This is a genomic window from Proteus sp. STS61-E, assembly GCF_040932335.1.
GTDB classification, from domain to species: domain Bacteria; phylum Pseudomonadota; class Gammaproteobacteria; order Enterobacterales; family Enterobacteriaceae; genus Proteus; species Proteus mirabilis_B.
In genome coordinates, this window is sequence record NZ_JBFQGE010000004.1 from 1 (window position 1) to 454,030 (window position 454,030).

The window sequence follows — 454,030 nt, forward strand, 5'->3', positions numbered from 1 at the left end:
GTGAAAGGTTCTCTTAAAGGTATTTCTGACGCGTACGATACCATATACCCTATAGCTTTCAAGTTGCAGCTAACAGCTCGGGATGAAACCGTATTAAGCCTGCATTCAGAGCTTATGCCGGAATGTCCTGCTCTTTATACATAACGCAATTCAAGATGCAGGAAGGCGGCAAGGGAAGATAGACAGGGAACATACATCAGTTTGTGACCTGGCTGAGTGCGGCCAACGAACCTGCCCACATGTAAAATTCAAATGGCTGTTTTGAGCGAGTAGCGGACGCTCGTATCTGTCCCAACACACTGAGGGCTTCACGAACACCTAGGTGTATTCGTCTACTAGGAAAAAGTCAGATTAGCTACGTAAGTTTCAGCGTAAAAATTGGGCGCTATAAAAGTGCCCAAACTGTAGAATAATATATGATGCTATGTATCTGAGCCAAACATAGAGCCCCGCCTTGTTATTTTATAATAAGTGGGATTTTCTTCATCCACCTCAAAAGCAGAGAAGAAGTGGTTATCTCTTAATGCTGTTAATAAACTTTGATTAGTTGAATCAACTTCAATTTTAGGTTTGCCTCGCCCCAAAATTTTACTGAACTCCGATAAACCAAGCAGATCAAGATACTCTTTGCAAGTCGTCTTACTCAAATCCTTACCCGGCAACAAAGCGATTAGCAGTGCTATTTTATTCTGTATATTCAGTCCCTCTGCGACAAACAGGTTTTTTAGTAACGGCTCAGAAACATCATTAGGGCTTGCTATCAATGCTGATATATCCTGTATTGCTCGACTCAAGATGAGCGACTGAGTAGAGGTTCCCCAAGTTTTATAAGATGACGTTAAGATTAGAAGTTCATCTGGTTTAAAATTATTTTCTAAAATATAGTCATTAACGACCTGATGGTAATTCTTACCATGAATAGCCAACGGTGTTTTAACAAACTCAAGTAGCTTAAATTTCAAATCATCATCAACTTCCCAAGAAAGTATTGATATAGCCTCATCCAAAATAAAGTTATCAATCGTCATTAATTCAACGTATGCCCTGATATTCTTATCAATATAATAGGAAAGGTGCTCCGAATAGTTATCTCGTATGAAATTAAGTGGAGAAATACTCATACGAATAATATTTTTATCCACTAATATTTTGAACTTATCACCTGCAATATTACTAGCGCTAAAAGAGGTCTTATAAATAAGGTTTAGTGAACAAATTAATTTTTCATATTTATCATTTGATAAATCATTACAGATAACAATCGACTTAAATAATTTATCTTTAAGCTCATTATCAATGTTAATATTTTGAAAATTCAGCTCTGCATCAGTTCTATTGATAAATTCGATAAGTGAGTCATCCAGTCCATCAACATGTTCAAAATAAGAGACAATATTTTCCTCGGAGCAAACGGCTCTATCTTTATCCAACAAAGATGACCATAAGGATTCGCTCTCAACCTCACTCAGAGAAGTCACTAAAATTTGCAAAGAGTTTATATACTGGCCTTTTTGTTCATCAGATATTTTCTCATTATTAAGAACTGATAAAACAATGGCTTCATCATCCAAGATTGAACCATCACAACTAGATAAAACCATATCCAGATAGTCACTAATATGGTTATTAACATAACTAGCCAAGGAAGAATCAGGCTGTGACATCACTAGTGTATAGTTCTTATGGCGAATATCATCTTCACTGTTAAGCGTGTAAACCTTACTCAGCATTAAGCTCAGGTTGGCAAAATTAATATCATAAAGTGAATGCTGATAAACCGCATCAAAGAGTACTTTATTTGCGTTTTCAAATTTAATACTGACAAAAGAGACGTTAAGCAACTTAAAACCACTAATTAACTTGTCAACCTTCGGCTCTGATATTGCTAAATAATCCGCCGAATTCGAGAGGTAATCAGTCAAACAATTATCAATGTTAATCGCCTCAATGTCGTTACTGGCAGAATAATAAAATGTGCCTATAGAGTAGCGTCTAACCCAATCAGCAGAAAATTCACTCTCTGTCAGCGCATAAGAAAAGAACTCAGGCCACTGTGTATTTAATCGATTAATGAAGCCTGGCTGAGCCCTCTCAGTTTCAAAGTAGCCACGAATAAACTCAACTCTTCTATCTTTTCTTAGTTGTTTGAATAAACGTTTTATTAAGTTTACTTGGGCTGGCGTTTGAAGCAGATAAGCTAATAGATCAAAATTAAGCGCCTCTTCCTGTTCAAAATCAACTTCTCGAAGGCGGGCAACCACCAGCTTAGGGTTCTTGAGTTGATAAGTGAACTCTTTGCCTTTTTGATCGGTAATGCTGCGTAAAAACATTTTATCAATTCGACTCAGGCTATTTTCATAAAAATAGGTCATATAGTCGGCATAGGTTTCATCAATATAGCCATCACGTATAAGGTATTTAAGCAAGTCAAAATACTCACTACTTTTTATTTCATTAAAATCTCTTTTTTCTCCAATTTCATTGATATAGGTGAGCTTAAATATTTCATCAATGTTTTCTCTTGTTATTATTTCTTTAAGTTTTTTATTCCTAGAATAAACCAAACGTTCTCTTGACCTTGATATAATCTCATTGATTTCTTCTATTTTCCCATTGATTTTATTTTCAACACTTTCTTTTCTCGCCGCCCTTCTCTTTTCTATATCAGCTTTCTCAGCCTGATGATAGTAAGAGTTATTATATTTAGACAGTTCCTTTTCATATATAGTATCAACCTCCTGACTAGAATTGAGTATTTCATCATTGATTACCTCAATCTCTTTTTTTCTATCACTAATATCTTTTTCTATTTCTTTTATTTCTCTTATAATAAGATTGTCCTTTTCACTAAATAAGGCAAAAACCATACCTTGATTAAGTTGCAACTCACTAAAATCTCGTGGAAAGATATTTTTATAGGCAATAATGGCCAACATTTTATTACAGTCAAGTTCTGTCGTATTTAATTTATTATAATAAATTTGAAATTCATTATAAATATTCTTCAATATTCTCATGTCATCAATATATAGCGACATCCCTTGTAGAAATCGTTCATTGAACAACTTGAGAATACCCCCATCATCAAAATGTGAGATAAACTGATCATAAGAGTTAGAACTATCAACAACAGGAATAACTGGAATGATATAATCAAAGAATTTCGTTCTATCCTTCGAAATGAAGATATCATCACGAAGCAAGTAAATAAAACGTAACGTCGATTTCTTGTGCCCTGCTAGGGTCCGTTGAATATTAACTAGCCTATTCACCTCATGAAGACGTTCAAAGATATGATTACTATTAAAACGGTCCATATCTTCAAAAATAATAGCATCAGCATCAACGTTCTCAAAAAGGTATAATACTTCATTTAAATACCGATCAAAATAAGACTCTTCACTCTCTTCAAAAATCTCTATTTCATTACCCTGTACATTTATCTTTTTAAAGACATTACGATTCTTTTGGGTTTTTATTAGTTTATAAACAAAGATAAAAGACAGGATAGTAGCTATAAAACCGCTAATTAAAAGCGTATCGTGTCTTGTCGATAATGTTAGTAGTGTCTTTAAAAAACCATCAGATAAAAGTGAAACAAACTCACCCCACTTATTAAATAGAGTGATATGCAGTACCGTTGCGATAAATAACACCGTGAAGATAGTATTTATCACAATGTTGCTCATTTTTATTTTTTTCTTTACTTTAAAATGCGTCTGGGGAATATCATCAGCATTAATTTGGTGAATTAACTGGTTAAGAATTTTACCTTCTAACGCTGTTTCGCTTATGGCTTTACTAGGTTCATTAGTTTCAGCTTCCTCCGTCGCTCTGAAATGGGCAAGTGAAATATGAACAAACTTTATATTCGAATGACTTTTCTTATATGATTCGACAAGGCTACTTTTTCCTGCGCTATATTGCCCTGATATTGCAATATTTTTTAGATCGTCATTGGCAAAAACAAAATCTATCGCATTTTTATATATACCCAGCTCAACATCACTGAACGGCGTTAGCTTTTGAAATTTATAGCTGTCATCACTCATTGATATCCCTTCCCCATATTCACCGAGAGCTACTTCTCAGAGTTAATTAAACAAAATCATACAGATAAATGTTCGCCCTATTATAGCAGAAACAATGCTAAAGATTAGTCAAAGCCTCGTTGTTTTTCTTCCCCTATCCATCTGATTTTACGTTAAATATTGCCTCTGCAACGTGTCCAATACTTTTGCCTTGGGCTTGTATTCCTTGATATTTACCAATAAAGCCATATGGATCAAGACATTTACGAAGTAGCAACATCCGCTTCTGGCACAAAACCGACCACCAACGAATATATCCTTTTTTAGCGATCTCTCGTACTCAATAACTAAACTAATCATCTAAACTCTTTCTATCACCCACCATACTCCCTCACATCAATATAAAAATACTGCTTACCTAATGAGGTTGTTGACATCTGTCCTGAAACTATCATGGAATGAGGAATAATACGGTTACCTCGTCCACAAAGAGTTACTCTAATCGTTTTTCCTCCCATCGAATCCATCATCCCAATCTGCCCTATTGTTGTGATTAATACCGCACAAGGGAATCCGACATCCACACCATTCCAATTATTTCCTGTGAGTACAAAGTTATTTCCCTCTAATAAATTAAGCGGTCTTTGGCTTGAAGCGTGTGTAATAACACCTTTATGATAGATTTGAATTCCCCACTTTTGAGGATGAAGTGAAATATGATAAGAAGACTTCACAAATACATAGAGCTCATATTCTGCTGAATTACCTTGAATAGTATCGATTAAATTCACACACCACGCATTGTTCTCATAAATCACTTCAGATAATCCACTTAATGATGGATTAGAGGCATTAAGAACTCGAATAAAAATAAGTGGCACTGCGTTATTATTACCTTCGATAACTTTAATTAGTCCTGGATTAGTTTTTATCTTTTTTAAAAATACGGCTGATTCATAAGGTGTTAATTCTTCGGTAATACCCTGATTAAAAAATAATGCACCATATTTACTCATTTAATTAGTACCATAATAATTCCATTAATCGATTGGCTACCGCGTAGAGAATTCCACGAGATTTTATTATTCTCGACTCTAACAGTGAAATAAGATCCTCGATTTCTAGCGACAATATAGGCGGCCAATGACCGCCCTTTAGGAATATTATTATAAGTTTTACTGCCATTTTGAGTAACCGCTATTTGGTCAAAAATAAACGAACGCCCTGTGATTTTTATTGGCTTTCCTTTTTCATATATCTCTATTCCCCACGACATGAGAAATCCTCTACGGCATCAGGAGATACCCATCCTCCCAAGAATTTAAATCCTAATTGAGGTACAGCATGATAAAGAGGCCCTTTAATGGTTTCTCGTTTTTTATCAAACTTCACCAATACAGGTTGTTGATAGTGAAAAGTTTTTATTTGGTAAACACCTTGGCAATCGACTTTTTTATATCCAGAGGTACACCCTGACAATAATAATGCTGTAATTAAAACAATAAACTTCATACGCTACCCTAAATAACCTATTTTTGCCGCTAACTGATTGTTTTCATCGTAAACATAAATAGTATTATTCGTGATCACTAACCGCCCTTTTGTTCCTCCTGAGTTTATATCTAACCGTCCACGAAATACCGCATCATTTAATTCCACATTCCCTGTTGTGGCATCAATATTAAATCCTTTCTTGCCAGCTGAATAATTAGTGGATGTGATTTTTTTACCTACCGATAATTTATCAATAGTTGCCTTGCTAAATAACGCATCATTGAAAAAAGCTTGTCCATTTTGGATCACAAAAGGCGTCACCACTTTACCGTTTAATGACGATATCACTGCAAAGTTTTGGGCATTAACCAGAAATTGACTATTTCCTTGTGCATTAAACCCTAAGCCAATGCCAGTAATGACTTTATTCCCTTTGCTATCTTGCTGAACTTTCATTGTCCATGATGCCGAAATGTTGCCATTTATGTCTGTGACCACTTTCGAAGTTTGTTCGATTTTGGCTGAACTTGTACCCACTTGGCTTTCTAAGCGAGTGACCTGCTGGGCGGTCGAGGTCACTTTACCTGAAACCTCAGTCACCTTAGTTTCAAGTTGGTTTACCGCATTCGCCGTTGCATTGGCTTTCTGTTCGCTGGATTTAGGTACTTCATTCGCCACAAATCCTTTCGGTGCCACCGATTGTTTGTTATTGGTGTAAGTGCTGGTGATGATTTGATGATTAACACTTTTATGCTTAGTGAGTTGGTATTTAGCGCCTCCTCGCAAATAGATATATTCCACAGAGCCATTCGTTAATTGAGCTGGTCCCATCACAGGGGATTGATTTGTCCATTTCCAATCAAAATTATCAATGATACGGTTTTCAGACTGTGTTCCCCATCCAGAACCACTGACTAGCCATTCCACAATCATGGCAAAGCCTTTGGTGCTGTGAGTTGCATAGCTGGGTTTATTGTCTGAATATTGCCCTAAGGTTCTAAAGACCTTAAAGGCATAACGTCGAGAGGTTACTAATGGCAAAATCACCGGATAATAGGTGTTTTCATTGAGTTTAGATAAATCTAAATCCACCACCACAGACTCCGTTAAATCGGCTTTCACTTTATCTAATTTGCTGGATAACGTTTGTACCTGAGAGGTTGCGGATGTCACTTTGCCATCAATATTAGATACTCGCGTATTTAATGCATTTACTGCACTACTATCAGCTTTCCCCTTAAGATTTGAATTGAGCGTTGAAATCTCTTGCGTTTGTGCTTGCTGTTTCGAGGTGAGGGTTTCTAGTGATTTATTAATCGCGGAAACATTCCCATTCATCCGTGTTTCCAGTGATTGTCTGGCTTTGGCTTCCGCTTGGTCACCTGTAACTCGCGCTTGCTTCTCGGCGGAGATAAGTCCTGCGGTGACTTTCGATAAATCATTGCCGGTATAATCACCACGAAGTTGAGTGGCTAAGGATTGCCGTTGTTGTGCTTCGGTTTGATCACCCTCAATACGTGCTTGTTGCTCTTGTTTGATTGCAGCGGCCTGTGCTTCTGTTGCCGTTGAAACTTTATTCATCCGCTCAGCCAGTAATTTTTCTGATTCCTCCCGTTTTTTTTCACTTTCTTCAATCGTCGCGCCTTGCCTCATTGACTCTTCTAAAAGCTTGTCGTGATTTATCCTCATTAACTCATGTAATTCAGTAATATCGATTTGGTTAGCTTTACTGTTAATTTCACCCAATAGGTCTTGCGCGAGTTGATCTCGACTAATTTGCCCCGCTAATTCCTCAAGAATTAAATCCGTTTGAGAAGAGCAAGTCCCCGAAGCTTCCACAAAAGGTGATTTACCATAGCTGTTGATTGTTCGAACATAAAAATAATACGTATGCCCTGCTTGTAAATTCTCTTGCGTCCAGAAATTCCCTTGGCCAACTTTGTTTGTTTTGGTGATCACTTCATTTTCAGAAAGATCAGCAAGTTTTTCCTCACTAAACCAAAACTCAAAGGTATAACCAAAGACAGCGCTATCGCCTTGTTTCGGTGCAACGGTCAGATTAAATAAGCCAGAGGTAACATCAATATGCTCTGGAGGCGGTGGTGCTTGAATAGCAAAATCACTGATAGCAGGTGCCGACATCGCGCCAGCCACATTTGTCGCCCTAACTTCAACACGATAAGTGCCTCGCGCTAATCCGTTAATATCAACACGCTCAGCCGGCACCTGAATAGATTGAATAACATTGCCTTCTTGGAGAATAGTAACGGTGTTATAGCGCACATCAGACGCCACATTCTGCCAAGAAAGCGTACCTTGCACGATGTCACTGACAGCAAGTGGAACAAAGGTAAGATTAATGGGTGAAGCAACACCACCAGTGGGTAAACTCACAAACGGCGGACGCTCAAACGGTTTGCCAATCACATCTTCATATAAATAGGCACCATCCTCTTCCAACGTTAAAGCCACACCCTCTAAAGCATGAAAAGACCATTCGGCAATACGGAATTCCAGCCCACTAATCCCCAAAGCCGGTAATTCTAAAAGCACAACTTCACCAGGACGATAAGCATAGCCGTCTAAGTTCATGGTCAATTGAACCCGTCTTCCGGCTTTCTTTTTACGAAGATATTGGCGGGCTAATCGTTGGGCTTGATAAGGGCTAGTAACAAAACGATAATCGATGTTCTCCCGAATTTCTAAGCCATCCTCTTTCACCCACTCGTCCACAATCACAGGCGTGAAATCCGTTTTTGTGTATAACTGTTCGGCATCAATAAACGTGCCATACACCGCATTGGTCGCGTCTTTTAAACCTGTTTCAGGGGTACACGTGACAGTGCCAATCAATTGTGATTCAGTGATGGTTTTTATTGCAGGCCCATAATAAGCACCAATTTGGATACCGTGTTTTCCTGCGGTGAATGTCGGTTCCGCGTTGATGCATTTGTGCATCGCCTCCAAAACACTGGATGGACTCTCATTTAAGTCATAGGCGCCATTAAGGGTATATCGCGACTCAAATCCGCCTTCTGGTAGACTCACTTTTTCATCACATAAATCGGCCGCCTGTTTAAAGCTGTCAAAATCAATATCCGTATCAGGCACTTTTAAATAATGGCGGTAATAATCCAAAATGACTAAAGCCCCATTATTACTCCATGCAGTTTGCCCAGTGCGAGGATCAAACAGATGTTTTCCCCAGACTTCACATTTCACATTGGGTAATCCATAAGGGAATTTTTCTTGGTCAAACGTGAGTGTCACACGTAACCACGCTAGACCTCGACCAATCATATCCTCTTTCCATGACGAGCAATTTTTAAGCATAAAGGGATCGGCGTCTTTCCTATCGTTATGTAATTCCCATGAGGCTTTATCACCAAACGTCTCAATGAGATCATCCCCCAACCAAATCTTCCCTATTTTCTCTATGGGGTGTCCTGCTAACGCTAATGCCAGTGTGATTTTTTCGTTTTCATCTTGTTCGCCTGCTTCTTCTTCGGCGAAGAAAAGCAAACCCGATATCACTGTTTTTCCGACGATCACGGTTTCAGGCGCAGACGATGAACGTAACATTTGTTTGCGTTCACTGGTATCTCGATAATTCATGGAAGGCAGTTTTGGCTTAAAGATAAGCGAACCCGCAACTTGAACCGCAACGCCTGCTGCCATCAGCGCCATGCCCATCGCCGAGGTCACGCCTCCGGTAAATAGCCCCGCAATCATTAAGCCTGCGCCCACGACTTTTGAAATTAATCCACCACTCCCACCCATTATTCCACTCTCCACGCTTTGATTGGGTTAATCTGCACTGGCTTCACGCCTTGTGGGGTTACGCCCCAATAATGCCCCGCCCAAACCACGGCTAAACTGTCACCGTCCTCACCTTTAAACAGTACAAGGTCGCCACGCTGAACGTGCTCAATCTCAATGGATTTGAAATAGCGTGATACGGCTTTCTCTAAGGAGCCAAATTTGGATTTGAGCAGATTGAAGGCTTCAGCTTTGGTTTTATAGTGATTGAGATAAGGCTTTATTGGCGAGAAACCACATTGTGCGTAAATACATTCAGAGGCAAAAATACAACAATCAAATTTGCCCCATGAAAAAGGGCGACTCATCGCCGCCCTTATGGTTTCAGGTAATTTAAGTGTCCAGTTAGGTTGTTTCATGTACTGACCTTAAATAGCAAAAAACCCACAAACGTGGGTTTAACAAAGCAATAAGATTATTTATAAATAAATGCAGGTGCATCTTTCTTACTGCCCCAATAAATCGCCCGTTCAGCCATTTGAGCCACATAGCGAAAGATACGATCACCTTGTCGTCGAGATGACCATGACTCATCGGTAAATCTATCGGGTAACCCGATTGACCACCGCTCGAATCGATTAGAAACATTAACACATACGGCATTTTCTTCGCCAGACACCACATTAATCGATGTGATTTGTCCGACAAATAAGACTTCAGCAAGAAGCGGTTTTCCCTCTTCACCAATGGCGACCATCATCAACCGGACTTCGCGTCCTCGACTTTGCTCATTCATCACCATTCCCACCAGCGATTTATCAAAACCGGCTAATTTAAGCTGTAATTGTGGAGGACTGGTTGTCTTATTCTCTTTTAGCTGACTGATTTCGCCTAAACTGCCCACGCCCAAATAAGTTTCCCCCGCAATAATCAGTTGCCCAACACCGGTATGCGCACAGGTCACGCCTGATTTCAAATCGAGTCTGGCGGCTAAAACAATATAAGCCCCCTCATTAATTGCTTTTACCATACCGTCAGAAAATGGATGATATTGCATTAGTACAACACCTCCTCAAAAGATAACGTGATATTGGTATACCCCAAGCGACGATGCTGAAATTTACCCTGTTCATTATCAACGAGCCGAAATACGCCAAAAGGACGCTCAACCTCGAGCATTTCATTGACGGTAGGTGACGTTCTTAACATCGGTGAAATAGGAATATTTGCGCGCCCCTGATTATCACTGATCACATCTGCCACCACCATTTTGAGTTCATTACCCACAGTTAAACGATCCCCTTGCTGTAACACACGCATATTGCGCTTCCAATCCTTTGTTTCTAGCCGATTCCCCAATTGGCTTGGTATTGCAATACGAGGCGAGCCATACCCATAACGTCCTTTTCTTATCCAGCTTGATATTTTGACCCGTCCCGACATCCCATCCAATGAAGCCACCAGCGCTTCTAACTGGCGCGATTTCTCTTCATTTAAATTATTGAATGTCAGCTCACAACGCCAATGACTTCCCGGAAAGCGCACCGTCTGGCTACTTCCATTAAATGGCGAGGTAAAGGTTTTGCTGTTACTCAATAATTGCCAGTTTTCCTGTGTGGGGATCACCTCTTTTGGCCATTCAAGAATAGACATTTAGACTCCTAATGTTCTGCGTGCTGCGCCATTACTTTGAAAGTCTTGTAACATCATCGCGTGAGCTTTCTGTGCGCCTGCTTCTGTCCCTTGTTGTGCGGCTTCCTTCATTGCCTGCGCAAGTACAGCGTCACCATTTCCCGTCACCGTAATATGATTAACGACCGTCATTTGCACACCACCTGCACGGGCTAACGTCGGTTGCGGTGTAACGGGTATTCGCCCTGCGACCGCCCCCACAAAGCCCCCCGAAGCATAACCTTGCGCCGCATGCATTAAGCGATAGAGATTGCCGACACCTAATTTAGCCGTCGCTTCTTTGGTAAAAACAAACTCACCACCATGCACAATCCCTTTAGGCTCAAATTTCCCGCCATGCCCCGTATAGCCACCGTAAGCATGCCCTTTGCTCATCCATCCCATATCAAAGCCCATTGCCTGCCCGCCCGCTTCAATGGCTTTGAAAATCAGCATTTTCATCACCATCCGAGTGATATCGGAGATCACCGCATTGGCAAAATCTTTAAAGCTTCCTTTGCCCGTTAAAGCAAAATTGGCTAATGCATCAGACATATTATTAAGGGCATTGGTGGTGACGTTTCTGACGTTTTCCATCACATCCATAGCCGACTCACTGAAATCCGATAAGCCTTGTTTTAATCCCGCCATCGGATCGCCTTTCATGGCCTCTCGCTTCCTCAGTTCTTCCTCAATCTGCTGTTTAGTGAGTTCAACATTGCGTTGTAAGTTCGCCAGCTCTTTCTCACCTAAATCCACACTGGCTTGCTGATACAGCACATCAATCTGACGAAGGGCATTAAGCTTTTCTTGCTCTGCGCGTGACTTTCCTATCAAGGTGGTTTCAAATTGCATCTGCTCAATTTCTTTACCGCGATCATAAGCAAATTGCGCAACCGAGTTGGCTCGCGCTAGATCATCAATGGCTTTCGCTTTTTCTTTTATCGTCTCAATCGCTTTGGGATCGATTTTTAAGATGGCATCAAACTTGTCTTTATTCTGTTTGATATCGGCTAATGCGGATGTGTATTCATTAAAGGAAGAGGTAGTGCCATACAGCTGAATACTTTGTCCATCCGCAATCAGTGAGGCTTGTTTTTCCTCTAATTCCGTTAAGATTTTGGTGTATTGCTTGGCATAATCAATGGTTGATTTATGGCTGGGCTTATACGTCCGTTTGGCTTGCAGTGCCAGTTGTGCCTCAATTTCAGCTTGTAAGGCTTTATCGTAGCCTTGCATATCTGGCGTAATTTTGCGTGAAGCCAATACATCTTCTGCATTTAATTTCGCTAATGCCTGCCCTGTGGCTTGTGCTTTTGCCACTGAACGTTGCGATTTTTCAATCGATTCATCAATCTGTTTAGCAATCGCCGTGGCAGCATTCACTTGGCTATTTGTCGCCTGAAGCGTGATATCAATGAGTGATTCATATTCAATGCCTAAACTCTTTAAACTCGCCTTAAGTGAATTGATAACGGCATCAACATTTTGTAATTCGGTGGCATAGCGTCTATATTCAGGGGCTTGATCACCTACTTTTTCTTTGAGTGTCGCCAACATATTTTGCATATTGGCTCGCTGACGCTCTAAGTTATTAACTTGCTCTGCATATATCCCCATCGCAGCATCAAGCTCTTTTTGCTTTTCAGCCACTCGTTTAAGGTATAAATCCCCCACACCTTGTTCAGCAAACGCCTTTTCACTCTCAACGCTGTATTTTGATAGACCTTGTAAGGAAATGACCTGTTGTTTAAGCTCCTCGACTTTCTCCAATTGCGCGTTAATGCCCGATGAAACTTTGCTTAAATTCGCCACTAACGAGGCATTGCTCATTTTGTTTAACGCTTCTGTTGATGTATCAAGGGAATGAGCAAATTCAATCGATTCGAGTTTGGCTTGTTTGACATTTTCGCTGTATTCATACAATCCCATGCCCAATGCCGCAACACCAGTCAACACTAATCCAATAGGGCCACCCGCTAATCCCATAACACTGTTAAGTGCTCGCCCTGCCATCGTTGATTGACGCCGAGCGGTCGTTAATGCACGTTGAGCAACGTTTTCGGCGGTTAATACTTGTGTATAATTTAGAGAGGCTGTTCTTGCGAGTGATTTTGTGGCGATAAGATTATCGAGTGCGATTTTTTCCGCATTAGTACCTCTAGCAACTTGATATTCCATTTTGGCTCTATTGAGTGCCGATGTGGCAGCTTCTTTATCCGCCCATGCCTTACGTACTGCACTGGTTGCTGCCACACTGTTTGCCTCTGCACTCTGTAATGTGGCTTTGGCCTCATTCAATGTTGCCTGATTTTTCAGATAAGTGGCTTTCGTCCATTGAGAGAGTTTTGCTACCAATGCCGTGACGGCGATCCCTTCAACCACTTTAGCGACTAACGATAGATTATCGGCAAGAGTGACCATCCCTGTGGTAAAAAGCTGAGTCGCACCTGTACCTTGATTCGCTTCACCGATAAATTTTGTCATCGCCGATTGAAGATTAGTGAAACCTTGGCTAACCGTTGTCACGCTGGTAGCAAATTTTTTATCCACACTGTCGGCTGCACGTTCTAAGGCTTGAATGACTTTTTCAATCGTCATTTCACCATCTTGGGCTTTCTTCCTTAGTTCACCCACACTGACACCCATTCCGTCAGCGATGGCCTTCGCTAACGCAGGCGTTTGCTCCATCACTGAATTTAGCTCTTCGCCACGTAACTGCCCCGAGGCTAATGCTTGACCAAATTGGGTTAATGCCGCTTGGGCTGCGGTTGCACTCGCGCCTGAAATCGCCACGGCTTTTGAGACAGTTTCCGTGAGTTCAGCGACTTTTTGCTGACTTAATCCTAAGCGATCGGCATTATCCGCAAAACGTTGATAAACCTGTGCTGTGGCATCCAATGATTGATAGGTTTTTTGGGCAATATCATAGACGGCTTGTGTGGCTTTATTTAACTCGACAGAACTTTCTGTCACCAGTTTTAAGCGGTTCTGTAATTCCGTCCAACTATCGGCATAATTAATGACTTGATGAATGGATAATGCACTTGCGGTGACACTCGCAAAACGGGCAAAAAGCGCCGAGGATTTTGCGGTTTGCGATACCATTCGCTCTTGTTGCACGGTGATAGCTTGAAGGCTGACGCGAATACTTTGCCCAAATTGTTCTGTTTGGCGCTGGCTACGGTTGATCGCATTTGTGAAATTTGCCGTATTCAGCGTCAAATCAATATTTAATCTACCTAATGCACCAGCCATAAAAACTCCTTAAAACAATAAAAAAGCCCCAACAAAGGGGCTATCGATTAGCTAATACACTCTCAGTGACATTATCCCACAGCTCTTCTTCCGTGATTTTCTTCTTCCACATCGGCATAAAATCCATCAATTCAGGCAGAGACGTTTTCGGATCACGATTTATCATCGCAAGAAGATGCGCCACTTGTGCCATCCGATAATCCTCTCGCCATAAACCAAAGGGTTGTTTGCGATAAAAAGCTTCATATTCACACAAGTGGCTTTCAGGCATTTGCTCGATTTCCACGAGCGTTTTTCCCAATGCCAACGACAATATCAATTGAAATTGTCGTCGGTCTCCGAGTTTTTTTCGCTGTTCCCCGCTTCTGCTGTAAACACCGCATTAGAGAACCCTTGCCCTAGACGATTAAGACCTTTTAAATCTGCTTCATTTTCAGCATCAAAAAGCAGTTCTCCTTTTTCATCACACAACTTAAAGGCCAACATTCTGGCGACATCATATTCATCGTAGACACGATTTATCGCCTCATTAAATTGTTCAGGATCGTCTTCATCTAAATAAATGTCCTGCGCTTCGGCGAGCTTGATTTTAATTTGGCGAAGTTTACGCTGAATGTAATTCATGGTGCCAACATCCAGCTCTTTGACATAAAAGGTGTTGTCTAAATAAGTAAAAGGCGTCACTTTCAGTGCTTGGTTTAACACTAATTCACGCAATAACGCGTTAGACATAATCACTCCTAAGATTTTTTATCGAAAAGGGAGATGAGAAATAATGAAAGAGGTGAATTAAGGGTTATTTCTTCGCATTCAAATAATCACGGCCAGACAATTTAATCGAGATCCCCGAATCCATCATTTGCCCTACACTGCCATCAATGTTCATACCTGTCTCGACGGAGCCGTAATAAAACATGGAGCCTTCATCTCGCGTTAAGACCATTTTCACCGCAAATTTTTCTTTGCTGTTTTCATATTTACGTAAGAGTCGCTGCACATCACTGGAGCTATAACGTAAGAAAAAAGTCAATTTAATTGAGCCGTATTCCGTATCACCGGATTCATATTCCTTGCCATCACTGCAAATGGTGGTGACATCAATTTGTTCGGTTGTCGAGCCGTCTTTGCTAAAGCTTTTCACTGCACAAAAGTTATTAGACCATTGAATACGTTGTGCTTTGGCGTTTGAAAAATCCGTAGGTAGCGTTTTATCACTCCAATCCACTTCGTCGCACAGGGTCACTTTATTGCCATCAACCTGTGCAATGGGGAAACGCCCATCTAACTCCCCGAGTCCCGATAACATAATCATGTCATCCGCTTTCAGCTTATTATTGGCAATGGTAATGGTTGCGGGTGATAACGTCGCTTCCGTCACCGTCATCGCCTCCCCTAAGCCGGTTTGCACAAAGATCTTCGTGCCAAGGAAAGGCGTCGCTTTATGGTTCTTTGGCTTTGTCATATCCATTCCTTATTTATCTGATGAAATCATTAATTCAAGAACAAGCCGATGCAATTTGACATCCGCTTCATACCCAAAGACCGTATTCACCCGTTGTGCAAATGGGATCGCGTCAACAATCTGAGCCTCAATTTTTTTACGCAAGACCATAAGGGGCTGTGGCTGGAGCGCATACACATCAAGTTGCACGCGATAGTTATCTAAATCCGTATCCTCCAGCGCACTGTTAGGCGTAATGCTGGCAAACTGGATCACTATGGCGGGGTAATGCCCTTTGCCTTCGGGTAATACCTGAAAAAAAACCCTTCCATCGACCAGCGGTGAAAGGGCCTCTTTTAATTGCTGTATCATGGTCTCTACCTTGCTTTTTCAATATCCTCTTTGAGTGTTTGAACTATCACTTTAGCCGTCGCTTCCTTTTTCGCTTCAAAGCCGGGGCGCATAAACGGTTGTGCGGGCATCTTGGCCGTACCAAACTCGACAAACCACCAATAAAACGGATCATTTGGGTTCAATGCTGCACTTTTTCCCGTTGCTTGTTTAAAGGCAGACACTTTTTTACCCGATAATGATTTCACCCAAATACGTGTTTTGACTTGTCCATTGCGCTGCACTTTCGTTTTAGAACGAATATTGCGCTTGATGGTGCCTTTGCGTCGATGAGGCACCGTTTCCTTAAGGATAGGCACTCGATGTTTGATTTCTTCTTTTAATGCCGAAGCGCCTGCATTCATCGCCTTACGCGCACTTTGATTTCTGGTTTTACGGGCAATGTCTTGCATTCGTTGAGCGAGTTCAGACAATCCACTGATTTTAATCTCACCCATCATTCACGCCCTCTTTGCACATCAATTGAAGCTCACGATGACGCTCATAAGGGTCAATAATCGAAATAATATTAAATATTCGCTTACCCCATACAATACGCATCGAAGTATCAATGTCAGCGATATAGCGAATAAGAATTCGTGTTGTGGCCTCACTTTGTACTTGCTGTGCTTGAAAATATTCCCGCCCTTGATAAGGCATGATCGCTGCACGTACTTTTGTCGCATGATCCGTCCAAATCACATCACTGCCACTGATGGCATCAGGCGCTAATACTGATTTTTGAATATGAATAGTGTGGCGTAATCGTCCTGCACGCATAAAACCTCCTACAACCCATAAATCCGGTAAGGTTGAAGTAGTGCGGTGACCGCAAAAGGTTGTGTAGAAAAAGCTTGCCCTGAAATCACCCCCTCACGATTTTCATACCATTGCGCAATTAATAAGAGCATTGCCGCAATCACATCATCCGTTAAGAACAAGGCTTCAGGATCTTCTTGTGCTTTATCCATCTCCTGAGTTTTATGTAATGTTCGACGCGTGTAATTTTCAACATATTTCACAGCGGAACCGATATACAGCGTCAATAAATTATCGTCATCCGTAAAATCAGGATCGATATTGCAATGCTGTTTCACCAATTCGAGAGAAAGCATTATTTCTCCTTTTTCGCCTTAATATTTTTTTTCGGTTCAAGTTCAGGTTCAGGTTCAGGTTCAGGTTCAGGTTCAATAACAAGATGTGCTTCTTCCTGTTCTTTGGCATAGCCTTTTTGGATTAACTCCCGTCCATGTTGCTCTAAGGTATCAATCTGCTCGCCTTCAAGCACCACACGTCCCTCAAAATAAATGACTCGTAAGATGACTAATTTCATATCACCTCCAAAGAAAAAGCGGCCATAAAGACCGCCTTAGTTACATTAATCACTTGATGTTGCTACCGTAAAATTACCGTAAACAAAGGCTTCTGGACGCTTGATCGCCAAAGCAAGACGCTCTTCACAACGGATAGAGATCATGTTTTTCTCAAAATCATCGGCGTTTTCCGTTGAAATCACCACATTCGTTTCTTCACGGTCAAAGAGCTGTGCCCCCGCATTAAATGCCCCTGTTAAGAATTTCCCTTTAAACGCAGGGGTTTCTGTTGCCACAACCGGTAATCCCCATAAGGTCGGTCCTGTTAATGCGGAAGGATTAGCCAAAATATAACGCCCCAAAGAGTCTTTGGTTAGCTCAATTTTCGCCCAGTCAATAAAGTGTAAAACGTGACCAGAAGCAGGAAATCGCGCCAATTGAGCTTGAAGCATGGCAAGCCGTAAATCATCAATACCGTTTTGTTTTTCAACCGTAAAGGAGGCTTTATATTGAGTGGCTTGTGGGATAATGCCGTGCAAATGTGCCCCAGAGCCATCACCAAATAAAATTTCTTGCTCTTCAACAAACTTCAATCCATAACGCATTTCCGCATCAATCAACGACTGCAACTGCGCAAAATCATCTAAGATTTGTTTAGACGCTTTAAACATATGAGCAATCGTCGTGACTGGCGTGATTTTGGTCGCAAAGGCAATATCACTATACGGCTTAGTGGTATTTTCAGGCGCAACCGCCGCCTTGTTGGTAAACCCCGTTTGCTGAACCCAGAAAATGGCGGGAGATTGCGTTTTACCTGATGCAATTAAGTCACGAATAAAAAGTCGTTGTTTCGGTGCAACATCGATACCCGACAAACGTTGTGGTTCAACCACGCCTTCGGCAACGCCCGTAGATGTTAATGCTGCTTGAACAGGAATTGAAACACGTTTGCCCCCTTGAATGCTGGAATTGATCTCTTTTAATACTTCAGCCGAAATCACTTGTTGACCAACACTTTTTACAACCTGCACCGCATTATTGAGTGGCATTTGCGCAACATGTTGTTCTAAATCCCCTAATGCGGCTTTCAGTGTTTTTTCAGATTCGCGTAGCGCATTTAGCTCGGTTGCCATTTTGTCTACGGCATGTTTCGTTTCTTCATTTAATCCACCCACTTTCTGCGCTTCTTTTAACGCTTCTTCAGCTTTGGCATTAAAATGTTGATTGGCTTCTTCAATTTTTGCCGATAGTTTTTTTAATAATTCATTTGTCTCTGACATAGTCACTCCAATTACTTAACGCAGGCAAAGGCGGTCACCGCCTCCTCCAATTTTGACAGGATTTCAGGATTAATATCGCAGGTAGCGCTTGGCATACCATTAGATTGGGAAGTAGCGCTCGGCGTACTTCGGGTTAATGCACTAATTAGTTTTCGTCGTTCAGCACGAGGTGTGTTGGTTTTGGCAAGTAGTGCATCCAGTTTTCGGATCGCGGCTTGGGGACTTTCATCACCTTCGTCAATCACATCGGCAGAAAGTAGGCTGTCCGCAAATCCCTTTTCTATCGCTTCACTCGCACTGATATACGTTTCGTTATCCATCATCTGACTCACCACGTCACTCGATTGCCCACTGCGTGCAACATAGATATCGGTCATCGAGGCATCAAAAGGGGCGAGATCATGAGCAAGTTTTGCAAAGTCGTGACGATTTCCTACCCCCATTGCCCAACAGTTATGGATCATCAAAAAGGCACCGCGCCCCATTTTTATTTCATCCCCTGCCATCGCAATAATGGACGCAGCGGAAGCGGCAATGCCCAAAATATTGACCGTTACCTTGCCACTGTGAGCACGAAGCAAATTATAAATTGCCAACCCTTCAAACATATCGCCCCCTGGACTATTGAGGTTAACGACAATATCTTGCTCACCAATGGCACGAAGTGCGGCGGAAATCCGTTTAGCGGTGACACCTTCACCCCAATAATCTTCTCCAACTACGTCCAATATCGAAATCGAGTTATCCGCACTGGATGCCCGAATACGGCTATTCCATTTATCCAGTGCTTTGGGTTTCAGCTCATAGCGAATCGATGCGCAGGGGCGATCCTCCAGCGCGACTGGCAACTGATTTTTTTTCATGACGATTACTCCTCGGGACGAGGTGGATTGGATTGAGATGGGGTTACAGGTTCACCTTCAGGAAATAACCAGTTAGTGATCTGTGCTTTGAGCTTTTCAGCTTCATTGTTCGTGATATCTTTTCCGAGCTGAGCCAGTGGCGTTAAATTAAGCTGAACCGTATAAATATCGCCCCCTTCAATAGGCGGTAAATTCTCTAACCGTCGAACATCATTTCGGCTCATCCAGCCATTTTGTAACGCTGTTGTGTAATAAGCTGAACGTCCTGCACTGTCTGCACGTAATAAGCCCTCAACAGAAAATTCCGCATAATAATCATCATCACTGTCGAGTAAACAACGATTAATTTCTTGCTCAATATTGACCAATAAGGGACGTAGTGTATTAGTCAAAAACTGCATATTCATCCCTTCCACACTGGATGCCCAACTACTTTGCTTATCGGCATGCCCCACCATAAAAGGCGGAACGCGAAACCAACGGCAAATTTCCTCAATGCTAAATCCACGACTTTGTAATAATTGCGCAGTTTCAGGGTTCATGGTGACATTTTGATAAGACAAATCCGCTTCGAGGATCATCACCTTTCCAGCATTTTTTGAGCCGGTAAACGTCATTAAATGCTTTCTTAGGCGTTCTCGTTGATCGGCTTTCAAAGCATTCTTTGACGTTAATAATCCACTGGTTTGTAACCCATTTTCAAACACTTTTCCGGCTGCTTCATCCGTCGATAACGCGGTACCAATCACATCACGCCCAATCTGGATCGGTATCATTCCGCACACACCGTCCATACCAAACCCTCGAATATGCATCATATTTTTAACGGGAATAACCCGTTTATTCGATTTAGGCGTGGTATAGGTATATTCCAACTGCCCATTTTCCAATCGTTTTACCGTCATGTTTTGAGGTAATAACGGTTGAAGTGAAACCAACTTTTTCCCGATATAACATTTTTCAATAAACGCATTTCCTCTTAAACATAAGCTGGCAACAACCATCAACATAAAGCGAGAAGGCGTCATTTCTGCATTGGGTTTTCGACATAAGACGGTGTAAGCGGGATGATGTTTCGCCAGTTCGCGCGAGCCATCCACCTTCGTTTGATAGATTTTCAATGGCAATGTCGAAATAGATTCACTGAGTAACCGAACGCAAGACCATACCGCAGACAGCTGTAATGCATTATCTGCGGTGACCACCTTGCCACTGCTACTCTTTCCAATCCATTCTTCCCAAAAGGCGCCATCAGTTAAACTAATGGGTATCCCCATCCAATTGAGGATCGCCGATTTTATTCGGCTCTTTTTTTTCATGTTACGCATTTAGATCCCCACAATAATTGGGTTATCAAAGAAACCATCAATATCCCCTTCATCCTCGAATTCCCCTTCAGAAGCCCCAATCGCCATTGCTGATGCCACCACACCATCAATTCGACCGGTGCTTTTTTTCTTGGCAAAGACGCGGTTATCTTTTTGGTCAGCCTCAAGCACAGCGGATGCGGCATTCCATCTCAAACAAGGATTGGCGTGGATCTCAATCTTCTTGTCATCAATGAGCTGTTCAAACAGTTCGATAGAGTGTGGCATCCATAGCCCTGAATCTTTGGCTTTGTAATATCCTTGCCCATGCGGAGTTAAAGGAACCGTCACACCCGCTTCATCGAGTTTAGGTTCAAGGTATTTAATGCGATAAGGGTCAAAGGCAATGGCTCTCATGCTGACGTGCATCGCCATTTCAGCAATGCGTTCTGCCACAAATTCATACCTCACCGCATTCCCTGGCGTGGTATGCATAAAACCTTGCCTTACCCATAAGTCGTAAGGCACTCGGTCGGTTTTCGCTCTATCCAATAAAGTGTCTTTGGGTGTCCAAAATTCAACATAAAGACGTTTGAGGCGAGGAAAATACATGGCTAATGCGGTTAAATCTTTGGTTCCTGATAAGTCCAATCCGCCATAACACTCTTCACCTTGAAGATCATCGAAGGTGAACGTGTTTTCACACTGCATCCATGTTTCACTGTTAATCCACGGATTATCGGCATCCACCCACTGGCAAAAATTAAGCCGACGCACAATGCTTTCTTTTGCGGGCATACCTCGAGCTTGTGTCACTTGTTCACGTAAGTAGCGATCAGAAAAGGTGTAGCCCAATGACGGATTGGCTTTCCCCCAGCAAGACTCATCCTTAAAGGGATCATCGCCCTCATCCAGTGAGCAAATATAGGAAAAGAAGCTGTCGTCTTCGATAGTGCCTTCGGCGACTTTTCGACCGTATTCATGGTAGTCATAACACACACTGGTTTTATCATGGCCACTGTTGGTGATCATAAATATCAAGGCTTGCCGCCGACCTTTTGTGCCCGCTCGCATCATCTCGACGGCGGTATTATTTTTATGCTCATGAATTTCATCTATCAGCGCACAATGGGGACGAGGCCCTGATTGCCCATCATCTGAGCTAATCGGGCGAAAGAATGAACTCGTTTTCAAATAAGCCAAGTTCCACTCTTTACCTGTTCCGCCTGATTTAGTGATCCGCTGACTTAATGCAGGAGATTGATCAACCATCGCCACCGCATCACGAAACAAAATCATGGCTTGGTCTTTTTTCGTGGCGGCTGCATACACTTCGGCACGCGGTTCACTGTCGGCGACTAAACAATACAACCCAACGCCACCCGCCATCGGGGATTTTCCTGAGCCTTTGCCTGATTCAACGTACACCATGCGAAACCGGCGTGTGCCGTCTGTCATTTTCCAGCCAAAAATGGAGCCAATCACAAAGCATTGCCAAGGCAATAAAATAAACGGTTTGCCTTCATGCTCCCCGCCATTGAGCTTTAAGACTTTCGCGAAAAAGTCGATCACCCTTTTGACAGCCTCGACATCCCAGACTAATCCTCGTTGCTCGGCTTCGTTTAAGTCTTTGAGATGACGTGCACAGGCATGGCGAATATCAGGCCCCGCTAAAATTTTGCCTTGATGCACGTCTTGTGCGTATTGCGTTGCCGGATCAACCGAAATATTGGTTGAGCGGATCTTCCTCTTCTTCTCCACCATCCATCTTCACCTTCGAACGAGCAGCGGGGGTTAAACCAAACTCGACTAAATAACTTTTAAAACGGCGATCTGCATCAGCCAACATGGCTACGGCAGGATTCGCTTTAATTAAAAAATCCCCTGATTGCGTTTTTGTGGTGTATGTCCGACCTTCAATCGCAATGGTGTCTCGTAATTGAAGAATATCGGCGTAGATATCACACAGTCGTTCTAACGCCAGCGTGTCAGCCACGGTTAAAACGCCCATTCCATCGAGTAGTAAGGTTAATTTTGCCCACGCCATTTTCCCCCAATCCGTTAAATGTTCGGGTGGGCTTGGAATTTCACGTTTAGGCTGGGGTTCTTTATCGTTGAGTTTTCGTTTTCCCGGATTACCGGTGACCACCTTCAAGTGGGTCGGTTTCGGGCGTCTTCCTGCCATCGGAACCTCCCAGAAAAAAACTTTTCATTTCGCGGTTGTGCACACAAATGAGGGCGCTAGGTAATCAGGGCGAAAGTGTTTGAACTTTTACCCCGCCCCCACCCGTTGTTATTTCAATTTAGAATTATTTCAAATGGATATCGGGTGCATTCATGATCATGTCATTAGTGCATGTCAGTGTGACTGAGATATCAACTTGTTTACATAATCCATCAGTGGGTGGAAGAACAACTAACTTTTGATTACTTAACAACTCACCATCAACACTTAATGCATGACCAACGAAGCGACCACCACGAAATAGCTTGGATAACTTCACTTGTTTTTGATTACACATCGTTATTTATTCCAATGAGAGTTCGGATCGAGTGGAATGCCATCCGCATTACAGCCAATGACTTTGCCACTCTTTTCGATACGTTGTTTGGTTGAGTTATGATGCGGTTCGCATAGGCTTTGAAAGTTCTTTGTATCCCAAAATAAGGCTTGGGCTTTTGCGATACGTTCTTTATCACCTGACTCAAGTGCCTCTTTAAGACGATGCGGAATAATGTGGTCAACCACTGTGGCAGCAGTAATGCGTCCTTGCTCTTGGCACATGACACAGAGCGGATGTTCATTAAGAAACGCTAATCGCACTTTAGCCCAGCGCCCACCATAAACATTACGTTTTTTCATGTTTTTTTATTCCATCACAAATTTTCCCCAATAAAAAAGCCACAAGCGGTTAACTGATGGCTATCTGTATATACCACTCAATGAATGACGTTTGTAGATGATGTCTCTCCATCGTCACGCCCCTTCTTCTACCTACAGCTGACGTTGCTGATAATGACCAAAAAATAACAAAACGGTGGTATTCGTTGTTTTTGATTTCTCTTACACACTCAATGTGAGGAGAACATGTCATCGTTAATGTATGAGAACAGCGACAACGCAACGCATTAAAACATCATTACAAGAGGATTATTTTCTAAAAAATAGCGTTGATTATTAACAGATTGGTTTAGTCGATATTGGTAATCTATTGTTTTCACTCATACTAGTGAAAGCCCTGTGGGAGCCCAAACTCACAGGGTTATTTTTATCTTGCGTTTTTATTTAGGTAAGAAATAAGTTAATCAGAATTATCAATCTGGTATATATACTTACTTAAGCTATACTAACTAAAATCAACCTCGCTATACTCTTACTGATTGGTGTTTAGTTAGTTTGCCCATGCACCCATGCTGGGCTTTTTTTAGTTCACACACTCCACTCTAATGTAATCCTGCAACCCTTTAATCATCTGTTCTGACTCTGCAATTCGCTCTCTGAGTAACCAATAATTTCTGATAGCGGTGTCAGTAGGTCGGGCGGTGGTTGCATAAGCCAAGCGGGTGGCGGGAGTGGTTTTGTTTTTTGGGCACTCGGCTTTGATGTACACCCGCTCAGGATGATGCTCACTAATATCACGCAAGCGACTAATTTCATTCTTGGCATTCGCTAACTCCTGTATATATTGAATATCCAACTGATTTAATCGCATTATGCGTGCTTGATAATCAGTATTAATAGACTTCTGTTCTTCGAGAGCCACAGTTAGTTTTTTATTGGTATCTGTCAGTGAATTAATCCTGTTAGCTTGCCAGTTAATCACCCAATAGCCACCCACAATGATGCCGACCATCGCAATGACGGCATAGAGTTTTCCGTATTTCATGATTAGTACCGATGATGTGAGAGTGCAATCTGACAGCGTTTCTCTAAACTAACTTGATCTTTAGTACATGAGTTATCAATCAAGAGATAAATACCACCAGCGACGGTGATGAGTAATATGAGGATAAAGCTGATAATGATGATTAAAGGTTTCCATGACATAGTGCTGACTCCGCTTCTCGACGACTGACAAGCCCTCGCCAAACCTTTCCACCTGCATATACCCAACGTTTCATTTCTTCACAAGCACCCGCTCTATCACCAGCATTTAGTTTCTTGAGTAATGTTGAGCGAGCAAATGCTGTCATTCCTACATTAAAAGCAAAGGAATATAAAGCGGCTTTGGTGTAGTCATCGAGTGGTACTTTGATTAATGCATCGACTTTCTGTTGTGTCTTAATAAAATCGTTTTGTAATAACGCATCACATTCTTGTTGTGTATATGTCTTACCTTGAATAATGTCTTTGCCTGTATGCCCATAACAAACCGTCAAAACGCCTGCCACATCACGATAAGGTTCATAACGCACACCTTCAAAATGGGCTATCACTACTAATGCGATTGCTGTGGCTCCTGCTGTTGTTAGCGCCGCTATTTTCTGTTTGAGAGACATTAAATATCCTTTGGTGCTTTCACCATTAATTCAGCAAGTCTTTTTAACGTTTCGGTCGGGTTTTGTGGGTCAACATGACGAACAAGCTCTTCAAATAATTGAGTGCGTTTTCGTTGCTCTCGACGAGTCATAAAATAAGTAGCTAAACCAAGAAGCATGCTAAACGCCATCCCGATAACAAATCCCCATTCATATAATGAGAGGCTGGCAAAAAATGCCGTTAAGCCCGCTGTTCCATAAGTAACATTGGTTAATTTTTCCATACACATATACACCCCTACGGAGTGCCCATTAATGATTAATATAAAGAGAAATTATTAAGAGATTTTCGAGATGATTTATAAAAATATAGTAATTCTTATTTATTACTGTACATATTTATAAATTTATTCATAAAATAATAAATAATATTTATGAAACGGAGTAATCAAGTGCGATATATTATTTTATTTCTTATTTCTTTATTTTTTATAATTACTTTCATTATAATAACTAATAATGATAAAAATCAGTCAGTTAAACAAAAAACTCAAATCGAGAACGATATAAATAAAAAATCAGAAAAGTGCACATTTTATTCACCAATAAAAACAAAACGACTAGCCTGGATAACACTAACTCATAAATCCCCATGCTCTTAGGTGTAAATAATCATTACCAGTGTTATTATAATGGATAATATGAATAGGCATTTTCAAATCATAATTAAATTAAATACCATCAAATTAGATAGTATTTAAATTCAGCTATATACCTTTTGTTAAAATATTATGATCCTGTTACTATCAAATCCATATGATGTTGCAAAATTAATATATTCATTCAACAAATTTGATGGCATGGTCGGTGTACGTGATAATATCCATAAATAATCTTTATCTGGCCCTACAACCAAAGAATATTGATAATTCTTATCCAATTTGATGATATTATATCCACCATAGAATGGACCAAAAAATGATACTTTTAATGCACCTTTATTAGATGAATCAACAAAATAAGCCTTACCGATACTTTCTTTCCAGCGATGTTTATTTTGACTCCAACCTCGATTAATAACCTTAACACCACCATCATCTCGTAATGAATAATTTGCGGTAACTTTCGTTAAGCCTTTTTCAAAACGATTATCTATTCTAGCTACCTCATACCACTGCCCAAGATAACGTGATAGCTCAAAATTATTAACAGGCTTAATGTCACTCGGAGGAATAACATTGCATCCAGTAAGAATAAATGAACTTAAAAAAGTGACAAAAGAACGTATCATATTTTTCTCCTATCAATAAGTTTATTATAATCCATAACGTAATCTTAAGGATTGAGGATAAGGATGAAAATATCTCTGTTTGCTCAAATAATTATCAGGATACTCGGATAGATAATGATTAATTAATGTTAAAGGTGCTAATAAAGGCTGTATTCCTTGACGGTATTCTAAAATCAATTGACTTAATGCTTGTCGCTGATTTGGTGTTAAATAGCGCTTAAAATACCCCTGTATATGCATAAGAACATTGGTATGATTACGTCGTGTTGCTTGGTGCTGTAATAATGTCATAAATCTATTTCGATATTCATCAAAAAAAGCTTCCAATGAATGCCATTCTTTATTATTAGCAACAAAGCGACCTAACTCTCTATAAAGAGGTTGTGAATGAGCCAATAAGAGCAGTTTATATCTTGTATGAAAATCGATTAAAGACTGACGAGTAAATGCGTTCATTCTCAATTCATTCAACTCATCCTGTGCAAATACACGTATAACAAAATTTTCTCTTATATGAGGATCATTCAATCGCCCATCTTCCTCTATTGGTAACCAAGGCATCATTTTTTTCAGATTTTCTGTAAAAATACCCGTCCCTGCTTTCCGATTACCATTACCAATAGGATCATATACACGAACACGCTCTAATCCACAACTTGGTGATTTTGCACAAACAATATACCCACTAAACTGATTAAATTTCTCTAAATACTCAACAGAATACCGATTCATCTTTTCAGTTAAATCACCTTCACTCCCGTTACTAAATTTTAATGCAATTTCTCCTGAATTTGATTTAACTAATCTTAGTGCGGGTCTTGGTGTAGGTAAACCAATAGCCATCTCAGGACAAGCCGATTGATATTCAAAATAATCAGATAGTTCATCTACGGCAAGATGAAAGCGCTTATGACCACCATCAAACCTAACATTATTCCCTAATAAACAAGTGCTAATCCCTACAATAATTTTTTTACCAACAAAATTATTTTTGTGAATATCTGTAACAGAGTTAAACATTCTTACTACCTCATATGAAACATTCATATAATCTGATTATAGTAAATCATAACTGTATTCATATTAGTAAGATTATGCTTTTTTTACTACTTTTATAATTTTAATTAGGTTTCAATCTTTCAGCACTAGAAATATATAATGCAATAACAAGTAGCAGTATCGTTCCTGAGTAAACAATAAGTAACTGAGGATTTTTATGTTCAACAACAATTAACCTAATTACCGCAGTTATTGCAATATAAATAAAATATTGCAATGGAAAGTGATAATTCGACTGAAAATATTTAATAATCAATGCAATAAATTCAAAATAAAGAAAATAAATGATAAGTCCATCAACTAATAAATAAATTGAAACTGGATCACTAGCTGTAAACAATAAATTAGCAAGGATAATAGTTTCTTTAACTAAAAAAATTATTAAAATAATTGCAAGCAATATCAGGCCAACACTACTAATCCATTGTAAAACTCGACTAATTACTTTTGTTTGATTTAGTCCTGTCATAATAACTCCTAAGAGTTTATGCTCCTAATATCAAGTTTTCTATAGATTAAAATAAAAAATAGATGAGAAGCTTTATATTTAATTAGGCCGCCATCAAGGTATCGAACCTCGACTTTTAGTTTAAATAAAACTAAATACTCTCCCAGTTAAGCTAATGGCGGAATGAATTTACCTGAACCAACGAACTATCACAAATGCAACTAAGAGCAATAAAGCAATGATAATTACATTCCGTAAAAAAGCGGGGATTCGGTATAATAGCGCAGACCAATTCATAGGCATCTCCTTAGGAAATTATTCCTTTAGATACCGCATCTATTTTCGATAAAAACTTGCAAATGCAAGGTTTGCTGTTGATAGCAATGAGGTATGTTTACTTTCCTAAGTTTACCACACACTAATGAATATGTACGTTTTAAAATATAAAGGGATCATCTTTAAATTTAAGCAACAAAAAAACCCCGCCAAAGCGAGGTTCTATATATTCAACTATTTAACGCTTAACTCATTTGAGCAGCCATTACAGTCTTACAAAAAATACATTTTGCGCCGTGTGGATTGTTCACTGTAACATCAAATTGTGATGTTCTATATTGTGAACCGCTACAACAAGGGCATTTAAAATAGAGGCGAATAGTAATAGCGCCTTTAGAGAGCCACCACGTTGCCTGCTGCTGGGCCTTTCATACCATTTTCAATGGTAAATGAAACTTCTTGGCCTTCCATCAGAGATTTGAAGTCATCACTCTGAATTGCAGAGTAATGTACAAATACATCTTTACTTCCATCTTTAGGAGTGATGAAACCAAAACCTTTATCATCGTTAAACCATTTTACTGAACCAGTCATTGTATTAGACATAGAATTTCCTTTAATTTATTTAATTTGCCATAAGGCATATGAGGGTTTGTTTTTTATTTTTACTTATGGGAATTAATTAGAAGGAATTCGCAATGAAGTGGTATCGAGGATAACGCTAAACGGTGAACAACTTTAAACTGACTAACATAAATAGGCCTGTACTTCCAAACCAGTGACGTTATTAAGCCATAGAAAAATTCAGATAGCAAACTTTATTTTTGCAATAAAAGCACTTGTGTGTCCTATCAAGAATGAAACCCTATTAAAAAGTGCCGACTCACAGCTCTTGTGAAAGTCAGGTGCTGTGATTGATTCTGTTAGTCGGCATATACAGAAAAGACCACCGAAATAGCCTTTAGATCTAGAAAGTAATTTTATTGATTATGGTTTAACGCTATAACGACTAGCAATCGCCACTCTATTAAACGCACCTATAATTATTGAAATCCATTCAATTGAAGCTAATTGTGCCTCATCCCAATATTTAGCAGATTCTTGATAGATATCATCAGGCACATGCTCGTTATGAATAAGGTTCACTGACTCAGCTAAAGATAAAGCAGATTTCTCTTTTTCTGAAAAATACTCAGTTTCCTTCCATGTGGCAACCAATGCTATTTTATCAATACTTACACCACATTTTTGCGCATCCTGTGAATGAAGTCTTACACAGAAAGCACAACCATTTATTTGTGAAAGCCTTAACTTTAGCAGATGAACAAAGCCTTCCTCGAGTCCAGCTAATATTGCTTGTTCATCAATATTATTACTCATATCAATTAATTGACCATATGCCTTAGCATTTTTTTTCGATAGTGACACTCGGCTATTCATACATACTCCATAGATATATCTAATATCTGGATATACAACCAGTTTTTTACAAATATCTTTATCATATTTGTGTCATGTACATAAGTAATTCAAATGAACATTAAACTACTAGCATTGATTGTGATTTATTCGGAATAACCAAGCATGTGACCCCGTAAGCAATCTTTACAGGTTGCAGATAATAAAAAAGACCGCCTAAGCGATCTTTGAGAGATTTATAACAGATTAAGGCTGAACTTCCTTATCTACTCAGCATCTTTTTCTTTAGTTAAGCAATAACGCAAATTTTGTCTAATCGCTTCAATTGACCAGATCCAAAACGCTGTTCCGACAAACTCAGAAACTAATGCTTGATAGCCTGCTGTCCAAAGCCAGCCAGATAGTCCTAATAATGGTACAACTAAACCATGAGCAAAAACAGAAACACCAATACCAAAACAAATACCGTGTAATAATTTAACCTTTGGCAAGTATTCAGCAATAACACAATATATCACAGCGATAACTATTGAGAATAATATATGAACACCATTACCGCCCCAATTAATACTATATCCCATCCAATGATAAGTCATAGTATCTATATTTAATCCTAGCTTTTCTAATAAGACGACTGGAGGTGGTGTCGTTTCAAGTGTTCTTGGTGGAATTAGGTCTTCAAAACCAGATTTTACTAAAGCTGAAAAGATACCCGCTATAATACCAACGTATATTGCTATACCAATATGCCTAGAACTTTTTTTCGTTAATTTAAACAAATCAATCATTATATATACTCGCTCTATAAATTGAATATTATGAGTATAGTAGAGATAAGAACATCTGTTTATAATTTTAATTATTAGTTAAACACTATATATTTAGACTTATAGGATAACAATAAATGTCATTTTAAATATAAACGAATAGTCAATAAATTATTTAAAAAAGAAAAACCTCTCTAAAACGAGCTTCATAAGCTAGGTGACCATGTAGTTACTCTTATCACAATATCAATTATCTTACGATCGTAAAGTCTTAAAACGATTTTTTTCTACATATCGATCCATTTCCAATGGAATATCAAGCATCATCAACATTCCTTCAATGATACCTTCCCCTTTTTGTAATTTTTTTCCAATGTAAGTATCAGAGCAATGATGTTTTTCTGCTAACTGAATGAAGGTCATTCCAAATAAATAATAATCGAGCAATAGATCATGCATATCACTGTTTTTTTTATTTAATTGAGCCATACAACTGGAAATTATCATTGCATCATCTTCACAGCACTGAGGACGGGATTTAACTTTATTAGGTATTAATCCTTTAAAACCTGCTGCGATAGAATACCATTGAACTAATTCAGTATTATCAGCACACCACGCTCCCCAACGTGATAAAACTTCCTGTATATCTCTCATGCTAATACTCCCCATGCAGTATACACGTTAAACCAACGCCCCTATTCCTAATGAACGGTTTAAAAAATGAAGTAACAATTCTAGTTGATTACCATAAGTGGCTTCCCATTGTTTGGGGTCACGATGTAACTCGTCATGGTGAGTTCGGCATAATGGAATGGTGAATAAGTCATGAGCTTTCGTTCCCATACCTCCCATACCATGGCCGATAATGTGATGTGGATCGTCAGCTTGTTGTCCGCAAACACAACAAGGCTGTGTTTTCACCCATTGAAGCCATTGGGAATTCTCCCAACGTTGCATTTTAGGTTTCAAAAGGAATGACGCTGGTGGCTCAGGATCGATAGCAACTTTTATGACTGGTCTTATCATGTCTAATCGTTCATTCATTGTTGATAGTGCTGTTACATTGCTTGGAATAATATCTGCTTCAGGAAAACCACCATGTACCCTGCGCTCTTTAGGTTTTTCAGACCAATCCAAAATTTGACGTAATATCGCATCAGGTAATTCATCAACCAGTTTATGCATCACAGCAAATGAGAAAAAATCGGGTACTGTCAGCTGGTGGCCATTATCCAATCTTAAACGACTGCGAATAGTGTCTACCATCCAAGCAATACGATTTTTATGAGCCAATTCAGCAACCCACTCAGCTGATGAATGACGAATATGATTATCATGGTACCAACAAGTCCGTATCACACCGTCTTTATGCCATGTGGTTGTTAATTCATGGTGATGATAACTGTCATGCTTATCGTTAATCTGACAACAATGGATATTTCTGCCTATCCACATATTCATCGATGACAATCCCCCCATAACTTGGATAACTTTTTTATTATTCAAAAAATCAACAATGCCCTTGTTATCCAATAATGGCTGTTCATTTCCTGTTAATGCCCCAGATGGCCATTTATCTAAACTTTTTGGTACATCGCTAATAATCACGCGAGAATGTGGTTTAAATTGCTTAAGCAACTCCGCTCCAGGTTTCAATAAAACAACGCCAAGGTCAGACTGAATATAGGGCGTTAAGAGTAGTTTCATTAAATCTCATCCCCAACTTTATATTCAGCCCATAACCCTGCAATCCACTTCACACCTTTAGTAGTAAACCTTGATTGTGCAAAAGCGTGATTATTTTTTTGGTTCGTTCCCGTTTTTATCTCAAAGCGACCAAGATCGACATGAGTTTGATAAGGCGTAAACGTATTATTCAAGCGATACATAATTTTCTTATCAATTAAAAAACAGCGAAAATCGGTTTCTTTCGCCTGCAGTAATTTACACACTTGTCGAAACGTCATAGAACCATGGGATAAAACATAATTATCAACAAACTGAGCCTTAGGTGTCGCAATCGCCAGTTCACTTTCCAATTTTTGTTTTTCTTCCGCTAAGTCTGCTGCTAATCGCAATGCTTCTGGTAATGTTTGAGGAATAACTGGCTGCATTTTTGATTCTAATTCCTGCCAGCGATCAACTATTTTTGCTGTGAACTGAGGTGACAATCGAGCTACCAACACCAGAGAGTCTCTTTTATTAAAACGATATTCAGTATATTGATTGCCGTTATGTTCAAAAGGGAACTCAGCCAATGGCTGGGTTAAAATTTGAGCAACAAAAAGCCTATCGGCAGAACGCTTAACATCGGAGTGATTACTTCCCGTTAAACTGGCAATCTCTCGACTCGACATAGTTAATTCACGATTCATTATGGGTAATACTGAAACTTCCATTATTTTTTTCATCATGCTATTTCTCTCCACGTTTTACTCGTGACCGTACATCACGTGATTAAATGGGCAGATTGTTCTCTCCTTCACAATATCCATTAACATCAACTCAGGCATAAGTACCCCATAACCCAATCAGTAATGTCACTACAAACCAAAAACCAACGAACAAAATGTATTTAGTTAGCATTACTGAGCCTCCTGTAACATTTCTATCGCTTGCTTCCAAATGCTGTTCCATGCTTGGCGACCTGAAAACTCACTCATACGACGAATGCCTGTTTTACCTGCTAGCTCAAGTGCAATTTCTTCAATGCGGTTTTTAGGTTTAGAGCGAGAGCCAATCAAGCGGGAAAAGGCACTATCACGTTCAACGGTGTCAACTTGAACTTTTGGTTCATTCCTTGGCTCTTGGCTACGGACAGTGAGTTCATCAAAGTGTTTACGTAATTTTCGAGGGCTTAAAATATTTTTGTGCCAGAATGAATCTTTGTTAGCCCAATCGAACAAGGCACAAATTTGCTCATGGGTACGCCCATCGATTTGGCGCATCAGGCGGATATCGTTCGCCCAGTCATACCAAGTAGGCTCTAATGCGGAGGGATTCAGTTTTTTAACACGACCAAACATCCATTTCGCCGTTTTTAAATCATCTTCATCCCCCCATTTCTGCCCATTAGCGCTGTAAATTACTGCTTCAGGATAACGAGTTAAAAAATCATTTTTCGACTGGTCGCTGGATTCGTCAGAATTCTGCGACGAATGATCTGTTTCTGTTGTACTCTCTGAAGTAATCTCTGTTGTATTCTCTGTAAGAACAGGCCATTTTGACCCATTCAGAACAGCACATTTTGCACTGTTTGATGGTTTCAACTTGCGCTTATCGATAAGGTCATTTTGAACTGTTCGATCAGATGAATTATCACCATTCGATTGGGTCATATTGACCTCTTCGGTCAGCAAGTGATGAGCGTAGTTAATCGCATAATAATTAGTGTGGTCATGGTTCGATTTATTGATTTGCTCGATGCGTAAAACACCCTGCTTTTTCAAATTAGCAAAAGCGCGTTTAATCGTTGATTCAGAGAAAAAAGGAAATTGCTCCTTCCACTCTTCAACGGTGTTATAAATCCAACGTGAGCCGTCATATTCAACACCTGAAGTAGTTTCAGTTAGCCAATATTGAATTTGCTGTAACAGCATCGCCTCATTTAAACCAAGACGTACCGCTAATTCAGGAATAACGACTAAAGGGCGACTTTTTAGTAATAATAAACTCATCTTGCCACCTCATTACTTAATACGTGTGTACTTCTCTTTAAATCGCTGTACAGGTTCACATTGCGGATCATCACAGTCATGCAGCATAAAAATGACGCGCTGTTTTTCTCTGTCATAACGAACAACATGAACAACAATACCTCGGTGATTTTTGTAGTAGCGATCAAGTTGGTTTGGGTTCTCATTGCTCATTGCCCCACTCTCCACTTGAAAAATAAAAATCAGCCCATGCCTTTTTAAGGGACTGTCTATCTACCAGACCTATTTTTTGTTGGTAGTTGTTTAGTTGTTCGTCAGAGGCTATGATTTCCACATAGCGAAATGACTGACGACCTGAGACAGGTAAACAACGAAATTGCTTTTTAGGTACTAAATGCGCTAATCTACTCATGCTAATTTCTCTTCACACAATTGAAATTTGCAAACCGAAGCCGGAGGCCGTACACCTTTGGCTTCACCCTTTCTGGATATAGCCATCTTTAATTTCTCTTTTGATATAACGAAACAAACGCATTCATAAATGTGCGGATCTGCGAAATTAATCCATCCAACATCATTTTTATTTTCTGCTCTTCTTCGTTATCAATAACACCATCAGCCAAACTATTTTTCATCAGTAACGCTAAATGCCCTTGCATTTCATCAACATTGCTGCGTAATGTGAATAACTCGGTTGTGTCTAGTTCAGCTGGATTGACTCTATCCACTAACAAGCGATTGGATTCACGAGCAACAAACTCAGCAAACAAAACGGTTTTAGAAATATCTTGCATCGCTAACAACTCATTTAAATCAAATGAACGACAACCGTTTTTCTCATAAAGCTTGTTGTTGAATGATGTTAAAGACAGACCGAGCGCACCAGCCATTGCTTCACGTCCACCAGCTGTCGCCTCACACATCGCTTTCACTACCAGTTTTATTGATTGACAACTCATTTCCTACCACCATTGATAGATTCTTGTAGTTAACTGCTTTAAACGGTTTTGCTATTGTTTATTTCAATAAAGTAAGTATAAAAATCATTGTTGAGTTCCCCGTAAATAAGACCAATCAACATCAGGCCTTAGTTCTTCACATCGAACCACTCCTGAAGTTGCTTTTTCTATTTCAGGGCAACGTCGTGCTGGAATTTTTCGAGTTCCATTGATCCATTGATTTACTGTAGGCGGTGAAATACCCAAGCGTTTAGCCATTTCAGACTGCCCACCGACATAATTACATGCTTTTTTTATTGCTGTTGTGGCACTTATTTGATCCATTATTCAATTACCTCCGGCCTATATTGAAATATAATATTAGGCTAAGCCTAACATCAAATCAATAGGAATTGCCTACACAATATAAAGATAAGATAATTAGGCTATGCTTAATGGTAAAGATTTAGGCCGTGCGATAGAGCAGGCAATTAATAAAAAACTATCATCAGGATCAGTTAAATCAAAGACTGAGATTGCTCGACATTTCAATGTAAAGCTACCATCTATTTATGATTGGATAAAAAAAGGCTCCATTTCAAAAGATAAGCTACCTGAATTATGGAGTTATTTTTCTGATGTTGTTGGACCTGAACATTGGGGCTTAAAGGAGTTTCACCTCCCAGTAAATAAAGCTGAATCAAGATGTACACATGATGAACATCAACTTAATAGCCTTATTCATGCTTATATGTCAGCTTCGGCAGAAAGAAAAGAAATAATAAAATATCTTTTGCTGCAAAATAATACAAAAGAACCTTCTTGGGTTAATAGTGATACTAGGGCATACATTATAACTTTAGAACGACAAGCCTCTGAATGGTTAAATAACAATAAAAGCAATAAAAAATCCTCAAAGCGTCCAGCTTAAACTCATTTGGTCTGATGGAAACTTGTTAAGCTAGGCCTTTCCTAATTATCTACTCAATTGATTTTGATATAAAAAATAATCATCGTCTAATTTCATTCAATTTATTAGGCATAGCCTATTGACTAAAAACTAGGCTTCACCTAATATCATTTATAACAATAAGCTAAATTTTTATATGTGAAGGAAAAGTAAATGATAACTGAACCAGTAATCATACTTCCAGTAAGTTTCACTGATGAAGATATTGCAAACTAGATGCTGAAATAGACGAGTACAGAATCAAAAGTGCTATTCAAACACAAAATAAATAATTTTTTATGTGTGAAGAGAATCAATTGTGTGGAGGGAAATTAGCGTGAGTAATATTACTAATGAAAAACAAAACATCAAAATCTATGCCTTAGTCTTTCATAAGAACGCGCTAACTCTTTCAACCGACAATATTCATGAAGACTTTTGGTTAGAGCTACACGAAACCATCGGTTGGATTAAATTTGTAAAACATAGTGAAGAATCTGAGTTTGTTAAGAACGGAGCACTGTTTGTAGCCACTGAACTGCGTCCGGTATCTGATTCAGTCCCTTACCCAATAGTTGAAGCACAATGTGTTTTGTGGCGTCAGCGGGAAGCTCTTTTAAGTGCTGCAGATACCCTCTCCTTTCTTCTGGGTCAGAAACGAGGAACAATAACTGATTGAGTCTTTAACCATTAACGGGGGTGTGGTGATAATGTTCTGCTCAGTCAGCCATTTTATCAAATCTAACAATAAGCAAGGGTACTGGCATTATTTGTGAAATGTCTTATCAGGATTATATCAACTCGCTAGTACCCTTTCTTATTGTGTGAAGTGATAACGTGAGGTTATAGAAATGAGCCAAGAAGATCGTAAGACAAATGTCCCCGACTTTCTTTCTGAATTAGACGCCGGCGTTTTTGAAAATAAAGTCTCTGTTGCTTTAAATGATGTCGCTTTAGGCGTTTTGAATAATGGAGGAAAAGGCAAAGTAATTATTGAATTAGATATTGAGCGCCTTAGTAATTCTATGGAAGAAAAACGAGTTGAAATAACTCATAAGCTCAAATTTACCGCACCAACCCTACGCGGGAAACGGACTGAAGAAGATGCAACTAAAACACCTATGTACGTGGGTAAAGGTGGCAAGTTGACCATTATGCAAGAAGATCAAGGTCAATTATTTTCTTTACAAGGCCAGCCCGATGGTAAATTAAAAGCCATTAATTAGTTTTCTTATTTTTAATTAAACCTATCCATTTAATTTAATACTTTTAAATAAGTAGGAGTCTACTCATGTCTCAATTAGACGGTAATGCTATTTCACAAATTCAAAATATGGCGGTGGCTTCATTAAGTCTCGATGCAATAGAGAAGTCATTATGCCCAGCGATTGTTCTTCCGAATGACTTTAAAGTAAGTAGTTTAGAAAATTTACAAGAAGGTCGTTTCCGCTTTCGCGGGGAAATGAAAACAACCAGTATCAGCGACTTTGTTAAATACTCAATCAAGAATGCAATTGATGAAGGTGTTAGCTGCTTTATTGATGCCGATGAAATGAGTGCCGAAACTATTTTTAATATCGGCACAATTGGCGAACCCGGTCATGCAGATAACACAGCTGCTGTTAAGTTAAAACAAACTGCCCCATTCGCAGCGCTATTAAAAATTGATGGCGTTAAACATCGTCAAAAAGAATTAGCCGAGTGGTTAGAAGATTGGCGTGATTATTTAATGGCGTTCGATGCTGACGGTAATGTTTTAGATATAAAACAAGCTATTTCTGCTGTTCGCCGTATCACTATTGAGTCAACACGTTCTGCTGAACATGAAGACGCTGATTTTAGTGCAAAACGCTCGGTATTAGAAAATGTTGAAGCCAGAAGCAAAGATGCAATGCCTACTACATTCCAATTTACCAGCACTCCGTATGATGAATTAAAAGAACGTAGCATCAAATTACGTTATAGCGTGCTTACTGGCGATGATGTTCCTGTTTTAGTGCTCCGCATTGTTCAACTTGAAAAACTTGAAGAACAAATCGCTCAAGAGTTCCGTAATCTGCTTTGTGATGAATTCGATGAAAGTGAAATCGAAACATTTATCGGCAAATTTTCAGCGTAATGAATTGTACAAATGCCACTAACTTGGTGGCATTTGTACAATTGTGTGGAGAGAAAATATGTTCTTTGAATGCATACCGATTTCGGTATATTGCAAACTTTTTGACGAAACAACTGATGCAATAAATAAACGGTTACAAAGGCAATTCTGGCATGAAGGAGTTCAAGTTTTAAAAGTGGAAGGCTCCAAGGAGCGTTGGATTGATATAATTGAGGTAAATAAATGGGCAAGAAAAAGCAAACAAAATACCCATTACCAAGAGGTGTGACTATTCGCCAAAATAAAATTAAAGAAACACTTATTATTACATTCACTTATAAAGGGGTTCTTTGTAGAGAACCTCTCTCTAGGTTAGAGGTAAACAGCAAAAATATTAAATATACAGAAAGGCTACTTGCAGAAATTCAGAATAATATTGAAAAAAATACTTTTAACTATTCGAAGTATTTTCCTAACTCTAAAAAATTAAATATCTTTGGCTTTAATAACTATGAAAAAAAGGTCATTGATTATTTGGAAGAATACCTAGTTATTTGTGAAAATAGAAAGTTATCGCCTTCCACTATTCTCGGTTATAAAAAATGTAAAAATGCTTTATCTGATTTACATAAATTACATGTTTCAGCACTTACACCGGCAATCTTAAAAAATTGGATACAAAAGCAAACCACTGCATTAAAAACTATCCGTAATCAGCTCTCTTTTTTACGAAGCTCACTAGATGAAGCCATTACTGATGGGATTATATCAATTAACCCAGTCAGCCTTGTGTCCGCATCAAGATATCAATCAAATAATATAGATACTGAAAGCAATTATATTGTCGATCCTTTGACTCCCAAGGAAGTCAATGCCCTACTCACTGCTGCATGGTATGAGCAATGGAAAAATTTATTCCAATTTGCCATTAATACTGGATTAAGAAGCTCTGAACTATGTGCACTAAGATGGAGTGATATAAATTTTATAGAGAATACTGCACACGTACAGTCCGCCAGCGTGGCTGGCGTTATTAAGAAAACTAAAACTAAAGCCGGCACCAGAAAGGTTGAATTAAATAGTGAAGCTCTAAGCGCCCTGAATGACCAAAAGCAATTCACTTTTATGAAAGACGGTGTAATTTTTGAAGACCCGAAAACAAATAAAGCTTGGGCAGGAGCTGACGCTATCAGGAAAAAAGCGTGGATACCAACATTGAAAAAAGCTGGTATCCGATATCGCAACCCTTATCAAACAAGACATACCTTTGCAACTCGCCATATCAGCCAAGGTACTAATCTGTTTTGGCTAGCAGGGCAAATGGGACATAAGGGGCCTGAAATGTTGTTTAGGCACTATGGGGGATACCTTAAAGAGTATGATGGGTCGGTAGTAAATTCTTTATCTTATCGGTTGAACTCTACCGAACAGATAAAAACATAAATATATTTAATATATGATGAATAAAAATTAATTTTTGAATATCCTATTGTTTATTGCTTTTATATAACATTTTTATGATTTTAATACGATATCGTTATTTATAAACAAAAAGGAAATTTTTATGTATTTCTATGTAGATGAAACGGGACATACTGGACGAAACCTATTTGATAGTACCCAGCCAATCCTTTCTTATGGCGTACTCTCGTCACGTTTTAATATTGATGAGGTTGCTGAAAAAACTATAAAAACTCTCAGAAAAAAATTTGAGGTTGAAAGACTACATGCCACCGAACTAGGAATACATAAGCTTTCAGAAATTACCGATACTCTGCTTTCATTACAAAAGAACTTAAAATTAAGATTTGATATTTGGCAAGTTTATAAATATGACCATGCTGTTATTTCATTTTTCGACCAAGTATTTGATCAAGGAGTAAATCCAGCCATGACATGGACTGGATATTGGACACCTTTACGCTATGTACTTTTGTTAAAGCTAGCTTACTTATTCAATGAAGATCTTGCCAAAAAAGCTTGGAAAGCTAGACTTGAAGCTCACGATGAAAGATCCTCTATTGATTTTAATGAAGTGTGCCATGAATTATTGCTACGGGTACCTGCAATTCCTGATCACCGGTCACGAGAATTAATAAGAGATACCTTGACTTGGGCTATGAGAAATTTTGAGTCTCTAAGTTATAATTGTAAAACGAATAAAGAACGTCTACGAATCATGCCAAACATGATTGGATTCCAGTCTGTGATTCATGGTATATGTGCCCGACTAAAATCTCCTAATAAAAAACCAACTATAATTGTTGATCAGCAATCACAATTTAATACTACACAAAGAGAACTTAGCGAATTCTATTTTCAAATAAGAAAAACTCCGTGGAAACTGGGCTCTGGACTTCCTGTAATGGACATGAGGAATATGCCTACAACTCCTTTGATATTTCAATCAGGAACAAAAAGCACTGGATTAGAGCTAGTTGACATTTATCTTTGGATATTCAAGAGACATATGGAAGATAAAGAACTTACAAAACAGTTAAACCGAATAATTTACACCAACAGAGATACATCCCTCACATCAAAAATTTCTCTTGATGCTATATCTCAACAAACCACTGAACTTTTTAATAATTTACCAGAACCAACAGCAGAACAAATAGAGAAAGGAAGAGAGTATTTCGCCTTAGATGAAGCCCGCCGCCTAAAATATAAAACATCCCTAATAGATCAATCTATAACTACTTTATAAGATAAGTAGTGAATAGCCACCAATTCAGTAATTACTAATAATTTATTTACAAGTAATTCTTCTCTTAGAGACGTTACTTGTAAATATTGTACTATCACGGTCAATAATAGAGTTAGCATCTAGCCTGAGTTTAAAATAATAACTGGTGCAAACTAGTCTGTACTAGAGCTATACCTTGACCGTCATGTGCACCTCTAGTGCACATGATTGAAGCTTACTAAAAATACCCTTTTATAATCAACCAATTAAAAAATTACGGACTCGGGTTCAACTCCCGCCAGCTCCACCAAATTATCTTCTAAGGACGTCCAAAGAAGACTGAAAAGCCCGCTAACTCAATGAGTTACGGGCTTTTTTATGTCCTGCGCAGTCTGATGTCACCTAATTAAATCCAATCATTTTAGGCACCTTGTTAAGCTATGCGTACTGGAACTGGTATTTCTAAGCCGCCTACGTGGCAGTGAACTGTTTGTTGGCTATGAAGAGCAAATATACGATTTTCTAAGCTGCCTATGTGGCAGTGAACCAATAGCATTATTACAAAAAAATGAGCTAAAGCAAGGTGCTAGAAAGGTTTAACCACTTTTACCTTATAAAAGATACCAATAAATAATCCATTTTTTTTATTGGAATTTTTAAAAAGAGAAAAATAAAGGGTATAACCTTTGAATATACTTAGCTTAAAGCCAAAGTTCGACGTTCAAGCTATATTCACAATAACTACCTACCCAATTATCTTTTAGTTGTAAAATACAGGTACTGCAAAGGTGATGTCACAATATCCAACGCTAATGTTACTGGTAGTAATACTCGAGCGGTTTTTGGACCAAAAGGATTTGGTTTATGTTGGTAAAATTCAACTTTGAATGGATGATAGAATTGCATTAAATGAGTTCTATCTTGCTCTTTATCTTTTTGATGTATGGTACCCACTAAATCTTCTATCAATAATAAACATATCCCTGAAGTATAGTTACATGTAAAACCATAATTAAGAATTGCAGACCTATTCTCATTATTAGTCCAACGATAATGAAGTTGAATTTTTCCTGAAAACTCTTTTTTTTCTGGAACAATAATAAACTGTGTTGGCTTTTTAACTGTAATTTTATCTCTGAGTATAACCGGATCTTTCAATATATTTACGATATTATCGCCGCCCTTGCTCAGTAAGTAGTCAAACTTTTCCCCAACAAATACCCATCCAGTATCTCCATCACTGTCATTCGCTAATGAAAAAGCAGTAATGGTATCCGATCCCCAGTCAGATTTTCGGTAACCTGCTTCATGATCAGTAGCTGATATCAAATTAAATGAAAGACAACCTGATAATACTAAACAAGAAAATGAAATAAATATTAATCTAACCGTAACTAATTTAATATTGTATCTCTTAAACATAGATAACATCCTTTTATTTAAAGCGAAAAATATTACTTATTATTTTTATAAATGAGCAATCATCTACAATATACTAATTATTTAACCTAAGTACGTCATATAACCAAACCTTAAAAATAAACATGCTTAACACTTACTATAAACTACGTAATTTTAAGTTCTACTATCTACATAATAAAAAATATTTTAACGAAGAGATAAACCAGAAAATGAGTCATCATTTATATTTTATTTATCTTCATTCTATTGTCCATTTTCTTTAAAATGACAATGTGATGATAAAAAAATAAACTAACCAATCACTGCACGTAAACGGTTTAAGATAAGGAGAATATAAATGTTACATCAGCACTCAAAATCAAAATCAGAGTTAAACTTAGACTCAGCTGACCATAAAGAAATAGACTCTTTTATTACATCACCTTCTCTTTATACTGTAATTAGTGCTTATAATAACCAATTAGCCCATATTCCTATCGAAATAGAAAAACTTACTCAGCTTCAGATGCTTGATTTAAGACATAATAAAATCAACCATATTATTGATGAGATAGGAAAATTAAAAGAATTACAATCTCTTTATCTCAATGATAATAACCTTGAGAAATTACAATATGCATTATCAGAACTCAGCAATCTATTATATTTAAATGCAACTGATAATAACTTAAAATAAATCCTTAAAAGCTATATTGCTTTAAAATCGATAAAAGAATTACGGCTTTATAATAACAAAATTACTAATATATCAGGTGTTATATCAAATTTAAGCAATGCTCGTGAAATCTATTTAATGAATAATAGAAAACTAAGAGACAATAGATGCATTGTTTTTATATAAATATTTTAAAACATTAAAGCCCTAGCTTTTACACTAGAGCCTATTAAGAATAACTTGATATAAAATACCGCAAGTGATTTAAAGAGTAATAATCTTTAAGCCTATCGTTGTTGCTTTTCCACCCACTCTCACTCGGCTAATTGTATTTTCTGTTGAATCAATAATAACGTGAATAAGAGAGGAGCATTGCATTGCACGCCCTTGCTCTAATAGAAAATGTGTTTTATGAGGGAAAACATGCTTAACAAGATAACAGCCTAAAGCGCCACTAGAACTCCCTGTTGCAGACTCTTCATTGATACCATATAAAGGCGCAAAGTTGCGACAATGAGCGGTAATTTCCTTATCTTGGCTAAGCTCAAAAACATGAAAGCCGATAGTATTAAATTCACGACTTAGATTTGCTATTGCATCAAAATTAGGTTTTAGCGTATCTAATTGCCCAAATTGCACAGGGATCAGAATATCGGGTAGTCCTGTTGAAAATATCTCAATGGGTAAGCCTGTTTCTAAGATAACTTCGCGATTTATTCCCAGCGCAGCAGCCACAGCGTCGACACTTGGAGCTTGTCGTGAAACAGGTAGTGTTTGCTCCATAACAACATTTTCAGTATCAATCGCTACGCTTAAAATACCTGCTTTCGTTTTTTGTGTGTAATTGCCGGAAGCCAATAAGTTAAGTGAAGATAAAGTGAAAAAGACCGCTAATGTAGCATGACCACAAAAATCAACTTCTCCTTCAGGAGTAAAAAAATCAACCTTAAAATCAGTCTCTTCACCTTGATAAACAAATGCCGTTTCAGAAAAGCCAACTTCTTTAGCGATAGCAATTTTCTGTTCATCACTTAATTGAGGGGGATTAAGTACTACGCCAGCAGGATTGCCACCTTTATTGTTTCGAGTAAATGAGTTTATAAGGTGTACTTTGATCTCGTGCTCTACTGAGCGTATAACTTCATTTTGCATATCTTTCCCGCATTGCTTCAAATAGCATTAAATTTGTGTGTAAAAATAGAGTGTTCTAAATCTATCTTATATAACTCTATTTAAATATCTTGTTTTTTTAGTGTTAGATAAGATACCCATTAATTAGGGCAAACTTCCGATACGCTATCTAACCCTTGCGCTCTTTGTTCAAATATGACGCTTTTCTTATCGCCCTCTCGGATAATCTTTAAGATATAGATACTATCGAAATCACTACTTTTCCATTTAGGGATTAATTTAGGATCTCCACCCTCTTGTTTCATGATATCTCGTGCAACTTTGACTAAGTTGTCGTGCTCCCATGCAATAAAAATAACTGAATTTTCATATTGCTGACTGAGCAGATCTTCGCGTAATTCTTTTATCTCTTTAGCATGATATTGAAGATGGATAGGCAATGAGGTTTTAATGGCGAGAGGCGAAATCGTTTGAAGTGAACGTAATGAATTACCTAATTTACTTTGTTTAGGTGCGGCTGCAAATAATGCATCAGGTTTGCCAAATTGATTTATAAGCACATCAGGTAGGGCTAATGCTCTATTTAATCCTTTACAGGTCAACTGCCCACTATCATTATCAGGTTTTTCACCATGTCTTATAAATACAAGTGTTTGATCGGAATACGCCATATGACTAAATCCTAAAATAAATATGCTCAAAAATACAAATACACTGCGCATACAGCGTTACCTTTAAGTCGATTGAGTATAAGAAATATGGGGTGTTAAAAAACATCTAACATTAACCATAAACTCACCTGTTTTAAGTCACCCAGTCTATCATAACCAAAAGTATTTCAGAGGTGAGCGAGTCTTAGATAGCGTGCATTTAGTCACTCTTATAATCTCTTTACCTTTATTCTACCTTCTAAACATCTCAAGATTAATTAACAAATATTAAAATCAATCAAACAATTGTTAACGGAAAATAAAGGATCTCTTTAATTTTTCATTACTTTCCGTCTAGTTTTATAAAGTTGAATGAAACTTAAATACTAAGCACATTTAGATAAAAAAAGGGAGGAGATCTCTTTTTAACAATAAAAATAGTGTGTTAAAAATCAATGCAAGCCTTTTTATCTCCCTTTATTTAGTTTAATAACTAAAGTTCTGTCACTGCTTACCGATACTGTTTGTTCTTAAATAAGTTACCAATACTTATTAATTATTATTTATCCAGGGTTAAGCATGTTCTTTAAAAACTTTAAAATTCGTATAAAGTTAACTATCGCATTTACAACTTTTGTGATGTTAATTATGTTGGGTTCCAGTTTCGCATTAATGGGTTTAAACAGTGCGAATCAAGATATTCATGATGTTGTTGATGATATTTACCCCGCCACCGTCAGAGCCAATTTGCTGATCAATCATTTCAATGAGTTTATTATATTCCAGCAACTCACTATGCTTGATGAGCAAGGAAGCCTAGCGGCTGAGCAAGAGAGCAAAAAAGCAGAGATCACCGCTAAAGTTGCACAATTACTGAAAGAGTTAGACGAAACCACACATGACGCTGAGTCAAAAAAAATCTTAGCTGAAGTTTATGATATTCGTCAGCAATATATAACCTCTCAAAACTTTGTGGTGAAGGCATTTAATGAAAATAACAGACACGCCGCAGTCAATGAACTGATCACAAAAACTTCCGCTATTCAGTTAGAGTATCGCGATAAGATATTAGAATTTATCGAATTACAAAATCAAAAGATGGAAGAAGCAGGCGACGCGGTTGAACGTGATTTTATTGAAAAAAGGATATTTTTAGTATTATTAACGCTTGTCAGTATTGTTGTCGGCAGTATTTTGGGGTGGTTTATTACTAAAGGTATTACTCTCCCATTAGAGAAAGCAATCAACTTTGCAAAAGCCATTGCAAATGGGGATTTAACACAAGAAGTGAATACTGATTATCATGATGAAGCAGGGATATTATTACAAGCCCTTGCAGAAATGAAAATGCATCTATTAGATGTTGTGCAAAATGTACAAAATGGCGCTGAAAATATTTCGTCAGCGGCAGAGCAAATTACTGCTGGTAGCCAAAACTTAGCGGCAAGAACTGAAGAACAAGCAACATCAGTAGAAGAAACCGCAAGCTCAATGGAGCAAATGACCTCAACTGTTAAAAACACGGCAGATCATACACATGATGCGATTAATGTTGCTGAAAAAACTGAAATTGCCGTACACCATAATGGCGAAATGATGCTTCAGTTAACTGAAAAAATGCGAGCAATTAATAGCTCATCATCTCAAATGACAGATATCATTAACTTAATTGATGCCATTGCTTTCCAAACAAATATTCTTGCACTAAATGCTGCTGTTGAAGCCGCAAGAGCGGGTGAACACGGTAAAGGTTTTGCTGTTGTTGCTGGCGAAGTCAGACTCTTGGCACAAAAAAGTGCAGACTCCGCTAATGATATACGTACTCTTATCGATAATTCATCAACTCAAACACAAGAAGGAATGGAATTAGTTGAGCAAGCTGGCTCACAAATTCAAAAAATGATCACGGATGTTGAAGAGATCAGCGCATTATTACGAGAAATTGGGCAAGCAAGTAATGAGCAAAGCGATGGTATATCGCAAATCAATAATGCTATAAGTCAGCTTGATTCAACAACTCAGCAGAATGCGGGATTAGTAGAAGAATCCGTAGCCGCTGCAAGCTCACTTAATGAACAAGCGCTTAATCTGAATAAATTAGTGAATTACTTCCAGATCAGTCGCCCCTAATTCACTTTTGCATTAACTTATATATCAAGGCCACTCGATAAGATAAAAGAGTGGTCTTAAAAATAACGCCTACTGGCTAAAAAAAGGAACCTAGCTCACACTTTGGTTCTTTTTTTTATCTGTAACAACGCTGGTAATAAAATGTAAACAATTTTACCAATATCAGACAAACTGTTTGTATTTGCCAATTTATTTCAGAGGTAATGGACAGCGTGAAATGTTAAATCCTAAAACATCGCTAACATAATCGCTGATTTCCGTTATCAAAACAGGGCTATTTAATGACGAAAATAATCTTTTCACTATTTATGTTCCCATAATAATCTCAGGGTAATATCACTTATTGTGAGACAAGATTATAGAGCTTAAAACAGACAGCAATACACTCACTCGCTAAAGAAAACATTTCGCTAGAGATTATTACGTAGTTAAAACAAAAATAATTATCGACAAACTCACTTTTTAGTCACCTATTTTCCCTTCTATATTTGTATGACAATTATCAAGGTGAAATTAATACCTCATCGAAAAATGAGGCAATAACTTCAAAAATATTTCACTTCCTATCTTTGTTCTATAACAGTCAATTTAAACACTTTAAAAAAAACAAAAAATATCCTTAAATAAATATTTTTCTATTATTAAAAATAATTTATTTCATACTTTCTGAAATGTAAAAAAGAACAAAAATAAGATTTTCACTTTTACCGATACGATCAAGATCACTTTACCTATACTTTTAGTTACATAAAGTTAGAAAGAACTATTCTCATCTACTATTTATCTCACTCATTATATTTTCATTATCTAGCTGATTTGTATTACAATTAACATTAGTGAAAAACCTAGCAACTGCACGACTCTAGAGCTGAAAAGAAGTCAATCATTGATGGTGAAAACATATTTTAATTTATTTAAACATTTAATATAAAAATATTAAATTTGTATAATTAAAATTATTTAATTAATTTTTAAATAAAAAAATAAATATTAAAGAATTATATTCACATAGAAAACAAAAATATCTACTGACTAAAATAAAGAAAAATAATGATATTTTAAAGATTAAAAAAAACCAATGTAAAATGAAAAACAGAAAAAACAAAATAAACTAAAATGTAAAAAACCACAAAAAAAACAAATGATAGATATTAAAAACAAAATAAAACTAAAAATTAAAAATAAGAAATAAAAAACAAAAGAAATAAAACAATAAAAATTAAAATAAATTTAAAAAATAAATTTTAGAATACTTAAATATTAAAATAAAAAATTTTCAGTCTTTTTGTTAATAGAATGAGCACGAAAAAAAATCATTAGATTAATTTATGTATACTTTAGGTGTCGATAGCCATTTTTATCATCAAAAATGGCATTTTAGACTTAAGTTCATTTTTTTATTACATAGCTAAAACCATTAATATCGCTCTTTTTTTCATCAAAAACCAATCTGATAACAACATTAGCAATCCAATTACATTGATGAACATCAAAAAACACGACAATTAACAAGCAAATAATGAGAAAAAAGGAATTTTTTTATATTTGTCACACAATTGATTTTATTCTATTACATCTCAATAAATATTCCCTACAATAGCCAACTAATCTAACCTGACAATTTCCTAAGTGATGATATTTTTCATTGTTTAGGTTAGTAACTATCTTTTTTTATTTATGATTTATCGTTTCAGCAAAGTAGAGCATTAATAAAACCTAGTACCCTACACAATTATATAATGACCAACTTATAGGTTTGCCAACGCAGTTATAAACGATAAAAATTGCAAACTTAAGGATAAAAATAATCATGTCAGACTATCTATCATTCTTATTAGGCATTGTACCTTTAGCGGTTTTGATTTTTATGATATTAAAAATGAAATCAGCCGTTCACCATGCAGTGCTTGTGTCTTTAGTGATAACTGTTGCACTTGCTATTTTCCATTGGAACAACACCATTCAATTTGCTTCGGTCTCTGTCCTTTATGGTGCAGTTAAAGGATTGTGGCCGATAATCATTGTTATTCTCGCTGCTATTTATAGTTATAACCTAATGCTAAAAACAGGTGGCATGGATGTACTTAAAGATGTACTGGCTGGCATTAGTGATGATAAGCGAGTGCAAGTTCTGCTTATCTCATGGTGTTTTGGTGGTTTTCTTGAAGCGGTTGCGGGTTATGGTACTGCCGTTGCCATTCCTATCGGTATTTTAATTGCGCTTGGATTTGATCCTTTTAAAGCCGCCGTTGCCTCTTTAGTTGCCAATACTGTTCCTACTGCTTTTGGTGCTGTGGGTATTCCAGTTTCTATTTTGGCTCAAAACACAGGGCTTGATGTATTAGTACTGAGTAAAACCATTATTATTCAGTTGGGATTATTCAATATCCTGTTGCCTTTCGTTATTGTTGCCATTGCGGGTGGCGGAATTAAAGCGATTAAAGGTGTCGGATTTATTACCTTAATGTGTGGTATCAGTACACTAATCCCTCAATATATCGTTGCTGCTAATTTAGGTGCTGAATTACCAGCGTTTGCAGGTAGTTTAGTCAGCTTAATTGTGGTCATTTTCCTTGCTAAACGCATGAAAAACAGTGGTGACAAACAAAAAAATGTCAAAAAGCACACTGGGAAAGAGTTGTTAGTAGCGAGTTCTATTTATCTGTTTACCTTTATCTTTATCTTAGCGTGCTCACCTTTATTCCCTGCGATCCAAAGTATGGCGGGCGCGATTTCCACAAAGATCCCATTTGTATTAAGTGAAACACAAACGGAATATCAAACTATTGCTTGGTTAAGTACTCCGGGTGTATTGATTATTCTCGCAAGCTTTGTGGGTGGCACCATTCAAGGTGCAAGTGTTTCAACACTTATCTCTGTTTTGGTTAAAACCACTATCCAACTGAAAAATTCCATTATTGCTATCACGGCAATCGTAGCGATGGCAACTGTTATGGATTTCAGTGGCATGATTGGCAGTATTGCTGAAACCTTAGTCGATTTCACGGGTGCAGGATTTATCTTTATTGCTCCGGTGATCGGTGCATTAGGAACCTTTGTAACAGGTAGTGACACCAACTCTAACGTGCTGTTTGGTAAGTTACAAACCAGCGCAGCAGCTAAACTTAATATTGATCCATTCATTCTGGCAGCTGCCAATACCTCTGGTGCAACGGGCGGTAAGATGATCTCACCTCAAAGTATCGCCATTGCTGTTTCAGCGACAAAAATGGACGGTCAAAGCAGCGCCATTATGCGTGAAACTTTAAAATACTGTATCGCCTATATCGTTATTCTTGGGGCGAAGATCGGCATTATTTATCACCTAATGAACTAATTAATAAGGAAAAGGGAGCGTGCTTACTCCACTCCCCTCTCCTCTTATAACGAAGCAATAAAAGAATTTTATCTTTAGTAAAAATGACAACATCTGAGCGATGTTTTGGAGTTCGATTAATGAAAGTTAATTTTTATGCGACCTGTCTTGGTGATGTGCTGAAAGCAGATTCAGCTCGAGACACCGTCTTGTTACTTGAAAAATTAGGCTGTGAAGTCTTATTTCAAGAACGCCAAGGTTGCTGTGGTCAGCCAGCGCTTAATAGCGGTTATGTCAATAACGCAAAACCTGCCATGAAATCGTTAATTGAAACATTGGAAGTAAACGACTATCCCATTATTTCACCCGCAGGCTCTTGTACTTATGCCATTAAAGGTTACCCAACTTATCTTGCTGATGAACCGCAATGGGCATTACGGGCACAAAGTGTTGCCGATCGCCTTATTGATTTAACCAGTTTTATTGTTAACACCCTTGGCGTTGTTGATGTTGGCGCTCGCCTTCCGGGTAAAGCGGTTTATCACCCATCATGCAGTTTAACCAGAAAGCTAGGTGTCGTAAGTGAGCCTTTAACGCTGTTAAAACATGTTGAAGGTCTTGAAATGTTGCCTTTTGCAAATTCAGAAACCTGCTGCGGCTTTGGGGGTACCTTCTCCGTGAAGATGTCTGAAATTTCGGGCGAAATGGTGACTGAAAAAGTAAAACATATTATGGATGTGAGCCCTGATTATGTCATTGGTGCCGATACAAGCTGCTTGATCAACATTCAAGGTCGTTTAAGTCGTGAAAAGCGTCCTGTAAAAGTGTTGCATATTGCACAAGTTTTAATGAGCCAATAAGGGAGCCTGCTTATGTCTATCAAAACCAGTGATATAGATTTCAGACCTCGTCTAGAACATGAAATGAAAGACACGATCATGCGTAATGCGGTTGTTATGGCGCAAGAACGTATTGGGGCTAACCGTCAAATCATGGTGAAGGAGCTGGGTAATTGGGAAGAGTGGCGTGATCGCGCTGAACAAATCCGTAACCATGTGCTTGAAAATTTAGATGCTTATCTCTATCAATTGTCTGAAAAAGTGACTGAAAATGGAGGCCATGTCTATTTTGCTAAAACAGCAGAAGATGCCTCTCGTTATATCTGTGAAGTTGCCAAGAAGAAAAATGCGAAGAAGATTGTAAAATCTAAATCCATGGTCACCGAAGAAATTGGGATGAATAAAGCCTTACAAAATGAAGGCATTGAGATCATCGAAACCGACCTCGGCGAATATATTCTTCAATTAGATAACGATCCACCGTCTCATATTGTGGTTCCGGCGATCCACAAAGACCGTTATCAAATTCGCAAAGTGTTAAATGAAAAACTCAATTATGAAGGCAGTGAAACGCCTGAAGATATGACACTTTTCATTAGACAACGCATAAGACAAGATTTCCTTTCTGCTGATATTGGTGTCACAGGCTGTAACTTTGCCGTAGCTGAAACAGGCACTGTCTGTTTAGTCACTAATGAAGGTAATGCAAGGATGACCACAACATTACCTAAAACCCATATAGCCGTTATGGGTATGGAACGTGTGGCTCCTACTTTTGAAGAAGTCGATCCACTGATAACCATGTTATGTCGTAGTGCCGTTGGCTCACGTTTAACCAGTTATAACACTTGGGTGACAGGGCCTCGTGAAGCAGGCAATGTTGATGGTCCTGAAGAGTTCCATTTAGTGATTGTGGATAATGGGCGTTCTGAAATTTTAGGCTCACAATTTAAAGATATTTTGCGTTGTATTCGTTGTGGTGCTTGCCTAAATACATGTCCTGCTTATCGTAATATTGGTGGCCATGCTTATGGCTCAATTTATCCAGGTCCAATTGGAGCAGTAATTTCTCCACTATTAGGGGGTTATAAAGATTTCCACGATCTCCCTTATGCATGTTCATTATGTAACGCTTGTAATGTAGTTTGCCCAGTTAAAATTCCTTTAGCTCAACTGATTTTAAAACATCGCCGAGTGATGGCAGAAACAGGCCTTACACCAAAAGCAGAGCGTCGAGTCACGGGTATGTTTAACTACCTCAATTCACACCCTGCCCTTTGGAAAGTGGGTATGAATGTCGGTGCGAAAATGGCGGGATTAATGATCAAAAATGGCTCTACACCAATCAAAATCAGTGTTCTGAATGATTGGATGGAGTCGCGTGATCTCCCTAAACCGGATGGTTATAGCTTCCGTAGTTGGTTTAAACGCCATAAAGCAGAAGGAAAAAAATAATATGTTAAACGAACAAAACCGTAATGAATTTCTGCAAACTATTGCTGAAAAATTAGGGCGTCCTATCGCGCATAAGCCACAACCACAAACTACGCCGATTAATGATTTAGCGAAAACTCGCTTAACTCATTTAACTCAAGATGAACTATGCAAAGAGTTTACTGATTTTGCACAAACTCAAATGGTGAAATGTGTTGTTAGCAAACCGGATGAAGTTATTAATAGCCTAATTGAACTCTGTGAAAGTTATGATTGTAAAGGTTCGGTGGTAATCAGTGGTGATGAGCGTTTAGATGCACTAGGAGTCACAAAAGCAGTTAGCGAAAAATACGAAACCTATATTTGGGACCCAGCTCTTGGACGTGAAAACATTGTTCATGCTGAACGCTCGCAAATCGGGATTGTTTATGCTGAAGCAGGCTTAACGGAATCTGGTGGGATTGTTTTATTTTCGTCTCCAGAAAAAGGGCGTGCCGTTAGTTTATTACCGGAAACCTCAATTGTTATCCTGCGTAAAAGCGATATCTTGCCTCGAGTGGCTCAAATTGCTGAACGTTTACATAAAATGGCGCAAGAAGGCGTAAGAATGCCGTCTTGTATCAATTTAATCGGTGGTGCAAGTTCTACCGCTGATATTGAATTGATTAAAGTATGGGGGGTTCATGGCCCTGTTCATGCGGCTTATCTTATTATTGAAGATTGCTAATTCAAGATAAAATAACGTTAAAACGATAACAAAATAACTAACAGTCAGAGTCAATCATTGACTCCTAAATTAAACCCAAAAGATAAGTTAATTGCTTTTGGGTTTTTCTCTATTATTCGCCAATTAATTATTCAATAAAATTTTTGCTCTCCATTGATTTAATTTTATTTCGCATGCGAGTAAAACATCTCCAGCCCCTGATCCGCCCATTAATAATGCGGATTGTCGTTGACATTCAGCGCTTCTAAATTGAATAAAATGCTGTTGAGAACTGGCTAATGCATCAATGGCACTTTTGGCTGCAACAGAATCAGTATCTTCAAGATCACTCTTACTTTTGTCATAAATGACATTCATCTGCTGTTCTGTCAGTTTTAGTTCATCCAGTAAACAAGCTTGTACGGCTGTTCTCGGCTCGTTTGCTGTCACTTCATAACATTTTGCCAAAGGATCGTATTTGCCTTGTGCCGAAGAAAAAAAGCTAACTGTAAGTAAGCTACAAGAGATCAGAAATAAACTTATCTTCACGCGAACTCCTTATAGGAATTTATAATAAAATTTATATTCAACATAATGTATAAAATAACTAATATCACATCTATTAGTGCGAACAACATCATTTTAGGATATATCGTATCTTACTCGATAAATTTAAATTTCAATCGAGCAATAATAAGAAAATATTATTAATGTCTTTTTTATTTAAATCTATTTTGCTTATTTTTTTATTGCAAAAATGTTATTTAACACAACATCAATAGATTAAAACTCAGCCAATAGCTTTTAAAATAGAGGCTTATTACTTCAACTTTGTTTTTTGTTGATAAAATTGCAAAATTTCTTATAGAGAAAAAAAACTACCCTTTTAATTTTGGCTATTTTTTTCTTATCATCGCAATAGAAAATCAACTTTTTTTGCAGTAATCTCATACCATTCTTATTGGCAAATTTTTGCCTAAAAACGACCAGTGGTATCACCAATATGTTCTATAAATTTACGCCCATTATTCTTCTCATTATTTCCAACATTTTTATGACATTTGCTTGGTATGGCCACCTAAAATATGGCAATAAACCTCTTATTGTTGTCATTATTTTAAGCTGGTTGATTGCATTTGTTGAATATTGTTTTGCTGTACCCGCAAATCGCATTGGTCATAATTACTACAGTGCAGCAGAATTAAAAACCATACAAGAAGTAATCACATTAACTATTTTCGCTATTTTTTCGGTGACTTACTTAGGCGAAAACTTCACCTTAAATCACTTTATTGGTTTTCTTTTGATTGGTGCTGGTGCCTTATTTATTTTTAAAGGACCATTTTAGAAAAGCTTATTAGTAGATATCGCCAGCTCGTTTTTTCAGCATCTCATCTACACTTCTTTTATTATCGCCTTATCAAGTTTGATAAGGCTTTTATTTATCTAAATTTTGATCTTTTGATTATTTTTAATACTATTTATATTGTGGTTTTTACAGAGGGTTAAATAGCATCACTGCTTACCATTAAGTCATATAGTCTATCTAGATGGATTTTCCAAAATAATAGTCTGTTTTGTGATAAATATATTCTATATGCGGAAACATTTCTCTTGAAAAATATTTTTCATTCGGCGCATAATGACTGCTCTAAGAGAAGCATCGTTTCTCTGTCTTTTTTTGCCTCTCTTAAGCTACCGCACCCTTAAAAGGTGTGTTTTGTCACTTTAACGTCAGATAAAATGGTATCTGGTATGAGCAAACATTCTAACGATTTTATTTATATGCAGGATAATCCCTGTATGCATTGTGGTGCTTGTTGCGCCTATTTTAGAGTTTCGTTCTATTGGGCAGAAATGGTAAGTGGTGGAGGTGTGGTTCCTGATGAATTAACAGAACCGTTAACACCTTTTCTCTCTTGCATGAAAGGAACCAACTCTAAAAAACCACGTTGTGACAAACTGATTGGTGAAGTGGGAGAATGTGTAAGCTGTTCCATCTACGAACAACGCCCTTCTCCTTGTCGTGAGTTTCAACAATCTTGGGTAAATGGCATTCCTAATGAAGCTTGTGATCGTGCAAGAGCGGCTTATGGTTTGCCTCCATTAACTCACACCATATTGCCTCACACCGCGTAAGACATCAGAGGGGTTAAGCCCCTCCTGATCATTTAATACCATCCAATATATTTATTTTTATAAAAAATAAAATTAAAAAACAAAAAATCATTATTAAATAATACGTTAGTTTGACTTTATTTTTAAATGACCTAGTATATAAGGTAATGAATTAATAATGTGTATTTAGTGAGGTTTTTTATTTAAAAATAGTCATAAATTTGGAGGGCATTATGATCAGTAGCTCTTTTTTTATCCTTTTCCTTTCTTTTATCTGTTCTACTGCTGTCGTTAGTATGTTACTCGGTGGCTTAGAGGAATAATTATGAATATTTCTAATGAAAATATTCTTCCCCAGAAATAATGCCCATACTTTAGATAAAATCAGTATGGGCATTATTTTACTTATCGTATAAGTTTCAGATTTATTTTACTGTTGTTACTTCTATTTTATTTTCCATAAAAGACTAAACGCTTCAAATTTTCCTCATTCATCTATTTAGTAGGTAAAATGACCCGTTATTTTCCATGAAAATAAAACGTCTTCAGCAACTTGTCCAAATCCAATATTATGCATAACTAGATAGCGTTGGTTATCTCCGCTTTTCTTATTTACTACAATCCCAATATGAGGCCGTCCATTATCTAAGCGCCAGCTAACAATATCGCCTGGAACATAATCTTCTGCATTTTTTGTAATCGGTTTTACTTTTCCTTTTCGTGTGAAAAAGACTTCTAAATTAGGAACTCTACGGTGATCTATATTCGTATCAGGTTTATTTAATCCCCACATCCGTTTACTTGGATAAGCTGAAAAATTTGCTTTAATATCTTCATGCAATAATTTTTGTAAATCGATATCAATGCCACGATAGCTACGAATGATCACATCACTACATACCCCTTTATAGGCGGGTACATCTCCCATTGGGTAATCTATTTTACGATAATCAGAGTCGTAAAATACGGCTCTTGGTAAATCAGTAGCGTACTCCACCAGCTTTTTATTTTGTTCTGAAGTTATCGCTTGGGCACTTGAAAAAGGCATAGTGAGTAAGAGTAAAACGCTAATTTTCATTATATTCACTGTATGTTCTCCATGAAAAAGTTAAATCCATTATTTAAGAAAGGAATGACGTTATCTGTTTATACTGATAAAGCACAACATAAAAATATAAGGGAAGTCTTAATTCGTTTTTAGAATAGATATAAAAAAACCGAGCCACCTTTACGGTAAGCTCGGCTGATAAATAAGAGAAAGAGAATAAGAAAGAGAACAAGTAAGAGAAAACGGTTTAGTTCAACACAATATGGCTTTTACGACGTAAACTTGCAAAGAGCATGTAAATTGCCGTCACTAATAACACCACAAAGAAGAAATTCATAATGCCGTTATTGGCTTGCGCCATAAACATACCCGCCCCTAAAGGCCCGATAGCAGAACCAATGCTATAACTTAATAGCATTACTTGTGTAATAGCGACAATATAGCTCGCATTCACATGATCACACGCCAATGTAATAGCGATAGGATAAAGTGCAAAAGAAGACATTCCCAATAGCGCCAGTGCAATAATAAGCACCATATAATCGCTAGAAAGATATGTCAGTCCCATAGCAAACACGCCCACTAAACACATCATCGCTAATAACAGTGTTTTGCTTATCATCACAGACAATTTGCTAATAATAGGCTGAACCACCATACCGCCTAAAATAATCGCAGCCATCAACACACCTATTTGGTCTGTTGTAAATTGCCCTTGATTTAAAGCTAATGGCATCATGCCATAAATACTGCCCATCACAACGCCTGACACCATACAGCCCACTAGAGCTGCTTTATTTAATCGGCTCATCTGCTTAAGTGACAAACTTTTATGATCGTGCCCTTCTGGCTGCCCTTGCTTAAAAAGCAGAGGCGGTAATACGGCGATTAATAATAAAACTAATATCGCCATAAATGGGATAGCGCCTTGTGTACCAATTGCACCAATCGCCAATTGTCCTAATGTTGTGCCACCATAAAGCGAGGTCATATAAAAACCTAAGCGTTTAGCTCGCTCTTTAGGATTATCACCAATTAATAGCCATGACTCGACAACAACGAATATACCTGCAACCGCCATACCACCAATAAAACGGAAAACCATCCATGCTGATAAATAAGGCATTAAAGGCAATACGCCGACAGTCACTGCCAGCAATAATAAAAACACAACGAAAGAAAGACGATGCCCTATTCTTGCAATAATAGGCTCTATCATGACTGAACCTATTAATAATCCAATAAAATAAATACTTGCTAACCAGCTGGCATAGAGCGTATCCATTCCAAAACTGCTCATAGACAGTGGAATTAAACTCATTAAATAGCCTGACGCAATAGCAAATACCGTTAACCCAGCCACAGGTACTAATGTACTGTCGCCTTTGCGTACCAAAGTAGTGTTCTGTTTCACTACCCTCGTCTCCACAATCAAAACGGTTGATGATGCGCTGTTTTCTCGATGCCTGATAGAGGCGGTTCTTTTATCTAGGAAAGATAAAAGAAACAAAGGTGAAAACAGTGGATGGCGTCCCTAAATTCAGGAGACGCGAATATAGCGTTTAAATGATGATAAATAAAATTATAAAATCTAATGCCAGAAAACAATTTTATTTATATCAATCATGATTATCGTCTTTTTCTACCAAAAATAAATAGCTCTAATCTGATATTTATTTTTATTAAAAGATAAGTATTTTTTATTAAGAAAATTACGAATAAATACGTATAAAACAAAACCAAAATAATAAATATTCATTACTATCCTATCGTTAGCCAATAGGATAGCTAAAAATAAAGAGATACTTTTGTTTATTCTACACTTTTTTCTAAAGCAATATTAATCGCATCGGGAATTGAACCCCCATGACCTTTACCTTCAAACAGATAAAATTCACACTGTTTTCCTGCTTCCGATAGATATTGGCATAGCTGACGTTGCGTTAACCAACTACTACGCTCTTGATAATTTTTCTGTTGCTCTTCACTTAATCGACTTAAATCTGGGGTTTCTTCTTTTTCACCTAAGGCTATTGCAATATAAATATCATTAGGAATAGATTGCCATTGCTCTTTTTTCACCCATTCGCCTTTTCCCCACCATAATGATGGACTTGCTGCGATATAGCGTTGAAATGTTTCTGGATGATTGAATAGAACATAGAGGGTAAATACACCGCCAAAAGAGTGACCAAACAAGGATTGCTGAGTAATAGAAACGTGTTCTTTGGCAAGTTGCTCTAACGCATAAGGTCTTACTTGCGTTAAGAAAAATTGATAAAAATTCTCTGCATTTCCGCCTCGGCTAAATGCTTCACCTTTTACACTTGGTGTGTAGTCATGCGTTCTCTCTGTAATAAAGTAAGCTTTATCACCTACATATCCCACACTGATAATGGCAGGTAGCGGTTTATTTTTCTGCTTTATGGCTTCATTTATCATCAATGGAAACTGAGCATTTCCATCAACACTATAAATTAACGCTGTCTTAGTGGTATTTTTAGGAATAGCAAGAAAGAGGCGATATTGTTTTCCTTCATACGCCACTTCTTTATTTGTAATTTGATAATAAGAGTGAGCCTGAGACTCTATTTCAGGAACTTCTTGGTTAGGTCTAGCTTGAGCAACCGCAGATAACATAATCATTCCACATAACATTAGCATTCGCATAAATCAGATACTCTGTCGGTAATTTTAAAAAGTGAACCATTAAGATGAAAATAATAGAGAGCCATAAAATAATAAACCCCATATTTAATACGGGGTTTATTTAAATTTAGGTTCGATTAGAAGCTATATTTAATGTTCGCCCAATAACGACGACCTTCATCGACAACCCAGTTACCACCTTTATCATTTACAGCAGGACCTGTTTCATCTGTAATATTTAATACCGCAAAGTTAAACATGGTATTTTTATTAAAGTTGTAGGTCATTCCTAAATCAAAGGTTGTGTACCCACTACGATAACGTGCCCCTGTGTAACCATTACGTTGAGCTGCCCAGATTTGTTTCCCAGTATAAGCCGTATTGGCATAAAAACTGGTTGCTTCATCAAACTGCCAGTCAACTCGCGCATTAGCGCTATGTTTTGGTGTTAAATCTAATGGGTAACCTTTTAAGGATTCGCCTGAACCTAGTTTTTCATCATCACTTTTACGTTCTGAATCGGTATAGGTGTAGTTCGCATTGACATGCCAGCTTTCAGCAATCGGGAATCCTACCGCTGTTTCAATCCCTTTAATATTTGCTTTACCCACATTATCGTATTGATACAGTTTTAAACCTGTAATTGGATCTATTTCGCCAGTGTCATAGTTCGTTAATTTATCTTTAAAATCAGTATTAAAGAAAGTCACACTTGCGGTAACACCATCCCCATTATCATAACCAATACCAATTTCTTGGCTGACTGATGTTTCAGGTTTTAAATCACGATTACCGTACATAATTGCACGGCCTTTTTCAGTTGAAGTACCGTATTCAGGGCTAATTTCACGTAAGCTTGGTGCTTTAAAGGCTTTCGCCACACCGCCTTTTAAAGTAAATTCATCCGTTAAATGATAAACAGCATACGCTCTTGGACTCCAGTGATTACCATAATATTCGTGATCATCAAGACGCACCCCACCAGTTAACGCGAGGTTGTCTGTCACGCTATATTCATCTTCAAGGAATAACGCTTTTTGATCTGCTGTAATAGTGGATTGTTTAATACCAGAACCCGTAGATGATTCATCTTTTAAACGTGAATATTGATATTGTCCACCAAAAGTCATCACGTTATCAGGTAAGAAAGCGGTAAATTTCGCATCAAAAACAGTATTAGTGATTTCAGGGCGACGATCTTCATAATACTTCTCGCGCTCTTTTGTCACCTTATCAATCATTTCTGTTTTGGTAATACGTTTTGTCTGTTCTTGATAAACACTTAATTCTGAGTGCAGAATATCAAACTGATTTTTATAGGTTAATGCCCAATGATTACGGTCATTATTGGTTTCTAGCATTTTATTTTCATCCGCTTTTCCACCACGGATAGTAAATTCACTCATGGATTTACCCGGTGTCGTTGTACGCTGTAACGTATTACGACCCGCTTCTAATAAAATGGTTTGATTATCAGTCGGTGTGAATGCCAATTTCGCCGTAATATTTTTATTGTCATTACGACCTTGACCATAAGTGATTTTATCTTCTGCGCGTAAGTAGCTACTACCGTAAAGCTGTAAGCCTAATTTATCTTCAATTAATGGCCCTGAAAGATAAAAATCACCATTAATAGAATCGCCGGCATCACGGTTGTGTTGCAGTGTACCGCCAAGTGCAACAGAGCCGTGCCACTCTTTTGTTACTGGTTTCGTGATGATATTGATAACACCACCCATTGCGTCTGAACCATACAGAGATGACATTGGTCCACGAATAACTTCTATACGTTCAATCGCATCTGCTGGTGGAATAAAGCCGCCTTCATAACCACCACTCCCATTCGGACGTGATTCACGGCTATTTTGGCGACGGCCATCCACAAGAATAAGTGTGTATTCACCCGGTAGACCACGCATCGTGATTTCTTGTTTATTGGCATTACCATTAATGCTAACGCCTTCAACGCCTTTTACTGCGTCGGCTAAATCATGAACCGGTTTCTTCGCCAGTTGTTCTTTACTGATCACGGTGATACTTGCTGGTGCATCTGTAATTTGTTGAGCAAACCCTGATGCTGATACAACAAGTTTTTCTTCTTTGTTTTCTTGTGCATACAGCGGGTAAGAGGCAGATAAAATACAGGCTGTTAATACGCCCATTTTAAAGTTCATAAAGATCCCCTGAATTTATAACGTTTATAATAATGAGAATGATTGATATTATCTTAATCAAATAATCATGAGAATGATTTTCTTTTCATATTTAATGTTTTTTTTTAATCTGTATCAAAGCAAATTAGAGCCATTCCGATTAAGTGCAGAAATAGCAGATCTCAAACACAAAAAAAGCAGATGGCATAACCATCTGCTTTGTCTCGTTTTGTAGGGTATTTTTAGATTTAGAAAATTAACAAATTACAGTCTTGTTATTACCAGAATACGGCGTAAAGCACACACAAGACGACCATAATAGCGTAGGAAGCAATATTGAATCCGCTTTGTGTTTTAAAGGTTTTATCTGTTAATGCAATCGCCCCTATGCTGTCATCTGTTTTAGTCGAAGTTAAACTGACTAAACCGATTACAACCGTAGTAAACATAAAGGTGTACATCATTTGATCAAGGAATGGCATACCTAACGGCATTAGCTTTAGGAACAACGCAAACGGTATAGATAAAACCACACCAATGATTGCACCTTTTGCATTCGTTTTTTTCCAGAATAAACCTAATAGGAATACCGCTAAAATCCCTGGGCTCACTAATCCTGTATATTCCTGAATATATTGGAATGCCTGATCGATACCACCTAGTAATGGCGCAATAAAACAAGCAATAATTAAAGCAACAACCGCACTAATACGACCCACATTCACTAAACGTGTTTCAGAAGCTTTTGGTCCAATATATTCTTTATAGATATCCATCGTGAAAATAGTCGCGATAGAGTTAAGCATAGATGCCAAAGATGAAACGATTGCAGCGGCAAGTGCAGCAAAAACAACACCTTTTGCACCTACTGGTAAGAACTGAGTTAGCCAAGGATAGGCTTTATCTGCTTGTGATAACGTTGGAATATGCTCTTGTGCCATAGTCCCTAAACCTGCCATTAATTCAGGGTTAGTGGTAATAACAAATGCAGCAATACCCGGCACAACGACAAGAACAGGCACAATTAGTTTTAAGAATGCAGCAAACACGAGCCCTTTTTGTGCTTCATTGATAGATTTAGCGGCTAAAGCACGTTGGATAATGTATTGGTTAAAGCCCCAATAATAGAGATTAGCAACCCATAAACCACCAATCAGCACCGCGATACCCGGTAAGTTCATAAATTGCGGGTTATCTTTCTCTAAGATCATTTTAAAGTGATCTGGCGCGGCTTGTGTCATTTTGCTCAAACCTTCCATGATCCCACCATCTCCACCGATATAGCTGACGGCTAATACTGTGGTAAACAGACCACCAAGGATAAGGAAGAACACTTGTACCACGTCTGTCCACGCAACAGCAGATAGCCCGCCATAAAGTGAATAGATAACAGCAAATAATGCTAAACCAACAATAGCATACATCATTGGTACACCAAGGATGGTTTCTAATGCCAATGAACCTAAATAAAGTACCGATGTTAAGTTAACAAAGATAAATAACGCTAACCAGAACACCGCAAGAATGGTTTTTAAGTTACGACTTTTAAAACGATTCTCGACAAATTCAGGAATGGTATAAATACCTTTTTCGATAAAGACAGGTAAAAAGTATTTAGCAACAATAATTAATGTCAGTGCTGCCATCCATTCATAAGATGCGATAGCAAGACCAATGGAGAAACCAGAACCAGACATACCAATGAATTGTTCTGCTGAAATATTAGCTGCAATAAGCGAAGAACCAATTGCCCACCAAGGAAGGGTTTTACCTGCAAGAAAATAATCCTTTGTTCCTTTTTTCTCGCCATCCTTAGAACGAGAAACCCATAATCCTAGACTAATAATGATCACGACATAGAGGGCAAAAATTGCATAGTCTATTGTGCTTAACCCAACACCTTCTGTATGCATAATATTTTCCTTTCAGACCCATAGAGAGAATAGGATTTTAATGTAAACGTTTTCACAATCATTTTCCGTTACTCTGTTCACAAATTTATCGCTTATGTTACGTAAATGGATCATAAAATAGGAAAACAAACGATTACCATGACGAGTAAAGCAATATTTAAGCCTAAAACACGATGGCTATTTTATTTAATAAAATTCAGATATCTAAATAATCGTTAAAAAAGTCCAAAAAATGATAACGATTACACAAATCAAGTAAGAATAACCTCTTAATCTGATAGAGCTCATTAAGAGGATCAACTTGACTGGATAATAAATGAGGTAATTAAGATTAAGAGAGGTGGCTAAGATTAAAAACAGAATTACGTTGAACTAATGTTGGCGAAAAAATACGTTGTTTTTGTTCGAGCATTTCACCTTTAGAAAGCCTGATGGCCAGTGCTGCTGCCTGTTCTGCCATCATTTGTACAGGATAACGCACTGTGGTTAAACGAGGGTGAATATAGCGTGCAATTAATACGTCATCAAAGCCAATAACGGAAATTTTTTCAGGAACAGGGATTTCATTTTCATCAAGAACAGATAAAGCCCCCGCAGCCATAAAATCGTTGTAAGTCACTACAGCTGTAAAATCGATTGATTTCGTCAGTAAGTGCATCATTGCCTTTTCGCCCCCTTCACCTTCTGGCTCACCATACTCGATATAACTTTCAGGTAACTTGATATTATTGGCTTCCAATGCAGCTTTATAACCAGCAAGACGCTGAGTTGTATCTTCAATATGATGAGTAGATGAAATATAAGCGATTTTGGTATGACCTTGACGGATCAGATGCTCGGTTGCCATCCATGCCCCTTTATAATTATCTAAAGCGACACAACGTTCAGCAATTTCAGGAATAAAGCGGTTAATCAACACCATGCTTTTAACTTCATGAGCATAAGCTAGCAACTCTTCATCAGAGAGTGCTTTTGAGTGGATCACAAGACCATCACAGCGACTATTAATCAATAACTCGATAGATTGGCGTTCATCTTGAGCATCATGATAACCATTACAAACCAAGATGTGCTTTCCTGATTGTCTTGCAATGTTATCAACCGCTTTCACAAGAGTGCCAAAAAAGGGATCGGAAACATCATGCACTAAAACACCCAAGGTTTGCGTACTCTGACTAACCAAAGCCCTTGCTGCCGCATTAGGTCGATAGCCTAATTTTTGCATTGCTGCATTAACGGTTTCGATAGATGCTTGACTTGCTTTCGGCGAGTTATTAATGACTCTAGACACAGTAGCAACAGAAACTCCTGCTTCTTTTGCTACATCTTTGATAGTCGCCATATCCACCCCTTATGGATCACCTTTATTCATGGTTAAGAAATAACGAGCCGTTAATCTACAAACAAAGAAAAAAGGGAGTAATAGAATTTAAGTGGCTTGATTATCAGCGAAGAAGTAAAATTTAAAAAGTAAAAAGATCAAATAAATAGTGAAAAGGAAAGCGTTTACACTTTCCTTTTATTGTTACGAGTAAAACTTATAGATTGTTTGGCTATTCCACGCTGTATTTGCAGGTAAAATACCTTGATTTTCATGCCATTCTGGATGATTAGGGCCATCTGGGAAATATTGTGTTTCTAATGCTAAACCTGAGTAATTACCGTAATGACGACTCTTTCCTCTTGTTCCTACCAAAAAGTTGCCTGTATAGAACTGAACAGAAGGCATGGTTGTAAAGACATCCATTTTGAGCTCGCCTTCAGGTGCAATAACGGTTGCGACAGGGGTTTTATCTTCAATCGCTTTCTTATCTAAAATAAACGCATGATCGTAGCCATTTGCGGCTTTTTGGCACTCATCTACCATAAAATCCAGACCAATACGTTTTAATTTACGAAAATCAAACCCTGTTCCTATTACACTTGCAAACTCCCCCGTAGGAATGTTGCCTTCACCATTTTTTAAATAATGAGTCGCACAAATTCTTAAATCATGTTCAAGTGCAGTGCGTTCAGTATGTTCGCCAGCAAGATTAAAATAAGCATGGTTAGTTAAGCTTAATGGCGTTGTTTTATCGCTCATCGCGTGATAATCAATACATACTTCATTATTGTCTGTCAGTGTATAGGTCACACTTACCTTCACCGTACCGGGAAAACCTTGGTCTCCATCATTAGAGATCAGTGAAAAAGTGACAGATTGAGAGGATTGTGCAGTGATCCCCCAGCGAAGATGACTAAAGTTTTGCTTACCACCATGTAAGGTATTTTTACCTTCATTCGCACTAATTTTATATTCCTGCCCCTCGACTACAAACTTAGCCCCTGCAATACGATTAGCAAAACGCCCAACCGTTGCACCTAAATACGCAGTTTGTTGTTTATGGGCATTCATATCCGCAGAGCCTAATAACACATCTCGACGATATCCATTAACCGGTACTATACAAGTTAACCAAGTTGCACCAATATCCATTAAAGAGATAGACATACCAAAACGATTTTTAAGCACCACTATTTGTGCAGGTTTTCCATCTGATGCAGGTTGTGCTGTCATTTGCTCAGGTTCAAGAAAACGAAGCTCTTTAGTCGCCATTATTTTGCCTCCGAATAGCCCGCTCCTTGGCTTGCAGAGCAGACATAGATAGTTTCTTTTAATCCTGTTTTAGCTTCGTATTGTGCTTTAACAGAGTCAACGACTTTATCCACTAAATCTGGTGTTACTAATGCTACGACACAACCACCAAATCCACCACCAGTCATTCTCACACCACCACGATCACCAATCACTGATTTCACGATTTCAACTAATGAATCAACCTCTTTAACGGTGATTTCAAAATCATCACGCATTGAGTGATGTGATTGCATCATTAGCTGACTTAACGTGGTTAAATCTCCATGGCGTAAGGCTTCTGCTGCATCTAATGTACGGCTATTTTCAGTAATAACATGGCGTGCACGACGATAAACTACTTCACTCATTAATGCTTTTTTAGCGAGTAAATCCTCTAATGAGGCATCTCTTAATGCCGCCACATTTAAAATATGAGCAGCTTCTTCACACTGTTGACGGCGGGTATTGTACTCACTATCAACTAAACCGCGCTTTTTATTGGTATTGATAATCATCACAACCATATTTTCAGGCATTCTTACGGCTGACGTTTCTAATGAACGGCAATCGATTAATAGTGCATGATTTTCTTCACCACAAGCCGAAATAAGCTGATCCATAATGCCACAGTTACAACCAACAAATTGGTTTTCTGCTTTTTGGCCATTTAATGCGATCTCTTTTTGGCTAATAGGTAATTGATAAAGTGTTTTAAGCGTTTGACCAATGGCAACTTCTAACGCAGCAGAAGAACTTAACCCTGCACCTTGAGGGACATTTCCGGATATCGCGATATCCATACCATGAAAAGAGTAGTTATCTTTTTGTAGAAAATGAATAACACCTCGAACATAGTTAGCCCACATTTTATTAGGTACAAACTCAATACTGTTATCAAGGTTAAATTCATCAACTTCATTTTGGTAATCAACCGCAATGACACGAATAATGTTATCTTCTCGTTTTGCTGCGGCAACGACCATTTGATAATTAATGGCGCAAGGTAAAACAAACCCATCATTATAATCAGTGTGTTCACCAATAAGATTTACCCTACCAGGCGCTTGAATAAAATGTGTAGGTGCGTAACCAAAAATAGATGAAAATGAACGAGTCACATTATTAATAAGTGCCTGCATAATAAATCCTTAGCTTAAAATTAAGTAATAAAAATCCCACCACAACATTATGTAAATAATGAGATGTTTGATTTAATTTATTTCGTGCGCAAAAAGCAGATTAATTAAAATACTGTGCCATATTGCTGGTTATTAACATTGCTCTTTATAATGAATGTCACTTAATTGACGTAAATTATTCGCGGCTTGTTCTGGTGTTAGATCTCTTTGCGATTCCGCCAGCATTTCATATCCCACCATAAATTTGCGCACAGTAGCTGAACGTAATAATGGCGGATAGTAAAGCGCATGTAATTGCCAGTGATCGATATTTCTATTGTCTTTAAAAGAAGGCGCAAAATGCCATCCCATGGAATAAGGGAAAGAACAATGGAATAAATTATCATAACGACTTGTTAATTTTTTCATTGCTATGGCAAGATCATCTCGCTGAGCACTATTTAATTCACTCATTCTGCGAATATGCGTTTTAGGCAATAACATCGTTTCATAAGGCCAAGAAGCCCAATAAGGTACGACCGCCAGCCAATGCTCTGTTTCAACTACGGTACGACTTGTATCTTTACATTCAGCATCAACATAATCGATTAATAGATTACGCCCGTATTTTTCAAAATAAGCTTTTAATTGCGTATCTTTTCGCGCTAATTCATTAGGTAAGAAATCACTCGCCCAAATTTGTCCATGAGGATGAGGTTGAGAACACCCCATCGTTTCACCTTTATTCTCAAACACTTGAACCCAAAGATATTCTTTGCTGAGTTCTTCTATTTGATTATCCCAAGTATCAACGATTTTACGTAAACTACTGACGGGTAATTCAGGAATGGTTTTTCCATGATCAGGAGAGAAACAGATGACTCGACTAATTCCTCTTACGGCTTGAGTTTGAAATAAAGGATTCGATGAAGGTTCAACATGATATTCGTCTTGCAACAATGCAGAGTGGTCATTATTAAAGACATACGTTCCTGTGTAATCTGGATTTTTATCACCAGAGACACGAGTATTATTCGGACACAAATAGCAGTGAGGATCATAAGAGGGAAGTGTCGCAATCTGAGGCTTTTCATCTTTGCCGTTCCAAGGTCGTTTCGCTCTATGTGGGGAAACTAAAATCCACTGACCAGTTAACGGATTATAACGACGATGAGGATGTTCAACAGGATCAAAAATCAGTTTCGACATAACCTTCTCTCTTATTTATTCAAGATTATCTGAATATTTTAAATCTTATTTCAAATAACCATTTGGATTTTGTAACTGCCAACGCCAAGCATCCGCTGCCATATCATCAATTGAACGAATAGCTTTCCAATGTAAATCTTTCTCTGCTTTTGCAGGGCTTGACCAACATTCTGCAATATCACCCGGACGACGAGCTTGTAATTGATAAGGGATAGGTTTACCACTAGCTTTACGAAATGCTTCAATCATTTCAATTACACTAGTCCCGTTACCAGTTCCCAGATTATAAATATGTAAGCCCGCTTTTTTACCTAACGCATTTAATGCTGCTATATGACCATCAGCCAGATCCATAACATGGATATAATCACGAACACCTGTACCATCTTTTGTTGGGTAATCATCACCAAAAACAGCCACTTGTTCACGACGACCAATTGCCACCTGAGAAATATAAGGGGTTAAGTTATTTGGAATACCTTTAGGATCTTCCCCCATCGTTCCTGATGGATGCGCCCCTACTGGGTTAAAGTAACGTAGCAAACTAATAGACCAACTTTCATCCGCAACAAATAAGTCAGATAAAATGCGCTCAACCATATATTTACTGGTGCCGTAAGGGTTAGTTGTACCCCCTACTGGTGAATCTTCAGTAATAGGAACGGCTTGAGGATCACCATAAACTGTTGCAGATGAGCTAAAAATAATGCTTTTTACGCCCGCATCACGCATACAACGCACTAGCACCAATGTGCCATTAACATTGTTGTCATAATATTCAATTGGTTTCTGAACAGATTCACCAACCGCTTTCAATCCCGCAAAATGAATAACAGACTGAATAGAATGCTTAGCAAAGATTGATGCTAATAGCTGGTCATCACGAATATCACCGTTATAAAACAGAGGGCGTTTACCTGTTAGAGCTTCAACACGATTAAGGACTTCTTCATTCGCGTTGCTAAGGTTATCTAAAACAATCGGTGTCATGCCTGCTTCAATCATTTGTACGCAAGTATGACTACCGATATATCCCATACCACCTGTTACTAATATTTCCACATTCACCTCTTTTGATTCAATTCAAAGGAAAAGCGCAAGACGGTTTCTGTTCACTGAGACAGAGTTTAACAAGATCAACAGAATTATTTCGTGATCAAACCGACATTTAGTGTAAACGTTTACACTCTTTTCGCACATACTTAAATTTTATAAAAATCTTAGTTTAGAATTGTATTACAGTAAGTTAATAAAATACGTAATACATCCCACTTCTTTACTGCTAAAAATAGCACCCATTCAAAGTAAACGGTTACATCATAATTAATCAGTTAATTACATGATAAAACTGACATTCAATACGTTTTATCATACCTTATTAACATCCCCGCTAATATGTTTAAGCGGAGTAAGAACACTCTCAATAAATACCTTATTACATAGATACTCTAAATAAATGCTTTGTTGTATAAATACTCTAAATAGTTCAAGTTACAGCTAGGCGGCAAGTGAATGAGTCGCTAGGAGCATACAATAGTATGTGACTAGTGTGAATGAACATAGCCAACAACGCTGGGGCTTGAAGTATAACGAGTATTGATGGAGAACATATGAAACCAATTGTTTTGCTCTACCAAGATCTTCCTGAAAAACTGTACAAAAAACTATCTGATTTTGCTGATATCAAACAATTTAAAACGCTCTCTTTAGAATCTGATGATTTTCGTTCCGCGCTCGCCAATGCTTCTGGACTACTAGGTGCTGGTGGTAATATCGATGAAAACTTTATTAACCTAGCACCTCATTTAAAAGCCGTTTCGACGGTTTCTGTTGGCTATGATAATGTTGATGTTAATGCACTCACTAAACGTAATATCAGACTAATGCATACTCCAACCGTATTAACAGACACCGTTGCAGATACCATGATGGCATTAGTACTTGCCGTAGCAAGACGTATTCCTGAACTTGCTGATAATGTTAAACAAGGTTTATGGGTTAAAGGTATCACACCTGATTGGTACGGTACTGATGTTCATCATAAAACCATGGGTATTATTGGTATGGGTCGAATAGGAAAGGCTTTGGCACAACGTGCACACTTTGGTTTTAATATGAATATTCTTTATCACTCACGGACAGAATATACAGAAGTGAACGATAAATTTTCTGCAAAGCATTGCTCTTTAGAAGCCTTATTACAGCAATCTGATTTCGTATGTATCACGTTACCATTAACACCAGAAACACATCATCTAATGGGTCAAAAACAATTTTCGATGATGAAACCTGATGCTTATTTAATTAACGCAGGGCGTGGGGCTGTGGTGGACGAATTGGCGCTTATCAATGCATTAGAACAAAAAGAGATCGCAGGCGCTGGGCTGGATGTTTTTGAAAAAGAGCCTCTATCTTCATCTTCACCTTTATTAACGATGAAAAACGTCGTCGCAGTTCCACATATTGGCTCTGCAACAAAAGAGACTCGCTATGCGATGGCTGAATGCGCAGTAGATAATCTAATTGCAGCACTGAGTAATAATATAAAAGAAAACTGCGTCAATTTCTAAAGTGGTAAATGGCGCTTTTTGAGGTACAAAAAAAGGTAATGAAAATCCATCATTACCTTTTTTATTAAGTATTCAAATAAGTTTAAGCGGGATCAACATGCGCCATCACGCCCAAGATCTGTTTATTTTGCAAAACCTTATTACGTGCATTTACAACAATCTCGTGGCTTTCACTGACCGTGAGATCACCTTTGATTTCAAGGTGTACATCTACGAGTAAATAATCACCTGAACGACGTGTCTTTAAATCATGAACGCCTTGCACGCCCGGTGTTGAAACCAGCATCTGTTTAATCTCTTCTAGCGTTTCTTCATCTGCCCCTCTGTCCATTAAATCTTGCAGAGCTTGATAAGTAAAACGCCATCCCATACGACCGACAAATAGTCCGACAATTAATGCTGCTAATGGGTCAAAAAATTTAAATCCAGCCAAACTTCCGATAATACCAATTGCAACAACTAATGAAGAAGCTGCATCAGAACGCGCATGCCAAGCATTCGCGACTAACATATTTGAGTCTACTTTTTTTGCAACCGCAAGCATATAGCGAAATAATCCCTCTTTAGCCGCTAATGCAAGTAAAGCCACATATAAAGCAACACTATGAACTTCAGGAATAGTAGATGGATCTAAAATTTTATGAATGGCAGAAAATACCATTCCCAAACCAACAATTAATAAAATAGTCCCAAGAATAAGTGATGCCGCATTTTCATAGCGAAAATGCCCATAAGGGTGATCCGCATCAGGTTGTTTCTGACTACCTTTATTGGCAATTAAAACAACAAAGTCAGCAATAAGATCAGAAAGCGAGTGAATACCATCAGCAATTAAACCTTGAGAGTGTGAGAAAAAGCCCACTGTAATTTGCCAAATGGATAAAACGATATTGACAAAAACACTCACTAACGTACTTTTTTTAGCTGCCTTAAATTTTTCAGACTGATTATTATCAGCCCGATCCAACTCAATATCATCAATGTGATTATGTGTCATAATAATAATCTTATTTAGTTTTAAATAGCCTACTCTATTGCCATAGATAAATAGAGTTCCATAGGTTATTTCAGGTTCCATAACTCATTGGTGAGGATAAAGGACGACTCTGAATAACAATCCAGTTTAGGGACTAAGATTGCTGTCCAGACATCATATTGAGATGTCATTGCCTATTAATATGCCATATTTAAATCTTTCTGTCTCTTATTTTTATCAATAAAATCTTATAGATACAGAACAATAATATAATTGATAATCATTCTTTTATGCATTTTCTATTTTTAATGAGAAAAAGAGAAATTTATTTTTAATACAACATTATTAAGTGCTTTTCTGTCAACAAGTTAAGGTATATAACTTATTTTTCATTATATTGTTAATATTATTTCAGACTGTTTTTAATTTTTAATGCTTAATAATGTAAAGCAGTAAATAATCATTCTCACTCTTATTTAAAACACAGATCACAGCTATTTTTTACTATTAGGCGATAATGGTAAATATTTTAAACTAACGCTAAGTGAGGTTTGTAATGTATAAGAAAATCCTAGTTCCCATTGATATTTTAGAAGATGAACTTTCTCAGGAACTGATCGCTCACATTGAACAAATAGCAAAGGTGGGTAAACCTGAGATCCACTTCCTCACCGTTATTCCTAATGCTGAACTTTTCTTTGGTATCGAGTTCGCTGCTATTCCTGAAAAATTCAAAGATTCGTCAGAACGTACTCGTCTTGCTTTTGTTGCGCTACAAGAAATGATTAAAGATGCAAAAATTCCTGATGAGCAAATTATATGCAATGTTGGCGTTGGTAACGCAAAAGATGAAATTTTAGAATATGCCCGCCATATTGATGCTGATTTGATTGCGATTGCGTCACATAGACCTAATGTTTCCTCTTATTTATTAGGCTCAACAGCGTCATCAATTGTACGCCATGCCAAAATGTCAGTTTTAGTTATTCGCTAATATTTAGTTTTAATAACGACAAAGCCCTTTGTCTCAATAACAAAGGGCTTTTTAGTACACTATGACCTGTCCTAAATAAGGCTAGTCGTTATTTTTTAACTGAATCTTGAGTCATCTCAGCTGCAGACCAAATACGATATTTCACATCAACATCTTTTGGTGTGTAAACAACAATTGGTAATTTACTGTTATAACGAATGAAGGCATCTGATCCCATATTTGCCTGTACAAAGGCATCTTTTTTCGTATTGTCAGCACATCCCATCATTGTTGACATTGGGCCATTCAAATCGCCAACAACATAATAGCTATAACCCCAACCTTCTAAATTCTTTTCATCTAGATCCGCACCAAACCACTGATGGTTACAATCTACTTTAAGTTCTTTACCAATAATTAATTCAACTTGGTAATTGCTTTCATTATCTTTTTTCTCTAACTCGATAACATGACGAACTTGATTTTCTTGAGCCTTAGGATAAGGTGCAACTTTATCTAAACTGTCGGTAGCTTGTGCACACGCAGATAAAGACATTGCCGCTACTAAAGATAATATTACTTTGTTCATCACTCTCTCCATATTTACAGCGAACACTTCGCCGTTAACAAAATTAGTCAGATGTTTTTATTGCTCGTTATCTGAATACTAATATTTTTAGTGCTTGAATGCTAACATCTTAGTAAATAGTACTATGAGTGGATAATTCTGAATGTTTTAAAAAGAAAAATCACGTTTTTTCATGAAATGTAAATTTGTGATGCTCTACCATGCAGATAGCCAATCTATGATTATACTGAAATAGAGACCCAATTTCTTTTCATAGGAGGTTATATGTTCTCAGATCAACAAGCCCTTGTTTCTCAATTAAGAAATAGTGATCCTCGCTTTGAAGCTCTCTACGATAAACATCATCGACTCGATCAAGAAATTGCTAAACTAGAAGGCCCTAACGGAGCTGGTTATAACGACGAAGTTGCCAAACTAAAAAAAGAAAAGCTTCATCTTAAAGATGAAATGCAAAAAATACTTCAACGAAGTGAAAAATAAGGCTCTTTTTAAGCGATGATATAATGTCATCGCTTTTTATGATTAAAAACAAAGATACCCTCTCATAAAGATGCATAATTAATGTATCTTTTATTTTTTAGGGTACTCAATATGTCATCAATACATGGTCATGAAGTTTTGCAAATGATCCTTTCTTCAGAAACTGCATTTACTAAAACATCGCTAATTGATGCTATCCATAAACAATTCGGTAATGACTCACGTTTTCATACATGCTCAGCTGAAAATATGACAGCGACTGAATTAGTTGATTTCTTAGAAAGGAAAGGTAAATTTATTCCAGCTGAGGGTGGATTTACAACGAGTAAAAATAAGATTTGTCATCATTGATAGATATACAGTTTTAAAACCCGATTGCCAGCGATTTCCTTTTCTATGTCATTGGCTTTTTATATAAACAAGTAAAAAGCCAATTCATTCTGACAATCGTAATTACTATATTTACTAAATTTTTACTGAACTTTATTCATCGTCTGTTTGCAACCAACCATCATCTTCCCAAACACTTTGAATAAGTTCCATTATGTGTTCATGCTTAGTTTCATCTTTTATGCCTGTGACTTGAATCGAGTTCATGCTACTAAAGGCAATACGAAACTGCATATCTGGATATTCTGGAATGATCTTTTTTCTCAGTTCGTGTTCTAAGAGCGGAAATAATGAGTCGGTTATCTTAGATTGTTTATTAAATAAAATTTCCACACGCATTGGTTTCACCATTTAAAGGCAAATAAACTGTATATAAATACAGTATTATATTCTAAGAAAAAAGAAAAGTCTTTTTGACAAAATTTTTTATCATTACGCATTAAATAATATTTTAGCGTCTCTATCGGCTTAATGATAAGATGCATAATAAATGCAACATATTACTAAGAGAGAAAGGTATGTCAGGAAAAAGAATAAATCGTGAGAAAAAAACCATTCAAAAAATGGTTCACCTTTATGCTCATTCACATCCTGAAGCTGACTCAGATTATTATCAACAATTAATCAATTATTCCTATAACCGATTAGATAAATGTCGTTATGGTGAAGATAAACCGGCGTGTAAACAATGTCCAATTCACTGTTATCAACCCGCCAAACGAGAAACGATGAAACAGATCATGCGCTGGGCAGGTCCTCGAATGTTAATTTATCATCCGATCTTAGCAATACGTCATCTTATTGATGATAAAAAGCCTGTTCCTCCTCTTCCCGAGAAAAAGCGAGCTATTCGTTCGACGGAAAAATAAAATCAGATTTATTCAATCGATATAAAACATGTTCCGCTAAAGGATGTGCTTTATCTAATGCAGGATGAAAGAAATTATCAGACTGGCGCATGCCCAATTTTTGCATCACACCTTGAGATGGAAGATTTGAAACTGCGGTAAAAGCAACAACCTCTTCTAATCCCAGCGTTTCAAACGCACATTTAAATACAGCTAAAGCTGCTTCATAGGTATAGCCTTTTCGCCAAAATTTTTGTGCAATCCGCCAACCAATTTCTACGCAGGGATTAAATGGCAAAGACGCAGCTGGAATATTTAATCCAACAAAACCAATAAACTCTTGAGTCTCTTTTAATTCAACTGCCCACATTCCCCATCCGTTTTGTTTAATAAATTTTTCACGGATAGTCTCAACCATATTATCACTTTCTAATTGAGATAAAGTGCAAGGAAAATAGCGCATCACTTCAGGTGAAGTGTTGATTTCAGAAAAAAATGGCGCTTTATCACTCTCACGCCATTCTCTTAGGTGTAGTCTGGGAGTATCTAAATTCATCGTTATTCTCTATTTATATAAAATTAAGACAATAGCGATAAAATAGGATAAGCAACGAACAATGAAAAGAAAAATAGTACTTTATTTTTTATTTTCTTTTAGTTGATTTTCTACTGGAGCAACAACTTTATCTTTATTTGCATTAGAGCTTTCTTTTATTGAAACAACACGTTGTTGAGCAACTGATTTTGCTTGATGTTCAACTTGCTCTGATTGCCCAGTAAAAATACCACCACGCTTAATAGACATACTGCCACAACGGCTAGTACCACGTAACTCACCGTGTTCTAAAATATCTAAATTATTTGCAGCACAGATGCCTTTTACAAAACCATCGATAATAATATCTGGTGCTGTTAATTCACCTTCAACTTGTCCTGCATGCATAACACGAATAACGCCATCTTTGACATTAATATTGCCGGCTACTTTACCCCAAATTTGGATATCGCCTTCAACATTAATATCGCCTTGGAATACCGTTCCTTTTGCAATAATCGTGTATAGTTTTTGCTCTGGCATCGGTTTTTTCTCTTCTGTTATTACTGGTGCAACAGGCTCTGCTGCTTTTGGTGTTTCAGTTTTACGACTAAACATAGCGGCTTTTTTTAACCTCAACGTCATAGAATAAATAATAATGCTAAAAATTAGGATTAAAATAATTAAAAATTCGCCTGCCATTTGATAACGCCAAAAGGCAATTAAGGCGAGAGTCCAAATTATCCATATCCCGCTGAATATCATATTTCGCAGTGTTCGCTTATTCTCCATAATTAGCTATATCCTTACCTCCCTGACAATAAATACACTTATGCATTCATCATTCTAATAAATAGATGGCAAGCATAATGCCAGTAATAAGCCTATTATTACCTTTTAGTTTTTTGATTTGTTCCTTGAGCGAAATAAGATTTAATTAAATTAAGAGGTAGAATCACTATTTTAATAATTTACACTTAATGTGAATAAATAGTGATGATTATCAGTCTATTTAGATAAATATTTTTCATTGAAAATTAACATTTTATACCTAAATCCACATCTTTATAGAATTTCATTCAAAAAAATTCAGTATCTGAAATTTAATCCATCTAAATTTTAATAAAAAAATACGAGACCCTCATCACAGTAACAATAAAAATAAAAGGCAAAAAATAAAACAAACAGGTAGATAATATATCTTTCGTGTACTATTTTTTTGATTTTATGATTTATAACCTATTTCATGATATAGAGAAATAATGTTATGATAACTAAGGTTAATATAACTATAGTTATCATTTTCTTTTTTCAATTTTAATCTCCTTTATATTTGTATTTTACACTCATTTATTTTGATTTTTTTATAACAACAAATTATCATATTTATTACAACTTAGTATTTATAATAAATTTTGCATTTATTGTTTTTTTACACTGTAAAGAAAAAAGTAAAAGCAACCAATTGTAATATATGGGTTTTACTCACCTCATCATAAAGTGTAAATTATTAATTACATTAATACTCATACTATTACTGAACATATCACAGAAAAAACTTATTCGTATTCAATTTCTTTTTGCAATTTATAAGGAATGTCTTTAAATTAACAAAATGACTTATCTTAAATTTACAAAGAAAAGTGTAATGCCTAATATCTAAAAAAAAACCACATCAAATTAAAGAAAATAGTCTCTTTTTTATTTTTAATAACACTCAATAATAAAGAAGTGTTTTTATAAATATTCTGATATTTACTTTTATAAAAATACAGTGATACTTATATAATAATTTTGGGCGAAACATGAATACAATACAGTGTGACAAAACCGAGCGATCTAATTGTGCAATTCAAAAAAGATCTTATTTTTATCCACAATATCAAATACTAGAAAATGAACAAAAAGCGATCTTTCTTATCCGAAAGAATGCACTTACATTACAAAATTGTACTGACACAGTGATAACTAATGAAAACCAAGTTCTTTTTCTACAACAAGGTAGCTATACTATAAAAACACAAGGTGCAGAGCCTACCGATGTTATTTATATTCCCCTTTCTGATGACTTCTTAAGAGATTTCATGTCTAAGTACAATGATATCTTGTGTCAAATAGAGAGGGATGAAGAATTTTCCAGTGCCTTTATTTGTTTTCAAAACTCGCCTCTTATTCAATTTTGTAGTAATGGCTTTGAGTATCTTACTGTTCAATCTTGCCCTGAAACCTTTACACAATTACGTATTGAAGAGCTTTTAATTCTATTACTTTCAACTGAACAAGGTTCTGACTTAATGGCGTTATTACGCCAACTTAGCCATCGTCAAGTTGATCGCTTAAAGATTTTTATGGAAAAAAATCATTTAAAAAATTGGAAGCTCAAACAATTTGCTCGTGAATTTGGAATGGGATTAACTACGTTTAAAGAGCTTTTCAATCATGTTTATGGCACTTCACCAAGAACATGGATCTGTGAAAGACGAATTATTTACGCGCATCAACTGCTACTCACTACTGAAATGAGTATCGTTGACATTTCAATGGAGTCTGGCTTTTCAAGTCAATCTTACTTTACACAAAGCTACCACCGTCGTTTTAATATGACACCAAGTAAAGCGAGAAATATCAGATCAAAATTATAAAAAATCCGACCGAATATCATAATATCTAAAAGCCATTCATAGTTAGAATACTTGAAATTTGTTCTTATGAGTGAGTTGTATATCGTGATAAAAGAAAATATATATAGCACCAAAGCCCATTATTATGACTATTTAACCTTACTAAAAAAAATAATGGCACCCAACAATGAAAAAACTGTAGATGACTTGTTTGATCTACAGTTTTCTTTCCGTTCTAATGAAAGCATTACTACTGCATGTGATGTTAATGAACAACAAATAAAAATACTGTCTCGGGTTTTATGCCGTGAAAGCTTAGACAGTTTATTACAATCCACCTGGTTTTTACGAAAAAAATACTGCTTTGTTGTGATATCGAAAGAAGAAATACGTGATGTTATTGGTTTCGCACATTCGTTTCATACAGAACAGTCACATTCCACAATAACACCAGCAGATTGGGATAAATCATTAAAAGCAACGGTCAATATCAATGAGCATATGCGCTTAATTCAAGCTGTAATAAAGCCACTTTTTATTTGGTGGGCTCAACATATTACTCCTCAGCTTTTCACGCTTTATGACACAAAAAGAGAGCTTGAGCTTCAAATTAAGCAGTGTGAAAATATTAAGTCATTTGAAGGAAAACAACTATCAAATAAAAGTGATTCTTTTTTATCTTTAGATGATATCAATATTAAACTTAATGCGGATAAAGTCAGACTAATTGTTATTGATGATTTATTACAGAAAGATATCCAATTACTTCTCGATAATTGGAAAAATGAACCTATCTTTAATGTTGAAATTAGTAATACTTTAGATTACATCCAAAAAATAACACCAAATTCTGAATTAATAAAACCATTATGGAAGATTTTAAATAGCATTCCAGAACATCCTGAAAACTGTCAAAAATTAAAAGATTGGCTGCTAGAAAGAGGGCTTTGCTTGAAAAACGATGAATTTTTATGGCGATAATAAAATTTCAGCTCTTCTCTAAATAAAGAGAGAAGAGCTGATGTTAACTTTTAATTATTCTATTTAATATCTAAGATCTCAATTGTCACAATAGACATAGATTCTGGTGGTACTTGCCCTGGCACACCATTTTTCCCATAACCACCACCGGGTTTTATATAAATTTTGGCTTTACCATTGATACCTGCTTTTGCAATAAAGGTATTCAGTGGTAACGGCAATTGTCGGTAAGGCAAAATAAGTGGCTTAGCTTTATCATAATTAAGAGTTACAGTACCATCAGTCAACTCTTCATGCATTGTAAATACAACAGTTTTACCTGCAATTGAAGGCTCAGGCTTACCCTGCTTTAATATTTTAAAGTAGGTATTATCGTCATATTGTACGTAATTCTGTTTTTGGATCTCAGATAAAATAGATTTATTACGCTGGGCATTATCTTTTCCAATAATCGAATAAGCATAAGCAAGTTGCCCTGCAATCATTTGCCCTTCACCAGCCATTTTCTCCAGCTGCTCTTTTAGCGTTTTATTTTCTTTTAAGATATTACTAGTGTCTGTATTAACTTTCGCTAATTCAGCATCTTTTGCTTTAATTTGCTCATTTAATTTAGCAATAGATTCTGTTTGTTGTTGCTTTAACGTGCTAAGTTGCTGTGCATTTTCTGTATTTTGTTTTTCTAATTGTACTTTTGCTTCAGCTAATTGAGCACTCAATTTATCCGTTGTATTTTGCTTTTCAGTGAGTTGTTTTTCTAACAATGCTAACGTTTTCTCACTTTCTTTTTTGCTCGTGGTGACTTGAGCTAATGCGATATTATTCTCTTTAAATTGTGTATCTAATGTTTGATATTTATTCGATAGCTCACTTTGCGCTTTCTCTAACTTAGCTATCAGATTATTTTTATCCGCAATTAAATTATCAACGGCTTTTTCACCAGCAGATAAACTCTTCTTTAAGTCAGCTAGTTCCGTGACCTTGTTATCTAACTGTGCTTTTAATTCTGGGATCGCTTTTAGTTTTTCATCTACCTGCTCTTTTTGCTGCTGAACAGCTAAAAGCGATTTATTAAGTTGAGCTTGTTCCTGATTACTTTTTTCAACTTGTGTTTTCAGTTGTGCTATTTCTTTGCGCTGATCCTCAACAAGTTTGCTATTAGCATCTTGCTGTTTTTCTGCTTCCGCAACTTTTAATGCAAGCTCTTTAGATAAATCTTCACGTTCTGATGTAATCTTCAATAATGTGCTCTGTAATTTATCTATCTCTTTTTTCGCAGAGTCATCTTTTAGCAATAGTTGAGCCTGTGCAAATTGAGCCTGCACATCTTCTTTCTCTTTCTTTATTGTTGCTAATTGAGTTTGTACATCTGAAAGTTGTTTAGTTAATTTTTCCTGCTCAGTCGTTATTGTTGATAACGAATTTTCTAATGTTGCTATCTCTTTATTTTTAGCAGTTTCTAATTTAGCTAACTCTTGCTCTTTTTGCTTACTGTTACCACTTAGTAATTGCTGAGATTCGACATACTGAGTCTGTATAGCTTCTTTTTCTTGTTCAATTTTCGCAAGTAGTGTCTGTTTTTCATTTAATTGACTAATTAACTTCTCTTGCTCTACTTTCATGCTCTCAAGTGAACTTTGTAACTTATCAATCTCTTTTTTAGCACTATCATCTTTTAATAGAGCCTGAGCCTGTTGATACTGAGATTGTAATTGCTCTTTTTCTTGCTCAAGCTGAGTATATTTCGCCTCTAAGGTTTTAAGTATTCCCGCTTGTTTCTCAAAATCTTGTTGCTGTTTTGCTAACTCTGTATTTTTTACTGTTGTTGCCTGTAATACATTCTCTTTTTCGGCTAATTGCTTAACTAATAAGTCACGTTCTTTTTTTATTGTTTCTAAATCATTTTGTAGTTTAGCTACAGCCTGTTTTAACGTGTCATCAGTAAGTAAGTTATTCGCCGTAGCTAATTTTTCTTCTGTTTCAGCCAGCGTTAATTCGAGTTGTTTAATTTGGCTATTTGCATTTTGAAGTTTTTCTAAATGCTCTTTTGTGATTGCTGCCTGCTCTGTATATTTTTGATACAGCGTTTGGTATTTATTTCTTGTATCTGCTAAACGATTTAATAGCTCTTTATTAAAAAGAGGTTGTTTATGATCAAGTACAGAGCGATTGAACTGATATGCAAAGTGGAAAGGGATAGCCGTAACAGAATAAAAGGTTCCTGGGATAATATCTAACAAGAAATTGTCATTACGTTGAGGCTTTGCATAACTCTCTTTTGAATACAGAGCTAATGGATTATAAACCGTTGCATTATTTCTGTAGCTATAACGATTAAGATCCTCTGGTGTAAATTGCGGTTTAATCGGAATAAATGAAAGCAATGGAGTTAAATAGCGGGTGTAGTCGCTCTTTAATTTCGAATAATCAGCAGGTAACACAGGGCAATTTTCTGCCAGCGTGATATCAGGAGTCTTAACAGGTTCGACTGCCTGATTATCTGTTTTAGCTGGCGTAGAAGGTTTAACTCGTTGCTCTGGTTTTGTTTGTTGAGTCGCTGTGGTGCGGTTTACTCCACGAGTAGCCTGACCGGTTCTCGTTGACGATGAAATTGTAGCAGATGTTTTAGGCTCAATTTTAATTGGCTCTTGCGTTTCAAAATAACGGTCAAAATCTTCAATAACAGAATTAAACTCATTATTGGCAAACGTTAGTGTTGGAAACAGCATAAAAGCGAGACAAACACTCTGCTTTAATTTCATAGTAATTATTCACCTAATTTTTTTAATGTCGAATTAACTGACATAATCGACAAATAGCGAACTTTTGCACATAAAACTTCTGTTTTTGATTCAATACTCATTTTTAATAAATCTAAACTATCTTTACTTGCTGTACCTTGAACACTACGGTACATCGCATTGATTTCGCTAATTTCTTTAAATGAGCTCATCATGGATTGATAATCAGATGGAGAAAAAGTTTTCAAAGAATCAAGTTGTTTGATACAAGCACTTTGCGGTGCTAGTCCCAATTTTCTTGCATCTACACCACTATCAGCAGGCTCTGCAGCTGGTGTCATAGAAAGCGGTTGTGCAACAGCTACTGGTTGAGTAGTTGCTACAGGCTGTGTGGTTTGTGCTGGCGCTGGCGTTTCAATTGGACGAGTGTGATCAGTCCACGCACACCCAGATAGGGCGAGGACGCTGGTTGCCATAAATACAGCGAGGACATTCTTTTTATTTTGTAATAAGGACATCATTTTTCCTTAATTCCGATCAGACTTAAATAAGAGCATATGAGTTGTCGCATTTTAAGCCATTTTATTATAATTTTCTATTACCTACTGCATACTAAATAAAGAGGCTAACACCCTTGGTTGCAATGAGTGTTCCTATCATTTCATTTATTTTTTCTTAAAATACTACTTACATCACACTAAATACATCAAATCTTGAATATCGGATTTATTTAGTAAAAATGTTGTCATATAAACTGATCGTTTTTTATATTGATGAAATAATACCAGATAATAATAAAAATAATAATACTAATTTTATCATTTATTTACGTAATTTACGTGTAAAAAATACTCTTATATTTTGTTGCTGTTTTTTAATACCGAGATAAAATCAAAAAATGAATATCTAATATAGGCTTTGATATTCATTTTATCCTTCAAAATAGGAGAACTAAGATGAGTCATTTTAAAATTGGTATCGTTGTCGGTAGTTTAAGAAAAGATTCGTTTAATAAACAAACAGCACATGCCTTAATTAAGCTATTTCCTCAAGAATTTATCTGTCAGTTTATCGATATTAGTACTCTTCCTCTCTATAACCAAGACGATGACAGTCATACTCCCTCTTCTGTTGTCGACTTCAAACAACAAATAAAAGCGTGTCAAGGCATCATCTTTATCACCCCTGAATATAATCGTTCAATACCTGGGGCACTTAAAAATGCTATTGACCAAGCCTCTCGCCCTTATGGAACAAATGCTTGGGATAAAATTCCAGCAGGTATTATTGGGGTTTCAACGGGTAATATTAGTACAGCAATAGCTCAACAACATTTACGTAATTCGTTAGCCTTCTTGAATATGCCGACCTTAAATCAACCAGAATGTTATCTAAAATGGTATGACGGAATGGTTGAGAATGGACAGTTTTCAGAGAAAACAGCAACTTTTATGCAAAACTGGGTTGATGCCTACGTTGCTTTTGTAAAGCAAAATAACCAATAATCAAACAAACTAAAAAGAGCTTCATGTAAAAAACATAAGCTCTTTTTCTTTTTTATCATCAACGTTAATGTAATTTATTTGGTTATAATATCTCTACTAACAAATAAAAGTTTTGGTATTTCATAGGTAAAAAAAGTAACACTATTCTAGTTCACTTCCTATTAAACGACAAAAGACAAAAATAGATTATCTTTAAAAGATATGTTTTTTATTATCACCATTAAGAATTGTTTATTATATAATCAAAAATAAAGAAACTTAAATAGAACCAGACCCGAGATCAATTTTAATCATTTATCTTATTCGCCCTAAAGTCAGAGAATATCAATAAGGCTTCAACTTACTGCCACATATAAAATTTACAATTTGATAATTATTTTTAATAATTTATATTAGGTTAGAACATTAGCCATAATGTGCGATACATCTCTAAATAATATGCTTCTATAATTGTGATAAACAAAAAAATTACCTATATTACTCATCCATTAAATACTGGCAGGTAAATCATGGATAAAAATTTAAAAGAAATTGAATGCGAAATTGCTGCTCTAAAAATTGTTATCAAATCTTTACTTTCCACGCTAAATGATAAACAACGAAGGGATATGTTGGGCAATATATCTATAGTGCTTGAGGATACATCAAACAAATACCCTCAGCTCAATGAAGTTATTAACTTAACTGAGCAATATGTGAAGAAGCTTACTCAAGCCTAATGAAAACGATGTTTACTATTGCTATTAAGTTTATACCCTAATTTTATAGGGTGCTAATAGCATCCTATTGATTATTTTATATAGGATATACCGTGATTTTCCTTTCATTAATACAACACTAAGTTAAATTTACTGAGTGTCTATTTTCCACATCTAAAATATCCTCACATTTACTGTTTTAATGAAAAAATGCGATAAAATCGTATATTCTTTTATCAATTTAATTTTTTCTTGGATTTAAGTAAACAATTAATTAATATGAAAAATAATTTATCACACAGCAATAAATTGTCGTTCCTTTGAGGATCTTATGGAAAAAAAAGTTGTCAATATAGAGTATGAAATTGCAGCAGTAAAAGTAGTTTTGAAAGCCTTATTATTGACTTTGACAGATAAACAAAAAGAAATAGTGATCCAAGATATAAATAAGACCGTCAATGATGCTTATATCGATCATCCTCAATACCAAGATGTTATAAGCAAGACAGAACAATATATAAAAAAAATGCTCTAAACATTGAGGCACTATTCTTCATCACCCTCTCTTTATTATTTATATTAGAGAGGATTTATATCTACATCTTTAAAAAATCAAATCACTTCAAGCTTTAACATAATCACTGATTGATTGATTATGAAAATTAAAATAGAAAGTACTTTTTGATTGATTGAGTATAAACAAAATAACATTATTATTTATAGAGCATTTTAATTTGGATAATAATTTTCTGTTTCGCATGATAAAAATAATAAAACATAACGAATTAAATACTCAATCAATGATCAAATTAAGCTCGTTGATGCTGTTAAATAAAAGCAAGAATAATAAGAATGTAACCTTTATATTTATAATATTTTTGCGCCTAACGAGTAAAAACTTACCACATTAGACACATACTTTATAAATTTTTTCTATATCAACGATGAGCCAGATTGAATTTTTGTACCGATTGCTGTAATTCTTCGGTTTGTCTTTCTAATGAAATGGCTGCTGCTGAAACTTGTTCAACTAAAGAGGCATTCTGTTGTGTTACGCCATCCATTTGAGTAATAGCCACACTCACTTGACCAATACCTTTACTTTGCTCTTCAGATGCAATAGTGATTTCTTTCATTATTGACGTTACCTGTTTAACTCCCGTCAAAATGTCTTCCATTGTTTTTTCCATATCGCTGACTAAGCTAGCCCCTTTTCTTACTCGCGTAGTGGAGTCAGCAATAAGTACTTCAATCTCTTTAGCCGCTTTGGCACTATCTCCTGCTAAATTACGCACTTCATTGGCGACGACCATAAATCCTCGCCCATGAGATCCAGCTCTTGCCGCTTCTACTGATGCATTTAAAGCAAGTATATTCGTTTGAAATGCAATGTTATTAATAACATTGATGATATCTGCAATTTTACTTGAGCTATCAGAGATCCCATCCATTGTTGTTACAACAGATTCAGCTAATTCATTGCCTTTTTCAACGGTCACTGATGCAACTTCAGCCAATTCTCTCGCCTGATAAGCGTGCTCCATGTTCTGATTAACGGCAGCTGTTATCTCTTCCATACTTGCGGCTGTTTGCTCTAATGCCGTTGCTTGCTCTTCTGTACGAGAAGCCAAATCGTTATTTCCTTTGGCAATTTCAGATGCACCACGATAAATACTTTCACTTCCCATTCGGATTGTACTTACCGCTTCATGTAAACTATTTTGCATATCATTTAATAACGGTATTAATCGCCCAGCACAGTTATTACCAAAAGGCTCAAGGGACTGACTCAGATCACCTTCTGTAATTTTCACAAAATGTTGGCGAATACTTTCAAGTGGTTTTTGTAACATTGTCACTAAATAACGGTCAGTGAGGATCAGAATAACTCCCCCTAAAATGGCACTAATAATAATAACAATTTGTGTCACTTCAATAAGCTCATCCACTTCTTCAATAGTGCTATCAATTTTTATATTTGCAGCATTATTAAAGTTTTCACTCACATTACCTAATTCACGACTCAACGCAGGTGTCACATTTTTTGCATGATGTTCATATTGCTCAATGGTGCCGTTGAGCGCTAATTCCATTTGTTTTTTTACTCCTTGCTCAAAAAGCGCTTGCCATACATCCATTAGCTCTTTTGATACTTTTGCATCCATCGGCCCCGGAGAAACAGATTTCATATATGTAATCTGCTTTTCCATATTTTCCATCGCCAGTTGTGCTTGTGTAAAATCGACTTCTTTGCCTTTTGCTTTCTCCTCAACGAGACGATTTAATCGAGAAGTGAATCGAAAGTACTGATCATTTCCCTGACTGAGTGCAGCCATTTGTTTTATTATTTGATTATCAAATTGATTGCCTTCAGATATTTGTGATAGTGACCATGCGCTATAAAGACTGACACCGCCAAATAACACACATAATGTCCCCAGAATGATTATCATCATCAGACGAATAGTAATGTTACGAAGTTTCTGCATCGAATTTCTCAACTAACAAGATAAAGTAAGCCCAATAGGGCGTAATGTACTCTTATCGACACTTTTTCAATTTATTTTAATTTTTTACTAAAGTTTTTTATAAATTGGTTTTTAATTTTCTATACATAAAAAGAGTTAGGTGAAAGAAGCAAAAATGTTACTTATGTATCATTTTTTATAATCTTAAATAAAAAATAAAAAAGCATTTAAAATCATAATGTTGATATAATGATTGCGATAAAAATAAATAAGGATAGTTAAAGAAAGAATATTTGAAGAGAAAATAAATTTTAAGGTATTCTTAATCTTTTAAACCAAGTTATTTATACACATAAGAGGTGACTTAATGACACTCACCCCCTTTGATTTATTAAAAAACTCTTATTAAAAAATATGCGAGAAATGCGAAATAACAGCTAAATAGAACTATTTTGTGATTAATGAATCACATTTATAGGATGGGATGGGTATACATAAGGCGATACGAACTAACTCGCCTATTGATATAAACCAAATTAAATGGTTCTATTTTTATCTGCAAATAATCTGAAGCGCTGAAAACTAATATCGTCAAAACAAACTTCCCCATCAGGTTTAAATCCATAACGAGAAACTGTTTTTGTTACTTTCCTTGAGTGAGGAAGCAAAATTGTGATGCTTTCAATATTCATTTCATCAAATGCTCTACGAATAATCTCAGCATAAATTATTTTACCTACTCCCCAATAATTGGGATGAAGAACTAATGCTAGATCGGCATCATCTCCTTCTTTTTGAAGTCCACCCCATCCAGCAAACACACCATCAATAACAAATGCCCAAGGACCATACCCATTATCATCCCATTGAGAGTCCTTATCTTTTGCCCATAAAATACTTTTTTCGATATCAAAATTAGGACTGCCCAAAGGCATTTGTCGTAAAACCGCAGGGTGATTATTAAGTTCTACAATATGTGAGGGTTCTATCTGTGAGAGTCTTTTGAACTCTAAATGCATATAATTTCCTAAATTACATAATATGTTAAATGTGAATACCAATATACTAAGGTTATACTTATTAAAACTCACTAAATCATATCATCTTATTATATTTTCAATCCTACTTCTAAAAATAAATCTATGTAAATCAATTTATTGTATAGACTAAATGGTATAAAAAATGCTAAGTAGTGAATTATATAAATTTCCAAAGCAGTCACAAATTTTGAAGATGATGAGTTAATAAACTAGTTGATTTACAAGAAGTTGAGAGATTAGAGATGAGTTTGCGGTTTGTTTGGAGCGGGCGAAGGGAATCGAACCCTCGTATAGAGCTTGGGAAGCTCTCGTTCTACCATTGAACTACGCCCGCAAGTGATTTTTCTGATTATACGCTTCCCTAATTGAACGACAATCCCCTTCTTATTTAAATGATTATTTAATCATCGAAAAAAAGATAACCAATTGTTTTTAAAAGTAAAAAAGCCACCTTTCGGTGGCCTTATAACTATATTGTTCTTCGCTAATGCTATTGTTAAATTAAGGATTTATTTAAAATAACAATTATTTATTAGGGCGCATTGCTGGGAATAAAATAACATCACGAATGGTATGGCTGTCAGTAAATAACATCACCATACGGTCAATACCAATACCTAAACCCGCTGTTGGTGGTAAGCCGTGTTCTAATGCCGTGATGTAGTCATGGTCAAAGAACATCGCTTCTGCATCACCCGCTTCTTTTTGGCGAACTTGATCTTCGAAACGCTCTGCTTGGTCTTGTGCATCATTAAGTTCTGAGAAGCCATTACCAATTTCACGACCACCAATAAAGAATTCAAAGCGGTCAGTGATAAATGGATTATCATCGTTACGACGAGCCAGTGGAGAAACTTCTGCTGGGTATTCAATGATGAACGTTGGTTGAATTAAGTGGCTTTCTGCAACTTCTTCAAAAATTTCACATTGAACACGACCTAAGCCCCAGCTTTTCTCAATCTTAATACCGATAGACTGAGCAATAGCGACTGCTTTATCCATATCATCAAGATCAGCCATTACGGTTTCTGGACGATATTTGCAGATAGCTTCTTTCATGGTTAATTTGGCAAATGGTTTACCAAAATCAAACTCTTGATCACCATATTTTACTAATGAAGAACCCAGTACATTTTCAGTTAATGTGCGGAATAATTCTTCAGTTAATTCAATCAGGTCACGATAATCTGCATACGCCATATAGAGTTCCATCATAGTGAACTCTGGGTTATGACGTGGTGATACACCTTCGTTACGGAAGTTACGGTTAATTTCGAATACGCGATCGAAACCACCAACAACTAAACGTTTTAAATATAACTCAGGTGCAATACGCAGATACATATCGATATCTAACGCATTATGGTGAGTAATAAACGGACGCGCACTTGCTCCACCTGGGATAGTTTGCATCATCGGCGTTTCAACTTCCATAAAGCCTTTGTTCACCATAAATTGACGGATACCCGCCATAACTTGTGAACGAATTTGGAATGTTTTACGTGATTCTTCGTTAGAAATCAGATCTAAATAACGCTGACGATAACGCATTTCTTGGTCAGCTAAACCGTGGAATTTATCTGGTAACGGGCGCAGTGCTTTAGTTAATAAACGCACTTCTGTACAGTGAACACTTAATTCACCTGTTTTCGTTTTGAAAACACGGCCGCGAGCACCTAAGATATCGCCCAGATCCCATTTTTTAAATTGCTCGTTATAGATACCTTCTGGTAAATCATCACGAGAAACATAAAGCTGAATACGGCCGCCCATGTCTTGCAATGTAGCGAAAGATGCCTTGCCCATAATGCGGCGAGTCATCATACGACCTGCAATAGAAACTTCCACATTCGCTGCTTCTAACTCTTCTGCACTCATTGCATCATACTTTTGATGTAATTCGTCAGACAGAGCGTCTCTGCGGAAATCATTTGGGAATGCGTTACCATTATCGCGTAAAGCGGATAATTTTTCGCGGCGTGTTTGCAGTTCGTTATTTAAATCAGGTGCCTGCTCCGCACCTTGTTGCTGTTGCGACATGTTTTTCCTCACAGGCCCGCTTTTAAGCTAGCTTCAATAAATTTATCAAGATCACCGTCTAATACTGCTTGTGTATTGCGCGTTTCCACACCAGTACGTAAATCTTTAATACGTGAATCATCAAGAACATAAGAACGAATTTGACTACCCCAGCCAATATCGGACTTGTTATCTTCCATTACTTGCTTGTCTGCATTTTTCTTTTGCATTTCCAGCTCGTATAACTTCGCTTTCATCTGCTTCATTGCCTGATCTTTGTTCTTATGCTGAGAGCGATCATTTTGGCATTGAGTGACAAGACCTGTTGGAACGTGGGTAATACGAACCGCAGATTCTGTTTTGTTAACGTGCTGTCCACCCGCACCTGAAGCACGATAAACGTCAATACGTAAATCCGCAGGGTTGATTTCAATATCAATATTGTCATCAACTTCAGGATAAATAAAGGCAGAGCTAAATGAGGTATGGCGACGGCCACCTGAGTCAAATGGGCTTTTACGAACTAAGCGATGAACACCTGTTTCTGTACGTAACCAACCATAAGCGTACTCACCAATAATTTTGATAGTCGCTGATTTTAATCCTGCAACATCACCGTCAGATTCTTCAATAATTTCTGTTTTAAAGCCTCTTGATTCAGCCCAACGTAAATACATGCGCATCAGCATACTTGCCCAATCTTGCGCTTCTGTACCACCAGAGCCTGCTTGTAAATCAAGGTAGCAATCCGCACTGTCATATTCACCAGAGAACATGCGACGGAATTCTAATTGCTCAAGCTTTTTATTTAATACATCTAATTCAGCAATAGCTTCGTTAAATGTTTCTTCGTCATCAGCTTCAACTGCTAATTCAAGTAAACCAGAAACGTCTTCTAGCCCTTGATCTAACTGGTCGATTGTTTCTACGATAGCCTCAAGAGATGAACGCTCTTTACCTAATGCTTGTGCCCTTTCTGGCTCATTCCATACATCAGGCTGTTCTAATTCAGCGTTAACTTCTTCTAAACGCTCTTTCTTGGCATCATAGTCAAAGATACCCCCTGAGAACATTTGTTCTTTCAGAGACTTCTTCTATTTGGTGTTTTACGGGGTTGATTTCAAACATACTTTTTCGTCTTTATGTTGTTTTCAAAAACAATTGGAATAAATTTTGAACCGCATATTGTAACGGATATATCAGCGGGTTTATAGCATTTATATACAATTGTCTATCAGATAGTTATTGCCATAACAACGTTACCCTTTATATCACGATAAATGATTTAATTATTCGTGTTAACAAGGCCAAATGTGCTCAACAAGCAGTTGCGCATTACGCTGCCCTCTAAACTCATTTACATCCAATCGATAGGCTAACTCAACCGTTTTAATACTATTATCAGGCCACATATTAATATCAACATTGAATGCAATCGCATCAATCATTAGATGGCTATTTACAGGCTGAAGCATCATTTTTAAATGTTTACTGCCCACAATACGTTGTTGTAACAGCGTAAATTTACCGTCAAATAGAGGTTCAGGAAACGCCTGTCCCCAAGGCCCGGCTTCTCTGAGCATTTCGGCTATAGGTAGAGATAATTGATTTTCGCTCAACTCACCATCCGATAAAATTACGCCTTGCAACTGTTCATCAGAAACCAACTCCGCCATTAAAGACGAAAAATGACGCTGAAACAGCGGGAATTTATCTTCTTCAAGTGAAAGTCCAGCCGCCATTGCATGCCCACCAAATTTCACCATCAACCCCGGATTTAACGTATTTAATCGTTCTAATGCATCTCGAAGATGAACACCGCTAATTGAACGACCAGAGCCTTTTAACAGACCATCACCGCTAGGTGCAAAAGCAATAACAGGACGATGCAATTTTTCTTTAATACGAGAAGCTAAAATACCCACAACACCTTGATGCCATTCAGGATGATAAATCGCTAAACCATTCGGTAAATCATGTTGTGTTCCCATAAATTGACGGAAAATAGTTGAAGCTTCTTCTTGCATACCCGCTTCAATTTCACGTCGGGTTTGATTTAATCCATCAAGTTCATTAGCAATCTCACGCGCAGAGCCAATATTGTCGGTTAAAAGTAAAGCAACGCCCACAGACATATCATCAAGACGTCCGGCTGCGTTTAAGCGAGGGCCTAAAAAGAAACCTAAGTCACTACTGACCAATTGAGCGAGTTCTTTTCGAGAGACTTCTGTTAGTGCTTTTATTCCGACACAACAGCGACCCGCTCTAATTCGGCGTAATCCTTCATAAACAAAAATACGGTTATTTTCATCAAGAGGAACAACGTCTGCCACTGTGCCTAGTGCAACTAAATCAAGAAAATCAGCCATATTAGGACGAGCTAAGTTTTGTTGCTCGAACCAACCTTGTTTTTCTAATTCAGCTCTTAATGCCGTCATTAAATAAAAAGTAACGCCAACACCCGCTAATGATTTAGATAAAAAAGAGCAATCTGTCAGGTTAGGATTAATAATCGCATCAGCAGCGGGTAAGGTTTGTCCGGGTAAATGGTGATCAGTAACGAGGACACGAATACCATATTCATGAGCTGTATCCACACCTTCGAAAGAGGAAATTCCATTATCAACGGTGATAATGAGATCAACCCCTTTTTTAGCAACGTCATGAACAACTTGAGGGCTTAAACCATAACCATCATCAAAGCGATTAGGAATATGATAGCTAACTTGCTTAAATCCCATTTGGCGTAATGCTTTAATCGCAAGTGCGGTACTTGTTGCGCCATCAGCATCAAAATCACCAACAATAACAATGCGAGATTGTTGCTGTAACGCCTCAATCAGTAATGAAATTGCCGTTTCTATTCCTGTTAATGCTTGATAATGAAGTAAGCCTTTTAACGATCGTTCTAGTTGAACTTCAGATGTTATTCCACGATTAGCATAAATTTGTCGTAATAAGGGATCTAAGTTATCCGGTAATTGAGTTGCCTGTGCAATTCGACGACGCAGTGTCGGTTCAATAGTGACCATAAAACGTAATTACTTCTCTTTTTTATCTAATAATTCAACAAGGTTTTGAGCAGAAATATATCCACCGTAAATACTGGCATTAGGTAATACAATAGCAGGAGTGCCCTGAATACCCATCATGGTGCCTAATTTAAAGTGCTCATTGATATTGATTTTTGCACATTCATCAATGGGGATAATTTTGTCACCTTTAAATGCACTGTCTAATGATTTATTAGGAAAACCACTACACCACACAGCATTCATTTCTTTACTCACAATATTATTGCCAACACCGTTACGAGGAAATGCCAAATAACGCACTGTTACACCCTGTTTATTCAGTTCAGGCACTTCTTGGTGAAGTTTTTGGCAATAAGGGCAGCTGATATCGGTAAAAATGGTGATCATATGGCGCTCATTACGCGCTTTATAAACAATCATTTCATTTTTAAGTGAGTCTACTTTTTTCATAATAACTTGATTAGCGATACTAACTGGCTCACCACTACTAATGTTATAAATAGGCCCTGCAGTCAGATATTTACCATCATCTGTAATATAAAAAATGCCTTTATCTGATAACACTGCATTTAATCCAACAATCGGCGTTGGTTGAATACTCTCTGCTTTAATCTGCATTTTAGCCAATTGCGCTTCAATAGAAGCATTGTCAGCAAGCACTGGCATTGACACCATACTTAATAATATTGGCAACCAGAATAATTTCTTTTTCATTTGAATTCCTATTTAACGCCGGCTATTTAGCGGCTATCCCCTTGGGTGATGTTGCTGATGAAGCGCTTTCAAGCGCTCTGTTGCAACATGGGTATAAATCTGTGTTGTAGAGAGGTCACTGTGCCCCAATAACATCTGTACAACACGCAAGTCTGCTCCATGATTTAAGAGATGTGTTGCAAATGCATGACGCAACACATGGGGTGATAGTTTTTCAGTATCTATTCCTGCTATCACGGCATAATGTTTTATCCGATGCCAAAACGTTTGTCGTGTCATTTTTTGCCCTCTTAAGCTAGGAAAAACAACATCGTCCGTTTTGCCTTGCATTAAAGCGGGTCTTCCATATTGCAGATATTGCTCTAGCCAGTAAATAGCTTCTTCACCTAAAGGAACTAATCGTTCTTTATCGCCCTTACCAATAACGCGTAGCACGCCTTGTCGTAAACTAATATCAGAGAGAGATAATCCCACTAATTCAGAAACACGAAGCCCACACGCATAAAGGACTTCAAGCATCGCTTTATCACGTAATTCAAGTGGTTCATCAATACAAGGAGCATTGAGTAGATCATCAACTTGTCGTTCACTTAAATCTTTTGGTAAACGTTTGGGAAGCTTAGGGGTTGAAAGCAATGCACTAGGATCGTCTAAACGTAATTTTTCACGATATAAATATTGGAATAACCGACGCATTGTACTGAGTAACCGGGCTGCACTGCTGGCTTTATAACCTTCATCTAAACGCGTTGCGAGAAAAGATTGTAAATCCAAGGTAGTAACCGATAACCAATCTAATTGGTGATGTGCAAGCCATTGCCCTAATGCTTGTAAATCTAAACGATAAGAGCTGAGTGTATTAGCGGATAAGCCTTGCTCTAACCAAATATTGTCGAGAAATTGTTCAATGATAATATCAGTATCTTCATTGGTATGAGTTGTCTTTTTTGTCGATAATTTGGTTTGTGACACAGTCTTGCTCTCCCTCTCTTTAGCTTATCGCCTTTACATTATGCCTTATAAAAAAAATTTTCTGGTACAATAGTGACCTTTATTGGCAAAAATATCCTAAAAACCTTTATGAAAATTGGTCTATTTTACGGTTCTAGCACCTGTTACACCGAAATGGCAGCAGAAAAAATTCGTGATATTCTCGGTGAAGAGTTTGTTGATCTTCATAATGTTCAAGAGTGTGATATCACGCTCATGGAACAATATGACATCCTTATTTTAGGTATTCCAACTTGGGATTTTGGTGAGATCCAAGAAGATTGGCTCAATATTTGGGATACATTGCCAACATTAAATTTAAAAAATAAGCTTATTGCAATGTATGGAATGGGCGATCAAGTTGATTACAGCGAATGGTTTCTTGATGCACTTGGTATGCTTTATCATCATTTATTACCAAGTGGTGTTAAGTTTATTGGGTTCTGGCCTGTTGATGGATATGAATTTGTCAGCCCAAAACCTTTATCAGATGATGGTAAGCATTTTGTTGGTCTTGCATTAGATGACGTTAACCAGTTTGAAGAAACTGATGAACGTTTATCACAATGGTGTATGCAAATTCTACGTGAAGTAGAAGAAAACTTATAAATATAATATCCAGGTATTAAATATCTGGATATTGCATTAATAACTGAGAGAAGTTACGCCACTCATTTTCTGTCATACTATCAAAAGCAACCCATAACGTGATTTGTTTTTTATTTAAAATAGAAGTCAACGTTATTCGAGTACCAAAACGGCTGATCCAAGGGTGTTTTGTTATTTGCCATTCATGCAGTTTCCATTGAATTCGATTTCCATTCAGTAAAACAAAATCTCCCTTGATACGGCTAATATTCTTTTGTGTGAAATACCAACTGCCGATCAGGAACAGTAACAATGGCACCCAAACATAAATAAAATCAGGAGGCCACGGATACAACAGTAAACCTATCACAAAGGCAACATAAGCAACCGTTGAGAAGAGTTGAGTGAACCATGATACTGTGAGGTGCGATTTCCATAAAACCACGAGTTATATTAACTCCTGCTGTAATTCTATACGAATATAAATAAGTTAAAGATAATAAAGACCAACCTATTTATAATGTAACTTCTTTCTTAGCCTTGCAAATAGTTTATCTTACATTTTAGCTCAATTATTTATTGTTACTTTTTCTATTAAATATATGTTTAAAAAATATAGCTTAATAATAATTACGTAATTTCTATTCTTTTTTAATCGTTGTTTTAATAAAGCCAGCATACCTGATTTATTAAGTATAAAGAGAAAAACATCGAAAAAAGGCGATTTAAGCGATCATTTTTAGAGATAGTACGCAAATTTAACGCAACTACATTTTTTATTTCAGTAAATTTTAGAGTACTATTAATTTTTTATATAAAAATAAAAACGCCTTTATTTGATAAGAAAATAAAAGCGTCATTTTTAATCAATCTTAATTACTATTTAATCTATCGTTGATTTGATAATCTATTTTATTAATATTTATCAACGATCTCCGCCATTCTAGCTTTATTGCGCTCTTGGATTAACTTCACCATATAATAGAGCGCATCATCATCAGGGCGTCCATGATTCATTAACCAGTTAAATAAATCAGGATCTGCACACTCTAGTAAACGAACAAAAAGCGCTTTATCGTTATCAGATAGCGTATCGTACTCATTCTCGAAAAAAGGCATGATAGAAATATCCAGTTCACGCATTCCGCGACGACATGCCCAGTTAATTCGTGCTTTATTCTCTATATCGATAGTCATACTCTGCTCTTTACATTGTTCAAATCAAGAAATACCACTATTTCTTCCTAGCCCTGATGATAGTCTTATCGCAAAATTTTTAACATCAAAATGATCACAGTTTGCAGGTTTAGTCTCATAGACAACCTATTGAACACGCTTTCATTTGTTATTTATCAGGTTCATTTTCTGTGCGTTAAAAATAATAATGACTTGCATTGTCTTGTCACTCTTTTACCATAACTGGTGTATCTGATTAATTTAATAGCTGGTGACATCATGACTCAAAATTCTACTCAGGCTAAACGCCCTCATGCAGCAATCAATTTGCCATTAACACTGGTTTCTTTAGATGAATGGTCACTGATAACAGCAACAGGTGCTGACAGTGAAAAATATCTACAAGGTCAACTAACTACGGATATTGCAGCCCTTCCAACAACGACACATACATTGTCTGCACACTGTGAAGCAAAAGGTAAAATGTGGAGTACGCTCCGCTTATTCCACCAGCAAGAAGGTTTTGCTTATATTCTGCGTAAAAACGTCGCGCAAAAACAACTGACTGAATTAAAAAAATATTCCGTATTTTCAAAAGTAACCTTAGCTGAAAATACAGATAGCGTTTTATTAGGATTAGCCGGACAAGGTGCTGCTCTTGCATTAGCCGATTACTTCCCAGATATCCCTCGTAAAGCAAATGAAGTTGTTAATCACGATAATACTTATATTCTTCAGCTACCTTTACCTACCGAACGTTTTTTAATCGTTACAGATGAAGAAACAGCAAAAAATCTTACAACAACATTAAAAGCCGAAATCAGTAATAGCGAGCAATGGTTAGCCTTAGATATTGAGGCTGGATATCCTATTATTGATACTCCAAATATTGAGCAATTCTTACCTCAAGCAACAAATCTGCAAGCATTACCGCTGAGCATCTGCTTTAAAAAAGGCTGTTATACCGGACAAGAGATGGTATCTCGCGCAAAATTCAGAGGTGCCAACAAACGTGCAATGTACCTATTATCAGGTGGTGGTACTGAATTACCTGAAATTGGCGGTAGCGTTGAATGGCAATTAGGCGAAGATAAATGGCGTAAAACAGGGACGGTATTAAGTGCTGTACGTATGGCTGATAATACTATTTTGGCTGAAGTTGTTATGAATAACGATATGGAGCTCGATAGTGTATTTAGAGTTCAAGGCGATAACATCAGCCGTCTATCCATTAAACCACTGCCTTATTCTTTAGAAGAAGAGTAATTTTTATTTATCATACCAATACGGATTTTTATGACACAATTACCTAAAGGGGCATTTGGCCCCTTCTCTGATACGATTAACTTTATTATGGAGTTAGATAAACTAAAACGTGTTTATCGTAAAAATAATGTATTAGACAATAGTCGTTCTGAAAATACTGCAGAACATAGCTGGCACTTTGCTGTTGCAGCAATGAGTTTTCAGCCGTATGCAGGTGATATTGATATGGGACGTGCTATTCAGTTAGCACTTGTTCACGATATCGTTGAAATAGATGCTGGCGATGTGATGGTGTATGACGTTGCTGCTCGTGAAGCAATTAAAGAGCACGAGCAAAAAGCTGCAAAACGTATTTTTGCTTTATTACCTTCGCCACAAAGTGAATATTTTCTCAATTTATGGTTGGAATATGATGCAGCTGAAACACCAGAATCTCAGTTTGCCAATATTCTTGATCGCACCATGCCAATGCTGATGAATTTACATAACGAAGGTCAAAGCTGGGTTGAAAATAATATCCGCTTAGAGCAAGTATTAGCGCGTAATCTGTTTATTGAAAAACAGTGGCCAGAATTTTGGCAATATCTCTACCCTCAATTATTAGAGGCGCAGAAAAAAGGCTGGCTGAAGTAATATATTCAAGACTGAATTTGTTAATAAAAAAATACCGATGACTAACTTAACCATCGGTATTTCATTTAGGAATATTGTTAGATTAAAGCTTATTCATAATCACTGATTGGCGCACATGAACAATGTAAATGGCGGTCGCCATACACATCATCAAGACGTTTAACCGCTGGCCAATATTTACTTTGTTTCGTTGCTTCACTTGGGAACACCGCACATTCACGGCTATAACTATGTGACCACTCTTGCACTAATTCATATTGTGTATGAGGCGCATTAACTAATGGGTTATCGTCAATTGACCATACACCTTTATCTACCTGTGCAATTTCAGCACGAATAGAAAGCAGAGCCTCAATAAAGCGATCAATTTCAACTTTACTTTCGGATTCTGTTGGCTCAATCATTAATGTCCCCGCAACAGGGAATGACATAGTTGGAGCGTGGAATCCATAATCAATTAGACGCTTAGCCACATCCATTTCACTGATACCGTAATTCGCTTTTAATGGACGAATATCGATAATACATTCATGTGCAACATAACCATCAGCGCCAGCATAAAGAATGTCATAGTCATTTTTCAGGCGTTGCGCGATATAGTTCGCATTTAAGATAGCCACTTGGCTTGCTTGTTTAAGCCCTTGTGCGCCCATCATACGAATATACATCCAACTAATTGGTAGTATTGAAGCGCTACCAAATTGAGCCGCAGAAACCGCGCCTTGTGTAGTAACATTCTCCATTTCAACAACAGAGTGCCCTGGCACAAACGGTGCTAAGTGTGATTTCACACCAATAGGTCCCATACCTGGGCCACCACCGCCATGAGGGATACAGAAGGTTTTATGTAAGTTTAAGTGAGAAACATCAGAGCCAATAAAGCCCGGTGTGGTGATCCCCACTTGCGCATTCATATTTGCGCCATCAAGATAAACCTGTCCGCCATATTGATGAATGATCTCGCAAACTTCACGAATACCTTCTTCATAAACACCATGCGTTGATGGATATGTCACCATCACACAAGAGAGTTCAGCTTGATGTTTTTCTGCTTTAGCTTTTAAGTCCGCAATATCGATATTACCGTTATCATCACAACCGACGACAACCACTGTCATTCCTGCCATATGAGCAGAAGCAGGGTTAGTACCGTGTGCTGAACTTGGGATCAAGCAGATATGTCGCGCACCTTCTCCACGACTTTGGTGATAACGACGAATAGCTAATAAACCGGCATATTCACCTTGAGCACCTGAGTTTGGTTGCATGCACATCGCATCATAACCCGTTAATGCAGCAAGCCAACTAGAGAGTTGTCCAATCATCACTTGATAGCCTTTCGCTTGATAAGCTGGGCAGAATGGATGTAACTCTGTAAATTCAGGCCATGTGATTGGGATCATTTCAGCGGCAGCATTTAGTTTCATTGTGCATGAACCTAATGGGATCATCGCTTGGTTCAATGCTAAGTCTTTATTTTCTAAACGATGCATATAGCGCATCATTTCTGTTTCACTGTGATAATGATGAAAGTTTTCATGTGTCAGCACAGTGTCTTTACGTTGCATAGAAGCAGGGATTGATGCTGACGCAGAAGCCACTTGTCTATCAAGTGCATCAATATCACCAGCTAATGCTTTACCACTGATAATTTCAACAAGCTTTAATACATCTTCACGTGTTGTAATTTCGCTTAGTGTTACACCCACGGCACCCACAATATCGGTACGTAAGTTAATTTCAGCATCTTTAGCACGTTGTAATACAGCCGCTTTATCTGCAGTATCAATCGTTAAGGTATCAAACCAAGTTTTATGGCGTAATACCATACCGTTTTGTTGTAAACCCGCTGCTAAAATATCCGTTAAACGATGAATACGTTGAGCGATGGTTTTTAATCCTTCAGGTCCATGATAAACCGCATACATAGCCGCGATATTGGCAAGTAAGACTTGGGATGTACAAATATTGGAGTTCGCTTTTTCACGACGAATATGTTGCTCGCGCGTTTGCATCGCCATACGTAATGCACGATTACCCGCAGCATCACGAGAAACACCAATAATACGTCCCGGCATCGCACGTTTATATTCATCACGACAAGCAAAGAATGCCGCATGTGGACCACCGTAGCCCATTGGAACACCAAAACGTTGCGCTGAGCCTAATACGATATCAGCACCTTGATGCCCCGGTGCTGTGAGTACCACCAGCGCCATTAAATCAGCAGCTACACTGGTAATAATTTTGCGTTCTTTTAATGCTGCTAATAATTTGCTGTGATCATGGACTTCGCCTGTTGTGCCGACTTGTTGTAATAGCACGCCAAAGACACCTTCAAGCTCTAATACTTTTTCAGCCTTATCAACAACCACTTCAAAACCAAAGGTATCAGCGCGGGTTCTGACAACATCTAAGGTTTGAGGGTGAATATCATCAGCAACAAAGAAACGATCCGCATTTTTTAATTTGCTTACACGTTTTGCCATTGCCATTGCTTCAGCTGCTGCCGTTGCTTCATCTAGCAGTGATGCAGAAGCAAGATCCATTCCTGTGTAATCAATTGTAACTTGTTGGAAATTCAGTAGTGATTCTAGACGACCTTGAGAAACTTCTGGCTGATACGGTGTATAAGCGGTATACCAGCCCGGATTTTCTAATAAATTACGCAAAATCACAGGAGGTAATACAGAAGGCGCGTAACCCATTCCAATGTAAGAAGTGAAACGTTTATTTTGGCTGGCGATCGCTTTCAGTTCAGCCAAGGCTTCTTGCTCTGTTGCTCCGGCACCCACATTTGGTGGTGTCTCTAATTGAATATTATCTGGAACAATTTTTTGAGTTAATTCATTTAATGAGGAGACGCCAACAGCACTGAGCATCTCTTTAATCTGTTCTGGTGATGAACCAATATGGCGACGAATAAATTCATCGCGATACTCTAACTGATTTAAAGTCTGTGTCATTGCAAGTAATTTCCTGAATTCACTATGAATGGATAGGTAAATAGCACACGGCTTAAAGCGTGTTGAGATAGCATTACGATAACAAGCTAACAAATAAAAACGCCCCGGCATTAATTTGACGGGGCGCTTCGTTTTACTCTTCGCTATCTACCAACTCTTGATAACCTGCGGCATCAAGTAAGTCATCTAATTCGCTTTCATTATTTGCTTTAATGCGAAATAGCCAACCTTCTCCGTAAGGTGCGCTGTTTACCAGCTCTGGAGAACCATCTAACTCTTCATTTACTGCGATAATTTCACCTGATAATGGTGCATAGATATCTGATGCCGCTTTTACTGATTCCGCAACGGCACAATCATCACCAGCAGCCACTTCTCTACCCACTTCTGGTAGATCAACAAACACCATGTCACCTAATAATTCCTGTGCATGTTCAGTAATACCGATAGTGTATTCACCATTGCCTTCTGAACGTATCCACTCATGAGATTGTGCGTATTTTAATTCACTAGGTATTTGACTCATTGACCTTACTCTCCATTTAAAATTATTGTGCGTGTTATACCAATGCTTTACCTGAACGAACAAAACCAGGTTTTACCACTTCTACTGGCATCTCACGATTACGCATTAATATAATTGCGCTATCTTTTATACCTGCTGGAACTCTTGCTAATGCAATACTAAAGCCTAATGTAGGCGAAAAAGTACCACTTGTAATAATACCTTCTCTTAATTCACCTAAATCATCAGTAAAGTGTACGGCAGTACCTGCTCGCAACACACCTTTCTCTCGCATCACAAGACCAACAAGTTTATCTGTGCCTGTTGCGCGTAATTTTTCTAATGCTTCTCGACCAATAAATTGACGATCTTCCGGTGCCCATGCAATCGTCCATCCCATATTCGCTTCAAGTGGGTTAATAGTTTCATCCATCTCTTGGCTATAGAGGTTCATTCCCGCTTCTAAACGTAATGTATCTCTCGCACCTAATCCTGCGGGTTTAACACCCACAGCTAATAATTTTTTCCAAAAATCGACTGCTTGCTCTTTTGGCATTGCGATTTCATAACCAGCTTCACCGGTATAGCCTGTTGTTGCAACAAACAGGTCTCCAAGCTCTACACCATAGAAAGGCTTCATAGCAGAAACAACTTGGCGTTGCGCTTCGGTTAATAAGCTTTGTACTTTCTCTTGTGCATGAGGACCTTGAACAGCGATTAATGCCAAATCGTCACGTACAGTGATATCCACAACATAATCTGAAGCATGTTGTTCAATCCATGCCAGATCTTTTTCTCGGGTAGCAGAGTTCACAACGAGACGATAGAAAGAGTCATCAAAGTAATAAACGATAAGATCATCAATTACACCACCTGATGCATTTAACATACCGGTATAAAGCGCCTTACCTTTTTCGGTGAGTTTAGCGATATCATTCGCTAATAAATAACGCAGAAAATCTTTAACTTGTGAGCCATGTAAGTCAACAATGGTCATATGAGAAACATCAAACATACCTGCATCACGACGTACAATATGATGTTCATCTATTTGGGAGCCATAGTGCAAGGGCATCATCCAACCATGAAAATCGACCATACGAGCACCGCAGGCTACATGCTCATCATACAACGGAGTCTGTTTTGCCATTCTTCCCTCTTTCTACTTTTACTTTAGATTATTCAGAGAACGTATTTGTTAAATATAAAATTAAACTTGATTTGAAATCATAGTGTTAATCTTAAGCTTAAGTTTATTTTTAAACATAGATTTAACAAATACGAGCAATTAACGTACAACGCAAACGATACCATCCCCTTGAACTTAGCATTGTGAGAAAAAATAAACCATAAGTTAAAATAGGGTATAGTGTCTCTTAATCATAATGTAGACATATGGGTATGCAGAACTAATGATTGCAATTATGCGTATCAGCGCTCATTTTTAGCGAGGAATTACTGAAAAAAAGGAATTAGTGCAAAGAATAGACTGAAAAAATAGATTTTTTTAGTTCTATTTCTTCAGTCAGATATAAATAAAAGTAATGTGAAATAAGCGAGGAATTAGATTTTTTCAACTGAAGTGAAATTTTTATCACTTAACCATTCAGGTAAATCAGAAAGTCCCATTGCTTGCTCAAGTAACTTAGGTTTTACCCCCGGTAAACTATCTGCTAACGAAAGGCCGATATCCCGAACCAGTTTTTTAACTGGGTTGTTGCCAGCAAAAAGTTCACGGAATCCTTGCATACTTGCCAGCATTACGGCTGCGGCATGTTTGCGACGACGCTCGAATCGTCTCAAATAGAGATATTCACCAAAATCTTTACCTTCTGCTTTTAAGCGGCGGATCTCACCGATTAACTCTGCAACATCCATAAAACCGAGGTTAACGCCTTGTCCAGCTAAAGGGTGGATAGTATGTGCAGCATCACCTAATAGTGCTAAACGAGGAGCCGCAAATTGACGAGCATAACGACCTGTTAATGGTATGGTCATGCGATCACTTATCAACTCACATTGACCTAAACGCATATCAAAGGTCACACCTAATGTGCGTTCAAATAAGGTTTTTTCTGCGTTTTTATAACTTTCAGCAAGGTTGCTTGGTAAAGACCAAACAATAGAACAAGTATGAGGATCAGAAAGCGGTAGAAATGCCAAAATGCCTTCACCATGAAAGACTTGGCGTGCGACATTATCATGAGGCTGTTCAGTACGAATAGTGCCAACTAAGGCATGATGTTCATAATCCCAAAAAGTCAGGGGAATATCTGCGTGTTTGCGTAACCATGAATTAGCACCATCAGCTCCGACAACTAATCTTGCCGTCAACATCTCACCATCATTCAGGGTAATAAATGCATCATTTTCCCCCCACACCACACGCTCAATCTGCGTTGATGAATAGAAGGTAATATCACTGTGGCTTTCACATTTTTGCCAAAGTACTTCACGAATAAGGTTATTTTCGATGATAGAGCCTAAATGGCTGAACCCTTCTTTTTGTGCTGAAAATTCAATACGACCAAAACTATCTTGATCCCAAACCTCCATACCTTGATAAGGTGCGGTTCGTAGTGCTTGTAAGTTTTCCCAAACACCTAATTTTTTCAGCAACATTTCACTGGCTGTATTAATAGCAGATACCCGTAATGAAAAATCATCCTGTGGGTGAAAAAGCTTCGTTACTGGGTGATTTTCTATTATCGCTATACGTAATCCACACCCGTGTAATCCGCTGGCTAATGCAAGCCCAACCATTCCACCACCAGCAATAACAACATCAAATGATTTCATAATAAAAGTATCCTAAAAAGCGATTATTTTAGAGCGCGCTGTTCTTTTCTGCTTGTCTAGTCTGTCCAGCCCAATGTTTGATGCGCCAATTTATCTCTCATCATTGGAAGCAATTCCATCGTCATTAACCCTAAGTTGCGAGAAATAATCAGTGGCACACAACGATTTGCAAACACTTTCACCAACCCATCGGTAATAGAGATTGTTTTTTCTCTATCTTGTTGGCGAAGTTGTTGATATTGAGAGAGCACTCGATAACTACCAATATCAATATTGGCATTAATCGCTTGGGTGATCGTATTGGCGAGCGCCATAACATCACGTAAACCAAGGTTAAAACCTTGTCCTGCAATAGGGTGAAGTGTTTGCGAGGCATTTCCAACTAACGCTAAACGATGACCAATAATTTGATTGGCTTTTTGTAGTGCTAAAGGGTAACAATTTCGCTTGCCAATATGCTCTATCTTTCCTAAACGCCAGCCAAAATCACGCTGTAAATGTGCGATAGTTGTTTCATCATCCCACTGTGAAACTTCATCCAGCTTTTCAATCGGATGGCACCACACTAATGAGCTGCGCCCTTCACTCATTGGTAACATGGCTAATGGACCAAATTCCGTAAAGCGCTCGAAAGCTTTACCTTGAGGATCGATTTGCGTTTTGACATTAGCGATCACGGCCACTTGGTTATAAGGCTCTCGTTGCCATTGAATATGGCACTGGTGACCAATAGGTGAGTTCGTACCATCAGCGGCAATCAGTAAGTCACTCGATAATTGCGTACCATCATCAAGTGTTACCTCAACAGAATCGATATTACGTTGAACTTGTTCAACTTTAGCAGGGCAATAAAGTGTGATATTAGATTGTTTTTTCAACTTGGCAAAAAGCTGACGCCCTGCATCATGTAATTCAACAACATAACCCAGTGCTGAGATATCATAGTCTTGTGCATGAATATTAACAAAACCACAATGCCCTCTATCAGAGACATGAACGTGATTAATGGGGGTAACAAAAGGTTTTAATGTTGACCAAAGCCCGATTTGCTCTAACCGTTTTGCTGTTCCATGTGCTAATGCAATCGCTCTTGCATCAAACCCAGGATGCCCATTGTCAGGCTCTCTTGCTTCAATTAACGAAATTGAAATCTTACCTTTATTTAATGTAGAGAGTGCAAGTGCTAATGTCGCACCTGCCATTCCACCACCCACAATAATCACATTCATGCTGATTTTAGCCTTAAATTTTTCCTGCCATCAGAGCTTCAATTTCATCAGGATCTTTAACAACAGATGCCGTTAAATTCTCATTGCCTGTTTCCGTGATAACAATGTCATCTTCAATACGAATACCGATACCGCGATATTCTTGTGGCACGTCTGCATCTGGTGCAATGTAAAGCCCCGGTTCAATGGTCAGTACCATACCTGGTTCTAAAATACGGTCACGCTCAGTGCCATAATGTCCAACATCATGAACATCAAGACCTAACCAGTGGCTTAAGCTATGCATAAAGAAACGCTGATAGGCTTTTGTCTCAATAAGATGATCGATTTCACCGTGCATAATGCCCAGTTTAACCAGTCCTTCGACCATGATATACACGACATGCTCTGTAACTTCTTTGATACTTGTACCAGGTTTGTACAATTCCAAAGAAACATTGATGGATTTTAAAACGATGTCATAAATTTCGCGTTGTTGACGGCTAAATTTACCATTAACAGGAAAAGTACGGGTGATATCACCAGCATAACCTTCATATTCACAACCTGCATCAATGAGAACTAAATCTCCATCGCGCATTTTGGTTTCATTTTCGGTGTAATGAAGAATACAACCATTTTCACCACTACCGACAATACTGTTATAAGAAGGGAAACGCGCACCATGAGAAACAAACTCATGTTCAATCTCACCTTGAAGTTGATATTCGTACATACCCGGCTGACATTTTTGCATCGCACGCGTATGTGCTAACGCAGTGATTTTTCCGGCTTTACGCAGTAATTCAAGTTCAAAATCAGATTTAAACAGACGTTGTTCATGAACCATTGGACGCCAATCAATAATGGTTTGCGGCGCTTTTAAGTTACGGCGAGAGCCTTTTCTTAATGTTTCTAATGCACTAAAGACTATCTCATCAGCAAACGCGTATTCACCTTGAGCATGATAAACAACATCTAACCCGTTTAATAATTGGTAAAGTTGTTCACCCACATCTTCATAAGGTAGCGCCTTATCAACACCCAATTTTTCAGGTGCTGCTTCTTGTCCAAGGCGACGACCAAACCAAATTTCAGCGGTTAAATCTCTAACACGATTAAAAAGTACACTATGGTTATGTGTTTCATCACTTTTAATCAGCACAAGAATAGCTTCAGGCTCGCTGAAACCAGTTAGATAAAGGAAATCACTATGTTGGCGATAAGGATACTCACTATCAGCATTACGTTGCGCTGGTGGTGCGGCGAAAAAGATAGCTGCACTCGCAGGCTTCATTTGTGCTAATAATGCCTGACGACGGGATAAAAATTCTTGCTTATTCATACCCACTCCTGTCTTTCATTTATCTTTATGGTTATCTAATTAATGATGAAATTAATGTAATACACGTTGCTCATTTTGTTCGTCATTTCCTTTGTCTTTTGGTGCGACAAAAGTGATATAACAAAGTTGAACGGATACTTTTACATATTCACTGACTTCTTCAAGTGCATCTTCAAGTTCTTCTTGGTTTTCGTCTTCTTCGTAACCTAGCGCACCAATATTACGTAAATCAGTAATCACTTCGGTCAATTCTTTATGATCAGACAACTTAGGTTGAGCAACCCCCAGACCTAAAAGAAAATGATTAACCCAACCTGCAAGGGCATCGGCTCTTGGAAAAACAGATTCAGATTCGTCAGGTACTAACATCGAGAAATTGAACACACTGTCATCGAGCTGTTCGTAGGTGATGTGATAAAGCTCTTCAAGTGGCTCTGATAGCGTTTTAGGAAAAGCTAAACCTTCATTGGTCAGATCGTGTAATAAGGTTTTCCAACTACTATCGCGCACTGCACCGCAAATAAATCCTGTAATCAAACCATGCATTTCAGCCGCGGTTAAAGGTACTGTATGTTGCTGTAATAATGCATCAATAGTTTGATAATTCGGTAATGTGTTCTGTTTTGACATAAGAATAAACGTCGCATTTAGGGGAATAGTTCAAGATATGCTACCATCAATAGAAGTCGCTGTACCAGTTAAGCCATGTTAATCATTGGAATTTTTGCAGTAATAGCGTTTAATACAGCGTTATAACCGTATACACTACTAAACACGTAGCACAGATTTTATGTCAGGAAGGAATCATGTCCGCACAACCCGTTGATCTTCAAATTTTTGGGCGTTCATTACGTGTCAATTGCCCACCAGAACAAAGAGATGCTTTACTGGCTTCTGCTGCTGAACTGGAACAACGATTACAAGATCTCAAAGAACGCAGTGGTGTTTCCAATACAGAGCACTTAATTTTTATCGTGGCATTAAATATGAGTCATGAGTTGGCAGAAGAAAAGTTAAAAACCAGAGACTATGCCTACAACATGGAAGAGAAAATAAAAATGCTACAACAATCCATTGAACAAGCTTTACACGATCAAGGCAAGCACCATGATCGCACTTTTTCAACTGCGAAGTAGATTTGTTCAGAAAGCATGCGTACACCACGAAATTCACAGATAATAGGTTGCTTTCTACAATTAAAATAATACAATAGTTCATAGATAAGGTGCTTAGCGCACCCACCAAATTTCTCTGAGATGTTTGCCAGCGGGCCAGTCCCCTGAGCCGATATTCGAAACACATAGAACGTGGTGATCTGTTGCTTGTGAGCATACCCGATTCGTTCAGGCAGCCTAATGGCAGCAACACTATGTTCACCTTGGACCATGGGTTCAAGGGTTACAGCTTGCGGCGGCATCTTGGAGACCTCCTACTAAAGTTCTAAACACTAAGTATTTTATAACTACTTAATGTTTAGAACTTTTTTTATGCTTTCATTCTCATATCTTCAACTTCTTCGCTTTCTTACCTCTAAAGTGTGATAAATTGATTAAAATGATGGTTTCTACTTAATACCAACCGCTTATTGATGGATTGATGAATGACGCACACTTCACTTTTTCAACAAAGAGATGAGATCCGCAAAGCTATTCGCCAAAAACGTCGTTTACTCACATTAGAAGAGCAACAACAAGCAGCTGATAAATTATGCGAGCAAGTTCTTGCTCATCCTAAAATTAAACAAGCACAGACTATTGCACTGTTTCTTTCTTTTGACGGTGAAATTGATACATCACCTTTGATCTCCCAGTTATGGACATTAAATAAACAAGTTTGCTTACCTGTATTACACCCATTTCATCGCCATCATCTCCTTTTCTTACGTTACACACCCTCTACTCCGTTAGTAAAAAATCGCTTTAATATTTCTGAACCTCCTCTAAATGTGAACATGGTTATTCCCATCTCTAATATTGATATTATCTTTACACCATTAGTCGCTTTTGATGCACAAGGTCAACGATTAGGTATGGGAGGCGGTTTTTACGATAGAACATTAGAAAACTGGCAACGAAAATCATTTTACCCAATGGGGCTTGCCCATACTTGCCAACAAGTTGATTATCTCCCTACCGCTGATTGGGATATTCCATTACCTGAAATTATTACTCCTGAAAAAAGATGGCATTTTTAGGCTATTCTATTTTTTAGTATCAATAGTTATCTGTGTTTTTTTATATTTTTTATAAAAAAAACACTCTTAAATACCTTTTATATTCCCTCTATAAAAAGGTATTTATTCTAATGAATAATAAAGACATTCATTTAATTAAATGCATTAACATTATTATCAGCCTAATTGAAAATAAAGAAATAAAAACAGAACACAATCACACAGTAAATTCATTAGAAAAAGAGCACAACTTTAAATTAAAGAAAATAAAAAAATCAACTTTATTAAAAAAACAAATAAACCATAAGTTAATTATTATAGATAACAATGATAATTCATTTATTTTACTAAAAAACAATAACAACAACATTCTTATTTATAACACTCAAACAGATAAAACAGAAACTATTAGTAGAGATAGTTTATTTAAAATGAAAACCATCTATTACCTTGATTTTAAATCAAATAATGAATTCAACATTGCTTGGTTTTTTCCTGTATTTAAAAAAAATAAAACCATTTTTTATAGTATCTTGTTTTATTCATTAGTTTTGCAATTATTACTATTGGCAACTCCTTTAGTTACACAAATTATTATGGATAAGATAATTGTTCATCAAGCACTATTAACACTTGATTTATTAGTTATTACTTTGGTCTTTATTGCTATTTATGAAGGTGTGCTAAAAGGAATTAGAGAGTATATCTATCACCACACAGCAAATAAAATTGATATTACTCTAAGCTTAAAATTGACCGAACACTTATTTAAATTACCGATTAGTTATTTTAAATCTCGGCAAACTGGTGCCATTGTCACTCGAGTAAAAGAATTAGATATTATTAGAGAATTTATTACTAATACGTTATTGATGCTAATTGTCGATTTTTCTTTTATCTTTATATTTATCGTTGCAATGGCAATATTTTCGTTAAAACTCACTTTATTTTTTATTACCTCGATCTCTTTTTACTTTATTTTAGCTAAATTTCTCGCACCTAAAATAGAGCTTGCTGTTCAACAGCTTTATCAAAAAGCGGCAATTAATACTGGATTTCTTACCGAAAGTTTAGGGGGGATTGAAACAATTAAAAGCCTTTCGCTTGAGCCTCGATTTACACAACAGTGGCATACACAAATTCATCAGCTCACCTCTAAAAGCTTAGCACTTCAAAATATTGATAATTTCTCGCGCTTTATTGTGTTATTTCTTAATAAAACAACAATGGCATTACTGTTATGGCTAGGTGCCTATGAAGTCATTTCTCTTTCGATAACAATAGGTCAACTTATTGCGTTCATGATGCTCCTTAGATTCTGTTTACAACCCTTTGCGACGGCAATTGATGTTTGGGGTAAATATATCAGAACAAAAACCGCTATCTATAACTTACAAGATATTCTTAATCTTCCTAAAGAGCAGGATACTGCAACACGGCAATCCAATATCAAAGGTGAAATTACCTTTAATAAGGTGAGTTTTTATTATCAAAGCAATACTCCTGTTATTTTAAATAATATTTCATTACATATTAAAAAACATGAAGTTATTGGTATTGTTGGTACTTCAGGCTCGGGGAAAAGCACCTTAGTGCGAATGATTTCAGGTCTTTATATTCCACAATCAGGCTGTATAAAAATTGACGGTATTCCTCTTACACAATTTCATTTAACTAACCTACGCCAACAAATCGGTTTTGTATTACAAGAGAACTTTTTATTTAACTTAAGTGTCTTTGATAACATTCGATTAACTCATCAACATGCTTCTTTAGAAGAAGTTATTCACGTTGCCAAAATAGCAGGTGCTCACGAATTTATTTTAAAGCTTCCCCTAGGATATGACACGCTTATTACAGAAGGAGGAACATCATTATCAGGAGGCCAACGCCAACGTATTGCGATTGCCAGAGCATTATTATCCTCACCTAAAATTCTAATTTTTGATGAAGCCACCAGCTCTTTAGATGATAACTCCCAAGCCATAATTCAAAATAACCTCCCTCTTATTGCTAAAGATAAAACCGTTATTATCATTGCTCATCGCCTTTCAACTATTCGAAATTGTTCTCGTATTATTGTGTTAAATAAAGGGCAAATTATTGAAGATGGAAACCATGAAGAATTAATTGCAAACAGTGGTTATTACAAAAAACTTTGGCAACTTCAACAAGGATGTTGAAAATGAAACTAAATATATCCTCTATTTTTCAACGTAAAAGTAAAGCAAAAAATTACGATTTTTACCCTAACCATATCGCTCTTATCGAAAAACCTATCACACCTTATAGTCGTTATATTGCGATACTTATTTCATTAAATGTTATTGTCTTTCTTCTATGGGCTTATTTCGGTAAATTGAATATACAATCCCCTGCAACAGGTAAACTTATTGCTATTGGACATTCTCAACTTATTCAAATATATGAACATAGTCGATTAGCAACTCTCCATGTAAAGGAAGGACAAAAAGTCAATCAAGGCGATATATTACTCACACTTGATATATTAGGTATTGATGAAGAAATAATAGGAATAAGAAAAAAAATTGATAATATTTTACAGTTTAAAATACGCTATCAAGCATTAAGCCAAGAAACATCTCCTCAAAAGCTTTACCATTTTAATACGTTAGATAAAAAAGCAAAAAAAAATGTTTTAATTAGTTATCAAAAAGAAAAGGAAGAATTTGATAGTAATATAAAAGTAATCGAGACAGAGATTGAAATAAATAATAAAAATCAATTAATGACTCACAATGATTTATTATCATTAAAAATATTAAAAGAAAACATTGAACAACGATTCACATTGAAACAAACACTGTATATAAAAAAATTTATTAGTAAGATAGAGTATCTAGAAAATCAAAAAGAGTTACTAGAAATAAACAGACTGATAAAAACGAAAGATTCAGAATATAACCTATTAAAAAGCCAAGAAGAACAGAAAAAGCAAAATCTAAATCAATTAGAGAAACAAAAATATCTAGAATGGCATGATAAATATAAACAGTATGAAAGTGAATTGATTATTTACAATCAAAATCTTAGCCATCTTCAAAAGAAACAACAACTAAAAAAAGTACGCTCTCCCATAACAGGTACAGTTCAACAAATTTCAACTCATACACTAGGTAGTGTATTACAACCATCACAAGGTGTGATGATAATAGTACCTGATAACCAAGATAATATTGCAGAAGTTAATTTGCTCAATAAAGATATTGGTTTTGTTCATCTAGGACAAAAAGCAATGATAAAAATAGATGCTTTTCCTTATACACGCTATGGCACCATTGAAGGCGAAGTTATTAATATTGCTAAAGATGCCGTTCAGCACGATCAATTAGGCTTAGTTTATCCCGCAACTATTAGATTAAACAGACAGACAATTAAAAATAGCCAAAGGGAATATCGACTCATTCCGGGTATGTCTTTAACTGCCGAAATAATCACTGAACAACGTCGTGTCATTGATTATATTTTAAGCCCAATAGAAGCTTATCGTCACAATGCACTCACTGAAAAATAAAAATAAGATCTCTCACATTATGGAAAATATAACTAACATGGAAGAAAACCAATATCACCACTCTATTATCGATGGATTACTTTATTTTTCTAAAAAAGGCAGAGGAAATATAAAAAAAGAACAGATCATTCATTTTCTTGGTTGTGACAACCATCTTAATAAATGGAATATTTTTGAGTCAGCTAAATTACTCAATTTAAAATGTCAATTTGATATTTTGGATTATGACAAAAAAAACAGCGCTATGATTAGCACAATTATCGAAATAGATAAGCATTGGTATATCTTAAAGGAGATAAAAAAGGAAAAACTTATTGTTTTTGATCCTAAGAATAGTATTGAAATTGAGTTTATTATTGATAAAAAAAAGAAGATTAATATACTATTACTTATTACTAAAGAGCCTTCACCATTATCAGCTAAGTTTGATTTTCGCTGGTTTATTCCTTCTCTATTAAGACAAAAAAACGCATTGCTTTTTATCTTTATTTTAGTTTGTTGCAGTCAACTATTTGCATTGGTCAGTCCCTTAATTTTTGAAATTATGACTGATAAAGTGCTAACAGGAAGAGATCTATCTAACCTACACCTTTTGGGTTGTTTATTGATTCTGATTGCTATTACCGAACCCCTCTATCTTTATTTGCGCGATAAGCTATATGTTTTTATTTCTTGTCAGTTAAGCGCTGAGTTATCAGGAAAGGTATTCCAACATCTTATCCGCTTGCCTAGCCATTTTTTTAATCAACGCCAATCAGGGCAAATCATTACTCGTATTCAAGAGCTTTCACATATTCGACAATTTATTACTAGCTCTGCATTTATGCTATTGCTTGACCTGATTTTTATTATCATATTTATCTCTGTCATGTTTACGTATTCGTCACTTTTAACATGGATAACCTTAGGTTCATTAACACTCTACTTTCTACTTTGGCTTATTTGTGGCCCTTTTATTCGCTATTGGGTTGAGCAGGAATATCAAGCTAATGCGGATAATACCAGTCTACTAACAGAAGCAATAAACGGTATCGAAACCATAAAAATAACAGCAACAGAAAATAAATTTATAGAAAGATGGCAATACAAACTTACAGATCATATTAATAAGCGTTTCTCTGGTGCTAAAAAAGCGTTATTTGCACAACAGCTTATCTCTATCATCCATAAAATTGCGATAGCCACTATTTTATGGCAAGGCGTTAATTTAATTATCAAAGCACAAATGAGTGTAGGTGAGCTTGTTGCTTTTAATCTTTTTGCTGCACATATTACACAACCTATTTTACGCTTAGCGCAATGTTGGCAAGATTTTCAACAAGCAACCATTTCTTTACGTCGTGTTGGCGATATTTTAAACACACCTACCGAACATCAATCTTATGGAACAGCAACCGTTCCTAAAATCAAAGGAAGCATTGTTTTTTCAAATGTTTATTTCCGTTACGCCAATAACACACCAGATATCATAGAAGCACTCTCTTTATCTATTCCTGCCGGTAAGTTTATTGGTATTACAGGTCGTTCTGGCTCAGGAAAGAGCACTCTTACACGTTTGATCCAACGCCTTTATACTCCTCAACAAGGACAAATTTATATTGATGGAATGGATCTCGCTATCGCTGATCCGCTCTCTTTACGCCAAAGTATTAGTCTCGTTTTACAAGAGAGTTATTTATTTAGTGGCTCGATTATTGAGAATATTCGTTTATCAAAACCCAGTGCGAGTGAAAGAGAGATAATAGAAGCTTCTCAATTTGCAGGTGCTTTAGACTTTATTGAGCAACTCCCTTTAGGTTTTAATACTCAAGTTGGAGAAAGAGGTCACAACTTATCAGGAGGACAGCGTCAACGTATTGCGCTTGCTAGAGCCTTGTTAACCGATCCGCGTATTCTTATTTTAGATGAAGCAACATCAGCATTAGATTACAGCTCAGAAGCACAAATTTTAGCGAACTTACCTCAGATTTGTAAAAACAGAACCGTAATTAGTATTGCACATCGTCTAAATACATTAGTGCATTCAGATTATATCTATGTAATAGATAAAGGTAGGGTATTAGAAGAAGGAACACATACTCATTTAATAGAAAATCGAGCGCTCTATTACCAATTATGGCAGCAACAAATTCAATAATTAAAATTTAATAAAAACAAAAAAGGCTCGATATTTCGAGCCTTCAATATATTACCAATAATGTATCAATAATTAGTAAAGCATACGAGCACGGATTGTTCCCGGTAATGCTTTGATTTTTTGTAACACTAATTCAGCTTGAGCTTTCGTTTGTGTTGTAATATCAATCACAACATAACCTACGTTACCTGATGTACGTAAATACTGTGCAGCTACGTTGATGTTTTCTTCAGTAAACACTTTGTTGATACTGTTCATCATACCTGGGCGGTTTTCATGAATATGCAGTAAACGGTTTACATCATCACCGTGGCTTGGCAGTGATACTTCAGGGAAGTTAACAGCAGATAATGTAGAGCCGTTATCTGAATATTTCGCTAATTTACCTGCAACTTCATAACCGATGTTTTCTTGTGCTTCTTGAGTTGAACCACCGATGTGCGGTGTTAATATCACATTGTCAAACTTGATAAGTTCAGAAACAAATGGATCGTTAGGATCGTTATTTGCACCCGGCTCTGTTGGGAATACGTCAACTGCTGCGCCTGATAAATGTTTAGATTCTAGCGCTTGTGATAACGCAGGAATATCAACCACAGTACCACGAGAAGCATTGATAAGAATTGAGCCTGGTTTCATGCGCTGAATTTCTTCATGCCCAATCATATTTTTGGTTGATGGTGTTTCTGGCACATGTAAACTGACAATGTCACACATATTCAACAGTTCAGAGAGATGACGAATTTGTGTTGCATTACCTAATGGCAGTTTGTTTTCAATATCGTAAAAATAGACATCTAAACCCACGCTTTCTGCCAAAATACCTAACTGTGTACCAATGTGGCCATAACCAATAATACCCAGTTTTTTACCACGCGCTTCAAAACAGCCTTTGGCTTGTTTATCCCAAACTCCACGATGCGCTTTCGCATTTGCTTCAGGAATACGACGCAGTAATAACAGTAATTCACCAAGCACCATCTCAGCCACGGAACGGGTGTTTGAGAAAGGAGCGTTAAATACAGGAATACCGCGACGAGCAGCGGCGTCTAAATCAACCTGATTAGTACCGATACAGAAGCATCCCACAGCAACTAATTTTTCAGCGGCTGCAAAAATTTCTTCTGTTAAGTGAGTGCGGGAACGAAGACCAACAAAACGTGCATCACGGATAGCTTCTTTTAATTCTTCGTCCGATAATGCGCCTTTGTGATATTCAATATTGGTATAACCCGCAGCTCTTAAATTTTCTACTGCACTTTGGTGCACACCTTCAAGGAGTAGAAACTTTATCTTTTCTTTTTCCAAAGATACTTTGACCATTTACCCTGCCCTATCGTTATTACATTTAATGAAAAACAAAATCCTGTCTCATCAACATAACAAAAATAGATTTTGTGGCAATACAACCGATTGCAGTGATGACAGAATAAGCGGTAAATAAAGTGATTTTCTACCGAGTAAAATGATTTTGACTTTGAAAATGGCAGGATTTTAAAGAGAGATATAACTATCGTGTGATATATATCACTGAATTTGCAGTTTCTAAAATAATTTAAAAAATAGGTAGCCATAGCTACCTATCTTAAAAAGAATTACTTAATGGTTTTCACACCTTCAGAGGTACCCATTAAAACAACATTCGCGCCACGGTTAGCAAATAATCCTACAGTTACAACACCCGGAATACTGTTAATTTTGTTTTCCAGTTCAATAGGGTTAAGAATTGTTAAATTATGAACGTCTAAAATAACGTTACCGTTATCAGTTACCACGTTTTCACGATATTCTGGTAAACCACCCAGTTTAACGAGTTCACGCGCAACATAAGAGCGCGCCATTGGAATAACTTCTACGGGTAGTGGAAATTTACCTAGCACATCGACTTGTTTAGATTCATCAACGATACAAATAAAAGTTTTCGCTACACCTGCAATGATTTTTTCACGCGTTAATGCAGCACCACCACCTTTGATCATCTGCATTTGATGGTTAATTTCATCAGCACCATCAACATAGATATCTAAAGAATCGACTTCGTTACAATCGAAAACTGGAATGCCGTAGCTCTTTAATTTTGCAGTTGATGCTTCTGAACTTGAAACTGTGCCTTCGATTTGACCTTTCATTGTTGCTAATGCATCAATAAAATGAGAAGCCGTAGAGCCAGTACCGACACCAACAATCATGCCTGGTTTTACATATTCAAGCGCTGCCCAACCTACTGCTTTTTTCAATTCATCCTGAGTCATTTAAAAAAACCTTATTTATCACGTTAATGGACTAAGAATAGCATATTGCATTCAAAACTAGCACGAGACACATCAAAAACTGAGAAGCAACATTTTAACTCATTGCAACGAAAAATATGGCATAGTAAGCAATAGAATATAAAATCGAAGAGAGTCTGTTAATGAAACGCCCTGATTATCGAGCATTACAAGCCCTTGATGCCGTCATTCGAGAACGTGGCTTTGAACGAGCTGCGCAAAAATTATGTATTACACAATCTGCCGTTTCTCAGCGTATCAAACAGTTAGAAAATTTATTTGGACAACCGCTATTAGTCAGGACTGTTCCACCTCAACCTACAGAGCAAGGGCAAAAATTATTAGCACTATTGCATCAAGTAGAATTACTTGAAGAGCAATGGTTAGGTGATGAAAATAGCGGTTCCACACCTCTTTTACTCTCTTTAGCGGTGAATGCGGACAGTTTAGCAACATGGTTATTACCCGCGTTACATCCAGTTTTAACGCAATTGCCTATTCGTCTCAATATTCAAGTTGAAGATGAAACTCGCACTCAAGAACGATTAAGACGAGGCGAAGTCGTTGGCGCAATTAGTATTCAGCCACAAGCACTACCAAGTTGCCTTGTCGATCAATTAGGTGCTCTCGATTACCTATTTGTTGCTTCTCCTGACTTTGCTCAACGCTACTTTTCCAACGGTGTAACTAAATCTTCATTATTAAAAGCACCAGCAGTGGCATTTGATCATCTTGATGATATGCATCAGGCATTTTTACAACAAAATTTCGGTTTATCTCCGGGTAGTGTACCGTGCCATATCGTGAACTCCTCTGAAGCCTTTGTGCAATTAGCTAAACAAGGTTCAACTTGTTGTATGATCCCTCATCTGCAAATTGCTAATGAACTAAAAAGCGGAGAATTGGTTGATTTGACACCGGGACTTTGCCAGCGACGTATGCTCTATTGGCACCGATTTGCACCAGAAAGTAGAACCATGAGAAAAGTGACAGACGCACTCATTGATTTTGGTCGTAAAGTTTTAAAACAAGATGAAGAGTAATATGCTCTTTCTTCTTATTAACTCAAAAAATAGGCTTCATATTGAAGCCTATTTTTTTCATCACTGCATGATTATTTAGTGCGTTTTAATTCAAAAACCACATCAACATAATCTTTAAACTCGATACTTTGCTGTTCATAAGTTTCTTGCACAGCAGCAGGTGCTTGCGCTTTTAATGCCATCGAATCCATACGAACTTGTCCAAGAGTATAAGGTGTGGCTTCTGGAGCGCGATAGCTCACGCTATAAACCGCACCTAAATCAGCACCAAAACCTTTTGCGACAGATGTTGCTTGATCAATAGCATTTTTAATCGCAACTTCACGTGCTTTTGATTTGTATTGTTCTGGATTATTTACGCCAAACTCAACGTTATTAATTTCATTTAAACCAGCTGCTAATGCACCATCAAGTAATGTATTAAGCTGCTCTAGTTTCTTAATTTTGACATTCACAGTACGTGTTGCGGTATAGCCATTAATGACTGAACGCTCTGCTTTTTTATCATACTCATAGTTTGGTTGAGTACGGATATTAGCAGCATCAATATCTTCTTTCACAACACCATTTTCTTTTAAGAAAGCAAAATATTTTGCGACTCGTTCATCTGCTTGCTTCTTAGCAAGGGCTGCATCTTTCGCTCTTTCACTAACCTGAATATATAGTGTCGCCATATCAGGAGCGGCTTTAATTGTCGCATTACCCGATGTTGTAATATGTGGTCCTTCTGGCTCAGACGCCGCTAATGCAAATGAAGGTAATCCCAGCGTAAACACGGATGCTAATACAATTGCTTTTAATTTCACAAAAACCCCCGACATAATAAATTTTAAGACCATCTTTTTATGGCTAAGAAGAACCTTAGCATATCTGATGTAAAGTTCTTTAAGATTAAAAGAGAGTTTTCCATCCTTGCGCTGCTAATTGAACAGCAATAAACCACATTACACATCCAACAAACAGATTAATAATACGTTGAGAGCGAGCTTTACTTAATATTGGAGAAAACCAAGCGGCTAGTAGTGATAACGCAAAAAACCAGCTTATAGAGGCAAATACCGCACCAAATGTAAACCAAGGACGCAGTTCTGATGTTAATTGCCCGCCAATGCTACCTATCACAACAAAGGTGTCTAAATAAACATGAGGGTTAAGCCACGTCACGGCAACTAATGTCACAATCACTCGCCAACGACTTTTTACCTGATTTTCACTTTGTGATAATTCAATATCTTTTGAAAATGCAGTTTTAAATGCACTCCAGCCATACCATAGTAAGAACGCCACGCCTCCCCAAGTGATCAATAATAAAAGTATTTCTGATTGGCTGAGCAAAGCACTTCCACCAAAGACACCTGCCGTAATTAAAATTACATCACTTAAAGCGCATAAAAATGCACTCATCAAGTGGAATTGTTTTTTACTCCCTTGCTGTAAAACAAAGGCATTTTGGGCACCAATTGGTAAAATCATTGCTGCACTTAACAAGAACCCCTGAAAAAAAATTGTAAACATGCAAAATACCTTAATAATTATTCGTTTAATATTAGATGAATAATAGAGGGATTTTGATATTAGAGGAAATGAATCATTCTTATTGATAATAAGAAAAACTAATGGCGATAAAATAGGAAGAATAAAGTGTTAATAGGATTAATAGGATGAAATAGCCATATTCATTAATAACATAAAAATAAAATTAGAACAGATAGTAACATGAGGTGTTACCACAATTAATGCAGTAATAAATAAGATAATACGTGTACGCTTTTTCTCTGCTTTGTGGGAATACCATAACAATAAGAGCGCCAAAGCAAATATAATATAACTATCAAAATAATGAAAAACGAAAAAGAAACTCCTTAAGATTATCTCCATCTTTAGTATCCAATCCCTTTTACCATCTGTGTTATCTTATTATTTCTCCTGTCTTATCATACAAAAAAGCCACGTTATTAACGTGGCTCTATATCATTTATTTTTGTGAAACTATTCTGCTTTCGCTGTCGCACTTGATGTTTGATGCATATAAACATCCATTTGAGGGAATGGAATACCGATATTATTCGCATCTAATGCGCGTTTAAAATCTTCCATTAAATCCCAATAAACAGGCCATGCATCACCATTCGTAGTCCAAACACGTACTACAAAGTTTAATGAAGACGGTGCCATTTCATGTAAACGGATAGTCACGCCTTTATCATGTTGAATACGTTTGTCTTTAGCGACAACATCACCCAGCACTTGTTTCACTTTATCAATATCAGCATCATAAGCCACGCCAACCATAATTTGTGTACGGCGATTAGGCTCACGCGTTAAATTGATAACTTCGCTACTGATAATTTTGCTATTTGGAATAACGATAATTCTGTCATCAGCTGAACGTAATGTGGTTGAGAAAATCTGCACATCTCTCACTGTACCTTCAACAGAGCCAATCATCACATATTCATCTGTGCGGATCGGACGGAAAATAACAATCAGCACACCAGCAGCAAAGTTAGACAGCGAGCCTTGTAATGCTAAACCAACGGCTAAACCAGCAGCACCGAGTACGGCGATAACAGAAGCAGTTTGAACCCCTAATCGTCCTAATACCGCAATTAAGGTAAAAGCAACAACGGTATAACGAACAAGAACTGACAAAAATGTGACAACAGTGGCATCAATGTGGCGCAACGTTAAAACTCTTGCGACACCTTTACCAATCATTTTTGCCACAAAAAGACCAACAAACAGGATCAAAAATGCCGCAATAATATTCACAGCATATTGAATAAAGAGATCCTGATTTGCCACAAACCAACCTGTTGCTTCATCTAAACTAGCGGGTAATTCATTCATTAGACCACCTTTTAAACTTAAAAACGTAATGAAAAGAATAGTAATTCAATAGTATATTGTGGCAGATTTATTCCAAAAATATATAGGAATTGTTAATTTCCTCTATTTTCCAGAATAAATAACCGATATTTTTGTAGCATGGTAGCAAAATCATCTAAACCACAGAAAGAGATGCTTTCGTTATCGTAATAGCTCATCCCTTCTTCCATTTCATCTGTTTCAAAATGCAAGGTATTGGCTCTTATCATTACTTCTTCGTCATCAATAGAAAGACTGTATTCTTTACCGATAAGTTCCCACTGTCTTTCACTACCTTTAATACCTTCCATTTCTTCAAGAATTTGATCGATAAGACTAATGTCGCCCTGAATTTCATCATTCAGCCAATAGCCTATTGCTTCATGATCCATCGAAAAACGGGCTAGTATACCGCCAGTGAGATCTCGCTGAAATTCATAATCCATGGTGTACGCCCCTTATAAAGCTCTCGCTTTTTTAATAAAAAAATATCTTATTCTTATTATGACAAAAATAACAAAAAACGGGAGGCATTTGCCTCCCGTTTGTTCATATTAAATACTTTAAAGCAATAAATTAACCGTTATACCGTTGTTTGGAAAATAACTTGGTCTGCTTTATCGGTATACTGCTCTAGTTGGTCAAAGTTTAGATAGCGATAAGTATCTTCTGCGGTTTCATCCACTTTATTCATGAAATCCAGATACTCTTGTGGCTCTGGTAAACGACCTAGTAATGAAGCAACCGCTGCAAGCTCCGCAGAGGCAAGATATACATTAGCACCTGTACCTAAGCGGTTAGGGAAGTTACGTGTCGAGGTTGAAACAACAGTTGCACCATCAGCAACACGCGCTTGGTTACCCATACATAGTGAACAACCCGGTACTTCGATACGTGCTCCACTCTTACCAAAGACGCTATAATAGCCCTCTTCCGTTAATTGAGCAGCATCCATTTTTGTTGGTGGAGCAACCCATAAACGTGTTGGTAATTGACCTTTGTGTTGATCAAGCAGTTTACCAGCAGCACGGAAGTGACCAATATTGGTCATGCAAGAGCCAATAAATACTTCATCAATTTTGCTGTTTGCCACTTCAGATAACAGGCGAGCATCATCTGGATCGTTCGGCGCACATAGAATAGGCTCTTTGATCTCATTTAAATCAATTTCGATCACTGCCGCATATTCTGCATCTGCATCAGCTTCAAGTAATTGCGGATCTTTCAACCAGTTTTCCATTGAAGTGATACGACGTTCAATAGTACGACGATCACCATAACCTTCAGCAATCATCCATTTCAGTAAGATAATGTTAGATTGCAGGTACTCAATAATTGGCGCTTTATCCAGTTTAATAGTACAACCCGCCGCTGAACGTTCTGCTGATGCATCAGCAAGCTCAAATGCTTGTTCTACTTTCAGTTCTGGTAAGCCTTCAATCTCAAGAATACGACCAGAGAAAATGTTCTTCTTACCTTTTTTCTCAACTGTCAGTAAACCGTCTTGAATTGCGTAATAAGGAATAGCATGAACTAAATCACGCAGTGTCACACCCGGTTGCATTTTGCCTTTAAAACGCACCAGAACAGATTCTGGCATATCTAATGGCATAACCCCAGTTGCCGCAGCAAAAGCCACTAGGCCAGAACCTGCTGGGAATGAGATACCAATAGGGAAACGAGTATGCGAGTCACCGCCTGTACCGACAGTATCAGGTAGTAACATACGGTTTAACCATGAGTGGATAATACCATCGCCCGGACGCAGTGAAACACCACCACGATTCATAATAAAGTCAGGCAAAGTGTGATGCGTTGTAACGTCTACCGGTTTTGGATAAGCCGCGGTATGACAGAATGATTGCATCACTAAATCAGCAGAGAAACCAAGGCACGCCAAGTCTTTTAGCTCATCACGAGTCATTGGGCCTGTTGTATCTTGTGAACCTACTGAGGTCATTTTTGGCTCGCAATATTCGCCTGGGCGAATACCTGTACGGCCACAAGCACGACCTACCATTTTCTGAGCTAGTGAGAAACCACGATTGCTTTCTGCAACAGGTTTAGCATGACGGAACAGTGTGCTAGCTGGTAAACCCAGTGATTCACGCGCTTTTGATGTTAACCCACGACCGATGATCAATGGGATACGACCACCAGCACGAACTTCATCAATTAATACTTCGGTTTTCAGCTCAAAGGTTTCCAGTAACTCATTCGTTTCATGGTTACGAATTTCACCTTTGTATGGGTAAATATCAATGACATCACCCATATTTAATTTAGAAACATCAACTTCGATAGGGAGTGCGCCTGCATCTTCCATAGTATTAAAGAAGATAGGTGCGATTTTACCGCCAAGAACAACACCGCCACCGCGTTTATTAGGAACGAAAGGAATGTCGTCTCCCATAAACCAAAGAACAGAGTTAGTTGCTGATTTACGTGATGAGCCAGTACCTACAACATCACCAACATAAGCCAGAGGGAAGCCTTTTTTATTTAACGCTTCGATTTGTTTGATAGGACCTACACTACCCGGTTGATCTGGCTCAATGCCTTCGCGCGCATTTTTCAGCATTGCTAAAGCATGTAATGGGATATCAGGACGAGACCAAGCATCAGGTGCTGGAGATAAGTCATCGGTATTGGTTTCACCAGTGACTTTAAATACGGTAACAGTAATTTTTTCTGCTAATGCTGGACGTTCAGTAAACCACTGTGCATCAGCCCAAGATTGCATGATTTGCTTAGCATAGACGTTACCTGCTTTCGCCTTTTCTTCAACATCATAGAAGTTATCAAACATCAGTAATGTGTGAGAAAGCGCTTTAGCTGCTATTGGAGCTAATTTATCGTTGTCCAGAGCGTCAATTAAAGCGTGGATATTATAGCCACCTTGCATGGTGCCTAATAATTCAACTGCTTTTTCTGGAGTGATAAGAGGTGATGTGGTTTCGCCTTTCGCGAGGGCAGTTAAAAAACCCGCCTTAACATAGGCAGCTTCATCAACTCCGGGTGGAACGCGGTTAACAATTAAATCAAGAAGAAATTCTTCTTCACCTTTAGGGGGATTTTTTAATAGCTCAACAAGTGCGGCTGTTTGTGTGGCATCGAGAGGTTTTGGAACGACACCTTCAGCTGCACGCTCTGCTACGTGCTTACGGTATTCTTCTAGCACGACTGTCTCCTCGCTTCTTTGTCATTTTGTATAACCCGGCTGTCTGCACCCTGTCTGTTGAAGGATGCCAGGTCAGAGGATCTTTTGCTCGCATAAAACATAAGAGGTTGTAAAATTATGCCCAGCTAAGGGCTATCAGCATAGCAAATCTTCAACACGATGTTAATTCGTTCACATAAAAGTAACATTAATCAGATTCAAATATCCACTTATTCAGATTAAAACACTTAAACAAAATATATAACAGGGACTTTTAACCAAGATTTTGGTTAATAACCACACTTTTTATAGTTTTTTTCATCCTCAAATTAGCACTAAAGCGAAATTTGCGATTAAATAAACGACAAAAATAGCTAATCACTAATATTTCCCTTCATTAAGCAATGCTAGTCTCAACAAAAAGACATAAAAAAAGAGCCAAGTTCTATAAAGAACTTAGCCCTTATCATTTAAACTACTTCAGTAAACTGTTTTTCAGTAAACGAGTTGCTTATTTTTTCTTTTTCGCTTTTGGATTTGGCAGGTCAGTGATACTACCTTCAAATACTTCCGCAGCCATACCGATTGATTCGTATAACGTTGGGTGAGCGTGGATAGTTAATGCGATATCTTCAGCATCACAACCCATTTCGATTGCCAGACCGATTTCACCTAACAGTTCACCACCGTTAGAACCAACAATTGCACCACCGATAACACGGTTAGTTTCTTTGTCGAAAATCAGTTTAGTCATACCATCTGCACAATCTGATGCGATTGCACGACCTGATGCTGCCCAAGGGAAAGAAGCCACTTCATAGCTAACGCCTTTCTCTTTCGCTTCTTTTTCAGTCATACCAACCCATGCAACTTCTGGTTCAGTATAAGCGATTGATGGAATAACTTTAGGGTCGAAGTAATGTTTCTTACCAGAGATAACTTCTGCTGCAACGTGACCTTCGTGGACACCTTTGTGAGCCAGCATTGGTTGACCAACGATGTCACCGATAGCAAAGATGTGAGGTACATTAGTACGCATTTGTTTATCAACATGGATAAAGCCGCGATCATCAACTTCGATACCTGCTTTACCTGCGTCTAATAGTTTACCGTTAGGTACACGACCGATAGCAACTAATACTGCATCGTAACGTTGTGGTTCTGCTGGGGCTTTTTTGCCTTCCATTGTTACGTAGATGCCATCTTCTTTTGCTTCAACCGCAGTTACTTTGGTTTCTAGCATCAGGTTAAATTTCTTGCTGATACGCTTGGTAAATACTTTAACCACGTCTTTATCAGCAGCAGGAATAACCTGATCAAACATTTCAACTACGTCAATCTGAGAACCCAGAGAGTGATAAACCGTACCCATTTCCAGACCGATAATACCGCCACCCATAACCAGTAAACGCTCTGGTACAGTTTTCAGTTGCAGTGCATCTGTTGAGTCCCATACACGTGGGTCTTCATGTGGAATGAATGGTAATTCGATTGGACGTGAGCCGGCAGCAACGATTGCATTATCAAAAGTGATGGTAGTTGTACCTTCAGCACCTTCAACAGACAATGTGTGAGAACCAGTGAATCGTGCTTCGCCATTAACGACAGTCACTTTACGGCCTTTAGCCATACCAGCTAAGCCACCAGTTAACTGAGAAATAACTTTATCTTTCCAGATGCGAATTTTGTCGATATCTGTTTTTGGTGCGTCAAATACAACACCGTGTTCAGATAATGCTTTCGCTTCTTCGATAACTTTAGCAACGTGGAGTAACGCTTTAGAAGGGATACAACCCACGTTCAGACAAACACCACCTAAAGTAGAGTGACGTTCCACTAAAACTGTTTCTAAACCTAAGTCAGCGCAACGGAACGCCGCGGAATAACCCGCAGGGCCTGCACCGAGAACCACTACCTGTGCTTTAATTTCAGTACTCATCGTGACCTCATTATTTATTTGTCCGGCGAGTCAGACGATAATCCATATTTAACACCGAGACTTACATACCGCATGCAGTTTACAGAAATGTTAATAAACTGAAAAGCGCTCTAACATGACGGATCTCACAACCTAAGATGTATGACTGTAAAATCCATCACTGTAATCAGAGAAACCGGCGCTAAGCACCGGTTTTAAAATTACATTACCAAACGACGTAAATCGCTCATGTACTGATTAATCAGAGTGATGAATCGAGCACCGTCAGCACCATCGATCACACGGTGATCGAAAGATAATGACATTGGTAAAATCAAGCGTGGTACGAATTCTTTGCCGTTCCATACTGGTTTCATAGAAGAACGGGAAAGTCCCATAATCGCAACTTCTGGTGCGTTAACGATTGGTGCAAAACCGGTAGTACCGATACCACCAAGGCTAGAAATAGTGAAGCATCCGCCTTGCATATCTGCTGCTGTCAGTTTACCTGCACGCGCTTTCTTAGAAACTTCAGCTAACTCATAAGACAGTTCGATAATGCCTTTTTTGTTAACATCTTTGAAAACAGGAACAACAAGACCGTTCGGTGTATCTACAGCAATACCGATATTGATGTATTTTTTCAGGATCAGTTTCTGTCCATCTTCAGAGATAGAGCTGTTAAAGCGTGGCATATCTGCCAGTGCTTTCGCTGCAGCTTTCATTACGAAGACTAACGGAGTGATCTTAACATCCAGTTTTTTCTTCTCTGCTTCTTTATTTTGCTGTTTACGGAATTCTTCAACCTCAGTGATATCTGCTTCATCAAACAGATTTACGTGAGGGATCATCACCCAGTTACGGCTTAAGTTAGCACCAGAGATTTTCTGGATACGGCTTAATTCAACTTCTTCAATTTCACCAAACTTGCTGAAGTCAACTTTCGGCCAAGGTAACATGCCTGGTAATCCGCCACCTGCATTTGCCGGCGCTGATTCAGCACGTTTAATTAACTCTTTCACGTAAGACTGAACGTCTTCACGTAAGATACGACCTTTACGACCAGTACCTTTTACTTTCGCTAAATTCACACCGAATTCGCGCGCTAAGCGACGAATAACAGGTGTTGCATGAACGTAAGCGTCATTTTCAACAAATTCTTCTTTCGCTGCTGGCGCAGTCGCTTGTGCTTTAGCAGGTGCTGCTGGTGCAGAACTTGCTGGCGCTGGTGCGGCTGCTGCTGGTGCTGCTTGAGCAACTGGTGCTGCATCGGCAACTTCGAAAGTCATGATCAGTGAGCCAGTTTTCACTTTGTCGCCCACTGCAATTTTGATCTCTTTAACCACACCAGCAAATGGTGCAGGAACTTCCATAGAAGCTTTGTCACCTTCAACAGTGATCAGTGATTGTTCTTCAGAGATGGAATCACCTACTTTCACCATCACTTCAGTCACTTCAACTTCGTCACCGCCGATATCTGGAACATTCACTTCTTTCACTGCAGATGCTGCTGGTGCAGATGCCGCTGGTGCTGGTGCTGCTTGAGCAACAGGTGCGCTACCTGCAACTTCAAATACCATGATAAGAGAGCCTGTGCTCACTTTATCACCAGTTGCGATTTTAATTTCTTTCACAACGCCAGCAAATGGAGCTGGAACTTCCATAGAAGCTTTATCACCTTCTACAGTGATCAGCGATTGTTCTTCAGCAACGCTATCGCCTACTTTTACCATCACTTCGGTAACTTCAACTTCGTCACCGCCGATATCTGGTACATGAACTTCTTTTAATTCTGCCGTTGCAGGCGCTGCTGCTGGTGCAGGTGCTGCGGCTTGAGCTGGTGCAGCTTGCGCGGCACCTTCTGCTTCAAAAATCATGATAAGAGAACCCGTTTGGACTTTATCGCCCACAGCAATTTTGATCTCTTTCACTACACCCGCTTGTGGTGATGGGACTTCCATAGAAGCTTTGTCGCCTTCTACGGTGATTAAGGATTGTTCTTCCTCAATACGGTCGCCCACTTTCACCATCACTTCGGTGACTTCAACTTCATCAGCACCGATATCTGGGACTTTAATTTCAATAGACATTCACTTTACCTCTTACGCCAGACGTGGGTTTACTTTTTCAGGGTTGATGTTGTATTTTTTGATTGCTTCTTCAACAACCTTCACATCAATCTCACCACGTTTAGCTAATTCACCTAATGCAGCAACAATCACATAAGAAGTATCAACTTCGAAGTGGTGACGCAGGTTTTCACGGCTATCAGAACGACCGAAACCATCTGTACCTAATACGCGGTAATCATCTGCTGGTACATAAGTACGAACTTGTTCAGCGAACAGTTTCATGTAGTCAGTAGAGGCAACAGCTGGCGCATCATTCATAATTTGAGCGATGTAAGGTACACGCGGTGCTTCAGATGGGTGTAGCATGTTCCAACGTTCACAATCTTGACCATCACGAGCCAGTTCAGTGAATGAAGTTACGCTATAAACATCAGAACCAATACCGTATTCAGTAGACAGGATTTGTGCTGCTTCACGAACGTGACGCAGAATAGAACCTGAACCCAGTAACTGAACTTTACCTTTCGCGCCTTCCAGTGATTCCAGTTTGTAGATACCTTTACGGATACCTTCTTCAACACCGGCTGGCATTGCTGGCATATGGTAGTTTTCGTTCAGTGTAGTGATGTAGTAATAAACGTTTTCTTGTTTATCACCATACATACGCTCTAAACCGTCTTGCATGATTACAGCAACTTCATAAGCGAATGCTGGATCATAAGAGATGCAGTTAGGAATAGTCAGCGATTGAATATGGCTATGACCATCTTCATGCTGTAAACCTTCACCGTTAAGTGTTGTACGACCTGAAGTACCACCTACTAAGAAACCACGAGCTTGTTGGTCGCCCGCTGCCCAACATAAGTCGCCAATACGTTGGAAACCAAACATTGAGTAGTAGATATAGAATGGGATCATTGGCAGATTGTTAGTGCTGTAAGATGTTGCAGCGGCTAACCAAGATGCGCCAGCACCCAGTTCGTTGATACCTTCTTGCAGAATTTGGCCTTTAACGTCTTCTTTATAGTAAGCAACTTGCTCACGGTCTTGAGGCGTATATTGTTGGCCATTCGGGCTATAGATACCGATTTGACGGAACAGACCTTCCATACCGAAAGTACGTGCTTCGTCCGCAATAATTGGAACTAAACGATCTTTGATAGATTTATTTTTCAACATTACGTTCAGAGCACGAACGAATGCGATAGTTGTTGAAATCTCTTTAGATTGTTCTTCCAGTAATTGGCTGAAATCTTCCAGTGCTGGGATATCCAGTTTTTCTTCAAAACGTGGACGACGAGCTGGCAGGTAACCACCTAAATCCTGACGACGTGCGTGCAGGTATTTGTATTCTTCTGAGTCTTTATCAAAAGTAATATAAGGCAGGTCTTTGATTTGCTCATCAGCAACAGGAATACTGAAACGATCACGGAAATGGTGAACACCATCCATGTTCATTTTCTTAACTTGGTGAGCAATGTTTTTACCTTCTGCCGTTTCACCCATACCATAACCTTTGATGGTTTGAGCTAAAATAACAGTTGGTTGGTTTTGAGTGTCTTTTGCTTTTTGGAATGCAGCAAAGACTTTCTTCGGATCGTGACCACCACGGTTTAATGCCCAGATTTCATCATCAGTCATATCTTTAACTAATGCAGCTGTTTCTGGGTAACGATTGAAGAAGTGCTCACGAACATAAGCGCCGTCACGAGATTTAAATGTCTGGTAGTCACCATCCAGAGTTTCATTCATTAATTGAATGAGTTTACCTGAAGTGTCTTTACGCAGAAGCTCATCCCAACGATCGCCCCACATTACTTTGATAACGTTCCAGCCAGCACCCGCGAAGATACCTTCTAATTCGTTAACAATTTTGCCGTTACCTGTAACTGGGCCATCAAGACGCTGTAAGTTACAGTTAATCACGAAGCACAGGTTGTCTAATTTTTCGCGAACTGCGATGGTGATAGCACCTTTAGATTCTGGCTCGTCCATCTCGCCATCGCCTAAGAACGCATAAACAGTTTGTTTAGTCGTATCTTTTAAGCCACGGTGATTCAAATATTTCAGGAATTTAGCTTGATAAATTGCAGATAGTGGTCCCAGACCCATAGAAACTGTTGGGAACTGCCAGAATTCAGGCATTAATTTAGGGTGCGGATAAGAAGATAAACCTTTACCACCAATCTCTTGACGGAAGTTGTTTAATTGATCTTCAGTTAAACGACCTTCTAAGAATGCACGAGCGTAGATACCTGGGGAGATATGGCCTTGGAAGTAAACCAAGTCACCGCCATCAGTTTCATTTTGCGCACGGAAGAAGTGGTTAAAGCACACTTCATATAAAGTTGCAGAAGATTGGAATGACGCCATGTGTCCGCCGAGTTCCAAATCTTTTTTGGATGCACGCAGAACCATCATTACTGCGTTCCAGCGAATAGCAGAACGAATACGACGCTCTAATTCCAGATTGCCAGGGTAAGCGGGTTCATCTTCAGCAGGAATGGTATTGATATAATCACTGTGTACAGAACCGCCTAAAGCGATATTAAGACCACCATTACGGGCTTGTTTTAATACCTGATCAATCAGGAACTGTGCACGCTCAACACCTTCTTCACGGATGACCGAGTCGATCGCTTGTAACCAGTCGCGAGTTTCGATCGGATCCACGTCATTTTTCAGCATATCTGACATGGTGTATTCCTTATCTGTTATCTGTTTTTAATGGTTATGGGAGCCTATCTTCCCGTTATACCCATCTGATATGACGGGAAGATAGGCCCTGCTGTTATTACCGCTTCCCCTGAAAATCACAGGGTGATAGGTAGTACAGATTCAGCGGTCAGGATCTGTGCTACTAAAATAAATCAGGATGTTGTTGTAGCCGGCGCAGAGAGCGCTCACGGCGAGTATGTTCACGACTCATATCCAACAAAACATCTTCAATAAAGGCCAAATGGCGATGTGATGCTTCACGCGCAGCTTCTGGCTCTCTATTAATAATAGCCTGATAAATCTGACTACGATGCTCACTTACTGCAGTTAACATCTCTTTACGAGTGTAAAGAAACTCAAAATTCTGGCGGATATTTTGCTCAAGCATCGGCACCATGCATCGTAATAGATGCAATAACACGACATTATGAGCAGCTTCCGTGACAATTAATTGATATTGCAATACAGCTTCGGACTCAGCGGCTAAATCACCCTTTTCATGGGCTTTCAAAATGCAATCATGGCTAGCTTTGATACGATCAAGATCTTCGTCAGTACCACGTAATGCAGCGTAATATGCGGCAATACCTTCAAGTGCATGACGAGTTTCTAAAAGATCAAATTGAGATTCGGGGTGCCCGCTAAGTAGTTGAGCTAAAGGATCACTAAAACTTTGCCAGAGATTGTGCTGAACAAAAGTACCACCGCCTTGGCGACGGAGTAAAAAGCCTTTAGCTTCTAACTTTTGGATAGCTTCACGCAATGAAGGGCGAGATACATCAAATTGCTTCGCCAGCTCACGCTCAGGTAAGAGTTTTTCTCCTGGGCGCAGAGTACCTTCTAAAATCAGATGCTCAAGCTGTTGCTCAATAACATCAGAAAGCTTAGGTTGGCGGATTTTTGTATAAGCCATATTGCTGGAAGCCATTATTGGATAACTATTACCTTAGTGATTGAGTTGTCAATTGGTAATACCAATTTAATATAACGGATAATAAAGTAACAAAGTATTCACTAACTGTCCATACAGTTGTTGAGCGAAATCATAAAAACCTGCAAATTTTAACAAATTATTTTAAAAATTCATCAAAAGTGATAACTAGATCGCATTATCTAGAAACGTTAAAAATAAATTTTTTAACGTTTTTTAAACACATAAACAGTCAAACTGAAGCGTGACAGCAATATTATTTTGAATTTAAATTCACATTTAATAGCTTTAAATTCATTTAAGGTGGTTATTTTGTTAACAAACTGCGGTAATAAGCCCAATCAAAGTGAGGCCCCGGATCGGTCTTTCTATTTGGTGCAACATCACTATGCCCGGTAATGTTCTCTTTAATGGAGGGATAAAGAGCAATAAGCGATTGAGTTATCTTCACTAATTGTTGATATTGTTGCTGGGTAAAATCGCACTCATCAGTACCTTCAAGCTCAATACCGATTGAGAAATCATTGCATTTTTCTCTGCCTTTATATAAAGAAACGCCAGCATGCCACGCTCTTTCAGTAAAAGGCACATATTGCACAATTTCTCCATCACGACGAATAAGACAATGAGCCGATACTCTTAAGTTAACAATCTCACTAAAAAAAGGATGATCTTGCTCTGATAATGTATTGGTAAAAAGCTGGTCAATATAAGGTCCACCAAATTGCCCTGGAGGCAAACTGATATTATGAACAATTAATAAAGAAGGAAGCTCACCTTCAGGCCTCTTATCATGATTAGGTGAAGGAACCTGTCTAGCATCGATTAGCCAACCCTGTTTAATTTCCACATCAACCCTCTTTTATTTTGTTTTAGCCATTATCAATAACTTTATTAACTCATACTCATCAATAAATGCGAACTTTCCCTCAATAATAAAGGTTAAATATGTATATCTCCTTTTTCTTTTCGATATTTTACTCAAACTTTATTTTATCTATTCGCCAATAAAGTCCTTTTTTTTCATACTTCTAGTGTCTATTACTCAAGGAGGACGCTAGATGAATGTACTTAACTATCACTCTAATGAAAATGGTTTTACCCTTATGGAGCTTATGATTGTGATTGCTATCATCTCAATTTTAAGCTCAGTTGCTATTCCCGCCTATCAAGGTTATATCCAAAAAGCCGCATTAACCGATGTCTTACAAACACTGTCACCTTATCGTTCTGGGGTAGAATTATGTCGTTATGAAAACGAACCTCAACACTGTAATTCTGACTCCTCTTTTATACCGCAACAATTTCGTAGTCGATATTTATCCGATATAAATGTGTTACACGGTGTGATTAGTGCAACTGGAAAAGCACAACTTAATGGTCTGACAATCACCATGTCGTCAGAGAACGGAATTAACGACCTTGTTCCAGTATGGAAAACACAATGTTCTGCAACAAATCTTGCGTTACAAAAACAGTGCAGTGAGATTTTAAAATCATATTAGTGCTTTTAAATATAAAGGAGCACTCATCTTGAGTGTTCCTATTACGCACTTTAAACATTAAATACAACATAGATAAATCAAAAAGTATTAAAGAGGTGAAGAATGGATATCACACACTCTGCAACAGAATTTATTGAGCACCTATTACGTACAAGTATTTTAAAACGCGTCTCTGATTTGCATATAGAGCCTCAACAAATCAGTGTAAGAATTCGAGCCAGAATAGATAACCATTTATATCTATTTTCACCACCTCCAGATGAGTTTTCTGAAGAAATAGTGACTCGCTTAAAAGTACTCGCTAACTTAAATATTGCAGAGAAGCGATTACCTCAAGATGGGCAATTTAATTGGTCTTATTATGAAAAAAACTATTCAATACGAATTGCAACACTTCCCACGTTGTATGGTGAAAAAGTGGTTTTACGGCTTATCAATAATTTACAACAACCGAAATTAAATCATCTGGGCTTTCAACCCTCACATTTAACGCTATTAAAGAAATATTTAAATTTGCCACAAGGAATGATTTTAGTTACAGGGCCTACGGGAAGTGGAAAAACACTCACACTATATAGTTGTTTACGTTATTTAAATAAAGAAAACCTAAATATAAATAGTGTTGAAGATCCTGTTGAATTACCTTTAAAGGGCATTAATCAAACGCAGATTTCTGAAAAATCAGGGATCTCATTCACGACAATATTACGAGCATTACTACGCCAAGATCCTGACATTATTATGGTAGGTGAAATACGTGATCAATCTACTGCCGAAATGGCAATAAAAGCAGCACAAACAGGGCACCTTGTATTATCAACCTTACATACTAATTCGGCTTCATCCACATTAATGCGTCTATATAACTTAGGGATTGAAAAAGATCTTATTCATTCCTGTGTTAGCTTAATTATTTCACAACGGCTAGTTCGTTGTTTATGCCCACACTGCAAAATATGTCTATCCGATAAACAGCATATAGATATAAATAAAGAAATGATCGAATTACCAAACTGGCAAGCGGTTGGTTGCCAGCAATGCTGTTCAGGCTATAACGGAAGAACGGCTATTTATGATTGCTTTGAGCCTTCAAAACAAACTCCTTCATCCCCTTATCATTTACTCTATTCTGGCTTTTCATTAATTAAACAAGGAATAACGACACTTGAGGAGGTTTATCAAACACTAGGAGATATTGAATGAGATTACAGCTAATTTATCGCTATGATGCATTAACTTATCAAGGAGAATGGTGTACTGGAAAAATACTTGCATCCTCTAATAACGAAGCATTTATTAAACTAACACAACAACAAAAACTCCCCATAAAAATACGTTTATTTAAAATTGTTTTATTTCAAGATACTGATAAGCAATATCGGATTCAATTATTCGAACAATTAGCTCTATTACTTCATTCGGGGTTAGCACTTCTTCCCGCATTAACACTATTAAAAGATGAATGCCGTTACTCACATTGGCAATGCGTATTAGAAGATATCATTTTCAACTTAATGCAAGGAGGTTCTCTTTCTAAACAATTAACTCGCTACCCACTTTATTTTCCAATCTCATTGAGTCGTTTTATTTTTATTGGTGAAGAAAGTGGAAAGTTAGATGAAGTTATTACGCTTCAAATAATACAATTAAAGAAACATCGAGAGATTGTTAAAAAAATCAAAAAAGCCTTTAAATATCCAACCTTTTTACTCACCGTATTAATTTTGATTACCAGTATTATGTTGCTCTATGTTTTACCTGAATATCAGTCTTTATACAGTGCTTTTAATACAGAACTTCCTATTTTAACACTCACCCTAATTACTTTTTCGCAATGGCTTGCTGATTATATCAATATGATAGTGTTTATCTTTATAGGATTAATCGTTGCTTATCGCTTAATTCGACACTCTTTTTCACTATTGTATTTTGCTGAACAAATCTTTTTTCTTCATATTCCTTATTTAGGTAAGCTTTTAAAGTATCAGCAATTACACCTTATTTTTCAAATAATCAGTATCACACAACAAGCCGGATTACCTTTATTACAAGGTTTAAAAATAGGGACAGAACAACTTACACACCCTATTTATAAGCGAGTACTTTCTCAAATGAGCGACCACATTATGCAAGGTAAATCGTTGAGCTTATTTATGAAAAATGAACCTCTTTTTACGCCTATCTGTTATCAATTTATCATTTGTGCAGAAAATTCGGGGCAATTGCTCTACTTTTGTCAGCAATTAAGTGATTGGTTTTATCATCAACTTGATGAGCAATTAAATACCATTAGTGCTTGGTTAGAGCCAATATTGATGACGGTCATTGCATTGATTATTGGCACATTAATCATTGCTATGTATCTTCCTATATTACAGTTAGGTGATACTATACAGTGAATCACAAATTTTATGAGTAACATGCTGTTACTATGTGTTGTACTAACTTATTGATTGATGGTAATTCTATTGCGTATTATGAGGTAGGATGTCAGGGTAGCAGAAAATCATCTATCATAATAACCGAATAAAACCCAAATATTGCGGTTATTATCTTGTGATAAAAACAAAATTAGGCTTTAGAATACCTAGACTAATAGTAAATTTTAATTCATTAAAAACAGATAAACACAAATGGCTTATACGGTTGCTCTTACAGGCGGAATAGGCAGTGGTAAAACTACCGTTGCTAATGCTTTTGCCTCATTAGGTGTACCGCTTGTCGATGCTGATGTTATTGCTCGATTAGTGGTAGAGCCCCAATCTTTAGGACTAAATGCATTGCATCAGCATTTTGGTGACTGCATTTTGCTACCCGATGGCTCATTAAACCGAGCACAATTGCGCCAGATTATTTTTGAAAATAATGAAGAAAAAACTTGGGTTAACAATCTTCTTCACCCATTGATACAGCAAGAGACTCAAAGACAAATACAACAAATCAAAGCGCCCTACTTTATTTGGGTTGTTCCATTATTAATTGAAAATAAATTAACGCATCTCGCCTCTCGTGTTCTTGTTGTCGATGTTACACAAGAAGAGCAAATAGAAAGAACCATGAAACGAGATGGTGTCAGTCGAGAGCAAGTTCTCAATATTTTAAAGGCTCAAGCTCAAAGACAGGAACGATTAGCCGTCGCTGATGATATTATTGAAAATCACGATAATAGCCAAAATATGATTGGAAAAGTTAAGCAACTCCATCAGCATTACTTAGAATTAGCTCAACAAGCGTTACAGGACAATTGCCATGAGTGATGACATCACAACAATCATCTTCGAACATCCCCTCAATGAAAAAATGCGTTCATGGCTTAGAATTGAAAACTCATTGATTCAAATTAACAGTTTTCGTGCAATTGATTCATTACCCACAGCACTCTCGTTTTTCCGTGCGATATCAGAATTTATTGAAGTCCTTGATCGTGGTGAAATCCGTGCTGAATTACTTAAAGAATTAGAAAAAAGACAAAAAAAATTACAGCAATGGCTTTCATTTCCTAATGTTGATAAAGCGATTGTCACTCAAATTATTGATGAACTAGCTGAAAATGCAGCCGTACTAAGTAAAGCACCTCGCATTGGTCAACATTTAAAACAAGATAAAGTCATTAGTTTAGTCAAACAGCGTCTAAGTATTCCCGGTGGATGCTGTAACTTTGATGTGCCAGCCTTACATTTATGGTTAAGCTTACCTCAAGCAACTCGTGATGAAAGATTACAAAGCTGGCTGACGGGTTTATTACCATTACAAAATGCATTAAATAGTTTGCTCATGCTGATTCGCCAATCAGATACATTCAAGCCTGCTCTTAGTCACCGTGGTTTTTACCAAGACAGCGCTGAAGAAGGTGAATTGCTACGTCTTAAAATAGCCATTGATCATCAAATCTATCCTCAAGTTTCAGGGCATAAAAATCGCTATGCGATCCGCTTTTTACCACTTGATAGCGAAAATGGAACTGTCCCTCTAGAGCTACCTTTTGAGATCGCTTGTTGCTAACATTATGTTTATTGATATGAGCATAAATAGCACCAATGAAATCTAGGAGAGATAATGAGCGAAGAATTAATTGTAAAATGTCCAACCTGTCAAACAGAAGTTGTTTGGAATGAGAGTAGCCCTTATCGCCCTTTTTGTAGTAAGCGTTGCCAACTTATTGATTTAGGCGAATGGGCAGATGAATCAAAACGCATTCCAAGCCAAAGCGATATTAATGACAGCGATGATTGGAGTGAAGCGCCACAACAAGAGCCTAAAGACTTTTAATGTGCCAATCCTGAACATAAAATAGCCACTCGACTGAGTGGCTATTTTATTTATAGATGCTTATTTGGCACTATTCTGCTTTTACTTACTTTTGCAATAACGCCACAATAGTACGGTTAGCAGGCGGAAAATCATCGGCATTTAACGATCTAATCGATGTCCACTTAAATTCTTGTCCCTCTTTGCCATAGGGCTCATTATCCCACTGCGTGACTAAGAAAAAGGATAAGGTAATGTGTCTATCTGGAAAATCATGCTCTACCGTTTCAAAAAGTGAGCATTGCGTTACATCAATACCGATTTCTTCTTGTAACTCACGAACTAACGCCTGCTCTGGAGTCTCTTTATCTTCTAATTTTCCTCCTGGAAATTCCCAAAATCCCCCCATATGTGATTTTAGAGGGCGTTGGGTGATAAAGACATTATTGTGTTGATCACAAATAATACCCGCAGCAATATGTAGCTTCTTTTTATCCATCATAGACAACCTATTGAATAGTCACATTATTATAACAACTTAGCGTTATTATAACGTATATCCAACGGCGCTACTCTGGTTTTCTTCCCCTGACTATCTCAATTAATTAACGATAATTCTATTAATTAACGATAAATAGGTAAGAAACCGAACTGTGCTAATGTTTGGCAAATAATCCCTACTGCACCAAAAGCGATAACAGCATAAATTAATCCTTTGCCTCCCCACACTTTAAAGCCTGAATTTGGGAATTTCTCACGGGCTTTCAGCGCCATAACCGCAGGACAAATAATTGCCCATACACACGCTGCGGTTCCTGCATAAGCAATTGCAATTAAGAAACCATTAGGGAAAAGTAAACATAATAGTAACGGCGGCGTAAAACATAAAACGCCAGATTTTAAGCGCCCTGTTTTGTTATCTTCAAATTTTAGTGATGCTAAAATATAGTCGAACAGACCAATCGCTACCCCTAAAAATGAACAGAATACGGCACTAATAGAAAACCATAATAAAAATCCTTCAATATATTTACTATTTAATACAGTATATAAAGAATCAATAAAGGCATCTAAGTTACCGCCCTTTTGGATAATTGTAATAAATTGCTCACGAGGTAAATTCCCCATCGTGCCAATCATCCAAAGTAAATAAATCACTAATGCTAAAACACAACCAATCACACAACTTTTTACAACTTTTCTTTCATTTTCATGATAGAGCTTATAAAGACTACAAACATTACCATGATAACCAAAAGAGGTAATAGCATAAGGAATAATGATAAAAATAAAAGGATAAAGATATAATTGGCTTTTACCTTCAAAGGTTGCCGTAAATAATAAATCACCTCTCGCTTTAAAGAATAATCCTGAGAATGCTAATACGAATAGAACAATCTTAATAAATAAAAATATTGAGGTTAAACGGCTGGCACAAGCGCCTCCCCACCATATTGTTGCTCCAAGCACTATGGTAAATACAAAGAATATCACTCTAAGATTTAAATTAAGCCCATATAATGATGAAGCTTCATAAATGATCGAACCCGCAGCAGAGATATAAGCATAAATTAATATATACAATACAAATATCAAGGAAGCATTCGCGAGATAACACGCCCATTTAGGTAATAACTCTTTCGATATATGAAAGTAGTTTGTTCCTGCACCATATTTCGATATACATTCAAGAATATAAATTCCAGAATGAAACATAAAGAAACAGACAATAAATAATATAAAGAGTGAGTTAATAAACCAAGCACCAGACATTATTGTTGGTAGGCTAAACATTCCCGCACCGATCATGGCGCCGCCCAACACAAATCCCCCTACAATAATTGAGGGTTCTTTATTTACCGACTTATTTTCCATTTTTTAGTCCTTACTGAAATAAGGATAGGGCTCTCGCATTGCACGAGAGCCATTATTATTGTGGAGTATTATTTATTTGATAGGTTTTAATCTAGCAGTAAAGTGTCTTAATACAGGTGGTTCATATTCGAACTCAAGACCTTTAAGCGTTTTAAACTTCTCTTTTAAGCCGATAAGCGCGTCAGCTATATAATCCATATGGTCGTTAGTGTAGACACGACGTGCAATGGTTAAGCGCATAAATTCCATATCTGCGTGTTTTTGCTCACCCGTTGCAGGATCACGACCAAGTAAGAACGAACCAATTTCAACAGCGCGAACACCAGACTCTAAGTAAAGTGCGTTAATTACAGCTTGAGCTGGGAATTGATCACCTGGGATATGCGGTACTAGTTTTTTACAGTCAACGAAAACAGCGTGTCCACCAGTAGGATATTGAATAGGAATGCCCGCTTCACGTAAACGGTCACCCAGATATTGAACCTGACCAATACGATAGTGCAAGTATTCTTCCTCAGTACCTTCTTCTAAACCTTGTACCATTGCAGCCATATCACGACCCGCTAAACCACCATAGGTAACAAAGCCTTCCATTGGTACACAGCGCTGTCTTGCTAATGTGAATACTTCTTCATTATCACGAATTGAGACTAAACCACCGATATTTAACAGTGGATCTTTCTTAGCTGACATTGTTAATGCATCAGCATATTTATACATATCTAAAATAACTTCTTTGATTGTCGCATTTTTATATTTAGGATCACGCTGTTTAATGAAATACGCATTTTCACAATAACGCGCCGAGTCCATAACAACAAAAATACCGTGTTGTTTTGCGATTTCGTAAACTTCTCTTAAATTATCCATTGAAACAGGCTGACCACCAGCACTATTACAGGTCACTGTTGAAACAATGGCAACAACGTTATCAGCACCATGTTTGGCAATATTTTCTTTTAATTTAGCAATATCAAAATTGCCTTTCCAATCATCATAGGTTTCTGAATCAAACGCTTTTTCAGTAACAATATTAATTGCTTTACAGCCATTTAATTCAACGTGTGCTGCTGTTGTATCAAAATGGAAGTTAGAAATAAATACAGGATTTTTTGCTTTTCCATCTTTTTGTTTATATTTTAATAATACTGGGAAAAGAATATTTTCAGCACCACGTCCTTGGTGAGCAGGAATAATATAATCGTAGTTAAATAATTCTTTGGCTTTGTCTTTTAAATCATAATAGTTTCTTGAACCTGCATAAGCTTCATCACCTGTTATCATTGCTGCCCACTGGTGATCACTCATTGCGTTAGTACCAGAGTCTGTTAATAAATCAATATAAACAGCATGACTTGGTAATAGGAATGGGTTATATCCTGCTTCTTTTAATGCGGCTTCACGTTCTTCTCTTGAAGGAACACGGATTTTTTCTACCATTTTAATACGGAATGGTTCTACGATTCTTTTAGCCATGATAATACCTTTAATATAAATTAAATAATAAAATTAGAATAAATAAAATAATCTTCCCATTTAAATTAAACGGAAAAAGAGTATTAAATTATTTTGAATGGATATAAAAAAGGATTATTTTTCAGGAAAGTAGAAGGCGAGTTCAGAATCAATATTAAACCATTTCTTCAATCTGAAGAAACCTCTTAATATTATTAAAACATTAAATGATGAGAACATACTTTAACCCTTATAGTCAGGAAATAGTACAATTTACACGCTAATTTATATAACAGTTAAACACAATTAGTAATATAACAATAGTATATTTTGGACAAAAATCACACTATTTATAATAAATAACATATTAACGTGATCACTATCACTTACTTTAATTTTTAATAAACTATTTTTTATGGCTTAAATTTTTATTGATAACACTAAGTGGTAATACATGTATTTATATTGCATTTTCACAAAATGAAAGTTGTATTTAAATAACCATACTTTTTACCATGATTAATAATTTAACAATAAAACCCTAATCTCTTTACTTCTCTAATGCGCATTTTATTCATTAAAATGAAATAATAATTCATGAAATATTTATTCCAGAATACAACTTTAATAAACTGATAAACAACAAATGAAAAGCTAATTAACCTGCTTCTTTTTCATATCTTCGAATCCCCTCTCATTATTTATCGTCTCTTTATAAAAAATGAAAAAGTTTTAATTAGCATAGCTGAATCGATGGTAACTTAAGCAAGAAGAAAAAATAACGCAGAAGATTATAACTATGAAAATCAACATAATAGAAGCCATTTAAATGAATCATTTGTTTAATTAATACTATTTGAGATATCAATCATTTTAGTTATGTCGCTATTTAATATCGAAAGAGATGGAAATTTATCTTTATTTCATCGATTTTTAATTTCTTTTCATATTGAGAGTACCCGGTATTTATTATTCTAAAATTAACGATAATATAAAAACATTAATTATTATCTTTCTATATTTAAGCAATATTATTTATATTTGAATTAATACCTTTATATTGAGGTAAAATGAGAAAAAAAGTTATTTTATTAACACTATTAAGTGGATTTTCAACCTGTGGATTAACAGCAAATGACGCCGGTTATTTAGGCTCGATGGGAGAATCGCGGCGCGCATTACAAGATAGCCAACGTGAAATAAACCAACTTATTGAACAAAATCGCTATCAACAACTTCAAGAAAATGCATTAGAGGTTTCACCTACCCCCACACTTATTACTGAATCAGAACATTGTTTGCCTATTAATGGTGTATATGTTCAAGGAATTACTTTACTTAATGAAAAAGATCTTGATTCCTTAACACCATTACCTGAGCAATGTATAAAAAGTGCTGACGTTAACCGTTTAGTCAAAGAGTTAACCCAACGCTATCTTCAACATGGTTATATCACGGCAAGAGTTCAATTTTTACGCCCAAATCAAGAGCAACAGCTTGGGCTGTATGTTATTGAAGGCTTTATTGAAAAAATTGAAGGCGGTGATCGAGGTGTTAACACCGCACTACTTTTCCCTCAGGTTGAAGGAGAGCCTCTTAAGCTTTCAAAACTGGATCAGGGGCTTGATCAAGCAAACCGCTTACAATCGAATAAAGTTAAGCTCGATATATTGCCTGGTACGCAACTAGGTGGCTCTATTATTCAGCTCACAAATCAGCGACAAGCACCGTGGCATCTAAATATTTCAAGTGATAACTATGGGCAAAAAAACTCAGGGCGCTGGTTAGTTCGAACCAATGCAAGCTTAGACAGCCCATTAGGGTTATCTGACTTTGTCAGTTTAAATGCCAGTATTACCACTGATAATCCAAATACACGCTTTAATCGTGCTTATACCCTACTCTATTCTTTACCTTATGGTGCATTGACATTCAGTACTTTTGGTAGCTATTCGGAGTATGAATTTCATCAAGCATTGCAAACACGTACTGTACGTTTATCTGGTGATACGACACAAGTTGGTTTAAGGGGAGATTACGCTTTTTATCGTAGTCAAAAACAGATTGATACCTTAAACATGCAGATAACACATAAGCGAATACGTAACTATTTCAGCCAAATCCGCCTTGATCTCAGTAGCCCTGCACTGACAACGGTAGAGTTAGGTATCAACCATTTACACATTGTTCCAAATGGTGTCATCAGCGTTAACTTAAGTGCAGAGAAAGCTATTAGTTGGTTTGGTGCAGATGAATCACCTCGTGTTGCTAATGGCAATGGTAATGACTATCGCTTTACAAAAGTTAAGCTTTTTGCCAATTGGCAACATCGTTTTGCCTTATCTAATTCTACATTTTTATTCAATAGCGCCTTCTTTGGTCAATATAGCCCTGACACCTTACCAGGTGTGGAATGGCTTAGCTTAACGGATAAAAACGCAATCCGTGGTTTTGACCAAAGTACACTTTCTGGCGATAACGGCGGCTATTTACGTAATACGCTTTCTTATCCTTATCGGATAAACACATTTTCAATCACCCCTCGAATTGGTCTCGATGCTGGTCGAGTTCAACAACATGGTAACTATGAAGGATGGCGTAGTGGCTATGGGCTAAGTTCGGGCTTAAATCTCCAATATCAAAAAGCACAATTCGATATTGAAGTCGCCAAGGGGCATTTGCTTTACAACCAAACGAATTCCAATAAAACCAAAGACCCTACTCAAGTGTTAGTTAGATTTTCATATTTATTTTGATTCACACTCATAGCAATAAACGGAGAAAACTCTATGAAATCAAAAAACTTCAAGCTCTCTCCTTCGGGTAGGCTTGCTGCATCTTTAGCGATTATTTTCGTATCACTAAATGCATATGCTGGCGGTATTGTTCCTGATGCGGGCAATCAAGGACCGAATGTTTCATCAGTCAATGGTGGAACTCAAGTCATTAATATCGTTACACCAAATAACGAAGGTATCTCTCATAACCAATATCAAGATTTTAATGTAGGTAAACCAGGTGCTGTTTTTAACAACTCCTTAGAGGCAGGACAATCACAACTTGCTGGACAATTAAATGCCAACAGCAATTTAAATGGACAAGCCGCTTCTTTAATTTTAAATGAAGTTGTTAGCCGAAACCCTTCGTTCTTATTAGGTCAGCAAGAAGTTTTTGGTATCGCCGCGGAATATGTACTTTCTAACCCAAATGGTATTACCTGTGATGGATGCGGTTTTATCAACACCAGCCGCTCGTCTCTGGTTGTCGGTAACCCATTGTTTGAAAATGGTGAGTTAAAAGGTTATAGCACGCTTAACAATACGAATTTACTTTCTATTGGTAAAAACGGATTACACGCTCCCGGCCTTTTAGATTTAATTGCACCTCGTATTGATAGCCGAGGCAAAATAACTGCAGCAGAAATTTCTGCATTAACAGGTCAAAATACGTTCTCTCAACGCTTTGATATTCTTTCATCACAAAAACCCGCTTCTGCTTTAGATAGTTATTTCTTTGGTAGTATGCAATCTGGTCGTATCCGCATCATTAATACCGCAGAAGGTAGTGGTGTTAAATTAACAGGTAAGTTTGTTGCTGATAATGAATTAAGTGTCAGAGCGGACAATATTCAAACGGATAGCCAAGTTCGCTATGACAGCTACGACAAAGATGGTAGTGAAAACTATCAAAATTACCGTGGCGGTATTGCTGTTAATAACAGTGGTTCAAGCCAGACTCTGACAAAAACAGAGTTAAAAGGTAAAAACATCACATTAGTTGCTGATAATAAAAACCAAATCAAAGCCTCTGATTTAATGGGTGATGATATTTTATTACAAGGCGCTCATTTAACGGTTGATGGCAAACAGTTACAGCAAAAAGAGACTGATACTGACAATCGCTGGTTCTATTCTTGGCAATATGATGTCACTAAAGAAAAAGAGCTAGTACAGCAAGTTGGTAGCCATATTGATGCCAAGAACAATGCGACATTAACAGCAACTAAAGGTGATGTAACACTTGAAGGTGCCAAAATTAATGCGGGTAACACTCTGGCAATTAATGCTAATCAAGATATCAATATCAACGGATTAGTTGAGAAAGAAAATCGTAGTGAAAACGGCTACAAACGTAACCATACTTCTCGTTTAGAAACTGGTAGCTGGAGCAATAGTCATCAAACAGAAACCTTAAAAGGCAGTGAGTTAACTGCGGGTAAAACGCTGGGTTTAAATGCTGAAGGCTCTGTTACTGCTCAAGGCGCAAAATTACATTCTCATGAGAATGTTGTTGTTAACGCTAAAGAGAATATCAATCTTAATGTTCAAAATACTAACAATGATAAAACAGTAACCGACAATCATGTCGTTTGGGGTGGTATCGGCGGTGGTAATAATAAGAACAATAACAATAAACAAGAAGTCAGTCATTCAACACAATTGACTGCTGATGGACAACTGTTACTTGCAGCAGATAACAGTGTCAAAATCACAGGTAGTCAAGTCAAAGGCAATCAAGGTGCCTTTGTTAAAACGACTCAAGGCGATGTTGTTATTGATAATGCGATCAGCGAAACCATCACTAAAACAGATGAACGTACAGGTACTGCATTTAACATTACTAAAAACTCCCACAAGAATGAAACTAATCAACAGCATTCAACGGGTAGTGAATTAGTTTCTGATGCAGAGTTAACCGTAGTGAGTGGCAAAGATGTCAATGTAATTGGTAGCTTAATTAAAAGTGCTGATGAATTAGGCATTGAATCTTTAGGTGATATCAACGTTAGATCTGCACAGCAAACCACGAAAATCAATGATGAAAAAACATCATTAGAGATCACCGGTCATGCTAAAGAAGTTGAAGACAAGCAATATAGCGCAGGTTTTCATATCACTCATACATCCAACAAAAACAATAGCACTGAAACTGAACAAGTAGGATCTACGATCAGTGGTGGCAGTGTTAAAGTTCAAGCGGATAAAGATGTCACTTTTGCTGGCTCTGATTTAAAAACAACCGCAGGTAATGCCACTGTTTCTGGTGACAATATTGCTTTTGTTTCAACAGAAAACAAAAAAGAGACTGACAGTACAGATAGAACCATTTCAGGTGGCTTTAGCTATACCGGTGGTGTTGATAAGATCGGTAGTAAAGCTGATTTCCAATATGACAAACAGCATACAACAACTGATATCACCAAAAATAAAGGTAGCGAAACTCAAGTTGCAGGTGATTTAACCATTACCGCAAACAATGATGTGACGCATCAAGGTGCATCACACAAAGTTGATGGCGCGTATAAAGAGTCAGGTGAAAATATCAATCATCTTGCTGCAAATGACAGTGCAACATCTAAAACAGATACCTTAAATATCGGTGTCGATGTGGGTGTTAATCTTGATTACAGCGGTGTCACTCAGCCAATTAAGAAAGCCGTTGAAGATGGTGCTACTGCTGTTAATCCTGACGGCAACAAAGGTATTGATAAAAAAGTTACCTTTAAAGATGCCATTAGTAATCTTGCTAACTTAAGTAATTTAGAAGCACCGAATGTGGGTGTTGAAGTCGGTGTTAAAGGTGGCGGTAGCCAGAAATCACAAAGCGATAGCCAAGCGGTTTCAACATCTATTACTGCCGGTAAAATTAATACTGACAGCAATAAAACGCTACATGACCAAGGTACTCATTATCAATCTACCCAAGGTGATGTCTCACTAACTGCTAACACTCATACCAGTGAAGCAGCACAAAACAAACACCAAGAGTCCTTCCATGAAACAACTGGTGGCGGTCAAGTAGGTGTCAGCACCAAAACAGGCAACGATATTACTGTAGCGATTAAAGGTGAAGGTAAAACTACTGACACAAGCCTAACTACAACCAAAGCTGAAGGTAGCCAGTTTAATTCAGCTGGTAATATCAATATTAATGTACGTGAAGATGCACATTATGAAGGCGCTAAATTTGACGCTCAAGAAGGCAAAACTGTCATTAATGCTGGCGGTGATTTAACGCTGGCACAAGCAACAGATACCCACACTGAAAGTCAACATAACGTAAATGGCAGTGCAAACCTGAAAGTAGGCACAACACCAGACAGTAAAGATTACGGTGGTGGTTTTAACGCAGGTGGTGCAAATCATCACAAAGATCAGACAACAGCAAAAGCAGGTTCAGTGAATGGCTCTCAAGGTATTGAGTTAAATTCAGGTCATAATCTGACTTTACAAGGCACTCATTTAACCAGCGAAAATGATGTTGCTCTGACTGCAACTAACAAAGTTGATTTCCAAGCAACAGAATCTCAGCGTACTGAAACAGGTAAGAACTTATCAGGTGGATTACAAGCGGGCTTCGGTCAAAAAACAGGAGACAAATCATCTTCTGTCAATGGCTTAGGTGGCGCTGAATTTGCTATTGGTAAGCAAGATGAGAAGAGTGTTTCTCGTGAAGGTGGAACCATTGCTAACCAAGGTAATTTAACTGTTAACGGTAGCTCTGTTAATCTTCAAGGTACTAAAGTTAATAGCAAAGATACGCAATTAACCTCTCAATCTGGTGATACTACGCTAACATCAGCACAATCTACGGATTACAAAAACAACTGGGGTACTGATATCTCTTTAAATGGCAAACAAACCAATACGACGCCAAAAGAAGTGACTGAAGAAAATCCAGCAACCTCTATCCATGATATTGGTGGCAAAGTTTTAGTAAACGTTGAAGATCAACAAAAATCCACACACCAAAATGCGTCAGTAGAAACAGGTACATTAACTGTAAATAGCGACAAAAACTTCGCTCTTTCTGGTGCAAATGTTTCTGCGGATAATGTAACGGGTAATGTGGGCGGTGACTTTACAGTAACTAGCCAGAAAGACAGTGATCGTCATGTTGCTGTTGATGTAAATGTTGGTTATAACCACAACAACGATCCTAAATCTAGCCAAGTTGATAAAACAGCCAAGGCAGGTGGATCATTATTAGAAGACACTATCAAAGAGACCATTGATTCAGGTATTAAATCTGCAACTGATGTTATCTCTGATAAATACAATTCACTCTCTTCAACTATCGCAGATAAAACCGGTATCAGTGGCGAGACAAAAGCCAAAATTGATAAAGGCGTTGGCACAGTAGGTAATGGTATCAAAAATATCGTAACAGGTGCTGAAGGTCATACGGCAAATGCGGATATTAAAGTTTCTCATATTGATAATGATGCAGTTACTCAAACCACAACCTTAACTAGCAAAAATGATATTTCATTGAATGTAAGTGGTACAACTAAGCTTACAGGTGCTGAAATTAAAAGTGAGCAAGGTCAGGTTGATTTAGGCGGTAGCAATGTTCAATTAAACAATATTGAAGGTCATCAATATGAAGCAGGTGCAGATCTTGATCTGAAATCATCTGCTGTTGATTTAGTGAAACAACTTGCAGGTGGTGACTTATCATTAAAGTCACCTGTTAAAGTTAATGAAACAGTAAACACAAAATCATCTATTTCTGAAAAATAATAGATACCCCATAAAAGAGTAATGCCTATTCTTTTGTAAGCCCAACCCGCTTGTTATCACAATAAGCGGGTTTTTTATTTATCTGCTTAGATTTCACTGAACATCCAATAAATTTACGCTTCTTTAAGATTTAAATAAAATACAGAAAATGGTAAAAAACAGATAACGCATTGAATTAAAAATAGAAAAATACATTTTTTCGTAGAAATTAAATCAACCTCGATTCCTTGACCTTCCCCTAATGGTAAAGCCTAAGCTTTATCTCATACCATATTTAAGAGGGGATTTTTGATGAACACTAAGACTACGTTGTCCTCTGCCAATCGGCTAAGTTTACCTGTTGAAGGTATGACATGTGCATCCTGTGTTGGTCGTGTCGAACGGGCCTTAAAAGCCGTACCACAAATACAAGATGCTGTTGTCAATTTAGCAACTGAACGTGCAGATATTACATTTACAAATACACCCGATCCCGCAGCTGCCGTGAGCGCTATTGAAAGTTCAGGTTATAAAGTACCCGAAGAGATAACTGAGCTGGCAATTGAAGAAATGACCTGTGCATCTTGTGTTGGTCGTGTAGAAAAAGCACTGGCGCAAGTTCCCGGTGTATTAGAAGCCACGGTAAACCTTGCAACTGAACGCGCTCGTGTGCGCCATTTATCAGGCGTAGTATCGATCACTGATTTAGAGATCGCCGTTGTACATGCCGGCTATAAACCTCGTCGTTTATCTGATGATCCAGCAAACACACGTGATGTAGGTGAAGAGCGCCGTGCAAAAGAGGAACGTTCATTACGCCGCGCATTACTTATCGCCGCTGTCTTCACATTACCCGTTTTTGTTATTGAAATGGGATCGCACTTTATTCCCGGTGTACATGGTTGGGTTACTCGAACTCTGGGGCAACAGCTAAATTGGTATATTCAATTTATCCTCGCCACTATTGTGATGTTTGGCCCCGGTTTACGCTTTTTCCAAAAAGGGATACCTGCGTTATTACGCGGTGCTCCTGATATGAACTCATTAGTATCTGTTGGTACAGCCGCCGCTTACGGCTATTCAGTGGTATCAACCTTTATTCCTCAAGTCCTACCTGCGGGCACAGCCAATATCTATTTTGAAGCCGCTGTTGTGATTGTCACCTTGATCTTGTTAGGAAGAACGCTTGAAGCCAAAGCTAAAGGAAATACATCTCAAGCCATTAAACGGTTAGTTGGTTTACAAGCCAAAACAGCGCGAGTGTCTCGTCATGGTGAGACATTAGAAATCCCTCTAGATCAAGTTGTAATGGGAGACATCGTTTTTGTTCGCCCCGGTGAAAAAATACCTGTTGATGGAGAGATTATTGACGGTCACTCTTACGTTGATGAGAGCATGATAACCGGCGAGCCTGTACCTGTATCGAAAGAGATTGGTTCTGACGTTGTGGGGGGAACTATCAATAAAACAGGTGCTTTTAGTTTTAAAGTCACCAAAGTTGGCTCTAACACTGTATTGGCACAAATCATTCGCTTAGTGGAGGAAGCTCAAGGCTCTAAACTTCCTATTCAAGCACTTGTTGATAAAGTCACCATGTGGTTTGTGCCGGTGGTTATGTTAGGTGCAACAATCACCTTCTTTATTTGGTTAGCTTTTGGTCCAGATCCTGCATTAACCTTTGCACTAATTAATGCCGTTGCCGTGTTAATTATTGCCTGTCCATGTGCAATGGGATTAGCAACGCCAACATCCATTATGGTGGGTACCGGTCGTGCAGCAGAGTTGGGTATTCTTTTCCGTAAAGGTGAAGCCTTACAAGCCTTACGTGATGTCAATGTTGTCGCTCTTGATAAAACAGGCACATTAACAAAAGGCCGTCCTGAATTAACAGATTTAATTCCAGCAGAAGGTTTTGAATATAATGAAACCTTAAGCCTTGTTGCTGCTATTGAAACTTATTCGGAACACCCTATTGCAGAAGCTATTGTCAATGCGGCTAAAGAGGCGGGATTAACACTCGCTACGGTTGAAAATTTTGAAGCAGTTCCGGGTTTTGGCGTTAGTGCAACAGTGGGCGGAAGAGCCGTATCTGTTGGTGCTGATCGCTTTATGAAACAACTTGGATTAGATGTCAGTCACTTTATCTCTTCAGCACAGAAACTCGGTGAGCAAGGCAAAAGCCCTCTTTATGCAGCCATTGATGGACATCTTGCTGCCATTATTGCAGTTGCAGATCCGATTAAAGAAACAACCCCTGAAGCAATCAAAGCGTTACATGATTTAGGTTTGAGAGTTGCCATGATCACCGGTGATAACGAAGCCACAGCAAAAGCGATTGCTAAACAGTTAGGTATTGATGAAATTGCGGCTGAAGTACTTCCTGATGGAAAAGTCGAAGCCTTAAAGCAATTTAGCCATAAAGGCGCCAAAGTCGCTTTTGTTGGTGATGGTATCAATGATGCTCCAGCACTTGCACAAGCTGATGTTGGGCTAGCGATTGGTACAGGAACCGATGTCGCCATTGAAGCTGCTGATGTGGTGTTAATGTCGGGTGATCTGCGCGGTGTCGTTGATGCAATAGCTTTAAGCCAAGCAACTATTCGCAATATCAAACAAAACTTGTTTTGGGCTTTTGCCTATAACGCCTTATTAATTCCTGTCGCGGCTGGCATGCTTTATCCAATTAATGGCATGTTACTTTCACCCATCATTGCCGCTGCCGCAATGGCACTTTCAAGTGTATTTGTATTGGGTAACGCCTTACGACTAAAACGCTTTCAAGCACCAATAAAAACACATTGATAGATTGATTTTATTTATAGCCAGACTCAACAAAGGTCTGGCTCAATATTATAAAGCGACTACCTTATACTTATAGAGAGCGCTTTATTATCCGATAAGGGGAACATAATGAATATTGGTCAAGCAGCAAAAAAGTCCGGTATTTCAAGCAAAATGATCCGTTATTATGAGCAGATTGGCTTAATTCCAAAGGCTATTCGCACTGATTCAGGTTATCGCGATTACACAGATGCAGACGTAGCTTGCTTTCGTTTTATTCGCCATTCTCGAGCACTTGGTTTTTCAACAGAACAGATATCAACGTTGTTAGTTTTATGGAATAACGGAGAACGCGCCAGCGCAGATGTGAAATCTATCGCGCTCTCCCATATTGAAGAGCTCAATCGTAAAATTGCTGAACTACAACGTATGACAAAAACCTTAGAACACTTAGCGAAAGATTGCCAAGGTGATAACAATCCTGATTGTCCGATTATTGCAGGACTAGTTGAGCCAAAGTCAGGCCCTGAAAGTAAAACAACAAAAAGTCACCTTTCCCACCTTCGCTCTTCAATTTAGTTTTTCTATCAACCATAAAAAAATCCCGCTTATTGCTAAGCGGGATTTTCTTGTTCAACAAAAAAGTTAAATAACCATTATCATCAACGGGTAATTAACCTAATTGACCATGACAATGCTTAAATTTCTTACCCGATCCACAAGGACATGGTTCGTTACGACCCACTTTTTTACCTGCGGCAACTTGACCATCTACTGCTGACATTTGAGATTCTTTTGTCACTTCATGGCTTAATTGCTGTTGTTTAGCTAAACGTTCAGCTTCTTCACGACGGCGACGCTCTAACTCTTCAACTTCTTCTGGTAAACGAACTTGTACTTTGCTTAGCGTGCTAATCACTTCATATTTCAGTGATTCCAACATGTTAGCAAACATGGCGAACGATTCACGTTTGTACTCTTGTTTTGGATCTTTTTGTGCATAACCACGTAAGTGGATACCTTGGCGCAAATAATCCATTGCTGCCAAGTGCTCTTTCCACAGTGAATCCAGCGTTTGTAACATCACGCCTTTTTCAAAGTTACGCATCATCTCAGCACTAACGATCTCTTCTTTCGCTTTATAGACTTCGATAGATTTTTCTAAAATACGCTCACGCAATGTTTCTTCGTGTAATTCAGGCTCTTTATCTAACCACTCTTTGATTGGTAAATTTAAATCAAAGTCTTTTTGTAGACATGCCGTTAAGCCTTCGATATCCCACATTTCTTCCAGTGATTGAGGTGGAATATAGTTATCAATCATTGAAGTGAAGACGTCTTGGCGAATGCTATCGATAGTTTCGCTTACGTCTGCCACATCCAGTAATTCGTTACGCTGAGTATAGATTGCACGACGTTGGTCATTTGCTACGTCATCATATTCAAGCAGTTGCTTACGAATATCAAAGTTACGGTTTTCTACTTTACGCTGTGCGTTTGCAATCGCTTTAGTTACCCAAGGGTGTTCAATCGCTTCTGTTTCATTCATACCTAATTTACGCATCATGCCAGACACTTTGTCTGAAGCAAAAATACGCATTAAGGAGTCTTCCATAGATAAATAGAAACGAGAAGAACCTTCATCCCCTTGACGACCCGCACGACCACGTAACTGGTTATCAATACGACGAGATTCGTGACGCTCAGTACCAATGATATGTAAACCACCTGATGCTAATACTGCATCATGACGCTCTTTCCATTTAGCTTTGATTTCTTCGATTTGCTCTTCAGTTGGCTCTTCAAGTTTAGCCACTTCAGTTTGCCAGCTACCCCCTAACACGATATCGGTACCACGACCAGCCATGTTAGTTGCGATAGTTACCGCTGAAGGCAAACCTGCGTTAGCAATGATGTCTGCTTCCATTGCGTGGAATTTCGCATTCAGTACGTTATGGTGAACATTCGCTTTAGTCAGCGCTTTAGAAATTTCTTCTGATTTTTCAATTGAAATGGTACCCACAAGAACAGGCTGACCATTTTGAGTACGTTCACGAATATCTTCAATAATAGCTGCAAATTTACCTTGCTCATTCATATAGACTAAGTCAGGCAGATCTTTACGTACCATTGGGCGGTTAGTTGGGATAACAATGGTTTCTAAGCGATAGATAGAGTTAAATTCAAATGCTTCAGTATCCGCAGTACCGGTCATCCCTGCTAATTTTTCGTATAAACGGAAATAGTTTTGGAATGTAATTGACGCTAAAGTTTGGTTCTCATTTTGGATCTTCACACCTTCTTTTGCTTCAACAGCTTGGTGTAAACCATCAGACCAACGACGACCTTGCATTGTACGACCCGTGTGTTCGTCAACAATGATAACTTCGCCATCTTTAACAATGTAGTCAACATCTTTGGTAAATAGCGCGTGAGCACGTAATGCTGCGGTCACATGGTGCATTAACATAATATTAGCGGGTGAGTATAAAGACTCTCCTTCTTTCATCATGCCAGCATCTGCTAATAACCCTTCGATTTTAACCAGACCACGTTCTGTGATGTTCACTTGACGTGTTTTTTCATCAACAGAGTAATCACCTTCACCTTGGAAAGTGTCTGAGTCTTCTTTCTCTTGAGAAATCAAGTGAGGGATCACTTTATTCATTTGGATATAAAGCTCAGAACTGTCTTCTGCTGGACCTGAAATGATCAGCGGAGTACGCGCTTCATCGATTAAGATTGAGTCAACCTCATCCACTAATGCATAGTGTAATTTACGTTGAACACGTTCTTGTGGACTAAATGCCATGTTGTCACGCAGGTAGTCGAAACCAAATTCGTTGTTCGTACCGTAAGTGATATCAGCATTATAGGCTTCGCGTTTTACTGGTGGTGCCATATTTGGCAAGTTGATACCCACGCTTAAACCTAAGAATTCAAACAGAGGACGGTTATTTTCGGCGTCACGTTGTGCCAAGTAGTCATTGACTGTAACAACGTGAACCCCTTTACCTGATAGCGCATTTAAGTATGCCGGTAATGTTGCGGTTAATGTTTTACCTTCACCTGTACGCATTTCTGCAATACAACGCTCATTTAGAACCATACCACCGATTAACTGCACATCGAAGTGACGCATACCAAAGACACGTTTACTTGCTTCACGAACAGTGGCAAACGCTTCAGGTAAAATATCTTCTTCTTTTTCACCGTTTTTTAAGCGCTCACGAAATTCATTTGTTTTCGCTTTTAGCTCATCATCAGTCAGCTTTTCAAATTCTGGCTCTAATTTATTAATTTCAACAACAACTTTGCGCATACGGCGGATTGAACGATCATTACGACTACCAAAAATTTTGGTTACAATTTTACCTAACATAAATCTTTATTCTCATTTATGGCGTGAAACGCCGAAAACAGCCTCTGTATCTATCAATAAACAGAGATAATCATAATCTTATTAGATTAAGTGACTCAATTAAGCTGTTAGGTAAGGCCCTGCGCGAATACCGCGGATTTGTGCAAGCCATAATCCGGTATGATAGGAATTTGTATTCTGTACTAAAACGTAACCAGAAAGAGGACGGTTGCTTAGTGCTGATGATGGGGTCTCTGTTAATAAGGCATACAGAGTATCAAGCATAACCTCTGCAACATTAGAAACAGGTAACGGTTCATCTTTGGCTTTAACCATCAATTCAGGCGAATTAATGGTGAATGCAAAAGAGAGCTGTTTAATCACATTTTTTACTGCGTGTTGTTGCCAGTAATTAAAGGTGAAGGATGAAGCAGGATTCTGTACACTTTGGCGTAAGAATAAGTTATCAAACGCAATAAGTGCCTGACTTTGGCGGTTTTGAGATGAAGGTGTATCAGTTTGCTGTGGATTTTCGGCATGAGTAGACAACAGCGAAGGTATTCCAATACCTGCTGCTACCATCCCTAAAAGCAGGTGCGACCAAAAATATCGCCTGCCAAACTGTCGCCAAAAACTTATAATGCTCATTAACCTTGGTTGCTCATTAATCTTTATTTTGTGGAGTCAAAATCTATGCGGGATAGTTACCCACAATCATTGGAAAAAATCTTCATTGAACTTGAAGGTTCCAACAAGAGTACATTACAACTTATACAACAGCGTGCAACGATTTTACTAAAATTAAATCGCGCCGTCATGGCTCTTTTACCTGTTCCTTTACGAGATAAGTGCCGTGTCGCAAATTATCGCAATGCTATTTTAATTATTGAAGTTGCAAACGCAAGTTGGTTAACTCGTTTACGTTATGAAACCCCGTCATTACTTTCCGCATTGAGGCAAGAAATTTTACCATCCTTATCCTCAATAGACATCAAAATAAATCCGTCTTTGGGAATAAAACAGGAAAAAAGATCTTTAATATCATCATTAAAAGAGCAAGTGCCTACAAAGAGACGTCACTTAAGTTTGGAAAGCGCGCAATCATTGAAGTATTTGGCTGAGAAAAGCCCGAAGAAATTAAGAGAGAAATTAGAACGGTTGGCTGCACTTGCCGGAGAGAGTACAAGTACAGCCAAAGATGAACGTTAATTAGAGATAATTAACGCGCTTTCCTTCGCAGGAATTAAGCAAAGACCATTGAGGGAGCTTTGAATGCCACTGGCATTTGCGCTTCGTCTTCAAATGTGACGAATTCCCACGCAGATTCTTTTGCTAATACAGCTTGGAGCAATTTATTGTTCAGTGCATGACCTGATTTAAACGCGGTAAATTCACCGATAATGTTATAGCCACACATAAATAAATCACCGATTGCATCCAACATTTTGTGACGAACGAATTCATCTTCAAAACGCAGACCATCGTCGTTGAGAACACGATAGTCATCAACTACGATTGCACAATCGAAGCTTCCGCCTAAACACAATCCTTTAGATTGTAAATATTCGATATCACGCATAAATCCAAAAGTACGAGCACGACTGATTTGGCTCATAAAAGATTCCGCGGAGAAATCTAATTTATAACGCTGTGTACTTGCATCAATGGCAGGATGATTAAAATCGATAGTAAAATCTAATTTAAATCCGTTGTATGGACGCATTTCTGCCCATTTGTCGCCATCTTCTACACGCACTGTTTCTTTGATGCGAATGAATTTCTTCGCAGTACGAAGTTCTTCGATACCTGCATCAAGTAACAAGAAAACAAAAGGTGCCGCACTTCCATCCATAATTGGAATTTCAGGTGCATTCACTTCAATTACGATATTATCAATGCCTAAACCAGCCAGTGCTGCGTTTAAATGCTCAACGGTTGATATACGCACATCGTCTTCGTTAACTAAGCAAGTACATAACATAGTGTCACGAACTGATTTTGCGTCTGCTGGAAAATCCACCGGTGGATTTAAGTCAGTACGACGGTAGATGACCCCAGTGTTTGCTGGCGCCGGACGCATTGTAAGCGTAACTTTTTTACCCGTGTGAAGTCCCACACCAGTTGCTTGTACAATTCGTTTTAATGTCCGTTGTTTGATCATCATTTTATCTCGCAATGTTATCCGTCCTACCAATCATTATACTTATAATTGGCAGGACAGTTTAGCACAAAAAGCGGAGATGCCAATCTTTTTGGCGATTAATCAGCCTGTTTTCTCAGGAACGCAGGGATATCTAAATAATCCGGTTCTTTGCTTGCCTGAGTAGATTGTTCGTTAACGGCTTTCGCAGCAGGCTTGCTTTCTTCTACGGCAGAGAAAGAAGACATGCTATTTTGCATTTGCTGGTAACGATTCTCCATTGCGCTTTGCTGATTCTGTTTATTAGTTACCAGTGTAATTTCTGGACGTTTGTCCATCCCAATACCTGTTGCAACCACAGTCACACGCAATTCATCATTCATTTCTGGGTCAAGGGATGTACCGATAACCACAGTCGCATTATCTGATGCAAATGCACGAATGGTATTACCCACTGTTTCAAATTCATCAAGACGTAAGTCAAAGCCTGCAGTGATGTTGACTAACACACCACGTGCGCCAGATAAGTCGATATCTTCCAATAATGGACTTGAAATCGCCATTTCTGCTGCTTCTTCAGCACGGTCTTCACCTTTCGCAGCACCAGATCCCATCATGGCATAACCCATTTCAGACATCACAGTTCTTACGTCAGCAAAGTCAACGTTCATTAAACCTGGACGAGTAATTAGCTCAGCGATACCTTGAACTGCGCCTTTTAATACATCATTAGCTGCACCGAACGCATCTAATAATGAAATTCCACGACCAAGTACTTTTAATAATTTGTCATTTGGAATAGTGATTAACGAGTCAACATGTTTTGATAACTCAGTAATACCTTGCTCCGCAAATGCCATGCGTTTTTTGCCTTCAAAATTAAAAGGCTTAGTTACTACAGCAACGGTCAAAATGCCTAATTCTTTAGCCACTTCTGCAACAACAGGCGCAGCACCAGTACCAGTACCACCGCCCATACCTGCTGCGATAAAGACCATATCGGCACCTTCAAGTGCTGCACGTAACCCTTCGCGGTCTTCCTCAGCAGCATTACGGCCCACTTCAGGATTTGCACCTGCACCTAAGCCTTTCGTAATGGCATTACCAATTTGGATAGTCTGTCCGACCGCTGTTTTACGTAGCGCTTGAGCATCCGTATTGACTGCAAAGAAATCTACGCCTTCAATACGTTCACGAACCATGTGCTCAACCGCATTACCGCCGCCGCCACCAACGCCGATGACTTTGATCACCGCATCGTTGGTTAATTCCATAGGTTCAAACATAATTTCTCTCCGTTTTGTGCCTTCTCAGGGCCGCTTGCTCAAACGACCTCTTTTTAAATTTGTCTGATTATTAAAACTCTCTTTTTAGCCAACCAGTGAGTTTCTTAAATAAACCACCGACAGCAGAGCGTTTCTCGGTTTCAGTTTCCTCACCAAAGTGAGATTCTTTACCGTAATGCAAGAGCCCAACCGCTGTTGAGTAGTAGGGGTCCTGCGCATAATCTGTTAGCCCGGTAATATTTAACGGTTTACCGATCCGTACTTGCGTGTGGAAAACACGTTGAGCACATTCAACAAGTCCATCAATCTGTGCAGCACCACCTGTTAGCACGATACCTGCGGCTAAATGATGCTTAATCCCTTGCTGGCGTAACTGTTCTTGAACTTTTAAAATCTCTTCATTAACAAGATTGAGCAGTTCGGTATAACGAGGCTCAATCACCTCAGCAAGAGTTTGTCGTTGCAGACTTCTTGGTGGTCTGCCTCCGACACTTGGAACTTCGACATTTTCATCTTTACCAACTAAAGATCCTAATGCACAACCGTGACGAACTTTGATAGCTTCCGCATCATTTGGCGGTGTGCCAAAAGCGTAAGCAATATCGCTGGTTACAACATTGCCTGCATAAGGAATAACGCGGGTATGTCTTAATGCTCCACCGGTATAAATAGCGATATCCATTGTACCGCCACCAATATCAACAACACACACACCTAATTCACGTTCATCTTCTGTTAATACAGCGAAACTTGAAGCCAGTCCCGCAAAAATCAGTTGATCCACTTTTAACCCACAGCGTTCAACTGCTTTTACAATATTCTTTGCCATATCGTTATGGCAGGTAATTAAATGAACTTTAGCCTGCATACGCACGCCCGATAATCCAACTGGGTTTTTGATCCCTTCTTGATAATCAATGGCATACTCTTGCGGTATCACGTGTAAAACACGGTGTTCATCTTTTACTTTGACGGATTTCGCGGTATGTACCACGCTATCAACATCATCTTGAGTCACTTCTTCTTCTGAAATTGGCACCATACCAATCTCATTTTGGCAACTGATATGCTTGCCTGATAACGCCAAATATACTGAAGATATTTGACAGTCAGCCATTAATTCAGCCTGATCTACCGCCCGTTGCACGCATTTTACGACGGATTCGAGATCGTTAACGCCACCTTTATCCATGCCCCGAGATGGACAACTTCCCACCCCGATAATATTCACTACGCCATCAGGCAGGATCTCACCGACAAGGGTGGCTACTTTGGCCGTACCAATCTCAAGACCAACTACTAATTTTCTGTCCGTCGCTTTGATCATTATTGTTCTGCCTTCGCCTTCATCGTGTCATCTGCCACGTCTTGTTTATTCATTCTCAAGTAATAAAGGAGCCCATCCGACTGCACCACCACTGTCATAACGCAGATCCACGTAATCAACTCGTTTATCTGTTTGTTGTTGCAGTATCGGATACAACTCAATAAAGCGAGCGATCCGTTTTTCGTTATCCTTACGACCTAACTCCAATCGGACATCATTGTCTAAAACTAATTGCCATCCTTGACGGGCAGACATTGACGCTGCTTTTAAATTCAGGTTACTAGCAAGAAGTTGATCTCTCATTGCGACATAACCTGACAACACCATTTTTTCGCTTCCTTGTGGGCCATATAGCAAAGGATAACTTCCTTTGGTTTCCAACTGCGTTGGCAGACTGAAAACACGCCCTTCTTTATCAAGAAAGTAAGTATCATTCCAACGGGTAAAGGGAACATACTCTACCAGATGGATTTTAAGTTCATCAGGCCACTGTTTACGAACAGTGACTTGCCTAATCCATGGCATCCGTTCAATTTGTTGCTGAATGATATTCACATCCTGTGTCATAAATGTGCCCGGCTGTCCTAAAGACAAAATCGCCTGACGCACATCATCATTCGTTGTGTAATGCCGCTCGCCTGTTAATACAAGTTTTGAGATTGGTAGACGATTAGCGTCTTTCATCCAGTTAACCACTTGTATCCCACCCCAAACGATGGTGGCAATCACACATAAGAAAAAGATTAATCCTGATAAATAAGTACCATTACTCGGTCTGTCAGAATGTTGCTTCTCTTTATGTTCTTTTATATTTAGCGCTGCTTGTGACATATTAACCCACTAACTCCTGAGCAACGTTTAAACAAGAGAATCGCCCATCCTTTTGTCCGATATTCCAGCGATTAATACTTTTCCTACATATATATACTTTATGAACACCTTTAGGTTTGATAATTAAATCACTAAATTGTTCAATCTGTTGAGAATTATTTACTTTAAAAGAAGAAATTGCGAATTTTTCTTCGTTTTTCTTACTTTTTAACTGAAATTTTTTCTCAACACAGATTTGAGCAAGCGAATTCCCGATCATTTTTTTCGCCAATTCAGTGTTACTTTCTTCATAACACTCCATCATTACAGTTGTTTTATTGACTATTTCACCATAAATGATGTTCACTTGCTCAAACATCCGTCTTAATCCTCGCTGAAAGATGGCTGTAATTTCGTATCTGCTAAGCGACGCGCTATTTTACCAATATTTCCAGCACCTTGAACTAAAACAAGATCATTATCTGTTATTACACCCGCTAATATTGATGAAATATTATCCACATCAGAAACCCAGATAGGATCTAGCTTCCCACGTTGGCGAATTGTTCGACAAAGTGAGCGACTATCGGCACCTGCAATAGGCGCTTCCCCTGCAGAATAAACATCTGTTAATAATAAAATATCAACCTGATTGAGAACAGTGGCAAAGTCTTCATATAAATCACGAGTACGGGTATAGCGATGAGGTTGGAAAATCATCACTAGACGTTTATCTGGCCACCCTGCTCTCGCTGCTTTAATCGTTGCATCAACTTCTGTTGGATGATGACCATAATCATCCACTAGCATCACTTCACCTTCTTGACCATTAACATGCTCAAGACCGTAATTACCTAAGAAATCGAAACGACGCCCAGTACCTTGGAAGTTAAGTAATGCTGCTAAAATATGTTCGTCAGCAATGCCTTCTTCTGTGGCTACAGCAACTGCAGCCGTCGCATTCAATGCGTTATGGCGACCGGGTGCATTTAAGACAACTTGCAAATCTGGCATACCTTCACGAGATATAGTGAAAAAGCCCTGAGCGCCTTTTTGTTCATAATGCGTAATACGAACATCAGCATCTTCACTAAAGCCATAAGTCGTAATATAACGCCCTACTTTAGGAATAATCGAACGAATGACATCGTCATCCAGACACATCACTGCACGACCATAGAATGGTAAATTGTGCAAAAAGGTAATAAACGTCTCTTTTAGATTGTCAAAATTACCGTGATATGTATCCATATGGTCTGCTTCGATATTCGTAACGACAGCAACCATTGGTTGTAAATGTAAAAATGATGCATCGCTTTCATCAGCTTCAGCAATTAAATAACGACTGCAACCTAAACGAGCATGAGTGCCAGCTGATTTAACAAGCCCACCATTAACAAACGTAGGATCTAACCCCGCTTGCGCATAAATATTTGAAATCATCGCTGTTGTCGTGGTTTTACCATGTGTTCCGGCAATCGCAACACCATGACGATAACGCATCAATTCAGCCAGCATTTCAGCACGACGGATAACTGGGATACGTGCTTCTCTTGCTGCAATAATCTCAGGGTTTTCAGCACTGATCGCTGTCGAAACCACAACAACACTTGCGCCACGAATATTTTCAGGGCGATGATTAAAATAGACTGTTGCGCCTAAGGCAACGAGCTGTTGTGTGACTACGTTCGGTGCTAAATCAGAGCCGCTGATTTCATAACCTTCGTTAGCCAGCACTTCGGCAATTCCACCCATACCCGCACCACCGATGCCGATAAAGTGAATATGCTTAACTTTTCTCATTTCAGGCACAAACGATCTTAATTTTGCCAGTTGTTGTGTATTCACTATTTACTTCTTCACTCTAAGTTAATGGTTACAAGTTACGTTTATTTTTTTGCCACTTCGATTATCACATTTGCTACGCGCTCTGTGGCATCCGTAATCGCAACACTTTTTGCTTTCTCTGCCATCGCTAACAAGGTTTCTCTATCCCAATTTTTCAGGGTTTGTGCAATGACTTCTGGAGTTAAATCATTTTGCTCGATAATTCGCGCGGCACCCGCTTTTTCTAGCGGCAGTGCATTCCAATATTGCTGTCTATCTTTGTGCTGGAAAGGAACAAAAATAGCGGGTAATCCCGCTGCGGCAATTTCGCTGACCGTTAATGCGCCTGAACGACACACCACAACATCAGCCCATTGGTAAGCTTGCGCTATATCATCAATAAATTCAGTAACTTTATATTCAGATTTAACTGAATTTTTTGCTAATTCGTTCTGATAGCGTGTTTTTGTATCACTTTCGCCACCTTTTCCTGCTTGATGCCAGATTGTAACATGTTCACCTAGCAAACCTGCAACTACAGGTAAGGTATGATTTAAAATTCTAGCGCCTTGGCTACCACCAATAATCAGTACACGAACAGGCCCTGTTCTCTCTTTTAATCGTACTGAGGGTGCTTCGAGTGCCAATACATCTTCACGAACAGGATTTCCAACAACCGGTGCTTTAGGAAATGCACCCGGAAAAGCCTGCAATACACGTTTTGCAATTTTAGATAACCAACGATTAGTTAATCCAGCGATACCATTTTGCTCATGCAAAATAACAGGTATCCCACACATCCAAGCAGCAACACCGCCCGGACCTGAAACATAGCCACCCATACCAAGTACCGCATCTGGCTGATAGCGCTTCATAATGGCACGAGCTTGGAAAATCGCTTTAATAATACGAATAGGTGCTGCGATTAACGCTTTAATCCCTTTGCCACGTAAGCCTGAAATACGAATAAATTCAATTTCAATACCGTGTTTAGGTACTAAATCGGCTTCCATTCTATCCGCCGTTCCTAACCATCGAATTTCCCAACCTTGGGATTGTAGATAATGAGCAACAGCCAGTCCCGGGAATACATGCCCCCCAGTACCACCAGCCATAACCATTAAACGGCGTCTACGCTCGCTCATTTCGGGCTCCTTACAAACGCCTGAGCTTGTGCTAGACGTGTTTCATAATCAATTCGTAATAACATCACGATGGCGGTTGACATAATAATCAAGCTCGAACCACCGTAACTAATAAGAGGAAGGGTTAATCCCTTTGTTGGCAACATACCTGCTGCTGCGCCTACATTGACCAATGACTGGAATGTAAACCAGATCCCGATAGAGCAAGCTAAAAAGCCTGAAAAACGTTGATCGAGGATCAGCGCACGTCGCCCAATTTGCATCGCACGAAAAGCGATGAAGAATACCATTAAAAGCACTAAAACCACACCGATATAACCAAGTTCTTCAGCAAGAATAGAGAAAATAAAGTCGGTATGCGCTTCAGGCAAATATTCTAGTTTTTGTACTGAGTTTCCTAAACCTTGTCCAAGTAAATCCCCTCGGCCAAATGCCATTAGAGATTGTGTAAGCTGATAACCGCTACCAAATGGATCTTCCCAAGGTTCTAAGAAAGAAGTAATACGTCGAACACGGTAAGGCTCAACGATAATCAACATAACAACAGCCGCAATTCCTGAGCCGATAATGGCTAAGAATTGCCAAATTTTAGCGCCCGCTAAAAATAACAGCGCTAATGTTGTTACGAATAAAACCACAACCGTTCCTAAGTCCGGCTGTAATAACAATAAAACAGCCAGTATTAGCATCACACCCATCGGTTTACAGAAACCCCAAAAGTTATTTCTGACTTCTTCAACTTTTCGAACTAAATAACTCGATAGATAGCAAAACAGTGCAAGTTTTGATAATTCAGCAGGCTGGAAATTTAATGGTCCCACCGCAATCCAGCGTGAAGCACCATTAACTGAACTCCCAACTCCCAATACCACCAATAAAAGGAGTATTGAACCAAATAGCATTAAGCTGCTATAACGTTGCCAAATTGCCATTGGAATACGCATGGTGACTAACGCGATACAAAATGCGACAACGATATAGATACCATCACGTTTCGCAAATAAGAAAGGATCTTCTGCAAGACGTTGACCAACTGGCATTGAAGCCGATGTCACCATAACAAAGCCGACAACCGCTAATCCGAAAGTAAACCAGAGCAAAGTGCGATCATACGGCACAAATGCCGTATTCTCAGTTTGATAACTGCCCACTAGCCACTGTTTTAATCTTCGCATTGCGAATATGCTCATCAGCCAAGCTCCCTTGCTAAACGCGCAAATTCATCACCACGCTGCTCAAAACATTTGAACTGATCTAAGCTTGCACATGCCGGAGAGAGCAACACCATATCTCCTGATTTTACAGTCGGTGCTAAAGCTCGCATGGCTTCTTCCATTGTCACTGTTAATAAAGAGACATCTGGTCGTAGATTTGCCAATGCTTGCCCATCTTGTCCAAAACAGTACAGACGAATATTGTCGCCACTGATATAAGGCAATAAAGACGTGAAGTCAGCCGATTTCCCATCTCCACCTAATAAAAGATGCAGAGTGCCTTCAACTTCTAGCCCTCGTAATGCCGCCTCTGTGCTTCCCACATTGGTCGCTTTCGAGTCATTTATCCAACGTACATTTTGATGTGAATAAACTAATTGAAAACGATGAGCAAGACCGTGATACGTTTTCAGTACCTCAGTTGCTGCTTTACGAGAAATACCCACTGCGTCAGCAAGTGCTAATGCCGCTAATGCATTGGTGTAGTTATGCTGTCCCGAAAGATACATTTCAGCCGTCGAAAGGACTTTCTCACCTTTCACTTTTAAAATGCGATTTGTGTTATCAAGCTGATAATCACCTTGTCCAACACCAAAACTAACACAACGATTATCTTTACCCGCTAAAGGTAACGTTAATGCATCATCTTCGTTATAAACGCAGGTTTTAGCGTTATCGTAGATACGCAGTTTTGCTTCACGGTATTGCTCTAATCCTAACGGATAGCGATTCATATGATCTTCGCTAATATTTAATACCGTTGCAGCCGCAGCTTGTAAGCTATAAGTCGTTTCCAATTGGAAGCTCGATAGCTCTAATACATATAAATCATGAGGCTCGGTTAATAAGGTCAGAGCGGGAACGCCAATATTGCCTCCGACCCCAACGCGAATACCATCCGCGCTTGCCATTTCACCTACTATCGTTGTCACGGTGCTTTTACCGTTAGAGCCAGTAATTGCAACAATAGGTGCTTGGGCTTCACGGCAAAATAATTCGATATCACCGATAATTTCAACGCCATGATTTGCCGCTTCAACAAGCTCAGGTGTTGAAAGTGCAATACCCGGACTTGAGATAATTAAATCAGCATCGTTAAGCCATGCTTGATGAAAACTACCTGTATGATATTCAACGTCAGCAGGAAGCTTATCTAAGCCTCCTGGTTTTTGGCGTGTATCAATAACCTTAGGCGTAACACCTTGGCGGATAAAAAAGTCAACGCAGGAAAGGCCTGTTATTCCAAGCCCAACAACAACTACTTTTTTTCCCTGATAATTTGCCATGTTAACGTACCTTTAATGTCGCCAGACCAATGAGCACTAACATCAGTGAGATGATCCAGAAGCGGACAATAACACGAGGTTCAGGCCAGCCTTTTAATTCATAATGGTGATGAATTGGAGCCATACGGAAGATACGTTGACCACGCAACTTAAATGAGCCGACTTGTAAAATAACGGAGAGTGTTTCAACAACAAACACACCACCCATAATGACTAATAAGAATTCTTGGCGTAATAACACCGCAATCGTTCCTAATGCGCCACCTAATGCAAGAGAACCCACATCACCCATAAATACTTGAGCTGGGTAAGTATTAAACCAAAGGAAACCTAAGCCCGCACCAACGATAGCGGTACAGACAATCACCAATTCACCTGCATGCATCAAGTAAGGAATTTTTAAGTAGCTTGCAAAATTAACGTTACCAGTCGCCCATGCAACTAATGCAAAACCGGCAGCAACAAAAACAGTTGGCATAATGGCTAAGCCATCCAAACCATCCGTTAAGTTAACGGCGTTACTTGTTCCCACAATGACGAAATAAGCCAGTAAAATATAAAGCATGCCTAATTGAGGCATGACATCTTTAAAGAATGGAACGACTAACTGTGTTGCTGGCGTATCTTTACCAATGGCATACATGCTAAATGCCACAACCAGTGCTAATACGGATTGCCAGAAATATTTCCAACGTGCGATTAAGCCTTTGGTATCTTTACGAACAACTTTGCGATAATCATCAACAAATCCAATCACGCCGTAACCAATTAAAACCAGCAATACACACCAAACGTAAGGGTTATCTAATCTTGCCCATAACAGTGTAGAGATGGAGATAGAAAACAGGATCATAATCCCGCCCATTGTTGGTGTACCACGTTTACTAAAGTGCGACTCAGGTCCTTCACTACGAACCACTTGTCCAATCTGCATTTTTTGTAACCATGCGATGAGATGAGGCCCCATCCACAAAGCAATAATTAATGCCGTCAATAAACCAACAATCGCCCTGAATGTCAGATAAGAAAATACATTAAAAAATGTATGGTATTTAACCAAATATTCGGCTAGCCAAACTAACATTCAAAGCACTCCTTTAATGCGTTCACGATATCTTCCATCGCGGAGCTTCGTGAACCTTTTACTAAAACTGAAACAACATCATGCTGCTGTAATAATGGAATTAATTGAGCAAGTAAGTCGGCTTTAAATGCAAAATGCTGACCACCTTGATTTTCATCACTAATAAAATGGCTGTGATGCCCAACAGTAAAGACACTATCAATACCAGCACTGTGAGCAAAACGACCAACATCGCGGTGACATTTTTCTGAATCTTTACCTAATTCAGCCATATCCCCAGCGACAAAAATTTTATATCCCGGTAATTGAGAGAGCACTTGTAAGCCCGCAATCATCGAGCCATCATTCGCATTGTAAGTGTCATCTAACACCATTTTTCCTGAAGTTAACTCAACAGGATATAATCTTCCTGGTACCGCTTTTAATGTCGATAAGCCAAGGCGAATATCTTCAAGCGTCGCTCCAGCAGATAGCGCAAGTGCACTTGCCGCTAAAGCATTCGCAATATTATGGCGACCCGGTAATGGAAGAGTGACTTCAACACAACCTTCAGGTGTGTGTAAGGTGAAATTTGTGATGAATTGCTTAACGGCAATATCAGTAGGATAAAAATCTGCGTTGCGTTGTGCTGATAAAGAGAACGACCATTGTGTTTGGCGTGCATTTAAATGATGTTGCCACATAGGTAAGTCATTACTATCAAGATTAATAATGGCTGTACCTTGCTCTTTTAAATGCGTAAAGATTTCACCTTTTGCCTGAGCAATACCTTCCAGTGAGCCGAAACCTTCAATGTGTGCAGAAAAGAGGTTGTTTACCAACGCAGCTTCTGGTTTTACCATATTTACGGTATAGGCGATTTCACCGATATGGTTTGCACCTAATTCGATAACTGCAAAACGGTGTTCAGGGGTTAAACGAAAAAGCGTTAAAGGTACGCCAATATCGTTATTTAAATTGCCATGCGTATATAAGGTTTCGCCACAGTGACGCAAAATAGAAGCGGTCATCTCTTTGACGGAAGTTTTTCCGGAAGAGCCTGTCAGTGCCACAATTTTGGCGTGACTTAATGAACGAATATGTGCCGCAATTTCACCCATTGCGAGATGAGTATCTTTCACAATAACTTGCGGACAATCAACATCAATCTCACGATTAACTAGAACTGCAACAGCGCCCTTTTCTTTTACATCAGCAATAAAATCATGAGCATCAAAACGCTCACCCGCTAATGCAATAAACAGACAATCTTCATCAATTTTACGGCTATCTGTTGAAATCGATTTGATGATGAATTGATCCGCTGAGCCTTGAGCGATATGGCTCAATGTGCCTTTAGTAACTTGTGCAATATTTTCTAAAGATAGAGGGATCATGCTATCACCCCCAATAACCGAGCAACGGTTAATCTATCTGAATAATCAAGGCGACGTGAACCAACTAACTGATAATCTTCATGCCCTTTACCAGCGACTAAAATCATATCATTGGCATCTGCTTGCATAATCACGTTAGTGACTGCTTCTGCTCGACCTTCAATAGCAATCGCACGACCCGGCTCCATTAAACCTGAAAGAATATCTTGGATAATCGCTTGAGGCTCTTCACTACGAGGGTTGTCATCAGTGATAACAACTTTATCAGCCAGCTCTTCTGCGACCGCTCCCATTAGTGGGCGCTTACCTTTATCTCTATCTCCGCCACAACCAAATACACACCACAGTTTACCTGTGCAGTGTAAACGAGCTGCTTGAAGCGCTTTCTCTAAAGCATCAGGGGTATGAGCATAATCGACGATAACCGTAGGACGATTATCTGCGCTAAATACTTCCATGCGACCACAAACAGGTGTGAGTGCCGATGAAGCATTAATAACGGCATTTAATGGGTATCCTAATGCCAATAATGTCGCTAAAGCACACAAAAGGTTACTGACATTAAAAGCCCCCATAAGTGGGCTTTCAATTTCACCATCACCCCAGCTAGAACTAAAGTGAATCGTTGCACCTGCGTCGTGATAATTAATACGAGTTGTTTTAACAAAGCGACCTTGCCAATTTTGTGGCAATTTATTTTCCATTGTTACTGCAACAGCGTCAGGTAAACGAGATAGCCATTTTAGACCAACGGCATCATCCGCATTGATGATTTTCTCACCACTTTGATGCGTGGAAAACAGTAACCATTTTGCTTCTTCGTAATTTGCCATATCACCATGATAATCAAGGTGATCACGGCTTAAATTCGTAAATACACTCGCCACAAAAGGCAATGCACTGACACGATCTTGAACTAAACCATGAGAAGAAACTTCCATAGCCGCCAATGTCGCACCTTGATTTAATAATTGCTGTAATTCTAATTGAATATCAACCGCAGATCCTGTGGTGTTCATCGCAGGAACAACATGACCTAAAAGCCCGTTACCTACTGTTCCCATCACAGCACTGGTTTCACCTAAACCTTGTGCCCACTGTGCTAACAATTGTGTTGTTGTCGTTTTTCCGTTAGTCCCAGTAACACCAATTAGTTTCAGTTTTTCCGCAGGTTGATGATAAAAATGCCCAGCTAATTTTGACAATTCTGCATTAAGATTATCAATATAAACAACTGGAATACCGTGACTTTCACGGATTTCACCATGCGTTGCAACATCTTGCGCTTCCGCTAATACCGCAGAAACACCTTGAGCAATTGCTTGAGGAATATAGCGTCTACCATCAGTTTCATGACCTTTAATGGCGATAAAAAGATCACCGCTCGCCGCTTTTCGGCTGTCGAGTGTCATGTCTTTGAGCATCAATGACGGTGCTTGTATCCCGAGTGCCCCTAATAGGTCACTTAAGTTAGGATCGGCCACTTGTATCCTCTTCTTTTTTAATTACAAATTCATTTTTATCGTCTGGCGTCAATGCATCAGGTTCTACGTTCATCGTACGTAAAACTGCGCCCATGATTGTGCCAAACACCGGTGCGGATACTGCGCCCCCATAGTACTTACCTGCTTTAGGTTCATTGATTATCACAACCAACGCAAAGCGAGGACGACTTGCCGGTGCAACACCCGCCGCATAAGAGATATATTGATTGATATATTTTCCGTCAGGTCCTACTTTTTTCGCTGTCCCTGTTTTAATCGCAACACGATAACCTTTAATTGCCGCACTCACACCACCGCCACCAGGTAATGCAACGCTTTCCATCATGTGCACGACAGTTCTCATCACTGGTTCTGGGAAGACTCGTGTTCCCGGTACAGGGGGGTCAACTTTCGTAATAGAGAGAGGGCGATAAATACCAAAACTACCAATCGTTGCGTAGACACGCGCTAACTGTAACGGTGTTACCATTAGCCCATATCCGAATGAGAAGGTGGCCCTTTCAAGATCGGACCACCGTTGTTTTTTTATTGGAAATATGCCACTACTTTCGCCAACTAGCCCCAAGTTAGTTGGCTTCCCGAATCCAAATCGTGAATAAACATCCACAAGTTCAGATGCAGGCATCGCTAACGCCAGTCTTGAAACACCAACGTTACTCGATTTCTGTAATATTCCTGTTATCGAAAGCTCATGATATAACGCCACATCTTTTATCTGATGCCCACTAATACGATAAGGAACAGTATTAATAACGCTATTTTCTTTAATGATATGATTGTGAAGTGCACTCATCACAACCATCGGTTTCACAGTAGAACCCGGTTCAAAAATATCGGTGATAGCACGATTACGCATCGCGTCTTTAGGTGTACCCGTTAAATTATTTGGGTTATACGATGGGCTGTTTGCCATCGCCAGCACTTCACCCGTATTTACATCAACTAAAACAGCGGTTCCTGACTCTGCTTTATTCTTAATAACCGCATTGGTTAATTCTCGATAAACCACAGATTGCAGACGTTCATCGATACTTAACATCAGGTTATGAGCAGCTTGGCTATCTGTTTGAGCGATGTTTTCAATAACACGGTTAAAACCATCTTTACGAACAACGCGCTCACCGGGAGCACCAGTCAGCCACTGGTTAAAGCTTTTTTCAACACCTTCAATGCCATCACCATCAATATTTGTTACACCGATGATGTGAGCAGTTACTTCACCTGACGGATAATAGCGTTTTGATTCTTGACGCATATTAATCCCAGTGATTTTTAATTTACTAATGTAATCACTAATTTCAGGATTCACTTGGCGAGCCAAATAGATAAAACGAGCGGAAGGCGTTGCAACAATTTTTTGTTCAATTTGATTCACTGGCATTTTCAGTGCATCAGCAAGCGCTAACCAACGAGAGTCAGTCATATCAGGATTAGCATCTAATACAACTTTAGGATCAGCCCAAATAGCATAAACTGGCACGCTAACGGCAAGAGGTCTGCCCATTCTGTCGCTGATCATGCCTCTTGCTGTTGGTACTTTTTGCACACGTAGAGAACGCATATCCCCTTCACGAATAAGGGGATCGGGATTAATAATCTGTAAATAGGCAACACGGATTAATAGCGCGGCTAAAGCGATACCAATACCACCGCAAAGCAACGCAAAACGCCAACTCACAAATCCTGTTTTTTCTTCAGGCTTGCGTAGTTTGGCATTTGACTTTGTCTTTGCTTTCGCTTTTGCCGAACGTGAAAATTTCATACTTGCCTTAATTATTTAGTAACCACGATGTTCTCTTTTGTTGGGTCAACATGGATCATTCCCAAACTATCACTTGAAAAACGTTCTACTCGGCTATGGTCTGCCAATGCATTTTCTTCAAGAATGAGATTTCGCCATTCGATCTCCAATACGTTTTTTTCCAGCACTAAACGCTCTTTCTCTGCTGTCAATAAACGTGTCTTATGTGCTGTCGTCACGACATACACCGCAGAAATAATCACAGCAATCAGTAAACACACAGGTAATTTGCCATGACGCAGTAAATCCTGCCCTATAACTCCCGGTAGTGAGTGTCGTTCAGTAGACATTTATTCCTCAATACGTTGTGCTACACGCAATACAGAGCTTCGTGCCCGTGGATTTTCATCAACTTCCACGCCTGTCGGTTTCATCTTGTGAATACTCGATAAGCGAGCACTTCCTAACTCTTTTATCTGCGCTTCTGTGAGAGGAATACCAGCAGGAACAACAGGCCCTTTGCTCTCATCTCGAATAAAACGCTTCACTAATCGGTCTTCCAACGAATGGAAACTAATTACCGATAAGCGCCCTTCTGGTGCTAAAACAGAAACGGCACCTTTTAGTGCTTTTTCAATTTCATCTAACTCGCTATTGATATAGATGCGAATTGCCTGAAAACTACGTGTTGCTGGGTGCTTATGACGCTCTTTAACTGGGCTTGCATCGCTAATTAAATCAGCCAATTGCTTGGTTCGAGTCAAAGGCTCTTCTGTTTTGTTACGAGCAACAATGGCGCGAGCAATACGTTTAGCAAAGCGTTCTTCACCAAATGTTTTCAATACCCATGTAATGTCGTCTTCTTCTGCTGTCATCAGCCATTGTGCAGCTGATTGCCCTGATGTTGGGTCCATACGCATATCAAGAGGCCCATCACGCATAAACGAGAAACCACGTTCAGGATCATCAAGTTGAGGAGAAGAAACACCTAAATCCAGTAATACGCCGTCAATTTTTCCAGCTAAATCGAGCTCATTAACATACTGTTCAATATTTGAAAAAGGCCCATGAACAATAGAAAATCGAGCATCATCAATTTCATTCGCAACTGCGATGGCTTGCGGATCTCTGTCTATCGCTATCAAGCGACCTTGTTCGCCCAATTGCGATAAAATTAGACGAGAGTGACCTCCGCGACCAAATGTTCCGTCGATATAGATACCTGAAGGTTTAATATTCAGGCCATTCACTGCTTCATCCAGTAATACACTGGTATGGCTAAAATTATTCGTTGTCATTATTTAAAGTGATAAATCCAATAGTCGTGTCGATAACGGTTCCTGTGAGGTTTGCTCGGCTACAATGTCTGTTTCGATCTGTTTGTACCAGACCTGTTCATCCCACAACTCAAATTTATTGAATTGACCGACTAACATGACCTCTTTTGTTAGCCCCGCATGCTGTCTTAGCGTGCTAGCTAACAAAAGACGTCCTGCGCTATCCATTTGGCATTCGCTGGCGTGACCTAATAATAAACGTTGAACTCGACGTTCCGCAGGGTTCATGGAGGACAAAGCCGCTAATTTTAACTCAATCTTTTCCCATTCAGGAAGGGTATAAAGCAATAAACACGGCTGATTGAGATCAATGGTACAAACCATTTGACCTTCAGAAATCTCACTCAGCGTTGTTCGATAACGGGAAGGAACTGTTATTCGCCCTTTGCTGTCAAGATTAACGAGTGTTGCTCCACGAAACATCCTCATTACCCCCAGCTTTGTAATTTACACCACATTATCCCACAAATCCCCACAAATAGAGTTTACGGATGGTATGAAAACGTTGTCAAGCCAGATATAGGAAGCTTTATTTATATTTACAGTAATTTGATAGGCACACCGAAATGTTTAAATTATCGACAAAAAGAAAAAAGGAAATATTAACACTATGATTAATAGAGATTATTTTCCCAATTCTATTTTTAATCACGAAAAGTAATTATTTATAACGATTACAAGGAGGAAAACCAGATAAAGAAATCATAATCAGTAAAACATGATTTTTATTATAAAAAACTAATTTATTGCAGTTCATTTACCTTTAGCCAACATAATAATTTGGGGTTACTTTTATATAAATAAAAATAGTAAGACGAAAAAAAATAATTCAATATCATGAAGATAGTTATTTATTTTTTTCTTAAATTTCCCAAAATGAAATTAATTACTTATTAAATCTAAGCAATATCACTTATGGATATGTCAAAATTTAATCTATTAACTTAGTAAAAGGAGAAAAATAGTAAAAAAAGGCTTAAGATTAATCTCAAATTTAATATTCTCTAAGCTATTCGACATTCTTAAATCAAATAAAACATCCCCGTTTTAATTTAATAAAACAGGGATGAGTATAAATGCAAATAATTACCAACAGAGCGATATCAATTAACGTGCACGTCCCAAACTGCCTCGACGGCATAAATCACGTCGAATACGTGTAATACCTGCTTGTGGTTTTTGTTCTTCTTCAAGACTTGCAAGAACAAGTTCTAACACACGCTCTGCAATATCACGATGGCGTTGAGCGACAGATAAAACAGGACACTCAAGGAAATCCAATAATTCATGATCACCAAAAGTCGCAATAACCAATTGCGTTGGTAAACGACCACTGCGTTGTAATGTCACATCCATAACCCCTTGTAATAAAGCAAAAGAAGTCGTGAATAATGCATCAGGCATTGGATTATTATTTAACCATTCGGAAAAAGCAGCCGCAGCAGCTTCTCGTTCATAGCTATTTGCATATAGGTAGGTGACTTCTCTAGGATCATCTTTCCATACATTACGGAAGCCTTGTTCACGTAAAAAACTCACGGAGAGTTCAGGAAGTGCGCCTAAATAGAGTACAGATTGCGAAGGGAATGCTTTTAATTCTGTTGCCAGCATTTTGGCATCTTCTAAGTCATCACCAACAACGCTGATAAAATGCTCACTTTCTAATGCTCGGTCTAATGCAATAATCGGTAATGAGCGATTAGCCCAACGCTGATAGAAAGGATGCTCTGGTGGCAATGCTGTTGAAACAATAATGGCATCAACTTGACGTTGCAGTAAGTGCTCAACACAACGAATTTCGTTGTCTGGTTGGTCTTCTGAACAAGCAATCAGTAATTGATAACCGCGTTGACGCGCTTGTCGTTCAAGGTAATTTGCGATCCTGGTATAACTGGTATTTTCCAAATCAGGAATAACCAAACCAATAGAACGCGTACGACCAGCACGTAATCCCGCGGCAACAGCGTTCGGGTGGTAATTATGCTCTCTGACCACCGCCATCACTTTTTCAACAGTCTTGTCACTTACACGGTACTGTTTCGCTTTACCATTAATGACATAACTTGCTGTTGTTCGTGAAACACCAGCCAAGCGGGCGATTTCATCCAGTTTCACATTAGCCTCTTTTAATTATTAAATGTGTTATTTATTACATATTGCTATGAATTTCAGTCATCATGCTGATCTGAGTTTGTATTTTAACACAATTTACTGATAAAACCGTATGCGTCAACGTTTCCGTTTATGTCTTTTATCAATTATTTCAATCATCGTTATCTATCAATAAGTAATTTCAAAAGAAAAAAGCACCATTTAGGTGCTTTTTCATCAATTAAAATTAATCTTGATACATTAATTCGATTTCATTTCGATAACGTTCAGAAATAATTTTACGGCGAAGTTTCAATGTTGGTGTTAATTCACCCGATTCCATTGAAAAGCCTTCTGCAAGAAGAGTAAAGCGCTTAACTTGATGAAAACTTGCAAAGTTTTTTTGCATTTCACGTAAACGTTCATCAAATAGCTCTTTAATTTTGGTATGGCGTAATAATTCCATACGATCTTGATATTTTAAATTTAATGCACGCGCATGTTCTTCTAATGCATCGAAACAAGGCACAATAAGTGCGGAAACAAATTTACGCGTATCAGCAATCACCGCAATATGCTCAATAAAACGGTCTTGCCCTAATGTTCCTTCGATCATTTGTGGTGCAATATATTTACCATTTGACGTTTTCATTAAATCCTTCAAACGTTCCGTGATAAATAACATACCATCACTATCGAGTGCACCTGCGTCTCCAGTACGTAACCAACCATCTTCTGTAAAGGCAGCAGCCGTATCTTCAGGCTTATTGAAATACCCTTTCATGACAATGCTGCCACGTACTTGGATTTCGTTTTCTGCACCAATACGAACTTCGACGCCCGGCAATGGTGTACCAATAGAACCTAACTTATATTTATTCTCTTCCCAGCATGAAACTGTGGCACAGGTTTCTGTCATACCATAGCCGTATTTAATATTAATACCGGCAGCCAAGAAGAAACGGATCACTGCATCATCTAAACGAGCACCCGCAGCTGGTAAAAAGCGAACACGTCCACCTAAAATTTGACGCAATGGATTTAATACTTTTTTATCTGCAAAGCGATAACATAAGCGAGAAATAAATCCTTGCTGACGCTGATTCAGTTGTGCCTCACGCTGTTTTTCACCCTGCTTTATCGCCCATTTAAAGATAAATTGACGAAACACAGAAGCTTGAGACACTTTATCTTGAATAGCGCTATACACTTTTTCATAAAAGCGAGGAACAGCACACATCACTGTCGGTTTAACTGCACTCATTGCTTCTCTAACAGCGTGAGTGTCCGTTAAATACACGTTAACCGCGCCGGTGTGCATCACATAGAAGCTCCACGCGCGTTCAAAAACGTGAGAAAGAGGTAAAAAGCAGAGCGAAACATCTTTATCAGATAATGAGAGACGCTCATCATGTAGATAAAGCTGCGATGCCAGACTTGTATAATCAAGCATAACGCCTTTAGGTTCACCTGTAGTTCCTGATGTATAAATCAGAGTAAACAGATCATCTAAACAGCATTCATTAATACGTTGTTTTAACACTTCATCATGCAGGAATTGTGTCTGGTTAATTAAATCTTCCAGATAGCATGAAGGTGTATTTTCGTTTAACACAACATCAGAGTTAAACACAATAATATGTTCAAGCTGAGGACATAACGCTAATAATTCAGAAACAATATCGTATTGCTTTTGGTCGCCAACAAAAAGAATGCGAATATTCGCATCATTTAAAATATAAGCGGCTTGTTCAACACTACTTGTTGCATAAAGAGGAACGGTTACGGCACGTAGTTGCAAAGAAGCAATATCAGCCAAAGACCAGTCAATGGTATTTTGAGAAAAGATCCCTATGTTTTCTTGAACATCCACACCCATTTCTAACAATGCATTTGAGAGCGCGTGTGTTTTCTTTTCAACCAACTCCCATGACATTTCGATATTGCGCTTAGCATCCCACTGACGATAAGCAATTTTATTCCCGCTGTGCAAAAACTGCATCTGCAATCTTCTAATTATATGATAATCATGAAGATTATTATTAGTTATCATAATTTTCCTGCTATTTATGGAAAAGCGACCGTGTTATGAAACTGAAATGGAGAAAATATCTCTCTTACAATTTCAGCTTACACCTGTTCGCTGACTCGGATAAAAGTCTAAGTGATCCGCCAAAATAAAGGAATTCAATTTTACATAAATTTGTAAAATTGTGAGTTATGAAAAGTTTTGTCAGAAAAGGCTATCTCATCACAGTGAGAAAATTAAATATGATGGTCTTATTTTTTATGGAAAGCTAAAAAGAAAAGCTGATAAATAACAATAAGTAATTGTTATAACTTAATCAATGACAATAGAATGAGGGCGATATTATTGCAAAAAAATAGGTTTAACATAGTTATAATACGAATAAGAGTCATTATTACAAAGAAAGGGCAAAAATAGTGACAGCAATCCAATTTAGTTTATCTAACTGCATAAACGCCATCTTGGTCATTAGCTGAGTAACTAACGTTATCTGCCACTATTTCTGCATAATTAGTAGTAAATACTAATTATGAGCGAAAACACTCTAGTTTTGACAAACTTCACTTAATAAATTTTTCATCCATAAGTGGCCTTTATCACGCGCTGTTGACTCATGCCAAATCAAGTAACATGGACGCTCTGTTTTTTCCCAAGGCAACGGCACGGCTTTAATATCTAATTGTTCAGAATAACTCTCAACTAACCATTTTGGTGCAATGGCAACCAAATAAGTTCTAGAAACAATATTTAATACACTATTTAAATCGGTTCCTTGATAAGTGATTAAATCTTCTAATTGAGTATTTTTATAATACGGCGCACTAAATGAACCAATATCATCTAAAGAAACAATAGAATGTTGCTCATTTAATAACATTTCTTGGGTTACACTCTCTTTAATACGAGGATGTTTATTAGAAACGACCAAAACAACTTCATCATTAAATAGTGGTTGGGAATGAAATTCAGCTTTTTCGAAGTCTTTATAACTAATAAAGAATTCAGTTTCTTGGTATTTTAGTTGGTGCTCTATATTGCTATTTAAATAAGATTTAATATTAACGTTAATATTGGGTGTTTCATTTTTAATTTGTTCAACTATTTTAGGTGCTAATTTTATATCTAGAGGGCTACAAATAGACAAATTAAATATACGCTCACTTTGTTCTGGCTCAAATCCGGCGCCAGGAAGTTCATTATGAACCAATTGTAAGGCTTGTCTCACTGGACCAAAAAGTTGTTTAGCTCTTAATGTAGGTTGAATACCTCGTCCATAACGAACAAATAATTCGTCATTAAACATAACCTTAAGTCGAGATACAGCATTACTCACTGCAGGTTGTGACATGCCCAATACTTGCGCAGCACGGGTGACATTTTGCATTTGCATAACAGCATCAAATACCGTTAATAAATTAAGATCAACATTACGTAAATGAATATCTGTTGATTCTCTGCTGGTAACTGTTGCTGATGTGTAATCCGTCATTTCTTACTCCACTATGTTATCATAATAGCCAAATAAATATTATTAACTGAGATATTATTAATAATAGATAGGCTTCAACTATTACTTAAACTATTTATTAAAATTTATTATTCATCATCCATGAATATAACTAAACACATAAGTTTCATATCAATAAAAAAACGTATTTCATATAAGTGATGAAATTTGACATTAAAATTACATGTATAGAAAATGATTATATCAATATATATTACAACCTGTTTTACCTTCTGCCTTGCAAATAATAAAACAAAGTATGATAAAAATCATAATAAAATAATGTACTTTCATTCCTAAAATAGGTATCCGGTATCTATCATCATTTATAATACAATGATTTTTATTCTTACATTCAAAACGTTGCTCACATTTATTAATCATTCCTTCCCTAACACCCTCTTTTTTCTTTATCAACTGGCTGATTAAAAAAAAAGCAAACAATTGTTTAATTTTTCATTTCACTCTTTTTTAAACAACGTATGGAACATTAACCCAATCAATGAATGCTTAATAGTTATAATCATTAGTAAAAATTTAGATATTAGTCAGAATCACTATAAAATTTTTATAAATAACACTGATAAATGAATTAATAAATTCCAACGCTTGACATCTTTATTGGTATTAGGTATCAATAAATACAGATTATTGAGAACTTATCTAAGGATGTTTCATGTTAAACGCAATTTTACTATCAAGCCTACTACTACTCGCAACTTTTATGCGCGGTCGGCTTATGGGTAAAAAGTGAAACACACCTGCCCTTAGAGAGAAAAACCCGCGCTAGTCGCGGGTTTTTTTATACCTGGGAGAGCGCAAACAGCAAATAAAAAGAGAAAGGAACAGATTATGAGCAACGACGTGATTATTTTTGATACCACATTGAGAGATGGCGAACAAGCATTGCAGGCGAGCTTAAGCGTAAAAGAGAAGTTACAAATTGCTTACGCTTTAGAGCGTTTAGGTGTGGATATCATTGAAGCGGGCTTTCCTGTTTCTTCTCCTGGTGATTTTGAATCCGTGCAAACCATTGCACGCGAAATCAAAAATAGCCGTATTTGTGCATTGGCACGCTGCGTTGATAACGATATTGATGTTGCAGCGGAGTCTTTAAAAGTCGCAGAGGCTTTTCGTATCCACGTATTCTTGGCAACCTCAGCACTGCATGCTGAACACAAATTGAAAAAATCATTCGAAGATATTATTGAAATGGGCGTAAATTCGATAAAGCGTGCTCGTCGCTATACCGATGACGTAGAATTTTCTTGCGAAGATGCAGGCCGTACCCATATCGATAATTTATGCCGAATTGTTGAAAGCGCAATTAATGCTGGCGCAACCACCATTAATATTCCAGATACCGTAGGTTATACAACGCCTTACCAATTTGGTGGCATTATCACCAACTTGTTTGAGCGTGTTCCCAATATTGATAAAGCCATTATTTCTGTTCACTGTCATGACGATTTGGGCATGGCAGTTGCTAACTCAATTACCGCAGTACAAGCAGGTGCAAGACAAGTAGAAGGAACAATTAATGGCTTAGGCGAACGTGCGGGCAACTGTGCATTAGAAGAAGTCATTATGGCAATAAAAGTTCGTGAGCAAATGATGAATGTTCAAACACGGATTAATCACAAAGAAATTTATCGTACCAGTCAATTAGTCAGCCAATTATGTAATACACCAATTCATGCTAATAAATCGGTTGTTGGCTCCAATGCATTCGCGCATTCATCGGGTATTCACCAAGATGGCGTTTTGAAAAATCGCGAAACCTACGAAATCATGACACCGGAATCTATCGGATTAAAAGAAGTGCAATTGAATTTAACTTCTCGTTCAGGTCGTGCCGCTGTTAAACACCGTATGGAAGAGATGGGTTATCGCGAAACAGATTATAACTTGGATACTTTATATTCTGCCTTCTTACGTTTAGCCGATAAAAAAGGCCAAGTCTTTGATTACGATTTGGAAGCTTTAGCATTTATAGGACAACAGCAACAAGAGCCTGATGAGTTTGTAATGAACTATTTTAATACTCAATCTGGCTCGTCAACCGTTGCTACCGCAAGCGTCAGTATTACTCATGGCGATAAAGAAATTACTGAAGCAGCAACGGGTAATGGTCCCGTCGATGCGGTTTATCAAGCTATCTCTCGTGCAACAGGTTATCCATTGAAATTAGTCACTTATCAATTAACTGCTAAAGGTGAAGGTAGAGACGCTTTAGGGCAAGTTGATATCGTCGTTGAATATCAAGGACGTAAATTTCATGGGATGGGTTTAGAAACTGACATCGTAGGTTCATCAGCGAATGCAATGATCCACGTTATCAATAGCATTTGGCGCTCAGAGCAAGTCGAAATAGAAAAACGCAAACAACATACAACACAAGAAGCGGTTTAATTATGTCAAAAAATTATCATATTGCAGTATTACCCGGAGATGGTATTGGCCCTGAAGTCATGGCTCAAGCACAAAAAGTGATGAAGGCGGTTAGTAAGCGTTTCTCACTCAATATCACAACAAAAGAATACGATATCGGTGGCATTGCCATTGATAATCATGGCACTCCGTTGCCAGCAGATACCTTAGCGGGTTGTGAACAAGCCGATGCGATTTTATTTGGTTCCGTCGGTGGCCCTAAATGGGAACACTTACCTGCAAATGAACAGCCAGAGCGCGGTGCTTTATTGCCATTACGCAAGCATTTTAAATTGTTCTGTAATTTACGCCCTGCTCGCTTATATGAAGGCTTAGAAGCCTACTGCCCATTACGTGCTGATATCGCCCAACGTGGTTTTGATATTTTATGTGTACGTGAATTAACAGGTGGTATTTACTTCGGTCAGCCTAAAGGTCGTGAAGGTGAAGGCGCACAAGAGCGTGCTTTTGATACTGAAATTTATCATCGTTATGAGATTGAACGTATTGCACGCTTTGCGTTTGAGTCAGCACGTAAACGCCGTCATAAAGTAACCTCAATTGATAAAGCTAACGTATTACAAAGCTCTATTTTATGGCGTGAAGTTGTCACTGGGATCGCAAAAGAATATCCAGATGTTGAAATTCAACATATGTATATCGATAACGCGACAATGCAGTTAATTAAAGATCCATCTCAATTTGATGTGTTGCTGTGCTCCAATATTTTTGGCGATATTTTATCTGATGAATGCGCAATGATCACAGGCTCTATGGGAATGTTGCCATCTGCCAGTGTTAACGAAGAGCGCTTTGGTTTATATGAACCCGCAGGAGGCTCAGCGCCTGATATAGCAGGTAAAAACATCGCTAACCCTATTGCACAAATTCTGTCTGCTGCGCTGTTATTACGCTATAGCTTTAATGAAGATAATGCAGCTCAAGCCATTGAAGATGCTATCACACAAGTATTAGCAAAAGGCTACCGTACCGCAGATTTAGCGGGTGATGGCAACGCAATCACAACCGCCGAAATGGGTGATCATATCGCTCAGTATATTCGTGAAGGGGCATAACATGGGTAAAACATTATATCAAAAAATTTATGATGCACATGTTGTCAGAGAAGTGAGTGATGAAACACCCATTTTGTATATCGATAGGCATTTAGTGCATGAAGTGACATCACCTCAAGCCTTTGATGGATTAAGAACAAAAGGTCGCCCTGTTCGTCAACCGAATAAAACCTTTGCAACGATGGATCACAACGTATCAACACAAACTAAAGATATTAATGCTTGTGGTGATATGGCGAGAATTCAAATGCAAGAGTTGATGAAAAACTGCCAAGAATTTGGCGTTACGCTGTATGACTTAAACCATCCATATCAAGGAATTGTTCACGTGATGGGGCCAGAACAAGGCTTAACCTTACCGGGAATGACCATTGTTTGTGGCGATTCACATACTGCAACTCATGGTGCTTTTGGTTCATTAGCTTTTGGCATCGGAACTTCAGAAGTTGAACATGTTTTAGCAACCCAAACTTTAAAACAGTCTCGCGCTAAAACATTAAAAATTGAAGTTCAGGGTAAAACCGCTATTGGGATCACGGCGAAAGATATCGTATTAGCCATTATCGGCAAATTAGGTAGTGCTGGCGGCACGGGCTATATCGTTGAATTTGCAGGTGAAGCCATTGAAGCATTAAGCATGGAAGGTCGAATGACTTTATGCAATATGGCGATTGAAATGGGAGCTAAAGCCGGATTAGTCGCACCAGATGACACCACTTTTAACTACTTAAAAGGGCGTCAATTTGCACCTAAAGATCAATCTTGGGATGAAGCTGTCGCTTATTGGAGAACCTTAAAGTCTGACAATGATGCAATTTTCGATGCCACAGTCACTATTAATGCCGCTGATATTGCGCCACAAGTTACATGGGGCACAAATCCAGGGCAAGTTATTGCTATTGACCAAATAGTCCCGTTATTAAATAGCTTTAACGATCCTGTTGAACGCGCTTCTGCTGAAAAAGCCTTGGCTTATATGGGATTAAGTGAAGGCGTTAACTTAACCGATGTTGCTATCGATAAAGTCTTTATTGGCTCTTGCACAAACTCACGTATTGAAGATTTACGAGCAGCTGCTGAAATCGCAAAAGGTCATAAAGTTGCATCCCATGTTCAAGCGATTGTTGTTCCGGGATCAGGTCCTGTTAAAGCGCAAGCTGAAGCAGAAGGCTTAGATAAAATCTTTATTGAAGCAGGTTTTGAATGGCGTTTACCGGGTTGTTCAATGTGTTTAGCGATGAATAACGACCGATTAAATCCGGGCGAACGTTGCGCATCCACCAGCAACCGTAACTTTGAAGGTCGCCAAGGTCGTGGAGGTCGAACACACTTAGTCAGTCCTGCAATGGCGGCGGCGGCAGCGATTAATGGTCATTTTGCAGATATTCGTACATTTGCAGTGGCATCTTAAAGGAGAACATGATGAATAAATTTACTCAACACACGGGTATTGCAGTTCCTTTAGATGCAGCAAATGTGGATACCGACGCCATTATTCCTAAGCAATTTTTGCAGAAAGTGACACGTACTGGCTTTGGTAAGCACCTGTTTCACGATTGGCGTTTTTTGGACGATGAAGGCACTCAACCTAACCCAGCGTTTATTTTGAATCAGCCTATTTATCAAGGTGCATCTATTTTATTAGCTCGAGAAAACTTTGGTTGTGGATCATCTCGTGAACACGCGCCTTGGGCATTAACTGATTATGGTTTTCACGCCGTTATCGCCCCCAGTTTTGCTGATATTTTTTACGGGAATTCATTTAACAATCAATTATTACCAATCAAATTAAGTGATGATGAAGTCTCACAATTATTTGATTGGGTAAAAGAACATGCAGGCACCCCCATTACCGTAGATTTAGTGGCACAAGAAGTTAGAGCGAGTGAATTACATTTCTCTTTTGAAATCGACTCATTTCGCCGCCACTGCATGATTGAAGGATTAGACAGTATTGGATTAACACTGCAACACCAAGATGACATTAGTGCTTACGAGGCAAAACAACCTGCCTTTATGCGCTAATTAAAGCAGTTTTCACCTTCTTCTACTTTCTGTGATGTTTACTTTGTCATTCTTGCCGTAAATTCGTTTACGGCTTTTTTTTGTCCCAACAAAAACCTTCCTATAAATAACCAATAAAAAAGCCAGTGATCAATCATCACTGGCCGGTAATCACCGAATGCTCAAATGGGGGGAGTCTGTCAGTATTCGTAATTTGTGATAACTAACATGAGAGCTAACTTTAAACACAATCATTATCGGTCTAATATAAGGAAATTAAAATTGATCACTTTATCAAGGGATTTCCTCTTTTATGATCTCACCCCGCTTAGAGTTACAATTTATTCGCTTATGGCAAGCCTTTCAGGGAAAAGCGACCGAAACAACGTTACAAGAATTAGCACAAACCCTGCATTGCACGCGTCGTCATGTCCGCTCTTTATTAAATAAGATGCAAGAAATAGGTTGGATAAATTGGCAAGCGGAAGTCGGTCGAGGTAAAAAATCCACGCTTATTTTTCACTCTAATGCACTTGAGATCCAACAAAATCGCGCTGAAAGGCTGATAGAAGAGAATGATATTGAAAAGCTTGTCGCACTAATGGGCGATAAAGACTCAGTACGGCAAATGGTGCTCTCTCAAATTGAAAAAAGCTTTCATCCCGGACAACAATTACTGCGTATTATTTACTATCGCCCTTTTAGGAATTTATTACCGGGAACACCATTAAGACGCTCTGAATTACATTTAATGAGTCAGATATTTAACTCGTTAGTGCATCTAAAAGAGGAAAATGGGGAGGTCGAAGCCGAATTAGCTCATCATTGGCAAATGATCACAGATCAACATTGGCGATTTTATTTACGTCCTTCTATCTATTTTCATCATGGCCGTGAACTCACCCTTGAAGATATCAGTACTTCTTTAATGAGAATGAAACACTGCAACCCTCTTTATGCGCATATAGAACAAATTTCCTCGCCTCAGCCTTATGTGCTAGATATTTTCTTAAGCGAAGCGGATAAGCAATTTGCAACGTTATTAGGAAGTCCACAAGCCGTTATTTTACCGCAAGAATGGGCATCACTTCCTTCTTTTGCACAACGTCCCATTGGTACTGGCGCTTATCAGGTTATCGCTAATGATAAACATAAGCTGCAAATCAAAGCCTTTAATCGCTATTTTGGCTTACGGGCATTATTAGATGAAATTGATATCTGGGTAGTTCCAGAACTGAATAACAAAATGGTCTGTTCAACTATTCATTTAACAGATGATGATACCAATAAAGACTCACTAGAAAGCCGTAAAGAGGAAGGATGTTATTTCCTACTTTATGATAGTCGCTCAGAACAGTGCCAGCAGACTGAAATAAGGGAATGGTTAAGCAGTGTGTTAACCCCTGTTAATATGCTGACGCATTGTGATCCTTTCTATCAACGCCATTGGTCTCCTGCTTATGGATTATTACTTCATTGGCATCACAGTAAATTAATCCGCCAACATCCAAAACCTCCTTCATTAACAAAACTGACTGTCACTCTTTATAAAGAGCATCATGAATACAGCACTATTGCAGATTTAATAAAAAGTATTTTATCTCAGTATGATATTGAACTTACCATTCAAGTGCTTGATTATGAGCAGTGGTATTACGGAGAAGCTGATAGTGATATTTGGTTAGCAACAGTGAATTTTTATAAACCTTTAGAGTTCTCAATTTTTGCTGCACTTTATGAATTACCACTCTTTCACCAATGTTTAGGCGCATCATTTTCACAAGAGCTCACACTATGGCACCAAAAATCCTTGCCACTTGAAGAGTGGTGTCGCCAATTAACACAAGATATTTGGCTTTATCCTCTATTTCACCATTTACTAGAGCTACAAGGGCAGAGAACCATACGAGGTGTCAAAATGAATACCTTTGGCTGGTTTGATTTTAAATCAGCGTGGTTTACGCCTGATATCGATACACCAAAGCTAAAATAGGTTATCGTCTCTTTCAGTGTTCAAATTAGTCATTATTTGTGTTAATTCACAGAAACCTTGAAAGTTATAAACACCCACATAAACACTTAGGGGATTTATTCACTTTTTCTGTGGATATCTATGTGAAAAAGAGTGAGATAATCAGGGTATAGTTTTTGTATTGTTAGAAAGCCTGTTGATACAAATTTTAAAATATCACTTATAATTCAAATTAGTAGCCAAATTTTAATGCCTATTTCAACGATTGGATAAAACAATTAAAAGGTCCCCTCGCTTAAATCGTACAAAAAATAACCATAGGGTGTTTTATCCACAGGTTATGCCGATTAGTTAGACAAAATAGGATAATTTTGGCAAATATCTGCAAAAGTCAAGGCTGTAAATCAGAACAGTGATCTCACTTTCTGTGAGTTATCCCATAAAGCTGTGGATAACCTAGTGTAAAAGCCTGTTTATGATTTCAGGATAACCGTGCACAACTTGGAATTATAAATTTCAATTAGCGAATTAACTCAAAAAAATGATGATATATCATGCTATTATGATTTAAATAAAATAAAGCTAAATACGTTATCAACAACCCGTTTTTTCTGTCTATTATTTATACAAGAAGATAATAATTATGTTTACGCCACCAATCGCACCCGAAAATGAACAGGTTTTATTTGAACGAGCAAAAGCGCTTGCGGGTTATACTTTTGGTGAACTTGCCGCTTTTGCACAACTCCCTATCCCAATTGATCTAAAAAGAGATAAAGGTTGGGTAGGCATGTTGTTGGAATACTATTTAGGCGCAAGTGCAGGCAGCAAACCTGAACAAGACTTCAGTGAATTGGGCATTGAGCTCAAAACAATTCCAATTGATAGATTGGGGATGCCTTTAGAAACCACTTTTGTCTGTGTCGCAGCATTGACCGGAAACAGCGGTATTACATGGGAAAATAGCCATGTAAAACGTAAGCTCTCAAAAGTATTATGGGTGCCTGTTGAAGGAGAAAGGGAAATACCATTAGCACAACGTCGCGTCGCCTCTCCGCTACTTTGGAGCCCTAATAGCACGGAAGAAGAACTATTACGTCACGATTGGGAAGAGCTAATGGATATGATTGTGTTAGGTAAAGTAGAAAGCATTACCGCACGTCACGGGCAAGTCTTACAAATCCGTCCCAAAGCCGCAAACAGTAAAGCATTAACAGAAGCTATTGGTGAAGATGGGCAACGTATTATGACCTTACCCAGAGGCTTCTATTTAAAAAAGAATTTTACTGCCCCCCTGCTTGCTCGTTATTTTCAGCTTTAATTTTTTAGAGCTCAAAAATACTTAATTCTACATAGGTAAAACATAAAAAAAGCGATACCTAACAGATATCGCTTTGTCTTTATTTTCTGAAATTAACAGAAATTATTTTTTTGCAGCTTGAAGATACAACATATCAAGAGCAATGGTTGCCCCTGCAAGTGCTGTAATATCCGATTGATCGTAAGCTGGAGAAACTTCAACTAAATCCATACCGACAATGTTTAACGGTTGTAATGCACGTAAGATCTTCAGTGCTTTATCTGTTGTTAAACCACCGACAACCGGTGTGCCTGTTCCTGGTGCAAACGCAGGATCAAGACAGTCGATATCAAAAGTCAGATAAACAGGGAGATCACCAACAATACCTTTGATCTGATCAACGAGATCAGTCACACCGCGATCGTTAACCTGTGCTGCATCCAATACAGTAAAACCATTATCACTGTCATGATCAGTACGAATACCAATTTGAACAGAGTGGTTAGGATCGATTAATCCTTCATTTGGTGCATGGAAGAACATAGTACCGTGGTCAAATTTACTGCCATTACCATAAGTATCGGTGTGCGCATCAAAATGAACTAATGCCATTTTACCGAAGTGTTTTGCATGGGCACGTAATAAAGGCAGCGTGACAAAATGGTCACCACCAAACGTTAAGCATTTTTTACCTGCGGCTAATAACTTCTCTGTATGAGCTTGTAATTTATCGCTCATATCTTGTGCATCACCGAAGTTAAACACTAAGTCACCACAATCGACAACGCTTAAACGTTCACGCATATCGAAATCCCACGGCCAGCGATTACCTTCCCACGCTAAATTCGTTGAAATTTGACGAATAGCACCTGGTCCATGACGAGTTCCTGCACGACCTGATGTTGCCATATCAAAAGGCACACCTGTAATAACCCAATCTGCATCACTGCTATAAGGCTGAAAATTCAGTGGAAAACGTAAAAAACCAAATGCATTAGAGATCAATGAATTATCAGTCTCATTACCTAACGTACTATTTTTCATGCTATTACCTCTGTTACTTATTTAAAACAAGCAACATACAAATCAATATGATAGATAAAGAGTGATGTTTAATAACATCACTCCTGCATTGGAAAGTGAAGAATTATTCTTCTTCTTCCAGATACGTATAACCGTATAAACCACTTTCAAATTCAGTCAGGAATTGCTCTTGTAACGCTTCATCTAACTGTGCATTTTTTACTTGGGTGCGGAAACGATCTAACAGCACGGTAGGATTTAACTTAACGTACTGAAGCATGTCAGCAACCGTGTCGCCCTCTTCACTTTGCACGTAAGTCAGATTACCTTTCTCATCAAGGTAAACGTCAACCGCTGCCGTATCACCAAATAAGTTATGCATATTGCCTAAAATTTCCTGATAAGCCCCTACCATAAAGAAGCCGATCATTGGTGGATATTCAGGATCATAAGCTGGCATTGGCATCGTTGTTTCAACACCATCACCATCAACATAATGGTCAATAATACCATCTGAGTCACAAGTGATATCGAGTAACACTGCGCGACGATCAAGCGGTTTATCTAGCCCTTCAATCGGTAATACAGGAAATAACTGGTCGATACCCCATGCATCAGGTAAAGATTGGAACAATGAGAAGTTAACATAGAACTTATCTGACATACGTTCTTGTAACTCATCAATAATAGGACGATGGGCACGATTGCTTGGATCTAAATCGTACTGAATACGACGACAGATATTCAAATACAGCTCTTCTGCCCATGCACGCTCTGTCAGACTTAACATACCGTGAACATATTGGGTATGCACATCATGTAAGTCTAATTGGCTATCGTGTAACCATTCACGTAATGAACGGCTATGCCCTTTAGTTTGCATCTCTTCCCATGTTTCCCAAAGGCTTGCAATCGGTCTTGCTGCATCATCTTCAGGTGGTGTAATTGCCGTAAATTCATTACGTTCAACACCAATTACATTAGAAATTAATACTGTATGGTGTGCTGTTAATGCGCGACCTGATTCAGTAATAACGGTTGGATGTGGTAAATCATTTTCATCACACGCGTCACCAATCGCCCAAATAACGTTATTCGCATATTCATTAAGGCCATAGTTAACAGAGCAATCAGATTGTGAGCGTGTACCTTCATAGTCCACACCTAAACCGCCACCCACATCGAAATACTGAATATTCACGCCCAGTTTGTGAAGTTCAACATAGAAGCGTGCAGATTCACGAACACCGGTTGCGATATCACGGATATTCGCCATTTGTGATCCCAAATGGAAATGCAGTAATTGCAGGCTATCTAAGCGGTCAGCTTGGCGTAACATATCAATTAATTGCAGAACTTGTGTCGCGGCTAAACCAAATTTTGATTTTTCACCGCCACTTGCCTGCCATTTACCTGATCCTTGAGAAGCAAGACGAGCGCGAACGCCTAAACGTGGAATAACTTCTAAACGTTCAGCTTCTTCAAGAACCATTTTAATCTCAGACATTTTCTCAATGACTAAGAAAACTTTATGCCCAAGTTTTTCACCAGTGAGTGCTAAACGAATATACTCACGGTCTTTATAACCATTACAAACAATCACAGAACTTGTCATATTGGCATGAGCAAGTACTGCCATTAATTCTGCTTTAGAGCCAGCCTCTAAACCTAAAGGCTCTCCTGCATTGACTAATGACTCAATAACACGACGTTGTTGGTTAACTTTAATTGGGTAAACTAAAAAATAGTCACCTTTATAACCATAAGATTCACGCGCGCGATGAAACGCAGCATTAATCGAGCGTAAACGATGTTGTAGTATTTGAGGAAAGCAAAAAAGCGCAGGTAAACGCAGGTTCGATTGCTCTTCTTGAACTCGTTTAACCAATTCGGTTAAATCAAAAGTTGCATTAGGAACATCAGGATTAGGACAAACGCTAATATTTCCCCGATTATTCGCTAAATAGTAACCGCCACCCCAATATGCAATGTTATAGGTCTGCTGCATCTTACGAGCGATGTTATCATTCATGACATTCTCCTTAGGGAGTATGAGTTTATACCTTGCCTGTCACCATAGTAGTCAATTATCCGACAAAAATCTGAAACGACTGATAAATAACAGTTGGAAGTAATGGCTCACTATATATTTTTATATGATTATCCAGCTATACGCAGGACATAATAGTAGAAAGTTCTTGAGTTAACCTATAACGAGTTAACACAATCACCTATTGGCAAGTAACAGACAACTTCGCTCTAAAGAGAAAGAGCTCAAAGAGGAAATTACTCTAGATATACTACGTGTATAGTATTGGCGAGTACTGTTTTGGTTTTTGAAAAGACTAACCTGTAGACAATGGATCATTACCCATTCACCCCACACATGGCTTAAACTTATAAGCCATTTCCCTAACAGAGAAACAGGATCAGAAATCCTGCGGTTTACACTGTGTTCAGATTTCACAGTAACCGCGAGGTTATACCTTTAGTTAGTTAAAAATGCAAAGCAAAAAGTACAAAAAACTTTTTTTTCTTTAATCCCTCTTTTCTTGATACAAAAATAGCAAGCAGCGAAAATAAGATTAACTGTTTGATTCTGCTTTATCGCTATATTTGATTAAAAAAAGCTGGAATTAAAGAGAGAAGAGTCATAAAATAGACGTCTAGATGTTAAAACATCCATCCTTAAACCGTTTGTATTAAGGTAACGAGATATAATGACTACACACCTTTTTACTTCTGAATCAGTCTCAGAAGGTCATCCAGATAAAATTGCAGATCAGATTTCTGATGCTGTTCTGGATGCAATTTTAGAACAAGATCCAAAAGCACGCGTTGCCTGCGAAACTTACGTTAAAACAGGCATGGTTATGGTAGGCGGAGAAATTACCACCAAAGCTTGGGTCGATATCGAAGAAATTACACGTAACACTGTTCGTGAAATCGGCTATACCAGTTCTGACATGGGCTTTGATGCTAATTCCTGCGCAGTTATCAGTGCGATTGGTAAACAATCACCTGATATCAACCAAGGCGTTGATCGTGCAAATCCATTAGAGCAAGGCGCTGGCGACCAAGGTTTAATGTTTGGTTATGCAACCAACGAAACTGACGTATTAATGCCTGCTCCAATTACTTATGCTCATCGTTTAGTTCAACGTCAAGCACAAGTCCGCAAAAGCGGCGCTTTACCTTGGTTACGCCCTGATGCGAAAAGCCAAATTACCTTCCAATACGACAACAATAAGGTTGTTGGTATTGATGCAGTTGTATTATCAACTCAGCATTCTGAAGATATTGCACAAAAAGATCTGCATGAAGCAGTGATGGAAGAGATCATTAAACCTGTTCTGCCAGCAGAATGGTTAAATGAACAAACTAAATATTTCATCAATCCAACAGGCCGTTTTGTTATCGGTGGACCAATGGGCGACTGTGGTTTAACCGGTCGTAAAATCATTGTCGATACTTACGGCGGTATGGCTCGTCACGGTGGCGGTGCTTTCTCTGGTAAAGATCCATCGAAAGTTGACCGTTCAGCCGCTTATGCTGCTCGTTACGTTGCTAAAAATATCGTAGCAGCAGGTTTAGCAGATCGTTGTGAAATTCAAGTTTCTTACGCAATCGGTGTGGCTGAGCCAACATCAATTATGGTAGAAACATTTGGTACTGAAAAAGTCCCAACAGCACAACTGATTCTGTTAGTGCGTGAATTCTTTGACTTACGTCCTTATGGATTAATTCAAATGCTAGATTTACTGCACCCTATCTACCAAAAAACGGCTGCTTACGGTCACTTTGGTCGCTCAGAATTCCCTTGGGAAGCAACAGATAAAGCTGAAATCTTACGTGAAGCAGCAGGCTTAAAATAAGTCTCTTGCCAAGAACATCACGTTATTGATTTTGATAAGACCACATCTTAATAGATGTGGTTTTTTTATGGCTTCTATTTATAAAACTCATATTATAAAACTCATAAAAAAACCCCGCAATCATACGGGGATCTCAATAGGAGAAAACGAGAACATAGATTTATGATGAAACTGTTTCCTATAAAAGGTTAGTTAGGGTAGTTAATCCACTCACCTCCATTTAACTTGATATAAGACTGTCCCTGATAATCAACCACAACTGTAGCTTGGTTTTCCGCAACATTGGCAGTTTGAGGAAGCTCACTGGCTAAGGCGTTCCAATCAATAACAGATTGGTTAAAGACATCACCATTCACATTACGAGAAATAAACTCAGAGATAGCCAAATAGCTGCTGGGTTCATCGACAATTACAGGAGGATAAAATTGTGCTCTATCTTTTATTCCGGTGAAACGAATACCAACAGGAACGGTAGTAATACTTTGACTTGGAATATCTCTTAGCCCTGACATTTGTGTCTTATCACCTTGTAGCGCAGCACCATGCTCAGGCACAATCACCACCATCACTTTTCTTCCTTTTTTATCTAGCTCATTCATAAAGCTATCTAAGTTATCAAGCAATGTAGAGGCGCGTTTACCATAATCAGCGGTGCTATTTTCGCCTACATAACGGTTACCATCATGTAATGACACCAAATTCACAAAGGTGACAGAGCGGCTCTCATTAGACTGTTCACGCGCTTGCAACCAACGTTGTAATGTTTCCTTATCGTTGTAAATTTTGGTGCCATCAAATGCGGTAATTTGATGAGAAAGATTTTCTTGATCTTGTAAGGCGATATTAAGATTACCGAGTTGCTGAACTTCTTTGAGGTAATTACCGAACTTCCCGTTATGGTCGAGTACCAATTTCTTAGCAAATCCTAACGATGATAAATTATCCATCAGCAAACATTGTGTATCCGCAGGATCGTATAAATCAGAGTGGAGAGTCTGACCACAACTCGCACGTAATAATCGTAATGATGCAGGACCGCTGTAAGAAGATACGGTATTAAAATGACTAAATAACACATCAAAGTTACCCCAAATAGGGTGTTCTTGTAGCCCAACCGCCGCCGCATCAGCAGTAGAAAGCGAACAGATATTAATAATCAAAATATCAAAAGGCTGAGCATTGGCTGATAACTGCGCAGGAAATGGTGTAGTGCGTTTTTTCTCATAACCATAAAACTGTGTTAGCCAATCATCTAATACCTTATTATTAACCTTCAGTTTTTGTGGTGGATAAACGGTATTAATAGATGCAGTCTCTACTTCCTTCGTTGGTACAACTTCAGGGGAAATTTGTGGTTCAACTGATGCTGGTAATACTTCAGGCGCTTTGACTACCGCAGTGCTTTTTTCTGCACTAATGTTACTTTCTTGCGTAAAAGAATTAGCGGAAACTGCAGGCACCACACCTTGAGAAAAATGAGTAAACCCACCAAGATTTAGCCACAGTACACCAGCAATAATGAAAACGGATACCCTCATCCACTGTTCAATAAAAAGATAGCCAACTAACAAAATAAAGGCGACACCTATCATTTTGATATTAATAAAGTTAACAGTTAACTCAACAAGATAATCAAAGGAAAACTGTTTAAGCTGTCCACCTTGAGCAAGAACCGTTGAAAAGCTGGGTAACCATGTATCGTGGTAAAATAATATTATCCCTATTGGAATAGCGATCCAATTACGCATTTTATGCCAAATATTTTTTGGCAATGGGAACAATAAAAAGGCGAGAAATAGTAAATTGCTAAAAGCATCAAAATTTAAATAACCATACCAAAGTAAAACAAACTTTAGTAAAAAATAGAAATTCCATGCTCCCAACCCATGCCAGTAATGTAAAAAATCGAACTGGGTTGTATTAGATTTGTTCATTTTGATTTCCTACTCTTTAGTATAAATAAATCCAATTCGACAGTTATATGATTACTCATATCTGTCTTTTTATTACTTCTGATATTTAATTAACTACTAAACGATCATATAAGAGAATATTTATTTAAAACCAAGTAAAAACCCTTAAATAAAAAATAACGAAAAAGAAAACCTCGTCAGAAAACACTGACCTCTTATATAAAATAAAAATAATTACGATATCCAACTTATTTAATTTGGATTCGAAAACAAAATACTCAACGTTCTATTTATATAATAGCGTCTATTTTTAAAAATGATGATTTATTTACATTAAATAATGAAACACAGAGTTATCTTATTTTTATATTTCGAAACAAACACAAAACAAAATACACATTAACAACAACAAATAACAATTAATAAACATAAGTAGCAATAAATAAACAAACGCCTCAACATAAAAACAAAAACAATCATTAAAAGACTATAATATAATGATTTTTATATGAAAAATGATACAGATCAACATACAAATATGATCATCAGATTCGAACAATTTAATATATTGTTATAAACAGCTAATTTACATTTCTTTTTATTGCTTTATTTTGTAGCTAAACTCTTTCCGTTATTATTTAACAGACGAAATTAAAAAAAACAGAAAATATAAATGTAAAAAGAAAATCAATAGCCATTATTTATAAAAATAAGATAATAAATATCTATTTTATGTGTTTTTACGTAATTGAAATAATGTATTTTAAAGCATATTCTAAAATAGGCAGTTTAAATAAACAGAAAGCATTATTAATTAACCCCTATTTTTATCGAGATTTTAATTTCGATAGAGATTTATTTTTCTTTTATCCAGAGGATATTAAAATGAAAAATGAAACTTTTATTAACTCAAATATAAAAATAGAAAAAAATAATCTAAATAAGGACATTGATAAACTAAAAAAATTATTTTCATTAAATAACTATCACTATCAGGATATCAATAAAGAAGAAGTAAATAGTGAGCTTATTTATCGCTGGCCATTACTTAATGCATTTCATTACATGACTAAATGAGGCTAACTATGCCACTTATTGTATTAAAAGGGCTTCGAGGTGGAGTGGGTACAACATCCACGGCAATTGCCCTTGCTCGACAATTTAATCAACAAAATAAAGAAGTGCTTATTATTGATAATTGCACTGAAAATATTTTGTCTTTTTATTTTCCAGCACAGCAAAAAAATACCACATTAAGTCAGGCATTATTAGCAGAGACATCAATAGAGGAGAGTATTTTTTACTATCGACCACACTACCAAGTGTTACCTTTTGGTTTGGTTAATACGAAAGATAATTTGCTCTTACAATTATCATTTTCAGCAAAACAACATCTTACCCATTTTTTAACGACATTTATTCAGCTACACCCTGATGCCATTATTTTAATGGATTTACAGCACACAGAAGATGCTCTTTTCACATCTTGGATAGAAAAAGCGGATATTTTTTTCACCGTGGCAATGGCAGAAAGCAACTGTCATATTCGCCTTAACCAACACGAATTTATCGAAAATGAATACGTACTGATTAACCAATTTCGTGCCACCAGCCAAATTCACCAAGATTTTTATCAATTTTGGCAAACGACGCCATTTCCATTATGCCCTGTCGTTCTTCATCGAGATGAAGCCTCATTAGAGGCGTGTGCCTCACGTTTACCTTTATATGATTACCGAGCTAATTGCATGTTAGTAGAAGAAATATCGCAACTCGCTCAATGGTGTTTTTCGTTATTTGAGAGGAAAGAGGGACAGCCATAATGCCATCATCTTACGATGCCACAAATAAAATCGAAAAGAATGTGACACAACATATTCTTATTCGTTACTACAAGTTTTATCGCCATAACGGTGCATCTCGCAGTGCGGCTATTATTAGCGAGCTATTTATGGGCATTATGTGGCTTTTTTTACGGATGGAATCCCCTTTTTGGCGGAGAATTGCCAGAAAACAACAAGAGCTATATCCTCATATCGATCCCCGTTGCCCTAAAGTTTTCGATCCTATACGCTATTTGTTGCAAAGCATTTGGCTAACTTGCCATTATGCAGCGCATTTGCTGATTAAAAAACCCACACAACTGATTTCCTATATTCGAAAAACATACAAAAAACTCTTTGTTCATGTCACTCCTATCGCGATTGACATCATTGAACATAAGAAAAAAACTACGCCATTTTGGCAGTATGTCCTCTATTCCGTCATCGCTATTTTTGCCATTTTCTTTATTTTACTCAGTATTACTCAGCCATTTGATCTCACGTTCCAGTTTGTTTTTGTGATTGTTCTTTGGTTAGTTGCCTTAGCTATCCGCGATATTCCGGGGCGTTTCTCTTCAATCGCAATGGTTATGTTGGCACTGACAATTGCATGTCGATATATTTGGTGGCGTTATCAATCAACCCTTTATTGGGTTGATAATTTCAGCCTATTTTGTGGTTTACTGCTTTTACTGGCTGAAACTTATGCGTGGAGTGTGTTATTCCTCAGTTTTATGCAATGCATTTGGCCACTGCATCGAAAACCCGTTTCTATGCCTGAAGACATTACACAATGGCAAAGCGTTGATATTTTTATTCCTACCTATAACGAAGATTTACAAGTTGTTAAACCCACAATCTATGCCAGCTTAAATTTAGATTGGCCTAAAGATAAACTCACTATTTATCTGCTTGATGATGGCTCCCGTCCTGAATTTAAAGCATTTGCTCAAGAAGTGGGTATTCGTTATATCGCACGAGAAAAACACGATTTTGCTAAGGCGGGTAATATCAATCATGCCTTAACACTCGCTTCTGGTGAGTTTGTCGCTATCTTTGACTGCGACCATATTCCAACTCGTTCATTTCTACAATTTACGATGGGATGGTTTTTAAAAGATGAAAAAATGGCTTTGGTACAAACACCTCACCATTTTTTCTCACCCGACCCTTTTGAACGCAATTTAGATAATTTCCGTGAAACGCCGAATGAAGGCACACTCTTTTATGGATTAGTTCAGGATGGAAATGACACTTGGAATGCAGCGTTTTTCTGTGGCTCGTGTGCCGTTTTACGTCGTACTGCATTAGATGAAATTGGTGGTATTGCTGTTGAAACAGTTACAGAAGATGCGCATACCTCATTACGTTTACACCGTCATGGCTGGAGATCAGCTTATATTCGCATTCCACAAGCCGCAGGTTTAGCGACTGAATCATTATCCGCGCACATAGGTCAACGCATTCGGTGGGCAAGAGGAATGGTTCAAATATTCCGACTTGATAATCCACTCTTTGGTAAAGGTTTGAGCCTGCCACAACGTCTTTGTTACTTAAATGCCATGTTACACTTTTTTTCTGGCATTCCACGGATGGTTTTCTTACTTGCACCACTGACGTTTCTTTTTTTCCACGCCTATATCATTTATGCACCTGCGGTTGCCATCGCCCTCTATGTTGTGCCGTATTTGATCCATATTTCACTCGCAAGTGCGAAGTTACAAGGGGCTTATCGCCACTCATTTTGGGGTGAAGTTTATGAAACAATTTTGGCGTGGTACACCACTCGCCCAGTGTTGAGTACTCTTTTCTCTCCGCATAAAGGGACTTTCAACGTTACTGGCAAAGGTGGCGTGATGGAAGAAGGCTTTGTCGATTGGCGAATTAACCGCCCTTACTTACTCTTTCTCAACCTAAATTTATTGGGTATTTTGTTTGCCTTTTGGCGCATTGCAACAGGCGATCCTGATGAAGCTTGGGCTGTTGTTATGTGTTTATTGTGGGTTTGCTATAACCTTATCTTACTGGGTGTTGCTATTGCAGTTTCTGTCGAAACAAAGCAACAACGCCGTTTCCCTCGCGTTCGCGTTAAAGTTCCTGCCATGTTGCTGTTAAATAATGGCTCTCTCTATCGCTGTTATCTCTATGATTTTTCTGATAATAGCTGTGCCATTCAATTACCTGATAATGTCATACTTTCACTCTCTCCAAATGAAAGTATCACTTTATTACTCAGTGAAAATCAGCGTGAACACGCCTTTAAAGCCAATATTTCACGTGTTGATGGGCAAATTATTGGGTTACAACTTCTTGAAATGACAACGCAAAAAGCTATCGAATTTACTGCGTGTACTTTTGAGCGAGCCGATACTTGGGCTGATTGGCAAAATGAACTTCCAACCGACAGACCTTTAAGTAGTCTCAAGAACATTATTTTTATCAGCATGCAAGGTTATAACACTTTGTTAAAACGTGCTCCTTACTTTATTTACGCCACTTTTCGCTTACTCGGTCTCTTTTTGCTGTGGCTTTCATCGTTACTCCCTCAACGCGTTAATGTTTCACAAATATTTCATCAGTCTTGAAGGAAAAACTCAGTTTTCTGGGAATTTATTAATAAACAATAAGATCATGGGTAACAATAATGAAAAAACGTTTTCTCATATTTGCCTTATTTATGCTCACTTCTTCAGTTCATGGAGATGAAACGCAAGAAGCGCAAACCAATATTTCAGCGCCACCTGTTACAATAACTGAAGCGGCTCCTGAAGTTGTTTCTCAAGCAGTGCCTGTAAATGCACAACTGCCTTCTGCTGATATCACACCTTCAGCTCGCCAGAAAATATTAAGATTTTCAGAGACAGCACCTAGTTATGGCGCTATTCATTTAACCGGTGTTAGCCCTGACGGCTATTTAGAATTTGGTGTACGTAGTGATGAATATATTTCAAAAGCGACTCTCGATTTAGAATTTACACCGTCTCCATCACTCCTTCCTGTGGAATCTCATCTTAATGTCTATTTAAATGATGAATTAATGGGAGTTATTACCTTAAAACAGGAAGATTTAGGTAAGAAAAACCAAATTACAATACCAATTGATCCTTTATTTATTCAAGATTTTAACCATATAAAACTCTCTTTTATTGGCCATTATCGTGAAATTTGTGAAAACCAAGCAAATACCACACTCTGGCTTGATGTGAGTAAAAGCAGTCAGTTGAATTTAACCTTTCAATCACTCCGTTTAGGTAATGAATTAGCGCACTTCCCAGAGCCATTTTTTGACAGTCGTGATTTTGGCGAATTAACACTGCCGATGGTTTTCGGTCAGTCACCTAATTTAGTCCAACAAAAGGCAGCTGCCATACTCTCTTCTTGGTTTGGTACTCAAGTTGATTGGCGTAAGCAAAATTATCCTGTTTATTATGATGCGTTGCCAAATCAACACAGTATTGTTTTTGCAACTAATAAACAAAAACCGGCATTTTTAAAACAACATCCTGATGTTAAAGCACCCACTATCGAAATGCTGACACATCCAACTAATCCTTATATTAAATTACTTCTTATTATGGGACGTGATGATAATGATTTGATCACTGCCGTAAACGGAATAGCCCGTGGACAAGTTATTTTTAGAGGAAATGTCGTTACAATTAATGAAGTAGAAAAATTGATCCCTCGAGAGCCTTATGATGCGCCAAAATGGGTACAGCTGAATAAACCTATCTATTTTAATACGTTACAAGACTATGAAGGCCAGTTGCAATCTCGCGGATTAAAACCGAATCCTATTACGTTGAATATGACGTTACCGCCTGATCTCTTTATGTTTAATAATACGGGATTACAAATGCAATTGCGTTATCGCTATACCGCACCTGCATTTCAAGATGACTCTCGTATGTCTATCTCAGTAAACGACCATTTCATTAAAGCTTATCCTCTTGAGAAAGATAAAAAAGATAATCTTGTTATCGCTTATTTACCGCTTATTCAAGGCTGGATTGAGCATAAGAATTTATTGAATATTCCCGCTGTAAAACTGGGTGAACGTAACCAAATTACATTTGCCTTTGATTACACCAACCCAATTCCGGGTGGTTCACTAGATCAATGCATTACTTATCAACCAGTTCCAAATGCAGTGGCAATTGATGATTTATCTAGTTTTAATTTCACTGGTGATTATCGACACTATATTGCACTGCCTGACTTACGGGTTTACAGCCATGCTGGTTTCCCATTTAGCCGTTATGCGGATCTGTCTGAAACCCTGATTTTTGTTAATAAACAACCGTCTCCAACGCAGTTATCTACCCTATTAATTTCAACGGGGAATATCGGTGCTCAAACAGGTTATCCTGCACTGAATGTTTCATTAACTGATTCATTAGAAGAAGTACAAAAAAGAGATGCGGATCTGCTGCTTATCGGCACCATTCCACCTGCATTAAATAATGATAAACAGATGAATGTACTGATTGATAAAGCACGTAGTGAAATCACTCTGCCTTCTCGTGAGATCAGTATCTTTAGCCACACAAGTTATCAACCGACTGATAAACGCCCTGATAGCCGTATCTCCCTGACGTCTAAAGGATCAATGGGGGCAATTATTGGTTTCCAATCTCCATTCTTTTCACAACGTAGCGTTATCGCACTATTAGCCGATAGTACACAAGGTTACAAACTGTTAAATGAGGCAATCAGTGATAGCGGTAAACGTGATGCTATGCATGGTTCAGTGGTATTAGTCAGAGAATCTGGCGTAAATAGCTTACGTGTAGGTGACACTTATTTCGTCGGTTATTTACCTTGGTGGGAAGAAGTTTGGTATGTGTTTGCATCTCACCCTATATGGCTTGGTTTAGCGGCAATTATCGGCATTATTCTTGTCTCTCTTCTTATTTGGCGAGCAATGAAAATAAGAAGCCAACGTCGTTTAGCGGCTAAGGATTAAGCTATGTGGCAATTTGGTCACACACATCGCCACTCTGTTATTGCTCTCTTTTTGCTGACAGGCATTTTGCCTGTCACGCAAGCCAGCGAAGAGACAACGGAAGCCTTTTTACAAGAGCAAGTGAGATTAGGAACATCCACGGGAAATGAAGCTTTAGTGGCTCAATCGTTGCATCGTTTAGCGTTAATTAAACCCAATGATCCTAATATCTTATTAATGCAAATTCAGTTTGCTGTAAAACAGAAGGACAACGCAAAAGCACAACTGTTATTTACTCAATTAGGTACTCAGTTTCCTCAATCAGAGCAATATCAACGTGCAATAAAAACCTTATCACTGACAACGGATGTTAATCGGCAAAAATTACAGCGAGCTCAGCTTTACCGTACAGCTGGGCGCTATGATGATGCACTAAATTTATACGATGAAATTTATCGAGGAATGCCACCGGATGAGACTTTAGCACTGGAATATATTCAAGTGCTTATGCAATCTTCTCATGATGATAAGGTAGATAGACTGAATCATATTTATCGCCAATATTCTCAGAATGAGAAAATAGCGAGTCTCTACCAGCAACAATCCGCAATAAAATCAGCGGTTACCACAAGCACAACCAGTACGACTTCCACTGTAAAATCTAAAACAGATGTTGCCTCATTGCCTATTGCGACCTTAAAACAAAAAGCACGACAACAACCTGATAATGCAGATGTTGTAGGTGCTTTGGGTGTGCGTTATTCTCGCGCAAATCAACGTGGTGCAGCTATTTATTATCTTTCACAAGCGCTGAAATTATCACCTAATCATGATAATAGCGGTCAATGGCGATCCATGTTGCAGGCTAATCAATATTGGCATCTGCTTTCAAAAGGTGATGAAGCGCTCTTAAAACAAGATTATGAATTAGCTGAACGATATTTTAACCAACTCAATAAGTTAAGCCCTTATGAAAGCGAGCCTTATATTGGTTTAGGTAATATTGCCGTTGCACAGCGCGAGTGGGATGTTGCTGAAAACCATTATTTACAAGCCTTAAAATATCAACCTAATCACCCTGCGACTTTGCATAGCCTAGCAAAACTTTATCGCCAACAGTCACATGATAAAGCACAACAATTTATTAATGGATTGACGCCAAGACAATATAAAAATTTGGCAGAAGATTATAGCTATATTATCTCTGGTATAAGACAAGATTTAGCCGCTGATGATGAGCATCAAGAGCAATACCTTAGTGCGATTGAAAAACGTAAAGCAATTGCTAAAGATTATCCTAATGATGTTTGGAATATTTATCGCCTTACTGATGATTTATTAATAACTCAACGAGACTCTGAAGCTGAAGAGTATTTTAATCAACTAAATCACCGTCTCCCTAATGATCCATCTCGTCTTTACGCCTATGCGCTATATCTCAATAAAACAGGACGAGAAACTCAAGCACTTGATACGCTAAAAACAATTCCTTTGTCTCAGCGTAGCGAGAGTATGAAAGCGTTAGATAGTCGATTACGTTTTGGTGAAATATTAGCGCACGCAGAGTCTCTACGCGCAAAAGGACAAGAACAACAGGCTGTTGATTACCTTTTTGCTCATATTCCGCCAGAGCAAAAAATTCAGACTTATTTACTATTAGCGGACTGGGCTCAAGAGCGAAATAATCTTGAACAAGCCTTAAGTTATTACCATACCGCTTTAAATCTAGAGCCTAACAATGAAACGGCATTATTAGGCGCAACAGATATTGCCTTGGAACAAAGGCAACAAGTACAGGCAAAATACTATCTTGCGAAAATAGAAACACTTTCACCCAACCAGTTTAATAGCAACTCTATTAGACGTGTTGCCAATGCAGAAAAAGAGGTGGGGAATACAGAAAAAGCACAACACTATTTTGCTTACTTGGCACAACAAATTGAAACAGAGCCGGACAGTGCTGATGCTTTAGTATTACGCGATATTGCTCGTTTTCAACGTGATGGGCAACATCGTCAACAAGCTCACTATTATTACCAACAAGCGATGATCAAGGATGGAATAACAGATAGGTTGCCCAAAGATAATATTGAGTACACCACATTAATGCGTAATGACGAAAAAGATAACTGGCTATCTCGAAGCTTACGAGCTGATGCTCACTCTCTTTATCGTCAACAAGAGTGGCGCTTTACTCTTGAACATGATTATTGGGGCTCTAGTGGTAGCGAAGGCTATTCGAAACTGCGCGCTCACACCACAATGTTACAACTCGATCACCCTGTTTATGATGGTCGTTTCTTTTGGCGGGCAGATTTAGTTAATCTCAGCAGCGGCAAATTAGGTACTTCACCTTATGACTCTAAATTTGGGACTTGCTATCGCACTGGTTGTTTCCCGCTAGAGCAAAAATCCTTTGGTGTTAGCCCTGCTATTGGCTGGGAAAATGGCCAATGGCAATGGGATCTTGGTACAACACCACTGGGTTTCGAGGTAGCTGATTGGGTTGGTAAAATCGCCTATAATTATGATCTTTTTAATGTGGGCTGGACACTTGATGTTCACCGTCGTCCAGTTAATAGCTCGCAACTGGCTTTTGCTGGTCAACGAGATATTTGGACTAACCAAACATGGGGCGGAGTGAGAAGAACTGGCATTCGTTTAAGTGGAAGCTATGACTTAGGCGGAAAAGACGGTTATTGGGGCGAAGTTTCTGTTGATAAACTGACAGGTAAAAACGTTGAAGATAATAGCAGTGTTCGAGGAATGGGTGGCTATTATTATAAACTTATCAATGAGAACAATCGCCGCGTTTCTGTCGGGTTAAGCACAATGCTTTGGCATTATGATAAAGACTTAAGCGGATACACTTTAGGTCAAGGTGGTTATTATAGTCCTCAAAAATATATCTCTTTAGGTATCCCAATTAATTATCGTGAACGCACTGAAAATTGGTCTTGGGAATTATCAGGCTCTCTTTCTTGGTCTTACTCTCAAACAGATGACAGAAAGCGCTATCCTTTACAAAATCTCATTTCTCCCGATAAATTCAATCGCTATATGAATGGGCTTAGCCCTGAAGATCGAGAAGAGATGATGAGACTTTATTATCAAGAGCGTGACGCTGTTGATGAAGGAGACTCCAGCAATGGTTTTGGTTATACCGCAAGAGCATTAGTTGAACATCGAATTACACCGCATTGGTTTATTGGTGCAGCTATTGATATTCAACAAGCAAAAAACTATACCCCAAGCCATGCATTAATGTACTTACGCTATTCCTTTGATGGTTGGAATGGTGATTTAGATTTACCACCAAATCCTCTTATTCCTTATGCAGATTTTAAATAACATTCAAATGTATTAAATACACAAACGGGAAGCACTGGCTTCCCGTTTAACATTTTCGCCTAAAATTGCGATAGTAAGTTGCCATTATTACGCTTTACGAAAAAGCCCAACGAGCAACCAACCCACAATCATGGCAAGAACAAATAAAATACCTTGATAAAACCCAGCACCTGCTAATACCAAACCAGGACCCGGACAAATTCCAGCTAATCCCCAACCAAGACCGAATAATACACTACCCAACACAAGTGGTTTATCAATCACTTTATTGGTCGGAATATTTAAAGGGCACGCTAAAATACTTTGTTGTCTACGGCGTGTTAATTGGTAACCCATCACACTAACAACTAATCCTGCACCCATAATTATCAATAAAGAAGGGTCCCAGTTTCCCGTAATATCCAGAAAACCTAGAATTTTTTGCGGATTGCTCATTCCACCAACAATCAATCCTGAACTGAATAGAAGACCGCAAAGAAAAGCAACAAATTTGGTCATTTTCTTAGCCTCCTATTCCTATTACGTGGCGCTGAATATAAACGGTAATAAATGCAGTCACCATAAAGACTATAACTGCCACCATCGAGCGACGAGATAATCGTGCTAACCCACAAATGCCATGACCGCTAGTGCAACCATTACCTAAACGAGTGCCTGCTCCCACCAGCACCCCAGCAATAATTAGCATCCAAGGTGACGTTTCAATCACAGGTGACAAAGGTTTATCAAAAAAATAAAACAGTGTAGGTGCGATTAGCATGCCAAGTAAAAATGCCCAACGCCAACCATTTCCCTGCTGTTTTGTTGATAACACACCACCTAAAATACCGCTTATTCCTGCAATGCGACCATTAAATAACAGTAGAATGGCGGCAGCTGCACCTATCATAAGCCCACCAATTGCCGCACTTAAAGGCGTAAAGTGAACCCAATCTATATTCATAAATTAACCTGCTATCGGGCAATAAAGCTGATAAAGCGTATTGAGTAGCACAAGAACTTTTTCATCAGCAATAGAATAAAAGATACGTTTTCCATCACGACGAGTATTCACTAACCCTTCATTACGCAAAACGGTTAGCTGTTGAGAAAGTGTCGGTTGACGAATACCTAAACTCTCTTCTAATTCACTCACACTTTTTTCGCCCTGACTTAGCTGACACAATAATAAGAGGCGATCGCCATTTCCTAGCGTCTTAAGCATACTAGACGCTTCATTAGCCGCCAATTTCATTGCATCTAATAAATCAGGTTGAACTCGTTGTGTCATGGTAAACTCCATAATCAATATACTTTTTAATAATATGTTAATTTATATATTGTGCAAGTTTTCTTTTTATTGCGTGTTTGTATAAGGCGCTATATGCTCTGTAACATGAAAACGGTAAGAGTCCCCATCGCCTTAGTGCAAAGCGTTATGCGAACACTGCGTGAAAAATTGCAGCAGGCTAATCTTTATCTTAATACAAATTACCCAGAACCTACTCTACATTATAATCAGAGAGGAACTATTGCAGGCAGTGCCTATTATGCAAATTGGGAAATCCGTATTAATCCTACATTATTGATTGAAAATAAACAGAATTTTATTGAAGAAGTTATTCCTCATGAATTAGCTCATTTATTAGTTAATCGCCATTTTGGTCGTGTAGCGCCTCATGGGAAAGAGTGGAAATGGATGATGGAAACAGTATTACAAGTTTCAGCTAAACGTACTCATCATTTTGATGTCAGCGCCGTTAAAGCTAAGACCTTTCCTTATGCTTGCCATTGTGAAGAGAAACACCAGCTCACTATTCGCCGTCATAACAAAGTATTACGCGGAGAAACACAATACCGTTGTCGCCACTGTCAGGCGATTTTACAATTTATTGAACGCGAACTCGTGTAGATAAAAATAAAGCCGATGTGTTGATTGAGTCACATCGGCTTTATCTTGAGAATAAATATATGGGATTGTCTTAAGCAAACTCGCTCATCACATGAGATGCGATTTCAAAGTAAATAATAAGACCTGTACCATCAATTAAAGTCGCGATAAACGGTGCTGAAACAACCGCAGGATCGATACCTAAGCGCTTTAATACCATTGGAATAACAGACGAAACTATCGCACTCCAAACAGTGATTGAAACGAGCGTTAAGCCAACAACAATCATTACTTCCATACCCACACCTAAGAACCAAGCACGCACAAAACCGGCAATACCCATAGTCAGTGCGACCATTATGGATGTGGTTATCTCTTTTCTTAATACAGACCAAACATTACGTAAGCTCACTTCCCCTAATGCCATAGCACGTACTAATGTTGAGGTGATCTGTGTACCACTATTTCCGCCTGTACCAATTAGCAATGGAATAAAGAAAGCTAATGAAATTGCAGCTTCTAATCTGTCTTCAAAAGCATGTAATACCGTACTGGTATACGCTTCTGCCACAAACAGCATCAATAACCACACAACACGTTTACGCCATAATGTCACCGGACTGGTTTCTAAATAAGGCTGCTCTAAAGGTGAAGTTGCACCCTGCATTTGTGCATCCAGTGTATTTTCATCTTCAATTAATTCAGCAATATCTTGAGGACGTAAAACACCGACTAATTTTCCAAAATGCATCACTGGTACGCTGTCTAAACCGCTATGGCTAATCAGTTGATAAACATCATGTCGATTTTGTTCTGGTGAGACAGAAAAGAAGGTTTGACGCATCACATCAGAGACAAACAGATCATTCGCAGCTGTTAATAATGATTTAACGGGCAAAATCCCATTTAGATAATTATCTTTATCCACCACATATAAATAGGTTGGAATTAATTCATCTTTTAAATCATTAACTAATTGAGCTTTCACATTTTCAACAGAATCAGCGACAGAAACAGCAATATAAGACTGGCTCATATAAGCGCTAACCGTTGCATCATCTTTTAAACGATTGTATTGGTCTTGAGTTGAGTTGTTTTGAGGTGTGTTTAAGGATGCATCTGCAACTAATACAGCATCCATTTTGTTTTGAGTATTGAATTTCATTTTTGTGGTTCCCTATTACTGTTTGTGTTTAGCAAATCAGTTCTCCATAGGGGCGAAACCAGAAGCGAGAATGCAAAAGCTATCTACACGTCTCGGTTTTAGCACTATACAACGTATCCGATGAATACTGGAAGTTACATGGGGATATACCTTCGGTCGATATATCCTGTCCTAATCTTGGGCGTCTCTCGACGTCGTCAGATCAGTAACCTGTGTTTGTATAGGAGCCTCGCCTAACGAGATACTGCACTTTTCTTGCGAATGCGGCGCGCATTATAACCACTCACAATATAATGAAAAGCACGATAACGATTTTGTTTAAGTTCTATTGAAAAATAGCCATCACATTCATCATACAATTAAATAATACAATTCCATTCGAAACTAATATATAAAAAAGAAATGAGGCTTTCCTACGAAAGTTAAAATCGTATAGTTAAGAAGAAATCTGTTTATTAATTGATTATTTAAATGCTAATTTTTGTACTCTTATTTCTTCTGCTTGCAAAAATATCTCTTTTACCGTTTTACCATCTAATGATTGGCACATTTTACGAGTGATAATATCCGCATTTTTATGACGCCCAGCGATAACTAAATCGTTAAAATTAATATCATTCAGAATAGCTAATTCTATTGCTTCATCAAAACGCGATTGTTCATCAAGAGGGAGAGAATTACGCATTTCAACAATTGAGATACGTAGTGACTCTACATTAGAGCCATCAAGGGTTTGTTGAGGTTTTTCACAGCCAGATAACATGACACTAAAGAAACAAATAACTAACAATTTTTTCATATACCCCCCCTTACCCAGTCAATAATTTAAATAATAGCAGAATGTTTATAAGGAAACTCCCCACTAACTAAAATATATTTTTAATGAGTCATCATTTCCAATACTTTTATTATTCTGAATAAATAAAAGCTGTCTTTAATTTAAAATAAAGGGAAGCATTTTCCAGATTATTCGTTTTTTTAATGGGAGGAATAGGCATAAAAAACCCTGTTAATAAATTAACAGGGTAAGAAAAACAGGAAAATAGAAGGAAATACTTAATAAAAAGATGTTAAGCGAGCTCAACATCTCCTTTTAAACGACAACTACATGCTAAGACATAACCTTGAGCTATCTCTTCAGCCGTTAATGTGCTGGTACTACTGACATCATAATCACCACTCGCAATGCGAGTTTTACAACTACCACAAACTCCTGCACGACAAGCTGCAAAGACAGGAATTTTATTTTCTTCCATTGCTGATAATAAAGTTACACCAACAGGAACTTTAATTTGTGATAATGGATGGCGAATAGTCATGGTTAATTGTTCGTTTTCATCAACACAAACAGGCTCATCACCAAAACGTTCCATAAAGATATTCTCAGCAGGTACGCCAAGATTTCTTGCAAAACGTCCTGTGTCTTCCATATAACTATTTGGGCCACAACACATGACAGTACGACTCGCAATATCAGGGACTAATGCAGCTAATTTTTCTTGAGAAATACGTCCACTAAATAACCCTTTATTATCAGGCAATTTTGGCATCATGATAAAATTAAGATTGTATGGATATGCATTTGCTAATTCGATCCACTCTTTCTCAAAAATAAACTGGCTTTGCTCACGAATATTAAAAATAACCGTAATATCCGCTTTAGGTTGATTGTTTAACAACCAACGTGTCATCGACATAACGGGTGTAACACCGCATCCTGCCGCCAACATTAAATAGCGCGCACCTTCTTTACCAGCACAAGTAAATTCACCCTGAGCATCAGATAACCAAAGATAATCACCCGGTTTTACTTGTGATGTTAACCAGCCTGAACCCACGCCATTTTCTAAACGACGAACGGTTAAAGTGATAAATGGACTTAACCCCGGAGAAGATGAAATGGTATAAGCGCGCATTGTTTCATCACTATTATTGATACTCACCAGTGCAAACTGACCCGGTTTATAAGAATAAAAGTCATGATTAATTAAATTTAGAGTCCACACTTCAGGTGTTTCCTGATGAATAGAGTGAACTTGCATACGATTAGGACAAAGAGAAGTAGGCATCGTCATGGATATTGATCCTTCACCGAAGCCCGTAGGCTTCGGTAATGATAATGAATTTAAAACATTAAGCAGAAAGAATATCTTTAAGATCTTGTTCTGGTGTAGTAATAGAGCGCATACCAAATTTCTCATTTAGTACCGCCAGCAGATTGTCAGTTAAGAACGCGGGTGCTGTTGGGCCGGTATAAATGTTTTTCACGCCTAATGAAAGCAGAGTCAATAAGATAACAATCGCTTTTTGCTCGAACCAAGAGAGAATTAAAGACAGTGGTAAGTCATTCACACCACAACCTAATTTCTCGGCAAGGTTAACGGCTAGCATAATCGCTGAGTAAGCATCGTTACACTGACCCACATCAAGTAAGCGTGGTAAGCCTTCTAAAGTACCGAAATCCAGTTTATTGAAACGGTATTTACCACACGCCAAAGTCATAATTAAGCAATCTTGTGGAATTTCTCTTGCAAGATCGGTGTAGTAACTACGTTCACCACGACTACCATCACAACCCCCCACTAAGAAAACATGGCGTAATTTTTTCTGTGAGACTAAATCAATCACAGTATCAGCAGCATTTAATAGTGTTTCACGACCGAAACCAACTGTAATTAAATGCTCAATTTCATTGTATGGGAAGCCTTCTAATGATTGTGCTTGTTCAATCATTTCAGAGAAGTTATCACCAGTAATATGTTTTACGCCCGGCCAACCAACAATACTACGAGTCCAAATACGGTCACCGTAATTACCTACATTCGGATCAATAATACAGTTTGAAGTCATTAGTACAGGGCCTGGGAATTTTGCAAACTCAATTTGCTGATTCTGCCAACCACTACCGTAGTTACCCACTAAGTGTTTGTATTTTTTAAGTTCTGGATAACCATGGGCAGGTAACATTTCACCATGAGTATAAATGTTGATCCCTTTACCTTCAGTTTGCTCAAGAAGCATTTGTAGATCTTTCAGGTCATGACCTGAAATTAAAATAGCTTTACCTGCAACAGGGCGAACGTTAACAGTAACTGGTGTTGGATTACCGTAAGCTTGAGTTTCGCCTTTATCAAGAATAGCCATAATGCGGAAGTTCATTTGACCAATGCCCATCGCATTTTCTAACAGCTCATTCATATCAGAAGGATCAGTACCTAACCACGCCATATAACGGTGATATTCTGCGTAAATTTCATTGTCATACTGACCTAAAACATGCGCGTGCTCCATATAAGCCGCAGCCCCTTTTAAGCCATACAGGCACAGCATACGTAATCCATGAAGATCATCACCGATTTGCGCTTTATCTGCATTTAAAGCAAAAAGTTGAGCTTGTTTTTGTAAGCTGTCTAAATCGCTACCCGCTAATTGAATTTCAGCTCTTGGGTTAGTCACTTGAATTGCTGCATTTTTCGCTAAAGTACGAGATTTCAAACTTTCACGGAAATAGATAGCTTCTTTCGCATAACCGACAATGCGATCAGAATCAAAGTTGACGTTGGTTAACGTAGAGAAAAAAGCACGAGGAGCAAAGCTATCTACATCATGATCAATAATACCAACACTACGCGCCGCTAAAGCCCACGCTGAAAGCCCTTCTAATACTGCAACGAGTAAATCTTGAAGATCTGAAGTTTCTGCTGTTTTACCACACATACCTTGCGCATAGGCACAACCATTACCTACAGGCGTTTTCATTGTTTGTTCACATTGCACACAATACATATCGTATTCCTTCTAATAAAAGATAACGCTTTATTTTTATAAGTTGCATTCCAGATGCAACATAAGAATACGCCATTTTTATAAGAGCGAAAGTGCAATATTGAACAATTTAAATGTTGTTTGATCTAACGCAATTTCTAGCATTTTATTTAATATCCTTTTTTTTATCCTTTGATTTTGCTTAAGCCTCAAAATAATTTTCCCAAAAAAGAGAGCGCTATTGCATTGTGCCGATGATGACTAAATAAGAAGGAATGTTTAAGGATTTTTGACGGTTATTTTTTGTTTAATCATATAAATACTGAGAGATGAAACGATTAAGTTTATCCATTTTTGTTAAGTCAGTAATATTCATTACTATTTTTTATAGTTAATATCACCTATTGCATCAATAGCTAATCAAATTATTTCAATTGAGATATGTTATTAGCACGAGTATTACGAAATGAAACTACACATTTGAATGATGCTCATCCCTACATTGGAGATTAAAAATGATTAAATTAAATAATGTTCCATCAGAATTTCGTCCTTTAGAAAGCTATAAAATGCTAATTGGAGGAGAATGGGTATCTAGCACATCGCAAAAAACAACGAAAACTTATAGCCCAGCTACGGGTGAATTATTAAGTGAATACCAATCGGGTAGTGCTGAAGATGTTGAACGCGCAGTCAGTGCTGCACGTAACGCATTCAAAACATGGAGTAAAACGTCACCTGCTGAGCGTCAAGCCCTCTTATTAAAAATCGCGGATCGCTTAGAGCAAGAACAAGAACGCTTTGCTTGGATTGAGTCATTAGATAATGGTAAGCCACTCAATGAGTCGAAAAACATAGATTTACCTGCCTCTATTGACCATTTTCGATATTTTGCAGGCGTGATACGCTCTCATACCGATGAAAGTGCCGTCCTAGACGAAAATACCATTAGCCTTGTTATTCGCGAACCTATTGGGGTAGTGGGTCAAATTATTCCGTGGAACTTCCCATTATTAATGGCAGCATGGAAATTGGCACCAGCGATTGCGGCGGGTGACACCGTGGTGATTAATCCAGCAACACTGACTTCCCTTTCATTATTAGAGCTAGGTCGTATTTTAAATGAAATATTACCAGCTGGTGTAATTAATATTGTTACCGGACGCGGATCTGTTGTAGGACAAGCTATTTTAGAGCACGAAGATATTGATAAACTTGCGTTTACTGGCTCTACCAATGTGGGTTATACCGTAGCAGAAGCAGCGGCGAAAAAAATGGTTCCAGCAACATTGGAATTAGGCGGTAAATCAGCCAATATCGTGTTCCCTGATGCGAATATGAAAAAAGCAGTCAAATATTCAGCATTGGCAATATTGATGAACCAAGGACAAGCTTGTGAATCAGGTTCACGTTTGTTCTTACATAAAGATATTCATGATGAATTTTTGAAAGCATTAAAAACTGAATTTGAGAGTATTCGTGTCGGCGACCCACTTGATCCGAATACACAAATGGGGACACAAGTTAGCCAAGATCAAATGGATACCATCTTAGGCTATGTTGAACTCGCGAAAAAAGAAGGTGCAACTGTTTTAACAGGTGGTGAGCGTATTACGGGTGAAGGTTATGATGACGGCTTCTTTGTTCGTCCAACTATCATCATCAATGCAACAAACCAAATGCGTGTTGCCCGAGAAGAAATTTTTGGACCTGTATTGTGTGTTATTCCATTCGATAATGAAGATGAAGTGATCGAAATGGCGAATGACTCTGAATATGGCCTTGGTGGTGGTGTTTGGACTCAAGATATTAACCGTGCCTTACGTGTTGCAAAAGCAGTAAGAACCGGCCGTATGTGGGTCAACACTTATCACGAACTCCCAGCTCACGCACCTTTTGGGGGTTACAAGAAATCAGGTTTAGGACGTGAAACACATAAAATGATGTTAGATGCTTATAGCCAAGTGAAAAACATCTTCATCAGTATGAAAGAATAAGATTTTCTCTCTTTTCTAAATTCTTATAAATATAATATCTATACTCATCTCTTCGCCTTCTCCCCAGAAGGCTTTTTATTATCTGTAATTTCTCAAACCTCAAGTTATCACCATAAAAAAACCGCATACTTATCGCGATAAAGTATGCGGTTTTATGTTGTGTTGTTAGCCAATAAGTAAGAACGAGTTACTCTGCTTCGGCTTCTTTTTTACTCACTGAGTGAGTTTCTTTATCTAATTCAATATTATCGGCGTTAACATCTTTTATATGATCTCTTGTTAAGCGATAAACAACAGGGCTTAATAAAGCTAATGCAATTAAGTTAGGGATAGCCATCATTGCATTGAGTGTATCGGCTAACAACCACACAAACTCTAACGATTGTGTCGCACCAACCGGTAACGCAATTAGCCATGCAACTCTAAATGGCATAATGGCTTTAGGACCAAAAAGATATTGCACACATTTTTCACCGTAAAAACTCCAGCCTAAAATCGTAGTAAATGCAAAAATAGCTAATGCAATTGCCACAATATAGTTACCACCCGGAATAGCGATAGAGAACGATGCGGCGGTTAATGTTGCTCCACTTTGCCCTGTTAGCCATTGCCCTGTGATAACAATGGTTAATCCTGTAACAGAGCAGACGATGATGGTATCAATAAACGTCCCCAACATCGCAATTAAACCTTGGCGAACAGGATTTTGTGTTTTTGCCGTCGCATGGGCAATTGGCGCACTACCCAATCCAGCTTCATTTGAGAAAACACCACGCGCTACACCAAAACGGATCGCCGCCCAAACAGCCGCACCCGCAAAACCACCTTGAGCAGCAACAGGTGTAAATGCTGATTTAACGATAAGGACAATTGCATCTGGGATCGCAGTCGCATTCAGTGCGAGAACAACAATACCTGCACCAAAATAGCCGACGGTCATAATAGGAACTAATTTACCGGCAACATCAGCAATACGCTTAATGCCCCCGATTAGTACAGCACCAACTAAAACAACGAGCACAATAGCGGTAATTGTCGTCGAAATACCAAAGTTACTTTCCAGTACATCAGCGACAGAGTTTGCTTGTACTGTATTACCAATACCAAATCCCGCAAAACTACCAAAGACAGCAAAAACAGTACCTAGCCAAACCCAGTTTTTACCTAAGCCATTTTTGATGTAATACATTGGTCCACCGACATAGTTTCCGTATTTATCAACTTCACGGAAACGTACAGCAAGTACGGCTTCTGAATATTTAGTTGCCATTCCCACTAATGCGGTCATCCACATCCAGAACAATGCACCAGGACCACCTAATACAACCGCTGTTGCAACACCGGCAATATTACCGGTTCCGATGGTGGCAGATAGCGCAGTCATTAAGGCATTAAATGGCGATATTTGCCCTTCACCTCTTTTGTCATTTTTTTCAAATAAAAGCTTAAATCCTGTTCCTAACTTCCTAATCGGTAAAAAGCCAAGTCGAAACTGCATAAAAAGGCCGATACCGAGAATACCGACAAGCATCGGAACTCCCCATACCACGCCATTTATAGCGCTTAATATATTTGTGATGAAATCCATAATTTACCCTTTCTCGTCCAAATGTTATCTAAATATGTATTTTTTGTTATCAATTACACTAAAGATGAAAAAGCGAAAATATGCTAGAAAAAAAAACAACTAACTCTAAAATTGGCTTAGTTATGTGAGAAATATCACTTCATTATTAAATTACGCTATCATTAGGTTCATCGTTACAATACTTCAATCAAAGTTATGCATAATCATAAACCAGCACAAAACAGCCAAAATGAACGACGTTTTAATCTGTTCAGAAAAGCGCAAGAAACCAACCTTGCACCACTAAAGATCCTGTTATTGTCCGCTATAGTCGGCTCTTTAGCTGGGCTAGTGGGTGTTTTATTTGAAAAAAGCGTTAGTTGGGTGATTCATTTTCGACAAGAAGAATTTATTAAAACCTTTACCAATCCTTATATTCTAGCGATCTGCACATTACTTTTTTCCTCTATTCTGGCAATGCTGGGATACTATTTAGTCAAGAAATTTTCACCCGAATCAGGAGGCTCAGGAATACCTGAAATTGAAGGTGCCATGATAGATATTCGCCCTGTTCGTTGGTGGCGAGTATTACCTGTAAAATTTATTGCCAGTATTGGGACTTTAGGTTCTGGAATGGTATTAGGGCGAGAAGGCCCAACGGTACAATTAGGTGCCAATATTGGTCAGCTCGTAAATGATATTTCTCGAGTAAAAGATAAAGAGTCACGCCATACTCTATTAGCGACCGGAGCCGCCGCAGGATTAACCGCAGCTTTTAATGCCCCTCTGGCTGGTATTTTATTTATTATTGAAGAGATGCGTCCTCAATTTAAATACAGCCTTATTTCAATTAAAGCCGTCTTTATTGGCGTGATTATGTCTTGCATTGTTTTTCGCCTATTTAATGGTGAAGGTGGTGTTATTCATATCGGTAAATTTTCATCTGCACCACTAAATACACTCTGGTTGTATTTAGTTTTGGGTATGTTATTTGGCATTATTGGCGTTATTTTCAGTAAATTACTTTTTTATGTTCAAACTCAGTTTCAACATTTTTATCAAGATAAAACATCACGTTTCGTTTTAACAGGCGGGATCATCGGTGGGCTTTGTGGCTTATTAGCACTAATTATTCCTGAAATAACCGGTGGTGGATTTAGTATTATTCCAGCATTAAGCACAGGGCAATATTCTCTTATCGCGCTATTACTTTTCTTTGTTTTACGAACTATAACATCCATTATCAGTTTTGCCTCTGGTGCTCCTGGCGGTATATTCGCCCCCACTCTGGCATTAGGTACGCTATTCGGTAGCGCTTTCGGATTAACTGCAGCCTTACTTTTCCCTGATTATCAAATTCAAATTGGTACGTTTGCTATTGCAGGAATGGGCGCTTTATTTGCAGCAACCGTAAGAGCACCTTTAACCGGGATCGTCCTCGTATTAGAAATGACTGATAATTATCAACTTATCCTACCGATGATCATTACCTGTTTAGGTGCAACAATGTTGGCTCAACTATTAGGTGGTCGCCCTATTTATACGGTTTTATTAGAACGAATATTGCAAAAGTCTGAGGCAAAAGAACAAACAAACCAAGCCGATGACATTAAAAGTGATAAATTACCACAACAATAAAACTCGCTTAAACAGACAAAAAAATACCCCAATTATTTGGGGTATTTAAAAAGAAACGATTGAACTTAACTATTTTTTACGTGCGATTAAAGTAGCAAAGTTTAGGGCGATACGATTTCCATTTGCATCTGTTTTATGTAGATGCCCTGGGTTTTCATTATATTTAATAATTTCCCAGTCTTTATAATAATCAGCTAATTCGTTTGGACGTAAAAAGGTTTTAAATGGAATTTCAGCAGGATCACTATTTGGCGTTTCAACAGGGCAAACAATCACATTAATACCGTTAGAGTTGGTACATTCCTGCATGTTTTTAATAATACTTTCAATACGTTCCCGTTGGCAGAACATCAAGACAACCGTTGAAAGAATAATATCGTATTTCTCTGTCAGTGAAGCTTCATTAATATCATATAAGCCGCTTTTTACCGCTAACCCTGTTTTGGTTTTCACTGTTTCAATGGCATCAATATGTGAAGCATTAATATCTAACGCTGTTACATCATAACCTTGAGACGCTAAATAAAAGCTGTTTCGACCACGACCTGCACCTAAATCTAACACCTTGCAAGGTTGGGTAAACGTTGCCATATAACGTACTTCAGAATGTGGTAATGATAAGTCGTTTTCTTTAAATAGCTTATCTTCAGGAGCACATAAAAAAGAGAGCTGACAAAGAACATCATCGCTTGCTTTATCTATTTTATGCCACTGTTGAGGTTGAATTAAAGGTGGCTGATTTTCAGTATCACACTCCACTGAAATTTGTGAACCATCATCATTAAAAACAACAAATGTCATGTTACCTTGCAATACCCGCATTTGAGCATAAGTGCCTTCCTTTGTGTTGTGACGTTCTAATAACGCTAAAGGAATGGATGTACGAGTCCACTCTGGCATTGTTTTATAACTTACAAGTTCCATAATTCAACCTCACTTAAGATGCATTTTAAATACATCTTATGGTAATCATTATCTTTCGTAAAGAAGGTTTTATCAAAATTATGATTTTAAATATTTGTTTAAAAGTAAATCCGTCACATCTGATGAAGAAATAGATTCACCACACAAAACTTTCATCATAATTTCTTTACCTAATGATGCTAAAGAGAACAACATATCTGGGCGTAACCGACTGATTTTATCTCTATTTTCATCTTGATTAATAATAGTGATCAATTTGGCATCGACATTAGAACATTCTTGGATAGTCAGTAAAATAAAGGTATTTTCTGCATCACTTTCAGATAAAGTCACCACCCAACTCGCTTTCGCAATATTGGCAGATAGTAATGTTTTAAGATTAGTAGGATCGCCTTCAATAATATTGGCTTGCGTGTCATAAGAAGCTTTGCTTTTATCGGTACAAATCGCAATAACCGATTTTCCTTGCTCTCTTAGCCCCTTTTCTAATTGAGAAGCTAATGCTGATGAACCAATAATAATAAAATGATTATGCATTTTAGCGATCCTTTTCTTAACAATATCGCGAGTGCCACGCGCAAGAAATCCCATGACGTACACAATGGACGTAGTAAAAACAGTTATTCCTAAAATAACAACAGTGAGAGTAAAAATACGTGCATTCGTGCTAATTGGCACAATATCGCCAAATCCTAGTGTCGTCATACAGACAATAGAAAAATAGAACGCATCCATCAACGTTGTAATATGAGGCTTAAACTCATCACCAATATAAAGGCTTCCCAGCATTGAGAATAACAGCAAAGAAAGGATACAGATAAAAGCTACAAAGCCAGCGCTAGTTAAACTATGATGCGGAAATGCACGCCAACTCATTAACAGCCCAATCGCTAAAATAAAAGAAAAATAGGATTGAAAATCCATTTGCTGATAAACAGCGACATCAAGAAAAATAATGGTGGCTAACAAAATCAAAGAGACGCACCACGCAATTCTGACGCCCAAATACATAAATATTGAAAGCAAGATTAAGGCACAAGCTAACATGACCTTGGGTATATCAAGAAGTTTTAATACCCCTAAAGATTTAAGCCATGCTGAAAACCCATGAATTTCCCAATCTAGATAAATGCCACGAGACAGCAAAATAGAGTAAATGATAAAAATACCATTTAAGATAAGTAATAAAGACATCATTTTTCTTGTCACTTTAGATGTCTCTATCACATTTAGTATTGCGGATAATTTCATATTAGATATCGTAAATACTCAGCTAGTTATTTAAAGGAATATTATCTAATCCTTGAAATTTAAAAGGTTCTGCGGGTTTAAAATGACTTGTCGCATTCGCTGAATAGATTATCGACTGCTCTTCACCTAAAGGTAATGTCATTACTTTTCCACTCTCTTTTGAAAAATCAATTTCCTTTAAATTAACCCAAAAGGTATTCGGCGATAATGCTGATTCGAAAAAATATAATTGATTTTTATGATCAGCAACAGTTCTCCAGCGTGTAGATGAAATTTCTGGCGATTCAACCGTACTTAATCCATAAGGCACAGATACATTTCTGATCACACCAAATACGCTAGCAAGAGATTTTTTACTCGATTGAGCTTTAGGAATGGCATTAACATAAAAAGAAGCTCTGGCAAAGCGATCTGAAGCTCGGTTAGTCCCCGGTAACATCACGGTTCCACCAATTTGTTGCCAATAACTATTTAACGCTAATTGTTCTGAAAAAATAGGTGAGTTCGTCATCACTTGATACTCTTTGCTGTGATGAATCACTTGCTTGCCATTAATATATTCAATAATGGCACTATCTCCCGTTGCATCTGAAAGCGAGAGGTGTAATGTTGCCATTCTATCTTGCCCAGGAACTTTATCTGTTAATACAATAAAAGGCTCACTGTCTAATGCATTCACAGCTTCTTCAACTGAAGCAAAATTATCTAACACATATTGCGCCCATGCAGAAATTGAAATTGCCGGTTTCTCTTTGGTATATGCTGGATAATCTGATTCCGCCAACCACAATAAATTAGCCACTAAACCTTTTTCATTCATACCATCTGTCGTAGAAATATCATAACCGGATGCAATCACGCTTCCATATTTAGATGTCCATTTTATTGAGTTATCACCCGCTTCTCCTGAGCGTTGCATTCCTTGTGGAAATATCCATAAATTTGTTCCTATGTCATATTTCCAGTCCATCGAGCGAGCTGTGATAATTTGGTTATTGTCACCTAAATAAACAAGTCGAGTACATGCATCAGCATCTGTAATACCTACTGTAAAAAAACCAGATATAAGTAGAGTGCCCAAAAAAGTATGGCGTAATTTTTTCATTATGACTCTTTCCTGTTAAACAAATGGATAGCTTCTTGGTTATGACCTTTCTTTGTACGGACTTAAAATAGATAAAGCCTCAACATAAATATTAATTCTATAAAAAATAAGAATTAGTACTTAAGTATAAGATCATTCATCATAATTGTGCATAAAAAAACCGATACGTTAAGGTATCGGTTTATAAATCATCTAGGTAATAAGAGGCTTTGTGGACCTAAAAAAGCATTTAATTACGCTTTTTTTACACCTTCAACAGAGATAATTAATTCTGCTTCTTGTGATTTTGGTCCTAAGTCTGATTTAAAATTAAACTCTTTCAGATTCACTTTACCTGTTGCTTCAAAACCAGCGCGATAACCTTTCCAAGGATCAGTACCTTCGCCAATTAATTTTGCATTTAATGAAACAGGTTTAGTCACACCATTTAATGTCAAATCACCGGTAACAACATAGTTTTCGCCATCACGAGTAACTTGAGTTGAAACAAATCGGGCTTCAGGATATTTGCTTGCATTAAAGAAATCAGCGCTACGTAAGTGCTTATCACGTTCTGCGTGATTAGTGTCTAAGCTTCCTGTTTTAATCACAACATCAACTTTGTCTTTTGATGGATCTTCTTTATCGTAACTAAATGTACCATCGAAATCTTTAAAAGTGCCGTATAACCAGCTATAGCCTAAATGTTGGATACGAAACTGTACAAATGCGTGTTGGCCTTGTTTATCAATAGCATAATCTGCGGCTAAAGCAGTACTTGCATTAAATAACAACGCACCTGCGGTTAAACCTAATAAAGCTTTCTTAAACATCGTTATCTCCATAATTTCGTTTTATAAGTTTAATTATTTAGTTCGCATTCCTAGCATGCGTTTTAACGTGACATCTTTATCAATAAAATGATGTTTTAAAGCGCCAGCAGCATGTAATAACGATAATAAAACCACTGACCAGGCTAAATAAAGATGAATATCACCCGCTAAATCCGCTTGCTCGGCTTCCCCTGTAAAAATGGCAGGCACAGAAAACCAATCAAATACAGATATAGCTTGTCCATCAGCGGTTGAAATTAAATAACCACTAATCAGAATAGAAAATAAGATTAAATATAAAAGCATATGTGCAATATGAGCACTAATGCGTGTCAACTTGCTATAACTTGATAAAGCTTTAGGAGGCGGAGAGATCCAACGCCATATCACACGCACTATCAAAATAATAAACAAAAGAATACCAATGCTCTTGTGTATTTCAGGTGCAGAATGATACCAACTATCATAATACCCTAGCGTCACCATCCACAGCCCTAAAGCAAACATACCATAGACAGTCAGCGCCGACCCCCAATGTAAAAGGAGAGACAAGTGCCCATAGCGAGATGCATTATTTCGCCATTGCATAATAAAAATCCAATAGTTTCTAATTCATTACAATAATGTTATCTAGTTTAGTGTATTGAGAATAAATTGTTAGCCCATAATTCAACAAATAATTTGCTTATCATTATCAATAATAATCAATAAGTAATGAGCTCTTATTAGTCACTCTGTTGATTATCTAATCAATGACATTGTTGGATCGGATTTTTTTAAAATAAGATAGGTGTATTGGCAGGTGTTTATATACATAATAAAAAGAATAAAAAGAATAAAAAGAATAGATAGAGAAATAAAAATAAGAGGCAAAATAAGATCAATACAACAATTGTCCAACCATAAAAACAATTGTATTTTTTACTTATCCTAAATTAGAGCTTATTAAACAAAATACAATAATAATGAGAGGAGCCGTAAAAAAAACGGATAACCAGCGCATTTCTCGTACAACACCAAAAATAATCCCAACAATACAAACAAAAAATATAACAGGCATCATTTCTGAGTAGTGATCATGACAATAGTACATTAATAAATTAATCCACGAATGATCGTTTTGCATATAAAAATTTCAACCAATAAAAATAAATTTAAATTAAGATAGTGATAAATTACTATCATTAACAAATAAAACAAGCGTCGTATTATAAATATCAATCATCGCGCACAAAGATATTAAAACACTCCACATTTTAAATAGAGACAATGTTAGCAAATAAAAATAACAATCTAAGTTAAATTTCTGACAATATAAAACAAACAAGGTCAAATAAGGCTAATCAATTCAAATGATATTAATATTATTATTAATATCACATTAGTTAAACGAAATAATAATTTCATTTAATTTCAAATAAAGAAAATTAATTTCGCAAAGTGATAATAAAAGTAATAAAGAATAAATAAAATAGAGTTTTAAACATCAAATAATTACCTTTAGGTCATTCATTTACTTGGAATTAACTCTATATTTCATTTTAATTGCTATTAGCTAAAAACATTCAAATCCCAAGCAAAAAACACTACAATTACAATAGTATTTTTATTGAGGGCACTATGTCTACTGCAACAAATCTGAATGAACTACAGGAACAAGTTCGCTCCCGCTATAATGGATTAAGTAAAAGGCTACAGCAGGTTGCACATTATCTACTTGATAATAAAAACAGTGTGGCATTTGATACAATTGCGATCCTTGCAGATAAAGCAAATGTTCCTCCATCGACATTAATTCGTTTTGCCAACGCATTTCATTTCAATGGCTTTAATGAAATGAAACAATTATTTCAAAACCATTTGATGAATGAAATGATAAACGAAAATGAAAATTTAACTTATAAACAAAAATATAAAGAGGAGCTTCCTAATCTGAATGAGCCTGCCTATATTCTGCAAGAATTTGCACAAGCAAATAGCCATTCATTGCAACAATTGGCAAATCAGACTCACAGAGAAATGTTAAATAAAACATTACAATTACTCGAACACGCTGACACAATTTATATTTGTGGCTTTCATCACTCATTCAGTGCTGCAAGTTACTTTTTCCATGCTCTCTCGCATATCCCTTGTGAGACTGTTTTTGTCAACAGTCTAGGTGGAATGTACAAAGAGCAATTGAGAAATATTACACATCGTGATGTGCTCTTTGGCATTCACTTCCACCCGTATTCAGATGAAATGCAAAAAATGTGTGAAATGGCGACTTACAAAGAAGCAAAACAGATTATTGTTACTGATAGTCCAATTAGCCCATTAGCAAGTCTAAGTGATGTTTGTTTAACAGTTAAAGAAGCTCAAATAAAAACCTTTCGTTCTCAAACGTCAACAATGTGTTTACTACAAGCAATTTCCGTCGCTTTTGCTTTTAGAAAAAAAAATTAATAACTTTATATCCTAAGCTGCATCTTAATTAAGGTGCAGCTTTCCATAAAATAAATAATTATAAAATAATATTTAATAAAATATAACTATTAACCACATATTAAATAGCTTAATATTTTATTTAAAACTATTTTTAAGAGCAAATGCAGAATGTTTTATTTGTGATGAGAAAAGCAATCATTTAGCATTAATTCATACCACCAAAGATCATTACAGGATTAAATTAAATGCTATTTAAAAAATTATTTTTAATTGTTTTCTTATTTCCAACCCTCTCCTACTCTAATACTCATTCAATAAAAGAAAATAAAGAAGATCCAATAGTCGGTAATATTCCTAGTATTTCATTAGGTGAAAAAAGTAACGCATCTGGTAACGGTTCAATTGCAATAGGAACAAATAGCCAAGCTAAAAATACACACTCAGTTGCTATTGGGACTAATTCATTAGCAACGGAAGAAAATACAGTATCTTTTGGTAATATTGAAAATAAACACACTTCTCGATTAGTTAATATTAGTGATGGTAAAAACAATACAGATGCCGTTAATCTTATTCAAACTAAAAAACTGGTAGATAAAAATAGAATAGCAACAAATAATGCCATCAATCAGCTAAAGAGAACTGTCAGTACAGATATCAGTGATCTCAAAACCCATGTTAATAATTTTGATAATTATTACAGAAAAAGACAGGCTGAAATCACATATTCAATTGCAAATTTAGATAAAGAAATTATTGCGTTAGAGAAAAAAGTATTTGCTGGCATTGCTTCATCTGTTGCAATGACGAGCATTCCTTATCTTAGTCATCATACCTTAAGTGGCGGAATTGGTATTAGTAATTATCGAACAGGCACAGCATTTGCTGGCGGTGTACAATATAAACCGAATAACGATATTGCATTTAGATTAAACTCCTCCATTAATAGTGAAAAAGAAATTATTATTGGCGGTGGATTAGCTTATGGTTGGTAAATGATCTTCTTTTTTATAATTAGATTATTAAAAGATAACCTTATAATTAAAGCAGTAATTACTACGTAATATTACTGCTTTTTTTATAAAAAGTATTTCAAGTCATAATTAATAAAAATAAATTATCTAATGAAAAATTGATAAGTTTAACTTTAGTATTTCTAATATATTTTTGTAATATAGATTATTTTTTATATACTAGGATTATAAGCTAGAGTAAAAAGGAATAAAAAATGAATTACATATTTCAAAAAATGACTGCCAAAGATATTAATGCAGTCGCACTATTATTACAGGCAAATTCTGAATCTCAGCAAGGTGGATTATATGGCGAATATCCTCTAGATAAAGTTGAGGCGATGTATCAAAGTAGCACTAACACCATTGTTGCACTTTACCAAGAAAATATTGTGGCTGTTGTTTTTAGCTTTCCTGTTACCTCTTTTTCGATCCCCCCAATTGCTCAAGCTATTAATCAACACTTTCCAGAAATAACACAAAATAATTGGTTTTACGGTCCTGTTTGTATAGATAAATCTCACCGTGGAAAATCCCTATTAAAAGATCTCTACCAGCAGATCTGTTCTTTACATGGCGGGCATCCTATTGCATTTGTGAATAGTGAAAATATTCGGTCACTAAAAGCACATCAAAAATTAGGTATGGAGATCGTTAAAAATTTTGAGTTCAAAGGCATATCTTGGTGGGTCATTAAAGGATAATGAAAACAAACGAAAGAAAAATACTTACACTTTCTGTTATTCAGCTTTCTGGCAAAAAATGGAGGCTTTTAAGTATTTTTGCTATCGCCATCACAAAATAAATAATATCCATATAAATCAGTGTAATATATAAAATAATAAAAAGTTAATCTATTCTTAACAATATCTCAACTCCTATTTTAGCTGTCAAATTGCTTACAATTTGACATCATTCTGTGATCTCCCTTTCAATTCTTGATCTTTCGTTAACTTACTTTTTGATCTTATACAAAAGTATAAATAAGATAAAAGCCACCAATTCGAAAGTAAACGTAAAATAGGAGGAAGCAATGACTGTTTCCCGCAGAACTTTTATCAAAGGACTCGCAGCCAGCGGTGCAGCAATGACTGTTTCTACCCCTGTTATTGCTAATTCAGGGAATTCGGCTTCTAACACGCGATCGCGTCCAGAGAATGCCCCTAACCTATTAATTGTTTTCCCAGATGAAATGCGTGCTCATGCATTACAGTTTATGGGGGAAGACCCTTCAATTACACCTAATTTGAATAAATTTGCGAAGCAAGCCAAAGTAATGACGCAGATGGCTTCAAACTACCCTCTTTGCTCTCCATTTCGCGGCATGTTTATGACAGGCCAATACCCTGTTCGTAATGGTATTACAGGAAATGCGCATGACTATGGTGGTAAAGTAGGTATTGATTTATCTCCTTATGCCAAATGTTGGTCTGATGTTTTAAAATCGCTCGATTACAGCACTGGTTATATCGGTAAATGGCACCTTGATGCGCCTTACGAACCATTTATTGAAAGTTATAACAATCCAATGGAAGGCCGCTATTGGAATGAATGGGCAGCACCAGATAGACGCCATGGCTTTGATTTTTGGTATTCTTATGGCACTTACGATTTACATTTAAAACCAATGTATTGGGCAAACGATACCCCTCGTGACAAGCCAATTTACATTGATCAATGGGGACCTGAACATGAAGCTGATATGGCAATCAAGTTCCTCAAAAATGAAAATAATCAATTTAGAGACAATTCAAAACCATTCGCATTAGTGGTTTCAATGAACCCACCTCATTCACCTTATGATCAAGTACCGAAAAAATACCTCGATGCTTATCAAGGTAAGACCTCAAAAGAGCTAAATACACGTCCTAATGTACAGTGGGATACTGAATATCAAGAAGGTTATGGCCCTCAATATTTCAAAGAATATATGGCGATGGTCAATGGTGTTGATGAGCAATTTGGTCGCATCGTAGATGAATTAGAAAAACAAGGTCTTGCAGATAATACTCTCGTTGTTTTCTTCTCTGATCATGGCAGTTGCTTAGGAGCAAATGGACAAGCAACAAAAAATAATCCTTATGAAGAATCCATGCGTGTTCCTATGATGTTTCGTTTACCAGGTAAAATTAAACCAGGTTCTGACGATGCATTAATGTCAGCACCAGATATTTATCCGACTATCTTAGGGCTACTTGGTTTATCAGAATGGATCCCTGATTCAGTAGAAGGTACTGATCTTGCAGATAGAGTAGTCACAGGCAAAGGCGACACAGCAAACTCTCAGCTTTATCTCTTTATTCCTTATGGTGAACCTTCATTTGGTAAACGAGGTGTAAGAACCAAAACTCATACTTTGGTTATAGATAGGCAAGATGGGCAACCATTGAAATATACTTTATATGACAATGTGAACGATCCATATCAAATGAAAAATATTGCCAAAGATAATATGCCTTTAATTGAGAAATTAATTAAAGAAGAATTAACCCCTTGGTTGGAAAAAACAGGAGATTCTTGGCGCGCTACTGAATTCATCACGGCAACAACCAATAAATTAAATAAAACAATATCGACATGTAAAGAAAAATAATAAAAATATCTGCGCCATAATTTTATGGCGCTATATATAAACCCAATTCGCTGATATAAAAAATCCTTTTAATAATATAAAGGGAAAGATGTCCTACACCTAAAAACTGACACAAATAAAAGCGAATAAAGAATTGGATATATACCATGAACAAACTTCGTATTGCTCTTTTTTTACCTCTTCTTGGCTTAGGTTTAACTTCTTTTCATACTCAAGCAGCTAATGTCAACGCCATGTTTTCTTGGGAAACAGCAGATTACGATACACCAAATAACTATGCTGGTTATCGTGTGGATTTTAATATTAATCCAGATAAATCTAACTGGTATTTCGATGTTGGTTTTCGTCAACGTGAGCATGACAATAAGAACCGTTATCAGCGTTATGATTTACAGGGTAGTTATCGTTTTAAATTAAATAATGGTTGGGTCCAACCCGGTTTAAAAGTACGTCAAGACCTGACTAACTATGATAATGGTAGCCGCTTAACCATTGATTTTTATGAATCAAAAACCAATTACCAATTTCCAATTAATAAAGATTGGGTTTTAACGGGTAGCGTTTTATTTGGCTTACAAAAGAAAGAAGACAAACGTAGTAATGGAGTCACAAATACGGATTATTTAGGCTGGGAAATTGAACCGGGTCTACGTTATTTTGTCACTCCTAATATTAATACAACTGTGGCTTATTTTGATGGTGGTAAACAAGCAATACGACATGAAGAATACGACACAAAAGAAACAAACCATAATCAACAATTACGTATGTATGTAAACTGGACGACTCCAATAGGATTAATTGTTTCTCCATCAATGCGTAAATCTATTTTTGGAAAAATAGAAGATAGAACAAATAAAGGCGTTTATATCGAGAAAGATATGACACGTTATACCTTACAAATGGCTTATCAAATATCACCTCAATGGCGGGTCATGACGGAATATTATAATGAACGAGTTGAAAATAAAAACGATGGTAGTAAATCAACTCAGGATTATTTCAAAGTTTCATTCCGAGCAACATTCTAATAATTAAAATCATATAATTGTTCATGGAGTTATATTGTGAAAAATAAAAAATTGTTATTTTTGAGCGCTGCTATTTTATCAGCTATTTATGGTTCAGCATGGGCGGCAGAATGTGATCCTACTTTAAATATCTGTGAAACAGTTAATATTAATGACGGGAATACAGCTCAAATAAATAAAGATGTTACTGTTTCTCAAGGTGATGGCGTTGTATTTAATGGCTCATCAACAGAATACAAAGCTCAAGCAATTACAAAAAATATTACTGTTACTGGTGATGGAGCCAGCGCCATCAAAATAAATCAAGGGGCTTCTTTTAGCAGTAATATCAACTTAAATGGCGCTAATGTGACCAGTGAAAATGGTACAGCCATATTGGTTGAAGGTGATTTCCCTAAACGAGGCACGGGAGTTTATATCAGAGACGGTGCTATTATTCGTGGAAAAACTGCAGCCATTGATTTTAGAACACTGAAAACAGGCTTTAGAAGTGATGTAAATGGCGAGATCCACGGTGATATTTTAGGAAATGGGCACGCGGATACCAAAATAAATTTCGCTTATCAAGGTGGTGCTCAAAATGCCCTATTTGATGGATATAAAATTACAGGTGTTCCATTAATTGAAAACCACGGCAATTTAACTATCCAAGGAAAAGATAGAACAATTCACTGGGATGGTAATTTCATGAATAAGGAAAATAGTCAGCTAATTTTCCGACTTGATGATAATACCAATACTGATGAAACTATTCTTCATGTTGACGGTGATGTCACCTTTAAAAAAGGTAGTCAAGCCAAATTGGATTTTAAAGGCACTAGTGTCGATAACATCATTAATAAAGATATCGTATTAATTTCTTCCAATTCAGCTATTAAAGATGAAGCTGGGATTACGGTTACAGATGCGAATGCTATTGCACCCGATGTTTCACCTTTATTAGAAAAAACAGATTCATGGTTAGAGACTACACCACCTAATATTAGTGGTGGTGTTAGTGGCAATCAATTAGTTGCGCGTTATGGCATTAGCTACGAAGGTGGTAATAACTTTATTAGTGCTGCTGAACGTGGTGGTGTCAATGAAAATGGATTAGCAGCAGCCAATTTTGTTATTCCAACTGTATTAAATGAATTTAATAATACGCGTAGCCAAGTCTCAGATGAAGCACTGAGCCTATTAGTCGCAGCTGGAAATGACGACAATAATATTGCTGCATTATCAAATGATTTAGCCCCTATTGCCGATGGTAGTGATATTCAAGCGGGATTAATCATGGTTGAAGATATGCGCAATAATATTGCTCATCGCTATTTACGCTATGATAACCAATTACCGATTGAAGAAAGAGAAGCTGGCTGGAATAGCTGGGCTAATGTGTTGTACGGTTATGGTACGCAAAGCAATCAAGGTGGAATTAACGGTTACAACACTTACCGTACAGGTATTCAAATCGGTACTGATTACGAAATTAATCAAGATGCTCTTATCGGTGTTTCTTTTGCTTATAACTACGCAAAGGCTGATGCCAAACAACGTAACGCAAGTAAAGAAATTAACCATTTTGAATTTATGCCTTACACCGGTTGGTATAGTGACACATTATTCCTAAACGGTAATTTAAATATTGGTTATTACACTGTTGATAGCGAACGAGATATCGGTGGTAATACTGGATGGGAAGGAAATACCAAAGCAAAAGGTGATTATTCTGGTGTGCAATTAGGTTATCAAATTAACGCTGGAACCTATTTTGATTTTGATTTCATCCATATTAAACCAATGCTGACTTACCAATATCAATGGCTAAATATTGATTCATGGGAAGAAACGGGTTCTGCATTATCTATGCGAACTTATGGTCAACGCTACGCTGTTAATCAATTAGGTGGTTCAGTTGCTTTATGGAATAGCTATCAAACCTCTTATGGCAAATTAACTCCATCCCTTAATCTACGTTATTTCAAAGATATTGCAGGTGACAATAATATTAATCAACGTCATAGCCTCACTTATTTTAATACAGGAGGAAGCACCTTCGATATTAAAGGAAATCGCGTTGGTGGTGACATTATTAGTGCTGAATTTGGTGCAAATCTTGATATTACCCAATCGTTAAATTTAGGCACAACAATGGGATATCAGCGTTATGACAAATTCAATGAAGGACGCATTGGCTTCACTGTTAGCCAGCGTTTCTAAGGAGAAAAATAATGCCGATATTTCGCTTTACTGCACTTGCTATGACACTGGGGCTATTATCAGCCCCTTATAACGCGCTTGCAGCTACCAGCAATCCTGCATTTGATCCTAAAAATCTGATGCAGTCAGAAATCTATCATTTTGCGCAAAGTAACCCATTAGAGGACTTTTCATCAGATAAAAACTCAACACTGACGTTATCTGATAAACGTAGCATTATGGGAAGCCAATCCCTTTTGTGGAAATGGAAAGGTGGCAGTAGTTTTACTTTGCATAAAAAACTCATTGTCCCAACAGATAAAGAAGCGTCTAAAGCATGGGGACGAGCATCAACACCTGTTTTATCATTTTGGCTTTATAATGAAAAACCCATTGATGGTTATCTTACTATCGATTTTGGGGAAAAGCTCAATTCAACAAGTGAGGCGCAAGCGGGTTTTAAAGTAAAACTAAATTTCACTGGCTGGCGTGCTATTGGGATCTCTTTAAATAACGATCTTGAAAATCGGGAGATGACCTTAAATGCAATGAATACCTCTTCTGATGGTACTCAAGACAGCATTGGTCGCTCTTTAGGTTCTAATGTTGACAGCATTCGATTTAAAGCCCCTTCTAATGTAGGTCAGGGTGAAATCTATATCGATCGCATTATGTTTTCTATCGATGATGCTCGCTATCAATGGTCTGATTATCAAGTTAAAACACGCTTATCAGAGCCTGAGATCCAATTTCATAACGTGCAACCTCAGTTACCCGTGACACCTGAAAACTTAGCAGCGGTTGATCTTATTCGTCAACGCTTGATTAATGAATTCGTCGGTGGTGAAAAAGAGACAAATCTCGCACTAGAAGAAAATATTGGTAAATTAAAAAGTGACTTTGATGCACTCAATATTCGCACTTTAGCGGATGGTGGAATACAAGGGCGACATCTGATCACGGACAAACAAACTATTATTTATCAGCCAGAAAACCTTAATGCTCAAGATAAGCCACTTTTTGATAATTATGTCATTCTTGGTAACTACACGACATTAATGTTTAATATCAGCCGGGCTTATGTTTTTGAAAAAGATCCGACACAAAAAGCTCAGTTAAAACAGATGTACTTATTAATGACAAAGCATTTATTAGATCAAGGCTTTGTTAAAGGGAGTGCTCTAGTCACAACCCATCACTGGGGATACAGCTCTCGTTGGTGGTATATTTCTACACTATTAATGTCTGATGCCTTAAAAGAAGCAAATCTACAAACTCAAGTTTATGACTCATTACTGTGGTATTCACGAGAGTTTAAAAGTAGTTTTGATATGAAGGTAGGAGCAGATAGTTCAGACTTAGACTATTTCAACACCTTATCTCGTCAGCACTTAGCCTTATTACTGCTAGAGCCTGATGATCAAAAGCGTATCAACTTAGTTAATACTTTCAGCCATTACATCACTGGGGCATTAACCCAAGTACCACCAGGCGGTAAAGATGGTTTACGTCCTGACGGCACAGCGTGGCGACATGAAGGTAACTATCCGGGTTACTCTTTCCCCGCCTTTAAAAATGCCTCTCAGCTTATTTATTTACTACGTGGCACACCATTTTCAGTGGGTGAAAGCGGTTGGAATAACCTGAAAAAAGCGATGGTTTCAGCATGGATTTACAGTAACCCAGAAGTCGGATTACCTCTTGCAGGGCGACATCCCTTTAACTCACCTTCGTTAAAATCAGTTGCTCAAGGCTACTACTGGCTTGCAATGTCTGCAAAACCATCTCCTGATAAAAAGCTCGCTTCTATTTATCTTGCGATTAGTGATAAAACTCAAAATGAGTCGAATGCTATTTTTGGGGAAACTATTGCGCCAGCTGCTTTACCTCAAGGCTTCTATGCCTTTAATGGTGGTGCTTTTGGTATTCATCGCTGGCAAGATAAAATGGTGACATTAAAAGCTTATAACACCAATGTTTGGTCATCTGAAATTTATAACAAAGATAACCGCTATGGTCGTTATCAAAGCCATGGTGTAGCCCAGATAGTCAGTAATGGCTCGCAGCTTTCGCAAGGCTATCAACAAGAAGGTTGGGATTGGAATAGAATGCCAGGGGCAACCACAATTCATCTTCCTCTTAAAGAGTTAGATAGCCCTAAGCCTCATACGTTAATGCAGCGTGGAGAGCGTGGATTTAGTGGAACATCAGCTCTTGAAGGTCAATATGGCATGATGGTATTTGATCTGATTTATCCTGCTAATCTTGAGCGTTTTGATCCTAATTTCACTGCGAAAAAGAGTGTATTAGCGGCTGATAACCACTTAATTTTTATTGGTAGCAATATAAATAGTAGTGATAAAAATAAAAATGTTGAAACTACCTTATTTCAACATGCCATAACGCCATCATTAAATACCATTTGGATTAATGGGCAAAAAGTTGAAGCACTACCTTATCAAACAACACTAAAACAAGGTGATTGGTTAATTGATAGCAACGGTAATGGTTATTTAATTACTCAAGCTGAAAAAGTGAATATCAGTCGTCAACACCAAACTTCGGCTGAAAATAAAAATCGCCAGCCAACAGAAGGAAACTTCAGTTCAGCATGGATTGATCACAGTGTTCAACCTAAAGATTCTAGTTATGAGTATATGGTCTTTTTAGATGCAACTCCTGAAAAAATGGGAGAAATAGCTAAAAAATTCCGTGAAAATAATGGGTTATATCAGGTTCGTCGTAAAGATAAAGATGTTCATATTATTTACGATAAACTCAGCAATGTGACAGGATATGCCTTTTATCAATCTGCTTCAATTGAAGATAAATGGATCAAAAAGGTTGATAAACCCGCGATTGTGATGACTCATCATCAAGGAAATACACTCACTGTTAGTGCTGTTACACCGGATTTAAACATGACACGCCAGAAAGCAGCAACTGCTGTTACTATCAATGTTACCGTCAACGGGAAATGGCAACCTACTGATAAAAATAGCGAAGTAAAATATAACGTTTCAGGTGATAACACTGAACTGACTTTTACCAGTTACTTTGGTATTCCACAAGAAATCAAACTTTCACCTCTCTCTTGATATCACTAAAAGGAACGCACTCGCGTTCCTTTTTTATTTGCAGGAAATCTGATTATGCTAATAAAAAACCCTTTAGCACATGCAATGGCATTAAGCTTATGTTTATCATTACCCGCACTGGCATTACCTTCTCTTTCCCATGAAACTTTCGGCGATATTTATCTCTTTGAGAGCGAAATACCTAACACCCTCACCACTTCAGATAATAATCAATTATCACTGAGCAAACAGCACGCTAAAGATGGTGAACAATCACTCAAGTGGCAATATCAACCACAAACCACATTAACGTTAAATAATATTGTTAATTACCAAGACGATAAAAATACAGCGACACCACTCACTTTTATGATGTGGATTTATAATGAAAAACCTCAATCTTCCCCATTAACATTTGCATTTAAACAAAATAATAAAATTGCATTACGTTTTGATACTCAACTAGATTTTACGGGATGGAGAGGTATTGCAGTTCCTTTTCGCGATATGCAAGGCACTGCAACAGGTCAATTTGATCAATTAGTGATAACAGCCCCAAATCAGGCAGGAACTCTCTTTTTTGATCAAATTATTATGAGTGTACCTTTAGACAATCGTTGGGCAGTTCCTGACTATCAAACACCATATGTAAATAATGCCGTAAATACGATGGTCAGTAAAAACTGGAGTGCTTTACTGATGTACGATCAGATGTTTAAAGCGCATTATCCAACTCTAAATTTCGATACCGAATTTCACGATGATCAAACTGAAATGGCATCAATTTACCAGCGTTTTGAGTATTATCAGGGAATTAGTAGCGATAAAAAAATCACCTCAGACATGCTAGATAAAAATTTAGCGCTTTGGGAAAAATTAGAATTAACCCAACACGCTGATGGCTCAATAACAGGAAAAGCACTAGATCATCCTAATCGACAAAACTTTATAAAAGTTGAAGGTGTATTTAGTGATGAGACAAAACAAGCATTGCTTGATGCTAATATGCTAAGAGATGTGGGCAAAACACTTCTTCAAACCGCTATTTACTTGCGCAGTAATTCCTTATCAGCAACCGATCGAAAAAAATTAGAAGATCTCTATTTATTAGGAACTCGTTACGTCCTTGAACAAGGTTTTACACAAGGTAGTGGTTATCAAATTATCACTCATGTTGGCTATCAAACCAGAGAGCTTTTTGATGCATGGTTTATTGGGCGTCATATTCTCGCAAAAAATAACCTTTTAGCCCCCACTCAGCAAGCAATGATGTGGTACAACGCGACTGGACGAATTTTCGAAAAAGACGAGGAAATCGTTGATGCAAACGTTGATATTCTCAACACTCAATTACAGTGGATGATAAAAAGCTTATTGATGTTGCCAGATTATCAACAGCGCCAACAGGCTTTAGCACAACTACAAAGCTGGCTAAATAAAACCATTCTAAGCTCAAAAGGCGTTGCCGGTGGTTTTAAATCTGATGGTTCTATTTTTCATCATTCACAACATTATCCAGCCTACGCTAAAGACGCATTTGGAGGTTTAGCACCAAGTGTTTATGCGTTAAGTGGCTCGCCTTTTCGCTTATCAACTTCAGCACATGAGCGTTTAAAAGATGTTCTGTTAAAAATGCGGATCTACACTAAAGAGACACAAATTCCTGTGGTATTAAGTGGCCGTCATCCCACTGGATTACATAAAATCGGGATAGCTCCATTTAAATGGATGGCCTTAGCAGGAACCCCTGATGGTAAACAGAAGTTAGATCCCACATTATCCGCTGCTTATGCAAAACTAGATAACAAAGCATATTTTGAAGGTATTAAGGCTGAAAATGAACCGGTTGGTGCATGGGCAATGAATTATGCATCAATGGCAATACAACGCAGAGCATCAACACGGTCACCGCAACAAAGCTGGCTCTCAATTGCTCGTGGTTTTAGTCGCTATCTTGTTGGTAATGAAAGTTATGAGAATAACAATCGTTATGGACGCTATTTACAATATGGACAATTAGAAATTATTCCTGCTGATTTAACTCAATCAGGGTTTAGCCATGCTGGATGGGATTGGAATCGATACCCGGGAACAACCACAATCCATCTTCCATATAACAAACTTGAGGCAAAACTTAACCAATTACCTAGTGCGGGTATTGAAGAAATGTTGCTTTCAACTGAGAGCTATTCTGGTGCCAATACATTGAATAACAACAGTATGTTTGCTATGAAATTACATGGCCACAGTAAGTATCAACAGCAGAGCTTGAAGGCAAATAAATCCTATTTCTTATTTGATAATAGAGTGATCGCTTTAGGCTCAGGTATTGAAAATGATGATAAGCAACATTCGACAGAAACAACACTATTCCAGTTCGCTGTTCCTAAATTACAATCAGTGATAATTAATGGCAAAGAGATTAATCAATTAGGTACTCAGTTAACTTTAAATAATGCAGATACTTTAATTGATCCTGCTGGTAATTTATATAAGCTAACTAAAGGGCAAACCGTAGAGTTTAGTTATCAAAAACAGCATTCACTTGATGATAGAAATTCAAAACCAACAGAACAATTATTTGCAACAGCTGTTATTTCTCATGGTAACGCACCAAGTAATGCAAATTATGAATATGCAATAGCTATCGAAGCACAAAGTAATAAAGCCCCCGAATACACGGTATTACAACATAATAATCAGCTTCATGCGGTAAAAGATAAAATAACCCAAGAAGAAGGATATGCTTTTTTTGAAGCCACCCAGTTAGATTCAGCGAATGCAACATTATTATCCAGTGATGCACCGGTTATGGTCATGGCTAAAACACAAAATCAGCAATTAACATTAAGTATTGTTAACCCTGATTTAAATTTATATCAAGGTATAGAAAAAGATCAAATTGATGATAAAGGTGATCAAATCGAAGTTAGTGTTTATTCTCGTCATTGGCTTACAGCAGAATCGCAACCAATAAATAGTACCATTACCGTAAAAGGAATATGGAAATTAGTAACACCTCAAGCCGGTGTTATTATTAAGCATCACAATAACAACACTCTTATTACGACAACAACAATACAGGCAACGCCTACTGTTATTAATTTAGTTAAGTAAATTTGGTAATTTTTTATTAAAAAAGTTAACGAATTAATTAATTATTTAAAAGAGCAAAAACAAATCGATAGCTTTATTATTAAGAATAAATGTGTTGTGCTCAATGCTTATTTTGTTATTCTCTGTGCGGGTGCTTGGATCAATCTGGTTCAAGCATTTTGCCAACGCCAGAAAGAGAAAAGCCCCGGAAAATATATTCATATTAACCGAGGCGAACTCAAACATAGACAATTTGATTTTGCCTCTATCTTTATCGGAGTGCAAGAGGAAATGAAAAAATATTTTTTAATCGGGCTAATGATCGTGACGATGATATTACCAAGTAACGTATTATTAGAGCGTAAATATCTTATTTACGCATACCAAACAATGAATATTTAATTATTCAGGTTAATATAGCTTTTACTTTATATTAATTTTGTGGGGGAGCGATCCCCCACAGTTTCCTTCTTCAATGATGGTATGTTTATCTCAGCACCCAAATTTAAAATAAGAGGTAACAGATTACCGTTACCTCTTATTATATTAACCACACCTATTAACGAATTAATTAATTATTTAAAAGAGCAAAAACAAATCGATAGCTTTATTATTAAGAATAAATGTGTTGTGCTCAATGCTTATTTTGTTATTCTCTGCGCGGGTGCTTGGATCAATCTGGTTCAAGCATTTTGCCAACGCCAGAAAGAGAAAAGCCCCGGAAAATATATTCATATTAACCGAGGCGGACTCAAAAACAGACAATTTGATTCTGCCTCCATTTTTATCGGAGTGCAAGAGGAAATGAAAAAATATTCTTTAATCGGGCTAATGATCGTGACGATGATATTACCAAGTAACGTATTATTAGAGCGTAAATATCTTATTTACGCATACCAAACAATGGATATTTAATTATTCAAATTAATATAGCTTTTACTTTATATTAATTTTGTGGGGGAACGATCCCCCACAATTTCCTTCTTCAATAATAGTGTGTTTATCTCAGCACCCAAATTTATAATAAGAGGTAACAGACTACCGTTACCTCTTATTTTATTAACCACACCTATTAACGAATTAATTAATTATTTAAAAGAGCAAGAACAAATCGATAGCTTTATTATTAAAAATAAATGTGTTGTGCTCAATGCTTATTTTGTTATTCTCTGCGCGGGTGCTTGGATCAATCTGGTTCAAGCATTTTGCCAGCACCAGAAAGAGAAAAGCCCCGGAAAATATATTTATATTAACCGAGGCGGACTCAAAAACACAACAATTTGATTCTGCCTCCATTTTTATCGGAGTGCAAGAGGAAATGAAAAAATATTCTTTAATCGGGCTAATGATCGTGACGATGATAATATCAAGTAACGTATTGTTAGAGCGTAAATATCTTATTTACGCATACCAAACAATGGATATTTAATTATTCAAATTAATATAGCTTTTACTTTATATTAATTTTGTGGGGGAACGATCCCCCACAATTTCCTTCTTCAATAATAGTGTGTTTATCTCAGCACCCAAATTTATAATAAGAGGTAACAGACTACCGTTACCTCTTATTTTATTAAAAATAAAAAAGCCGACCTTATTTTTTGGTCGGCATCCTAGATAGGAAAATATTGCGCGGAAGGCATGTGAAGCGCAAGAAAAACAACAAAGCGTCAATATCAAAGCTCTAGCAATTTTACAAAAGATTTAAAACTTCACTTCCTGCTAATAAATAAGCACCAGCACCATAATCCATATTATGTTCAAACTTCACTTCACGAGGGTTAAATGCCGGAAGTTGAACCCAACCTATCATGCCATTGTCATGAATACAGGTTTGTAATGCTGACCATGCTCTATTTAATGCAGGAAAATACACATCTTTCTCTAATATTCCCTGATTAATTCCCCATGCTAATCCATAACAAAATAACGCTGTCGCTGAACTTTCTGGAGCAGGGAAATTATCGGGATCGAGTAAACTAGTCCGCCAAAAACCATCTTCATGTTGATAATCTAGGATGGAGGTCGCTAATTCTTTAAACAATGCAATATAACGTTCACGATCATGATAATCATCAGGCATATATTTTAAGATACGCGGTATCGAAGCTAAAACCCAACCAATACCACGGCTCCAAAATACTTTTTCACCATTAGCTTCGCGTAATTCATTACCTTGACCATCAGGAATATAGCGATGATCACGGAAGATAAGCCCAGTTTCAGGATCACGTAAATGGTCAATCGCATCCCAATAAGCTGTGTGCATATAATCTAAATAGCGTCGTTCATTGGTGATTTCAGCTAATGCAGCAAATCCTGGAGGCGCCATAAAAAGCGCATCACACCACCACCAATCTTCGCGGCCAGGCTTTGGCTCATTAAGCATGATATCAAATGCTTTGATTGTTGGTTCAATCACTTCAGATTGTTCAAAAAGCGGGCTAATGGCGAGATAAGCTTGAGCGCAAACATGATCATCAGCAAAACGAGCATTAGGACCTGTTCTAAACCCTGTATGCAGTGTGTAATTCAATATGCCATTAAGATATTCTTCGTCTTGTGTAGCTTGCCATGCCGTACTTACACAACTCCATAAAACACCGCGTTCCCAATCTGTATCTTTAATAAAACGGGTTTTACCACTACGGCGACGAACACTGCGAACTTGATTAGCCGATTGATAACGATACACTCGCTTCATGTTTTGTAATACAAGCTCTCTTTGCAAAGTCTCTGTATTAGCGTGTTCCATCCTATTTCTCCATGAAATTAACGAGCTAACCAACCACCATCAACAGCAATGGTGTATCCATTAACATAGTCACTGGCTTTAGAGGCTAAGAAAATAGCAGGACCTGCAACATCTTCAGGAGTTCCCCAACGTCCAGCAGGAATACGCTCTACAATAGCAGCATTACGAGCATCATCAGCACGCAGAGCCGCTGTGTTATCTGTTGCCATATAGCCCGGAGCAATTGCATTTACATTAATATTGTACTGAGAGAGTTCAGTCGCCAATGCACGAGTTAATCCCATTACTGCAGATTTACTTGCGGTGTAAGAAGGCACACGAATCCCCCCTTGATAAGAGAGCATAGAAGCAATATTAATTATCTTGCCCCCCTCTCCTTGTTTCACAAATTGGCGAGCCACTTTTTGGGATAAAAAGAATAGTGTTTTCTGGTTAATATCAATCACATCGTCCCAATCTTTTTCACCAAACTCCAAAAGATCTTCTCGACGAATAATACCTGCATTATTTACTAAAATATCAATGCGCCCCATGACAGAAATTGCTTCATCCACCAGCGCTTGTAATCCATCTTGTTTCATTAAATTTTGCGTAATGTAATGAAAACGACGCCCCAATGCCTCTACTTGTTGGCGAGTTTCTGGCGCATCTTGAATCCCAACTCCCACAATATCTGCACCCGCTTTGGCTAAACCAATAGCCATGCCTTGACCTAGCCCGGTATTACAACCAGTGACAATAGCAACCTTGCCATTTAAATCGAATAAATTCATAACAATAACCTCTAGGATGTGGCTTTATAGCCACATCTTTTTATATGTAGGATAAGAAGAAAAATGTGACTATTCGTGGTTATTTCAGATCTTTCATTGCTACGTGATCCATATCGTGGAAAACCTGATTTTCACCAACCATTCCCCAGATAAAGGTATAAGATGCTGAGCCCACACCCGAGTGAATTGACCAACTAGGGCTTATCACCGCTTGCTCGTTACGAACAACCAAATGACGTGTTTCCGTTGGCTCTCCCATATAATGGAAAACCACATTGTCATCTTTCATATCAAAATAGAGATACACTTCCATACGGCGTTCATGAGTATGGCAAGGCATGGTATTCCATAAGCTACCCGGTTCAAGAACCGTCATACCCATAGATAATTGGCATGTTGGCAGAACTGAAGGGTGTAAGAATTTATAAATAGTACGAACGTTACAGTTTTCTGCATTCCCAATTTTTTCTGGTGATGCTTGTTGCTGCGTTATTTTGCGAGTTGGGTAAGTATGATGAGCTGGCGCGCAATTCATATAAAAACGTGCCGGTGTTTCTACACTGTCACTGGTAAATTCAACACTTTTAGCGCCCATTCCGATATAAATCGCTTCACGAGGACCAATGTCAAAGACATCACCATCAACAACCACTTTACCAGCACCGCCAATATTAATGGCTCCTAACTCACGTCGTTCTAGAAAAAAATCAACGCCTAACGCTTTACCCGCCATTAATGCTAAAGGCTGTGTTGTAGGAACAATACCGCCAACAATAATGCGATCTATATGGCTATAAGTGAGATTCATTTCCCCTTCACAGAATAGGTTTTCAATCAGGAACTCCTTGCGAAGTCCTTCTGTATCAAGCCTTTTAGCATGTTCACTATGAATTGGCTGACGAATTTCCATTATAAATACCTCATTTTTACTGATGGGTGCATAACTAAAAAAGCTATACATTTTCCCCGGATACAGAGTAAATATGATTTCCTCTGATGAATGTATCGGTGAGATGAAAACATTCATCCACCACAGCAAAGCTGGCTTGTCGCCCTGCTTTGATATAACCCAACTTATCGCCGATGCCGAGATACTCAGCTGGGATCGCACTCGCCATTTGTACTGCTTCCCATTCAGGAACATGTGCTCGTTGCACCATATTTCTTAATGCACTGTCTAAGCTACATGTACTCCCAGCCAAAGAGCCATCTGCTGTTTTTGCCTGACCTTGGGAGACGCTAACTGTTTGAGCGCCCAGCGTGTAATCACCGTCAGGTAATCCCCCAGCACGCATGCAATCTGTAATTAAAGCGAGTTGTTGATAACCTTTCATGCGATACGCTAATTGCATCATAACGGGGTGAACATGAATGCCATCTGCAATCAATTCCGCCAATACATTGTGATACAACACGGCACCACAACATCCCGGTTCACGATGATGAAGTCCCGTCATTCCGTTATACAAATGCACCCCACAATCAGCACCATGTAAAAATGCATCTGATGTTTGTTCATAAGTTGCCGCTGTATGCGCCACACTAGGTTTAATGCCTCGATTGACCAACCAATCAATCGCCTCCATCGAACCTTGTGCTTCCGGCGCAACAGCGACACGCAATAATGTGTTACCCGCACTTTCAAGCAATGTTTCTAGCTCTGATATTGTTGGTGCTTTTAGATATTTCACAGGATGAGAGCCTCTATGACGCTCAGTAAAATAAGGTCCTTCTAAAAAGCTCCCAAGTAACAATGCACCCGAAGTTTGTGGCTTCGATAAAAATGTACGTACTTGTGATAATGCTTGGCGAATATCATCCATTGGTGCTGTTACTGTTGTACCAACCCATGCAACTACACCTGTTTTCACTAACGCATCAGCTATGGTTTGTAACCCTTCTTGAGTCGCATCCATTACGTCAGCACCTTCACGACCATGAATATGAATATCCACAAAACCGGGTAGTAACGATTTCCCTTTTAGGCGAATAATGGGGCAATCTGTTGGCGCTTGCGTGGTGATTGATTCAATAACATCGCCTTTAACACGGACATAGCAAAGATAACGAATACCTTCTGGTGTAAAAGTTCGGTCGGCTAAAATGGCATATTGCTGACTCATAAACCGTCTTCTTCTTCAACATCATTGCTGTCTATTTGTGCCAATTGCTCACGAATATCTTGAATACTGTCTTGCCCTATTTCGCGTAATGTTTGCACTAACTCTGATGTTGAACACCCTTCTCGTTCGAAAGCTGCATTAACAATCATTGGTAGATTCACACCCGCTAATACTTCAACAGCAGGATTTTGCATCATAATTGCCATTGCACGATTACAAGGGGTTCCACCGGGTAAATCTGTTAAAAATAGATATTGCTGACATGACATTGAGTTAATCGCTTCACGCATTTTTTCTTCAAGTTCATCCGGAGAAATTGACTCAACAAAATCGATAAATGCGATATCTTCTTGCTCACCAGCAATCGCTTTTACGGCTGATGCCATACCAGAGGCGAAATTAAGATGTCCTGAAACAATAAGACCTATCATGAGTGACTCCTTGCGGGCAGCAGAAACCTCTCCTGCCCGTTTATAGCAAGTTAATAATGTATTTCGATTGACAATAACGACGGTGGTAAAGGTTCTCTGTTATAAGAATCCTAATACGTGACCGACAACGCCAAATGCAAGAGTTGAGAAAATCAATACCGGAGGCTTACCCCAAAAACCGGTGCTTTTCACCATTTTGTACATCAGGAAAACCAAGCACAGAGGCAGTAAATTCGGCATAATTTTGTCAAAGAGCGCGCTTTGCAATTCAACCACCTTTCCTCCCAGCTCTAACGAGGCGGTGGTTTGCACCTTGATAAAGGTTGCGGAGAGCGCCCCAATGACAAAGATACCCATAATATTGGCAGCTTTAGCTAGCTTTTCGGTGGCATCACTCATATTGACCATCGCAGCGGTTCCTGCGCGATAGCCCATAAACATCAGCCCGAAATACACTAAAAAGTGAACAATTTGATATAAGAAGAAGAAAACAAAAGGCCCCGCAATCGAACCTTCCATAGCAATAGATGCGCCCAATGCTAATGTCAGTGGCATCAGGGTCATATGGTCGATAGCATCACCAATGCCCCCTGTTGGCCCCATTCCTGCAACTTTCATCACGTTAACAGTCGATGGTTTTTCTTTGTTTTCTTCCATTGCAACGGCTGTACCCAATAAAAAGGTAAACAGCTTAGGACTGGCATTAAAAAATTGCAGATGGTTTTTCAGTGATGTTGCATAGTCACGCTTATTGTTCCCATGGATCTTCTTTAATGCTGGGATAATCGAGAAGGCAAATCCACCACCTTGCATACGTTCAAAGTTAAAGTTACCTTCCATAAATAAACCACGGAATGCACACTTCCAAAGATCGCCTTTAGTGATAACTTTTCTGACAGTGGTATCTTGATACTCATCAATGCCATCAATCAAAGAACCCGTTTCTGTTTTATCCTGCGTTTTCAATGCGGTGCTATTATCAGATACCATCTTCGAAATCCTCATTCTGCTGACTTGTATTTTTGTTGTTACCACTAAAGAAGAAGTAGAGCGCAGCAGCTGATGCGCCTAAAATCGCGACTGCCATAATTGGGAGTTTTAGATAGGTTGTCATCACGAAACCAATGAAGAACACACCAGCGACTTCTTTTGACCACATGATTTTCAACAACATTGCGAAACCAATAGCAGGAACCATTTTCGCTCCGATGCCTAAGCCTTCAAGCAACACTTTCGGGGTATTATCATCAATCCATTGAGCCGCATGCTCACCAAAGTAGACTGTCACAAAGGCAACTAAAGCATAGAGTAATGAACGTACCGTAATTGTGATAATAAGTAGACGAGAAACTCCGGCTGCATCAGCTCTTTCCGCATATCTATCCGCTTTCCCCATTGTGAAAGCAGTCATAGCAAAGAAACCAATCACGAGCATTTGCATTAGCACCGCAATAGGCATACCAATTCCCATGGCAACTTCAGGTGATTGGTTTGTCATTACTGCAAAAGCAACAGCAGCAATCGTACCTAAAGTCACATCTGGCGGCTGAGCACCAGCGTTAGGAACCAACCCTAACCATGCGAGTTCTAACGTTGCACCTGCAATTAATCCAACCTGCATATCCCCCATAATCAGACCAACAACGGGCCCAGTAATGAGTGGTCTGTGAATATTTAATGCAACGTCATACTTATCTATACCGCAAAAAAAGGCCCATAAAGCCACTAAAGAAGCTTCAAAAATCATAAATAATCCTCAAACCTGCTAATGCAGGTTTTTTGTTCAGGAAATTATCAGGCTGATGCGAGCGCTAGCACATCAACAGGTGTCTGATCGGGAGTGTTTTGGATTGTGCAAGTGACCCCATTTGCGACGAGGCTTTTAAACGCTTCAATGTCTGCATCATTGACTGATACGGTTTTCGCAATTTGACGTTTCCCTTCATGAAAATGCATATTGCCAACATTACAATGAGTAATGGGCACGCCACCTTCCACTAAACGGGCAACATCTTTTGGGTTATTACACAGAAAAAAAATTTTCTGACGAGGAGATGCTTTACTAATAACATCAATAGTTTTTTGAATAGAGAAGAAACGAACAGCGTATTCACCACCCGCTGACGCTTTCATTCCTGCTTGCATAAATGCGGCATTAGGGCCTTCTGCTGCATCATCATTAGCCACTAAAATCAGGTTTGCTTCTGTATGTTTACCCCATGTAATGCGGATTTGACCATGAAGTAAACGTTCATCAATGCGGGTCCAGACAATATTCGGTGTGTTCATGATTAGCTCTCTTATTATATTTTATTAATTTAAAGCAGACTGTGTGTCGTCTTTTTTGTGTGAGAACGGATAAATGGTGACGCCTTGTACAACACGGTTGATTTCTCCTGTCGGAGACGGGTTATCAGGCGTATTCCCTAGTGCAATGGAACTGTGAAATGCGAATGATTGCGCCAACATCAAGTAAGGGAACAATAGCGCCACATCAGAACAGTTCTCTAACGCAGGAATATAAACAAAACTCTCTGGTGAGAAAGCGTTATCATTTCGTGCGGTGATCGCGATCACCTTGCCTGATGCATTATCGTGAATAACCTCTCGTAATAAGTCAGTCTCATATTGACGTGTATAAGGATCATTAGAGAAAAACATCACCACTAAAGTTTCTTTATTTACGATAGACTTAGGCCCATGTCGAAAGCCTAGTGGAGTATCAAAACTAGCAACCACTTTACCCGCTGTAAGCTCTAACATTTTCAACGCGGCTTCCTGTGCTAAGCCTTGTAATCCACCACTTCCAAGATAAATAACTCGTTTAAACTTCCCGGCGTATTTATCCCTAATAATTTGATTTGCTTTATTAAACTGCTCTTTATAGTGGCTAAAAAACGGAGCGATAGAGTCACTAAAAACGTTATCACCTAAAAAGATGGTTACCGCAGCCATCATCATGGATGAAAAACTAGAGGTCATCGCTAAAGAACGATCGTTTGATTCTTCAGGCATCAACAATGCCAATGCACTGCTGTTATTTTGGCAATACTCATAAAGCTTGCCATTTGCATTACATGTCAGCACCAAGTGATAACACTGTGATAGGCATTCAGTCGCAACATCTAATGCAGCCACACTTTCAGGGCTATTGCCTGAACGTGCAAAAGAAATCAATAACGTAGGAATGTCTTCTGCTAAATATTCTTGTGGATCAGCCACTAAATCAGTTGTTGCAATCGCATCGACGCGACGTTTTGTATGGCCACTTAAAATAGGAGCCAATGCTTTCCCAGCAAATGCAGACGTACCCGCGCCAGTTAAAATAATTCGTGCATGAGGCACTGCCAGCGCTTTATTTAAAAAGGCTTCAATATCAGCACGTTTTTCTTTTACTGATTGCCATGTTTTCTTCCAACATTCTGGTTGTTGCTCAATTTCTTTCGCAGTCCAAAATGCATTCAGTTGCTCTAATTGAGCGGTCTGATAACTTAAATATTCCATGGTTTCCCTCAATTAATGGACATAGCACGCATCGGCATAAACCGATAACACATCACGAATTTTCGCAATAACAAAAGATTCAGGCGATCCGTCAATCATGCCTTCTCTAAATTGGGTAAATTGATAAGGCAGATATTGGCTTAGTAACGGTAATGGAATAGGTTTAATGGATAAGTTATCCATTAATGTGTCGATGGCGGCATTAATCTCAGCATCAGGCCAGTAATAGCGAATGCGATCACTAAAACTATACACTCTAGCAAAGGCTTGTTGACGCTCATCACCATGATAGTACTTTTGCCAAAAGCCCGGTTCACGGCACATCAGTTGCTCCATTTTTTCACGTAATTTAGAGCACTGTTCTTGAGGGAATAATGTTTCTTCAATAGAGCAAAGTGCGTATAAACCTTCACGCATTGCAAAAGTTAATGCAGGCCCTACTTTTAAAATGGCAAAGTGATCATGAACTAACTGCTTATAAGCTTCTTTAGTTTGATAATCCGTAGAGTGGGCTTCGAAAACAAGATGAGAATAATCATTTACCACTTGGCTTAATGCTTGTGCTTCTTCTTGTTGATAATCAATGATACCCGTATGATCAAATTCAACGCCAGGTTGAACAACCAAACCAATCACGCGTTCCCAACAATCACCAATGCTCACATTTTGAAAAGCTTGGCGATGGCACTCTAATGTTTTTCGTGCAGCATCAGGTGAAGTCACTTCAACAGTATCAAGTTCTTCAGCAGCACCGCCCGGAACGGGAACTTCTGTACCAACAACATAAACAATATCACTTGTGCCAAATGTCTCTTTTGCCGTGTTTTCTGCAATCACAGCAAGACGTGCTGCACGAGATGCCACAATTTCATCCGTTAAAGGAATTGGATCATCAGCACAAGACATACTGCAATCGAGATGAATTTTTTTAAAACCTGCGGCAACATAATGTGCAATCAACACATCTGCATTTGCCATCGCTTCTTCAGCGTTAAGATGTTGCCAACGATTAGGCCCTAAATGGTCACCACCAAGAATAAGTTTCTCGATAGGAAAACCCACATTTTCAGCTTGTTCAATGACATATTGGTAGAAGTCAGCGGGAGTCATTCCCGTATAACCACCAAACTGATCAACCTGATTAGAGGTCGCCTCAATTAGCAGAAAGGAATCATTATCCAGCGCTTGTAATAGAGCTGCTTCTATTACTAAAGGGTGGGCAGAACAAACAGAATAAATACCATTCTGTTTGCCTGATTTGTGTTGCTGAACAATCTTTTCTAAAGGATGCATTAAATACTAACTCCATAATCAACACCGGCGGTGTTGCTAATGGAGTTAGCAAATTACGATGCCTTATCGTCGACGATAATCACTTCGATTTTGTGCTCTTTCAGTTCCTGAATATATTCTTCAGGGATACCTGAATCGGTCACTAAGATATCGATATCACCAAATTCTCTGATCATATGACAGCTGCGTTTACTGAATTTCGTAGAATCTGCAACCGCAATAATCGTTTCTGAGATATCACACATTAAACGGTTAAGACTAGCTTCCTGTTCATTGTGTGTAGTGATACCAACGCGTAAATCGAATCCGTCAACGCCTAGAAAAACCTTATCAAACCGGTAATTTCTAAGACTATTTTCAGCTTGTGAGCCTGAAAAAGACAACGCACTTTTTCGCAATACACCACCGGTCATTAATACTTCCACACCTGAGGTATTTGCTAACTCCATTGCGACATCCAGACCGTTAGTCATGACCACTACATTTTCGCGCGACTTTAAATTTGTCGCGATTTCGCGAGTAGTTGTCCCCGAGTCAAGAATGACGGTGTCTCCATCCTTTATCAGCGTTGCGGCAGCTTTCCCGATTAATGTTTTTATGCCCGCGTTTTGCCCACGTTTTTCGTGGATACTCAATTCGGCAATAAATCCTGTATTAGGAATTGCTGCACCATGAGAACGAACGATATAACCATTTTTCTCAAGAAAACTTAGATCGCTGCGGATAGTGACACTTGAGACTTTGAATAATTCAGCGAGATCTTCGACTCTGGCTTTACCTTGTTGGTTTACCATATCGAGGATTTCCATACGCCTCTCAACTGCCGCTTTCACTTTCGTCTCCTTACGAAACCAAAAGACTTTCTTTCGATTGGTTTCGAATGTAGTTTACTACGCCAATTTTTACCGACAATGCAAAAAAACAAAACTTTTGATCTCTTTCACAAAGTTTCGAATCATCATCGATTGCTTACGATTATTTTCGTGTAGCTTCAATAATAGCCTTGAGGCCACCAGTTTCCAATAAATAAAATGATATAACGCAACGCTATACTTATGATCACACCATATATCGCTATATAAAACACAATAATATAGATTTAATACAACCACATCTCAGAAAATACAGAGTAAAACTTCACTACATTCATTTATTTTCGAAAAACAAATCAAGATAAATAGCTCAAATGGTCAATAAATCCTGAAATAGTATCAAACCGAAAGTATTGAAATCGAAAATTCATACTTTAATCTTTCGAAAATAACTTTCAATTACTTTCGATATTTCGTATTTGTGATTTTAATCTCTTTTGTTTTGATAAATTTTACGTAATGTAACAGGATAAAAAAGAAACTCAGGAAATGACTAATGGCATTAAATCAACCTGCTTATTTTCATATGATGGCAAAACCTACAAGCTACCACTGTAATATTAAGTGTGAATACTGCTTTTATCTGGAAAAAGAAAATATTTTTCAAGATGAAGAAAAAGAGGCTGGTCATATAGTCATGCCTGATGGTGTGCTGCGTCGTTATATTAAAGATTATATTCAATCACACGGTGGCGATCAGGTTGATTTTTCATGGCAAGGTGGTGAGCCAACGCTTGCAGGGCTAGCTTTCTTTGAACAAGTCGTCAAATACCAAAAGCAATTTGCTAACGGCAAAACGATTACAAATAGTGTACAAACCAATGCAATCGCCATTAATCGCCAATGGGCGCAATTCTTTGCCGATAACCACTTTCTATTAGGCGTTTCAATTGATGGTATTGAGGCTGTTCATGATAAATATCGCATTTCGGTTAATGGAAGCCCTACTTTTGAAAGAGTAAAACGGGCAATTAACCTACTTAATGAGTATGGCGTTGAATTTAATACACTCACTGTCGTTAATGACCAAAATTGGAATAAAGGAAAAGAAACCTATCAAGCCTTAAAAGCGTTAGGCTCAACCTTCTTTCAATTTATCCCAATTGTCGAAGTTGATAGACGCTTTCCTCATACTCACGGAGGTCATTACGCTCCGGGTCCAAATGCACAATTAGCGCCATTTTCCGTTCCTGCTGAAGGCTACGGACAATTTATGACTGAAGTGTTTAATGAATGGATACGCCAAGGCGATATTGGAAAAATATACATTCGTTTATTTGATAGCTTGTTAGGCACATGGATGGGATATCCTGCATCAACATGCATTCAATCTAAAACCTGTGGTCAGGCATTGATCATTGAAGCCAATGGTGATGTTTATTCTTGCGATCACTATGTTTATCCCGCCAATAATTTAGGCAATATCCATCAAAATAGCCTTGCTCATTTAGCCACTTCAAAACAGCAACAGCGCTTTGGTCAAAATAAATATGACAAACAAACCAGCCTCTGCAAGCAATGTGAAGTACAAAGCTTATGTTATGGCGGTTGCCCTAAACATCGCATTATTGCTATTGAAGGTGAAAAACATCGCCATAACTACCTGTGTCGCTCTTATAAAAAAATATTTCATCATACAGCGATAGGTATGCAACTAATGCAACAAGCCATTTCACGGGGAGGTCTTGCTAGTGATGCGCTTCCTGCAATGAAAAGAAACTACCTAAAGTAACCCCTCTTTTATTTTATCTTGTTTATTCTGGAGACAATCCGTGACCTTACTTTCTGTTAAAAAAAGCCTACTAGCGGGGCTGATTGCTACATCGTGTTTAAGCATTCCAATCTCAGCTAATGCAGGTGGTACGCCTGAAAAGCCAAATATTTTATTAATAGTGATGGATGATTTAGGTACAGGACAACTTGATTTTGTACTGGATACATTAGATGTTGATGCGTTAGCGCAAAGACCCACACCGCCACGTTATGAAGGCGATATCAATAAAATGGTAGAAGCGGCGCGCATTGCTATGCCCAATGTCAGTGAAATGGCAACAAATGGCGCTAAAATGACCAATGCCTTTGTTGCCCATCCTGTTTGTGGTCCTTCCCGAGCGGGTATCTTTACTGGGCGTTCTCCAGCAAGCTTTGGTACTTACAGTAATGACGATGCCATTTTAGGTATTCCCCAAGATATCAAACTATTGCCTTCACTTTTCCAAGAAAATGGCTATGCCACCGCCAGTATCGGTAAATGGCATAACGCAAAAGTTATTCGCAAACCGAAAATTAATGAAAGTAAGCAAACTCGCGATTATCACGACAACATGATTTCAACGCCAGAAGCAGGTTATGCTCCTCATGAGCGTGGTTTCGATTATGACTTTAGTTATTATGCATCGGGCGTAGCTTTATGGAACTCACCTGCATTTTGGCGTAATGGTGTCAATGTTCCAGCTCCGGGCTATACCACACATCTTTTAACAGATGAAACATTAAAATTTATCGATGAACATAAAGATAAACCTTTCTTTATTAATCTCTCCTATAGCGTTCCTCATATTCCGTTAGAACAAGCCTCACCCGCTAAATATATGGAGAAGTTTGATACTGGCAATGTTGAAGCAGACAAATACTTTGCTGCCTTAAATGCAGCCGATGAAGGGATCGGGCAAATTATTGCAAAGTTAAAAGAAAACGGTGAGTTAGAAAACACACTGATCTTTTTCTTATCGGATAATGGCGCAGTTAATGAATCGCCAATGCCAATGAATGCAATGGATAGAGGCTTTAAGGGGCAAATGTTTAATGGTGGCGTTAGAGTGCCTTTTATTGCCTATCAGCCCGGTACTATTCCAGCCGGAATGAAAAGTGATGAGATGATCTCTGCACTTGATATTTTACCGACGGCATTACAAACAGCAGGCATTGCTATTCCCGACAATCTAAAAGTTGAAGGGAAAAACATCATGCCTTTACTTAAAGGTGAAACAACACAATCACCTCACAATTATCTATATTGGGCGGGTCCTGGCACTAAACATTATAGCGAAGAAAACCAAGAGTTTTGGCACGGATATCATCAATGGATAACCTATCAACGTAAGACTCCCCCCACTAACCCTAATTTAGAAAAACTGTCTAAAGGTGCTTGGGCTGTACGTGACGGCGAATGGGCACTCTATTTTTATGATGATGGAAAAAATCAGCCTCAACTTTTTAACGATAAAAATGATCCGGCTGAATCAATCGATCTTGCCAAACAAAATCCACAGAAAGTAACAGAACTAAAAAATGCGTATTACCAGTGGATCAAGGATAAACCAAAGCCTGTTCTTTGGGGACAAGATCACTATCAAATACTAGTGGATTCTGCAAAACCTTAATATTCAACTTCCGTTTTGTTTCGCAAGGATGCGTCTTTTTTCTGAGATACGAAAATGGCTATTGAAATTGCATCTTCAGCACGTCCAAAACTCCCTTATGAGCACCCAAACGTAGAAATCTACCAACGCTTATTTAAGGAAAATATTATTCGACGATTGGTCAGAAAATCAGCTTATCGTCGCTATGATAAAACGATTACTGACTTTTTTAATGATGAGAATCAGTCACTTTTTTCTTTATGCGAAATGCTGACACAATATGTCACACAGGCTTTTCATCATTACCAAGTCTGGGGTTACTCTCATGCTTATTATCCCGGAAGCCCGGGGCAACAAACAGCAAGAACTGATGCTCTTGAAGGTGTTAGTAGAGTACTTCCTCTACTTGCTGCATGGACTGTTAGTAGCAAAAAAAGTACGCTGATGGGATTAAATCAGCAACCTTTCAACTTACCTTTAATGATCAAACAAAGCTTTATTCATGGTACTGATCCACTTCATAAAGGGTATTGGGGAAAACTCGAAGATTACGATCAACGAATTTGTGAAGCATCTGATTTAGCGCTTACTCTTTGGATAAGCCGCGAATGGGTGTGGGATACATTAACGCCCGCAACACAACAACAAATTATTGCTTGGTTCGAACAAGTTAATCACTGCAAGATTGTCGATAATAACTGGCATTTCTTCCCTCTTACCGTCCAATTTGTGATTAAAGCACTCACAGGAAAAGACACGATTGCCCATTGGCGCTATGAAAGATTAAAAGAGTTTTATGTTGGTGATGGATGGTTTCGTGATGGTGCAAAAGGTAATTATGATTACTACAATGCATGGGGATTTTACTATTCATTGTATTGGTTAGCGCAAATTGACCCTCAATTTGATACGACATTTATTACTCAATCACTTAATACCTTTAATCAACACTACCTTTATTTTATGACGCCAAAAGGTATTCCTTTCTTTGGTCGTAGCGCCTGCTATCGCCTTGCGGTTTCTGCTCCATTATTAGCAGGTGTCGATTTACACTGTCCTTCAGTAAAAGTAGGTGAGGCAAAACGCGCCTTTGAAAGCAGCTTGCGTTATTTTATATCTCAAGGTGCATTAAAAAATGGTGCTCCAACTCAAGGTTTATTTACTCATGATCCTCGTTTAGTTGATAACTACAGTGGTCCTGCCAGTAGTTTTTGGTCATTACGCGCCGTAATTATCGCGCTTTATTGCGCTGACCGTATCAATTTATGGCAAACGCCTTCACTACCTTTGCCTATCGAAAAAGATAACTTTCGTTTCGAAATTCCATCTATTCAAGCTTTAGTAACCGGAGTGAAAGCAACACAAGAAGTGAGTGTCATTTTTTGTGAAGATTATACGGAGAAACAAACACCATTAACTCGTCGTTTAGAAAAACAGACCTTAGCACAAAAAGTCGCTGAAACCGTGATAGGACAGTCAAGACGACCGAAAAACAACTTATTACGCAAAGGGATCACCAGTTATAGCTCTAAAATGGCACATTTTTTCTAGTTGCCTTTCATTTGCTTTCAGTGCGAAGGCAATAAAAATGTGATTTAGATCTTTTACCTTTCTATTTCTTTCGTTTATTATAATTCGTAATTAAACGAAAGATGAGAGGCAAACATGTATCTGGTTTCTACTCGTAATATGCTCAATAAAGCACAGCGTGAAAATTATGCTGTGCCTGCTTTTAATATTCATAACTTGGAAACCATTCAAGTTGTGATGGAAACGGCAGCTGAGATGGCATCACCTGTTATCTTAGCTGGTACACCAAGCACGTTTGCTTATGCAGGTAGTGATTATTTGATCTCTATTTGTCAGCAGGCTGCAGAACAATATCGTATCCCTGTTGCTCTACATTTAGATCACCATGAAGATATTCCTGATATCTGTCATAAAGTCATTTCAGGTGTACGATCCGCGATGATCGATGCCTCTCATTTTCATTTCGAAGAAAATATTCGCATCGTCAAAGAAGTGGTCAATTTCTGCCATCATTGGGATTGCACTGTGGAAGCTGAATTAGGTCGTCTTGGAGGACAGGAAGATGATCTTATCGTTGATACAAAAGATGCCCTATTCACCGATCCTGATTCAGCGGTACAATTTATCAAAGCAACAGGAATTGACTCATTAGCTGTTGCAATTGGTACAGCACATGGCATGTACAAACATGAACCTCATCTCGACTTTGATCGCTTAGAAATTATTCGTCAAAAAACAGACATCCCTTTAGTACTTCATGGTGCATCCGGTATTCCTGATGCAGATGTGCGACGTTGTATCGATTTAGGTATTTGCAAAGTTAACGTCGCAACCGAACTAAAAATAGCTTTCTCTAACGCAATCAAGCAGTACTTCTTAGATAACCCTGATGCAAGTGATCCTCGTCATTACCTTGTGCCGGGCAAAGCCGCAATGAAAGCTGTGGTTGCAGATAAAATTCGTGTCTGTAAAAGTGATGGGAAACTGTGAAGACAAACAAAACTGTCGCCATTATTGGCGAATGTATGATAGAGCTTAGTGGTCAACCTTTTTTACCGCAACAACAACGTTTTGGCGGTGATACGTTAAATACAGCACTATATTTATCACGACTAATCCCTTCATTACATCCTCGCTATATTACCGGTTTAGGCACTGATACTTACAGTGCCTTAATGCAAAAAGCATGGGAAGAAGAAGGAATTAACTGCCAATCTGTTATTACTCTTCCCGAAAAACTTCCTGGCTTATATGCCATTGAAATTGATGCTTTTGGTGAGCGTAGTTTCCACTATTGGCGTAATGATGCAGCGGCACGTTATATTGCGACTGATAGCCGTTTTGCAGCACATCTCAATGCACTTTCTGATAATAGTGTGATTTATCTTAGTGGAATTTCTCTTGCTATTTTAACGCCGGAAGGGAAAGAAGCTTTACTCACGCAATTAACTCACCTTAAACAACGTGGGATCACCTTAATTGTGGATTCAAACTATCGACCTCGCTTATGGGATTCAATATTTCATGCACAAGAGTGGTTTGAAAAGCTGTATAGACTTAGTGATATCGCTTTAGTTACGGGTGATGATGAACAAATACTTTGGCAACAACCCGTTTTGACAGAACAAGACATAGCACAGCGTCTTCATCAATGGGGCAATCAAAACGTGATTGTCAAACTCGGTGCTCATGGCGCTTTCTGGTCTGATGGCATAGATACGGGCTATGTTTCTCCCAAACCCATTGGTTCTGTTGTTGATACCACCGCTGCGGGTGACTCTTTTAATGCTGGTTTTATCGCTGCTTGGCTACAAAATCATACCTTAGCAACCTGCTGTTTATGGGGAAACACCTTAGCAGGGTTCGTCATCCAACACCATGGCGCAATCATTCCTCATGAAATTACTGATTCATTCTACACACTAATCAAGGATAACCATGACACAGTCAATTGTTGATACTCTTTCATCACTGAAAGTGATCCCCGTGATCCAAATTAATCGCGCTGAAGATGCAATCTGGCTAGGTGAAATTCTAACCCAAAATAAATTACCCGTTGCCGAAATTACCTTTCGTACTCCTGCGGCAGTTAAAGCGATTAAGCTAATGTATGAACACTTTCCTGAACTCATTTTATGTGCAGGAACAGTATTAACCGCACAGCAAGCTGATATGGCAAAAGAAGCTGGAGCAAGCTTCGTTATCTCTCCGGGTTATAACCCAAGTACAGTTGATTACTGTCTTAATAACGGCATTGATATTGTGCCGGGTATTAACAATCCAAGCCAAATCGAAGTTGCTCTTGAAAAAGGTTTAACCTTACTTAAATTTTTCCCCGCAGAAGCCTCTGGCGGTGTAAAAATGCTCAAAGCATTAGCTGCACCTTATGCTCAAGCCCAATTTATGCCAACGGGTGGAATTAGTTTAAATAACGTGAGTGATTACCTTGCTATTCCACAAGTTGTTGCTTGCGGAGGAAGTTGGATTGCCACAGCTGATACGATTGATAAACAAGATAAAGAAACCATTGTTAATCATATTCAAAGTATCCACTCATTACTAAAAACACATAAGGGATAAATAAAATGAAACAGGTTGCCGTTTTATTAGCTGATGGATTTGAAGAAGGTGAAGCTGTTGTTTTTATTGATATCATGCGCCGTCTTGATATTCATGTTGATGTACTTTCTTGCATGGATACTTTGGTATTAAATACGTATTTTGAAACTAAAATCAGTGCTGATTTTCTATTAACTGAAAAACTGACTCACAGTTATGACGCAATAATGATGCCGGGAGGCCCTAAAGGTACAGATCGTTTATGCGCTAACGAGCAAGTTATTCAATTTATCAAACGCCATATTGCCGAAGATAAATATATTTGTGCGCTATGCTCTTCTGGAGCAAAAGTATTAGCGGCCCACCATCTTCTTGAAGGTCGTAATTACAGCACAGGCGATAAATTGGCAGATAAATATGACGATGGTCATTATCTTGATCAAGATGTTGTTGTTGATGGTAAATTTATCAGTGCAAAAGGATTAGGTGTGAGTTTTGAATTTGCCTTTACGGTGGCTCGCCATTTATTAAGCGACAATACAGAAAAAGTAGACTGGCAAGCGAATCATATTTATTTCAAACACTGGCCGTTAGGTTATCTAAAATAGCTAAATTAATTAGTATTAACGATATAAAGGGGATTAAGTCCCCTTTTTTATAACTATTAAAGCCATTCCCTATCACACTAAAAAGACTAATCTAGTCATTAATTATTCTCCGCTTCTTTCTCTCTATGTATACATAAAAAAAACTTTATATTAGTTCATCAAAAAAAGATTATTAACACTTATTTTGTTTAACTTAACGGTAAAAAATACTGTCATAAGTAGATTGATAATTTATTTTTAATTTTATAAATCAGAAATAAAAAATTAAATGAATAATTTTAATTTATGTTTATAAAAATAGTTATTTATTATAAAGAAATAGATAAAACAATAACAATTTGAGATCAATATTTTTTAATAATAGTACAAGCAAAAACTTTTTGTTCTGGTTATTCATACTTAATAAAACAAGTATTAATCACTATAAAATAATAAATTTAAAATATTACGCTTATTTTTATTTACTCACTCCACTTCTATTTATTCATCTCCATTTTTTGCTATTTAATACCTCAATATAATAACATTGATTTACTATAATTAACGTTATCAATAAGAGCATCTACTATGTATATATACTGATTAAAACAACTAAAATAATTCTATATAGAAACAAACCATTAAATATAAAAATAATATATAAAATAAACATCAAATTATGATGTTAATTTGAAATATTCATCCGTATATTCTTAATGTATTTTCTTTTTATTACATTTTAATTTTAGAGATATCTCTTAAAAACGTTAAGATAAATTGATTTATTTAATTTTGTTTAATATAAGGAGGTATGCCTTAAGGTAAATTTCTTGGTAGTGAAATTACTTAATATTCCCACTCTCAAGAGATCCTTTATTCGTTTAATACAAGGATTTTATTATGTCAGATAGTTTTCAAAATGAAGTTCCTAAAGCGCGGGTAAATATAAAACTCGACTTACATACAGGTGGAGCACAGAAAAAAGTTGAGTTGCCTTTAAAACTATTGGCTATCGGTGATTACAGCAACGGAAAGGATAAACGCGTTCTTTCAGAAAGAGAAAAAGTCAACATTAATAAAAATAACTTCAACAGCGTTCTTACTGAGTTTTCCCCTTCCGTCAACCTTACTGTAAAAAACACATTAGCTAATGATGGTAGTGAGGAAAGCATCAACCTGTCATTTAAAGAGATGACAGACTTTGAACCAGAACAAGTTGCTCGCCAAATACCCCAACTGCGCGCCATGCTAGCAATGCGTAATCTCTTACGTGATTTGAAATCTAACCTCCTTGATAACATCACTTTTCGCCGTGAACTCGAAAATATCCTTAAAGATCCTGCATTAAGTGATGAATTACGCGAAGAGTTATCTCAACTCGCACCGAAAAAAGACTAATTGGGTTTTATCATTACAGGATTATGCTTATGTCAGTTAATAGCGAAAGTATTTCAAAAAGTACAACAACTGTACTTGATGAGCCCGCCAATAGCGGTGTTTACGCCTCTCTCTTTGAGAAAATCAACCTCACACCCGTTTCTCAGGTGAGTGATATTAATATCTTCCAAGACAATAGTGCTCTGGCAGATACAACAGCAAATGAACGCGTTACTGTTGCTGTTCAAGTTTTTCTCGACCGATTAAAATCCTCTGGTCAAAAAGTTGAACGCTTAGATAGAAATCTACTCGATCATCACATCGCTGATTTAGACAGACAAATTAGTGAACAACTTGATGAAGTCATGCATCACGAGGAATTTCAAAAAATTGAATCAGCATGGCGCGGATTAAAATTCTTAGTTGATCGCACTGATTTTCGTCAAAATGTAAAAATTGAACTTCTGGATGTTGCCAAAAACGATTTACGACAAGATTTCGAAGATTGTCCAGAAACGATTCAAAGTGGTCTTTATCACCACACTTATATTGAAGAGTACGACACTCCTGGTGGTGAGCCTATTGCAGCAATCATCTCTAATTATGAGTTTGATCGTAGCCCTCAAGATATTGCTCTGTTACGCAATATTGCAAAAATATCAGCATCCGCTCATATGCCATTTGTTGGCTCAGTTGGCCCTGCATTTTTTGGTAAAGACTCTATGGAAGAAGTCGCTGCCATTAAAGACATCAGCAACTACTTTGACCGTGCTGAATATATCAAATGGAAATCTTTCCGCGATTCTGACGATGCCCGCTATATTGGTTTAACAATGCCTCGCGTTTTAGGTCGTCTTCCTTATGGCCCAGAAACTGTTCCTGTACGCAGTTTTAACTATATTGAAGAAGTAAAAGGCCCAGATCATGAGAAATACTTGTGGACAAATGCAACCTTTGCTTTTGCTGCCAATATGGTTAAAAGCTTTATTAATAATGGTTGGTGTGTACAAATCCGTGGTCCTCAGGCTGGCGGTGCGGTAAAAGATTTACCTATTCATCTTTATGATTTAGGAACAGGAAGTCAGGTCAAAATTCCATCCGAAGTCATGATCCCTGAAACACGAGAGTTCGAATTTGCCAACCTCGGTTTTATTCCTTTGTCTTACTATAAAAACCGTGATTACTCTTGTTTCTTCTCTGCAAATTCAGCACAAAAACCCGCTATTTATGATACCGCTGATGCAACAGCTAATAGCCGTATTAATGCGCGTTTACCTTATATCTTCCTGCTTTCACGAATTGCTCATTATTTGAAATTAATTCAGCGTGAAAATATCGGTACCACAAAAGATCGTCGCTTATTAGAGCTCGAATTAAATAATTGGGTTCGTGGTTTAGTTACTGAAATGACTGATCCAAGTGATGACTTACAAGCCTCTCACCCACTTCGCGACGCCAAAGTGGTTGTAGAAGATATTGAAGATAATCCAGGCTTTTTCAGAGTGAAACTGTATGCCGTTCCGCACTTCCAAGTGGAAGGAATGGATGTAGACCTCTCGTTAGTATCTCAAATGCCAAAAGCGAAAGCATAAGGTGAAGCACGGATGAAAATATACCGCCCCCTCTGGAATGATGGGGCCTTTTTGGCTCCTCAGCAATTTCAACAACAAGCAAGATGGGATAGCTATCTCATTAGCACCATCGCCAATATGACGATTGCATCAACATGGGGCGTGATTTGTGCTGAATTTGATGAAAGTGCTTTAACTATTTCACGCCTTAGCGCACAAAAACTCATCATTCGTTTTCCTGATGGCACCCTCATTGATACAACGCTGGCAGACAATTTACCGCCAGTCAATGAGCTTAGCCATTACTCGCAACATCAAACACTTGATATCGTTCTTGCCTTACCTTTATTGCAAGCCAATGGTGGCAATCTTATGCAAGAAGGACGCTCTGATAGACCGCAACAGTTCTATCAAGAGTGGATGAAAGTACAAGATTTGATTGGGCAAGAACAAACTGATATCGCTGTATTACGACACAGTATTACTTTGCGTTATGCCCATGAAGAAAATAGCGCATATATGACTTGTCCCGTTGCTCGATTAATTCGCAATGCACAAGGTGCATGGGAAATAGATAAGCATTTTATTCCCCCATTATTAAGTTGTAGTGCAAGCCCTGAATTAACCATATTGTTTTCAGAATTCATGCACCGCTTAGTCGCAAAGCGCCGTCGCCTAATGACTATGCGTCGCGAAAATAATGAGCAAATGGCAGATTTTGCGGTCGCTGATGTCTCGCTTTTTTGGCTACTAAATGCGATTAATAGCGCTGAACCAGTATTAAGCGAATTACTATCATCAATGGGGCGCCACCCTGAACTTCTTTATCGTGAATTAGTACGTTTAGCGGGTGCGCTACTAACATTTTCACTCGATCATGAAAATGGTGATATTCCTCTTTATCAACACTCATTCCCTGAACAGGTTTTTCCACCTTTATTTAGCTTACTTAATACCCTATTAGAAGCGAGTTTACCTTCACGTGTAATTAGTATTGCCCTTGATAAAGAAGGACCTTTCTGGCGTGGTGAATTGCATGATCCTCGTCTACGCGAAGACGCTGACTTCTATCTTTCAGTGCGTTCTGCGTTGCCAGCTCATTTATTGATCACTCAATTTCCATTGCTTTGTAAAGCAGGTAGTAATGACGATGTTGCCAGTGTCGTTAACGTGGCACTTAACGGTATTCCATTACAACCTTTAACGCACGTTCCTGCAGCTATCCCACTGCGTTTAGAAAATCACTATTTTGCCCTTGAGCTTAATAACCCAGCAGGTCAAGCCATGTTGGGATCAGGTCACTGTGCCTTTTATGTACCGGGAACATTAGGTGAAATTCAACTCGAACTTTTTGCGGTGCTTCGCTCATGATAACGAATACAAGAACAGCTAAAAATAACATGATTGATATGCTTTTTGCTGATACTTGGTTAATGGTATGTCAGCTACGCCAAGGTGCCGAAATTACTGATGGTAAAGCGTTCTATCGGCGCGTCTGTGAACATATTGATAAAACACGCCAACAGCTCGTAGAAAAAGGCTATTCCCAATCCGCCATTGAAAACATGCTTTATGCACAGTGCGCTTTAATTGATGAAAGCGTGATGAACCGAACTGAGCGCGATGATGGTTACTTACAGTGGATACAATCTCCATTACAAGCTAAGTATTTCAATACGTTAGAAGCTGGCGACAAACTGTGGGATAGGTTACGTGATCTATTAAATGAACCCGCACCCAACAATGATGTACTTATCTGTTTTCACCGTGTGATCACTCTGGGTTTTGTTGGTAAATATCGCCAAACCAATGCGCCCGAACGAGAACAAATTATTGAGTTACTCAATACTCAACTTCCCGCCTATGCACTATCAAGTGATTTACCTTTAGTGATGAAACCCAAGCATCGAATGAATCATCGCCATATTTATTGGCTAGGTTGGTTTGGGGGAATTGTGGTGATTGCAATGCTGTGGTGGGGCTTTTCTGTGTCATTAGAAAATTTACTTCAACAATGGGTAATTCAAGGAAAGTGATGCAAAAAAACAGGATAAAACAATGTATTACATTGTTTTCAGCAAGCTTATTATTGTGGTTGCTTTGGGGGTTTTGGTCTTTTGGTAAAGAAATCTCCTTTTTTCTGACGGCATTTATTTGTATCGTCACACTGACTTTATGTGTTTGGTTTTTCCGTCAACAAAAAAGTGCTCCTTACCTTAAAGATGCACTTATAAGCCAGCTTCCTCCTGATAACTATCAAGGTGCAGTTATTATTGTTTGTGGTCAATCACAAGCTCTTTTTCATGAAAATCAAACCTATCGAGAGACAGCTAAAGGTTGGTATATTTGTGCCTCTTCTCCTATCGATTTGATCAACATCACTCAACATATTGTTGATATTGCTCCCTTACAATTACGCCAATTGTCACTGTTATACGCCTTATTACCTGAACAACAATTACAACAAGAAGAAGTGACTCAAGAAACACTTAATTGGCGTCGCGCTATTCATGAAAGCAATAAAAAAGCAGGTAAAACATTACCTTTTTGGGTGACGCTTTATCTTAACTCCCCAGTTAATTACCTCAATTCACATTTTGATGACACTACACCGTGGATAACCTATTTAAGTGACCAACCAGAGTTACTGGTTATCTCTGACAATCTAGCAACACAACAGGTTTCAACATGGTTATCACAAAATACTGAACAAACCGAAAACCAGCTCACTATGGCACTTTGGCTTGATCAATTACTTTCTTGGTTAAAAAGTGAATTTATTCCTTTACTTACTGTTGCTCAATCTGGTGCTCCAAGCCTTATTCCTGTTGCTTGGGCAATGCAATTTACGACCGTACCTACTATTTCAGATAACAGCTGGGCTCAATTTATTCACTACAAAACTACGTTATCTCCGACTATTGCCCAAACATCAAATAACAGCGACGAATTACCATTACCGGACATTGTGATCAATAAACTCTCTCACGATGTCAACTTACTAAAAATAGAAACGACCTTTGGAATTGTTGGCGCAATTTGCGGGTTATTTCTTATTGGTGCTCTCTCTGGTAGCTACCATCATAACAAGCAATTAATTTACGATAACAGTAATGATATCAACCACTTTAAAAGTATTAGTGATGAGAATTTAGAACCTAAAAAAGTGGCTTATCAACAGTTACTTTCAGATGCAACATTTCTCTCTCATTGGCAACGAGAAGGTATTCCTGCTCGCTACTCTTTAGCGTTATATCAAGGCAATAACATCTTACCTTATTTGCACGCCTTGCTTAGTTCATGGGCTCCACCACTACCACCAGCCCCTATCATCGTGCAAGAAGTTCCTGAAATGGTGACGTTAGATAGCCTTGCCCTCTTCGCATCTGGTCAATACGAATTAAAAAATGAGGCCACCAAAGTACTTGTTGATGCGCTTATCAATATAAAAGCCAAACCAGGTTGGTTAATTGTCATTTCAGGGTACACCGACAACACCGGTAATCCTGATTTAAACCAAAAACTTTCTCTTAAACGAGCTGAAGCCGTGCGTGATTGGATGATCAAAACCAGTGATATCGCACCATCTTGCTTTGCAGTGCAAGGATATGGTCAGCATCAGCCTGTTGCAGACAACTCAACACTCGATGGTCGGGCTCGTAATCGTCGAGTTGAAATTCGCCTGATACCTCAAGCCGATGCTTGTCAGGTATTAGCTGATGACCTTACGCCACTGAAGGATGGTGGCAACTAAACCTTAGAAAGGAGATGTAATTATGGCTATTCCTGTATACCTCTGGTTAAAAGATGACGGTAATGCGGACATCAAAGGTTCTGTTAATGTTCAAGATCGTGAAGGTAGTATCGAAGTCGTCGCTCAAGATCACAACTTGTACATTCCAACAGATAACAATACTGGCAAATTAACCGGTACACGTATCCATACTCCATTTATCTTCGTAAAAGAAATTGATGCATCCAGCCCGTATTTATACAAAGCGGTTACAACTGGGCAGACATTGAAAAAAGCAGAGTTTAAGTGGTATCGCATCGATGATGCAGGCCAAGAAGTTGAATATTTCAACACTACGCTTGAAAACGTCAAGGTAGTCAAAGTGGCTCCTAAGATGCACAACATCAAAGATCCTACTAAAGAAAAACACAATCACCTTGAAGAAGTTGAATTGCGTTACGAAAAAATCACTTGGACTTACAAAGACGGAAATATCATTCATTCAGACTCATGGAATGAACGCGCTACTGCGTAAAACCGAAACAAACAGGCGGTTAACCGCCTGTTTTAACTACCAATTATTGTAAAACGCTATAACTCAAAATTTAACAAATAAATACTCTAAATAGTTCAAGGCATAGCAAGACCACTATTTAAAGCACAACGAATACGACCTTATGAGCCTCGGTCTACGGCTAAGGGCGGTAGCGTACCTAAATTCCCTCAATAGGGACTTCATTACTGGGAGAGAACATGGAAAATCAATCTGTCATGCTATTGCGTCGGTTAAATCCTTATTGTGCAAAAGCGCTAGAAGCGGCTGCCTCATTATGCCAAACCCGTGCCCACGCAGAAGTAACTATTGAACACTGGCTATTAAAAATTCTAGAACTTGGCGAAAGTGATATCACTGTATTAGCACGTCGCTACGAATGGGATTTATCTGCACTTTGGCAAAGCTTACTTGATGCTATTGATAAATTACCCCGCTCTGTACGTAGCCGACCTCAATTATCCAAACCCTTATTAAAATTAATTAAAAATGCATGGGTCATTGCTTCTCTTGACGAAGATATCGAACAAATCCGCAGTGTGCACTTATTGCATACGATGACTAAACAACCTGCATTAGTTCCACTTGATGCACTTTGGCCTTTAATGACATTAGGTGAGACACAACTACAACGATTAAGGCCTCTACTTGATGCTCAATCTGATGAAAGACCAGAAATTCAGCAGTTAGCTTCACACAATCATTTACCTGAAGCCCCTCTTACTCAAAATAATGAAACCAATACTCCATCCTCAACGACAGATAACGCCATTATTGGTCACACTCTTAGTGATGCATTACAAGCAGTATTAAATAAATTCACTCTTGATGTGACAGAAAAAGCACGGCTGGGTGAAATTGATCCTGTATTTGGTCGAGATGACGAAATTCGTCAAATGGTCGATATTCTCTCTCGTCGTCGTAAAAATAACCCTATTCTTGTTGGAGAACCTGGTGTAGGTAAAACCGCACTTGTTGAAGGATTAGCATTACGTATTGCTGAAAAAAATGTTCCTATCAGTTTACAAACTACCTCATTACGCACTCTGGATTTAGGTCTATTACAAGCGGGGGCGGGAGTAAAAGGTGAATTTGAACAGCGTTTAAAAAACGTTATCGATGCCGTTCAACAATCGCCCACACCAATTCTACTTTTTATCGATGAAGCGCATACAATTATTGGTGCAGGTAATCAAGCCGGTGGTGCCGATGCCGCTAACTTATTAAAATCCGCATTGGCTCGCGGTGAATTACGAACTATCGCGGCAACTACTTGGTCAGAATATAAACAATATTTTGAACGTGATGCTGCATTAGAACGTCGTTTTCAAATCGTTAAAGTTGACGAGCCTGATGATGAAAAAGCCTTTTTAATGTTACGAGGATTAAAATCTCGTTATGCCAAATATCATGGCGTACACATTACTGATGATGCAGTAAAAGCTGCAGTCACTTTATCTCGCCGTTATTTAACTGGTCGCCAACTTCCTGATAAAGCGGTGGATTTACTTGATACAGCAAGTGCGCGTATTCGAATGAGTTTAGATACCTTACCTGAAGAACTCACTCGCATTAAAGCCAAGCGCTATGCGCTTGAACTAGAACAAAAAGCGATACTTGATGACATCACTATTGGTAATTTAACCAATCAAACCAAGTTATCTGATTTATCTTCTCAAGATGCCCAATTAGCACTTCAACTTGAAGCCTTAGAACAGCGTTTTGAGCAAGAAAAAGAGATTATCTGTCAGCTAATTGAAAGCAGACAAGATCCCGAAAATACCGAAACATCGGCACAGTTACAGCAACAACTCTCACAATTACAACAAGAAGCACCACTTTTAAATCCTGATGTAGACGTTCGCACAGTGGCAACGGTTATTGCCGATTGGACAGGTGTTCCACTTTCAAGTCTTCTTAAAGATGAACAAATCGGCCTATTAGAGCTAGAAAGTAACTTATCAAAATATGTTGTTGGACAAGACAGTGCTTTACTCGCATTAGCACAACGTCTGCGTGCATCTAGAACAGGATTAGTATCTGAAAACGGACCTCAAGGCGTATTTTTATTAGTGGGTCCAAGTGGTGTAGGTAAAACAGAATCTGCCATTGCACTGGCAGAATATCTGTTTGGTGGTCAAAAATCCCTAATCACTATCAATATGTCCGAGTATCAAGAAGCTCATACTGTCAGCCAATTAAAAGGCTCACCTCCAGGTTATGTTGGATACGGTCAAGGCGGTGTATTAACTGAAGCAGTAAGAAAACGCCCTTATAGCATTGTGTTATTAGATGAAGTTGAAAAAGCACATCGCGATGTTCTAAATCTTTTCTATCAAGTATTTGATAGAGGCTTTATGCGTGATGGTGAAGGTCGTGAAATTGATTTTCGTAATACCGTTATTTTAATGACTGCAAATTTAGGCAGTGATTATTTAATGCAACAACTGGAAGAGTCACCATTAAGTACAGATAGCGATTTACAAGAAACACTTCGCCCTATTTTACGTGATCATTTTCAACCTGCACTACTGGCTCGTTTCCAAACATTAATTTATCGTCCCCTTGATGCAACGGCACTACGCATTATTGTTGAGATGAAATTACAAAATGTGATCAAGCGACTTTACACTCACTATCGATTAACAGGTATTGTCGAAGAAGCCCTCTACGACACCATTGTAGATGCCTGTTTATTACCAGATACAGGTGCGCGAAATATCGATAGCCTGCTTAATCAACAAATTCTCCCTATTCTTAGCCAGCAACTCCTTCTACGCCAAGCCAATGCTGAAAAATCACGATATGTTATTTTAGGTTTTAATGAAGAAGAAGGTATTACGTTGAGTTTTAGTGATGAGTTGCCAACAAAAAAACAGGTATTAGATAAACAACAGGAGATTGAAGAATGAGCATAATTGATCTCGTAAAAAATACACTGATTGGGCAAAATCGCTATCATCTTGATGTACAAGGATGTGATGTTTTATTTGATGTAGAACACTTCACAGGACGCGAAGCAATAAGTGATACCTACCATTATCAAATTACCTTTACTTGCCAAGCCCAGGATTTACAGCCACAACAACTCTTGCGTCGTAGTGCAACCTTATCTTTTACACCGCCAATTAACAGTATTACCGATTTGGCAACACAAGAGCCCATCACCAAACAAGTTCATGGTGTTATCACACAATTTCGGCGTTTATCTGGATCTGTGGATGAAGCGCGTTATCAACTTGTTATTGAGCCTGTCTTTGCATTATTACGTCATCAAATCCGCTCTCATCGATTTTTCCTCAATCAATCTGTGCCTGATGTTGTAAGCCAAATTTTACGTGAGCATAATTTTAAAGATTGGGAGTTTGAATTTACACTTAAAAATGAATATCCCAAGCGTGAGCAAATTAATCAATACAATGAGAGTGATCGCCAATTTATAGAACGACTATTAAGTGAAGTTGGTATTTTTTACTCATTCTATTTGCAAGACCAAACACAAACTGAAGTTATCCATTTTGCCGATCGCCAAAGTGCTTATATCTTTGATAAAACATTACCTCTCAATAGCCCTTCCGGTATGAACGATAACCACCAAGAAAGCGTATGGGGATTATCATTACACCATCAAGTGGTCGAACAAAATGTATTAACAAAAGACTATAACCATCGACAAGCGCAAGACACATTATTATCTGCGGTTGCTGATATGACACGTGGTGAAGGTGATGAAATCCACTATGGTGAAGTTTATCATTACCAAGCAAGACATCTTACTCGTGGCGATAAACTCACACCTGAAGCAGAAACTGCAAACTTTTGGGCAAGACTCGATCATGAACGTTTTCTCACTCGACAAACCCGCTTAAAAGGTGAAAGTAATGCCGACTTTTTATCACCGCTACAAGTGCTTTCTATCACTGATAACGCAATATCTTCATCATTACCGTCTGTGTTTCAATCACCTATTTTAATCACTCGCCTACACTTTAGTGGTGGTCGAGAGAAAGCACTACAAGTGCGGTTTAATGCCATTCCTTACAGTGAAACACTTTGTTGGCGTCCAGTTGTTAAACCTCGTCCACTGATTACAGGCACACTCACTGCACGTATTACGAGTGCAAAAGATAACGATATTTACGCTCACCAAAATGAAAATGGCTTTTATTGGGTAAAATTTGACGCCGACCGTGATGAAAAACCCATGGGCTATGAAAGTATGCCAGTACGCTTGGCAAAACCTTATGCGGGCGATACCTATGGGATGCATTTTCCGTTAATTCAAGGTACTGAAGTCGCTATCGCCTTTCATGAGGGCGACCCAGACCGGCCTTATATCGCCCATGCATTGCATGATTCGCGTCATCCCGATCATGTAACGGATAGAAACAACACTCGTAATGTGATTCGTACCCCTGCAAATAATAAATTGCGAATGGAAGATAAACGTGGACAGGAGCATATTAAACTCAGCACCGAATATGGTGGTAAATCTCAGTTAAATTTAGGTCATATTGTCGATGCCAATCGTGATAAACGTGGCGAAGGTTTTGAATTACGTACTGATAGTTGGGGAGCAATAAGAGCAGGCAAAGGATTATTTATTAGTGCAGATAATCAAGCCAAAGCAGGTGGTGAAGTGCTGGCAATGGAGGAGGCTCAGTCACAACTCACTGCTGCATTAATAGAAATGCAAACCTTAACCAAAAGTGCAGAACATGCTAGTGCTCTCGCTTCTAATATCCGGCAACAGCAAGAAAGCCTAGAGAAAAAATTAATCCAATTAAAAAAATCAGTGCTCTTAGCCACTGCCCCTGACGGAATAGCACTAACCAGTGGCGATAATTTACAACTGTCGGCTGAAGAAAACCTCACTCTAACAGCAAATCAACAAGTTGATATTGGTGCATTTAAAAAATTCACGTTAGCAGCTGGCGAAATGATGAGTTTCTTTTCCAGAATGGGAGCAAAAATTTTCACTAAAACTGGTGATATCGAAATTCAAGCACAAGATGGTCGGCTATCAACATGGTCTACACAAGATTCAATAATAAGTAGTGGTAAAAAAATGGTGTTATCAGCTCAAGAGGAATTACTCTTATCTTGTGGTGGTGGATATATACGAATTAAAGATGGAGATGTAGAAATTGGGGGGCCTGGAAAGTTATTAATTAAAAATAATGGTATTCAAAAATTAGGTCCACAAAGTGTAGAAAGTGCCATGAAATCTTTTTCACCAGAAGAATTCAGTGAATGGTTTGTTATTAAAAACCCACTTTCAGGAGAACCGATTGCTAATCAGCGTTATCAAATTACATTACCTAGCGGAGAAATTATAAAAGGTATTTCTGACTCTGAAGGTAAAACAACTCGTATAAATTCTAATGCAATAAACGATATTCTAATCAAATTACTACCTTATGGGGAAAATGAATAATGCGATGCAAATTATCCTATTTTCTTATTTTACTCTTATCTGTATCGACACTTTCTGGCTGTTTATCATTAAAAGAAAAAGCCGCAATTAAAGCGGAACAAGATAAAATTGAACAACAGCGCCAATTAGAGGAATTACGAAAAACATTTAAATCCCCGGTGGTTATTTACCGCATTGACGACCATCGCTTTTTTACCCTCGAAGAATTTAATGAAAAACGTGAAGGCTATACGTTTTATAACAACACACAAACTCAAGCTCACTTTAAAGTGTATAACGGTTCGGCATGTAACTTTCGTGGACGACTAATTTGGGCGGCTACACAGGATGACTATATTGCTTTTCCTGCTGTGGATAGTAATTGGGAAAGCTGTGCAGGACGTCGAGATGCCTGCCAAAGTTCGATTTTACGCTATTATAGAGGTGAGCTGGTTCCACTAATTACTCCGGTGGGTAATAAAACACTTAATCCCGTTAATGAAATGAGAAAATTTACCCTTGTGGTGACAGATACCCATTTTTATATTGGAAAAAGCTACAGTTCTTCTCCTCAGAAAGAATCATTAAGTAACTTATCTTGGGATAAGTACCCTTACCCAACACTCGAAGAAGTGGAAAATAATACATCGAAACCTCATACATTAGAAGTTCCCAATCCAGAAATAAAAACTCCATCAGGACAAACTCAATTTGACTGCAGTGATCCCTCTATTTCCCCAATGTCAAAGTTAGGTGACTATGGGCGAGATTATAGAATTAAAAAATAGAGTTTCTTTTTTATATTCTTATTATTCATTGAAAAAACAAAAGGTAAAAATGAGCCAAAAAAAACACCCTCCATTTGTTAAAAAACAAAAAGTACCTTAACTAACCCACACAAAAATAACGGTAAAATAAAAACAATATAATGATTAATAAGGATAAGCCATGTTCGTTAAATTATTAAAATTACCTTTTATTGTTATTATTAGCACCACCTTACTTTCTGGCTGTTTATCATTAAAAGAAAAAGCCGCGATTAAAGCGGAACAAGATAAAATTGAACAACAGCGCCAATTAGAGGAATTACGAAAAACATTTAAATCCCCGGTGGTTATTTACCGTATTGATGACCATCGCTTTTTTACCCTCGAAGAATTTAATGAAAAACGCGAAGGCTATACGTTTTATAACAACACACAAACTCAAGCTCATTTTAAAGTGTATAACAGTTCAGCATGTAATTTTCATGGACGTTTAATTTGGGCGGCTACACAGGATGACTATATTGCTTTTCCAGCGACTGCCAGCAATTGGTATGGCTGCGCAGGACGTCGAGATGCCTGCCAAAGTTCGATTTTACTCTATTTCAAAGGAAAGCTAGTTCCACTTGTTGCACCAATGGGTAGTAAAACACTTAATCCCGTTAATGAAGCAAGAAAATTTACCCTTGTAGTCACTGATACCCATTATTATATAGGCAGAAGTTATAGTAATTCTCCACAAGAAGACCCCTTAACCAATTTATATTGGAAAAAGGAGCCTTATCCCACCCTTGAAGAGGTGAAAGATCGAACATGGAAACCTCATACATTAGAAGCTCCCAATTCAGAAATAAGAACCCCATCAGGGCAAATCCAATTTGATTGCAGTGATCCCTCTATTTCCCCAATGTCAAAGCTAGGTGACTATGGCGTGGATTATCAGTTAGTAAAATAAATTTATTTTAATACTCACCCTTCTCTATTCTATTTAAAAGATAAACGTGATGAACCAAGATAATACAAAAACGACCCGGTGGTTAAAACCCAAAGAATGCCTTGATGGTACCCAAGAATGGAAATCAAGCACTCATGCTTCTGATATCGGTGGAGAAATTCATGTTAAACCTCATTTGCCCGGTATTATTATTTTTGTTCATGGGGTTAATTCAGAAGGAGAATGGTATGAAGATGCAGAAAATTATTTATGTGAAGGGCTCAATAAACGATTGAATCTCCCTGAAAAATTTAAACTAGTGCCTAATGCGTATTATGAAAATAAATTTATTGTTGATGAAAAAAACATTGAAAATAGTCGCTATAATATTGAACATAACTCTCATGAAATTGAGACATTAAATAACTCCCCTATTATTCGTTTTTATTGGGGATACCGCGCTAATGATAATGAAGTAGGGAAATATAATATTCCATTAAAAAATAAAAAAGGGGATAGTCACCTTCGATTAAAAAAAAATATTATAACAAAACCAGATGATGATAAAAATTCAGAAGAAGAGGATTTTATTAAAGCAAGTTATCAAGAATACTCCATCTTATCTGTACCCAAAACAGATCGTTATGACCCATACTTTCCACTAACTAGCGCTAAAGAAAAAAGTTTATTTATTTCTCAAAAATTATCTCAAAGATATGGTCCTTTCTATTGGAATGGTGGTCCTTTTCAAAATGGGACTAATCAATTATTCAGTTTATGGAGCGAATGCGGTTTCTCTGGAAGTGTAGCTGCTTTTATTGATTTGCAATGGTTTAATCCTGAATCAGATAGATTATTAACAGACAGTCCTCCACGCAATTACTATGCTCATGCCGTGGAAAGACTGTCGAAATTGATCGCGATGATCCGAGAGTATAATTCTCACGATACTATCAGTGTGATTTCCCATAGCCAAGGCACCATGATTGCCTTAGCCGCTGCTGCCATTGAAGCACCAGATGCACTTTTTGTGTTAAATTCTCCTTATGCTTTACATGATTACAAATTAAATGCTGTCTCTTATCCTCTTAGTGAACAAATTAATGCTGAACAACGAGAAGCTACCCTTCAGGCCATTATTAATAAGGTGGCTGAAAATAAAGATAAGCTTAAAAATCATCCCTGTGGGTATAAAGGCCTTGTTGTGGGGCTAAATGAGGAGGGAAAAAGTTGGTCACCTAAAGATAAAATTCGAAAAGTAAATGATAACAATGCGGCCTCACAAGACTGCTCAGTTAAATTAACTGAAAATAATTTTATTCAAGAAAGAGATAACCATGGAAGAACCTATATTTATTGTAATCCTCATGATCGTGTGATGGGAGCGGGTCCCCTTCGTAGTATTGGCTGGAATGGTATTCCCAATATATTTAATTGCGAAACAAAACAATATTCTTTCTCACCATTTTTTACGAGCCAAGAAGAATGTACATTATATGTCCGTATATTAGGTAGAAATATGCCTTGCGGAGGCCCTCCAAATTCACCGACAGATGCCAATAAAAGTACTATTTTTTGTGATCACAAAAGCCGATATTGTGATGGAACTTCTTTTTGGGAAAATAATACTGAGCCCAAGCATTATTTGGCATGGCCCAAACCCGATAAGAATACCAAAATTTATATTAATGGTCCCGAAGTGCCTAACCCCATCCAAAGCAATGAAATGCTAGAATTTGATGAAACTTATACAAATGGTATTACTGATTTTAAAACTGCAAGCGAAAATAAAGGATTATATGGCTATGGGTTTGGTCAAGTTGATCCTATTGAAAATAGACCTATTGATGCTGACTATTATTATTTAATTGATTTTTATGATTATGATCGGATCCAAGTATCTTTAACTGATGAAGAGAAAAAAGCACGTGGCGATGATCCTAATCTTCATGCAGGTGAAAAAAATGATACTCATCGGTTCGAAACACTGAAAGAGAGTCGTGACCGGTTTCGTACTTATATACAACGAGGCACTGACCATAGTTCATTACCTAAAGATGAAAAGTTTTTAACGCGTGTTGTCGCTTATGATTTACCGATTGGTTATTGCGAAACAGGTAAATCTACAGAAAAAATGAATAAATTAAGAAAGTTTGCTGATTGGCAGAGTGGTTTAGATGATTATATGGTAAGTGGAGAATTAACTCCTTTCGAGATGCCCGATATTATAAAAAACCCTTTAAATAAAAAATAATTTCCACTTAAATTAAAAACCTGAAATAAGCTAATAATTAATAAGGATAAACCATGTTAATTAATTTATTTAAATTACCTTTTATTTTTATTATTAGCACCACCTTACTTTCTGGCTGTTTGTCATTAAAAGAAAAAGCCACTATAAAAATGCTAGAAGATGATTTAGTTCATCTACATTCAATTATTGAAGAAGCTAAAAATCTGGCACCACCCAGTATTATTTATCGTATTGATGAACATCGTTTTTTTACACTAGAACAATATAACCAGAAACGAGGAGGAATGACTTACTACAACAATACACAAAAAGGTATTCATCAAAAAATTCTGGATTCGTCAGCTTGCCGCTATAAAGGCCGATTAATTTGGTCAACTGATAGAGATGATGCTTTCGCTTTTCCTTCCGTACTGAGTAGCCGATATAGTCAATGCGTGGGAACAAAATATGGATGCATCAATGTTATTTTAGTCACATTAAATGGAGGAAAAAAATTTGCTCCTACAAATGCCGGCTTTGGTATTACGACTTATGATCCTGAATATTACTCTGCTAATTTTGATATTATTGTCACATCAGATGGCTTCTATTTAGGTAAGTCTTCTTACAGACAACAAAATGATGAACTTGATTCCCCTTGGTGGCGTAAATTCTATTTTGATCCTTCCGACTCTAATTATATTCATGATGATGTAGGCGATAAGGAAACACCATCCATTACTTTAAAAACACCTTCTGAGCAAACTCGTTTTGATTGTAGTGACCCAGCTATTTATCCTATTTCAAAATAAAGGAAACTTTTATGAATAATGGTGATAATAAAGAGACTACTCGTTGGTTAAAAGAGAAAATGTGTCTTGATGGTTCTTACTATTGGCAATCTTGTACAAATGCAACAAATATCGGTGGAGAAATACATGTAAAACCTAATTTACCTGGGATAATTATTCTTGTTCATGGTGTTCATTCAGAAGGAGAATGGTATTCCACTGCGGAAGAAAATATATGTAATGGATTAAATGAAAGATTAAACTTAACCAATACACCTTATAAACTAACAGCTAATAAGTATTATCAACCCACTTTTATATTAGATGAAAATAACCTTGATGATAGCCATTATATCTATAAAAAACCTATAAGAGAGTTAATTGAATTAGGAAACTCCCCTATTATACGTTTTCATTGGGGGTATCGTTCAGATGATAATAAATTGGATGACTATAAAATACCTTTAAAAAATATAGCGGGCGAAAGTTACCATCAATTAAAAAACGCAATAGTTAATCCAGAATATAGCTCTACCGATCAAAATAAATGGACATTAGAAGATAAAGAAAAATATCGTATTGCTGAAGAATATCAATCACTCTCATTTAAAAAACGTAAAATATTTATTTATGAAAAATTAAAAGATAAAGGTCCATTTTTATGGGAAGGTGGCCCATTCCAAAATGGTTGTAATCACCTTAAAAGCTTATGGAGTGAATATGGCTTTAGTAGCTGGCCTAAGCTATGGGCAACAATTCCTTTTCCTGCTCCATTTCCTATACCAGTTAATGTTCAAGCATTTAACCCTGAAACAGATACTTTACTTACGTCTTCACCATCTCGACAATATTTTGCTCATGCAGCAGGGCGGCTAGCCAAATTAATAGCGCAAATAAGAAAGAACAATAAAGATGACACCGTCACTGTAGTTTCTCATAGCCAAGGTACTATGATTGCACTAGCTGCTTGCGCAATTGAAGCTCCAGATGCACTATTTGTATTAAACTCACCTTATGCCATAGAAGATAAAACATTAAATACGTTTTCCTATCCTTTAAGTGAAAATATTGATAGGGATACAAGAATAGCAACGTTAAAAAAGATCATTGATAAAATTGCAGAAAATAAAAACAAACTCAAAAATAATAAAAATAATTTAATTGTTGGGTTAACTGAACAGAAAAAAAATTGGACTCCTTTTAATACAGAGATAAGTAGAAAAATAAACGTAGAAACACCATCAAAAAAAATTAATAGTATAAAAATAGAGAATAGTGGCACAGTTCAAGAACGAGATAACCATGGAAATACTTATATTTATTGTAATCCTCATGATAGAGTCATGGGTTCATCTCCATTAGGCTCAATTGGTTGGAGTGCTATTCCTAATATTACACAACATGGTCAAACACAGCCACATCCTATATTCTCCTCTTGTAAAACTCTATTTGTTCGCATGTTAGCGCGTAATACACCTTGCGGAGAAAAACCCGATCCTCAAAATGGTACTTTTACTGTATTTACAGATAAAAATGGAAGGTTTAGAGATGGCTATCCATTTTGGGATAATAAAACAGCCATAATAGATAGTTTTGTATGGCCTGAACCTGAAAAAAATATGTTTCTAAATATTAATGCACCCGAAGTTCCTACTCCTATAAAGGATTATGAGCAAAAAAATTTCGATGTTGGTTTTTTAGATAGTGATGAGCCTCCTAAAAAATTTGGAGGTGTTATATATAAAAATAACCAATATGAACCTGTTACTAGAGAATATTATTATCTAAAATATTTATACTCTTATGAGAATCGGATCTTAGTTGAATTAACCGATAAAGAAAAAAATAAATTAAGGAAAGACCCTCTAGCTACACCCAATGAGAAAAATGTATCAAAAAGATATGAAACCATGGATGAAATGAGAATACGTATAAGAGATTATATTTGCCGCCCTAATGATCACGGTACTTTACCTCTAAATGTTCATTTACTACATCGAATCTTAGCCTTCGATTTACCTATTGGGCATTGTTCTCAAGCTAATAATCCTGAAATGATGGCTGAATTACGTCGCCAAGCAGACTGGTTGAGTAATGGTGGTGATGAATATGTGAAAACCGGAAAATTAGATCTTCCTGATATACCAGAAGAAATATCCAATCCCGATTTATCAAAAATTTAATAATTTATTTAGAGAAAATAAAATGAAAAATATCATTCGATTAGGTGATCCAACCTCTCATGGAGGACACGTAATATCATCGAGCTCTACTCTTATTATTAATGGGAAAAAAGCTACGCTTCTTTATGATATTGTCTCATGTCCTCTACATGGGGATAATCAAATCATTGAAAGTAGTTCACATTATAATGAGAATGGTAAAGGAATTGTGTTTGATGGTTGTAAAACACAATGTGGAGCTATTGTTTATTCAAGTTGTAATGATATGGAAATATAAATGAAAAATTGGATACCTCCTCACAATCCGCCACCTTGGGAAAATAAACCATTCCCATTATTAACTTTAAGCAGCTTTATAATATTTATAAATGCAGTTTATTTTTTAATTTTAAAATTTTCGTTAAAAATTGATTTTAAAAGCTATATAACGAGTAACGATGGTTTTATATTATCTTCAATTATTTTCCTTTTTACATTATTTTTAGTGTCTATCTATGTCTTATTTTGGGAGATAAAAAAAACACTATATATTTACTGGTGCTTTTGGCAAGCAGATTTATTGACTAAATGGATCAAATCCAAACAAGATAAATTATATTTAATCTATTCGAATATAATATCTCACAACTTAACAACCATTTCTGACTTCAATAACGAAAGTTCATTTGAAAAAGCAGAACCAAGCAGTAAATTAATACATTTAGAAAGAGAAGATATTGTTGGTGAAGAAAGATTTTTTTATATTGTAAAACTCTTAATAAATAGCATTAAAGATATAAAAATCAGTAAAAAAGAAAAGTATTTTGTTATAATAAATAGTTTATTTGAACAGAGTGACTTCATAAAAGATAAAATAAAATCTTTTCTAAATGGCTATCTAAGTAATTATGAAATCATCTTTCAAGCCAAACCAAACTATAACAATCAATTTAATGCAATTAAAAATAAAAAATCAATCACACTTATTTTCTCAATAAATTACTATGCATTAAATACTAATGAAAAAAATGAGTTTTCAAGTTTAATTATACTTTCCTCTAGTAAAGAAAAAGAATTTTTAAAACTTTTTCAACCAATGCCATTTAAAATAGAAAATATAGATGAAAACATTAAAACAATATCAATAATTCAACAGCAACAGAATAAAAATATAAAACAAGTTAATTTTATTGATATTGAAAAAGAAAATTCAAATAACATCATGTCAAATTTAAGAAGCGAAAACAGTTATCAGTTATCCTTAGAAACCTATACTCAAGGTTACTTTTTTAATGAAAATATAGATAATTATAAAGAATTATCTATATATCATTTATTAGCTCTTATTTACTTATCAAATTTTAAAGATACTAGTCAGTTTTTATTTTATAAATTAGATAAAAACTATTACTGCCAAACAATAGGAGTTCAAAAATCACACATTGACAATCATTACTTGAACATACCAAAACCATCATTTCCACTAGGTACGCTTCTGGTTGGTTTTTTTGCTCTTACTTCTGTCATTTTTAATAACATAATTGACCAAGCTGAATTTAACAGTGAAAGAATAATAATTACGTCAACCTCCTTTCTTTTTACTATCATAATAATTAGTGTAATTAAAAAAATTTATATTATTTTTTACTGGAAAATTCATTTTTTAAAAACGCTTAACAAAAAATGGAATTTATAATGAAATCAAAAATAACACGCTATATTTCACTCTTTGTCATTATTTCAATAATTTCATTGGCTACAATTGTGTTCTTATTTATTATTTTCAATAAAACATCCATAACAGCAACTCAATCGTACTTAATGATTGGTTCAGTTATTTTCTCCTTAATAGTGCTTTTTTTCCTTTCTCGTTACTTTAAACCTAATATAACTATGGATATTGAAGATAATGATAAAAAAGATAAGATAAATAAAAAGAATGACAGAGTAAATGATTGGAATAAATATATAAAAGAAAATTACTCATTTACTTACAAGTCAAAATTATCAATCCAACTCCTCATCGGCACCTCTACTTCTATCGAAAAACTGGCTCCAAATCTAACAGCGGATATCTGGCAAGAAAACAATGGGACGTTACTTATCTATGGTGGTGATATCCATCAAAGTATTGATGAAAATTTAATTCAAGATTTAAAACAACTGCGCCGACGTCGTCCGCTCGATGCGGTTATTTGGGTGTCAGAAAATAACTTATCGCAACAACCGCTTGGTCATTCCTTATTTAATCACTTAAATCCGACCAATACAGACACAGCTAGCCGTTATTTCCACCAGCTATTTCGTCAACTACGCTGGCAAGCCCCCATTTGGCTTTGGAATATCAGTAATAACGGTGAAATAACAACAAATGAAGCACCCACAATCCTTTATTCAGCACCTTTAAAAGCGACATCTGAAACGCTTTCTAATGACTTAAAAACGCTTTTACCGGCATTAATGGAACAAGGCACACAAGCTGTCTTGCATAACCAAACACAAACTTACCTATTAGCATTAGCGCGTTTTCTTCAACATGAAGGATGTGAAAAACTCGCCAATACTTTGGCACCGCTTTTATCGGGTTATCGCTCGTTGCCGTTCGCTGGTGTGCTCTTTAGTACACCTGTTGACAATAACGTGTCTGCAACTTTATCACAAAATAATCAATGGACATCCAATCCCCATTGGAAAGCACTAATGGCAGTAAATTCACAATTACCCTATCAGTTAAAAGCCTCACCTGTAGGTTTAAATTCCAAACGTATTTTGCAATATACCGTTGCAACCGCCATGACGCTGTGGGGCGTTGGCATGGTAGTTTCTTACTTTATGAATCGCCAATTAATTACCCAAAGCCAACAACAAGCGCAGTTAGCAACAGACAATCATCAATCTGAATTTGCCCGCTTACAGGCACAATATGGCTTACAACAAACCTTAGGTTTATTAAGCCATCGAGAAAAAACCTCTGTTCCATTTTGGCTACGCTTTGGGTTAAGCAGTAATAACGCATTGCTTAGTCATTTATGGCCTGTTTATAGCCAATCCATGTTGCCGTTATTACGCGATTCAACACAACAACATCTTGAAAATTATCTTCACGCATTTATGCAGTTCCCACCAGAAAGTGCAGAACGAACTGAAGGTGCTCAATCCGCTTATCAAGCCTTAAAAGCCTATTTGATGATGGGTGATCCTTCCCGTATTGATCCTACATTCTTCACTGAAAGTGCATTACGTATTTGGCCCGAATATAACGGATTAAAAGAAGGGGAATGGCAAACATTAGGCACTGAATTATTAACCTTCTATGCCTCTCAATTGCCTTATCACAATGAATGGACAATCAAGCCTAATCGAACTTTAGTTGCCGGAAGCCGAACTATTCTTATTCGCCAAATTGGTCAACGTAATGGCGAATCTGCGCTTTACCAAAAAATCTTACAACAAGCGCAGCATAACTTTGCGGATATGACGTTAGATGATATGACCGGTGATACCGATGTCAGTTTCTTATTAAGTTCAGCAGATACGGTACCCGGTATTTTTACGCGTAAAGCATGGGAAGAATCGATTGAGCCCGCGATTAAAAAAGCCGTTCACGAGAGACGAGAAGAAATAGATTGGGTGTTAAGTGACACACAAAAAGAGACCGATATTGATATCTCACCTGAAAAACTTCAGCAAAACCTGACAGAACGCTATTTTAATGATTTTTCAGGCAGTTGGTTAAGCTTTCTCAATGGCTTACAGTGGCGAGAAACACAAAGTCTTTCAGATACCATTGATCAGCTCACCTTAATGAGCGATGTCAGACAATCCCCCATTATTGCCTTAATGAATACGCTTTCTTATCAAGGTAAAACAGGGCGCCAACAAGAAAAACTAGCAGACTCTTTTGTTAACTCAGCCAAAGATTTATTAAACAAAGAACAACAGCCTGTTATTAGTCAAAAAGCGGAATTTACAGGCCCTCTAGAGCCTGTTTTTGCGCCAATATTGGCATTTACCGATCCTCAATCTTCAGCGCAAAACAATGATGTGTTGAGCCTACAAGCCTATCTCACTCGCGTAACTCGAGTTCGCTTAAAACTTCAACAAGTTGTTAATGCCCCTGATCCACAAGCCATGTCTCAAGCATTGGCTCGAAGTGTTTTTGAAGGAAAAACGGTCGACTTATCAGAAACGCAAGATTACGGTAGCTTAATCGCGGCAAGCTTTGGGCAAGAATGGAATAGCTTTGGTGAGACATTGCTTGTGCAGCCCATGTCTCAAGCATGGCAACAGTTATTAGCGCCCACTTCACAAGGTATCAACACTCAATGGCGAAATGCCGTTGTTAATGACTGGAATATGGCATTTGGTGGTCGCTATCCACTCAAAAATACGCAAAGTGAAATCTCATTACCTTTAATGGCGCAATATCTACGCCCTGATAATGGTCGTATTCAGCGCTTCCTTGAAACTCACCTTAACGGTGTTTTACATAAAGAAGGTACGCACTGGGTACCCGATACCACGAATGCACAAGGCTTAACCTTTAACCCTGAGTTCTTAAAAGCCTTAGATAAACTAAGCTATCTCGGTGATGTCGTTTTTGCGAATGGTGAAGCGCGTCTTTATTTTGAGTTACGTCCAGGTACATCACCTGACATTATGCAAACCCACTTAATGATAGATAAACAATCTCTTATCTATGATAACCAACAACCTCAATGGCAACGCTTTGTTTGGCCAGCTGATACCGTTGCCTCTGGCGCATCACTCAGTTGGATCACCACCAATACAGGGACACGTATTTATGGTGATTATCGTGGCGTCTGGGGCATCATTCGTTTATTGGAAGATGCCCAAATTGCCCCTTATGCCGGCAGCACCAGTAGTTACTCTGTCAATTGGAAAACCTTAAACGGGCAATCCCTAAACTATACCTTAAGAACAGAAATGGGCGAGGGTCCAATCGCACTCTTGCAATTGCGCAATTTTGTTTTACCAGAAAAGATTTTTTTAGATTAAATAAAAATCACATTCTCTATTATCTCAAAAGGAAATATGCTCACTATGTCCTTATTGGATACCTTAATTTCATCATGCTTTGCTGATGATACAAACAAAATGCAACAACTTGCTCAACAACAAATCGCTTTATGGGATCGTTGGTTATTACCGATTACCCCTAATCAACCTGTGGGTGATGATCCCAGTTATGAAGATGACTTTGAGCGAATGAAAGAAGAAGTCAATAAACTTTCTGGCGCAGATACTGAACTGATTTGTTTACTTGCTGAAAAATTACTGCTCAATTCCTGCAAAGATGTGCGCGTGGTGACTTATTATATTTGGGCACGCTTACACAAAGAAGGTGAACACGGGCTTGCCGATTCTTTAGGGCTTTTAAGTGGGTTGCTTATTCGCTATCACGACACGCTATTACCTAGCCGAGCCACGAGTAGAAAATCTGCTTTAGAGTGGTTATCAGGACAACGTGTTTTAGATAGCTTATCGCTTTATCCTGAAGTCGATCGTCATCAGTTTTCTCGTATTATCGCCTTATTAGCCACCATTGAAACTGAACTTGAAACATGGAATGAAGCTGAAAGACCGCAGCTTGCAGGATTACATCAAGCACTCGAAAAACGCCTTGCTCAGTCTGGTGGCACAAGTTCATTAGTACCACAAAATATCAGCAGAAATGAATCCGCTTATAACTCGTCTTCAACGCCCTCTTCTTTATCACAAAGCACGCCAATAGAAACAATACAATCAGGTCGTGAATTATTAGATCAATCTAAAATGCTTGCTAACTACTTACGCAATCAACCTAACGGCTGGTTAGCTGGGCATAGATTAATGAAAGTAGTGAGATGGGATACGCTTCATCAACTTCCCCCACAAGATCAGCAAGGTTGTACTCGCCTTTCTCCCCCAAGAACGGATGCCAGAGCACAACTTAAACGCCTTTATTTACAACAAAGTTGGGGGGAACTTGCAGAACAAGCTGATAAGCTTTTTGCAGAAGGTGTTAACCATTTTTGGTTGGATGTACAGTGGTATCTTTATCAAGCACTCAGTAAATCACCTGCTCCTTGGAATGCATGGTCTGACATTATAAAAAACGATTTAAAACAGTTCCTTATCCGCCTTCCTGATTTAGAGAACTTATCATGGGAAGACGGTACGCCCTTTGCCGACGAAGTAACATTAAGTTGGATCAAACAACATGTTATGGAAGAAAACTTTGATGCCATGCAAGGGTTATCAAATAGTTACTCTCATCAATCTGAAGATGAACCGATATTGGCATTAGAAACTGAAGCTATCACACAAGCGGATAATGAAGGTATAGAGGTTGCATTAAAATGGCTACAACACCGTCCTGATATCAGCACTTCAAGACAAAAATGGTTATTAAACCTCGTTATGGCGCGAGTAGCAGAACAATTTGCTCGTCACGATCTGGCATTAAACTTATTACGAGAACTCGATAAAAAAGCGCTTTCAATGTCATTAACACAATGGGAGCCTAACTATATTTTTGAAGTGAAAGCACGGCAACTTCATCTTTACCGAGCAAAAATCCAACGTAACACCTCAGATAAATCCCATATAGAACAACAAATGGAACTGTTACTCAGTGAATTAACTGCTATCGATCCCGTTCGCTCTGCGATTTTATATTCTTAATCTTTTACTCGACAAATCAAGGTATCAAATTAATGGATGATTTAACCCTTCGCTATTTTGATGCAGAAATGCGCTATCTTAGAGAAGCTGCAAAAGAGTTTGCACAAGCACACCCCGATAGAGCTGCGATGCTCGATTTAGATAAAGCAGGTACGCCCGATCCTTTTGTTGAGCGCTTATTTGAAGGCTTTGCTTTCTCAATGGGGCAATTAAGACAAAAAATTGATGATGATTTGCCTGAATTAACAGAAGGTCTTGTCAGCTTATTATGGCCTCACTATTTACAAACAATCCCTTCACTATCAATTGTTGAATTGGCTCCAGATATTCAAAAAATGAAAATAGCAGATAAGATCCCTGCTCAATTTGAGGTTCTTTCTCGCCCTATTGGTCCTAAAAAAACGATTTGTCATTATCGAACAACTCAAGATTTAACGCTCAATCCAATAAAAATTGTCGCTGTAAATTTAACGACTGAGCCAGATGGTCGTTCAATTATTCGACTGAGATTTAAATGCAGTGAAATGATTAATTGGTCTGAAATTAGCCTTCATAAACTCTCATTTTATTTATCTGGCGATATTCCGACAACCAATGCACTGCATTTGGCATTAACTAAACAAGTTGCAAAAACTTATCTAAAACTTCCTCAATCAAAAGATAGAATAGCAATCCCTCTCTATTTTTCACCGGGAGGATTTCATGATACAGACACTCTTTGGCCTAAAGGAGATACCACATTTAGTGGTTATCAATTATTACTTGAATACTTTTCTTTCCGTGAAAAGTTTATGTTTGTTTCACTTAATGGATTAGATGATATTCATTTTCCTGAAGAAACATCTGAGTTTGAATTAGATCTTGTTCTCAATACATTATGGGATAACTCTCTTACATTAAATGAAGAAAATATCCGTTTACATTGCGTACCGGTTATTAACCTTTTCAATATAGAAGCTGATCCACTCACTGTTAATGGATTAGAAAGCGAATATTTATTACGACCGCGTCGTGTTCAAGATGGACACACTGAAATCTATAGTGTTGATAGCGTACATGGCTCTCAACGTACAAATGAAGCGATTTATGTACCATTTACCAGCTTTCGCCATCGTGGAGGCATGTTACGACATAATGCACCTGAACGTTATTATCATACCAGAGTAAAGCGTGGTGTTACGGGGCTTCATGATACTTGGCTTATATTAGGAGGAGAAAAACAAGAGATTGATTTAGCAACTCAGACAGAAACCCTTTCATTGCAACTCACGGGTACTAATGGGCAATTACCGCGCAAAGCACTGCAAAGTACCTTACTTGATAGAACAGAACAAACCTTACAAATCCCACTCACTGTATGTAATTTATGTAAGCCAACACTTCCTCTTTATCCTCCTTCTGAAGATCGTTTCCACTGGCGAGTGTTGAGTCATTTAGGTTCAAGCTTTCTTAACATGATGGATAATGCTGAAGTACTACGAGGCACTCTCGCACTTTATGATTGGCGAGATGATGATATGAACCACCGAAAACTCGACGCCATTATTCATGTTGAACATCATTTAATTGAACGCTTTGAAAAAGGTTTTTTGCAACGAGGTATTGATATCGAAGTCACGATTGATAGCAATGGTTTTAATGGTGAAGGTGATATTCATTTATTTGGCGAAATGCTTAACCGCTTTTTTGCACTTTATGCCGATGTTCATCTTTTTAATCAATTAACACTGATTATCTTACCAACAGGAAAACGAATTCAATGGAAAGAAAGCCGCAACCCACAGCTACCTCGTTAATTCAGGCATTAGGCAAAAAATTACCTTATGTGAATTTCTATCGTTTTTGTCAATTACTTGAAAAAACCAGCCCCGAATTACCTGAATTAGGAAGTTCTCATGATCCAAAAACCGATCCTATTCGCTTTCGACCACATCGTGGTATGGGCTTTCCTGCGACAGAGCTCAAAGGAACTGATCCTCTAGATAAATACCGAAAAAGCACAATACCAAGCTTACATACTACCTTTTTGGGGCTTTATGGTATCACATCACCACTTCCAACATCTTACCTTGACGATATTGCACAATACCGAGATGGTACGGATTCACTCACTGATTTTTTAGATATCTTTAACCATCGCCTGACGACTCAGTTTTATCGGATCTGGCGCAAATACTCTTATCCCGCCACCTTTGGGGAAGGCGGATCAGATAAAACATCACAATATCTTTATGGCTTAATTGGTTTAGGTATTCCGGGCTGTGCAAATCATGTGCAATCCCCCCTATCTCGATTTTTAGCACTGTTAGGGATCTTGCGTTTACCAACACGTACAGCCGAAGGCATTAGCGCATTAGTAAAATTATTAGCACCATCGACGAAAGTCAGCATTGCGCCTCATGATCCTCGAAGAATTACACTAGATGCCCCCACAATCATGTCGTGCTTACAACCGATAACATTAGAAAATAAACCTGTTTTAGGTCGCTATGCTATTGATGTAAATAGCCAAGTATTAATAAAACTACATACTGAAAATAAGGAAGAAGCAAAAGGCTGGTTACCTGATGGCAGTATTTATCAAGACTTTATGGCACTGCTTCGTGTTTATTTAGGCTCAAGAGTTAATGCGCGGCTCCGTTTAACATTACCTCGAAACTTATTACCTGATGCAACATTGAGCACCTCTAAAAACCAAGGTGTGCAATTAGGTAGAACCGCCGTCATGCGACCTCACAACCAAATTGAAACACTAACCGCATCTTTTATCACCATTGGACTTGGCTTTTACCAATATCTACCCCCTCGCACTCAACATTATAAAAGTGATGAATATGGCAATTATCAATTTTAAATCACAAACATTTTTTTCTCGTGCCCACCGATTAGCACTGTTATTTATAGCAATATTTGCAATTGCGGGTTGCGGTTTAACTCAAACCATCAGTGATGGTACTGTCTCTTTAACTAAGTCTATTCTTTATAAACAAATCAAAATATTGCATTTAGATTTTACTGCAAGAGAAGCACTTAATACCGATGATAATGGTTCATCACTTTCCGTTATTGTTCGAGTATTCCAACTAAAATCAGCAGATACTTTTAATGATAGTGATTACCTCTCACTATTTAATCAAAATAACGATGTTTTAAAATCCTCTTTATTAGCACAAAAAGATTTACGCATTCGACCAGGTGAATCTATTTCTTTAGATATGCCAATGGAGAAAGAAACCGAATTTGTCGCTATTGCCACGATGTTTCACACACCTGACGAAGCTAAAAATAACTGGCGAATTGTTATTCCTAAAAATGAACTCGATCCTGATAAAGCACGTAAAATTGAACTTGCTGAAAATACACTTACATTACAACCTTTGGATAAAAAATAACGATGCCACAACCATCTCTTTATGAAATGCTAACGGGTTATTTTTCAGGTGGGTTACCTGTTGATTCTATATCAGAAGAAGATCAGGTTATTCTTTCTGTTATGGATAATATTCGTCGAATATTAAATTCACGAGCAGGAACATTAAAACATCTGCCTGATTATGGTTTACCTGATATGAGCAAAATAATTCAAGGGCTACCTGGAAGCTCACATAAGGTAATGTCTATATTATCAACAACATTACTAAAATATGAACCTAGAATAAAATCAGTAACACTAGGTATATTACCTGAAAATGAATTTGGAAAATTGTGTTATTCTTTAGATATTGAATTACATGAAAGAGGGCTTATACGTTATGGTACTGAGTTTTCACCTGATGGAAGAATATTTCTCCATCATTTAAAAAAACAATTTTATTTATCATGATGTTATTTCTTTCTATTTATTCTCATTTTTTCTTTATTTAGATTTATTTTTATATTATTGAGACCTTAAATTAACTTGAGGCAACTATGAATTCTTACTTAGATTCACTTTCAATTGGAGGTGATCCTCGTGTGTTTAATCAATTTCTTGCTGTTAAAGAAGAACTTGATAAACGATTTCATCCAGCTCGCCCAGATATTAATTGGCAGTATGTCCATGAATTGTGTCTCTCTTTATTTAATCAAAATGGTGCCGATCTTCAAACCGCCTCTTGGTTTGTCATATGTCGTCAACACCAAGCTGGACTTGATGGTCTAAATGAAGGGCTTTACCTTATTCATAATATATTGACTCAATATTGGCAAACATTATGGCCAGTGCAAACACATACTCGTATCAATATTCTTTCATCCTTAAGCCAACAGTTAATCTCCGGTATTCGTGGTACAACTTTTGTCTATTCCGACTTATCTATTCTTTATCAAATTGAAGAATTATTAAAGAATATCAATCATCACCTTCAAATTTTAGAAATTAAACATCTTGTTCAATTTGATTATTTAGAGAACTTAGTTATTGCTCAAGCGCGGCAATTAGAGAATGCAGACACATTAGATAGTAATTTTAACGCTCTCGAATTATCCTCTACGGTCAATAAAGAAGAAAAGATCTCACCACAAATTATCGATACGACTTTATCTACATCACCTACGCCAAAAAACATTAATAAAGGTATTACACCACCCAAAACCTATATATCCTCTTCCATCTCATTACAACCTCCCATAAAAAAGACATATCGACAGGAGCTATGGCGAGGGATTTTAATTGGCACACTAACCAGTAGTTTATTTTTCGTTATCCTATTCTATTTTTGGTTATCTGAATTAAAAAATAACAATCTAACAGATGCTTTTCCTTATATTCCAACTATTAATGCCCACGCAGGCTCTCTTATTGAACAACAAACTGCAAATGGTAGAAATATAACAAAAACGCTCAATTCTGAGCAGATTGATGTGATACAACAACGTTTAGATGAACTCGCGTTACTTTCTCCCACATGGGCACAGAGTTATGGACTTGAAGTAATCAGTTATTTGAGTGAGCAGTATGAAGATAATCCAGAGCTTTTATCATTTACGCAGCTTTGGAAAAATAATCTAAAAATAAATGCCACCACGGATGAACAACTCAATCAATGGTCTAAAGGCATGGCTGAACTCGACAGATTAAGTCAACGACTAGATAGCTTTGATGGTAATCCTAAAAATTACATAACAGGCTCTGAATTAAAATCGATCATTTTTAAAGTTCGCCAACATTTCAACCAAGCTAAGCCTTTAGAGGAAGAGTTACGCTTACTTGAAAAGCAACCAACACAAAATGCAATTTCAGACTATGAATATCAACAAATAGATAACCATTTTAAACAACTATTAAATCGATATTCGTTATTACGTTCTAAATAAAGAAAACAATAGTTTTAGTTTAAATAAAACTTTCACTGCTTATCAAGCAGTAAAAAAATTATAGATCAAATAAAGAAATGATAATTAAAAATAAATATTCAATATTAAAATCAAAAATAACAACAAATGGAAAAAACTATAAAATCGACAAATTCACCTCTCATTAATTTAAATATTGAAAAGTTAAAAATAATCATAATTGCACTATTTTAATACTGATAGAAATATTCATTAAAAAGTAACGAGTTATTACAAAATAGCTTTTAAATTAATAACTAAAAAAGAAGATAATAATAAAATTACAGTATTAAACCATCAGTGTATGACACAATTAAATTATCACATAATGACTAAAAAGGAATAACTCTCATTATATTCAAGGAAATACGAGTAAAATCACGTATATTTAATCACTAAAGTAACAAATCAATTAATGAGATTTATCTTTATTACAAATACGTATTACTAAAACACATCTTAATTACATTCTGTTTCAATTATCAACACTAATAAATATTAATTTTCAATAAACTAATTGTAATAAGTTTTGTTAATTATTTAGATTGTAAGGTGTTTGAATGAATATAAAAATGTTTGTTATTTCATTATTATTGGTTTCTTTTGGCGCACAAGCATTGATTATTAATGAAAATAATCCACCAGAATATCAATCTTTTAAATCAAATTATTCTGATATGATTGAGTTGGCTAATAAATCACGTTTACCACATCGGGTATTCTATACTTCACCAAGTACAGGCAGAAATGCACTATGGTTTGATGCTGTAAAACATGGTGATTTAAATGAAGTCAAAAAGATGCTTGCCAATGGTCAAAATATTGAAGCAAAAGACACGGGAAGTTTAGAGCAAACAGCGCTAGGATGGGCTGCGTTTATTGGTGATGAAGAGATGGTAGATTACCTCATCTCTCAAGGTGCAAGCCTTTGGGCGACGGATAGAGGCGATGTTTATAATGTCTTTAAATCGGCAGTCTTAGGAAATAACGTCAATGTGGTAAAAAAAATTCACGACCTAATGAGAAGCGATATCGAGCTCAATAACCAAAGAGTAGAAAGCGATGGTGAAACATTTATTATGATTGCAGCCAGCAATAATCGTCTTGAAACCGTAAAATACCTTATTTCTAAAGGTGCAGATGTTAATCTTGTTACTACAACACAAGATAAATCATTATTCTCTTATAATCACAGTGCATTGAGCTATGCTTGCCAAAATAATCTTAAAGATATGCAGAGACTGTTGATCAGAAACGGGGCTATAAATCATATAACAGGTACAACATCCTGCCATTAAATACACAAAAGCCATCCTATAATAAGATGGCTTTTGTGCTATTAGTCATTGAGTTTTGAGAAATAGAATTTTAATTAAAGCAACTAAAAAATAACTCAATATATTTATCAGAACTCAATATCAACAAATGATATTCCAACACGACATTTAAACGACTTTCTTTTTTCTAAATATAACTATCTCACTTGGCTGCGTTATCGATTGCTTGTCCTCAAAAACCATAAAATCTGTTTTTTTAGCCTCTAAGATAAGGCTTTGAGGTGTAACACCAAGTATATAAGAAATAGTAATTAGTTGATCTACAGCTATTTTTAAATGTCCATCCTCTAATTGAGCATAATGTAACAGACTTATTCCCAATTTTTCAGACATCTCATTTTCTGTTATTTTCAATTGTCTTCTTATCATTTTTATCCTATTTCCAACCTTGGTGTTAATCATCCTATTGTTCTCCTTCTTTTATTAGATGATCATATCGATAAAACACCGAATTACAGTTTAAAAACGATCAAATCATAAACTGAAAATACTTAACCATTTGTTATTGAACACTAGTAACAGTACTTACTTTCACGAACTCTGTTAATAAGGTTATTCCGATATTTTAAATTTAAAATAATTTACATTTCTATATGTAATTTTAATATACATCAGATTTAGAATAATACCATAGTATTAAATATCGAATATGCAATCAATAAATATCAATAAGTTAGCTAGTTTTTAATTGTCATTTTATAGAAAAAGAGAAGTTTACTCTAAAAACCATAGATATAATCAATGGTTTTTATGCGGGCATATTTATTATTAATGAATAAATAATAAATGTTGCAAGAATATATATTGATTATTAATTAGATAAAATAAATTTAACATTTATAATGCTTTTACTCTTTAATTTTTTATAAAAATAAAATTTAATACTGACATCTATCTGCGGTTTAAAATAAAACCGCAAATATTTTATTTTTTCTTTAATTCAATTTCTTCATCATAAAAACGTAATTTTACAGGTTCACCATCTGCATCTTTAAAATTTAAGCGCAATTTTGTCGCTGTCTTACTTGGAATATTTACATCTTCCTGAATATCACCTAAATATGCTACAAAATCATCAGCATCTATAGCATAAATATTTTTCTTTTCATTTAAGTTTGTTAAACGGATAAGAGAATCAGAGTTATTTTTAACAGCAAGAGTTACTAAATAATTATTCTCACCTGTAGACTCAACAGAAAGTGTTCTAATTGTTGTGTATTTTTTCAGATTATCTTTATCATAAATAATGACTGCACCGTCTACACTGCTACCAGATTGGCGTCCTTCGTCAACTCCATCCTTTAATCCAGATAAGGCATCTTTACTTACAATAGTTAAATTAGACGTGAAGGCTTTTACTCCCTCTTTTATTGCACTTGTTTCTTGGGTTTCTGTCGCAAATGCAGTTGATGAAAAAAGTAATATTATGCCTACTAAATGTGTTTTTCTCATTATTTCTCACCTATCAAATTAGGACTTACTTATAAAAATAAATATAAATTTATTTTTCTTTCTATCAACTAATGTAATAGAAATAAATCATAATCGTGAATTAGATATATCCTAAGTACAAAAACACACCTTTTATTTAAATAATAATTTTATAAAAATAAAAAACCTGATTCCGATTAAATATCGAAATCAGGCATTGTTAGCTACTTAATAAACGACCCCAACTTTATGGCGTCTCTTCAAATTTGAAGGCTTTTTCTAAACTAGATTGATTAGAATCTGTAAAGACTAAATGGTTTTGGATCTAAAACAGGTTTTTTACCAAGTAATAAATCAGCTGTTAATTCTGCTGATACTGGGCTTTCTGTCATACCCCAACCTGTTGCTGTATTAATCACTAAACCTGGGTACTCTTTAACTTCTGAAATAATTGGATTCTCATCTGGTGCGATAGCCATTGCACCACTCCATTGATCAATTAATTTTGATTCTTTAAAGGCAGGGAATTCTGCTTTTAATTTTTCTAATGAAGCATTTAACTCAGGTAAATCTGGCAGTGCAGTCATATTTCTAAACTGTTCAAACGGAGAAACTTCATCTAAGTTCCAATGTGTTGATTGCATAAATGAATTGATTAATTGTTCATTTAAAGAAATATGCACAGGGAAATCAGGTAGAGCTAATAATGGCAGATATTTATAACCATAAGTGAAAGATTCTTTCACTACTGGAGCCACAATAACACGAGGAGAAGTTGCGTAAGTACCATCAGCTTGTTCACGGAAGAAAATACCGCCCGGTAAAGCAACGTTGCCACCCGGTGCTGTTGGTGAACCACTGATTAACTGTTGAGACTGATATGCAGGCAGTGTTGGTACATCAACATTGAGATTTTGCATAAATAGGCGTGACCAAACACCACCAGCAACAACAACTTGAGAAGTTTTAATTGCACCTTTCTCTGTTACAACATCAGAAATCACACCTGCTTGTGTTTCTAAGCCACGAGCCGCACATTGAGTGTAAATTCGAACGCCCATTTTTTTAGCGTATTCAGCCATAACGAAGGTTGCTACTTCAGGATCGAAGCTACCAGAATCTTCTTCAAAGCCAGCAATTTTCCAATCTGTTGTCGCACCACGAAGACGTTGATTTAATTCAGCACCTTCAATAATTTTGGTTCTAAATGGAATATCTGAGCCAACATTCTTACTTCTTTCATCAATCCATTTTCTTACGTTAACTAAATCTTCTTCATCAAGAGGAACTTCAACGCGACCTTGTGTACGATAAGTAGTGTCAACGCCTACTTTTGCGTTCATTTCACGCCAGCGATGTTTGCCCAAATGGTGTAATAAGAACGTTTCATCAGGCATTTTATAGCTAATCGCCTGACCATAGAATCTTGAAGATTGCTCACCAGCGATGTTACCTTTCTCAACAATCACAACAGATAAACCACGTTCTACAAGGTTAATCGCTGTCATAATACCAAGAATACCAGCGCCAATAACAACAACATCAGCTTGTTTTGGTAAAGCACCTTCAGTGCCTTCAACAAAGCCATGTCTTGGCGTACCCGGAACAAAGCGCCCTTCGCGAGTTAACATTGGTGTCAAAATACCAGCACCAGCAGCGACAGCCACTACTGTTCCACCAATGATAAATTTTCTTCTAGATATCGCCATTTTACACGTTCCTTTTACTCAATGAATTATTAGCATTAAAATAATAACGATATCTTATTTCATTTGTAAACTATTAGTAAAGTATTTGTAAATCTTTTCATCTATTTTTTTCTTAAAAACCCGTACTATTTAATTTACTTATACAAAGAAGGGAATTAATTATCATTTTGTTTTTTATCGATTATTTAAGTACATTAAGTAAAATGAAAGCATATCAAACTAGTTGTTTTCTTGGTTTTTTAATCAATATATAAAATTTTCCACTATTAAAGCGCTACACCCCATTTGTTAAATATCACGTTATTACGCATTCAAGTTACAAATAAACAAGTGAGATAAAATAAATTGATTAACAAATAATCCACAAAATCACTAATGTTACTAAAACAATAAATTGAGCACATAAGAAGGAGATAAGAATAAGAAACATAACAATGGACTGGTTATTTGATGGTGATTCAGAGGAAAATAAGGCGGTAGTTAAAATGACCATACTTAAGATTATATTTATCTCTATACATAACCAAATTTTAAGTGTTCATTTTTAAACCAATAGTGCAAAAAATCTTTTTTTGATTATTTTTATCAAGGCAGCTTAATTTTTCCCTTACAAATCAACGCTGTTACAATTTGAAACAAAATACACATTTTGTTACATATTAAAAATCCATGTACATTAGAACGGACTGGCTTTAGCGAGATTTCGGACATTTACGAAAGTGAATCGTATAAGCAAATACACTTATTATAATAAACGAAAGCAGTAAATATCGTGTGAACAATTATTTTACGCTAAGTCACTTATCCTACGAGGATACAACGCCCTTTCTCTCTGCCCCTTTCTTTACTTCCTTCCAAAATTACTTAAGCTACTCTTATCAAATCGCAGTGCGCACTGGCTGATTTTTATCGAAAGGACTTCAACAAAATGATTTTGTTGAGAAACGATTATTCACTGTAAATTAAGGACTTGCCATGCCAACTCCATGCTATATCTCTATCGAAGGGAAAACTCAAGGTAACATCACTGCGGGCGCATTTACCGCGGAATCCGTCGGTAATATTTATGTTCAAGGCCACGAAGATGAAATGCTGGTGCAAGCATTCTCTCACGTAGTCACTGTACCTACTGATCCACAATCGGGTCAGCCTTCAGGTCAACGCGCCCATAAACCATTCCGTTTCACTGTGGCGTTAAATAAAGCGGTTCCTCTGCTGTATAACGCATTAGCCTCGGGCGAAATGCTGCCAAAAACCACCTTAAAATGGTATCGCACTTCGGTTGAAGGGAAACAAGAGCATTTCTTCACCACCACGCTAACCGATGCGACTATCGTCAACATCGATTGCCAAATGCCACACTGCCAAGATCCGGCAAAATCAGACTTCACACAACTGATCGAAGTCTCCCTGTCTTATCGCAAAATTGACTGGGAACACACGGTTGCAGGCACGTCTGGCTCTGACGACTGGCGCGCTCCTCTCGAAGGTTAATCCTTCTTTTCACCTGCACACCAAAGTGTGTGGGTGTTTCTTTGTATTTTCTTAATGGATAAAACAAGCGGTAGCTTGCTCAGTGGATATTGGAGCGAATGATGTTTGCGAAAGATAAAAAAAATAATCTCACCTCTCAGCTTGGTGGATTAAAAAAGAAGGCGCTCGATAAAGCGCAGGATCTAGCGATTGCTAAAGCAACATCCACACTTTCGGCCTCTACTCAGCAAGCCCTCGCTACAGCTCAAACGGCACAACAAGGGCTTTCGCAAGCCTCGTCAATGGCCTCTCAAGCCTCATCGCTTATTCCCGGTGGCGGTTTTACCGGTGGAATAAATAACGACGATGTACCGGGGCTTACCTTCTCTGAAGGATTGGCTAAAAATAAAGCCTATGCACAACTGTTAGATTCGCTATTAGGCGCGGTATCGCCTTCTGGTTTGGTTTTCACCTGCCAAATTGCTGGCTTGCCTGAAAGCACCTTTCAAGTCACGGAATTTAATCTAAATGAAGGGTTATCACGTTTATTTTCACTGTCCATTAGCGCAGTCACGACTTTGCCTTTTATCGATTTTCAATCGCTATTGGGTGTGGCTTCATCGTTAACGGTTAAGCGTAATGGCAAAGAAGTCCGTACTGTACGTGGGATCTTAGCCGGTGCCGTGCAAGGGAATACCGACGGTGTAAAAACGTGGTATCACTTCGATATTCGCCCTGAAATGTGGGTGATGACCCTAAATCAAGACAGCCGTATTTTCCAGCATAAAAAAGTACCTGAGATTTTAAAAACGCTGTTAGAAGAAGCCCATATCAAAGCAGACAGCAAATTTTACCGTGATGATTTACACCAAAAACGCCCCTATACCACGCAAAAACGGGAATCTACCTATGCATTTTGGTGTCGTTTAGCCTTTGAAGAAGGGATTAACTTTTGGTTTGAAGAGAACCAACTGTTTTATAGCGATGAACATATGGGCATGACGGCAGGCATTCACCTTACCTATAACCCGCAAGCTGAAAGCGATATTACAGATAGCACAGCGACCACATGGCAATACGGCGAATATCTCTGTGTGGATGAAACCATTCAAAAAGACAATAACTTTATCCGCCCTTCTTACCCATTAGCGCATCAAGCCAAATTAGAAAAAGGCGGTCAACATAGTGTGTTCGAAAGCTATGGACGCTTTCAAGAAGATGCACAAGCTGCCCCTTTAACTACCATTCGTTTTGAACAACTGCGCAACGGCAGTCGTGTTGGACGTGCCAGCACCAACTGTTTTGCCTTAATGCCGGGCAAGATTTTCTCGCTGAGCAATCACCCTAGTTTAATGATGAATGATAACTGGCAAGTTATTCAAGTTTCGCATCATGGCGTACAACCCTTGGCAGATAACAGCGGAGGCGAAGGTACACAGCTTTCTAATAGCGTCGAATTTATTCCCGGCACACAAGAATGGCGACCACCGCATCATTACAAACCGACGGCGGATGGCGATGAAGTTGCCACGGTGGTAGGCCCTCCGGGTGAAGAGATATATGTCAATGAAGTGGGTGCCGTAAAAGTCTATTTTCATTGGGATCGCTATGGCAAGCCCGATCACAGTGCCTCGTGCTGGGTGCGTGTAGCAATGGGTTGGAATGGCAATGGCTATGGTTTTTCTGCTGTACCGCGTATCGGGCAAGAGGTTATTGTCTCTTATCTTAATGGCGATATTGATAGACCGATTATCACAGGGTGCACCTATAACGGTCGTAACGCCCCCCCGCTGAAATTTCCTGAAAATATGACCCGCACGACAATCAAAACCAAAACCCATAAAGGCGATGGTTTTAACGAACTGCGCTTTGAAGATGCGGGTGGCAAGCAGGAGATTTTTATTCATGCACAGAAGGATATGAATACGGTGGTGCTCAACAATCGCACCACGCATGTACTTAATAGCCACGCTGAGATCATCGATAAAAATCAAGAGGTGCAGGTAAAAGGTAATCGCACTGAAACCATCAATGAAAATAACACCGAAACTGTCGGTCAGCATAAAAAAATCAGTGTGGGTAATACGTTAGCCATCGATGCAGGTGATGCCCTTGAGCTGCGTTGCGGTGCCAGCGTGTTAAGAATGGATAGTGCAGGCCATATCACTATTAATGGTACGGAATTTAGTTTTGAAGCCTCAGGTCCGGTGCAGATCACGGGCAAAGATATTGACTTGAATTAAGAAGGTGAAAATGGAATTTCGCAACTTAACCCCGTTTTCAGTAATGAACTATAAGATGTTAGATACCTCAGATATTGAACATCATGTTGTCGTGATGAAAGTGGGTTACGACTTACTGCCCACAACAGAAACGGGGATTTACCAGCCTCATCTTTCAACAAAATTTCCGCTGATTTTACAGGATGAGTATGTATCAACCATCAATACGTCTTCTGTTTTTTATGAAAGTGATTTAGCGCCCTTTAAACCTTTTTGTGATGTGATCATAAAAGGAATGGCGTATGCACCTAATGGCATTCCTAGCGAGTCGATTATCGCATCTGTCACCTTAATGGATGCAGAAAAAAACACCTTACTTTATAAACCATTACGTTGCACAGGTGTTCGGCAATTCATTTATGACGAGCAAAAAAAATCGTGGCAATTAACACGACCTAAACCCATACGACAATTACCAATAGATTACCGTTATGCTTTTGGGGGTGAAAATAAGATCTATGCCGATGAACAATTACAACACACATTAAATAAAGAAAATTTATTACCTGAACCTGTACGTATTAATCATCTCGAGGGTGAATCAGCGCCTATTGCACATGCTGCTTATGAATATAATCCATTAGGCCTAGGATTTATCACCCCGTGGTATCAGCAAGCAAAAGGTATTACCTCATTTTCAGCTCCTCAAATTGAATCATTAAGTACCCCCATTACGGCTGATTGGATTAATCAGCAACTCAATGCTAGCACTTTTCAACAGCAGCCCGCTGGTTTTGGTGTTATTGGTCGAGCATGGTTACCGCGCCGTTTATTAGCAGGTACTTATGATGATGAATGGGTTAATTCTCGCCATCCGTATTTACCTTATGATTTTGATTTTCAATATTGGAATGGTGCACCCGCTGACCAACAAATTCCTTACCCGAAAACTAATTTCACATTGAAATGTGAGAATTTAACCCTGCAAGGTTATTTGCAAACCACATTACCTGAGCATCGCCCTTTTGTTTTATTGCGTATGCAAGATGGCCTGTTTATTCCTATCAAATTGAATTTAGACACACTTGTTATTGATGCTGAAAAACAGCAACTTGCACTGACTTATCGATTAGCTTTTGAAGTATCACTTCCTATTCGCGTTTGTGAAGCGCGTTTTGAAATCAATCCTGATGCACCTTTAGTGCGTTTTGCCCAACCACAAGAGGAGCAAACTCATGGCTGATAATTATATTGCAAGACAACAAGATGCTTGGCTCGTTATTAGTCTAGTTCCCGATGTTTGCAAAACACCAATAGGACCTTCAACTCCTCCGATCCCTTATCCCGTTGTGGCAAAACTCGAAACCGCTGTCGGCTCAGTGCCTACAGTTAGAGCAAATAACCACCCTATTGTTGTTCTTAATCAAAGTGTTATTCCCACCACAATGGGTGATGAAGCAGGCGCAGCAAAAGGGATAAAAAGTGGCACCGTGGCGGGTAAGTGTTACCCCAAAGAGCACTCGAAAAGCGTTAAGGTCAATAAAAAACCCATTTTACGTCATGGGGATAAGTTTTGGATGAATGGGAAGTAACAAGGAAGATCGATTATGAAAACTTATCTAGTCTATGAAGTACCAGAAGTGGGTAAAAAAAATAATTACACTGATATTGATACTTTTGATAAGCAATGGGGGAATGCTTTAAAATCAGACGATAGCCTCCCCCAAGGTCATGTAATATCCAGCACAAATGACGATATCCGTAGTACTAGTTATATTGGTTTACCATCAGGTCAGGAAATGTATTTTCATGCTACTTTATCGAGTGATAATGTAGAAATAAGAGTACTTGATAGTAAAGGAAATTTACCGCCAAGCCACCCTATTTACTATGTTGATTACGAAACATATGATGAAATAATTAAGAAATACCATCTTGATAACTTACCTCCCTCTACACAATTATTTAGCTCAGTATCAATAGATGAAGTTCAGCCTAATGGTAATACTGAAGGTATTATTACACATGTTCCTTCTTCTAATGGAAAGACACCTGAAGAAGCCAACACTGTCGTTTCTGCTGAAAATAATGATGAAAAAATAGCAGCAACAGTAGCGGGAAGTATTACTCAGTCATCACCACAAAACTCTCCTCCTTCAGAAGCTACCCAGCAAGTTTATAAAGCCTTTAATAATATGGGAGAGGCTATTGTCCACCCCGATGAAGGTGCTAAAGGTGCCATAAAGCAATTTTATAATGATGGCGTTGAAATGGCGGAAGGTTTAACGTCAGTCTCCTATTTTTACTCAGCGATAACATCAGCAAGAAATGCAATTGTTGCTAAAGTATTTGGTTTTGATGATATAGCGAAAAATCAAGCTCAGCAGGCAATAAGTCAAACTGAAAAAGCAAAAAATGTCGACTTTAGTGAGATTAAAGCAACGCTAGAAAGTGAAGCAGAGAAAGGCGGAGCTCTTCTTTATGAAGGTGCCAGCTTAATGACAGGAATTTTGGGAGTGTTTAAGCATGGTTCGAAAGCTGTTTTTTCAAAATCTAATCAAGCACGTAGAGATCTTGATGCTACCATTGGAAATATTGATTTAACAACAGCAAAAACAGCTTCAAAAGAAAAACCAATCACCAACGTAGATAATATCAAACCAGACACAACACCAATAAATAAAGCCCCAGAAAAACCAATTGACCCTGTTGATAATGCAAAACCAGACTCAGGTGCAACCATCAAAGAAAAGCCTGCAACAACGGATACACCTAAAACAGAAACACCATCAACGAAAGTTAATGATGAAAAAAGCAATACCCAGAGCTCTGATACAGGGAAAAGCCAAGATAACCAAAAGAAAAATACTGAAGGAGATCCCGTTGATTTAGTGAGTGGGGACTTTATCCAGATTTGGCCTGTTATTTCGATCCCCGGCCTTTTACCTATTGAACTCAATAGAGCTTACTATTCTACCCAATCACCTAAAGGGCTTTTTGGCAGTAAATGGGGAGATAACTGGTCAATGTCGTTAACACTGCATCATGGCAGTGTTGATTTTCAAGATCCAGATGGCAATCATTATACCTTTTTGACTCCTTCCGATGAAGTCTGCTCACGTAACCAACGTGTTCCTCATTACTTACTGTTAGGTAATAAAAAAACGGGATTATGGATACGTGATAATCGCCATCAACGCCTTTATTACTTTGAAGCACAAACCGCAAAATCGTCACATTATCGGCTGATAAAAATCAGCAACCTACAAGGATTATCACTTCATTTCAGATATAACGATAAAGGACAATTAAACCAACTTATTCGTTATGATGGTTTTCAAATAAATCTGCATTATCAATATGATAAATTACAATTTATTGATTACACCTTCGATTCAAAAGTCCAGCGCTTAGTCTCTTGTCAATACGATAAACAGGGCTATTTAAGTGAATGTGATGCCTTTCAGCAAAACCACTTATTCCATACCTATACCGCCCAAGGTTGGATGACAAGTTGGCGTGACACTGACCAAACTGAATTAACGCTTGAATATGATACGCAAGGCCGTGTCATCAAAACCTATTCAGAAAGTGGTTATTGGTGTGATCGTTTTTTATATGACGATACCTTAGCTATCAATACTTATATTGATAATGAAGGTGGTCAAACTCGCTATTATTACAATGAAAATCAGCAAGTTATTCGTGTACTCGATCCTTTAGGTCGAGAGACTCGAACACAGTGGCAAGATCATCGAAAAGTCAGTGAAACCAATGATCTTGGAGAAACTACAAAATATGTTTATCACGCTGATGGGCTTCTAGCACAAATCCATCTACCTGATGGTCGTAAAGTGGGTTATGAATATAATGACAATGGACAACTCACCTGCTATGTCTCCCCCTTTGGCGATAAATGGCAACTCACCTACGATGACAAAGGTAATTTAACCGCAGTTACCGATCCACAAGGTCGCCAACAAGCCTATGAATATAGCCAACATGGCGAGTTACTCAAAGCTATTCAGCCGAATGGTGCACAGTGGCACTATGAATATAACCAAGCTAATCAATTAATAAAAAGCACCAGCCCTTATCAACATAGCTCGGAATACCAAAGCGATGAGCTAGGTCGCTTACTGCAAGTCACCAATGCACTAAACCACACCACTCGCTATCAATACAGTAAAGAGCATGATGGTGTTAACGGCAGTCTCAGCGATATTTTATTGCCTGATGATATCCATCAACATATTGAATATGACAGCGAACGCCGGGTTGTTGCTGTCACCGATGGCGAAGGCAAAACCACGCGCTATCGCTATGGCCCCTTTGATTTATTACTCGCCACAATACGCCCTGATGGGACGGAAATTCGCTTTGAATATGACTCACTTACTCGACTCAAAAACGTCATCAACGCTACCGGTGATGTCTATTCTTATGAGCGTGATAAAGCCGGTCAAATTATTCGTGAAGTGGATTTTGCAGGACGTGAAATTCAATATCGCTACGACCGCTTAGGGCGACGTATTGCGACTCGTTACCCTGATAATCATGAGCTCCGTTATCATTATGATGAGACAGGGTTAGTCACCGAACAAAGTATTTGGCTTGTCGATGAGATTGAGCATAAGTGCCTTTCTACAACCACTTATCAATACAATGAACGTTTGCAACTTATTCGTGCCACCAATCCTGATTCGGTGGTGGAATTTGAGTATGACAACCAAGGGCATTTATGTTGTGAACGGATAAATGGACAAGAGATTACGCATCAATGGGATGAGGAGCACGATATTCTCACCCAAACCCGCTTTGGTGAGCGTGAGCTTAATTATGCCTTTGGTCAACTTCATGAACTGACTTCCCTGCAAGTCAACCAACATGCACCCTTGCAATTTAGTTATAACGCACTGGGTCAAGAGTTTTTACGTCAAAGCCAAGCGGGTTTTGCCAACTCCAGCCATTACACCGCCACCGGATTATTGGCCCATCAACGTGCAGGACGAGGAACGGAGTCCTTTTTACAGTCATTACACGATAATCCACTTCAACCACCGATGTCGACCGATGTTCATCGAGGTTATCAATACGATAAAGCCTTTAATCTGATCAATATTGATGATGATCGCTGGAACCGCACACAATATCGCTATAACGCCAACGACCAAATTGTTGAAACGCAATATAGCAACCAGTTTGAACGCCAAAGCGAGAAGTTTCAGTACGATAACAACCTGAACATCACAGAGCATCAATTTATTCCATCTGATGCGCAAGGTGCGTTTTTACAACTGGCGCAGCAGCAACAAAAAGGCCGTGTCACTCGCCGTATCACCGCCAAAGGTTATCAAGACTATCACTACGATATTAATGGTCGATTAACGCAAAAAGTGGTTCATCAACACGGTTTTCGAGCAAAAACGTGGTATTACCAATGGAATACGCTTAACCAACTTATCGCCTGTTTTAATCCTGAGGGTGAATGTTGGCGTTACACTTACGATGCCTTTGGCAGAAGGCTTAGTAAAAGCAAGGTAGTCGATAATCGCCCTATTTCACCGCCCAATTCACCGTTTAAAAATAAACGCGTTCAGCGTGTCGATTACCTGTGGTCTGGCGACCAAATGGTGCAGGAAACTCCGATTTATGCCGATGGCACCCCTGCTTATGATTCGCAAATTCAGTGGCTCTATCAGCCCGGCGAAATTACCCCAACGGCACGTTATCAGCGTGGAAAACTGCATTATATCGTCACTGACCATCAAGGCACGCCACGAGAAATCTTTAGCGAAAAAGGCATTGTCAGCTGGGCAGGTCGGTTAAATACCTGGGGACAAATGGCGTTTTGGCAATCTCATGATGATTATGCCGATAATGACCCTGAATATACCGAATGCCATTTTCGGTTTGCCGGACAATATGAAGATAAAGAAAGTGGCTTGTATTACAATCGCTTTCGCTACTATGATAAGGACACAGGGCAATATATTTCGCCTGACCCGATAGGATTATTAGGAGGCTTTAATCCGTATGGGTATGTGCATTGTCCAACGGGTTGGGTAGATCCGTTTGGGTTGAGTGGAACGTCGAAACTTGATGGCTCTTCAGGTGAAGATAAAACCCGATTCTTGATTGATTCAAAAGGACAAGTTCTAGATATTGAATATTTTAGAAACTTGAAATTTAATGGGCAAATTCTTGATGCTGGGCGAGGTGGAGGCAAGTTACCTATGATGGGTGAACCTGCTACATACTCTAAAACTACAGGTGGACATATCATTATTTTTGGTCCTGATGGTCGCCGAATTGCAGATATAAGTAAAGAAAGAATAAAAATAGTTGAATGGAATCGCTCACCCAAAGGACAATATTTTATTCGAACGGGTAGTGATACAAAATTTGCAGGTAGAGAAATACCTAATGAAATAAAAAAATTATGGGGATTAGAATGAAATTACATAAAAGCATAGTGTCTAATAAACTTATTGGTCAGTTCCCGTCTGATTTTCCAACAGAACTTAGCTTAACCAACTTTGTAGCGAATTGTGTTGGACTAGAAGCAGTTATTGCCTGCTCTGCGTTATTTTGCCCCGAAATCATAGAAATAGATGGCGTTATTTATCGAAGTGAAAATAATGACCAAAAAGTATACCCAAATGACTCATATGGAACAGATAAAAAAACATTAGAAATGGCAAGTAATGTTTTTCCAATTAGTCAGTTTTTTTTGATGGAAAATGATAAAGCTAGTGATGACTATATGCTGATAACTGTATTTAGTGAAGTTATTAAGTATTTCTGGAATATTAGATTAAAAAGCCTATACCCAAATAAAATATTTGAATTCATTATTACGGATGATGGTTTATATGGCGAAGAAGGATTTTGTATGACCTTTTATGAAGTTGAATAACTTTAGTCAGCTAGAAGAACCTAGAATCTTCTGGCTTCATTATTTTTAAGAGTCCATGCAATTTTTAGGAACTGATAACTTCCAACATTAACTTACGTATTGTTATCAGTTTCTGTTGTTAACTTTATAATCTAATTATATTCATATATCTTAGTAATTCAATACCAAGCAATTATTTAATAAAAATAGAATACCTTCTTACTTACAATAGTCCATAAAATGAAACAAGAAAAAATTCATCACTTTTTTTTAAAAAATATCTACATTTTTCCTTAGAAAAAACAACAAATATTATTTTTATTAATGATGAAGAAGGCAAAAATATAGATAATGTATTATTTCTTGATATTGATTCCAAAAATGTTGATGGATTTTATAACAACGAGAGCGCCCCCTTTATCTCTATAGAGAAAACAAATGAAATTGATAGCTTCAACTTATATTCAACCTATAAAGAACCACATAAAATCAAGGAGAAAATCACTCCTCACTTATAGTGGAAAATATAAGGTTATTTTTAATTAAAATTATAATTAAATTGTAGAAATTTATTTAGCATCAATAATTTACACTTGTCTTTATTTATTATATTTTCACAAGGTGAAATCCCATTCATATACAAATAAAAACTTAGATAAAATAATAAAAAACAACTTAATACAATTCAAGAATAAAAATTTTTAGTACTCAAAAAAACATGGAGAATAAATAAAATGTATTTAAAGGATTTTTACCAATTATTTAATAGGTAAAAATTCATCTTTATTATTAACTTGAAGTATATAAAATCATAAATCTCAGTCTATTCATGATGTAATTTGCATTATTTAGATTGAGTATAGCATTCCTAAATATATGGTAACAGATAAAAAATTGGATTAGCTATAGCGCCAAAGCGAGAAGTTTCAGTACGATAACAACTTAAATATCACCGAGCATCAGTTTATTCCATCTGATGCACAAGGTGCCTTTTTACAACTGGCACAACAGCAACAAAAAGGCCGTGTCACTCGCCGTATTACCGCCAAAGGTTATCAAGACTATCACTACGATATTAATGGTCGATTAACGCAAAAAGTGGTTCATCAATACGGTTTTCGAGCAAAAACGTGGTATTACCAATGGAATACGCTTAATCAACTTATCGCCTGTTTTAATCCTGAAGGAGAATGCTGGCGCTACACTTATGATGCTTTTGGGCGACGCCTCAGTAAAAGCAAAGTGGTCGATAATCGCCCTATTACACCGCCCAATTCACCCTTTAAAAATAAACGTGTTCAGCGTGTTGATTACCTGTGGTCTGGCGACCAAATGGTGCAAGAAACCCCGATTTATGCCGATGGTACTCCCGCTTATGATTCGCAAATTCAGTGGCTCTATCAACCCGGCGAAATTACCCCAACGGCACGTTATCAACGTGGAAAACTGCATTATGTCGTCACTGACCATCAAGGCACGCCACGCGAAATCTTTAGCGAAAAAGGCATTGTTAGTTGGGCAGGACGGTTAAATACCTGGGGACAAATGGCATTTTGGCAATCGCATGATGATTATGCCGATAATGACCCTGAATATACCGAATGCCATTTTCGGTTTGCCGGACAATATGAAGATAAAGAAAGTGGCTTGTATTACAATCGCTTTCGCTACTATGATAAGGACACAGGGCAATATATTTCACCTGACCCTATCGGATTATTAGGAGGCTTTAATCCGTATGGGTATGTGCATTGTCCGACTGGGTGGGTAGATCCGTTTGGGTTGGCGGGTGGTCAGGGGAATAAAGGAGATACAGTAACAGTATTTAGAGTTCAAGGAGGAATACCTCCTAATGCTAGCTATCGCCGAATAAAAATCGATGAATTAGGAAACCCTCATATTCAAAATGCCACTTTAAATATCAGTATTGGAGATACAAAGCATGCCGAACATTTTAAAAATATTAGAGGCGGTGATGCCGAAATTGTTTCATTTGAAATACCTAAGTGGCTCAATGAATTTATTAAGGAAAATGCTATTCAGCAAAGAAGCTATAGAACAAATCCATTAAACCAAAAAGGACTTGCACCTAAAATAGTAGATCCAACAACTCCTGGTGATTCATACGAATTTCCTAATGTATGGGCGAAATGGTTAGAAGAAAATGCAATTCCAGGTTCTGGTAAAACAAAAAAATAAATTAAGGCAATTATATGTCAAAAGAAAATAGCGATTTATTAGTAGATGATAATGTTATTGTAGCAATAAGATATAAAAATATAATTAATTGGTATCAAGCTGATAGAGAAATATGGATAATGGATAGATATAAATGGAATAAAGATTTTATCGATAAAAACATAGCTTTTTCTGAAGATAATGCAGATGACAGATTTGGTATTCTAGTTATTAATGATAATAATAAAAAAAACTTCATTGAACATCTTTGTCCTTTCATGCTTGATGATAAAAAATTAGAAGTAATAAAGAATAAAATAAAAAAATCATCTTCTTGGTGGGAGGTTCATGATATGTTTCCAATTGCATTTATTGATTTTGACTCAAAAAAATTAAGTGCATATTATCCATATCCAGGGAATATACCGCTTGAGAGATATATTCCAGACGATTGGGGTGGTGAATTTATTGATTTTATGCGTAAATTAGATGAAAACACGCTACCTAAAAATAAAAAATATTGGGTAATTAATAATATTGATTATTTAGAAAAACTTTCATCTTTATCTTAATAGAAAGGTAGGAAGATTTCTGAAATCCTCCTACCTACTTGTTTATACCCTACTGTATATTTCCAGGATCCACGAATAAATTATATCAAACCTATTCTTTTGCCATTCACTATGAATTTTATGACAAGATGGTGCAAGAAACCCCGATTTATGCCGATGGCACCCCGCTTATGATTCGCAAATTCAGTGGCTCTATCAACCCAGTGAAATTACTCCAACAGCCCGTTATCAACGTGGAAAACTGCATTATATCGTCACTGACCATCAAGGCACGCCACGAGAAATCTTTAGCGAAAAAGGCATTGTCAGCTGGGCAGGTCGGTTAAATACCTGGGGACAAATGGCCTTTTGGCAATCTCATGATGATTATGCCGACAACAACCCCGAATATACAAAATGTTGCTAAATTTAATAACTTTAATCTATCGGACTATTATCTAGTTATAATAACGCTTATTCTTAATTACTTATCATTAGGTTAATATGGAAAACAGAATTTATAAGATTAAAGAAAAATGTGACGAAATTCTTTCATTTAATATGTGGTTTAATTTAAATGACTCTTTTTTTTGGCCAATTATGGAATTAATAGATATTGATAGCGATTTTCTTATAAATTTATATAGTACGCTTGAAGATAAATATCTTGAAATTTTATATCACGATACTATTATCATCCCTGTTATAGAATCCATTCAAAGTGAAAGTTTTGTTAATCATATTAAAAAACTCAAAAGTAAACTTACTTTAATTGATGATATTTTTATTTATGATATAGAGTCAGCGTTGTTTATTAATTACGATAAATCAAAAGATCTTCTAAGTGTAAATAAATTTAATAAAATTTATATGAAATTAAAAAATATCATTGTACAATCCTCTAATGAGGTTTTTAGTGAAAAACAGATTATAGAAACATTAGAATCTATCATAAGTTTTTCAGAAAATAACCCTCATGAGTATTTTAATTACATTCATGCTTACTGGTTAAGCCAATATTTTAATAATGCTTGTAGAATTATCAACCATCCTAAAAAAATAGAATTTTATAAAAAACACTTATCAGAAATTTTCAAAAATGGTTATTTTTAATACGCTATAAATTATGAAAAAACCAACTAACTCACTCCAAAACAAATGGATAAATAATCAGCTAATCGGACTGGATCTTGTTTGTGATCAGTCTGGATTGATAAGATTTATAGATATTGATTTTATTGATAATTCTCAATTAATACATTCCTATCAAAAGGAATATTTCCTTTCATATAAAGGTGAAACAACTGTCGATAACTTGCTTCAAAGTGATGATGATCTTTGGTCTGAAATTCAGATAAATAACAAAATATTGATTGATGATAAATACATTTTATTATGTGGAGAAGGTGAAATGGGTAGTGATGGCTTTATTGTAAAAACAGACATAAATAATAATATATTGTGGTTTTTATATTCAACAACTTCAAACCCATTTGTTAGTATAAAGCGAAAAGAGAATATAGTTTACTTTCAGTCAACTTCTAATTTTCACATTACATTAGACTTAATTAATAATGATATTTTTATCATTAATCAAAATATTACCACTAAATAGAAATATTTTACTCACTACTACTTTTTAAGATACTCCTCATAGCAACTTTATTCTCAGTTGATTAAATTATACTAAGACTATGAGCAATAAATACCTTATTATCCCCTATGATTAAATACGAAAAAAACAATACAATTATCATAAATAACGATATCTACTTAACTCCTATCTGTACTCTGAAAGATATCATAACTCCCCTTTATCCTTGGGAAAAATGGATAACCAACTCCCAAGGCGAAACTATTGCTTATCGGCTAGTTTTAGGTAAAGCGAAAAACCGATATGGTCGGTTATTTTTAGTCACTCATTTTACATCACCCGCAAATGAAAACGCCTTGCTCAGTTCATGGTACTTGGCACCCGAAAAATTAATGGATGGAATACAAAATAGCCCTAAAGGAAAAATAACCCACAATCTAAAACAATGGTTTCACCAAGAAACCGGAATCAAACTCCCGATTGCAAGTCAACAAATGCATATTAGTGTCTCTTACGATCCGTGGAATAGTTCAGGCTCTATCATCTGCCATTATCGTTTAAGCTTCAATAATGATATCGAATGGAAAACATTCCATAAACAAAATAAAGGATAATGGTAATGAGTAAATCATCTTTATTTAAGTTAAATATCATATTATCTATAAATCAGAGATAAGTAATATATCATTTAAAATCTTACCAATCATATTCAAAATGACTTAAGAATTCCGTCTTGTTTTTATCAAATAATTTCACTTAATATTATTCCCTTATATCAAATTTAACTTTCAATCATAATAATAACGACATGTTACATTATTTTCACTTATATCACAGTTCTATTTTTCATCAAAAAAAACATTAAATATAAAAAAACAAAATAAATAACCAACCAGAAATTAAAGTAAAATTAACGTTAAATTTCTTATAGTTATAGAGATTCGGAATAAATAATTCATAGTGAAATTTCTATTTTCCATATTTGCAATTTAAATTAAATATAAATTAATTTATCCCTATCGAGTTGCATAATATGAGTAAAATAGATGAAAAAACTTACTTATAAAGTTAAATCATTATATTTAAATTAAATACGACACTAATTAAATGTAATGAAAAGTAAAAAACATTAAATATTTCTTATTGACTCAAGGACGGTTTTATATAAAACTAAATGCATATATTAGAAAAAATTACTTATTATTTTATTTTTAGTTATTATTTTATTTCTACCAGGAAAATTAAACTCATATAAGGTAATTACATTATTGCCTAGGATAGGTATTTCTTAATTTAAATTATTCATCAATACGCTGAGTATTTAATTAAGAACTTAAGCTAAATAAGGAGCTTAGTTTAAATGAGTAAAAATACTCTTGGTAGTGTTGCGCCCAAAGAACGTATTAATATTAAATACATCCCTAATGATGGTGGTGTTCAATCTGAAGTCGAATTACCTTTAAATATGCTTATTGTGGGCGATATGAAAGGGAAGACGGAAGAAACCCCCATTGAAGATCGTAAAACCATTTCGATAAACCAGAACAACTTTAATTCTGTTATGGAAAGCGCCGGTATTAATCTAAATATTGCGGTTCCAAATGCATTAGATGAAAAAAGTGAGTCTGATCTTAACGTCAATTTAGAGATTAAATCACTACAAGATTTTTCTCCTGATAATATTGCACGCCAAGTTCCTGAGCTAAAAAAACTATTAGAACTAAGAGAAGCGCTCGTTGCGCTAAAAGGTCCTCTTGGCAATATTCCTGCTTTTAGAAAACGTCTGCAAGAGCTTCTGGAAAATGAAGCTACACGCGAACAGTTACTCAAAGAGCTCGATATTGCTAGCCAAAAATAATATTTACAGAGGATTATTCTATGTCTTTAGTTAATGAAGCCCAACAAGAGCAGGTAATAACATCTGGTGGCTCTTTGCTTGATGAAATTATGGCGCAATCTAGAATGTCGCCAGAAACCGAAGCTTATGATATTGCCAAACAAGGTGTTGCTGCCTTTATTAGTAATATTTTTGCTAACCCATCAGAAGAAGAGCCGATCAATAAACTGCTAATCGATAAAATGCTTGTTGAGCTAGACACTCAACTAAGTGCTCAAGTCGATCAAATTTTACATGCGCCAAAATTTCAAGAAATTGAGTCTTCATGGCGTTCATTAAAATTACTTGTTGATCGTACTGACTTTCGTGAAAACATCAAAATCAATATTTTGCATGCGACGAAAGAAGAGCTATTAGAAGATTTTGAGTTTTCACCTGAGATTGTACAATCCGGCTTTTATCAGCACGTTTACTCTTCAGGCTATGGTCAATTCGGTGGTGAACCTGTCGCGACTGTGATTGGTAACTATGCCTTTAATAACACCACGCCTGATCTGAAGTTAATGCAATATGTCAGTGCTGTGGGCGCAATGGCTCATGCGCCATTTATTTCATCTGTTTCACCTAATTTCTTAGGCATTAATAGCTATGCTGAATTACCAGCTATTAAAGATTTGAAATCAGTATTTGAAGGCCCGGCTCACACAAAATGGCGTTCATTGCGCGAATCTGAAGATGCACGTTATTTAGGTTTAACAGCACCTCGTTTCTTAGTGCGCTTACCTTATTCACCTACTGAGAATCCAATTAAGTTATTTAATTACTCTGAAGATGTGAAGCAAGATCATGAGCATTACTTATGGGGTAATACTGCTTTCTTATTAGCAAGTTGTATTAATGACAGCTTTGCAAAATATCGCTGGTGTCCAAATATTATTGGTCCTCAAAGTGGCGGAACCGTAGGTGATTTACCTGTTCATAACTTTGAAGCGATGGGTGAATTACAAACTAAGATCCCAACAGAAGTTTTAGTCACTGACAGACGTGAATTTGAATTAGCAGAAGAAGGTTTTATCACCTTAACAATGCGTAAAGGTAGTGATAATGCGGCATTCTTTTCTGCAAACTCAGTACAAAAACCCAAAAACTACCCTAATACGCGCGAAGGGAAATTTGCAGAAACTAACTATAAGTTAGGGACTCAACTTCCTTACATGTTTATTATCAATCGCTTAGCTCACTATATTAAAGTCCTACAGCGCGAACAAATTGGCTCATGGAAAGAGCGCCAAGATCTTGAGCGTGAGCTTAATATCTGGCTAAAACAATATATTGCGGATCAGGAAAATCCACCAGCAGACGTTCGTAGTAGACGCCCTCTTCGCTCAGCTCAAATCCAAGTTCTTGATGTTGATGGTGATCCAGGTTGGTATCAAGTGTCTATTCAAGTTCGCCCTCATTTTAAATATATGGGTGCAAACTTTGAATTATCACTTGTTGGTCGCTTAGATAAGGAATAAGTGCAATGACAGCTCTATATAATTTGGAAGATAACCCCGCTTCCAGTTTATTTGAGCGCATACAAGGGAAGAGCGTAGGCTCTTCCCAACGCGCGAAAATCCAAGCGTTACTCATGTCAATTAAGCAAAATTTAAATCAGGTTTTAAATAGCAGACCTCTAGGTTGCCAAAGTACTCCTGCTTTAGGCGTTCCTGATTTAAACGATGCGACATTAACAGGAGTCGATTTCAAGGTTCATTTATCCAATATTATTGCGGATTGCATTACGACTTATGAGCCAAGAATAAGCAATGTCACTGTTCATTTTATAGAAAATGAAGCAGAGCCACTGTCACTGCAATTTAATATTACGGCTTTTATCTTATTAGAAAATCAAAAGCAGTTTATTGAATTTAACGTGCAATTAGACAGCAACCGTAGATATCAATTGACGCAATTTTAATATGTCTTCAAATCACTATTTTAATAATGAATTAAGTTATCTCGATAAACTTGAACAGTATGTTGCAACTGAAAAACCGCAGCTTATTAATCAAATCTCTGAAAAAGTGCGTGATCCTGATGCTGCGCGGCTTTTAGATGGCATTGCTTATTTATCAGGTAATTTACGAGAACAAATAGACAGACAATTTCCTGAACTGACAAACAGTTTAGTCAATATGCTATGGCCTGCTTACGCACGTCCATTTCCTAGTATGACAGCAATGGAATATCGTACTGAAGCCACTCAAAAATGTGCAATAAAAATAGCAAAGGGGCAACCTTTTGTTAGCCGCCCACTCTATATTCAAAATGAATTAGCCGAAAATGATGAAGATAATTGGCATAAATGCCAATTTACGCAGTGTCGTGATTTATGGGTACTTCCAATACAAATAGCACAAGTGGCTCAAAATCAAGACACGTTAGATATTCATTTTTCTCTAAACCAATTACAGTCGCTATCCACAGTTGGCTTAGAGAAACTGTGTATTTATCTTAATGGTCTTTCTTATACAACGACTCAGCTATTTTATTTATTAAATAACAAAGTTAAAAAAGCAAAAATAACAACAGCTCAGCGTCAGTTTTCCTTAGAGCATTTTGCGGTTGAACCTATTGGTTTTCATGCAAAAGACTCTCTTTTGCCTTATCCTAAAAACAGTTATGAAGGATATCGCTTATTACAGGAATATTTCTGTTTTCCTGAAGCTTTTATGTCTTTATCCATTAAAGGATTAGATAATATTCCTCCTGCACTGGTTTCTGATACTTTTACATTATCAATTCAATTTGACAGTGATATTCCAGAAGCCATGCTGATCACGGAAGATTGCATAAAGATAAATTGCGTACCTGCTGTTAATTTATTTGGATCAGAAAGTGAAGCGATAAATTTAACGGGAAAAGAAACAGAATATATTTTAAATAAAAGCCATAAAAAACAAGATTGTTATGATATTTTTTCAATAAATACGATCCAAGGTTTGCGCTATATTCCAAATCAGCGTTCTTATATTACACGATACACAGCTTTTGAGAGTTTTCATCATCAAAATAATCAAGATAATCCCGAAAGAACGGGTTATTACCGTTTAAAAATAGCACATCATAAATCAAATTATGGTTATCAACACACCTTGTCATTTGTGCGAAACAATGAAGCTGATTTACTAAATTGTGAAGAAAGCATTTCAGTATCAATGAACTGTACTAATCGTACATTAGCTTCTTCATTGTCTTCTCATTCGATAAAGCTTGATGAGAACAATGTTATTTCAGGGGTGTTATCTGCCAGTAATATTATTAAGCCAACAAAAGCACTTTATCCTTTGTTAGGAAATACGTTGTATTGGTCAGAACTCACTAATTTATCTATTAATTATCAATCTCTATTGAGCTTAACTGCACTCAAACAAATCTTACAGCTATATGATTTTAAAGCGACGTTTCATCAGCAATCAGCTCGTCAATCTCAAAAATGCCTCGATGCAATCACAAATTTAAAAACAGAGTCTATCGAGTATTTATATAAAGGCTTACCAGTAAGAGGTGTGAAAACAACATTATCGATACATCAAAATGCCTTTATTTCAGAAGGCGCTATGTATCTATTTTGTTCTGTATTAGCTCAATTTTTCACTCTTTATACCAGCGTTAATATGTTTCACGAATTGGAAGTTATTAATTTAGATAATAAGGAAATTTATCTTTGGCCAGCGAAAATAAACCAGCAAATACTCAAATAACAGAGATTGAGAAAATACAAAGCTGGCTAAATAAAAAAGCGGGCAAATCTGTTACTGAATACAGCTTCTATCAATTAGTTGAGTTGCTTAATAAACTGCATTCTCCAAAAACAGCATTGAATAATGAAAGCGTTATTCAGTTTAGATCAAGCGCTAATACCGCGTTTCCAACTCGTGATGTTGTTTCATTACGCCAAGATGAACAAGGTCAATTTGATCTTGAAGTCTCTTTTTTAGGTTTACATGGTAGCCAATCGCCATTGCCGGGTTATTACCTTGATCATTTCGCGTGGGAAGAAGCTCAACAAGCCAATCAATTAACGGATTATCTTAATTTATTTAATCACCGCTTAGTGACTTTACTCCATCGTATATGGCGTAAATATCGCTATTACATCTGTTTCGAAGATGGTGGCCACGACGCATTTTCTCGTCATATGTTCTCTTTGGTAGGACTCGGAAGTGAAGCCAATCGTGGCATGATGAACATCAACCACAGCAAAATGCTGGCTTATGCAGGATTACTTGCCAGTCCAAGTCGCTCTCCCGATGTTATTTGTAGCTTAATTTCTCACTGTTTTGATTTAGAAAAAGTTGAATTGATCGGATGGGAAATACGCAAAGTACCTATCCCTGAAGATCAACAAAACCGTTTAGGGATTATTGCTCGTCATTCAGGACAGAAATCACGCCCCAAAATGGTTTTAGGTGAGAATTTTAACATTGGCTCTCATATCTATGATTGTAATGGTAAATGCACGATTGAAATCAGTGAATTACCGCTCGATCGCTATATGTCTTTTCTTCCCAATGGCAAAGACTTTTTGTCACTTATTACTTTTGTTTCTTACATCATGCATGAACAACTTGCATGGGATTTACGCCTGCGTATCGCTGACAAACAGGCATATGGGATCTGCTTAGGTAAAGAACAACACAATCAATTAGGTTGGCAAAGTTTTCTCGGAAAACCAGAAGCCAATCCTAGTGTGACAATGACTATTTTGGAATAATATTTATGGATAATTATTTACCCACAATCTCTTTTCGCTTAATAAATAGTGAGTTGCTTGAAAGTGGCTATGTACCAAATAGTCAATTCACGCAACTTGGTGGAACGATTGGTAGCAGTAAACAATCACACTGGGTAATACAAGATACTCAATCATCTATTGCATCTACACAGTGCGCTATCGCTTGGCAAGATAAACAATTTTGTTTAAAAACACTGGCTGAGCCTGTTTATATTAACAACGCCCTGATCCCCATTCATATTGGGGCGGTCTATTTATCTCAAAATGATCAGATCAAAATTGGGCAACTTGTTTTATCCGTTAATATCAATTTAACGCAAAACAATAAGCCTGATCTTATGGCGATGACACCACAATCGTTGATCGAGACTGATGATAATCCGCTCGATCCCCTGCTACAAAAAAATTCCCCTTCGGTTCATAAAACAGAAAGCCATATTATGCCTTTAGCTCCGACAGTTTCAGGCTCAATGACACATGATCCATTAAAAGCCCTTGAAAGCGAAAGCTTAGAGCTTATTCAAGGCTCATCATCTAACACACATCACTACGCTCTTTCTTCGCCTCGTTCAGATAACCAGGGAGATCTCATGGTTCAGGAATTTATGGATTTGCCAGAAATAACGTCTCAAGATAATGAAACAAATGCAGACGTAGACTATGTCGCAATTAATCCATTAATGAAAGGGCTAGGCGTACACCTTAACTTACAAAATTCACAGCAAGCAAATGATTTTCTTATTGAATTAGGAAAAACGACGCAATCTGCAATAAAAGGTTTGTTGGCATTACAACAGCAGGAAAATTTACAAGATAAACAGCTGCGCCCAATTGAAGATAATCCGCTTCGTTTAAATAATGAATATGACAGTGTTATGCGTTTAATGTTTACCGATGAACGTAGCCCTGTACATTTATCTGCGCCTTCAGCTGTTGCGGAAAGCTTACATAATGTGCAACTACATTATTATGCTAATCAAGAAGCCATTTCTGCTGCATTAACCACACTATTAGAAGCATTCTCGCCAGAGCATTTATTAAAACGCTTTTCCCATTATCGTCGTAGTTACGACAACACTCCAAGTGATAGCGCTTGGGCTTGGGATATGTATACCAATTATTACAATGAGTTAGCATCATCTCGCCAACAAGGTTTTGAGAAACTGTTTTATGAGGTCTATACCCACGCTTATGACCGAGCCTTAAGAAAAGGGCTCGATGAGGTGTGATATGTCGATAAAAACATTCATGGCTTATCTCTTTTTTATTTTTGTAGCCACCCAATTGAGTGGGTGCAGTGGCCCTATTGAAGCCATGTCAAAGATAGGCAAAGTCATATGGGACCCATCAACGCCCGTGGGTAAAGAAAAAGAACAATCCTCGGTTGTCTCATTCACATTATTAGCTGAGCCTGAAATCAATCCTAATCATCAAGGAGAGGCAACACCGGTTCAATTACAAATTGTTTATATGAATGAAGATTCGATCTTTGCCTCTTTAGATCAAGACCAAATTATTGAAGAAGATTGCGATCTGAAAAAACTATTAAAGAGAAATTATATCGATCATCAAGATTACACCCTTTTACCTGATCAATATAAGCCGCTCGATCCCATTGAGCTGGATAAAAAGAATAAGTATATCGGGATCATTGCCTATTACTCTGACGTCAATGTTACTCAATGGAAGAAAATATTAAAAATCAATGGGATTGGTCATTATTACAATCTGCTAGTCCATATCAAAGAAAATGAAATTGAATTTAGAAAAGAAGAGGATCAATAACAATGTCGACAAAAAATAAAGTGATATGGCATGAAGGGTTGTTTATTAAGCCTCAGCATTTTCAGCAACAGCAACGTTATCAAGACTATATTATTGAAACGCTGATAAAAACTTATCACGCTCATTACTATGGTTTAAGCCAATTGACGCTGAATACTGAATTATTAAGCCTTGGTCGTATTGGTCTTAAAGAAGCTTCTGGCATTATGCCTGACGGCACGCTGTTTTCTATTCCACAGCAAGATAATCTTCCTTCACCTATTGATATTTCACAAATTAATGAAGGCAGTGACAATGTGGTCTATTTGGCATTGCCGTTACAAAACAACACAGTCAGTGAAATCTCTCATTCCCATAATGGTAATCATTTATTAGCTCGTTATAGCGATGTATTAACACAAGTACGTGATTTGCATACTGAGAATGGAGATATCAGTCAGCTTAATATTGCAAAGCTTAATCCTATTTTAAAATTAGGAAAAACAGAGCTAGACGCTTATGTGATGTTGCCAATTTGCAAAATAAGAGAGATCAGCGCTGATGGTAGTTTAATTCTCGATAAAAACTATATTCCTACCTGTTTAAATTCAAGAATTTGCCCTATTTTAGCTGAGTTTTTAGCTGAAGTTGAAGGTGCCTTATTTGAGCGAGGACGCCAAATAGCAGAGCGTATAGGCTCCCCCGGTCAACAAGGTATTGCCGATGTTGCTGAATTTATGATGTTACAGCTACTTAATCGTGCTTATCCTCAATTTTCACATTTATCTAAGCAGACAGTGGTTCACCCAGAGCAACTCTTTAAAGAGCTACTTCAATTTAATGGTGAAATTCAAACCTTTACTAATGGCTCTCGTTTGCCTGATAAATTACCGATTTATCGACACTATGACTTGGCATCGGGCTTTTTACCTCTAATTAAATCTATTCGACAAGCGCTAAGTGTGGTTCTCACACCAAGAGCGGTGCCAATTCCATTGCAAAAACAAGAACATGGTATTCGTGTTGCGACAATTCATGACAGACAACTTCTGCAAAGTGCTGAATTTATTATTGCGGTACGCGCTCAGTTACCTCAAGAGCAATTGCGTCGCCAATTCGCGCAACAGGCAAAAGTCACTTCAGTGAATCAAATTCGTGATTTAGTCAGTGTTCAAATGCCTGGTGTTGGCTTCATTCCGTTATCAACCGCTCCTCGCCAATTGCCATATCACTCAGGCTATACCTATTTCCGCTTAGATCCTCAAGGTGAATCATGGGCTGATATACAGAAACACGGAAATATTGCATTCCACGTATCAGGACAATTCCCTGAACTTGATATTCAACTTTGGGCAATAAGAAGTGGAACTCAACATGAGTGATTTATCATTAATACAAGAACTTACTGAAAAAAAAGTGAGCCATAAATCATATCAATTGCCATTACGCGGTAACAACATCAATCCAATGATTGATGTCGCGACACCGTTGCTGGGTATGGTGATCAGAATGAAATCAATGTCAGCAACTCCGCTCTCAGAAAAGCTTTTTCAACAAGTGGTCACTGACATTCAAGCCATTGAACAACAACTTCAAACTCACGGTTATGAGCCGGGTGCCATTGTTTCATTCCGCTATGTGTTATGCACATTTATTGATGAAGCAGCATTAGAGTTAGGCTGGGATCAAGATAACGATTGGGTAAAACAATCCCTGTTAGTTCATTTTCATAATGAATCATGGGGTGGTGAAAAGGTTTTCGTATTAATAGAACGCTTATTAGGTGAGCCTAAACGTTACCTTGATTTATTAGAGTTTATTTATCTCTGTTTATGCCTTGGTTATCGCGGTCGCTATAAAGTCAGCAATGGCTATGGAGATGACTTTAATAAATTACTTCGCCAACTTCAAAAACAGATCCAACAACTTAAAGGTGAATCTCAACCTGTTGTTTTATACAAAGAAAATGGCACTAAATCACATCAATATCGCTTAGGACAACGCTTTGGTGTTCGTTATATCGCCATTGGCTCACTGATCTTCGCCACAATTATTTATGCTATTTATGCTTCTAGATTGAGACATCAAACTCTCAATATTTTGGAACAGCTTAATACACTTCTTAGCTAGGACGCCCTTATGATCCAGATTGATCTCTCAACATTAGTTAATAGACTTCACCCTATTGCTAAACACGCTTTAGAAAATGCGGCTGCGTTTTGTGTAAGCCACCAGCAACTTGAAATTACAGTAGACCAATTTTTACAACAACTGCTGGAAACACCACTAACGGATATCCGCACTATTTTTAATAAAGTTGATATCAATCCAACTGAATTAACAGCGCTTTTAGATCTTAACTCTGTACAGCACCAAAGCGTGACACAAAGTTATCCAAGCTTTTCCCCACTATTAGTGGAATGGCTTAAAGATAGTTGGTTATTGGCTTCAGCAGAGCTTAGTCATAACGAATTACGTTCAGGCGCGTTATTACTCACTTTATTGCAAATGCCTCATCGCTATTTGTCTAAATCAGCAGTCGAATTACTCTCTCAAATCAATCGGGAACAACTCAAACTCAACTTTGATGAGTGGACGCTGACATCAGCAGAAGCACCAATAGCAGAAGCTAATAAATCATCCAATAGTCATGTTCAATCGGACTCTATGCTTGCGCGTTTTACACAAAATATGACGCAACAAGCAAGAGATAACCAGCTAGATCCAGTTTTATGTCGTGATCATGAAATTGACTTAATGATTGATATTCTCTGCCGTCGTCGTAAAAACAACCCCGTGGTTGTCGGTGAAGCCGGTGTCGGTAAAAGTGCCTTAATTGAAGGGTTAGCCTTACGTATTATCGCTGGCGAAATTCCTGAAAAACTCAAAGAATGTGAGTTATTAACATTGGATTTAGGCGCTCTTCAAGCTGGTGCCGCCGTTAAAGGTGAATTTGAAAAACGCTTTAAAGGTATTATGCAAGAAGTGGCACAATCACCGACTCCTATTATTTTATTTATTGATGAAGCTCATACCTTGATTGGTGCAGGAAATCAGCAAGGTGGCTTAGATATCTCCAATTTGCTAAAACCTGCATTAGCTCGTGGTGAATTAAGTACTATCGCAGCAACCACTTGGAGCGAATACAAAAAATACTTTGAGAAAGATGCCGCATTAGCGCGTCGCTTCCAACTTGTTCAAGTGAAAGAGCCTACTGCCGATGAAGCTATTATTATTATGCGCGGGTTACGCTCTATCTATGAAAAAGCGCACCAAGTTTTTATTGATGATGAGGCGCTCTGTGCATCAGCACAATTAAGTGAACGTTATCTTTCTGGTCGCCAACTTCCAGATAAAGCCATTGATGTACTTGATACCGCTTGTGCTCGTGCTGCTATCAATCTTTCAACTCCACCTAAACAGCTATCAGCATTAAAAACGCAACGCCATCAAATCAAGATGGAGCGAGATGTATTAATTCGTGAACAACAATTAGGTTTAAAAGATCATTCAGAGCGCTTGGCGATATTAGACAATCAGTCTATTGAGATTGAAACACAAATTGAAGTGCTTCAACAGGCGTGGGAAAAACAGAAAAATATTGTTCGTGAAATTATTGAATTACGATCAACTTTATTATCAGCATTGACTAAATCACTTGAAGAAGAGACAAACACTGAAAGTATTGAAAATAACAGTGATGAACTAAAATCTCGATTAAATGCTCTAAATGAAGAGTTAACTGAATTACATCAACACTCTCTATTAGTCTCTCCTCATGTAGATAAAAAACAAATCGCTGCCGTTATTGCTGAATGGACAGGCGTACCTCTTAATCGCTTATCACAAGATGCATTATTAGTGGTGACAGAGCTTCCGACCTATCTTGAACAAAGCATCAAAGGGCAAACACTTGCTATTAAGCATCTTCATAAACACTTACTGACAGCGCGCGCCGATCTCCGCCGTTCTGGTCGTCCTCTTGGTGCATTCTTGTTAGCAGGACCAAGTGGTGTCGGTAAAACAGAAACTGTTATTCAAATTGCTCAGTTAATGTTTGGTGGAACACAGTATTTAACCACGATCAACATGTCTGAATTTCAGGAAAAACACACGGTTTCTCGCCTAATTGGCTCACCTCCAGGTTATGTAGGTTATGGCGAAGGCGGAGTATTAACAGAAGCTATCCGTAAAAAGCCTTATTCTGTTGTATTACTTGATGAAGTAGAAAAAGCCCATCCCGATGTTTTAAACCTGTTTTATCAAGCCTTTGATAAAGGAGAATTAGCCGATGGAGAAGGCCGTATTATTGACTGTAAAAATATCGCCTTCTTCTTAACCTCTAACTTGGGTGATCACATCATTATGGCTCATGCCGATAAACCGGATGAGTTGCATGATGCCCTCTACCCAGAATTAACCACTTTCTTTAAACCTGCTCTTTTAGCACGTATGGAAGTTATTCCGTTTTTACCGTTAACGCAGGCTATTCTCCAAGAGATTATTACTTACAAACTAACACGCTTAACTGAACTACTTACACAACGTTTTCATGCAGAAATCAGGCTAGAAGACACTGTTTCAGATGAGATATTGCAACGTGCTTCACGAGCAGAAAATGGCGCAAGAATTTTAGAATCTATTATTGATGGTGCTCTACTCCCTCCTCTTTCACTTCTTCTCTTGCAACACAGCGCACGGAATGAAGATATCAGGACGATACGGTTATCAACGCAAGATAACCAATTTATTGCAGAGGTAAATGTAGAACTATGAAGCACAGACTGAAAAATGCGCTCTCTCTCTTAACTTGTTTAGATGTGGACTCACTGATCAGCCAATTTCTTGAGCTTAGTATGCCTCGCAGTCCATTTAGCGCACTCATTGTTTCAATGATTAATAAATCAGAGAATCGCTTAGAGAGCTGGAGCATTGATCTTAGTGAGAAAGTAGAGAAAAAACATTTGGATGTCGATATTACGGAAGCGGATCATCCCTTGATCCAGCTTCTATCACAACCACAATCTGTACTTTGGAATGATCTAAAGCAAGGCAGTTATATTAGCGATCACGCCTTACAGCAGTTTATCGCCAAACAACCTGTGCATTGCGGGTTGTTTAGTATTCCTTTTACTGATCTGAATAATAAACCTTGTGGGTTAATTATTATGTTAGGGCAAGATCTCGATGAAACCGTTTATGAGCAAGGGATCTTCTCTATTTACTGCAATATTTTTCACCATCAATTAAAAAGTATTTTGGCGTTTTCTCAATCACAACAAAAAATTGCTGATCTGCAATATCTATTGAAATTACAACAAGAAAAAGAAGAGAAAATTAATCAGACGTTACGTTCATTATCCATATCGAATTTAACTTCAACGCGAGCACCCGTGCACTCTTTCGCTGAGGTGAACGATCTTACTTTAGCCACTGAACGCTATGAAGCGTCAATTCTGCGTTATCAACAAGAAAGCAGTAATGACGATCTCAATTTAATTGCTGAAAACTTAAATATTTCAAAGCGATCTCTTCTATATAAATTAAAAAAATATGGATGTCTTGAATGATTTATTCACGGATTATTTATCTCATTTTTCTGGCTTTCTGTTTACTCAACAACGCCTTTGCACAAGCGCAAAAGGATGAAGTTAATCTTACTGAACAAGCGCTCTCTCAATGTCGAGAAGAGGTATCTCAACTTATTCGTTTATCTTGTTATGACCAAATTAATATTGAGAACAAACAAACTTCTACTTTTGATATCAGTGCGATGGGCGATATTTGGCGCTTAGCAGTAGAGCATGAAATGAAGCGTGAAAACTATACAGCGGGATTTATGGTGACAGCCAATAACAAAGGAACTTATCCCGTCATTATGACGATCCCAGCCATGGGATATCAGCCACCTCGCCCTATTTTAATGCTCAGTTGTATCGACAACATTACTCGTATGCAAATTGCGTTACCCAAAAAACAAACTGTAGGAAACATCCAACTCATCACGGACAAAACTCAACTAAGTAGTGAATGGTTTCTACGAGAAGACGGTTATTTGCTTGAAGCAAGTCGTGGCATACCCGGTATTGATGAAATCAAACAACTACTTTCCAGCACAAAACTAACCATCAAATTAGCGAATGATGAGAAATTAACCTTTAATATTTCAGGCATTAACGAAGAGATAAAACCTCTGCGTTCCGCCTGTCATTGGTGATAAAAATGACAACAAAAACGCTTTGTACATGGCGAGAACAACTTTTAGCACCTTTGGATGAGGCTAAAATAAGTAGCCAGCTTGATGAAAATAGTGCCGACTGGGAATATATCGAAAATGAAATGATAAAATTTGGCTCACTAAGCCATAGCACTTTAGATATTGATGATCTTCAACGTCGTGCATTACAACTATTCGCAACACAAACCAAAGACTTTCGTCTATTGGTGCATTTTCTAAGAACACTGCAACATGCTGCTGTCCCTGAAGAGCTAGTTATTGCTGCCACGGTTGCCAGCGCCTATATGCAACATTATTGGGATAACAGTTATCCTAGTAATCCACGTTTAAAACTACGATTAGCACAACAAATTATTAAACGTTTTGAATCAGTCAAAAACAGTTTTTGTCAGCAAGCCACATCTGAACAACGTGATGATATTTTGGGTGAATTCGCCTATTTAGCACAATTTTGGCACACCAATCAGCCTAGTTTATCTACACAAATGGATGAATTAAGCCGAGCGTATCAACATATAGAAAATACACAAGAATCGACTATTACGGTTGAAGAAAGTGTAAAAGCAGAACCAGTTAATGAAATAAAAAAAACACCTCAAACACCAGTAAGCGCAACTTCACAGGCAGAGCAACCTCACGTTGAAATTAATCAAAGTGATGATCGCCAATGGAAGCAGACACTATTAAAAGTCGCTGGCATTCTTTGTGAACAAGCCCCTAATGATGCGGTTGGTTATCGCCTACGCCGATATGCTATTTGGCATAATATTCAAACACTTCCGATGAGCGATAAGCAAGGTAAAACGCCTCTAGCGGCAGTGGCAATAGATAGAGTGACCGATTACAAAGCGCAACTTATGCAACCAACACTCACTTTACTCAATGAAATTGAACAGAGCTTAACGTTGGCTCCTTACTGGTTAGATGGTCACTATCTTGCAGCTCAAGCCGCTCAATCATTAGGGCTAACTTCTATTTCATCAGCGATTGCTCAAGAGCTTTCACTGTTTTTAACCAGATTACCTCAGCTTAACCATCTCTATTTCTCTGATATGACGCTCTTTATTTCAGAAGAAACTCATCAATGGCTAAATAGCTTAGAAAACAAAACAAATAATAAAGCGAGCCCTGCGTTATCGCTACAAAGTGAACAACAAGAAATTATGACCTGCTTTGAACAAGAAGGTCTTAATGCCGCGTTATTGATGATTGATAACGCTATTTCAATCACAACAGAACCCCGCCAGCGGTTTTATTTGCAGTTACTCTCAGCACAACTATTTGAAGCGTCAAAGATGAGTTCCATCGCAAATGTTTATTTTAATCAGCTTTATCAAGATGCGCTTCGATATTCATTATCAGAGTGGGAACCCAATTTATTAAATCAATTAGCATCAAAAGCGGAACATCAACAAAACTTGTCTTCTCATAGGGAATAATAATGAATTGGTCATTTCTTTCTGGAAAGAAAATAACGGATTTTATAAAAAAAATTTTCTTTGCTGATAAATCAAAAATTAAATCCTTGTTTTTACTTTTTATTGCCTTAATTCCAGCTCTATTTGTCATTTGGATTTGGTGGTGGGGAGCTAATTATGAATTTAAAGGAGATTACCCATTAAGATCGCTCAGTGCGCGCTGGCTAGCGACAGTTATTACTATTTTAGTTGTTGTCAGTTGGGTTGGTATTGCAACATGGCTTCGTGTGAGAAAACTTGAAGGTCTGAAATTAGATGTTGAACTCGCAATTGTCGATCCTGTACTTAATGATATTGAACATCAGAACCGTTATTTAAATTATTGGAAATCGCAATTTATTAAACATCAAAATGGGCATACCAATGCGCTTTATCAAAAGCCTTGGTATTTTGTGCTAGGTACTGATGAAAGTGGTAAAAACACATTATTAAAAAATAGCCTCAATACGTTAGATATTGCGCCTATTGAAAATATTGTCAGTGAGCAAAAATTACCGTTGCATATAAAAATGTTATTGGCAGACCAAGCCATATTATTAATGCCAGAAGGTAAGTTAATTACACAACCCAATCTTATTTTAGAAAAGCCGAAACTTTATCACCGATTATGGAATGAGTTATTAGTCTGGTTAAATGAACATCGCTCTCGTCAGCCAATGAATGGCATTATTCTTACTATTGATACATTACAACTACTGACAAACGATAAAGAGAAAAATAGCCAGTTTATTGCTTCATTGCATATGCGGTTACAAGAAATCCGCATCGCTTTTAATAGTCAATTACCTATTTATGTTGTGTTTACAAAGCTCGATTTATTACAGGGATTTGACGCTATGTTTCAGTCACTAGAAGCTAAACAGCGTGATGAAATATTGGGTGTGACATTCCGATTAAATAGCGAAAATAATTGGGAAAAAGATCTTAATGCATTTTGGGAGCAGTGGGTAAGCCAAATGAATAGCGCCCTTCCTGAGATGATGCTCAATCGCGTTGATGAAAGCCAACGTACTAAGTTATTTAGTTTTATTCGACAAATTCAAGGGCTAAAAACTAACGTTATTAGCCTACTTAATGCATTAACGTCCAGTAATAAAGAACAAGATATACAATTAAGAGGGATATATCTCACTTCAGCAACACAAGTTGGTCAGGTTGATAATATCTTTAGTCAAACGGCATCGGTTCAATATCATTTACCAACAGCACCATTAGCCACTTGGCCTATTGCAGAAACTCATAGCTATTTTACGCAATCACTTTTTCAAGATGTTTTGTTATCAGAGCCAAATCTTGCTGCTGAAAGTCAATTTTGGCTTAAAAAACATCGTAGAAGAGTTCTATTAGCTTCCGCTATTAGTGTTGTTGGTATTATCGCTTTATGGAATGGCTGGAGCCATTATTACAGTAAAAATTACCAATCTGGCGAAAATGTACTTAATGAAGTGAAATCATTTCGCTCTTCAGAAGCGACCATTACCACTAATACCGCAGGAAAAGAGCAGCTTGCGGTATTAAACCCATTATTAGATGCCACATTAGCTTACGGTAATTATCGCGAGAAAAGTGACACGTTTTCTGACCTAGGGTTATACCAAGGAAAGAATGTCGGCCCTTATGTCGAAAATGTTTATCTCCAATTGATAACAGAACATTATCTGCCTTCAATAATGAATTCTTTACTGACTGAATTGAAAAAAGCACCAGCTGGTAGTGAGGAAAAGCTAGAGATATTACGCATTATGCGCATGCTTGAAGATAAGAGTGGGCGTAATAATGAGATTGTTGAAAACTTCATGGCTAATTATTGGAGTCGCTTATTTACAGGACAGAGAGATATTCAATCTCAATTAATGTCACATTTACAATACGCATTAAAACATACCGATTGGCAAACTCAACGTAAGGCAGGTGAAGTAACTGCTATTAATGCTTTTACACCATTTACTCAGCCAATCGATACAGCGCAAAAAGAGTTAAGTCGTTTACCGCTTTATCAACGTGTTTATCAAACCTTGCGCCTTAAAGCGAACCAAGTTCTCTCATCACCATTAAATATACGTCATCAAGTTGGCCCTAGCTTTGACTCTATTTTTACCGCTATTAATGAAGATAAACTTCAAATGCCTCAGCTTCTAACGCTGTATGGGCTAACAAACTACTTTACTCAACATAATGATGAGCTGGTAGATCTGACCTTTTTGGATGCATGGGTATTAAATTTAAGTACAAATACCCGATACAGTGAAAGTGATAGAAAAGAGATCCAACGTCAAATCACCGAACAATATCTAAATGATTATACGGCTCAATGGCGTGCAGCTATGAGTAATCTTGAAATAAGAGAATTTGAATCACTACAAGATGAAATTAATGCATTAGAGCAGATTATTAGCGGTGAACAACCCATCCGTCGTGCATTGCAAGTATTAAGAGATAATACAACATTACCGAAAATAGACAGTTCACTACCAATTGCTGATCAAAAGGCATTAATGGATGAATTGAAATATAAATTACTCACACGATTAGATAAAGAATTTGCACCTCAAACTGAAATTCTTGTCAGCAATAATGGTGAGAATTTACAGAACCTCAATCAAAAATTAAATGAACTGCATCGTTATTTATTAGGTATTTATAATTCACCTGTGCCGGGTAAAGCGGCATTAAAGGCGGTAACTTCTCGCCTTGAGGATAATAATCGCGACATTATTTTTGAATTATCTCAATCAGCTAAAACATTGCCTGAGCCAATGAATCGTTGGGTAGGACAATTAGCAGATCAAGCGTGGAATGTTGTACAAAAAGAAGCTATCCGCTACATGGAAGTTGAGTGGAATGAAACCGTTGTTAAGCAATATCATACCTACATTGTAGGTCGCTATCCGTTTAATGCAGCAACGACACAAGATGTCCCTTTAAGCGAGTTTGAACGCTTTTTCAAACCAAACGGCACATTAGATAGCTTCTATCAGCAAAATCTACGCCTTTTTGTTGAAAACAACCTGATTGAAAATAGTGATGGTCAATCACTTATTCGTCCGGATGTGTTAGAACAACTCGACATTGCAAATCGAATTAGAAATACATTCTTTAATGCACAAGGCAATTTAGAAGCGCAATTTGCTATTGAAGCGCTTTCTCTTACCGGTAATAAGCGTCGTAGTGTTTTAAATCTTGATGGGCAATTACTCGATTATTCACACGGCAGAAGCCATACCGTACATATGGTTTGGCCTAATTCAATGCGTTCAAATGTTGAGAGCAAGCTGACCTTAGTTCCTATTTCTGGCGATAAATCACCTCGAGCTGTTTTATTTAATGGCCCTTGGGCACAAATGCGACTCATTAATGGTGGCAAACTTACTAATATAAAGCCGCACTCTTTTGATGTGAAATTCACCCTTGATAATGGTGATATGACATATCGGATCACAATCGATGAATCTAATAATCCTTTCTTTGGTGGATTATTTACTCGCTTCAAATTACCTGAAACCCTTTATTAACTGATTTCCCCTTATATTTATAAGGGGATAGGATTATTCATGAATACGCCAAAAGAAAAATTTGTGATAAAAATTGCAGGCTCTCCTTTAGATATCCCTGAATTTATCGCATTAAAAGCGGAATTTAATAAGCTTAATCATCCTTCTCAACCTGAGATCAGTTGGACTCTTATTGAATCTCTTTCACTAACGTTATTTAAAAACCATGGTATTGATTTACAGAGTGGGAGTTATTACGCACTAGCTCGTCTCCATTTAAATGGGTTAAATGGTTTTACTGAAGGATGTGAATTACTTGCCAATATAGTGGTAAGTCAGTGGGATAATCTTTGGCCGACTCAACCCAATCATCGGTGTGATGTTTTAAATTGGTTTAATACCAAAGCGGGAGCTTTATTACGCCAATTAACTTTTTCGCCTTCTGATTTACGTTTAATTTATCGATCAGAAAGAGCTCTACAATTAATTATCGATCAACTTGCCCATACAGATTGGCCTAAATTACCAAAGCTAGAAAATTTACTTTGGTTTTTCCAAAATGCAGCGAAAACCTTAGAACAAAATACAAAAAGTTCGACTCAAAAAAGTAGTAATAATGCCGTTAAAATTCCGCCTATTGTCTATATCAGTGCATCTGATGAACTTAAAGAAAACAATACTTCTAAACCTAACCCTATCGCCGAAGTTGTTTTATATGACGATCCGCCGCTTGAGAAAAAACCAATGAGTGCGAAAAAAGGCTTTTTTATTGGACTATTAAGTAGCAGTGCTATTTTTATTGCTATTGGTATGGCGATTTATCTGCCTATGCAAAAAGAACTTTCTGCAATTACCGCTCAACCTGAAGGTGCCATTACACAATGGTTATATCAACCGAATATCAGTTCATATGCAAATAACCTTGTTTTAATGGAAAAACAGTCTCCTATATTTGCTTTAAGAAAATCAGATCATATGTTGGAAGTCGCGAAAAAACTTTGGCCTAATAATGCTGATCAATCTTACGCAACACGACAATGGCAAAATATCCTTACTACACGATTAGAAAACGCACCAATTGACAGCAGTTGGTCAGATACGAATAAATTAATTCAACAGCTTTCCGATAGGATTGTTCAACAAGAACGTAACAGAGGAAGCTTTACCCTTTCTTATTTAAAAACAGCCATTTATGAAATTCAAAAAAGCCATAATAAAGCTGTTCCTATTGAAAATAAGCTATATGCATTTTCACAAGAAATAAGTAAAGAGCAGTCTATCTCTCCTGCATTAATTAATAATCTCGATGCAGATATTAATGGATTATTGGCACGATATTATCTCCTGCAAAAAGAAGCTGAAGAGTTAGGATTAAAGCCTTATTCATATTAAAAATAACCAGAAATCATGGCAGATATTATTTATTATTAAAGGGATGATATTAGATTAACATGAGCGAAATTAAATATTTAAAAGAAAGGCAATACCTGCAAAAACTGGCTAAATCCTACGCACAAAAAAAACCACATTTAGCGGAAGTTTTAGAGCCAGATGATCCTCAAACCAGCTATTTAATGGAGGGATTTGCCTTTCTTTCAGCTCATTTGCAAGAAAAAATTGATGATGCATTCCCTGAAATTACACTCCCTTTATTGCAACGTCTCGGCTCTCAAGCAATAAAAGGATTACCATCGACATCAATTATTCAAATCAGTTGTGATAAAGAAATTAACTACAGCTATTACATTCCTAAAAATAGTAGTGCTTTAGGCAGTAATAACGAGTGTTTTTCAACTTGTCGCGATTTATATATCGAGCCTTATTCTCTTATTGAGAAACAAGTGACACATCAACCTAATAAAAGTTGTATCTCTTTAACTTTTGCCTACCTTGGCGATATAGAGCAAATGCAATCTTGCTCGCTAAATTTATTTCTTAGCCCAATCAAGAATATTGCAGATACGCTGTTACTTGGGTTAACACAACATTTTGACTATATTGAATTAAAACATGCCGATCAAAGTTATCATGGTGATAATGCAACGTTTTGTTTTAACTCTCAAATTGGTAAAGATTATCCTATTTTTCCACAATCAGAGAATACCCCGAAAGCACCACAACAATTATTGGAGGGGTTGTATCTTCCTCATGTTCATCATTTTATTAGCTTAGATATTCCCGTGATTATCAAACAATTAGATTGGGGAAAAAGTACTCAATTTACAGTGAATATTTATTTAAATAAGCAAATTTCATTAACGGAAGAACAATGCCAAGACTGTTTTTTACTTAACTGTATTCCTACTGTTGATAAAGAGAAAGATCATACAGTTATCCTTGATTTTCAAGAGAATAAATCATCTTATTTACTACCTATTCCAGATAACCATTATCTTTCAAGTTTATCTGAAATCATGCTTTCATTAGAGCCACATGAAAAAGAGCGTGGTATTTATTGTCATTTTTATTCAATAACTGAATTAACATCAGCATCTCGCCTATTGCCTCAATATCAAAACTCTCTTTTCTATTCCTTAACAATAGATAAAGATATCACCGGAAGAACCTTCTATACGGTTCATTTCTATGATAATAAAGGCGAGGAACTTATCTCTCCACCAAGTCTACATTTTTCCTGTACATATATTGGCTTTGAAAAATATAAAGATAACAGCATTGGTGTGCTGAATGCACACAGTGAAAATATGCCTGATAATCTGTTACTCAAAAACATCACACCTTTATCAGAATGTTTTCCACCTATTGTTGACGATAAGTGTTATTGGCATTTGTTATCACATTATAGTGCTAATGCTTTTATGCTGATGTCTATTACAACAATAAAAAATATGCTAAGTGATTATTTAATTTATTCAGAACTAGATAAACAAGTTACAAGAAAAATAAAAAAATCCTTGGATGGCTGTATTGATTTAAATAGTCAGACTTATGATTATATTTTAAAGGGTAAACCACATCGTTGTTTATCTTTAATATTAACACTAGATACTGATTATTTTGATAATGAGGGCGATGCCTTTATTTTTGTTTCTCATCTTTATCATTTCTTTCCATTTTGCTTATCTGAAAATATGTTATTAGAAATGAAAATTAAATTTAAAGATAATGAAAAAATAAAATGGTTTTTATCACCATCTCCATTAAAAGGTTATAAGTCACTGCTGTGATTATTTAAAGCTACAAATAAAAAGAGAAATAAAAAAATATTGAGTTAAGTGTTCATCTATTGATAACAAATTTATTTTATGTGAGAATTCATCTAAATAAAAAATAAGGAGAAAAAGAAATGGCTAAAGTTAATAATAGCGCTAAAGAAAGAGCCTATGCGGTAGCCCTTTCTGTTGCATCTCGAACTACATTCGATCCCAATAGCGTCACAGCCTCTAAGAAGCTAGCTCAAAAGCGCTCAGCGCAACGTTCAACTGATGATTTAAATAGAATGTTTTCAAAAGCTTTCTCTACTGTTATTAAATAATAACGTTCATAGCAAATATCCAACTACAATTAATATCTAAAGCCCTTTTGATAGGGCTTTTCTCTGGGGAGATTTAGTAGTGCATTCTAAAAAATGGGTTTTTCGTGAATTAGTTAAAAACGAAAATGATTACCAAGGGCTTTTAGCTTATGCATGCTATAAAATGGAAAAAGATAAATTAGCTCAAGATCTTCGAGAAGCAAATAAGTCAGAAGAAGAAGTAGAAAAAGATCTAGAGCAATTTCATAATGCTTCAGTAACTAAAGGCCAATTAGAAGAGTTCAAAAAGAAAGGGTTAAAGATTATGACAGCTTTAACGGAGGAATTGGATGAAGGATTAATAAATAAGCACAGTGATGAAATTCATGTCTTGAAAGAACAACACCAACAAGTAATAAAATACAAAGAGAAACAATATAAAAAAACACTTGAAAAAGAAATAAAAATAGCAAGAACAAATATAAAAAAAGAACTTCTAGAAAAAATGCAAGAATATTCCCTATCCAAAACATCAACATTTATAAAAGTATTAAAATGGATATGGAATGGATTTCAAAGTGTTTTTGCCATCTTGATATTAATTTTTACTCTTCATTTAATTGCTTATTGGTCGTCTGATGAAGCGACAAAATCAGGTGTTATTAGTAGTTTCTGGGGGAAAGTACAAAGCGTATTTAACAATCCAATTCCATCACCAAAAATAAATTTAGATTCTACCAATATAATTAAATAATCACATGAAATTAACTAAAACACTAAAAGAACCCACTAATATCGAAAATAATTTTCAGAATAACTTATATGCAAACAACTATCATATTTATAAACCTCAAGATATTGTTCGTTATCTCTTACTTTAGGATTTCCATAATAAACTGGAAAATCTAATTTATCGGTAAACTCTCTTAATTGTAGATACGCCTTATTCCAATCATTAATAAGACAAAATGTCACACTACTGTTTCTAAATCCTCTATCAATAATTCCATCACCAGTGAAAAAATAGTTATCCGAAATTCTAGGTACTGATTTAATCACAGAAGATGTATTAAGATAATAAGAAAAGATATTATATTTAGTGTAGGTGTAACCTCTTTCTTTTGTATTTTTAATATCTTTTATTGCCCAAAAAATAAGAATGGTAAATAAAGTCAGTAGAAATAATGTAATCCAATATCCTTTTTTCATATTTTCTTCCTACTGTCTTGGTATTATTAATATTCTATTTGAAACCTTATCACAATAGTTCTATAAATACTGAAATACCGTGACTTTTTGTGCTTAAACAGAATTGTATCCTCTAAATGCATTGAACGATAACAACCAAGAATATAAATTCTATCAAAACACATATCTCATTAATTGGATGTAATATCACTAAATTTATATGAAAAATAAAATACTCGTTAGTGCTTGCCTGATGGGATTTAAGGTTCGTTATAACGGCACAGAAAAAGCACGATTAAATACAGTACTTGAACAGTGGCAACAAGAGCAACGATTAGTGATCCACTGCCCTGAACTTGCAGCTGGGTTGCCAACACCTAGAGCCTCGGCTGAAATATTGGAAGCTGATGGTTATCAAGTTATGCAAAATAGCGCAAAAGTGATTGAAAACACGGGTAACGATGTGACAGCCCATTACCAACTTGCAGCATGGCTTGCTTTGCGTACAGCTTTAGATTCTAACTGTATCGTTGCCCTATTAACCGATAAAAGCCCAACCTGTGGTAGCCAATATATCTATGATGGCAATTTCTCTGGTGTGACAAAGCAAGGTGAAGGTGTTGCAACAACCTTATTACGTCAACATGGTATAAAGGTATTTTCTGAAAATCAGTTGGATGAATTAATTGATTGGGTAGAAAACTGGGATAAAGAAAATATTATTTTATGATAAAAATCTGAATAGCTAATAGCTTAATCAAATAACCATTTGAAAAACATTAACTTATTCTTATCGGATGCGGATCATCATCCATCGTTTCAAACAGGTTCTGCAAAATGGAGCCTTCCATTCTTACTAATCTCCAATTAGCTCATATTATTCTTAATTAACACTCCTATTTCGTCATTAACAAACAAAAATACTGCTAAAGACTAATGTAATTTATCTAATTATTTGATTTAGGTAAAACGGTTTAAATCTTTTAATAAATAAAAATTGATAGATAATGACTATTAATAATCTATTTTTGATCGCTCATATCGATCTTTAAGTGTTTTTACGGTAATCTCTTTTAAAAAGAGGGATTAATATGAGTTCAATTAATATTGTTGTAGGTCAGAGAATTAAACAGAAAAGAAAGCAATTAAAAATAACAGGTATCGAGATGGCAAGAAGGCTTGATATCAGTCAGCAGCACTACTCGCGTTTGGAAAATGGGCATCTTAAGATAACAGTCGATCAGCTTATTGCTATTGCTTTAATATTGGGAATATCGCCACAAAGTTTGTTGATTACACCCGAAATAATGTCACCAATGCTAAATGCTTGGGCTGAAACAACTTTGTCATCAAATGAAATTGTTATATCAAGAAATAAGAAGCGCCGTAATCTTAGATAAAAATACAATAATATTGTTTAGCGCTATCTGATTTAATATTTAAACTATTTTAGTTAAAAAACATCGCAACTTTTCATCTTCTTGTATTTAAATAAAACATCATCTATTTATAAAATCAATCGCTTGATTTATTGTTAAAATAAAGAATTAATTGTTAATATCTTTCGTAATTGAATATTTTAATCGAATTTCAGGAGCATTAGATAATTTTCGATTAGATCCTTCCATCAAATAAGCCGCTATTTCTTCTGATGATAAATCATCGACTTCTTCAATATTAAAATACTCATCAGGCCAATAAATAAGATCTGAAGAAAAGGATTTGAAGTTTACTTTGAGTAATTTCATTGCATAGGAATGTTCAGATTCACTGCCTTCAGCTAAACATATAAAATCAACAATATTAATTAACTCTTCATAAGTCAGATCATCTAAATATTTGACCTGATTAAACGCTATTTTTGTAAACTCTTTTTCACTTGTCCAAGAATTATAATCACGAAAATCTGAAAACTCACAAGGTGTTACTACTTGTGCGTTCCAATTTATCATCATGGTTTTAATATCAGGATCATCTTCAGTTGCACCATTATCGATTTTATTAGTTATCTTCCGTAGTAAATCGATCAACTCATTGAGTTTAGCTTTACTTATTTTTATTGGTTTCAATCTGTTAGGTAAAGGCATATTTTATTCCGTTTATACTGTTTTTATTAAATCCGTATGTTATTGAATATAATTAAATAATTGATTTTTTAGAGAATATTAAGGTTACTAGTATCATGTTTAATTAACAGCTCTAATTAACAGCTCTAATTAACACACTTTATCAAATCACCTACTAATTGAAAGTTAGGGTTTGAAGTTATCGTAACTCTAATAGAAGTATCCATACGAGATGTGATGACAGCCTGAGTATATTTGACTCCGTTGATATTAATATCTGCTATTTGACCGATATTTTTAACAGAAAAACCACTCAACCCAGTATTATTTTTAAGTCTAATTCCCAAGGAATCGTTTTCTTGTATATGAGTGTCAATTTCTGCTGACTCTATATTTTTACATGCTATAGAAAGCTCATCTTTACTAGTTTTGAAAGATAAACAAATATCATCAGGCTTGCATTGATTAGCAGCCATTGCGAATGTTGAAAATAAGAGTGAAAAAATAGCTAGTAATTTCATTTTTGAAGATCACCTTGTGATTTTTTATAAAATTCATCCCTTATTTCAGCAGTAATTAAACTAGATGATTTACGGTGACTATATACGAAAAAAGATCGTATATGGCGACCTTTAAGATTTATTGGCTGATTTAACTCAGTTTTTTGTTCAGCATATAAATACAGTCATCAAACATAACTCCGCCAATCGTGTAATTATCCTTAATGATCTCTTTAAGGGTAAATCCATTTTTTTCCAGAACGCGTACTGATGCATTGTTTCCGCTTGTGATCACGGCCTGATAGCGCGAAATAGCAGATAGTTCGGGTAGTGATAATAAGGCAGATAATGAATCAGTAGCCAAAGACATACCAGAAAATTCACTCGCGATTATGTATCCCACCTCGGCTACAGGTTCAACATTATCAAGAATTACTAAGCCGGTTAACCCCATTGGGAGCCCGTCAACTTTTCTACGGATCACAAAGCATAACCAATGAGAAGACTCTATATCCCATTCTGGCAGGCGACTATCAAAGGCATCTTTAATTTGCTGTTCATTTAGTGGATCAGAAATAAACCTCATTATCCCAGCATCTGCATATAACTTTCTGAAAAAATCCCAATCATTTTCAGTTATTTTGGTTAAGGTAAACACCATGATTTTCCTGTAAGGTTTTTATAATATTAATGTAGTTCTATTTTATTAAATTATTAATATCTGAGTTAATAATTAGTTGTACAACACAACAAACAAAAATGGCACCACAAATTAGAAAAATACAAGTTGATTCAATCTGACGTTCCGCTAATAGCATTACAAGAAATAGGGGATAGGGAAAATATCGAAATGGTTAGAAGATATGCTCATCTAGCACCGAACCAATAAACAGAATACACACGTAAAATTGATGGCGTTTTAATGATAACGACGCAAATACGACACAAGGAAAAAATCTAGTTGAATTTAAAGGAGAATAACTGCTTGATTTGAAATGGTACGCCCTACAGGATTCGAACCTGTGACCTACGGCTTAGAAGGCCGTTGCTCTATCCAACTGAGCTAAGGGCGCCTAGAAGAGATTAGACGTCAGCAATCACTGCTGATAACGGGTGTGAATTATACGTTCAACATTCTGAGAGTCAACGCTTTTTCAACGATATCAAACTATATGGTTAAAATATGGCAAGTATTCGACTGACAGATTGCTCTTGATCTGACAAAATAGACCAATACCGTAATTGAATAATTTGGATGTATAGATGTCAGCAAGAATTATAGATGGGAAATCGATTGCGCAGACCATCAGAAGCGAAGTTGCAGAAAAAGTAAAACGACGTATTAATGCAGGAAAACGAGCGCCTGGTTTAGCTGTTATTTTAGTGGGTGATAACCCAGCATCACAGATTTATGTTGGAAGTAAACGCCGCGCTTGTGAAGAAGTAGGCTTTATTTCTCGCTCTTATGATTTACCAGATACTACCAGTGAAGCTGATTTATTAAATCTCATCGACCAGCTTAATGCAGACAACACCATTGATGGTATCCTCGTTCAGCTCCCTTTACCTGCCGGAATTGATAATGTTAAGGTTTTAGAACGCATTCATCCTGATAAAGATGTGGATGGCTTTCACCCTTATAATATCGGCCGCCTATGCCAACGAGCACCTAAATTACGCCCTTGCACACCTCGTGGTATTGTCACACTACTAGAGCGTTGTAATATTCCTATGAATGGCTTAAATGCCGTTATTATTGGTGCATCAAACATTGTTGGTCGCCCAATGAGCTTAGAACTATTACTTGCGGGTTGTACAACAACAGTTACTCACCGTTTTACTAAAGATCTGCGCTTTCATGTTGAGCATGCGGATTTAGTTGTTGTGGCGGTAGGTAAACCTAACTTTATTCCTGGTGAGTGGATTAAACCGGGTGCAATCGTGATTGATGTCGGTATAAACCGTCTCGAAAGTGGTAAAGTTGTCGGAGATGTTGATTTTGAGGCAGCATCTCAACGTGCGGGCTGGATTTCTCCTGTCCCTGGTGGTGTAGGTCCAATGACAGTCGCCACACTTATTCAAAATACTTTGCAAGCATGCGAAGAGTACCACGACCCTGAAACAGGAAATAATTAATCGATGGAAACATTTCAATTAGATGGGCACGACTATGTCGAGCTTTGTGATTTATTAAAACTTCAAGGTTGGACTGAAAGCGGAGCCTCTGCTAAAAGTGTCATTGCTGAAGGTTTAGTGAGTGTTGACGGTGAAGTTGAAACCCGTAAACGCTGTAAAATTGTTGCTGGAAAAGTGGTCACCTATGGTGAGTTTTCCGTTAGCGTCAGCAAATAATCAGCAAATTAATTAATATTGAAAAAGCGTCGCTATCTTAGCCTCGCTTTTTTTCTTTTTAATCCTTTTTTACCTTTAATCTGCATTTTCTTCTTCTTTTTTCTTATTTAGTCATATTCTAAAAAGACAAATCAACATAACTCATTGAATTAAAATAAAACCATAGAAATTAATTTAATATATTTAAATTTAGATCATCATTTTTAAGCCCATCTATGGTTATAATTACCTGTCACTGTTCAGCAAATTGTACATTTTATAAAAAAATAGATAAAAAGAAGTGCTATAAGTTATTATTTTATATATGGATAACACTTTTTAACCATTACTGTAAAACTTCAGCAACAACCCTTTTTATTGATACTTTTATCCGTTTATTCATGTTTAAATGCCCCTAAATGTGATTTAGATCTAATTTATTTCTACTTTCATTAGGCAAAAGAACATTGTTTGTACTAAATTACAGGTTATAATTTGAAACGATTCAGCTCGATGATACTATTTTAGTTGTTATTTTGTGATATTTAAGCCTTTCTTGCCCTTTATCTAACAGGAGATTTTATGCTCGGCTTACCCACTCAAGGTATCTCTGTCTTTGCTAAATCACAGCAAAAATCGATGCCTGTTCTTTTATTTAAGGTAAGGAACTAGCATGAAACGCAGAGTAGCAACCATCACACTTAACCCTGCATATGATCTTGTCGGTTTAAGTAATCCCATTGAACTTGGTGAAGTTAATCGTGTTAAAACGGCTGGCTTCCATGCTGCGGGTAAAGGCATCAATGTGGCTAAGGTTTTAAAAAGCCTTGGCGTTGATGTTACTGTTGGCGGTTTTTTAGGCAAAGAAAACCAAGATGGATTCCAAAAAGAGTTTAGTGACTCAGGTATCGCGAACCGTTTTCAAATGGTTGAAGGCCGTACTCGAATTAATGTCAAACTCACAGAGCCCAATGGCAAAGTGACGGACTTCAATTTCTCTGGTTTTGAAATTACAAAACAAGACTGGACTCGCTTTGTTAACGACACGCTAAGTTGGGCGGGTCAATTTGATATGATTTGTGTCAGCGGTAGTGTTCCTCCGAGTGTTGATCTCAATGATTTCACTGCATGGATGACACGCTTACGTAGCGAATGTATGTGCTTGATCTTCGACAGTAGCAGAGATGCTTTTGTCGCAGGATTAAAAGCCTCCCCTTGGTTGGTTAAACCCAATCATCATGAATTAGAGATTTGGGCTGGCAGACCTTTACCTGAGCTTTCTGATATTGTACAAGCGGCACAAACATTACGTCAGCAAGGTATTGCTCATGTTGTTATTTCATTAGGTGAACAAGGTGCTATGTGGGTAAATGCATCTGGTGCATGGATGGCAAAACCGCCTAAGTGTGATGTTGTAAGTACGGTTGGTGCTGGAGATTCAATGGTGGGTGGTTTAATTTATGGCTTAATGATGCGACAAACCAGTGAGCACACCTTACGTCTTGCTACTGCTGTTTCTGCACTTGCTGTAAGCCAAACTAATGTTGGCATTCACGATCGTGAACAATTAGCAAAAATGATGGCAGAAGTAGAATTAACCCCTCTAAAATTATAAGTAATAACACCCAGTGGTAAATTGAATAATATTAAGTAGAATTACCACTGCCTTCATTAAATATATTAACGCTATGTTATAAAGACTCTAAAATAGAATCTCTTTAATTGATTAATATTTGTTTATTATTAAATCAAACTTTATTTTTTCTATTTATTCGATAAACTTCACTTTAATAAAAATTAATAAAGATATTCTAAAGCCAATAAAAACTTATTTCTGTTTTTAGGAGAAGTTATGGAAAGGCCCATAGTACTTTTATGGATCCAAGTTATTTCGGTATTATTTTTAGGTGTCAGTTTATTTATATTAGTTGCCGGGGCACCAATTTATTTATTAGCAATGGCAATGGGTGGCGGTCAAACAATGCTTGTGGGTTTGTTCATCATGCTGTGTCTAATTATAACGATGATAATGCAAGTTACAGCATGGATAAAACTCGCTAGAAACAGTAAAAACGCTTACTCTTTTTTGAAAATCTCATGGGTATGTTTATCTATTTCACTCTTTTTTATACTTAGTATTTCGATGTCATTGACAAATATGTCAGAAATTGGCTTTGTTGTTTTTTCTATTATCGTTATCTTAACGCATCGGCTTTTTTTCTCTGAAAATGTGATTGCTTATTTTGAAGATAAACAAAAAGATAGCGAAAGAGAAACCAGTATTATTAATCAATAAAATAATCATCAGACAAAAAAATATCGGATATTTAATATCCGATATTTTTATATTAAACATGTATTAAGTGTAATTACTCAATCATTGTATTAATTATTACGACGCCAAACTGTTCCTTGAGGACCATCTTCTAAAACAATGCCCATCGCTGTTAATGCATCACGAGCAACATCAGCCGCAGCCCAATCTTTGTTTTTACGAGCATCGTTACGCTGTTGAATTAATGATTCAATTTTTTCAACTTCACCAGCATCATCCGCTTTAGCGCCACTTTGTAAGAAGTACTCTGGCTCTTGCTCTAATAAGCCTAATACCTTAGCAAGTTTACGTAACACTGCCGCTAAGCCATTCGCTGCATTCATATCAACTGATTTGAGGCGATTCACTTCACGCGCTAAATCAAACAAAACTGAATAAGCTTCTGGTGTATTGAAATCATCGTTCATTGCATCAATAAATTGCGCTTCAAACGCTTCGCCACCCGCAGGCTGTGCATTCGCATCAGTTCCACGTAATGAAGTATAGAGGCGCTCTAATGCAGTACGAGCCTGTTTTAAGTTTTCTTCAGTGTAGTTAAGTTGACTACGATAATGGCCTGATAATAAGAAGTAACGCACGGTTTCAGCATCGTAATAAGCCAATACATCACGAATAGTAAAAAAGTTATTAAGTGATTTAGACATTTTTTCTTTGTCTACCATCACCATACCCGAGTGCATCCAGTAATTAACGTAAGGACCATCATGGGCACAAGTTGATTGTGCAATCTCATTTTCATGATGAGGGAACATTAAGTCTGAACCACCACCATGAATATCAAAATGATGTCCTAATTCTTTACCATTCATCGCAGAGCATTCGATATGCCAACCCGGACGACCTTCTCCCCAAGGAGACTCCCAGCTTGGTTCACCCGGTTTAGACATTTTCCATAAGACGAAATCCATTGGATTGCGTTTTACGTTAGCCACTTCAACACGAGCACCGGCTTGTAGTTGCTCTAAATCTTGGCGAGAAAGTAAGCCATAATCAGGATCGGTATCAATCGCAAACATTACATCGCCATTGTCGGCAACGTAAGCATGTCCACGTTTAATTAACGCTTCTGTTAATTCAATAATTTCAGCAATATGATGTGTTGCACGCGGCTCTGAATCAGGGCGAGCAATATTTAATGCATCAAAATCTTTATGCATTTCAGCTAACATACGAGTCGTTAATTGCTCACATGTTTCATTATTTTCAATCGCACGTTTGATGATTTTATCATCCACATCCGTTACGTTACGAACATAGTTAACATCGTATCCTAAGTAACGCAGATAACGGGTTATGGCGTCAAAAGCCACAAATGTACGTCCATGACCAATATGGCATAAGTCATAAATAGTGATGCCACACACGTACATACCTATTTTTCCTGCATGGATAGGTTTAAATTCTTCTTTTTGGCGAGTGAGAGTATTAAAAATCTTTAGCATCAGTGGACGTTCCCGTTTTCAACTGTACGTGTTTATTACGTTTTTATATAAAAGAAAATAACAACTACTATAGCATGATATTAATAAGAATATTGGATCTTGCAGTCAAAGCAAACGCAAGATTAGCGCTTTTATCTTACTCTGCTTAACGCTTATTTTCACTGTTCAATCGTTGATAGTGAACAATCAAACTTCTATTATTTGGCTAAATTTTGGCGAAAAGTGTTTTTTCTTTCTATTACTGATTTATTTGGCAAGAAAAAGTAGAGCGAGAAAAAGATGCATACTGACTAAATTAGGCAACTGTGATATAAAAACGGGACTGTTGTTTATGCCCAAATCTGGGTAAAGCTAAAATTATATTAGGATCTGAATATGGTTACTTTTCATACCAATTACGGCGATATCGTGATTAATACATTTGCAGACAAAGCACCTGCAACCGTAGAAAATTTTTTAGACTACTGTAAAGAAGGATTCTACGATAACACTATTTTCCACCGTGTCATCAATGGTTTTATGATCCAAGGTGGTGGCTTTGAACCAGGTATGAACCAAAAAGCGACCAAAGCACCTGTAAGAAACGAAGCAAACAATGGCCTAGCAAACAACCGCGGTACATTAGCAATGGCTCGTACAAACGATCCTCATTCTGCTACTGCTCAATTCTTTATCAACGTTGCAGACAACGATTTCTTAAACTTCCGTGCTGAAAATGCAAATGGTTGGGGATATTGTGTCTTTGCTGAAGTTGTTGAAGGCATGGACGTTGTTGATAAAATTAAAGCGGTTTCCACTGGTCGTAGCGGTTTCCACCAAGATGTTCCTCGTGAAGATATCGTCATTAAAAGTGTAACGGTTAGCGAATAAGCCTCACTTTTTATGTGTACGCTTTTTATTGCAGACCTGCATTTAAGTGAACATGAACCGGCAATCACTGCCGGTTTTCTTCGCTTTTTAAAAGAACAAGCTATTCATGCAAAAGCACTTTATATCTTAGGTGATTTTTTTGATTTTTGGATAGGTGACGATGATCCTAATCCTTTGCATCAACAAATTGCTCAAGCTCTGATGACGCTAAAAAATGCAGGAGTGCCTTGTTATTTTATTCATGGAAACCGTGATTTTTTAATTGGCTCTCGTTTTGCAAAAGAGAGTGGTATCACCTTACTTCCACAAGAAAAAGTACTCGAAATTGAGAAGCATCGCATCCTAATTTTGCACGGTGATACACTTTGTACAGATGATGAAGCGTATCAACGTTACCGTAAAAAAGTGCATAATAAATTTATTCAGCGCTTATTCTCACTACTGCCTTTATTTATTCGACTGCGTATCGCTGACAAAATGCGTTCGCGTAGCCAGCACGAAAATCAGTATAAGTCTGATGCCATTATGGATGTTAACCCACAGGCTGTGATTGATACTTTTAAGCATTTCAATACAGAATGGATGATCCACGGTCATACTCATCGTCCAGCAATTCACACTGTTAATATTGATGATAAAATACATTATCGTGGTGTATTAGGTGCTTGGCATACTGAAGGTTCTATGTTTAAAGTGACAGCTGAAAAAATAGAACTTATTCATTTCCCCTTCTAAGTTGTTTTGCTTATTTTCTTCATAAAAAGGCTGTTTTTTCTTTACGCAAACGTTTTCCTATGCGTGTTAGCGTGATACTATCATGCTCAGTTTATTAGGCTATATCCGTTTATGCTTACAGGAGCAGTTAAGTAATGTCTTCTCAAGTTGGTCTAAATACCTCTTCCGCTCGTATCGCTATTGTAATGGGCTCTAAAAGCGACTGGGCAACAATGTCTCATGCCGCTGATGTACTAGACGCACTACAACTTCCTTATCATGTTGAGATTGTCTCTGCACACCGTACCCCTGATAAGCTATTTAGCTTTGCAGAACAAGCCAAAAGTAATGGCTTTGATGTCATTATTGCAGGAGCAGGTGGTGCTGCCCATTTACCGGGTATGCTCGCAGCAAAAACGCTCGTCCCAGTATTAGGAGTTCCTGTTCAAAGTGCTGCATTAAGCGGTGTTGATAGCCTTTACTCTATTGTGCAAATGCCGAAAGGTATTCCTGTGGGAACATTAGCGATTGGTAAAGCAGGTGCCGCCAATGCCGCTTTATTAGCCGCTCAAATTTTAGCATTACACTCCCCTACTATTTTTGAAGCACTAACAGCATGGCGTACAGTACAAACTGATGATGTCTTAAATAACCCTGATCCAAGGGAGGCACTATGAAGCCAGTTTGTGTTCTTGGAAATGGTCAATTAGGACGAATGCTAAGACAAGCCGGTGAGCCTTTAGGAATTGCAGTTTACCCAGTCGGATTAGATGCAGAGCCTGAAGCCGTTCCCTATCAAAAAAGTATAATCACAGCTGAAATTGAGCGCTGGCCTGAAACCGCTCTCACCAAAGAATTAGAGCGTCATACTAACTTTGTAAACCGTGATATTTTCCCATTGCTTGCCGATAGATTGCCTCAAAAACAACTTCTTGACGAACTAGGTTTAGCAACAGCACCTTGGCAACCATTAACGTCACCAATACAATGGCCTGATATCTTCAATCAATTGGGTGATTTTATTATTGTAAAGCGCCGTGTTGGTGGTTATGACGGTCGTGGTCAATGGCGTATTCATCCCGGTGAAGAACAACAATTACCTGCTGAAATTTATGGTGAATGTATTGTTGAGCAAGGTATTCCTTTTTCAGGTGAAGTGTCATTAGTAGGTGCAAGAGATAGTAACGGAAATTGTGTTTTCTACCCTTTGACTCACAACCTGCATCAAGATGGCATTTTACGCATGAGTGTCGCCTTACCAACACCTGCGTCAAAACTACAACAATCAGCGGAAAAAATGCTGACCGCCATCCTTAATAAACTCAATTATGTGGGTGTAATGGCGATGGAGTGCTTTATCGTTGGTGATAAATTACTTATTAACGAATTAGCCCCTCGAGTTCATAACAGTGGCCATTGGACACAAAATGGTGCCTCAATTAGCCAGTTTGAGTTACATCTGCGTGCAATTTTAGATTTACCTATGCCAAAACCTGAAGTTTGCCAACCAGCAGTAATGGTTAATTTGATTGGTACTGATGTCAACTCTCAATGGCTTTCATTACCATTAGTTCATTTACATTGGTATGAAAAAGAAGTTCGCCCTGTCCGCAAAGTAGGCCATCTCAATCTTGTACATCGCGATAATCAACCACTGAAAGAGACTCTCAAATCATTAAGCTTGATGCTTGATGATGCCTATCAGTACCCTATCAAATGGGCTTTAGAAAAATTAAGCTAGCAGTCCGACTCATAAAGTTAGAGAATAATAGCCTTTAAACGAACAGACCTTAGATAAAGAGGTCTGTTATTCGCTATTTTCTCCTGATTATTCAGGTTACTGCACCCATTTGATGGAGTCAGGATGCAAGCCACGCAACAGATTTTTGGTCCCGTTTATCAGTGGAGTATGCTGATATTATTGGGCTTTGTGTATTTTTTAGCTACCGCAACCACATTTACTTCTTTAGGTGTTGTTCTCCCTAGTATGATAAACGAGCTAGAGTGGAACTGGACTCAAGCAGGCCTTGGCTTTACGTTATTAGGATTAACCTGTGGTCTTGCGAGTTTTTTACCTACATTGCTGATCCGTAAATTAAGCGTTCGTCTTACATTACTTATTGGATTGATTATTTTTGTCAGTGGTTTCTATTTTCTTTATGAAACATACACTATTTCGCGTTATTTTCTCGGTACTGCACTGTTAGGTATTGGATTTACGCTACTGGCTACCGTACCCGGTACTTATGTTATTTCCCGCTTATTTGAAAAACAATCTTTTGCCTTTGGTGTCTATTTTACCATTGGTGGATTAGGTGGTGTTGCTGGGCCTTGGATCTACTTTTTAGCAACCCATTTATGGCATACATGGCGAATGCACTGGCTGATTTCAGCGATCACACTCACTGTTGTTACTCTTCTCACTATCTTATTTTTACGCGAAGGCACTAAAGAGCAAGAGCACGCCAAAAAAATTAGCCAACTTCAAACCACAAAACGTATCTATCAAACTAAAGAGATTTGGACGGCTCGTCATGCTTTAAGAACATGGCAATTTTATGTTATTGCAGCTACTTACACGGCCTTTTTATGGTGTGGCATCACGGTCAATAGTTTTGCTGTTGCACATATTATTGAAAATGGTTTTGGTGAAACTATTGCCGCAACACTCTTAAGTAGTATGGCATTTATCAATGCTTTTTCACGCTTAGCGGGTGGAGCTATTGGTGAATGGTTAGAACCTAAAAAATTACTTATCGCAAGTTTAAGCATTATTATCATTGGCTTGCTCGCGCTAAGTATGGCTAATTCTTGGGTTTACCTGATCTTATTTACGGTTTGTGTCGGTATCGGTTATGGCATGACGTTCTTAGCATCAAGTATTTTGCTTGCTAACTATTTTGGTCGCTCTCCTTACCTTGAGCTATTTTCAGTGATGAATTTAATTTCAACACTGGCTTGTTTAGCACCTTTCTTTGCTGGGGCAATCAAAGATATTTCAGGTAGTTTCACACCTGCATTCTTGATTTTAACCATCCCTGTTTTACTGATTTTAGCGGTCACACTGTTTATGAAGCCACCAATCTACCCTAAATTTCAGCATGCAAGTGAACAAGAAAAGTAACCATTAAATAAGCAAGATAGTGAGTTTCGTATTATAAGAACGCATTTTCTAAGGAGACGTTAAGCTGATGAATGATGCATTAATAATAAAATACTCAATAGGTGTTTGCATAGCTTTAGCCTGTTTTGTTGGTTTTGTCGTCGTATCTCTTTTTCATGACAAAAAGAAAAAACGTCGTAGAAATATTATTATTCATATCAGCCAAGCTATCTTGCTTTGTAGTTTAGTGCTTATCTTAAGCCAATATTGTGAAATGGCTGTGGTCGATTTTAATCTCCACTTTATCTCCTTTAGGATGATTAACTTTTTCACCTATGTCGGCATTGCATTAATTTTAATGCGGAAATTTTTCTTACTAATTAATCGGTTAGAAAAATCTCAAATTAAAAAAGGCAGTGATCCTACTTCTGCTCGTATTATTTCTCGCATATTTAAAATCACTCTATTTGTCATTATCATTTTATTGTTTGGTGAGCATTTTGGTATGAGCTTATCCGGCTTAATGACATTTGGCGGATTAGGTGGTATCGCCATTGGCATGGCAAGTAAAGATGTATTAAGTAATCTTTTCTCTGGCGTCATGCTCTATTTCGATCGCCCTTTTAATATTGGTGATTGGGTACGATCTCCTGATCGTAATATTGAAGGTACTGTAGTCGAAATTGGCTGGCGTATTACCAAAATCATCACATTTGATCATCGACCGCTTTATATTCCCAACTCGATTTTTTCCTCTATTAGTGTGGAAAACCCGGGAAGAATGACTAATCGACGTATTCAAACTGAAATTGGTTTACGTTATGAAGATTCAGATAAAATAGGCGTTATCGTTCAAGATATTCGCACCATGCTGATGCAAAATAACAAAATCGACACGCAACAAACGTTGTTAGTCTATTTTAATCAATTTGCAGACTCTTCACTCAATATCATGGTGTATTGTTTTACCAAAACAACAGTGTGGGCACAGTGGCTTGAAGCTCAGCAAGAAGTCTATTTAAAGATAATTGAGATTGTGCATAAACATGGCGCAGATTTTGCCTTTCCATCTCAAACGGTCTATATCGAAAAACCTTCTCCAATTACCCAATAATAGAAAATGGATAAGTTTATTTTCTCATAGACTTATCCATTCATTCACGTATCAAAGTGGTAGTTTATGCGTTTTAAATGCATAAAATCATTTTATTTGTCTTTTAATTTATTTCAATCACATTCACAACCAAGTATATTGTTCGCCAATTCTTCTATTGATAAAAACGCGAGCATAATGAAAAAAATGAAGTTGGCGTGTCACCCTACTCTTTCACACTATTTTTATTGTGAACGTCCGATTGTTGATATTGTTGATGCAAATTTAACGCAAGTGTCAGCAGTAGTGTTGTCATTGTCAGATATTGAGTCTGGCGAATTAGATCGCATTTATCAAACAGGCTTTCAACTCCCCGTATTTATTGCAGTTAATCTTAATGATGCACTCAGTGCTGAATTGCTTAATCAAGTTTCAGGGATTGTGATCACAGATAAAAGTGCGCATCAAAAAAATAGTGCGTTGATTAATGAAGCTGCACAGCAATATGAAAAGAGTCTGACAACACCATTTTTTTCACGCTTAGTGAATTATGTTGCCGAAAAGAACGTTGCTTTTGATTGTCCCGGCCATCAAGGCGGAGAGTTTTTCCGTCGTCATCCCGCAGGCGAACAGTTTTATCAATATTTTGGTGAGAATCTATTTCGTTCTGATCTCTGTAATGCTGATGTTGAAATGGGTGATTTACTTATTCATGAAGGTGCGCCTTATGATGCGCAAACTTTTGCGGCGCAAGTGTTTAATGCCGATAAAACCTATTTTGTTTTAAATGGAACATCCTCTTCTAATAAAGTTGCCTTAAATGCCTTATTGGCACCAAATGATTTAGTGCTATTTGATAGAAATAATCATAAATCCAATCATCATGGTGCGCTAATTCAAGCCGGAGCAACACCTATTTATTTAGAAACCGCTCGTAATCCCTTTGGCTTTATCGGGGGCATAGATGCACATTGCTTTGAAGAGGACTATTTACGCCAACAAATCGCAGAAATTATGCCAGAACGCCAATTCGATAAACGCCCTTTTCGCTTAGCTGTTATTCAACTGGGTACTTACGACGGTACGATTTACAACGCAAGACAAGTCGTCGATAAAATTGGTCATCTTTGTGATTACATTTTATTTGATTCTGCATGGGTTGGTTATGAGCAATTCATTCCGATGATGAAACAGTGTTCGCCTTTGTTATTAACGCTTAATGAAGATGATCCCGGTATTCTCGTTACTCAATCAGTTCATAAGCAATTAGCGGGTTTTTCACAAACCTCGCAGATACATAAAAAAGATGCGCACCTTAAAGGGCAATCACGTTATGTTAATCATAAACGTATGAATAATGCTTTTATGATGCATGCGTCCACCAGCCCATTTTATCCCCTTTTTGCGGCTCTTGATGTCAATGCCAAAATGCATTCGGGTAAAAGTGGTGAAGCCATGTGGATGAATTGCGTAAAACAAGGCATCGAAGCTCGTAAATCATTACTAAAGCAGTGCCAGTTTATTAAGCCATTTATTCCTGAAATGGTTGATGGACTTGCTTGGCAAGATCACGACACAAATGAAATCGCTCACGATCAACGTTTTTTCAATTTTATTCCTAATGATAATTGGCACTCATTTGAAGGTTACGCCACCAATCAATACTTTGTTGATCCTTGCAAATTAATGCTTACAACGCCGGGGATCGATCCTCATACAGGGGAATATGAACCCTTTGGTGTACCAGCATCTATTTTGGCAAATTATCTACGTGAGCACGGTGTTATTCCTGAAAAAAGCGACCTTAATTCAATCTTATTTTTGCTGACTCCCGCAGAGCACCAAGCAAAATTTGATCGCTTAACCTCTTTGATTGTTCAATTTGAAAAGCACTTAGTTGAAGATGTGCCATTAGAAAAAATATTGCCTTCTGTTTGTCGTCGCTATCAATCCCGCTATCAGGGTTATACATTGCGTCAACTCTGTCAGGAAATGCATGATATTTGTGTCACTCACAATATTAAACTACTACAAAAGCAGATGTTTAGAAAAAGTCATTTCCCTAAGCGGGCACTAAGTCCGCAACAAGCTAATATTGAGTTTGTTCGTGGTAACGTTGAGTTTTTACCTTTAAATAAATTAGAAGGCAGAATTGCCGCGGAAGGTGCTTTACCTTATCCGCCGGGTGTTTTATGTGCTGTGCCCGGTGAAATTTGGGGTGGTGCTGTTTTACGCTATTTTCAGGCACTTGAAGTCACAATTAATCAGCTACCGGGCTTTTCAACTGAACTTCAAGGTGTTTATATTTATGATGAAGATGATGGCAGTAAGCGCATTTATGCTTATGTTATAAAAGAATAATTGTCTTATCTTTTCCCATAAAAAATGCTGATGTTTAATAGCATCAGCATTTTTATTTAACTCTATTTATGAGCCTTATTTATTTCAACTATTCACCCTGAATTCGTCGATACTGCCCTTTATCTTGCAACAGTCTGATCCCTAAAATACTGCCACATAATGAAAGTAATAGTGCGGCAACAATAGGTACGGTGATCCACATTCCCCATTGGGGCTGCCAAGGAAAATTAAACACCGATATTTGTAATAAGCTTAATGCAACCTCGGCACCAATCGCCGCAGCTAATCCTGCCATTAAACCTAACAATGCAAATTCAGCCCAAAGAGTCCATCTTAATAATGATTTACCTGCGCCTAATGTGCGATATACCACCAGCTCAATACGTCGCTGTGTCATTCCTACCTGAATTTGAGCAACTAACAATAACGCACCACAGATCATTACCAATCCAACCATAATCTCCAATGCTCGACTGACTTGCTGTAAGATTTGTTGAACTTGTTGAATTAATGCGCCTGTATCTAATACGCTTACAGTTGGAAATTGCCGATTAAGTGCCGTAATTAGTGCCCCTTCGCCATTGTAGTAAAAGCTACTCATCCATTTTTCTGGCTGATTACTTAACCCTTCTTCAGAGAAGATAAAGAAGAAATTAGGACGCATATTTTCCCAATCAACATGGCGAATACTAGTCACAATGGACTTAAATTCACGAGTATCACCGACAAATGTTAATTCATCACCTAACTTAATTTCGAGTTGTTCAGCAACACCTTGATCAAGAGAAACACCATTCCCTACTGGAGGCCATGTTCCCTCAACAATCACATTATCTTTTGGCAATTCGCTATGCCACGTTAAGTTAAGCTCTCGACGAACAGTGTTATTACCAGCATCACGTTTATCTGCCCACTCTTTGGCATTATTCTCATTAATTTGTGTTAAACGCGCTAATACCACAGGAAATGCATCCGTAGGTTCAACATTATACTTTGCCAATAAAGTATTAATTTCTTGAACTTGAGGCGCAGACATATTGATTAGAAAATAATTAGGGCTATCTTCTGGTAACTGTTTTTGCCATTTATCTAATAAATCACCTTGAATAAGGATTAAAAGCGTTAATAACATAAATGAAAGCGCGAAAGCCGCAAGTTGAGTCATTGTTTGAAATGGTTGTCGTAATAAACGAGTCACCGCTAAACGTGCGCTGAGTTGGCGGAATTTAAACTGCTTTAATACCCATAATCCTAACCAGCCAATTATTCCAAGTAGAAAAGCAATAACAACAACACCAAATAGAATTGACCAGAGTAAAACGCCCGTTCCCGCAAAAAGCGTTAAAGCACCGACAATAATTAAGCCTACAATCGGTAAATAGTAACGCAGAGGCCATATAGGTGCCGTGGTATCACTTCTTAATACACGGGAAGGTTGTGTCGCCATTAGTTGATAATAAGGTCTTAATCCTGTTAATAAAGCAATTAACAGTAAAGAGCCCACAGACCATACCCACGGTAAGAAACTCGCTTCAGGCAAGCTTTTAGGTAAAACAGGCGCTAAAATTTGTAGCAGTATCGCCTCAAAAATAAGCCCGACTAATGAACCGACAATAATCGCGCCAATAAGGATCACTCCCCATTGCCCAACAATCCACTTTCTCAATGCTCGTTTATCTGCACCTAGTGTTTTTAATACCGCAATTAAGGTATGACGACTACGGCAATAATGAGCCATTGAAACAGCAACTGCCGATATAGCAAGTAATAGCGTTAAAAGAGCAGAGAGCAAAAGAAAGTTTTTCGCACGCTCCATTGATTGTGAAAGCGCTCCACTGTCTTGTTTTAAACTATTCCAACGCTGGTCTGGTTTTAATAGTGGATCGAATCGTTGCTGATAACTATCAATCACAGCTTCATCGCCCGCAAACATATAGCGATAAGTCAGGCGGCTTCCGGGTTGCACCGCTCCAGTTGCTTCAACATCATCAAGGTTAATTAAAATACGAGGTGCGATTTGAAAAGGATTAAACCCGCTATCCGGCTCTTGAATTAATACTCCACTGATTGTAAATGTAGCGTCACCTACATCAATGTTATCGCCGACTTTTATATCAAGTAATTCAAGTAATCTGGCACCGACAAGGGCAGTTCCTTTTTCAGGTTTTAACCCTGCTGGCTCTGTTTCTAACTCACCATACAGTGGATATAGGTTATCTGCGGCTTTCACCAACGCAAGCTGAGGTGTATCACCTTCAGGAGCATAAGACATGGTGGTAAATTGCATTTGGCGACTGAGAGTTAACCCTTCTTTTTTCGCCTCTGTAAGCCAGTTTTCATCAACGGGATAGGATGCACGTAAGACTAAGTCTCCAGCAATTAAATCTCGACTTTGAGCATAAATGCTTTTATCGATGCGATCACCTATACGCCCTAAAGCAAGTACACAAGCAACTGCCAGCGCTAAAGAAAGCCAAACAATTAATAGTGCAGGAGAACGCCATTCACGCCAAAACCAACGCCAAATCATGACTCCTCCTTAAGTTGTCCATCTACTAATCGTAATCGTCTTTGGCAACGAGCTGCTAGCTCATTGTCATGAGTAACTAAAATCAAAGTTGTTGCATAATCTCGGTTAAGAGAGAACAACAAGTCAGCAATTTTATCACCAGTTTTACGATCAAGGTTTCCTGTTGGTTCATCCGCAAAAAGAATAGCTGGTTGAGTGCAAAATGCTCTTGCTAATGCAACGCGCTGTTGCTCACCGCCAGAAAGCTGTGCTGGCATATGGTATAAACGTTCACCTAATCCTAACAGCTTAAGTAAATCAACTGCACGCGCATGGCTGTGCTTTTCTGACTCACCTTTTAATAATGCGGGCAACTGCACATTTTCGAGTGCATTCAATGTTGGGATCAACATAAATGATTGAAAAACAAACCCAACATGTTGAGCTCGCAACTTGGCACGCTCTTCTTCATTCATTTGTGTGAGATCTTCACCCATCAAATGCACGCTGCCAGAGGTGCCATCATCTAATCCAGCGATGATCCCTAACAGTGTCGATTTTCCCGATCCTGACTCACCAATTAACGCAATTGTTTGTGCAGGCTCGACAACTAACTCAACACCCTGCAATATAGAGATCTGACTATCACCTTGTCCTACTTGTTTGGTTAACTGATGAACTTCAAGAACCTTTTCCGTCGACATACATTTTTCCTTATCGTTATGATGATGTTTAGCTTTAAGGCAATTGCTGCTGATACCTTTTTGATCTTTGGTGACAGCTTGAGTGCAGGATACCGTCTTCCGATTGAAAGCGCATGGCCACAACGCCTTGCTGATAAATGGAAAACAACCTACCCTGAAATTAATGTTGTTAATGCAAGCATTAGTGGTGAAACTGCCTTTCAGGGACAAAATAGGCTTCCTGATTTATTAAAACAGCATCAACCACGCTGGGTTTTAATTGAATTAGGTGCAAATGATGGTTTACAGGGATACCCTGTTGCACAAACAAAAGAGGCATTACAAAACATCATTACACAAGTGAAAGATGCCGGTGCAACGCCACTTTTTATGCAAATAATGATTTCACCTAATTACGGTAAACGTTATACACAATCGTTTTCAGCGATCTATCCAAAACTCGCTGAAGATAATGCGCTTCCTCTGCTTCCTTTTTATATGGAACAAATCGCTGATAAACCTGAGTGGATGCAAAATGACAGCATACACCCCAATGAAGATGCTCAGCCGTTTATTACGCAGTGGATGGATGAAACATTATCCCCTTACTTAACACGTTAGACTATTCTGACAGTAGTTGACGTAGATTAAACGAGATTAATTGTAAAATTATGCAAAAAACGGTATTGATTACAGGAAGTTCTAGTGGAATAGGACTCTGCGCGGCAAAAGCACTAAAGAAAAGAGGCTATCGAGTTCTTGCTGCTTGCCGTAAAGGTGAAGACCTTGAACGCATGGAAACACTGGGATTAGAACCTATTCATCTTGATCTAGATGATCCAAAAAGTGTTGAAAATGCGGCACTAGAAGTTATTCGCCTGACAAACGGTCGTTTATATGGATTATTTAATAATGGTGGATTTGGCGTTTATGGCCCATTAGATGCCATTACTCGCCAACAAATGGAAAAACAGTTTTCTACTAACTTTTTTGGTTTGCATCAGCTAACTACATTACTTCTACCAGCCATGTTACCCCATGGTGAAGGACGCATTATTCAAACGAGTTCTGTAATGGGGATCATCTCAACTCCCGGTCGAGGTGCTTACGCTGCCAGTAAATATGCGGTAGAAGCGTGGTCTGATGCGCTAAGAATGGAGATAGCGCACACTGGAGTTAAAGTGAGTTTAATAGAGCCGGGTCCAATACGAACTTGTTTCACTGAGAATGTCGCTCAAGCCGAAAAAGATAAACCTGTAAAAAATCCGGGGATTGCGAGTCGTTTCACATTAACGCCTGAAGATGTGGTGAAAAAGCTTATTCATGCTTTAGAAAGCCCAAAACCTAAGATACGTTATCCCGTAACCTTATTAACTCACGCTGTCAGAATACTAAAGCGTTTTCTACCTGATATTTTAATGGATGCAATTCTCAGTCGCCAGAGTGGCAAGGCTTGATTTTTCAGTATCCACCCTTACTTATTAATAAAATAGCTTTATAAATCGCATCTATATTTAAAACTCTCAAAAAGGGGCAAGTTAATGTTAGCAACTGCACATATTGTTGATGTAAATGAATCAAATATTCAACAAGTTATAGAACAATCCATGACGAAACCAGTCATGATGTATTTCTATTCAGAACGTAGCCCTCATTGTGCAGAGCTTGGCGCAACATTAGATAAACTAGCAGCCGAATTTGCTGATCAGTTTATTTTGGCAAAATTAGATTGTGATGTTGAACAAATGATTGCCTCACAATTTGGTCTACGCGCTATTCCAACTGTTTATATTTTGCAAGAAGGTCGCCCAGTTGATGGCTTCCAAGGTCCTCAACCTGAAGAAGCAATTCGTCAAATTTTAGCCAATGTATTACCTAAACCAGAAGAGTTGAAAGCAGCACAAGCCGCACAATTACTTTCTGAAGGAAAAGCTGAGGAAGCATTACCGCTACTAAAAGAAGCTCACCAGCTCGCACCTAAAAATAGTGAAATTACACTTGCACTAGCAGGTGCTTTAATTTCTTTAAATAAAAGTGAAGAAGCACAAACTCTGTTAATCACCATCCCATTACAAGATCAAGACAGCTACTACCATAGTTTGTTAGCGCAAATTGAATTACAAAAACAGGCGGCTGATACGCCTGAAATTCAACAATTACAGAACGATTTTAATCAACAGCCTGAAAATACCGATCTTGCTATTCAACTTGCACTAAAATTACATGAAGTTGCCCGTAATGAAGAGGCATTAGAGTTGCTATTTAGCTTTATCAAAAAAGATCTAAATGCAGGTGATGGGCAAGTTAAGAAAACCCTGATGGATATTCTGTCAGCCTTAGGCACTAATGATAATTTAGCGTCTAAATATCGTCGTATGGTGTATTCTTTACTTTATTAATTTTACTTTCTTATTAAAGCAGACTTAGGACAGGTATATGGAAATAGTCATTGGTATTATCATCTTATTCGCTATTATTTTAGTTTTATGCGGTGTTAAAACCGTTCCACAAGGTTACCAGTGGACTGTCGAACGTTTTGGTCGTTACACTCGTACTCTGACTCCAGGACTTCAAATTCTCGTGCCATTTGTCGATCGTATCGGTCGCCGTATCAACATGATGGAACAAGTACTTGATATTCCTTCTCAGGAAGTTATTTCTCGTGATAACGCCAACGTCAGCATTGATGCAGTCTGCTTTATTCAAGTGATCGATCCTGTAAAAGCCGCTTATGAAGTCAATAATCTTGAGCTTGCCATTATTAACTTAACACTCACTAATATTCGTACAGTGTTAGGTTCAATGGAACTTGATGAAATTCTTTCTCAGCGTGATCAAATCAACAGTCGCCTTTTACTGATTGTTGATGATGCAACAAACCCTTGGGGTATCAAAATTACTCGTATCGAAATTCGTGATGTCCGCCCACCAAAAGAATTGATTTCTGCAATGAATGCGCAGATGAAAGCTGAGCGAACTAAACGTGCTGACATTCTTGAAGCTGAAGGTATTCGTCAAGCCGCTATCTTAAAAGCTGAAGGTGAGAAACAAGGACAAATTCTAAAAGCTGAAGGTGAGCGTCAATCTGCATTCTTACAAGCAGAAGCCCGTGAACGTGCAGCAGAAGCTGAAGCCAAGGCAACACAAATGGTATCTGAGGCCATCGCAAAAGGTGATATGCAAGCAATTAACTACTTTGTTGCTCAAAAATATACTGATGCGCTGTCTCAAATTGGTTCAGCTAATAACAGTAAAGTTATTATGATGCCACTAGAAGCAAGTAATCTCATGGGTGCAATTGGCGGTATTTCTGAATTACTCAATACCAAAAAAAGTGACTCTGGCAACAAGAGCAATTAATTATGATTGAATGGATTAGTGCTCAACCTGCACTTTTCTGGCTTTGTCTTGGTGGCTTGCTGTTAATTACAGAAATGTTAGGAACAGCAGGATACCTTTTATGGTCAGGAATGGCGGCTCTGTGTGTATCGTTGATTGCATGGATACTGCCTATTAGCTGGCCTATTCAAGGTGTTTTATTTGCGATATTAACGGTTATTAGTGCTGTTCTTTGGCACCTTTGGCTTAAACGCAGAAAACAATCAAAAGAAGCTGAGAACTTAAATCAGAAAAGTCACCAACTCATTGGTGTTCATGCTGTTTTATTATCAGATACGGAAAACGGTTTTAGTCGCGTTAAATTAGCTGATGGTAGTTGGCGTGTTTATTCAGACACGCCATTACTTGCAGGTGATAAGGTAGTTGTAACCGAAATTGATGGTATTACCTTACAAGTGATTGCACTTAAACCGGCTGTTTCTGGTGATGACAACACCCTGACAAATGATTGATGATTGGGCACTCTGCTCCGTCATCACCCGGGCATTCGCTAGCTAACAAAAGTAATCGCTGGCGAATGGCATTAAGCTCATTAATTGTTTTCTCAATTTCAGCCACTTTTTTTAAGGTGGCTTCTTTCACGTCTGAACTATGACGAGAAGGATTTCTTAGCAACATTAATAAAGCTCGGCACTCTTCTAAACTAAAGCCAACTTCTCTTGCTTGGCGCAATAATGTTAACTCTTCAATATGTTGAGCCTGATAATAACGATAGCCATTTTCACCTCTTCCCGGTGGTGTTATCAAGTCTTTCTCTTCATAAAACCGAATAGCTTTAGCTGTTAATCCTGTTTTACTTGCGATTTCACTAATATTCAAAATTCCCCCTTGACCTTCCCCTTGCGGAAAGGTTTAGCCTTTATCTCTGATAAGAAAAAACCTTTAAAGAAAGCAAGTTACCGAATATTGCGCAATAATAGAGGTAACGCTTTTATGACGGAGATAATTAACATGGCAAAAACTATAATACTCGCATTGAAAGGACTTTCATGCTCTCACTGTGTTAACAGTGTAAAAAAAGCTCTTGATTCTCGCAATGACATAGAGCAGGCAATTGTGACTATTCAATACGCTAAAATTGACAGTGATGCAACTGCTGAAAGCTTAATCAAAACAATTGAAGATGCAGGCTATGAAGCAAGTGTTGCAACACAACCTGATGTAAAATTAAGCCTAAGCGGACTTAACTGCATGAAGTGTGTTGGTAAAACTGAAAAAGCATTATTGGCTGTTGAAGGTGTTGCAGCCGTTAATGTAACAAAAGAGTCAGCTGAAATTTTTGGTGACGCAGATGCGGATACTTTAATTGCAGCCATTACGGCTGAAGGTTTTCAAGCAAGCTTAGCGCCTGCTGACAACGCAATTCATTTAACTCTATCAGGCTTAAATTGTGGTCACTGTGTCGGTTCAGTTAAAACAGCGCTAGAAAATACCGCAGGTGTTGAAACAGCTGAAGTTGAATTGACACATGCAAAAGTGACGGGTTCTGCAACCGCTGAAACGTTAATCAACGCCATTACAGAAGCGGGTTTTGAAGCTCAACTAGCAGGTACTGATTTCCCAAAAACTGAGCCGCTGACGCAAACGCATGCACAACTGGAAGCATCGTCAGCGGCTGTTTGTGATATTCCAGTTGAGAATGCTGATATTGATAATAGCGCTGAAATCGACACTGACGATGACGACAGTGTTCAGCTTTTAATCGATGGTATGACTTGTGCGAGTTGCGTAAACAAGGTTCACAAAGCATTACAATCCGTTGATGGTGTTGAAAATGTGCGTGTAAATCTTGCTGAGCGTAGTGCATTAGTAACGGGTGAAATCGATCATGATGCACTCGTTACTGCCATTGAAAAAGCAGGTTATGGCGCTGAAATTATTCAAGACGATGTAAAACGCAGAGAACGTCAGCAAGAAGTTGCTGTTGCCAATATGAAACGTTTTCGCTGGCAAGCTGCGTTGGCATTAGTCGTTGGTATTCCTGTAATGATTTGGGGAATGATCGGCGACAATATGATGCTGACCGAAGCTAATCACAGCATCTGGTTAGGTATTGGTATTGCAACGCTGTTTGTTATGGTTGTTGCTGGTGGTCATTTTTATCGTAGTGCATGGCAGAGTTTAAAAAACCGCAGTGCAACAATGGATACCCTCGTTGCGTTAGGAACAGGAACAGCTTGGCTCTATTCCATTACTGTAAACTTATGGCCAGAAGTGTTCCCAGCTCAAGCTCGGCATCTCTATTATGAAGCCAGTGCGATGATTATCGGTTTAATCAATCTGGGACATATGCTTGAGCAAAGAGCGCGCCAGCGTTCATCTAAAGCGCTAGAAAGACTATTAGATTTAACTCCACCAACAGCAAGAGTGATAACTGAAAACGGTGAAGTTGAAATGCCATTGGCTGATGTTAAACAAGGAATGACTTTACGTTTAGCAACAGGTGATAAAGTGCCAGTTGATGGTGAAATTATCCAAGGTGAAGTGTGGATGGATGAGGCAATGCTGACAGGCGAGCCAATTCCACAGCAAAAAACAGTGGGTGATACTATTCATGCTGGAACAACAGTTCAAGATGGTTCTGTTCTATTTAAAGCAGCGGCAGTGGGAAGTAAAACAACACTGGCTCGTATTATTAAATTAGTTCGCCAAGCGCAAAGTAGTAAACCTGAAATAGGTCAGTTAGCGGATAAAATCTCGGGTGTATTTGTGCCTGTTGTTGTCGCTATTGCTCTTGTTGCAGGAGCTATTTGGTATTTCTTTGGCCCATCTCCACAAATTACCTATGCACTGGTGATTATCACAACCGTTCTTATCATCGCTTGCCCTTGTGCTTTAGGTTTGGCAACACCTATGTCGATCATTTCAGGTGTTGGTCGTGCGGCTGAATATGGTGTGTTAGTCCGTGATGCAGATGCTCTACAACAAGCCAGTAAGCTAGATACTTTAGTCTTTGATAAAACAGGAACACTGACAGAAGGTATGCCTCAGGTCACTGAAATTCATACTTTCAATCAAGTAGATGACACTCAAGCGCTTGCATTGGCAGCATCACTAGAAAATGGTTCTAATCACCCATTAGCGAAAGCTATTTTAGCGCGTGCTGAAGGTATTGATTTACCAGAAGTAAACAATTTCCGTACATTAGCCGGTATGGGATTAAGTGGCGAAATTAATGGTAAAACAGTACTTTTAGGTAACCCTAAATTAATGCTTGGATCTGGTATTGATATTAACGAAGTTAATTCACTGATTGATTCTCAAGCCGCCAAAGGTGTTACTCCTGTTTTATTAGCGCAAGACGGAAAAATTGCGGCTTTACTTTCTATTCGTGATCCACTTAGAGAAGATACCGTAAGTGCATTACAACGTTTACATCATCAAGGTTATCGCTTAGTGATGTTAACGGGAGATAACCCAATTACTGCCAATGCAATTGCAAAAGAAGCAGGTATTGATCAGGTTATTGCTGGTGTTATGCCAGAAGGTAAAGCACAAGCCATTACAGAGCTTCAAGCTGAAGGTCGTCGTGTTGCAATGATTGGGGATGGTATTAACGATGCCCCTGCATTAGCCAAAGCTGATGTTGGTATTGCAATGGGTGGCGGTAGTGATATCGCCATTGAAACAGCAGCAATCACATTAATGCGCCATAGCTTACATGGTGTTGCCGATGCTGTTGAAATTTCAAAAGGTACGCTGCGTAATATGAAGCAAAACCTTTTTGGTGCCTTTGTCTATAACAGCTTAGGTATTCCGATTGCGGCAGGTATTCTCTATCCCTTCACTGGCACACTGTTAAATCCTGTTGTTGCAGGTGCAGCAATGGCGCTATCTTCAATCACAGTTGTAAGTAATGCAAACCGTTTATTGCGTTTCAAACCTAAGCAATAACACCTAAAGATTTATTAAGACATATTATATTAAAACCTCTTTTACTGATCGGTAAAAGGGGTTTTTTATTATCTTATTTTTAAATTTTCTCTAATGATTATTAATATTATCAAAAGGTTAAAAAAAAAGCCGACATTTCTATCGGCCAGTCAAAGAGGAATTTCTCATTATACAAGAGAGTCATCACTCCGCCCTCTTATTGCTAGAATAGCAATATCTTATAAAGATTTCATTAGTTTTTATTATTCATAATAATAAATATAAAATTAATATAAAAAAACTTAATAAGGTTATTTATTTATAGTGAAATAGATATAAAAATTTAAAATACTTGAAAAATAAATACCAAGAATATATTTCAATATCAAAAGGATTTGCAGATGAAATACAACAAATTTTTTCTTATTAGTTTATCTTTAGTTTATTCATCAAATGTTTTTTCAGATACCAATAAATTAAGTGATAAATCAAATTCAGTAATCACGCCTGAATATGATACTCTTGCAAAAAATCATCAATTTATAAATAATCCTTTATTTGACAAAGTTATTAGTGATTCTTACGTCCAAATAAGCAGATATAATCCAAATACATTTCAAATTAAGTTAGACAAAAGAATAGCAAAAGATCTTGCAAATCATTTTGAAGAAAAGAAGATCAAAGATGCACCAGAATATATTGTTAATAATATAGTTAATAACGATAGGCATATTGAAATAGAAGCTGACAATACAATTTTCAAGAATGAAGCAATTAATTATTTCACTTCATTATTCATAAAAAAAGGCGATAAAACCCTCTCGTTAAATCGTGACAAACTAATTGATATCATGAGTAAAAATGAAAAAATAATTATTACCACAACAGAAAAACCAGGAATAGATTTAGCAAAAATAAATAATCAACAAGATCTTTATGAATATATTGATAATATTGAAACTAAAAACTCATCACTTTTCATATTAGATGAAAACACAGATGAGAAAATAAGTCGAGTTGTAAAGAGCTTAGAACAAGAAGACCATCTAATTAAAAACTCCATTCAAGATCATAAACAAAGAACAAGAGATGATATTGAGTTTCAACAAAAAAAAATCACAGATAACGCTAACGAAATAAAACAACATGAAGTCGATATTTTGGCGGGAATAAAAAACTCAAAAACAAATAAAAATAATATTACAGATAATAGTAATGAGATTGAAAAAAACAGAGAAAAAATCACAGATAACATTAATTATATAGAAAAGAATAAAAATAAAATTGATAAAAACACCGTCAATATTAATGAAAACAAAATTACAGTTAATGAAAATAAAAACAATATTGAGCTAAATAAAAATAGCATTATCAATAACACATCAGAAATCAATGAAATAAAAGAAAATACGATTAATAATGTTAATATTAATGGTATTCGACTACCTCTAAAAAACCACCTTTCTCATTTATATAATGAGCAATCGACAGATAGAAGCCAATTTAATGCACTTAAAGAGAATTTTGAGCACTTTAAATCTGATACTCAAAATCGCTTTTATAAAGTAGAGAAACGTGCCAATCAAGGCATTGCTTCTGTAGCTGCAATGAGTAATTTACCTTTTACTGATAATGCTACATTTAGTACGGCTATTGGTATTGGTAATTATCGTAATGCCACAGCACTTGCTTGGGGTATGCAATATCGTATTAATGAAAATATTAAAATAAGAGCTTCTACAGCATGGAATGAAAGCAATAGTTGGGTATCTGCTGGTGGTGTCGGCGTGAGTTGGTAAATAACGTAAATACTGCGAAAGCTAAGTAAAGCTTAGTTTTCGCTGTTTCATTCCATTTCAAATCCGTTATGCTGAAACTTTGTAATTCTATACTCAAAGGAGCATATCAATGACGGGTATTTTTCAGAAAATCAAACAGTGGGTAGGAATAAAAAACACTACTCACTACCCTTATCCTGCTGTTGATATTACGCTACCGAATAATATCTCTTTACACCTTGTGGGTAGTATCCATATGGGTGTTCCCACAATGTCACCACTTTCCAACGTGCTTATCAACGAAATAAAAAATGCAGATGCTATTATTGTTGAAGCCGATATTTCAACTGACGTTCAACCTTTTGATCAATCATCTCTTTTTAGAGAGTCTCTAGAAACGCGCTTAAATACTCCTCTTTTCTCTCAAGTTACACGCTATTGCGAAGATCTCGCCCTCTCACTTTCTCAACTTGAGAATAAGCCTCTTTGGCAAATTGCTTTGATTTTACAATCTACCCAAGCAATGCAACTTGGATTACAACCGCAATATGGCGTTGATTATCAAGTTATCCAACAGGCTAATGGACACAAAAAAAGGATTATTGAACTCGAAGGCATTGAGAGTCAGGTCGCATTATTATTAAATTTCCCTGATGATGGTCAGCAATTACTCGAAGACACATTAAAAAATTGGCACGAGAACGCACGTACATTGCAAATCATGATCAATTGGTGGTTAAATTATAATAGTAGAGAAAAACAACCGCCTTTACCGAATACCTTTAGTAAAGCTGTATTTGATATTTTAATGGAAAGCCGTAACCAAAAATGGGTAAGCATATTATCAAAATTACCAGCTGGTCGTTATGTAGTGACAGTAGGTGCCCTTCATTTATTTGGTGAAGAGAATTTGATCGATTTATTAACGCACCAAGCATAAAAATATTGTTCTAACCTTATAAGTAGGAATAGCTATGACTCCCGCTGTAAATTTACTGGAAAAACAAAAAATCAAATTTACTCTTCATCCTTATGAGCATGATGCTAATGTCCATAATTTTGGTGATGAAGCCGTTGAAAAATTAGGTTTAGATAATCGCCAAGTATTCAAAACACTGTTAGTTTCTTTAAATGGTGATGCTAAAAATCTTGCTGTTGCAGTAACACCGGTTTCTGGTCAGTTAGATTTAAAACTTGTTGCTAAGTGCTTTAAGGCAAAAAAAGCAGATATGGCAGATCCACAGATTGCACAGAAGGTCACGGGTTATTTAGTGGGTGGAATAAGCCCATTAGGTCAGAAAAAACGCCTACCGACAGTAATTGATGAACAAGCTCTTGAATTTGACACTATCTTTGTTTCTGGTGGCAAACGTGGTTTAGATATTGAATTATCAGCAAAAGATTTAGGTACTGTATTAGGCGCTCAATTCGCACTTATTCGCAAAGAGTCATAATCATTAATGATTTTTTATTTTAAGGTTCATCCTCAAAATAAGAAATTGACGTGATTTAGACCCAAAATAAAAGGCGACATTAATGTCGCCTTTTGTCTATATAAGCGTTACTTACTGAGCTTATTTCTTGTAAACAATTTCGCCTTTAGGTTCGAAATCATCAGCTTTCAATGGAGAATGTGCTTCGATATAACCTTTTAGCACTTCAGCATCAACAAAACCGGTATTTACATACGCAGGATGAACATCAATCTTAGGATAACCATCACCACCAATACCGTTGAAGTTTAATGTCGCCATGCGGTAAGACTTCGTTTTATCTAATGGTTTACCCGCAATTTTAACATCGCTAACTTTACAGTCTGCATCTACAGTTAAGCTAACATTGTAGAATTGTGCGTAAGCACCAGAGTCTACTTTCATACATGCAACAGCTGACAGATAAGGCTCGACTTCTTCACCTTTAAAATCAACATAAACCAGCTCGTTCGCAAATGGTTGTACTTTCAGTACATCTTTGTAAGTGATATCACCAGATTCAATAGAATCACGCACACCACCACCACTCATAATTGCAAAGTCTGCATTCGCACGTTCAGCTTGAGCTGATAATAATAGACGTGCCATGTTGGTTTGAACAAAGCGAACTTTACTACGATCACCCTCTAATTTACCAACAACCTCACCCACTTTAACATTCAATTGCTCGCCACCTTTTTCTTGGTAAGGTGTCAGCAGTTTCATCATTTCAGGGTTATGAGCAATTTCTTTCGTGTAGTAGACAAGTTCAGTTGTACCGTCGTCTTTCTTCACTTTTTGATTTAAGTTGATTGGGATTAATTGGTAATGTTTTAACGTAAATTCACCATTACGGAATTCAAAGTCTGCACGACCAACATATTTACCCCATTCATGAGCCTGAACAATCCATGTACCATTTTGGTTATCTGGTGCACAAGGTGTTCCTGGTACATAATCAGCTTGTTTGTAGTTTTTGTTCTCTTGAGACATACAAACAGGATCTTGTGAGTGACCACCCACAATCATATCAAGGTAACCTTTTGGTAATGCACGAGCCATTTCCACATCACCCGGTGCGTTAGAGCCGTGATTACCATCATCGTAGTGACCCATATGAGTTGCTGCGATAATAATGTCTGGTTTTTCCGTTGTACGCAGCTCTTCTACCACTTTTTTAGCTTCATCAGAAGGTTTGCGGAATTCGGTATCAGGGAAGTTCGCAGGGTTACCAATACGCACGGTATCATCCGTCGTTAAACCTAATACTGCAATTTTGACACCTTGCTTATCAAAAATGGTGTAAGGCTTGAATAAACGCTCACCCGTGCTTTTTTGATAAATATTTGCAGATAAGAATGGGAATGTTGCCCATTTCTCTTGTTGACGTAAAACATCTAATGGATTGTCGAATTCATGGTTACCAAGTGCCATTGCATCATAACCCACAAGATTCATACCTTTAAAATCAGGCTCTGCATCTTGTAAATCAGATTCTGGAACACCGGTATTGATATCACCACCAGATAACAGCAGTACGCTACCGCCTTTTTTAGCCACTTCATTACGAATGTCATCAACAACCGTTTTTTGTGCCGCTAAACCATATTCGCCACGATCGTTATGCCAGAAATGGCCATGGTGATCATTGGTATGCAAAATGGTAATTTCGTAGGTTTTATCCTTTTCCCATGCCTGAGACATCGCAGGCGCCATCGCTAAAGAAACCGTTAATGCGCATGCTGATAATTTAAAAGATAAGCTCATGGTATATCCCCATGTATATTATTTATTAAGAAGGTTCTGCCATGGTTCTACTGTAGAAAAAGAAGACAGAAGTTAAATACTTTTGCTGTATTTTATGACGTAGGTTATATAATTTTTTTATTATTTCATTGATCCAATAGTTTTTTTGAGACATGAATCAAACTCTATTTCTCACAAAAGCACTCAACTCCAAATAGATGTAAACTAGACTAATAAAAACAGAAACAATTTATTAACAAAATAATGTGACAGGGAACTAAAATGAGCAATGCCGATCCAACGCTTCCCATAGAAGAAACCGATGTTTTACAACGAAAAGCCAATAAGCGTAATACCGTTTTTAGTATTTTAACTGCTATCAGTTTTTCACATCTTCTCAATGATATGATCCAATCATTGATATTAGCTATTTACCCTATGTTGCAATCCGAATTTTCACTCAGTTTTGTGCAAATAGGGATGATAACGTTGACCTATCAAATTACAGCATCTTTATTACAGCCTTTTATTGGCCTCTATACTGATAAATATCCTAAGCCTTACTCATTACCTATTGGTATGGGTTTTACGCTAACGGGGCTTATTCTCCTCGCCTTTGCTGATACATTCCCAATGTTATTACTTGCTGCGGGATTAGTCGGCACAGGCTCATCCGTTTTTCACCCTGAATCATCTCGCGTTGCTAGAATGGCATCAGGCGGAAGACACGGACTTGCACAATCACTATTTCAAGTAGGCGGAAATTTAGGCAGTTCTTTAGGCCCTCTTTTAGCCGCTTTACTAATTGCACCTTATGGCAAAGGAAATGTGGGTTGGTTCTCTCTTGCTGCGTTATTGGCTATTGTGGTGCTATTACAAGTTAGCCGTTGGTATAAAATTCAACAAGAAGCTCAGAAAAAACAACCTAAAGCACTAAACAATAAAGCAATATTGCCACGTAAAGCCCTTTTTGGCTCTTTAGCCATTTTACTTATTCTGATTTTTTCTAAGTATTTTTATCTTGCAAGCATCAGTAGCTACTATACTTTCTATTTAATACATAAATTTGGCGTTTCTGTACAAAATGCACAAATTCACCTATTTGTTTTCCTCTTTGCTGTTGCTGCTGGCACCATGATTGGTGGCCCCGTAGGCGACAAAATTGGCAGAAAATACGTTATTTGGGGATCTATTCTAGGTGTTGCGCCTTTTACACTGATACTCCCTTATGCCAGCCTTTATTGGACTGGCGTACTGACTGTATTTATTGGTGTGATTTTGGCTTCAGCATTTTCTGCTATCTTAGTTTATGCTCAAGAATTAATTCCGGGTAAAACAGGCATGGTTTCAGGGCTTTTCTTCGGGCTTGCTTTTGGGATGGGTGGTATTGGTGCAGCAGTCTTAGGGTATATTGCTGATCAGAAGAGTATTGAATATGTCTATCATATTTGCGCTTATCTCCCACTGTTAGGTATTTTCACCATTTTTCTCCCTAACATTGGGGTAGATAAAACCGAATAACTTGTAATTTCCCCTGTTATCTAAATGAACGGGTAACAGGGTATTTCTTACTTTAAAAGGTAAGACTGATTAAAATAACATAAAAAAGTGCATTTGCATCAAAAAACTCAGTCAACTTGCTATTTTTATAAATAATCGATAATTTTTAGCGAATTTATTGCATGAATACGTTAAACTATCAGCCTGCTATATTACTCGCCCCCCGATACATGTAGTTTTATAAAAAGAAGGAGAATTGATGCCGCATTCAACACCCCTCATTACCACCATTGTTGGTGGGTTAGCACTTGCTTACATTTTAGGCATGATCGCTCAACGGCTAAAAATCTCACCTTTAGTAGGATATCTTGCTGCGGGTGTACTCGCTGGTCCATTTACTCCCGGCTTTGTTGCTGATACCTCTCTCGCCCCTGAACTCGCTGAAATTGGCGTTATTCTGCTAATGTTTGGCGTGGGTTTACACTTTTCGTTAAAAGATCTGATGGCAGTAAAAGCCATCGCTATTCCGGGTGCTATTGCTCAAATTGCAGTCGCAACACTATTAGGACTGGGATTATCGGCATTTTTTGGCTGGGGTTTATTTAGTGGCATTGTATTCGGCTTGTGTCTATCAACAGCAAGTACTGTTGTTCTTTTACGAGCACTTGAAGAAAGAGGCTTGATTGATAGCCAACGAGGTCAAATTGCGATTGGCTGGTTAATTGTTGAAGACTTAGCCATGGTGTTAGCCCTTGTTCTACTCCCTGCTATCGCTAATATGCTGGAAAGTAGCGATCAAACCAATGTTTCTCAACTTATGATTAATTTAGGTATCACAATCGGTAAAGTGGTCGCCTTTATCTTAATCATGATGATTGTTGGTCGTAAGCTTATTCCTTGGATGTTAGCTAAAACAGCAGCAACCGGCTCTCGTGAGCTATTTACACTATGTGTACTCGCTCTTGCTTTAGGTATTGCTTATGCCGCTGTGACCTTATTTGATGCATCCTTCGCATTAGGGGCATTCTTTGCGGGTATGGTGCTTAATGAGTCTGATTTAAGCCATAGAGCGGCTCAGGATACTTTACCTTTACGTGATGCCTTTGCTGTTCTGTTCTTTGTGTCTGTCGGTATGCTATTTGATCCAATGGTATTAATTGAACATCCATTGGGTATCTTAGCAACACTGGCTATCATTATTATTGGTAAATCCGCAGCTGCACTGGTGCTTGTTCGAATGTTTGGGCATTCCAGACGAACCGCTTTAACCATTGCAGCCAGCCTTGCTCAAATTGGTGAGTTCGCCTTTATTCTTGCAGGTCTTGGCGTTGCACTGAACGTTTTAGAGCCAGATGCGCGTAACCTTGTTTTAGCCGGTGCTTTAGTCTCTATTATGCTAAACCCAGTTCTGTTCTCTTTATTAGACCGTTATCTGGCAAAAACAGAAACCAAAGAAGAAGTGGAACAGCTACAACAAGAAGAGCTAGAAGAAGAAATGCCTGTCCCTGTTGATATTTGTGGTCACGCTATTATCGTCGGTTATGGACGAGCAGGAAGTATGCTTTCGGAGAAATTATTAGCTCAATCTATCCCATTGGTTATTATCGAAAATAGCCGTAATAAATTCGCTGAATTAAAAGAGAAAAGCTTAAACACAGTACTGGGTAATGCATCAACTAAAGAGTCACTTGCTTTAGCTCGTATTGATTGTGCTAAATCTTTATTACTGACGATACCTAATGGTTATGAAGCAGCCGATATCGCGGAAACAGCAAGAAGTATGAACCCTGATTTAAACATCATTGTTCGTGCTCATTTTGACGATATTATCGTGCGTGCTAACTATGATGAAGAAGCTTCTTTTATCCTTGAAAAAGGAGCAAATCACGTCATTATCGATGAAGATCAAACAGCATCCGCAATGGCAGATATGCTAATTAAAGAAGTTGAGTTTGGTTGTGCTATTGATGATACACCTGAAAATGGTCAACAAATCATTGCACCTAGTGCAGCGCAATAATCAAATACTAATAACCACTTAAGCCCTTAAAATTTAAGTCAATAAAAAACCTATCAATAAATATTGATAGGTTTTTTTATTTCGCTTAGATAAAACAAGACTTAGAAACAATATAAACTCAACGTTCCCAATAGGCTTCTTCTAAGCTGTCTTCTTTTTCAGGTAAACCGCGCGTCAAACGTGGAGAATGCTGACTTAGTACTTGATAACTCACTCGGTTAGCATATTTACACACTTGTGCTAAAGATGAATAAGTTAAATAAGTCCGAGGATGTTTACTTGAATTTGGCACATTGATACGGTGATAGCTATTCGCTGTAATATCATGCAGTAATGCTGACAATGCTGCATCACCCGCACCATTTGTATTCATGATTTTTTCTGGGCCACCCATATAAGGCTCAATATGAGAATAGACTTTCTCTGGCTCATCACAATCTTTACGACGCATTGCACGACTAAACTCATAACGATTAAATTCAGCAATCGCACCCGGTAATAAAGGATGTGTGGTTTGGCGCTTAAAGCTATGTTCTGTATAACCGCCCATATAGAGCCCAGCAGGTCCAGCGGTACAAAGCACTAAATCAACCCATTCTAAGGCGACATCAGAAGCCAACAGAGGATCAGCATGCCCCGTTAATTCAAAGGCTTCATCTTCATTCATTGCGACAACAGAAACGTGCTCTTTTAAGAAATCGCGCCACCATTGTGGATCATCTGCAATAACATATTTTGTACCAAGGGTGAGAACGACAGGCACATCATATTTTTTCGCATACTCAATCGCTTTCATGGTTGCTAACGGCATCGGTTCACCCGGTTTACAGCGAACTAAATAAGCCGTTAATACCAATGCAGAAGCTTCTGCGATCACCTCTTCCGGAATGCTTTCTGGTTTAAGCTGGTTCATTTGACCGGGGCTAATAGCAAATGTGCGTTCGCCATTTTCCGTGATCAGCGTAAAACAGCGTCCAATGGCACCATCAACACCTTGGAGGTAATTAAGATCAGTACGGCTAGATGTGTTACATAAATAACGATAAGCATAGCTACCAATCTGAATGTTATTACACATAGTACCTAATAACACAGAGCGGTCGTCAGCTAATACAGAGTAGTTATGTAGCGTATTACCAATAGTACCGCCAGCAAATTCGTGTGTTATCAGATTATTATCTGTTAATTCACGATAAAGTGCCTCTGCGACATCATCTTCAATAACAAGAGAGTGTCCCTGACTCAAGTTATAACGGTTAATAAACTCTTCATCAACTTTCGCTTCAATATCAACCAATGTTTGGTCAATACCTACGATATAAGCGCGAGAGGATTCGCTCTCCGTCATATTGATGATGGGTTGTAATAGAGGATCTCGTAAACTAACGGGAAAATAGTGTTTGGATTTTCGTTTGCCAGGGAATTTCATTGTGAACGATGCTACACAGCTAAAAAAGATGCGCAATGTTAACACAATATTATAGGAGAGACAGTAGGTGTACGTCAGTACACCTACTTATTTAAAGATATTTTTATGCAGTTTTACGACGGCTTCTTGCCATATAGCTCAGTAAAACACCCATAACAGAAAGAATGAAACCAACAAAAGCAGCACCAACTAAAATCAGAGCGCGTTTAGGTGCATCTTTTTTAGTCGGTTCGTAAGGCTTCAACATATATTTGAATGGTACAAATTGAAGGTCATCTAATTTTACTTTTTCTAACTGCTTCATATTGTATAAACGGTTTTTCAGATCAGCGCTCACTGTTGTTGGATCAGTGATAGCTTCTGTGATAGCCAATTTACTGCTTAACGCATCAGAACCCATGGCAATAGAGTAATCAGGATCATCTTTAATTTGTGCGCCTTCACTGGAAATTGGTTTTTTAACTCCAGCTGCATTTGCGATTTCTAATGCATATTTCAGGCGTTGCACATTAACGTTACGCGCATTAGCGATACGCTCTAAATCCATTTCATAGGCTTTTTGCGCAAAACTTAATTTACGCTCAATTTGATCATCAATTTCGTCTTTTACTTCTACACGTACTTTGGTAGAAATAAAGCGAATATAACCAGAAAGTAAATCGTAAGCTTCTTCAGGGGTTGGTGCAGTGAAGCTTAAATTAATTTCACCACTAAACTCATCTTCACTATTTTTAACATCTGAAGCTTTTAAATTAATATTTTTCGTTACGATTTCTTCAATTAATTTACGCTTATCCAAAGGTGTTGGCTCATCCATTTTAGCCAGCAAATTTTTGTAATAATCCGTACTTACCAGATATTCTTCACGCAAAACACGAGAATTATAGTTATTGATAAACTTTTGATAAACAGATGAACCATTCACACCTGTATCAACATCCACTAAGCTAAGCTCAGTCAATGTTGCTCTTAATTGCTTCATTTCATCAAGCATTGGCTTGGTAATTGCAGCTTGGCTCGTCCATTTTTGTGGTAAAAAGCTTGCAACAGTAAAGCCAACGATAGCAAATAATAACGTGATACCAATAATGACAAATTTTGATTTATAAATAACAGAAAATAATTCAAAAAGATCGATCTCATCATTCTGTTTTAGATAGAAATCGTCAAAATGTCCTTTATCAACTTCTGAAGATTGTGGTTTTGAAAGCTTACTATTCATTTTCCTGCCTAAATTTATGTAATGCAGTGTCCGTTTATCAGCACTTTTAGTGATTCCCACCAAAAGACTTAAAAAATGAGAAAAGATAAGTTTATATATAACTGAAATATGATCAAATTAATATATCATCAAATCCGATAATTTTATTTATAGAATTCAGTAATTATTTTTCGCATACCTCTCGGATCATCGCTTCTAGCAAGTCAATATGCTCTGGATCATCATTTAATGCCGGAATATATTCGTACTGTTTGCCGCCACCATGAATAAAGAACTCTCGGTTCTGTTCATTAATTTCTTCTAATGTTTCCAAGCAATCAGATGAAAATCCCGGACATACAACCTGTACATGTTCAACACCCTCACTTCCCAGCTTTTCCATCGTTTTATCCGTATAAGGTGATAGCCAAGGTTCACGACCAAAGCGTGACTGGAATGTCAGCATGACTTGCTCTTTAGGATAACCTAACTGTTCTTCTAATTGCTGTTTTAGTTTTTCTGTTGTGAGGCAACACTCATCATAATAAATATCGCCCGTTTTAATAAAGCGCTCAGGAATACCATGAAAAGAGAGAATTAAACGATCGGGTTTGCCATATTGCTGAAAATTTTTCTCAATAGAGGTGACAAGCGCTTTGATATAAAGCGGATGAGTAGGATAACTGCGAATAAAGTGAAGAGAAGGTATTGTACGCATATCTTTAAAAATGCGACTAACACCATCAAATACTGCCGCTGAAGTAGAGCAAGAGTATTGTGGATACAGTGGTAACAAAATAATGTTATCAACACCTTGTTCTAATAGCTTCTCAACCCCTTCATTTAGCGATGGATTACCGTAACACATCCCCAACTCCACGGGTATATTCGGTAATCGCTCAGCAACGGCACGTTGTTGTGCTCGGCTATAAACTAACAAAGGTGATCCTTCATCCATCCAAATCTGTTGATATAACTTAGCAACTTTGGGTGAGCGAAACGGTAATATCGCCCCTTGTAATATTGGTTTCCAAATCAAAGGAGAAACATCAACAACACGAGGATCGCTAAGAAATTGTGCTAAATAACGTCGAACAGCACCCGTTGTCGGCGCATCAGGTGTGCCAAGATTAACCAAAAGAACACCATACTTAGCATCATTCATACTATGACTCCTTAGAGTTATTTTATTAGGATAACCAAAGAGTAGAAGAATAAAGGAAAATAATAGATTGTGCTTGTCAATTTATTGGATTGTTCTTTTTACACATTATTTAACAAAGAAAAAAGCAAAGGTAATCTGAAGATATTACTCATCCCACAATAAAGTGATTACAAACCTTCAAAGTAGATTTAGATATTTGGGTTAATGTTTAACACCAATTAAATCGCAAAAAGAATGACCAAAAAAGATACATTCCTGTAATCGCAATATACACATATTTTATCTTTTTATTTTTATTTAAAAGGAGCATTAAAACACCGGGAATAAGCACTAAAATAGGCTCAATGGTATATCGTCCGCCTAATGGAAGCTGGCAAAGATTTTTTGTATCGCCTTTTCCTACCATCCATTCATAATCAGAAATTGAAAGTATCTTTATCAAAAACAATAGAAAAACAAAATATATAAATGAAAATATCTTCCATACAATATTCATATCTAATGTCTATCCTGTTGTTTCCTTCAAATCTGAAGTAAATACGTGTTTCAAATTCCCAATACACTCAATAGCACATCATTAAATAAAAAAAATCCCGGCTCAACCGGGATTAATCATCACAATGGCGAATTAGCCAAGGATACTTTTCAGTTCAGCGTTAATTTCGCTTACTTTTTGCGTACCATCAACTTTGAAGTATTTCGCATTGCTTGCTTTAGCTTCATTTTGATAATAAGAAACTAACGGTGCAGTTTGAGTATGGTACTCAACTAAACGTTTACGAACAGTTTCTTCTTGGTCATCTTTACGTGTTGTTAATTCTTCACCTGTCACGTCATCACGATTTTCCACTTTAGGTGGATTAAATTTCACATGATAAACACGACCTGATGGTGCGTGAACACGACGGCCAATAATACGATCAACAATGATTTCATCAGGTACAGCGAATTCCAGTACGAAATCCACGTTGATACCCGCTTCTTTCATTGCATCAGCTTGTGGAATTGTTCTTGGGAACCCATCCAACAAGAAACCATTACGGCAATCGTCTTGTTTGATGCGCTCTTTAACTAACGCAATAACTAATTCATCAGTCACTAACTGACCATTGTCCATCAGTGCTTTTGCTTTCAGTCCTAGTTCTGTACCTGCACTTACTGCTGCACGTAACATATCACCAGTTGAAATCTGTGGGATACCATAGTTTTCTTTAATGAATTGAGCCTGAGTGCCTTTACCAGCGCCTGGAGCGCCTAGCAGAATGATACGCATCGCGTAAATCCCCTTGCATTTAATTTTTTATATTTAAACTCGAAAACGCATTACCATACCATTTTGTGAGGTCATCTCTCAAGAAATCACGGTAGCGATTGCATTTTATTTTTTATCGAAAAAGAAAAAACCACGCTCTCTTTTCAGATAAACGTGGTTTAAATGTTTGAAAACGAAAACAGTTACGCTTTTTGAACTAAAAGTTGATTCACTAAGCGAATAAACTGGTTTGGGTCCTCTAAAGAGCCTCTTTCAGCAAATAATGCCTGATCGAGTAATAAATTTACCCAATCCGCAAATAGTGCTTCATCTGCTAGCTCGGCTGTTTGCTTCACTAATGGATGATTTGGATTCAGCTCAAAGTTGTATTTCACTTCTGGCACTTCTTGTCCTGCTGCTGCAAACAATTTGGCCATTTGTGTTGTCATTTCATCAGCACTGGTTGTCACGATTGCTGGAGTATCTGTTAAACGATGCGTTAATTTCACATCTTTAACTTTATCTCCTAGCAAGGTTTTAATACGTTCGACGAACGGTGCTAATTGTTTATCTGTTTCTTCTTGCTCAGCCTGCTTCTCTTCATCAGCAAGTTTATCAAGAGATTCATCGGCTTTACTGACAGACTGGAATGATTTGCCATCAAACTCAGTCAGGTAATTCATCATCCACTCGTCTATGCGCTCAGATAACAACAGTACTTCGATACCTTTTTTGCGGAACAGCTCTAAATGAGGGCTATTTTTCGCAGCTGCATAGCTATCTGCTGTGATGTAGTAAATTTTTTCCTGACCTTCGACCATACGGCCAACATAATCTTCCAGTGAAACTGTTTGGGCATCACTATCGTTATGTGTTGATGCAAAACGTAGTAATTTAGCAATAGTTTCAATGTTAGATGAGTCTTCTGCTGGACCTTCTTTTAAGACTAAACCAAACTCTTTCCAGAATGCTTGATACTCTTCCGGCTTGTTTTCTGCCAGTTTTTGTAACATCTGCAACGCACGCTTAGTTAATGCACTGCGTAAGTTACGTGTAACAGAGCTGTCTTGTAAAATTTCACGAGAAACGTTTAGCGGTAAATCATTAGAATCCACTAACCCACGGATAAAACGCAGGTAATTAGGCATAAACTGCTCAGCTTCATCCATAATAAAGACGCGCTGCACATACAGTTTTAAACCATGACGTTGTTCACGATTCCACAAATCCCAAGGCGCTTTTGAAGGCACATATAATAAACTTGTATACTCTTGCTTACCTTCTACACGGTTATGCACCCAGCTTAATGGATCTGCAAAGTCATGAGAGATATGTTTATAAAACTCTTTATACTCTTCATCACTCACTTCAGCTTTATTACGAGTCCAAAGTGCTTGCGCTTTATTAATTTTTTCCCATGTTACTGTACCGTCTTCTTCATTTTTTGTTTCAATTTCAACAGGTAGAGAAATATGGTCGGAATATTTACTAATAATGCTACGCAGACGCCAATCGTCTAAATACTCATCTTCACCTTCACGTAAATGAAGCGTAATTTCAGTACCGCGATCTGCTTTTTCAATATCAGCAATGGTGTAATCACCTTCGCCTTCAGATCCCCAAAAAACACCTTTATCTGCACTTTCGCCAGCTGCGCGAGTGCGTACTGTCACTTTATCTGCAACGATAAATGCAGAATAGAATCCGACACCAAACTGACCAATTAGTTGGCTATCTTTAGCTTGATCTTGTCCGATAGATTCTAAGAATGATTTTGTACCTGATTTTGCAATAGTACCGAGATTATCAATGACTTCATCACGAGTCATACCAATACCATTATCACTGATAGTTAGAGTACGAGCTTCTTTATCAGTGGAAATGCGCACATGCAACTCACCATTATTTTCATAAAGCGCTGCATCTGATAATGCACGGAAACGCAATTTATCAGCCGCATCTGATGCGTTCGAAATCAATTCGCGAAGGAAAATTTCTTTATTGGAGTAAAGAGAATGGATCATTAATTGAAGAAGTTGTTTAACTTCTGACTGAAATCCTCTTGTTTCCTGACCTTTCATACTCATTTTTACCTCAATTAATCCTAATTTGGCGAAAAAAATCAATATGAGTAAAAAGTGGGGATAGTTAAGCAAGTTTCAAGGGTCGAGTAAAAAATTAAGCTAATAAAAGTGATTAAGCACCTTATATGATTAAAGTTTGAGCCAAAATAATACTTGCTGTATATTTTTAGCTGTATATTTTATTATACAGCGATATTAACTTGGGTTTATGATTATGAAAGCTTTATTACAGCACTGTTTACTCGGTATTGGCTTACTCTCCCTCTCTTCTTTCTCTTACGCAGATAGACAAATCGTAGACCAAATTGGTCGCACCGTTACCATTCCAGATAAAGTAGAAAGAACGGTCGTCTTACAACACCAAACACTGAACTTACTGGTTCAACTGGATGCCACAGATAAAGTTGTTGGTGTGATGTCTAACTGGAAACAACAACTTGGTTATGGATATGCGCAACTCGCGCCATCTCTAGAAAAAACACCTAAAGTCGGCGATCTCACCAGTTTTGATGCTGAAAGCTTAGTAAAGCTGCAACCTCAAGTTGTCTTTGTGACTAACTACGCCCCTAAAGAGATGATTGATAAAATCTCTGCTCTTGGTATTCCAGTTGTGGCGATTTCATTACGTAAAGAAGTTAATGATGATAAATCAACACTTAACCCAACATTACAAAATGAAGAGCAAGCCTATAACGAAGGACTAAAAGAAGGTATTTTGCTGATTGGTGATATCGTCAATAAATCAGAAAATGCACAAGCATTAGTTAACGATACCTTTAAACAACGTGAACAAGTTAGTCAGCGCTTACAAGATATTCCTAAAGAGCAACGAGTACGGGCTTATATGGCTAATCCGGACTTAACAACATATGGCTCAGGAAAATACACAGGATTAATGATGGAACATGCAGGTGCATTTAATGTCGCCGCATCAACCGTTAAAGGTTATAAGCAAGTTTCACTAGAACAAGTTATTGCATGGGACCCTGAAGTCATTTTTATTCAAGACAGATACCCTCAAGTTGTTGATGAAATCAAACAAGATACGCGTTGGCAAGTTATTAGTGCTGTTAAAAATAACCGAATTTATTTAATGCCTGAATATGCGAAAGCATGGGGATACCCAATGCCTGAAGCCATGGCAATAGGTGAATTGTGGATGGCAAAAAAACTATATCCTGAGAAATTTAGCGATATTGATATACAAAAAGCCGCTAATGATTGGTATCAAAAATTCTATCGTACTCAATATCAAGGAAAAGAGTAGGATATAACATCATGACATTTTCCCTTTTTGCAGCAGGTAGCTTAAAAACCACACTACCTGCTTTTATTGAGCATCATCAGCAAAAAACAGGCGAGAAGTGGGTACTTACATTTGGACCTGCAGGACTTCTACGTCAGCGTATTGAACAAGGGGAAACCTGTCATTTGTTTCTTTCTGCTGATGAAAATAATGCAAAGCAATTAATCGATAAAGGTTTCGCACTACAATATGCTCCTTTTATTACTAATCAGCTTTGCATTACTGCTCGTCGTAATGATGTAAATGAAGAAGATAACTGGCTTAGCGTATTATCAAATACCGCATTAAAATTAGGGATATCCACACCAAAAGCAGATCCATCGGGGGATTATAGTTGGCAACTATTTGATAATATTGCGCAGATTGACCCAAAGTTAAGTCAGGCATTAAAAATGCGAGCACTCTCTTTAGTTGGAGGTGAGCATTCACTTACCATTCCTCAAGGTAGAATGGCTGCCCACTATTTAATTACCACACATCAAGCAGATGCTTTCATTGGTTATCAGCATTACCAAATACAATTAAGCCAATTTCCTGAATTAAAGATCTTCGATATTCCAAAGCCTTTTAATGTTACTGCGCACTATTGTGCGACACTTATTCATTCTCAGGCTTATAGTTTATATCAGGAGATATTATCTCCTTATGCGAAAGCGTATTTTATAAAAGCTGGATTTTTACCGCTAAGTTAAGTTCTCTTCTTAGCGGTAAGTAACCTTATGTTATATCGTTATTTTTGAGCATCACTTACAAGGATAGCGTTAGCACCTGCGTTTGCTTCATCTAATGCATGTTTTATTGTATCTGCATGAGCAAGTACAACACCTAAACGGCGAGAGCCGGCAATTTCAGGTTTAGCAAAAAGGCGAATTTGGCGATTCGCCTTCAATGCTTTTTCAATACCAGAATAAACGATATTTGTACTATAAAGCTCCGGTAAAATAACCGCTGATGCACAAGGGCCTAATTGGCGAATACCACCAATGGGATAGCCTAGAAAAGCACGGACATGAAGCGCGAACTCTGATAAATCTTGAGAGATTAATGTCACGAGCCCAGTATCATGAGGGCGAGGAGAGACTTCATTAAAGAATACCTCATCACCTTGAACAAATAACTCAACACCAAATAAGCCATAGCCCCCTAAGTTCTCAACCACTTTACTCGCAATATGTTCTGCTTTAGCAAGTGCGATATCACTCATCTTTTGAGGCTGCCACGAACTTCGGTAATCCCCTTTTTCTTGTCGATGACCAATAGGGGCACAAAAATGGATACCATCAACAGCATGAATAGTTAGTAAAGTGATCTCAAAATCAAACGGGATCATTTTTTCAACGATAACACGCCCTTTACCTGCTCTACCGCCCTCTTGCGAATAAGTCCAAGCCTGAGCTAAATCATTTTCACCACGAATAACACTTTGCCCCTTTCCGGATGAACTCATGACGGGTTTTACAATACAAGGGAAGCCTATTTCTAAAGCGGCTTTTTTAAAACTCACTTCATCATCAACAAATTGATAGTTTGATGTAGGTAAATGTAATGTTTCTGAGGCTAATCGACGTATCCCTTCTCTATCCATAGTCAGCTTTACTGCACGGGCGCAAGGAATAATTTTTTGCCCCGCTTGTTCTAATTCAACCAGTAACGTTGTTGCAATAGCTTCAATTTCTGGAACGATAAAATCAGGTCGCTCTTGTTCAATAACTTGCTTTAATGCATCGATATCAAGCATATTTACAACATGATGGCGATGTGCAACATGCATAGCGGGAGCGTTGAGATAGCGATCAACTGCAATCACTTCAATACCTAAGCGTTGACACTCTATCGCGACTTCTTTGCCTAGTTCGCCAGCACCTAATAACATCACTTTTGTTGCATTTGCCGTAAGAGCCGTACCCAACACTGTCATTTTTTATCCTCACCATTAATAAAAACCACAATCACGCAAACGATTGCTTTTCATATAGCATAGCGGATTTAGCTTGATAGAAAAATAGCCAGACAAAAAAATAATCAAACAGAAAAATAAAATAATTACACTGTTTGGCTACGTTTTCCTTTTTGAATTTTTAGATAATTCAGGCGTTTTCGGATAAGTGCTAAAATACAGCATAAAAGCCCTAACCAAATTAGAGAGAAACTCACGCCTTTTACTTCATCAAAAACTTCATGGAATAAGAAAACAGCCAATAAAAATTGAATAGTAGGCTCAATATATTGTGCTAATCCAATTACAGTTAATGTGGTTCGTTTGACTGCTGCAGTAAAGAACAATAACGGTAGTATAGTAACCGGCGCGGTTAGAATATAATAAAAACGAGTCAGATTATCTGCAGAAGGTAATGCGCTTTTATCTGTTATAAACAACCAAATAGTGGCACCTATTGCTAATGGCATTAACCAAAGCGTTTCCATAAATAAAGAGGTGATCACATCAAAACGAATAAACTTACGGATCAAGCCATATACAGCAAATGCACCACCCATCATGATAGCCAATACAGGCAATTCACCGTACATCCATAATTGATAACCCACACCCGCACAAATTAAGGTAACAGCCCATTTTTCTGCTGGATTAAGCTTTTCTTTAAGAAATATCATGCCTAATAAAATTGAGAAAAGCGGATTAATAAAATACCCCAAACTCGCTTCTAATACTTGTTGATGTGTTAATGCATAAGTAAACGTACACCAAGAAACTGCCATAGCCATTGAGCTAAATAGACACATAAAAACAGAGCGCTTATCTTGTAAAACTGCGCGCCATCGTGTTCTATTTTTAATAAAGAGTCGAACGAGTAATAAAAGAGGGATAGACCAAATCAAACGCTGAGCCAACATTTCTAACGGTTGTGCTCCGGGTAACAGCCGATAAAACAGAGGGGTTATTCCCCAAAGAATATAAGAAAAAATGGCTAATACCGCGCCCGATTGAGCCCACATTTAATGTTCCATCAATAAAAGTCAATAAGATTTAATATCATACGCTTAAAACAGACAGAACAATATGATCAGCATCGCTGATTGATTGATCAAACATCAGCACAACCGAATAGACGAGATAAAAAAATCTCCATAAATAACCACTCCGAGAAAAGTAGTTATAAATGGAGAATAGGAAAATACCATTAAGGGAAAACCGTGGTAAAAACCACAACCAGAAAAAATGGGTGAATTGTTAGAAAATCTCCCTAACATGTAAAGGTGGTTGTTGCTGAACAAAATCATGTAATTTTTTACGACTTGGTGCCGCAGCTATCGCCCCTTTTTGAGTGGTGGCTAAAGCGCCACAAGCAGCCGCTTGCGTCACTATTTTTGATAGATATTGTTCATCTTCAGCAAAACCATATTCAGCAAGCGCAGCTAACAAACCGGACATAAAGGCATCACCAGCACCTGTTGTATCAATACATTCGACAGTAAAGGCACTAAATGCGACTTGCGTATTTGGCGTTAAAACTAAACAACCTTTAGAGCCTTGAGTGATCACTTTTAAACGAGCGGGATAATTTTCTAATTTTTTGAGTGCATTATTCAATGTCACTTCTTGTGTCATCCATGTTAGCTCATCTTCTGATAATTTTAATATGTCTGCTTTATGCGCATAATTATCGATAACTTCACGCATTTCTTCATGATCACACCACATTTGAGGACGTAAATTAATATCAAAACTCAGTAGTGAATCACTTTCTTTAATACTTTTGATCGCACAATCTAAGGTCGAGCGACAAATGGGATTCACTAATGCTAAAGAGCAAAAATGCAAAATATCTTTTTCGAATGCAGGTAAAGATTTTTCTGTTAAAAATTGATCAGCAGACTCAGCAACTAAGAAAGTAAAATCACGCTCACCATTTTCTTGTAAAGAGACAAGAACAGTACTGGTACGGTGAAACTCATCAAATTCCATTGCACGAGTATCAACACCCAGATCAAACAGTGTTTTTTGCATAAAATGGCCGAACGCATCTTCACCTACACGCCCAATAAAACCACTTTGTTGACCGAGTTTAGCAACGCCTGCAGCAACATTGACTGGCGCACCACCAGCACATGCTTCATATTGCATGTTTTGCAATGGGATCAAGTCAACAACAGCGTCACCTAAAGACCAGACTTTCATAATCTCTCCAGAAGATAAGCAATTATTTTTCTTAACTATATTCTGTTTTTATGGCTATTCATAACGAATAAATAAAGATATTGCTCGTAAATCCACACTGATAACGTTAACATAATAAGATAATATGATAAAGTCAATCTCATACATCGTATTTTTTTCACTCGAAATGTTATCGTTAACAACAAGAGTAATAGTGTGATTACATCTGTTCTTTACCCTTTCAGTGATCTTAAAAACACACTAATAACTCTGACATATAATAAGGATAATGATATGAAACACCGCTTAGAACAATCAACAAAAGCCTTAAATACCTTGATTGAAAAACGAGGCAATAAATTTTATCCCCAGTTTCATTTGGCCGCACCTGCGGGTTGGTTAAACGATCCTAATGGTCTTATTTATCACGATGGTTTATATCATGCTTTTTATCAGCACCATCCTTATTCCCAAGATTGGGGACCTATGCATTGGGGACATGCCACAAGTACCGATATGATCCACTGGCAACACCAACCTATTGCATTAGCACCAGGGGATGACTACGACAAAAGTGGTTGTTTCTCAGGATCAGCCATTAGCCATGAAGGCAAACTCTATCTTTTCTATACAGGACACAACTGGTTAGCAGACGAAGGTGATGATAGCCAAATCTATGAAGCGCAATGTGTTGCTATCAGTGAAGATGGTATTCATTTTGAGAAAAAAGGGATCGTTTTAGAACCCCCTAAAGGTTATATGCATTTTCGTGATCCTAAAGTTTGGTATCAAGAAGGTAAATGGTGGATGGTTGTTGGTGCTCGTGATGAAAAAGATCAAGGACAAGTCCTACTCTTCTCTAGCGACACCTTATTTGTGGAAGATCAGCGGTGGAACAATGATTACACTGTTTTAGGAAAAACGGATGATAAAAATGTCTATATGTGGGAGTGCCCTGATTTCTTCCCTATTAGCCAAGAAAATGAATTTGCAATCGTCTTCTCACCACAAGGAAAACGAGCCGAAGGCTATCAATATCGTAACCTCTTTCAATCTGGTGCATTAATTGGTCAGTGGTCACCAAATCAACCCTTTAAACCACAAGGGCATTTTATTGAACTTGATAATGGCCATGACTATTATGCGCCACAATCATTTACGACACCTGATGGTCGTCGCGTTTCTATGGGATGGATGGATATGTGGAATTCGCCCATGCCTTCAAAATCTGAATTTTGGTCTGGCTGTTTTACGCTCCCTCGTGAAATCACTTTTGATAAATCCAAAAATCGCTTACGCATGATCCCCGTTAAAGAAGTCGAATCATTGCGCCAAGAAAAACAGTCTATCCAGCCATTAACACTCAGTAATCAATCCATAGAGCTATTCGATAACACTCCAGCTATCGAACTCGACTTAACATTATCTTTAAACAGTAACGCTGAAAAATTCGGCTTATGGCTAGGTGAAGGACTTGAGCTCTTTGTTGATAATCAATCACACCGGTTAGTTCTTAATCGTCATTATCCTCAGCACAATATCAGTGGCGCTCGAAGTATTCCATTACCTGAAGGTTGTGAATTGAATTTACGTATTTTCATTGATCGCTCATCAATTGAAATCTTTGTAAACAAAGGTGAGTTCACCTTTAGCAGTCGATATTATGCTCAACAAGATGCTCGTACATTACGTCTTTTTGCCATGAACGGTGATGCAACACTGATTAATGGTGAATATTGGCAGTTAAATAGTATTTACTGATATTGATAAGTTAAGTAAGACGTGAGTCTTTAAATAGACTCACGTTCAACTAATTGGCAAGGTACGTGTACCGTATCTCTATGGTTCCGTTCTTGAATGATATGCAACGTCGCTTCTTTACCTAATTCATAATGAGGCAATTGTACCGTTGTTAATGGTGGATAAAACAGCTCTCCTGTACCAATCATATTGTCATAACCCAAAACAGCCACTTGCTCTGGAATGCGTAATCCCATAGAAAGTAAAACTTGATACGCTAGAAATGCAATACGGTCATTACCACAAATGAGAATATCAAAATCTGCTTTTTGTTGAACACAATGCTTTTTCAATATTTCAATCACATCACGATAGTGCTCATCTCCAAACATCATCGTATATTGTTGTAAGTTCGCCAATGGTAGCCCAGCCTCTTGCCAAGCATCTTCAACAGCCTTACGACGAATAGGACCTGCAACAGACTCTTCAGGTATATAGAAGCATAAAGGGCGGCGATACCCTTTTTCGATAACCTTTTTCATTGCAAAATACTGCCCATGATAATCATCGGGAATATAAGTTGGAAAAGCGTGCGTTTTATCCAAGCAGTTTGCTAACACTAAATTCTTATCAAGCAACTTTTCATGCACGGTGATTTCACGCAAGCCCATCGTGGTATAAATAATACCATCTGGACGTTGAGCCAAAAGCTGCCAAATGGCATTTTCATAACAATCTTGCGCAGTTAAATTGACAACAAATGAGCTCCAGCCAAATTCTCTTGCGGTTTGTTCTATCGATAAAATCATTTCCACAGAAAATGGTGTCGTTGCGGTATCAATTGCCAGAACACCAATTGATGATACTTTTGTTCCTTGACCACGAATTTTTCGTGCAGAATAATCTGGAACATAGTTAAGTTGATCAATCGCATTTTGGACTTGTTTCAGTGTTTCTGGTTTTAATAACTCAGGGTTATTAATCGCTCTTGAGACTGTCATCAAAGAAACGGATGCAAGTCGAGCTACATCTTTCAGTGACGCCATAGTATTGGCTCGATTGGTTTATTAAAAAGGATCAATAGAAATAAAGTGCTATTTTACAAGAAGTAAAGTCAAAAAGCCACAAAGGGAATTGAATTGTAACTAAATGCGACTATTAATTGCCCCATAAAAAGACACCTAAATATATTATTTTTTTACTTATTAAATGAGTTTAATATAGTTAAAATCACTTACGAGAAAAAACTTAGTTACAATTAATAATAGTTATCTCCTTCCTTCATTATAGAAATGAATTATTCTTATCTATAAAATACAAATATTGAAACAAAACAAAGTTCTGATATTTTATCTATAATATAATACAGAAGTATTAATCATTTTTAATTTGATATATTCTGAATATGGCTCCGTTGCGTGAATGTCACCCTACATAAAAAACTTATAAATTAGTCAAATTTCGTTACTCATTCACTTTTAGTGAAAGAGCAGAGTAAAACCAGGAGCAACATATGGAATCAATAATCCACTTAATCACTTTTGAAGATGACAGTACAAAAGTTCAACTTAAAGCCGTTCTTTCTTCTTTAGCGGCGAATGTGAAAATCTATTCAAATGAACAGGCTTTCTTGAAATACTATTTTTCATCGATAAAAGGAGCTCATAAAGAGTGCATCATAATTAATACAAAAAGCAGTGCGGCACCATCAATTGCACTGATTAAAGAACTCAACAAATTGAGAAACATCATCCCTGTTATTATTATTTCTGGGGATAGTTCCATTGAGAGTTGTCGTAGCGCATTTAAATCAGGGGCTTTTGAATATTTAACTCGCCCTCTAAATGTGAATGAACTTCTTAATATTGTCTCGGAATCTTTCCTACATTATGAAAGTGAAGTTGAGCAATTCCGAACATATATATCTCTAAAAGATAAATTTGGTAAGTTATCTAATAGAGAAAAAGAGGTTATGGAGATGATCCTTGAGGGAAATACGAGCAAAGAAGCGGCAGAAAAACTTTCTCTATCGCCTCGTACCGTTGAAGTACATCGTTCAAATATGTATACAAAATTGAAAATAAGATCACTACCACAATTAGTTCAAGAATATGATTTCTTTAAGAAATATGACTTAAGAGCAAGTTGATTTACAATGTGATTTCTATTTATCAATGGGTTGTGTTATCTAGCGATATAACGATATGACCTGTTTAATTTTTCATTATATTTTATTAATGAGAGAAAACTGTACTTCTAAAAATATTCTATTTTGGATGAATTACACCTAATATGGGAATAATTAATACGTTAAACACCATTCTACGATAGAAAGGGCGGCAACTTATTTTGATGCCACCCTTTCATTAGTGTTCGTTTAATTTCAATTTAAAACACTTGTATATATTATTTTTCATAATCGCTATTATTAATAACTATTATGATTGTTTTTTATTAATAATAGCAATATAAGAATAAATGAAGCTCTTCATTTGATATAAATCATTTTTTACTTATTATAAAGATGAGTATTCTCATTTTTAGTTTCTCATTTTCTTTATTCTTATTTTACGAAGAAAATTATTAATGATTAAAAAATAATACAAAAGGAATTCCTGTCTCTTTTTTTTATGCCCATTTAAAGACTGTTTATGCGTTTTGATTTTCATTTTAAACAAAAAATTACTTATAAGAATATTCTAATCGAAGTGTTTTAATTGCGATTATTTAAACAGTAAAATAAGAAATAATAATAAGTATTTCCCTTTATACTCCCTTTCACTTAAGAAATTTATTCTCTTTATAGTTTAATTAACGTAATACATTATTTACCATTTCTACTTAATAATACTCAAATAAAGAGCATCATTAAATGATCTTATCATGTAAGTATAATGCACTAGATTTGAATAAGTATTAACACCTAGAAAAACAAATTATTATTACTGATTGATTTATAGTCTTAATATGAGCATAACAAAATGGAATTAATCGGCATAAAAAAAATATAAGATAAACTTATACGTTTATTCTTATTCTCACTTTGTACAAATACCCTTATGCTATACCCTCCTAACTCGCCTTTTACAAAGAAAAATGAACGCTCAAGATAAAAACCGTCGTCCTATAAAAGCAAGGCAAACAAACTGGGCTACAAAGTGCAGTCGCTACTTACAACAAAAAGGGGCAACCCCTAATGGTATTTCTGTGTTTAGTGTCGTATTTGCATTACTTGCAGGCTTATCACTCTTTTGTGCTCTCTTTTACACATCTGGATTATTACGCTCAATTTTATTGATACTTGGAGCTATCATGATCCAAGGTCGCCTAATTTGTAATTTATTAGATGGTATGGTTGCCGTCGAAGGCGGCATGAAAAGCCCAGTAGGTGCTGTCTATAATGAATTACCTGACAGAATTGCCGATACTTTAATTATTCTAGGTGTCGGTTATGGACTCTCCTCTGACTTTTCTACGGCAATTACGTTGAGCTGGGTGGGCGCTTTTTTTGCGGTAATGACCGCTTATGTTCGCGTATTAGGTGGTGCTTGTGGATTAGACCAACAATTTACAGGCCCTATGGCAAAACAACACCGAATGGCGCTATTAACTACTGTTTCTGTTATTGCTGCATTTATTCCGAGTCTTTGGGGAATATGGCTCTTTTTTATTTCATTATGGATTATTATTTTAGGTTCAACGCTGACCACAATTTTCAGAACCCGTCGAATTTTACGGGATTTAGCACAAGGTGTCTGATTAATGAAAAATGGAAAACTTGCTTTAGATGCAAAAGTGGTATCATCCGTTTTAGTCTCTATTTGTCGATTCTTAACGGGTATTCGCGCTAAACAAACCTCTCCTATTGCGAAAGATACACCTTGTATTTATTACGCTAACCACTCTAGTCATCTTGATGGCTTAGTTATTTGGTCTTGTCTTTCGCCCAATATTCGCCCTTATGTTCATCCGGTTGCCGCTGAAGATTATTGGAATAAAAACCGCTTACGCCGTTATTTATCTCGTCGCATCTTTAGAGCTATTCTTATTCCTCGTCATGCAGCCAAAATGAATTTTCCACAAGAAGAAAACGCTTGTGAAGAGATCGTGGAACAACCCACTAATGACTCTGCATCATCTACACCAAATAAAGTCAATGCACTTGCCCTGATGCAAGAAATTTTAGACCAAGGTGATTCTTTAATTATCTTTCCTGAGGGTACTCGAGGTAACGGCGAATCTATTCAAGATTTTAAAGCGGGTCTTTGGCATCTTTCTCGTAAAAATCCGAATGTGCAATTAGTCCCTATTTATCTGGAAAACTTAAATCGAGTCCTCCCTAAAGGTTCTCGTTTAGTTGTTCCTGTTATTTGCAGTGCGATTTTTGGTGCTCCTATTGGCTCCACTCATGAAAATGAAAGTAAACAAGAGTTTCTGGTAAGAGCAAAAAGTGCGTTAGAGGAGCTACACAATGGAACGTATTAATAATGAAGTCCTATGGATCTTTATCGGGCTCTTCTCTTTCTTAATTGTCGCCAGCATTATTGGTGCTATTTTAGCTGCCGTAAAAGGCCCTACTTCCACTATCACTAATCTTAATTCAAGGATCAACGCGTGGTGGGTAATGTGTATTATCGCAGGTGTTGCCATAGGAATTGGAGCAATTGGCTCTGTCGTCCTATTTACCATTATCTCATGGCTTGCATTACGCGAACTGATCACCTTAACGCCCACACATCGTGGCGACCATGAAGCGCTCTTTTGGTGCTTCTTCGTTATATTACCTATCCAATACATTCTTGTTGGCGTGCAATGGTATAACTTAATGGCGGTGTTTATCCCGGTTTACGCCTTCTTATTAATACCAACACGTATGGCACTTTCCGGTGACACTCGCCACTTCTTAGAACGTATGGCAAAAGTACAATGGAGCGTGATGATAGCAATTTATTGCCTAAGTTATGCACCTGCACTTTTAATGTTACCAATAGAAGGTTTTGAAGGCCGTAATATCAATTTACTGCTCTTCTTAATGATAGTGGTGCAAGTTTCTGACGTACTTCAATATGTGTTTGGTAAATTATTTGGCAAACATCCTATCGTGCCTAAATTAAGTCCAAATAAAACAGTGGAAGGTTTTTTTGGTGGAATTATCTCCGCCAGCCTTATTGGCATGATGTTATGGTGGGCAACACCGTTCTCATGGTGGGCGGCATTTTTACTCTCTTTAGTCATTACATTGGCAGGTTTTGCTGGTGGTTTATGTATGTCTGCAATCAAACGAGACAGTGGCGTAAAAGATTTTGGTACGATGATCGAAGGTCATGGTGGCATGATGGATAGAATGGATTCGCTCTGCTTTGCAGCACCTATATTCTTCCATGTTATTCGCTATTTTTACGTTTAGTTTTCCTTTGTTTAATCAAAAATAAAACTAGCCCAATGTAGACTCAAATGCCGATATTAAACCATCGGCATTTTTATATTCTCTGTTTACTCATGCTAATAACTCACTAATTTAATATCACGAATTGACTATCATCATATAAATTAAACATTTGTTTTAATTTTAGATTAAAAATCAACATTATACATTCTATATATAAATCAAAATATTAAATAAAAATACAGCGAGTAAACAGGTCTGATTTCTCTACTTTTTTATTTATAATGATAGCCTAGAAGGCTGCTATCTTTTACCCTAGCACTCCTTTTTATTTTAGATCCTTTACAATTATGATCACTTGGCTATTTCTTGCTTTTTCTTTATTATTTCTGGGTTTCAATCGCTCGCTTGCGTTTATTACATTGATATTTACAGCGCTTAGCGCATTTATAACAGGTGTTATTACATGGCAAACCTTGCCAGTTATTTTTAGCATTCTCTTACTCGCGTTCGCCTATTCTCGCTATAAAAAACAGCCTCTACTTAGAGCAATCATCATTCTCGCACTTGTTATTATTGCCAGTGGATTAACTTTTCACCTTATTCCTGGTTTTAACAATTTACGTTACCTTTCACATGCCATTATAGGAATGAAAAGCGCCCCTTTTTCTTTTTATTTCAATGCCGATAAAGCATTATTACCTTTTATTTTTCTGATTTTTATTCCTACACTTTTTGTCTGCAAACCATTAAAAAAAGCAAATAAATTACAGTGGGCAATGCTAATTATTGCCATTCCTGCACTATTATTGATCGCTGTAAAGCTGGGAGGATTGGCGATTGAATTACATTTACCATCGTGGTTACCTGCCTTTATTCTCGCTAACCTCTTTTTTGTATCACTTGCTGAAGAAGCCTTATTTAGAGGTGTTATTCAACAAACATTATCACGTTATCTTCCCCCTTATGTTGCGCTATTAATAGCAGCCATTATCTTTGGATTAGCGCATTTTGCAGGTGGATTACTATTAATTATATTTGCTTCACTGGCGGGTATTATTTATGGATTAGCATGGATGTGGAGTGGTCGGCTTTGGGTTTCAACCGCTTTTCACTTTGCACTTAATCTGACTCACCTGCTCTTTTTTACCTATCCATTTAAAATAGCGTGACCTCTATTTTAGCATCTCAGTGATGATCTGCTTTTTATTCTAACTATCACCACCTTTTACTGATATCTTAACTTCGTCAGTAAAAGGATGAGTGAAACGTGAAAGCAATCACACAAATAGAATACAGATATTCTTATTTGCGCCCATCATCTGATGAAATTTTTTGTTAGTATGCTTTATCGCTTATCTATAAATAATCAAAACTTCATACGGCGAACAACAATAAGCCAAAAATAATAACATCCATTAACACGATAAGAAGTTGTCTTACTTTGCGGTATAGACCTCAGAAAAAATAGGTAAGCTTTGCTCTGTTTGCTTTTTTTAGTTCAGCATTATCTGCTGATATTTTGCCTCTCTTATTACCAGGACAAAAGATATGTTAGACCAAGAAATGATACGTACCTTTATACAGGTCGCCGATTGCCAAAGTTTTACCAAAGCAGCCGATGTGCTTCATAAAACATCAGCAGCAATTAGTTACCGTATAAAAACATTAGAAGAAAATATCGGTACCCAACTTTTTAATCGCACCACAAGAACCGTTACACTGACACCCGCGGGCGAATATCTATTAGAAAAATGTCGTCAATGGATTGTATGGTTAGAGTCAATGCCTGTGGAACTTCAGCAAATGAACGCGGGTGTCGAACATCAAGTGAATATTGTCATCAATAATCTACTCTATGATCGCACTGCGGTTGCCAGTATGTTGGCTTGTCTTCATCAACGCTTTCCTTCTACTCAGTTTCATATTACTCGCCAAGTCTATATGGGTGTTTGGGATGCGCTTATTAACGAAGATTATCATTTTGCTATCGGCGTTACTGGTAATGAATCCCTTAAGAATAATATTAACATTTGTGCGATGGGTGAAATTCAATGGCAATTTGTTGTCGCGCCTAATCATCCTTTAGCCAATGTTAGTGGTGTATTAAGTGATGACCAAATGCGTATGTATTCTGCTGTAAACGTCGAAGATACCTCTCGTCATCTTTCTAAACGCACTGCATGGCGCTTATCAGGTCAGCATGAAATTCGTGTACCTGATTTACACACCAAATTAGCCTGCCATTTAAAAGGCGTGGGAATAGGATTTTTGCCATTAAGTTTATGCAAACCGCTTATTGATAGCGGACAGCTAATTGCAAAAGAAGTGAAAAATCGTCGTCATAACTCCCCTCTATCATTAGCATGGTGTGAAGATAAAAAAGGCGCTGTGGTAAGTTATTTAGTGGAGTTGTTTAAGCAAAATCATCCTAGCGTGCAATCGTTTTACGATCCTTTAAATTAAAAAGGCAAACCGAAGTTTGCCCTTTTACTGTTTATTCAGTGATTATCTGAATAGCGTACTACGCTTTAGCTTCTTCATTATTGTTGTTGCTTTCTTTAATAAAGAGACTTGCCACAATACCGATACAAATCAGAATAGCTGCAAAGTAGAAACCAGAGTCCATGCTACCTGTTTTGTCTGATAAGAAACCTGTTAATGTTGGTGCAAAAACAGAGCCCAACATACCGATACAGTTATAAACACCAAACGATGTACCTAGTGCATGTCGCGGTGAGTTATCTGCAACCACAGCAACAAGTACTGGGTTTGTACTGATTTTACCTACAATACCGTAAAGGATCAGAGCACCGATTAATACAGGCATTGATTCTGACATTGGTACAGCAAGAATAGCGACTAATGACAGCGGTAACATGATCAGTAATACAGGTTTACGACGACCAATTTTATCTGAAACCCAGCTAAAAATAAGTGAACCAGGAATAGCAAACCATGGCATTAATGATGCAATAGTTGAAATTTGAGTTCCTGTAATTCCACGCTCAGTCTCTAAGTAGTACGGTAACCAAGTTACTAATACAAAGAAGCCATAGATTGAACAAAAGATGGTGACATACGCAAGGTTGATATTGCGATTACCAAATAAATCTTTAAATGTCAGCTTAACTTTCTGTTTTGGAGCGCCATTTTCTGTCGCAGGTTGTCCTTTTGGCTTATCTTTGATGATCCATAACATCACTAAGCCAATGATAATGATTGGCACACCAATAATATAGAACGGAGCACGCCAGCTCATTCCCATCTCACCAACAGAAATACTTGAGATGTAATAACCAATAGACAGACCAAATGCCATACCACTATTAATAATCGCACTACCTAATGTAATACGATGCTTTGGTATCGCTTCTGAAGATAAACCATACTGAGGGCCATAATAGAAACCTTGGAATATCCCCACCATGACCCATGCAAACATAAAGGTCACGTAAGTTGGCATCATACCCGCAATGATGGTAAATCCACCAAAGAGAACAACACCTGTTACTAATACTTTTTTCTTACCTAAATAGTCACCAATCATGCCTGATGGAATATTTAGTGCAGTATATCCGATAAAGAAAATACTCATGATGGAGCCAAGTTGAGCTTTAGACAGATCAAACTCAGCACCAATATTTACCATTAAAGGACCAACAATGGCACGGCTACCATACAGCGCAATCCAACCAAAGAAGAAGATAATGGTCAGTTTGACCCAATAAGGGACTTTGCCTTTCTCATTCACTTGTGCATCGTTCATAATGACGCTCCTGAAAGAATTTTTATTAAGACTTATAAATTAAAGTGCCAGACTGACCTTCAATAACTTGTTGAATATTTTGTAATGCACCAATATGAGCTTGTTGCCCTGTTGCATTAACAAAATCACTCACTGCCATAATTTTTGGTCCCATTGCGCCATCAGCGACAGCCATTGGTGCAAGTTCTTCTGGTGTTGCTTCACGAATTGCAGCTTGTTCTGGTGTACCCCAATTTTTATAAATAGCATCAGCTTCTGTTAAAATCACAAAGTGCTCTGCATTTAATTCACGAGAAATTAAAGCCGCAGTTAAATCTTTATCAATAACAGCTTCACTACCAATAAATTCATTATTTGAATTGTTGACTGGAATACCACCACCGCCACCACAAATAACAATATGACCTTTATCTAATAAAAGTCTTACTGCCTCGATATCAATAATCTTTTTCGGTGTTGGTGATGGAACAACACGGCGATAATGTTTACCGTCTTGTTTAAATGTCCATTGATACTTAGCAATTAATTCTTCTTTATCAGCTTCATCATAAATAGGGCCAATAAATTTACTTGGGTCATTAAATGCTTCATCATTAATATCCACTGAAACTCGAGTCATTACCGTTGTAATAGCTTGTTCAGGGTTATTTTGATTAATTTTTTGCATCATCATATAACCAATCATACCTTGACTTTCTGCTACTAAGATATCCAATGGATATGCAGGAACATCTTGATACGCAAGGTTTTGCAGCGCAAGTAATCCAACTTGAGGCCCATTACCGTGTACTAATACAACACGATACTCTTTAGCTAATTTATTAATTGTCTCTGACATCAATTCAATATTTTTATATTGATTTTCAGCAGACAAAACTTCTCCGCGTTGCAATAATGCATTTCCGCCTAAAGCAATAACAATTGTTTTCATAATTATCCGTATCCGAATGTTTATATAAATTCTTTTATTAAAAAAAATTAATCAATATGCTGTTGTTGTTTTTTAGCTTGGTAACCAATCCATAATCCCAGTAATGTATCCGCGCCGGAATGATGACCAATAGAGAGTATTTCCAACATATCCTTAAAAATAATCTCTTTATTCTTTATTTTTTTACCTAGTTGAATGAGATAGGTAGAAAATATTCCCTGTGTGGCATATTCCAAATAATGCTTACTGACAATAGTGGTCAATTCAGATAAAGGCGGTGTGTTATTAAAAAAATGATTAAGTTTATTTTCTGGCTCGACTAAATAATGTGCAAATAACATACCCACCAGCATATCATCTGAACTTGGTGTTAATCCGGGGCCTTTCCCTGTAAAAATAGCCCAGTTAACAGCATTGCCTAATAGCTGATTATGAAACAGCTTAGTTAATAACTTAATTTCACTGAGTTGCGCGACTTGACGGTAATTTTTCAGTGATCCATATAACCCCGTTGCAATCGCGGGTGATAACAGAGAAAAAAAACTTTCTAACCAACGCAAATCTAAATCCGCTTTATCTTGTAAGCGCAAATTCTCACTTTGACCTGCGATCAATGTGAGCTTATTTGCGAGTGTTGCTTGATGATTTTTAAGGTTCATCGCAATCGAGGGATGGCACTGTTTTGCAAAATAATCAAAGTCATCTTGTTTCAGTAACCATCCCATCGGGCTTAATCCTCTTCCTTCACGATGAAAAGTTATTAAGCGTTGTTGAGGGCAAATGAAATTCAAAGCATGGTCATAAATGCCCACACATTTAATCTCACCTTCAAAGTCAGTGATATGCTGGCTGGTTTGAAGTGCTTGAATTTGCATAATGCCCCCTTTATTGCTGCTACTTTGTCGTTAGAAAACGAGATTAAGCGTCGATACCTAGCTCTTCAGCAAGAGCAACAATCGCTTTTTCAAAGCAGCCTAAAGGTGCGCGTACAGTACCTGCACCAATCTGACCAACACCCGGCTCTTTATGTGCAATACCCGTATTAATCAGTGGAGTGATCCCTGTTTCAACAACGCGACGTGCATCTAAGCCTAAACATGCACCTTGGAAATCCCAAGTCGGAATTTGCAACATCATGTTACGAGCAAGGTAGATCTCAGCCATTTCTTCAGTTACTTCGCGCGCTGCATCCATACCACCAGATGCACCAACAAAGCGTGTTACACCAGGAGCCGCAACCATTGCTGCGCCACCAATACCAAAAGTTTCAGTGATTGCACTGTCACCGATATCTGGGTTTGCGTCTGCTTGGCTAAAACCAGAGAAGAACAGACCTTGTGGTGTATTTACTGGAGCGGTAAACCATTGGTCACCCATTCCGCTGATCTTGATACCAAAGTTGCTACCATTACGTGTCATTACAGTGACGATAGTACCTTGCTTGATTTGAGCACCAGCATCCATCGCCGCTTTACAGTAAGCCATTGCTAAGTTCAGGAAGAATTGGTCTGTAATGCTCAGGAATTTAGTCACTTTTGTGATTTCAGCTTCTTCGAAATCTAAAGTGCCTAATACTGGTGCCAGCTGACGCAGTAACAGTGCAGATGCAGCGATGTTACGTTGGTGGAATTCATCACCCATCGTAATTGCCTGCCCCATAATTGCAGTCAGATCGATACCGTTTTCAAACGTTGCAATCGCTGCTTTTAATACTGGTGCTAAGCTATTTTGCATCCAATGTAAACGCTCTTGCACATCTGGGCCGTAAGCACCAAAGCGCATCACTTTGCCAATACCTTCATTCATGTTGCAGTAAGCGTAGTTACCATGAATGTGGTTTTTGATAACCAGCATTGGCATATGAGCAGAAGTAATACCGCCCATTGGGCCTACTGCATTTACGTTATGGCAAGGAATAAACTCAATTTCACCTGCTTCTAACATGGCTAATGCTTGTTCTTCAGTTTCTGCCCAGCCTTCAAATAAAGAAGCACCAATACATGCACCGCGAACAGGACCACTCATTTCACCCCAAGTCACTGGTGGACCTGCGTGAAGTAATTTTTTACCTGTTTCTAAAGCAGGAACAACTTCTTTTGCTAAGCTAACATCACACCAGTGAGGACGGGCTTCACGGATACGTTCGATAACTGCTTCATTCGCTTGTTCGATAGTTGAGTACATATCTGCAATTCCTTATTTCAATTTCTTTAATATTTCAGCCAGTTTTTTATTGCCACCTGCGACAGGTGCCCACTGATAATGAACAACAGGGGTGCCACTTGATTGCAGATCGTCTGCAAAGCTACGTAATCCTGCGTTGATCACAGAGATCCCGTTAAGCAGTGGCGACACTTCAGCATGTGCTTCTGCTGGATGTGGCTGGATTAATTCTTTTGCTAATAAAACGGCTTCTGGCAACGTATCCATCACAATAATGCCCGCTTCTTTCAGCTGTTTTTGCTGTTCGCTACGGTTTTGTGGATCGTCTTCAGTACCAGTGATGGTTGCGATAGTGATCAGTGGATTAGCTTCGCCACGTTTCTCATTCAGTTTTTTGATTTCCTGAATTAACGCGCCAGCTGGATCTTGAGTTGCACCATAACCAATAACAAAATCAACCAGTAACACGCCAGCTTCTGTTTTATTGCTAAGCTCACTGATAAATTTGTTACGTGTAGATGGGTCAATCATTGGGTGTGGTTTACCCTGTGTATAGAAGTCATCACCCATATCGATAATTTTGTGGCCGTCTGCATCTAGCATCGTGCCTTGTTTATGCTCGTTATCGACTTCAACATTAAGTTTTTCAGATAACAACATGGCACACTCAGCCGCTAACGTACCGCCAGCATAAAGACCAATGATTTTCTTACCTGCAACTTTTGGTAATTCTGCTGCGATATCTTCAACACGCGCTAATTCAGCCGCAATACGTGCGGTTTCATCTAAAGTACGAGTAAAATAGATATTGTCGTCTTGGAATTTCTCAGGTGTTGTTCCTAAGAATTGAGCCACAATCGGTTTATTATGGCGTTTCATTTCTGCAATGATTTTTTGACGAACCGCAGGTGCTGGTGGCTTAGAAACAAAGGCAATAACACGAGTATTAGGATCAGCAGCCAGCATATTGATAGCAGTGATTGCACTGATCCCACCAATTTGCTCTGTTAAATCACGACCACCTAAACCAATTGAGTGAGAAATACCTTGGCGTTGTAAAACGATTTGAGAGGTAATTTCTTGAATACCTGTACCTGATGCGCCAACAATACCAATTGAACCTTTCGGTGCAATGTTAGCGAAAGCAAGAGGAGCTCCTGCAATATTTGCCGTACCACAGTCAGGTCCCATAACAATCAGACCTTTCGCCGCTGCTTTTTCTTTTAATGCTTTTTCATCTGCGATAGATACGTTGTCAGAGAACAGCATAACGTTACAGCCATCTTCTAAACCAGTATCTGCTAGCTCAGCAGCATATTCACCAGCAATAGAGATGAGCAACATATTGGCATTAGTGCTTTTTTGTTTAGCGGTACGCCAGCTACGTACTGTCGTTAATTTGTTGCCGCCTTTTTGACCGCTTGCAATTTCTGCAAGTGCTTCTTCCAACGCAGTAGAAATCATGTCGATAATGGCTGGATCGTCTGATTCCGCTTTAATCGAAACACAAATGTCATTCGGTGTTGCTTCGTTAAACATGTCATGCCAGAAACCGGTGACATCAAGAAGAGATTTATTCGCTGGTGTTCCCATCATGACGGAAATTTCTTCCACCTCTGGGGCTTCACTTAATTTTCGGGAAATAATCATCAGGCTTACTGAATCCTGAAAGCTCCCTTTTTTAATAAAAGCATGGATCATTATGATATCCTTAACGCATTTAATATATGTAACAGCACATATCTATTTGCATTTCGTTTTTTTGATAATAAGAAGCCTATTTGCTTAAGTTATTAAGCAATATAAATAAATGTCTGATTTATTAATTTCTAATCTCTGCGTATAAACATACTGAAGAAATATCAAAATGTAGAGTGATAGAAGTCACACTTATTTATTGTAAAAAATTTTTATTTAATGGAACGATATTTATTAAATAAATTATGATGAGAAAAGTTTATTGGTTTAGGAATAAAATCAAAAACTCTAGAGGAGGATTTAACGAACAAGAAACAATCATTAAGCTATAATTTTCAAATAAAACAAAGAGAAATGATTTGCAAGTTACAATTTTATAACATACAGCAATAAATAATTATTATCAACAAATAAAAAAAGGCTATTTTTCTTTCTTAAATTTTCAAATTAACCTTTATTTTTAATTACATTTTATTTTATCAAATAACAAAAAAGCCTTGTATTTAATAAGGCTTTTAAAATAGAAAGAATATTTAATATATGACTTAAGTTACTGCTTAATTGCTTCTACTTGAATTTTTAATGTCATATTATCAGCCATCCCTTCTTTAACTAAAAAGTCTACACCCCAATCTGAACGTTTAATGGTTGTTTCAAAATCACCACCACAGACTGGCGCATTAAACACAGGGCTTTCATAACAATTAAACTTGGTTGTTGTTAATTTAACTGGCAATGTTTTTCCTTTCATCGTTAATAGCCCTTCAATGGATGTGGGTTTATTATCAGAGAAATACCATTTTGTTGAAGAAAATTGAATTGTTGGGTATTTATCTGCATCTAAGATATCGGCACTTTTCACATGATTATCAAATGCCGTTAAACCCGTATTTAATGTTTTAACTGGAATAGAAACGTTTATTTTTCCTATATTATTTTCAGGTGAATAGGTTAAATCACCTTCAATTTCATAGAAACCACCACTGTTAGTTGAAGTCCCAAAATGATCAATATAAAACATGGCTTTAGTATGCGTTGGTTCAAGTTTATATTCATTAGCTTGTACTGCTGGCACAAGTAATAATGATGATATGATGGCAGATAAAATAAGTTTCATTATAGTTTCCTAATATATTTTTATAAAAGAATGCCCATAAAGAAAATACTTTATAGGCATTTTTAAACACAGAGAATACAAAGTACAAAGAGAGTTAAAAATTAATTAACGCTGAGAATCTAAAACTTCGTTATTTTTTAATACATCTTGAGCTTTGCTATAACTTTCAATTAATAGCTGATAAGCAGGGAAAATCTGAGTATACGCTTGCGCCCATTCTGCTGCATCAGCACGGTTCCATGTTTTTTGAATTTCAGAAGCAACTGCTGCGGTATCCATCGGTACTACACCCGCTTGAACGACGCGAGCTAAGGTAATTTCTTCAGCCATTTTACTGTAAGTACCTGATGCATCAATCACTGCAAAGACTTGATAACCTTCAGCAACGGCACTAATTGCAGGGAATGCCATACAAACACTAGTAATAGTACCGGCAATAATTAATTGCTTTTTGCCTGTTGCTTTAACGGCTTCAACAAACTCTGGATTATCCCAAGCATTAATTTCACCTTTACGTGCAATATATTTCGCATGCGGTGCATTTTGGTGAATTTCAGGAATTAATGGACCATTAGGACCTTGTGGTACAGATGCCGTTGTAATAACAGGCATGTTAGCTAATGTTGCTATTTTTGCTAATACTGAAGCACGCGCTCGTAATTCAGTCATTGGCATATCACCAACCGTTTGGAATAAACCACTTTGGTGATCAATTAATAACATAACAGCATCTTCTGGATTAATTACAGGGCGCTGACCATTAAAATTTGCTGGAGTGCTCATTTATTTATTCCTTTTAATTAATAAAGTTGATTATTAACATGATTGAAGAACAATATTAGAGAAAAATATTTTTATATCGTTTCTCTTTCGTTGTAATAAACAATAATCAATTAATTAAAAGCTCGGTAGTAGCAATTCTGATAAACACTATTCTAAAAATAGAACACTGAAACATTTTATTATTGTTCTATTTTTAGGATGATGAAACCTATTTTTGGCACTACTTAAATATATTAGGCGCTCTAAAATAGGTCCTATAGAAATTTTATAGGAACATTTTATGAAAAAGATCATAGGTATTTATAAAGCACCTCGTCAACATTGGGTTGGTGATGGTTTTCATGTTCGCTCACTCTTTAGTTATGGTAATCATGGTAAGTATTTAAACCCATTTTTACTTTTAGATAGAGCAGGCCCTACTGATTTTCCTGCATCTCAAGGACATAATCGTGGTGTCGGTGAACACCCTCATCGTGGGTTTGAAACGGTCACTATTGTTTATAAAGGTGAAGTTGCACACCATGATTCCACCGGAGAAGGTGGCGTAATCGGCCCTGGTGACGTGCAATGGATGACCGCGGCATCAGGTATTTTACATCAAGAATATCATTCTGATGCATTTACCAAAGAAGGCGGTGTGTTAGATATGGTGCAATTGTGGGTTAATCTTCCATCTGAGGCTAAATCGGCACCTGCTGGCTATCAATTGCTAAAAGAAAGCGCGATCCCTGTACTTCCTTTAGCAGATAATGCCGGACAAATGCGCATTATTGCCGGTGATTATCACGACACACATGGCGCAGCAAAAACTTTTTCACCCGTTGATGTGTGGGACATTCAATTAAAGAGTGCAAAATCGGCCACATTACCAACGAAAAAAGATCGCTATGTTGGCTTAGTGGTTTTACATGGCAGTGTTTATCTTGATAATCAAACTCAACTACAAACAGGTGATTTGGTAATTTTAGATAATGAAGGTGGTTCAGTTAATCTTGAAGCTATTGAAGATGCGATTGTTTTATATCTCAGTGGTGAGCCTATTAATGAGCCTGTTGTAGGTTATGGCCCTTTTGTCATGAATAGCGAAGCTCAAATCAAACAAGCTATTGATGATTTTAACCAAGGTAAATTTGGTCGTATTCCTAACGAATAACACTTTTATTTCATGCAACAAACAATAAAAATCAAACGGCTCCCTTTAATATTTGGAGCCGTTTTTATATTGTACTTACTCTTTCAATGGCGACATATTATCAGCAAGGTATTCCAGCAATACCTGAATAGCAGGCAATAACCCTTTTCTTGACGGATAAACTGCATGAATAACATCTTTAGGAAAACGCCAACTTGGCAACACTTCAATTAACGAGCCATCTTGTAGGTCTTTTTCAACCACACTCAGTGGTAATCGAGTTATTCCTAATCCTTTTAGTGTTGCTTTATAAAGTGTAATAACATCGGTTGTCGCTAATTTCGGAGTCACATGTTGTGTGGAAACCGTACCATTTTCATGAGTTAAAGTAAGTGTATATTGTTGTGAGTGTTCGCTATTTGCCAAAATAGGATAATCTGCCAGTTGTTCTGGCGAATCGGGGATCTCTTGTCCTTTAAATAATAAAGGGCTGGCGACTAGAACACGCCGAGAATAACCTAGAATTTTCATCGTTAAACCTGAATCATCTAGCGGTAATGCTCTTACTCGCAAGGCTAAATCAAGGCCTTCACTAATTACATCAACAGGACGATTAATAGCTAATATCTGGATATTAATATCCGGATATTTTTCCATAAAATCGACCAAAATATCTTGAATATAAATTTGCAATAATGCGACAGGACACGAGAGTTTAATGGTGCCATGTGGGTGCCCTTGCGCTGAACAAATAACTTCTTCTGCAATTTCAGCTTCTGAGACCACATTTTTACACTGCTGATAAAATGTCTGCCCGATTTTGGTGACATGAAATTGACGTGTAGAACGATAAATCAAAGAGACATTGAGTTTCTGTTCTAAATCAGCAATACGACGACTTAGCTTAGATTTAGGTATACCTAATGTTTCTGCTGCTTGAGAAAAACCGCCAAACTCAACGACTTTCACAAAATAGTAGAGATCATTTAAATCATACTTCATGCGTATCACCTATTAGGTTATTTTCAATATTTAGCTGAATTGTTTCAGGCACCGATATTATGGCAAAAGTAATTGTAAATATTATTTACTATTATTCAGCTATTGTTAATAACATTATAATCACATAGGTTAATAAAATAAAGACGACCAAAAATAATAACACAATCTGTTATAACCTTATCAATTTAATATTATAAATGTGACATGGGATAAATTCACATACCATAATTATATTTTATTTCCACCTATCATTGGAATTGGTTTTTATTATTAAAGTTTAGTTGTAATAAAAAAACACCAATAAAAACAAAATGATAAATAGTCACCTTATATTTCAATAACATTGAGTTACATAAAATCTCTTATTTTAAAATTAAGTTAATAGATAATTTTATTTTTATGACACTAATCAATGAATATTTAATAATATGTTAATAAGATCGTATTAAATAAAAATACTTATTCGCTTTATTTTTTTACTTCCGATTATTTATTTAACCTGCAACCTAATGGAATACCTGATGAATAAATTAACTCCATTACGACCCATACCTACATTAATCGCCGTTTCTATTACCCTTATTATCTGGTTTCTTATTCCCGTGCCACAAGGAGTTGACCCCAATGCTTGGCATTTATTAGCACTCTTTGTTGGAACTATCGCCGCTATTATTGGTAAAGCTCTCCCTATCGGTGCCGTTTCTATTATTGCTATCGCATTAGTTGCTGTCACTGGTGTCACCAATCCTAATTCAACTAAAGCCGCTATCGGTGATGCATTAAGTGGATTTTCCAATGATCTTATCTGGTTAATTGGTATCTCCATTATGGTCTCTATGAGTCTAAATAAAACCGGACTCGGCGCTCGAATTGGCTATTATTTTATTTCACTATTTGGCAAAAGAACCATTGGAATAGCCTATTCATTGGCTATTGCTGAAACAATATTAGCCCCTGTAACACCAAGTAATACCGCGCGTGGTGGTGGAATTATTCACCCGATTATGCGTTCAATATCAGACAGTTTTAACTCTAAAGCAGAAGATGGCACTAGTGGTAAAATAGGTCGTTATCTCTCTTTAGTGAACTACAATATAAATCCTATTACTTCTGCCATGTTTATTACGGCAACAGCACCCAATCCACTCATTGTCAGTTTAATTATTAGTGAAACTGATCCTACACATGAGCTTAGTTGGTCTATGTGGGCAATTGCGGCTTTTGTACCCGCCATCGTTTCATTAATTTTAATGCCTATTGTTATTTATCTACTTTATAAACCTGAAATAACCAGCACCCCAAACGCACCTCATTTTGCTAAAGAGCGTTTAGCACAATTAGGGCCTATTTCATTACCTGAAAAAATAACCCTTGCCGTCTTCGCCTTATTATTAATTATGTGGGCTGGCGTTCCTGCGTTGTTATTTGGAGATGGATTTAGCGTTAATGCGACAACTGCAGCATTTATTGGCTTATCTATTTTATTATGTACAGGTGTTTTGAATTGGGATGATATTTTAAAAAATAAAGGTGCATGGGATACCGTAGTTTGGTTCTCTGCATTAGTAATGATGGCATCCTTCTTAGGAAAATTAGGATTAATTAAATGGTTGTCACTCAGTGTGGGGGCAAGTATTGATAGCATGGGAATAAGTTGGGTCAGTGGCATGATATTACTGGTACTAATCTATGTTTATTCTCACTATTTCTTTGCCAGTACTACCGCCCATATTACCGCCATGTTTGCCGCTTTCTATGCGGCTGGCTTAGCCCTTGGCGCACCACCAATGTTATTAGGGCTTATTTTGGCGTTCTCATCTTCATTAATGATGTCATTAACACATTACGGCACTGGTACTGCACCAATTATTTTCGGTTCCGGCTACGCCACATTGGGCGAATGGTGGAAAACAGGATTTGTGATGAGTGTCGTTAACCTTATCGTGTGGATAACCCTTGGTAGTGTATGGTGGAAAGTACTGGGATATTGGTAAGGTTTTAAAAAACATTACCTTAAATAAAACAAATATAAGATGCCTAGTTTATTGTTAGGCATCTTATAAAGTTAACGCCAGATATCGTTGCTTGCGATAATTGACTCTGATTGATAATGACTTTTTTTATTCTCTATTTTATCTTTATCAACGACATGTTGAACCCCATCAAAAAAATAATTTAAATCGACATCAAAAAGATAGGATAAAATATAAATACTTTCTGCATGGATGTTTGACTCACCATTTTCAAAACGAGATTGATGTTGCTGGCTTATCCCCAATAAAGCACCAAACTCACTGCCACTCATACTGTGTGTTATTCTTAACTCTCTAATTTTAGCGCCAACTAATCTTGATATTTCTTTATTCATAACATCTCCAAAAAATAAAATTGATAATATCAAAAATAAACTCATTAATTATTCATACAAAATATTTACTGTAGCAATTGAGTTAGCACTTCCTGGTGTTATTGTACTTCCTGTTTTTATATAGCGCGCTTTCCAACCAAAAATATAATCGCCAGATGCAACCTGATTTTGTAAACTATTTTTAGTATTTAATTTGATAGGATTATTATTTTTATCTAATAATTGAATTCCAATTCCTGTAGCTTGATTTGCACCCGATAGTTTTAATTTACCTGTATTTACATCAATATATCCAGCACTACTAGTCACAGTAGCTTTAATATTAGTTCCCGCAGCACAACTTAATGTAATAGGAATACTTACATCTTTACTTACATCACCAATATTTTTAAATTGCGTATCATACCAAGTGCCCATATTAACGTTATAACTTGATGATTTAGTTGTACATTTCAAAGAATTTACTCTTATTGCATTTAAAGGTAAATATAATGATGATATATTCCAAGTAGTATTTCGAGGTAATGTATTATTTTGTACAACTTTAGCAAGCATTCCCCAATTCACACTTCCTGATTCAGTAACCCTACCTGTTTTTAATATTTTAACAGTCCAGTATGGATTTATTATTGTATAATGTTTTCCTGATGGATCTATTATATTACTATGAGTTATATTTAATAGTCCTAACTCATGTAGTTTAACTTGTATACCAATACCAGGAATATTGGTCTGCACTATTTTATTAGCATTAGGTACCCAACCATTAATATAAGTACCTGAGATTGTTGCATTACCACATTTTCCATCGTTACCAGAAAATGTATTTATAGGTCCATTTTTATAATTTATACGAAATTCATCTAATACACGAGTTCCCATATCATCATATTGAATTGAATAAACTTTATTCGGTATATCCACTCTAATATTTCTTAGATTTGGATTTTGAATACAAGCAGAAAAAGTATATGTGGAATAAAATAAGACTCCACTTAATAAAAGAATAGATTTAGTGTTTATATGGCGCATTTTTATCTCCTAATTTATCTATTATTTTAGTTTTCATCTCTTTTTGTTCTTCTTCATCTAAAATAAAAAATTGGCTTAAACAAATATCAAAAGCACGAGCATATTGATAAAGTCTATCCAAACTAACTCTATTAATACCTCGTTCATATCTTGATTGCTGTTGTTGACTGATACCAATTATTTCCGCCAGTTCACTTAAAGTATACCCATTCATAGATCTATAATAAGCTATTTTTTTCCCAATTATTTTTGAGGCAGGATAAATATGACTCATTTTCATTTCCTTTATTATTCGTTAATTATAAAGAAGCGTAAATTCAAGATGACTTTTAAATGAACCCACAGTGATATTACTTCCATAACCTATAATTCTTGCCGATAAAGGAAATTCAGCATTGTGTGTCTGCTGATTAATGTTCACTATTAATTTTTCATTATTTTTTATAATACTTTTATTTAATTGTGTTGCGATATTTAATGCCGTGTTTTTTGCTGTTCCATTATTAATAAAATATTCCGGATAATTAGGATCAATGATTCCATTTAAGGTCATTGTGACTTTATTCGTTGTTATTGGGCAATTTTTTAATTTTATAGAAAAATTAACCCAATCTGATTTTTGATTGTTTTTAATATTTCTAATATTTATTTTATTAAAATCAATCAAATAATTTTTTGTTTCTAATTCACAAGGTGATGCAATCACAGAACCATAAACATTAATATTAACAACACTTCCTACAGCAAAAGGAGAACATAAAAATAGTAGGGATAATGGTATGATTTTATACATAATATTCCGCCTCTACATATAGACTATAGTTGCTGTAATTTTTGCAGATACCGTGCCTGGTGTTGCATTTCCAAGCTTACTAAATGCTCTTGTTCTTAAAGGAATATTCACTGAGGATTGACCATTAACTGCAATATACAGTGATTTTTGGTTACCTAATGGTATTAATCCATTACTATTCTCATTCTGCAATTGCACAGCAACATTCTTTGCAGTTCCTTCATTTCTATATAAGTTATTTACATCAGCATTGTCTGGTGTCCCAGAAAACGTTAGCTTTACTTGATTTATTGTGGGTGAACAATTAATTAATTTAATCGTAAAATTATTCCACACTGAACTCGAATTTGTTGTCTTAAATAAATTTGCTGGCATCTCTTTTAAATCAATATTAATATTATTTCCTCCAGAAATATTACAAGTTGCTGCTCGAATATTTCCAGAAAAATTAACAGTAACCGTATCCCCAGCGAGTAAAGGAAAACTTATTATTACACTGGTTATTAAAATAAAAAATCTTATTAATATAGTCATTTCACTTTCCTACGCGTAGCAAATATCGACAGCTATAAAAGAAATAACTGGGTTTAATATATTAACTTTAATGCTATTTAAATTTACTACAGACAAGTCACAGTGATTTTATAGAGTCCTAAATAATCAAGAACACCTGATAAATCATAATTTACATGACATGTTTCATTGTTGTATTTAATAGTTAAGTTTCCGCGTTGTTCTAACCCCGATAAATAAACCTCTCCATCATTACCAACAATACTATTCAATTGGCTGTTATCTTTAAAAATAACTTGAGCACCAAATGGAACTGGCTTTTTATTTGCAAGATTAACCGTCATCAATACGCGATAACCCACGTTAGCAGAAAAATCAGCTTTGACTAAAGCACCTCGACTAGGTGAAATCGTTTGGCTAGTCAATTCCATTTCTGTATTTTCAGGCAGCATTAATGTATCAATTTCTAAGGTATTCTTGCGATACGGTGTAACGTAAGGCACTAATGCATAGCCCATGCTATTAGTTTTGACACCCGCTTGGTTTAGTATCGCAACATCACCTGCATTGGGAATATCAACAATTGCAGACGTTTCACCCAGTTGTTGTCCAAGGACTATTCCTCCAGAGTGAGCAACTACGCTACCATTGACCCCATAATAAAGATTATGGTTATCTTTCCCGTAACTATACCCTCCTGTAATATCACCTAGTTGACCTTTATAGGATGCATTGATATTTCCAGAAGATCCTTGATCTTGGTTGGTAAATCCTTGCTGTGCGCTCCAATTTAATCGATTATTGAGCTGAGACGCAGAAATTCCGACACTTCCTGTACTTGCATTGTTACTACTACTATTTGTATTAAAGTTATAATAGAAAGTATCGTCAAATACACTAAAAGGTACACTTACTGAAAAGGCAAATTGATGTTCATCATCACTTTGTGTTTTTTCTCCCGTCACATAAGAGTAACGATTAGTATTTTTATTATAGGTATAGTTCATCCCATAACTGATACCTTGCCAGCTATTGTTATAACCTAACGTTGCTGATTGTGTTTTTTTATTACTATTCCAGTAATCTTCTTTTATATAACCGATAGCTAAAGAGCCATTTCCTTCGCCTAAATTCTGGTTAATCGTAATTTCAGCACGATTACGGCGACGTTCAACTTCTGGACTATAATTTGTACGTCGAAAACTATCGAATACTTCAGATAAGCTATAAAAACCGTTTGTAGAATAACGATAACCCGCTAACGCTATATTTGTGCCCACATCGTTTAGATTTTTATTGTATCTAAAACGGTAAGATTGCCCTTGCTGCTTAATACCATTATCAAAAGTTGAACTTGCATGTGTAATATCGACAGAAATTGCACCAAAAACACCTAAATTTTTTCCTGCCCCCAAAGAATAAGATTGATAGTCTTGGCTTAATTGGCTACCACCATAAGTTGTCACTCCATAAGGTAGGCCATAAATTAATGTAAATTGTCCAAACTTAGTTTTATCCACATTCTTATCATAAGAGCGATATTCACCTCCCGTCACACTATAAGATAAATAGCCTTCACGTTGTAAAACAGGCAAAGAAGCAAATGGCACGATTTGATGCTGTTCACTCCCATTAGATTCTTTTATCGTGACGTATAAATCCCCACTACTCCCTGTGGGATATAAATCATTAATCTCAAAAGGCCCTGCTGCGACTTCTGTCTGATAAATAATATATCCATTTTGCTTAATAGTAATTTGGGCATTACTGCGTGCAATACCTCTAATAACGGGAGCATAACCTCTTAGACTTTCAGGATACATATCATCATCTGTTGATAATTGAGCACCTCTAAATGGCACACTATCAAAAATAGTAGATGGAGAAACACCATCACCTAACATTAATTGGCTTTTTATCTTATTTATATTACGCGATAAATAAGTGTAAACAGTATTCCACTTTCCTGATTGATTATCTGAATTTGACCATGTGGTATAATTGCGCAATCGCCATGCCCCAAAGTTCAATCCAGGTCTTAAATTTATATAATGCGACGTTTCACTTGAATTATTATCTTTGCGATCGTAATTTCTCGACCCACTGTAGCTATAATTAAGCAAAAGTGCAGTGATACCATTATCTATCTTATTTAAATCTATATACCCTCGCGGGTCCTTAGATAAAGCAATTTGAGGAATACTCAAATATAACCTTTGAGAATCAAATTCTAATTCACTTTTAGCATCAGGTATCGCAGATAAATTCACACAGCTATCAGTCATTGTATACAGTTTTGGGTAATCTATTGTTTTAACACCAAAATCATTAAGATCTTGCATTGATAAACAGGGAATAAGTTGATTATTTTTATTTTTTTCAAATCTAATATTTTTAGTTAAAATCAAGTTAGTATTTACATAAATATCAACGTAATAATTCCCCGCTAATTGTTGGTTATTTTCGAAAGGAGATAAATCGATACTTTCTTTATCCGACGATTCAAGGAAATCAGGATCAAAATAAATATTATCTGACTTGTCGTTTTCCGCATATGATAAAGCCGTATAGCCCAAATATAAAATTAGGCTAATACATATTTTGCTAATTTTCATATTAAAACCTAAATTTATAATTTATTATATTTTAACTTCTGATAAGTTTACGCTAGCACCATAGTCATTAATAACTTCCCAGTTTATCGTGCCATGTTCATTAACATCATTGATATCAAATGATTTTGTTGAAAAAGGTTCAACATAAGAGACATCATTTACTGATTTCCCATTAAAATTAATCATCTGAAAATTAAAATAATAGGGTGTTGGATTATTCACACTAATTTTATTTCCAACTTTTGACCATATTAATTTTTTCTGCTCCTCCTCAAAATTTACCTTTTTTAAATTTTCAGGTCGGTAAATTAATTTCATTTGAGTCTTAAAAGCAATCTGCAATGAATTTTCTGTTTTTTCTGTAGCTGGTATTGTTTTTATATTTAGCCAAAATAGAGACTCTTTATCACTAGGCAAATTCCCTTCAGTTAAAAAAATCCTCAGTGTATTCGCCTTATCTGGATTTAATCTAAATAAAGGTGGAGTAATGGTAAATTTTGACTGTTTATTTTCATTAACATCATCTATCCAAGATTGGATTAAATAGGGAATTTTATCTGGATTTTCAACATTAATGCTAACGTTTTTATTCCCTTCTGAATAAATAACTCTAGTTCCGCCAATAATAACACCAGCAGAAGATTGACTAATAAAAAAAAGAATAGAAATTAAAAAGACAATAATAGACTTCATATTATCACCACTGTATTATTTATAATAAGGTTCAAGTCCTTTTAAACCTTAATTTATATTTAATCTTATTTAGTTATAGTTAATAGTAAATGTTGCATTACCATTTGCTAAACCCGCAGTAACAGAATCTGTTTTAGCAATATAACGAGCTCTAAAATCTAAATTATTTTCAATATTTTCTTTTAATGGATAGGCTTTAGATGCTGTAAATAAAGGTACTACAACATTCGCATCATCCGTAATTTGAATACCCACTCCAGTTGCTACACCCGACTCTTTTTTCAGGGCAATAACACTGTCATCACCTACATATGAATCTGCATCAAATTTAACAGATGCAGTGGTCACTGTTTTAGGACAATTAATTAATTTAATTGTGAATTTTGTCGCTGCGGCAGTACTTCCTGTACTTGGTAATGCTTTTTTAGAGACGGTACCTAAATTAACTTTTAAAGCATCAGAACCTGCAGCTAATTCACATGCGTTATCAATAATTTCCCCTGTAAAATCAATAGTACCATCCGCTGCTAATACATTATTAGTGACAAAGATAGTCGTTGCAGCAATTAATGTTGCAAGTAAGTTTTTTCTCATTTTTTTCTCCGATTAATTTTTATTAATAAAACCAAATTAATTACAAAATACTTAATTAACTCAGTATGTGAGTATTATCTAATTGTTTTTTATAATAAACAAGTTTTGGTTATAGCAGTATAATATTCACTTTTTTGATTTGAATCAGAATTTAAAACCAAACAAACTCTTTATTAGTTAATCAATGAAGTTTATTTTTAATAATTTTAAATTTTCATATATTGATACAATGTTGTTAAATCAAAATAAAAGTTAAATACTATTTTTTATTATTAAATAAATTTTTTATTTCATTTTATAACGCATATGGTGTGAATAAAAAAAAGTATTATTTCCTCTTAACAATAAAAGCCACTTTTTATTCTATTTGATTAAATTAAACCCTTAATGTGCTATTTTTGAACAAAATTCGGCTTAACTTATCAGTTACAAATTAAACATAAAAAGAATAAAACGATATTGCATATAAAATATATGATTTAAATACTGATTTTTATATAAAAAAAAAGAGCAAGGATCTCCCTTGCTCTGATTTAATATCGGAGTGTTTTTTTAGATAGTTATATAAATTAAATTATAACGATTAATTTGAAAACCACTTCTTATTAATCTTAGTCAGCAACATTCTTATCTGGCATATAAGAGCCAATATTATAGGCTTCTAATTTTGGTGCTTTATCAGAATTAAGATCAAAATTAAATATCGTTATTGTGCCCGGTGTTGCGGGTAATAAAAACTCAGGTGACAGATTTAAGAATACTTTGCAGGCTGCACGAATAACACCACTATGCACAACCGCTAATAAATCACTGTCTTCTTTATGTACCCAGCCTTGTAATGCCGCACCAATACGATCGCAAAAATCAAACCAATTTTCGCCTTTAGGTGGTGTATATGTTCCTGCTCGCCAATTTTTGTATTTATCTGCATGATGTCTTATGAGTTCTGGTTTTCGCTGCCCCGTCCATTCCCCCATATTTAATTCACGCAATAATGGCTCTTTAACTGCTTCAGGATGACCAACAATTTCTGCGGTTTGTACTGTTCGCCCTAAATCTGACGTAATAATCCTAGCGGGTGATAACAATTTAATACTCTCTTTTATCGCCATTGCTTGGTTAATGCCTTTTGGTGATAAACAAGAATTAGCATGTCCTTGTAAGCGTGATTCCATATTCCATAAGGTTTCACCGTGTCTTAATAAAATTAGTCTCATTATTATTCCTTAATTTAATGGTTTAAAGACCATATCCAAGAATTTGGAACCAAGTGAATATCGCAATAGAAATTACCGACGCACCGACAAAGCAGGTAATTAATCCATATTTCATTTGCTCTAACACACTAAAGTAGCCGCTTGAGAAATAGATAGTATTTACTTTCGAATGTGGTGGTAAGGTAATGGTATAAGTCAGTGTAAATGACGCAGCTAATGCCAATGTAACCGGATCCATGCCCAATGTTTTAGCAAGTGCAATAATGGCTGGAATTAAGATGGTTGTTTTTACTGTTTTACTGGTAAAAATTAAATGGCTATACATGCAGATAAAGACAACCACAATATAAACCATTGTAGTGCTCATATTTTCTAGCCCAAGTCCATAAACCATCTTACCAATTAGCCATTGTGCGCCTTCTGTAGATTCTAAGGTATTACCTGCCGCATAAGCACCTGCTGCAAATATCATTAGATCCCATTTGATATTGGCTTCATTCCACGTTAATAAGCCAATACGAGGCATCAGGCAAAGAATGGCAGCAATAACAGCAGTCATATAAACGCTAATTTTGAAACCAAACATATCTTGGTGATAGCTTTCGGTTGCCCATAAGAACACTGCCATTAAAAAGATATACATGGCTTTTTTCTCATTCTTAGTTAATGCACCAAGTTGAGAACGTTCTTTTTTTAATTTCTCTAGTGAACCTTCAAAATCCACTTCTCCTTTAAAAGAGAATAATTTTAATCCAATAAAAAAGGAGATAGTCATACCAACAATAGCTAATGGGAAAGAGGCGATTAGCCAATCCATATAACCAATAGAACCGCCAGCTTGTGAATTGATAAATCCAACCGCAATAATATTAGCGGCAGTACCTGTCATTACACCGGATGTTGCCAAGGCATCAGCTTGTACACCTTGCAACATCATTAATTTCCCGTAATTACTTTTTCCGGGAATTGCCTTATGTATCTCTAATAAGATCATACAAATAGGCACCATTAATGTTGCACGTGCAGTCGTTGAAGGAACAAAGAAAACTAAACTGAAGTTAATTAAAATAAGGACAAATAACGCTTTTTTGGGTGTTTGCCCAAATTTGGTGATCATCCATAAAGCAAAGCGTCTGGCAATATTCGATTTGATCATGGCGGATGTTAAAACAAATGCAGAAACCATCAGCCAAATAACGTCATAACCTAATGTACCGAAAACCACTTTCTCTTTTGCAACCGTTCCCGTTATTGGAAGTAAAACAATAACGAGCATTGAGGTTAAATAAATGGGTAAAGAACCACATACCCATAGAATTAACGCCGCACAAAAAATAGCAATGGCTTTTTGCCCTTCAATACTTAATCCATCTGGTGTTGGCATAAAAAATAAAACGAGCAATACCAATAAAGCTAAAGGTATTCCTATTGTTTTTAAGGTTATTTTCTTACTGTTTTGTTTTGGTGATGATGGCGCTGGTTTAGCGATGTCATCTCGCTTCGCAGTCTTTTCCATAACCGATTCCTCTTAATGTGTAGGGTAGGAAGTCCAGTATAGAAATATTGAGGTATAAAGATAATTGTATTAATATATTATAACTATAAAAATAATTTATGGTGTTGATATGAATTTAAGCCAACTTGATGCTTTTCTACTACTTGCTAACGGTTTTAATGTTACTGAAACCGCAGAACGCCTATTCTGCACTCAACCCAGCGTGAGTATTAAAATCAAAAAACTAGAAGAAGAATTGCAAACAACGTTGTTTGAAAGGATCAATAATCGGCTTTATTTAACCCCCCAAGGTAAGGTTTATCAGCAGTACGCAACCCAGATTATTAATTTAGTAAAATCCTCTTCTGAGCATATGCGACAATTCGATGATCCCTCTAAAGGTGAAATTAAATTTGGCGCTAGCCATTTTGTTGGCGTTTACCTATTACCTCAAATTATGGCGCAGTTTAGAGAGCAATATCCCGATGTGAAATTAAGCATGGATATTTCAAGTTCAACACAACTTATCCGTAAACTTGATACCCAAGAATTAGAATTTTTGATCATGTCAGATCATATCTATTTAGATCCGACGGAATATCATCTTGATACCTTTCTTATCGATCCCTTAGTGCTTATTTGTTCACCTGAACATTGGCTGGCAAAAAAGAAACATTGCAGATTTTCTGATATTGCATCAGAAATTTTTCTGATCAAACCCGAGCACTCTGCTACCCGTGATTTTTTATTAGATAGAATTCAAGAAAATAATAAAGAGCTCAAAAATGTGATGGAAATAAATAGCTTAGAAGGAATAAAGCAAGGGGTTATTCACGGTTTAGGGATCTCAATTTTATCTCGTTTATCTATCATGCAAGAATTAAAATTAGGTCTTTTATGTGAAATTGCATTTGATGATATTCAGTTTAGCCGAGGTATTCGCTACTTTTATCATAAAGAAAAGTATATCTCTCCAGCCACCAAGAATTTTTTATCTATCTTACAATCTCAAGCTCAAATTTTAACGAAAGATATTAATAATTAAATTTATTAGCTGAATTCTTAGCCCTATTATTTTAAGGATATCAGCGTATCAATATCCTCATTAAATCGTTATTATACTCATGTTTATCCCATTCTATTTGCTATTGTTTAAAAGGATTTTATGCGCAGAACACTCTCGTCTTATCACCCTATTCTTTATACTTTGAGAGTGGTACAGCGTCGTTTATTTCGTTCTCTTAGTTGGCGCTTTTCAGGCCGAAAATACAGCAGAAATGTTCAACCAGAACAACGGCTTTCTTACCGTTATTTAAAACATACATCTAAATTAATTAGTCGCCGTGGCGAAAGTGATATTCAATTACAATACAATAAAATAACGAATCTTAAATTAGTCGAAAAAGCGTTAGATGGCATCGTAATAAAACCGGGTGAGTATTTCTCTTTTTGTTATTTAGTCGGTAAGCCTAGCTATAAAAGAGGCTTTATTGATGGTATGCAGCTTTCCTATGGTGAAGCAAGAAAAGGTGTAGGCGGTGGAATTTGTCAGGCGAGTAATTTAATACATTGGTTAGCACTGCATTCTGAATTAAAAGTGATTGAAAAGGCAAATCATAGTTTTGATCCCTTTCCTGATGAAGGACGAGTACTTCCTTTTGGCTCAGGAGCTGCTATTTTTTATAACTATGTAGATTTAGTCTTATATAATCCAACGCCTTATGATTACCAAATTAGATTACATGTCGCTGAACATCAGTTAGAAGGCGAACTCCTTTGTAGCGAAGCAAGGGAATATCGTTATCATATTTATGAGAAATCTTCTTCTTTTATCAAAAAGGGGGAGCATGTATATCGCTGTAATGAAATTTGGCGAGATATTTACACTAAAAACAATGTGGGTGCTTTTCCTCAATTAATTACATCAGAATTACTTTATGAAAATAGTGTGGTCGTGAAATATGATATTTCAGATGAACAACTAAGTTAATTTACTTAAACATATCTTTATTACTCGATTAAAATATTAATTTAATATTCTAATTTTATCTTCTTATTCTGAATAAATAATGATATCCCTCTTAAAATTAAGAACACCTTAAATCCGAGTGTTCTTTTTATCTTAAGCTCCTTGAGTTATCAAATAGAAACCTTATGTATTTATTATGGTCAAAAAATGGTGATTATGTTTCTATTTAATAGGTCATATAATGATGATAAAAATTGATTATCCACAAAAATTAGAAGTTGGTGATATTGTATTTACGTGTATTGGTACCTCTTTATTTCGTCAAATTTCCTCAGCTTCTTTATGCTGGAGTAATCATGTTGGCATTATTATTGGTCATAATGGTGAGGATTATTTAGTTGCCGAAAGCCGAGTTCCACTTTCAACCACAACTACATTAACCCGATTTATTAACCGCTCTGCGGGCAAACGTTATGCAATACGCCGGCTATCAACACAACTCTCTGATGAACAAAAAAATGCACTTGTTGCACAAGTTCCTGAAAGATTAAATAAGCTTTACCATACAGGTTTTAAATACGATTCTTCTCGCCAGTTTTGCTCTAAATTTGTTTTTGATATTTATAAATCAGCACTCTCTATTCGTGTGGGTGAAATAGAAACATTCCAAGAATTATTAAGCAAAAATCCTAATGCCAAATTACAATTTTGGAAATTATGGTTTATTGGGCAAATACCTTGGGAAAGAACCACTGTCACTCCAGCAAGTTTATGGCAACATCCACACTTATCTTTAGTTTATCAAAGCCATGAAAATATTAATTAATACAAAGCATTAGCATTATAAAGAATAGAGAAAGAAATAGCATTTACGATATTATTCATTAATAAAAATCCGAATAATAATCAAACCCTCTCTTTGTAATAGAGAGGGTTTTGGTGTAAAACTAAAAAACAATGTTTTGTAAATATAACTTAATTACTATTCATCTATTATTCGTCATTTAGGGATCACTATGAAATACCAAGATGTTACGAAATCACCCTGTGAGAATGCTTATTTTTTAGTTTTTAACCTTACCCATTCATCTGAAAACCGCGATACTTTGATCGATTTTTGTAATAATTTTTCTGGCCTGATACGTAGTATGAGAACACGTTTTCCTGAATTGGAAACAAGTTGTGTAATGGGATTCGGTGCAAATGCATGGGCTACGTTATTTCCCAATCAGCCTAAACCCAAAGAGCTAAATACCTTTAAAGAAATTAAAGGTAATACTTATACTGCGGTTTCTACTCCGGGCGATCTTTTTTTCCATATTCGAGCCCTCAAAGTTTCAGCCTGCTACGAATTAGCATCTATCATCAGCCAAAAGCTAAAGAATATTGTTACGCCTGTTGATGAAGTTCATGGATTTAGATATTTTGACGGACGTTCTATTATTGGTTTTGTCGATGGAACTGAAAACCCAGAGTATGAAGATGAACGGGCTTCTTATGCTGTAATTGGTGATGAAGATCCTGAATTTACAGGTGGCAGTTACGCCTTTGTACAAAAATATATACACGATATGGAAGCATGGGAAAAGCAGCCTCTTATCGAACAAGAAAAAGTCATTGGTAGACATAAATTTAATGATGTGGAATTAACCGATGAAGAAAAAGAGCCCGGTTCACACAATGTTGTCACCAATATTCAAGATGAGAACGGCGAAGATTTAAAAATTGTCAGAGCCAATATGCCTTTTTCCAATCCATCTAAAAATGAGTATGGTACTTACTTTATTGGTTATGCACGTTATTTTTCAACAACTAACCGTATGTTAGAAAATATGTTTGCAGGTACTCCTGAAGGGCATACAGATAAATTACTTAAATTCAGCACCCCGGTAACGGGTACATTATTTTTTATTCCATCACCCGAATTTCTAGATGATCTAGCGTAATTTCTATTACAAGTAGATATATAGGCTTGTTACTTATATATCTACTTTCTATTCTGGTTTTTTCTGGATCAATTACAAACCAAATACATTAACGTAAAACTCTTTGCCGTCATCTGTACTTTCAATGGTATAAGTAATCGGAATAGAGTTTTTGCCGCCTTTGCCTTCAAAAGAAAGTTCAGCAGCACATGAGTAAGTATCTCTCTTCTCATCATGTTCACGAGTACGTACACTTTCTACCTTGATCTTAATTTGATCGATCACGGCAGCCATTTTTTGATCACGTAATTCGTCTTTTGTAATATCAACCACTAAGTTCTTTGCTTCAGTGCTATCACAATTAGGTGTTGCATCACCACATCCCACTAACGGTAACGCTAATGCACCTAATAAAGCTAATTTTAGAATTCTAGTTTTCATACTGGTTATTTCTTCCTTGCTCACGAGATAAAATAAATTTTTCAATATTTTACCTAATAATTGTCTCGCAACAATATAGAGCAAAACAGTTAGAATAAGATAACGATAGAGATTAATATTTTGGCGTTAAGGTAAACATTAAGTAAAACCTACGGACTTTAACTCCAATATTAATCAGCTTCGATTTCTTGTTTGTTAATTACACCAATAATATCAACGCGAATATTTCGTGTATCCGCCCTTCCTTTATCATCTACTGCGCGAATACGATAGCGACCACTCTCTTTGGGATACCATTCTATTGAGCGCTGATTTGTACTATTCCCTAGATAAGCATCATCAACAAACCAATAAATAATATTGCTGTCATTATCCGTTGTCGCATTGAATACAATTGACGTATTTGGTGATGAAGTACGTCTTAAAGTATAAGTGGTATTACGTAATGGTGATAATATACGAGGAGGCATTCCTGTAATAGCCATATCTCCATTTTTACAGTGAGCAGTAGAAGGCGGAGTTCGCTTTGGTAGCCCAGCTTGAGCAAATACTTTAGCTAAATCAGAAGGCCAATATTCAAAAACTTCAATCTTAACCTGCTCTTCATTATATGGAGGACAAACGACTTCTCCCGTCGCTTTATCAATTGCCAGAGGACGATAAATTGTATCAACTTTAATTGGTGATTTACCTGGAATAAACCATGTTTTACCTTTCCGCTGACACCATGGCGTAGGTAAATTGCCACTCGCCAAACAAATATCGACTTGCTTAATATTTTCAGGAAGCCTAAATTTAGGCTCTTTTAAATTCGGATAATCTGCAACAATATTATCTATGATGTTAAAAAATAGAGGTGCGGCTGCCTCAGCTCCAATTAACGCACTATTCCCCTTACCATCAAAATTACCGATCCAAACAACTAAAACATAAGGCCCAAAAATTCCACTACTCCATGCATCTCGAAATCCCCAAGATGTACCAGTTTTCCAATAAACGGGTAATGTCATTGATTTTTGCGCCAAAGTATCATCAGGTCTTCGATGTTGACTTAACATATCCAACGTAATAAAACTCGCTTCTTCACTTAATAACGGAATAGGCTTAGCAATAGCATCTGTACCTTGCATTCTTAACGGCTTAAGTTGTCCTCGATTAGCTAATATTGCATAGAGCTTCGCTAATTCTTGTACTGTAATTTCACCGCCCCCTAATACCAGAGATAGACCATAATGTCTTTCACTCGCCATATTGCTGATACCCGACATTTGTAGAAACTGGTAAAGCGTTGGATTTCTCAGTTGAGAGGCTATCGACACAGCGGGAATATTTCGGCTGTAATTTAACGCTTGAGTGGCAGAAATAGGTCCTAAAAAACGTAAATCAAAGTTTTCTGGTGCATAGCTACCAAAGGTAGAAGGCACATCTTTTAAAATTGTTCGAGGATGTAAAATGCCTTGCTCTATCCCTAATGCATAGATAAAAGGCTTTAATGTTGAACCCGGTGAACGCTTTGCATTGGTGCCATTAACTTGCCCATGAATATCAGCATTATAATAATCAGCCGAACCAACTAGCGCTTTAACGCCCATATCTCGTGTATCAACAAGGATCACGGAGGCATTTTTAACACCAAGATGTTTATTTCGTTCAATAAACGCATCAACTTGTTTTTCAACTAGTTTTTGTAATGAAAGATCAATCGTTGTGACTATAGTTGTAGGTTTTCTTGGATTAAACTTTTCCTGCTTTTCAATTTGCTCGACTAAATGAGGGGCTATATAAGGCATTTTTTCAGGCTGGCGTAGCCGAAGCGGTAATTGAAACAGTGCAGATAAATCGGCATCTTTAGGATGTTCTTCCAGCCAATAATCATAAAGCTGATTACGCGTTTTCATTAAAGAAAGACTAATACCATCACTATTTGGCTCGATTCGGTAACTCGGTGATTGAGGTAATACGGCAAGGGTTAACGCTTCAGGTAACGTTAATTCTTTAGGATTTTTATTAAAGTAAATCAGGCTTGCAGCACCAACACTTTCTATATTTCGCCCATAAGGTGCATAGTTGAAATAAGCTTCTAAAATATCATGTTTTGAATAGCTGAGTTCTAATTGAATAGCACGTAATACCTGAACAAATTTGCCTCCTACTGTACGTGTATTTAATTGCCAATGCATGCGAGCCAGTTGCATGGTGATCGTTGAACCACCTTGTAATCGCTCACCATAAACATAACTGACAAAAAAGCCTCGAATTAAACTGTAAGGATTAAATCCAACATGATAATAGAACCAGCGATCTTCATATCGCATAGCGCTATCTATCATCAAGGGCGAAATATCATCTAAATCCGTCCACAATCGATAACGTTCATCATTAGCGAGTGTTAAACGCAGTAAATTTCCATTGCTATCATAGTAGGTAGTTGAAGATAAAAAGCCTTCTGATAGTGCTGGATGTGGAAAAAGACGAAATCCTACACAAAATAGGGCGACTAAAAAGCCACCCATCAATATGTTTTGTAAAACTCGCTTGCTTCTCGTCATTCTAAAAAAACCAGAAACAAGCGTTTGAAACCCAAACTAATTTCATTTTACATTGCCATTATTTTGCGTCGGTTTGTTGACAGTCATAGCACCTTTACCAATCGCTAATGCTTGTATTTCCCTGTCATACATAGCTTCTGCAAATGCTGGCGGTATAGAGAATATTCCTGAATTAGTGGCTTTAATTTGGTAGACAAACTCTTGTACTTGTTGAGTTGCAGTACCATAAATAATGACACGATCTTCTCGAATATCGCTGTATTCTGGTGACCAACGTGTTCCTTTGCTACCGGTTGGTGATAACCATTCGACTTCAGGATTGTCCACATCGTCCATTGATTGTTGTACAACTTCAAAACCACCAGGTAGCAAGTCCACCAGCACGACATTATTCACACCTTGTTTTGCATTCGCTCTGATTTTTATATGCACATAAAGCTTTTCACCCAAGGTTGCACTATTAACAACCTCGCCTTTTTCATTCACATAGTCACGAGAAATTTCTAATCCTTGTGAAAGTGCTTCTTTAGGTTGTTCACTATCAAAACCAGATTGTGTCACAACATACCAAGCTGCGTTATTCGTTGGGTTATTAAATAAGATCTCTTTAATACCTGCTTTAAACTGGCCTATCGCAGTAGCATTTGTCATTGATGAAATAACAACTGGTGGATTTTCACCACTTTTTACACTTACAATTAATGGCTGTGTCGGCGTTGCCATATTTTGGATCTGTTTAGTGTAATGCTCTAACGCCAAGATACTCATTGCTGATGATTGTGTGGTATAGCGCTCTTCTTTAAAACTCATTACCATATTTTCCAGTAGTTGTGGCGGAATATCTCCCGCTTTTTCTGGAAAATGTTTCACAATCAAATACAGTCTTGTACTGTCTTGGATCAGAGGATCTAAGTAGTCATGTGACCACCACGCTTTACTATAAGCTTTGCTTAGCTCTTGCCATGTAGGTTTGAGCAATTCATCCGCTTGTTTATCCATTTTCAGCATTTTGTAAGATGCCGCTAGATATAAAGCGCCTAAATCACTTTGCCATGTTTTTGGATAATTCTTTTGCATTCGCGTTTGAATAGCCGCAATTTCGCCCGTAGTCACTTTACCTTGGCGTGTTAACAAATAGACTGCAAAAGCACGCATTCTAAGTTCATCTTGATTATTTAACCCAGCATTGACGGCAAGCTTAGTTAAATATTCATTGGATGAACGTAATAGAGTATCTGATACAGGGTAATTCGCCTCTTGTGCTTCAAGTAAGAATTGAACGACATATAAAGTCACAAATGGATCAGTCGATGGTGTTGAACGCCATGTTCCGATAGCACCTTGACCATTTTGGCGAGTCAGTAATGTTGCCATTGTCTGTTCAAGTTGAGTACGAATTTTATCTTGTGAATATATCGCCTTCATTTCAGGATTACGTTGATGGAATAACAACGGTATTGCCTGACTGGTTATTTGCTCTGAACAATTATAAGGATAATTAGCCAGATATTGCGCTAATGCGCTGCTTAGCACTAAAGGCGAGTAAGAAACACGCGCATCCCTTTTCGCATACTCATCATACATTTGGCGAATATATGTAACACTCTGCTCTTTACCATCCATACGACCTAAGCTTGATTGAGTGCGATAAGCTGAAGCTGGGCGAATAGAGAGGTTCACCGTTCTTTGAGTCACTTTACCTTCGGTATTCACTGAGAAAGTGATAGCGCCATTACCTAATTGCGATTTCGCTTTTAATCTAAAGGAAACTACCGTTTCTTTTTTCTCACCTAATGTCAGTTGATAACTGTTCTGTCCAATAACCTCTAATTGAGGCGCTGGTGTTATCGCCACATCGAGTTTTGTTGCAACGCCGTTAAGGTCAGTCAGATTATTTGCGATACCTAAAGTGACATCAAATTCATCATTAGGCGCCACTGTAGTAGGAATATGTGGACTTAATACAAAATCATCACGCACAGTCGTATAGCGCTGCGTATTTCCAATACGATTTGGTGTAACAGATACCGCCATAACTCTTATTTTGCCATTAAAATACTCTGGCACTTTATAGTTAAAGACAGCTTCTCCATCTACTTCTGTGATACCAGACCAATAAGCGACTGGCTCTTCTTTCTTGCGTTTAAATGGATTTAGATAGAGATCGACACCTTCCCCCGCATCACCACCCGGCGCTGAAGCCAGTGACATCATTTTGCTAAATTCAGGCAAAATGAGATCCAGTATTTGCGTGCTTTCAACTTCTAATGAGCGCTTACGGAAAAAGTAATCCAATGGATCTTTTAATTTATATCGAGCTACTTGCAAGATACCTTCATCTACAGCAAAAACAGCAACTTGTTGTGGACTATCTGTTTTTACCGTAATCGGTAAGGTATCACCCGGTTTGATAACATCTGGTGACTCTAATTCAATTTGAGCTTGGAAGTTTTCACGACTGACTTTAAACGGTACAACGCCATAGCTAAGTGGGCTCATAAATATTTCATCAGAATTTATATCTCTAACAAATTGAACGTTGATGTAGCCATTACCTTGCAATTGCGCAGGAACACGGATTTTTTGTACCGAATTTGTTGTTGAAGATGTAAACCATTGCCAATAATAAACTTTATCTTTTTCTATCGTGATAATACCGCTACCAACATAAGGGGCATTGATAGCAATCTCGATCTCCTCACCCGCTTTATATGTGTCTTTATTTAAAGTGAGTTGCAACTCGGCTTCGCGATCAAGTGAGCGAGTCACATTCGCATTACCCGCAACGGTGTAATTAATACGATTGAGTACACTGCCCTCTTTATTTTTGACTAATAATACAAAGTTACCCGGTGTTTGTGTTTCTAATGCAAAAGAGCTTCCCTTTTCATCAATGGAGAGTGAAACATCATCAATAAACACTTCTTTGAGTTTAGATTGATATTTATAAACACCTGAATTTTGTCGCGTCAAAACAGAGAGGTATTTTTGCTCATAGCGTTCTAACGTTAATGCTTCTTGAGCAATTTGTTTTAATGTCGGATCAATTGCAATGAAATTGAGATTACGCTGTGCATTTTGATTAATATAGTCAAGCGTTCCATCTGCTTTTACACCAATCAGATAATCATGAGGAGATACCATAACACGCGCAGCAGCCGTTACAGAACGACCACTTCCAGCATCAAATGCTTCAGAAATAAGTTGCAATTGATAAGTAGCATCATCATAAGATGTTAACCCTAAATCAATATCCGCCAGCCCTTTTTCATTCGTTGCTGTTTCTTCTAAATCGGTTTCAAAACTATCGTGATTACGACGGTTTTCATAAAAACGATAATCGGAATAACGTGAAAAATTAGGATAAATTGGCCTTAAGGTTAATTTAGAAGCAACTCGTCTATCTTGTGCCGGAGTGCCAAATAAATTTTGTACATCGATTGAAGCTTTTAATTCAGAAGGTTTCACCCATCCTTGTTGTCTATCTGGCGTTAGATTAAGAGCAACCTTAAGTAAATCAGGCTCAAACTCTTTAACCACAATCGTTGTACTCCCTAATAAGCTGGCATCTTCATTATTTTTACCAACTAAATAGAGATAGATATTCCAATCTCCAGTGGGCGAGTTTTCTGATGTGGTATAGCTTAATTCATTGAAACCAAACTCGTTTAACACCATAGATTGATTTAGCATCAATGTATTACGAGGGTCTCGAATTTCAACACGCAAAGGTACGCCTTCAAGGGCTGTTTTCCAGTCAAAGGTACGTGTAATAAGACCAATATTGAAAGTTTCACCCGGTCGATAAACGCCTCTATCAGAAAATAAGAAGCTATCGAGAGTACGCGGATCTCTTGGTGTATCATCACCGAAGATATCAAAACGAGATAGGTTAAGTTGCCTATCGTAATAAGCATCTGTTGGTAAAAATGAAATATCGCCATCTTTTTCAACTAAAAAGAGAACGGCAGTTTGTTCATTTCTAAAATCTTTAAGATTAGGGAAAACGACATGACCATCAGCGCTAGTCATTTTGCTCAATAATGTTGTCCCGTTTTTAGCAATAACTGAGACTTTCGCATCGCTAACAGGCGCACCGTTATAGATAGATTGTATAAAGACATCTCGAGAACCATCAATTGATGATTTAGCAATAATCCCTAAATCTGTCACGACAACAAAGCGCGCATCAGAAAGCTCTTCGTCATCATCATCTTCGTAATATTCATCGTCATCTTCGTCTATTTGGGATGCTTTATTAGGGTCCCATGAAGAGAGTTTTAATAAAAATATACCGCGCCTAGCATTAGGATCAGCTGATAAATAGCGACTTAAATCGATACCTTTATATTGAATTTCACCTTTGTTTTCATTATTCAATGCTGTTTGATAAGTAAAGTGTTCCGTGAAATATTCATCATTAAGGCGAGAAAATCGTGTTGAAGTAAAGTATTTATCTTTAAAGGAAACAATGTGTTGTAACTGACCTGGAATGACTCGTTTTATATCAAGTTGTAGCCCTGGTAAATTACGAGCAGAAACAGTGATCCGCTTGTCACCCGTCATAGAAAGCAAAGCACCTTCAGAAACAAAGTTCAGCATTTGCGGATAGTCAGGCACACTGACAATTTGGTAACGATCTTCTTTTAGTTGGTATCCGCCTACCGATGTTATCCCACTTGGGATTTTAACCAATATGTGTCGATATGCTGGCGCATTGTATTTAAAAGCAAAATTGGCTTGATTTTCTTGCTCATTATCATTCATCTCAAGCGTTAGCTTCTCTGATTGAGCAAGAATAGTTTTACTCACATCATTCAAGTTCCAATCGTAATAATCGTCTTCATCTTGGCGAATGTCAGTATTCTCTAATTCTAAATTGTGTTGAGGCAATAACCACGCAGAAACTTCATTTTTTATCTCTTTTTCATTTAATTCATCACTTAATGAAATGATAATTACCCGCGCATCTTTCCCATTTTCAGACTCAACCAATTCGCTCTCTACATTTGAAACATTAAGGCTATATAGACTTGGGATCTCAACATGATATGTTTTTTCTTTTGATGTTGTATTGGCGGTTACTGTTGTGGCAATACCCGGTTCAATTTTAAGAAAAACCTTGCTACTAATGTCTTTTAGCGTTAATTGCTCTGAGTGAACCCAAGCCGTTAATTTTTTATTATCGTAATTGATGACATATTTCAGCTTTTCATTATCGCCGTATTTCATTGAAAGGCGTTTTTCAAAACTCTGAATATCGACAGGAGCGTTAAAAGAGATCTTTATAATGGCGTGTTTTTGTGATGGATTTTGAGGATCTTGATAAAACTCACTATCTCCTAAACTGTAATCAAAAGAGGTTGTTTTAAATTCATATTTATTTGATTTCAATGAAAATTGTGGTGCTAATAGTTTAGTTTCATCAAGCTGAATTTTATATTCATTGCCCATAGCAAAAGGCTTTTTAGCTGTAAATACAAGGGTCGAGCCATTTTGCCACTGCCAATTACCCTCAATCGCAGGTGTTAATGTCACACCTTCGGTTACCTCTTTATCAATAAGTGTAATCGGTGCTGCTGATCGAGAAAAAGATAAAATGATTTTCTGTGGTTGAGGGTTATCATTTGCATAATTGATTTGTGCAGGACCTATAAGCTTCACATTTACATTTTGTACAACGATAGGAGCGACATCGATAGGAACAGGTCGATTGAGATAACTGTGATAACCGTAATAGCTGCCAAATGACGCAACAATAAGAAAAATAATAGAACCTAATGCGGTTTTAGGGTGACTTACTATACCATTTTCGAACTTTCGTAAATGGCGGGCAACAAAGTCAATCCAGACAGGCGTACTCCATTGTATTTGCCCTATAAATGGGCTGAGTATCTTCTCTAAAAGACGAATACAAAAAACAATGACCCACCCAAATAAACGGATCAGTTTAAAAGGGAGAGAAAGTAAAAAACGCAGTACGTCCATATAGATAGTCCTATATTGCACCGATAAAAACGCATTTTTTATCAGTAAAATTAAACCAAAGAGCAAAATAGATAACACAACTATAATAAAGTAAGAATGCAGAATAAGAATAAATACTTATCATTAATTTATAATTTTATTGTATAAAGATAGATTACATTCTTAATATTTTTTTCCTAGCATTCCACTCTATTTCAAGACTCTTCTGAGCATTAGTTTGTATCATCTTTTTCTAACAATCATTTAATGTTTAATAAAACACAGTGAAAAAGATAAATTTTGCGAGAAAAATCGCACTATTAAAGTGCGATTTACATTTTTATAGCGTAAATATTACTTCGCTATTAAAGAGTTATAGTTCTCTATCAAGTATTTATATTCATTTGAAATTGTATTTAAGCTACCTGATGTATCCTTATTCTCATTGAGTTTTTTCTCTAATACTTTTAACTCAATAACAAGTTGTTGGTATAGCTTTAAATACTCTTTAACTGAATAATCAGTCCCTTTCATATTTTCTTTATTTAGCAATGCTTCATCACCAAATACTTTTCCTAATTCAATTGATTGTGCCTCAATTTTGGTAATTGCCGCAGAGAGTGCAGTCACATCAATTTTATCTGGATTCATTGAATCAAGAGTATTGGTTACTGTATCCAATGATTGCATAATTTGATAACGAACAACTAAGCCTTCTTTTTTCACTAATTCAAGCTCTTCAATATGCATTGCTTGGTAATAGTTTTCATATGCCTCAGCGGCTTTTTCTTTCTCATCGATTAGTTTGGCATAAGCATTTTTCACATCTTCATACAAAGTACTTGCTTGTGCAAAATCATCTAAACGGTATGTTTCTTTTACAACGAGATAATCGCCCAACTTCAGCAGTTTCTTATATAGATCAACATAACTTTCACCATAAGCATTCCCCACAGCGTCTAACTCTGGAAGTGTAGGCGAAAATGTTTTCATAAATTCGAAAGACTCTTGAGCGCGTTCGGCACCTGATTCGCTCAAATGCATAGAGAAGGTACTTCTAACAGGCATTAGCGCACTGTTCGCTTTCATTCTTTTTATTTGATCTGTCTCTGCTTCATTTTCGAGTATTTTGAACGGCGTTAGATCAAGGGTTTTGCCATTATCAGAACTTAAACTTGTTAAAACTTTTTCCGTGTTATCTAAAAGATTAATGTTAATTGTGCCCGAAAGTCTGCCGGTTTTTTTCTGAATGATGGTGCCAAAATCTTCGTTAAACGTTGCTAACCACAAGTTACCTTTTTCAATTTTCTGGCTAAATTGAACTTCATCAGATTGAGTGTTTTTTGAATCAGGCTTAGATTGTGTTGTTTGCTCTGTTTTATCTTGCGAAGGTGTTCCTGTATTCGAATTTTCATTTGAATTATCACAACCTACTGCTGATATTAATAAAAAACTTATTATTGATACTAATATGCTCTTTTTCATAATCCCTCATTATATTATTAAGTAATAAATTCACTACAAACTATAATGAGTTTAATAATTAATGACTATTATTTATTTAATTAATTTGAAGCATCGCAACAATACTCTTTATAAGAGTATTTAGAGTCAATCAGAAAAGTATATTTACTTAAATATAACGTTATATATTTATAAATATTTTTTAAAGAATTTATAGATATCCTATATTAGCTATTTTCAATTCCTTCTTTTAACGTCTGAGCAATAAACTTTAATATAAAATCAATAAAACAGGTACTATCACTCTGTTTTTCAGCCTCACCTAATACTCGATAATAATCATCTTGATGTTGCTGGATAAGTGTTTCAACTGGTAACCAAGCAAACTCTGTACGCCATTTGCTTAAAATAACAGATTGCCATAATCGTCCCATCCGACCATTTCCATCAGAAAATGGATGGATGAATTCCAATTCATAGTGAAATACACAGCTTTTAATTAATGGATGAACATCAGTGGATTTTAGCCAATCAAATAAAGATGCAATCAATCTTACTATTTGGCTTGAAGGTGGAGCCATATGAATTAATTGACTATCTCGATAAATACCAACATCACCATTACGCCAAGCCCCAGGATAATCTATAAGCCCTTGCATTAATAAAGCATGAGCATCAAGGAAATGTTCTGCATTATTACTATCCCAATCAGGTATTTTTTCATAAGCAAGAATGGCATTACGAACTTCTTGGATTTCTTTAATTGGGCCTAAGACTTGTTTTCCATCCATGATTGCAGTGATTTGTTTAGTCGATAAGCTATTTTGCTCTATCGCTAAGGAGGCTTGAATGGTACGAATACGATTTTCTTTGCGTAATTGTGGTGAAGCTAATTTTCCCGTCGCCGACCAATACCCTAATAACTCACTAATTTCTGCCACAGAGTTAAGAATTGAAGATGTAATTGTATAGGGGGGCGAATATTTACGGCTCATAATGTGGCTCTTTATGTTTATTTCAAGAAAATCTAGCGACTGTAAGACGATAACTAAAAAATATTATTTATCTATTTTTTGTTTAATTATCCATAAGATACCCTATTACTCTTACACACTCTTGATTTTTTACATCTATTAAAAATCGAAGAATAGCTAACAAACTCTTTTTATGCGAGTTGTGCCACAAAAGAGATGATTTTCTTATGTTTAGTATTTAAATATCTTGTCTTGTTTTCGTCATTTGCGTATTTATATTTTGTGTGTGAAAGGTATCCCACTTTATTTATCAATGTAATAAAACATCATTTAAATCAATATGTAATAAATTAAAAATAAAGGGTTTTCAGAAAAGTGCAGATTGTCATTAATGGTGAATCAACGATATTATAGTGCGTAAATTATTTGGCTTTTGGTCTAAAAAGATATTTGGATCATTAAAACAATGAACTGAAACCTTGTGATATGATCATACAATGCTTGTGAAATAGAACGATATGCGGTGTAACAACAGATTTTCACAAATAACTCAAAATTCAATACGTTAAGACAGACAACAACATGACTGACATTCAACACTTAGACTCCCACACACCAATGATGCAGCAGTATCTTAAGATTAAAGCAGAGCATCCTGAAATCTTACTGTTCTATCGTATGGGTGACTTTTATGAACTGTTTTTTGATGATGCTAAAAAAGCCTCTCGCTTATTAGATATTTCATTAACAAAACGAGGTCAGTCCGCAGGCCAACCTATTCCTATGGCAGGTGTTCCACATCATGCTGTTGAAAATTATCTCGCTAAATTAGTGCAATTAGGGGAATCTGTCGCTATTTGTGAACAAATAGGCGATCCTGCAACCAGTAAAGGCCCTGTCGAACGCAAAGTTATTCGTATTGTAACGCCGGGTACTGTCACTGATGAAGCCTTACTTGAAGAGCGCCAAGACAACCTTTTAGCGGCTATTTGGCAAGATAAGAATGGCGCATTTGGTTATGCAACGTTAGATATCACATCAGGGCGTTTTCGTGTTACTGAAATGCCAGATAGTGAAAGCATGATTGCTGAATTGCAACGCACTCATCCAGCCGAATTACTCTATCCAGAAACTTTTGAGTCAATGGCACTGATTGAGCGCCAGCAAGGCTTGCGCCGTCGCCCTATTTGGGAATTTGAACCAGAAACCGCAAAACAACAGCTGAATCTGCAATTTGGTACTCGTGATTTAACGGGCTTTGGTGTTGAAAATGCACATTTGGCACTCTGTGCTGCAGGGTGCTTATTACAATATGTGAAAGATACACAACGCACTGCATTGCCTCATATCCGCAGCATCACAATGGAACGCCCTCAAGATTCAATTATTTTAGATGCGGCAACTCGTCGTAATCTCGAATTAACTCAAAATCTTGCAGGTGGTACCGATAACACACTCGCATCCGTACTTGATCTTTGTGTTACCCCGATGGGAAGCCGTATGCTGAAACGTTGGATACACTCGCCTTTGCGCCAACGTGAACAATTGATCAAACGCCAAGATGCTATTAGTGCATTACAGCCTCTCTATTTTGAACTGCAACCTTTTTTACGACAAATTGGTGATCTAGAACGAGTCTTAGCACGTTTAGCTCTACGCTCTGCACGTCCTCGTGATCTTTCTCGTATGCGCCATGCTTTCCAGCAATATCACGATATTCATCAAGTGCTTGAACAAGCTGATATGCCTTATATTAAAGAATTACAAAAGCGCATTAGCCAGTTCGATGAATTATGTGAATTACTCGAACACGCCATTGTTGAAACACCACCTGTATTAGTACGTGACGGTGGTGTTATTGCCTCTGGCTATAATGCCGAGTTAGACGAATGGCGTGCATTAGCCGATGGTGCAAGTGATTACCTTGATAAACTTGAAATCCGTGAACGTGAAAAATGGGGTATTGATACTCTAAAAGTTGGCTTTAATGGTGTACATGGCTATTACATCCAAGTCAGTCGCGGGCAAAGCAACTTAGTGCCTATGCACTATGTTCGTCGTCAAACGTTGAAAAATGCTGAACGTTATATCATTCCTGAATTAAAAGAGTATGAAGACAAGGTATTAACTTCTAAAGGTAAGGCATTAGCTATCGAAAAAATGCTTTATGAAGAGATTTTTGAAAAGCTATTACCTCACCTTACAGCATTACAAATTAGTGCAGAGGCTTTAGCTGAAACAGATGTTCTTTCTAACCTTGCTGAGCGAGCTGAATCATTAAATTATACTCGCCCAGAATTGAGTGAAAAAACAGGTATTCAAATCACTGGGGGACGTCACCCAGTTGTTGAACAAGTCCTTAGCGAACCGTTTATTTCAAACCCATTACAATTAGCACCTCAACGTCGTTTATTGATCATTACAGGCCCTAATATGGGTGGTAAAAGTACTTATATGCGCCAAGCCGCATTAATTACTTTACTTGCTTATATTGGTAGCTTTGTACCTGCTGAAAAAGCTTTAATTGGTCCTGTCGATCGTATCTTTACACGTGTGGGTGCTTCTGATGATCTTGCTTCTGGACGTTCTACTTTTATGGTTGAAATGACAGAAACTGCCAATATTTTGCATAATGCGACAGAAAACAGTTTGGTCTTAATGGATGAAATCGGTCGAGGTACATCCACTTATGACGGATTATCTTTGGCTTGGGCTTGTGCTGAAAACTTAGCAAATCGCATTAAAGCGATGACTCTCTTTGCAACCCACTATTTTGAATTAACGACACTGCCTGAAAAACTTGAAGGTACTGCAAACATTCACTTAGATGCCGTTGAACATGGTGATACTATTGCCTTTATGCACAGCGTCCAAGAAGGTGCTGCAAGTAAAAGCTATGGTTTAGCTGTGGCATCATTAGCGGGTGTACCAAAAGAGGTGATCCGTCGTGCTAAACAGAAATTAAAAGAGCTTGAAATGCTATCAGGTCATACTGGCTCTGGTCATGTTGAAACGTCACAGCTGATGTTATTAACAGAAGCCGAGCCTTCTGCCATTGAATTAGCATTAGATAAAATCGATCCTGATGCATTAACACCTAGACAAGCCTTAGAACAACTCTATCGTTTAAAAGAGATGGCAAAATAAGTCATAAAAAATACTAAATATTGATAGCAAAAAGGCTCTGTTTGATTTTACAGAGCCTTTTTTATGGCTGACTTTTTAATTTTTCAAACTAAAGTAATCAAAGATAAATACAGAATTAATTAATTGAAGCATGGCTATATTTCAGTCGCTCACCCAATAACAATAAAGTGTCTTTATCACCATAGTTGTCAAATAAGCGAACAAATGATGATAAAGCAGGATTAAACATCATATCATCAGTAATTTTCTCATAAGATGTATAATCTTTTGTTTTCAATGAAAAAACTAACGTGACTTTATCATCGTTATAACCTTTATTTAGAATTAAACTGTCATTACTTACCATTAAATCATTTATATATTTATAACCACTTTCATAGAAAGTGTTTAAATTCCCATCAGATTGGCGTCGAACAACAGAATAGAGATCACGAGAAGCGTGTTGAGTGATAAGATAGGTATCACCATTAGCATTTTGGGCAACTTCTTTAACACGCAAAGGGAGCCAGCGCGTTTTTGTCACTTCTTTATTCACTAAATTTAGCGTGATTTCTAACGTATTTGTAGTGTAATGGTGATTATAAAAAATAATGAGGGAATCACCTGATAGAGCGTAATGCAATTGTGTAAACTCACCGAAATCTTCAGCGTAATATTGCTTCACCAGATCTTCAGTATTAACTGAATATTCCCAGCTTTCGCCTTCATCTAAACTTGTTAATATCGTCTTATTATCAACTAATACTAATTGCGATGTTGTTTGTGAAAAGAGTAATTTTCCACCAATAAGCGCTAAAGGAAAACGATAATAACCATTGTTAGTCTCTTGCCAAGGAATTAAATCTGCTACTGTAAACTCTGTCAAATCTATAGTTTGTCGTCCCTGCTCTGTAAATAAAACACATTTATCAACAACACAGTAAGCGTTATAAAAGCTACCTTGACCTTGTGATACAAAGCGCATACCTTCTTTATCAGAAAAGTACAGTGTATATTTTCTCTGGTTATCTTGGCGGTGCAGTCTGCCATAAATATCTACATCATATCGCCCACTATCAGATTCAGTTTTAATTAACATTCCGCTAGAAGCATAAAAAGTATTACGCCAATCATAGTGAGAATAAGGGTATGAAGATAATTCAGAAGCGTTTTCATTTTTCCATTGCCACTTAGAAGCGAATCCATGAAAAAGCACGCCATAAAAAAGCAATAAGCTTAAAATAAATAAACTTGTGATAATAATAAAAGGCTTACGGAAAAAAGGATTCATTGGCGCAGCTCCGTAATATACAGCGGTTGTTTGCTTTCAACACATTGCTGCTGAAGTAAAAAATAGGTTTGATAACTGCTATGACCTTTTTCTGATAACAAAATATAAAGATTTGAAAACAAGGCAGTTAAAAAGGCTATGCCACTCATGATTAAGCCATAGATAATCCCCATTCCTAAAAAGCTATCACCAATAGAATACCAATCCCATTTATCCCAATAATTGCCATTATCATAAACATCAGAAATAGAGAAACTTGCAACCATTGAGAAAATAAAAATACTGACTAATGCGACTATTAACAGTGATAAACGATATGTACGCTGGTGACCAATATACATTTGTCCTGATATTGAATAAGCGCCATTATCTGTATGATTATAAACGCCCAAGACAACAGGCCCTGAGTTCTTATCTTCAGCTTGCCAAAAGAACAGTTCAACATCATCACCATCAGCAAGAAACAGATTATGATCAGAATAAAATAAGCGTTCTCTATAACTTAATACGAAAGGATGATTATCAATCAGACAGGATACTTGCATTATCACCGTCTCGCCGTTGCGATGATGCATTTTAATTCTATTAGTACTATGAATTTGTATTGTTCCTCGAACTCGTTGTACTTTACTTTGATTTATTTGAGGAAACGATTTTTTACTCACAGTCAATGAAGGTAATGGTGCCGATTTTATTCCAGTAATAATGAGGTGCTCGCCATCTGGAGCTATCAAGGCTTGCTTGGCGATAACTTTATCTAATGCTTTTATTCTCTTTCTATGTTTAGGTCTGGAGCGCTGAAAATAGCGATAAGCTTTTTCTCCGATATAACTGATCCCCGCCATCACCGCACCACATGCAATAACCATAGAAACAACGATAAAGAAATTCACCTCAAGATGGAGAATTGAAAAATAGCTCCAATAACCGCCAACAAGTGTCAGAATAAATGCAAGCAATAACCATTTTTGTTGCTTTGCTGTTAGCGTGAATTTTCTTTCAGGCTCAAGCCTTCCTTTTGTATCATGATAAATCCATTGCACCCAGAAACTGCCATCTTTCAATAATTCAGCACAGATTTTAAGCTCATCGCCTTGTTTTAATCGTTTAAGAAAATCTTGAGAATTAGTAAAATCCTCTTCATTAAGATAGAAGTTTTTACCTGATGCTATTATTCTCACCATTCCATTCGGGGAGATTTTACTTTGGTTAAAATCGCAACGTTCTAATTTAACGTTTAAAAAATAATCTTTCATATCTTCCTTTATCACTTTCATCAGGCTAACAAGGTGCAAGACTGCGCTCTTGTTTTATCGTTTTGAATCGCATAATACAAGATAAAGAAAAGCCGATTAGTAAATCCACTAATCGGCTTTGGTAATAACAATCTGTCAATTAAAGCTATAAACAGAAAAAGGGTGGCTAACTATGCTTTGAAAAGTGCTTCAATACATAATCCCTGACTTTGTAGAATGTCTTTTAAGCGGCGTAGTCCTTCAACTTGAATTTGACGAACTCTTTCTCTTGTTAGACCAATTTCTCTACCAACATCTTCTAAAGTTTCTGCTTCATAGCCTAATAATCCAAAACGACGTGCTAATACTTCACGTTGCTTAGGATTCAATTCAAATAACCACTTTATGATATTTTCCTTGAGGTTATTATTTTGAATTGTTGCTTCCGGCCCTTCTTCATTTTCGTCAGAGATAATATCGAGTAAGGCTTTATCTGAATCACCACCAATTGGGGTATCAACAGAAGTAATACGTTCATTTAAACGCAGCATCTTACTCACATCTTCAACTGGTTTATCAAGTGTTTGTGCAATCTCTTCAACACTAGGCTCATGATCGAGTTTATGTGCTAATTCTCTTGCTGTTCTTAAATAAACATTCAGCTCTTTAACGATATGAATGGGAAGGCGGATAGTACGAGTCTGGTTCATAATGGCACGTTCAATAGTTTGACGTATCCACCATGTCGCATAAGTTGAAAAACGGAAACCTTTTTCAGGATCGAATTTTTCAACAGCACGAATAAGTCCTAAGTTCCCTTCTTCAATCAAATCAAGCAGGGCAAGACCTCGGTTTGTATAACGACGAGAGATCTTAACAACTAAACGTAGGTTACTTTCTATCATTCGTTGTCTTGATGGAATATCGCCTCGCAACGCTCTACGGGCAAAGAAAACTTCTTCTTCAGCGGTCAGCAACGGAGAATAACCAATTTCTCCTAAATAAAGCTGAGTTGCATCGAGCGCACGCTGGTTGACTCCTTCAATAAGTTCAATTTCATCTTGAGCATCAGACTCATTTTCTGCCTCTTTTGCAGCAACTTCATCGAACTCTTCCATGTTCTCTTCAATTTCATCTGTATATAACTCGTCTACTCTTAGCGTACTTTGGCTCATCAGCTGCTCCTACCCTTGATAATTTAGGTAAACGACTCATAATTAAAGTCTGTTTACCAGTTTATCGCTGTGTCACGACACAACGGGTTTACTGATTTTCCCTTGTAACGAATTACAAAATAAAAGATAACATAATCTATTTTACTGTTAATTTTATTCTTTCTTTATTCAATATATAACTTAACTATTGAGTGCAGGTTATTAACAGTTTTTTTATTATATTTTACGTATATTTATCTATACGTAAAATTACTCTATTTGATGCGCTATTTGTGACTATTTACATCTAAAAAAACAAATAAAAATCCATAATAATAAAATAATATCCAATAATTTATATTACGTACTATTATTAAAAAGATAATCTAATAAAGAAAATACCTACCTAAACAAGAGGTTGTTTTATAGTTCATCTTTTCATAACAACGAATCTTTATTCATTTTTTATATAACAATTTTTAGCATACGCATTCATTGATTGAGAATCAACCATCTAATTTAGCGTTATCTATAATTTTATATTGACCTCTCATTTTTAATAATCTTTAAATAAGCACTTATACTTAGGTAAAATTTATTTTGTTTCAATATTTTAATTAATTACAGATAAGAAAAAGCCCTCTTCTTTTTGTAAAGAAGAGGGCTTAACTTTAGGATTATTCACTATACGTGTAAAAAATCACTTATCTATTTCTTAGGTAAATAACTCATTGGGTTGAGTGATTTTTCTTTATAACGGATCTCAAAGTGTAGTCGGACAGAACTGGTTCCAGAGCTACCCATTGTGGCAATTTGCTGACCTGCATTCACATTTTGTTGTTCGCGTACCAAAATGGTGTCGTTATGTGCATATGCGCTGAGGTATTCGTCATTATGCTTGATGATAACGAGGTTGCCATAGCCACGTAATGCACTACCTGCATAAACCACTTTACCCGCTGCAGTTGCAACAATTGGTGAACCTTTTGTACCACCGATATCGATACCTTTATTACCACCCGGCGCACTTGAATAGCTTTCGATAATGTTGCCTTGTGCAGGCCAAATCCACTTACCAGAAACCGCCGTAGGTGCAGGTGTTGCCGCAGTTGTGGTATTTGTATTTGTTGTTGGTGGCGGAGTCGTTGTCTTCGGTTGTGTTGTTGCCGGTTTAGTAATTAATGGTCCCATTGCACCATTATTTGTTGGTTTGGTATGCGCCGTTTGAACACCAGCATTACTTGATTGATTAATAACCGATGTGTTGACATTGGTATTTGTTCCCGTATTGACCTGACGGTTACCAATATTCAACACTTGCCCTACGTTTAAGCTATAAGGCTCTGGGATGTTATTCATTGACGCCAGTTCTTTTACATCACTATCTGTTATCCAAGCGATATAGAACATGGTATCACCACGTTTTACGGTGTATGTATTACCGTTGTAGTTTCCTTTCGGAATACTCTCGTAGTTACGGTTATACACAATGCGTCCAGTGCCATCAGTACTTACATTTTGAGCTGCAACCGATGTTTGAGGACGAGGCTGGCTTTGCGATTGAACCACGCCTCCATTAGACGAAGCGGAGTTCACCTTAATTGAAGGAGGAGGTGACGATTGTAAGGGGGTAGTTCTTTCAATAGGCGTCGCATTACTGTTAGTCATTACAGGTGCGGTTGATACCGTATTATTTGAAGAGCTATCATTTACAGAGGTAATTGGTGCAGGACGATAAGGTGTATCTGCACAGCCTGTTAATGCAAATCCAATTACCGAACACATGATTGCCCAGCGGACATGCTTAATTGGGCTTTCTGAATTCATACTTCCTTCTCCCTTTAAAAAGGCATTAGCATCTAGCAATTTGTCGAGTTAAACAAAAAGACTGCAATTTTTTGAAAATGTTTCATTTATTAGTGCAGATTACGACAAGCTATTAAAAAGCAGTAATAAAAAACGGTCAGATTTATCTGGAAGTTATGCTAACTCGCCTGCAATTAAAGGAACAAATCTAACTGTTTCTATAGATTGGTAGTGAAAATCATTACCTAAACGTCGGATAAACTTCAGTATTTGTTGTTGTTCACCGACAGGTATTATCATCCTGCCACCATCGGCTAACTGCATCAATAACTGTTGTGGTACTTCTGTTGCACATGCTGTCACTATTATGGCATTAAAAGGGGCTTTTGATGACCAACCTTCCCATCCATCACCATGACGTGTCGAGATATTATGTAAATCAAGATGTTTAAAACGTCGTTTAGCTTGCCATTGCAATATCTTTATACGCTCAACAGAACTAACATGATGGACTAAATTTGCTAATACGGCGGTTTGATATCCCGAACCTGTACCAATTTCTAATACAGAATCTGTACTTTGTAATTCCAGTAATGTTGTCATTTTGGCGACAATATAAGGCTGTGAAATAGTTTGCCCATTGCCAATAGGCAAAGCCGTATTTTCATAAGCCTTATGAGAAAGCGCTTCATCAATAAAAAGCTCTCTAGGTACTTTACTCATTGCTTCCAACAGGCTCTCATCCTTGATGCCATGTTGTTTTAACATTGTCAGTAAGTCTTTCATTGACCGACTTAACATGTTTTTTTGACCTCTGCTTTATTTAACCAATTTTGTAGTAAATCAAGTGCTTTATAGGCTGTTAAATCAACATGTAATGGGGTTATCGAAACATAACCTTCATCAACAGCAGCAAAATCTGTATCGGGACCTACATCATTTTTTTCGCCTGGAGGCCCAATCCAATAAAGACTATTCCCTCTAGGATCAGTATGTGTATAAACATGTTGTGATGCATGACGACTACCACAGCGTGTAATACGAAAACCCTTTACTTCATCAAGAGGAATATCAGGTACGTTAATATTTAGAATATTGCCCGCTCTTAAAGGTACTTGTTGTAACATTGCCAAGACTTCACAAGTTACTTGAGCAGCTGTCTCAAAGTGGGTTTCACCATCAAGTGAAACAGCAATGGCAGGCAAACCTAAAAAACGCCCTTCTGTTGCCGCAGCAACTGTACCTGAATAAATAACATCATCACCCAAATTAGGACCATGATTAATACCAGAAACCACAATATCAGGACGAGGGCGCACTAAGTGATTTACACCAAGATAAACACAATCTGTTGGTGTCCCCTCAACAATTGCAATATCCCCATTTTCAAGCTCTTGCTTGCGTAGAGGTCTGTCGATTGTTAAAGAGTTAGATGCAGCACTACGATTACGATCAGGTGCAACAATTTGTACATCATAACGCTGGCGTAACGCTTTAGCGAGGGTCTGTATCCCCTTCGCCATCACACCATCATCATTACTCACCAATATTTTCAGCATCATCATTCCCTAATAAAATTAATTCACGTACAACGCTAGTTGCAAAGCTTCCTGCGGGTAAAAAGAATGACAGAGAAACAGTGGTATCGTCTACCCAATTCCATGACATATTTTCTGGTAATACATTGATAGCACGTCTTGTATTATCAACACGTTCTTGTCGAGCCAGCGACCAGAAGGCTTCATATTCTGCCAGATTTTCAGTTTCAAAATCTAATGCTTGTGATTGAGTACCTAAATCACCTTTACCCGGTAAAGGCGCAGTAATATGAACATCGTGCTCTTCATAACGAGTTTGTGTTTGAGCTAGTTCTGCTTCATCAACAACAAACCAGCTACCTCGCCCATGAAGTTGCATTGCATCACCGAGCATCACTTTTGAATATAAATCACATTCCAATCTTCTGCTGACAATATGATTAAACATCGCACTACGGGCTGCGGAGAGGTAAAAGCTACGCTTTCCTCGTTCTTTTACGCGGATTTCGTCTGTTGCCCAACGCATGGCTTGTCGTAAATTATCACCATTACGACCAAATCGTTGAGCACCAAAATAGTTGGGGATACCTTTTGCTTTTATTTGCGCCAAACGAGCATCAACAAAATCACGATCAGAAATCTCTCGTAACACCAATGTAAAGTGATTACCTTTTAGTGTTCCTATACGTAATTTACGTTGTTGACGAGTCGTTTCTAGAATTTCACAACCTTCTAAAGCTAGCTGGCTGAAATCAGGCATCTCTTTACCCGGCATACGCAGACAAAACCATTGTTCAGTCACTGCATTTCTGTCTTTTAGACCAGCGTAACTGGCATCACGAGGATGGATACCAACAAATTTTGCTAATTTTTCAGCAACAAAAGCCGTATTACAACCTGTTTTTCTGATTTTCACCATGACATGCTCGCCTTCCCCATCAAGGGTGAAGCCAAGATCTTCACAGACAATAAAATCCTCAGGGATTGACTTTAATAAACCTGTTGCTTGTGGTTTTCCATGTAACCAATGGAGTTCGGGTAAATCACTCATTCAGGTAATGACTCTTTCATTAGTAAAACAACGGCTTCACAGGCAATGCCTTCTTTTCTACCGACAAATCCAAGCTTTTCTGTTGTGGTCGCTTTCACATTGATGTCATCAACGTGGCAATGAAGATCTTCTGCGATATTGACGCGCATTTGTGGTGTATGAGGTAGCATTTTGGGAGCCTGAGCAATGATCGTGACATCTAAATTACCAATTCGGTAACCTTTTGCTCTTACGCGTGAGAAGGCTTCACGAAGGAGTACACGGCTATCTGCACCTTTGTATGCAGGGTCGGTATCAGGAAACAATGTGCCAATGTCACCCATTGCCACTGCACCTAAAATAGCATCTGTCACTGCATGTAATACTACATCGCCATCAGAGTGAGCTAACAGCCCTTGTTCATAAGGAACTCTGACACCGCCAATAATAATAGGGCCTTCACCGCCAAATTTATGTACGTCGTAACCGTGTCCAATTCTCATTTTATTATGTGTTCCTTATACTGGTGATTTGGCGTGAGAGGAAAAACTCTGCAAGCGCTAAATCTTCTGGCTGAGTAACTTTGATATTATCTGCACGACCTTTAACTAATAAAGGTTCATATCCAGCAAACTCCATCGCTGAGGCTTCATCAGTGATCGTTGCTTTTTGAGAGAGTGCATTTTCTATATTTTGTTTTAATAACAATGCAGGAAAGAATTGTGGCGTTAAAGCATGCCATAGCTTTGTTCTTTCTACTGTTTGTTCAATATGATTATCTTGTTGATGACTACGTTTCATTGTATCGCGAACAGGTGTCGCAAGAATGCCACCACAAAAGTGAGGTTCCATAACGTTTTCATCAATGAGTTTAATTAAATGGTCAAGATCGCCAAAATGTAGGCAAGGTCTTGCTGCATCGTGAACTAATGCCCATGTGTTTTCAGGAAAATGTTGAGTAACATACGCTAAACCTGACAATACTGAGTCAGCACGTTCGCCACCACCATTAACCGTTATTATTCTTTCATCTTGCGCTAAAGGTAAAGTGTGAAAGTAGCTGTCATTAGGGCTGATCGCCACGATAATTTGCGTTATACGTGGGTGTTTCAATAAGGCATTAATGGTATGTTCAAGAATAGTCAATCCGCCAATCTTCAAATATTGTTTTGGGCAGACTGATTGCATTCGACTTCCGATACCGGCTGCCGGAATAACGGCAACAATAGGAAGAGTAGAGTTTGTTATATTCATTATGATATTTGTATCAGGACACACTATTAATTCAATAAATTAACGACGTGGTTGAGATTTATCGCTCACAATACGGAAAAATGTCTCATTAGGCTTTATCATTCCTAATTCACTACGAGCACGCTCTTCTAGTGCTTCTTGCCCGCCATTGAGGTCATCAATCTCTGCAAATAGACGATCATTACGCTCTTTTAACTGCGTATTTTGCGCCAATGCAGATTCAACTTCTTGAGTTACTTTGTTGTAATCATGGATACCATTTTTACCTAACCACAATGAATATTGTAGCCAGCCAAGTAAAATCAGAAGTAAGACTGTTAATTTCCCCATTACCACCCCCAAGATTAATGGGCTAATCATCCCACAACTCAACCACAGACGCCACAAAAGTGCTGGAATATATTACATTATTATTCCCATTATCCTCACTATAAACGTGGATAACTTCTATAAAATTCAGACTAAGGTTTGATTTTTTCTTATTAAGATGAAGTGCTATGGGGTTAATTTATAAATAAATGGGCTCTTAATTAATGCGTGAATCCGCATTGAAATAGCATGGCGTAATACGCATTTTTTACTCTAGATACATACATTATCTCTACACATATCTCCTTTTTATCGGGTATTTGTGTAGAGATAATTTAATATCACCATAAAATTAACAGTAAATTTGTTTTTGCCGTAGGTATGTGAGGATCTGCTGAATAAGGGTATTTATAGGAAGTGTACCGTCCAAATGTAATTCAGGATCAATAGGCTGTTCATAAGGCGAATCGATACCTGAAAATTGCTTTATCTCACCGCGCCTTGCTTTTTGATAAAGCCCTTTCGGATCACGGGATTCACAAATAGAAAGTGGTGTATCAACAAAGATCTCAATAAATCTTCCTTGATCAAAGTTTCCTCTAACTTGTTGTCTGTCTTTTTGGTAAGGCGAGATAAAAGCCGTTAAGACAATCAGTCCCGCATCTACCATCAATTTAGCCACTTCACCCACACGGCGGATATTTTCGTGCCTATCTTCAGCACTAAATCCGAGATCACGACATAATCCATGACGTAAGTTATCGCCATCCAATAGATAGGTATGAATGAGTGAATGTTTTTGTGAATGCTGATAAAGCGCTTGTTCTAGTGCATCGGCAAGTGTGGATTTACCTGAGCCAGATAAACCGGTAAACCAAAGCACACATCCTTTGTGTGCTTGTTGTGATTCGCGTTCATTTAATCCAATTTTATGAGGATGCCAAATAATATCGTTGCTTATCACCACTATTTTCCTCCAAGAAGATCTCTCGCTCCCCAATGGGGAAAATGGCGACGGATAAGTTGATTTAACTCGACTTCAAAAGCATCATATTGTGTCGTAGTTTGTATCGCGTTATCTCTTGTTTCTCGAATAAGCCCAACACCAACTGTGACATTGCTTAACCTATCAATAAAGATAAGTCCCCCCATATCTGCATTAGCTTGATAGTTATCCAGCACCAGTGGCTCTTCAAATGAGGCTTCAACACTACCAATCGCATTTAAACTTAAGTTATCTGTTACTTGTTGGGTGAGCTTATTCACATCCACTTGATAATGGATATTCTCTATTTTGGCACGGCTTTTTTTGCCTGCGATCTTGATGTCTAGAGTATGCCCTTGTACTAAGGGTTGCTCTGACATCCACACTACGTCAATTAATGCATGAGTACTAATATTGGCAGTTGTATCGTTATCATCAACGATAATATCCCCTCGACTAATATCAATTTCATCAGCTAAAACGAGTGTGATGGCTTGTCCTGCACTCGCTTGTGTTAAATCGCCATCAAAAGTAACAATACGTTTGATAGTAGAACGTTGCCCCGAAGGTAATACTTTGATTTGTTGACCTTGATAAAGAACACCAGAAGACACCGTACCGCTGTACCCTCTAAAATCTAAATCTGGGCGATTTACATATTGCACAGGAAAACGTAGTAATTGCATGTCTGAATCTAATTTAACCGGCGCATCTTCCAATAATGAAAGCAACGTTTTTCCTTGATACCAAGGCATATTCAATGAGGGAGAAACCACATTGTCACCATCAAGGGCGGAAATAGGGACAAACTCAATAGTTAGATCCGTTGGGAGCTGATCGGCAAAATGAAGATAATCTTGTTGGATCGAATCAAAAGTTGCTTGCTGATAATCCACCAGATCCATTTTATTGATTGCAACAATTAAATGGCGGATGCCAAGAAGTGTGCTGATAAAACTGTGTCGCCGTGTTTGTTCTTGTACGCCTTTTCGAGCATCGATCAGCAGAATAGAAAGCGTACTGGTTGATGCACCTGTCGCCATATTGCGGGTATATTGAGCATGTCCGGGTGTATCAGCAATAATAAACTTACGCTTTGAAGTTGAAAAATAGCGATAAGCAACATCAATAGTGATCCCTTGCTCTCTTTCTGCTGCTAATCCATCCACCAGCAAAGCAAGATCGAGTTTTTCACCTTGAGTGCCGATCTTTTTACTTTCATTTTGTAATGTAGAAAGCTGATCTTCATAGATCTGCCTTGTGTCATGAAGTAAACGCCCTATTAGTGTACTTTTTCCATCATCGACATTGCCGCAGGTTAGAAATCGCAGTAATCCTTTATTCTGTTGAGTCTTGAGATAGCGCTCTACACCGCCCTGTTGTGCAATTTCACCGGCGACAAGTTGATTTGTTTTTATGGCTATAAGTCCCATATTTCCTCCGATTAAAAATAACCTTGGCGTTTTTTCAGTTCCATTGATGCCGACTGATCACTGTCAATTAAACGCCCTTGTCGTTCACTGCTGGTGGAAATCAGCATTTCTTCAATAATGGCAGGGAGTGTTTCTGCTTGAGAAGGGATCGCTCCCGTTAATGGCCAGCATCCCAACGTTCTAAATCTCACTTGTTGCTGTGCGATAACTTCACCCGGTTTTAGATCAATTCTGTCGTCATCAACCATAATTAAGGTGCCATCACGCTCAATAACAGGTCTATTTTTTGCAAAATAGAGCGGAACAATGTCGATATTTTCTAAATAGATATATTGCCAAATATCGAGTTCTGTCCAATTAGATAACGGAAATACACGAATACTTTCGCCTTTATTAATCTGTCCGTTATAGTTTCTCCATAATTCGGGGCGCTGGTTTTTCGGCTCCCAGCGATGCTTTCTATCTCTAAACGAATAGATACGCTCTTTGGCTCGTGATTTTTCTTCATCGCGGCGCGCACCACCAAATGCCGCATCAAAACCATATTTATCTAAGGCTTGCTTTAGCCCTTCTGTTTTCATGATATCGGTGTGTTTTGCACTACCATGAATAAACGGATTAATTCCAAGCTCTACACCTTGTGGATTTCGATAAACTTTAAGATCAAAGCCATATTCTTTAGCCGTTTTATCTCGAAATTCATACATTTCTCGAAATTTCCAGCCTGTATCAACATGCAATAAAGGAAAAGGTAATTTCGCGGGATAAAACGCCTTGCGCGCTAAATGCAACATCACCGAGGAATCTTTGCCTATTGAATAAAGCATGACGGGATTTTCAAATTCAGCGACAACTTCGCGCAGAATATAAATACTTTCTGCTTCTAATTGCTGAAGATGAGTTAACTGTGTTTCATTCATAACAACCTCATTTAGGCAAAATGAACTAAAGGTGAATGGAGTGACGGTAAGGATTGATAAGCATGCCTGTCACCAAACCACGCAAGTTGGTGATGTAGTGCAGCGACTTCCCCCACAATTAATAAAGTGGGAGTCGGTGCTTTTTCAGCTAACTGCGCTAATTGTGTTAGATTTCCCGTGAGGACTTGCTGATCACAACGAGTGCCACAACTAATCACGGCGATAGGCGTTAATGGAGACCGTCCGAGTTTGATTAAACGCTGGCTAATAAGCTCTGCTTTTGCTGTCCCCATATAAATAGCGAGAGTGTGATTAGCTTGCGCTAACGATGCCCAATCCGGTTCGATCCCATCTGCTTTACAATGCCCTGTCATAAAGGTGACACTTTGAGCATATTGTCGATGGGTTAATGGGATACCCGCATAGGCACTCGCTCCGCTTGCAGCCGTGATCCCCGGTACTACTTGAAAAGAGATCCCATGCGCAATAGCAACTTCAATTTCTTCACCACCTCGTCCAAAAATAAAGGGATCGCCCCCTTTTAATCGAACAACGCGTTTGCCAAGTTGCGCATATTTCACGATCAGTGCATTGGTTTCTTCTTGAGAAACACTATGGTGTCCGGCTCTTTTACCTACGCAAATAGTGTCAGCATCACGGCGAACAAGTTCTAAAACCTCTGGACTCACTAAACTGTCGTAGAGCACAACTTCAGCTTGTTGAATAACCTGTAAACCGCGCAGTGTTAATAACCCTGCATCACCGGGACCAGCCCCAACTAATGCAAGTTCTCCTTGTTGGCACTCTTGTTGTTTCAATTGTTGTTCGAGCAAAGCTTCTGCTTGTGCTAATTGATCGCTTGCCACTAAAGAAGCAAATTTACCACTGAAGGCTTGCTCCCAAAAACGACAACGAGCTTGAAAAGTCTCTAAGTGCTGTTTCACTTTATTGCGCCATTTTCCGGCTATTGTCGCCATTGCGCCTAAAGAGCTTGGCAATAAGGCTTCTAATTTCTCGCGGATCATACGCACCAAAACGGGTGCTTTTCCCGCCGATGAAATGGCAATCAAAATGGGGTTTCTATCGATAATTGCCGGAAAAATAAATGAGCATTGAGGTTGTGAATCCACCACATTGACAAAAATATGCCGTGCTTGTGCATCAAGATAAACTTGCTGATTAAGCACACTGTCATCAGTGGCTACAATCACAAGCATCATTCCTAATAGATGTTCAGATTGATATTTTGCTGATACCCATTCAATTTTATCTTGCTGATAAGCAAGGTGTAATTCATCACATAACTGAGGTGCAATCACTCTTAAGCGAGCGCCTGCTCTTAACAACAGCAAAGCTTTACGCGCAGCAACATGACCACCACCAACCAATAACACTGGGCGTTCTTTTAATTCCACAAATAAGGGTAGGTAATCCATACGCGCATTTCACCTTCGTTGTTCACTTTATAACTAATGACTATAAAAGGTGCTTTAGAGGTTATGAAATGACAAAAAGCTATGTGATGGAACAGAAAGGAATAAGAGAAAACAAAGTATTTTCAATTAGTTATTTATTTTAGAAAAGACAAAAAGGGCAATAGATAAACTCTATTCCCCCAATTATTTATTGGTAGATAATGGCGTTATTCGTGTAATCCACACTCACGTTTTAAGCCGAAAAATCGTGTTTCTTCTTCACTCATACCCTCTTCCCATTTTCGAGTTGTATGAGTATCTCCCACAGAGAGATAACCTTGCTCCCATAAAGGGTGATAAGGTAAGCCGTTTTCTTTAAGATATTGATAGACCTGCTTATTATCCCAATCAACGATAGGTAAAAACTTAAAGATCCCTTTTGCGATTGAAAGCACTGGCAAATGTTCGCGGCTTTTAGCTTGTTGTCGGCGAAGACCTGCAAACCATGTTTGAGCCTGCAATGTTTTTAATGCCCTCTCCATCGGCTCTACTTTGTTTATCTGGTTATAACGTTCAATACCGTCAATGCCTTCTAACCAAAGTTTGCCATAGCGCGCTTCTTGCCAAGATGAAGATATTTCAGCTCGATAGACTTTCAAGTTAAGTTGTAACTGCTCAGTCAGCGTATCAATAAATTGATAGGTTTCAGGAAATAAATAACCTGTATCGGTCAAAATCACAGGAATATCAGGATATTGTCGAGTGATTAAATGTAGACATACCGCAGCTTGAATACCAAAACTAGAGCTTAATACATAGGCTTTAGGCAAATGTTCTAAAGCCCAAGTAACACGTTCAACGGCGCTTAATTGCTCTAACTGTTGATTAATCTCACTCAAAGCATGTGTTTGCTCTTCAACAGGTAACTGTTTTAGCGAAGCAAGCTGAAATAGACTCATACCGCCTCCTGCACTTCATAAAAATCAATCGCTGAATTCAGTACAGGTTTAACAATATTAGTGCGGATAAGAAAATCACCGAACCCTTCATTGTTATGACGAGAAATCGCCCATTCGCCAATCAGTGGATCGAGTATTGCAATGATTTCTTGCGAAGTAATATTTTCACGATACATTCTAGGAATACGTGTCCCAATGCGATTGCCCCCTAAATGCAAGTTGTAGCGATCAGGGGCTTTACCCACCAGCCCAACTTCTGCCAACATGGCGCGACCACAACCATTCGGGCATCCCGTTACACGTACAACAATATGCTCGTCACTCACACCATGTTTTGTCATCAAACTATCAAGGGTATCGGTGAATGAAGGCAAAAAGCGCTCAGCTTCTGCCATTGCCAATGGACATGTAGGGAAAGAAACACACGCCATCGCATGTTCACGCAGTGCTGTAACTTCACTATTAATCAAACCGTATCGACGAGCAATCGCTTCAATATTGGCTTTTTCACTTTCTGGTACACCTGCCACAATCAAATTTTGATTGGCAGTCAGTCGGAAATCACCCTGATGGATTTTGGCAATTTCCGCCACGCCCGTTTTTAATGGAGCATCAGGCGTATCAATCAACCGCCCACTTTCAATAAATAAAGTAAGGTGCCATTTATCATCAACACCTTTTAACCAACCGATTTGATCGCCTCGATGGGTAAATTCATAAGGTCGAATAGCCTCAAAAATTACTCCAGAACGGCGTTCAACCTCTTGTTTAAATGTCTCTACACCAACTCGTTCTAGTGTGTATTTTGTTTTTGCATTTTTACGTTCAGTTCGATTTCCCCAATCACGCTGAGTCGTCACAATGGCTTCTGCAATTGCCAATGTATTCTCAATAGGGATATAACCAAACTCACTGGCTAAGCGGGGAAAGGTATTTTTATCGCCATGCGTCATTGCAAGACCGCCCCCCACAAGCACGTTAAAACCAACTAAATGCCCATTTTCAGCAATCGCAATAAAATTCATATCATTAGCATGAAGATCAACATCATTGTGAGGTGGGATCACCACCGTGGTTTTAAATTTCCGCGGTAAATAGGTTTCTCCTAAAATAGGCTCTTCATCTGTTGTTGCTACTTTCTCTTTATCTAACCAAATTTCCGCATAAGCATGAGTACGAGGTAACAAATGTTCTGATATTTTTTTCGCCCACTCATACGCTTCTTGGTGTAATGAAGATTGCACTGGGTTTGAAGTACATAACACATTACGGTTAACATCGTTCGCTGTCGCTAAAGCATCAAGACCTGTTGCCACCAGCATTTGATGTGCGGGTTTTACATTGCCTTTTAAAATGCCATGAAATTGAAATGTTTGACGATTAGTAATACGAATACTGCCATAAAGCGTATTTTCAGTCGCAAACTTATCAATGCTAAGCCACTGTTTAGGCGAAATAATGCCCCCGGGTAAACGGCAACGTAACATCATTGCATGACGAGGTTCTAACATTTGCTCCGCACGTTCAGCACGAATATCTCTGTCATCTTGTTGATACATGCCATGAAAGCGGATCAATAGAAAGTTATCGCCTTCAAAACCACCCGTTAAACCATTTTGTAAGTCTTCTGTAATAGTGCCGCGTAAAAAGTGACTCTCTTTTTTCATGCGTTCACTATCAGCCAGTTTCCCTTCAACCACTAAGGGCGCTTGAGTGTGTAATTTCATTTAATAGACATCCCTCTGATAACGCCGTTCTAGGCGTAGCTCACTTAAGTATTCATCTGCTTCTTCAATATTTTTATTGCCATACTCCATCACAATATCTAACAACGCCTGTTCAACATCTTTTGCCATTCGTGACGCATCGCCACAGACATAAAGATAAGCACCTTGCTGTAACCATTGCCAAATCTCACTACCACGTTCGCGTAATTTATCTTGTACATAAATTTTATGTGCTTGATCTCGTGACCATGCTAAATCGATATGAGTTAACAGACCGCTTTTGACATAACGTTGCCATTCCACTTGATAGAGAAAATCTTCTACAAAATGAGGATTACCAAAAAATAACCAGTTTTTACCTGTTGCAGCGTCATTGTCGCGCTGTTGCATAAAACCTCGAAAAGGTGCGATACCTGTACCTGGACCAATCATAATGACGGGTGCAGTGTTATCTTCAGGTAGGCGAAAATGCGCATTTTTTTCGATAAAAACATTGATGCTATCGCCTTCTTTTAAGCTATCTGCTAAAAAACCAGAGGCTCCACCGGTATAAGCTCGAGAGTTAACGTCGTAACGTACAACCCCTAAAGTAAGGTGTACTTCGTCTTCGACTTCTTGTTGTGACGATGCAATAGAGTAAAGGCGAGGAGTCAGTGGACGTAAAATATCAACAAAATCTTGTGCAGTAGGTTGAGCACAATATTGGCGTACCATCTCATTAATAGGGTGTTTGTCTGCATATTGCTGAAGCATGGTTTTATCAGCCACTAATGACAATAGATCTTCATGCCGCGTCAATTGGGCATAGGCTTTTACGATAGGTGCGCTATTTTGAGTTAGCTCACAATGATGCAGTAACGCTTCTTTTAATGTGAATGTTTGAGATTTTAACGTGACAGGCTCATTACCCTTTAGCCACAACAAAGCAATCAGTTCATCAACTTTTTCAGGCGAGTTATTAAACCAAACCCCCAGTGCATCACCGGGTTGATATTGCAAATCAGAATCTTCAAGGCTGATTTCAATATGGCGAATGTCTCTATCTGAATTTCTGCCTGTAATTTTTTGATTAGTCAGTAATGTGGCAGTAAAAGGGGCATCTCGATGATAAATAGATGACTCAATTGTATCCGTCGTACCTGATTGTGTTTGTTGTAAGGTCTGCGTGCTTTGTGTCGGAACTCTTGCTTTTAAGATCTCTGTAAGCTGTTTTATCCATTCATCCGCAACGGCTTGATATTCAACATCAGCATCAACTCTTGGTAATAAACGTGTTGCGCCCAGTTGTGCAATTCGCTCATCAAAGTCTTTTCCTGCCTTACAGAAATGTTCATAGGAAGTATCACCTAAGCTCAATACTGCATAAGACGTTTCTTTCATTTCAGCCGCTTTTTTAGAGTTCAGATATTTATAAAAAGCGATTGCTTCTTCAGGAGGATCACCTTCTCCTTGCGTAGATGCAATGATGATCAAGGTTGTTGTTTTATGGATCTGCTTAAACTTATATTCACCTGCGGAATATAGTTCTACATTCAATTTGTGAGCAACCAGATTATCTCGTAACTGTTCGGCAAGATGACGCGCATTACCCGTTTGAGAAGCAGAAATCAATGTAATGGTTTCCTGCTCTGGTACATGTACTGGAGTAATCGCTGTCGATGCGGATACAACAGAAGGATTAAGCTGCCCCCACAAATAGCCAGATAACCACGCAATTTGCGCTGTTGAGAGATCTTTTGTTGCGTCCTGTAATTTATTCAATTGCTCCGGTGTTAATGGAAGCATTGATAATAATGGAGGTTGATTGCTCATTTATCCTGCCTTAAAAAAGCGAAGCACTTATCTGTGCTTTATTGTTCTTTGATAATATTTCTAATATTGAGAGGGTATCCCACGACTAGAAGGTGAATTAAAGACCTGTTGGCTCTATCTAATAACCTTAAATGCTAAATTTATTTATCGGTTTCCTTTACCAATATAATCAATAAGCAAAAAGGAACATAATAAGCCATTAAGATTAAGGGAGATTAGGCGTGATACGCTAAATCGGCTACACTGGTACACTTCGTACTATTTGTGTCTTTTTTTTACTAATTAAGTCAAGAGAGTTTTGATGACAACCACCATCTTTAAAGATTTTCAGTTTGAAGCCGCTCACCATTTGCCACATGTTCCTGAAGGCCACAAATGTGGACGTCTTCATGGGCACTCCTTTCTTGTTAGATTAGAGCTAACAGGTGAAGTTGATGCACATTCAGGTTGGCTTATTGATTTTGCTGATGTGAAAGCCGCATTTAAACCTACTCTTGAGCGTTTAGATCACTACTATCTTAATGAAATTGAAGGTCTAGAAAATCCGACCAGCGAAGTGCTGGCAAAATGGATTTGGCAACAAGTAAAACCGTCATTGCCATTATTATCTGCGGTGATGGTGAAAGAGACGTGTACAGCAGGATGTATTTATCGCGGTGAATAAATCGGTTTTAACATTAACCCGTTATCACCTAAAAGAAAATCAGCCTTTATTGGCTGATTTTTTTATATTAAAAACACGGTCACGCAATATTTAAATATTTATGCGTTTGCATTGAGAAACGCCAATTACGCGCTATGCAGGTTTTAATACATAGTGCTGTCGCACTCTCTTTACAGCTAATAGGTTGTAAAGCAACAACAGGTGCAGGGTGCTCTGAGCGTAATGTCAGTAAGGCATCCAGTGCTTCAATATCTTTTTCACGTCCAACTGGGTGTTTTATCTCATTAGCACGATTGATTGCGCTGGTTAATACCGTAAAGCCCCCCTTCATGCCCACTTTTGGAGAAAGTGTCACCCATGTCTTCTCACTACATAATATATCGTGAGTGCCACTGGTTTCTATCTGACAGGCAAAACCTGCTTGCTCTAGCCCTTCTGTTAAAGGACGTAAATCATATAAGCAAGGCTCGCCTCCTGTGATAACCACGTGTTTTGCACTATAACCTTGTTGTTGGAAAAGTGATAAAATCTGAGCAACGCTGGCTTCTCCCCAAGCATCGCTTTCTTGCGTTTTAATAGGAATATCACCAAGAGGAACTTTTTTTTCGTCTTCTTTTTCCCAAGTATGCTTGGTATCACACCAACTACAACCTACAGGACAACCTTGTAATCGAACAAAAAGCGCAGGAACGCCAGTAAAAACACCTTCACCCTGTAAGGTTTGAAACACTTCATTAATGGGGTATTGCATAAGAAACTCTGATATCCAATGAATGCTGATGATTATTACAGATAACTATCTCACCGTAAGAGGCTTTATGATAAGGTACATGGTTTGTTTTGAATAGCTAACGTGCGAGAAGACACTGAAAAAGAGGATAGCATTCCTCTGTTGGACAGAGATGGGAATACTTTAGATGCAAAAAGAGAATCAACTTTCACGAGGATTATCAGGGCGGCACATTCGTTTCATGGCGCTAGGCTCTGCAATCGGTACAGGTTTATTTTATGGCTCTGCGGCTGCCATTGAGAAAGCGGGCCCAGCGGTATTGCTTGCTTACCTTATTGGTGGTGCAGCAGTATTTATGGTTATGCGTGCATTAGGTGAAATGGCAGTTCATCATCCTGTTGCGGGCTCTTTTTCACAATATGCAAGCCATTATATGGGGCCTTTAGCCGGCTTCTTAACGGGCTGGAACTACGTTTTTGAAATGCTGATTGTCTGTTTAGCTGACGTCACGGCATTTGGTTTCTATATGAAACTCTGGTTCCCAGATGTTGATCAATGGATATGGGTATTAGGGATAGTTTGCTTTATTGGTGCCTTAAACCTTTGCCATGTGAAGATATTTGGTGAAATGGAATTTTGGCTTTCTATTGTTAAAGTCACTGCAATTATCGCCATGATAATTGGTGGTGTTGTCATTATGATGTATGGCTTTGGTCAACAAACTGAACACCCTATTGGTATCTCTAACTTATGGGAGTTTGGTGGCTTTATGCCAAATGGTATTGAAGGGGTTATCGCCTCGCTCGCCATTGTCATGTTTGCCTTTGGTGGGATTGAAGTAATTGGTATTACTGCCAGTGAAGCTAAAGATCCTGAAAAAACCATTCCTAAAGCTATCAATGCCGTACCGTTTCGTATCTTATTGTTCTATGTACTGACGATTTTTATTCTAATGTGCATTTTTCCTTGGCAACAAATCGGCCATAACGGTAGCCCATTTGTACAGATTTTCTCAAATCTAGGGATCAATTCAGCGGCAAATATCTTAAACCTCGTGGTTATCACAGCCGCAATTTCTGCGATTAACAGTGATATCTTTGGTGCTGGTCGTATGATGTATGGCATGGCTCAAGAAGGACAAGCACCAAAATCCTTTATGAAGCTCACTCGCAATGGTGTGCCTTGGATGACTGTGCTAGTAATGTCTGTCGTCTTGCTGCTGGGCGTAGTACTTAACTACCTTATCCCAGAGCAAATCTTCGTTTTAATCGCCTCTATTGCGACATTTGCAACAGTTTGGGTGTGGTTAATGATTTTACTTTCTCAAGTTGCGATGCGTCGTAAGATGAGCGCAGATGAAGTGAAAACACTGAAATTCCCAGTACCACTATGGCCTGTTGCTCCAGCACTGACTATCGTCTTTATGGCGTTTGTTATTGCAATTTTAGGCTATTTTGAGTCAACCAGAATGGCATTAGTAGTCGGTATGGTATGGGTAGCTATTTTAACTATCGGCTACTATGTGGGTATCAAACCAAGAATGAACCAGAAATAAATCACATTTCTGAGTCAACAATTCTGAGTTAAACAATAAAGGCTGTGGATTAATTCACAGCCTTTTTCTTTATTATGCGATCTTCACTAAGCCAGCGCTTGTTTTAAATCAGCAATTAAATCATTCACATCTTCAAGACCAATTGATAATCGAATCAAACCATCACTAATACCATGCCTTTGTCGTTCTTCTGCACTATAAGTAGCATGGGTCATTGTGGCGGGATGTTGAGCTAAAGACTCACAATCTCCTAAACTCACCGCTCGGCTAAAGAGATTTAAGCGATTCAAAAACTCTCGACCTTCTTTTATTCCTCCCTTTAATTCAATGGCGATCATACCTCCAGCTAAACGCATTTGACGCTTAGCAAGTTCGTATTGAGGAAATGAAGCTAGCCCAGGATAATAAATAGTTTCGACTTTAGGATTATCTTCAAGATATTGTGCAATACGCTGCGCATTTTGGCAGATCTGTTCCATTCTTATGCCTAACGTTTTTATGCCTCGTAAAATTAACGAGGCATCATGAGGAGACAGACAAGCACCAGTCATATCCTTTAAACCTTCAGCTCGTATTTTATCTGCTAGGGCGTGCGTAGTAATAATTGCACCTGCTGTTACATCACCATGACCCGATAAATATTTAGTCATAGAATGCACAACAATATCAGCACCAAGCCCCAAAGGTTGCTGTAAATAAGGCGAGCAATAAGTGCTATCTACCATTACTAAAATACTATGCTGATGTGCAATTTCTGATATTTTTGTGATATCACTCACTCGCATATTGGGATTAGCTGGAGTCTCAAAGAAAATGAGTTTTGTTTTCTCTGTGATCGCTTCTTTTAATTTTTCGAGGTTAGTTAAATCAACATGCTTTATTTTAATGCCGAATTTAGCGAGCCCATGATTGAAAAACGTAAAAGTACAGCCATAAAGTGTCATATCTGCAATAAGTTCATCACCAGGTTTAAGCAATGACCAACAACTAGAAGTAATTGCGCCTATACCAGATGAAAAAACAACAGCACCTTCACCATTTTCTAATTGAGCTAAACGTTTTTCTAATAACTCTAATGTAGGGTTTGAGATCCGAGAATAAAAATGCCCTTTTTGTTTTCCGGCAAAACAATCAGCACCATATTGTGCCGTTGGAAAAACAAAAGTAGATGTTTGAAAAACAGGAGGCACTAATGCCCCCTGAGAATCTAACGGAGAATAACCATAATGTATTGCTTGAGTATTAAAATGTTCATTACTTTGCGTCATTATATATCCTAAATATTAATTAACTTTCTATTCGTTGGTTATTTCTCCCGATAATTTGAACTGTTCTTAGAATAATTGAGATCCCTTTAAGGGTATCAGGATTTTTTAATAATGCAAAAGTTGAACCTAATGTATATTTTTTATCTTGATAAATAGATTCTTTCTTTGCCATATTATAAGCAGCACTTAATTCCCAAACTGGAATTAATGTTTCTTCAAATGCAACAGAAAGTTTTTCAACTGTTGCATTATCCATAATATCTATTGAATCTGATATTAAAGATAATAAATCGACGATATTATCAAACCGCTTTAATGCCAATAATGGTCTTGCTTTTTCTAATAAATGTTGAAGATGTAATTTATCTTCATCAGATAATAGTTGAATATCTGCTGGGCTTAAATTATTCTCACTCATTATTGTATCCCCTATAATAATCCTCTAACGGTTGCCCAATATAAGCCTCGGTTATAACTATTACGCAATAGCCCACCCAGCTTTGTTGGTGGCGTAGGAATTACGTCATGTTTATAGTCATACTGTAATGGCATACCTGCTGATAATCCCATTTGTGCGACAGCTTGCACTCGACCATCATAAATCGCAGCAGGATAACCATAGCGAAGCTCACCACAGATATTATTTGCAATCACCCCCGCTTGGTTATGACAACTACCACCGGCTTTACTAATTGGCAAATCAACCGTATCGCCAAGAACATACACTTGATTTAACCCATAAACTTGCAATGTTTCAGGATCAGTAGGTAACCAGCCTTCACCATTATTATGTTCACTTAAACCTGTGTTACGGATCGCCTCAACCGCAGTGATAGGTGGAGTGCTCATCAGGATATCAAACGGCTCAGCTTCGCCTTCTTTTGAGTAAGCGATTTTCTTATCAGGATCAACATGACTCAATGTAAAGCCTCGCTTCGCTTTAATATCTCGTTCAGAGAATACCGCAGGAAGAACTTCACAAACCTCTTGTTGCATAAACAGGCAGTTTCTTAAAAGTTGAGCAACTGTTGGATAGGTATAAACAATCTCAATATTATTTCTCACTCGACGCTGGCGAAGAAGTTCATCCAGCATCAATGTTGTCTCCATAGGGGCAATACCACATTGATGAGGTACATTAGGTGTTTCAGGAAAACTAACAGTAATAAATACACGACCTTTTTCAATTTTAGCTAATTTATCAGCAAGTGTTCTAGCGGCTTCATATTGGTAGAAATGATTTCCCGCTTCTTTTAAGCCTTCAATTCTATGAGGACTAGGAACACAACCTGTTGCTAATACTAAAAAGTCATAATTGTATTTTTTATTAGACTCGCAATAAATAACTTTATTATTAAAGTCAAAACGTTCTGCTTTATCAATAATAAATTCGATTTCAGGTCTTAATAAGCTTCTTTCTGATCGCATCAGCTCTTCTTTTAAAAAAAGATTGAATGCAATATACATAAATGCAGGTTTATAATAGTGATTAGGATTATCTGAAATAAGCGTTATTTTAATTTTATTTGAAAATATTTCGTCATTTAATTTTTTAGCAAGGATATTAGCAAGAATAGTTCCGCCGGTACCACCGCCAATAATAACTATATTTTTTGTTGGCATTTTATTTCCTATATCTAGTGATATTAGATAGAACAAAAAAAGTATAGTAAAAGGTATTAATATAACAAATAGATTAAATAGATAGATAAATTACTTATAAATAATATATCTAATTTATAAGTGATATAATCATATTTAATTTTAATATTAACGCTTGAATATTAGCTAATATTATAATCACTCATTAATAAAATGTTGCTATTAAAGGATGATGATCTGAGGCATCAGTGATCAGTACTTCTGCATTATTTAGCGATAATCCTCGATAAAAAATATAATCCAAAGGCTTACCAAAGGCTTTTGTTCGCCAATCGTTATCAAAAATAACTTCTTTAAGTCTTAACGTTCTCGCAAAACGTTTTAATACATTGACTCTTGGGCGACTCCACGCATTAAAATCACCCGCTAAAATAACGGGTCCTTTATGATGCGTGATGTGAACAGATAAATTACTTAATTGACGCTGATAAACATCAACACCAAAACTAAAATTAATTGCATGTACATTAATGACCATTAAATGATCACCCGTAATGAGCGGATATACCGTAATTAATGCGGATTTGGGTAATCTTAAAAAAGGCTCTTTTTCTCTGAGAGGACAACAATAGATAGGATGAGAACTTGATAATGTCATCACACCTGCGGGGTGTTGTTGAAAAGCCAAGGCAGGAACTTGATCTGCAATTAAATGATGAGTGCCAGCAAAACGGACAAGCTCTGGTGTTGTTTGCGCTTCTTGTAACAAAAGCAAATGCGTATCTGTTGAAAGCGTTTCCAACATATTACGCCAATTGAGTCGTTGCTGTTTATAGATATTCCAAACCGCAATTTTTAGAGTGCCTTCAGTGTAAAGAGGCATTCCGATAGGTAGTGTATCCTTTCGTTCACTTAAAGGCGGGCTAGGCTCAATCCTTTCAACAGGTTGACCTGCCACAAAACGCACTGAATAAGTCGGTTTTTTCGCCATTAGCAACCTCAGATAAACAGCAAGATATCTTGCTATAACTGAAGTATACCAAAGGCAAGCTTCGCTCTCACCCTTTAAAAGGATACTATAATCAACAAAAGTAATTATTTTTATGCATAATAGTTATGATTACTTAAAAATTTCTAATTAATTTGTAGTTTATTCTAAATTTTAAGCAAAAAAAAACCTAAGTCGTTAGACTTAGGTTTCTTAATGTTGGCGGAACGGACGGGACTCGAACCCGCGACCCCCTGCGTGACAGGCAGGTATTCTAACCAACTGAACTACCGCTCCGCGTATTCTTTGCGCAATTAATGTTATTTAACACTAATGCTTTAATTAATGCCTGGCAGTTCCCTACTCTCACATGGGGAGACCCCACACTACCATCGGCGCTACAACGTTTCACTTCTGAGTTCGGCATGGATTCAGGTGGGTCCGCTGCGCTAT

The 454,030-nt window shown here is 37.4% G+C and carries 384 protein-coding genes, 4 tRNA genes, 1 rRNA gene, 1 other RNA gene, 1 pseudogene and 1 riboswitch; of the genes and pseudogenes, 175 read left to right on the forward strand and 216 right to left on the reverse strand.

Annotated elements, in window-relative coordinates:
* Window positions 1–422: 422 nt before the first annotated feature.
* The 44 genes from AB4J89_RS10405 to AB4J89_RS10620 form a co-directional block, all read right to left on the reverse strand.
* Window positions 423–4,052, reverse strand: a complete 3,630-nt coding sequence (locus tag AB4J89_RS10405; RefSeq protein ID WP_211823690.1) for a hypothetical protein — start codon at window positions 4,050–4,052, stop codon at window positions 423–425.
* A gap of 133 nt (window positions 4,053–4,185) precedes the next feature.
* Entirely contained in the window at window positions 4,186–4,311 is a 126-nt protein-coding gene (locus tag AB4J89_RS10410) for a hypothetical protein (RefSeq protein ID WP_311755066.1), read from the reverse strand.
* Window positions 4,312–4,405: 94 nt separating this feature from the next.
* Window positions 4,406–5,047, reverse strand: coding sequence for a hypothetical protein (locus AB4J89_RS10415; RefSeq protein WP_161710477.1), 642 nt, complete (start codon window positions 5,045–5,047; stop codon window positions 4,406–4,408).
* Complete coding sequence (locus AB4J89_RS10420; RefSeq protein WP_004242500.1) at window positions 5,044–5,307, reverse strand: hypothetical protein; 264 nt, start codon at window positions 5,305–5,307, stop codon at window positions 5,044–5,046. The genes AB4J89_RS10415 and AB4J89_RS10420 overlap by 4 nt, the downstream gene beginning before the upstream one ends.
* Complete coding sequence (locus AB4J89_RS10425) at window positions 5,292–5,543, reverse strand: hypothetical protein (protein WP_004242498.1); 252 nt, start codon at window positions 5,541–5,543, stop codon at window positions 5,292–5,294. The genes AB4J89_RS10420 and AB4J89_RS10425 overlap by 16 nt, the downstream gene beginning before the upstream one ends.
* Window positions 5,544–5,546: 3 nt before the next feature.
* Window positions 5,547–9,305, reverse strand: coding sequence for a DUF1983 domain-containing protein (locus AB4J89_RS10430; RefSeq protein WP_311755067.1), 3,759 nt, complete (start codon window positions 9,303–9,305; stop codon window positions 5,547–5,549).
* Window positions 9,305–9,703 (reverse strand): hypothetical protein, encoded by a 399-nt coding sequence (locus AB4J89_RS10435; RefSeq protein ID WP_115349586.1) that lies wholly within the window; start codon window positions 9,701–9,703, stop codon window positions 9,305–9,307. Before AB4J89_RS10435 ends, AB4J89_RS10430 begins: the two co-directional genes overlap by 1 nt.
* Window positions 9,704–9,759: 56 nt before the next feature.
* Entirely contained in the window at window positions 9,760–10,341 is a 582-nt protein-coding gene (locus AB4J89_RS10440; protein ID WP_020946072.1) for a hypothetical protein, read from the reverse strand.
* The gene (locus AB4J89_RS10445; RefSeq protein ID WP_311755068.1) at window positions 10,341–10,937 is read right to left on the reverse strand and encodes a hypothetical protein; all 597 of its coding nucleotides are present in this window, start codon (window positions 10,935–10,937) and stop codon (window positions 10,341–10,343) included. Before AB4J89_RS10445 ends, AB4J89_RS10440 begins: the two co-directional genes overlap by 1 nt.
* Entirely contained in the window at window positions 10,938–14,213 is a 3,276-nt protein-coding gene (locus AB4J89_RS10450) for a phage tail tape measure protein (protein ID WP_311755069.1), read from the reverse strand. It abuts the gene before it with no gap.
* A 40-nt stretch (window positions 14,214–14,253) separates the two neighbouring features.
* Window positions 14,254–14,499 (reverse strand): DUF4035 domain-containing protein, encoded by a 246-nt coding sequence (locus AB4J89_RS10455; RefSeq protein ID WP_249121440.1) that lies wholly within the window; start codon window positions 14,497–14,499, stop codon window positions 14,254–14,256.
* 29 nt (window positions 14,500–14,528) lie between these two features.
* Complete coding sequence (locus AB4J89_RS10460) at window positions 14,529–14,945, reverse strand: hypothetical protein (RefSeq protein ID WP_211823681.1); 417 nt, start codon at window positions 14,943–14,945, stop codon at window positions 14,529–14,531.
* A gap of 64 nt (window positions 14,946–15,009) precedes the next feature.
* Window positions 15,010–15,621, reverse strand: a complete 612-nt coding sequence (locus AB4J89_RS10465) for a hypothetical protein (protein WP_368469151.1) — start codon at window positions 15,619–15,621, stop codon at window positions 15,010–15,012.
* Between the two features lie 63 nt (window positions 15,622–15,684).
* Window positions 15,685–16,026 carry a DUF3168 domain-containing protein gene (locus AB4J89_RS10470; RefSeq protein ID WP_311755070.1) on the reverse strand — a complete coding sequence of 114 codons (342 nt, stop codon included), beginning with the start codon at window positions 16,024–16,026 and terminating at the stop codon, window positions 15,685–15,687.
* A gap of 5 nt (window positions 16,027–16,031) precedes the next feature.
* Window positions 16,032–16,505, reverse strand: a complete 474-nt coding sequence (locus AB4J89_RS10475) for an HK97-gp10 family putative phage morphogenesis protein (protein ID WP_311755071.1) — start codon at window positions 16,503–16,505, stop codon at window positions 16,032–16,034.
* Window positions 16,495–16,824 carry a phage head closure protein gene (locus AB4J89_RS10480; protein ID WP_161681360.1) on the reverse strand — a complete coding sequence of 110 codons (330 nt, stop codon included), beginning with the start codon at window positions 16,822–16,824 and terminating at the stop codon, window positions 16,495–16,497. Before AB4J89_RS10480 ends, AB4J89_RS10475 begins: the two co-directional genes overlap by 11 nt.
* An 8-nt stretch (window positions 16,825–16,832) precedes the next feature.
* On the reverse strand, window positions 16,833–17,159 hold the full coding sequence (locus tag AB4J89_RS10485) for a head-tail connector protein (protein ID WP_058336093.1): 327 nt from the start codon (window positions 17,157–17,159) through the stop codon (window positions 16,833–16,835).
* Window positions 17,159–17,377: a hypothetical protein gene (locus AB4J89_RS10490; protein WP_368469155.1), complete on the reverse strand. Its 219-nt coding sequence runs from the start codon at window positions 17,375–17,377 to the stop codon at window positions 17,159–17,161. The genes AB4J89_RS10485 and AB4J89_RS10490 overlap by 1 nt, the downstream gene beginning before the upstream one ends.
* Window positions 17,378–17,422: 45 nt before the next feature.
* Complete coding sequence (locus AB4J89_RS10495) at window positions 17,423–18,637, reverse strand: phage major capsid protein (RefSeq protein ID WP_311755072.1); 1,215 nt, start codon at window positions 18,635–18,637, stop codon at window positions 17,423–17,425.
* 11 nt (window positions 18,638–18,648) lie between these two features.
* Window positions 18,649–19,500, reverse strand: a complete 852-nt coding sequence (locus AB4J89_RS10500; protein WP_109850109.1) for a head maturation protease, ClpP-related — start codon at window positions 19,498–19,500, stop codon at window positions 18,649–18,651.
* 5 nt (window positions 19,501–19,505) lie between these two features.
* The gene (locus tag AB4J89_RS10505) at window positions 19,506–20,828 is read right to left on the reverse strand and encodes a phage portal protein (protein WP_211823677.1); all 1,323 of its coding nucleotides are present in this window, start codon (window positions 20,826–20,828) and stop codon (window positions 19,506–19,508) included.
* Window positions 20,829–22,571: a terminase large subunit gene (locus AB4J89_RS10510; RefSeq protein ID WP_211823676.1), complete on the reverse strand. Its 1,743-nt coding sequence runs from the start codon at window positions 22,569–22,571 to the stop codon at window positions 20,829–20,831. It abuts the gene before it with no gap.
* The gene (locus AB4J89_RS10515) at window positions 22,525–22,992 is read right to left on the reverse strand and encodes a phage terminase small subunit P27 family (protein WP_063693331.1); all 468 of its coding nucleotides are present in this window, start codon (window positions 22,990–22,992) and stop codon (window positions 22,525–22,527) included. Before AB4J89_RS10515 ends, AB4J89_RS10510 begins: the two co-directional genes overlap by 47 nt.
* A 124-nt stretch (window positions 22,993–23,116) precedes the next feature.
* Window positions 23,117–23,329, reverse strand: a complete 213-nt coding sequence (locus tag AB4J89_RS10520; protein WP_311755073.1) for a hypothetical protein — start codon at window positions 23,327–23,329, stop codon at window positions 23,117–23,119.
* Between the two features lie 2 nt (window positions 23,330–23,331).
* Window positions 23,332–23,670 (reverse strand): HNH endonuclease, encoded by a 339-nt coding sequence (locus AB4J89_RS10525; protein ID WP_211823675.1) that lies wholly within the window; start codon window positions 23,668–23,670, stop codon window positions 23,332–23,334.
* A 562-nt stretch (window positions 23,671–24,232) separates the two neighbouring features.
* Window positions 24,233–24,694: a lysis protein gene (locus tag AB4J89_RS10530; protein WP_211823674.1), complete on the reverse strand. Its 462-nt coding sequence runs from the start codon at window positions 24,692–24,694 to the stop codon at window positions 24,233–24,235.
* Between the two features lie 2 nt (window positions 24,695–24,696).
* Window positions 24,697–24,855, reverse strand: a complete 159-nt coding sequence (locus tag AB4J89_RS10535; protein ID WP_171880580.1) for a hypothetical protein — start codon at window positions 24,853–24,855, stop codon at window positions 24,697–24,699.
* The gene (locus AB4J89_RS10540; RefSeq protein WP_196566350.1) at window positions 24,837–25,307 is read right to left on the reverse strand and encodes a lysozyme; all 471 of its coding nucleotides are present in this window, start codon (window positions 25,305–25,307) and stop codon (window positions 24,837–24,839) included. Before AB4J89_RS10540 ends, AB4J89_RS10535 begins: the two co-directional genes overlap by 19 nt.
* On the reverse strand, window positions 25,307–25,576 hold the full coding sequence (locus tag AB4J89_RS10545) for a hypothetical protein (protein WP_109372767.1): 270 nt from the start codon (window positions 25,574–25,576) through the stop codon (window positions 25,307–25,309). The genes AB4J89_RS10540 and AB4J89_RS10545 overlap by 1 nt, the downstream gene beginning before the upstream one ends.
* Window positions 25,577–26,067: 491 nt before the next feature.
* On the reverse strand, window positions 26,068–26,577 hold the full coding sequence (locus AB4J89_RS10550) for a lipocalin family protein (protein WP_099073715.1): 510 nt from the start codon (window positions 26,575–26,577) through the stop codon (window positions 26,068–26,070).
* A gap of 24 nt (window positions 26,578–26,601) precedes the next feature.
* The gene (locus AB4J89_RS10555) at window positions 26,602–27,597 is read right to left on the reverse strand and encodes a DUF523 and DUF1722 domain-containing protein (protein ID WP_311755074.1); all 996 of its coding nucleotides are present in this window, start codon (window positions 27,595–27,597) and stop codon (window positions 26,602–26,604) included.
* A 100-nt stretch (window positions 27,598–27,697) separates the two neighbouring features.
* The gene (gene psiE / locus AB4J89_RS10560) at window positions 27,698–28,105 is read right to left on the reverse strand and encodes a phosphate-starvation-inducible protein PsiE (RefSeq protein WP_099073713.1); all 408 of its coding nucleotides are present in this window, start codon (window positions 28,103–28,105) and stop codon (window positions 27,698–27,700) included.
* An 86-nt stretch (window positions 28,106–28,191) separates the two neighbouring features.
* A tRNA-OTHER gene (locus tag AB4J89_RS10565) sits at window positions 28,192–28,266 on the reverse strand.
* Window positions 28,267–28,753: 487 nt separating this feature from the next.
* On the reverse strand, window positions 28,754–28,966 hold the full coding sequence (gene cspA / locus AB4J89_RS10570) for an RNA chaperone/antiterminator CspA (protein ID WP_041701226.1): 213 nt from the start codon (window positions 28,964–28,966) through the stop codon (window positions 28,754–28,756).
* A 381-nt stretch (window positions 28,967–29,347) separates the two neighbouring features.
* Complete coding sequence (locus tag AB4J89_RS10575) at window positions 29,348–29,800, reverse strand: carboxymuconolactone decarboxylase family protein (RefSeq protein ID WP_099073712.1); 453 nt, start codon at window positions 29,798–29,800, stop codon at window positions 29,348–29,350.
* Between the two features lie 245 nt (window positions 29,801–30,045).
* Window positions 30,046–30,567, reverse strand: a complete 522-nt coding sequence (locus AB4J89_RS10580) for a DUF1440 domain-containing protein (protein ID WP_099073711.1) — start codon at window positions 30,565–30,567, stop codon at window positions 30,046–30,048.
* A 234-nt stretch (window positions 30,568–30,801) separates the two neighbouring features.
* On the reverse strand, window positions 30,802–31,203 hold the full coding sequence (locus AB4J89_RS10585; protein ID WP_099073710.1) for an antiterminator Q family protein: 402 nt from the start codon (window positions 31,201–31,203) through the stop codon (window positions 30,802–30,804).
* A gap of 27 nt (window positions 31,204–31,230) precedes the next feature.
* The gene (locus AB4J89_RS10590) at window positions 31,231–32,256 is read right to left on the reverse strand and encodes a DUF968 domain-containing protein (RefSeq protein WP_161748490.1); all 1,026 of its coding nucleotides are present in this window, start codon (window positions 32,254–32,256) and stop codon (window positions 31,231–31,233) included.
* Window positions 32,256–32,963, reverse strand: a complete 708-nt coding sequence (locus tag AB4J89_RS10595; protein WP_161748489.1) for a phage antirepressor KilAC domain-containing protein — start codon at window positions 32,961–32,963, stop codon at window positions 32,256–32,258. Before AB4J89_RS10595 ends, AB4J89_RS10590 begins: the two co-directional genes overlap by 1 nt.
* A 171-nt stretch (window positions 32,964–33,134) precedes the next feature.
* The gene (locus AB4J89_RS10600; RefSeq protein WP_368469162.1) at window positions 33,135–34,226 is read right to left on the reverse strand and encodes a replication protein; all 1,092 of its coding nucleotides are present in this window, start codon (window positions 34,224–34,226) and stop codon (window positions 33,135–33,137) included.
* 12 nt (window positions 34,227–34,238) lie between these two features.
* Window positions 34,239–34,418, reverse strand: coding sequence for a DUF4222 domain-containing protein (locus AB4J89_RS10605; protein WP_211823672.1), 180 nt, complete (start codon window positions 34,416–34,418; stop codon window positions 34,239–34,241).
* A complete protein-coding gene (locus tag AB4J89_RS10610; protein WP_099075717.1) occupies window positions 34,408–34,617 on the reverse strand; it encodes a hypothetical protein in 210 nt (69 codons plus the stop codon). Before AB4J89_RS10610 ends, AB4J89_RS10605 begins: the two co-directional genes overlap by 11 nt.
* Before the next feature lie 88 nt (window positions 34,618–34,705).
* Window positions 34,706–35,164, reverse strand: coding sequence for a YmfL family putative regulatory protein (locus AB4J89_RS10615; RefSeq protein ID WP_211823671.1), 459 nt, complete (start codon window positions 35,162–35,164; stop codon window positions 34,706–34,708).
* A gap of 84 nt (window positions 35,165–35,248) precedes the next feature.
* A complete protein-coding gene (locus AB4J89_RS10620; RefSeq protein WP_161748487.1) occupies window positions 35,249–35,488 on the reverse strand; it encodes a helix-turn-helix domain-containing protein in 240 nt (79 codons plus the stop codon).
* A gap of 103 nt (window positions 35,489–35,591) precedes the next feature.
* On the opposite strand from AB4J89_RS10620, the gene AB4J89_RS10625 reads away from it, so the two are divergent.
* From AB4J89_RS10625 to AB4J89_RS10655, 7 genes are all read left to right on the forward strand, one after another.
* Complete coding sequence (locus tag AB4J89_RS10625) at window positions 35,592–36,074, forward strand: hypothetical protein (RefSeq protein ID WP_004247128.1); 483 nt, start codon at window positions 35,592–35,594, stop codon at window positions 36,072–36,074.
* A 355-nt stretch (window positions 36,075–36,429) separates the two neighbouring features.
* Window positions 36,430–36,771, forward strand: coding sequence for a hypothetical protein (locus AB4J89_RS10630; RefSeq protein WP_368469165.1), 342 nt, complete (start codon window positions 36,430–36,432; stop codon window positions 36,769–36,771).
* Between the two features lie 172 nt (window positions 36,772–36,943).
* Window positions 36,944–37,318, forward strand: a complete 375-nt coding sequence (locus AB4J89_RS10635) for a hypothetical protein (protein WP_211823669.1) — start codon at window positions 36,944–36,946, stop codon at window positions 37,316–37,318.
* 65 nt (window positions 37,319–37,383) lie between these two features.
* Entirely contained in the window at window positions 37,384–38,211 is an 828-nt protein-coding gene (locus AB4J89_RS10640) for a DUF2303 family protein (protein WP_311755604.1), read from the forward strand.
* 58 nt (window positions 38,212–38,269) lie between these two features.
* Window positions 38,270–38,479: an excisionase gene (locus AB4J89_RS10645; protein WP_249121439.1), complete on the forward strand. Its 210-nt coding sequence runs from the start codon at window positions 38,270–38,272 to the stop codon at window positions 38,477–38,479.
* Entirely contained in the window at window positions 38,434–39,633 is a 1,200-nt protein-coding gene (locus AB4J89_RS10650) for a site-specific integrase (RefSeq protein ID WP_211823667.1), read from the forward strand. The genes AB4J89_RS10645 and AB4J89_RS10650 overlap by 46 nt, the downstream gene beginning before the upstream one ends.
* A gap of 121 nt (window positions 39,634–39,754) precedes the next feature.
* Window positions 39,755–40,900 (forward strand): DUF3800 domain-containing protein, encoded by a 1,146-nt coding sequence (locus tag AB4J89_RS10655; RefSeq protein ID WP_311755605.1) that lies wholly within the window; start codon window positions 39,755–39,757, stop codon window positions 40,898–40,900.
* Between the two features lie 732 nt (window positions 40,901–41,632).
* Here AB4J89_RS10655 and AB4J89_RS10660 read toward each other — a convergent pair.
* Window positions 41,633–42,301, reverse strand: coding sequence for a hypothetical protein (locus tag AB4J89_RS10660; protein WP_368469169.1), 669 nt, complete (start codon window positions 42,299–42,301; stop codon window positions 41,633–41,635).
* Between the two features lie 337 nt (window positions 42,302–42,638).
* Between AB4J89_RS10660 and AB4J89_RS10665 the strand changes: the two genes are divergently transcribed.
* Window positions 42,639–42,977 carry a leucine-rich repeat domain-containing protein gene (locus tag AB4J89_RS10665; protein ID WP_368469171.1) on the forward strand — a complete coding sequence of 113 codons (339 nt, stop codon included), beginning with the start codon at window positions 42,639–42,641 and terminating at the stop codon, window positions 42,975–42,977.
* Window positions 42,978–43,220: 243 nt separating this feature from the next.
* Here the strand turns inward: AB4J89_RS10665 and AB4J89_RS10670 are convergent, their stop codons facing one another.
* Window positions 43,221–44,108: a PhzF family phenazine biosynthesis protein gene (locus AB4J89_RS10670; RefSeq protein ID WP_088494994.1), complete on the reverse strand. Its 888-nt coding sequence runs from the start codon at window positions 44,106–44,108 to the stop codon at window positions 43,221–43,223.
* 119 nt (window positions 44,109–44,227) lie between these two features.
* The gene (locus tag AB4J89_RS10675; protein WP_088494993.1) at window positions 44,228–44,809 is read right to left on the reverse strand and encodes a histidine phosphatase family protein; all 582 of its coding nucleotides are present in this window, start codon (window positions 44,807–44,809) and stop codon (window positions 44,228–44,230) included.
* A 507-nt stretch (window positions 44,810–45,316) separates the two neighbouring features.
* Here AB4J89_RS10675 and AB4J89_RS10680 point away from each other — a divergent pair.
* The 5 genes from AB4J89_RS10680 to AB4J89_RS10700 all read left to right on the forward strand — a co-directional run bounded on the left by AB4J89_RS10680 (window position 45,317) and on the right by AB4J89_RS10700 (window position 53,183).
* A complete protein-coding gene (locus tag AB4J89_RS10680) occupies window positions 45,317–46,867 on the forward strand; it encodes a methyl-accepting chemotaxis protein (RefSeq protein WP_088494992.1) in 1,551 nt (516 codons plus the stop codon).
* A gap of 1,810 nt (window positions 46,868–48,677) precedes the next feature.
* Window positions 48,678–50,204, forward strand: a complete 1,527-nt coding sequence (locus AB4J89_RS10685; protein WP_102949478.1) for an L-lactate permease — start codon at window positions 48,678–48,680, stop codon at window positions 50,202–50,204.
* A gap of 119 nt (window positions 50,205–50,323) precedes the next feature.
* Window positions 50,324–51,043 carry a (Fe-S)-binding protein gene (locus AB4J89_RS10690; RefSeq protein ID WP_023581576.1) on the forward strand — a complete coding sequence of 240 codons (720 nt, stop codon included), beginning with the start codon at window positions 50,324–50,326 and terminating at the stop codon, window positions 51,041–51,043.
* Window positions 51,044–51,055: 12 nt separating this feature from the next.
* Entirely contained in the window at window positions 51,056–52,477 is a 1,422-nt protein-coding gene (locus AB4J89_RS10695) for a LutB/LldF family L-lactate oxidation iron-sulfur protein (RefSeq protein ID WP_075670932.1), read from the forward strand.
* 1 nt (window position 52,478) lies between these two features.
* Window positions 52,479–53,183 carry a lactate utilization protein C gene (locus AB4J89_RS10700; RefSeq protein ID WP_368469175.1) on the forward strand — a complete coding sequence of 235 codons (705 nt, stop codon included), beginning with the start codon at window positions 52,479–52,481 and terminating at the stop codon, window positions 53,181–53,183.
* A gap of 123 nt (window positions 53,184–53,306) precedes the next feature.
* Here AB4J89_RS10700 and umoC read toward each other — a convergent pair whose 3' ends face one another.
* Window positions 53,307–53,711, reverse strand: coding sequence for a lysozyme inhibitor LprI family protein (umoC, locus tag AB4J89_RS10705; RefSeq protein ID WP_075670928.1), 405 nt, complete (start codon window positions 53,709–53,711; stop codon window positions 53,307–53,309).
* Window positions 53,712–54,165: 454 nt separating this feature from the next.
* On the opposite strand from umoC, the gene AB4J89_RS10710 reads away from it, so the two are divergent.
* A complete protein-coding gene (locus tag AB4J89_RS10710) occupies window positions 54,166–54,510 on the forward strand; it encodes a DMT family protein (protein WP_098942257.1) in 345 nt (114 codons plus the stop codon).
* A gap of 407 nt (window positions 54,511–54,917) precedes the next feature.
* Complete coding sequence (locus tag AB4J89_RS10715) at window positions 54,918–55,301, forward strand: YkgJ family cysteine cluster protein (protein ID WP_088496001.1); 384 nt, start codon at window positions 54,918–54,920, stop codon at window positions 55,299–55,301.
* A 478-nt stretch (window positions 55,302–55,779) separates the two neighbouring features.
* Here the strand turns inward: AB4J89_RS10715 and AB4J89_RS10720 are convergent, their stop codons facing one another.
* The 10 genes from AB4J89_RS10720 to galE all read right to left on the reverse strand — a co-directional run bounded on the left by AB4J89_RS10720 (window position 55,780) and on the right by galE (window position 69,049).
* Window positions 55,780–56,358 carry a DUF1287 domain-containing protein gene (locus AB4J89_RS10720; RefSeq protein WP_088494989.1) on the reverse strand — a complete coding sequence of 193 codons (579 nt, stop codon included), beginning with the start codon at window positions 56,356–56,358 and terminating at the stop codon, window positions 55,780–55,782.
* 217 nt (window positions 56,359–56,575) lie between these two features.
* A complete protein-coding gene (locus tag AB4J89_RS10725; protein ID WP_368469178.1) occupies window positions 56,576–57,742 on the reverse strand; it encodes an MFS transporter in 1,167 nt (388 codons plus the stop codon).
* A 398-nt stretch (window positions 57,743–58,140) separates the two neighbouring features.
* Window positions 58,141–58,998 (reverse strand): alpha/beta hydrolase, encoded by an 858-nt coding sequence (locus tag AB4J89_RS10730; protein WP_368469180.1) that lies wholly within the window; start codon window positions 58,996–58,998, stop codon window positions 58,141–58,143.
* 116 nt (window positions 58,999–59,114) lie between these two features.
* Complete coding sequence (locus AB4J89_RS10735; RefSeq protein WP_311755611.1) at window positions 59,115–61,151, reverse strand: IreA family TonB-dependent siderophore receptor; 2,037 nt, start codon at window positions 61,149–61,151, stop codon at window positions 59,115–59,117.
* A 257-nt stretch (window positions 61,152–61,408) separates the two neighbouring features.
* Window positions 61,409–63,043, reverse strand: coding sequence for a sodium/sugar symporter (locus AB4J89_RS10740; RefSeq protein ID WP_088494985.1), 1,635 nt, complete (start codon window positions 63,041–63,043; stop codon window positions 61,409–61,411).
* Window positions 63,044–63,374: 331 nt separating this feature from the next.
* Complete coding sequence (locus AB4J89_RS10745; protein ID WP_088494984.1) at window positions 63,375–64,385, reverse strand: substrate-binding domain-containing protein; 1,011 nt, start codon at window positions 64,383–64,385, stop codon at window positions 63,375–63,377.
* A 183-nt stretch (window positions 64,386–64,568) separates the two neighbouring features.
* A complete protein-coding gene (galM, locus tag AB4J89_RS10750; protein WP_088494983.1) occupies window positions 64,569–65,639 on the reverse strand; it encodes a galactose-1-epimerase in 1,071 nt (356 codons plus the stop codon).
* Complete coding sequence (gene galK, locus AB4J89_RS10755; RefSeq protein ID WP_311755612.1) at window positions 65,639–66,799, reverse strand: galactokinase; 1,161 nt, start codon at window positions 66,797–66,799, stop codon at window positions 65,639–65,641. Before galK ends, galM begins: the two co-directional genes overlap by 1 nt.
* 132 nt (window positions 66,800–66,931) lie before the next feature.
* A complete protein-coding gene (locus tag AB4J89_RS10760; RefSeq protein ID WP_088494981.1) occupies window positions 66,932–67,987 on the reverse strand; it encodes a UDP-glucose--hexose-1-phosphate uridylyltransferase in 1,056 nt (351 codons plus the stop codon).
* Between the two features lie 45 nt (window positions 67,988–68,032).
* Complete coding sequence (galE, locus tag AB4J89_RS10765; protein ID WP_088494980.1) at window positions 68,033–69,049, reverse strand: UDP-glucose 4-epimerase GalE; 1,017 nt, start codon at window positions 69,047–69,049, stop codon at window positions 68,033–68,035.
* 548 nt (window positions 69,050–69,597) lie between these two features.
* Here galE and ghrB point away from each other — a divergent pair.
* Window positions 69,598–70,557, forward strand: coding sequence for a glyoxylate/hydroxypyruvate reductase GhrB (gene ghrB, locus AB4J89_RS10770; RefSeq protein WP_368469184.1), 960 nt, complete (start codon window positions 69,598–69,600; stop codon window positions 70,555–70,557).
* Between the two features lie 82 nt (window positions 70,558–70,639).
* On the opposite strand, the gene AB4J89_RS10775 is transcribed toward ghrB, so the two are convergent.
* Window positions 70,640–71,554 (reverse strand): cation diffusion facilitator family transporter, encoded by a 915-nt coding sequence (locus AB4J89_RS10775; RefSeq protein ID WP_088496000.1) that lies wholly within the window; start codon window positions 71,552–71,554, stop codon window positions 70,640–70,642.
* Window positions 71,555–72,089: 535 nt separating this feature from the next.
* Between AB4J89_RS10775 and AB4J89_RS10780 the strand changes: the two genes are divergently transcribed.
* The gene (locus tag AB4J89_RS10780; RefSeq protein WP_023581562.1) at window positions 72,090–72,527 is read left to right on the forward strand and encodes a universal stress protein; all 438 of its coding nucleotides are present in this window, start codon (window positions 72,090–72,092) and stop codon (window positions 72,525–72,527) included.
* Between the two features lie 88 nt (window positions 72,528–72,615).
* Here AB4J89_RS10780 and eco read toward each other — a convergent pair whose 3' ends face one another.
* On the reverse strand, window positions 72,616–73,095 hold the full coding sequence (gene eco / locus AB4J89_RS10785) for a serine protease inhibitor ecotin (RefSeq protein WP_368469186.1): 480 nt from the start codon (window positions 73,093–73,095) through the stop codon (window positions 72,616–72,618).
* A gap of 264 nt (window positions 73,096–73,359) precedes the next feature.
* Between eco and AB4J89_RS10790 the strand changes: the two genes are divergently transcribed.
* Together AB4J89_RS10790 and AB4J89_RS10795 are read left to right on the forward strand one after the other, a co-directional pair.
* On the forward strand, window positions 73,360–73,575 hold the full coding sequence (locus AB4J89_RS10790) for a DUF465 domain-containing protein (RefSeq protein ID WP_023581560.1): 216 nt from the start codon (window positions 73,360–73,362) through the stop codon (window positions 73,573–73,575).
* A 111-nt stretch (window positions 73,576–73,686) separates the two neighbouring features.
* Window positions 73,687–73,926, forward strand: coding sequence for a YecH family metal-binding protein (locus AB4J89_RS10795; protein WP_368469188.1), 240 nt, complete (start codon window positions 73,687–73,689; stop codon window positions 73,924–73,926).
* A 132-nt stretch (window positions 73,927–74,058) separates the two neighbouring features.
* Here AB4J89_RS10795 and AB4J89_RS10800 read toward each other — a convergent pair whose 3' ends face one another.
* Window positions 74,059–74,304: a DinI-like family protein gene (locus AB4J89_RS10800; protein ID WP_036934877.1), complete on the reverse strand. Its 246-nt coding sequence runs from the start codon at window positions 74,302–74,304 to the stop codon at window positions 74,059–74,061.
* A 179-nt stretch (window positions 74,305–74,483) separates the two neighbouring features.
* Between AB4J89_RS10800 and AB4J89_RS10805 the strand changes: the two genes are divergently transcribed.
* Complete coding sequence (locus AB4J89_RS10805) at window positions 74,484–74,834, forward strand: nitrous oxide-stimulated promoter family protein (protein ID WP_088494977.1); 351 nt, start codon at window positions 74,484–74,486, stop codon at window positions 74,832–74,834.
* On the opposite strand, the gene AB4J89_RS10810 is transcribed toward AB4J89_RS10805, so the two are convergent.
* Entirely contained in the window at window positions 74,812–75,369 is a 558-nt protein-coding gene (locus AB4J89_RS10810) for a GNAT family N-acetyltransferase (RefSeq protein WP_311755613.1), read from the reverse strand. The genes AB4J89_RS10805 and AB4J89_RS10810 overlap by 23 nt on opposite strands.
* A gap of 81 nt (window positions 75,370–75,450) precedes the next feature.
* Window positions 75,451–76,140, reverse strand: coding sequence for a polymer-forming cytoskeletal protein (locus AB4J89_RS10815; RefSeq protein ID WP_088494975.1), 690 nt, complete (start codon window positions 76,138–76,140; stop codon window positions 75,451–75,453).
* 1,013 nt (window positions 76,141–77,153) lie between these two features.
* On the opposite strand from AB4J89_RS10815, the gene AB4J89_RS10820 reads away from it, so the two are divergent.
* Window positions 77,154–77,990 (forward strand): AraC family transcriptional regulator, encoded by an 837-nt coding sequence (locus AB4J89_RS10820; protein ID WP_311755614.1) that lies wholly within the window; start codon window positions 77,154–77,156, stop codon window positions 77,988–77,990.
* Window positions 77,991–78,056: 66 nt separating this feature from the next.
* Window positions 78,057–78,950 (forward strand): T3SS regulon anti-activator ExsD domain-containing protein, encoded by an 894-nt coding sequence (locus tag AB4J89_RS10825; protein WP_088494974.1) that lies wholly within the window; start codon window positions 78,057–78,059, stop codon window positions 78,948–78,950.
* A gap of 59 nt (window positions 78,951–79,009) precedes the next feature.
* Here the strand turns inward: AB4J89_RS10825 and AB4J89_RS10830 are convergent, their stop codons facing one another.
* Window positions 79,010–81,709, reverse strand: a complete 2,700-nt coding sequence (locus AB4J89_RS10830) for a sugar transporter (RefSeq protein WP_311755616.1) — start codon at window positions 81,707–81,709, stop codon at window positions 79,010–79,012.
* A gap of 5 nt (window positions 81,710–81,714) precedes the next feature.
* Window positions 81,715–82,206, reverse strand: a complete 492-nt coding sequence (locus AB4J89_RS10835) for a hypothetical protein (protein ID WP_227718977.1) — start codon at window positions 82,204–82,206, stop codon at window positions 81,715–81,717.
* A gap of 438 nt (window positions 82,207–82,644) precedes the next feature.
* Between AB4J89_RS10835 and AB4J89_RS10840 the strand changes: the two genes are divergently transcribed.
* The 3 genes from AB4J89_RS10840 (at window position 82,645) to AB4J89_RS10850 (ending at window position 84,426) form a co-directional block, all read left to right on the forward strand.
* Window positions 82,645–83,193, forward strand: coding sequence for an NADPH-dependent FMN reductase (locus tag AB4J89_RS10840; RefSeq protein ID WP_088494971.1), 549 nt, complete (start codon window positions 82,645–82,647; stop codon window positions 83,191–83,193).
* 509 nt (window positions 83,194–83,702) lie between these two features.
* Window positions 83,703–83,912 carry a sigma-S stabilization anti-adapter protein IraP gene (locus tag AB4J89_RS10845; protein ID WP_069367749.1) on the forward strand — a complete coding sequence of 70 codons (210 nt, stop codon included), beginning with the start codon at window positions 83,703–83,705 and terminating at the stop codon, window positions 83,910–83,912.
* Between the two features lie 310 nt (window positions 83,913–84,222).
* On the forward strand, window positions 84,223–84,426 hold the full coding sequence (locus AB4J89_RS10850) for a hypothetical protein (RefSeq protein ID WP_098942234.1): 204 nt from the start codon (window positions 84,223–84,225) through the stop codon (window positions 84,424–84,426).
* A 403-nt stretch (window positions 84,427–84,829) separates the two neighbouring features.
* On the opposite strand, the gene AB4J89_RS10855 is transcribed toward AB4J89_RS10850, so the two are convergent.
* From AB4J89_RS10855 to xerD, 8 genes are all read right to left on the reverse strand, one after another.
* Window positions 84,830–86,380 carry a methyl-accepting chemotaxis protein gene (locus tag AB4J89_RS10855; protein WP_088494969.1) on the reverse strand — a complete coding sequence of 517 codons (1,551 nt, stop codon included), beginning with the start codon at window positions 86,378–86,380 and terminating at the stop codon, window positions 84,830–84,832.
* 515 nt (window positions 86,381–86,895) lie between these two features.
* Window positions 86,896–87,378, reverse strand: coding sequence for a GNAT family N-acetyltransferase (locus AB4J89_RS10860; RefSeq protein WP_088494968.1), 483 nt, complete (start codon window positions 87,376–87,378; stop codon window positions 86,896–86,898).
* 281 nt (window positions 87,379–87,659) lie between these two features.
* Window positions 87,660–87,733 (reverse strand) — tRNA-Gly (locus AB4J89_RS10865).
* Between the two features lie 191 nt (window positions 87,734–87,924).
* Complete coding sequence (gene lysS / locus AB4J89_RS10870) at window positions 87,925–89,439, reverse strand: lysine--tRNA ligase (protein ID WP_088494967.1); 1,515 nt, start codon at window positions 89,437–89,439, stop codon at window positions 87,925–87,927.
* Between the two features lie 8 nt (window positions 89,440–89,447).
* A protein-coding gene (gene prfB, locus AB4J89_RS10875; RefSeq protein ID WP_099074846.1) for a peptide chain release factor 2 occupies window positions 89,448–90,546 on the reverse strand; the annotation gives its coding sequence in 2 pieces (ribosomal slippage) (window positions 89,448–90,470 and window positions 90,472–90,546; 1,098 coding nt in all).
* 170 nt (window positions 90,547–90,716) lie between these two features.
* Window positions 90,717–92,450, reverse strand: coding sequence for a single-stranded-DNA-specific exonuclease RecJ (gene recJ / locus AB4J89_RS10880; RefSeq protein WP_368469194.1), 1,734 nt, complete (start codon window positions 92,448–92,450; stop codon window positions 90,717–90,719).
* 9 nt (window positions 92,451–92,459) lie between these two features.
* Window positions 92,460–93,167 carry a bifunctional protein-disulfide isomerase/oxidoreductase DsbC gene (dsbC, locus tag AB4J89_RS10885; RefSeq protein WP_088494965.1) on the reverse strand — a complete coding sequence of 236 codons (708 nt, stop codon included), beginning with the start codon at window positions 93,165–93,167 and terminating at the stop codon, window positions 92,460–92,462.
* Between the two features lie 33 nt (window positions 93,168–93,200).
* Window positions 93,201–94,139, reverse strand: coding sequence for a site-specific tyrosine recombinase XerD (xerD, locus tag AB4J89_RS10890; protein WP_368469196.1), 939 nt, complete (start codon window positions 94,137–94,139; stop codon window positions 93,201–93,203).
* A 108-nt stretch (window positions 94,140–94,247) separates the two neighbouring features.
* Here xerD and fldB point away from each other — a divergent pair, with 108 nt between their 5' ends.
* Window positions 94,248–94,766, forward strand: a complete 519-nt coding sequence (gene fldB, locus AB4J89_RS10895) for a flavodoxin FldB (RefSeq protein WP_088495999.1) — start codon at window positions 94,248–94,250, stop codon at window positions 94,764–94,766.
* Between the two features lie 16 nt (window positions 94,767–94,782).
* On the opposite strand, the gene AB4J89_RS10900 is transcribed toward fldB, so the two are convergent.
* Complete coding sequence (locus AB4J89_RS10900) at window positions 94,783–95,190, reverse strand: protein YgfX (RefSeq protein WP_194950925.1); 408 nt, start codon at window positions 95,188–95,190, stop codon at window positions 94,783–94,785.
* A 470-nt stretch (window positions 95,191–95,660) separates the two neighbouring features.
* Window positions 95,661–95,936, reverse strand: coding sequence for an FAD assembly factor SdhE (sdhE, locus tag AB4J89_RS10905; RefSeq protein WP_075670946.1), 276 nt, complete (start codon window positions 95,934–95,936; stop codon window positions 95,661–95,663).
* Window positions 95,937–96,200: 264 nt separating this feature from the next.
* On the opposite strand from sdhE, the gene ygfZ reads away from it, so the two are divergent.
* Both ygfZ and AB4J89_RS10915 read left to right on the forward strand, forming a co-directional pair.
* Window positions 96,201–97,187 carry a tRNA-modifying protein YgfZ gene (gene ygfZ / locus AB4J89_RS10910; RefSeq protein WP_368469199.1) on the forward strand — a complete coding sequence of 329 codons (987 nt, stop codon included), beginning with the start codon at window positions 96,201–96,203 and terminating at the stop codon, window positions 97,185–97,187.
* Between the two features lie 30 nt (window positions 97,188–97,217).
* Window positions 97,218–97,820: an HD family hydrolase gene (locus AB4J89_RS10915; protein ID WP_006533678.1), complete on the forward strand. Its 603-nt coding sequence runs from the start codon at window positions 97,218–97,220 to the stop codon at window positions 97,818–97,820.
* Window positions 97,821–97,909: 89 nt separating this feature from the next.
* Here the strand turns inward: AB4J89_RS10915 and gcvP are convergent, their stop codons facing one another.
* The 7 genes from gcvP to AB4J89_RS10950 all read right to left on the reverse strand — a co-directional run bounded on the left by gcvP (window position 97,910) and on the right by AB4J89_RS10950 (window position 107,273).
* Window positions 97,910–100,786 (reverse strand): aminomethyl-transferring glycine dehydrogenase, encoded by a 2,877-nt coding sequence (gene gcvP, locus AB4J89_RS10920; protein WP_368469201.1) that lies wholly within the window; start codon window positions 100,784–100,786, stop codon window positions 97,910–97,912.
* Window positions 100,787–100,919: 133 nt separating this feature from the next.
* On the reverse strand, window positions 100,920–101,312 hold the full coding sequence (gcvH, locus tag AB4J89_RS10925) for a glycine cleavage system protein GcvH (protein WP_100159082.1): 393 nt from the start codon (window positions 101,310–101,312) through the stop codon (window positions 100,920–100,922).
* Window positions 101,313–101,346: 34 nt separating this feature from the next.
* Window positions 101,347–102,441, reverse strand: coding sequence for a glycine cleavage system aminomethyltransferase GcvT (gene gcvT, locus AB4J89_RS10930; protein WP_368469203.1), 1,095 nt, complete (start codon window positions 102,439–102,441; stop codon window positions 101,347–101,349).
* A 413-nt stretch (window positions 102,442–102,854) separates the two neighbouring features.
* Window positions 102,855–104,090 (reverse strand): FAD-dependent 2-octaprenylphenol hydroxylase, encoded by a 1,236-nt coding sequence (gene ubiI, locus AB4J89_RS10935; RefSeq protein WP_088494959.1) that lies wholly within the window; start codon window positions 104,088–104,090, stop codon window positions 102,855–102,857.
* Window positions 104,091–104,146: 56 nt separating this feature from the next.
* Entirely contained in the window at window positions 104,147–105,319 is a 1,173-nt protein-coding gene (ubiH, locus tag AB4J89_RS10940; RefSeq protein ID WP_368469206.1) for a 2-octaprenyl-6-methoxyphenyl hydroxylase, read from the reverse strand.
* Between the two features lie 13 nt (window positions 105,320–105,332).
* Window positions 105,333–106,643, reverse strand: a complete 1,311-nt coding sequence (gene pepP / locus AB4J89_RS10945; RefSeq protein ID WP_075670852.1) for a Xaa-Pro aminopeptidase — start codon at window positions 106,641–106,643, stop codon at window positions 105,333–105,335.
* A gap of 51 nt (window positions 106,644–106,694) precedes the next feature.
* A complete protein-coding gene (locus AB4J89_RS10950) occupies window positions 106,695–107,273 on the reverse strand; it encodes a YecA family protein (protein ID WP_194950930.1) in 579 nt (192 codons plus the stop codon).
* Window positions 107,274–107,449: 176 nt separating this feature from the next.
* On the opposite strand from AB4J89_RS10950, the gene zapA reads away from it, so the two are divergent.
* The 6 genes from zapA (at window position 107,450) to AB4J89_RS10980 (ending at window position 114,488) form a co-directional block, all read left to right on the forward strand.
* Complete coding sequence (zapA, locus tag AB4J89_RS10955) at window positions 107,450–107,779, forward strand: cell division protein ZapA (RefSeq protein WP_023581530.1); 330 nt, start codon at window positions 107,450–107,452, stop codon at window positions 107,777–107,779.
* A 109-nt stretch (window positions 107,780–107,888) separates the two neighbouring features.
* Window positions 107,889–108,072: non-coding RNA, 6S RNA (gene ssrS, locus AB4J89_RS10960), on the forward strand.
* A 171-nt stretch (window positions 108,073–108,243) separates the two neighbouring features.
* Entirely contained in the window at window positions 108,244–108,837 is a 594-nt protein-coding gene (locus AB4J89_RS10965; protein WP_088494956.1) for a 5-formyltetrahydrofolate cyclo-ligase, read from the forward strand.
* 110 nt (window positions 108,838–108,947) lie between these two features.
* Window positions 108,948–110,999 (forward strand): peptidase domain-containing ABC transporter, encoded by a 2,052-nt coding sequence (locus AB4J89_RS10970; RefSeq protein ID WP_368469209.1) that lies wholly within the window; start codon window positions 108,948–108,950, stop codon window positions 110,997–110,999.
* A 2-nt stretch (window positions 111,000–111,001) separates the two neighbouring features.
* A complete protein-coding gene (locus AB4J89_RS10975) occupies window positions 111,002–112,351 on the forward strand; it encodes an HlyD family type I secretion periplasmic adaptor subunit (RefSeq protein ID WP_368469211.1) in 1,350 nt (449 codons plus the stop codon).
* A 19-nt stretch (window positions 112,352–112,370) separates the two neighbouring features.
* The gene (locus AB4J89_RS10980) at window positions 112,371–114,488 is read left to right on the forward strand and encodes a type I secretion system permease/ATPase (RefSeq protein ID WP_368469213.1); all 2,118 of its coding nucleotides are present in this window, start codon (window positions 112,371–112,373) and stop codon (window positions 114,486–114,488) included.
* A 72-nt stretch (window positions 114,489–114,560) separates the two neighbouring features.
* Here the strand turns inward: AB4J89_RS10980 and serA are convergent, their stop codons facing one another.
* Together serA and rpiA are read right to left on the reverse strand one after the other, a co-directional pair.
* Window positions 114,561–115,811, reverse strand: coding sequence for a phosphoglycerate dehydrogenase (gene serA, locus AB4J89_RS10985; RefSeq protein ID WP_088494954.1), 1,251 nt, complete (start codon window positions 115,809–115,811; stop codon window positions 114,561–114,563).
* 272 nt (window positions 115,812–116,083) lie between these two features.
* On the reverse strand, window positions 116,084–116,740 hold the full coding sequence (gene rpiA / locus AB4J89_RS10990) for a ribose-5-phosphate isomerase RpiA (RefSeq protein ID WP_088494953.1): 657 nt from the start codon (window positions 116,738–116,740) through the stop codon (window positions 116,084–116,086).
* A 161-nt stretch (window positions 116,741–116,901) separates the two neighbouring features.
* Here rpiA and AB4J89_RS10995 point away from each other — a divergent pair, with 161 nt between their 5' ends.
* Entirely contained in the window at window positions 116,902–117,801 is a 900-nt protein-coding gene (locus AB4J89_RS10995) for a LysR family transcriptional regulator ArgP (RefSeq protein ID WP_088494952.1), read from the forward strand.
* A gap of 71 nt (window positions 117,802–117,872) precedes the next feature.
* On the opposite strand, the gene AB4J89_RS11000 is transcribed toward AB4J89_RS10995, so the two are convergent.
* From AB4J89_RS11000 to ampD, 10 genes are all read right to left on the reverse strand, one after another.
* On the reverse strand, window positions 117,873–118,607 hold the full coding sequence (locus tag AB4J89_RS11000; protein ID WP_088494951.1) for an oxidative stress defense protein: 735 nt from the start codon (window positions 118,605–118,607) through the stop codon (window positions 117,873–117,875).
* 85 nt (window positions 118,608–118,692) lie between these two features.
* On the reverse strand, window positions 118,693–119,316 hold the full coding sequence (gene argO / locus AB4J89_RS11005; protein ID WP_088494950.1) for an arginine exporter ArgO: 624 nt from the start codon (window positions 119,314–119,316) through the stop codon (window positions 118,693–118,695).
* 474 nt (window positions 119,317–119,790) lie between these two features.
* Complete coding sequence (gene mscS / locus AB4J89_RS11010) at window positions 119,791–120,651, reverse strand: small-conductance mechanosensitive channel MscS (protein WP_088494948.1); 861 nt, start codon at window positions 120,649–120,651, stop codon at window positions 119,791–119,793.
* 92 nt (window positions 120,652–120,743) lie between these two features.
* The gene (locus AB4J89_RS11015) at window positions 120,744–121,115 is read right to left on the reverse strand and encodes a YacL family protein (RefSeq protein ID WP_088494947.1); all 372 of its coding nucleotides are present in this window, start codon (window positions 121,113–121,115) and stop codon (window positions 120,744–120,746) included.
* A gap of 137 nt (window positions 121,116–121,252) precedes the next feature.
* Entirely contained in the window at window positions 121,253–123,850 is a 2,598-nt protein-coding gene (gene acnB / locus AB4J89_RS11020; RefSeq protein WP_088494946.1) for a bifunctional aconitate hydratase 2/2-methylisocitrate dehydratase, read from the reverse strand.
* A gap of 490 nt (window positions 123,851–124,340) precedes the next feature.
* A complete protein-coding gene (gene lpdA, locus AB4J89_RS11025; protein ID WP_075670832.1) occupies window positions 124,341–125,768 on the reverse strand; it encodes a dihydrolipoyl dehydrogenase in 1,428 nt (475 codons plus the stop codon).
* 200 nt (window positions 125,769–125,968) lie between these two features.
* Window positions 125,969–127,837: a pyruvate dehydrogenase complex dihydrolipoyllysine-residue acetyltransferase gene (aceF, locus tag AB4J89_RS11030; protein WP_368469217.1), complete on the reverse strand. Its 1,869-nt coding sequence runs from the start codon at window positions 127,835–127,837 to the stop codon at window positions 125,969–125,971.
* 12 nt (window positions 127,838–127,849) lie between these two features.
* Window positions 127,850–130,516 carry a pyruvate dehydrogenase (acetyl-transferring), homodimeric type gene (gene aceE, locus AB4J89_RS11035; RefSeq protein WP_088494944.1) on the reverse strand — a complete coding sequence of 889 codons (2,667 nt, stop codon included), beginning with the start codon at window positions 130,514–130,516 and terminating at the stop codon, window positions 127,850–127,852.
* A gap of 163 nt (window positions 130,517–130,679) precedes the next feature.
* On the reverse strand, window positions 130,680–131,450 hold the full coding sequence (gene pdhR, locus AB4J89_RS11040; RefSeq protein WP_075670940.1) for a pyruvate dehydrogenase complex transcriptional repressor PdhR: 771 nt from the start codon (window positions 131,448–131,450) through the stop codon (window positions 130,680–130,682).
* Between the two features lie 325 nt (window positions 131,451–131,775).
* Window positions 131,776–132,318 (reverse strand): 1,6-anhydro-N-acetylmuramyl-L-alanine amidase AmpD, encoded by a 543-nt coding sequence (gene ampD / locus AB4J89_RS11045; protein ID WP_088494943.1) that lies wholly within the window; start codon window positions 132,316–132,318, stop codon window positions 131,776–131,778.
* Between the two features lie 211 nt (window positions 132,319–132,529).
* Between ampD and ppdD the strand changes: the two genes are divergently transcribed.
* The 6 genes from ppdD (at window position 132,530) to yacG (ending at window position 137,242) form a co-directional block, all read left to right on the forward strand.
* Entirely contained in the window at window positions 132,530–132,973 is a 444-nt protein-coding gene (gene ppdD / locus AB4J89_RS11050) for a prepilin peptidase-dependent pilin (protein WP_088494942.1), read from the forward strand.
* Between the two features lie 102 nt (window positions 132,974–133,075).
* Window positions 133,076–134,176 carry an ATPase, T2SS/T4P/T4SS family gene (locus tag AB4J89_RS11055; RefSeq protein ID WP_368469220.1) on the forward strand — a complete coding sequence of 367 codons (1,101 nt, stop codon included), beginning with the start codon at window positions 133,076–133,078 and terminating at the stop codon, window positions 134,174–134,176.
* Window positions 134,173–135,372, forward strand: coding sequence for a type II secretion system F family protein (locus AB4J89_RS11060; protein WP_088494940.1), 1,200 nt, complete (start codon window positions 134,173–134,175; stop codon window positions 135,370–135,372). Before AB4J89_RS11055 ends, AB4J89_RS11060 begins: the two co-directional genes overlap by 4 nt.
* A gap of 234 nt (window positions 135,373–135,606) precedes the next feature.
* Entirely contained in the window at window positions 135,607–136,230 is a 624-nt protein-coding gene (gene coaE / locus AB4J89_RS11065) for a dephospho-CoA kinase (protein ID WP_088494939.1), read from the forward strand.
* Window positions 136,223–136,975 carry a cell division protein ZapD gene (gene zapD / locus AB4J89_RS11070; protein ID WP_102949476.1) on the forward strand — a complete coding sequence of 251 codons (753 nt, stop codon included), beginning with the start codon at window positions 136,223–136,225 and terminating at the stop codon, window positions 136,973–136,975. Before coaE ends, zapD begins: the two co-directional genes overlap by 8 nt.
* Before the next feature lie 54 nt (window positions 136,976–137,029).
* Window positions 137,030–137,242, forward strand: a complete 213-nt coding sequence (gene yacG, locus AB4J89_RS11075) for a DNA gyrase inhibitor YacG (RefSeq protein WP_088494938.1) — start codon at window positions 137,030–137,032, stop codon at window positions 137,240–137,242.
* Window positions 137,243–137,327: 85 nt separating this feature from the next.
* On the opposite strand, the gene mutT is transcribed toward yacG, so the two are convergent.
* The 4 genes from mutT to tnaC all read right to left on the reverse strand — a co-directional run bounded on the left by mutT (window position 137,328) and on the right by tnaC (window position 140,791).
* Complete coding sequence (gene mutT, locus AB4J89_RS11080) at window positions 137,328–137,720, reverse strand: 8-oxo-dGTP diphosphatase MutT (protein WP_088494937.1); 393 nt, start codon at window positions 137,718–137,720, stop codon at window positions 137,328–137,330.
* 125 nt (window positions 137,721–137,845) lie between these two features.
* The gene (locus AB4J89_RS11085; RefSeq protein WP_088494936.1) at window positions 137,846–139,096 is read right to left on the reverse strand and encodes an aromatic amino acid transporter; all 1,251 of its coding nucleotides are present in this window, start codon (window positions 139,094–139,096) and stop codon (window positions 137,846–137,848) included.
* A gap of 72 nt (window positions 139,097–139,168) precedes the next feature.
* Window positions 139,169–140,572, reverse strand: a complete 1,404-nt coding sequence (locus AB4J89_RS11090; RefSeq protein WP_075670808.1) for a tryptophanase — start codon at window positions 140,570–140,572, stop codon at window positions 139,169–139,171.
* A 114-nt stretch (window positions 140,573–140,686) separates the two neighbouring features.
* Entirely contained in the window at window positions 140,687–140,791 is a 105-nt protein-coding gene (gene tnaC, locus AB4J89_RS11095) for a tryptophanase leader peptide (protein WP_088494935.1), read from the reverse strand.
* Window positions 140,792–141,621: 830 nt separating this feature from the next.
* On the opposite strand from tnaC, the gene AB4J89_RS11100 reads away from it, so the two are divergent.
* From AB4J89_RS11100 to cueR (AB4J89_RS11115), 4 genes are all read left to right on the forward strand, one after another.
* A complete protein-coding gene (locus AB4J89_RS11100; protein WP_311755628.1) occupies window positions 141,622–143,307 on the forward strand; it encodes a ShlB/FhaC/HecB family hemolysin secretion/activation protein in 1,686 nt (561 codons plus the stop codon).
* Between the two features lie 33 nt (window positions 143,308–143,340).
* Window positions 143,341–148,074 carry a calcium-independent hemolysin HpmA gene (gene hpmA / locus AB4J89_RS11105; RefSeq protein WP_368469224.1) on the forward strand — a complete coding sequence of 1,578 codons (4,734 nt, stop codon included), beginning with the start codon at window positions 143,341–143,343 and terminating at the stop codon, window positions 148,072–148,074.
* Window positions 148,075–148,365: 291 nt separating this feature from the next.
* Complete coding sequence (locus AB4J89_RS11110) at window positions 148,366–150,855, forward strand: copper-translocating P-type ATPase (RefSeq protein ID WP_368469226.1); 2,490 nt, start codon at window positions 148,366–148,368, stop codon at window positions 150,853–150,855.
* Between the two features lie 108 nt (window positions 150,856–150,963).
* Window positions 150,964–151,413, forward strand: coding sequence for a Cu(I)-responsive transcriptional regulator (gene cueR / locus AB4J89_RS11115; RefSeq protein WP_368469228.1), 450 nt, complete (start codon window positions 150,964–150,966; stop codon window positions 151,411–151,413).
* A gap of 94 nt (window positions 151,414–151,507) precedes the next feature.
* Here the strand turns inward: cueR (AB4J89_RS11115) and secA are convergent, their stop codons facing one another.
* Both secA and secM read right to left on the reverse strand, forming a co-directional pair.
* A complete protein-coding gene (gene secA, locus AB4J89_RS11120; protein WP_088494930.1) occupies window positions 151,508–154,216 on the reverse strand; it encodes a preprotein translocase subunit SecA in 2,709 nt (902 codons plus the stop codon).
* A gap of 99 nt (window positions 154,217–154,315) precedes the next feature.
* Window positions 154,316–154,843 carry a secA translation cis-regulator SecM gene (secM, locus tag AB4J89_RS11125; RefSeq protein WP_088494929.1) on the reverse strand — a complete coding sequence of 176 codons (528 nt, stop codon included), beginning with the start codon at window positions 154,841–154,843 and terminating at the stop codon, window positions 154,316–154,318.
* Between the two features lie 45 nt (window positions 154,844–154,888).
* On the opposite strand from secM, the gene AB4J89_RS11130 reads away from it, so the two are divergent.
* Window positions 154,889–155,404, forward strand: coding sequence for a DUF721 domain-containing protein (locus AB4J89_RS11130; RefSeq protein WP_088494928.1), 516 nt, complete (start codon window positions 154,889–154,891; stop codon window positions 155,402–155,404).
* Window positions 155,405–155,438: 34 nt separating this feature from the next.
* On the opposite strand, the gene lpxC is transcribed toward AB4J89_RS11130, so the two are convergent.
* From lpxC to leuO, 19 genes are all read right to left on the reverse strand, one after another.
* Window positions 155,439–156,356 carry a UDP-3-O-acyl-N-acetylglucosamine deacetylase gene (gene lpxC / locus AB4J89_RS11135; RefSeq protein ID WP_036913397.1) on the reverse strand — a complete coding sequence of 306 codons (918 nt, stop codon included), beginning with the start codon at window positions 156,354–156,356 and terminating at the stop codon, window positions 155,439–155,441.
* 98 nt (window positions 156,357–156,454) lie between these two features.
* Window positions 156,455–157,621: a cell division protein FtsZ gene (ftsZ, locus tag AB4J89_RS11140; protein ID WP_088494927.1), complete on the reverse strand. Its 1,167-nt coding sequence runs from the start codon at window positions 157,619–157,621 to the stop codon at window positions 156,455–156,457.
* Window positions 157,622–157,691: 70 nt separating this feature from the next.
* The gene (gene ftsA / locus AB4J89_RS11145) at window positions 157,692–158,948 is read right to left on the reverse strand and encodes a cell division protein FtsA (protein WP_098942190.1); all 1,257 of its coding nucleotides are present in this window, start codon (window positions 158,946–158,948) and stop codon (window positions 157,692–157,694) included.
* 45 nt (window positions 158,949–158,993) lie between these two features.
* Entirely contained in the window at window positions 158,994–159,779 is a 786-nt protein-coding gene (gene ftsQ, locus AB4J89_RS11150) for a cell division protein FtsQ (RefSeq protein ID WP_088494926.1), read from the reverse strand.
* A gap of 1 nt (window position 159,780) precedes the next feature.
* Complete coding sequence (locus tag AB4J89_RS11155; protein WP_088494925.1) at window positions 159,781–160,137, reverse strand: hypothetical protein; 357 nt, start codon at window positions 160,135–160,137, stop codon at window positions 159,781–159,783.
* 5 nt (window positions 160,138–160,142) lie between these two features.
* A complete protein-coding gene (murC, locus tag AB4J89_RS11160; protein ID WP_088494924.1) occupies window positions 160,143–161,606 on the reverse strand; it encodes a UDP-N-acetylmuramate--L-alanine ligase in 1,464 nt (487 codons plus the stop codon).
* Window positions 161,607–161,647: 41 nt separating this feature from the next.
* Entirely contained in the window at window positions 161,648–162,730 is a 1,083-nt protein-coding gene (murG, locus tag AB4J89_RS11165; RefSeq protein ID WP_088494923.1) for an undecaprenyldiphospho-muramoylpentapeptide beta-N-acetylglucosaminyltransferase, read from the reverse strand.
* Entirely contained in the window at window positions 162,727–163,920 is a 1,194-nt protein-coding gene (ftsW, locus tag AB4J89_RS11170; protein WP_088494922.1) for a cell division protein FtsW, read from the reverse strand. The genes murG and ftsW overlap by 4 nt, the downstream gene beginning before the upstream one ends.
* Entirely contained in the window at window positions 163,920–165,230 is a 1,311-nt protein-coding gene (gene murD, locus AB4J89_RS11175) for a UDP-N-acetylmuramoyl-L-alanine--D-glutamate ligase (RefSeq protein WP_368469233.1), read from the reverse strand. The genes ftsW and murD overlap by 1 nt, the downstream gene beginning before the upstream one ends.
* Window position 165,231: 1 nt before the next feature.
* Entirely contained in the window at window positions 165,232–166,314 is a 1,083-nt protein-coding gene (gene mraY, locus AB4J89_RS11180; RefSeq protein ID WP_023581493.1) for a phospho-N-acetylmuramoyl-pentapeptide-transferase, read from the reverse strand.
* A complete protein-coding gene (murF, locus tag AB4J89_RS11185) occupies window positions 166,308–167,690 on the reverse strand; it encodes a UDP-N-acetylmuramoyl-tripeptide--D-alanyl-D-alanine ligase (protein WP_368469235.1) in 1,383 nt (460 codons plus the stop codon). Before murF ends, mraY begins: the two co-directional genes overlap by 7 nt.
* Complete coding sequence (gene murE, locus AB4J89_RS11190) at window positions 167,687–169,174, reverse strand: UDP-N-acetylmuramoyl-L-alanyl-D-glutamate--2,6-diaminopimelate ligase (protein ID WP_368469237.1); 1,488 nt, start codon at window positions 169,172–169,174, stop codon at window positions 167,687–167,689. Before murE ends, murF begins: the two co-directional genes overlap by 4 nt.
* The gene (ftsI, locus tag AB4J89_RS11195; RefSeq protein WP_368469239.1) at window positions 169,161–170,957 is read right to left on the reverse strand and encodes a peptidoglycan glycosyltransferase FtsI; all 1,797 of its coding nucleotides are present in this window, start codon (window positions 170,955–170,957) and stop codon (window positions 169,161–169,163) included. Before ftsI ends, murE begins: the two co-directional genes overlap by 14 nt.
* An 11-nt stretch (window positions 170,958–170,968) precedes the next feature.
* Complete coding sequence (gene ftsL, locus AB4J89_RS11200) at window positions 170,969–171,286, reverse strand: cell division protein FtsL (RefSeq protein ID WP_023581490.1); 318 nt, start codon at window positions 171,284–171,286, stop codon at window positions 170,969–170,971.
* Window positions 171,287–172,234: a 16S rRNA (cytosine(1402)-N(4))-methyltransferase RsmH gene (gene rsmH / locus AB4J89_RS11205; RefSeq protein ID WP_088494917.1), complete on the reverse strand. Its 948-nt coding sequence runs from the start codon at window positions 172,232–172,234 to the stop codon at window positions 171,287–171,289.
* 3 nt (window positions 172,235–172,237) lie between these two features.
* Complete coding sequence (mraZ, locus tag AB4J89_RS11210; protein ID WP_088494916.1) at window positions 172,238–172,696, reverse strand: division/cell wall cluster transcriptional repressor MraZ; 459 nt, start codon at window positions 172,694–172,696, stop codon at window positions 172,238–172,240.
* Window positions 172,697–173,380: 684 nt separating this feature from the next.
* Window positions 173,381–174,388: a catabolite repressor/activator gene (gene cra / locus AB4J89_RS11215; protein ID WP_075670767.1), complete on the reverse strand. Its 1,008-nt coding sequence runs from the start codon at window positions 174,386–174,388 to the stop codon at window positions 173,381–173,383.
* Window positions 174,389–174,611: 223 nt separating this feature from the next.
* Window positions 174,612–176,417 (reverse strand): long-chain fatty acid--CoA ligase, encoded by a 1,806-nt coding sequence (locus AB4J89_RS11220; RefSeq protein ID WP_088494915.1) that lies wholly within the window; start codon window positions 176,415–176,417, stop codon window positions 174,612–174,614.
* Between the two features lie 520 nt (window positions 176,418–176,937).
* The gene (leuO, locus tag AB4J89_RS11225; protein WP_088494914.1) at window positions 176,938–177,882 is read right to left on the reverse strand and encodes a transcriptional regulator LeuO; all 945 of its coding nucleotides are present in this window, start codon (window positions 177,880–177,882) and stop codon (window positions 176,938–176,940) included.
* Window positions 177,883–178,752: 870 nt separating this feature from the next.
* On the opposite strand from leuO, the gene leuA reads away from it, so the two are divergent.
* The 6 genes from leuA (at window position 178,753) to mutH (ending at window position 186,703) form a co-directional block, all read left to right on the forward strand.
* Entirely contained in the window at window positions 178,753–180,312 is a 1,560-nt protein-coding gene (gene leuA / locus AB4J89_RS11230; RefSeq protein ID WP_088494913.1) for a 2-isopropylmalate synthase, read from the forward strand.
* A gap of 2 nt (window positions 180,313–180,314) precedes the next feature.
* A complete protein-coding gene (leuB, locus tag AB4J89_RS11235; RefSeq protein WP_088494912.1) occupies window positions 180,315–181,406 on the forward strand; it encodes a 3-isopropylmalate dehydrogenase in 1,092 nt (363 codons plus the stop codon).
* Window position 181,407: 1 nt separating this feature from the next.
* Window positions 181,408–182,817, forward strand: coding sequence for a 3-isopropylmalate dehydratase large subunit (leuC, locus tag AB4J89_RS11240; RefSeq protein WP_088494911.1), 1,410 nt, complete (start codon window positions 181,408–181,410; stop codon window positions 182,815–182,817).
* Between the two features lie 8 nt (window positions 182,818–182,825).
* Entirely contained in the window at window positions 182,826–183,431 is a 606-nt protein-coding gene (gene leuD / locus AB4J89_RS11245) for a 3-isopropylmalate dehydratase small subunit (RefSeq protein ID WP_368469244.1), read from the forward strand.
* A gap of 292 nt (window positions 183,432–183,723) precedes the next feature.
* Window positions 183,724–185,403, forward strand: a complete 1,680-nt coding sequence (sgrR, locus tag AB4J89_RS11250) for an HTH-type transcriptional regulator SgrR (protein ID WP_368469246.1) — start codon at window positions 183,724–183,726, stop codon at window positions 185,401–185,403.
* A 622-nt stretch (window positions 185,404–186,025) separates the two neighbouring features.
* On the forward strand, window positions 186,026–186,703 hold the full coding sequence (gene mutH, locus AB4J89_RS11255) for a DNA mismatch repair endonuclease MutH (RefSeq protein WP_088494908.1): 678 nt from the start codon (window positions 186,026–186,028) through the stop codon (window positions 186,701–186,703).
* 102 nt (window positions 186,704–186,805) lie between these two features.
* On the opposite strand, the gene speB is transcribed toward mutH, so the two are convergent.
* Both speB and speA read right to left on the reverse strand, forming a co-directional pair.
* The gene (gene speB, locus AB4J89_RS11260) at window positions 186,806–187,726 is read right to left on the reverse strand and encodes an agmatinase (protein ID WP_036912424.1); all 921 of its coding nucleotides are present in this window, start codon (window positions 187,724–187,726) and stop codon (window positions 186,806–186,808) included.
* A gap of 103 nt (window positions 187,727–187,829) precedes the next feature.
* Entirely contained in the window at window positions 187,830–189,737 is a 1,908-nt protein-coding gene (gene speA, locus AB4J89_RS11265) for a biosynthetic arginine decarboxylase (RefSeq protein ID WP_088494907.1), read from the reverse strand.
* 688 nt (window positions 189,738–190,425) lie between these two features.
* On the opposite strand from speA, the gene metK reads away from it, so the two are divergent.
* Window positions 190,426–191,580, forward strand: a complete 1,155-nt coding sequence (gene metK, locus AB4J89_RS11270) for a methionine adenosyltransferase (protein ID WP_088494906.1) — start codon at window positions 190,426–190,428, stop codon at window positions 191,578–191,580.
* Between the two features lie 188 nt (window positions 191,581–191,768).
* Here metK and bcsG read toward each other — a convergent pair whose 3' ends face one another.
* Window positions 191,769–193,514: a cellulose biosynthesis protein BcsG gene (gene bcsG, locus AB4J89_RS11275; RefSeq protein ID WP_088494905.1), complete on the reverse strand. Its 1,746-nt coding sequence runs from the start codon at window positions 193,512–193,514 to the stop codon at window positions 191,769–191,771.
* A gap of 864 nt (window positions 193,515–194,378) precedes the next feature.
* Between bcsG and bcsR the strand changes: the two genes are divergently transcribed.
* The 5 genes from bcsR to bcsC are packed head-to-tail and all read left to right on the forward strand — an operon-like array spanning window position 194,379 to window position 203,612.
* Window positions 194,379–194,570 carry a cellulose biosynthesis protein BcsR gene (gene bcsR / locus AB4J89_RS11280; RefSeq protein ID WP_194952672.1) on the forward strand — a complete coding sequence of 64 codons (192 nt, stop codon included), beginning with the start codon at window positions 194,379–194,381 and terminating at the stop codon, window positions 194,568–194,570.
* 8 nt (window positions 194,571–194,578) lie between these two features.
* Window positions 194,579–195,316, forward strand: coding sequence for a cellulose synthase operon protein YhjQ/BcsQ (locus tag AB4J89_RS11285; RefSeq protein WP_349473967.1), 738 nt, complete (start codon window positions 194,579–194,581; stop codon window positions 195,314–195,316).
* Window positions 195,316–197,901 carry a UDP-forming cellulose synthase catalytic subunit gene (gene bcsA, locus AB4J89_RS11290; protein WP_088494903.1) on the forward strand — a complete coding sequence of 862 codons (2,586 nt, stop codon included), beginning with the start codon at window positions 195,316–195,318 and terminating at the stop codon, window positions 197,899–197,901. The genes AB4J89_RS11285 and bcsA overlap by 1 nt, the downstream gene beginning before the upstream one ends.
* A gap of 59 nt (window positions 197,902–197,960) precedes the next feature.
* The gene (gene bcsB / locus AB4J89_RS11295) at window positions 197,961–200,282 is read left to right on the forward strand and encodes a cellulose biosynthesis cyclic di-GMP-binding regulatory protein BcsB (protein WP_088494902.1); all 2,322 of its coding nucleotides are present in this window, start codon (window positions 197,961–197,963) and stop codon (window positions 200,280–200,282) included.
* Window positions 200,283–200,285: 3 nt separating this feature from the next.
* Window positions 200,286–203,612 (forward strand): cellulose synthase complex outer membrane protein BcsC, encoded by a 3,327-nt coding sequence (gene bcsC, locus AB4J89_RS11300; protein ID WP_368469251.1) that lies wholly within the window; start codon window positions 200,286–200,288, stop codon window positions 203,610–203,612.
* 87 nt (window positions 203,613–203,699) lie between these two features.
* Here bcsC and AB4J89_RS11305 read toward each other — a convergent pair whose 3' ends face one another.
* Genes AB4J89_RS11305 through AB4J89_RS11315 form a run of 3 tightly spaced genes read right to left on the reverse strand, consistent with a single transcriptional unit; the run spans window position 203,700 to window position 204,882 of the window.
* A complete protein-coding gene (locus AB4J89_RS11305) occupies window positions 203,700–204,110 on the reverse strand; it encodes a DUF6691 family protein (protein WP_368469253.1) in 411 nt (136 codons plus the stop codon).
* A 4-nt stretch (window positions 204,111–204,114) separates the two neighbouring features.
* Window positions 204,115–204,555, reverse strand: coding sequence for a YeeE/YedE family protein (locus tag AB4J89_RS11310; RefSeq protein ID WP_088494899.1), 441 nt, complete (start codon window positions 204,553–204,555; stop codon window positions 204,115–204,117).
* 3 nt (window positions 204,556–204,558) lie between these two features.
* Window positions 204,559–204,882, reverse strand: coding sequence for a metalloregulator ArsR/SmtB family transcription factor (locus AB4J89_RS11315; protein WP_036912417.1), 324 nt, complete (start codon window positions 204,880–204,882; stop codon window positions 204,559–204,561).
* A 105-nt stretch (window positions 204,883–204,987) separates the two neighbouring features.
* Between AB4J89_RS11315 and AB4J89_RS11320 the strand changes: the two genes are divergently transcribed.
* Window positions 204,988–205,503 (forward strand): SprT family zinc-dependent metalloprotease, encoded by a 516-nt coding sequence (locus tag AB4J89_RS11320; protein WP_153050569.1) that lies wholly within the window; start codon window positions 204,988–204,990, stop codon window positions 205,501–205,503.
* 70 nt (window positions 205,504–205,573) lie between these two features.
* Here the strand turns inward: AB4J89_RS11320 and mgtE are convergent, their stop codons facing one another.
* From mgtE to hcp, 4 genes are all read right to left on the reverse strand, one after another.
* The gene (gene mgtE, locus AB4J89_RS11325; RefSeq protein WP_088494897.1) at window positions 205,574–206,647 is read right to left on the reverse strand and encodes a magnesium transporter; all 1,074 of its coding nucleotides are present in this window, start codon (window positions 206,645–206,647) and stop codon (window positions 205,574–205,576) included.
* Between the two features lie 76 nt (window positions 206,648–206,723).
* A riboswitch (M-box (ykoK) riboswitch) is annotated at window positions 206,724–206,895 on the reverse strand.
* 215 nt (window positions 206,896–207,110) lie between these two features.
* Window positions 207,111–207,446, reverse strand: coding sequence for a DUF6694 family lipoprotein (locus AB4J89_RS11330; RefSeq protein ID WP_368469256.1), 336 nt, complete (start codon window positions 207,444–207,446; stop codon window positions 207,111–207,113).
* A 271-nt stretch (window positions 207,447–207,717) separates the two neighbouring features.
* Entirely contained in the window at window positions 207,718–208,722 is a 1,005-nt protein-coding gene (hcr, locus tag AB4J89_RS11335) for an NADH oxidoreductase (RefSeq protein ID WP_088494895.1), read from the reverse strand.
* A 58-nt stretch (window positions 208,723–208,780) separates the two neighbouring features.
* Window positions 208,781–210,433 (reverse strand): hydroxylamine reductase, encoded by a 1,653-nt coding sequence (gene hcp, locus AB4J89_RS11340; RefSeq protein ID WP_088494894.1) that lies wholly within the window; start codon window positions 210,431–210,433, stop codon window positions 208,781–208,783.
* Window positions 210,434–210,927: 494 nt separating this feature from the next.
* On the opposite strand from hcp, the gene AB4J89_RS11345 reads away from it, so the two are divergent.
* Window positions 210,928–212,409 carry an aldehyde dehydrogenase family protein gene (locus tag AB4J89_RS11345; protein ID WP_098942157.1) on the forward strand — a complete coding sequence of 494 codons (1,482 nt, stop codon included), beginning with the start codon at window positions 210,928–210,930 and terminating at the stop codon, window positions 212,407–212,409.
* Window positions 212,410–212,596: 187 nt separating this feature from the next.
* On the opposite strand, the gene AB4J89_RS11350 is transcribed toward AB4J89_RS11345, so the two are convergent.
* A complete protein-coding gene (locus tag AB4J89_RS11350) occupies window positions 212,597–213,997 on the reverse strand; it encodes a sodium:alanine symporter family protein (protein WP_088494893.1) in 1,401 nt (466 codons plus the stop codon).
* Between the two features lie 195 nt (window positions 213,998–214,192).
* Between AB4J89_RS11350 and clcA the strand changes: the two genes are divergently transcribed.
* The gene (gene clcA, locus AB4J89_RS11355) at window positions 214,193–215,614 is read left to right on the forward strand and encodes a H(+)/Cl(-) exchange transporter ClcA (protein ID WP_088494892.1); all 1,422 of its coding nucleotides are present in this window, start codon (window positions 214,193–214,195) and stop codon (window positions 215,612–215,614) included.
* A gap of 69 nt (window positions 215,615–215,683) precedes the next feature.
* Here the strand turns inward: clcA and tehB are convergent, their stop codons facing one another.
* From tehB to AB4J89_RS11380, 5 genes are all read right to left on the reverse strand, one after another.
* On the reverse strand, window positions 215,684–216,538 hold the full coding sequence (gene tehB, locus AB4J89_RS11360; protein ID WP_368469259.1) for an SAM-dependent methyltransferase TehB: 855 nt from the start codon (window positions 216,536–216,538) through the stop codon (window positions 215,684–215,686).
* Window positions 216,539–216,616: 78 nt separating this feature from the next.
* Entirely contained in the window at window positions 216,617–217,789 is a 1,173-nt protein-coding gene (locus AB4J89_RS11365) for an NAD-binding protein (protein ID WP_368469261.1), read from the reverse strand.
* A 22-nt stretch (window positions 217,790–217,811) separates the two neighbouring features.
* Window positions 217,812–218,897, reverse strand: coding sequence for a linear amide C-N hydrolase (locus AB4J89_RS11370; RefSeq protein ID WP_088494889.1), 1,086 nt, complete (start codon window positions 218,895–218,897; stop codon window positions 217,812–217,814).
* A gap of 230 nt (window positions 218,898–219,127) precedes the next feature.
* Window positions 219,128–219,706 carry a YceI family protein gene (locus tag AB4J89_RS11375; protein ID WP_088494888.1) on the reverse strand — a complete coding sequence of 193 codons (579 nt, stop codon included), beginning with the start codon at window positions 219,704–219,706 and terminating at the stop codon, window positions 219,128–219,130.
* Between the two features lie 33 nt (window positions 219,707–219,739).
* Window positions 219,740–220,294: a cytochrome b gene (locus tag AB4J89_RS11380; protein WP_311755646.1), complete on the reverse strand. Its 555-nt coding sequence runs from the start codon at window positions 220,292–220,294 to the stop codon at window positions 219,740–219,742.
* Window positions 220,295–221,326: 1,032 nt separating this feature from the next.
* Here AB4J89_RS11380 and AB4J89_RS11385 point away from each other — a divergent pair.
* The 10 genes from AB4J89_RS11385 (at window position 221,327) to AB4J89_RS11430 (ending at window position 236,042) form a co-directional block, all read left to right on the forward strand.
* Complete coding sequence (locus AB4J89_RS11385; protein ID WP_088494885.1) at window positions 221,327–222,154, forward strand: MurR/RpiR family transcriptional regulator; 828 nt, start codon at window positions 221,327–221,329, stop codon at window positions 222,152–222,154.
* Window positions 222,155–222,381: 227 nt separating this feature from the next.
* Window positions 222,382–223,131, forward strand: a complete 750-nt coding sequence (locus AB4J89_RS11390) for a YadA-like family protein (protein WP_368469264.1) — start codon at window positions 222,382–222,384, stop codon at window positions 223,129–223,131.
* Window positions 223,132–223,364: 233 nt separating this feature from the next.
* Window positions 223,365–223,853, forward strand: a complete 489-nt coding sequence (locus tag AB4J89_RS11395) for an N-acetyltransferase (protein ID WP_368469266.1) — start codon at window positions 223,365–223,367, stop codon at window positions 223,851–223,853.
* Window positions 223,854–224,182: 329 nt separating this feature from the next.
* Window positions 224,183–225,742 (forward strand): sulfatase-like hydrolase/transferase, encoded by a 1,560-nt coding sequence (locus tag AB4J89_RS11400; RefSeq protein ID WP_075673699.1) that lies wholly within the window; start codon window positions 224,183–224,185, stop codon window positions 225,740–225,742.
* Between the two features lie 146 nt (window positions 225,743–225,888).
* Window positions 225,889–226,773 (forward strand): OmpG porin family protein, encoded by an 885-nt coding sequence (locus AB4J89_RS11405; protein ID WP_088494883.1) that lies wholly within the window; start codon window positions 225,889–225,891, stop codon window positions 226,771–226,773.
* A gap of 36 nt (window positions 226,774–226,809) precedes the next feature.
* The gene (locus AB4J89_RS11410) at window positions 226,810–228,975 is read left to right on the forward strand and encodes an autotransporter outer membrane beta-barrel domain-containing protein (protein ID WP_311755648.1); all 2,166 of its coding nucleotides are present in this window, start codon (window positions 226,810–226,812) and stop codon (window positions 228,973–228,975) included.
* 11 nt (window positions 228,976–228,986) lie between these two features.
* Complete coding sequence (locus tag AB4J89_RS11415) at window positions 228,987–232,052, forward strand: chondroitinase family polysaccharide lyase (protein WP_368469269.1); 3,066 nt, start codon at window positions 228,987–228,989, stop codon at window positions 232,050–232,052.
* A 54-nt stretch (window positions 232,053–232,106) separates the two neighbouring features.
* The gene (locus tag AB4J89_RS11420; protein ID WP_368469271.1) at window positions 232,107–235,148 is read left to right on the forward strand and encodes a chondroitinase family polysaccharide lyase; all 3,042 of its coding nucleotides are present in this window, start codon (window positions 232,107–232,109) and stop codon (window positions 235,146–235,148) included.
* Window positions 235,149–235,244: 96 nt separating this feature from the next.
* Entirely contained in the window at window positions 235,245–235,529 is a 285-nt protein-coding gene (locus AB4J89_RS11425; protein ID WP_311755651.1) for a hypothetical protein, read from the forward strand.
* Window positions 235,530–235,610: 81 nt separating this feature from the next.
* The gene (locus AB4J89_RS11430; protein ID WP_368469273.1) at window positions 235,611–236,042 is read left to right on the forward strand and encodes a hypothetical protein; all 432 of its coding nucleotides are present in this window, start codon (window positions 235,611–235,613) and stop codon (window positions 236,040–236,042) included.
* A 778-nt stretch (window positions 236,043–236,820) separates the two neighbouring features.
* On the opposite strand, the gene AB4J89_RS11435 is transcribed toward AB4J89_RS11430, so the two are convergent.
* The 11 genes from AB4J89_RS11435 to agaR form a co-directional block, all read right to left on the reverse strand.
* The gene (locus AB4J89_RS11435; RefSeq protein ID WP_088494879.1) at window positions 236,821–237,882 is read right to left on the reverse strand and encodes a glycoside hydrolase family 105 protein; all 1,062 of its coding nucleotides are present in this window, start codon (window positions 237,880–237,882) and stop codon (window positions 236,821–236,823) included.
* A 17-nt stretch (window positions 237,883–237,899) separates the two neighbouring features.
* Complete coding sequence (gene kduD / locus AB4J89_RS11440; protein WP_098942141.1) at window positions 237,900–238,655, reverse strand: 2-dehydro-3-deoxy-D-gluconate 5-dehydrogenase KduD; 756 nt, start codon at window positions 238,653–238,655, stop codon at window positions 237,900–237,902.
* 79 nt (window positions 238,656–238,734) lie between these two features.
* On the reverse strand, window positions 238,735–239,565 hold the full coding sequence (kduI, locus tag AB4J89_RS11445) for a 5-dehydro-4-deoxy-D-glucuronate isomerase (protein ID WP_098942140.1): 831 nt from the start codon (window positions 239,563–239,565) through the stop codon (window positions 238,735–238,737).
* 43 nt (window positions 239,566–239,608) lie between these two features.
* On the reverse strand, window positions 239,609–240,778 hold the full coding sequence (gene nagA / locus AB4J89_RS11450) for an N-acetylglucosamine-6-phosphate deacetylase (RefSeq protein ID WP_088494878.1): 1,170 nt from the start codon (window positions 240,776–240,778) through the stop codon (window positions 239,609–239,611).
* The gene (gene agaF, locus AB4J89_RS11455) at window positions 240,775–241,209 is read right to left on the reverse strand and encodes a PTS galactosamine/N-acetylgalactosamine transporter subunit IIA (RefSeq protein WP_088494877.1); all 435 of its coding nucleotides are present in this window, start codon (window positions 241,207–241,209) and stop codon (window positions 240,775–240,777) included. The genes nagA and agaF overlap by 4 nt, the downstream gene beginning before the upstream one ends.
* A 99-nt stretch (window positions 241,210–241,308) precedes the next feature.
* A complete protein-coding gene (locus AB4J89_RS11460; RefSeq protein WP_088494876.1) occupies window positions 241,309–242,199 on the reverse strand; it encodes a PTS system mannose/fructose/sorbose family transporter subunit IID in 891 nt (296 codons plus the stop codon).
* Window positions 242,189–242,956, reverse strand: coding sequence for a PTS N-acetylgalactosamine transporter subunit IIC (agaW, locus tag AB4J89_RS11465; RefSeq protein WP_088494875.1), 768 nt, complete (start codon window positions 242,954–242,956; stop codon window positions 242,189–242,191). The genes AB4J89_RS11460 and agaW overlap by 11 nt, the downstream gene beginning before the upstream one ends.
* A gap of 47 nt (window positions 242,957–243,003) precedes the next feature.
* Window positions 243,004–243,498, reverse strand: a complete 495-nt coding sequence (agaV, locus tag AB4J89_RS11470) for a PTS N-acetylgalactosamine transporter subunit IIB (protein WP_368469278.1) — start codon at window positions 243,496–243,498, stop codon at window positions 243,004–243,006.
* A gap of 24 nt (window positions 243,499–243,522) precedes the next feature.
* Window positions 243,523–244,713 carry an SIS domain-containing protein gene (locus tag AB4J89_RS11475; RefSeq protein WP_368469280.1) on the reverse strand — a complete coding sequence of 397 codons (1,191 nt, stop codon included), beginning with the start codon at window positions 244,711–244,713 and terminating at the stop codon, window positions 243,523–243,525.
* A 12-nt stretch (window positions 244,714–244,725) separates the two neighbouring features.
* Window positions 244,726–246,006, reverse strand: a complete 1,281-nt coding sequence (gene kbaZ, locus AB4J89_RS11480; RefSeq protein ID WP_368469282.1) for a tagatose-bisphosphate aldolase subunit KbaZ — start codon at window positions 246,004–246,006, stop codon at window positions 244,726–244,728.
* A gap of 53 nt (window positions 246,007–246,059) precedes the next feature.
* Window positions 246,060–246,839, reverse strand: coding sequence for a transcriptional repressor AgaR (agaR, locus tag AB4J89_RS11485; protein ID WP_088494872.1), 780 nt, complete (start codon window positions 246,837–246,839; stop codon window positions 246,060–246,062).
* A 535-nt stretch (window positions 246,840–247,374) separates the two neighbouring features.
* Here agaR and AB4J89_RS11490 point away from each other — a divergent pair.
* The 30 genes from AB4J89_RS11490 to AB4J89_RS11635 all read left to right on the forward strand — a co-directional run bounded on the left by AB4J89_RS11490 (window position 247,375) and on the right by AB4J89_RS11635 (window position 287,748).
* Window positions 247,375–248,610: an anaerobic sulfatase maturase gene (locus tag AB4J89_RS11490; protein ID WP_088494871.1), complete on the forward strand. Its 1,236-nt coding sequence runs from the start codon at window positions 247,375–247,377 to the stop codon at window positions 248,608–248,610.
* A gap of 40 nt (window positions 248,611–248,650) precedes the next feature.
* A complete protein-coding gene (locus tag AB4J89_RS11495) occupies window positions 248,651–250,261 on the forward strand; it encodes a sulfatase (protein ID WP_088494870.1) in 1,611 nt (536 codons plus the stop codon).
* 54 nt (window positions 250,262–250,315) lie between these two features.
* Window positions 250,316–251,791 (forward strand): DUF2264 domain-containing protein, encoded by a 1,476-nt coding sequence (locus AB4J89_RS11500; protein WP_088494869.1) that lies wholly within the window; start codon window positions 250,316–250,318, stop codon window positions 251,789–251,791.
* A 114-nt stretch (window positions 251,792–251,905) separates the two neighbouring features.
* Entirely contained in the window at window positions 251,906–252,760 is an 855-nt protein-coding gene (locus tag AB4J89_RS11505) for a tagatose bisphosphate family class II aldolase (protein ID WP_088494868.1), read from the forward strand.
* Window positions 252,757–253,728, forward strand: coding sequence for a sugar kinase (locus AB4J89_RS11510; protein ID WP_368469285.1), 972 nt, complete (start codon window positions 252,757–252,759; stop codon window positions 253,726–253,728). The genes AB4J89_RS11505 and AB4J89_RS11510 overlap by 4 nt, the downstream gene beginning before the upstream one ends.
* The gene (locus AB4J89_RS11515) at window positions 253,709–254,350 is read left to right on the forward strand and encodes a bifunctional 4-hydroxy-2-oxoglutarate aldolase/2-dehydro-3-deoxy-phosphogluconate aldolase (protein WP_368469287.1); all 642 of its coding nucleotides are present in this window, start codon (window positions 253,709–253,711) and stop codon (window positions 254,348–254,350) included. The genes AB4J89_RS11510 and AB4J89_RS11515 overlap by 20 nt, the downstream gene beginning before the upstream one ends.
* Window positions 254,351–254,355: 5 nt before the next feature.
* Window positions 254,356–254,937, forward strand: coding sequence for a DJ-1/PfpI family protein (locus AB4J89_RS11520; RefSeq protein WP_088494865.1), 582 nt, complete (start codon window positions 254,356–254,358; stop codon window positions 254,935–254,937).
* A gap of 879 nt (window positions 254,938–255,816) precedes the next feature.
* Window positions 255,817–256,314: a type VI secretion system contractile sheath small subunit gene (gene tssB, locus AB4J89_RS11525; RefSeq protein ID WP_088494861.1), complete on the forward strand. Its 498-nt coding sequence runs from the start codon at window positions 255,817–255,819 to the stop codon at window positions 256,312–256,314.
* Window positions 256,315–256,337: 23 nt separating this feature from the next.
* Window positions 256,338–257,885: a type VI secretion system contractile sheath large subunit gene (gene tssC / locus AB4J89_RS11530; protein ID WP_088494860.1), complete on the forward strand. Its 1,548-nt coding sequence runs from the start codon at window positions 256,338–256,340 to the stop codon at window positions 257,883–257,885.
* Window positions 257,886–257,897: 12 nt separating this feature from the next.
* Entirely contained in the window at window positions 257,898–259,235 is a 1,338-nt protein-coding gene (gene tssK / locus AB4J89_RS11535) for a type VI secretion system baseplate subunit TssK (RefSeq protein WP_368469290.1), read from the forward strand.
* Complete coding sequence (gene tssL, locus AB4J89_RS11540; protein WP_368469292.1) at window positions 259,232–259,900, forward strand: type VI secretion system protein TssL, short form; 669 nt, start codon at window positions 259,232–259,234, stop codon at window positions 259,898–259,900. Before tssK (AB4J89_RS11535) ends, tssL begins: the two co-directional genes overlap by 4 nt.
* Window positions 259,900–261,618, forward strand: a complete 1,719-nt coding sequence (locus tag AB4J89_RS11545; protein ID WP_227718974.1) for an OmpA family protein — start codon at window positions 259,900–259,902, stop codon at window positions 261,616–261,618. The genes tssL and AB4J89_RS11545 overlap by 1 nt, the downstream gene beginning before the upstream one ends.
* 22 nt (window positions 261,619–261,640) lie before the next feature.
* Window positions 261,641–262,132 (forward strand): Hcp family type VI secretion system effector, encoded by a 492-nt coding sequence (locus AB4J89_RS11550; RefSeq protein WP_023583757.1) that lies wholly within the window; start codon window positions 261,641–261,643, stop codon window positions 262,130–262,132.
* Window positions 262,133–262,350: 218 nt separating this feature from the next.
* Window positions 262,351–265,062, forward strand: a complete 2,712-nt coding sequence (gene tssH, locus AB4J89_RS11555; RefSeq protein ID WP_368469295.1) for a type VI secretion system ATPase TssH — start codon at window positions 262,351–262,353, stop codon at window positions 265,060–265,062.
* On the forward strand, window positions 265,059–267,587 hold the full coding sequence (locus AB4J89_RS11560; RefSeq protein WP_368469297.1) for a type VI secretion system Vgr family protein: 2,529 nt from the start codon (window positions 265,059–265,061) through the stop codon (window positions 267,585–267,587). The genes tssH (AB4J89_RS11555) and AB4J89_RS11560 overlap by 4 nt, the downstream gene beginning before the upstream one ends.
* Window positions 267,587–268,354: a hypothetical protein gene (locus tag AB4J89_RS11565; RefSeq protein WP_088494854.1), complete on the forward strand. Its 768-nt coding sequence runs from the start codon at window positions 267,587–267,589 to the stop codon at window positions 268,352–268,354. Before AB4J89_RS11560 ends, AB4J89_RS11565 begins: the two co-directional genes overlap by 1 nt.
* A 160-nt stretch (window positions 268,355–268,514) precedes the next feature.
* The gene (locus tag AB4J89_RS11570) at window positions 268,515–269,285 is read left to right on the forward strand and encodes a hypothetical protein (protein ID WP_368469299.1); all 771 of its coding nucleotides are present in this window, start codon (window positions 268,515–268,517) and stop codon (window positions 269,283–269,285) included.
* A gap of 49 nt (window positions 269,286–269,334) precedes the next feature.
* Window positions 269,335–271,518 (forward strand): hypothetical protein, encoded by a 2,184-nt coding sequence (locus tag AB4J89_RS11575; protein WP_368469301.1) that lies wholly within the window; start codon window positions 269,335–269,337, stop codon window positions 271,516–271,518.
* Between the two features lie 53 nt (window positions 271,519–271,571).
* Entirely contained in the window at window positions 271,572–272,309 is a 738-nt protein-coding gene (locus AB4J89_RS11580; protein ID WP_088494851.1) for a hypothetical protein, read from the forward strand.
* A gap of 11 nt (window positions 272,310–272,320) precedes the next feature.
* Complete coding sequence (locus tag AB4J89_RS11585; RefSeq protein WP_102949473.1) at window positions 272,321–274,471, forward strand: hypothetical protein; 2,151 nt, start codon at window positions 272,321–272,323, stop codon at window positions 274,469–274,471.
* A 22-nt stretch (window positions 274,472–274,493) separates the two neighbouring features.
* A complete protein-coding gene (locus AB4J89_RS11590; protein ID WP_075674106.1) occupies window positions 274,494–274,748 on the forward strand; it encodes a PAAR domain-containing protein in 255 nt (84 codons plus the stop codon).
* Complete coding sequence (locus tag AB4J89_RS11595) at window positions 274,749–276,146, forward strand: hypothetical protein (RefSeq protein ID WP_102949472.1); 1,398 nt, start codon at window positions 274,749–274,751, stop codon at window positions 276,144–276,146.
* Window positions 276,146–279,469 carry an ImcF-related family protein gene (locus AB4J89_RS11600; protein ID WP_368469303.1) on the forward strand — a complete coding sequence of 1,108 codons (3,324 nt, stop codon included), beginning with the start codon at window positions 276,146–276,148 and terminating at the stop codon, window positions 279,467–279,469. Before AB4J89_RS11595 ends, AB4J89_RS11600 begins: the two co-directional genes overlap by 1 nt.
* 45 nt (window positions 279,470–279,514) lie before the next feature.
* Entirely contained in the window at window positions 279,515–281,137 is a 1,623-nt protein-coding gene (gene tssA, locus AB4J89_RS11605) for a type VI secretion system protein TssA (protein ID WP_368469305.1), read from the forward strand.
* Window positions 281,138–281,169: 32 nt separating this feature from the next.
* Window positions 281,170–282,933: a type VI secretion system baseplate subunit TssF gene (gene tssF, locus AB4J89_RS11610; protein WP_368469307.1), complete on the forward strand. Its 1,764-nt coding sequence runs from the start codon at window positions 281,170–281,172 to the stop codon at window positions 282,931–282,933.
* Window positions 282,897–283,991: a type VI secretion system baseplate subunit TssG gene (gene tssG / locus AB4J89_RS11615; protein WP_368469309.1), complete on the forward strand. Its 1,095-nt coding sequence runs from the start codon at window positions 282,897–282,899 to the stop codon at window positions 283,989–283,991. Before tssF (AB4J89_RS11610) ends, tssG (AB4J89_RS11615) begins: the two co-directional genes overlap by 37 nt.
* The gene (gene tssJ, locus AB4J89_RS11620; protein ID WP_311755759.1) at window positions 283,966–284,529 is read left to right on the forward strand and encodes a type VI secretion system lipoprotein TssJ; all 564 of its coding nucleotides are present in this window, start codon (window positions 283,966–283,968) and stop codon (window positions 284,527–284,529) included. Before tssG (AB4J89_RS11615) ends, tssJ (AB4J89_RS11620) begins: the two co-directional genes overlap by 26 nt.
* A 2-nt stretch (window positions 284,530–284,531) precedes the next feature.
* Window positions 284,532–284,960, forward strand: a complete 429-nt coding sequence (gene tssE / locus AB4J89_RS11625) for a type VI secretion system baseplate subunit TssE (RefSeq protein WP_088494841.1) — start codon at window positions 284,532–284,534, stop codon at window positions 284,958–284,960.
* Between the two features lie 86 nt (window positions 284,961–285,046).
* Window positions 285,047–286,432: a VasL domain-containing protein gene (locus AB4J89_RS11630; RefSeq protein ID WP_368469312.1), complete on the forward strand. Its 1,386-nt coding sequence runs from the start codon at window positions 285,047–285,049 to the stop codon at window positions 286,430–286,432.
* A gap of 578 nt (window positions 286,433–287,010) precedes the next feature.
* Complete coding sequence (locus AB4J89_RS11635; protein WP_193775147.1) at window positions 287,011–287,748, forward strand: ankyrin repeat domain-containing protein; 738 nt, start codon at window positions 287,011–287,013, stop codon at window positions 287,746–287,748.
* Between the two features lie 147 nt (window positions 287,749–287,895).
* Here AB4J89_RS11635 and AB4J89_RS11640 read toward each other — a convergent pair whose 3' ends face one another.
* The 3 genes from AB4J89_RS11640 to AB4J89_RS11650 form a co-directional block, all read right to left on the reverse strand.
* Complete coding sequence (locus tag AB4J89_RS11640) at window positions 287,896–288,189, reverse strand: helix-turn-helix domain-containing protein (protein WP_088494839.1); 294 nt, start codon at window positions 288,187–288,189, stop codon at window positions 287,896–287,898.
* A 522-nt stretch (window positions 288,190–288,711) separates the two neighbouring features.
* Window positions 288,712–289,239, reverse strand: a complete 528-nt coding sequence (locus tag AB4J89_RS11645) for a hypothetical protein (protein WP_368469314.1) — start codon at window positions 289,237–289,239, stop codon at window positions 288,712–288,714.
* 272 nt (window positions 289,240–289,511) lie between these two features.
* On the reverse strand, window positions 289,512–290,927 hold the full coding sequence (locus tag AB4J89_RS11650) for an FAD-binding oxidoreductase (protein WP_088494837.1): 1,416 nt from the start codon (window positions 290,925–290,927) through the stop codon (window positions 289,512–289,514).
* 975 nt (window positions 290,928–291,902) lie between these two features.
* On the opposite strand from AB4J89_RS11650, the gene AB4J89_RS11655 reads away from it, so the two are divergent.
* The 31 genes from AB4J89_RS11655 to AB4J89_RS11805 all read left to right on the forward strand — a co-directional run bounded on the left by AB4J89_RS11655 (window position 291,903) and on the right by AB4J89_RS11805 (window position 329,663).
* On the forward strand, window positions 291,903–292,421 hold the full coding sequence (locus AB4J89_RS11655; protein ID WP_036939804.1) for an Hcp family type VI secretion system effector: 519 nt from the start codon (window positions 291,903–291,905) through the stop codon (window positions 292,419–292,421).
* Between the two features lie 101 nt (window positions 292,422–292,522).
* On the forward strand, window positions 292,523–294,643 hold the full coding sequence (locus tag AB4J89_RS11660) for a type VI secretion system Vgr family protein (RefSeq protein ID WP_368469317.1): 2,121 nt from the start codon (window positions 292,523–292,525) through the stop codon (window positions 294,641–294,643).
* A gap of 10 nt (window positions 294,644–294,653) precedes the next feature.
* Entirely contained in the window at window positions 294,654–295,865 is a 1,212-nt protein-coding gene (locus AB4J89_RS11665; RefSeq protein ID WP_368469319.1) for a DUF2169 domain-containing protein, read from the forward strand.
* Complete coding sequence (locus tag AB4J89_RS11670; protein ID WP_311755763.1) at window positions 295,858–296,214, forward strand: DUF4150 domain-containing protein; 357 nt, start codon at window positions 295,858–295,860, stop codon at window positions 296,212–296,214. Before AB4J89_RS11665 ends, AB4J89_RS11670 begins: the two co-directional genes overlap by 8 nt.
* A gap of 15 nt (window positions 296,215–296,229) precedes the next feature.
* Window positions 296,230–301,080: an RHS repeat-associated core domain-containing protein gene (locus AB4J89_RS11675; RefSeq protein ID WP_368469321.1), complete on the forward strand. Its 4,851-nt coding sequence runs from the start codon at window positions 296,230–296,232 to the stop codon at window positions 301,078–301,080.
* Complete coding sequence (locus AB4J89_RS11680; RefSeq protein WP_165122666.1) at window positions 301,077–301,541, forward strand: hypothetical protein; 465 nt, start codon at window positions 301,077–301,079, stop codon at window positions 301,539–301,541. The genes AB4J89_RS11675 and AB4J89_RS11680 overlap by 4 nt, the downstream gene beginning before the upstream one ends.
* A 1,077-nt stretch (window positions 301,542–302,618) precedes the next feature.
* A complete protein-coding gene (locus AB4J89_RS11685) occupies window positions 302,619–303,719 on the forward strand; it encodes an RHS repeat domain-containing protein (RefSeq protein ID WP_368469323.1) in 1,101 nt (366 codons plus the stop codon).
* Window positions 303,720–303,733: 14 nt separating this feature from the next.
* A complete protein-coding gene (locus AB4J89_RS11690; protein ID WP_368469325.1) occupies window positions 303,734–304,270 on the forward strand; it encodes a hypothetical protein in 537 nt (178 codons plus the stop codon).
* 170 nt (window positions 304,271–304,440) lie between these two features.
* Complete coding sequence (locus tag AB4J89_RS11695) at window positions 304,441–304,596, forward strand: hypothetical protein (protein WP_368469327.1); 156 nt, start codon at window positions 304,441–304,443, stop codon at window positions 304,594–304,596.
* A complete protein-coding gene (locus AB4J89_RS11700) occupies window positions 304,554–304,676 on the forward strand; it encodes a hypothetical protein (protein WP_368469423.1) in 123 nt (40 codons plus the stop codon). The genes AB4J89_RS11695 and AB4J89_RS11700 overlap by 43 nt, the downstream gene beginning before the upstream one ends.
* Before the next feature lie 77 nt (window positions 304,677–304,753).
* A complete protein-coding gene (locus tag AB4J89_RS11705) occupies window positions 304,754–305,362 on the forward strand; it encodes an aminopeptidase (protein ID WP_368469329.1) in 609 nt (202 codons plus the stop codon).
* Between the two features lie 13 nt (window positions 305,363–305,375).
* Window positions 305,376–305,864 carry a hypothetical protein gene (locus AB4J89_RS11710; protein ID WP_368469331.1) on the forward strand — a complete coding sequence of 163 codons (489 nt, stop codon included), beginning with the start codon at window positions 305,376–305,378 and terminating at the stop codon, window positions 305,862–305,864.
* 107 nt (window positions 305,865–305,971) lie between these two features.
* Window positions 305,972–306,457, forward strand: coding sequence for a hypothetical protein (locus AB4J89_RS11715; protein WP_368469333.1), 486 nt, complete (start codon window positions 305,972–305,974; stop codon window positions 306,455–306,457).
* Window positions 306,458–307,203: 746 nt separating this feature from the next.
* Complete coding sequence (gene tssB, locus AB4J89_RS11720) at window positions 307,204–307,701, forward strand: type VI secretion system contractile sheath small subunit (RefSeq protein WP_088494827.1); 498 nt, start codon at window positions 307,204–307,206, stop codon at window positions 307,699–307,701.
* Between the two features lie 20 nt (window positions 307,702–307,721).
* On the forward strand, window positions 307,722–309,200 hold the full coding sequence (gene tssC / locus AB4J89_RS11725) for a type VI secretion system contractile sheath large subunit (protein WP_368469335.1): 1,479 nt from the start codon (window positions 307,722–307,724) through the stop codon (window positions 309,198–309,200).
* A 5-nt stretch (window positions 309,201–309,205) separates the two neighbouring features.
* Window positions 309,206–309,643, forward strand: a complete 438-nt coding sequence (tssE, locus tag AB4J89_RS11730) for a type VI secretion system baseplate subunit TssE (RefSeq protein WP_270754766.1) — start codon at window positions 309,206–309,208, stop codon at window positions 309,641–309,643.
* 1 nt (window position 309,644) lies between these two features.
* Window positions 309,645–311,429 (forward strand): type VI secretion system baseplate subunit TssF, encoded by a 1,785-nt coding sequence (gene tssF, locus AB4J89_RS11735; protein WP_368469337.1) that lies wholly within the window; start codon window positions 309,645–309,647, stop codon window positions 311,427–311,429.
* Window positions 311,426–312,442, forward strand: a complete 1,017-nt coding sequence (gene tssG / locus AB4J89_RS11740; protein WP_227719045.1) for a type VI secretion system baseplate subunit TssG — start codon at window positions 311,426–311,428, stop codon at window positions 312,440–312,442. Before tssF (AB4J89_RS11735) ends, tssG (AB4J89_RS11740) begins: the two co-directional genes overlap by 4 nt.
* 5 nt (window positions 312,443–312,447) lie before the next feature.
* Window positions 312,448–313,692 (forward strand): type VI secretion system-associated FHA domain protein TagH, encoded by a 1,245-nt coding sequence (gene tagH, locus AB4J89_RS11745; RefSeq protein ID WP_368469339.1) that lies wholly within the window; start codon window positions 312,448–312,450, stop codon window positions 313,690–313,692.
* Window position 313,693: 1 nt separating this feature from the next.
* Window positions 313,694–314,248 carry a type VI secretion system lipoprotein TssJ gene (gene tssJ / locus AB4J89_RS11750; protein WP_088494821.1) on the forward strand — a complete coding sequence of 185 codons (555 nt, stop codon included), beginning with the start codon at window positions 313,694–313,696 and terminating at the stop codon, window positions 314,246–314,248.
* Window positions 314,249–314,250: 2 nt separating this feature from the next.
* On the forward strand, window positions 314,251–315,609 hold the full coding sequence (gene tssK, locus AB4J89_RS11755) for a type VI secretion system baseplate subunit TssK (RefSeq protein WP_088494820.1): 1,359 nt from the start codon (window positions 314,251–314,253) through the stop codon (window positions 315,607–315,609).
* Complete coding sequence (gene icmH, locus AB4J89_RS11760) at window positions 315,602–316,357, forward strand: type IVB secretion system protein IcmH/DotU (protein ID WP_088494819.1); 756 nt, start codon at window positions 315,602–315,604, stop codon at window positions 316,355–316,357. The genes tssK (AB4J89_RS11755) and icmH overlap by 8 nt, the downstream gene beginning before the upstream one ends.
* A gap of 9 nt (window positions 316,358–316,366) precedes the next feature.
* Window positions 316,367–319,003 carry a type VI secretion system ATPase TssH gene (gene tssH / locus AB4J89_RS11765; protein ID WP_368469342.1) on the forward strand — a complete coding sequence of 879 codons (2,637 nt, stop codon included), beginning with the start codon at window positions 316,367–316,369 and terminating at the stop codon, window positions 319,001–319,003.
* Window positions 319,000–319,797 (forward strand): Fis family transcriptional regulator, encoded by a 798-nt coding sequence (locus AB4J89_RS11770; protein ID WP_088494817.1) that lies wholly within the window; start codon window positions 319,000–319,002, stop codon window positions 319,795–319,797. The genes tssH (AB4J89_RS11765) and AB4J89_RS11770 overlap by 4 nt, the downstream gene beginning before the upstream one ends.
* Window positions 319,794–320,444 (forward strand): type VI secretion system-associated protein VasI, encoded by a 651-nt coding sequence (vasI, locus tag AB4J89_RS11775; protein ID WP_368469344.1) that lies wholly within the window; start codon window positions 319,794–319,796, stop codon window positions 320,442–320,444. Before AB4J89_RS11770 ends, vasI begins: the two co-directional genes overlap by 4 nt.
* A gap of 5 nt (window positions 320,445–320,449) precedes the next feature.
* The gene (gene tssA, locus AB4J89_RS11780) at window positions 320,450–321,904 is read left to right on the forward strand and encodes a type VI secretion system protein TssA (protein WP_368469346.1); all 1,455 of its coding nucleotides are present in this window, start codon (window positions 320,450–320,452) and stop codon (window positions 321,902–321,904) included.
* A gap of 2 nt (window positions 321,905–321,906) precedes the next feature.
* Window positions 321,907–325,455, forward strand: a complete 3,549-nt coding sequence (tssM, locus tag AB4J89_RS11785; RefSeq protein WP_368469348.1) for a type VI secretion system membrane subunit TssM — start codon at window positions 321,907–321,909, stop codon at window positions 325,453–325,455.
* A 39-nt stretch (window positions 325,456–325,494) separates the two neighbouring features.
* The gene (locus AB4J89_RS11790) at window positions 325,495–326,826 is read left to right on the forward strand and encodes a VasL domain-containing protein (protein WP_368469350.1); all 1,332 of its coding nucleotides are present in this window, start codon (window positions 325,495–325,497) and stop codon (window positions 326,824–326,826) included.
* Between the two features lie 59 nt (window positions 326,827–326,885).
* Entirely contained in the window at window positions 326,886–328,622 is a 1,737-nt protein-coding gene (locus AB4J89_RS11795; RefSeq protein WP_349474019.1) for a type VI secretion system baseplate subunit TssF, read from the forward strand.
* A gap of 119 nt (window positions 328,623–328,741) precedes the next feature.
* The gene (locus AB4J89_RS11800) at window positions 328,742–328,930 is read left to right on the forward strand and encodes a hypothetical protein (RefSeq protein ID WP_088494812.1); all 189 of its coding nucleotides are present in this window, start codon (window positions 328,742–328,744) and stop codon (window positions 328,928–328,930) included.
* Between the two features lie 79 nt (window positions 328,931–329,009).
* Window positions 329,010–329,663: a hypothetical protein gene (locus AB4J89_RS11805; RefSeq protein WP_311755780.1), complete on the forward strand. Its 654-nt coding sequence runs from the start codon at window positions 329,010–329,012 to the stop codon at window positions 329,661–329,663.
* Between the two features lie 35 nt (window positions 329,664–329,698).
* Here AB4J89_RS11805 and AB4J89_RS11810 read toward each other — a convergent pair whose 3' ends face one another.
* Window positions 329,699–330,118, reverse strand: a complete 420-nt coding sequence (locus tag AB4J89_RS11810) for a hypothetical protein (protein WP_368469353.1) — start codon at window positions 330,116–330,118, stop codon at window positions 329,699–329,701.
* A gap of 199 nt (window positions 330,119–330,317) precedes the next feature.
* Between AB4J89_RS11810 and AB4J89_RS11815 the strand changes: the two genes are divergently transcribed.
* Both AB4J89_RS11815 and AB4J89_RS11820 read left to right on the forward strand, forming a co-directional pair.
* Window positions 330,318–330,827 (forward strand): DUF523 domain-containing protein, encoded by a 510-nt coding sequence (locus tag AB4J89_RS11815; RefSeq protein WP_088494808.1) that lies wholly within the window; start codon window positions 330,318–330,320, stop codon window positions 330,825–330,827.
* Between the two features lie 361 nt (window positions 330,828–331,188).
* A complete protein-coding gene (locus AB4J89_RS11820; RefSeq protein WP_311755781.1) occupies window positions 331,189–331,497 on the forward strand; it encodes a helix-turn-helix transcriptional regulator in 309 nt (102 codons plus the stop codon).
* A 147-nt stretch (window positions 331,498–331,644) separates the two neighbouring features.
* On the opposite strand, the gene AB4J89_RS11825 is transcribed toward AB4J89_RS11820, so the two are convergent.
* From AB4J89_RS11825 to AB4J89_RS11835, 3 genes are all read right to left on the reverse strand, one after another.
* Window positions 331,645–332,184: a hypothetical protein gene (locus AB4J89_RS11825; RefSeq protein ID WP_368469355.1), complete on the reverse strand. Its 540-nt coding sequence runs from the start codon at window positions 332,182–332,184 to the stop codon at window positions 331,645–331,647.
* 125 nt (window positions 332,185–332,309) lie between these two features.
* A complete protein-coding gene (locus tag AB4J89_RS11830; RefSeq protein WP_088494805.1) occupies window positions 332,310–332,684 on the reverse strand; it encodes a hypothetical protein in 375 nt (124 codons plus the stop codon).
* Window positions 332,685–332,814: 130 nt separating this feature from the next.
* On the reverse strand, window positions 332,815–333,324 hold the full coding sequence (locus AB4J89_RS11835; protein WP_311755783.1) for a GNAT family N-acetyltransferase: 510 nt from the start codon (window positions 333,322–333,324) through the stop codon (window positions 332,815–332,817).
* A 126-nt stretch (window positions 333,325–333,450) separates the two neighbouring features.
* On the opposite strand from AB4J89_RS11835, the pseudogene AB4J89_RS11840 reads away from it, so the two are divergent.
* Window positions 333,451–333,644 (forward strand): annotated as a pseudogene (locus AB4J89_RS11840) (integrase); the annotation flags it as partial.
* Window positions 333,645–333,659: 15 nt separating this feature from the next.
* Here AB4J89_RS11840 and AB4J89_RS11845 read toward each other — a convergent pair.
* Window positions 333,660–333,736, reverse strand: a tRNA-Arg gene (locus tag AB4J89_RS11845).
* A gap of 190 nt (window positions 333,737–333,926) precedes the next feature.
* Here AB4J89_RS11845 and folD point away from each other — a divergent pair.
* From folD to AB4J89_RS11865, 4 genes are all read left to right on the forward strand, one after another.
* Window positions 333,927–334,799, forward strand: a complete 873-nt coding sequence (gene folD / locus AB4J89_RS11850) for a bifunctional methylenetetrahydrofolate dehydrogenase/methenyltetrahydrofolate cyclohydrolase FolD (RefSeq protein ID WP_311755794.1) — start codon at window positions 333,927–333,929, stop codon at window positions 334,797–334,799.
* A gap of 3 nt (window positions 334,800–334,802) precedes the next feature.
* Window positions 334,803–335,015: a ribosome-associated protein YbcJ gene (gene ybcJ / locus AB4J89_RS11855; RefSeq protein ID WP_088494802.1), complete on the forward strand. Its 213-nt coding sequence runs from the start codon at window positions 334,803–334,805 to the stop codon at window positions 335,013–335,015.
* A 652-nt stretch (window positions 335,016–335,667) separates the two neighbouring features.
* The gene (fruK, locus tag AB4J89_RS11860; RefSeq protein ID WP_075673946.1) at window positions 335,668–336,609 is read left to right on the forward strand and encodes a 1-phosphofructokinase; all 942 of its coding nucleotides are present in this window, start codon (window positions 335,668–335,670) and stop codon (window positions 336,607–336,609) included.
* A 237-nt stretch (window positions 336,610–336,846) separates the two neighbouring features.
* Window positions 336,847–337,290, forward strand: a complete 444-nt coding sequence (locus AB4J89_RS11865) for a hypothetical protein (RefSeq protein ID WP_311755795.1) — start codon at window positions 336,847–336,849, stop codon at window positions 337,288–337,290.
* An 89-nt stretch (window positions 337,291–337,379) separates the two neighbouring features.
* Here the strand turns inward: AB4J89_RS11865 and cysS are convergent, their stop codons facing one another.
* A complete protein-coding gene (gene cysS / locus AB4J89_RS11870; protein ID WP_088494799.1) occupies window positions 337,380–338,771 on the reverse strand; it encodes a cysteine--tRNA ligase in 1,392 nt (463 codons plus the stop codon).
* A gap of 375 nt (window positions 338,772–339,146) precedes the next feature.
* Here cysS and ppiB point away from each other — a divergent pair, with 375 nt between their 5' ends.
* The 7 genes from ppiB to AB4J89_RS11905 all read left to right on the forward strand — a co-directional run bounded on the left by ppiB (window position 339,147) and on the right by AB4J89_RS11905 (window position 346,912).
* A complete protein-coding gene (gene ppiB, locus AB4J89_RS11875) occupies window positions 339,147–339,641 on the forward strand; it encodes a peptidylprolyl isomerase B (protein WP_006533972.1) in 495 nt (164 codons plus the stop codon).
* Between the two features lie 12 nt (window positions 339,642–339,653).
* A complete protein-coding gene (locus AB4J89_RS11880) occupies window positions 339,654–340,376 on the forward strand; it encodes a UDP-2,3-diacylglucosamine diphosphatase (protein WP_194951055.1) in 723 nt (240 codons plus the stop codon).
* 134 nt (window positions 340,377–340,510) lie between these two features.
* Window positions 340,511–341,032: a 5-(carboxyamino)imidazole ribonucleotide mutase gene (gene purE, locus AB4J89_RS11885; protein WP_368469360.1), complete on the forward strand. Its 522-nt coding sequence runs from the start codon at window positions 340,511–340,513 to the stop codon at window positions 341,030–341,032.
* A complete protein-coding gene (purK, locus tag AB4J89_RS11890) occupies window positions 341,029–342,096 on the forward strand; it encodes a 5-(carboxyamino)imidazole ribonucleotide synthase (protein WP_368469362.1) in 1,068 nt (355 codons plus the stop codon). Before purE ends, purK begins: the two co-directional genes overlap by 4 nt.
* Before the next feature lie 123 nt (window positions 342,097–342,219).
* Window positions 342,220–343,479: a CynX/NimT family MFS transporter gene (locus AB4J89_RS11895; protein WP_088494795.1), complete on the forward strand. Its 1,260-nt coding sequence runs from the start codon at window positions 342,220–342,222 to the stop codon at window positions 343,477–343,479.
* 67 nt (window positions 343,480–343,546) lie between these two features.
* Window positions 343,547–344,572: a mechanosensitive ion channel family protein gene (locus tag AB4J89_RS11900; protein WP_368469364.1), complete on the forward strand. Its 1,026-nt coding sequence runs from the start codon at window positions 343,547–343,549 to the stop codon at window positions 344,570–344,572.
* 186 nt (window positions 344,573–344,758) lie between these two features.
* Window positions 344,759–346,912: an ornithine decarboxylase gene (locus tag AB4J89_RS11905; protein WP_368469425.1), complete on the forward strand. Its 2,154-nt coding sequence runs from the start codon at window positions 344,759–344,761 to the stop codon at window positions 346,910–346,912.
* 88 nt (window positions 346,913–347,000) lie between these two features.
* Here AB4J89_RS11905 and ybbP read toward each other — a convergent pair whose 3' ends face one another.
* Together ybbP and ybbA are read right to left on the reverse strand one after the other, a co-directional pair.
* Window positions 347,001–349,442 (reverse strand): putative ABC transporter permease subunit YbbP, encoded by a 2,442-nt coding sequence (ybbP, locus tag AB4J89_RS11910; protein WP_368469366.1) that lies wholly within the window; start codon window positions 349,440–349,442, stop codon window positions 347,001–347,003.
* Window positions 349,439–350,125 (reverse strand): putative ABC transporter ATP-binding protein YbbA, encoded by a 687-nt coding sequence (gene ybbA, locus AB4J89_RS11915; protein ID WP_088494791.1) that lies wholly within the window; start codon window positions 350,123–350,125, stop codon window positions 349,439–349,441. Before ybbA ends, ybbP begins: the two co-directional genes overlap by 4 nt.
* Here ybbA and tesA point away from each other — a divergent pair.
* From tesA to AB4J89_RS11940, 5 genes are all read left to right on the forward strand, one after another.
* On the forward strand, window positions 350,096–350,725 hold the full coding sequence (tesA, locus tag AB4J89_RS11920) for a multifunctional acyl-CoA thioesterase I/protease I/lysophospholipase L1 (RefSeq protein WP_088494790.1): 630 nt from the start codon (window positions 350,096–350,098) through the stop codon (window positions 350,723–350,725). The two genes, ybbA and tesA, sit on opposite strands and share 30 nt — an antisense overlap.
* 50 nt (window positions 350,726–350,775) lie before the next feature.
* Window positions 350,776–351,561 carry an SDR family oxidoreductase gene (locus AB4J89_RS11925; RefSeq protein WP_088494789.1) on the forward strand — a complete coding sequence of 262 codons (786 nt, stop codon included), beginning with the start codon at window positions 350,776–350,778 and terminating at the stop codon, window positions 351,559–351,561.
* Window positions 351,562–351,645: 84 nt separating this feature from the next.
* Complete coding sequence (locus tag AB4J89_RS11930; RefSeq protein ID WP_088494788.1) at window positions 351,646–352,503, forward strand: co-chaperone YbbN; 858 nt, start codon at window positions 351,646–351,648, stop codon at window positions 352,501–352,503.
* A gap of 37 nt (window positions 352,504–352,540) precedes the next feature.
* Window positions 352,541–353,464: an SPFH domain-containing protein gene (locus AB4J89_RS11935; RefSeq protein ID WP_088494787.1), complete on the forward strand. Its 924-nt coding sequence runs from the start codon at window positions 352,541–352,543 to the stop codon at window positions 353,462–353,464.
* Window positions 353,465–353,466: 2 nt separating this feature from the next.
* Window positions 353,467–353,955 (forward strand): NfeD family protein, encoded by a 489-nt coding sequence (locus AB4J89_RS11940; protein WP_088494786.1) that lies wholly within the window; start codon window positions 353,467–353,469, stop codon window positions 353,953–353,955.
* Here AB4J89_RS11940 and cueR (AB4J89_RS11945) read toward each other — a convergent pair.
* On the reverse strand, window positions 353,909–354,322 hold the full coding sequence (cueR, locus tag AB4J89_RS11945; RefSeq protein WP_088494785.1) for a Cu(I)-responsive transcriptional regulator: 414 nt from the start codon (window positions 354,320–354,322) through the stop codon (window positions 353,909–353,911). The two genes, AB4J89_RS11940 and cueR (AB4J89_RS11945), sit on opposite strands and share 47 nt — an antisense overlap.
* Window positions 354,323–354,454: 132 nt before the next feature.
* Here cueR (AB4J89_RS11945) and copA point away from each other — a divergent pair, with 132 nt between their 5' ends.
* From copA to ybaK, 4 genes are all read left to right on the forward strand, one after another.
* Window positions 354,455–357,397 carry a copper-exporting P-type ATPase CopA gene (copA, locus tag AB4J89_RS11950; protein ID WP_368469370.1) on the forward strand — a complete coding sequence of 981 codons (2,943 nt, stop codon included), beginning with the start codon at window positions 354,455–354,457 and terminating at the stop codon, window positions 357,395–357,397.
* A 380-nt stretch (window positions 357,398–357,777) separates the two neighbouring features.
* Complete coding sequence (locus AB4J89_RS11955) at window positions 357,778–359,175, forward strand: YadA-like family protein (RefSeq protein WP_368469372.1); 1,398 nt, start codon at window positions 357,778–357,780, stop codon at window positions 359,173–359,175.
* A 109-nt stretch (window positions 359,176–359,284) separates the two neighbouring features.
* Window positions 359,285–360,094: a TraB/GumN family protein gene (locus tag AB4J89_RS11960; protein ID WP_368469374.1), complete on the forward strand. Its 810-nt coding sequence runs from the start codon at window positions 359,285–359,287 to the stop codon at window positions 360,092–360,094.
* 34 nt (window positions 360,095–360,128) lie between these two features.
* Window positions 360,129–360,608, forward strand: a complete 480-nt coding sequence (ybaK, locus tag AB4J89_RS11965; protein WP_088494780.1) for a Cys-tRNA(Pro)/Cys-tRNA(Cys) deacylase YbaK — start codon at window positions 360,129–360,131, stop codon at window positions 360,606–360,608.
* A 120-nt stretch (window positions 360,609–360,728) separates the two neighbouring features.
* Here ybaK and ushA read toward each other — a convergent pair whose 3' ends face one another.
* Window positions 360,729–362,393 carry a bifunctional UDP-sugar hydrolase/5'-nucleotidase UshA gene (ushA, locus tag AB4J89_RS11970; RefSeq protein ID WP_088494779.1) on the reverse strand — a complete coding sequence of 555 codons (1,665 nt, stop codon included), beginning with the start codon at window positions 362,391–362,393 and terminating at the stop codon, window positions 360,729–360,731.
* Between the two features lie 261 nt (window positions 362,394–362,654).
* On the opposite strand from ushA, the gene AB4J89_RS11975 reads away from it, so the two are divergent.
* Together AB4J89_RS11975 and ybaL are read left to right on the forward strand one after the other, a co-directional pair.
* A complete protein-coding gene (locus AB4J89_RS11975) occupies window positions 362,655–363,893 on the forward strand; it encodes an MFS transporter (protein WP_311755803.1) in 1,239 nt (412 codons plus the stop codon).
* Between the two features lie 238 nt (window positions 363,894–364,131).
* A complete protein-coding gene (gene ybaL, locus AB4J89_RS11980) occupies window positions 364,132–365,892 on the forward strand; it encodes a YbaL family putative K(+) efflux transporter (protein ID WP_088494777.1) in 1,761 nt (586 codons plus the stop codon).
* Window positions 365,893–366,010: 118 nt separating this feature from the next.
* Here the strand turns inward: ybaL and AB4J89_RS11985 are convergent, their stop codons facing one another.
* From AB4J89_RS11985 to htpG, 6 genes are all read right to left on the reverse strand, one after another.
* On the reverse strand, window positions 366,011–367,321 hold the full coding sequence (locus tag AB4J89_RS11985; RefSeq protein WP_088494776.1) for an inosine/guanosine kinase: 1,311 nt from the start codon (window positions 367,319–367,321) through the stop codon (window positions 366,011–366,013).
* Between the two features lie 103 nt (window positions 367,322–367,424).
* Window positions 367,425–368,543, reverse strand: a complete 1,119-nt coding sequence (gene wzz(fepE), locus AB4J89_RS11990; RefSeq protein WP_088494775.1) for an LPS O-antigen length regulator Wzz(fepE) — start codon at window positions 368,541–368,543, stop codon at window positions 367,425–367,427.
* A 163-nt stretch (window positions 368,544–368,706) separates the two neighbouring features.
* Window positions 368,707–369,687, reverse strand: a complete 981-nt coding sequence (hemH, locus tag AB4J89_RS11995; RefSeq protein ID WP_311755804.1) for a ferrochelatase — start codon at window positions 369,685–369,687, stop codon at window positions 368,707–368,709.
* Window positions 369,688–369,895: 208 nt separating this feature from the next.
* Window positions 369,896–370,183, reverse strand: a complete 288-nt coding sequence (locus AB4J89_RS12000) for a DUF2645 family protein (protein ID WP_088494773.1) — start codon at window positions 370,181–370,183, stop codon at window positions 369,896–369,898.
* A gap of 132 nt (window positions 370,184–370,315) precedes the next feature.
* Window positions 370,316–370,960, reverse strand: coding sequence for an adenylate kinase (gene adk, locus AB4J89_RS12005; protein ID WP_088494772.1), 645 nt, complete (start codon window positions 370,958–370,960; stop codon window positions 370,316–370,318).
* A 182-nt stretch (window positions 370,961–371,142) separates the two neighbouring features.
* A complete protein-coding gene (gene htpG, locus AB4J89_RS12010) occupies window positions 371,143–373,026 on the reverse strand; it encodes a molecular chaperone HtpG (RefSeq protein WP_088494771.1) in 1,884 nt (627 codons plus the stop codon).
* 211 nt (window positions 373,027–373,237) lie between these two features.
* On the opposite strand from htpG, the gene AB4J89_RS12015 reads away from it, so the two are divergent.
* Both AB4J89_RS12015 and AB4J89_RS12020 read left to right on the forward strand, forming a co-directional pair.
* Window positions 373,238–374,290 carry an ABC transporter substrate-binding protein gene (locus AB4J89_RS12015; protein ID WP_088494770.1) on the forward strand — a complete coding sequence of 351 codons (1,053 nt, stop codon included), beginning with the start codon at window positions 373,238–373,240 and terminating at the stop codon, window positions 374,288–374,290.
* A gap of 11 nt (window positions 374,291–374,301) precedes the next feature.
* Complete coding sequence (locus AB4J89_RS12020) at window positions 374,302–375,021, forward strand: substrate-binding domain-containing protein (RefSeq protein ID WP_088494769.1); 720 nt, start codon at window positions 374,302–374,304, stop codon at window positions 375,019–375,021.
* A 38-nt stretch (window positions 375,022–375,059) separates the two neighbouring features.
* On the opposite strand, the gene purT is transcribed toward AB4J89_RS12020, so the two are convergent.
* The 3 genes from purT to AB4J89_RS12035 form a co-directional block, all read right to left on the reverse strand.
* Window positions 375,060–376,247, reverse strand: coding sequence for a formate-dependent phosphoribosylglycinamide formyltransferase (gene purT, locus AB4J89_RS12025; protein WP_088494768.1), 1,188 nt, complete (start codon window positions 376,245–376,247; stop codon window positions 375,060–375,062).
* A gap of 125 nt (window positions 376,248–376,372) precedes the next feature.
* The gene (gene rarD / locus AB4J89_RS12030; protein ID WP_088494767.1) at window positions 376,373–377,284 is read right to left on the reverse strand and encodes an EamA family transporter RarD; all 912 of its coding nucleotides are present in this window, start codon (window positions 377,282–377,284) and stop codon (window positions 376,373–376,375) included.
* Window positions 377,285–377,519: 235 nt separating this feature from the next.
* Entirely contained in the window at window positions 377,520–378,467 is a 948-nt protein-coding gene (locus AB4J89_RS12035; protein WP_368469380.1) for an aminoimidazole riboside kinase, read from the reverse strand.
* A gap of 273 nt (window positions 378,468–378,740) precedes the next feature.
* Here AB4J89_RS12035 and AB4J89_RS12040 point away from each other — a divergent pair, with 273 nt between their 5' ends.
* Complete coding sequence (locus tag AB4J89_RS12040) at window positions 378,741–380,207, forward strand: glycoside hydrolase family 32 protein (protein WP_088494765.1); 1,467 nt, start codon at window positions 378,741–378,743, stop codon at window positions 380,205–380,207.
* A gap of 29 nt (window positions 380,208–380,236) precedes the next feature.
* Here the strand turns inward: AB4J89_RS12040 and AB4J89_RS12045 are convergent, their stop codons facing one another.
* On the reverse strand, window positions 380,237–381,232 hold the full coding sequence (locus AB4J89_RS12045) for a LacI family DNA-binding transcriptional regulator (protein ID WP_088494764.1): 996 nt from the start codon (window positions 381,230–381,232) through the stop codon (window positions 380,237–380,239).
* Between the two features lie 467 nt (window positions 381,233–381,699).
* Here AB4J89_RS12045 and AB4J89_RS12050 point away from each other — a divergent pair, with 467 nt between their 5' ends.
* From AB4J89_RS12050 to allS, 6 genes are all read left to right on the forward strand, one after another.
* The gene (locus AB4J89_RS12050; protein ID WP_368469383.1) at window positions 381,700–382,335 is read left to right on the forward strand and encodes a response regulator transcription factor; all 636 of its coding nucleotides are present in this window, start codon (window positions 381,700–381,702) and stop codon (window positions 382,333–382,335) included.
* 947 nt (window positions 382,336–383,282) lie between these two features.
* Window positions 383,283–383,945 carry a CDP-alcohol phosphatidyltransferase family protein gene (locus tag AB4J89_RS12055; RefSeq protein WP_088494762.1) on the forward strand — a complete coding sequence of 221 codons (663 nt, stop codon included), beginning with the start codon at window positions 383,283–383,285 and terminating at the stop codon, window positions 383,943–383,945.
* A 3-nt stretch (window positions 383,946–383,948) separates the two neighbouring features.
* Window positions 383,949–384,671, forward strand: coding sequence for a lysophospholipid acyltransferase family protein (locus tag AB4J89_RS12060; protein WP_311755808.1), 723 nt, complete (start codon window positions 383,949–383,951; stop codon window positions 384,669–384,671).
* Complete coding sequence (locus AB4J89_RS12065) at window positions 384,658–385,593, forward strand: phosphatidate cytidylyltransferase (RefSeq protein ID WP_088494760.1); 936 nt, start codon at window positions 384,658–384,660, stop codon at window positions 385,591–385,593. Before AB4J89_RS12060 ends, AB4J89_RS12065 begins: the two co-directional genes overlap by 14 nt.
* 329 nt (window positions 385,594–385,922) lie before the next feature.
* Entirely contained in the window at window positions 385,923–386,744 is an 822-nt protein-coding gene (locus AB4J89_RS12070) for a lysostaphin resistance A-like protein (protein ID WP_368469386.1), read from the forward strand.
* Between the two features lie 379 nt (window positions 386,745–387,123).
* Window positions 387,124–388,038, forward strand: a complete 915-nt coding sequence (gene allS / locus AB4J89_RS12075) for an HTH-type transcriptional activator AllS (RefSeq protein WP_088494758.1) — start codon at window positions 387,124–387,126, stop codon at window positions 388,036–388,038.
* Between the two features lie 58 nt (window positions 388,039–388,096).
* Here the strand turns inward: allS and AB4J89_RS12080 are convergent, their stop codons facing one another.
* The 7 genes from AB4J89_RS12080 to AB4J89_RS12110 all read right to left on the reverse strand — a co-directional run bounded on the left by AB4J89_RS12080 (window position 388,097) and on the right by AB4J89_RS12110 (window position 396,033).
* Window positions 388,097–389,341, reverse strand: a complete 1,245-nt coding sequence (locus AB4J89_RS12080) for an MFS transporter (RefSeq protein ID WP_088494757.1) — start codon at window positions 389,339–389,341, stop codon at window positions 388,097–388,099.
* 25 nt (window positions 389,342–389,366) lie between these two features.
* Window positions 389,367–390,272 (reverse strand): carbamate kinase, encoded by a 906-nt coding sequence (locus AB4J89_RS12085; protein ID WP_088494756.1) that lies wholly within the window; start codon window positions 390,270–390,272, stop codon window positions 389,367–389,369.
* A gap of 47 nt (window positions 390,273–390,319) precedes the next feature.
* Entirely contained in the window at window positions 390,320–391,147 is an 828-nt protein-coding gene (locus tag AB4J89_RS12090) for a DUF2877 domain-containing protein (protein ID WP_368469389.1), read from the reverse strand.
* Window positions 391,148–391,190: 43 nt separating this feature from the next.
* The gene (locus AB4J89_RS12095; RefSeq protein ID WP_100160111.1) at window positions 391,191–392,456 is read right to left on the reverse strand and encodes a DUF1116 domain-containing protein; all 1,266 of its coding nucleotides are present in this window, start codon (window positions 392,454–392,456) and stop codon (window positions 391,191–391,193) included.
* Between the two features lie 12 nt (window positions 392,457–392,468).
* Window positions 392,469–394,136 carry an acyl-CoA synthetase FdrA gene (locus AB4J89_RS12100; RefSeq protein WP_088494754.1) on the reverse strand — a complete coding sequence of 556 codons (1,668 nt, stop codon included), beginning with the start codon at window positions 394,134–394,136 and terminating at the stop codon, window positions 392,469–392,471.
* 547 nt (window positions 394,137–394,683) lie between these two features.
* Window positions 394,684–395,250 (reverse strand): YceI family protein, encoded by a 567-nt coding sequence (locus tag AB4J89_RS12105; protein ID WP_088494753.1) that lies wholly within the window; start codon window positions 395,248–395,250, stop codon window positions 394,684–394,686.
* Between the two features lie 105 nt (window positions 395,251–395,355).
* Complete coding sequence (locus AB4J89_RS12110) at window positions 395,356–396,033, reverse strand: hydrolase (RefSeq protein ID WP_088494752.1); 678 nt, start codon at window positions 396,031–396,033, stop codon at window positions 395,356–395,358.
* 280 nt (window positions 396,034–396,313) lie between these two features.
* Between AB4J89_RS12110 and AB4J89_RS12115 the strand changes: the two genes are divergently transcribed.
* Entirely contained in the window at window positions 396,314–397,186 is an 873-nt protein-coding gene (locus tag AB4J89_RS12115; RefSeq protein ID WP_088494751.1) for a pirin family protein, read from the forward strand.
* Between the two features lie 75 nt (window positions 397,187–397,261).
* On the opposite strand, the gene AB4J89_RS12120 is transcribed toward AB4J89_RS12115, so the two are convergent.
* Window positions 397,262–398,167, reverse strand: a complete 906-nt coding sequence (locus AB4J89_RS12120; RefSeq protein WP_088494750.1) for a LysR substrate-binding domain-containing protein — start codon at window positions 398,165–398,167, stop codon at window positions 397,262–397,264.
* 521 nt (window positions 398,168–398,688) lie between these two features.
* Here AB4J89_RS12120 and AB4J89_RS12125 point away from each other — a divergent pair.
* The gene (locus tag AB4J89_RS12125; protein WP_088494749.1) at window positions 398,689–400,161 is read left to right on the forward strand and encodes an anion permease; all 1,473 of its coding nucleotides are present in this window, start codon (window positions 398,689–398,691) and stop codon (window positions 400,159–400,161) included.
* Between the two features lie 71 nt (window positions 400,162–400,232).
* Here AB4J89_RS12125 and AB4J89_RS12130 read toward each other — a convergent pair whose 3' ends face one another.
* From AB4J89_RS12130 to AB4J89_RS12175, 10 genes are all read right to left on the reverse strand, one after another.
* Complete coding sequence (locus tag AB4J89_RS12130) at window positions 400,233–400,535, reverse strand: helix-turn-helix domain-containing protein (RefSeq protein WP_088494748.1); 303 nt, start codon at window positions 400,533–400,535, stop codon at window positions 400,233–400,235.
* A 48-nt stretch (window positions 400,536–400,583) separates the two neighbouring features.
* The gene (locus AB4J89_RS12135; RefSeq protein WP_368469393.1) at window positions 400,584–401,567 is read right to left on the reverse strand and encodes a fimbrial protein; all 984 of its coding nucleotides are present in this window, start codon (window positions 401,565–401,567) and stop codon (window positions 400,584–400,586) included.
* Complete coding sequence (locus AB4J89_RS12140) at window positions 401,548–401,841, reverse strand: helix-turn-helix domain-containing protein (RefSeq protein WP_102949466.1); 294 nt, start codon at window positions 401,839–401,841, stop codon at window positions 401,548–401,550. Before AB4J89_RS12140 ends, AB4J89_RS12135 begins: the two co-directional genes overlap by 20 nt.
* Before the next feature lie 21 nt (window positions 401,842–401,862).
* Window positions 401,863–402,360 (reverse strand): fimbrial protein, encoded by a 498-nt coding sequence (locus AB4J89_RS12145; RefSeq protein WP_270754626.1) that lies wholly within the window; start codon window positions 402,358–402,360, stop codon window positions 401,863–401,865.
* A gap of 12 nt (window positions 402,361–402,372) precedes the next feature.
* A complete protein-coding gene (locus AB4J89_RS12150; protein WP_368469396.1) occupies window positions 402,373–402,894 on the reverse strand; it encodes a fimbrial protein in 522 nt (173 codons plus the stop codon).
* Between the two features lie 86 nt (window positions 402,895–402,980).
* Window positions 402,981–405,488: a fimbria/pilus outer membrane usher protein gene (locus tag AB4J89_RS12155; protein ID WP_368469398.1), complete on the reverse strand. Its 2,508-nt coding sequence runs from the start codon at window positions 405,486–405,488 to the stop codon at window positions 402,981–402,983.
* 24 nt (window positions 405,489–405,512) lie between these two features.
* Complete coding sequence (locus AB4J89_RS12160) at window positions 405,513–406,181, reverse strand: molecular chaperone (protein ID WP_088494743.1); 669 nt, start codon at window positions 406,179–406,181, stop codon at window positions 405,513–405,515.
* Between the two features lie 69 nt (window positions 406,182–406,250).
* Window positions 406,251–406,775, reverse strand: a complete 525-nt coding sequence (locus AB4J89_RS12165) for a fimbrial protein (RefSeq protein WP_088494742.1) — start codon at window positions 406,773–406,775, stop codon at window positions 406,251–406,253.
* Window positions 406,776–407,386: 611 nt separating this feature from the next.
* Entirely contained in the window at window positions 407,387–407,992 is a 606-nt protein-coding gene (locus AB4J89_RS12170; protein ID WP_075674356.1) for a histidine phosphatase family protein, read from the reverse strand.
* Between the two features lie 22 nt (window positions 407,993–408,014).
* The gene (locus tag AB4J89_RS12175; protein WP_088494741.1) at window positions 408,015–409,508 is read right to left on the reverse strand and encodes a DASS family sodium-coupled anion symporter; all 1,494 of its coding nucleotides are present in this window, start codon (window positions 409,506–409,508) and stop codon (window positions 408,015–408,017) included.
* A 109-nt stretch (window positions 409,509–409,617) separates the two neighbouring features.
* Here AB4J89_RS12175 and AB4J89_RS12180 point away from each other — a divergent pair, with 109 nt between their 5' ends.
* The 4 genes from AB4J89_RS12180 to AB4J89_RS12195 all read left to right on the forward strand — a co-directional run bounded on the left by AB4J89_RS12180 (window position 409,618) and on the right by AB4J89_RS12195 (window position 413,402).
* Complete coding sequence (locus AB4J89_RS12180) at window positions 409,618–410,532, forward strand: LysR family transcriptional regulator (RefSeq protein WP_102949465.1); 915 nt, start codon at window positions 409,618–409,620, stop codon at window positions 410,530–410,532.
* A 120-nt stretch (window positions 410,533–410,652) separates the two neighbouring features.
* A complete protein-coding gene (locus AB4J89_RS12185) occupies window positions 410,653–411,477 on the forward strand; it encodes a VanW family protein (protein WP_368469401.1) in 825 nt (274 codons plus the stop codon).
* Between the two features lie 226 nt (window positions 411,478–411,703).
* Window positions 411,704–412,282 carry a YebB family permuted papain-like enzyme gene (locus AB4J89_RS12190; protein WP_194952682.1) on the forward strand — a complete coding sequence of 193 codons (579 nt, stop codon included), beginning with the start codon at window positions 411,704–411,706 and terminating at the stop codon, window positions 412,280–412,282.
* A gap of 190 nt (window positions 412,283–412,472) precedes the next feature.
* Complete coding sequence (locus tag AB4J89_RS12195) at window positions 412,473–413,402, forward strand: Dyp-type peroxidase (protein ID WP_088494740.1); 930 nt, start codon at window positions 412,473–412,475, stop codon at window positions 413,400–413,402.
* 72 nt (window positions 413,403–413,474) lie between these two features.
* Here the strand turns inward: AB4J89_RS12195 and AB4J89_RS12200 are convergent, their stop codons facing one another.
* The 5 genes from AB4J89_RS12200 to AB4J89_RS12220 form a co-directional block, all read right to left on the reverse strand.
* Window positions 413,475–413,822: a hypothetical protein gene (locus AB4J89_RS12200; RefSeq protein ID WP_088494739.1), complete on the reverse strand. Its 348-nt coding sequence runs from the start codon at window positions 413,820–413,822 to the stop codon at window positions 413,475–413,477.
* Window positions 413,823–413,992: 170 nt separating this feature from the next.
* Window positions 413,993–416,371 (reverse strand): penicillin-binding protein 1C, encoded by a 2,379-nt coding sequence (pbpC, locus tag AB4J89_RS12205; protein WP_088494738.1) that lies wholly within the window; start codon window positions 416,369–416,371, stop codon window positions 413,993–413,995.
* A 42-nt stretch (window positions 416,372–416,413) separates the two neighbouring features.
* Window positions 416,414–422,359, reverse strand: coding sequence for an alpha-2-macroglobulin (locus AB4J89_RS12210; RefSeq protein ID WP_368469404.1), 5,946 nt, complete (start codon window positions 422,357–422,359; stop codon window positions 416,414–416,416).
* A gap of 333 nt (window positions 422,360–422,692) precedes the next feature.
* Complete coding sequence (locus AB4J89_RS12215; RefSeq protein ID WP_368469406.1) at window positions 422,693–423,823, reverse strand: DUF3829 domain-containing protein; 1,131 nt, start codon at window positions 423,821–423,823, stop codon at window positions 422,693–422,695.
* Window positions 423,824–424,029: 206 nt separating this feature from the next.
* A complete protein-coding gene (locus AB4J89_RS12220) occupies window positions 424,030–424,797 on the reverse strand; it encodes a Fic family protein (RefSeq protein WP_311755818.1) in 768 nt (255 codons plus the stop codon).
* A 561-nt stretch (window positions 424,798–425,358) separates the two neighbouring features.
* Between AB4J89_RS12220 and mutS the strand changes: the two genes are divergently transcribed.
* Window positions 425,359–427,923, forward strand: a complete 2,565-nt coding sequence (mutS, locus tag AB4J89_RS12225; RefSeq protein WP_088494734.1) for a DNA mismatch repair protein MutS — start codon at window positions 425,359–425,361, stop codon at window positions 427,921–427,923.
* Window positions 427,924–428,038: 115 nt separating this feature from the next.
* Here mutS and AB4J89_RS12230 read toward each other — a convergent pair whose 3' ends face one another.
* The 17 genes from AB4J89_RS12230 to cysJ all read right to left on the reverse strand — a co-directional run bounded on the left by AB4J89_RS12230 (window position 428,039) and on the right by cysJ (window position 446,770).
* Window positions 428,039–429,193 carry a hypothetical protein gene (locus tag AB4J89_RS12230; protein ID WP_368469408.1) on the reverse strand — a complete coding sequence of 385 codons (1,155 nt, stop codon included), beginning with the start codon at window positions 429,191–429,193 and terminating at the stop codon, window positions 428,039–428,041.
* Entirely contained in the window at window positions 429,190–430,449 is a 1,260-nt protein-coding gene (locus AB4J89_RS12235) for a hypothetical protein (protein WP_368469410.1), read from the reverse strand. Before AB4J89_RS12235 ends, AB4J89_RS12230 begins: the two co-directional genes overlap by 4 nt.
* Window positions 430,450–430,619: 170 nt before the next feature.
* The gene (gene rpoS / locus AB4J89_RS12240) at window positions 430,620–431,603 is read right to left on the reverse strand and encodes an RNA polymerase sigma factor RpoS (RefSeq protein WP_023582671.1); all 984 of its coding nucleotides are present in this window, start codon (window positions 431,601–431,603) and stop codon (window positions 430,620–430,622) included.
* Window positions 431,604–432,290: 687 nt separating this feature from the next.
* Complete coding sequence (nlpD, locus tag AB4J89_RS12245) at window positions 432,291–433,409, reverse strand: murein hydrolase activator NlpD (protein WP_311755821.1); 1,119 nt, start codon at window positions 433,407–433,409, stop codon at window positions 432,291–432,293.
* A gap of 153 nt (window positions 433,410–433,562) precedes the next feature.
* The gene (locus AB4J89_RS12250) at window positions 433,563–434,189 is read right to left on the reverse strand and encodes a protein-L-isoaspartate(D-aspartate) O-methyltransferase (RefSeq protein WP_075673789.1); all 627 of its coding nucleotides are present in this window, start codon (window positions 434,187–434,189) and stop codon (window positions 433,563–433,565) included.
* On the reverse strand, window positions 434,183–434,947 hold the full coding sequence (gene surE, locus AB4J89_RS12255) for a 5'/3'-nucleotidase SurE (RefSeq protein WP_088494730.1): 765 nt from the start codon (window positions 434,945–434,947) through the stop codon (window positions 434,183–434,185). The genes AB4J89_RS12250 and surE overlap by 7 nt, the downstream gene beginning before the upstream one ends.
* The gene (gene truD, locus AB4J89_RS12260; RefSeq protein ID WP_368469413.1) at window positions 434,925–435,977 is read right to left on the reverse strand and encodes a tRNA pseudouridine(13) synthase TruD; all 1,053 of its coding nucleotides are present in this window, start codon (window positions 435,975–435,977) and stop codon (window positions 434,925–434,927) included. The genes surE and truD overlap by 23 nt, the downstream gene beginning before the upstream one ends.
* Complete coding sequence (gene ispF, locus AB4J89_RS12265) at window positions 435,974–436,459, reverse strand: 2-C-methyl-D-erythritol 2,4-cyclodiphosphate synthase (protein ID WP_023582677.1); 486 nt, start codon at window positions 436,457–436,459, stop codon at window positions 435,974–435,976. The genes truD and ispF overlap by 4 nt, the downstream gene beginning before the upstream one ends.
* A 4-nt stretch (window positions 436,460–436,463) precedes the next feature.
* The gene (gene ispD, locus AB4J89_RS12270; protein ID WP_088494728.1) at window positions 436,464–437,210 is read right to left on the reverse strand and encodes a 2-C-methyl-D-erythritol 4-phosphate cytidylyltransferase; all 747 of its coding nucleotides are present in this window, start codon (window positions 437,208–437,210) and stop codon (window positions 436,464–436,466) included.
* A gap of 39 nt (window positions 437,211–437,249) precedes the next feature.
* Window positions 437,250–437,540: a cell division protein FtsB gene (ftsB, locus tag AB4J89_RS12275; RefSeq protein ID WP_036913758.1), complete on the reverse strand. Its 291-nt coding sequence runs from the start codon at window positions 437,538–437,540 to the stop codon at window positions 437,250–437,252.
* A gap of 331 nt (window positions 437,541–437,871) precedes the next feature.
* Window positions 437,872–438,486 carry an adenylyl-sulfate kinase gene (gene cysC, locus AB4J89_RS12280; RefSeq protein ID WP_088494727.1) on the reverse strand — a complete coding sequence of 205 codons (615 nt, stop codon included), beginning with the start codon at window positions 438,484–438,486 and terminating at the stop codon, window positions 437,872–437,874.
* Entirely contained in the window at window positions 438,486–439,937 is a 1,452-nt protein-coding gene (gene cysN / locus AB4J89_RS12285) for a sulfate adenylyltransferase subunit CysN (protein WP_102949464.1), read from the reverse strand. The genes cysC and cysN overlap by 1 nt, the downstream gene beginning before the upstream one ends.
* An 11-nt stretch (window positions 439,938–439,948) precedes the next feature.
* Window positions 439,949–440,857 carry a sulfate adenylyltransferase subunit CysD gene (cysD, locus tag AB4J89_RS12290; protein WP_088494726.1) on the reverse strand — a complete coding sequence of 303 codons (909 nt, stop codon included), beginning with the start codon at window positions 440,855–440,857 and terminating at the stop codon, window positions 439,949–439,951.
* Window positions 440,858–440,868: 11 nt separating this feature from the next.
* A complete protein-coding gene (gene cysG, locus AB4J89_RS12295; RefSeq protein ID WP_088494725.1) occupies window positions 440,869–442,293 on the reverse strand; it encodes a siroheme synthase CysG in 1,425 nt (474 codons plus the stop codon).
* Window positions 442,294–442,499: 206 nt separating this feature from the next.
* The gene (locus AB4J89_RS12300) at window positions 442,500–443,231 is read right to left on the reverse strand and encodes a phosphoadenylyl-sulfate reductase (protein WP_088494724.1); all 732 of its coding nucleotides are present in this window, start codon (window positions 443,229–443,231) and stop codon (window positions 442,500–442,502) included.
* Window positions 443,228–444,958, reverse strand: coding sequence for an assimilatory sulfite reductase (NADPH) hemoprotein subunit (gene cysI / locus AB4J89_RS12305; protein WP_088494723.1), 1,731 nt, complete (start codon window positions 444,956–444,958; stop codon window positions 443,228–443,230). Before cysI ends, AB4J89_RS12300 begins: the two co-directional genes overlap by 4 nt.
* A complete protein-coding gene (gene cysJ / locus AB4J89_RS12310; protein WP_368469418.1) occupies window positions 444,959–446,770 on the reverse strand; it encodes an NADPH-dependent assimilatory sulfite reductase flavoprotein subunit in 1,812 nt (603 codons plus the stop codon).
* A gap of 298 nt (window positions 446,771–447,068) precedes the next feature.
* On the opposite strand from cysJ, the gene queD reads away from it, so the two are divergent.
* Complete coding sequence (gene queD / locus AB4J89_RS12315; protein ID WP_088494721.1) at window positions 447,069–447,434, forward strand: 6-carboxytetrahydropterin synthase QueD; 366 nt, start codon at window positions 447,069–447,071, stop codon at window positions 447,432–447,434.
* A gap of 79 nt (window positions 447,435–447,513) precedes the next feature.
* Here the strand turns inward: queD and queE are convergent, their stop codons facing one another.
* Window positions 447,514–448,185 carry a 7-carboxy-7-deazaguanine synthase QueE gene (gene queE, locus AB4J89_RS12320; RefSeq protein WP_088494720.1) on the reverse strand — a complete coding sequence of 224 codons (672 nt, stop codon included), beginning with the start codon at window positions 448,183–448,185 and terminating at the stop codon, window positions 447,514–447,516.
* Window positions 448,186–448,351: 166 nt separating this feature from the next.
* Between queE and AB4J89_RS12325 the strand changes: the two genes are divergently transcribed.
* Window positions 448,352–449,719 (forward strand): amino acid permease, encoded by a 1,368-nt coding sequence (locus AB4J89_RS12325; RefSeq protein WP_088494719.1) that lies wholly within the window; start codon window positions 448,352–448,354, stop codon window positions 449,717–449,719.
* Window positions 449,720–449,805: 86 nt separating this feature from the next.
* Here AB4J89_RS12325 and AB4J89_RS12330 read toward each other — a convergent pair whose 3' ends face one another.
* The 6 genes from AB4J89_RS12330 to rrf all read right to left on the reverse strand — a co-directional run.
* Window positions 449,806–450,987, reverse strand: coding sequence for a methionine gamma-lyase (locus AB4J89_RS12330; RefSeq protein ID WP_311755826.1), 1,182 nt, complete (start codon window positions 450,985–450,987; stop codon window positions 449,806–449,808).
* Window positions 450,988–451,006: 19 nt separating this feature from the next.
* Window positions 451,007–451,405: a hypothetical protein gene (locus AB4J89_RS12335; protein WP_088494717.1), complete on the reverse strand. Its 399-nt coding sequence runs from the start codon at window positions 451,403–451,405 to the stop codon at window positions 451,007–451,009.
* Between the two features lie 11 nt (window positions 451,406–451,416).
* Window positions 451,417–452,610: an NAD(P)/FAD-dependent oxidoreductase gene (locus tag AB4J89_RS12340; RefSeq protein WP_102949463.1), complete on the reverse strand. Its 1,194-nt coding sequence runs from the start codon at window positions 452,608–452,610 to the stop codon at window positions 451,417–451,419.
* A gap of 184 nt (window positions 452,611–452,794) precedes the next feature.
* The gene (locus AB4J89_RS12345; RefSeq protein WP_102949462.1) at window positions 452,795–453,580 is read right to left on the reverse strand and encodes an endonuclease/exonuclease/phosphatase family protein; all 786 of its coding nucleotides are present in this window, start codon (window positions 453,578–453,580) and stop codon (window positions 452,795–452,797) included.
* Window positions 453,581–453,797: 217 nt separating this feature from the next.
* Window positions 453,798–453,874: transfer RNA gene (locus tag AB4J89_RS12350), tRNA-Asp, on the reverse strand.
* 50 nt (window positions 453,875–453,924) lie between these two features.
* Window positions 453,925–454,030 (reverse strand): 5S ribosomal RNA (gene rrf / locus AB4J89_RS12355); the annotation flags it as partial.

What these genes read in the sequence shown, in the direction of transcription:
- AB4J89_RS10480 (WP_161681360.1), bottom strand. Translation starts at nt 16,824, where the DNA reads ATGCGTGCAGGACGATTACGCCACACTATTCATATTCAAAAATCAGTA.
- AB4J89_RS10805 (WP_088494977.1), top strand. Translation starts at nt 74,484, where the DNA reads ATGTCAGGAAAAAGAATAAATCGTGAGAAAAAAACCATTCAAAAAATG.
- AB4J89_RS10420 (WP_004242500.1), bottom strand. Translation starts at nt 5,307, where the DNA reads ATGTCGTGGGGAATAGAGATATATGAAAAAGGAAAGCCAATAAAAATC.
- kduI (WP_098942140.1), bottom strand. Translation starts at nt 239,565, where the DNA reads ATGGAAATTCGTCAGCCAATTCATAGTGAACATGCTAAAAGGCTTGAT.
- AB4J89_RS12125 (WP_088494749.1), top strand. Translation starts at nt 398,689, where the DNA reads ATGAATAAATTAACTCCATTACGACCCATACCTACATTAATCGCCGTT.
- AB4J89_RS11060 (WP_088494940.1), top strand. Translation starts at nt 134,173, where the DNA reads ATGAGATTACAGCTAATTTATCGCTATGATGCATTAACTTATCAAGGA.
- galK (WP_311755612.1), bottom strand. Translation starts at nt 66,799, where the DNA reads ATGCAGGCACTTATTAATAATGTGACTCGTTCATTTTCATCTATTTTT.
- AB4J89_RS10825 (WP_088494974.1), top strand. Translation starts at nt 78,057, where the DNA reads ATGAGTGAGTTGTATATCGTGATAAAAGAAAATATATATAGCACCAAA.
- AB4J89_RS12325 (WP_088494719.1), top strand. Translation starts at nt 448,352, where the DNA reads ATGCAAAAAGAGAATCAACTTTCACGAGGATTATCAGGGCGGCACATT.
- AB4J89_RS11415 (WP_368469269.1), top strand. Translation starts at nt 228,987, where the DNA reads ATGCCGATATTTCGCTTTACTGCACTTGCTATGACACTGGGGCTATTA.
- AB4J89_RS11305 (WP_368469253.1), bottom strand. Translation starts at nt 204,110, where the DNA reads ATGACCAAATTTGTTGCTTTTCTTTGCGGTCTTCTATTCAGTTCAGGA.
- secM (WP_088494929.1), bottom strand. Translation starts at nt 154,843, where the DNA reads ATGAGCATTATAAGTTTTTGGCGACAGTTTGGCAGGCGATATTTTTGG.
- ftsL (WP_023581490.1), bottom strand. Translation starts at nt 171,286, where the DNA reads ATGTCTACTGAACGACACTCACTACCGGGAGTTATAGGGCAGGATTTA.
- AB4J89_RS11320 (WP_153050569.1), top strand. Translation starts at nt 204,988, where the DNA reads ATGAAAACGGTAAGAGTCCCCATCGCCTTAGTGCAAAGCGTTATGCGA.
- hcp (WP_088494894.1), bottom strand. Translation starts at nt 210,433, where the DNA reads ATGTATTGTGTGCAATGTGAACAAACAATGAAAACGCCTGTAGGTAAT.
- AB4J89_RS11420 (WP_368469271.1), top strand. Translation starts at nt 232,107, where the DNA reads ATGCTAATAAAAAACCCTTTAGCACATGCAATGGCATTAAGCTTATGT.
- tssL (WP_368469292.1), top strand. Translation starts at nt 259,232, where the DNA reads ATGATAACGAATACAAGAACAGCTAAAAATAACATGATTGATATGCTT.
- AB4J89_RS11985 (WP_088494776.1), bottom strand. Translation starts at nt 367,321, where the DNA reads ATGAAATTCCCTGGCAAACGAAAATCCAAACACTATTTTCCCGTTAGT.
- tssF (WP_368469307.1), top strand. Translation starts at nt 281,170, where the DNA reads ATGGATGATTTAACCCTTCGCTATTTTGATGCAGAAATGCGCTATCTT.
- AB4J89_RS12085 (WP_088494756.1), bottom strand. Translation starts at nt 390,272, where the DNA reads ATGAAAACAATTGTTATTGCTTTAGGCGGAAATGCATTATTGCAACGC.
- AB4J89_RS11795 (WP_349474019.1), top strand. Translation starts at nt 326,886, where the DNA reads ATGAGCGAAATTAAATATTTAAAAGAAAGGCAATACCTGCAAAAACTG.
- rarD (WP_088494767.1), bottom strand. Translation starts at nt 377,284, where the DNA reads ATGTGGGCTCAATCGGGCGCGGTATTAGCCATTTTTTCTTATATTCTT.
- AB4J89_RS10690 (WP_023581576.1), top strand. Translation starts at nt 50,324, where the DNA reads ATGAAAGTTAATTTTTATGCGACCTGTCTTGGTGATGTGCTGAAAGCA.
- AB4J89_RS11590 (WP_075674106.1), top strand. Translation starts at nt 274,494, where the DNA reads ATGAAAAATATCATTCGATTAGGTGATCCAACCTCTCATGGAGGACAC.
- kduD (WP_098942141.1), bottom strand. Translation starts at nt 238,655, where the DNA reads ATGAATTTATTCGATTTAAATGGCAAGGTTGCTATTGTCACTGGTTGT.
- AB4J89_RS11705 (WP_368469329.1), top strand. Translation starts at nt 304,754, where the DNA reads ATGGAAAACAGAATTTATAAGATTAAAGAAAAATGTGACGAAATTCTT.
- AB4J89_RS10625 (WP_004247128.1), top strand. Translation starts at nt 35,592, where the DNA reads ATGCTTAATGGTAAAGATTTAGGCCGTGCGATAGAGCAGGCAATTAAT.
- AB4J89_RS11385 (WP_088494885.1), top strand. Translation starts at nt 221,327, where the DNA reads ATGTCTACTGCAACAAATCTGAATGAACTACAGGAACAAGTTCGCTCC.
- cysN (WP_102949464.1), bottom strand. Translation starts at nt 439,937, where the DNA reads ATGGGACTTATAGCCATAAAAACAAATCAACTTGTCGCCGGTGAAATT.
- AB4J89_RS12195 (WP_088494740.1), top strand. Translation starts at nt 412,473, where the DNA reads ATGAAATACCAAGATGTTACGAAATCACCCTGTGAGAATGCTTATTTT.
- dsbC (WP_088494965.1), bottom strand. Translation starts at nt 93,167, where the DNA reads ATGAAAAAGAAATTATTCTGGTTGCCAATATTATTAAGTATGGTGTCA.
- AB4J89_RS10610 (WP_099075717.1), bottom strand. Translation starts at nt 34,617, where the DNA reads ATGAGTAGATTAGCGCATTTAGTACCTAAAAAGCAATTTCGTTGTTTA.
- psiE (WP_099073713.1), bottom strand. Translation starts at nt 28,105, where the DNA reads ATGACAGGACTAAATCAAACAAAAGTAATTAGTCGAGTTTTACAATGG.
- tssK (WP_368469290.1), top strand. Translation starts at nt 257,898, where the DNA reads ATGAAAATATACCGCCCCCTCTGGAATGATGGGGCCTTTTTGGCTCCT.
- AB4J89_RS10520 (WP_311755073.1), bottom strand. Translation starts at nt 23,329, where the DNA reads ATGTGTAATCAAAAACAAGTGAAGTTATCCAAGCTATTTCGTGGTGGT.
- purK (WP_368469362.1), top strand. Translation starts at nt 341,029, where the DNA reads ATGAAGCCAGTTTGTGTTCTTGGAAATGGTCAATTAGGACGAATGCTA.
- tssB (WP_088494827.1), top strand. Translation starts at nt 307,204, where the DNA reads ATGAGTAAAAATACTCTTGGTAGTGTTGCGCCCAAAGAACGTATTAAT.
- ftsI (WP_368469239.1), bottom strand. Translation starts at nt 170,957, where the DNA reads ATGAAATTTTCACGTTCGGCAAAAGCGAAAGCAAAGACAAAGTCAAAT.
- AB4J89_RS12165 (WP_088494742.1), bottom strand. Translation starts at nt 406,775, where the DNA reads ATGAGAAAAAACTTACTTGCAACATTAATTGCTGCAACGACTATCTTT.
- AB4J89_RS10775 (WP_088496000.1), bottom strand. Translation starts at nt 71,554, where the DNA reads ATGACACATAATCACATTGATGATATTGAGTTGGATCGGGCTGATAAT.
- AB4J89_RS12330 (WP_311755826.1), bottom strand. Translation starts at nt 450,987, where the DNA reads ATGACGCAAAGTAATGAACATTTTAATACTCAAGCAATACATTATGGT.
- AB4J89_RS11650 (WP_088494837.1), bottom strand. Translation starts at nt 290,927, where the DNA reads ATGGCGATATCTAGAAGAAAATTTATCATTGGTGGAACAGTAGTGGCT.
- ybaL (WP_088494777.1), top strand. Translation starts at nt 364,132, where the DNA reads ATGCCGCATTCAACACCCCTCATTACCACCATTGTTGGTGGGTTAGCA.
- tehB (WP_368469259.1), bottom strand. Translation starts at nt 216,538, where the DNA reads ATGGAACTTGTAAGTTATAAAACAATGCCAGAGTGGACTCGTACATCC.
- nagA (WP_088494878.1), bottom strand. Translation starts at nt 240,778, where the DNA reads ATGAGTCAGCAATATGCCATTTTAGCCGACCGAACTTTTACACCAGAA.
- AB4J89_RS10715 (WP_088496001.1), top strand. Translation starts at nt 54,918, where the DNA reads ATGAGCAAACATTCTAACGATTTTATTTATATGCAGGATAATCCCTGT.
- AB4J89_RS10490 (WP_368469155.1), bottom strand. Translation starts at nt 17,377, where the DNA reads ATGAAATTAGTCATCTTACGAGTCATTTATTTTGAGGGACGTGTGGTG.
- AB4J89_RS10585 (WP_099073710.1), bottom strand. Translation starts at nt 31,203, where the DNA reads ATGAGAGATATACAGGAAGTTTTATCACGTTGGGGAGCGTGGTGTGCT.
- AB4J89_RS10740 (WP_088494985.1), bottom strand. Translation starts at nt 63,043, where the DNA reads ATGCATACAGAAGGTGTTGGGTTAAGCACAATAGACTATGCAATTTTT.
- AB4J89_RS12210 (WP_368469404.1), bottom strand. Translation starts at nt 422,359, where the DNA reads ATGGACGTACTGCGTTTTTTACTTTCTCTCCCTTTTAAACTGATCCGT.
- ftsA (WP_098942190.1), bottom strand. Translation starts at nt 158,948, where the DNA reads ATGATCAAAGCGACGGACAGAAAATTAGTAGTTGGTCTTGAGATTGGT.
- AB4J89_RS12035 (WP_368469380.1), bottom strand. Translation starts at nt 378,467, where the DNA reads ATGAAAGTCTGGTCTTTAGGTGACGCTGTTGTTGACTTGATCCCATTG.
- fruK (WP_075673946.1), top strand. Translation starts at nt 335,668, where the DNA reads ATGAAACGCAGAGTAGCAACCATCACACTTAACCCTGCATATGATCTT.
- AB4J89_RS12090 (WP_368469389.1), bottom strand. Translation starts at nt 391,147, where the DNA reads ATGCAAATTCAAGCACTTCAAACCAGCCAGCATATCACTGACTTTGAA.
- AB4J89_RS10450 (WP_311755069.1), bottom strand. Translation starts at nt 14,213, where the DNA reads ATGGCTGGTGCATTAGGTAGATTAAATATTGATTTGACGCTGAATACG.
- cysD (WP_088494726.1), bottom strand. Translation starts at nt 440,857, where the DNA reads ATGAATGAAACACAGTTAACTCATCTTCAGCAATTAGAAGCAGAAAGT.
- AB4J89_RS12250 (WP_075673789.1), bottom strand. Translation starts at nt 434,189, where the DNA reads ATGTTAAGTCGGTCAATGAAAGACTTACTGACAATGTTAAAACAACAT.
- leuD (WP_368469244.1), top strand. Translation starts at nt 182,826, where the DNA reads ATGATGAATAAATTTACTCAACACACGGGTATTGCAGTTCCTTTAGAT.
- AB4J89_RS11665 (WP_368469319.1), top strand. Translation starts at nt 294,654, where the DNA reads ATGGAATTTCGCAACTTAACCCCGTTTTCAGTAATGAACTATAAGATG.
- AB4J89_RS11680 (WP_165122666.1), top strand. Translation starts at nt 301,077, where the DNA reads ATGAAATTACATAAAAGCATAGTGTCTAATAAACTTATTGGTCAGTTC.
- AB4J89_RS10915 (WP_006533678.1), top strand. Translation starts at nt 97,218, where the DNA reads ATGACACAATTACCTAAAGGGGCATTTGGCCCCTTCTCTGATACGATT.
- AB4J89_RS11835 (WP_311755783.1), bottom strand. Translation starts at nt 333,324, where the DNA reads ATGGTGTTTACCTTAACCAAAATAACTGAAAATGATTGGGATTTTTTC.
- AB4J89_RS11935 (WP_088494787.1), top strand. Translation starts at nt 352,541, where the DNA reads ATGGAAATAGTCATTGGTATTATCATCTTATTCGCTATTATTTTAGTT.
- speA (WP_088494907.1), bottom strand. Translation starts at nt 189,737, where the DNA reads ATGAATGATAACATCGCTCGTAAGATGCAGCAGACCTATAACATTGCA.
- AB4J89_RS12070 (WP_368469386.1), top strand. Translation starts at nt 385,923, where the DNA reads ATGATCACTTGGCTATTTCTTGCTTTTTCTTTATTATTTCTGGGTTTC.
- AB4J89_RS11520 (WP_088494865.1), top strand. Translation starts at nt 254,356, where the DNA reads ATGAAACAGGTTGCCGTTTTATTAGCTGATGGATTTGAAGAAGGTGAA.
- ybbP (WP_368469366.1), bottom strand. Translation starts at nt 349,442, where the DNA reads ATGATTTGGCGTTGGTTTTGGCGTGAATGGCGTTCTCCTGCACTATTA.
- AB4J89_RS11085 (WP_088494936.1), bottom strand. Translation starts at nt 139,096, where the DNA reads ATGGAAAATAAGTCGGTAAATAAAGAACCCTCAATTATTGTAGGGGGA.
- AB4J89_RS10540 (WP_196566350.1), bottom strand. Translation starts at nt 25,307, where the DNA reads ATGTCTCTCAAACAGAAAATAGCGGCGCTAACAACAGCAGGAGCCACA.
- tssE (WP_088494841.1), top strand. Translation starts at nt 284,532, where the DNA reads ATGCCACAACCATCTCTTTATGAAATGCTAACGGGTTATTTTTCAGGT.
- mutT (WP_088494937.1), bottom strand. Translation starts at nt 137,720, where the DNA reads ATGGATAAAAAGAAGCTACATATTGCTGCGGGTATTATTTGTGATCAA.
- AB4J89_RS10665 (WP_368469171.1), top strand. Translation starts at nt 42,639, where the DNA reads ATGTTACATCAGCACTCAAAATCAAAATCAGAGTTAAACTTAGACTCA.
- AB4J89_RS11825 (WP_368469355.1), bottom strand. Translation starts at nt 332,184, where the DNA reads ATGCCTTTACCTAACAGATTGAAACCAATAAAAATAAGTAAAGCTAAA.
- AB4J89_RS12100 (WP_088494754.1), bottom strand. Translation starts at nt 394,136, where the DNA reads ATGATCCATGCTTTTATTAAAAAAGGGAGCTTTCAGGATTCAGTAAGC.
- AB4J89_RS10695 (WP_075670932.1), top strand. Translation starts at nt 51,056, where the DNA reads ATGTCTATCAAAACCAGTGATATAGATTTCAGACCTCGTCTAGAACAT.
- zapD (WP_102949476.1), top strand. Translation starts at nt 136,223, where the DNA reads ATGAGTGATGACATCACAACAATCATCTTCGAACATCCCCTCAATGAA.
- ubiH (WP_368469206.1), bottom strand. Translation starts at nt 105,319, where the DNA reads ATGAATGTGATTATTGTGGGTGGTGGAATGGCAGGTGCGACATTAGCA.
- AB4J89_RS12230 (WP_368469408.1), bottom strand. Translation starts at nt 429,193, where the DNA reads ATGAATCCTTTTTTCCGTAAGCCTTTTATTATTATCACAAGTTTATTT.
- AB4J89_RS11380 (WP_311755646.1), bottom strand. Translation starts at nt 220,294, where the DNA reads ATGCAATGGCGAAATAATGCATCTCGCTATGGGCACTTGTCTCTCCTT.
- AB4J89_RS12130 (WP_088494748.1), bottom strand. Translation starts at nt 400,535, where the DNA reads ATGAATAAAGAAATATCAAGATTAGTTGGCGCTAAAATTAGAGAGTTA.
- AB4J89_RS11430 (WP_368469273.1), top strand. Translation starts at nt 235,611, where the DNA reads ATGTTTATCTCAGCACCCAAATTTAAAATAAGAGGTAACAGATTACCG.
- AB4J89_RS11375 (WP_088494888.1), bottom strand. Translation starts at nt 219,706, where the DNA reads ATGTTTAAGAAAGCTTTATTAGGTTTAACCGCAGGTGCGTTGTTATTT.
- AB4J89_RS10730 (WP_368469180.1), bottom strand. Translation starts at nt 58,998, where the DNA reads ATGCGAATGCTAATGTTATGTGGAATGATTATGTTATCTGCGGTTGCT.
- cueR (WP_368469228.1), top strand. Translation starts at nt 150,964, where the DNA reads ATGAATATTGGTCAAGCAGCAAAAAAGTCCGGTATTTCAAGCAAAATG.
- mgtE (WP_088494897.1), bottom strand. Translation starts at nt 206,647, where the DNA reads ATGAAATTCAATACTCAAAACAAAATGGATGCTGTATTAGTTGCAGAT.
- AB4J89_RS11865 (WP_311755795.1), top strand. Translation starts at nt 336,847, where the DNA reads ATGGAAAGGCCCATAGTACTTTTATGGATCCAAGTTATTTCGGTATTA.
- AB4J89_RS10575 (WP_099073712.1), bottom strand. Translation starts at nt 29,800, where the DNA reads ATGAATAGCCGAGTGTCACTATCGAAAAAAAATGCTAAGGCATATGGT.
- AB4J89_RS10950 (WP_194950930.1), bottom strand. Translation starts at nt 107,273, where the DNA reads ATGTCAAAACAGAACACATTACCGAATTATCAAACTATTGATGCATTA.
- cysG (WP_088494725.1), bottom strand. Translation starts at nt 442,293, where the DNA reads ATGGATTACCTACCCTTATTTGTGGAATTAAAAGAACGCCCAGTGTTA.
- pdhR (WP_075670940.1), bottom strand. Translation starts at nt 131,450, where the DNA reads ATGGCTTATACAAAAATCCGCCAACCTAAGCTTTCTGATGTTATTGAG.
- tssH (WP_368469342.1), top strand. Translation starts at nt 316,367, where the DNA reads ATGATCCAGATTGATCTCTCAACATTAGTTAATAGACTTCACCCTATT.
- ygfZ (WP_368469199.1), top strand. Translation starts at nt 96,201, where the DNA reads ATGACTCAAAATTCTACTCAGGCTAAACGCCCTCATGCAGCAATCAAT.
- AB4J89_RS10405 (WP_211823690.1), bottom strand. Translation starts at nt 4,052, where the DNA reads ATGAGTGATGACAGCTATAAATTTCAAAAGCTAACGCCGTTCAGTGAT.
- AB4J89_RS12185 (WP_368469401.1), top strand. Translation starts at nt 410,653, where the DNA reads ATGCGCAGAACACTCTCGTCTTATCACCCTATTCTTTATACTTTGAGA.
- AB4J89_RS10425 (WP_004242498.1), bottom strand. Translation starts at nt 5,543, where the DNA reads ATGAAGTTTATTGTTTTAATTACAGCATTATTATTGTCAGGGTGTACC.
- gcvH (WP_100159082.1), bottom strand. Translation starts at nt 101,312, where the DNA reads ATGAGTCAAATACCTAGTGAATTAAAATACGCACAATCTCATGAGTGG.
- AB4J89_RS10845 (WP_069367749.1), top strand. Translation starts at nt 83,703, where the DNA reads ATGGATAAAAATTTAAAAGAAATTGAATGCGAAATTGCTGCTCTAAAA.
- AB4J89_RS10505 (WP_211823677.1), bottom strand. Translation starts at nt 20,828, where the DNA reads ATGCGTAACATGAAAAAAAAGAGCCGAATAAAATCGGCGATCCTCAAT.
- lpxC (WP_036913397.1), bottom strand. Translation starts at nt 156,356, where the DNA reads ATGATCAAACAACGGACATTAAAACGAATTGTACAAGCAACTGGTGTG.
- tssH (WP_368469295.1), top strand. Translation starts at nt 262,351, where the DNA reads ATGGAAAATCAATCTGTCATGCTATTGCGTCGGTTAAATCCTTATTGT.
- AB4J89_RS11975 (WP_311755803.1), top strand. Translation starts at nt 362,655, where the DNA reads ATGAGCAATGCCGATCCAACGCTTCCCATAGAAGAAACCGATGTTTTA.
- tssE (WP_270754766.1), top strand. Translation starts at nt 309,206, where the DNA reads ATGACAGCTCTATATAATTTGGAAGATAACCCCGCTTCCAGTTTATTT.
- AB4J89_RS12235 (WP_368469410.1), bottom strand. Translation starts at nt 430,449, where the DNA reads ATGAAAGATTATTTTTTAAACGTTAAATTAGAACGTTGCGATTTTAAC.
- fldB (WP_088495999.1), top strand. Translation starts at nt 94,248, where the DNA reads ATGAAAATTGGTCTATTTTACGGTTCTAGCACCTGTTACACCGAAATG.
- bcsC (WP_368469251.1), top strand. Translation starts at nt 200,286, where the DNA reads ATGTGGCAATTTGGTCACACACATCGCCACTCTGTTATTGCTCTCTTT.
- AB4J89_RS12140 (WP_102949466.1), bottom strand. Translation starts at nt 401,841, where the DNA reads ATGAGTCATATTTATCCTGCCTCAAAAATAATTGGGAAAAAAATAGCT.
- AB4J89_RS10790 (WP_023581560.1), top strand. Translation starts at nt 73,360, where the DNA reads ATGTTCTCAGATCAACAAGCCCTTGTTTCTCAATTAAGAAATAGTGAT.
- ftsZ (WP_088494927.1), bottom strand. Translation starts at nt 157,621, where the DNA reads ATGTTTGAACCTATGGAATTAACCAACGATGCGGTGATCAAAGTCATC.
- bcsA (WP_088494903.1), top strand. Translation starts at nt 195,316, where the DNA reads ATGCCATCATCTTACGATGCCACAAATAAAATCGAAAAGAATGTGACA.
- tssA (WP_368469305.1), top strand. Translation starts at nt 279,515, where the DNA reads ATGTCCTTATTGGATACCTTAATTTCATCATGCTTTGCTGATGATACA.
- tssA (WP_368469346.1), top strand. Translation starts at nt 320,450, where the DNA reads ATGACAACAAAAACGCTTTGTACATGGCGAGAACAACTTTTAGCACCT.
- purT (WP_088494768.1), bottom strand. Translation starts at nt 376,247, where the DNA reads ATGACAGTGTTGGGTACGGCTCTTACGGCAAATGCAACAAAAGTGATG.
- agaW (WP_088494875.1), bottom strand. Translation starts at nt 242,956, where the DNA reads ATGATTTTTGAAGCTTCTTTAGTGGCTTTATGGGCCTTTTTTTGCGGT.
- AB4J89_RS12110 (WP_088494752.1), bottom strand. Translation starts at nt 396,033, where the DNA reads ATGAGCACTCCAGCAAATTTTAATGGTCAGCGCCCTGTAATTAATCCA.
- AB4J89_RS10800 (WP_036934877.1), bottom strand. Translation starts at nt 74,304, where the DNA reads ATGCGTGTGGAAATTTTATTTAATAAACAATCTAAGATAACCGACTCA.
- AB4J89_RS12060 (WP_311755808.1), top strand. Translation starts at nt 383,949, where the DNA reads ATGAAAAATGGAAAACTTGCTTTAGATGCAAAAGTGGTATCATCCGTT.
- AB4J89_RS10840 (WP_088494971.1), top strand. Translation starts at nt 82,645, where the DNA reads ATGAGTCATTTTAAAATTGGTATCGTTGTCGGTAGTTTAAGAAAAGAT.
- AB4J89_RS11830 (WP_088494805.1), bottom strand. Translation starts at nt 332,684, where the DNA reads ATGAAATTACTAGCTATTTTTTCACTCTTATTTTCAACATTCGCAATG.
- AB4J89_RS11675 (WP_368469321.1), top strand. Translation starts at nt 296,230, where the DNA reads ATGAAAACTTATCTAGTCTATGAAGTACCAGAAGTGGGTAAAAAAAAT.
- AB4J89_RS12145 (WP_270754626.1), bottom strand. Translation starts at nt 402,360, where the DNA reads ATGTATAAAATCATACCATTATCCCTACTATTTTTATGTTCTCCTTTT.
- lysS (WP_088494967.1), bottom strand. Translation starts at nt 89,439, where the DNA reads ATGTCGCAACAGCAACAAGGTGCGGAGCAGGCACCTGATTTAAATAAC.
- AB4J89_RS11955 (WP_368469372.1), top strand. Translation starts at nt 357,778, where the DNA reads ATGAAATACAACAAATTTTTTCTTATTAGTTTATCTTTAGTTTATTCA.
- hpmA (WP_368469224.1), top strand. Translation starts at nt 143,341, where the DNA reads ATGAAATCAAAAAACTTCAAGCTCTCTCCTTCGGGTAGGCTTGCTGCA.
- AB4J89_RS11100 (WP_311755628.1), top strand. Translation starts at nt 141,622, where the DNA reads ATGAGAAAAAAAGTTATTTTATTAACACTATTAAGTGGATTTTCAACC.
- AB4J89_RS11710 (WP_368469331.1), top strand. Translation starts at nt 305,376, where the DNA reads ATGAAAAAACCAACTAACTCACTCCAAAACAAATGGATAAATAATCAG.
- AB4J89_RS12215 (WP_368469406.1), bottom strand. Translation starts at nt 423,823, where the DNA reads ATGAAAAAGAGCATATTAGTATCAATAATAAGTTTTTTATTAATATCA.
- AB4J89_RS10545 (WP_109372767.1), bottom strand. Translation starts at nt 25,576, where the DNA reads ATGTGTATGGAAAAATTAACCAATGTTACTTATGGAACAGCGGGCTTA.
- ppdD (WP_088494942.1), top strand. Translation starts at nt 132,530, where the DNA reads ATGAATGTACTTAACTATCACTCTAATGAAAATGGTTTTACCCTTATG.
- AB4J89_RS11820 (WP_311755781.1), top strand. Translation starts at nt 331,189, where the DNA reads ATGAGTTCAATTAATATTGTTGTAGGTCAGAGAATTAAACAGAAAAGA.
- ubiI (WP_088494959.1), bottom strand. Translation starts at nt 104,090, where the DNA reads ATGAAATCATTTGATGTTGTTATTGCTGGTGGTGGAATGGTTGGGCTT.
- mutH (WP_088494908.1), top strand. Translation starts at nt 186,026, where the DNA reads ATGTTTACGCCACCAATCGCACCCGAAAATGAACAGGTTTTATTTGAA.
- AB4J89_RS12200 (WP_088494739.1), bottom strand. Translation starts at nt 413,822, where the DNA reads ATGAAAACTAGAATTCTAAAATTAGCTTTATTAGGTGCATTAGCGTTA.
- bcsG (WP_088494905.1), bottom strand. Translation starts at nt 193,514, where the DNA reads ATGAACAAATCTAATACAACCCAGTTCGATTTTTTACATTACTGGCAT.
- AB4J89_RS11310 (WP_088494899.1), bottom strand. Translation starts at nt 204,555, where the DNA reads ATGAATATAGATTGGGTTCACTTTACGCCTTTAAGTGCGGCAATTGGT.
- tnaC (WP_088494935.1), bottom strand. Translation starts at nt 140,791, where the DNA reads ATGTTCTCATCATTTAATGTTTTAATAATATTAAGAGGTTTCTTCAGA.
- serA (WP_088494954.1), bottom strand. Translation starts at nt 115,811, where the DNA reads ATGGTCAAAGTATCTTTGGAAAAAGAAAAGATAAAGTTTCTACTCCTT.
- AB4J89_RS11130 (WP_088494928.1), top strand. Translation starts at nt 154,889, where the DNA reads ATGCGGGATAGTTACCCACAATCATTGGAAAAAATCTTCATTGAACTT.
- AB4J89_RS10720 (WP_088494989.1), bottom strand. Translation starts at nt 56,358, where the DNA reads ATGAAAATTAGCGTTTTACTCTTACTCACTATGCCTTTTTCAAGTGCC.
- tssM (WP_368469348.1), top strand. Translation starts at nt 321,907, where the DNA reads ATGAATTGGTCATTTCTTTCTGGAAAGAAAATAACGGATTTTATAAAA.
- AB4J89_RS10475 (WP_311755071.1), bottom strand. Translation starts at nt 16,505, where the DNA reads ATGATGGGTGAGATTAAAATCAGTGGATTGTCTGAACTCGCTCAACGA.
- AB4J89_RS11895 (WP_088494795.1), top strand. Translation starts at nt 342,220, where the DNA reads ATGCAAGCCACGCAACAGATTTTTGGTCCCGTTTATCAGTGGAGTATG.
- AB4J89_RS10460 (WP_211823681.1), bottom strand. Translation starts at nt 14,945, where the DNA reads ATGTCTAACGCGTTATTGCGTGAATTAGTGTTAAACCAAGCACTGAAA.
- AB4J89_RS11345 (WP_098942157.1), top strand. Translation starts at nt 210,928, where the DNA reads ATGATTAAATTAAATAATGTTCCATCAGAATTTCGTCCTTTAGAAAGC.
- tagH (WP_368469339.1), top strand. Translation starts at nt 312,448, where the DNA reads ATGGATAATTATTTACCCACAATCTCTTTTCGCTTAATAAATAGTGAG.
- AB4J89_RS10795 (WP_368469188.1), top strand. Translation starts at nt 73,687, where the DNA reads ATGTCATCAATACATGGTCATGAAGTTTTGCAAATGATCCTTTCTTCA.
- AB4J89_RS10685 (WP_102949478.1), top strand. Translation starts at nt 48,678, where the DNA reads ATGTCAGACTATCTATCATTCTTATTAGGCATTGTACCTTTAGCGGTT.
- leuO (WP_088494914.1), bottom strand. Translation starts at nt 177,882, where the DNA reads ATGACGGATTACACATCAGCAACAGTTACCAGCAGAGAATCAACAGAT.
- AB4J89_RS11905 (WP_368469425.1), top strand. Translation starts at nt 344,759, where the DNA reads ATGAAGTTGGCGTGTCACCCTACTCTTTCACACTATTTTTATTGTGAA.
- AB4J89_RS11435 (WP_088494879.1), bottom strand. Translation starts at nt 237,882, where the DNA reads ATGGAACACGCTAATACAGAGACTTTGCAAAGAGAGCTTGTATTACAA.
- AB4J89_RS12175 (WP_088494741.1), bottom strand. Translation starts at nt 409,508, where the DNA reads ATGGAAAAGACTGCGAAGCGAGATGACATCGCTAAACCAGCGCCATCA.
- argO (WP_088494950.1), bottom strand. Translation starts at nt 119,316, where the DNA reads ATGTTTACAATTTTTTTTCAGGGGTTCTTGTTAAGTGCAGCAATGATT.
- bcsB (WP_088494902.1), top strand. Translation starts at nt 197,961, where the DNA reads ATGAAAAAACGTTTTCTCATATTTGCCTTATTTATGCTCACTTCTTCA.
- ftsQ (WP_088494926.1), bottom strand. Translation starts at nt 159,779, where the DNA reads ATGTCACAAGCAGCGCTAAATATAAAAGAACATAAAGAGAAGCAACAT.
- speB (WP_036912424.1), bottom strand. Translation starts at nt 187,726, where the DNA reads ATGAAAAATAGTACGTTAGGTAATGAGACTGATAATTCATTGATCTCT.
- AB4J89_RS11545 (WP_227718974.1), top strand. Translation starts at nt 259,900, where the DNA reads ATGCAAAAAAACAGGATAAAACAATGTATTACATTGTTTTCAGCAAGC.
- AB4J89_RS11400 (WP_075673699.1), top strand. Translation starts at nt 224,183, where the DNA reads ATGACTGTTTCCCGCAGAACTTTTATCAAAGGACTCGCAGCCAGCGGT.
- AB4J89_RS11560 (WP_368469297.1), top strand. Translation starts at nt 265,059, where the DNA reads ATGAGCATAATTGATCTCGTAAAAAATACACTGATTGGGCAAAATCGC.
- zapA (WP_023581530.1), top strand. Translation starts at nt 107,450, where the DNA reads ATGTCCGCACAACCCGTTGATCTTCAAATTTTTGGGCGTTCATTACGT.
- AB4J89_RS10590 (WP_161748490.1), bottom strand. Translation starts at nt 32,256, where the DNA reads ATGAAACTACTCTTAACGCCCTATATTCAGTCTGACCTTGGCGTTGTT.
- AB4J89_RS11670 (WP_311755763.1), top strand. Translation starts at nt 295,858, where the DNA reads ATGGCTGATAATTATATTGCAAGACAACAAGATGCTTGGCTCGTTATT.
- AB4J89_RS12050 (WP_368469383.1), top strand. Translation starts at nt 381,700, where the DNA reads ATGGAATCAATAATCCACTTAATCACTTTTGAAGATGACAGTACAAAA.
- rsmH (WP_088494917.1), bottom strand. Translation starts at nt 172,234, where the DNA reads ATGACAACGAATAATTTTAGCCATACCAGTGTATTACTGGATGAAGCA.
- AB4J89_RS11505 (WP_088494868.1), top strand. Translation starts at nt 251,906, where the DNA reads ATGTATCTGGTTTCTACTCGTAATATGCTCAATAAAGCACAGCGTGAA.
- secA (WP_088494930.1), bottom strand. Translation starts at nt 154,216, where the DNA reads ATGTTAGGTAAAATTGTAACCAAAATTTTTGGTAGTCGTAATGATCGT.
- AB4J89_RS11925 (WP_088494789.1), top strand. Translation starts at nt 350,776, where the DNA reads ATGCAAAAAACGGTATTGATTACAGGAAGTTCTAGTGGAATAGGACTC.
- AB4J89_RS12345 (WP_102949462.1), bottom strand. Translation starts at nt 453,580, where the DNA reads ATGGCGAAAAAACCGACTTATTCAGTGCGTTTTGTGGCAGGTCAACCT.
- AB4J89_RS11600 (WP_368469303.1), top strand. Translation starts at nt 276,146, where the DNA reads ATGAAATCAAAAATAACACGCTATATTTCACTCTTTGTCATTATTTCA.
- copA (WP_368469370.1), top strand. Translation starts at nt 354,455, where the DNA reads ATGGCAAAAACTATAATACTCGCATTGAAAGGACTTTCATGCTCTCAC.
- AB4J89_RS10660 (WP_368469169.1), bottom strand. Translation starts at nt 42,301, where the DNA reads ATGTTTAAGAGATACAATATTAAATTAGTTACGGTTAGATTAATATTT.
- AB4J89_RS10485 (WP_058336093.1), bottom strand. Translation starts at nt 17,159, where the DNA reads ATGCTTTCTCTCGAATTGGTGAAACAGCATTGCAATATCGATCCTGAT.
- AB4J89_RS10965 (WP_088494956.1), top strand. Translation starts at nt 108,244, where the DNA reads ATGACGCACACTTCACTTTTTCAACAAAGAGATGAGATCCGCAAAGCT.
- AB4J89_RS12105 (WP_088494753.1), bottom strand. Translation starts at nt 395,250, where the DNA reads ATGAAACTTATTTTATCTGCCATCATATCATCATTATTACTTGTGCCA.
- eco (WP_368469186.1), bottom strand. Translation starts at nt 73,095, where the DNA reads ATGAACAAAGTAATATTATCTTTAGTAGCGGCAATGTCTTTATCTGCG.
- AB4J89_RS12045 (WP_088494764.1), bottom strand. Translation starts at nt 381,232, where the DNA reads ATGGCGTCACTGAAAGATGTAGCTCGACTTGCATCCGTTTCTTTGATG.
- AB4J89_RS11645 (WP_368469314.1), bottom strand. Translation starts at nt 289,239, where the DNA reads ATGAGAAAAACACATTTAGTAGGCATAATATTACTTTTTTCATCAACT.
- AB4J89_RS11550 (WP_023583757.1), top strand. Translation starts at nt 261,641, where the DNA reads ATGGCTATTCCTGTATACCTCTGGTTAAAAGATGACGGTAATGCGGAC.
- ftsW (WP_088494922.1), bottom strand. Translation starts at nt 163,920, where the DNA reads ATGAGCATATTCGCAATGCGAAGATTAAAACAGTGGCTAGTGGGCAGT.
- clcA (WP_088494892.1), top strand. Translation starts at nt 214,193, where the DNA reads ATGCATAATCATAAACCAGCACAAAACAGCCAAAATGAACGACGTTTT.
- AB4J89_RS11695 (WP_368469327.1), top strand. Translation starts at nt 304,441, where the DNA reads ATGATTCGCAAATTCAGTGGCTCTATCAACCCAGTGAAATTACTCCAA.
- AB4J89_RS10550 (WP_099073715.1), bottom strand. Translation starts at nt 26,577, where the DNA reads ATGATACGTTCTTTTGTCACTTTTTTAAGTTCATTTATTCTTACTGGA.
- purE (WP_368469360.1), top strand. Translation starts at nt 340,511, where the DNA reads ATGTCTTCTCAAGTTGGTCTAAATACCTCTTCCGCTCGTATCGCTATT.
- AB4J89_RS10635 (WP_211823669.1), top strand. Translation starts at nt 36,944, where the DNA reads ATGAGCCAAGAAGATCGTAAGACAAATGTCCCCGACTTTCTTTCTGAA.
- AB4J89_RS11940 (WP_088494786.1), top strand. Translation starts at nt 353,467, where the DNA reads ATGATTGAATGGATTAGTGCTCAACCTGCACTTTTCTGGCTTTGTCTT.
- cysJ (WP_368469418.1), bottom strand. Translation starts at nt 446,770, where the DNA reads ATGAGCAATCAACCTCCATTATTATCAATGCTTCCATTAACACCGGAG.
- agaF (WP_088494877.1), bottom strand. Translation starts at nt 241,209, where the DNA reads ATGATAGGTCTTATTGTTTCAGGACATCTTAATTTCGCCTCTGGTATG.
- AB4J89_RS11715 (WP_368469333.1), top strand. Translation starts at nt 305,972, where the DNA reads ATGATTAAATACGAAAAAAACAATACAATTATCATAAATAACGATATC.
- AB4J89_RS12170 (WP_075674356.1), bottom strand. Translation starts at nt 407,992, where the DNA reads ATGAGACTAATTTTATTAAGACACGGTGAAACCTTATGGAATATGGAA.
- tssF (WP_368469337.1), top strand. Translation starts at nt 309,645, where the DNA reads ATGTCTTCAAATCACTATTTTAATAATGAATTAAGTTATCTCGATAAA.
- AB4J89_RS11475 (WP_368469280.1), bottom strand. Translation starts at nt 244,713, where the DNA reads ATGGAATATTTAAGTTATCAGACCGCTCAATTAGAGCAACTGAATGCA.
- AB4J89_RS11405 (WP_088494883.1), top strand. Translation starts at nt 225,889, where the DNA reads ATGAACAAACTTCGTATTGCTCTTTTTTTACCTCTTCTTGGCTTAGGT.
- leuC (WP_088494911.1), top strand. Translation starts at nt 181,408, where the DNA reads ATGGGTAAAACATTATATCAAAAAATTTATGATGCACATGTTGTCAGA.
- AB4J89_RS11330 (WP_368469256.1), bottom strand. Translation starts at nt 207,446, where the DNA reads ATGAAAAAATTGTTAGTTATTTGTTTCTTTAGTGTCATGTTATCTGGC.
- AB4J89_RS11565 (WP_088494854.1), top strand. Translation starts at nt 267,587, where the DNA reads ATGCGATGCAAATTATCCTATTTTCTTATTTTACTCTTATCTGTATCG.
- AB4J89_RS10835 (WP_227718977.1), bottom strand. Translation starts at nt 82,206, where the DNA reads ATGTCCTTATTACAAAATAAAAAGAATGTCCTCGCTGTATTTATGGCA.
- leuB (WP_088494912.1), top strand. Translation starts at nt 180,315, where the DNA reads ATGTCAAAAAATTATCATATTGCAGTATTACCCGGAGATGGTATTGGC.
- AB4J89_RS12115 (WP_088494751.1), top strand. Translation starts at nt 396,314, where the DNA reads ATGAAAAAGATCATAGGTATTTATAAAGCACCTCGTCAACATTGGGTT.
- AB4J89_RS10435 (WP_115349586.1), bottom strand. Translation starts at nt 9,703, where the DNA reads ATGAAACAACCTAACTGGACACTTAAATTACCTGAAACCATAAGGGCG.
- AB4J89_RS10600 (WP_368469162.1), bottom strand. Translation starts at nt 34,226, where the DNA reads ATGAGTTTATTATTACTAAAAAGTCGCCCTTTAGTCGTTATTCCTGAA.
- AB4J89_RS11570 (WP_368469299.1), top strand. Translation starts at nt 268,515, where the DNA reads ATGTTCGTTAAATTATTAAAATTACCTTTTATTGTTATTATTAGCACC.
- mutS (WP_088494734.1), top strand. Translation starts at nt 425,359, where the DNA reads ATGACTGACATTCAACACTTAGACTCCCACACACCAATGATGCAGCAG.
- AB4J89_RS11315 (WP_036912417.1), bottom strand. Translation starts at nt 204,882, where the DNA reads ATGACACAACGAGTTCAACCTGATTTATTAGATGCAATGAAATTGGCG.
- AB4J89_RS10415 (WP_161710477.1), bottom strand. Translation starts at nt 5,047, where the DNA reads ATGAGTAAATATGGTGCATTATTTTTTAATCAGGGTATTACCGAAGAA.
- AB4J89_RS12160 (WP_088494743.1), bottom strand. Translation starts at nt 406,181, where the DNA reads ATGAAGTCTATTATTGTCTTTTTAATTTCTATTCTTTTTTTTATTAGT.
- murD (WP_368469233.1), bottom strand. Translation starts at nt 165,230, where the DNA reads ATGGCAAATTATCAGGGAAAAAAAGTAGTTGTTGTTGGGCTTGGAATA.
- AB4J89_RS10580 (WP_099073711.1), bottom strand. Translation starts at nt 30,567, where the DNA reads ATGATTGATTTGTTTAAATTAACGAAAAAAAGTTCTAGGCATATTGGT.
- pepP (WP_075670852.1), bottom strand. Translation starts at nt 106,643, where the DNA reads ATGAATAAGCAAGAATTTTTATCCCGTCGTCAGGCATTATTAGCACAA.
- AB4J89_RS11640 (WP_088494839.1), bottom strand. Translation starts at nt 288,189, where the DNA reads ATGATTAACACCAAGGTTGGAAATAGGATAAAAATGATAAGAAGACAA.
- tssB (WP_088494861.1), top strand. Translation starts at nt 255,817, where the DNA reads ATGTCAGATAGTTTTCAAAATGAAGTTCCTAAAGCGCGGGTAAATATA.
- hemH (WP_311755804.1), bottom strand. Translation starts at nt 369,687, where the DNA reads ATGAATGATGCTAAGTATGGTGTTCTTTTGGTTAATCTTGGCACACCT.
- agaV (WP_368469278.1), bottom strand. Translation starts at nt 243,498, where the DNA reads ATGAACACACCGAATATTGTCTGGACCCGCATTGATGAACGTTTACTT.
- AB4J89_RS11515 (WP_368469287.1), top strand. Translation starts at nt 253,709, where the DNA reads ATGACACAGTCAATTGTTGATACTCTTTCATCACTGAAAGTGATCCCC.
- AB4J89_RS10595 (WP_161748489.1), bottom strand. Translation starts at nt 32,963, where the DNA reads ATGATGAAAAAAATAATGGAAGTTTCAGTATTACCCATAATGAATCGT.
- AB4J89_RS12000 (WP_088494773.1), bottom strand. Translation starts at nt 370,183, where the DNA reads ATGAATATTGTATGGAAGATATTTTCATTTATATATTTTGTTTTTCTA.
- AB4J89_RS10970 (WP_368469209.1), top strand. Translation starts at nt 108,948, where the DNA reads ATGAATAATAAAGACATTCATTTAATTAAATGCATTAACATTATTATC.
- murG (WP_088494923.1), bottom strand. Translation starts at nt 162,730, where the DNA reads ATGAGCGAGCGTAGACGCCGTTTAATGGTTATGGCTGGTGGTACTGGG.
- nlpD (WP_311755821.1), bottom strand. Translation starts at nt 433,409, where the DNA reads ATGAATTCAGAAAGCCCAATTAAGCATGTCCGCTGGGCAATCATGTGT.
- AB4J89_RS10650 (WP_211823667.1), top strand. Translation starts at nt 38,434, where the DNA reads ATGGGCAAGAAAAAGCAAACAAAATACCCATTACCAAGAGGTGTGACT.
- ppiB (WP_006533972.1), top strand. Translation starts at nt 339,147, where the DNA reads ATGGTTACTTTTCATACCAATTACGGCGATATCGTGATTAATACATTT.
- pbpC (WP_088494738.1), bottom strand. Translation starts at nt 416,371, where the DNA reads ATGACGAGAAGCAAGCGAGTTTTACAAAACATATTGATGGGTGGCTTT.
- AB4J89_RS11595 (WP_102949472.1), top strand. Translation starts at nt 274,749, where the DNA reads ATGAAAAATTGGATACCTCCTCACAATCCGCCACCTTGGGAAAATAAA.
- AB4J89_RS10620 (WP_161748487.1), bottom strand. Translation starts at nt 35,488, where the DNA reads ATGGATCAAATAAGTGCCACAACAGCAATAAAAAAAGCATGTAATTAT.
- aceE (WP_088494944.1), bottom strand. Translation starts at nt 130,516, where the DNA reads ATGTCAGATATGCTGAAAAATGACGTGGATCCGATCGAAACTCGCGAC.
- yacG (WP_088494938.1), top strand. Translation starts at nt 137,030, where the DNA reads ATGAGCGAAGAATTAATTGTAAAATGTCCAACCTGTCAAACAGAAGTT.
- AB4J89_RS11575 (WP_368469301.1), top strand. Translation starts at nt 269,335, where the DNA reads ATGAACCAAGATAATACAAAAACGACCCGGTGGTTAAAACCCAAAGAA.
- AB4J89_RS11055 (WP_368469220.1), top strand. Translation starts at nt 133,076, where the DNA reads ATGGATATCACACACTCTGCAACAGAATTTATTGAGCACCTATTACGT.
- aceF (WP_368469217.1), bottom strand. Translation starts at nt 127,837, where the DNA reads ATGTCTATTGAAATTAAAGTCCCAGATATCGGTGCTGATGAAGTTGAA.
- gcvT (WP_368469203.1), bottom strand. Translation starts at nt 102,441, where the DNA reads ATGGCAAAACAGACTCCGTTGTATGATGAGCATGTAGCCTGCGGTGCT.
- tssJ (WP_088494821.1), top strand. Translation starts at nt 313,694, where the DNA reads ATGTCGATAAAAACATTCATGGCTTATCTCTTTTTTATTTTTGTAGCC.
- AB4J89_RS12095 (WP_100160111.1), bottom strand. Translation starts at nt 392,456, where the DNA reads ATGTACTCAACTATCGAACAAGCGAATGAAGCAGTTATCGAACGTATC.
- AB4J89_RS10980 (WP_368469213.1), top strand. Translation starts at nt 112,371, where the DNA reads ATGGAAAATATAACTAACATGGAAGAAAACCAATATCACCACTCTATT.
- icmH (WP_088494819.1), top strand. Translation starts at nt 315,602, where the DNA reads ATGAGTGATTTATCATTAATACAAGAACTTACTGAAAAAAAAGTGAGC.
- AB4J89_RS11110 (WP_368469226.1), top strand. Translation starts at nt 148,366, where the DNA reads ATGAACACTAAGACTACGTTGTCCTCTGCCAATCGGCTAAGTTTACCT.
- AB4J89_RS10640 (WP_311755604.1), top strand. Translation starts at nt 37,384, where the DNA reads ATGTCTCAATTAGACGGTAATGCTATTTCACAAATTCAAAATATGGCG.
- AB4J89_RS11500 (WP_088494869.1), top strand. Translation starts at nt 250,316, where the DNA reads ATGGCTATTGAAATTGCATCTTCAGCACGTCCAAAACTCCCTTATGAG.
- ybcJ (WP_088494802.1), top strand. Translation starts at nt 334,803, where the DNA reads ATGGAAACATTTCAATTAGATGGGCACGACTATGTCGAGCTTTGTGAT.
- ftsB (WP_036913758.1), bottom strand. Translation starts at nt 437,540, where the DNA reads ATGGGGAAATTAACAGTCTTACTTCTGATTTTACTTGGCTGGCTACAA.
- AB4J89_RS10995 (WP_088494952.1), top strand. Translation starts at nt 116,902, where the DNA reads ATGAAACGCCCTGATTATCGAGCATTACAAGCCCTTGATGCCGTCATT.
- AB4J89_RS10700 (WP_368469175.1), top strand. Translation starts at nt 52,479, where the DNA reads ATGTTAAACGAACAAAACCGTAATGAATTTCTGCAAACTATTGCTGAA.
- AB4J89_RS10535 (WP_171880580.1), bottom strand. Translation starts at nt 24,855, where the DNA reads ATGTCATGGAAACCTTTAATCATCATTATCAGCTTTATCCTCATATTA.
- AB4J89_RS10815 (WP_088494975.1), bottom strand. Translation starts at nt 76,140, where the DNA reads ATGGAGAATAAGCGAACACTGCGAAATATGATATTCAGCGGGATATGG.
- AB4J89_RS12300 (WP_088494724.1), bottom strand. Translation starts at nt 443,231, where the DNA reads ATGAGTCTATTTCAGCTTGCTTCGCTAAAACAGTTACCTGTTGAAGAG.
- hcr (WP_088494895.1), bottom strand. Translation starts at nt 208,722, where the DNA reads ATGACGATGCCTACTTCTCTTTGTCCTAATCGTATGCAAGTTCACTCT.
- AB4J89_RS10495 (WP_311755072.1), bottom strand. Translation starts at nt 18,637, where the DNA reads ATGTCAGAGACAAATGAATTATTAAAAAAACTATCGGCAAAAATTGAA.
- AB4J89_RS11395 (WP_368469266.1), top strand. Translation starts at nt 223,365, where the DNA reads ATGAATTACATATTTCAAAAAATGACTGCCAAAGATATTAATGCAGTC.
- tssJ (WP_311755759.1), top strand. Translation starts at nt 283,966, where the DNA reads ATGAATATGGCAATTATCAATTTTAAATCACAAACATTTTTTTCTCGT.
- mraY (WP_023581493.1), bottom strand. Translation starts at nt 166,314, where the DNA reads ATGTTAGTTTGGCTAGCCGAATATTTGGTTAAATACCATACATTTTTT.
- AB4J89_RS12180 (WP_102949465.1), top strand. Translation starts at nt 409,618, where the DNA reads ATGAATTTAAGCCAACTTGATGCTTTTCTACTACTTGCTAACGGTTTT.
- ispD (WP_088494728.1), bottom strand. Translation starts at nt 437,210, where the DNA reads ATGAATATAACAAACTCTACTCTTCCTATTGTTGCCGTTATTCCGGCA.
- AB4J89_RS10850 (WP_098942234.1), top strand. Translation starts at nt 84,223, where the DNA reads ATGGAAAAAAAAGTTGTCAATATAGAGTATGAAATTGCAGCAGTAAAA.
- AB4J89_RS10710 (WP_098942257.1), top strand. Translation starts at nt 54,166, where the DNA reads ATGTTCTATAAATTTACGCCCATTATTCTTCTCATTATTTCCAACATT.
- AB4J89_RS12065 (WP_088494760.1), top strand. Translation starts at nt 384,658, where the DNA reads ATGGAACGTATTAATAATGAAGTCCTATGGATCTTTATCGGGCTCTTC.
- AB4J89_RS11790 (WP_368469350.1), top strand. Translation starts at nt 325,495, where the DNA reads ATGAATACGCCAAAAGAAAAATTTGTGATAAAAATTGCAGGCTCTCCT.
- AB4J89_RS10735 (WP_311755611.1), bottom strand. Translation starts at nt 61,151, where the DNA reads ATGAACTTTAAAATGGGCGTATTAACAGCCTGTATTTTATCTGCCTCT.
- leuA (WP_088494913.1), top strand. Translation starts at nt 178,753, where the DNA reads ATGAGCAACGACGTGATTATTTTTGATACCACATTGAGAGATGGCGAA.
- vasI (WP_368469344.1), top strand. Translation starts at nt 319,794, where the DNA reads ATGATTTATTCACGGATTATTTATCTCATTTTTCTGGCTTTCTGTTTA.
- allS (WP_088494758.1), top strand. Translation starts at nt 387,124, where the DNA reads ATGTTAGACCAAGAAATGATACGTACCTTTATACAGGTCGCCGATTGC.
- AB4J89_RS12155 (WP_368469398.1), bottom strand. Translation starts at nt 405,488, where the DNA reads ATGAAAATTAGCAAAATATGTATTAGCCTAATTTTATATTTGGGCTAT.
- murF (WP_368469235.1), bottom strand. Translation starts at nt 167,690, where the DNA reads ATGATCCCTCTATCTTTAGAAAATATTGCACAAGTTACTAAAGGCACA.
- AB4J89_RS11580 (WP_088494851.1), top strand. Translation starts at nt 271,572, where the DNA reads ATGTTAATTAATTTATTTAAATTACCTTTTATTTTTATTATTAGCACC.
- folD (WP_311755794.1), top strand. Translation starts at nt 333,927, where the DNA reads ATGTCAGCAAGAATTATAGATGGGAAATCGATTGCGCAGACCATCAGA.
- tesA (WP_088494790.1), top strand. Translation starts at nt 350,096, where the DNA reads ATGAACTTCAAGAACCTTTTCCGTCGACATACATTTTTCCTTATCGTT.
- ispF (WP_023582677.1), bottom strand. Translation starts at nt 436,459, where the DNA reads ATGAGAATTGGACACGGTTACGACGTACATAAATTTGGCGGTGAAGGC.
- metK (WP_088494906.1), top strand. Translation starts at nt 190,426, where the DNA reads ATGACTACACACCTTTTTACTTCTGAATCAGTCTCAGAAGGTCATCCA.
- AB4J89_RS10675 (WP_088494993.1), bottom strand. Translation starts at nt 44,809, where the DNA reads ATGCGCAGTGTATTTGTATTTTTGAGCATATTTATTTTAGGATTTAGT.
- AB4J89_RS10500 (WP_109850109.1), bottom strand. Translation starts at nt 19,500, where the DNA reads ATGAAAAAAAATCAGTTGCCAGTCGCGCTGGAGGATCGCCCCTGCGCA.
- ybbA (WP_088494791.1), bottom strand. Translation starts at nt 350,125, where the DNA reads ATGTCGACGGAAAAGGTTCTTGAAGTTCATCAGTTAACCAAACAAGTA.
- AB4J89_RS12335 (WP_088494717.1), bottom strand. Translation starts at nt 451,405, where the DNA reads ATGAGTGAGAATAATTTAAGCCCAGCAGATATTCAACTATTATCTGAT.
- AB4J89_RS10745 (WP_088494984.1), bottom strand. Translation starts at nt 64,385, where the DNA reads ATGGCGACTATCAAAGATGTAGCAAAAGAAGCAGGAGTTTCTGTTGCT.
- AB4J89_RS10430 (WP_311755067.1), bottom strand. Translation starts at nt 9,305, where the DNA reads ATGGGTGGGAGTGGTGGATTAATTTCAAAAGTCGTGGGCGCAGGCTTA.
- AB4J89_RS11800 (WP_088494812.1), top strand. Translation starts at nt 328,742, where the DNA reads ATGGCTAAAGTTAATAATAGCGCTAAAGAAAGAGCCTATGCGGTAGCC.
- AB4J89_RS10670 (WP_088494994.1), bottom strand. Translation starts at nt 44,108, where the DNA reads ATGCAAAATGAAGTTATACGCTCAGTAGAGCACGAGATCAAAGTACAC.
- sgrR (WP_368469246.1), top strand. Translation starts at nt 183,724, where the DNA reads ATGATCTCACCCCGCTTAGAGTTACAATTTATTCGCTTATGGCAAGCC.
- AB4J89_RS10655 (WP_311755605.1), top strand. Translation starts at nt 39,755, where the DNA reads ATGTATTTCTATGTAGATGAAACGGGACATACTGGACGAAACCTATTT.
- AB4J89_RS10470 (WP_311755070.1), bottom strand. Translation starts at nt 16,026, where the DNA reads ATGATACAGCAATTAAAAGAGGCCCTTTCACCGCTGGTCGATGGAAGG.
- AB4J89_RS11815 (WP_088494808.1), top strand. Translation starts at nt 330,318, where the DNA reads ATGAAAAATAAAATACTCGTTAGTGCTTGCCTGATGGGATTTAAGGTT.
- AB4J89_RS11635 (WP_193775147.1), top strand. Translation starts at nt 287,011, where the DNA reads ATGAATATAAAAATGTTTGTTATTTCATTATTATTGGTTTCTTTTGGC.
- mscS (WP_088494948.1), bottom strand. Translation starts at nt 120,651, where the DNA reads ATGAATGAATTACCCGCTAGTTTAGATGAAGCAACAGGTTGGTTTGTG.
- AB4J89_RS10440 (WP_020946072.1), bottom strand. Translation starts at nt 10,341, where the DNA reads ATGCAATATCATCCATTTTCTGACGGTATGGTAAAAGCAATTAATGAG.
- lpdA (WP_075670832.1), bottom strand. Translation starts at nt 125,768, where the DNA reads ATGAGTACTGAAATTAAAGCACAGGTAGTGGTTCTCGGTGCAGGCCCT.
- AB4J89_RS12120 (WP_088494750.1), bottom strand. Translation starts at nt 398,167, where the DNA reads ATGAAGTATGATTTAAATGATCTCTACTATTTTGTGAAAGTCGTTGAG.
- AB4J89_RS10860 (WP_088494968.1), bottom strand. Translation starts at nt 87,378, where the DNA reads ATGCATTTAGAGTTCAAAAGACTCTCACAGATAGAACCCTCACATATT.
- AB4J89_RS10510 (WP_211823676.1), bottom strand. Translation starts at nt 22,571, where the DNA reads ATGGTGGAGAAGAAGAGGAAGATCCGCTCAACCAATATTTCGGTTGAT.
- AB4J89_RS10760 (WP_088494981.1), bottom strand. Translation starts at nt 67,987, where the DNA reads ATGTCGAAACTGATTTTTGATCCTGTTGAACATCCTCATCGTCGTTAT.
- tssC (WP_088494860.1), top strand. Translation starts at nt 256,338, where the DNA reads ATGCTTATGTCAGTTAATAGCGAAAGTATTTCAAAAAGTACAACAACT.
- kbaZ (WP_368469282.1), bottom strand. Translation starts at nt 246,006, where the DNA reads ATGCATCCTTTAGAAAAGATTGTTCAGCAACACAAATCAGGCAAACAG.
- gcvP (WP_368469201.1), bottom strand. Translation starts at nt 100,786, where the DNA reads ATGACACAGACTTTAAATCAGTTAGAGTATCGCGATGAATTTATTCGT.
- AB4J89_RS11900 (WP_368469364.1), top strand. Translation starts at nt 343,547, where the DNA reads ATGAATGATGCATTAATAATAAAATACTCAATAGGTGTTTGCATAGCT.
- AB4J89_RS11220 (WP_088494915.1), bottom strand. Translation starts at nt 176,417, where the DNA reads ATGATAACTAATAATAATCTTCATGATTATCATATAATTAGAAGATTG.
- ybaK (WP_088494780.1), top strand. Translation starts at nt 360,129, where the DNA reads ATGACTCCCGCTGTAAATTTACTGGAAAAACAAAAAATCAAATTTACT.
- AB4J89_RS11350 (WP_088494893.1), bottom strand. Translation starts at nt 213,997, where the DNA reads ATGGATTTCATCACAAATATATTAAGCGCTATAAATGGCGTGGTATGG.
- htpG (WP_088494771.1), bottom strand. Translation starts at nt 373,026, where the DNA reads ATGAGTATGAAAGGTCAGGAAACAAGAGGATTTCAGTCAGAAGTTAAA.
- AB4J89_RS10515 (WP_063693331.1), bottom strand. Translation starts at nt 22,992, where the DNA reads ATGGCAGGAAGACGCCCGAAACCGACCCACTTGAAGGTGGTCACCGGT.
- cysS (WP_088494799.1), bottom strand. Translation starts at nt 338,771, where the DNA reads ATGCTAAAGATTTTTAATACTCTCACTCGCCAAAAAGAAGAATTTAAA.
- AB4J89_RS11390 (WP_368469264.1), top strand. Translation starts at nt 222,382, where the DNA reads ATGCTATTTAAAAAATTATTTTTAATTGTTTTCTTATTTCCAACCCTC.
- AB4J89_RS12220 (WP_311755818.1), bottom strand. Translation starts at nt 424,797, where the DNA reads ATGAGCCGTAAATATTCGCCCCCCTATACAATTACATCTTCAATTCTT.
- tssC (WP_368469335.1), top strand. Translation starts at nt 307,722, where the DNA reads ATGTCTTTAGTTAATGAAGCCCAACAAGAGCAGGTAATAACATCTGGT.
- AB4J89_RS10445 (WP_311755068.1), bottom strand. Translation starts at nt 10,937, where the DNA reads ATGTCTATTCTTGAATGGCCAAAAGAGGTGATCCCCACACAGGAAAAC.
- AB4J89_RS10810 (WP_311755613.1), bottom strand. Translation starts at nt 75,369, where the DNA reads ATGAATTTAGATACTCCCAGACTACACCTAAGAGAATGGCGTGAGAGT.
- ushA (WP_088494779.1), bottom strand. Translation starts at nt 362,393, where the DNA reads ATGAGCTTATCTTTTAAATTATCAGCATGCGCATTAACGGTTTCTTTA.
- AB4J89_RS10780 (WP_023581562.1), top strand. Translation starts at nt 72,090, where the DNA reads ATGTATAAGAAAATCCTAGTTCCCATTGATATTTTAGAAGATGAACTT.
- AB4J89_RS10410 (WP_311755066.1), bottom strand. Translation starts at nt 4,311, where the DNA reads ATGTTGCTACTTCGTAAATGTCTTGATCCATATGGCTTTATTGGTAAA.
- surE (WP_088494730.1), bottom strand. Translation starts at nt 434,947, where the DNA reads ATGCTGAAAATATTGGTGAGTAATGATGATGGTGTGATGGCGAAGGGG.
- AB4J89_RS12340 (WP_102949463.1), bottom strand. Translation starts at nt 452,610, where the DNA reads ATGCCAACAAAAAATATAGTTATTATTGGCGGTGGTACCGGCGGAACT.
- AB4J89_RS12040 (WP_088494765.1), top strand. Translation starts at nt 378,741, where the DNA reads ATGAAACACCGCTTAGAACAATCAACAAAAGCCTTAAATACCTTGATT.
- AB4J89_RS10975 (WP_368469211.1), top strand. Translation starts at nt 111,002, where the DNA reads ATGAAACTAAATATATCCTCTATTTTTCAACGTAAAAGTAAAGCAAAA.
- AB4J89_RS10525 (WP_211823675.1), bottom strand. Translation starts at nt 23,670, where the DNA reads ATGAAAAAACGTAATGTTTATGGTGGGCGCTGGGCTAAAGTGCGATTA.
- queE (WP_088494720.1), bottom strand. Translation starts at nt 448,185, where the DNA reads ATGCAATACCCCATTAATGAAGTGTTTCAAACCTTACAGGGTGAAGGT.
- ghrB (WP_368469184.1), top strand. Translation starts at nt 69,598, where the DNA reads ATGAAACCAATTGTTTTGCTCTACCAAGATCTTCCTGAAAAACTGTAC.
- AB4J89_RS11585 (WP_102949473.1), top strand. Translation starts at nt 272,321, where the DNA reads ATGAATAATGGTGATAATAAAGAGACTACTCGTTGGTTAAAAGAGAAA.
- tssG (WP_368469309.1), top strand. Translation starts at nt 282,897, where the DNA reads ATGGAAAGAAAGCCGCAACCCACAGCTACCTCGTTAATTCAGGCATTA.
- AB4J89_RS10830 (WP_311755616.1), bottom strand. Translation starts at nt 81,709, where the DNA reads ATGAAATTAAAGCAGAGTGTTTGTCTCGCTTTTATGCTGTTTCCAACA.
- cspA (WP_041701226.1), bottom strand. Translation starts at nt 28,966, where the DNA reads ATGTCTAATACAATGACTGGTTCAGTAAAATGGTTTAACGATGATAAA.
- AB4J89_RS11015 (WP_088494947.1), bottom strand. Translation starts at nt 121,115, where the DNA reads ATGGATTATGAATTTCAGCGAGATCTCACTGGCGGTATACTAGCCCGT.
- AB4J89_RS10605 (WP_211823672.1), bottom strand. Translation starts at nt 34,418, where the DNA reads ATGAGCAATGAGAACCCAAACCAACTTGATCGCTACTACAAAAATCAC.
- AB4J89_RS11810 (WP_368469353.1), bottom strand. Translation starts at nt 330,118, where the DNA reads ATGAAAAAAGGATATTGGATTACATTATTTCTACTGACTTTATTTACC.
- coaE (WP_088494939.1), top strand. Translation starts at nt 135,607, where the DNA reads ATGGCTTATACGGTTGCTCTTACAGGCGGAATAGGCAGTGGTAAAACT.
- rpoS (WP_023582671.1), bottom strand. Translation starts at nt 431,603, where the DNA reads ATGAGCCAAAGTACGCTAAGAGTAGACGAGTTATATACAGATGAAATT.
- bcsR (WP_194952672.1), top strand. Translation starts at nt 194,379, where the DNA reads ATGAAAAATGAAACTTTTATTAACTCAAATATAAAAATAGAAAAAAAT.
- AB4J89_RS10530 (WP_211823674.1), bottom strand. Translation starts at nt 24,694, where the DNA reads ATGAAATACGGAAAACTCTATGCCGTCATTGCGATGGTCGGCATCATT.
- truD (WP_368469413.1), bottom strand. Translation starts at nt 435,977, where the DNA reads ATGAGTGATTTACCCGAACTCCATTGGTTACATGGAAAACCACAAGCA.
- AB4J89_RS11690 (WP_368469325.1), top strand. Translation starts at nt 303,734, where the DNA reads ATGTCAAAAGAAAATAGCGATTTATTAGTAGATGATAATGTTATTGTA.
- AB4J89_RS10680 (WP_088494992.1), top strand. Translation starts at nt 45,317, where the DNA reads ATGTTCTTTAAAAACTTTAAAATTCGTATAAAGTTAACTATCGCATTT.
- AB4J89_RS10645 (WP_249121439.1), top strand. Translation starts at nt 38,270, where the DNA reads ATGTTCTTTGAATGCATACCGATTTCGGTATATTGCAAACTTTTTGAC.
- AB4J89_RS12150 (WP_368469396.1), bottom strand. Translation starts at nt 402,894, where the DNA reads ATGACTATATTAATAAGATTTTTTATTTTAATAACCAGTGTAATAATA.
- AB4J89_RS11655 (WP_036939804.1), top strand. Translation starts at nt 291,903, where the DNA reads ATGCCAACTCCATGCTATATCTCTATCGAAGGGAAAACTCAAGGTAAC.
- AB4J89_RS11460 (WP_088494876.1), bottom strand. Translation starts at nt 242,199, where the DNA reads ATGGTATCTGATAATAGCACCGCATTGAAAACGCAGGATAAAACAGAA.
- rpiA (WP_088494953.1), bottom strand. Translation starts at nt 116,740, where the DNA reads ATGACTCAGGATGAATTGAAAAAAGCAGTAGGTTGGGCAGCGCTTGAA.
- mraZ (WP_088494916.1), bottom strand. Translation starts at nt 172,696, where the DNA reads ATGTTTCGTGGAGCAACACTCGTTAATCTTGACAGCAAAGGGCGAATA.
- AB4J89_RS12020 (WP_088494769.1), top strand. Translation starts at nt 374,302, where the DNA reads ATGACATTTTCCCTTTTTGCAGCAGGTAGCTTAAAAACCACACTACCT.
- AB4J89_RS12080 (WP_088494757.1), bottom strand. Translation starts at nt 389,341, where the DNA reads ATGAACGATGCACAAGTGAATGAGAAAGGCAAAGTCCCTTATTGGGTC.
- tssK (WP_088494820.1), top strand. Translation starts at nt 314,251, where the DNA reads ATGTCGACAAAAAATAAAGTGATATGGCATGAAGGGTTGTTTATTAAG.
- AB4J89_RS11490 (WP_088494871.1), top strand. Translation starts at nt 247,375, where the DNA reads ATGGCATTAAATCAACCTGCTTATTTTCATATGATGGCAAAACCTACA.
- AB4J89_RS11930 (WP_088494788.1), top strand. Translation starts at nt 351,646, where the DNA reads ATGTTAGCAACTGCACATATTGTTGATGTAAATGAATCAAATATTCAA.
- AB4J89_RS11155 (WP_088494925.1), bottom strand. Translation starts at nt 160,137, where the DNA reads ATGTTTGAGCAAGTGAACATCATTTATGGTGAAATAGTCAATAAAACA.
- AB4J89_RS12015 (WP_088494770.1), top strand. Translation starts at nt 373,238, where the DNA reads ATGAAAGCTTTATTACAGCACTGTTTACTCGGTATTGGCTTACTCTCC.
- AB4J89_RS10820 (WP_311755614.1), top strand. Translation starts at nt 77,154, where the DNA reads ATGAATACAATACAGTGTGACAAAACCGAGCGATCTAATTGTGCAATT.
- AB4J89_RS10615 (WP_211823671.1), bottom strand. Translation starts at nt 35,164, where the DNA reads ATGAGTTGTCAATCAATAAAACTGGTAGTGAAAGCGATGTGTGAGGCG.
- galM (WP_088494983.1), bottom strand. Translation starts at nt 65,639, where the DNA reads ATGGCGACTAAAGAGCTTCGTTTTCTTGAACCTGAGCAAATGACAGCA.
- AB4J89_RS11630 (WP_368469312.1), top strand. Translation starts at nt 285,047, where the DNA reads ATGAATTCTTACTTAGATTCACTTTCAATTGGAGGTGATCCTCGTGTG.
- AB4J89_RS11660 (WP_368469317.1), top strand. Translation starts at nt 292,523, where the DNA reads ATGTTTGCGAAAGATAAAAAAAATAATCTCACCTCTCAGCTTGGTGGA.
- AB4J89_RS12135 (WP_368469393.1), bottom strand. Translation starts at nt 401,567, where the DNA reads ATGCGCCATATAAACACTAAATCTATTCTTTTATTAAGTGGAGTCTTA.
- AB4J89_RS11365 (WP_368469261.1), bottom strand. Translation starts at nt 217,789, where the DNA reads ATGAAATTATCCGCAATACTAAATGTGATAGAGACATCTAAAGTGACA.
- AB4J89_RS10855 (WP_088494969.1), bottom strand. Translation starts at nt 86,380, where the DNA reads ATGCAGAAACTTCGTAACATTACTATTCGTCTGATGATGATAATCATT.
- AB4J89_RS11960 (WP_368469374.1), top strand. Translation starts at nt 359,285, where the DNA reads ATGACGGGTATTTTTCAGAAAATCAAACAGTGGGTAGGAATAAAAAAC.
- AB4J89_RS11880 (WP_194951055.1), top strand. Translation starts at nt 339,654, where the DNA reads ATGTGTACGCTTTTTATTGCAGACCTGCATTTAAGTGAACATGAACCG.
- AB4J89_RS12055 (WP_088494762.1), top strand. Translation starts at nt 383,283, where the DNA reads ATGAACGCTCAAGATAAAAACCGTCGTCCTATAAAAGCAAGGCAAACA.
- cysI (WP_088494723.1), bottom strand. Translation starts at nt 444,958, where the DNA reads ATGAAATTACACACTCAAGCGCCCTTAGTGGTTGAAGGGAAACTGGCT.
- AB4J89_RS11285 (WP_349473967.1), top strand. Translation starts at nt 194,579, where the DNA reads ATGCCACTTATTGTATTAAAAGGGCTTCGAGGTGGAGTGGGTACAACA.
- recJ (WP_368469194.1), bottom strand. Translation starts at nt 92,450, where the DNA reads ATGGTCACTATTGAACCGACACTGCGTCGTCGAATTGCACAGGCAACT.
- adk (WP_088494772.1), bottom strand. Translation starts at nt 370,960, where the DNA reads ATGCGTATCATTCTGCTAGGCGCTCCAGGCGCTGGTAAAGGCACTCAG.
- AB4J89_RS10555 (WP_311755074.1), bottom strand. Translation starts at nt 27,597, where the DNA reads ATGTTTAACTCTGTTACAGATATTCACAAAAATAATTTTGTTGGTAAA.
- AB4J89_RS11090 (WP_075670808.1), bottom strand. Translation starts at nt 140,572, where the DNA reads ATGGCTAAAAGAATCGTAGAACCATTCCGTATTAAAATGGTAGAAAAA.
- AB4J89_RS11770 (WP_088494817.1), top strand. Translation starts at nt 319,000, where the DNA reads ATGAAGCACAGACTGAAAAATGCGCTCTCTCTCTTAACTTGTTTAGAT.